General features: G+C 40.6%; 344 protein-coding genes, 7 tRNA genes, 3 rRNA genes and 6 pseudogenes (1 of these 360 only partly in view). 183 read left to right on the top strand and 177 right to left on the bottom strand.

Annotation, left to right across the window (positions count from 1 at the left end; all coding sequences use genetic code 11):
• Positions 1-1,188, bottom strand: the 5' portion of a protein-coding gene (locus AC21OH_RS10715; RefSeq protein ID WP_487370438.1) for a YifB family Mg chelatase-like AAA ATPase. 411 nt of this gene lie to the left of the window's left edge; only the first 1,188 of its 1,599 coding nucleotides appear in the window; it begins with the start codon at positions 1,186-1,188; its stop codon lies beyond the left edge, outside the window.
• A gap of 319 nt (positions 1,189-1,507) precedes the next feature.
• Here AC21OH_RS10715 and AC21OH_RS10720 point away from each other — a divergent pair, with 319 nt between their 5' ends.
• Together AC21OH_RS10720 and hemN are read left to right on the top strand one after the other, a co-directional pair.
• Entirely contained in the window at positions 1,508-2,422 is a 915-nt protein-coding gene (locus AC21OH_RS10720) for a DMT family transporter (RefSeq protein WP_487370439.1), read from the top strand.
• 405 nt (positions 2,423-2,827) lie between these two features.
• On the top strand, positions 2,828-4,396 hold the full coding sequence (gene hemN, locus AC21OH_RS10725) for an oxygen-independent coproporphyrinogen III oxidase (RefSeq protein WP_487370440.1): 1,569 nt from the start codon (positions 2,828-2,830) through the stop codon (positions 4,394-4,396).
• Between the two features lie 524 nt (positions 4,397-4,920).
• Here hemN and AC21OH_RS10730 read toward each other — a convergent pair.
• The 6 genes from AC21OH_RS10730 to grpE all read right to left on the bottom strand — a co-directional run bounded on the left by AC21OH_RS10730 (position 4,921) and on the right by grpE (position 11,638).
• Positions 4,921-5,781, bottom strand: a complete 861-nt coding sequence (locus AC21OH_RS10730; protein WP_487370444.1) for an SPFH domain-containing protein — start codon at positions 5,779-5,781, stop codon at positions 4,921-4,923.
• Positions 5,782-5,871: 90 nt separating this feature from the next.
• On the bottom strand, positions 5,872-6,348 hold the full coding sequence (locus AC21OH_RS10735) for an NfeD family protein (RefSeq protein WP_487370441.1): 477 nt from the start codon (positions 6,346-6,348) through the stop codon (positions 5,872-5,874).
• Positions 6,349-6,569: 221 nt separating this feature from the next.
• Positions 6,570-7,154: an outer membrane beta-barrel protein gene (locus tag AC21OH_RS10740; protein WP_487370442.1), complete on the bottom strand. Its 585-nt coding sequence runs from the start codon at positions 7,152-7,154 to the stop codon at positions 6,570-6,572.
• A 510-nt stretch (positions 7,155-7,664) separates the two neighbouring features.
• The gene (locus AC21OH_RS10745) at positions 7,665-8,234 is read right to left on the bottom strand and encodes a porin family protein (protein WP_487371167.1); all 570 of its coding nucleotides are present in this window, start codon (positions 8,232-8,234) and stop codon (positions 7,665-7,667) included.
• 510 nt (positions 8,235-8,744) lie between these two features.
• Positions 8,745-10,682: a molecular chaperone DnaK gene (dnaK, locus tag AC21OH_RS10750; RefSeq protein WP_487371166.1), complete on the bottom strand. Its 1,938-nt coding sequence runs from the start codon at positions 10,680-10,682 to the stop codon at positions 8,745-8,747.
• A 326-nt stretch (positions 10,683-11,008) separates the two neighbouring features.
• Positions 11,009-11,638, bottom strand: coding sequence for a nucleotide exchange factor GrpE (gene grpE, locus AC21OH_RS10755; RefSeq protein ID WP_487371165.1), 630 nt, complete (start codon positions 11,636-11,638; stop codon positions 11,009-11,011).
• A gap of 381 nt (positions 11,639-12,019) precedes the next feature.
• Here grpE and AC21OH_RS10760 point away from each other — a divergent pair, with 381 nt between their 5' ends.
• Positions 12,020-13,699, top strand: coding sequence for an efflux RND transporter periplasmic adaptor subunit (locus tag AC21OH_RS10760; RefSeq protein ID WP_487371164.1), 1,680 nt, complete (start codon positions 12,020-12,022; stop codon positions 13,697-13,699).
• 19 nt (positions 13,700-13,718) lie between these two features.
• Here AC21OH_RS10760 and AC21OH_RS10765 read toward each other — a convergent pair whose 3' ends face one another.
• The 20 genes from AC21OH_RS10765 to rpmH all read right to left on the bottom strand — a co-directional run bounded on the left by AC21OH_RS10765 (position 13,719) and on the right by rpmH (position 35,887).
• On the bottom strand, positions 13,719-14,726 hold the full coding sequence (locus tag AC21OH_RS10765) for a TIGR01777 family oxidoreductase (RefSeq protein WP_487371163.1): 1,008 nt from the start codon (positions 14,724-14,726) through the stop codon (positions 13,719-13,721).
• A 170-nt stretch (positions 14,727-14,896) separates the two neighbouring features.
• A complete protein-coding gene (locus AC21OH_RS10770; protein ID WP_487371162.1) occupies positions 14,897-15,877 on the bottom strand; it encodes a fatty acid desaturase family protein in 981 nt (326 codons plus the stop codon).
• Positions 15,878-16,070: 193 nt separating this feature from the next.
• Positions 16,071-17,300, bottom strand: a complete 1,230-nt coding sequence (locus AC21OH_RS10775; protein ID WP_487371161.1) for a hypothetical protein — start codon at positions 17,298-17,300, stop codon at positions 16,071-16,073.
• A 96-nt stretch (positions 17,301-17,396) separates the two neighbouring features.
• The gene (locus AC21OH_RS10780; RefSeq protein WP_487371160.1) at positions 17,397-17,915 is read right to left on the bottom strand and encodes a GbsR/MarR family transcriptional regulator; all 519 of its coding nucleotides are present in this window, start codon (positions 17,913-17,915) and stop codon (positions 17,397-17,399) included.
• Positions 17,916-18,135: 220 nt separating this feature from the next.
• Positions 18,136-18,783, bottom strand: coding sequence for an L-threonylcarbamoyladenylate synthase (locus AC21OH_RS10785; protein ID WP_487371159.1), 648 nt, complete (start codon positions 18,781-18,783; stop codon positions 18,136-18,138).
• Between the two features lie 60 nt (positions 18,784-18,843).
• Positions 18,844-20,244, bottom strand: coding sequence for a DNA-processing protein DprA (gene dprA, locus AC21OH_RS10790; protein WP_487371168.1), 1,401 nt, complete (start codon positions 20,242-20,244; stop codon positions 18,844-18,846).
• Between the two features lie 202 nt (positions 20,245-20,446).
• Positions 20,447-21,598, bottom strand: coding sequence for a LysM peptidoglycan-binding domain-containing protein (locus tag AC21OH_RS10795; RefSeq protein WP_487371158.1), 1,152 nt, complete (start codon positions 21,596-21,598; stop codon positions 20,447-20,449).
• 247 nt (positions 21,599-21,845) lie between these two features.
• Positions 21,846-23,270, bottom strand: a complete 1,425-nt coding sequence (gene thrC, locus AC21OH_RS10800) for a threonine synthase (RefSeq protein ID WP_487371157.1) — start codon at positions 23,268-23,270, stop codon at positions 21,846-21,848.
• Positions 23,271-23,633: 363 nt separating this feature from the next.
• Positions 23,634-24,389, bottom strand: coding sequence for an abortive infection family protein (locus AC21OH_RS10805; RefSeq protein WP_487371156.1), 756 nt, complete (start codon positions 24,387-24,389; stop codon positions 23,634-23,636).
• Between the two features lie 263 nt (positions 24,390-24,652).
• Positions 24,653-25,090 carry a hypothetical protein gene (locus tag AC21OH_RS10810; protein WP_487371155.1) on the bottom strand — a complete coding sequence of 146 codons (438 nt, stop codon included), beginning with the start codon at positions 25,088-25,090 and terminating at the stop codon, positions 24,653-24,655.
• A 46-nt stretch (positions 25,091-25,136) separates the two neighbouring features.
• Positions 25,137-26,642: a transcription antitermination factor NusB gene (locus AC21OH_RS10815; RefSeq protein ID WP_487371154.1), complete on the bottom strand. Its 1,506-nt coding sequence runs from the start codon at positions 26,640-26,642 to the stop codon at positions 25,137-25,139.
• Between the two features lie 53 nt (positions 26,643-26,695).
• Positions 26,696-27,745 carry a methionyl-tRNA formyltransferase gene (fmt, locus tag AC21OH_RS10820; protein WP_487371153.1) on the bottom strand — a complete coding sequence of 350 codons (1,050 nt, stop codon included), beginning with the start codon at positions 27,743-27,745 and terminating at the stop codon, positions 26,696-26,698.
• Between the two features lie 108 nt (positions 27,746-27,853).
• Positions 27,854-28,456 carry a riboflavin synthase gene (locus AC21OH_RS10825; RefSeq protein ID WP_487371152.1) on the bottom strand — a complete coding sequence of 201 codons (603 nt, stop codon included), beginning with the start codon at positions 28,454-28,456 and terminating at the stop codon, positions 27,854-27,856.
• Positions 28,457-28,928: 472 nt separating this feature from the next.
• Positions 28,929-29,945, bottom strand: coding sequence for a bifunctional diaminohydroxyphosphoribosylaminopyrimidine deaminase/5-amino-6-(5-phosphoribosylamino)uracil reductase RibD (ribD, locus tag AC21OH_RS10830; protein WP_491140422.1), 1,017 nt, complete (start codon positions 29,943-29,945; stop codon positions 28,929-28,931).
• A 281-nt stretch (positions 29,946-30,226) separates the two neighbouring features.
• Positions 30,227-30,694 carry a transcriptional regulator NrdR gene (nrdR, locus tag AC21OH_RS10835; protein ID WP_486536250.1) on the bottom strand — a complete coding sequence of 156 codons (468 nt, stop codon included), beginning with the start codon at positions 30,692-30,694 and terminating at the stop codon, positions 30,227-30,229.
• A gap of 267 nt (positions 30,695-30,961) precedes the next feature.
• Positions 30,962-32,395 (bottom strand): tRNA uridine-5-carboxymethylaminomethyl(34) synthesis GTPase MnmE, encoded by a 1,434-nt coding sequence (mnmE, locus tag AC21OH_RS10840; RefSeq protein WP_487371150.1) that lies wholly within the window; start codon positions 32,393-32,395, stop codon positions 30,962-30,964.
• A 361-nt stretch (positions 32,396-32,756) separates the two neighbouring features.
• Complete coding sequence (yidC, locus tag AC21OH_RS10845; protein WP_487371149.1) at positions 32,757-34,466, bottom strand: membrane protein insertase YidC; 1,710 nt, start codon at positions 34,464-34,466, stop codon at positions 32,757-32,759.
• A gap of 295 nt (positions 34,467-34,761) precedes the next feature.
• Entirely contained in the window at positions 34,762-35,133 is a 372-nt protein-coding gene (yidD, locus tag AC21OH_RS10850) for a membrane protein insertion efficiency factor YidD (protein ID WP_487371148.1), read from the bottom strand.
• A gap of 65 nt (positions 35,134-35,198) precedes the next feature.
• On the bottom strand, positions 35,199-35,576 hold the full coding sequence (gene rnpA / locus AC21OH_RS10855; RefSeq protein WP_487371147.1) for a ribonuclease P protein component: 378 nt from the start codon (positions 35,574-35,576) through the stop codon (positions 35,199-35,201).
• 176 nt (positions 35,577-35,752) lie between these two features.
• Positions 35,753-35,887 carry a 50S ribosomal protein L34 gene (gene rpmH, locus AC21OH_RS10860; protein WP_007394757.1) on the bottom strand — a complete coding sequence of 45 codons (135 nt, stop codon included), beginning with the start codon at positions 35,885-35,887 and terminating at the stop codon, positions 35,753-35,755.
• 945 nt (positions 35,888-36,832) lie between these two features.
• On the opposite strand from rpmH, the gene dnaA reads away from it, so the two are divergent.
• The 5 genes from dnaA (at position 36,833) to AC21OH_RS10885 (ending at position 45,640) form a co-directional block, all read left to right on the top strand.
• On the top strand, positions 36,833-38,230 hold the full coding sequence (gene dnaA / locus AC21OH_RS10865) for a chromosomal replication initiator protein DnaA (protein ID WP_486536245.1): 1,398 nt from the start codon (positions 36,833-36,835) through the stop codon (positions 38,228-38,230).
• A gap of 299 nt (positions 38,231-38,529) precedes the next feature.
• A complete protein-coding gene (gene dnaN / locus AC21OH_RS10870) occupies positions 38,530-39,705 on the top strand; it encodes a DNA polymerase III subunit beta (protein ID WP_487371516.1) in 1,176 nt (391 codons plus the stop codon).
• Positions 39,706-40,097: 392 nt separating this feature from the next.
• Positions 40,098-41,591 (top strand): DNA replication/repair protein RecF, encoded by a 1,494-nt coding sequence (gene recF, locus AC21OH_RS10875; RefSeq protein WP_487371517.1) that lies wholly within the window; start codon positions 40,098-40,100, stop codon positions 41,589-41,591.
• Between the two features lie 408 nt (positions 41,592-41,999).
• The gene (gene gyrB, locus AC21OH_RS10880; RefSeq protein ID WP_487371518.1) at positions 42,000-44,654 is read left to right on the top strand and encodes a DNA topoisomerase (ATP-hydrolyzing) subunit B; all 2,655 of its coding nucleotides are present in this window, start codon (positions 42,000-42,002) and stop codon (positions 44,652-44,654) included.
• Between the two features lie 335 nt (positions 44,655-44,989).
• Positions 44,990-45,640 carry a manganese efflux pump MntP gene (locus AC21OH_RS10885; protein WP_487371519.1) on the top strand — a complete coding sequence of 217 codons (651 nt, stop codon included), beginning with the start codon at positions 44,990-44,992 and terminating at the stop codon, positions 45,638-45,640.
• A gap of 22 nt (positions 45,641-45,662) precedes the next feature.
• Here the strand turns inward: AC21OH_RS10885 and AC21OH_RS10890 are convergent, their stop codons facing one another.
• Positions 45,663-45,998 (bottom strand): ArsR/SmtB family transcription factor, encoded by a 336-nt coding sequence (locus tag AC21OH_RS10890; RefSeq protein WP_487371520.1) that lies wholly within the window; start codon positions 45,996-45,998, stop codon positions 45,663-45,665.
• A 656-nt stretch (positions 45,999-46,654) separates the two neighbouring features.
• Between AC21OH_RS10890 and AC21OH_RS10895 the strand changes: the two genes are divergently transcribed.
• Positions 46,655-47,365 (top strand): class I SAM-dependent methyltransferase, encoded by a 711-nt coding sequence (locus AC21OH_RS10895; protein WP_491140423.1) that lies wholly within the window; start codon positions 46,655-46,657, stop codon positions 47,363-47,365.
• Positions 47,366-47,474: 109 nt separating this feature from the next.
• Complete coding sequence (locus AC21OH_RS10900; RefSeq protein WP_487371415.1) at positions 47,475-47,882, top strand: hypothetical protein; 408 nt, start codon at positions 47,475-47,477, stop codon at positions 47,880-47,882.
• 27 nt (positions 47,883-47,909) lie between these two features.
• Here AC21OH_RS10900 and rlmF read toward each other — a convergent pair whose 3' ends face one another.
• On the bottom strand, positions 47,910-48,878 hold the full coding sequence (gene rlmF, locus AC21OH_RS10905) for a 23S rRNA (adenine(1618)-N(6))-methyltransferase RlmF (RefSeq protein WP_487371414.1): 969 nt from the start codon (positions 48,876-48,878) through the stop codon (positions 47,910-47,912).
• Between the two features lie 194 nt (positions 48,879-49,072).
• On the opposite strand from rlmF, the gene AC21OH_RS10910 reads away from it, so the two are divergent.
• From AC21OH_RS10910 to AC21OH_RS10920, 3 genes are all read left to right on the top strand, one after another.
• The gene (locus AC21OH_RS10910; RefSeq protein WP_487371413.1) at positions 49,073-49,879 is read left to right on the top strand and encodes a crotonase/enoyl-CoA hydratase family protein; all 807 of its coding nucleotides are present in this window, start codon (positions 49,073-49,075) and stop codon (positions 49,877-49,879) included.
• A 1-nt stretch (position 49,880) separates the two neighbouring features.
• On the top strand, positions 49,881-50,318 hold the full coding sequence (locus tag AC21OH_RS10915) for a hypothetical protein (protein ID WP_487371412.1): 438 nt from the start codon (positions 49,881-49,883) through the stop codon (positions 50,316-50,318).
• Positions 50,319-50,414: 96 nt separating this feature from the next.
• On the top strand, positions 50,415-51,362 hold the full coding sequence (locus tag AC21OH_RS10920) for an AEC family transporter (RefSeq protein ID WP_487371411.1): 948 nt from the start codon (positions 50,415-50,417) through the stop codon (positions 51,360-51,362).
• Between the two features lie 316 nt (positions 51,363-51,678).
• Here the strand turns inward: AC21OH_RS10920 and AC21OH_RS10925 are convergent, their stop codons facing one another.
• Positions 51,679-54,465 carry an N-6 DNA methylase gene (locus AC21OH_RS10925; protein WP_487371410.1) on the bottom strand — a complete coding sequence of 929 codons (2,787 nt, stop codon included), beginning with the start codon at positions 54,463-54,465 and terminating at the stop codon, positions 51,679-51,681.
• 16 nt (positions 54,466-54,481) lie between these two features.
• Positions 54,482-55,363 (bottom strand): DNA-methyltransferase, encoded by an 882-nt coding sequence (locus tag AC21OH_RS10930; protein ID WP_487371409.1) that lies wholly within the window; start codon positions 55,361-55,363, stop codon positions 54,482-54,484.
• A 168-nt stretch (positions 55,364-55,531) separates the two neighbouring features.
• Between AC21OH_RS10930 and AC21OH_RS10935 the strand changes: the two genes are divergently transcribed.
• The 22 genes from AC21OH_RS10935 (at position 55,532) to AC21OH_RS11040 (ending at position 69,248) form a co-directional block, all read left to right on the top strand.
• Positions 55,532-55,987 carry a GNAT family N-acetyltransferase gene (locus AC21OH_RS10935; RefSeq protein WP_487371408.1) on the top strand — a complete coding sequence of 152 codons (456 nt, stop codon included), beginning with the start codon at positions 55,532-55,534 and terminating at the stop codon, positions 55,985-55,987.
• A gap of 244 nt (positions 55,988-56,231) precedes the next feature.
• Complete coding sequence (locus AC21OH_RS10940) at positions 56,232-57,689, top strand: PAAR domain-containing protein (RefSeq protein ID WP_487371407.1); 1,458 nt, start codon at positions 56,232-56,234, stop codon at positions 57,687-57,689.
• Position 57,690: 1 nt separating this feature from the next.
• Positions 57,691-58,239: a peptidase associated/transthyretin-like domain-containing protein gene (locus tag AC21OH_RS10945; RefSeq protein WP_487371406.1), complete on the top strand. Its 549-nt coding sequence runs from the start codon at positions 57,691-57,693 to the stop codon at positions 58,237-58,239.
• Between the two features lie 9 nt (positions 58,240-58,248).
• Complete coding sequence (locus AC21OH_RS10950; RefSeq protein ID WP_487371405.1) at positions 58,249-58,800, top strand: peptidase associated/transthyretin-like domain-containing protein; 552 nt, start codon at positions 58,249-58,251, stop codon at positions 58,798-58,800.
• A 10-nt stretch (positions 58,801-58,810) separates the two neighbouring features.
• Positions 58,811-59,356 carry a peptidase associated/transthyretin-like domain-containing protein gene (locus AC21OH_RS10955; protein WP_487371404.1) on the top strand — a complete coding sequence of 182 codons (546 nt, stop codon included), beginning with the start codon at positions 58,811-58,813 and terminating at the stop codon, positions 59,354-59,356.
• A gap of 9 nt (positions 59,357-59,365) precedes the next feature.
• The gene (locus AC21OH_RS10960) at positions 59,366-59,917 is read left to right on the top strand and encodes a peptidase associated/transthyretin-like domain-containing protein (RefSeq protein WP_491139708.1); all 552 of its coding nucleotides are present in this window, start codon (positions 59,366-59,368) and stop codon (positions 59,915-59,917) included.
• Between the two features lie 10 nt (positions 59,918-59,927).
• A complete protein-coding gene (locus tag AC21OH_RS10965) occupies positions 59,928-60,479 on the top strand; it encodes a peptidase associated/transthyretin-like domain-containing protein (RefSeq protein WP_491139710.1) in 552 nt (183 codons plus the stop codon).
• A gap of 10 nt (positions 60,480-60,489) precedes the next feature.
• A complete protein-coding gene (locus AC21OH_RS10970) occupies positions 60,490-61,035 on the top strand; it encodes a peptidase associated/transthyretin-like domain-containing protein (RefSeq protein ID WP_487371700.1) in 546 nt (181 codons plus the stop codon).
• 9 nt (positions 61,036-61,044) lie between these two features.
• The gene (locus AC21OH_RS10975; RefSeq protein WP_487371701.1) at positions 61,045-61,590 is read left to right on the top strand and encodes a carboxypeptidase-like regulatory domain-containing protein; all 546 of its coding nucleotides are present in this window, start codon (positions 61,045-61,047) and stop codon (positions 61,588-61,590) included.
• 10 nt (positions 61,591-61,600) lie between these two features.
• Entirely contained in the window at positions 61,601-62,146 is a 546-nt protein-coding gene (locus AC21OH_RS10980) for a peptidase associated/transthyretin-like domain-containing protein (RefSeq protein WP_491139713.1), read from the top strand.
• 9 nt (positions 62,147-62,155) lie between these two features.
• Entirely contained in the window at positions 62,156-62,701 is a 546-nt protein-coding gene (locus AC21OH_RS10985; protein ID WP_487371706.1) for a peptidase associated/transthyretin-like domain-containing protein, read from the top strand.
• 9 nt (positions 62,702-62,710) lie between these two features.
• Entirely contained in the window at positions 62,711-63,262 is a 552-nt protein-coding gene (locus AC21OH_RS10990; RefSeq protein ID WP_487371707.1) for a peptidase associated/transthyretin-like domain-containing protein, read from the top strand.
• 10 nt (positions 63,263-63,272) lie between these two features.
• Entirely contained in the window at positions 63,273-63,824 is a 552-nt protein-coding gene (locus AC21OH_RS10995; protein ID WP_491139715.1) for a peptidase associated/transthyretin-like domain-containing protein, read from the top strand.
• Between the two features lie 10 nt (positions 63,825-63,834).
• A complete protein-coding gene (locus tag AC21OH_RS11000) occupies positions 63,835-64,386 on the top strand; it encodes a peptidase associated/transthyretin-like domain-containing protein (RefSeq protein ID WP_491139717.1) in 552 nt (183 codons plus the stop codon).
• Between the two features lie 9 nt (positions 64,387-64,395).
• On the top strand, positions 64,396-64,941 hold the full coding sequence (locus AC21OH_RS11005) for a carboxypeptidase-like regulatory domain-containing protein (RefSeq protein ID WP_491139719.1): 546 nt from the start codon (positions 64,396-64,398) through the stop codon (positions 64,939-64,941).
• A gap of 9 nt (positions 64,942-64,950) precedes the next feature.
• Positions 64,951-65,496 (top strand): peptidase associated/transthyretin-like domain-containing protein, encoded by a 546-nt coding sequence (locus AC21OH_RS11010; RefSeq protein ID WP_491139721.1) that lies wholly within the window; start codon positions 64,951-64,953, stop codon positions 65,494-65,496.
• A 10-nt stretch (positions 65,497-65,506) separates the two neighbouring features.
• Complete coding sequence (locus AC21OH_RS11015) at positions 65,507-65,677, top strand: hypothetical protein (RefSeq protein WP_487369918.1); 171 nt, start codon at positions 65,507-65,509, stop codon at positions 65,675-65,677.
• Between the two features lie 60 nt (positions 65,678-65,737).
• On the top strand, positions 65,738-66,160 hold the full coding sequence (locus tag AC21OH_RS11020) for a hypothetical protein (protein WP_487369915.1): 423 nt from the start codon (positions 65,738-65,740) through the stop codon (positions 66,158-66,160).
• Positions 66,161-66,172: 12 nt separating this feature from the next.
• Positions 66,173-66,640: a hypothetical protein gene (locus AC21OH_RS11025; protein ID WP_487369913.1), complete on the top strand. Its 468-nt coding sequence runs from the start codon at positions 66,173-66,175 to the stop codon at positions 66,638-66,640.
• A 224-nt stretch (positions 66,641-66,864) separates the two neighbouring features.
• Complete coding sequence (locus tag AC21OH_RS11030; RefSeq protein WP_491139725.1) at positions 66,865-67,395, top strand: hypothetical protein; 531 nt, start codon at positions 66,865-66,867, stop codon at positions 67,393-67,395.
• Positions 67,396-67,463: 68 nt separating this feature from the next.
• Positions 67,464-68,009, top strand: coding sequence for a carboxypeptidase-like regulatory domain-containing protein (locus AC21OH_RS11035; RefSeq protein ID WP_487369910.1), 546 nt, complete (start codon positions 67,464-67,466; stop codon positions 68,007-68,009).
• Between the two features lie 84 nt (positions 68,010-68,093).
• A complete protein-coding gene (locus AC21OH_RS11040) occupies positions 68,094-69,248 on the top strand; it encodes a MalY/PatB family protein (RefSeq protein ID WP_487369909.1) in 1,155 nt (384 codons plus the stop codon).
• Positions 69,249-69,325: 77 nt separating this feature from the next.
• Here AC21OH_RS11040 and AC21OH_RS11045 read toward each other — a convergent pair whose 3' ends face one another.
• From AC21OH_RS11045 to AC21OH_RS11060, 4 genes are all read right to left on the bottom strand, one after another.
• A complete protein-coding gene (locus tag AC21OH_RS11045; protein WP_487369908.1) occupies positions 69,326-71,248 on the bottom strand; it encodes a BCCT family transporter in 1,923 nt (640 codons plus the stop codon).
• 519 nt (positions 71,249-71,767) lie between these two features.
• Complete coding sequence (locus tag AC21OH_RS11050) at positions 71,768-73,333, bottom strand: FGGY-family carbohydrate kinase (RefSeq protein WP_487369906.1); 1,566 nt, start codon at positions 73,331-73,333, stop codon at positions 71,768-71,770.
• A gap of 326 nt (positions 73,334-73,659) precedes the next feature.
• A complete protein-coding gene (locus tag AC21OH_RS11055) occupies positions 73,660-75,327 on the bottom strand; it encodes a glycerol-3-phosphate dehydrogenase/oxidase (protein WP_487369904.1) in 1,668 nt (555 codons plus the stop codon).
• A gap of 243 nt (positions 75,328-75,570) precedes the next feature.
• Positions 75,571-77,310: an FAD-binding oxidoreductase gene (locus AC21OH_RS11060; protein WP_487369903.1), complete on the bottom strand. Its 1,740-nt coding sequence runs from the start codon at positions 77,308-77,310 to the stop codon at positions 75,571-75,573.
• A 528-nt stretch (positions 77,311-77,838) separates the two neighbouring features.
• On the opposite strand from AC21OH_RS11060, the gene guaA reads away from it, so the two are divergent.
• The gene (gene guaA / locus AC21OH_RS11065) at positions 77,839-79,458 is read left to right on the top strand and encodes a glutamine-hydrolyzing GMP synthase (RefSeq protein WP_487369902.1); all 1,620 of its coding nucleotides are present in this window, start codon (positions 77,839-77,841) and stop codon (positions 79,456-79,458) included.
• Between the two features lie 196 nt (positions 79,459-79,654).
• Here the strand turns inward: guaA and AC21OH_RS11070 are convergent, their stop codons facing one another.
• Together AC21OH_RS11070 and AC21OH_RS11075 are read right to left on the bottom strand one after the other, a co-directional pair.
• Positions 79,655-80,461: a tetratricopeptide repeat protein gene (locus AC21OH_RS11070; RefSeq protein WP_487369900.1), complete on the bottom strand. Its 807-nt coding sequence runs from the start codon at positions 80,459-80,461 to the stop codon at positions 79,655-79,657.
• A gap of 65 nt (positions 80,462-80,526) precedes the next feature.
• A complete protein-coding gene (locus AC21OH_RS11075) occupies positions 80,527-81,213 on the bottom strand; it encodes a YARHG domain-containing protein (protein WP_487369899.1) in 687 nt (228 codons plus the stop codon).
• A 172-nt stretch (positions 81,214-81,385) separates the two neighbouring features.
• On the opposite strand from AC21OH_RS11075, the gene AC21OH_RS11080 reads away from it, so the two are divergent.
• Positions 81,386-82,081: a DUF2306 domain-containing protein gene (locus AC21OH_RS11080; RefSeq protein ID WP_487369898.1), complete on the top strand. Its 696-nt coding sequence runs from the start codon at positions 81,386-81,388 to the stop codon at positions 82,079-82,081.
• Between the two features lie 530 nt (positions 82,082-82,611).
• Here AC21OH_RS11080 and AC21OH_RS11085 read toward each other — a convergent pair.
• Positions 82,612-84,252: an RNA-binding domain-containing protein gene (locus AC21OH_RS11085; protein ID WP_487369897.1), complete on the bottom strand. Its 1,641-nt coding sequence runs from the start codon at positions 84,250-84,252 to the stop codon at positions 82,612-82,614.
• Positions 84,253-84,305: 53 nt separating this feature from the next.
• The gene (locus tag AC21OH_RS11090; RefSeq protein WP_487369895.1) at positions 84,306-84,938 is read right to left on the bottom strand and encodes a LysE family translocator; all 633 of its coding nucleotides are present in this window, start codon (positions 84,936-84,938) and stop codon (positions 84,306-84,308) included.
• A 335-nt stretch (positions 84,939-85,273) separates the two neighbouring features.
• Here AC21OH_RS11090 and AC21OH_RS11095 point away from each other — a divergent pair, with 335 nt between their 5' ends.
• On the top strand, positions 85,274-86,824 hold the full coding sequence (locus AC21OH_RS11095) for a helicase HerA-like domain-containing protein (RefSeq protein WP_487369894.1): 1,551 nt from the start codon (positions 85,274-85,276) through the stop codon (positions 86,822-86,824).
• Between the two features lie 212 nt (positions 86,825-87,036).
• Here the strand turns inward: AC21OH_RS11095 and AC21OH_RS11100 are convergent, their stop codons facing one another.
• Both AC21OH_RS11100 and AC21OH_RS11105 read right to left on the bottom strand, forming a co-directional pair.
• Entirely contained in the window at positions 87,037-87,681 is a 645-nt protein-coding gene (locus tag AC21OH_RS11100; RefSeq protein WP_487369892.1) for a GDYXXLXY domain-containing protein, read from the bottom strand.
• Positions 87,678-90,065 carry a DUF4401 domain-containing protein gene (locus tag AC21OH_RS11105; RefSeq protein WP_487369890.1) on the bottom strand — a complete coding sequence of 796 codons (2,388 nt, stop codon included), beginning with the start codon at positions 90,063-90,065 and terminating at the stop codon, positions 87,678-87,680. The genes AC21OH_RS11100 and AC21OH_RS11105 overlap by 4 nt, the downstream gene beginning before the upstream one ends.
• A gap of 375 nt (positions 90,066-90,440) precedes the next feature.
• On the opposite strand from AC21OH_RS11105, the gene AC21OH_RS11110 reads away from it, so the two are divergent.
• Positions 90,441-91,172 (top strand): YidX family protein, encoded by a 732-nt coding sequence (locus AC21OH_RS11110; RefSeq protein WP_487369889.1) that lies wholly within the window; start codon positions 90,441-90,443, stop codon positions 91,170-91,172.
• Positions 91,173-91,406: 234 nt separating this feature from the next.
• Positions 91,407-92,378, top strand: coding sequence for an alpha/beta hydrolase (locus AC21OH_RS11115; RefSeq protein WP_487369887.1), 972 nt, complete (start codon positions 91,407-91,409; stop codon positions 92,376-92,378).
• A gap of 145 nt (positions 92,379-92,523) precedes the next feature.
• On the opposite strand, the gene AC21OH_RS11120 is transcribed toward AC21OH_RS11115, so the two are convergent.
• On the bottom strand, positions 92,524-93,597 hold the full coding sequence (locus AC21OH_RS11120) for an NAD(P)H-dependent flavin oxidoreductase (RefSeq protein ID WP_487369886.1): 1,074 nt from the start codon (positions 93,595-93,597) through the stop codon (positions 92,524-92,526).
• Between the two features lie 618 nt (positions 93,598-94,215).
• Positions 94,216-94,566 (bottom strand): hypothetical protein, encoded by a 351-nt coding sequence (locus AC21OH_RS11125; RefSeq protein ID WP_487369885.1) that lies wholly within the window; start codon positions 94,564-94,566, stop codon positions 94,216-94,218.
• A 435-nt stretch (positions 94,567-95,001) separates the two neighbouring features.
• On the opposite strand from AC21OH_RS11125, the gene ppc reads away from it, so the two are divergent.
• The 4 genes from ppc (at position 95,002) to AC21OH_RS11145 (ending at position 99,839) form a co-directional block, all read left to right on the top strand.
• Complete coding sequence (gene ppc, locus AC21OH_RS11130; protein WP_487369883.1) at positions 95,002-97,851, top strand: phosphoenolpyruvate carboxylase; 2,850 nt, start codon at positions 95,002-95,004, stop codon at positions 97,849-97,851.
• Between the two features lie 192 nt (positions 97,852-98,043).
• Positions 98,044-98,169: a hypothetical protein gene (locus tag AC21OH_RS11135; protein WP_487369882.1), complete on the top strand. Its 126-nt coding sequence runs from the start codon at positions 98,044-98,046 to the stop codon at positions 98,167-98,169.
• 438 nt (positions 98,170-98,607) lie between these two features.
• Complete coding sequence (locus AC21OH_RS11140) at positions 98,608-99,369, top strand: hypothetical protein (protein WP_487369881.1); 762 nt, start codon at positions 98,608-98,610, stop codon at positions 99,367-99,369.
• Positions 99,370-99,374: 5 nt separating this feature from the next.
• Positions 99,375-99,839, top strand: coding sequence for a PIN domain-containing protein (locus tag AC21OH_RS11145; RefSeq protein WP_487369880.1), 465 nt, complete (start codon positions 99,375-99,377; stop codon positions 99,837-99,839).
• Positions 99,840-99,898: 59 nt separating this feature from the next.
• On the opposite strand, the gene AC21OH_RS11150 is transcribed toward AC21OH_RS11145, so the two are convergent.
• The 5 genes from AC21OH_RS11150 to AC21OH_RS11170 form a co-directional block, all read right to left on the bottom strand.
• A complete protein-coding gene (locus tag AC21OH_RS11150) occupies positions 99,899-100,441 on the bottom strand; it encodes an acyl-CoA thioesterase (RefSeq protein WP_487369879.1) in 543 nt (180 codons plus the stop codon).
• A 189-nt stretch (positions 100,442-100,630) separates the two neighbouring features.
• On the bottom strand, positions 100,631-101,719 hold the full coding sequence (locus AC21OH_RS11155) for a YheT family hydrolase (protein ID WP_487369878.1): 1,089 nt from the start codon (positions 101,717-101,719) through the stop codon (positions 100,631-100,633).
• 44 nt (positions 101,720-101,763) lie between these two features.
• Positions 101,764-102,834, bottom strand: a complete 1,071-nt coding sequence (locus AC21OH_RS11160) for a YheT family hydrolase (RefSeq protein ID WP_486535248.1) — start codon at positions 102,832-102,834, stop codon at positions 101,764-101,766.
• Positions 102,835-103,004: 170 nt separating this feature from the next.
• Positions 103,005-103,583, bottom strand: coding sequence for a hypothetical protein (locus AC21OH_RS11165; RefSeq protein ID WP_487369877.1), 579 nt, complete (start codon positions 103,581-103,583; stop codon positions 103,005-103,007).
• Positions 103,584-103,818: 235 nt separating this feature from the next.
• A complete protein-coding gene (locus AC21OH_RS11170; protein ID WP_487369876.1) occupies positions 103,819-104,412 on the bottom strand; it encodes a YigZ family protein in 594 nt (197 codons plus the stop codon).
• A gap of 104 nt (positions 104,413-104,516) precedes the next feature.
• Here AC21OH_RS11170 and AC21OH_RS11175 point away from each other — a divergent pair, with 104 nt between their 5' ends.
• Complete coding sequence (locus tag AC21OH_RS11175; RefSeq protein WP_487369875.1) at positions 104,517-105,221, top strand: pseudouridine synthase; 705 nt, start codon at positions 104,517-104,519, stop codon at positions 105,219-105,221.
• A gap of 244 nt (positions 105,222-105,465) precedes the next feature.
• The gene (locus AC21OH_RS11180; RefSeq protein WP_487369874.1) at positions 105,466-106,623 is read left to right on the top strand and encodes a thioredoxin fold domain-containing protein; all 1,158 of its coding nucleotides are present in this window, start codon (positions 105,466-105,468) and stop codon (positions 106,621-106,623) included.
• A 47-nt stretch (positions 106,624-106,670) separates the two neighbouring features.
• Here AC21OH_RS11180 and AC21OH_RS11185 read toward each other — a convergent pair whose 3' ends face one another.
• Positions 106,671-107,444 (bottom strand): hypothetical protein, encoded by a 774-nt coding sequence (locus tag AC21OH_RS11185; protein ID WP_487369873.1) that lies wholly within the window; start codon positions 107,442-107,444, stop codon positions 106,671-106,673.
• Between the two features lie 45 nt (positions 107,445-107,489).
• The gene (locus tag AC21OH_RS11190) at positions 107,490-108,149 is read right to left on the bottom strand and encodes a DUF2939 domain-containing protein (RefSeq protein ID WP_487369872.1); all 660 of its coding nucleotides are present in this window, start codon (positions 108,147-108,149) and stop codon (positions 107,490-107,492) included.
• Positions 108,150-108,417: 268 nt separating this feature from the next.
• On the opposite strand from AC21OH_RS11190, the gene dnaJ reads away from it, so the two are divergent.
• The 3 genes from dnaJ to AC21OH_RS11205 all read left to right on the top strand — a co-directional run bounded on the left by dnaJ (position 108,418) and on the right by AC21OH_RS11205 (position 112,314).
• Positions 108,418-109,551, top strand: coding sequence for a molecular chaperone DnaJ (gene dnaJ / locus AC21OH_RS11195; RefSeq protein WP_486535241.1), 1,134 nt, complete (start codon positions 108,418-108,420; stop codon positions 109,549-109,551).
• Positions 109,552-109,996: 445 nt separating this feature from the next.
• Positions 109,997-110,821 (top strand): 4-hydroxy-tetrahydrodipicolinate reductase, encoded by an 825-nt coding sequence (dapB, locus tag AC21OH_RS11200; RefSeq protein WP_487369871.1) that lies wholly within the window; start codon positions 109,997-109,999, stop codon positions 110,819-110,821.
• A 224-nt stretch (positions 110,822-111,045) separates the two neighbouring features.
• The gene (locus AC21OH_RS11205; protein WP_487369870.1) at positions 111,046-112,314 is read left to right on the top strand and encodes a DUF819 family protein; all 1,269 of its coding nucleotides are present in this window, start codon (positions 111,046-111,048) and stop codon (positions 112,312-112,314) included.
• Between the two features lie 141 nt (positions 112,315-112,455).
• On the opposite strand, the gene def is transcribed toward AC21OH_RS11205, so the two are convergent.
• Entirely contained in the window at positions 112,456-112,986 is a 531-nt protein-coding gene (def, locus tag AC21OH_RS11210) for a peptide deformylase (protein WP_487369869.1), read from the bottom strand.
• Between the two features lie 650 nt (positions 112,987-113,636).
• Positions 113,637-113,891, bottom strand: a complete 255-nt coding sequence (locus AC21OH_RS11215; RefSeq protein WP_486535237.1) for a GlsB/YeaQ/YmgE family stress response membrane protein — start codon at positions 113,889-113,891, stop codon at positions 113,637-113,639.
• Positions 113,892-115,077: 1,186 nt separating this feature from the next.
• Between AC21OH_RS11215 and AC21OH_RS11220 the strand changes: the two genes are divergently transcribed.
• Both AC21OH_RS11220 and AC21OH_RS11225 read left to right on the top strand, forming a co-directional pair.
• Positions 115,078-115,272 carry a hypothetical protein gene (locus AC21OH_RS11220; RefSeq protein ID WP_487369867.1) on the top strand — a complete coding sequence of 65 codons (195 nt, stop codon included), beginning with the start codon at positions 115,078-115,080 and terminating at the stop codon, positions 115,270-115,272.
• A gap of 126 nt (positions 115,273-115,398) precedes the next feature.
• Positions 115,399-115,908, top strand: coding sequence for a hypothetical protein (locus AC21OH_RS11225; RefSeq protein WP_487369866.1), 510 nt, complete (start codon positions 115,399-115,401; stop codon positions 115,906-115,908).
• A 233-nt stretch (positions 115,909-116,141) separates the two neighbouring features.
• Here the strand turns inward: AC21OH_RS11225 and mpl are convergent, their stop codons facing one another.
• The 4 genes from mpl to erpA all read right to left on the bottom strand — a co-directional run bounded on the left by mpl (position 116,142) and on the right by erpA (position 121,115).
• A complete protein-coding gene (gene mpl, locus AC21OH_RS11230) occupies positions 116,142-117,635 on the bottom strand; it encodes a UDP-N-acetylmuramate:L-alanyl-gamma-D-glutamyl-meso-diaminopimelate ligase (RefSeq protein WP_487369865.1) in 1,494 nt (497 codons plus the stop codon).
• 143 nt (positions 117,636-117,778) lie between these two features.
• The gene (locus tag AC21OH_RS11235) at positions 117,779-118,294 is read right to left on the bottom strand and encodes a disulfide bond formation protein B (RefSeq protein WP_487369864.1); all 516 of its coding nucleotides are present in this window, start codon (positions 118,292-118,294) and stop codon (positions 117,779-117,781) included.
• A 184-nt stretch (positions 118,295-118,478) separates the two neighbouring features.
• The gene (gshA, locus tag AC21OH_RS11240) at positions 118,479-120,053 is read right to left on the bottom strand and encodes a glutamate--cysteine ligase (protein WP_487369863.1); all 1,575 of its coding nucleotides are present in this window, start codon (positions 120,051-120,053) and stop codon (positions 118,479-118,481) included.
• Between the two features lie 732 nt (positions 120,054-120,785).
• Positions 120,786-121,115 carry an iron-sulfur cluster insertion protein ErpA gene (gene erpA, locus AC21OH_RS11245; protein WP_486535233.1) on the bottom strand — a complete coding sequence of 110 codons (330 nt, stop codon included), beginning with the start codon at positions 121,113-121,115 and terminating at the stop codon, positions 120,786-120,788.
• Between the two features lie 550 nt (positions 121,116-121,665).
• Here erpA and AC21OH_RS11250 point away from each other — a divergent pair.
• The 5 genes from AC21OH_RS11250 to AC21OH_RS11270 all read left to right on the top strand — a co-directional run bounded on the left by AC21OH_RS11250 (position 121,666) and on the right by AC21OH_RS11270 (position 128,565).
• Positions 121,666-123,660 (top strand): ABC-F family ATP-binding cassette domain-containing protein, encoded by a 1,995-nt coding sequence (locus tag AC21OH_RS11250; protein WP_487369862.1) that lies wholly within the window; start codon positions 121,666-121,668, stop codon positions 123,658-123,660.
• Positions 123,661-123,995: 335 nt separating this feature from the next.
• Positions 123,996-124,487, top strand: a complete 492-nt coding sequence (locus AC21OH_RS11255; protein ID WP_487369861.1) for a DUF3015 family protein — start codon at positions 123,996-123,998, stop codon at positions 124,485-124,487.
• A 338-nt stretch (positions 124,488-124,825) separates the two neighbouring features.
• The gene (locus AC21OH_RS11260; RefSeq protein WP_487369860.1) at positions 124,826-126,952 is read left to right on the top strand and encodes an Lnb N-terminal periplasmic domain-containing protein; all 2,127 of its coding nucleotides are present in this window, start codon (positions 124,826-124,828) and stop codon (positions 126,950-126,952) included.
• 192 nt (positions 126,953-127,144) lie between these two features.
• The gene (locus AC21OH_RS11265) at positions 127,145-128,170 is read left to right on the top strand and encodes a DnaJ C-terminal domain-containing protein (RefSeq protein ID WP_487369859.1); all 1,026 of its coding nucleotides are present in this window, start codon (positions 127,145-127,147) and stop codon (positions 128,168-128,170) included.
• 68 nt (positions 128,171-128,238) lie between these two features.
• Positions 128,239-128,565 (top strand): chaperone modulator CbpM, encoded by a 327-nt coding sequence (locus AC21OH_RS11270; protein WP_486535228.1) that lies wholly within the window; start codon positions 128,239-128,241, stop codon positions 128,563-128,565.
• A 290-nt stretch (positions 128,566-128,855) separates the two neighbouring features.
• Here AC21OH_RS11270 and sstT read toward each other — a convergent pair whose 3' ends face one another.
• The 3 genes from sstT to AC21OH_RS11285 form a co-directional block, all read right to left on the bottom strand.
• Positions 128,856-130,067 (bottom strand): serine/threonine transporter SstT, encoded by a 1,212-nt coding sequence (gene sstT / locus AC21OH_RS11275; RefSeq protein WP_487369858.1) that lies wholly within the window; start codon positions 130,065-130,067, stop codon positions 128,856-128,858.
• Between the two features lie 446 nt (positions 130,068-130,513).
• Positions 130,514-131,125, bottom strand: a complete 612-nt coding sequence (locus tag AC21OH_RS11280) for a DNA polymerase III subunit chi (RefSeq protein WP_487369857.1) — start codon at positions 131,123-131,125, stop codon at positions 130,514-130,516.
• Between the two features lie 95 nt (positions 131,126-131,220).
• Positions 131,221-132,894, bottom strand: a complete 1,674-nt coding sequence (locus AC21OH_RS11285; RefSeq protein WP_487369856.1) for a leucyl aminopeptidase — start codon at positions 132,892-132,894, stop codon at positions 131,221-131,223.
• 828 nt (positions 132,895-133,722) lie between these two features.
• Here AC21OH_RS11285 and AC21OH_RS11290 point away from each other — a divergent pair.
• The gene (locus AC21OH_RS11290) at positions 133,723-135,315 is read left to right on the top strand and encodes an LptF/LptG family permease (protein ID WP_487369855.1); all 1,593 of its coding nucleotides are present in this window, start codon (positions 133,723-133,725) and stop codon (positions 135,313-135,315) included.
• Positions 135,312-136,799, top strand: a complete 1,488-nt coding sequence (locus AC21OH_RS11295; RefSeq protein ID WP_487369854.1) for an LptF/LptG family permease — start codon at positions 135,312-135,314, stop codon at positions 136,797-136,799. The genes AC21OH_RS11290 and AC21OH_RS11295 overlap by 4 nt, the downstream gene beginning before the upstream one ends.
• Positions 136,800-137,132: 333 nt before the next feature.
• On the opposite strand, the gene AC21OH_RS11300 is transcribed toward AC21OH_RS11295, so the two are convergent.
• The 5 genes from AC21OH_RS11300 to AC21OH_RS11320 all read right to left on the bottom strand — a co-directional run bounded on the left by AC21OH_RS11300 (position 137,133) and on the right by AC21OH_RS11320 (position 140,097).
• The gene (locus AC21OH_RS11300; protein WP_487369923.1) at positions 137,133-137,741 is read right to left on the bottom strand and encodes a class I SAM-dependent methyltransferase; all 609 of its coding nucleotides are present in this window, start codon (positions 137,739-137,741) and stop codon (positions 137,133-137,135) included.
• A 122-nt stretch (positions 137,742-137,863) separates the two neighbouring features.
• Positions 137,864-138,556 (bottom strand): phosphoglycolate phosphatase, encoded by a 693-nt coding sequence (locus AC21OH_RS11305; RefSeq protein ID WP_487369852.1) that lies wholly within the window; start codon positions 138,554-138,556, stop codon positions 137,864-137,866.
• A 130-nt stretch (positions 138,557-138,686) separates the two neighbouring features.
• Positions 138,687-139,187: a DUF4385 domain-containing protein gene (locus tag AC21OH_RS11310; RefSeq protein WP_487369851.1), complete on the bottom strand. Its 501-nt coding sequence runs from the start codon at positions 139,185-139,187 to the stop codon at positions 138,687-138,689.
• A 197-nt stretch (positions 139,188-139,384) separates the two neighbouring features.
• Positions 139,385-139,460: transfer RNA gene (locus AC21OH_RS11315), tRNA-Phe, on the bottom strand.
• 202 nt (positions 139,461-139,662) lie between these two features.
• Positions 139,663-140,097 (bottom strand): hypothetical protein, encoded by a 435-nt coding sequence (locus AC21OH_RS11320; protein ID WP_486535220.1) that lies wholly within the window; start codon positions 140,095-140,097, stop codon positions 139,663-139,665.
• A 314-nt stretch (positions 140,098-140,411) separates the two neighbouring features.
• Here AC21OH_RS11320 and hisB point away from each other — a divergent pair, with 314 nt between their 5' ends.
• The 4 genes from hisB to AC21OH_RS11340 all read left to right on the top strand — a co-directional run bounded on the left by hisB (position 140,412) and on the right by AC21OH_RS11340 (position 142,961).
• On the top strand, positions 140,412-141,038 hold the full coding sequence (gene hisB / locus AC21OH_RS11325) for an imidazoleglycerol-phosphate dehydratase HisB (protein WP_486535219.1): 627 nt from the start codon (positions 140,412-140,414) through the stop codon (positions 141,036-141,038).
• Positions 141,039-141,041: 3 nt separating this feature from the next.
• The gene (gene hisH, locus AC21OH_RS11330; RefSeq protein WP_486535218.1) at positions 141,042-141,677 is read left to right on the top strand and encodes an imidazole glycerol phosphate synthase subunit HisH; all 636 of its coding nucleotides are present in this window, start codon (positions 141,042-141,044) and stop codon (positions 141,675-141,677) included.
• Between the two features lie 85 nt (positions 141,678-141,762).
• The gene (locus tag AC21OH_RS11335) at positions 141,763-142,005 is read left to right on the top strand and encodes a hypothetical protein (protein WP_486535217.1); all 243 of its coding nucleotides are present in this window, start codon (positions 141,763-141,765) and stop codon (positions 142,003-142,005) included.
• Between the two features lie 218 nt (positions 142,006-142,223).
• On the top strand, positions 142,224-142,961 hold the full coding sequence (locus AC21OH_RS11340) for an SDR family NAD(P)-dependent oxidoreductase (RefSeq protein ID WP_487369849.1): 738 nt from the start codon (positions 142,224-142,226) through the stop codon (positions 142,959-142,961).
• A 289-nt stretch (positions 142,962-143,250) separates the two neighbouring features.
• Here AC21OH_RS11340 and AC21OH_RS11345 read toward each other — a convergent pair whose 3' ends face one another.
• Positions 143,251-144,228 carry a DMT family transporter gene (locus AC21OH_RS11345; RefSeq protein ID WP_487369848.1) on the bottom strand — a complete coding sequence of 326 codons (978 nt, stop codon included), beginning with the start codon at positions 144,226-144,228 and terminating at the stop codon, positions 143,251-143,253.
• A 336-nt stretch (positions 144,229-144,564) separates the two neighbouring features.
• On the opposite strand from AC21OH_RS11345, the gene AC21OH_RS11350 reads away from it, so the two are divergent.
• Entirely contained in the window at positions 144,565-144,915 is a 351-nt protein-coding gene (locus AC21OH_RS11350; RefSeq protein WP_491139748.1) for a hypothetical protein, read from the top strand.
• Between the two features lie 77 nt (positions 144,916-144,992).
• A complete protein-coding gene (locus AC21OH_RS11355; RefSeq protein ID WP_487369846.1) occupies positions 144,993-145,412 on the top strand; it encodes a PACE efflux transporter in 420 nt (139 codons plus the stop codon).
• A gap of 131 nt (positions 145,413-145,543) precedes the next feature.
• On the opposite strand, the gene acnA is transcribed toward AC21OH_RS11355, so the two are convergent.
• Positions 145,544-148,378, bottom strand: coding sequence for an aconitate hydratase AcnA (acnA, locus tag AC21OH_RS11360; RefSeq protein ID WP_491139750.1), 2,835 nt, complete (start codon positions 148,376-148,378; stop codon positions 145,544-145,546).
• A 639-nt stretch (positions 148,379-149,017) separates the two neighbouring features.
• On the opposite strand from acnA, the gene AC21OH_RS11365 reads away from it, so the two are divergent.
• Positions 149,018-150,628, top strand: a complete 1,611-nt coding sequence (locus AC21OH_RS11365; protein ID WP_487369844.1) for a GMC oxidoreductase — start codon at positions 149,018-149,020, stop codon at positions 150,626-150,628.
• A 498-nt stretch (positions 150,629-151,126) separates the two neighbouring features.
• Here AC21OH_RS11365 and AC21OH_RS11370 read toward each other — a convergent pair whose 3' ends face one another.
• A complete protein-coding gene (locus AC21OH_RS11370) occupies positions 151,127-151,495 on the bottom strand; it encodes a hypothetical protein (RefSeq protein ID WP_487369843.1) in 369 nt (122 codons plus the stop codon).
• Between the two features lie 171 nt (positions 151,496-151,666).
• Here AC21OH_RS11370 and lplA point away from each other — a divergent pair, with 171 nt between their 5' ends.
• Together lplA and AC21OH_RS11380 are read left to right on the top strand one after the other, a co-directional pair.
• Positions 151,667-152,671 (top strand): lipoate--protein ligase, encoded by a 1,005-nt coding sequence (gene lplA, locus AC21OH_RS11375; protein WP_487369841.1) that lies wholly within the window; start codon positions 151,667-151,669, stop codon positions 152,669-152,671.
• A 254-nt stretch (positions 152,672-152,925) separates the two neighbouring features.
• Complete coding sequence (locus AC21OH_RS11380) at positions 152,926-153,306, top strand: hypothetical protein (RefSeq protein WP_486535207.1); 381 nt, start codon at positions 152,926-152,928, stop codon at positions 153,304-153,306.
• Between the two features lie 106 nt (positions 153,307-153,412).
• Here AC21OH_RS11380 and AC21OH_RS11385 read toward each other — a convergent pair whose 3' ends face one another.
• Positions 153,413-154,732, bottom strand: coding sequence for a hypothetical protein (locus tag AC21OH_RS11385; protein WP_487369840.1), 1,320 nt, complete (start codon positions 154,730-154,732; stop codon positions 153,413-153,415).
• A gap of 857 nt (positions 154,733-155,589) precedes the next feature.
• On the opposite strand from AC21OH_RS11385, the gene AC21OH_RS11390 reads away from it, so the two are divergent.
• Positions 155,590-156,723, top strand: a complete 1,134-nt coding sequence (locus AC21OH_RS11390) for a hypothetical protein (RefSeq protein WP_487369839.1) — start codon at positions 155,590-155,592, stop codon at positions 156,721-156,723.
• Between the two features lie 327 nt (positions 156,724-157,050).
• Complete coding sequence (locus AC21OH_RS11395; protein WP_486530639.1) at positions 157,051-157,638, top strand: sce7726 family protein; 588 nt, start codon at positions 157,051-157,053, stop codon at positions 157,636-157,638.
• Here the strand turns inward: AC21OH_RS11395 and AC21OH_RS11400 are convergent.
• The 4 genes and pseudogenes from AC21OH_RS11400 to AC21OH_RS11415 all read right to left on the bottom strand — a co-directional run bounded on the left by AC21OH_RS11400 (position 157,601) and on the right by AC21OH_RS11415 (position 162,958).
• Positions 157,601-158,662, bottom strand: a pseudogene (locus AC21OH_RS11400) (beta family protein). The gene AC21OH_RS11395 and the pseudogene AC21OH_RS11400 overlap by 38 nt on opposite strands.
• A 157-nt stretch (positions 158,663-158,819) precedes the next feature.
• Positions 158,820-159,620, bottom strand: a complete 801-nt coding sequence (locus tag AC21OH_RS11405; protein ID WP_487369838.1) for a hypothetical protein — start codon at positions 159,618-159,620, stop codon at positions 158,820-158,822.
• Positions 159,621-159,719: 99 nt separating this feature from the next.
• On the bottom strand, positions 159,720-162,464 hold the full coding sequence (locus tag AC21OH_RS11410; RefSeq protein WP_487369837.1) for an ABC transporter permease: 2,745 nt from the start codon (positions 162,462-162,464) through the stop codon (positions 159,720-159,722).
• Between the two features lie 98 nt (positions 162,465-162,562).
• Positions 162,563-162,958 (bottom strand): DUF1622 domain-containing protein, encoded by a 396-nt coding sequence (locus AC21OH_RS11415; RefSeq protein ID WP_487369836.1) that lies wholly within the window; start codon positions 162,956-162,958, stop codon positions 162,563-162,565.
• 146 nt (positions 162,959-163,104) lie between these two features.
• Here AC21OH_RS11415 and AC21OH_RS11420 point away from each other — a divergent pair, with 146 nt between their 5' ends.
• Positions 163,105-163,689: a GNAT family N-acetyltransferase gene (locus AC21OH_RS11420; protein ID WP_487369835.1), complete on the top strand. Its 585-nt coding sequence runs from the start codon at positions 163,105-163,107 to the stop codon at positions 163,687-163,689.
• Between the two features lie 75 nt (positions 163,690-163,764).
• On the opposite strand, the gene AC21OH_RS11425 is transcribed toward AC21OH_RS11420, so the two are convergent.
• On the bottom strand, positions 163,765-164,541 hold the full coding sequence (locus tag AC21OH_RS11425) for an SDR family oxidoreductase (RefSeq protein WP_487369834.1): 777 nt from the start codon (positions 164,539-164,541) through the stop codon (positions 163,765-163,767).
• 108 nt (positions 164,542-164,649) lie between these two features.
• Here AC21OH_RS11425 and AC21OH_RS11430 point away from each other — a divergent pair, with 108 nt between their 5' ends.
• The gene (locus AC21OH_RS11430; RefSeq protein ID WP_487369833.1) at positions 164,650-165,009 is read left to right on the top strand and encodes a VOC family protein; all 360 of its coding nucleotides are present in this window, start codon (positions 164,650-164,652) and stop codon (positions 165,007-165,009) included.
• Between the two features lie 258 nt (positions 165,010-165,267).
• Here the strand turns inward: AC21OH_RS11430 and AC21OH_RS11435 are convergent, their stop codons facing one another.
• The 4 genes from AC21OH_RS11435 to AC21OH_RS11450 form a co-directional block, all read right to left on the bottom strand.
• Entirely contained in the window at positions 165,268-165,861 is a 594-nt protein-coding gene (locus tag AC21OH_RS11435) for an HAD-IB family hydrolase (protein ID WP_487369832.1), read from the bottom strand.
• Positions 165,862-165,911: 50 nt separating this feature from the next.
• Positions 165,912-167,792 (bottom strand): amidohydrolase, encoded by a 1,881-nt coding sequence (locus AC21OH_RS11440; protein WP_487369831.1) that lies wholly within the window; start codon positions 167,790-167,792, stop codon positions 165,912-165,914.
• A 171-nt stretch (positions 167,793-167,963) separates the two neighbouring features.
• Positions 167,964-168,680 carry an ABC transporter ATP-binding protein gene (locus AC21OH_RS11445; protein WP_487369830.1) on the bottom strand — a complete coding sequence of 239 codons (717 nt, stop codon included), beginning with the start codon at positions 168,678-168,680 and terminating at the stop codon, positions 167,964-167,966.
• Positions 168,677-169,519 (bottom strand): arylesterase, encoded by an 843-nt coding sequence (locus AC21OH_RS11450; protein WP_487369829.1) that lies wholly within the window; start codon positions 169,517-169,519, stop codon positions 168,677-168,679. Before AC21OH_RS11450 ends, AC21OH_RS11445 begins: the two co-directional genes overlap by 4 nt.
• A gap of 155 nt (positions 169,520-169,674) precedes the next feature.
• Between AC21OH_RS11450 and AC21OH_RS11455 the strand changes: the two genes are divergently transcribed.
• A complete protein-coding gene (locus AC21OH_RS11455) occupies positions 169,675-170,190 on the top strand; it encodes a hypothetical protein (RefSeq protein ID WP_487369828.1) in 516 nt (171 codons plus the stop codon).
• 156 nt (positions 170,191-170,346) lie between these two features.
• Here the strand turns inward: AC21OH_RS11455 and AC21OH_RS11460 are convergent, their stop codons facing one another.
• From AC21OH_RS11460 to AC21OH_RS11510, 11 genes are all read right to left on the bottom strand, one after another.
• Entirely contained in the window at positions 170,347-171,651 is a 1,305-nt protein-coding gene (locus AC21OH_RS11460) for a valine--pyruvate transaminase (protein WP_487369827.1), read from the bottom strand.
• 86 nt (positions 171,652-171,737) lie between these two features.
• A complete protein-coding gene (locus AC21OH_RS11465) occupies positions 171,738-172,988 on the bottom strand; it encodes an MFS transporter (RefSeq protein WP_487369826.1) in 1,251 nt (416 codons plus the stop codon).
• A gap of 245 nt (positions 172,989-173,233) precedes the next feature.
• Positions 173,234-173,479 carry a (Na+)-NQR maturation NqrM gene (gene nqrM / locus AC21OH_RS11470; RefSeq protein WP_486535190.1) on the bottom strand — a complete coding sequence of 82 codons (246 nt, stop codon included), beginning with the start codon at positions 173,477-173,479 and terminating at the stop codon, positions 173,234-173,236.
• Between the two features lie 409 nt (positions 173,480-173,888).
• The gene (gene nhaD, locus AC21OH_RS11475) at positions 173,889-175,394 is read right to left on the bottom strand and encodes a sodium:proton antiporter NhaD (protein WP_487369825.1); all 1,506 of its coding nucleotides are present in this window, start codon (positions 175,392-175,394) and stop codon (positions 173,889-173,891) included.
• 120 nt (positions 175,395-175,514) lie between these two features.
• The gene (locus AC21OH_RS11480; protein ID WP_487369824.1) at positions 175,515-176,699 is read right to left on the bottom strand and encodes an FAD:protein FMN transferase; all 1,185 of its coding nucleotides are present in this window, start codon (positions 176,697-176,699) and stop codon (positions 175,515-175,517) included.
• A 229-nt stretch (positions 176,700-176,928) separates the two neighbouring features.
• Positions 176,929-178,167, bottom strand: a complete 1,239-nt coding sequence (nqrF, locus tag AC21OH_RS11485; protein WP_486535187.1) for an NADH:ubiquinone reductase (Na(+)-transporting) subunit F — start codon at positions 178,165-178,167, stop codon at positions 176,929-176,931.
• A 65-nt stretch (positions 178,168-178,232) separates the two neighbouring features.
• Complete coding sequence (gene nqrE, locus AC21OH_RS11490; RefSeq protein ID WP_486535186.1) at positions 178,233-178,841, bottom strand: NADH:ubiquinone reductase (Na(+)-transporting) subunit E; 609 nt, start codon at positions 178,839-178,841, stop codon at positions 178,233-178,235.
• Complete coding sequence (locus AC21OH_RS11495) at positions 178,841-179,515, bottom strand: NADH:ubiquinone reductase (Na(+)-transporting) subunit D (RefSeq protein WP_486535185.1); 675 nt, start codon at positions 179,513-179,515, stop codon at positions 178,841-178,843. The genes nqrE and AC21OH_RS11495 overlap by 1 nt, the downstream gene beginning before the upstream one ends.
• Before the next feature lies 1 nt (position 179,516).
• Complete coding sequence (locus tag AC21OH_RS11500; RefSeq protein WP_487369823.1) at positions 179,517-180,386, bottom strand: Na(+)-translocating NADH-quinone reductase subunit C; 870 nt, start codon at positions 180,384-180,386, stop codon at positions 179,517-179,519.
• Positions 180,370-181,602 carry an NADH:ubiquinone reductase (Na(+)-transporting) subunit B gene (locus AC21OH_RS11505; RefSeq protein ID WP_487369822.1) on the bottom strand — a complete coding sequence of 411 codons (1,233 nt, stop codon included), beginning with the start codon at positions 181,600-181,602 and terminating at the stop codon, positions 180,370-180,372. The genes AC21OH_RS11500 and AC21OH_RS11505 overlap by 17 nt, the downstream gene beginning before the upstream one ends.
• A 5-nt stretch (positions 181,603-181,607) precedes the next feature.
• A complete protein-coding gene (locus AC21OH_RS11510) occupies positions 181,608-182,960 on the bottom strand; it encodes a Na(+)-translocating NADH-quinone reductase subunit A (RefSeq protein WP_487369821.1) in 1,353 nt (450 codons plus the stop codon).
• A gap of 386 nt (positions 182,961-183,346) precedes the next feature.
• On the opposite strand from AC21OH_RS11510, the gene hisA reads away from it, so the two are divergent.
• The 4 genes from hisA (at position 183,347) to AC21OH_RS11530 (ending at position 188,623) form a co-directional block, all read left to right on the top strand.
• Positions 183,347-184,150 carry a 1-(5-phosphoribosyl)-5-[(5-phosphoribosylamino)methylideneamino]imidazole-4-carboxamide isomerase gene (hisA, locus tag AC21OH_RS11515; protein WP_486535181.1) on the top strand — a complete coding sequence of 268 codons (804 nt, stop codon included), beginning with the start codon at positions 183,347-183,349 and terminating at the stop codon, positions 184,148-184,150.
• Positions 184,151-184,491: 341 nt separating this feature from the next.
• Positions 184,492-186,321: a mechanosensitive ion channel family protein gene (locus tag AC21OH_RS11520; protein ID WP_487369820.1), complete on the top strand. Its 1,830-nt coding sequence runs from the start codon at positions 184,492-184,494 to the stop codon at positions 186,319-186,321.
• A gap of 57 nt (positions 186,322-186,378) precedes the next feature.
• Positions 186,379-187,374, top strand: coding sequence for an NADP-dependent oxidoreductase (locus AC21OH_RS11525; protein WP_487369819.1), 996 nt, complete (start codon positions 186,379-186,381; stop codon positions 187,372-187,374).
• Positions 187,375-187,747: 373 nt separating this feature from the next.
• Positions 187,748-188,623 carry an EcsC family protein gene (locus tag AC21OH_RS11530; RefSeq protein WP_487369818.1) on the top strand — a complete coding sequence of 292 codons (876 nt, stop codon included), beginning with the start codon at positions 187,748-187,750 and terminating at the stop codon, positions 188,621-188,623.
• Between the two features lie 33 nt (positions 188,624-188,656).
• Here AC21OH_RS11530 and AC21OH_RS11535 read toward each other — a convergent pair whose 3' ends face one another.
• From AC21OH_RS11535 to AC21OH_RS11550, 4 genes are all read right to left on the bottom strand, one after another.
• On the bottom strand, positions 188,657-189,337 hold the full coding sequence (locus AC21OH_RS11535) for an alpha-ketoglutarate-dependent dioxygenase AlkB family protein (protein WP_487369817.1): 681 nt from the start codon (positions 189,335-189,337) through the stop codon (positions 188,657-188,659).
• Positions 189,338-189,445: 108 nt separating this feature from the next.
• A complete protein-coding gene (locus AC21OH_RS11540; protein WP_487369816.1) occupies positions 189,446-190,477 on the bottom strand; it encodes an alpha/beta fold hydrolase in 1,032 nt (343 codons plus the stop codon).
• Between the two features lie 262 nt (positions 190,478-190,739).
• Positions 190,740-192,665 carry an ABC transporter ATP-binding protein gene (locus AC21OH_RS11545; protein ID WP_487369815.1) on the bottom strand — a complete coding sequence of 642 codons (1,926 nt, stop codon included), beginning with the start codon at positions 192,663-192,665 and terminating at the stop codon, positions 190,740-190,742.
• Positions 192,666-192,838: 173 nt separating this feature from the next.
• A complete protein-coding gene (locus AC21OH_RS11550) occupies positions 192,839-194,236 on the bottom strand; it encodes a fructosamine kinase family protein (RefSeq protein ID WP_487369814.1) in 1,398 nt (465 codons plus the stop codon).
• A 151-nt stretch (positions 194,237-194,387) separates the two neighbouring features.
• On the opposite strand from AC21OH_RS11550, the gene AC21OH_RS11555 reads away from it, so the two are divergent.
• Positions 194,388-195,287, top strand: coding sequence for an EamA/RhaT family transporter (locus AC21OH_RS11555; RefSeq protein ID WP_487369813.1), 900 nt, complete (start codon positions 194,388-194,390; stop codon positions 195,285-195,287).
• A 487-nt stretch (positions 195,288-195,774) separates the two neighbouring features.
• Here AC21OH_RS11555 and AC21OH_RS11560 read toward each other — a convergent pair whose 3' ends face one another.
• Together AC21OH_RS11560 and AC21OH_RS11565 are read right to left on the bottom strand one after the other, a co-directional pair.
• Positions 195,775-196,584, bottom strand: a complete 810-nt coding sequence (locus AC21OH_RS11560; RefSeq protein WP_487369811.1) for a hypothetical protein — start codon at positions 196,582-196,584, stop codon at positions 195,775-195,777.
• Between the two features lie 298 nt (positions 196,585-196,882).
• Positions 196,883-197,830 carry a D-2-hydroxyacid dehydrogenase gene (locus AC21OH_RS11565; protein WP_487369922.1) on the bottom strand — a complete coding sequence of 316 codons (948 nt, stop codon included), beginning with the start codon at positions 197,828-197,830 and terminating at the stop codon, positions 196,883-196,885.
• An 899-nt stretch (positions 197,831-198,729) separates the two neighbouring features.
• On the opposite strand from AC21OH_RS11565, the gene rapA reads away from it, so the two are divergent.
• Positions 198,730-201,612: an RNA polymerase-associated protein RapA gene (gene rapA, locus AC21OH_RS11570; RefSeq protein WP_487369810.1), complete on the top strand. Its 2,883-nt coding sequence runs from the start codon at positions 198,730-198,732 to the stop codon at positions 201,610-201,612.
• Positions 201,613-201,833: 221 nt separating this feature from the next.
• Here the strand turns inward: rapA and AC21OH_RS11575 are convergent, their stop codons facing one another.
• Positions 201,834-202,058 (bottom strand): hypothetical protein, encoded by a 225-nt coding sequence (locus AC21OH_RS11575; protein WP_487369809.1) that lies wholly within the window; start codon positions 202,056-202,058, stop codon positions 201,834-201,836.
• Positions 202,059-202,614: 556 nt separating this feature from the next.
• Between AC21OH_RS11575 and ybaK the strand changes: the two genes are divergently transcribed.
• Positions 202,615-203,082, top strand: coding sequence for a Cys-tRNA(Pro) deacylase (gene ybaK / locus AC21OH_RS11580; RefSeq protein ID WP_487369808.1), 468 nt, complete (start codon positions 202,615-202,617; stop codon positions 203,080-203,082).
• A 37-nt stretch (positions 203,083-203,119) separates the two neighbouring features.
• Complete coding sequence (locus AC21OH_RS11585; RefSeq protein WP_487369807.1) at positions 203,120-203,488, top strand: 5-carboxymethyl-2-hydroxymuconate Delta-isomerase; 369 nt, start codon at positions 203,120-203,122, stop codon at positions 203,486-203,488.
• A gap of 324 nt (positions 203,489-203,812) precedes the next feature.
• Here AC21OH_RS11585 and AC21OH_RS11590 read toward each other — a convergent pair whose 3' ends face one another.
• Together AC21OH_RS11590 and aroE are read right to left on the bottom strand one after the other, a co-directional pair.
• The gene (locus AC21OH_RS11590; RefSeq protein ID WP_486535168.1) at positions 203,813-205,633 is read right to left on the bottom strand and encodes an acyl-CoA dehydrogenase C-terminal domain-containing protein; all 1,821 of its coding nucleotides are present in this window, start codon (positions 205,631-205,633) and stop codon (positions 203,813-203,815) included.
• 300 nt (positions 205,634-205,933) lie between these two features.
• Positions 205,934-206,764 carry a shikimate dehydrogenase gene (aroE, locus tag AC21OH_RS11595; protein WP_487369806.1) on the bottom strand — a complete coding sequence of 277 codons (831 nt, stop codon included), beginning with the start codon at positions 206,762-206,764 and terminating at the stop codon, positions 205,934-205,936.
• A gap of 627 nt (positions 206,765-207,391) precedes the next feature.
• On the opposite strand from aroE, the gene AC21OH_RS11600 reads away from it, so the two are divergent.
• Together AC21OH_RS11600 and AC21OH_RS11605 are read left to right on the top strand one after the other, a co-directional pair.
• Positions 207,392-208,159: a hypothetical protein gene (locus AC21OH_RS11600; RefSeq protein ID WP_487369805.1), complete on the top strand. Its 768-nt coding sequence runs from the start codon at positions 207,392-207,394 to the stop codon at positions 208,157-208,159.
• Between the two features lie 168 nt (positions 208,160-208,327).
• Positions 208,328-209,410 carry an aminotransferase class IV gene (locus tag AC21OH_RS11605; RefSeq protein ID WP_487369804.1) on the top strand — a complete coding sequence of 361 codons (1,083 nt, stop codon included), beginning with the start codon at positions 208,328-208,330 and terminating at the stop codon, positions 209,408-209,410.
• Here the strand turns inward: AC21OH_RS11605 and AC21OH_RS11610 are convergent.
• Entirely contained in the window at positions 209,393-209,485 is a 93-nt protein-coding gene (locus AC21OH_RS11610) for a hypothetical protein (protein WP_491140424.1), read from the bottom strand. The two genes, AC21OH_RS11605 and AC21OH_RS11610, sit on opposite strands and share 18 nt — an antisense overlap.
• Positions 209,486-209,796: 311 nt before the next feature.
• On the bottom strand, positions 209,797-210,561 hold the full coding sequence (locus AC21OH_RS11615; RefSeq protein ID WP_487369803.1) for a DpnI domain-containing protein: 765 nt from the start codon (positions 210,559-210,561) through the stop codon (positions 209,797-209,799).
• Between the two features lie 230 nt (positions 210,562-210,791).
• Between AC21OH_RS11615 and mltG the strand changes: the two genes are divergently transcribed.
• Both mltG and tmk read left to right on the top strand, forming a co-directional pair.
• Positions 210,792-211,988: an endolytic transglycosylase MltG gene (mltG, locus tag AC21OH_RS11620; protein WP_487369802.1), complete on the top strand. Its 1,197-nt coding sequence runs from the start codon at positions 210,792-210,794 to the stop codon at positions 211,986-211,988.
• Between the two features lie 123 nt (positions 211,989-212,111).
• Positions 212,112-212,750 carry a dTMP kinase gene (gene tmk, locus AC21OH_RS11625; protein ID WP_487369801.1) on the top strand — a complete coding sequence of 213 codons (639 nt, stop codon included), beginning with the start codon at positions 212,112-212,114 and terminating at the stop codon, positions 212,748-212,750.
• Between the two features lie 276 nt (positions 212,751-213,026).
• On the opposite strand, the gene AC21OH_RS11630 is transcribed toward tmk, so the two are convergent.
• Positions 213,027-215,345: a cation:proton antiporter gene (locus AC21OH_RS11630; protein WP_487369800.1), complete on the bottom strand. Its 2,319-nt coding sequence runs from the start codon at positions 215,343-215,345 to the stop codon at positions 213,027-213,029.
• A gap of 1,057 nt (positions 215,346-216,402) precedes the next feature.
• On the opposite strand from AC21OH_RS11630, the gene AC21OH_RS11635 reads away from it, so the two are divergent.
• The gene (locus AC21OH_RS11635; protein WP_487369921.1) at positions 216,403-217,827 is read left to right on the top strand and encodes a Do family serine endopeptidase; all 1,425 of its coding nucleotides are present in this window, start codon (positions 216,403-216,405) and stop codon (positions 217,825-217,827) included.
• A 196-nt stretch (positions 217,828-218,023) separates the two neighbouring features.
• On the opposite strand, the gene AC21OH_RS11640 is transcribed toward AC21OH_RS11635, so the two are convergent.
• The 4 genes from AC21OH_RS11640 to AC21OH_RS11655 all read right to left on the bottom strand — a co-directional run bounded on the left by AC21OH_RS11640 (position 218,024) and on the right by AC21OH_RS11655 (position 220,973).
• The gene (locus tag AC21OH_RS11640; protein WP_487369799.1) at positions 218,024-219,070 is read right to left on the bottom strand and encodes a hypothetical protein; all 1,047 of its coding nucleotides are present in this window, start codon (positions 219,068-219,070) and stop codon (positions 218,024-218,026) included.
• 563 nt (positions 219,071-219,633) lie between these two features.
• Positions 219,634-219,709, bottom strand: a tRNA-Glu gene (locus AC21OH_RS11645).
• 177 nt (positions 219,710-219,886) lie between these two features.
• Positions 219,887-219,962, bottom strand: a tRNA-Ala gene (locus AC21OH_RS11650).
• A 108-nt stretch (positions 219,963-220,070) separates the two neighbouring features.
• Positions 220,071-220,973, bottom strand: a complete 903-nt coding sequence (locus tag AC21OH_RS11655) for a pirin family protein (protein ID WP_487369798.1) — start codon at positions 220,971-220,973, stop codon at positions 220,071-220,073.
• Between the two features lie 383 nt (positions 220,974-221,356).
• On the opposite strand from AC21OH_RS11655, the gene AC21OH_RS11660 reads away from it, so the two are divergent.
• Positions 221,357-222,166 carry a pyridoxine 5'-phosphate synthase gene (locus AC21OH_RS11660; protein ID WP_487369797.1) on the top strand — a complete coding sequence of 270 codons (810 nt, stop codon included), beginning with the start codon at positions 221,357-221,359 and terminating at the stop codon, positions 222,164-222,166.
• A gap of 113 nt (positions 222,167-222,279) precedes the next feature.
• Complete coding sequence (locus AC21OH_RS11665; RefSeq protein ID WP_487369796.1) at positions 222,280-223,020, top strand: Lcl C-terminal domain-containing protein; 741 nt, start codon at positions 222,280-222,282, stop codon at positions 223,018-223,020.
• Positions 223,021-223,308: 288 nt separating this feature from the next.
• Here the strand turns inward: AC21OH_RS11665 and gltX are convergent, their stop codons facing one another.
• The gene (gltX, locus tag AC21OH_RS11670) at positions 223,309-224,823 is read right to left on the bottom strand and encodes a glutamate--tRNA ligase (protein ID WP_487369795.1); all 1,515 of its coding nucleotides are present in this window, start codon (positions 224,821-224,823) and stop codon (positions 223,309-223,311) included.
• A 589-nt stretch (positions 224,824-225,412) separates the two neighbouring features.
• Here gltX and rsmH point away from each other — a divergent pair.
• From rsmH to AC21OH_RS11710, 8 genes are all read left to right on the top strand, one after another.
• Entirely contained in the window at positions 225,413-226,420 is a 1,008-nt protein-coding gene (gene rsmH / locus AC21OH_RS11675; RefSeq protein WP_486535155.1) for a 16S rRNA (cytosine(1402)-N(4))-methyltransferase RsmH, read from the top strand.
• A gap of 171 nt (positions 226,421-226,591) precedes the next feature.
• Entirely contained in the window at positions 226,592-227,116 is a 525-nt protein-coding gene (gene ftsL / locus AC21OH_RS11680; RefSeq protein ID WP_491139771.1) for a cell division protein FtsL, read from the top strand.
• Positions 227,109-229,274: a peptidoglycan D,D-transpeptidase FtsI family protein gene (locus AC21OH_RS11685; RefSeq protein WP_487369793.1), complete on the top strand. Its 2,166-nt coding sequence runs from the start codon at positions 227,109-227,111 to the stop codon at positions 229,272-229,274. Before ftsL ends, AC21OH_RS11685 begins: the two co-directional genes overlap by 8 nt.
• A gap of 293 nt (positions 229,275-229,567) precedes the next feature.
• Entirely contained in the window at positions 229,568-231,445 is a 1,878-nt protein-coding gene (locus tag AC21OH_RS11690; RefSeq protein WP_487369792.1) for a UDP-N-acetylmuramoyl-L-alanyl-D-glutamate--2,6-diaminopimelate ligase, read from the top strand.
• 253 nt (positions 231,446-231,698) lie between these two features.
• The gene (locus AC21OH_RS11695; protein WP_487369920.1) at positions 231,699-233,525 is read left to right on the top strand and encodes a UDP-N-acetylmuramoyl-tripeptide--D-alanyl-D-alanine ligase; all 1,827 of its coding nucleotides are present in this window, start codon (positions 231,699-231,701) and stop codon (positions 233,523-233,525) included.
• 329 nt (positions 233,526-233,854) lie between these two features.
• Positions 233,855-234,976, top strand: a complete 1,122-nt coding sequence (gene mraY, locus AC21OH_RS11700) for a phospho-N-acetylmuramoyl-pentapeptide-transferase (protein WP_486535151.1) — start codon at positions 233,855-233,857, stop codon at positions 234,974-234,976.
• Positions 234,977-235,228: 252 nt separating this feature from the next.
• Positions 235,229-237,424, top strand: a complete 2,196-nt coding sequence (locus AC21OH_RS11705; protein WP_487369791.1) for a hypothetical protein — start codon at positions 235,229-235,231, stop codon at positions 237,422-237,424.
• A gap of 117 nt (positions 237,425-237,541) precedes the next feature.
• The gene (locus tag AC21OH_RS11710; protein ID WP_487369790.1) at positions 237,542-238,630 is read left to right on the top strand and encodes a putative RNA methyltransferase; all 1,089 of its coding nucleotides are present in this window, start codon (positions 237,542-237,544) and stop codon (positions 238,628-238,630) included.
• Between the two features lie 230 nt (positions 238,631-238,860).
• Here AC21OH_RS11710 and AC21OH_RS11715 read toward each other — a convergent pair whose 3' ends face one another.
• The 9 genes from AC21OH_RS11715 to AC21OH_RS11755 all read right to left on the bottom strand — a co-directional run bounded on the left by AC21OH_RS11715 (position 238,861) and on the right by AC21OH_RS11755 (position 247,476).
• A complete protein-coding gene (locus AC21OH_RS11715; protein WP_487369789.1) occupies positions 238,861-239,301 on the bottom strand; it encodes a DUF4844 domain-containing protein in 441 nt (146 codons plus the stop codon).
• Positions 239,302-239,414: 113 nt separating this feature from the next.
• Entirely contained in the window at positions 239,415-241,340 is a 1,926-nt protein-coding gene (locus tag AC21OH_RS11720; RefSeq protein ID WP_491139775.1) for a WG repeat-containing protein, read from the bottom strand.
• 126 nt (positions 241,341-241,466) lie between these two features.
• On the bottom strand, positions 241,467-242,405 hold the full coding sequence (gene xerD, locus AC21OH_RS11725; protein ID WP_487369787.1) for a site-specific tyrosine recombinase XerD: 939 nt from the start codon (positions 242,403-242,405) through the stop codon (positions 241,467-241,469).
• Positions 242,406-242,561: 156 nt separating this feature from the next.
• Positions 242,562-243,014: a hypothetical protein gene (locus tag AC21OH_RS11730; RefSeq protein ID WP_487369786.1), complete on the bottom strand. Its 453-nt coding sequence runs from the start codon at positions 243,012-243,014 to the stop codon at positions 242,562-242,564.
• Positions 243,015-243,147: 133 nt separating this feature from the next.
• Positions 243,148-243,432, bottom strand: coding sequence for a sulfurtransferase TusA (gene tusA, locus AC21OH_RS11735; RefSeq protein ID WP_487369785.1), 285 nt, complete (start codon positions 243,430-243,432; stop codon positions 243,148-243,150).
• Between the two features lie 67 nt (positions 243,433-243,499).
• Positions 243,500-243,991, bottom strand: a complete 492-nt coding sequence (locus AC21OH_RS11740; RefSeq protein ID WP_487369784.1) for a hypothetical protein — start codon at positions 243,989-243,991, stop codon at positions 243,500-243,502.
• Positions 243,992-244,099: 108 nt separating this feature from the next.
• The gene (gene ruvX / locus AC21OH_RS11745) at positions 244,100-244,591 is read right to left on the bottom strand and encodes a Holliday junction resolvase RuvX (RefSeq protein WP_487369783.1); all 492 of its coding nucleotides are present in this window, start codon (positions 244,589-244,591) and stop codon (positions 244,100-244,102) included.
• An 82-nt stretch (positions 244,592-244,673) separates the two neighbouring features.
• Positions 244,674-245,237 (bottom strand): YqgE/AlgH family protein, encoded by a 564-nt coding sequence (locus AC21OH_RS11750; RefSeq protein WP_487369782.1) that lies wholly within the window; start codon positions 245,235-245,237, stop codon positions 244,674-244,676.
• A gap of 337 nt (positions 245,238-245,574) precedes the next feature.
• On the bottom strand, positions 245,575-247,476 hold the full coding sequence (locus AC21OH_RS11755; RefSeq protein WP_487369781.1) for a DNA repair protein RecN: 1,902 nt from the start codon (positions 247,474-247,476) through the stop codon (positions 245,575-245,577).
• Positions 247,477-248,393: 917 nt separating this feature from the next.
• On the opposite strand from AC21OH_RS11755, the gene AC21OH_RS11760 reads away from it, so the two are divergent.
• The gene (locus AC21OH_RS11760; protein WP_486535140.1) at positions 248,394-248,726 is read left to right on the top strand and encodes a pyrimidine/purine nucleoside phosphorylase; all 333 of its coding nucleotides are present in this window, start codon (positions 248,394-248,396) and stop codon (positions 248,724-248,726) included.
• 275 nt (positions 248,727-249,001) lie between these two features.
• Entirely contained in the window at positions 249,002-249,796 is a 795-nt protein-coding gene (gene rlmB / locus AC21OH_RS11765; RefSeq protein WP_486535139.1) for a 23S rRNA (guanosine(2251)-2'-O)-methyltransferase RlmB, read from the top strand.
• 125 nt (positions 249,797-249,921) lie between these two features.
• Here rlmB and coaE read toward each other — a convergent pair whose 3' ends face one another.
• From coaE to pilB, 4 genes are all read right to left on the bottom strand, one after another.
• Positions 249,922-250,572, bottom strand: coding sequence for a dephospho-CoA kinase (gene coaE / locus AC21OH_RS11770; protein ID WP_487369919.1), 651 nt, complete (start codon positions 250,570-250,572; stop codon positions 249,922-249,924).
• A gap of 210 nt (positions 250,573-250,782) precedes the next feature.
• Positions 250,783-251,679, bottom strand: a complete 897-nt coding sequence (locus AC21OH_RS11775) for a prepilin peptidase (protein WP_487369780.1) — start codon at positions 251,677-251,679, stop codon at positions 250,783-250,785.
• Between the two features lie 127 nt (positions 251,680-251,806).
• The gene (locus tag AC21OH_RS11780) at positions 251,807-253,030 is read right to left on the bottom strand and encodes a type II secretion system F family protein (protein WP_487369779.1); all 1,224 of its coding nucleotides are present in this window, start codon (positions 253,028-253,030) and stop codon (positions 251,807-251,809) included.
• Positions 253,031-253,093: 63 nt separating this feature from the next.
• Positions 253,094-254,806: a type IV-A pilus assembly ATPase PilB gene (pilB, locus tag AC21OH_RS11785; RefSeq protein ID WP_486535136.1), complete on the bottom strand. Its 1,713-nt coding sequence runs from the start codon at positions 254,804-254,806 to the stop codon at positions 253,094-253,096.
• Between the two features lie 607 nt (positions 254,807-255,413).
• Between pilB and tpiA the strand changes: the two genes are divergently transcribed.
• From tpiA to pnp, 14 genes and pseudogenes are all read left to right on the top strand, one after another.
• Positions 255,414-256,286: a triose-phosphate isomerase gene (gene tpiA, locus AC21OH_RS11790; RefSeq protein WP_487369778.1), complete on the top strand. Its 873-nt coding sequence runs from the start codon at positions 255,414-255,416 to the stop codon at positions 256,284-256,286.
• Between the two features lie 62 nt (positions 256,287-256,348).
• On the top strand, positions 256,349-256,696 hold the full coding sequence (secG, locus tag AC21OH_RS11795) for a preprotein translocase subunit SecG (RefSeq protein WP_486535134.1): 348 nt from the start codon (positions 256,349-256,351) through the stop codon (positions 256,694-256,696).
• Between the two features lie 332 nt (positions 256,697-257,028).
• A tRNA-Leu gene (locus tag AC21OH_RS11800) sits at positions 257,029-257,113 on the top strand.
• 188 nt (positions 257,114-257,301) lie between these two features.
• A tRNA-Met gene (locus tag AC21OH_RS11805) sits at positions 257,302-257,378 on the top strand.
• Positions 257,379-257,519: 141 nt separating this feature from the next.
• Positions 257,520-258,020: a ribosome maturation factor RimP gene (gene rimP / locus AC21OH_RS11810; protein ID WP_487369777.1), complete on the top strand. Its 501-nt coding sequence runs from the start codon at positions 257,520-257,522 to the stop codon at positions 258,018-258,020.
• A 144-nt stretch (positions 258,021-258,164) separates the two neighbouring features.
• On the top strand, positions 258,165-259,652 hold the full coding sequence (gene nusA / locus AC21OH_RS11815; protein ID WP_486535132.1) for a transcription termination factor NusA: 1,488 nt from the start codon (positions 258,165-258,167) through the stop codon (positions 259,650-259,652).
• A 17-nt stretch (positions 259,653-259,669) separates the two neighbouring features.
• Positions 259,670-262,393, top strand: a complete 2,724-nt coding sequence (infB, locus tag AC21OH_RS11820; protein ID WP_487369776.1) for a translation initiation factor IF-2 — start codon at positions 259,670-259,672, stop codon at positions 262,391-262,393.
• A 474-nt stretch (positions 262,394-262,867) separates the two neighbouring features.
• Complete coding sequence (locus AC21OH_RS11825) at positions 262,868-263,278, top strand: ribosome-binding factor A (RefSeq protein ID WP_487369775.1); 411 nt, start codon at positions 262,868-262,870, stop codon at positions 263,276-263,278.
• A 151-nt stretch (positions 263,279-263,429) separates the two neighbouring features.
• Positions 263,430-264,422: a tRNA pseudouridine(55) synthase TruB gene (gene truB / locus AC21OH_RS11830; RefSeq protein ID WP_487369774.1), complete on the top strand. Its 993-nt coding sequence runs from the start codon at positions 263,430-263,432 to the stop codon at positions 264,420-264,422.
• 621 nt (positions 264,423-265,043) lie between these two features.
• Positions 265,044-265,574, top strand: a pseudogene (locus tag AC21OH_RS11835) (type 1 glutamine amidotransferase domain-containing protein).
• Between the two features lie 63 nt (positions 265,575-265,637).
• On the top strand, positions 265,638-265,796 hold the full coding sequence (locus tag AC21OH_RS11840) for a hypothetical protein (protein WP_487371492.1): 159 nt from the start codon (positions 265,638-265,640) through the stop codon (positions 265,794-265,796).
• A 150-nt stretch (positions 265,797-265,946) separates the two neighbouring features.
• Positions 265,947-266,117, top strand: coding sequence for a hypothetical protein (locus AC21OH_RS11845; protein WP_487371493.1), 171 nt, complete (start codon positions 265,947-265,949; stop codon positions 266,115-266,117).
• 192 nt (positions 266,118-266,309) lie between these two features.
• On the top strand, positions 266,310-266,576 hold the full coding sequence (gene rpsO / locus AC21OH_RS11850) for a 30S ribosomal protein S15 (RefSeq protein WP_486535125.1): 267 nt from the start codon (positions 266,310-266,312) through the stop codon (positions 266,574-266,576).
• Between the two features lie 548 nt (positions 266,577-267,124).
• The gene (gene pnp, locus AC21OH_RS11855; protein ID WP_486535124.1) at positions 267,125-269,230 is read left to right on the top strand and encodes a polyribonucleotide nucleotidyltransferase; all 2,106 of its coding nucleotides are present in this window, start codon (positions 267,125-267,127) and stop codon (positions 269,228-269,230) included.
• Positions 269,231-270,598: 1,368 nt separating this feature from the next.
• On the opposite strand, the gene AC21OH_RS11860 is transcribed toward pnp, so the two are convergent.
• The 3 genes from AC21OH_RS11860 to AC21OH_RS11870 all read right to left on the bottom strand — a co-directional run bounded on the left by AC21OH_RS11860 (position 270,599) and on the right by AC21OH_RS11870 (position 274,474).
• A complete protein-coding gene (locus AC21OH_RS11860) occupies positions 270,599-271,588 on the bottom strand; it encodes an HNH endonuclease (protein WP_487371494.1) in 990 nt (329 codons plus the stop codon).
• 443 nt (positions 271,589-272,031) lie between these two features.
• Positions 272,032-272,277 (bottom strand): YheV family putative metal-binding protein, encoded by a 246-nt coding sequence (locus AC21OH_RS11865; RefSeq protein ID WP_487371495.1) that lies wholly within the window; start codon positions 272,275-272,277, stop codon positions 272,032-272,034.
• A 1-nt stretch (position 272,278) separates the two neighbouring features.
• Entirely contained in the window at positions 272,279-274,474 is a 2,196-nt protein-coding gene (locus tag AC21OH_RS11870; RefSeq protein WP_487371496.1) for a M3 family metallopeptidase, read from the bottom strand.
• A 654-nt stretch (positions 274,475-275,128) separates the two neighbouring features.
• Between AC21OH_RS11870 and AC21OH_RS11875 the strand changes: the two genes are divergently transcribed.
• A complete protein-coding gene (locus tag AC21OH_RS11875; RefSeq protein ID WP_487370174.1) occupies positions 275,129-276,241 on the top strand; it encodes an AOC03_06830 family ribosome hibernation factor in 1,113 nt (370 codons plus the stop codon).
• A 178-nt stretch (positions 276,242-276,419) separates the two neighbouring features.
• Here AC21OH_RS11875 and AC21OH_RS11880 read toward each other — a convergent pair whose 3' ends face one another.
• Positions 276,420-277,943: an OmpA family protein gene (locus AC21OH_RS11880; protein WP_487370173.1), complete on the bottom strand. Its 1,524-nt coding sequence runs from the start codon at positions 277,941-277,943 to the stop codon at positions 276,420-276,422.
• A complete protein-coding gene (locus tag AC21OH_RS11885; RefSeq protein ID WP_487370172.1) occupies positions 277,944-281,102 on the bottom strand; it encodes a hypothetical protein in 3,159 nt (1,052 codons plus the stop codon). It lies immediately after the preceding gene.
• Between the two features lie 358 nt (positions 281,103-281,460).
• Between AC21OH_RS11885 and AC21OH_RS11890 the strand changes: the two genes are divergently transcribed.
• Positions 281,461-282,276 (top strand): glutathione S-transferase N-terminal domain-containing protein, encoded by an 816-nt coding sequence (locus AC21OH_RS11890; RefSeq protein WP_487370171.1) that lies wholly within the window; start codon positions 281,461-281,463, stop codon positions 282,274-282,276.
• A gap of 77 nt (positions 282,277-282,353) precedes the next feature.
• Positions 282,354-283,109, top strand: a complete 756-nt coding sequence (locus AC21OH_RS11895) for an endonuclease/exonuclease/phosphatase family protein (protein WP_487370170.1) — start codon at positions 282,354-282,356, stop codon at positions 283,107-283,109.
• A 125-nt stretch (positions 283,110-283,234) separates the two neighbouring features.
• Here AC21OH_RS11895 and AC21OH_RS11900 read toward each other — a convergent pair whose 3' ends face one another.
• The 3 genes from AC21OH_RS11900 to AC21OH_RS11910 form a co-directional block, all read right to left on the bottom strand.
• Entirely contained in the window at positions 283,235-283,453 is a 219-nt protein-coding gene (locus AC21OH_RS11900; protein WP_486535116.1) for a dodecin family protein, read from the bottom strand.
• Between the two features lie 330 nt (positions 283,454-283,783).
• Positions 283,784-286,078 (bottom strand): ribonuclease R, encoded by a 2,295-nt coding sequence (gene rnr / locus AC21OH_RS11905; protein ID WP_487370169.1) that lies wholly within the window; start codon positions 286,076-286,078, stop codon positions 283,784-283,786.
• 546 nt (positions 286,079-286,624) lie between these two features.
• Positions 286,625-286,855, bottom strand: coding sequence for an HP1242/YdcH family protein (locus tag AC21OH_RS11910; protein ID WP_486535114.1), 231 nt, complete (start codon positions 286,853-286,855; stop codon positions 286,625-286,627).
• 548 nt (positions 286,856-287,403) lie between these two features.
• Between AC21OH_RS11910 and ahpF the strand changes: the two genes are divergently transcribed.
• Positions 287,404-288,978, top strand: coding sequence for an alkyl hydroperoxide reductase subunit F (ahpF, locus tag AC21OH_RS11915; RefSeq protein WP_487370168.1), 1,575 nt, complete (start codon positions 287,404-287,406; stop codon positions 288,976-288,978).
• Between the two features lie 24 nt (positions 288,979-289,002).
• Here ahpF and AC21OH_RS11920 read toward each other — a convergent pair whose 3' ends face one another.
• Both AC21OH_RS11920 and AC21OH_RS11925 read right to left on the bottom strand, forming a co-directional pair.
• The gene (locus AC21OH_RS11920) at positions 289,003-289,158 is read right to left on the bottom strand and encodes a hypothetical protein (protein WP_487370167.1); all 156 of its coding nucleotides are present in this window, start codon (positions 289,156-289,158) and stop codon (positions 289,003-289,005) included.
• 231 nt (positions 289,159-289,389) lie between these two features.
• Positions 289,390-290,181 carry a glutathione S-transferase gene (locus AC21OH_RS11925; RefSeq protein WP_487370166.1) on the bottom strand — a complete coding sequence of 264 codons (792 nt, stop codon included), beginning with the start codon at positions 290,179-290,181 and terminating at the stop codon, positions 289,390-289,392.
• A 186-nt stretch (positions 290,182-290,367) separates the two neighbouring features.
• Between AC21OH_RS11925 and AC21OH_RS11930 the strand changes: the two genes are divergently transcribed.
• Positions 290,368-291,246, top strand: a complete 879-nt coding sequence (locus AC21OH_RS11930) for a LysR family transcriptional regulator (RefSeq protein ID WP_487370165.1) — start codon at positions 290,368-290,370, stop codon at positions 291,244-291,246.
• Here the strand turns inward: AC21OH_RS11930 and AC21OH_RS11935 are convergent.
• The 3 genes from AC21OH_RS11935 to AC21OH_RS11945 all read right to left on the bottom strand — a co-directional run bounded on the left by AC21OH_RS11935 (position 291,243) and on the right by AC21OH_RS11945 (position 294,068).
• Positions 291,243-291,575: a protein tyrosine phosphatase family protein gene (locus tag AC21OH_RS11935; RefSeq protein WP_487370164.1), complete on the bottom strand. Its 333-nt coding sequence runs from the start codon at positions 291,573-291,575 to the stop codon at positions 291,243-291,245. The two genes, AC21OH_RS11930 and AC21OH_RS11935, sit on opposite strands and share 4 nt — an antisense overlap.
• A gap of 211 nt (positions 291,576-291,786) precedes the next feature.
• Positions 291,787-292,113: a protein tyrosine phosphatase family protein gene (locus AC21OH_RS11940; RefSeq protein ID WP_487370163.1), complete on the bottom strand. Its 327-nt coding sequence runs from the start codon at positions 292,111-292,113 to the stop codon at positions 291,787-291,789.
• A 197-nt stretch (positions 292,114-292,310) separates the two neighbouring features.
• Positions 292,311-294,068, bottom strand: coding sequence for a SulP family inorganic anion transporter (locus AC21OH_RS11945; RefSeq protein ID WP_487370162.1), 1,758 nt, complete (start codon positions 294,066-294,068; stop codon positions 292,311-292,313).
• A 461-nt stretch (positions 294,069-294,529) separates the two neighbouring features.
• Between AC21OH_RS11945 and trxC the strand changes: the two genes are divergently transcribed.
• Positions 294,530-294,964, top strand: a complete 435-nt coding sequence (trxC, locus tag AC21OH_RS11950) for a thioredoxin TrxC (RefSeq protein WP_487370161.1) — start codon at positions 294,530-294,532, stop codon at positions 294,962-294,964.
• A 16-nt stretch (positions 294,965-294,980) separates the two neighbouring features.
• On the opposite strand, the gene AC21OH_RS11955 is transcribed toward trxC, so the two are convergent.
• Positions 294,981-296,351, bottom strand: a complete 1,371-nt coding sequence (locus AC21OH_RS11955; RefSeq protein ID WP_487370159.1) for an anhydro-N-acetylmuramic acid kinase — start codon at positions 296,349-296,351, stop codon at positions 294,981-294,983.
• A gap of 292 nt (positions 296,352-296,643) precedes the next feature.
• Between AC21OH_RS11955 and tyrS the strand changes: the two genes are divergently transcribed.
• The 3 genes from tyrS to AC21OH_RS11970 all read left to right on the top strand — a co-directional run bounded on the left by tyrS (position 296,644) and on the right by AC21OH_RS11970 (position 299,183).
• Positions 296,644-297,879, top strand: a complete 1,236-nt coding sequence (tyrS, locus tag AC21OH_RS11960; protein ID WP_487370158.1) for a tyrosine--tRNA ligase — start codon at positions 296,644-296,646, stop codon at positions 297,877-297,879.
• A gap of 281 nt (positions 297,880-298,160) precedes the next feature.
• Positions 298,161-298,943, top strand: a complete 783-nt coding sequence (locus AC21OH_RS11965) for a TIR domain-containing protein (RefSeq protein WP_487370157.1) — start codon at positions 298,161-298,163, stop codon at positions 298,941-298,943.
• A gap of 9 nt (positions 298,944-298,952) precedes the next feature.
• Positions 298,953-299,183, top strand: coding sequence for a DUF1653 domain-containing protein (locus AC21OH_RS11970; protein ID WP_487370156.1), 231 nt, complete (start codon positions 298,953-298,955; stop codon positions 299,181-299,183).
• A 143-nt stretch (positions 299,184-299,326) separates the two neighbouring features.
• On the opposite strand, the gene AC21OH_RS11975 is transcribed toward AC21OH_RS11970, so the two are convergent.
• The 3 genes from AC21OH_RS11975 to AC21OH_RS11985 all read right to left on the bottom strand — a co-directional run bounded on the left by AC21OH_RS11975 (position 299,327) and on the right by AC21OH_RS11985 (position 301,977).
• Complete coding sequence (locus AC21OH_RS11975; RefSeq protein ID WP_487370155.1) at positions 299,327-300,535, bottom strand: low temperature requirement protein A; 1,209 nt, start codon at positions 300,533-300,535, stop codon at positions 299,327-299,329.
• Positions 300,536-300,675: 140 nt separating this feature from the next.
• The gene (locus AC21OH_RS11980; RefSeq protein ID WP_487370154.1) at positions 300,676-301,260 is read right to left on the bottom strand and encodes a YceI family protein; all 585 of its coding nucleotides are present in this window, start codon (positions 301,258-301,260) and stop codon (positions 300,676-300,678) included.
• A gap of 258 nt (positions 301,261-301,518) precedes the next feature.
• A complete protein-coding gene (locus AC21OH_RS11985) occupies positions 301,519-301,977 on the bottom strand; it encodes an Mpo1 family 2-hydroxy fatty acid dioxygenase (protein WP_486535100.1) in 459 nt (152 codons plus the stop codon).
• 501 nt (positions 301,978-302,478) lie between these two features.
• Between AC21OH_RS11985 and htpX the strand changes: the two genes are divergently transcribed.
• On the top strand, positions 302,479-303,390 hold the full coding sequence (htpX, locus tag AC21OH_RS11990; protein WP_487370153.1) for a protease HtpX: 912 nt from the start codon (positions 302,479-302,481) through the stop codon (positions 303,388-303,390).
• Between the two features lie 216 nt (positions 303,391-303,606).
• On the opposite strand, the gene pnuC is transcribed toward htpX, so the two are convergent.
• Positions 303,607-304,347, bottom strand: coding sequence for a nicotinamide riboside transporter PnuC (gene pnuC, locus AC21OH_RS11995; protein WP_487370152.1), 741 nt, complete (start codon positions 304,345-304,347; stop codon positions 303,607-303,609).
• Positions 304,348-304,555: 208 nt separating this feature from the next.
• Positions 304,556-305,602 carry a multifunctional transcriptional regulator/nicotinamide-nucleotide adenylyltransferase/ribosylnicotinamide kinase NadR gene (gene nadR, locus AC21OH_RS12000; protein ID WP_486535097.1) on the bottom strand — a complete coding sequence of 349 codons (1,047 nt, stop codon included), beginning with the start codon at positions 305,600-305,602 and terminating at the stop codon, positions 304,556-304,558.
• A gap of 484 nt (positions 305,603-306,086) precedes the next feature.
• On the opposite strand from nadR, the gene AC21OH_RS12005 reads away from it, so the two are divergent.
• The 6 genes and pseudogenes from AC21OH_RS12005 (at position 306,087) to epmA (ending at position 314,212) form a co-directional block, all read left to right on the top strand.
• A complete protein-coding gene (locus tag AC21OH_RS12005) occupies positions 306,087-306,299 on the top strand; it encodes a PspC domain-containing protein (protein ID WP_486535096.1) in 213 nt (70 codons plus the stop codon).
• A gap of 457 nt (positions 306,300-306,756) precedes the next feature.
• Complete coding sequence (glyQ, locus tag AC21OH_RS12010) at positions 306,757-307,764, top strand: glycine--tRNA ligase subunit alpha (protein ID WP_487370151.1); 1,008 nt, start codon at positions 306,757-306,759, stop codon at positions 307,762-307,764.
• 75 nt (positions 307,765-307,839) lie between these two features.
• A complete protein-coding gene (gene glyS, locus AC21OH_RS12015) occupies positions 307,840-309,933 on the top strand; it encodes a glycine--tRNA ligase subunit beta (RefSeq protein ID WP_487370150.1) in 2,094 nt (697 codons plus the stop codon).
• A gap of 562 nt (positions 309,934-310,495) precedes the next feature.
• Positions 310,496-311,560, top strand: a pseudogene (locus AC21OH_RS12020) (AI-2E family transporter); the annotation flags it as partial.
• 519 nt (positions 311,561-312,079) lie between these two features.
• The gene (locus tag AC21OH_RS12025; RefSeq protein ID WP_487370149.1) at positions 312,080-313,228 is read left to right on the top strand and encodes a 4-phosphoerythronate dehydrogenase; all 1,149 of its coding nucleotides are present in this window, start codon (positions 312,080-312,082) and stop codon (positions 313,226-313,228) included.
• A 9-nt stretch (positions 313,229-313,237) separates the two neighbouring features.
• Positions 313,238-314,212 carry an EF-P lysine aminoacylase EpmA gene (epmA, locus tag AC21OH_RS12030; RefSeq protein WP_487370148.1) on the top strand — a complete coding sequence of 325 codons (975 nt, stop codon included), beginning with the start codon at positions 313,238-313,240 and terminating at the stop codon, positions 314,210-314,212.
• 198 nt (positions 314,213-314,410) lie between these two features.
• Here the strand turns inward: epmA and AC21OH_RS12035 are convergent, their stop codons facing one another.
• The 7 genes from AC21OH_RS12035 to AC21OH_RS12065 form a co-directional block, all read right to left on the bottom strand.
• Complete coding sequence (locus AC21OH_RS12035) at positions 314,411-314,611, bottom strand: zf-HC2 domain-containing protein (protein WP_486535091.1); 201 nt, start codon at positions 314,609-314,611, stop codon at positions 314,411-314,413.
• Between the two features lie 192 nt (positions 314,612-314,803).
• Positions 314,804-315,430: a sigma-70 family RNA polymerase sigma factor gene (locus AC21OH_RS12040; protein WP_487370147.1), complete on the bottom strand. Its 627-nt coding sequence runs from the start codon at positions 315,428-315,430 to the stop codon at positions 314,804-314,806.
• Between the two features lie 157 nt (positions 315,431-315,587).
• Positions 315,588-316,259, bottom strand: a complete 672-nt coding sequence (locus tag AC21OH_RS12045) for an HvfX family Cu-binding RiPP maturation protein (RefSeq protein WP_487370146.1) — start codon at positions 316,257-316,259, stop codon at positions 315,588-315,590.
• A 182-nt stretch (positions 316,260-316,441) separates the two neighbouring features.
• A complete protein-coding gene (locus AC21OH_RS12050) occupies positions 316,442-317,473 on the bottom strand; it encodes an HvfC/BufC N-terminal domain-containing protein (protein ID WP_487370145.1) in 1,032 nt (343 codons plus the stop codon).
• Complete coding sequence (locus tag AC21OH_RS12055) at positions 317,460-318,512, bottom strand: HvfB family MNIO-type RiPP peptide maturase (RefSeq protein WP_487370144.1); 1,053 nt, start codon at positions 318,510-318,512, stop codon at positions 317,460-317,462. Before AC21OH_RS12055 ends, AC21OH_RS12050 begins: the two co-directional genes overlap by 14 nt.
• Before the next feature lie 77 nt (positions 318,513-318,589).
• Complete coding sequence (locus AC21OH_RS12060; RefSeq protein ID WP_487370143.1) at positions 318,590-318,850, bottom strand: HvfA family oxazolone/thioamide-modified RiPP metallophore; 261 nt, start codon at positions 318,848-318,850, stop codon at positions 318,590-318,592.
• Positions 318,851-318,979: 129 nt separating this feature from the next.
• Entirely contained in the window at positions 318,980-319,207 is a 228-nt protein-coding gene (locus AC21OH_RS12065; protein ID WP_487370142.1) for an HvfA family oxazolone/thioamide-modified RiPP metallophore, read from the bottom strand.
• A 412-nt stretch (positions 319,208-319,619) separates the two neighbouring features.
• On the opposite strand from AC21OH_RS12065, the gene AC21OH_RS12070 reads away from it, so the two are divergent.
• On the top strand, positions 319,620-320,069 hold the full coding sequence (locus AC21OH_RS12070; protein ID WP_487370141.1) for a GNAT family N-acetyltransferase: 450 nt from the start codon (positions 319,620-319,622) through the stop codon (positions 320,067-320,069).
• Between the two features lie 23 nt (positions 320,070-320,092).
• Here the strand turns inward: AC21OH_RS12070 and AC21OH_RS12075 are convergent, their stop codons facing one another.
• The 5 genes and pseudogenes from AC21OH_RS12075 to AC21OH_RS12095 form a co-directional block, all read right to left on the bottom strand.
• Positions 320,093-320,542, bottom strand: a complete 450-nt coding sequence (locus AC21OH_RS12075; RefSeq protein ID WP_487370175.1) for a YaiI/YqxD family protein — start codon at positions 320,540-320,542, stop codon at positions 320,093-320,095.
• A gap of 32 nt (positions 320,543-320,574) precedes the next feature.
• Positions 320,575-321,774, bottom strand: a complete 1,200-nt coding sequence (locus AC21OH_RS12080) for a 5-(carboxyamino)imidazole ribonucleotide synthase (RefSeq protein WP_487370140.1) — start codon at positions 321,772-321,774, stop codon at positions 320,575-320,577.
• A gap of 96 nt (positions 321,775-321,870) precedes the next feature.
• Positions 321,871-322,431, bottom strand: coding sequence for a 5-(carboxyamino)imidazole ribonucleotide mutase (purE, locus tag AC21OH_RS12085; RefSeq protein ID WP_487370139.1), 561 nt, complete (start codon positions 322,429-322,431; stop codon positions 321,871-321,873).
• A gap of 97 nt (positions 322,432-322,528) precedes the next feature.
• A complete protein-coding gene (locus AC21OH_RS12090) occupies positions 322,529-323,533 on the bottom strand; it encodes a metallophosphoesterase (protein WP_487370138.1) in 1,005 nt (334 codons plus the stop codon).
• 525 nt (positions 323,534-324,058) lie between these two features.
• A pseudogene (locus tag AC21OH_RS12095) lies at positions 324,059-324,197 on the bottom strand (DUF1328 family protein).
• A 285-nt stretch (positions 324,198-324,482) separates the two neighbouring features.
• Between AC21OH_RS12095 and AC21OH_RS12100 the strand changes: the two are divergent.
• From AC21OH_RS12100 to AC21OH_RS12120, 5 genes are all read left to right on the top strand, one after another.
• Positions 324,483-325,079, top strand: a complete 597-nt coding sequence (locus AC21OH_RS12100; protein WP_487370137.1) for a DUF421 domain-containing protein — start codon at positions 324,483-324,485, stop codon at positions 325,077-325,079.
• Between the two features lie 68 nt (positions 325,080-325,147).
• Positions 325,148-326,485, top strand: a complete 1,338-nt coding sequence (locus tag AC21OH_RS12105) for an FUSC family protein (RefSeq protein WP_486535079.1) — start codon at positions 325,148-325,150, stop codon at positions 326,483-326,485.
• 27 nt (positions 326,486-326,512) lie between these two features.
• Positions 326,513-327,229: a hypothetical protein gene (locus AC21OH_RS12110; protein WP_487370136.1), complete on the top strand. Its 717-nt coding sequence runs from the start codon at positions 326,513-326,515 to the stop codon at positions 327,227-327,229.
• Between the two features lie 238 nt (positions 327,230-327,467).
• Complete coding sequence (locus AC21OH_RS12115) at positions 327,468-328,088, top strand: hemerythrin domain-containing protein (protein ID WP_486535077.1); 621 nt, start codon at positions 327,468-327,470, stop codon at positions 328,086-328,088.
• Positions 328,089-328,387: 299 nt separating this feature from the next.
• A complete protein-coding gene (locus AC21OH_RS12120) occupies positions 328,388-328,651 on the top strand; it encodes a hypothetical protein (protein ID WP_487370135.1) in 264 nt (87 codons plus the stop codon).
• Between the two features lie 251 nt (positions 328,652-328,902).
• On the opposite strand, the gene AC21OH_RS12125 is transcribed toward AC21OH_RS12120, so the two are convergent.
• Positions 328,903-329,574: a DUF805 domain-containing protein gene (locus AC21OH_RS12125; RefSeq protein ID WP_487370134.1), complete on the bottom strand. Its 672-nt coding sequence runs from the start codon at positions 329,572-329,574 to the stop codon at positions 328,903-328,905.
• Between the two features lie 565 nt (positions 329,575-330,139).
• A complete protein-coding gene (gene parC / locus AC21OH_RS12130) occupies positions 330,140-332,440 on the bottom strand; it encodes a DNA topoisomerase IV subunit A (protein ID WP_487370133.1) in 2,301 nt (766 codons plus the stop codon).
• A 640-nt stretch (positions 332,441-333,080) separates the two neighbouring features.
• On the opposite strand from parC, the gene AC21OH_RS12135 reads away from it, so the two are divergent.
• From AC21OH_RS12135 to AC21OH_RS12160, 6 genes are all read left to right on the top strand, one after another.
• A complete protein-coding gene (locus tag AC21OH_RS12135) occupies positions 333,081-334,817 on the top strand; it encodes an AMP-binding protein (RefSeq protein WP_487370132.1) in 1,737 nt (578 codons plus the stop codon).
• A gap of 443 nt (positions 334,818-335,260) precedes the next feature.
• A complete protein-coding gene (locus AC21OH_RS12140) occupies positions 335,261-337,069 on the top strand; it encodes an AMP-binding protein (RefSeq protein WP_487370131.1) in 1,809 nt (602 codons plus the stop codon).
• 249 nt (positions 337,070-337,318) lie between these two features.
• Entirely contained in the window at positions 337,319-338,035 is a 717-nt protein-coding gene (gene rph / locus AC21OH_RS12145) for a ribonuclease PH (RefSeq protein ID WP_487370130.1), read from the top strand.
• 93 nt (positions 338,036-338,128) lie between these two features.
• The gene (locus AC21OH_RS12150) at positions 338,129-338,617 is read left to right on the top strand and encodes a hypothetical protein (RefSeq protein WP_487370129.1); all 489 of its coding nucleotides are present in this window, start codon (positions 338,129-338,131) and stop codon (positions 338,615-338,617) included.
• A 204-nt stretch (positions 338,618-338,821) separates the two neighbouring features.
• Complete coding sequence (locus AC21OH_RS12155; RefSeq protein WP_487370128.1) at positions 338,822-339,715, top strand: hypothetical protein; 894 nt, start codon at positions 338,822-338,824, stop codon at positions 339,713-339,715.
• A 171-nt stretch (positions 339,716-339,886) separates the two neighbouring features.
• Positions 339,887-340,927: an alpha/beta hydrolase gene (locus AC21OH_RS12160; RefSeq protein ID WP_487370127.1), complete on the top strand. Its 1,041-nt coding sequence runs from the start codon at positions 339,887-339,889 to the stop codon at positions 340,925-340,927.
• 82 nt (positions 340,928-341,009) lie between these two features.
• Here the strand turns inward: AC21OH_RS12160 and hemJ are convergent, their stop codons facing one another.
• From hemJ to serB, 5 genes are all read right to left on the bottom strand, one after another.
• On the bottom strand, positions 341,010-341,444 hold the full coding sequence (hemJ, locus tag AC21OH_RS12165; RefSeq protein ID WP_486535067.1) for a protoporphyrinogen oxidase HemJ: 435 nt from the start codon (positions 341,442-341,444) through the stop codon (positions 341,010-341,012).
• 53 nt (positions 341,445-341,497) lie between these two features.
• Complete coding sequence (gene bioB / locus AC21OH_RS12170; RefSeq protein ID WP_491140425.1) at positions 341,498-342,457, bottom strand: biotin synthase BioB; 960 nt, start codon at positions 342,455-342,457, stop codon at positions 341,498-341,500.
• 465 nt (positions 342,458-342,922) lie between these two features.
• A complete protein-coding gene (locus tag AC21OH_RS12175) occupies positions 342,923-343,429 on the bottom strand; it encodes a hypothetical protein (protein ID WP_486535065.1) in 507 nt (168 codons plus the stop codon).
• A 245-nt stretch (positions 343,430-343,674) separates the two neighbouring features.
• Positions 343,675-344,088 carry an AciT family ciprofloxacin tolerance protein gene (locus AC21OH_RS12180; RefSeq protein ID WP_487370125.1) on the bottom strand — a complete coding sequence of 138 codons (414 nt, stop codon included), beginning with the start codon at positions 344,086-344,088 and terminating at the stop codon, positions 343,675-343,677.
• Between the two features lie 478 nt (positions 344,089-344,566).
• A complete protein-coding gene (gene serB, locus AC21OH_RS12185) occupies positions 344,567-345,886 on the bottom strand; it encodes a phosphoserine phosphatase SerB (protein ID WP_487370124.1) in 1,320 nt (439 codons plus the stop codon).
• A gap of 99 nt (positions 345,887-345,985) precedes the next feature.
• Between serB and AC21OH_RS12190 the strand changes: the two genes are divergently transcribed.
• The 5 genes from AC21OH_RS12190 to AC21OH_RS12210 all read left to right on the top strand — a co-directional run bounded on the left by AC21OH_RS12190 (position 345,986) and on the right by AC21OH_RS12210 (position 349,884).
• A complete protein-coding gene (locus tag AC21OH_RS12190; protein ID WP_487370123.1) occupies positions 345,986-347,548 on the top strand; it encodes a hypothetical protein in 1,563 nt (520 codons plus the stop codon).
• Positions 347,549-347,779: 231 nt separating this feature from the next.
• A complete protein-coding gene (locus AC21OH_RS12195; RefSeq protein ID WP_487370122.1) occupies positions 347,780-348,025 on the top strand; it encodes a PA3496 family putative envelope integrity protein in 246 nt (81 codons plus the stop codon).
• A gap of 313 nt (positions 348,026-348,338) precedes the next feature.
• Positions 348,339-348,902 carry a YecA/YgfB family protein gene (locus AC21OH_RS12200; RefSeq protein WP_486535060.1) on the top strand — a complete coding sequence of 188 codons (564 nt, stop codon included), beginning with the start codon at positions 348,339-348,341 and terminating at the stop codon, positions 348,900-348,902.
• Between the two features lie 3 nt (positions 348,903-348,905).
• The gene (locus tag AC21OH_RS12205; protein WP_487370121.1) at positions 348,906-349,334 is read left to right on the top strand and encodes a YbjQ family protein; all 429 of its coding nucleotides are present in this window, start codon (positions 348,906-348,908) and stop codon (positions 349,332-349,334) included.
• A 58-nt stretch (positions 349,335-349,392) separates the two neighbouring features.
• Positions 349,393-349,884 carry a YbjQ family protein gene (locus tag AC21OH_RS12210; protein ID WP_486535058.1) on the top strand — a complete coding sequence of 164 codons (492 nt, stop codon included), beginning with the start codon at positions 349,393-349,395 and terminating at the stop codon, positions 349,882-349,884.
• A gap of 68 nt (positions 349,885-349,952) precedes the next feature.
• Here the strand turns inward: AC21OH_RS12210 and AC21OH_RS12215 are convergent, their stop codons facing one another.
• The gene (locus AC21OH_RS12215) at positions 349,953-350,588 is read right to left on the bottom strand and encodes a formate/nitrite transporter family protein (RefSeq protein ID WP_487370120.1); all 636 of its coding nucleotides are present in this window, start codon (positions 350,586-350,588) and stop codon (positions 349,953-349,955) included.
• A 390-nt stretch (positions 350,589-350,978) separates the two neighbouring features.
• On the opposite strand from AC21OH_RS12215, the gene AC21OH_RS12220 reads away from it, so the two are divergent.
• The 3 genes from AC21OH_RS12220 to AC21OH_RS12230 all read left to right on the top strand — a co-directional run bounded on the left by AC21OH_RS12220 (position 350,979) and on the right by AC21OH_RS12230 (position 356,500).
• Positions 350,979-353,936 carry a valine--tRNA ligase gene (locus AC21OH_RS12220; RefSeq protein ID WP_487370119.1) on the top strand — a complete coding sequence of 986 codons (2,958 nt, stop codon included), beginning with the start codon at positions 350,979-350,981 and terminating at the stop codon, positions 353,934-353,936.
• A gap of 241 nt (positions 353,937-354,177) precedes the next feature.
• On the top strand, positions 354,178-354,414 hold the full coding sequence (locus tag AC21OH_RS12225; RefSeq protein WP_487370118.1) for a hypothetical protein: 237 nt from the start codon (positions 354,178-354,180) through the stop codon (positions 354,412-354,414).
• A gap of 190 nt (positions 354,415-354,604) precedes the next feature.
• On the top strand, positions 354,605-356,500 hold the full coding sequence (locus tag AC21OH_RS12230; RefSeq protein ID WP_487370117.1) for a protein kinase domain-containing protein: 1,896 nt from the start codon (positions 354,605-354,607) through the stop codon (positions 356,498-356,500).
• A 272-nt stretch (positions 356,501-356,772) separates the two neighbouring features.
• Here AC21OH_RS12230 and AC21OH_RS12235 read toward each other — a convergent pair whose 3' ends face one another.
• Positions 356,773-357,903: a sterol desaturase family protein gene (locus AC21OH_RS12235; RefSeq protein ID WP_487370116.1), complete on the bottom strand. Its 1,131-nt coding sequence runs from the start codon at positions 357,901-357,903 to the stop codon at positions 356,773-356,775.
• Between the two features lie 579 nt (positions 357,904-358,482).
• On the opposite strand from AC21OH_RS12235, the gene AC21OH_RS12240 reads away from it, so the two are divergent.
• The gene (locus AC21OH_RS12240) at positions 358,483-359,907 is read left to right on the top strand and encodes a peptide MFS transporter (RefSeq protein ID WP_487370115.1); all 1,425 of its coding nucleotides are present in this window, start codon (positions 358,483-358,485) and stop codon (positions 359,905-359,907) included.
• A 110-nt stretch (positions 359,908-360,017) separates the two neighbouring features.
• Here AC21OH_RS12240 and AC21OH_RS12245 read toward each other — a convergent pair whose 3' ends face one another.
• A complete protein-coding gene (locus tag AC21OH_RS12245) occupies positions 360,018-360,842 on the bottom strand; it encodes a hypothetical protein (RefSeq protein WP_487370114.1) in 825 nt (274 codons plus the stop codon).
• Between the two features lie 269 nt (positions 360,843-361,111).
• Here AC21OH_RS12245 and AC21OH_RS12250 point away from each other — a divergent pair.
• Both AC21OH_RS12250 and AC21OH_RS12255 read left to right on the top strand, forming a co-directional pair.
• Positions 361,112-362,095 (top strand): annotated as a pseudogene (locus tag AC21OH_RS12250) (ornithine cyclodeaminase family protein).
• A 45-nt stretch (positions 362,096-362,140) separates the two neighbouring features.
• Entirely contained in the window at positions 362,141-362,620 is a 480-nt protein-coding gene (locus AC21OH_RS12255; protein WP_486536714.1) for a YbaN family protein, read from the top strand.
• Between the two features lie 260 nt (positions 362,621-362,880).
• On the opposite strand, the gene AC21OH_RS12260 is transcribed toward AC21OH_RS12255, so the two are convergent.
• Complete coding sequence (locus AC21OH_RS12260) at positions 362,881-363,339, bottom strand: universal stress protein (RefSeq protein ID WP_487370113.1); 459 nt, start codon at positions 363,337-363,339, stop codon at positions 362,881-362,883.
• Positions 363,340-363,775: 436 nt separating this feature from the next.
• Between AC21OH_RS12260 and AC21OH_RS12265 the strand changes: the two genes are divergently transcribed.
• Together AC21OH_RS12265 and AC21OH_RS12270 are read left to right on the top strand one after the other, a co-directional pair.
• Positions 363,776-363,985: a cold-shock protein gene (locus AC21OH_RS12265; protein WP_486536716.1), complete on the top strand. Its 210-nt coding sequence runs from the start codon at positions 363,776-363,778 to the stop codon at positions 363,983-363,985.
• A gap of 203 nt (positions 363,986-364,188) precedes the next feature.
• Positions 364,189-365,250 carry a putative bifunctional lysylphosphatidylglycerol flippase/synthetase gene (locus AC21OH_RS12270; RefSeq protein ID WP_487370112.1) on the top strand — a complete coding sequence of 354 codons (1,062 nt, stop codon included), beginning with the start codon at positions 364,189-364,191 and terminating at the stop codon, positions 365,248-365,250.
• Between the two features lie 66 nt (positions 365,251-365,316).
• Here AC21OH_RS12270 and ccmE read toward each other — a convergent pair whose 3' ends face one another.
• The 5 genes from ccmE to ccmA all read right to left on the bottom strand — a co-directional run bounded on the left by ccmE (position 365,317) and on the right by ccmA (position 369,429).
• Positions 365,317-365,841: a cytochrome c maturation protein CcmE gene (gene ccmE, locus AC21OH_RS12275; protein ID WP_486536718.1), complete on the bottom strand. Its 525-nt coding sequence runs from the start codon at positions 365,839-365,841 to the stop codon at positions 365,317-365,319.
• A gap of 546 nt (positions 365,842-366,387) precedes the next feature.
• A complete protein-coding gene (ccmD, locus tag AC21OH_RS12280) occupies positions 366,388-366,591 on the bottom strand; it encodes a heme exporter protein CcmD (RefSeq protein WP_486536719.1) in 204 nt (67 codons plus the stop codon).
• Between the two features lie 188 nt (positions 366,592-366,779).
• Positions 366,780-367,565, bottom strand: coding sequence for a heme ABC transporter permease CcmC (gene ccmC / locus AC21OH_RS12285; protein WP_486536720.1), 786 nt, complete (start codon positions 367,563-367,565; stop codon positions 366,780-366,782).
• A 353-nt stretch (positions 367,566-367,918) separates the two neighbouring features.
• Positions 367,919-368,647: a heme exporter protein CcmB gene (locus AC21OH_RS12290; RefSeq protein WP_487370111.1), complete on the bottom strand. Its 729-nt coding sequence runs from the start codon at positions 368,645-368,647 to the stop codon at positions 367,919-367,921.
• Positions 368,647-369,429, bottom strand: a complete 783-nt coding sequence (ccmA, locus tag AC21OH_RS12295) for a heme ABC exporter ATP-binding protein CcmA (RefSeq protein WP_487370110.1) — start codon at positions 369,427-369,429, stop codon at positions 368,647-368,649. The genes AC21OH_RS12290 and ccmA overlap by 1 nt, the downstream gene beginning before the upstream one ends.
• Positions 369,430-370,283: 854 nt before the next feature.
• Here ccmA and AC21OH_RS12300 point away from each other — a divergent pair.
• The 3 genes from AC21OH_RS12300 (at position 370,284) to AC21OH_RS12310 (ending at position 384,616) form a co-directional block, all read left to right on the top strand.
• Complete coding sequence (locus AC21OH_RS12300) at positions 370,284-382,619, top strand: YadA-like family protein (RefSeq protein ID WP_491139813.1); 12,336 nt, start codon at positions 370,284-370,286, stop codon at positions 382,617-382,619.
• Between the two features lie 109 nt (positions 382,620-382,728).
• A complete protein-coding gene (locus tag AC21OH_RS12305; protein WP_487371119.1) occupies positions 382,729-383,562 on the top strand; it encodes an OmpA family protein in 834 nt (277 codons plus the stop codon).
• Positions 383,563-383,710: 148 nt separating this feature from the next.
• A complete protein-coding gene (locus AC21OH_RS12310) occupies positions 383,711-384,616 on the top strand; it encodes a histone deacetylase family protein (RefSeq protein ID WP_487371120.1) in 906 nt (301 codons plus the stop codon).
• A 94-nt stretch (positions 384,617-384,710) separates the two neighbouring features.
• On the opposite strand, the gene AC21OH_RS12315 is transcribed toward AC21OH_RS12310, so the two are convergent.
• The gene (locus tag AC21OH_RS12315; RefSeq protein ID WP_487371121.1) at positions 384,711-386,717 is read right to left on the bottom strand and encodes an ATP-binding protein; all 2,007 of its coding nucleotides are present in this window, start codon (positions 386,715-386,717) and stop codon (positions 384,711-384,713) included.
• Between the two features lie 100 nt (positions 386,718-386,817).
• Positions 386,818-387,540, bottom strand: a complete 723-nt coding sequence (locus AC21OH_RS12320) for a response regulator transcription factor (protein ID WP_486536622.1) — start codon at positions 387,538-387,540, stop codon at positions 386,818-386,820.
• A 1,131-nt stretch (positions 387,541-388,671) separates the two neighbouring features.
• Here AC21OH_RS12320 and pilG point away from each other — a divergent pair.
• From pilG to AC21OH_RS12360, 8 genes are all read left to right on the top strand, one after another.
• The gene (gene pilG, locus AC21OH_RS12325; protein WP_486536623.1) at positions 388,672-389,058 is read left to right on the top strand and encodes a twitching motility response regulator PilG; all 387 of its coding nucleotides are present in this window, start codon (positions 388,672-388,674) and stop codon (positions 389,056-389,058) included.
• Positions 389,059-389,205: 147 nt separating this feature from the next.
• Positions 389,206-389,568 (top strand): response regulator, encoded by a 363-nt coding sequence (locus AC21OH_RS12330; protein WP_486536624.1) that lies wholly within the window; start codon positions 389,206-389,208, stop codon positions 389,566-389,568.
• 6 nt (positions 389,569-389,574) lie between these two features.
• Entirely contained in the window at positions 389,575-390,108 is a 534-nt protein-coding gene (locus AC21OH_RS12335; protein WP_486536625.1) for a chemotaxis protein CheW, read from the top strand.
• Between the two features lie 188 nt (positions 390,109-390,296).
• A complete protein-coding gene (locus tag AC21OH_RS12340) occupies positions 390,297-392,387 on the top strand; it encodes a methyl-accepting chemotaxis protein (protein ID WP_486536626.1) in 2,091 nt (696 codons plus the stop codon).
• Positions 392,387-398,563 (top strand): hybrid sensor histidine kinase/response regulator, encoded by a 6,177-nt coding sequence (locus AC21OH_RS12345; RefSeq protein WP_487371122.1) that lies wholly within the window; start codon positions 392,387-392,389, stop codon positions 398,561-398,563. The genes AC21OH_RS12340 and AC21OH_RS12345 overlap by 1 nt, the downstream gene beginning before the upstream one ends.
• Before the next feature lies 1 nt (position 398,564).
• The gene (locus tag AC21OH_RS12350) at positions 398,565-399,758 is read left to right on the top strand and encodes a chemotaxis protein CheB (RefSeq protein WP_487371123.1); all 1,194 of its coding nucleotides are present in this window, start codon (positions 398,565-398,567) and stop codon (positions 399,756-399,758) included.
• 145 nt (positions 399,759-399,903) lie between these two features.
• Positions 399,904-400,500 (top strand): hypothetical protein, encoded by a 597-nt coding sequence (locus AC21OH_RS12355; RefSeq protein ID WP_487371124.1) that lies wholly within the window; start codon positions 399,904-399,906, stop codon positions 400,498-400,500.
• 27 nt (positions 400,501-400,527) lie between these two features.
• Positions 400,528-401,085: a cytochrome b gene (locus AC21OH_RS12360; RefSeq protein WP_487371125.1), complete on the top strand. Its 558-nt coding sequence runs from the start codon at positions 400,528-400,530 to the stop codon at positions 401,083-401,085.
• A gap of 232 nt (positions 401,086-401,317) precedes the next feature.
• On the opposite strand, the gene minE is transcribed toward AC21OH_RS12360, so the two are convergent.
• The 5 genes from minE to yihG form a co-directional block, all read right to left on the bottom strand.
• A complete protein-coding gene (gene minE, locus AC21OH_RS12365) occupies positions 401,318-401,602 on the bottom strand; it encodes a cell division topological specificity factor MinE (protein ID WP_486536631.1) in 285 nt (94 codons plus the stop codon).
• A gap of 2 nt (positions 401,603-401,604) precedes the next feature.
• A complete protein-coding gene (gene minD / locus AC21OH_RS12370) occupies positions 401,605-402,417 on the bottom strand; it encodes a septum site-determining protein MinD (RefSeq protein WP_486536632.1) in 813 nt (270 codons plus the stop codon).
• Between the two features lie 441 nt (positions 402,418-402,858).
• Positions 402,859-403,659, bottom strand: a complete 801-nt coding sequence (gene minC / locus AC21OH_RS12375) for a septum site-determining protein MinC (protein ID WP_487371126.1) — start codon at positions 403,657-403,659, stop codon at positions 402,859-402,861.
• A 122-nt stretch (positions 403,660-403,781) separates the two neighbouring features.
• Positions 403,782-404,864, bottom strand: coding sequence for a hypothetical protein (locus tag AC21OH_RS12380; protein ID WP_487371127.1), 1,083 nt, complete (start codon positions 404,862-404,864; stop codon positions 403,782-403,784).
• A gap of 156 nt (positions 404,865-405,020) precedes the next feature.
• A complete protein-coding gene (gene yihG / locus AC21OH_RS12385) occupies positions 405,021-405,974 on the bottom strand; it encodes a 1-acylglycerol-3-phosphate O-acyltransferase, YihG family (RefSeq protein WP_487371128.1) in 954 nt (317 codons plus the stop codon).
• A 673-nt stretch (positions 405,975-406,647) separates the two neighbouring features.
• Between yihG and AC21OH_RS12390 the strand changes: the two genes are divergently transcribed.
• The 6 genes from AC21OH_RS12390 (at position 406,648) to AC21OH_RS12415 (ending at position 414,469) form a co-directional block, all read left to right on the top strand.
• Positions 406,648-407,301 (top strand): YiaD family glycine zipper/OmpA-like lipoprotein, encoded by a 654-nt coding sequence (locus AC21OH_RS12390; RefSeq protein ID WP_486536636.1) that lies wholly within the window; start codon positions 406,648-406,650, stop codon positions 407,299-407,301.
• Positions 407,302-407,659: 358 nt separating this feature from the next.
• Positions 407,660-409,120 (top strand): imelysin family protein, encoded by a 1,461-nt coding sequence (locus tag AC21OH_RS12395; RefSeq protein ID WP_487371396.1) that lies wholly within the window; start codon positions 407,660-407,662, stop codon positions 409,118-409,120.
• Between the two features lie 299 nt (positions 409,121-409,419).
• Positions 409,420-411,072, top strand: coding sequence for a di-heme oxidoreductase family protein (locus tag AC21OH_RS12400; protein ID WP_487371395.1), 1,653 nt, complete (start codon positions 409,420-409,422; stop codon positions 411,070-411,072).
• Positions 411,073-411,235: 163 nt separating this feature from the next.
• A complete protein-coding gene (locus AC21OH_RS12405) occupies positions 411,236-412,366 on the top strand; it encodes an imelysin family protein (RefSeq protein WP_487371394.1) in 1,131 nt (376 codons plus the stop codon).
• Positions 412,366-413,730 carry a DUF1513 domain-containing protein gene (locus AC21OH_RS12410; RefSeq protein WP_487371393.1) on the top strand — a complete coding sequence of 455 codons (1,365 nt, stop codon included), beginning with the start codon at positions 412,366-412,368 and terminating at the stop codon, positions 413,728-413,730. The genes AC21OH_RS12405 and AC21OH_RS12410 overlap by 1 nt, the downstream gene beginning before the upstream one ends.
• A 31-nt stretch (positions 413,731-413,761) precedes the next feature.
• Positions 413,762-414,469 carry a M48 family metallopeptidase gene (locus tag AC21OH_RS12415; protein ID WP_487371392.1) on the top strand — a complete coding sequence of 236 codons (708 nt, stop codon included), beginning with the start codon at positions 413,762-413,764 and terminating at the stop codon, positions 414,467-414,469.
• Between the two features lie 24 nt (positions 414,470-414,493).
• Here AC21OH_RS12415 and AC21OH_RS12420 read toward each other — a convergent pair whose 3' ends face one another.
• Together AC21OH_RS12420 and AC21OH_RS12425 are read right to left on the bottom strand one after the other, a co-directional pair.
• Positions 414,494-415,228, bottom strand: coding sequence for an HD domain-containing protein (locus AC21OH_RS12420; RefSeq protein ID WP_487371391.1), 735 nt, complete (start codon positions 415,226-415,228; stop codon positions 414,494-414,496).
• Between the two features lie 78 nt (positions 415,229-415,306).
• Complete coding sequence (locus AC21OH_RS12425; RefSeq protein WP_487371390.1) at positions 415,307-416,218, bottom strand: hydrogen peroxide-inducible genes activator; 912 nt, start codon at positions 416,216-416,218, stop codon at positions 415,307-415,309.
• A 552-nt stretch (positions 416,219-416,770) separates the two neighbouring features.
• On the opposite strand from AC21OH_RS12425, the gene ahpC reads away from it, so the two are divergent.
• Positions 416,771-417,337, top strand: a complete 567-nt coding sequence (gene ahpC, locus AC21OH_RS12430; protein ID WP_486536644.1) for an alkyl hydroperoxide reductase subunit C — start codon at positions 416,771-416,773, stop codon at positions 417,335-417,337.
• Between the two features lie 145 nt (positions 417,338-417,482).
• On the opposite strand, the gene AC21OH_RS12435 is transcribed toward ahpC, so the two are convergent.
• The 3 genes from AC21OH_RS12435 to thrS all read right to left on the bottom strand — a co-directional run bounded on the left by AC21OH_RS12435 (position 417,483) and on the right by thrS (position 421,628).
• Positions 417,483-418,739 (bottom strand): toxic anion resistance protein, encoded by a 1,257-nt coding sequence (locus AC21OH_RS12435; RefSeq protein ID WP_487371389.1) that lies wholly within the window; start codon positions 418,737-418,739, stop codon positions 417,483-417,485.
• A 427-nt stretch (positions 418,740-419,166) separates the two neighbouring features.
• Complete coding sequence (gene infC / locus AC21OH_RS12440) at positions 419,167-419,670, bottom strand: translation initiation factor IF-3 (RefSeq protein ID WP_007395847.1); 504 nt, start codon at positions 419,668-419,670, stop codon at positions 419,167-419,169.
• A 23-nt stretch (positions 419,671-419,693) separates the two neighbouring features.
• A complete protein-coding gene (gene thrS / locus AC21OH_RS12445) occupies positions 419,694-421,628 on the bottom strand; it encodes a threonine--tRNA ligase (RefSeq protein ID WP_487371388.1) in 1,935 nt (644 codons plus the stop codon).
• Between the two features lie 212 nt (positions 421,629-421,840).
• Between thrS and AC21OH_RS12450 the strand changes: the two genes are divergently transcribed.
• From AC21OH_RS12450 to pcnB, 13 genes and pseudogenes are all read left to right on the top strand, one after another.
• Complete coding sequence (locus tag AC21OH_RS12450; RefSeq protein ID WP_487371387.1) at positions 421,841-421,966, top strand: hypothetical protein; 126 nt, start codon at positions 421,841-421,843, stop codon at positions 421,964-421,966.
• A gap of 889 nt (positions 421,967-422,855) precedes the next feature.
• Positions 422,856-424,392: ribosomal RNA gene (locus AC21OH_RS12455) — 16S ribosomal RNA — on the top strand.
• Between the two features lie 154 nt (positions 424,393-424,546).
• Positions 424,547-424,623: transfer RNA gene (locus AC21OH_RS12460), tRNA-Ile, on the top strand.
• A 98-nt stretch (positions 424,624-424,721) separates the two neighbouring features.
• Positions 424,722-424,797: transfer RNA gene (locus AC21OH_RS12465), tRNA-Ala, on the top strand.
• Between the two features lie 352 nt (positions 424,798-425,149).
• Positions 425,150-428,003 (top strand): 23S ribosomal RNA (locus tag AC21OH_RS12470).
• Positions 428,004-428,149: 146 nt separating this feature from the next.
• Positions 428,150-428,264, top strand: a 5S ribosomal RNA gene (rrf, locus tag AC21OH_RS12475).
• The 16S, 23S and 5S rRNA genes sit together here with 2 tRNA genes alongside, the layout of an rRNA operon.
• A 678-nt stretch (positions 428,265-428,942) precedes the next feature.
• Positions 428,943-433,553 carry a two-partner secretion domain-containing protein gene (locus tag AC21OH_RS12480; RefSeq protein ID WP_487370543.1) on the top strand — a complete coding sequence of 1,537 codons (4,611 nt, stop codon included), beginning with the start codon at positions 428,943-428,945 and terminating at the stop codon, positions 433,551-433,553.
• Positions 433,554-433,932: 379 nt separating this feature from the next.
• A complete protein-coding gene (locus tag AC21OH_RS12485) occupies positions 433,933-435,012 on the top strand; it encodes a TRAP transporter substrate-binding protein (protein ID WP_487370544.1) in 1,080 nt (359 codons plus the stop codon).
• Between the two features lie 22 nt (positions 435,013-435,034).
• Entirely contained in the window at positions 435,035-435,562 is a 528-nt protein-coding gene (locus AC21OH_RS12490) for a TRAP transporter small permease (RefSeq protein ID WP_487370545.1), read from the top strand.
• Entirely contained in the window at positions 435,559-436,848 is a 1,290-nt protein-coding gene (locus AC21OH_RS12495) for a TRAP transporter large permease (RefSeq protein ID WP_486534804.1), read from the top strand. The genes AC21OH_RS12490 and AC21OH_RS12495 overlap by 4 nt, the downstream gene beginning before the upstream one ends.
• A gap of 286 nt (positions 436,849-437,134) precedes the next feature.
• Positions 437,135-438,205 (top strand): 5'-nucleotidase, encoded by a 1,071-nt coding sequence (locus AC21OH_RS12500; RefSeq protein ID WP_487370546.1) that lies wholly within the window; start codon positions 437,135-437,137, stop codon positions 438,203-438,205.
• Between the two features lie 154 nt (positions 438,206-438,359).
• On the top strand, positions 438,360-438,950 hold the full coding sequence (locus AC21OH_RS12505; RefSeq protein WP_486534802.1) for a rhomboid family intramembrane serine protease: 591 nt from the start codon (positions 438,360-438,362) through the stop codon (positions 438,948-438,950).
• 144 nt (positions 438,951-439,094) lie between these two features.
• Positions 439,095-440,321, top strand: a pseudogene (gene pcnB / locus AC21OH_RS12510) (polynucleotide adenylyltransferase PcnB); the annotation flags it as partial.
• Positions 440,322-440,342: the final 21 nt, after the last annotated feature.

Raw genomic sequence — 440,342 nt, forward strand, 5'->3', positions numbered from 1 at the left:
ACAGCGGTTAGAAGGATCACCATGATAGCCACATGGGCAGGGATTCATAGCGGCCACCAATTGAAAGTTCGCTGGAAAGGTTGACTGTTGGTTAGCACGGCTAATGGTAATTTGTTTTGACTCTAACGGCTGGCGTAGTACCTCTAATACCTTTCTATCAAACTCTGGCATCTCATCCAAAAATAGCACCCCTTTATTAGCAAGGGTAATCTCACCTGGTTTAGGTCGTGAACCTCCGCCGACTAATGCAACTGCTGATATAGTATGGTGAATTTCTCTAAAAGGTCTGGTGCCATACTGATACTCAGTATTGGCTACTGAATAAGTACTGGCGACCTCTAATGCCTCTTCATCCGTTAAGTCTGGCAGTATGGTTGGCAAGCGAGCTGCCATCAACGTTTTGCCAGAACCAGGTGGGCCGGTGAACAATAGCGAATGCCCACCTGCCGCTGCTATCTCTAACGCTCGCCTGGCATGATGTTGACCTTTCACATCTGCCAGATCAACTTTATAGCTGGCATCACGTTTAGGTAGTTTGGAGGTTATGGGCGTTAATAAACCCGCTTGACTTGTCTTATTATTAGGGTCTAACGCGATGCTATGCTGTGCCTGAAGATGGTCACATACAGCAGCAAGCGTTGTGGCGCCAAACACAGTCACTCCAGCAACGCGGCTTGCCTCGCTACCATTGACAATTGGCAACATCAGCTTATGCGATATCTCATGGCTTTGTGATGACTGTGTATTATCATCTTGATTTGACGGGTTGGCTTGGCTATGTTTTTTGTTTAAGTCAGTTTTAATGGCTCGTGCTACAGCTAGCCCACCTGCTATGGGACGTAAATCACCATTTAACGCAAGCTCACCGATAAACTCATATTCATGTAACCATTCAGGATCTATTTGACCACTCGCGGCTAATATGCCCATCGCAATCGGTAAATCCAAGCGCGCGCCCTCTTTGGGGAGATCTGCTGGCGCAAGATTTATCGTTAGACGCCGATTAGGAAACTGGAAGTTCGAATTTATGATGGCCGAGCGCACTCTGTCTTTGCTTTCTCGAACTGCGGCCTCTGGTAGTCCTACAATGGTTAATGCAGGTAGGCCTTGCGATAGATGCACTTCTACCATAACTTTAGGGGCATGCAGCCCAACAACCGAACGTGTATTTACTTGGGCGAAAGACATGTATTACCTTAACGTATAGACATATATAAACAGGGATGTGAAATAAGTTTAAAAACCGTGAACATTAGTTGTTATGCTACATTTGAACAATTGATATGAGCAATTGATATGAACATTAGACAATAAAGATTCAAATAATAGATTAATTATCAAAACTTAGCAAAGCTCAATTTGAGTTTAGCTAGAATTGTTTGATGATATTGATCATACTTTTAAATTTGATGAACATGATTAACAGACATAAAATGCGCCGAATAACGCTAGGCACACGCCATAGAAGAAATTTAGGATCAGATTAAGGAACAGGCTAAGGATCAAGATGTTAAATAAAAACTCAGTCACTGCACTGGCTTGTCTATTGGTTGGCGGCGCCCTTTTAGGCGTTTCGACCAATCTGGCCAAATATGCCGGTACTATAGATCTTAACCCTTTAGCATTTGTGTTTTGGTCTATTACTGGCGCAGCTTTGATATTATTGTTCAAGGCCAAAGCCCGTCACCAGCCGCCACTGATAACTAAACGCAGTCTCGAGTATTATTTGGTAGCCGCATTGGTCAGTGTGGCAGGCGCTAACTTAATCTTTTTTTCTGCTATTCCTCAAGTTGGCGCCAGTTTTGTGGCGTTAGTCATCACCCTTCCGCCATTATTGACTTATCTGGGTGCGCTATTGTTAAAGATGGAGCGCTTTGATGTGTTGCGCGCTTTGGGCGTGATATCGGCATTGGGCGGCGCAGGGGTCTTGGCCGGCAATAAATTAAATGCGCCTGATGCGAGTGTTTTTTGGGTCTTAGTAACATTGTGTGGTCCTGTGCTATTGGCGATAGGCAATCTTTATCGCACTCTACGATGGCCACCGAATGCCCCGCCTAGCGCCTTAGCACCGGGTATGCTAGTAGCGGCAGCCATACAGTTAACCGTGGTAAGTATTTTGCCAAACTTTTCATTATCCCTACCTACCCAAGATTCATTAACTTTTACCGTCTCAATCGGTGTAATCGTACTGCAAGCTTTTATTTTTGCTGCTCAATTTCAACTGTTATTTATTTTACAAAAATCTGGAGGGCCTGTACTACTAAGCTTACTAGGTTCTACCGCTGCCGTCTTTGCCATACCCATTGCGATATTTGTACAAGGGGAAGCTCCTCCTAAAGGACTGGCTATGGGGGCTTTATTAATCGTTAGCGGCGTAGCCTTAGTAACTTGGGGCGGTATAAGAAAATCAATGCTCAAATGAACTATGAGCTGCGCGGCATAACAAATAATATTATAACCAACCATTAAATTGTAAAAAAAATAGCTATAAAGTATAAGTTGCAGCTATATTTAAGAAGTATGATAACCCTGAGGTTACAGGTTATTTTGCTATAATTTGTTATAATTGACCAGAGGCTGTATAGAATTGATTCATGGAACTGGCGGAGACTATTTTTTAGTCAATATGTAGTGAATTTTTGACGCTTAGTCATTCTAAGCTAAAACCCTTAATTATTGAATGTCGCAATATATTGGCAAAAAATAGTCCCGCCCCTGATAACGGATTAAGCTATCAGCAGTCCTAATTAATCAATTCTATACATCCCCTAATAAATCAATCTATCCATCCGCTTTATTTTATCGGCTTTCCGATAAGGCAATAGTTATGACCAATTCTGCAATATTTACAGACCAAGCCAACCTACCTCCTTCAACTGAACGTCCAGATTTTACGCCACCAAATCCTTATGCCAAAAGACAGTTTGATGCCGCGACATCTGATATGCCGCAGTTAGAATACGATGAAGCTTTGATTCAAAAGTATAATCGCTCAGGGCCTCGTTACACCTCATATCCTACCGCTTTGGAGTTTAAACCTATTCAAAGTGGTACTGAATTAAATATTTTGACCAGTCGCGACCCCAATGCTCCGATATCACTCTACTTTCATATACCTTTTTGCCGCCACCTTTGCTATTACTGTGCGTGCAATAAAATTATTACCAAAAAGAACAGTGATGCTGGCGACTATTTAGAGTATTTAAAACAAGAAATAAAACAAAAACGGGCTTTATTAGAGCGTCCAGACTCAGGCGGCAAACCCTATGTGAAGCAGCTACATTTAGGTGGAGGAACGCCAACCTTCTTTAGTGATGACGAACTGGTTGAGCTTTGGGAGTTTTTACAGACTCAGTTTGAATTTGCACCGTCGTCAATCGATAATACTACCGAAGCGCAGCCGGACGTTGGCGATTATTCGGTTGAAATTGACCCGCGTGAAATTAGAGGCACCACCCTTGATGTCTTACGTAACTTAGGCTTTAACCGCATCAGCTTTGGGGTACAAGATTTAGACCATAAAGTACAAATCGCGGTCAATCGAGTACAGTCTGAAGCGCTTATTCGCAGTGTGATGGATAAGACGCGCCAATTGGGCTTTCAGTCTACCAATATTGATTTAATTTACGGCTTACCGCATCAAACTCCTAAGACCTTCGCCAAAACGTTAGAGACGATTGTCGATATCTCACCAGATAGATTGTCTATATTTAACTATGCGCATTTACCTCATCGCTTCAAGTCGCAACGCCAAATCAAGGACGAGGATTTACCGAGCCCCAGTGAGAAGCTTGAAATGTTCAGCGATACTATAGCTGATTTAAATGAGGCAGGTTATCAATATATAGGTATTGATCACTTCGCTAAGCCTGATGATAGTATGGCTGTCGCACAGCGCGAAGGAGTGCTACATCGCAATTTTCAAGGCTATACTATACTTGGTGATTGCGATTTATTAGGTTTCGGCGTGTCCGCTATTAGTCAGATCAATAGCACCCTTCATGCCAATAGAGGCAATAGCGCCACACATATATTGCAAAATCATACCGATCTAAAAGAGTATGAAGCGATGGTAGATGCCGAGAAATTGCCCGCTGTGAGACACATCAAAACCAACATTCAAGATCGTCTCCGTGGTTATGTCATTTCAAACTTACTTTGTCATGATTACATCGACTTTAAAGACTTAAATCAGAAATTCGGTATTGATGCCATCACCTACTTTATTGATGAGATTCAGCAGCTCGGTGATATGCAGAAAGACAGATTAATCAATATGGATGCTGCGGGAATTCGTATTTTGCCTAAAGGTCGTCTTCTCGCCCGTAACGTGGCCATGGTATTTGACACTTATTTAGCCAGTAAAGAAAAAGGTCGTTTTTCAAAAGTGATTTAGTAAGGAGCTATAGTCAAAGAAATATAAAATGGTTAAAAGGCAACCGAGTTCAAGTACTATTATAGTAGGGCGAGCGGGGTTAACACCGTAACCGTTTAGTATTTCGCTGACTATATTTGATAAAACATTAAATTAAGGAGCAGCTAAGCCTGCACCTACACTGGTCGGTAAGGTATAACCAATCGAGCCCCATAACGGTTGCCAATAAAAAGTGACTACTTCGGGAAAACGAACTTCACTTAAACACAATACGAGGTTCCCTGCCTTACCAATACTATATTATTCTGATCAAGACTATCAGTAATAATGTGCCATAAGTCTTTGTGTGGTATCGGTAGCGCCAGCCTATACGACTCGATCAAATAGATAGTCGGCAATGGTATACGTTGATCGTGTCATTATGAAATTTATTTTTATTATCTTTGTTGTCTATTTAACGAAGTTATTGTTAGAGTCCTTTAACTTTAAACCTTTAATAATCTTTTAGCTTTCGAGAATAAAACTAAAAATGATATCAAATCGACTTAAGATTTAAATTTGTTACCCACCATACCTTTAACAGTACTTAAAATATCCGCTGGCAGTATGACAGTTTTGGCATTATCAGACTCCGCAAGCTCTCGCATGGCTTTAATGTACTGCTCACCCAAAAGATAAACCACAGGCATCTCTTCTTCACCCATCGCATTGGTAATCAAGCGTATGGACTCTTCAGAACCTTTTGCCAATACAACTTGAGCCTCAGCATCACGGCGCGAGGCTTCTAAGCGTCCATCGGCTTCTAAAATAGCCGCCTGCTTCTGTCCATCGGCACGTGTCACGGTCGCACGGCGCTGTCGCTCTGCCGCTGCTTGCTCTTCCATCGCCGTCTGCATGGTATCTGAAGGATTAATATCTTGAATCTCTACAGTTTTGAGGGTAATCCCCCAGTCTGCGATGTCTTCGGAAATGGCTTGCTTAAGCAAGGCTTTAATATGATCACGGCTTGATAAGGCGCTGTCCAAATCCATTTCACCAATAATAGAGCGCAGAGACGTCTGTACTAAATTACGAATACCGTACTCATAATCTTCAATGCCATACACTGCTTTTTCTGGTTGAACAATACTGATATAGGCCACGGCATTAGCAATAATAACCACGTTATCGCGCGTAATAACTTCCTGCGACGGAATGTCTAAAACAATGTCCTTGGTGGTTAATTTATAAGCCACTTCATCCACATAAGGGATGATTAGATTAAGTCCAGGTTCAAGCGTCTGCTGATATTTACCTAATCGCTGGACTACCCATTTATACCCCTGAGGAACAATTCGCACGCCTTTGAATATCGTAAAGACAACCAAGGCGATAAGTACTAACATAACAATACTGACACTTCCCATCATAAACTCCGTTTAAACTTCATCCGTTTATCGACTATTTATTCTATAATCTGTTGTGATTCTATACTGGTCTATTGAGGTACTATACGGTTATCGGTGGTTGATATGTGCCTGTATTTTAGAGGGCGCAACAACCAGCTCATTACCTATAATATCAACCACCACTACCCGTTGCCCCATCTCAAGAGCTTCACCTCGCGTTCGGCATGGCCATTCGGTGGCACCGACTATAGGCACACTAAAGCGAACCGTACCTGTTCTTTTAAGCGTTGGTACCAAAGTAATCATTCCTGTTTCACCAACTATGACAGACCCACCAAGCCCAGCTTTGGTTCGGTCAATTGACAAAGGTTGTATAAATCTAAACCAGATAAATACCATGGCAATAGACATAATTAACCATAATACAATTTGCATTAACTCTGATATTGGAAACAGCCATGCCAACAGCGCCACAATGACCGCTGCCACACCAAACCAAAGCGTAGCAAATGTGGTCAAAAACATTTCAAGTATGATTAAAATACCACCGAGTACTATCCAGTGCCAAGGTTCTATGCCAAACATACGTCATCCTTAAGTGTGTTAACTATGTTTATATTACCATCATTAATCCATAGCGTCTGTGGAACATTTAATAAACTCTAATTTTATTAACTTAATCAATATTACTTTGCATCAAAAATTATTTTAGACATAAAAAAACGACCGCCGAAGCGGTCGTTATGCATTCAATTAATTTAAGTCAATTTATAACAAATTAATTAAAAAAGATATTTTGCAGTTGATTAAAATTTGAAATTAGCACCTAAAGTAATACCTGAAGCATTTAAATTACCTTGGTCAGCAACGTTATCAACTTTTGGATACCAATCATAAGCAAGCTCTATAGCAGCATTAGGCGCTAAATTATAACCTAAGCCTAATCCACCTGCTAATCCAGTGTCTGATGAACTACCACTATAGGCGTTATAAGTGTAAGCTTTTGAATCAACATCAATTTTGTTTTTAGCAATACCTAGACGGCCTTTAGCATACATTTGTGAAACTGGGAATGTATAATTATAGGTACCATATAATCCATAAGCTTTTGCGTCATACTCTGACTTATTAAGTACACCATCTTTAAACTTTTCATTACCAGTTGTCATATATTCAGCTTCAATACCCCAATTAGGATCAAAGGTCATACCGCCGTATACACCATATGATGTCGCATCATCCTTAGCACTATCTAAGTCATACATACCAACTTTAGCGCCAATATAAGGCTGCGCTACCATACCATTACCATAGGTAACGGCTGCTTGTGCACCCATTGTCATTAATACGCCAGTTGTTATTGCGAGTAGTGTTTTTTGAAATAGTTTCATGATTAACTCCTATTATTATTCTTAAATAATATTTAGATAATTAAATGTTAAAAGAGTATAAGAATTAACTTTTTATTTTTTATACTTTTTATTACTTCCAACTCCTTATGTATCTATAATAGCAAAATATACAATTTAGTCTGTTGAGCTTTGATGGGCCAGTTGTAAAGTATTCCTTCCAAATATATCCATTACCGCTAATCAGTAACTTTAAGCTAATAGCTTTACAATAGAAAACGGCCACTTATGCGGCCGTTTTTAATTTTGCTTTGGGACTGTCTCAAACCTAAATTAAACTAAAACTTATAATTAGCACCTAATGTAATACCCGATGCATCAAAATCTTCATCGCTAACCTCAACAGGAGGATAAAAATTATAATAAGCTTCTATTGGAAGTATTAAAAACTATGACATATGAAAAAAACGACTACCTAAAGTAGTCGTTTTGTTAATTTAATACCAATTTTTAATAATAGTAAAAATTTAGTAAATCTAAGATTTAATTAAATTAAAATTTAAAGTGAGCACCAAGGGTAATACCTGAGGCATCTAAGTCATCACTGTTGTCTACTTCAATAGAAGGATACCAGTTATACATAGCTTCGATAGAGGCATTTGGTGTTAAATCATAACCAAGACCTAAACCACCTGCAACGCCCGTGGTAGAACCTTCAGTGTTAACATTAATGTAGTTAGATTTAGTCTCTAATTCTACTTCATTTTTTGCTACACCTAAACGGCCTTTACCATATAAACCATTGGTATTTGGCACATAATAATCTGCAGTAGCATATAAACCATAAGTATCTGCAGAATATTCATATACTTTAGAGAAGTCTTCATCACCTGTAGTCAGATATTCAGCTTCAAGACCGAAATTAGGTGTAAATTTAGCACCACCATAAATACCATATGACATTGCTTCGTCGTCGGCACGATCTAGATCATATTGACCAATCTTAGCGCCAATGTATGGTTGAGCTGTCATGCCATTACCATAAGTTACGGCTGCCTGTGCACCCATAGTCATTAAAGCGCCAGTAGTTAATGCTATTAGTGATTTTTGTAATAATTTCATAATGTCTCTCCAATTTAATAATAGTGAACAAGCTTAGTATGTAACAGTTGAATCTCAAATCTAAATGTATTTTTATTCATCAAATAACATTTAAATCAGCTGGTTATCGACTTTGCTTGTCTTTCAATCGATGAGTACATAGTAACAAGATATTTCGAAATAACTGTTTGTGTTTGTTAGATTAGAAGTTAACTTTTGCACCTTTTAGTTATTCATCTAGTTACAAAGCAGGGTTTGTTAAAACATTTTGTTACAACTAACCTTTTTAAGTATATTCTAGTAACAATATCGAGGAGTTAAAAGTTACTTTAATCCTTAATATTCAAAAAGATAGTTCATATTTTAGTTTTTAAAATTTTAAATTTAATCATATAAATGTTTATAGATACAAAAAAGGCCATACCTAGGTATGGCCTTCACGATTAAACACCTATCAACAATAACTTAATCTACACACTTGTCTTAGTTCATAATTCAAGTTATTAATGACGGTGATTAAACACACAACTCTTATTTTTTATCTTCTTCGTCTACTTCAGTAAACTCAGCATCTACCACATCATCATCGGCTGCAGCATCGTTAGTTTGCGCGCCATCTGCCGCTTGGCTAGGATCTACACCTTCTGCACCTTGACCAGCAGAGTAAATCTTCTGGCTAATAGGTAAGAATGCGTTATCTAAAGCCTCAAGCTTCGCTTTGATGTCATCATGATCATCTTCTTTAGTTGCTGTTTCAAGCTCACTAATGGCAGCATCAATCGAGGTTTTCTCCTCATCGGTAACTTTGTCTTCGGCTTCCTTCATGGCCTTTTGAACCGCATGAATACGACCATCTGCTTCATTACGAACCTGAGCTAACGCTGCGAATTTCTCGTCTTCAGCTGCGTTTGCTTCAGCATCTTGTACCATTTGCTCGATTTCATCATCTGATAAACCAGAGTCCGCTTTAATTTGGATACTTTGCTCTTTACCCGTACCTTTATCTTTTGCTGAAATATTCATGATACCATCAGCATTGATGTCAAAAGTAACTTCGATTTGTGGGATACCACGAGGCGCTGGTGGAATATCTGTTAAGTTAAAGTTACCCAATAGTTTGTTCTGCGAAGCAACTTTACGCTCACCTTGATAAACCTGAATGGTTACTGCTGGCTGATTATCCTCAGCGGTTGAAAACACTTGAGACTTCTTAGTTGGGATCATCGTGTTTTTCTCGATGATAGGTGTCATCACACCGCCCATAGTCTCAATACCTAGTGTCAATGGCGTGACGTCTAGTAATAGTACGTCAGTTTTGTCACCAGATAGTACGGCGCCTTGAATTGCTGCACCAACAGCTACCGCTTCATCCGGGTTGACATCTCTACGCGGCTCTTGACCGAAGAAGTCTTCCACTGTTTTTTGTACCAGTGGCATACGGGTTTGACCACCAACTAAGATAACATCGTCGATTTCGTTGGCTTTTAGGCCCGCATCTTCTAAAGCGATTTTACAAGGTTCAATAGTACGCTTCACTAAGTTTTCAGTTAACGCTTCAAGTTTAGAGCGGCTGATGGTCACAACCAAATGCTTAGGACCAGACGCATCTGCAGTAATGTAAGGTAAGTTCACATCAGTGCTTTGGGCACTTGAAAGCTCAATCTTAGCTTTTTCAGCGGCTTCTTTTAAGCGCTGCATTGCTAATGGATCACCTTTTAGGTTAAAGTCTTGCTCTTTTTTAAACTCTTCCACTAAGAAATCAATCAAAGCTAAATCAAAATCTTCACCACCTAAGAACGTATCACCATTGGTAGAAAGTACTTCGAACTGCTGCTCACCGTCAACATCTGCAATTTCAATGATAGATACGTCAAATGTACCACCACCTAGGTCGTACACAGCAATGGTTCGATCGCCTTGCTTCTTATCCATACCGTATGCAAGTGCAGCTGCTGTTGGTTCGTTAATAATACGTTTAACGTTTAGACCAGCAATTTTACCGGCATCTTTAGTCGCTTGACGCTGGGAGTCATTAAAGTATGCTGGTACAGTAACCACGGCATCTGTTACTTTTTCACCTAAGTAATCTTCTGCTGTATTTTTCATTTTTGTTAGGATTTCAGCAGAAATTTGTGGTGGCGCCATTTTTTTTCCGTTGACTTCTACCCAAGCATCACCATTGTCTGCCTTAACAATTTTATAAGGCACCATACCGATATCTTTTTGCACTACTTTATCGTCAAAGCGGCGTCCAATAAGACGTTTGATAGCATATAAAGTATTATTTGGGTTAGTGACTGCTTGACGTTTTGCAGACTGACCTACAAGAGTTTCACCATCTTTATAAGCGATGATAGAAGGAGTCGTACGGGTACCTTCAGCGTTTTCGATGACTTTAACTGAGTCACCTTCCATTACTGCAACACAAGAGTTGGTAGTACCTAAGTCGATACCTATTGTTTTAGCCATAATATAAAACTCCAAAAAATTTATTGTTTATGTTTATTTAAAAATTAGCACTTGGCTTTGAATGTATCAATAATTTGATTGCCATGAATAATTTGATTGCCATGAATAATTTAATCATATTGATAACATCAACCTTCATAAGCCTTGCTTCTGGTCTTTATATCGGTTTACTGCGGTTATTTTTCAAGTTAAACATGCATAAAATTAGCAAATTTTTTGTCTTTTTATGTATGTACGGTTTAGATAACTACCGTATATTTAATTGCTGTCTATGCTTGTCCGGTTATGAACAGCCCGATATTGATGCACATTTAGTGAGAGATGAATTATTGACCCACTTTAACCATAGCAGGACGTAATAGTCGACCATTTAAGGTATAGCCTTTTTGTAAAACCTCACCCACTGTATCCGCTTCAGCATCAGGGTCGATACCTACAGCCTCATGAAAATCAGGGTTAAACTTTTCACCTTGTGGGTCAACTACTTCAACGCCATGCTTATTTAAAACATTTAATAAAGATTTGTGAGTTAATTTTACCCCTTCCATGATAGCAGCATCTGCGTCAGTATCTGCCTGTACGCTAACGATAGCGCGCTCTAAGTTATCAACGACATCTAAAAGCTCGGTGATAAATTTTTGCAAGGCAAACTTACGACTCTTTTCCGTTTCTTGCTCCATACGCTTTTGTGCATTATAAGCATCCGCATTGGCGCGTGCTTGACCTTCTTTGGCGGACTTAACCTCACCTTCTAATTCGGCAATACGATCTTTAAAAGCTTGAAGGTCAATCTCATTTTCAATGGTTTGATTTTCACCACCATTTACATCAGGATTAAATTCATCTAATGACTCTTTTAATACGGTTTCCTTTTGATCTAAATTGGACTGTGCAGCAGTAACATTATCTGCATCATGTTGATGATTAGGGGCTGTATTATTTGTATCGTTACTCATGGTTTCTCCTTAATAGCCAAAACTTTAGGCAAATTATAAGATTAAAATTAAATGATATTGAAAAAATGATATAGAAATCAGAAGTCGGTATTTGATAACGACCTATTTGAATTTAATATTTATAGGCTTTCTTTATATACTTATTGCTTGATTAAGGTTATTCACTAAAATTTCAAGGCCTAGGAACAAACTTAAAACAATCTCAGTATCGTATCCAAAGAGACACGTAATCATTACTTAAGAAAGTACAGGTCATCGGTATACTAAGTTTTAATATCATTGATATTTTTGTTTTATAGTTATAGGTGATAAGCATTTCATATTGATATCGATATCGCTGATATATAAGACTGCCTAGAATTATCACAGGACCCATTTAGAATGCAATTGAACACACCGCCAAAACAGTACATTAATTTCTTTGAATCAGGACTAGGGTTAAAAGCCATTAGAGCGCTTATGATAAGTACGAGTTTAATGATGAGTGCTTCTTTAATGCTCAGTGGGTGTCAAAAAACTGATAATGGAAGCACTGAGCTGCCTAACGTTCAAATATTAGAGGATGAGGTGATTGTAGTTAGCTCACTTATTATGACCAGCAACCCAGAGCGATACCAACCTAGCTATACGCTAGAAGGTGCTTTAATTCCTGTGGATTTCACCGCTATTAATACTCCTTTTAGTGCAGATAACATCACTTTATATGTCAAAAAAGGTGAGCGTGTAGAAAAAGGACAGATACTGGCAACGATAGACACCTCCATGAGTGACGCCAATGCGTCCTCTATAGATAGCCGTTATATAGAAGTTATGGTTGATGGTATTCGTCAAAATCCCACACGGTCTGACTCTTCAAAAGAAGCTGCGTTAATAAAAGAAGCTACGTCAGTAAAAGAAGCTACGTTAATAAAAGATAATACACCAAATGGCGAGGCTTCAAACGATGTCAGCCGTGCTTATACGTCTTCAGCAGCGTCAAAGTCGTCACAAAATACGCAGTCATCAAAAGATAGTAGAAATAATAACGACTCTTCTAAAAGTACAACCCATAGTGTTTCAACCAATGCCGTTGATACTGTAAAAAATCTACCCGAAAAAGAGCCGTCGACTATTCATAAAAATAATAATGGCAGTTTAAATGCCGAGTTCGAGGTTACGTTAATATTTAAGTCGCCTATTAAAGGTACTATTATTAATATTAACGAGGAGTTAATGGCATCGCTAGAGTCACTTAGCCAAGCATCTCAAACTTCTCCTGCCAAAACTTCTCCTGCCAAAACTTCAGCTTTAAAAACTTTAGAAGCACAAAATTTAGGTCCCCAAACTTCTGATAATTCTAAATCATCGCAAATTCATAGTTCCCAAGATTCAGCCAATACTTTAGCCAATACATCTGCTAAAACGTCAATCAAACCTCAAGATAAGGCAAACACACAGCAAAGTATTGTAGAAACCAATATGATTGATGCAGCTGACACAGCCGCTAGCAAACCTCTTAAGTTGTCACATCCGCTTAATAAAGACATGACCTTACTTACAGTAGGCGATACTCACAAATTACAGCTAGTGGGTAGGCTTCCTTTAACGGCAGAATCCGAATTATCCGTTGGTGATTCCGTAAATTTCAAAGTCTTTGAGGCGCATAGTGAGTTTACCGGTCAAATCAGTCACATAACGCCGGTGCTTGATGAAGGGTATCTGGTGGTTCGAGCTCCACTCCTCTCTGAAGATGATGATAAGGCCATACTAGAGCCTGGAATGCTCGCCATTATGTCGATTGATTATGGTCAAAAACAGCTGGGTGTGCGCTTGCCAAAGGAAGGTATTTTTGAAGCTGATTTGTCCAAACTAAACGCCAAACATCCTAGACCAACTGAGGAGATACATGGTTATGTTTGGGTCATCGAGCAAGACCAGCACCTATCTTATACCCCCGTTAAAGTCATTGAGTATTTTGCTCAATCCGATAAATATTTAGTTCACGGTATTAATAATGACAGTGTCGTATGTTTAGCAGATTTACCAAAAGATTCTGCGGGCAAATTAATATCTGTGGAATAATTGTTGATTGTTTTAGCTCTTATTTTATTGACGTCTGGTTACGCAGTGCATTACCAAGATCAATATGCTTAAATTCAAAACCAAAGTTTTCTAATGCGACGGGTAACACCTTTTGACCATCTATCAATAGTGTTGACATATCTCCAAACATTAGTTTTAGCAACCAACTGGGTAAAGTCATAAACGTAGGCCGATTGAGCCACTCGCCAACAGCGTTAGTAAATGCATCATTACTGACAGGGTTTGGGGCAGTTAAGTTGTAAATAATGGGGTTTTGCTGGCTTAACGGTTTAGATTCATCAAAGCCTAAGTTTTGCTCAATAATAAACCACGTTGCACGTACCCAATCTTCACGGCTAATCCAGCTCATGATTTGCGTACCATCTCCAAGCTTGCCCCCTGCTCCCATTTTAAAAGGTGTCAATAGGCGTGCAAGCATACCACCCTCTGGATGTATAACCACACCTGTTCTAACTAGCGCCACTTGTGTGCCGAATGCAGCTGCACCTGCTGCTTCTATCTCCCATCTATCACAAAGCTCATGCGCAAAATCGGTATTGACAGAATTAGCATCATCATATTGTGAAACCGCGCTGCTGTTTTCATCTAAAGGTTTATCCCCTTGAGCACCATACCAGCCAATTGCCGATCCGCTCACGAGAAGTTTGGGTTTCTTATCTATTCGTGCCATATAATCCAAAATGGCTTGAGTGGGCTTAATACGACTTGCATATAAGTGTTGTTTGCGCGCCTCACTCCATCGTTTATCCGCAATACCTGCACCTGCAAGGTTAATGATGACATCAAAGTGCATGGTAGTGATTTTTAGCTCATCATAGCTCATCATTTTGATTTCACTAGGATGCGATTGATTCACATCTCGACTTAACCAAGTTATATTTATACAGCTTGCGTCTTTTAGTATATGACGATAGGCATATTCAGGATTATTGACAACCTGCTGCAAAACCCAGTTGCTAAAAGCACGACCTAGAAATCCAGTGCCACCGCTTATTAAAATATTCATCTGTCTCTTCCTTATTTACCTGATGCACTTTGTTTGTAGTCTATGTTTTATAGTCTTTGTTTAATAGTCTATGTTTAATAGTCTATGTTTTAAAGTCTTTGTTTTAAAGTCTTTGTTTTAAAGTCTTTGTTTTAAAGTCTTATTAATCGTAATTATTTACAGACACGTTATCAAGCAAAATGACGTCTGATTGGACACTGATTATTATCAGTCCCTCGATTGTTATTGTCATGAGTGTTACGTTTTTTATTTAACCAGAGTTTTAAGTCTTCTATTTTTGGAACCACATGGTTACTTGTGGTTGCAGGCGCTATCGAGTCAATGCGTTTGGCAAGTGTCGGTAGATTATTGGTAGGTACAGCTGGATATAGATGATGTTCCACGTGAAACAGGAGACCAAAGGTTACTAAATTTATAAATCGATTGCGTTCAGTTCTTGCAATACCTTCATTTAAATCATGATGCACGCCCCAGACTGCAATCAAACCAACGCTAGCATTAGCGAGTATCATCACAATAAGATGGTAAATGGCCACTTTGAGTACCGACGCATTGATGAGATAAGTGTAGGATATGAGGTCTTTAGTAGTTAAATAGCTAAACGTAGCACCGACACAAATAGCGATTGTACATAGTCCTATCAGGCCAAATTCAATCCAAGCAATTCGTTTAGATTTTTTTGAACTTAATACCAGCCCTTTTTTATAAATTGCAAATCGATATCTGATTCCTCCTAATAAAGCTTGCCACCAAGACAATTTAGCCAAACTGCCTTCAATATCATCTTTACCCAATGGGTCCCGATGATGCTGCATATGTGTGGCTCTGATACTGTGTAACCCTGTAAATAGCAAAACACTCATGATCATTATCAGGAGTGTGGTACTGCGTTTGCCAATACCTAAGCTGTGGTGGTATCCGTCATGCGCCTGTCTGAATGCAGCCGCAAAAAACAAATAAGTGCTTATACAAGCAAACACAAACATAGAATGCCATGCAAACCACCATGATAGGAATAAAAAAGGATAAGGAAGAATAATATTATAGATAACTTGAGCATGTGTCAGTTGACGTAAATCCTTCCACTGAACCTCTTTGAGGGTTTGCCGAATGGTAAGTGTTTTGTTGCGTGTTTTTGTGGACATTTTCATACTAAGTCCTTATGAGAATTTTGGATTTAGGCACTCGATAAATATGTTGCAATCGCAATAAAGGTTTGTGTAGCACTATAGTCAAAGAACTTTAAAGTAGTCACAAGGCAACCGAGTGCAAGTACTAATAGGGTAGGCTTAACGAGGTTAACACCGTGACTCTTTATAAGTTCGCCGACTATACTACTTTGACTTAACTACTTTCCAGTCTGTTTTGATACAAACCTAACGTATCTTCTACAAATTCACGCATCACCCATTTACCCCAATATCCTGCATAAAAATTTATATTAGTAGTAATACGATAAGTCACTTTAAAGGTAAGCTCCGTCGAATTTTTAGAGATAGGTTTGATATCATATTGACCATATAATAATTTAAAATGAGCGCCATTAATCGTGACATGATCATCTAAGGTTTTTGGGGGAACAGAATCAGGATAAAAAACGAACTGCCAACGCAATTGTTTATTAGGGATTTGAGAAATTAAAGGTTCATCAAACGTTATACCGCCATACCATTCGCATTTGCGCACCCATTGCCCATTTTCAACGACCGTAATAGCAGATTTGGGAGTAGGAACCTGCATCAAAGGTAGCAGATGACTTTTTTTATAGAAATTCTGAGGTTTGATATCTTGGATATGATTAATAGATTGCCAAATCTTTTCAGGCGAAGCTTGAATAACTGTACTGTGCGTCACTTCATATGTTTCAGGCGACTGCTCAAGAGGTAAAAAAAGAATTATAAAAGGAAGAATAGCAACAGAGTGTAAGGCTTTACTTTTCCAAAAAAGAGTACATATCAAATGCATAATCAAACCGCCACTCAATAGCGCAGCATACAATATGGGTGACGCTAATACGATACATATGATGCCTTCTCTGAGTATGGGAATTGATATAATTAGTATGCCCAGAATAACCCAAAAGGTGATCTTAAAAACTTTTTTTATGGTAATAGGGTCACTCAAACTTGCATAGTAAACAGCAGCTGCACCGATAAAAAAAGGCACACCAATTAAAAATTGTCCACCTAACAATTTGTCTTTATCTTCAGCTATCCAATAGCATAATGTAAATATTCCTAATATGAGAAGTAACCCTGTCAGCGCAGGAAGTAGCTTTTGGAGAAAACTACGTGAAACATATGCGCGCTCCTTCTTTCTAAGCTCATTATCTACGATGGTATTCTTCGAAATAAGCGCAGTGTGTTTAAACTCCTCCTCTAATATATGTTCGTTATCATTATCATGGGCTTTGACAGTTGGTTGTTCATCTGGTCTTACAGAAGCCTTCTCGATGACGTCAACACCCTCTAACTTCGAGCTTTTACTGTTAGCATTCTTCCTACTGTCATGATTAACCGGAGAGTTATCTTGTTGAGACTTGTCCGGCTTTTTGTCTTTAATGAACTTATTCATAATAGCGTCTTATAATTAATAATTTATAAGTAATAATCTAGGTATTTCTTTATTTTTAGTTATTTCTGTTAAGAGTGAAATAATTATATAAAATTTTTAACGAATTTTTTTCTTAATTCTCGCACCAAGTTTTAGAATCTTTTTTAACGTACTGGTTGGTAATCTAAGCATTTCATCAGACCAACTAGTTACTGTTTCGACAAACTCTCTGGTTTCAAGCATACGATCTTGCACATCGCTATTTTCTTGATTAAATTCTGAGCTTTCAACCAGTTCTGTCAAAAACTGCACCGTTGGCGCAAGCTCACGTTTTTGACGTTCAATGACAATAACACGTGCCAGCTCCCAAACATCTTGCTGGGTAGTAAAGTGATCACGTCTATCGCCTAAGATAGAAACCTTCTGTACCAAGCCCCAATGTTGAAGCTCTTTGATACTGTTAGAGACATTGGAGCGTGCTACCCCTAACGTTTCGGTTATTTCTTCAGCGTTAAGCGGTTTGCCAATGATGAAGAGCAGCGCATGAATCTGTGACATGGTGCGATTAACACCCCACTGAGAGCCCATTTCTCCCCAGTGCAATACAAATTGTTCTGTTGCTGGATTCAATTTCATACGTTGACTTTAACCTTTCAAATGATTGTATTGGCTAAGACTGCTCTTTTTATAGCTTACTGGCTTTAAGTGTTTTATGTTTTATAACTAATTATTATCATGCTTTAAAATATACTTGTTTCTGATATTTCAGTCAATACAGAAATAATAAATTATTAACATTCTATTTGCAAGAAAAACTTTTACCCTTAATTACGTTAAACTGCTGCGTGCCAGCTCCTTATCTTAAAGCTTTTCCTGACAATGCATCCTTGATCTGACTGGGTAAGGTATATCCTAAGGTTTCACCTTGTAGATAATAGATATCGTTCGCAAAATAGGCGAATGCTTCATCAAAGGTTGTGGCAGGGCTGAGCTGCGAGGGGTTACAGCTGGTCGACACTAAAAACCCAAAAGGATTATTATCGCTAACCAATCTTTGACAAAGCGCCTGAATCAAAGAATGTGCAATAACACGTACCGCTACAGAGTCATAACGCCCTGTAATCCATTTGGGAATTGGTCTATACAGTTTGGTCGCCGAGTCATCAGTTGCTAATGGAAGTACCCAAGTATGTGCTTGTTGATATTCATTTTTGTGATTTAGAGACTCTGTATTGGAGTTTTTATCTTCCCAACTTTGAGCAACCTGTTCACGCTTAGATATTGGTAAGTTTGCCAATAATGACTGAATACGATCCACCTTATCCGTGACCACTATCATTCCTTTTTCAAGCGGTCTATGCTTGATGGCAAGGATTTTTTTGACTGCTACTTCATCATATGGATTGCAACCGATGCCCCAAACACTTTCTGTAGGATAAGCCAGAAGTTTACCTTGATTAATCCATTCGGCAGCTTGTTTGGGGTCTTTTGTCACATTCATCATAAGGTGATTTCAATCATAACGATTTTAAGTATCAAAACTGTCTGTACGCCAATGAACCTGTTATATACGTTTGTATCGCCCACCAATTTGCACCAAACTACCTAAAAGCTCTAGTTCCATTAGTTGACTCAATAAGGTAGATGTGTCAATTTGTGTTTTACGTACCAATATATCTAAATCCTGACCATCAAAATCTATATGCGTCCATAATGGTTGCAAATGCGAGGGAATTGAGACCTTAGGTACAGGCGCTTGGTTACTTAATGAGGTTTGCTTACTTAACGTTGCTTGGTTACCTAATGGCATGGATGCAAAACCAGTCGCTTTTACGTCTGCCATAAATGCTGATGCTATAGGTTCAATCGGTTGAGAGGTATTAGATGGCTTCTTAATAGCCGAAATTGTTTTAGAAGTGTCATCAAACGCTGAATTTAAGGCTGCAGAAGAGTTTTGAACCGGATGTTGAACAGAGTTTGGAATTGAAAACTCAGCAGCATGAGCAGTAAGTGATTCGCTGTGAGACTTTATATGTTGACGCTGTATGGGCGTAACCAGTTGATGCGACAAATCACTGACTACTTGCTCTGGATGATAGATCAGTGTCGCCCCTTCACGAATAAGATGATGACACCCTTGTGCATTAAGGTTATCAACGGTACTTGGCATAGCAAATACCTGTTTACCTTGATCAGAGGTTAGACGTGCGGTGATCATTGAGCCACTTTTTATCTGAGCTTCTGTCACGATTGTACCTAAGCTTAAACCCGCTACTAAACGATTGCGTCTTGGAAACGTATGCTTATTTGGTAGGGTGCCAGGCAATAGCTCACTGATAATACACCCGCCTTCCTTAACGATCCGATCAAACAAGGCTTGATGCTGTTTGGGATAGCAAACATCGATACCTGTTCCCATAACGCCTACCGTGCGACCAGCACAGTCTACAGGCTGCGATAAAGCACCCATGTGTGCCTGTGCATCGACCCCTTGCGCCAGCCCACTGGTAATAATATAACCTGATTTGGCTAAATACTGCGCCATATCAAATGTCAATTTTTGTGCACTAGGGGTGGGCTTACGACTGCCTACAATGGCTATTTGCGATTGATTTAATCGATCGATATTACCCCGGACAAATAAGACAGGCGGTGGATCAAATAAAGCGGCAAGCTGTAAAGGATAGCGCTCATCTTGTAGAAACAACAAACCATACTCGCCTGTCTTTACGCTGTGTTCAATGTGAGCCAAAAACTGTATATCATACTCTGCACTGGCTTCAACATGCCGTGTTATATGCTTTGCATGAATCTTAAGCGCACGCCAAGTATCGGGCGAGCTTTGGAGGGCAAGCCTTGCATCACCAAAGTGTTTGGATAGTTTATGATAGGCAGACAACGAGGTATTCACCCGCTGCCATAGTAGTAAAATTGACTTTTGGGTATCGCTCAAACCTTGAGACATCATTGAATCACTAACTGGGCGGCTATCGTTTATCGTTACTGTCATCCTGCTTGCAAACTCTTAAAACTCATCAAATATCCTATACATTTTAATTCCAGTAGACGTCTATTTTTGCAATCAACTCATACTGGGCGGCATAAGCCAGATAAGTGTCTATTAACACTCATGGTTTCGCCTACTGTTCAACTGATTTTAGTCAATTTTATCTAAGCGTTGGCGGTAATAATCGGTCGCCCACACTCAATGCTAATTCTGAATCTAGGACATAGGCATAGCTAATCTTATCAAAGGTTTTAAATATCATAAGATGACCCGCTTGCTCACTTGGTAGGCGTACCGCCATATCATTGTCATAGACATCACGTACCAATGCGCCGCGCTGGAATATGGTGAATACATCACCAGCACTTACCCCATTTTCGCTACCCAAATTCACTGCAACGACGTCACCGGCGCCAGCACTGCTAATAGAATCCATAATTCTAACGATCTGTCCGCCTCTGTTTGCAGTACCTGCTTTAGGATAAAACACGGGTGGCAATTGCGGACTGGTCTCGATAAAGACGCGATCGCCCTCACGTACCTCAGAATCAAAAGACTCTAGCAACTGCAGACTGGAGATACCATTGGCAGCAACACTCATTACTCTGCCAGACGCCACCTGTTGTACTTCAAGACCTATTAACTCTTTAGATCGTGAGTCAACGTAGGGCTGCTTTTCACGATAAATACCATAGCGCTGTCCGACAATTAGCGGCGCCCCTTTCACATAAATCTTATCGCCTGCACCAGTAATAAGATTACCTGTTTTAGAGGCCAGTACATAAGGCGTGGCATTAAAATGTTCTGGATTGACAATGGTATTTTTATCTAGCCAATGCATGATTGCTGATAACGGAATGGGAGGAATACTGTTATCTAGCGGGGTGATGGTGACCGTCTGCTGCGGAGTCGCCGCTTTAGTCATATTGCGTTCAATCCCAGCGCAGCCCTCACCCGTATCAATACCAATTAAGGTCTCCCCTTTGATGATACACATCAATAATATGTCGCCAGGGTATATGAGATGGGGATTTTTCACCTGTTTGTTCGCCGCCCATATTTCACGCCACTGCCAAGGGTTATTTAAATAACGGCCCGAGATATCCCACAAGGTATCGCCTTTTTTTACCACATAGCGGTTTGGCGCATCTGGCTTAACTTTAGGTGGTGGATTGTTGGCATGAGTAGCCGTTGCACTAAATAACATAGCTGCTGACATGCCTACTATAAGCCACTTCTTAAATACTGCGGTCTGGTTTAGTGCCACGGTCGACATAGTATGTGCTATTTTGTTGCGATAGGATGGGGTCATTGAATTATCCAAAAGTCGAGTTATGCCACTATTTTGCTACATTTTTAGGGTGAAGTCATAGTATTTAGTAAAAATAAGTCATAAGTTTTGATATAGAGAGCATTTTAGTGGCCTAAATAGTTGTCTACTTAAATAATTGACGACTTAGATTGACCACTTAGCAAGCATTCAATTGTTTTACCCGCCTAAAGCTTTAGTCCATAACACGCAAAGGTTAGACCTATACCAATAATAACGAGCATACCTATTAAGCAGGCGCAACCACCGCTCTTATCTCATCGGCGACCAAACTGGCATCGTTGTCCAAAACTGTCACGTGCTGCTCTAGACTTTCAATGTCTTTGGTGTGCTCTGGACGCTCAATATCAATTTGTCCCACTGCCTCAAAAATAGTTTCAGAGAACTTGGCTGGCAGTGCCGTTTCTGCACAAATAATAACCTCACCGTCTTTTTGTAGTTCACGCGCTACTTTCACGCCATCGGCAGTATGCGGATCAATTAAGTCGTTGTAGTTTTCATACAGATCTTTAATGGTGTTTAGACGGTCTTGATGCGTTGATTTACCGGCTGCAAAGCCATAACGAGTATTCACCGCTTCTAACACATCCGACAAATCAAAGCCTTTACCTGATTTAACCCCATCGAACAACTCATGCACCCGCTTACTGTCTTTTTCCAATAACAGATAAATGAAGCGCTCAAAGTTAGATGCTTTGGAAATATCCATAGACGGGCTAGAGGTCACATACGTTTGTTCCGCAGGGCGAGGGCTATAACTGCCTTGATTAAAGAAATCGTTTAGCACATCGTTCTCATTAGTAGCGACGATTAAACGCTCAATTGGCAGACCCATCTCACGAGCAATATGACCGGCGCAAATATTACCGAAGTTACCTGAAGGAATACAGAAGCTAACCTTTTTATCGTTATTGGCATCATTATTAGTGACAGCGAAATACGCCTTAAAGTAATAAACGATTTGCGCTAAGATACGACCCCAGTTAATCGAGTTCACCGTACCTAAACTATATTTTGCTTTAAAATCCGCATCTTGCTGCAATGCTTTGACGATATCCTGACAGTCATCAAACATGCCTTTAATCGCAATGTTATGAATATTAGCATCGGTCAAGCTGTACATTTGCGCACGCTGAAACGCACTCATTTTGCCATGTGGCGACATCATAAACACTTCGATATTGTCTTTACCACGTAGCGCATATTCTGCTGCACTACCGGTATCCCCACTGGTCGCACCAATGATGGTTAAACGCTTGTTTTTGGTTTTGAGCACATATTCAAACGCATTACCCAAAAACTGCATCGCTACGTCTTTAAATGCCAACGTGGGACCATTAGACAACCCTAAAATATATAAATCATCTTCTAATTTACGTACCGGCACAATGTCCTCAGAACCAAAAACCTCAGCCGTATACGTGCGCTCAATAATATCTTGTAAGTCTGCTTCATCAATATCGGTGGCATACAGACGCATAATCGCAAATGCCAACTCGGGATAGCTCAGCTTACGCCATTTATCTAAAGTCGCACCATCAATTTTCGGATAGCTCTCTGGCAACATCAAACCACCATCTGGCGCAAGTCCCATCAACAACACATCGCTAAAATCCATCGGCTCAGTTTGACCACGGGTACTGATATATTTCATGTTTTGTCCTATCTACGAGTCTTATAATATTAGATTAGAAAAAGAGTAGCATATTTTGAGAGATAAGCCATATTAAATAGAGGTATGATTGGATTTTGTAGCTAATCCAGCTTTCCACTACTATCTTGGTTGGCATAAGGGCGGGCGCTAATAGCAAGTTGCATTCCTGCTATCACGATACTGCCCCTTGCTAAGCGCCCGCAACCTTATGCTACACCAAGTATATCCGCTGCAATTTGGGCTAAACCGCTCCTACGTTAGATACCCCAGTCCTTTAAAGGATGAGTTAAGAGTGGTTAAAGTACCGTAGTGTGGGTGCAATGCATCCGAACCTGAAAGTAGCTTAGCATCCATGCTACTACTTTAGCTTTTGTAGCTTTCATTATAGCTTGATAGTAGAAAGTGTGACATTGAACCAGCAAGATTAACTGCTAATTCAGCGTGTCTTGGTTTAGGTTTAATATTAATAACTCCTTGTCCATGAGCATCGCCTACATTATTTCTTAATTGTCCCAAACCATTAACAATCCCTGAGCAACCTCCAAGAATTTGTTTAAAAATTAGGTTTTTCTCGTACTGGCTAGCTGACATTTTTAGTAATTCTGAAGTACGTTTATATAGTTCTGATAAATCTGTGTTTTTATCATAAGATATTCTTTCAAGGTCTAAAATGTGTTTACAGACAGATTCAATCAAACTTCTCGCTAAGGTAATAGCCCCTTCGGGGTCATTCTCCATACGATCTGTAGCTTTCTTCCACATAGCATCAATATGTCCTGAGTTTATAACGGCAATAGATTTGTCAAAAGCAGGAGTGATACCTGATCTATCAAACTCTATAGCATTAAGCAAACTTTGAAATTCGCCATAAATAAAGGCTCTACGTTCAGCATAAGAATCATATTTGGTCTTAATAAATTGCCAAAATTGATTCAAATCTCTTTTATGTCTAACAAAGTCGGGCACTAAATTATTAAACTTCGATTCAAGAATTATTTTTCTTAATAGAATGTAGTCTTGATTTTTAGGATCTCCCCCAGTAGCACGAGAGATTAAAATACTTTGAAGACCATTCGCTTGGTCGTATATTGTAGGTAACTCGACTAATATATTACTCATGAAAACCTCTATCTCAAATTGCAATGTTGATAGTGTTCTTAATACTAATATATTAAGTATCTGACTAAAAACAAACTATAATGTATCAAGTAAAGCATTCCAATACTACTTATCAGATGTCAGTCAAGACTATGCTGTTTAGAGTGGTATAAGCAAACATCTACTTTACGTGACCAATGTTGATTTTACTGATATCTATCTAATCACAGTGTTTGCCATCCGTCCTAAGAGAAACTGCACTACTTAAGCTGTAATTCAATGAACTAAATTTGAAATAATTTTCTTATGAATTTTTCTTCATCAAGATTTCCATTCTCATCAAAATAGTTTTTTTCAACAAAAATATAATTAGCCCAATTTGGGTCGAACGAAAGCTTGTTCATTTCTTTAACAATATCCAACTCACTTACTTTAGAGAAATCCTTTTTTATTAACATATTTGCAAGCTCGATAACTCTTTTATTCCTTTTATACTCATCCGTATTGTAATATGAGATGACTTTGTCAAAGAACTTTTCAAAGTTTAAAGACCCATCTTCATTGTTATAATCATTACTCCAAAAAATATAATTACTCCAACGTGGATCAGGTAATAGTTCTTGTAATTCTTCACAGATAGCTGCTTGATCAGCTTCCGATGAGTCTTCGTTTAAGAGTTCAGTTAATAATTCTATTGCTTTTGACTTCTGAGAATCATTCATAGGGCTAACCTAAAGTTAAATGAATTAAAATCATACTAGCGTAATACTATACCTTCCTCAATACCGCATAATAAAACCCATCACCGCCAGCTTGAGTTGCTTCATCAAGAGGCAAACACTGACGACCAACCGCTTGCTCAATGCCCCAATTAGTTTTCTCATCGTCAAACGCCACAGCCACCGCATCATCATGACGCTCAAGAAATGCCTGCATTTGTTCCACGTTTTCTTGCTTTAATATCGAACAAGTGACATATAAAAAGTAACCGCCACGTTTTAGTTGCGTCCATAAATTATCTAAGATTTGCTCTTGCAACTGCGCCGTATGTTGCACATCTTCCTCGGTACGCAGTAAGGCAATATCTGGATGACGGCGAATAACACCGGTTGCGGTACAGGGTGCGTCAAGCAATATGGCATTAAAGCCAGTCGATTTATTATTTGTCTCTTTTGCCTGCCAAGTGGTTGCATCCACGCATTCGATGTCCAAATACAATTTGCTATTCACGATAGGCGCGGGCAATTGCAACCGTTCTAAATTCTCAAAAATACGGGTAATACGTGGTGCTTCGTTATCAATAGCCGTTAGCTCGACTTTATTAAAGAGAGTCGTCGATTCTTTAGGTTGTTTCACGTGAAACAAACCTGTATTTTGCTCTTCCCGCTCACCTAGTAACTCAAGCCAATGCGCCAACTTCCCCCCTGGCGCAGCACAGGCATCTAGTAATCGTACAGTCTCAGTTGGACTAGCAATGATCACTTTTTGAAGTAGCGCATCAATAATAGGCGCCGCCAATTGAGCATGCGCATCTTGTACGCTAGCAATACCCGACTCAAACTCGGGCAGGCGACTCACAGGCACGCTATCTATTAGCGCTATAGCTTGTTGATTAATAGCAACCGTTTCATCAGCGTTCTCAGTATTTATTGAGGTTTCTAAAGAGACCAATTCTGCTGCTATCTCTGCCTCATTAAGTTGTGCCAAATAGCGTTCACAATCGGTTTGTAAGTTATTAACCCGCAAAAACATCGGAGCGGACTGGCGCAGGCTTTGGGTTAATTCATCATACTGATCTCGCCAATCTGATTTTAACTGCTGAGCCAACCAATTAGGCAGGCTGTGATTTTTATTGGCCTTTTTTTGAAATTTATTCGGATTTTTAGCTACTTTACGCAGTACCGCATTGACCAGACCTGATGCCCGATCAAATTTGATCTGCTTGACCGCTTCTACCGTTTCATGAATCGCTGCATGGTCAGCCACATTTAAGTACAACAGTTGAGTCAAACCCAATTGAATTGTGGTACGCACCTCAATCTCATCAATTGGATTGTCCGCTAAACTATCTAGCAAGCGTGCGGTTGCATGCCAATGGCGTAAAGTTGTGAGTAATAAGGCATGTGCAAAACCTTTATCATCGCCACCCAAACTATTGAGTAGTGGATCTAATAACGTGCTTAATGATTGACCTTGTTGAATGGCGAGCAAAGTATTGATAATAGCCACACGCACATTTTTTGGTTTCGATTGATACTGCTGATTATTGCTCATTGAATGCCTAATTATATATTTGCTCGGATTAATATAGGGTTACTTGATTGAACTTAATTTTGTGATACAAATCGATCGCCATTATCAAGCTGATTACCATGACAGATTTGCTCAGCAGTGACAGGTTTGCTACCTGCAAATTGCAACTTGGTTAAACGCAGGGTAGTTGCCACGTCATCATCTGGGCTGTTTTTACCACAAGCCACTAAGATAGCCTGTTTACCAACACTAATAACCGTACCCGGCTTTTCGCCCGTAGTTTGTGAAGAATTTACTGACATGGCTGATAAGACTTTTACCCGTTTAGGCTCACCTTCGTCTTCTGAATCTGCCAAAAAGGTGTAAGCTCCCGGATAAGGATGCATACCGCGTATTTGACGCTCGATATGAGTCGCCGACTTGTTCCAATCAATTTCACCTTCCGCTTTGCTCAATTTCTCCGCATAATTCGCTAAGCTATCGTCTTGTTTTTCAGCCTGAGCTTGATAGTTGGGTAAGTCTTTTAAAACTTCTATAATCGCCTTAGCACCTAACGCCGCCATTTTGTCATGTAAACTGGCAGTGGTCTCATCAGCGGCAATATCGTATGCCACTTTATACAGCATATCGCCGGTATCTAAGCCTTTATCCATTTGCATAATGGTAATGCCTGTCTGCTTATCACCTGCTAATATGGCACGATGAATCGGTGCTGCTCCCCGCCAACGGGGTAAAAGCGACGCATGAATATTCAAGCAACCAAAGGTCGGTGTGTTCAATACACCCAGTGGTAAAATTAAGCCATATGCAGCGACTACCATCACATCGGGTTGATAGTGTTTTAAAGTTTCACGTGAAACAGCTCCGTTATCTTTCTTTAAACTAAAACTAAGGGGTTGCTCTACAGGAATATTGTGCTCAAGCGCTAACTGTTTAACGGGCGATGCGGTTAGCTTTTGACCTCGTCCAGCTTTACGGTCTGGCTGGGTATAAACCGCAACAATCTCTATATTTAGCGCATCACGTTGTTCTATCAAAGCTTGCAGTGCTACGGCAGCAAATTCAGGTGTGCCTGCAAAAATAAGTCGTTTTTTAGCTAATTGTGACGAATTAGGTGAACTCATATCAGTCTCTTTATTAACAAAGTTGAGTTATTGCTTATTATGCAATCCATTGGGGCTTAAATTTTAAATATAAGAAATCAATATAGTCCAGATTAACTTCGATATGCATTATCCAGCATCAGCACTGTTCAATCTTTCTAGATAGCGAGCAATTAAATCCACCTCAATATTGACTTGTGCACCTTCTTTCCAATGTTTACCTATATTAGTGACTTCAGCTGTATGCGGAATAATGTTTAAACATACAATATTGTCTTTGACCAAATTTGTGGTAAGGCTAATGCCATCTACTGTGATTGAGCCTTTTGTCGCTGCGTATTTTTTTAAAGTATCAGGTATGGCTATTTCGATATAAATTGAACGCGCATCTTCTTGCATTAACTCTATAGTACCCACGCCATCAACATGACCTGAAACCATATGTCCACCGAAACGTGTGGTCGGAAGCATGGCTTTTTCAAGATTTAATGTGTCTCCTTGTTGCCACTTTCCCATTGTTGTCTTATCCATAGTTTCACGTGAAACATCTACTGAATAACTATCTTTACTTATATAAACTACAGTTAGACAAACCCCATTACTGGCAATAGAGTCTCCCAATTTAATATCATTAAAATCTAAACTTTTCGACTCTATTGTTAATCGAACGTCACCACCAACTTCCTCTATAGATTTTAAAATGCCCGTACTTTCTATAATTCCTGTAAACATAAAAGACCCTTTTTCAAATGGTAACTATTAACTTAACCTGTGGATAACTTTAATTCTAGGATTTTAAACCATTTAATTGTGTTCAAAATTGAATACTTATCCACAACCAACCCCTTAATTAGCGCCTACAAATAAATATTTCATAGTTTCACGTGAAACCTATACATAATAACCATTTTCACGAATTTAAGATTCATTAATGTTCCATGTGAAACCTATTTAATCCACAGTTTCATGTGAAACAGCTAGACTTAATGCTATAAACTTTATATATGAGATATGAATTGTGGATAACTTTAAACTACCTTTATTAAGTCACATAGTGAAAATTTCTTAATATAACTCGTAGTTCCTGATTTAGAGAACTATATGTAGCTACTATACTAAAGTTACAACTCAATGAGACAGACAGATATTAATTAAATAAACCATAAATATTTACTAAATATTTAATGGATTATCTGACCCTAATTTATTTTATTGGTTTGTAAACTATTTTTAAGTCATTACCTATACGCGAGCTATCAATAAGTTGTAAACGTAATTGTTGAGATAAATGTTGTAAGTCTATATTCAACATCGGACGAGCCGCATGTCCTAATATGCAGGGCGCTTGATATACCACCAGCTCATCAACTAAACCTGCTTGAATAAAACTGCCTGCAAGCGTCGCACCCGACTCTACCAATACATCATAAATCTGATTTTCACTCACTAACTGCGCTAATAACTTTTTGAGATCAGAGTCATGAACAATGTGGGTAGATGAATTCTGTAGAACATTGTAGTCTGATCCTGCTAAACGTTGCCGTCTATCAAGAATGAAAATCTTTGGTTGCGGCACGTCATTTACATCTACTCCAAGCTGGGTAGAGCGCATATTTAATAAAGGATTATCGTCAATAATAGTTTGACTGCCAGTGATAATTGCACCGCTCAACGCTCTTAACTTCTGTACGTCTTCTCGAGCTGCCGGACCTGTAATCCACTTTGACTGTCCAGAAGCCATGGCCGTTTTACCATCTAAACTGGTTGCAATTTTGAGTCTGACGTAAGGCATTTGGGTTCGCATGGCTTTTAAAAACCCCAAATTAAGCTTTTCAGCACTCTCAGCAGCAACACCTACAGTCACACGAATACCAGCTTTAATAATCATATCAGCCCCGCGTCCAGCGACTTGAGGATTAGGATCAAGTCCCGCGATAACTACACGGCCGACTCCTGATTCAATTAACGCTTTAGCACAGGGTGGTGTGCGTCCTGTATGGCTACAAGGTTCTAAGGTAACGTATGCAGTCGCGCCTTCAATATTAGCTTTGTTATTATTTAAAGCATCTCTTAACGCAAAAACTTCGGCATGAGGCTCTCCTGCTTTCGGGTGATACCCTCTACCAATTATTAAGTTATCTTTAACAATTAAACATCCTACCGCAGGATTTGGGCGGGTGGTGAATAGACCTTTTTTAGCTTCTTCAATCGCAATTGACATGAAGTAGCCGTCTTGGGGCTGTCTATCAGATACTGAAAACTGTGTGGAGGTTACCTCTAAGTTTGGCGATGAGGTCTTAGAGTGTGGTGACATGAGATACTCTTTATTTGGAGTTTGAGGCTAGATCGTTTAAGAACTTAATCATAACCATAATTAATTGTATAAAGTATAGGAAATATACGATTAAGTTAAGTTTAAAATGCTTTTATCCTAGAAATGAAGTTATAAAGAACAAAGCTTTAAAGAATTAAATTTATAAAACAATCACTTAGGCAAGTTTGTTATGTCATATCTGAACCAGAAGGGCGAATGTTTTGTAATTCTTGCCTAAACGCTTCAATATCTTGAAAGTCTCTATAGACACTGGCGAAACGTACATATGCCACGTCATCTACCTCTTTAAGCTCAATCATGACAATTTCGCCCAAATCCTTACTATTTATTTCACGCTCACCTAACTGACGTATGCGTTTTTCGATACGACTAATCATGGCTTCCTGTTCATCTAAGGTGACCGGTCTTTTTTGTAACGGTAATTGAATCGAACGTCTTAATTTTTGCGCATCGTAAGGCTCTATTCTACCGTTTGATTTAATAATACGCGGCATAACCACTTCGACCACTTCAAATGTCGTAAAGCGTTCTTGACATTGATTGCATTGACGACGACGACGAACCTGAGCACCTTCTGCCGCCAGCCTTGAGTCTATAACCTTGGTGTCATCGGCATTACAGTAGGGACATTGCATACTTTTTCTCTTTGATAATAAGTCAATCATTCACGTTATAAATTTATAAAAATCCAAATACAAAGCTAGATTGCACGCTTAAAATATCTTTTATGGATTCAAGACGTGGTTTAAAGGTTCCTAACAATATTTTATCTGGCTGTTGTATCTAGTTGTCGGATTAAAGTTGTCGGATTAAAGTTGTCGGATTAAAGTTGCCTGATCAAGTTACCGAATTAAAAAACTAAAGGGTACTTTAAGTTTATAGGTTAATACCGACTTGTTGATTTATTTACCAATACAAAAACTGCCAAATATTCGGCCTAATAGATCATCGGCGCTAAATTCGCCTGTGATTTCACCTAAGCTAAATTGGGCCTGACGCAAACTTTCAGCCACCAGTTCTCCCGCTTGAAACTCAACCAGTTGCTCATAAGCATCATCTAAATGTTGTTGCGTCCGTTTCAGTGCGTCAATATGTCGAGTACGGGCAATGAGGCTATTTTCCGGGGGATGAAAACCGACCTTGTCACACAATGTGGTAATCAGAACATCTAAGCCCTGTGATGTTTCACATGAAACATTAACTTGTTCGTAACCTTCAATAATGACCTTATCGGGTAACGTGGTCATTTGGTTTGTCTGTGTCGAAACCCTTTTAACAGAACTATCGATAAAGTTATTGTCAACCAAATCTCGCTTATTGCCAATGAGTAATAACTTAGCAGGTTCCAAATTCGACATTGATGTATTCTGGGTAGCAAACAGGTCTTTAGACAATTGAATAGGATCAACTTCTTTAGATAAATCATACACCAAAAGTAGCAAATCTGCTTGTTTGATGGCGTTATGCGCTCTTTGTATACCGATGCGCTCTACCGTATCGGCAGTATCTCTGAGACCGGCAGTATCGGTTAAATGAATCGTTAATCCGTTTAAAACAATCGTCTCTTGTAGGGTATCACGAGTTGTCCCAGCTACCTCAGTCACGATGGCACGCTCTTGTCCCGCCAAACTGTTTAGAAGGCTAGATTTACCTGCATTAGGACGCCCCGCCAAAACCACATGCACCCCGTCACGTAATAATTGACCTTGCTGGGCAGTAGCCAGTATGTGGGTTAACTTATTTTGAATATCAGTCAGCTTATTCTCAATAATACCATCACTCAAAAAATCAACATCTTCCTCATCTGGGAAATCAATAGAAGCTTCTACATAAAGACGCAGCTCTATCAAAGATTCTAACACTTGATTAATTTTATTTGAAAATTCACCAGTAAGGGAGCGTATGGCACTGCTCGCGGCAGCAGCACTAGTGGCATCAATAGCATCGGCTATCGCTTCGGCTTGAAGCAGATCTAGTTTATCATTTTCAAAAGCTCGATAAGAGAACTCTCCAGCCTGAGCTTGCGATGCACCAAGTTCGAACACGCGCGCCAATAATTGATTTTGAAGTATGACGCCCCCATGGCCTTGCAACTCGATAACGTCTTCACCAGTGAACGAATGAGGCCCTTTAAAATACAGAACCACACCTTCATCTAGCACCTTGTCATCGGCGTCATAAAACCTGCAAAAGCTCGCTAATCGAGGTTTAAAATCCGCTTTCCCTGTTAATTGGCAAGCGATGTCATAAGCTTTAGATCCTGATAGTCTAATGATACCGACGCCGCCTCTACCAATGGGGGTGGCTATAGCAGCAATCGTTTTAGTATGGCTCATAGTGATTCATATACCTTAAGAATAAGGGCAATCATTAGCAGTATAAGCTGTTTTAAATACAACTGATAAATTGTCGCTAATGATAACGCAAATGATGAGTGGTTTACGCGTGCCTATTGACCAAAATAAACACATATAGTCAGTGAACTACTAAATGGTTACGGTATTTAATTCGCTAAGCCTACTTGTATCGTACTTTAATATAGTTGCCTTTTACCATTTCAGAATTCTTTGACTATAGCTTAATCATGGTAGGTGTAACACAATAAATATACAATACCATTTATAAAGTAAAAGCACCCATATGCTGACATATGGATGCTCTAAATAAGCTAAATGACTTATGAGTTATCGTTTTTATTTAGCTTGCCATTCTTGCGGCTCTTTCTCTTTGTTCGCGCTCTACCTTTTTATTTACCACATACTGCTGACCCATCGTGAATAAGTTATTCACTGTCCAATATAAAACGAGACCTGCCGGGAAGAACAACATAAATGCGGTAAATATGATCGGTAAAAACTTCATTACCTTCGCCTGCATAGGATCAGTAGGTTGCGGGCTGAACATCTGCTGAGCGAACATACTTGCACCCATCAGTATTGGTAAAATAAACCAAGGATCCATTGCTGATAGATCTTGAATCCATAATATCCATGGTGCGTGACGAAGCTCAACGCTTTCTACCAATACCCAGTACAAGGCTAAGAATATAGGCATTTGTAACAAAATAGGCAAACAACCCGCCATTGGATTGACTTGCTCTTCTTTATAAATGGCCATCATCTCTTGCGACATCTTCATACGATCGTCGCCATGCTCTTCTTTCAATGCCTGCAAACGTGGTGCAATCGCACGCATTTTTGCCATCGAATAATAGCTTTTGTTTGAGAACCACATCAGTGCAATCTTAACCAAGACGGTTAACGCAATGATTGACCACCCCCAGTTACCTACGATTTTGTGAATGCCTTCCAAGATTGCAAACAATACTTTAGAGATGGGCCATAAGAATCCATAATCTACAGTTTTGTTAAGACCTGGCGCCACTTCAATTAATGCAGTTTGATCTTTAGGGCCTGCATATAATGTCGCGGTAACATTTTTCTGTTTTGCAGCAGACACTTCGATAGGCTGACTGTTCATACCAATAAAATAGTCGCCGCCCGTTTCACGTGCAAAAAAGCTGCCTGTGAAGTTTTCGGGTGTCCATGCTGATACAAAATAATGCTGAACAATACCTACCCAGCCATCTTGACTTGACGCGGTTAGTTTCTCATCATTAAAGTCTTTAAATTTGAGCTTATTGTATTCATCTTCTGGCGTGCCCCAAGCACCCCCAAGATAGGTTGCCATACTTAAGGCACCTTTATCAGCCATACCAGGATCTTTACTGCCATCACGTTTTAGCTGCGCGAACATCTGGCCATTCCAAGCTTTGTTAGAGGCATTATTGATGTTGTAATTCACCGCAATCGGATACTTACCTTTGGTAAATGTAAAGGTCTTAGTAATCGTGACCCCATCTTGTTTGATGGTTAAGGGCACCTCTAAAGTTTCTTGATCGGGTTGCAAGATATAGCTTGTCGCATCATAGCTATATTTAGCACGCCCTGACGGGGTATCCACACCATCTTCACCAATTAAACCAGACTGGGCAATGTATACTCGGTCTCCAGACATTTCAAGTAATTCAAACGGGTTTTCACTGTCGAGCGTGGCATCATAATCGCGCAAAGCGGCATAAACAACGTCACCACCTACAGGATCAATTTTGATTTGATAGCGATCTGTTTGAACGTCTATCAATGCCTGTGTTTCAGGTTTGGTTGTATCAGTGTCTGTTCCAACAGTTCCAACATTGGGAACATCGGTGGCTGCGGTCGCAGGGATATCACTCACACCTGTACTGGTCGGGATATCAGCAGAGGATGCGACAGTGGTTACCGGTTGGGTCACTGCATCTTCTGAAACAGGTGGCTTATCGGCATAGTCCTTTTGCCAGGCTAATACCAACAAATAAGCGGTAATCAACATCGCGATGATGATGAGCACCCGTAGTATCTTTTGCATAAGATTGTCCTAAACAACTTAAATTAAATAATCTGAAAATGAGCCTCTAAAGACGTAACGGTCATATCTTCAGCGTATCAATGACTCAATGTTAAATCGACAGCACTTTAATAAATACATCTATAGCGGTTACAAAATGATGACTATTTTACTAAAAAAACCTCGTAAATGATATAGATACCCAACAGCTATGTTTATCAGTGCATAGTCAACTCTATTCGTTAATTTTATTATTGAATTATTTTGATTTAACTGTTTTGATTTAACTATTGTTATATAAATAAGTCTTTAGAGTTTAACGTTTTAAACGTTTAGATAAATGTGACATATAACTACTGGTGTCCACATAAACACCTCGAGCAATAAATAAAGTTTCACGTGAAACATATTGCTGATTAACTAAAATCTTGCTAACAGGCTTGTAGGTATATTGATATAGAGGTAACGGTACAAAATCTATGCCATGACCGCCTAAAGGATGACAACGTGATAAACGCTTTACCAATAACCATCCTCCTTTTTGTGGACCATGCCACCGAATAGCCGTAAGACCATAATCTGAGCAAGTAGGATAATAGCGGCAACGTGCAGGCATAATGGGGCTTATAAAAAAACGATAGCCTTTAATAAGAGACAAGAGCAGTTTGGATAACATGGATGTCATCATGATAGACTGGCCCCCTTTTATATGTACCTCTGATAAGATATTAAATGAATACGCCGCTATGCTTATTACCCTTTGAGCGGCTTATGCCTTTCATACTTTTTTTTAGTCTGTGCCATAATAGTCATAATTTCTTTATATAGGGCATCGTTACTTAGGCTCTTAGTTGACTGTTTGACAATAAAAACAATATCCACATGCGGTAAGTCATGCTGTTGATGTCTAAATACTTCTCGTACCATACGTTTAATTCTATTACGAGCAACGGCTGTCGGCACTTTCTTTTTGGTGATGGCCATCCCTAATCGAGCTTCAGAGTATCCTGTATCACTGACAAATGCCATCAAATGATTTTGATGTACTTTAAATAGAGGTTTATTAAAAACGGTTTTAAATTGATCGGGTTTGAGCAAACGTTTAGTTTTAGGATAGGTAAAATTTATCATTGAAGAACCAATAGTAAAATAATTTATTCATAAGATGTGCTAAACAGTCTAACTTAAGCATGACTTAAATATGCGCAATAAAAAAGCACCTAATTTAGGTGCTTTTTATCATAGAATTCAACTTGTTTACAATACGATTAGGTTATGCCATTAGAACTGATTAATTGAAATATGAATTAAACGGTTAAACGATGACGACCTTTTGCACGACGGCGTGCTAAAACTTGACGACCTTTTTTAGTTGCCATGCGAGCACGGAAACCATGGGTGCGTTTGCGTTTGATAACGCTTGGCTGGAAAGTACGTTTCATAAATCACCTATAGATAATCAACAAATAAGTTGAGGTAGACTTCACTAAGAATTTGTAATAACGAGCGATTATGCCACTGTAAACGCCTGATGTCAATAATAATTAAAGGCATTAATCAGATACCAGTGCCTTAAACCCTGATGAGTTTCTTTATGCATACACTAAAACAATAAAATCATCTGTATTGGAATACTATCTATGTGGGCTATATGGTAACAATAGCTAATATCTGTAGTCTATTACTTGAAGATTATAAATAAAGGGTATGGACAAAATAAATGCTAGCTAAGTCCAATATGCATAAAGCTTCATAACTCTATATGTTAAATTAAACCGAAAGCTAGCGTCAGACTTAAACCACAACTACCTTCGTTATTAGGACCCATTTGGGTTTCTATTAATTCATTCCCAAAAAATAAATATCAAACTTATTTTGATATTCAGTTATTCATCAATATTGAATTTTTAACCAAATTAATTGATTTAATATTCACTCATATGCCTGCTAAAGCCTTTGATAATAAGACGTTTAATTTAGTAAACTCTTTTAACGCTTATTGAAGTTATCCACAAAAAGGTAATTACCCTATAATATTATATATATAAGTTCTTTTGTTATTATTAGTGTATGGTTTTACTGTGAATAACTATAATAATTCTAATTAAATCAATAAATTATATTGTGGTTATCATTGTGCATAACCTGTTACTAATCTATGTATAACTTCTTATTAAAAGTTATACACAGGCTTACTAACAAAGTTATCCACAGAATAAATAAAGTGATAATTTAGATATTATATGCTAAAGTTATCACATTAGTCGTACGGAATATGAAAATATTCACGTCTCTTTTTTACGTATGTTTTTATCTGTCCTTAAAATTTGCAGGTATTCAGGATTGGCAAGTCCTTAAGGTAGGTAAAGTTTTAGGATTAGTGACTCATGTCAGATGGTTTATCAGTGTGGGATGAATGTCTTAATGATTTAAAGTATCAACTCAAAGAAAATGAGTTTACGATGTGGCTACGCCCGTTAACCGCAAAAGTTACGGGTAATACTTTAGAATTACTTGCGCCTAACCAATATTTTGTCTCTCATGTTCGTAAAAACCATGTTGAAGAAATTAAGAGATTGGCCAAAAAGCATAGCGGTGGTCAAATAGACGACGTTGTCATTCAAGTAGAAAGCAGCGCTCAAAACGATAGCACTGATGCTGTGGATGGACTAGCAACAGGTGCGCCTGAATCTTCTCAACAAAATACATCACGTGCTGCTGATACGCGTACTCGATCTGGAAGCAATCTTACCAATGATAAAGCGCTCAGCTATATTGACCCTCATTTTACATTTGAGACTTTTGTCAGTGGTAAGTCAAATATGCTCGCGTATAAAGCGTGTTTAGAGCTTGGTAAAAAACAGTCACAAAATCGCCATAATCCCCTATTTTTATATAGCGCTTCGGGACTAGGTAAAACCCATCTGATGCACTCAGTTGCACACCGGTATCTGAAGTTAGGTAAAAGTTTTTACTACTTTTCTTCTGAAAAATTCATCAATCAGTTGGTCTCTGCTTTACGCAATCAAAAGATTGAGCAGTTTAAAAAGAAGATTAAACGTGTTGATCTATTGATTGTTGATGACATACACGTATTGGCAGGCAAAACCAAATCTAGTAACGAGTTTCTCTCTTTATTCGCTGATTTCATGGTAGAGGGCAAGCAGGTGGTATTGGCCTCTGACCGTCATCCTTCACAGATGACAGAGTTTGATGAACGATTTCGCTCACGGTTTTCATCAGGTTTGGCAGTGGCTATTGAACCACCTGAGATGGAAACACGAATGCAGATCTTACAAAAAAAGGCAAGTTTGTCTAATGTGATGCTGCCTAAAGAGTGTGCCTTGTTTATTGCGCAAAATGTGGTTTCCAACGTGCGTAGATTGGAAGGGGCTTTGAATCAAGTCATTGCCAATGCTAATTTAACAGGCAATGCTATCGATCTTGATATGGTGCAATATGCCCTAAAAGATGTGATTGCGATTCGCTCTCAAGCTGTAAGTATGGATAATATACGTAAAGTTGTGGCTGAGTATTATGATGTGTCTGTAAAAGATTTGATGGGTAAAAAGCGTACTCGGAGTATTGCCAGGCCGCGTCAGATTGCCATGTCGCTTGCGCGGGAGCTGACCAAAGATAGCTATCCTGATATAGGACAATCCTTTGGCGGCCGCGATCACACCACGGTGATGCACGCTTGCGATAAGGTTGCTCAGCTGCGTAGTGAAGATCCGGCTTTAGATAAAGAGTACAAAGCATTAGCCATGACGCTACAAGCGGGATAAAGTTGTGGTGTTTTCATAAGTATTTAAAGCCATTCTTGGCTAAGTTGTGCCGCTTCACTCTGAGTATAGCTTGGGATATCATAACCTTAAATGGTCTTAATAAATTCGCCACAGTTACCTTAATGCAGCAATTATAATATTTAGTTATACTAAGTGACTGCGAAATCTGTATAAGTTCATTGTGGTGCTATGAGATATTATGTGTCATATTAAATTCTAAGATCTAATTAATAAGATCAAACTATAAGAACAAACTAAAAGATTAAACAATTAAGACCTAATCAAAGAGTCCTATCATTATGCAACTGACTATTAATCGTGAACTATTATTAAAAGCCATAAATCTGATTGCTAAGGCAGCAGATAAACGTCATAGCATGGCGGTTTTAGGAAATATAAAACTTGAGATTACCGAACAGATGCTTATATTGACGGCCTCAGATTTGGAGGTTGAGCTATCTGCACAAGTAAAGCTTGGTAATGGGTCAAGTGGTGATATTGGTGCAACCACCTTACCGGCTAATAAGCTGCACGAAATTTGTAAGTTATTACCTAAAGATACGATGGTAAATATCAAAGCAGAAGCCAACGAGCGCTGCGTTATTACCAGTGGCAAAAGCCGCTTTGTACTTGGTACCTTACCGGCAGCAGACTTTCCACTATTGGGTAATCCAGCAAATATAACGCCCCTAACTTTAAGCCGTACGGTGCTTCTGGATTTAATGGCAAAAACTGAGTTTGCCATGGCGATTCAAGATGTGCGTTACTACTTAACTGGCATGTTATTTGAAGTTGGTCAACGTCAGTTAACCACGGTTGCCACTGATGGTCACCGCTTAGCTTTGGCGCGTAGCGCAATTGATGTGGCAGATGATTTTCAAATGCAAGCCATATTACCGCGTAAAGCAGTCATTGAGCTTGAGCGTCTGGCAAATGAGCTGGGTAAACTGGTGGGTGATAGCGATGGTAATCTGACCTTAAGTTTTGGCCGCGAGTTTTTGCAAGTTAGCTTGCCCTTTGGTAATGTTGACAGTACGGGTCAAATCGATGATTCAATTGTCGTTACCTTTACCGCACGCTTGATAGACGGTAAGTTCCCAGATTATCGCCGTGTTATGCCTAGTAACACGGACAAAACCGCGTTGGTGAACAAAGAGCAATTAACCGATGTGCTGCGACGTGTTTCTATTTTAAGTAATGAGAAATCTAGAGGGGTTATTTTTAACTTCTCTGCCGATGGCAATGTCGAAGTGCGTGCTAATAACGCTGAGCAAGATGAGGCTGTAGAGGCGCTGCAAGTGCAATATCAAGGCGATCCTATAGAGCTGTCTTTTAATGCCGCCTACTTGCAAGATGTACTTGATGTATTGATGGGCAGTGTGGAGCTACACATGGGTCAAGCCAATAGTTCCGTACTGGTCAATCAACAAAATGACAGTCAGCATCAATATGTAATTATGCCTATGCGTATCTAGTTTTAAATTAGCTTAATAGGGGACGGTACTGTAATGGTTTAAGCGTAAAGGTTGGTCTTAGTGATTAGGCCAAAGGAGACACAATAATATTAACTTATTAAACCATATTTTTAAAAACTGATTAAACAAAAGCCAAATAAATTGAAGCTAAATAAACAAAAGCTTAATAAATTGCTAAAGCAAAACTCTAAAGTTTTGCTTTTTTATTTTAGCCAAATCAAATAGGTTAGGGCTAAGTTCTAAGTTCTAAGTTCTAAGTTCTAAGCTAAGCTAAGCTAAATAGGTTATACACGATAAAGTAAGGTCTGACCTTCTATCATCTTATTAACATTTTTATTGATTTATAGCGGTATAATCTGCTGATTGAGCACAAATGATGCAAGGTATTGTCTATGTTGACCCAGCTAAGCATATATCATCTACGTAACCTACACATGGTAAGCTTGCAGTTAGCACAGTGTAATGTGTTTATTGGGCCCAATGGTAGTGGTAAAACCTCCTTATTAGAATCTCTATATCTACTCTCACGCGGCAAAAGCTTTCGCCATCATCAGCCAAAGCGCTACATCTCTCACCATAACCCACATACCACCGTCCATGCTAAATTCTCAGACGGTAATAGTATGGCCATTCAAAAAGCGCAAGATGCGAGTACCTCATTAAGGCTTGGACAACAAACGGTCTATGTCCAAAGTACACTGACCAAACAGCTGCCTACCTTGCTTATTGATCCCTCTTCTATGGATGTCCTTGAGGTAGGGAGTGGCAGTCGGCGGCAAATGCTCGATTGGATAACGTTCCACGTGAAACCTGGTTTTCATGCGCAGTGGATAGCTTATCAAAGGTTACTAAAACAGCGTAATGCGTTGTTAAAACAAACCAAAGTCCTATCTGAAGCACAAAAAAAAGAGTTGGCTGCTTGGGATAAAGGCCTAGCTACCCACGCCGGATTAATTACTCATTATCGCAAGCATGCTTTTGAAGAATGGCGGCCACTATTTGATGACTTACTAAAACAACTGTTACCTGCCTACGCGCCATTTATCGAGTTGAGATTTTCAGCGGGATATAACATCGATGTGCCATTAGATGAGCTATTACAGCAGCGACTAGAACAAGACAGTCAAGCAGGGTACACTCGTATTGGTTGCCACCGAGCGGATATACAAGTGTTATGGATAGATAACGAGGAAACAAGACAACAGGCCCAAGCAAAAGCACAACGTCACGCCATGGACACACTCAGACCTCAACCAAATTTAGAAGCATCACATGCCGTTAACGTCACAGAAGCTATGCACAGTAATGAGCAACAGCACCTCCATTCTGAACGTTCTATGTTAACTGATGATAATACTGATCACAGTGACAACAAAGACAACAAAGACAATAAAGACAATAAAGACAATAAAGACAATGATATTAATTCAAATGATGTCTTAAACAGCATTTCTAATGAGCGTACATTTGCAGAGAATGACTCAACTCATCATCAAGAAGCCGTAGACAGTCAAAGTAGTGTGCGAGAACAAGCAGCCAATGTTTTATCACGCGGTGAAAAAAAGCTTTTGGTTACCGCATTAAAGCTCTCACAGTTGCCGTTACTTGTGCATGCGCAACAAATGGAGTCAAATGACGGCCGGTTTATAGCTAATGAATCTTTGATGTCTAGCGTACCTGTGGTACTGCTTGATGACATTACCGCTGAGCTGGATGAGCGTGCGCTCGATATGCTATTAACGACCTTGTCGCAGTTAAACTGTCAAGTGTTTATTACCAGTTTATATGACGCCATAATTGGCAAAGTAAGCATGTTATGGGAAGATATAAATTTGTTTCACGTGAAACAAGGTCAGGTTGTTCCTTTAAATCATGCGAATGAGTAATGCGTATGGATAATACGAATGAACAATACGAATGAACAATATGAATGAACAATATGAATGAACAATATGAATCATCGTAAGCCTGATTTACATCCTAAAACGTAGCGCTGCAAAAAGACATCAAATTAGCGTTAAAAGTAACGCAGCTCAAGCCCCAATTTTCATAAGATCGCTATGGAAGACAACAAGATTTTTTTGCTAAAAAGTGGTATAATTATCGATTAAATTTGTACGCATTATTTATGCGTATGAGCAAAGATATTTGGCGCTTTATTTTGCCATAACTCAATAAAAATACGCTATGACGGAATACATTAAACCGTTTCACTGCGCTGTGTTAATGATACAAACTTGTCTTGTTCGTATTGCTTGCACACTCAGCATTGCTGTTTTAGTAAAGGATAACTCATGAGTGAATCAAATCATACTACTGATCTAGAACACGCTGATCTAGAACACGCTGATACCTTGCCTAAAGATATAGACATTGCAGACTTACCAAAAGGGGTAGACCCAGAAGAGTATAGCTCAAAAAACATTCGAGTATTAAGAGGACTTGAAGCGGTTCGCGTCCGCCCAGGTATGTATATTGGTGATACCGATGATGGGACAGGTCTACATCATATGGTATTTGAAGTCGTGGATAATTCCATCGATGAAGCTTTGGCAGGTCATTGTGACCAAATTGATATTATTATTCATGAAGATGAATCGGTCAGCGTGATGGACAATGGGCGCGGTATTCCTGTCGATATTCACCCTGAAGAAGGGGTGTCTGCCGCTCAAGTTATTATGACGGTGCTACACGCAGGTGGTAAGTTCGATGACAACAGCTATAAAGTATCTGGCGGTCTGCATGGTGTAGGCGTCTCAGTTGTAAACGCCCTCTCTAAAAAGCTTGAAATGAACATTTGGCGTGAAGGTCATCATTATCAGCAAACCTATAGCGATGGGGTGCCAGATGGTAATATCCAAATGCTTGAAGAGACTGATAAAACCGGTACGCAGGTTCGTTTTTACCCCAGCCCAGAGGTCTTTACTGGAACAGTATTTGATTTTGATATCTTATCCAAACGTTTACGTGAATTATCATTCTTAAACTCTGGCGTACGCATCGTCTTAACTGATGAGCGTACCGACAAACAGCATGTATTTGAGCACAAAGGCGGTTTATCTGAGTTTGTGGCTTATATCAATTCCGGTAAAGAAGGCTTAAATGAAGTTTTCCATTTTGTCAGTGAGCAAGATGACGGTATTGTGGTCGAAGCTGCCTTGCAGTGGACGGATACTTATAATGAAAAAGTTTTGTGTTTTACGAACAACATTCCTCAAAAGGACGGCGGTACCCATTTATCAGGATTCCGTTCGGCATTGACCCGTTGTCTTAATAGCTATATGGACAGCGAAAAATTGATGAAGAAAGAGAAGGTTAATACCACAGGCGATGACGCCCGCGAAGGCTTAACTGCTATTGTCTCTGTCAAAGTGCCTGATCCTAAGTTCTCAAGCCAAACCAAAGATAAGCTTGTGTCCAGCGAGGTAAAATCTGCCGTTGAGTCTGCGATGCATGACAAATTTAATGATTATTTGTTAGAGCACCCAGGGGCAGCGAAAGCGATCGCTACTAAGATTATTGATGCGGCGCGTGCTCGTGATGCGGCGCGTAAAGCCCGCGAGTTAACGCGTCGTAAAACTACCTTAGACATTGCTGGTCTGCCTGGCAAGCTTGCTGACTGTCAAGAAAAAGACCCGGCTCTATCTGAATTATACATTGTGGAGGGTGATTCAGCTGGCGGTTCTGCTAAACAGGGTCGTAGTCGTAAGACACAAGCAATTTTGCCACTTAAGGGTAAAATTCTGAACGTGGAACGTGCGCGTTTTGATAAGATGCTGTCTTCTGCTGAGGTTGGGACACTTATTACAGCACTAGGTTGTGGTATTGGTCCAGATGAATATAATCCAGATAAAGTCCGTTATCATAAAATTATCATTATGACCGATGCCGACGTCGATGGATCACATATTCGTACGCTATTATTGACGTTCTTCTTCCGTCAAACCCCTGAGCTTATTGAACGTGGATATGTTTATATTGCACAGCCACCTTTATATAAAGTGAAAAAAGGCCGTCAAGAGCTGTATTTAAAAGACGATGAGGCCCTAAAAGCCTATTTGTTATCGTCCACTATTGATGATATGAACCTACACATTAGCGAAGACGCGCCCTCTATCACTGGCGAAGCTTTAGAGTCACTTCTTAATGATTACAACCAAACACAGTTGGTCAAAGGCCGCTTACAAATCCGCTATCCTGCGGTGCTGTTAGATGCCCTTGCACATGTGCCCAAGCTTACGACAGATATGACGTATGATCATGATGTCATGGTCGAATGGAAACATAGCTTACAGCAGCAACTAGAGCACTTTGGCAGCGAATTGAATCCAATGATTGAATTGGATAATATTCATGCGCCGCGTACCGAGGAGCTGACCGAAGCCGACAAAGACGCAAACAATCAGTTTAAATTTAAAATAGGGGCAAAAGTTTATAGCCCTAATGATGAGCTAGAAGATGCCAAAGTGGTCGAAGGGGAAGACAGTGATATGCTCTCAACCAAACCGCAGTGGCTACCTCGCATAACCATCTATGTACATAATTTAGCTCAGCACTATTTACTTGATGCTGGTTTCTTTAATTCTGGTGAATATGCTCGTTTGATGCGTTTGTCTAAAGAATGGAATACCTTGTTAACTGAGACGGCGTATATCCAACGTGGAGACAAGCAAATTCTGTTACGTAACTTTGATCATTTATGGCAGCAAGTGATGCAAGAAGCAAGACGTGGTCTGTCTGTACAGCGCTATAAAGGTCTGGGTGAGATGAACGCCGATCAGCTTTGGGATACCACGATGGATCCTGAAAATCGCCGTATGCTTAAAGTTACGATTGAAGATGCGATTGCGGCTGATCATCTATTTATGTGTTTAATGGGTGATGATGTGGAACCACGTCGTCAGTTCATTGAAGAGAATGCGTTGACGGTGACTAATTTAGACATTTAGTTTATCGACTCATTTGTTTAAAAACTTTATCAATATTATTAAGTTGCTGATTAATTCACAATAAAAAGTCATCTTGTTATTCAAGGTGACTTTTTCTGTTTCACGTGAAACTGAATTTGCTTAAATAACATTAAGTTATTTGAATAGGCATTACAAGGAAATCAAAAGCTTATAGTCAGAAAAGTACTAAACGGTTATGATATTAACCTCGCTAAACCTACTTTAGCAGTACTTGAGCCCAATTGCCCTCTCACCATTTTATAGCTCTTCGACTCTAGTTTTAAGGTGGTTTTACTAAAATGCGACTTTAGCAGCTAAACAAAGGTATAAATGATGTGATTGAAGTCATTCTATTAGCGATTGCTCTAGCGATGGATGCCTTCGCGGTCTCGATTGGTTTAGGGGCTAAACAGTCCACCGCTGTCCCTAGTGATACTACTGAATCTAATACTCAATCCAAGCCCGCCATCAATCGTGCCATCCTAGTACTGGCTTTACTCTCTGCACTCTATTTCGGGATAGCTCAGGGCATCATGCCCTTAATAGGTTACTTATTAGGGTCAGCGATAATTGGATGGTTAGCCTCTGCCGCCCCATTGATAGGCGGTATCCTATTGGTTGGTTTGGGTCTCAAGATGCTTTATGAAGCGTTTAGTGGCGGTCCTGATAAGTTACTACCTGATGAGCTACTAAGCAGCGAACTCAACAAGGGTTCCGAAAACAATAGACGCACGATAACAACAGATCATAAGTTAATGCTGTCACTGGCAATCGCCACCAGTATTGATGCGCTCGCTGCCGGTTTTACTTTAAATTTACTAGATATTAATGCATGGCTTGCTTGTTTTATTATTGCGATCATAACCGCTATGTTTGGCTTTGTGGGAGCCTACTTAGGATACAAGTCAGGCACTTGGCTAGAAGATAAAGCCGAAATATTGGGCGGATTGGTATTGATAGCGATTGGGGTTAATATGGTTTTATAAAAACAACATAAAAAAGCTTTGGTTAATCTGTGGTTTGATTCTTTTCGGCTAAACGCTTGCTCTCCTTTTTTAAAGGGCTACCCTTAGGGCAAAAGTTTGCGGTGAAATTAACCAATGTAGAAATTAAATTATCTTCTACGATTGAATAATAAACATACTGACCTTTTTTTTCACTTTTAACCAAACCTGCCCCTTCTAAGATTTTTAAATGCTTAGAAAGTGCAGGTTTACTCATTTCAAAACGTTCGGCTATATCGCTTGGCGTCAACGTAGCACTCGATAGATAACTTAGAATTAAACGCCTAGGTGTCGATGAGAGCGCTTCAAAGACTTTAGCTGACTCTTTATTATCGGACATAATTCACCTCTGGATTTTATGATGGATTTAAATATAGGGAATACAAGCTGTTAAATTCAAACCACAGAACATAATTTAAATGATAATAAACCGTTAAGCCTTTATAACATATTAAATTCTACGGCTACTAACGTCTATTATAAAACTTTCTGATAAATTAACTTGATTTATTCAGATATTATAATACAATAATTAACTAATTAGTTAAATAACTAATTATCTATATGGTTGTTATATCAAGTGGTTAATTAACCTTCATCATGACTTAAAATAAATAGTATAGGAAAAATCCAATGTTAAAAGCGAACACTATGGAAGGTGTAAAACATAAATGTCAACTTTCCACTCCGTTTGAACCACACTATAAACAAGAGCGATCAACTAAACTGCAAACTTGTCACTCCTATTGTGAAGCTCAACCTATCTTTGTCCAACTCGGTGAACCTGAGACTTGTAGCGTGCACACTCGTAGTCTGCGATATCATAATTCTCAGATGGGGTATATATTTCAAACCTATCCTAACTCCCTTATACATGAAAAACAGGCGTTGCATAATTCAAACGAAAACGCCTCATAATTTAGCCCTACAAACGACAATGTATTTGCCAGAATTGCCAGTCGCTATGATTTAATATGCAACTTATTTAGTTTCGGTATACATCACCTATGGAAACGTCGATTTATTGAGTTTATAAATAAAGAACGCTGGCATAACCTACTCGATATCGCGTCAGGAACAGGGGAGATAGCGTATAAGTTATTAACACAACATCCCGAAATTTTTCCAGAGTCTACTGGTAACCAGTTATATACATTCATCGCTGACAAGCCACCATATTCATTCAAGACGTCATCTCACTGCAATACACCAGCGCTTCCGCAAATAATAATATCTGACCTAAGTGACGAAATGGTGCACGCCGCTAGATTAAAACTTAATAAGTATCAAAGATATCTTAAGTTCATGGTGTTAGATGCGCATGATTTGACAAATGTAGCATCAAATAGCCAAGACGTAGTCAGCATATCAATGGGGTTAAAGCTACTCAATAGACAAAAGGCGCTGAGGGAGGTGTTTAGAGTACTAAAACCAAATGGTAGACTCATATCGATAGAAGTATCCATTATTCCGATTGCTTGGCTACATAAATGTTACCTAAAAGCCTTATCCATCATCATTCCTATTATAGCTAACCTTACGGCAGAAAAAGGCCGGTCAGTATATCGGTATCTACTTCAAGGCATTCGGGATATCCCAACTGCCAGTAAGTTAGCTAAAGAAATAGAAGATATTGGTTTTGTTGATGTGGCATTTGAGCGTCTCAATTTGGGCGTTGTGGCAATACATAGTGCGCGAAAAACGTAGTGGTGGTTTTTAGAAATGCTGTTTACAAAGGTTTAAGACAAAACTTATTCAATAAAAAGATAAGATAAAACATACTAAACTATTAGGAATCACTATGTCTAGGAGTCACATGTCATATTCTAAAGCCAGCTTTTTTAGTGCTTTAAGCGTTTTTACAGCCTCATTTGTACTTACTGCTTTAATATTTAGTTATGGGGGTGCATATACGATGATTGTTGTCGGTTTGATTGTCTCGGTTATTGCAACCTTAATAGGCATAGTAGGTTGTTTATTCATCGCTATACCAACCTATATGTACTTTAAATCACGCAACATCGACAATCCAATAGTGTTTAATATGATAGGTTTTATAACGCCTATGCTCGTCATTTTGCTTCCAATACAAATACCTGAAAACGGAGTTCAAAACGGAGGGAATATATTTGGATTTAGTATCATCATGGGCTTGTTTGGATTATTGGCTATGAGTGTCTTTTGGTATTATATGAATCAAGAGATAGATAAAGAACTGACTTAAGATTAAAATATAATCAAATATAGAGTGCTAACGATATCGCCACGCCAATATACGCGTCGCTTTTTGACCATGTTGCATATTGATGGTTTTAATCTGTCTGGCGCCCACTTCTCTTAACAGCGCATCAAGCGCTTTTAGATTCTCAGCTTTTGAGACTAATGTTGTAAACCAATTGACTTGATCGGCATACTGTACACTCTCTTTAATCATCTGACTGATAAAGCCAAGTTCGCCACCTTTGGTCCACAGCTCGGCATTTTGACCCCCAAAGTTAAGATTGTTAGACGCATCCCCTTGTTTATTAACTAGCTTTGAGTTCGGATTGCGGCGCGCACGATTTTTTTGCAATTTAACTTGCTTACGTCGATTGGTCTCTAACACCTCCTCCATTGAGCCATGAAAGGGCGGGTTACACACTGTAATATCAAAATAATCATGTTCTCCAATAATACCTTTAAAGATATGTTTGCGGTCTGGCTGCTGTATGACATTCGCGCGTTTTTTTAGGTTTGAGTTCAGCTCACAGATTGTTTTTGCGGTTCGCACCGATACTGGGTCAATATCTGTCGCAGTAAAATACCAACCATAGCTTTGGCTACCAATAATAGGGTAAATACAACTGGCGCCGGTTCCTATATCTAATACATGCGGTTTTTTATTCTCCGATCCACTATCATTATTATGCAATAAATCCGCCACTTGGTGAATATAATCAGCACGGCCAGGAATAGGCGGACACAAATAACCCTTGGGCAAATCCCAATACTTAATGCCGTAATGTAGCGCCAGCAGGGCTTTATTTAGAGTCAGGACGGCGTCTGCGTCAGAGAAGTTAATCGTCGGCTCACCGCTAGGGTTCGCAATCGTGTGCTTCGCCAGTTCAGGCAACGCTTTGGTTAATTTTTCGAAGTCATAACGACCCTGATGCGGATTGCGTGGATGCAGTCTGCTTTTAGAAGGCGTTGGTTTGCGATTAGGGTACGAAGGTTGTGTCATTGTGATTTAAACATCCAAAAAGTAGGTAATATGCTGTAACGGTTAGTTTAACAGATTTACCGATATTAAACGCTTAACTCAATCGTCAAGTTACCCAGCACTATATCGCCCTAAACAGTATAGGATAGATACAGTTAACATAATTAATCAGCCAACTTAAAACAAACAACCATAAAATTAAAAAGGAGCTCCCCATGACAGATCATGATACATGCACCGCAAAAATTGAGCGCATCACCTATCAAACCGATGGCCATATCTGCCTAATTGGTCTGAACAGAGCCAACAAACGCAACGCCTTTGATAGTCATATGATTGCGCAATTGTCAGATGCCCTAACCCGCTATGAAGCTGATAGCGAGCTACGCTGTGCGCTAATTTTTGCCCATGGCGAGCACTTTACCGCAGGGCTGGATTTAATGGAACTACAAGACAAACTTGATAAAGGCGTGTTTGATTTTAATGATAGCCAAATCGACCCGTGGGGCATCAGTGGCAAACAGCGTACCAAGCCAGTCGTGGTTGCCGTACAAGGCACCTGTTTTACTGCTGGTATTGAGCTGATGTTAAATGCCGATGTCGTGGTAGCCAGTAGCGATTGCAACTTTGCGCAAATGGAAGTACAGCGTGGCATCATGCCGTTTGGCGGCGCAACCGTGCGTTTTGTAGCGGCAGCAGGGTGGCAAAAAGCAATGCCGTATTTACTTACTGGTAAAGCCTTTGATAGTGAAACTGCTGACAAATTGGGCTTGGTCAGTGAGGTTGTAGAGCAAGGCACACAGCTTGAACGTGCTAAGCAATTGGCAAATGAGATTAGTAAAGCTGCACCGCTTGGGGTACAAGGGGTTTTGGCATCTGCACAGGATGCCGTACGCAATGGTGCATCAACTGCATTTGATAATATTCATGGCTTTTTACCGCCACTGTTTAACTCAGAGGATGCCAAAGAAGGGGTAATGGCAATGGTTGAACGCCGTGAAGCTCATTTTAAAGGCCGGTAATATGCATGATTCTTTGATATTCAGTGGTAAAGCCGCAATGGACACCGACTACAAATACAATCTAGGTTTATTCTTTATAAACTATCTTATTGTATGTGTCTTAAGTTATGATTTTTTAACACGGCATGTTTTTCATCAACATCCTATACAATTTTTATTGCTGTTTGGCATAGTGGGTGTGGGCATCGCTGCTTTGATATCTAAATTAAAGACTTTTATCCCACTAAAGACACTAGTGGTCAATATCTTGTCATCTGTGATAGCTGCTTGGATTTTTATTGCGCTATATGATGACTGCGGTGGCGCCGGTTGTGATAGAAACCTCCAAGATTATTTATACCTCACCTTTTACTTATTTATGATTTTGAAGTTTTATATTCCTATACCCGTCATAACTGTTATCTACGCGCTACTAAAAGCTAATAATACGTCTAAATAAAGGATGGGCTTTTATTAGTATCGTTATATGCCTTTGAATACTACGAGAGTTCTGAACGTGTTATTCCTCCCATGCCGATAAAAGGCGAACACTTACATGTTAGACATTATCAACATCACTGCACCGATTTTTATCATAATCGCACTGGGCTATTTAAGTGTTCTCACAAACCTTATTGACCCGCGCCATGCCAAAGGTATGGGCGCATTGGTGATGAACATTGCACTGCCTGCGCTCATGTTTAATGCGATTGCAGACATGCCGTTTCAGGAAGTGATATCACCGAGCTACTTGCTGATCTATGCCACTGGCTCGATCATGGCATTTATAATAGGGGTTATTATAACCAAAGGGATTTGGCGTCAAGATAATGTCACAGCAGCGCTCAACTCTACCGCTTTGTCCTACTCTAATACCGCTTTTATTGGTTTTGCCGTGCTGTCAGCGGTTATCGGGGCGACAAAAGCCGCTACCTATTTATCCATGGTGGTGCTCATAGAGAGTTTCATCATGTTACCAATGCTATTTATCATGGCAGATATGAGCAAGGACTCGGACAAAACTTTAGGGCAAGTGCTTCGCGGTATTGGCAGAAACTTATCCCGCAACCCCTTAATCATCGCCATTGTGGTCAGTGTCAGCTTCTCTATTTTTAGCATTCCTATTCCCCAAATCGTGTCCGAAACTGCAATAATATTAACCGGTGTTGCCGCCCCAGTTGCCCTGTTCGTTATTGGTATGAGCTTGTATGGTTTACAGTTTAAGGGTGATTTACCTAAGCTTACGACCATTGGCTTGGGTAAGCTTATCGTGCATCCATTGATGATACTACTTGCCATTATGCTGATTCCAAATGCCTCTATAGAAAACAAATATGTCGCCATGCTATTTGCGTCAGCACCCACCTTCTCGACCATTGCGATTATTGGTCAGCATTATGGTCTGGTTGAGCGGGTATCGGCAATTGTCATTATTTCGACAATTGGCTCGTTTTTTAGTATGAGTGCGGTGCTGATTTATTGGGAGATGACAGTTGGGTTTTAGAGGATAAAGGAAGGTTTAAACGTCAGCTAAATAGGTCTGGAGCTGTCCCCGCTTTTTGCTACTATCTGCACGCCATGACGAGGCATGCGCTAAGCGATGTGGCGTCGCATGCTTCGCGCGCCACCGCATCGCAAGCGTATGCAACTCGCCCTGTCATGCAGTATATCCGCGTCAATCGGGGCTAGCGGTGACATCACTACCTTACAGGTATGCATTGTGGTTTGAATATGTTGCTTAATTGGTCTTTATTTAAATTAAACTTATTAATGAGAAATACCGGAGCATCATTTTGTAAGGCAAAATCTACCCAGAGTTTTTAGTAGGTATTCTTAGCTTCTAACCTAATAGATACTAATTTTAATAAGCTGTCGTATATCACAGTTTGCAAATGAGCGACTCCAAAAGCTTCTAGCACTACTTTATCAAAGGCTATTCTATCTTCAGACTCAAGCTCCTCGTCTATATTATAAACAATTCTTGAATCAGAAAGAAATGGCTTAAAAGCATCCTTAATGGCTTTTTTTTGGTCTTTCGTTAAGGTGTTTGGATTAAGCATAGACATATACTTGAAATTATCTGCCTTTAAATCTAAAGCTCCCAAACCTCTACCAAAGCCTGATGCTTCAATTAAAAAGTAGGCTATCGTAGTGTTTAGAAGAGCATGGATTAAGTCGATATCTAAACCTTCGATTACTTTGAAACAAACTACTCTTTGGTCAATAAACACATCTTCTTTAATTTTGGCGTAGAAAAAACGCTCTGAGATATTTAAGTTTATTACGAAATCAGTTGGTTTTTGTTGGGGTAGAATATGCCAATTATCACCTTTATTTTTTAAAGACAATGTGTTTGGTTCGCCATTAGCATTCTTAAAGGATTGAATCCATCTATATATGCCTTTCTTGTTAAATCTTTTAAGTTCGTCTTCAGTATAAGGACAAACCAATACCTTAAAGCCGGTGTCTCCAGTAACAAAGTAATTTTTAACATTTCTAACATTTTTTAACAAAGGTTTGAGAAATTCAACTTCGATATCAGTAGTAATATCATTTTTGTGATAGAAGAATTTATTATCACCACTTTTTATCCCTCTACTAGATTTTAAAATTGCAGATATTTTTACTAATGGTAGTTCAAACATCCAATCGCAATCGACAAATTGAGAAGTTAAATTAACACCTAGTTTTAAAAAATAAAAAACCTCATTGGTATTCACTGTCCTTATATCCAAAGACTCGCTATTATTTACACTTCCAGATATGATTTGAGAAGATAAAACTGACATATAATCATCACTTTCTAAGTCAGTTAGTGGACGCTTTAATGTTACGAAGTCTATATTTTCTAAACTATGGTCTCCTGACTTTCTTTTTTCAAGTATAAGGATATTAGTTACTACTTCACTGTTATTAAACCAACGTCCAGCCCCAGACGTAATGACAGTCTTTAAATGATAAAGTCCAATCAAATGTTTAAAAAAGATAATTCCCCAATCTGTGCCTAACCATGAGTTTGAAATAATAATGCCAAGTATGCCACCCTCTTTTAGTAGTGGATACACTTGAAAAGGTATGTAAGCATATATATCAGATTTTTTATTTAAAGCTAAAGGCACTTCGTTATCTAAAAAATCATATTCATCAGGAAGGTTATTTACGACAGTTTCAATAGCATCCTCAAAAGTTTTTCTGCCATCTTGAGAAATGAAAGGTAAATTGCCTAAAACTGTATCAAATTGACCTAATTCTTCTTTATGACTTGTACCGGTTCTTGGGTCTTTAATAGTGACCTGATAAGATGGTTCTAGTGAGAAAATATCTTCATTAAACACTTTTATAGGTATGTCAATACTATTCGGTTTTGCCAGTGCAAAAGTGGTCATTTGGTTCGCATGATAGTCTAAGTCACTGGCATAAATTGCATTGTTGGCTTCTTTTGAGTTACTCACCTTAAGCTTGGCTTCAAGTGCTTCTCTTATAATTGTTCCTGACCCTGAGCAAAAATCAGCAACTTTATCTTTTTTAATATTATTGATAGACAGCGCCACTAACAACTTTGCAAGAGGCTTAGGAGTGGTATATTGACCTTTTAGTTTACGAGAGCCAATACTTACAGTCTCTTCTAATATATTTGATAATTGAGATTGTTCAATCTCACCAATTCTTAAGTCAGTTAATAAATTATTCAATGAAAGAAAATCTGACCAGATAGAGGCGGGTAATAAACTCATACCTATGCTTGGAGAAAAAATAGTCCAAAAATTGCACTGATTTGATATTTGGCTAAATATCTCTAATGCTTCTTCTACGGTTGTAGAATTATCTATGTTGTTAAGAAAATTACGAGCGGAAGAACTGGATGACGTTAAAATATGAGCAAAAAGAAATTTACCTAGCCAATTAATTAAGATAGCTCTTGAAAGTGCGTCAATTTCACGTTTTTCATTTTTAGCATCATATTCTTGACTATTTTTATACAACCATAAAGTAACTTCTGCTTTGAAACGTTTATCTGTATTAAATTTACTAATTAAAGCATCACTTAAGGTATCGGTGTTTTCAAGTATTAATGACGTTATACCACCGCTACTATAGGCATCAATAAAACGCTTACCTGATAGCGATCCATCATCGAGATAATTATTGACTGTGTCGATTATCTCACGGCATAGTTTTTTCCATTTATTAGAATAACGCTTGACGTCCTCTCTAGTTTTTATTTCGGTTAAATCATCCCAAACTTTTGCAAGCTCGAAGTCTTTATTTTCTAAGTTTAAAATATAAAAATGAGCGCATTTCACGTTCCATAAAATAAAACTGTCAAGACCTAAAACCTCAGCTTTCTTTTTAGCATTTGCATAAAATTCATAATCATTAATATTGGTGTCAGGCATTTTAAGTTCCCAACCTTGCAAAATCTTTGCAGACTCGCTATCTCCATAGAGTAAAACATCAGGAAATAAGCTACTTCCGTCAGGGTTATTAACTGTACTTTCACCACCAGCTTCTTTAATAGGGCGTTCAATTGAGCTGACATAAGATTTAATGTATGCAATCAAATCAATTGCCCATGAACGCTCGTTGTAATTGGTTTTGAAATTCATGATTTACTCTTCTTAGTTATTCAAACAAAGGGTCTACCATAAATACCCCTTTTTTTCTTAGCTGGTCATTTTTGGCGTTAGGTTGTAAAAAAGACATCAGTGGTGGAAGCTCATCTTTGAAATTAGAAGTATCCTCAACCTCTTTTAATCTTTGTTTAGCAACCTCAATGTAATCAATCGTTTCTTTTTTAAATAAATGGACGTCGTCATTTTTTTCAATACCAATAAATCGTCTTTGTTCCATAGCAGCAGCAACCAAATATGACCCACTACCAAAGCAGTTATCTAAAACCGTATCGCCTTTTTTGGTAAAGGTGCGAATCAAGTAACGACCGAGTGCCACAGGCTTTTGTGTTGGATGCCAAACCCTACCTCCTTTTTCACTCTCAGATGTCTTGCAGTAGATGGTATCTGTCGGATATCGCTCACCCTCGCTTTTTACATGCACAGGTTTGAAGTCGCCATAACTGCCTGTATATTGATCTTTTCTAACGCCTTTATCGTATGCTTCGGCAGGAAACATCATGGGTGTATAGTTCGGTTGTTTTTTATAAAATACACAAATATCTTCGTGCTGACGTAAGGGTTGTTTCTTGGCATTTAGAAAATTAGTAGACTTACTTTTAACCCAGACAAGCTTATACTTAAAGATTTTTTCATTACTTAAGATAAGCTTGGCAGTAAACACACCTTGTGAGTTTAGGACAATAGCACCTCTAGGCTTTATAATACGCTCGTACTGCGCCCATAATAAATCTAAGGGAATGACACTGTCCCACTTATTTTGAGTGGTACCAAATGGTAAGTCACAAAGTATCATATCAATTGAGGCATCAGGAATATCTTTCATAATATCTAGACAGTCGCCTTGATATATCTCGCCACCTAAATATGTCATAAAATTATCGTCCTAAATATCCGCTATGTTGTCATAATAATAAAGCGTAGACAATATAAATAATATTTCAATTTATTCTGTGCGACAACTAATGTCGTCTCTATAAATATCTTTCGTAAAACCTTGTATTGTACTTTAAATTACTTAATATTTACATAAGAGTTCACCATGACCCTCCTCCAAATGACCCTAAACGACTACGATGCCGTCTACAACCTATGGATTAACACGCCAAACATGGGGCTTAATGATATAGATGATTCACGGCAAGGTATTGAGCGTATGCTAAAGCGCAACCCAACTCTAAGCTATGTTGCAGAGAGTGATGATGAAAATGAAAACAAACAAATTGTTGGGGTGATTATCGCAGGCGAGGACGGTAGGCGTGGTTATTTCTATCATACCGCAGTACATTTAGACTATCGTCATCAAGGCATCGGACAACGGTTGGTAAAACAGGTATTGGATGTGATGAAACAGCTACACATCTCTAAAGTCGGCTTATTTATCTTTAAGCGCAACGATATTGGTAATGGCTTTTGGGAGAAAATGGGCTTTAACATTCGTGATGATATTTACTATCGTAACAAAGCAATTATCGAGCTTGAGCGGATAGATACCTGACTACTCAGCGTAAGGCTGGTATGTGATAGCTTAGTTTTGGCTTAGCTTCTGAGTGTTTGTAGGAGGCTTGATAGGGTGCGTCATATAAAATAGCCATTACCGCCATAACTAAGTGATAGGATAATCTGTTCTAATATATTAATATTACTTAAAAATTAATGAATCCTAGCCTATTTAAATACGTTTAATGTTAATATTAATCTTTAAACGATACCTTAACAACTAAAGTCAAACGGTGATAATTATGGCAGCCTACATCACAGTCGGTGCAAAAACCACGCATGGCGGTACCGTTATCTCAGGCTCACCCCATTCCACTCATAATGGTATACCCATCGCTCGAAAAGGCGATAAAGTCATCTGCAAGAAATGTAAAAAGGTCACGACTATCATTACGGGTGATCCGACCTTTATTGTGGATGGTCAACCCATATCAAGACACGGTGATGTCACCAGTTGCGGTGCAAAACTCATTGCGATTCAGCAGTCGTTTGCATTCTCTGACTTTGAGGTTGGCGGTATTGAGCCTTTGCAGTTTAATAAGTCTAATTTTAGTGACTTTTTTAATACAGATAAAGAGGCGTCGCCCGCCCTTGAGATTAAAGATGTGTCGCTTTATAAAAACGAGTTTGTACCGTTAGGCGTGCCCAAATTTGGTGAGCCTGAAGCTGAGGGTTTAAAACACAGTAAGTTCACTATCGAAATTAAGATAAAACAAGGCTCATATAGCAAATTAACCGTCTTAGGCGGTAGTGGCTTAAGCGATGTGATTGAGGAGCGCACCGATACATTTAACGCAGGTCAAACGGTTGAGATTGAGTGGGATGGATTTATCAACGATATTTACGACAGCCGATGGTTTACCGATAAAAACAACCGTCCTGCCATTAAGGTACAAGGGGTGAATGCATCAGGTGGCACTGACGAGCATACCTATGAGATTGAAACAGAGTTTAAAGATGAGAAATGGGCAGATGTGGTCATTGATAGAAGTAAAAAACGAATTGATGTGACTATGAGGGTAAATATTGATCCAAATATACAAGTTGAGGGCATCAATCCTAATGCCCGTACTATCGCTGAAATACAAAGTGCGCCCGAGTACAAAAACAGTATTCCAATATTAAAAAGACAAACAAAAACCAATCAGCAGTTACGCGATTTGGTCATCGCCGGGATGAATAAATATTGGAGTCGTAATAGTACGACACATACCTTAATCACACCCAGTATCACTGTTAATGGGGTCTCCTATGAGGTATTCGTTAATACAGTCATTACTGACCAAAACGCACTACCACAAGCCAAAGTGACCTTTAATACCAATAATGAATGGGGACGTTCAAACAGTTTCCCTATTTTTAGAAACGTTTTTTATAACGTAGGTTATATTAAGTATGGTTCAATTTGGGCTTATGACTCTGAAGCAAAAGCCGATAATCGCTTTAGAGGGACATTTGCTCATGAAATGGGGCATTCAATCGTTTGGGACTATAGAGGCGCTTGGGAGTCATTGACTCATGAAGGCAGTTCTACCCTTTGGCAAAATATTAATGGTGATTATAACTATCCTACCACTGGCGAACTGGATTTAAATAAATATGCAGGTAACCGTAAACCGCCAGATTTTTACGAACGTGTAGTTGCAAATGAAGATGATGTAAAAGGCTTGTTATGGGTCTCTAGACTTGAGGAAGATTAGTATGAATATGAGAACGTTTTATCCAACTTTACTTTTAATTTTATTGGCCAGCACAACAGGTTGTCAAACAAAAGTGATTTATGCAACGCCAGAAATATCAGGGCAAGTAATCGATAAGCAGACCAATCAGCCTATTGAAGGTGTTCAAGCTGTCATTGGTGGTCCAGCCCTTGATTATACTGACCAACAAGGTCGTTTTACGGTACCACCCATAACTTACGAGTATACAATCAATACACCAAACCATCAGGAAGTTAGATCTATTGGAGATGCTAGTTTCTTGATTTATAAACAAGGTTATGAAATAAAGTCATATGCCAATGGAGGATTGTCATTTACACCTAATAAGCCATATACTGAAAAAATTTATGTAAATATGGGCAAGGTCTATTTAAACCCTGTCCCTGTTGGCAAAGAAGGTGAGTACAAAACTTACTATCTAACTCTAGATTTTTGCAAACCCACTGAATCACAAAAAGAGGTTGATTGTATCCCTGTGCCTGAGGGTAAGACTTATGCAGAAGTCAGTCCCAATCAGCCAATGGATTAAAGGGATAACATGAAGCATAGAACGCCATATCTAATCACATTTATTATTACACTAGCCAGCTTAACAGGCTGTCAAACAAAAGTAATTTATGCAACGCCAGAAATATCAGGGCAAGTGATTGATCAGCAGACCAATCGGCCTATTGAAGGGGTAAAGACCGTTATTGGAGGCCCAGCCCTTGACTATACTAATGAACAAGGACGTTTTTCAGTACCACCAATTACTTCTGAATACATATTCAGTAAACCAAACCATAGACTAACTATGGCTAAAGGAGGAGCAAGTTTTATGATCTATAAACAAGGTTATGAAATAAAGTCATATGCAAACGGAGGATTAGCTAAACCTTACTCGACTAAACCATATACCGAAAAGCGCTATGTGGGTATGGGCAAGGTCTATTTAAATCCTGTACCTGTTGGCAAAGAAGGTGAGTACAAAACTTATTATCCAACTCTAGACTTTTGCAAACCCACTGAATCACAAAGAGAGGTTGATTGTATTCCTGTACCTGAGGGTAAGACTTATGCAGAGGTCACTCCAAATCAGCCGTTGGATTAAGAAGGGTGAAATGACAACCAAAACAATTTATCTTACTTTATTTGCCCTTTCAGTAGCCAGTTTAACGGCTTGTCAATCTAAAGTGATTTATGCGACACCAGAAATATCAGGGCAAGTGATTGATAAGCAGACCAATCAGCCTATTATGAAAGTAAACGCAAGTATAAACAATAAACAATTTGATACTACTGACGCTCAAGGTAGCTTTACGGTACCAGCTATTACAATAAAGTATACGCTCAATATACCAAGTCACCAAGAAATGACTGCTATGAGAGATGCTAAGTTAGTATTTAACAAATTAGGATATGAAGAGAAATCCTATGTAATTAGTGAATTAGGCTCTTTACCCATGTCTTTTATTAAGAAAACATCTATTGATATAGGACAAATTTATCTGAACCCTGTACCTGTTGGCAAAGAAGGTGAGTACGAAACTCATTATCCAACTCTAGACTTTTGCAAACCCACTGAATCACAAAAAGAGGTTGATTGTATCCCTGTACCTGAGGGTAAGACTTATGCAGAGGTCACTCCGAATCGGCCATTGGATTAAAGGGATAATATGAAGCATAAAACGGCATATCTAACCACACTTATTATTACACTAGCCAGTTTAACAGGCTGTCAAACAAAAGTAATTTATGCGACACCAGAAATCACGGGACAAGTGATTGATAAAGGGACCAATCAGCCTATTGAAGGGGTAACGACCGTGATTAATAATGAGGCTTTGGACTATACTGATAGTAATGGTCAGTTCAAGGTACCTCCTAGTACTTTTGAATATTCAGTTAGATCTCCAGACTATCAAACAATAAGATCTATGGGAGTGGCAAGGTTTTTAATTTATAAACAAGGCTATGAAATTAAATCCTATAGGAATGGGGGATTGGCTAAACCTTACTCGACTAAACCATATACTGAAAAGCGCTATGTCGATATGGGCAAGGTTTATTTAAACCCCGTCCCTATTGGCAAAGAAGGTGAGTACAAAACGCACTACTCAATATTAAATTTTTGCAAACCTACTGAATCACAAAGAGAGGTTGATTGTATTCCTGTACCTGAGGGTAAAACTTATGAAGAAGTGAGTCCGAATCGGCCATTGGATTAAGAAGGGTGAAATGACAACCAAAACAATTTATCTCACTTTATTTGGCCTTTCTGTAGCCAGCTTAACGGCCTGTCAAACAAAAGTGATTTATGCGACACCAGAAATATCAGGGCAAGTGATTGATAAGCAGACCAATCAGCCTATTGAAGGGGTAAAGACCGTGATTGATAATGAGGCTTTGGACTATACTGATAAATATGGTCGATTCACTGTGCCGCCTAGTACTTACGAGTATACAGTCAATACACCAAATCATCGAGAAGTCATGTCTGTAGGCGGTGCTAGTTTTATGATCTATAAACAAGGCTATGGAATAAAGTCATATGCAAACGGAGGATTGGCTAAACCTTACTCAACTAAACCATATACCGAAAAGCGCTATGTCGATATGGGCAAGGTCTATTTAAACCCTGTCCCTGTTGGCAAAGAAGGTGAGTACGAAACTTATTATCTAACTCTAGACTTCTGTAAACCTACTGAATCGCAAAGAGAGGTTGATTGTATCCCTGTACCTGAGGGTAAGACGTATGCAGAGGTCAGTCCAAATCAACCGTTGCATTAAGAAGGGTGAAATGACAACCAAAACGATTTATCTCACTTTATTTGCCCTTTCAGTAGCCAGTTTAACAGGCTGTCAAACAAAAGTGATTTATGCGACACCAGAAATCTCAGGACAAGTAATCGATAAGCAGACCAATCAGCCTATTGAAGGGGTAACAACCGTTATTGGTGGTCCTGCCCTTGATTATACAGACCAACAAGGTCGTTTTACGGTACCTCCAATAACTTACGAGTATACAATCAATACACCAAACCATCGGCAAGTGAGATCTATGGGAGGAGCAAGTTTTACTATTTATAAGTCAGGTTATGAAATAAAGTCATATGCCAATGGAAGATTGGCGTCTATACCTAAACTGTATACTGAAAAGCGCTATGTGGATATGGGCAAGGTCTATTTAAACCCTGTACCTGTTGGCAAAGAAGGTGAGTACGAAACTCATTATTCAACTCTAGACTTCTGCAAACCCACTGAATCACAAAGAGAGGTTGATTGTATTCCTGTACCTGAGGGTAAGACTTATGAAGAGGTCAGTCCGAATCGGCCATTGGATTAGGGGAATTACATGAAGCATAGAACGCTATATCTAATCACATTTATTATTTCAGTAGCCAGCTTAACAGGTTGTCAAACAAAAGTGATGTATGCGACACCAGAAATATCAGGGCAAGTAATCGATAAACAGACCAATCGGCCTATTGAAGGGGTAAAGACCGTGATTGATGATGAAGCTTTGGACTATACTGATAAATATGGTCGATTCACTGTGCCGCCTAGTACTTATGAGTATAGAGTCAATGCACCAAGCTATCAAGAACTTACGTCTAATGGGAATTATAGTTTTATGATCTATAAACAAGGCTATGAAATAAAGTCATATGCAAATGGAGGATTGGCGTCTATACCTAGAAAATATACTGAAAAGAGCTATGTCGATATGGGCAAGGTCTATTTAAACCCTGTACCTGTTGGCAAGGAAGGTGAGTACGAAACTTATTATCTAACTCTAGACTTTTGCAAACCCACTGAATCACAAAAAGAGGTTGATTGTATCCCTGTACCTGAGGGTAAAACTTATGAAGAAGTGAGTCCGAATCAGCCATTGCATTAAGAAGGATGAAATGACAACCAAAACAATTTATCTCACTTTATTTGCTCTTTCAGTAGCTAGCTTAACAGGCTGTCAAACAAAAGTGATGTATGCGACACCAGAAATATCAGGGCAAGTAATCGATAAGCAGACCAATCAGCCTATTGAAGGTGTTCAAGCTGTCATTGGCGGTCCAGCCCTTGATTATACTGACCAACAAGGTCGTTTTACTGTTCCGCCTATAACTTATAAGTATACAGTTAATGAACCAAATCATCGAGAAGTCATGTCAGAAGGTGTGTCGAGGTTTCTAATTTACAAGTCTGGCTACGAAATTAAATCATATAGAAATGGAGGATTGGCGTTTATACCAAAGCCATACACTGAAAAAAGTTATGTCAATATGGGCAAGGTTTATTTAAACCCTGTACCTGTTGGCAAAGAAGGTGAGTACGAAACTCATTATTCAACTCTAGACTTCTGCAAACCCACTGAATCGCAAAGAGAGGTTGATTGTATCCCTGTCCCTGAGGGTAAGACTTATGAAGAGGTCAGTCCCAATCAGCCGTTGGATTAGAAGAAAAATATGAAGCATAGAACGCTATATCTAATTACGCTTATTATTACTCTAGCCAGCTTAACAGGCTGTCAAACAAAAGTGATTTATGCGACGCCAGAAATCTCAGGACAAGTAATCGATAAACAGACCAATCAGCCTATTGAAGGGGTAAAAACCGTCATTGGTGGTCCAGCCCTTGATTATACTGACCAACAAGGTCGTTTTACGGTACCACCTATAACTTATAAGTATACCATTAATGAACCAAATCACCGAGAAGTTATGTCTAGAGGAGTGGCAAGTTTCGATATTTATAAACAAGGTTATGAAATAAAGTCGTATGCAAACGGAGGATTAGCGTCTATACCTAGAAAATATACTGAAAAGAGCTATGTCGATATGGGCAAGGTCTATTTAAACCCTGTCCCTGTTGGCAAAGAAGGTGAGTACGAAACTCATTATTCAACTCTAGACTTCTGCAAACCCACTGAATCACAAAGAGAGGTTGATTGTATCCCTGTACCGGAGGGTAAGACTTATGCAGAGGTCACTCCGAATCGGCCGTTGGATTAAAGGGATAAAATGAAGTATAGAACGCCATATCTAATTATATGTATTATTACTCTAGCCAGCTTAACAGGTTGTCAAACAAAAGTGATTTATGCGACACCAGAAATATCAGGACAAGTGATTGATAAGCAGACCAATCTGCCTATTGAAGGGGTAAAGACCGTTATTGGTGGTCCTGCCCTTGACTATACCAACAAACAAGGTCATTTTATTGTGCCTCCAATAACTTACAAGTATACAATCAATACACCAAACCATCGGGAAGTTATATCTATTGGAGATGCTAGTTTTATGATCTATAAACAAGGCTATGAAATAAAGTCATATGCAAACGGAGGATTGGCTAAACCTTACTCAACTAAACCATATACTGAAAAGCGCTATGTCGATATGGGCAAGATCTATTTAAACCCCGTCCCTGTTGGCAAAGAAGGTGAGTACGAAACTTTTTATCCAATTCTAGAATTTTGCAAACCCACTGAATCACAAAAAGAGGTTGATTGTATCCCTGTACCTGAGGGTAAGACTTATGCAGAGGTCACTCCGAATCGGCCATTGGATTAAGAAGGGTGAAATGATAACCAAAACAATTTATCTTACTTTATTTGCCCTTTCAGTAGCCAGTTTAACAGGCTGTCAAACAAAAGTGATTTATGCGACACCAGAAATATCAGGGCAAGTAATCGATAAGCAGACCAATCAGCCTATTGAAGGTGTTCAAGCTGTCATCGATAGTCAAGCGTTAGATTACACTGATAAATATGGTCGATTCACTGTACCGCCTAGTACATATGAGTATAAGTTCAATGCACCAAGCCATCAAGAACTTATGTCTAATAGAGTCTCAAGTTTCTTGATTTATAAACAAGGCTATGAAATTAAATCCTATAGGAATGGGGGATTGGCTAAACCTTACTCGACTAAACCATATACTGAAAAGCGCTATGTTGATATGGGCAAGGTCTATTTAAACCCTGTACCTGTTGGCAAAGAAGGTGAGTACGAAACGCACTACTCAATATTAAATTTTTGTAAACCTACTGAATCACAAAAAGAGGTTGATTGTATCCCTGTACCTGAAGGTAAAACTTATGCAGAGGTCACTCCAAATCAGCCGTTGGATTAAGAAGGGTGAAATGACAACCAAAACAATTTATCTTACTTTATTTGCTCTTTTACTAGCCAGCTTAACAGGCTGTCAGACAAAAGTGATTTATGCGACACCAGAAATATCAGGGCAAGTGATTGATAAGCAGACCAATCAGCCTATTGAAGGGGTAAAGACCGTGATTGATAATGAGGCTTTGGACTATACTGATAAATATGGTCAGTTCAAGGTACCTCCTAGTACTTTTGAATATTCAGTTAAATCTCCAGGCTATCAAACAATAAGATCTATGGGAGTGGCAAGGTTTTTAATTTATAAACAAGGCTATGAAATTAAATCCTATAGGAATGGGGGATTGGCTAAACCTTACTCGACTAAACCATATACTGAAAAGCGCTATGTTGATATGGGCAAGGTCTATTTAAACCCTGTACCTGTTGGCAAAGAAGGTGAGTACGAAACTCATTATTCAACTCTAGACTTCTGCAAACCTACTGAATCGCAAAGGGAAGTTGATTGTATCCCTGTACCTGAGGGTAAGACTTATGCAGAGGTCAGTCCCAATCAGCCATTGGATTAAAGGGATAACATGAAGCATAGAACGCTATATCTAATCACATTTATTATTTCAGTAGCCAGCTTAACAGGTTGTCAAACAAAAGTGATTTATGCGACACCAGAAATATCAGGGCAAGTAATCGATAAACAGACCAATCGGCCTATTGAAGGGGTAAAGACCGTGATTGATGATGAAGCTTTGGACTATACTGATAAATATGGTCGATTCACTGTGCCGCCTAGTACTTATGAGTATAGAGTCAATGCACCAAGCTATCAAGAACTTACGTCTAATGGGAATTATAGTTTTATGATCTATAAACAAGGCTATGAAATAAAGTCATATGCAAATGGAGGATTGGCGTCTATACCTAGAAAATATACTGAAAAGAGCTATGTCGATATGGGCAAGGTTTATTTAAACCCCGTCCCTGTTGGCAAAGAAGGTGAGTACAAAACTTACTATCCAACTCTAGGTTTTTGTAAACCCACTGAATCACAAAAAGAGGTTGATTGTATCCCTGTACCTGAGGGTAAGACTTATGAAGAGGTCAGTCCCAATCAGCCGTTGGATTAGAAGAAAAACATGAAGCATAGAACGCCATATCTAACCACACTTATTATTACACTAGCCAGCTTAACAGGCTGTCAAACTAAAGTAATTTATGCAACGCCAGAAATATCAGGGCAAGTGATTGATAAGCAGACCAATCAGCCTATTGAAGGTGTTCAAGCTGTCATTGGCGGTCCAGCCCTTGATTATACTGACCAACAAGGTCGTTTTACTGTTCCGCCTATAACTTATAAGTATACAGTTAATGAACCAAATCATCGAGAAGTCATGTCAGAAGGTGTGTCGAGGTTTCTAATTTACAAGTCTGGCTACGAAATTAAATCATATAGAAATGGAGGATTGGCGTTTATACCAAAGCCATACACTGAAAAAAGTTATGTCAATATGGGCAAGGTTTATTTAAACCCTGTACCTGTTGGCAAAGAAGGTGAGTACGAAACTCATTATTCAACTCTAGACTTCTGCAAACCCACTGAATCGCAAAGAGAGGTTGATTGTATCCCTGTACCTGAGGGTAAGACTTATGCAGAGGTCACTCCAAATCAGCCGTTGGATTAAGAAGGGTGAAATGATAATCAAAACAATTTATCTTACTTTATTTGCTCTTTCAGTAGCCAGCTTAACAGGCTGTCAAACAAAAGTAATTTACGCGACACCAGAAATATCAGGGCAAGTGATTGATAAAGAGACCAATCAGCCTATTGAAGGTGTTCAAGCTGTCATCGATAGTCAAATGTAGGATTACACTGATAAATATGGTCGATTCACTGTACCGCCTAGTACATATGAGTATACGGTAATGACACCAAATGGAGAGATTTATTTTCCCAAAGGGCACTATAAAGCTGATTATTCACAAGAGTCTAATAGTTACAAACATTTATTTATTCATGAAATGGTTCACGTTTGGCAATCTCAGTTAGGATATCCAGTGGCAACTAAAGGACTTTTATTACATCCTTATTGTAAAATGGAAGGTTGTGATCCTTATAATTATTTTTTAAGTAGCAGTAAAAAACTTTGTGATTATAATATGGAGCAACAAGGGGATATTATTGCTGACTATTTTGCCTATTATTGTTTGAGTTTACCTGTAGTGAAAGTAAGGGGTACCGTATCTTCGTCTGGGTATAGTTATCGCAATTATAAATGTAATTACTTATTGACCCTGTCAGACTTTTTAAATGATCCTAATAATAGAAATAATTTACCCAACTCTTAAAGGCTGAGTTAGATGTATAAAAACTATTTGAATAACTTAATAGTATTGGTTGGAGTAGGTTTAGGTATGTCATGTGCATACAGTAACCCTTCACACAAAATTCCTGTTAGACTTGATGTAGAATTCTTTATAAATGTAGATAATAAGTTATGCTTTAACCCCGACTTTGCGACAGCAAATATCTCATCTAAACCTTATAATTTAGATGAGATATCTAATGTTTTCTATAGTCTAGATCTAATTAGCCAAAATGAACTTATACCTATATGGGAAGATAATTTACCTAAAGAAGAAAAGTATCGAGGATTACCTATATGCTCAGATGAAAGCGTTAATGATTTATTAAATATTAATAATGAATATGCATTTTGTTTGAGAGGTATGGAGCCTAAAGGAAATTACAATGTTGTGGCATGTCCAGGTTTTATTTATTACGAAAATAATCTCATAAAAATTGAGAAGCGGTTATCATCTGAGTAACACATTTTATAATCAAGGATTGAGATATAATTATTTAATAGTATTAACTTGTTTAAAACTATCTAAAAGAGCATCCCGTAATTTAGATATTATGGCCTAACCCGCAATATATATCGTTGTAAATAGATTTTGAAAATTGTTTACAGACTTTTATTATCATAAATTTATGCCTCGGTAAACAGATTATGATAAATATATTTCAAAAGTTATTCATGATTATAGCTATGTTGTCAATATCTGTCGTAACTCAAGCCATGTCAAAGCTTGATTATGGACAAGTAGATATCACGCTTAAAGACAATCAACCCTGCTTTTATTTGGCTAAGTATAATAGAGAGGTACCTGTAGAAGAGGACAAAAATAAGTTAGTTTATCTCAATGTATCCAAAGGTTCTGAGACATTCTTTTATTTAAACGATATCTATTTAGATATACCTAACAGTCCACAAACTTGTCTACCCGTATCGGCTATGGAGACTTTAACCAATGAAAAAGCCATTCTTCCTGACACCCATTATTATGTATCAATGATTTTGGGTATAGAGGATAAAGTCATCAATGGTACCAACTATTTATCAGAATTTTGTTTAACACAGACTGATAAAGGATACAAAATAGTAGAAGGCGATGTTGGAAGAGTTACGCCAAACTCAAATGAAGTGACTAACTACTGTACTGACATCCCTTTTGAAGAACAAAAAAGCTGGCTAGAACGTCTACATGCATGGCTTAAGACAATATTTAGGAGCAGATAGCTCAACGTCTAATTAATATAAACTAATAAAATACAAATTCAAATCAACCGTTGGATTAGAAGAATAACATGAAGCATAGAACGCCATATCTAATCATATGTATTATTACTCTAGCCAGCTTAACAGGATGTCAAACAAAAGTAATTTATGCAACGCCAGAAATCTTAGGGCAAGTAATCGATAAACAGACCAATCGGCCTATTAAGGGTGTAAACGTAGGTATCGACAACGAAGCTTTTGATACTACAGATGGACAGGGACGTTTTACTGTTCCGCCAGTTACTTATGAGTATACAGTCAATACGCCAAATCATCGAGAAGTCATGTCTGTAGGCGGTGCAAGCTTTTCAATAAGTAAGTTTGGCTATGAAATAAAGTCGTATGCAAACGGAGGATTAGCGTCTATACCTAAACCGTATACTGAAAAGCGCTATGTGGATATGGGCAAGGTCTATTTAAACCCTGTACCAATTGGTACAGAAAGAGAGCATAAAACCTATTATCTAACTCTAGGCTATTGCAAACCCACTGAGTCACAAAAGAAAGTCGATTGCGTAACTGTACCAGAGGGTAAGACTTATGCAGAGGTCAGTCCGAATCGGCCATTGGATTAAAGGGATAACGTGATAAATGCAAATACCTAAGACAACCATTTAAATAAAAAGAACACCCCTTACGCCAAATACGAGAACCACACCATGCAATACAATTTTGACGAAGTGATTGACCGCAGTAACACCGGCTCAATCAAGTGGCATTATGAAGATGACACCATTCCATTGTGGGTAGCGGATATGGATTTTAAGACGGCTCAGCCTATTTTGGATAGTATTCAAAAGGTGGTCGATCACGGCATATTGGGGTATACCAAACAAACGGAGGCGCTGTATGAGGCCATCATAAACTGGCACAGCAGTCGTTATGGGTTGTCGCTCACTCAAGATGAGATTTTGTTTTCACCTGGGGTGGTGCCGAGTATTGCGCTGATGCTAAATATGTTTACCGAAGTGGGCGATGCAGTACTCATCAATGATCCTATATATGCGCCTTTCGTGACCAAAACTAAGCTGAACGGTTGTCAGGCAGTTATGTCGGCGCTGGTAGAAGATCAGGGCAAATACACCTTTGATTTGGCAGATATGGAAGCCAAAATCAAACAACATAAGGTGAAGGTGTTTTTGTTGTGTAATCCCCAAAACCCTGGCGGGCGGGTATGGACGGCGGAGGAGTTAACCGCTGTTTTTGAAATCTGTAAAAAATATCATGTTGCTATTGTGAGTGATGAGATTCATCAAGATTTGACCTTAACAGGACATACGTTTACGCCCTTTTTAAATATCGCCAAAGGCTATGAGCATATGACCGTAAGTTTAACCTCGATGACCAAAACTTTTAATATCGCCGGTATTAAAGGCTCACTTATCTTTGCTAAAGATAAGGCGCTGATAAAACAGATTCATAATCATCAAAAGCTCAATGATGAATTTGAGTTAAATTTATTTGCTTATACAGTGATGCAAAGCGCTTATGAGCACGGGAGTGAGTGGCTGGAGCAAGTACTTGCGTATATTGAGAAAAATATAGAGTTAACTATTGATTATCTCGCGGCTCATTTGCCGGATATCAAGGTAATGCGTCCTGAAGCGTCGTATTTGATTTGGTTAGATTGTGCGGCGTATGGTGATGATGACAAAGCGTTATATAACCAACTAAGAGACGCCAAGGTAGATCTCAACTCAGGTATACAATATGGACAAGAAGGGCATTTAAAACTGCGTATTAACGTGGCATGTCCAGAGTCTATATTGCGTGAGGGGCTGGCTCGTTTAAAGCAAGCATTGGGCGATGCTTAGTAGACAGTGGTTAAAGCGAAAAAAAGAGGCTGGATTAATTAATCCAGCCTCTTTGCTATTTATTTTGATTAGATAACTTATGTATGGTCATCATCAAGCTTTTTAGCATGCAGCTTATCAAGCTCTTCTGCCGCTTCGGCCTCTTCATCACGAATCATATCCCCCCACTCTTCTTGTAGTGCTAACACAGAACCTTCTGGCGCATCGGAGGTTTCACCAATCTCCCATGGCGCAGTGTCTGCAAGCTCCTCAATATGAATGGTTTTGAGGTTATAATCAGGCTGATAATACAAGTCGTAACGAGCCGCTTTTATCACAGACAGCATCATCATACATAAAATTATAATCAGCGGTGCACCTGCGAATATAGAAGCCGTTTGCAGGGTTGATAAATCGCCTAAGAACATCAAAATAGCAGGCAATAGACACAGTGTAAAGGCCCAGAACAAACGGTTCCAGCGATGTGGCTCATCGTCCACTTCTACTTGTACCACCGACGCTAGAATGTATGAAATTGAGTCGAACGTGGTAGCGGTAAAGATTATCGCTAAGAAAGTAAACACAGCAACCACCGCATAGGACATAGGTAAGCTGTTCAAAATCGCAAAAATTGCCGCTGTTGCTGTCTCATTGTTTAGAATACCTACGACGTCAACTTCGCCATTCATCTGTAAATACAGACCATAATTACCAAGAATAATCATGAAAATAGCGCAGCCTAATGATCCGTAGAACATAGAACCAACAACCATATTGCGAATGGTACGACCACGAGAGATTTTGGCAATAAATAGACCAATCGTGGGCGCAAATACTAGCCACCATGCCCAGTAGAATACCGTCCAGTCTTGCGGGAAGGTGGTGTGCTCAAAGCCTAATTCTGGATAGTCTTTGAAGGGCTCGATATAAGTCATCATACGCGGCATTTCGGTTAATGAACGACCAATTGCCTCAAGCCCTGTATTTAAAATAAATACTGTCGGACCGACAATCAAAATAAATGCCAGTAAGACAACGGCTAAATAAAAGTTAATGTTAGAGAGTTTTTGAATACCGCCTTTAAGCCCTTGATAAGCACTATAAGCAAAGATCAAGGTGGTGACTAATAACACCACCAATTGCATGGTGATATTACGCGGTAGACCAAAGAGGTTGTATAAACCTTCGTTAATAAGCGGAGAGGCTAGACCTAGCGTAGTCGCGCCGCCGCCTACCATACCAAATACAAATAACACATCGAGCATCTTAGCCCAATTACTATTGGCTATTTTTTCTCCCAATAATGGCATTAACGTTTGGCTAACTTTTAACACAGGGGTTTGGCGCACATAATAAAAATAAGCAATGGCTACCGCAGGCACTAAATAAATGGCCCAAGCCACGGGTCCCCAGTGAAAAATACCGTAAGTGGTCGCCCAGCGAATGGCATCAGGTGAGCCTGGCTCTAGATGAAAAGGTGGACCTTGGTAATAATATGCCCACTCAATCAAACCCCAATACAAAATACTGGCACCAATACCCCCACAAAATAGCATCGCCGCCCACGAGCTATCAGCAAATTCGGGCGTGTCTTCAGGACGGCCTAGTTTAATCTTACCAATGTCTGAAAATATAATATAAACAACAAACATGGAAGCGATCACACCAAAGGCCAAGTAAGCCACACCAAAGTTGGTGGTAACAAAGGTACGGGCAATGTTTACCCATTCTTTACCTTGATCTGGATAGTAGATCAGCGGAATACAGATGGCAATAAGTATGAAAAGCACCATGCCGAAGGTGAATTTATCAATACTGGTATCAGGCTCATGATCAGGACGACGTTGACTCATATCCATGTCAACGCTAAAGGTACCCAAATGAGGAGGTTTGTGATGTCTTGCATTGGTTCTTATGTAGTCTGGCAAGTATTCTTGTGAGGCAGCTTTAGTATCCGCTCTTGTATCAGCATTTGGTTTAGATGGGTGACGATTGTTGTCACCGCTAGAGGTCGTCATCATTCCGCTCCTGATTTGTTAGTGGATTGGTTAGCAATTGTGAGTTTTTAATAAAACTTAATGCTGCGACGTATATTAACATAACCAAACTCTAATGGTGCAAATGGTATCAAGAGCCACAGTCATGCTGCTCATAAATGGCAAAATGCACTTATTTAGACAATGTACTTATATGGAAAATGTACTTATATGGAAAATGCGCTTATTTAGAACGTCGTCGTCTGATAAATGACATGAGGTAAAACAATAAAGTGGTGATGACACTTAGGATTAAGATATAAGACATATCGTGACCGAGATTGAGGAATCTATTAAGTAGATAGTTGATAATGGTGACGGTGATAAAAAAAATAACTAAACTAGCAATTTTCATGGTCAAACCTTGGGTTCACATTGTGTTTTAACAACAGCCTATCTCAAAATAGCCCAAATCAGCAACTTAAATCAGTCATTGATATATCAGTGACTGTTATATCGACCCCCATTATATTGACTACTATAATAAGAATTAGAGTGCGTAAGCTACTTTGCTGGGTAGCCGGTGATGTCTTGAATACTTTGATATAAGGGCTGCAACCGATCATACATTTTAAGATAGACTTCATGATATAAGCGTTTGTATAGCTCAACGTTATCCGCAATGGGTATAAATTCATCACCCAAATGCGTCATGGCGTCACAGGCAGTGGTGTAGTCAGGATAGATGCCTAAACCCACAGCGCAGTTGATGGCAGCACCTAAGCCTGAGGCCTCAAAAGTATGGGGACGATATGCTGACATGCCAAATATATCAGCGGTCAGCTGCATGGCTGCATCGCTTTGGGAGCCGCCGCCTGACACACGCAGATGCTTGATGGGCTTGCGTGTGCGTTTTTCTATCGTATCAAAGCCAAGCTTGAGCTCATAAGCTAAGCCCTCCAGTATAGCGCGGTACACATGGGCGCGGGTATGCACATCGCCAAAGCCAATCAGCGCCCCTTTGCCTTCTATACCCGGATGACGAACGCCGGGCGACCAATAGGGCTGTAACATAAGCCCCATACAACCTGCTGGAATATCTTGCACGGCTTGATCTAATAAATGCTCGGTATCAATGCCTTGCGTCTTAGCAAGCTGGCTTTCGTAATGCGCAAACTGCTCTTTAAACCAGCTCACCATCCAAAAACCGCGATATATCATGTATTCATGATTGTAGTGATTCGGCACTGCCGCTGTGTACGATGGCATATGCTTTAGCACTTCGACATAGTTAGATGAGGTGGTGTTGATGGTGGCGGTGGTGCCAAAGCTCAAGCACGCTGTGTTTTCATCAAGCCCTGCTGAGCCTAGTGCTTCACAAGCTTTGTCGCTTGCTGCGGCAATCATAGGCGTACCCTCAATAATGCCTGTGGCGTTGGTCGCGCTCGCTGAGATGTGCCCCATAAGCTGCCCTGGTTCTACTAGGTCTGGCATCTGTTTAAGCCGGCAACTAAACAGCCGCCATTTGATATTGCTTGGCTTCATCCATTTTTGAGCTTTGTAATCATAGGGCAAATAACCAAGGGCATGCCCTGTAGAATCCATAAGTTTGCCCGTTAGCTGATAGGTGAGATAAGCAGACAAATTTACATAATGCGCAGTTTTAGCCCATATCTCAGGCTCATGATGAGATAGCCAGTTGCAGCGTGCCTTTTGCTGTGCGTCTTTTACCAATTGCCCCATGCCAACGAGCTTGGTAAGCGGGTCTAGCATACCAATATCATTGGCTTTACCATGGCGCATGTCCATCCATACAATAGCAGGTCGTAGCGGCTGTTTGTTGTCATCAAGACATATCATCGTATAGCGCTGAGTAGCAAGGCTAACGCCTGCAATTTGTTCAGGGCAAATGCCACTGGTTTGCCAAAGCTGCTGGCAGGCCTCGCTAAGCGTTTTCCAGTAATACTCTGCATGTTGTTCGGCATAGCCTGGCTGCGTCGAAAAATAAGGGTCGAGGGGAATACGGGCTTTGGCAATCTCGGTACCAAATTGATCAAAAATAAGCGCTCGCACGCTTTGTGTCCCATTGTCGATGGCTAAAAAATAAATTGGGGTAGGGTGCTTGCTCATATTGAAATACCGCTCAGTCCATTGAGTGATTAAAACTACGATTATTTTCAAAACCTTCTAATACTTAAACGCTTTTTAATCCTTTAGCGTTTTAAAAATCTTCAAGGGTTTTGAATTCTACATAAGCGATCATTAACATCGTGCCGCTATAAAACCTAAACAATGAAAGCCTAAAAACAAATAGCTAGAAACAAATAGCTAGAAATAATAGCTAAAAATAAAAGCTAAAAATAAAAGCTAAAAATAAAAGCTAAAAATAAAAGCTAAAAATAAAAGCTAAAGTGTTTGAAAAGGTCATAGTTTTAGTCTTGATTTAGGTTTTAGTTTTAATTAGAAGGTAGATGATAGTAGCGCTGCCATAACTGCTGATAGCGTGTTAACTCTTGCTGCCACATCTTATCATTCCAGCCAAGCTCTTGCTGGCAAATGATTTTTAAAGTATCGACCACTTCAGGGATGATACCCCCGTTTGACAACACCAGTCCTAAACGCGTTCGGCGCAGTAACAAGTCATCTAAATGTATCACTTGCTCATAGCGCGCAGCATATCTAACCTCAGCCCAAAGCGTATTGGTATCAAAAGTATTTGTATCAAAGGTATTGGTATCCATTATGGGCACAAGCTCTTTGCTATCTGCCATGTGCAATAACGTGTCTACTTGACGCCCATAAAAGCCTTGCAAACGGCGTTGTAAATCTGGCGACAGCGTCGCAAACTTAGGATCAGTGGGAGTAGGATTGGTAAAAATAGCATCATCAATACTGGTATTGTCTATCGGCAATACCTGCTCACATATCTTGAGGACATCAAGGGCGATAAGCCGAAACGTGGTTAATTTGCCGCCGCTCACTGTCACTAGATTGTTGTCTAGCCACACACTGTGGTCGCGTTTTTCTTTACTGGGATCAACACGTTTGCCATTGCCACTGTCTGAGATGAGTGGCCGTACGCCTGCCCACGTGCTAATGACATCTTCGCGGCTTAGCTTGGCGTGGTCAAACAATCCATTCATCGCTAATAGTAAATAATCCACTTCTTCATTGGTGATGCCCACCTCTTGTTCGTCCAGTGGGGGATGGTCTAAGTCGGTGGTGCCGATCACAGTACGTTTCTCCCACGGATATACAAACAGCGCTCTTTTATCAACAGGGTGTAATAAGGTGTAGGCTTGTTTAATTGGAAGGCGGTCTTGACTGACGACCAAATGACTGCCACGAGAGGGGCGAATTTGACTTTGTATGTTGGTATCGTCAGTGGCCTCAAGACGCAAATCGTCCGCCCATGCGCCAGTTGCACTGACCACAACTTTGGCATAGACATCATAAGTATCTGTACGTCCTGCTGCATCATCAGGATGACTGGCCGTATCGACTAAGGTAGCGCCCACCACATGGCCTTGATTATTTTTTAGTAACGCGTCTGCTTTTAAATAGTTGATGGCATGGGCTCCATCATTAATGGCTTCATCTAGCACGCGCATTACCAATCGGGAATCATCTGTCACCGCATCACTAAACTGACTTGCGCCCAAAAGTTTGTCCTCTTTAATACCAGGATTTAGGGGTAAAAAGGCATTCTTTTTAAAATAGGTAAAGTAGCGTTTGCCTGCCAGCTTGTCGTAGACCCGCAGCAACGTATTAAACATCCACGGTGGCGGAAATTTGCCTTTATAGTGCGGCATCACATAGTGCATTTCATTGACCAAACCGTCTGCCTCTTTGAGCATTCGCTCACGCTCGCGCACACTATGTAGGGTAGTTTTATAATCGCCTGAGGCAATATAGCGCAGTCCGCCATGTACCATTTTACTGGAGCGACTTGACGTACCCCAAGCAAAGTCTTTTTGTTCAACCACTATGACATCCAAACCACGCTTAGCCGCCTCGCGAGCAATGCCTGCACCCGTAATACCGCCACCAATTATCAATAAATCCCAAGGTTCAGAGCGGTTAAGTGGCGCTAGAGATTGCTGACGGTGCTGGGTATGAGTCATAACTGTCTCTTTATAACGCTTAAAAATGATTACGGGGAATAGGGCATAATCTTCTATCTTAAACCCAATCCCAACTCTTGACATAGGCTGAACATTTAGCCCATCAACCATCATAAAATTTGTTATTTAGCTGGGCCAAAAGCACCGGCCTACAGCAAATGCTAATAGGTTAAGAGTAGGAAATCTTAATGAATTCTTAATTTAGAAGTTTTTTACTCAAGTAGCTTTTAATAAAGGTGCTTATTAATAAAGGTGCTTTTTAATTAATAAGGCGCCTGGGTTCATACGCTCGTCTGGATCTAAGCTGCAAATCATGTCGCGAGTCACTTGTAAGCCAAGCTCCCCTTTTTCTGCTTTTAGATACGGCGCATGGTCACGGCCCACACCATGTTGATGTGAAATAGTGGCTTTGCCATTTGCGACGCTACTGCTTGCGGCATGTTTGATCTTTTGCCACCGTTTTAAGGTTGTGGCATAATCTTTAGCCGCTCTAAAAAAGTAGGTGGTATAAAGACTCGCACCTTGTTTATAAACATGCGAGACATGGGTAAAAGCCATGACCTGTTCGCCCTCATCTATCAACGAGTCTCGAACGCCCGCCTCCATTTGCGCCATTTGCGTATCAATATCTGTCCAATTAATAGACGTTTCAAAGGTATCTACCATGATGCCTTTTTGCCACAACGTGCCGCGCAAATAAGGAAATTTAAAACGGCCATGTGCCCAGATTGAGCCCATAACATCTGTCAGCTTACCACTCACGCCATTATATTGTTTAAGCAGCTGTTTAAATTGGCTGAGAGCTAACTTGTTTTGTGCTTTGTCTCCGCTAACCCCATAGGTTAACATCACTTTATTCGAGTCAAGACCACGGGTTTTAAGGTAAGTACTTAAGGCTAGAAATTGGCTACGGGTGGTGCCTAAATGTAGATGCGCGTCCGTCTCTTTAGCATTACTTAAACGCAGCATAGATAAGGCAATGTTTTTTTGCACGGCATGTCTTAATACGGCTTGGCCCGCATCCCAACTGGGCAAAAACACCACTTTAAAGACCTCTTCCTCAGGCTGCAGCTGCACTCGCATTTTTACCTCAGTAAATATACCCACTCGCCCCTCAGTGCCCATCATCATCTCACGCAAGTCAGGACCTGCCGAAGAGGCAGGAATATCTGGTATCTCAAGGGTACCTTGCGGCGTCACTAGCGTACCACCGGCAAACATTTGCTCAATACGGCCATACCCTAAAGACTGCTGCCCACTTGAACGCGCCGCAATCCAGCCGCCGAGTGTCGACAGCTCCCACGATTGGGGATAATGACCCAAACGGTAGCCATGCGTGTCCAACTGAGCCTCTACCGTAGGGCCTTGAGCGCCAGCACCGAAGGTTGCTATTTGACTCTCAGTATCTAACTTAATGAGTCTGTCCATCAAATGCATGGTAATGGTCAGCACAGGGCGGGCGTCTTTTGGTGGGTTGATGTGTCCTGCCACCGAAGTCCCGCCACCAAAAGGAATCACAATAAGATCATGCTCACTGGCAAGCATTAATAACCTTTCAACCTCTTGGGTAGAGGTAGGTAGGGCAACCCCATCAGGAAATTGACCAAAATCACCACTGTGCATGGCTATCCAATCAGGAAAGCTTTGCCCGCGCGCATGGCGTACACGCGTCTCTTTATCTATTGTGACTATATCTAATTGTTTTACCGCATTTGGCAGGCGTGAGTCGGGTACATGGCTGATGACTTTGTTTAGGGTTACCGAGGACAGTTTTTTAGTTTTACCAATATGGGATTTGATGAGCTTAGCCCCATGCGGTGAGACTTTTTTAGTGATATTAACGTTGCCCCACCCATTCCAGCGTGTCTCTTGCATGGGCGTGTTACCGTTTTTAGCATTTGCTAAAAAATCATCAGCGTCTACAGAATTATCGTTGGGGCTGGTTTTGGCCGTATTACCAAATAAAGATGCAAGTTTGCTCATGTGATATAACCTGTCCATTTGTTATAAGTAAATCGTTAATAGGTGAATTTGATGACGCCACAATTGGTCAAGCCACGCATCTAAAACTTGCTAGGACCAAATCAAAACCATATTAAAGCTGATCCAGTATCAACTTTCAGATTTGGTATAAATTGCAACTGTCAATTCATATTACTGATAGTTTTTAATATAAGCAATATAAATAACTATTTTTTAGCAGTGATGTGTCGATCAATACTTATAGTTGCGAAACTGTATTCCACCACTGTCCTAAATAGATATTAAATGGAAAAATAACCGACAATTAATAGGCATTGTTTCAAATACAGCACCCACACTTCGGTCTAATCTTGTTAAAATAGGCGTTAAATTATGACAAGCGACGCACCACTGTTTCATACCCATATCTAGCACCTTATTTTTCAGTAGCTTATTTTTCAAAACCCTTTTTTCGTCAACCTATATGCATTACCCTATACCCATTTAATAAACCCACTTCTTAACTTGACTCTAAACTTGGACGACATCATGAGCAATTCATTGAGCAACGATGCACCCACCATCAAACAAGACCGAATTTTAATCATCGACTACGGCTCACAGTACAGTCAGCTGATAGCCCGACGCGTACGTGAAGCTGGTGTGTTTTGTGAAATGTACCCTTACGACATCGATGCAGGCCGCATCAAAGACTTCGATGCAAAGGGGATAATCTTATCTGGCGGGCCCGAAAGTGTACACGGTGACGACGCTCCACAGATTAACCAAACCGTGTTTGACCTACAGGTGCCAATACTCGGTATTTGCTACGGTATGCAAGCGATGGCAGACCACTTTGGTGGTGAGGTTCAACCGAGCGCCAAGCAAGAATTTGGTGCGGCAACCATTGAAGTGACGGGTAAAAGTCAATTGCTTGATGGACTAGATGACGACATTCATAGCGGTGAACACGTACAGCATTTGGATGTATGGATGAGTCATGGTGATAAAGTCACCCGTGCACCAGATGGCTTTGATGTGGTCGCGAATACCCCCAGTTGCCCAGTGGCAGTGATGGCGAACGAAGATAAGCATTATTATGGCATTCAGTTTCACCCCGAGGTGACTCACACTTTGCAGGGGCAAGAAATACTATCGCGCTTCGTGCACAACATTAGTGGCTGTGCTGGCGATTGGACGCCCGATAACATCATCGACATGCGAGTAGCACAGCTCAAAGAAGAAATTGGCGACAAGCAAGTATTATTAGGATTATCAGGCGGCGTCGACAGCTCCGTGGTTGCGGCGCTATTGCACAAAGCCATTGGCGACCAGCTTACCTGTGTGTTCGTGGATAACGGCTTACTGCGTCTGCACGAAGGCGATCAAGTGATGCAAGTCTTCGCAGAGAATATGGGCGTCAAAGTGGTGCGTGTCGATGCTGAAGACCGCTTCTTAGATGCCTTAGCGGGCGAGGCGGATCCTGAAGCCAAACGCAAAATCATCGGCAAGACCTTTATCGATGTCTTCGCCGATGCTGCACGTGATGTGAGTCAAGGTAGCGATGGCAAGCCTGTTGAGTTCTTGGCGCAAGGGACGATTTACCCTGATGTTATTGAATCTGCCAAGTCCCACCAAGGCAAGGCACACGTGATTAAGAGCCATCATAACGTAGGCGGATTACCTGACGATTTGGCGTTTGAATTGGTTGAGCCATTACGTGACCTGTTCAAAGATGAAGTTCGCAAGTTGGGTATTGCCTTGGGCTTACCGCACAAGATGATTTATCGTCATCCCTTCCCAGGTCCTGGACTTGGGGTGCGTATCTTGGGTGAAGTCAAAAAGGAATACGCCGATATCCTGCGTCAAGCCGATGCCATCTTTATGCAAGAGCTTGAGCGCTCTGGTTGGTATGAAAAAACGGCGCAAGCCTTTGCGGTATTTACCCCCGTCAAATCCGTTGGCGTAGTCGGTGACGGGCGTCGCTATGCGTGGGTGATTGCGCTACGTGCGGTCGAAACCGTCGACTTTATGACCGCCCGCTTTGCTCATCTGCCGTACGAACTCATCGAGACGGTCAGCAACCGCATCATGAATGAAATTGCTGACGTCTCCCGAGTCACCTATGACGTATCGAGCAAGCCGCCTGCCACGATTGAGTGGGAGTAGAGGTTGATCCAAATAGGCATTTATTGTGGTGTCAGGTTCGCTTAATGCACTTGATGTGCAATTTGCGCTCACCTTCCTTGCACTAAACCCCTATTTGATTCACCCTAGGAGGTAGGTCGGTTTAGAACTAAAAAGCACCCGATTGGGTGCTTTTTTTTGATGTCAATAGACTTCTTTCAAAATCCCTATATATAGGCTAAAAACCTCTAGTATTTTGGACTTTATATTTATCGCAACCATCTTGATCACCGTTATCACAAGCTTTGCCAAACCACTCTTTAGCAGTGTGATAACTTTGCCGTACGCCTTGACCGTTGTAGTACATCATGCCTAAATTATATTGAGCATACGCAAGACCTTGATTAGCGGCTTTGCTGTACCACTCAATAGCCTTGGCATCATCTTGCTGTACACCTTCACCTTGGTCGTACATCAAACCAAGATTATACTGAGCAGGTGCATGACCTTGATTAGCGGCTTTGATGTACCATTCTATAGCTTTGGCATAATCTTGTCGTACGCCTTCACCTTGGTAGTACATCACACCTAGATTATGTTGAGCATCCGCATCACTTTGTTTAGCGGCTTTGCTGTACCATTCAAATGCCTTGGTATAATCTTGCCGTACACCTTGACCATTGTCGTACATATAGCCCAAATTTAACTGAGCTTTAGAAACACCTTGGTTGGCCGCTTTATTGTACCACGCAACGGCCTTGGTATAATCCTGTCGAACACCTTGGCCTTTTCTATACATTTGACCTAGATTAAATTGAGCATCCGCATCACCTTGGTTAGCGGCTTTGTTGTACCACTCAATAGCCTTGGTATAATCTTGCCGTACGCCTAGACCGTTGTCATACATCACACCTAGATTATATTGAGCAGATGCATCACCTTGATTGGCCAACTCCTGTGTTTCCGAAAAATTTATAGCCATTGCTGACAGTGACAACAACGCAGCTGCAAACAGAACCCCGAACCGACGTTTAAATCCTTTCAAATTATCCTCCCGCTAATCCTAAATTTTGTAATTATAAACTTTATCAGTCAAAGGAGTGAGACTCTCTAACGCCCCCAAGTACTTGGATTAGCAACCATATATTTATGCATTGCTTTTATGTTTTCAATATTCTTTTTTTCAATACTGGTTAATTTATTGTCCACATTGGTATAACAAGGCACATACCAATCTTCCTTAGCGAATGTATTGGCCCATTCAGTAGAGTTAAATGAATAGCCGTGGCGAGCATAAATCTCATTACGCATATAATCTAGATCTGAAGGACTGGTAAACAACTCTTCATCTGTTAACAAACGATTTGAAGCCTCACTATAATGACCCTTATAATTTTTATAGCCACATTCTTTTTGTTTAAGATTAAAACTTTTGGCTGATAAACCAGAGGCCGTATCGGTTTTAGGAAAAACTTTCCAAGTTCCTATTAACAGATCTGGACTATTCTTATTGGTCATCATATCAAATTGTCCATCTCCTATCTGAGTAGCAGGTTCATTTAACGTCAGTCGCCAAAAATTACCTTCTGCCTTAATAGTGCCATTTAAGGGGCGTTTATTATGTTTGTATAAACTGCTGCCCCGAACGTTGCCATTAGAGACAGAGTCTATAAATAGGGTCGCTTTACCGTCACCAAATTTGCCTGAGAAAACACCAGTTGGATAGGTGCTAGCGTAGCTGATACCGCCGAGACACGTCACTGCGATTAAGGCGAGCGGAAGGGTTAACGTTTTCATGGGTTTTCCTTAAGATGAATTTAGGGTATCCATAATCTACAAAATTTTGGAAAGTCTTAAAAAAATTCTTATTATTATTGAGTCAATAGGTTAAATTTAATGTAGCATATTCTATTAAAAATTAATTAAATTGAATTAATTATTCATTTAAAATCCATTTAGATCTTATTGTATGTCAACTATTAGATATGAACATAAATTATTAGGCAAGGCCTTAAAGTTTCTCAGCTTGGGGTTACTGGTATGGTTTTGTTGGTTAATGGCCAAAACGGTACTTATTTATATCCCCTTTGAGGACAGAGCAGGGTTTCTCATCTTAAAAAGAAGTTGGGTCGAGTACAACTGGTGGAGACTTGCGTTCAAAGTGCATGTTTACAGTAGTGGCATTGCCATGCTGGCAGGGTTTACCCAGTTTTGGAATATATTCAACTCGGTTCGTTTTCCTAATTATGCAAAATGGCATCGTAGATTGGGGTATGGTTATGTCTTTATTATTCTAGGGTTGGCATTACCTTCGGGGCTTGTATTGGCTTTAACAGCGCTAGGCGGGCTGCCCGTTCGGATGAGCTTTACTGTATTGTGTTTATTATGGGGATTGACTACGTTAGGGGGCGTTTATTTTGCCTTAAAAAGACGTTTCAAACGACACAGAACCTTAATGGTTTATAGCTATGCATTAACCTTATCAGCGGTTACTTTACGCTTTTTAAAATTGGGGCTGTATCAACTCGCTCCATACTTCGAATGGCTTACCCCACTTCATATCTACCAAACTGAAAGTGTATTAGCCTGGGGGATAAACTTAGTGTTTGCATGGCTTTATTTAAATATAAAAAGATTTAAGTTATTTAAATATAGGACTAAATAACAAGAAATTTGTATTCAAAAAAATTAAAACCCATACCTTAAAACCCATTAATAACACGATAAATTTAATGTTTTTAATGATAACTTGCTAATTCTTATCAATAACAAGTAGCTTATCCCGCTTTCCACTCCTATCTGCTTATTTATCCGAGGCAGAGGCTAAGCTTTGGGGTGTCGCTTACTTCGTGCGCCTGAGGAGGGATAAAGTGAAGCACTGCTTCACCCCGACGCAAGAGAAAATCTACGATTTTCTGAAAAAAACAAGCCTCTGCAATTCGTCTCAATAAGCAGGATATCCGTTGCAATCGGGGCTAAACCGCTTTTGGATTTTGGATTGGGAGTGTTTAACTGATTTAGCTACAGATTTAAAGATCAAATATTTGACTACGGAATTGGAGCTAATTCCACAGTTTCTAAAAACTACACCTTGACGTCTAAAAACTACACCTTGACGTCTAAAAACTACACCTTGACGTCTAAAATTACACCGCAATGCCTAAAAGTTACACCTCGAAGTTTAAATTTAAAGGTTTATTCATCTACTAGCTTCCAAAGCTTTCTTTCTACTTGAATTTTATTATGTCTGCGCAAGTCTTGTAGCAAGTTTCGCACTTTATCTTTTTTCTGTTGCTCTGAAAGTACATCTGGTAGTTTATCAAAAAGAATCTCGTCGAATAATGAGCGCTTTATTGCACCATATTCATCAAGGCACTGAATGATAATATCTTTGTAATACTGATTATTCATCCCTTTATGCTTAATATAGCTCGCCATTTCATCAGTCTGCTCTGCGATATGTTTGCCAATATGATAGTTTGGCTTTCTACCCTCAATGAGTTGACGACCTTTGAGGTATTTAGCTTCACTATCACTAAGAACCTTATCTTTCTGCATTTTATCTAGCAGGATAATATCTTCAAGCAATAAATCTGGTGCTTGAGCTAGTTTTTGCGCATAAGCTAAATCTAAAACCTTACCGTAAATGGTTACCTCAACTTTATTATTGGTAATATCGTATTCAGGCAAAGGAAAAAATTTATTACGCTGAATCATAAACATTTTTCTGATACCACTACCAATGGTATCTATCATATTTAGATTAACCATTGCTTCTGCCAAGAACTTATTGCGATAGCGATGTTCAGGGGCGTCTTCCTTTACCACCGCCTCAACGCTAACAGGAATAAAACGTCCTTCATTTTTTATAACTAACTTACCATCTTCAAATTCAACTAGCGTAATACGTCCACCTTGCTCATAGTCTTGATGGGCAATGGCATTGTTTAATGATTCTCGAATCAAATAAGGGGCATATTGCTCAACTTCTTCAGGGAATAAGGTATCGCCCTGCATATAACGGTATTTCAAATTGCGAATTTTATTAAATACCTTGTCTACAGCCAAAAGTAAAGGGCAAGCAAAATGTTCATAGTCCTTCTCGATACCCTCCTTGTCTTTGAGTATCCAAGTTATTTTTGCAGACGCAGGATTAATAAAATACTCTGATTCACTTTTACCTAATAGTAAAATAGCGGTACGTGTAATTTGCCCTTTAAAGGTAAGTTTAGCTTTATCTAAGAACTTTTGATCATCCCAAGCTTCTATTTCATCTTTAAGCTTTTGGTTCTTTTCAGCATACCTTAAGCGAGCAAAGGCTATAGCATCGGGGTCTAAATCCTCAATACTAGCACCACTGATAATATGCCGGCTCCAGTCGGACTGTACCGATGCTCGAATAGTCTCCAGCTCATTTATATTTAGTGCTACTAGCGAAGAGCCGTCTCGTCCGTAGTAGTGTCCGTCAGATGCGATAGGCATACCTTGTGGTGCAGGTGGTATTTGTAACATGAGGACTCTGCCATTAGGGTGAGCAACTTCGTGTATATCAATAAATGTCACTCGCCCTGTCATGCGGTCAGCTGTATTCTTTTTTAAGCTATCTAAGAAGCTAGCATTTGTATATGCTTGAGTACCTACGACATTCTTATCATTATCCACTCCCAATACTAGCCATGCGCACTTTTTTGCTTTTAGATTGGCTTCGTTACTTAACGCTGAAAAGTATTTACATAACTTCTTAAAGTCATACTGTTTTTTGGCTTCTTTGAACTCAACGACTTCATCTTCTTTAGTGTCGAGCAGTTGCGCTAGTTGAGAAATGGAATTTGACATAATGAACACTTAAAAATTTAATATGATGTTTATGAGGGTAAGGATAACTTTTATTAGTTACTTGAAGTCGCCAACTTAATTCCTAATCCTGCAAAGATACTACCTACAAATCTATCTAACCACATGCTAATCCTCCTATGACTTCGTATCTTATAAGCTACCTTGTCAGCAACCAACACATAAGCACATTCAACCACAATAGCAACTGCAATAACCATCAACCCCAAATATAACAACTGAGACGAAACCGCACCTGCATCAGGTCGAACAAACTGCGGTAAAAACGCCATAAAAAATAGTGCGACCTTGGGATTTAATATGTCGATAATCACCCCTTGTCTAAATGCTGATGCAAGCGACTGCGTAGTTCGCTTTTGCTCGTTAATATCTAGCTCAAACCCAGATGACTTAAATGACTTATAGGCTAAATACAAAAGGTACAACGCACCTATATATTTAACGATGCTAAAAGCAATAGCAGAAGATACTAAAATAGCCGATAGACCCGTTGCTGCTATTATTACGTGAAACAAAGCGCCCGTACATACACCTAGAGCTGAAGCGATACCGATTCTTCTACCACCACTAACTGTCTTAGTCAGGATATATAGTAGGTCAGGACCAGGGGCGATATTGAGTGCAAGTGCCGCTGTCAAAAACAGCAACCAAAAATTCAAATCTGACATTTTATTTCTCATATTTTAGAGAGTAGTTATGATTTAGTATAACCGATATAAACGGACAGACCACTGTGACGCAAAAAAAGCAGCATCGAAGACGTTGCGATTCTATAAATTTATCAAAAGATTTCACTAAACTTAGTATCAAGTTTTAACTAAAACATTAAAATCACAAACACCACCAGTCAGTAGTTTTAATTTGAGTTAGAGTCTGTTGTAAAGATTAAAGCGTATTGATTCATTATTAGCTTTTTTACATTCCTCTATTTAGCCTATTTTAAAGATGCATTTGCAGTGCTATAGTAAAACTAACTAAATACACATTTATAATGAGCACATCTATGGCAAACCTGACTATCGCATATCCCACCGCAGCATCTGACTCTCAAAGAAACCCCGTATCTATCCGCTCCAACATGGCCAATCGTCATGGACTGATTGCAGGAGCAACGGGTACAGGTAAAACGGTTTCGTTAAAAGTGCTGGCAGAGCAATTTGCCGAGCAGGGCGTGCCCGTATTTATGGCAGATGTTAAAGGGGATATATCAGGGCTAGCACACGCTGGCGAGATGAGCGATAAGTTGCAGCAGCGCTTAGATGACTTGCAACTTCCCACGCCAGAATTTACAGGCTATCGTTGTGTGTTTTGGGATGTGTATGGCGATCAAGGTCATCCCATACGGACTACTATAAGCGAGATGGGTCCGCTGATAATGTCGCAATTGTTAGGCTTAAATGATACCCAGTCTGGGGTGCTTACCGTGGCGTTTCGAGTGGCAGATGATGAGGGATTGCTGCTACTGGATATGAAAGATTTGCGGCAAATGCTACAGTTTATTAATGATAATAAATCGGAGCTGCGTAATCGCTACGGCAACATATCTGCCGCCAGCATTGGCGCGATTCAGCGCAAGCTGCTAACTTTAGAAGATCAAGGGGCAGATCAGTTTTTTGGCGAGCCAGCACTAAACCTTGAGGATTTAATACAAACAGACGAGCATGGCCGCGGCGTTATCAATATTTTAGCAGCCGATAAGCTCATGCTAAGCCCGCAATTATATAGCTGCTTATTGCTATGGCTGATATCAGAACTATTTGAATCCATGCCCGAAGTGGGCGATGCCGAAAAGCCTAAAATGGTGTTTTTCTTTGATGAAGCGCACCTGTTGTTTGAAGATGCCAATGACGCTTTGGCTGAAAAAATAGAACAAGTGGTGCGCCTGATTCGCTCAAAAGGCGTCGGCATTTACTTTATCACCCAAAATCCTACCGATATCCCAGATGACATTTTAGGTCAATTGGGTCATCGTATCCAGCACGCCTTACGTGCCTTTACTCCGAAAGACCAAAAGGCAATTCGAGCTGCTGCGCAAACGTTTAGACCCAACCCAAATGTCGACGTTGAGGCGTCTCTCACCACACTTGGGGTGGGTGAGGCTTTGGTCAGTGTTCTAGACGACACAGGCACACCAACACCCGTAGAACGAGTTTGGATGCTGGCGCCAAACAGCCAGTTTAAACCTCTTAGCAAAGGTCAACGCTTAGATGTTATGGACGGTAGCGATTTAGCTGGCGTGTACGACGAAGCGATTGATCGAGAGAGTGCTTATGAGCTATTGAATAAACGTGCCCAGCTGGCTGTCATTGAAGCAGAGAAACAAGCACAATTAGAGATTGAGCGTGAAACTGCAGAACAAGCTGCCGAGGAGCAGGCGAAACTAGATGCTAAAGCCGAAGCTGCGGCACTTAAAATGCAACAAAGAGATGAGCGGGATAGAGCACGTATGCAAAAAAGGCTGGTAAGCACACTGGCATCAGAGGTAGCACGCAAGGTGGCGGGCCCTTCTGGAGGGCGTATCGTACGAGGAATTTTAGGGTCGTTTTTTAGATAGTAGGTTTAGATAGTAGGATTTGATAGTAGGGCTAGATAGTAAATTGCCCATTAGAAACGGTTATCTTATTTGCGAAATGTTGGGTATTGTACCTCGACACCACTCTATAATTTCGTAAGTGTTAGTTTTAAAGTTTGGCAAACATAAGCTGACACTGACGTCTAAAAGCTCAAGAAAGGGAAAGGTTAAATAGCTTAAGCCGATAAGCACAGTTATTCTGGTGTAATCACTTCAAAGTTTTCATCCACCATATCGGTAAGTAGCGGCTCGCCTTTTTCATTGACCCGAAACAACCCATATTCTGCCGCTTCGTACGCCTCGCCGTGCCCTTCTTGGAAAAAGAACGCATTGGTCGCTAGTTTAATTTGTCCTTTACGCGCACGATAAAATAACGGCATCTCATTTGGCTTTAATTCTGACGATGGTATAGCAGCCTTGCTTAATTTTACCAAATGACCAACGTTATGAGCATCTTTTTTAATAATGGCAAAGCCCTCTCCTGAATATTCATACAGTCGACGACGGTTACTGTCATTGCCAAAACGCTCATTATTCTTAGTCTCATTAAGTTCCCGAGAGATAATTTGCTGAATGTCATCAGCAATGGCATATTGCAGTATCATGTAATCGCCTTGCATTAAGCTACGCGGGTCAACAGGCGCAAGCTCTAGTAGTACGGTGTCGCCCGTTGCCAAATGGGTCTCGTATTTATAAATACTCCAATTAACCAGTACCAGCGTAACTATCAAACCAATGAAGGCAAAGGTCAATTTAATGACCAGATTAGGTTTGGAGGAGTGATGTGCGCCGCGATGGTCTGTTTCAGCATGATCAGTAATAGGATATTGAGATATCATTTAGCGCCTCCTTGCAGGCTAGATAAACGCTCTGAAGGCACAAATGCTTTATGCAGTAAGACCCAGCGAATCAATAACAGGACTATGCCGACTGCCAGCATTGATACCGACTTGACTAAAAGAGAGGTGTCTAGCTGATAGTAGTACCAAAAAATATATCCTACCAATGCTGTTACGCCGAGTGCCACCAAAGCGCGTTGCTGATTCGCATAGGCAATCACAATGACCAAACAAGTGGCTAGTAGCCCCGACACATATAAAGAAACCATGCCCAATGCAATAATTGAAAGCGCGGCTATCACACCTATTTTTGTTGATAAAGATAGCCCGTAACGCCTTAAAATAATAAAAGCAGCATAAAGGCTTGCGGCAACTAATGCGCCTTGTGCTAAAGGGTAATGATAGTAAAATTGATGAGAGATGCCCATTCGGTAAGGTCTGTAATCTGCCATAATATAAAAGGAACTAATTAGCAATAGCATCAGTGCGCTTGCCACGGCTAAGGCTTTAAATGTTTGGACGGTTTTTGAATTTATAGCAGGGTCGTTAATATCTTGTGAGGTAAGCGCTGCAAGTTGCTTTGGGCGTAAATGGCGTAAAAACTCACTACGCTGTAACCCAAATACAGCCGTAGCCAATGCCAATAGACCAGCAGCAAGCTCAGGGGCATTGAACTCGTTTAATAGCCAAACAAGGCAGCCAAAAGCAATTAGACCGCTGACCACACGATGCATGAAGTGTGGCAACCATATTACCAATAATAGCTGTAGTAATAGAACAACTGCCACGCTTATAGCCGTATTATCAATGACATCAGACAACATAACCATGACGAAAAACTGACCTGCAAAGCTCAACGAAAACGCAAAACTGCCTAAAAATGCATGTTGACTGGTAATGTTTTTGTAAAACAATGCAAAGCTTATGGCAATTAAGATACTGCCAATAATCCCTGAAGATGTATTATTCAATGCTGTATCAAACAACAAAGCCAAAAAGCCGACTATTAATGCGCCAGATATCAGACCACTACCACCCAAAAACAATTGTAAATACCAAGGGGTGGTGTCATCCATATGTGCTTTGGCTGCAGGCGAAGGTGATAGAGTAGTCATTCCCTCATCACTTAGCGTTGATGCGGTAATTGTTTCTTCAACGTTCTGGTTAACGTTCTGACTAACATTGTTGGTAATGCTCTGACTAACATTGTGGGTAACGTTCTGGTTAACATTGTTGCTGCTGTTATGGCTTACGTTTGAGGATGAACTCGACGCCGCGTTTTGAAGTGGTGTGTCCTGACGTTTATGAATTTTTAATAACCATGTTATTGCGGCTGAGCTCATACCAATAAGCATCACTGTATATAATAATAGTGAGCCTGCATCATAGCTGGTGCCAAGATATCTGATGCTAAGCGCCATAACAACGATGATGATAGACGCACAAAAACAAGTGAGTAGCAACACATCGCGCTCTTTTTTGTAAAAGCGCCAGTAGAAAAGACCCATAATAAATACCCATAAACCAAAGGTAATACCATTTCCAACTCGGCTGTTTTCCAAATATGTCACATCATTAATAACGTTAAACAAGCCTAAAGCGGTAGCAAAAACCGCAGTCACAACGCCTATGGCATAGGTACTCCAGTGATTACTGCGATTATGAGAGTGCGTACTATTGATATAGCTGTCTTGTCTAGCATCGTCACTTTTTATGTTAGGGCTGTCTGGCTTAGCGAAGATATAAAGCCAAATGAGTAAAGCAATAGTGTTTAACACCCCTAACGTTATAAGGGTAAACCCTGGGAAGTCAAACCAAGACCCATCAAGAAGATGCCCTGTTGCCATATATAAAGACAGCGTTATGTTAATAAGCCCAAGCCACATTAGCCACAAGGCGGGCAAGCGTGCGATGATAACAAAAGGGGTTATTAAGACCGCCCAACTAAAAAACAGCTGCCATGTGTCAGCACCAGTTTGGTACACCTGACCAACCAACGCCAGTAGACTGCCCGTCACAATGCTCGCCATCAATAGCAACAGCTTTTGTGCAAAGTCAAACTTGCGTAAATATGCCAATACACCAAAGCTACCCACACAAAGTAGCAATGCCGACTCCACCAGTGCAAATTTACCAATCTTGCCCAAATACATCCAATTATAGGCAACAAAAAACACGATCCCAAGCGTCAGCGCAATAGACCCAATGCTAAGCAGGGTTGTGTCAAAAAAACGATGCCACGTTTTTGCACTAGGTAGATGATTTATAGGGGATAAGCGGGTTATGGGAGGTGATACTGACGAGGTTGATACTGATGAAGTCGATTGGGGGGCGGACTGAGTTTTAGGTGGCTGCGGCGTACGGTTGGGCGGAGCGGACGTCATAATAATCTCATAAAAGGTAATAAAGTAGCTTGAGAAAAATCATTCTCATTACGATAGTATACCATTACCAAACAGTTGTTTTAAATTTATAGCTATACATTGATGTATGCCATAGGGGTAAGACTCATTTGCAGTATTATTCATACAACCGCAGTCTGTCGCACTGTATTAGGTTCTAGCTTAGATTGCTTTAGCAACTAGGTACTTTAATAAAACGGCTATAAACTACCAAAACAGCGTATATTATAAACTTGTATCTACACTTGTTTTAATTTAGTCTGATGACAGTACGGCTTAAGCAAACCGCTTAGCGCTTCGATAGTTTAAACATTTAGCTGGTTCAGATATTAAATAATAACCAACAAGGACGATTTTATGACACTCTCAAAATTGATTGTTAAAAAAACAGTAAAGCCTCTACTTTGCGGCGTATCGATTGCAGCGCTATTAGCCACCTCAGGCTGTGCAACCTCAGAGCTATTGGACGATACGCAAACGACGCGTACCACATCAGCTAAGCAAATACTTGTAGAGGATCAGCTGGTTGCCTTTGGGCGTCCTGCTCAGCCGTTAGCTAATATGCCCGCGAGTAGCGTGGTTATTGTAGGTGAAAATAACAGCTACGTGCTGAGCCAAGGTGGACCCGAAATGGTCAAGATTTTAACCAGCCTTACGCCTGAAAACATTCAAGTCGATAGCGACATGACCTTTTATTCACCAAACAATGACGGGTATTTTCAAGGTGAAATGAAAATGTCCTATGCCAAGTTAAAAGATGAGTTTAAGCGCAGCGACTATCAATTCTTCCTACAAAATGGAGGGCAGGAGTGTACCCGCGCTAGCGATAGACGTATTGCAGCACAGCGTTTTTGTTTTGATGTACCTATCAAAGGCGCTGTTTACCCTGCGGTTAGCAACCTTAGTATGATCCAATCAAAATACAGCGCGCTAACTAAGCCATACCCTGTCGTAATTTATACCAATACGCAAAGTCGCACCCGCACGAATGGCAAAAACGCAGGCGAGAAGTTGGTACTGCTGCCGTTTGCACTGGCCTTTGATGTGGTCACCTTACCTATCCAAGTCTTAGAAGCCATTGCCAATTAAAGTATGAGCTAACTAGAGTATGAGCTTAAAGGTATAAGCTGAGTTATAAATACTAAAGAGAGGTTATAAAGAAACGCTAATTTAAGCTTAGATTTGGATTTGGATTTATAGAACGAAGGCCTTTGTGAGTGGTCATAAAGGCCTTTGGTGTATTTAATTACTCTAAAAGACCAACTAGACGACAAATAACTTACTGATAAAAGTATAACCACACAACCACAGATAGGGGCGGTAATGACACAATTTTTAATAGGGCGCAAAAAAACAGAAGCCATAAAAAAAGGACTTGCCGCACTACTGGCAGTAACGGTAATTGGGTGTACATCGCCTAATTCAGTCACAATGGCGACCACCCAAACGCTCTTACAGTTTGAGCGCAATAGGGCAGGTGTCGAAGTTAAATCGTACGAGCTATCGTCTGGCGATACCCTAGTCTATGCAGATAACAACAATACCGCTGGCGAGCCGTTGCTACTGGTGCATGGCTTTGGCGGTAATATGGACAACTTTATTCGAGTGTCCAAAAAGCTGGACGACTATCATGTCGTCATCCCTGACCTGCTCGGGTTTGGCGAATCAGATAAGCCAATGCAAAAGGACTACCGATCAGAAGATCAAGCCAAACGCCTACACGAGCTGATGCAAGCCAAAGGCATGGCGCAGGGTTTAAACATTGGGGGTAATTCGATGGGCGGCGCTATTAGTGTGGCGTATGCCTCCATGTATCCCAATGAGATCAAGAGCCTATGGCTAATAGACAGTGCTGGGTTTTGGACCGTAGGGGTTCCAGAAGCGCTTGAAGAGGCGACACTAGAAGACAATCCTCTGCTGATTAGCAGCTATGAGGACTTTGATAGACTGACTGAATTGGTCATGCACCAGCCGCCATATATTCCAACCGCAGTAAAGGCGGTGATGGCGCAGCAAAGAATCGAAAACCGAGCACTTGAGTCCAAAATTCTTGAGCAAATCGTGCAAGACAGCGTCGAAGAAAGAGCCAAAATTATTGCGGACAACAACATCCCCACTTTGGTGACTTGGGGCGACAAAGATCAAGTGATTAGACCAGAAACCGCCGAGTATATCAAAACGCTAATACCGCAAGCCCAAGTCATCATGATGAAAGACATCGGGCATGTGCCAGTGCTGGAAGATGTAAAACAGACGGCAGAAGATTACAAAAAGTTCCAACAAGCCATCGATTAAAAACTATTACCCAGTAACTATGACCCAATAACTATGACCCTGTGGCCCCATAACCCAGCATCAACGTAAGTACATAGCGCTGAGTCTTTAATAGATAGTATAGATAGTATCGAGAACTAGGCGCTACTTATATGACGCTTTTATGCTATTGCGATAACGGAGCGACCAGTCGCTCTAAAAGCTCACTAGTTGCCTCAAAGCGTACTTGCGGCACACCTTGCCCCGCCCAGAGCGACATATAATCAACATTTTCAGCCCGTGCCGCCGCCTTGCGCATAGGCTGCGTCATCGCATTTAGCTGTGGATATGCAGGCAAAGCAGGGTTTGGATTTGCCGTTTCATAGGCAGTGTCATACGGGGCGTAAGTTTCTATAAAAGTATTCACCAAACCGCGCGCAGGCTTGCCCGAAAACAAACGAGTAAGGCGGGTAACACCGCTACGCTCTCCCGTTGATGTTTTGATCAGCTCCGCTTTATACACAGGATTAATACCGCTTTCATACGTGGTCAAAAATGCAGTACCTAGCTTCGCCATTTCAGCGCCCGCCGCTTGGACCGCAATGATGTCTTGCCCAGTCATGATTCCGCCAGCAGCGATAAGCGGTATCTTTGTAACCGCTTTGGTACGACTGATTAAAGTCAACAGCCCCAGGGGGTCTTGCTCACTTTGCGGCAACCATCCACCCCGATGCCCGCCCGCCTCGTACCCTTGCACACACACCGCATCTGCACCAATATCTGCCCATGCTTTTGCCTCATCTGGATGGTTCGCCGTACCGATAACTTTTGTGCCAAGCTTATGTAGCGCATTGACTTGCACCTTGCTGATAATACCAAAAGTAAAACTTGCAACAGGCACAGGATTGTCCAGTAGCACCTGCAGCTGCTCATCAAACGAATGCGCTGGCATATCTGGCAAATCAAGTTCAATATTTTCTTTATCATAATAGGCGCGTAACCACTCTGGCACAGGCGCATCAAGCGTAATAGACTCAAGCTCACTTAACACCATCAAATTCACCGCAAAAGGACGATCGGTCAGCGACTTAATCACATTAATGTGCTCATCCAATACATCAGGAGCAGTCATGCCCGCGCCAAGGCTTCCCAAACCGCCAAACTCACTCACAGTCGCAATAAGCTCAGCGGTAGTCGCACCGCCCGCCATAGGCGCTTGCACGATGGGGTAGGTAAGATTTAGGGTAGTAAGTAAGCTCATGTGGGTGACCTTATATGATGTTATTAATTATGTTATTGGTTGGGTTTACCGTTAGGCTTACTGTAGCAAAAATTAGACGCCCCCATAACCGATAGAGGTTATTTAATTGGTAAATGGGTACGGGTGAAGGTGTAGAAATGAACGGCTCGGGCTGGCGACATGGGCGTAGCATTTTGAAGGGTGGGCAGAAGTGTTGTAGCTCGTCCCGCTTTACGCTGCTATCTGCCTAGCGCATCGAGGCAGTGGCTAGGCGTTGGCGCGTCGCTTACTTCGTGCGCCGCCCCAAAGCAAGCCACTGCAACTCGATAAGCTAAGCAGTATATCCGCTGCAATCGGGGCTAAACCGCACCTTCGAGGAAGCGTTAGCGCTTAGCATCAAAGATATTAAATTTTAAATAAGAGTATTTGAAAAAAGATGGTGAGTTTGTTATGACTGATGCGGGTATAGAAGTAGGCGGTGAGGTCAAAAAAAACAGATCTGGCGAGTTCTGTTTATGACGTGCAGATCTGACTGTATAAGTGGCTATTTTAAATAAAGGTTATAGTAAGCTATTTCTATTTTGTGGATTCTGAGGACTACGAGAAATTTTTGAAATTAGGTTCAAATTGATAAGTCCATCACAAAAACATTAATACCCTCTTTATATTGTTCATCAATACAATCCCGCTATTGTCTGTCGCAGAAGAAACCTCATCAAATACATCAATTAGTAAAATTTTACCAGCGTCAACACCGAGTCTTTTAATTGATTTTTTTACCAATTCTGATGCAGTTAAAGACTCTATTTCATTTGGGGATATATTTTTGATTCTCTCTATTAGCAAAGTCTTTCCCATCCCTGCATCCGCAAGCACAACAACAGGTTGAGACTTAGCAATTTCTAACAATTGAGTCTCCTCAAGTGTTTCCGTTATCATCTCTCCATCTTTATTTTCTGTTCGATATTCTAGCTTTCTAGGGATATACATAGGTCTTCAATTTGTGGTTTTCTATCACAATAACTTATCATTATTTCGAGAAGTATACAGCACAAGATGTCATTTTAAACCAGAGTTGGTTAAACACACCTAACTATGCCTTAGGAGCGGTTTAGCCTTGATTGTAGGGGATATACTTGGTGCAGTACGGCACTACAGGCGCTTGGCAAAGAGCGTTATCGCTAAGTCAGGAACGAAATTTGCTATTAGCGCCTGTTGCCGTGCCAGCCAAGATAGTAGCGAAAAGCAAGACCAGCTACACCATTAGCCATAAAATCAACGACACAATAAGTCATAAACCCCACGTTTATATTCTGTTGCAAAAGCCCCCTACACCTCCTTTCGTTGATTGTGGTAATTTAGAGTCATAGACGCTATAGCTCAGCGCCATGCTTTAGTCCACAATAATCAGATAAGGAAATCACTATGCCTGCAGTCCCGATAACGCCCGCCCCAACACCGTCTTCATCGCTTACTACGCCATCTTCCTCCTCGCAAAACACCTTACTGCGTGACCGTGTACGCTTGCTTGGCAACCTATTGGGCGATACCATCACTCGTCAAGTTGGCGAGGATACAGTACAAACCATCGAAACCCTCCGCAAAGGCTTTATTGCTGAGCGCCGTGACCCCAATCCAGAAAAAAAACAGCAGCTGATTGACCTGATTGCCTCGTTGGACAACCAAACTTTAAAAGTGGTTATTCGGGCATTCTCAATCTACTTCTTTTTAGCAAATCTCACCGAAGAGAACTACCTGCGTCAGCAAAGAAACCTATTACGCGACCAGTCCGATCAGCACTCTAATAAGAAGTGGGAAGGCTCGTTTAAGCGCACGTTGCTTGAGTGCCGTGAGCGTAATATTGCCCCCGAGCAGATTAAAGAGTTGATTGATAATCTAAAATATATCCCGGTGTTTACGGCGCATCCGACCGAAGCACGCCGCCGTACTACCATGAATATGTTGCAAACGCTTTATGACTATACCCATGATTTAAACACTTTGCCGGAGGACAGTACCGCCTTTGCGCAAGCCAAACAACACACGGCACAAACAATCGATTTATTATGGTCATCAGATGAGGTGCGGACGCGTAAGCCCTTGGTGTTTGATGAGATTAACAACGGCTTGCATTATTTTAATGCCAGCTTGTTTGAGGCGATTCCGCAAGTGTATCGCAATATTACCAATGCTATTGGTGAGGTATATCCTGAGTTGGCAGACTACCCGATTCCTGACTTTTTAAACTTTGGCTCGTGGATTGGGGGCGATAGAGATGGCAACCCGTTTGTCACTCATGAGACCACTGAGCTGTCGATTTTGATGCATGCCGATACCGTGCTGCGTCATTATCGAGTGCTGCTTAAAAAACTGCGTCGGCAGTTGATTCATAGCGATACCATTGTCGAGATTGCGCCAGCGGTGTATGCAAAAATTAAGGCGTATGCCGAGCTCGATGAGGAAATATTCATCTACAATCCTGATGACTACAATCACGAGCCGTATCGCCGTTTGTTGTCGATTATTCTTGCCAAGATAGAGGCGACCAATCGCTTGATACAAAGTAAAGGGGAGGATAGCATTGCCAAGCTAGATGCCTATGCCAATCCGCAAGACTTCTTGGAGGATTTGCGTATTATTCGTCAAAGCGTTAAGGCGCACGACAAGGCTCAAGCCAATGGTCTACTGCGTGATATGATTCGCTTGGTCAAGACCTGTGGTTTCCATTTGGCGGCTTTGGATATCCGTCAAGATTCGGGCTATCACGGTGAGGTTATTGCCGATATTTTTGCGCATGCGCCCAATTTGCCCGACTATACGGCTTTGAGTGAAAGCGAGCGATTAGAATGGCTCACTAAGCTACTAGAGCATGATGGCGCACCGCTCATTTTTGCCGACTCGCTCAGTGATAAAACCCGTGAGCAGCTCGCCTTGATGAACTCTATTGCCAAGCTGCGCAAGCTGGCAGGTGAGGGAGCATTTGGTAGCTATGTGATATCAATGACCAATAACGCCAGCCAATTGTTAGAAGTGCTGTTGTTGATGCGCTTTGCGGGATTGTCAGGTGTAGACGAGACTGGTCAGGCGTTTGCAGCCCTACCGGTTGCCCCGTTGTTTGAGACCATTGACGACCTTAAAAACATCAATAAGATTCTGCCTGCGCTGTTAGACAATACCTACTATCGTAACCTGCTTAAAGCCAGTGGCGACATGCAAGAGATTATGCTGGGCTATTCAGACTCGTCCAAAGATGGCGGGATTATTACCTCGGCTTGGCAATTGTATAGCGCCCAGCAGACCATCAAAGCAATAGCCGAAAAATACGGTATCAAAACCCGTCTGTTCCACGGGCGGGGTGGTTCGGTCAGCCGTGGTGGCGGGTCGACGCATCAAGCGATTGCGGCACAGCCCGCAGGCACGCTCGATGGTGAAATAAAAATCACCGAACAAGGCGAAGTGCTCTATGCCAAATACGCCAACATTGATACCGCCGTCTATGAGCTGACGATGGGTATTACTGGCGCTATCAAAGCCAGCTCATCACGCTTTGTCGAGCAGCCCAAAGCCTTGCCCGATTATGAGGCGCTCTTTAGCCGTTTAGCAGAAGCAGGCGAGGCCAGCTATCGCAAATTGACGGACAACACCGAAGGCTTTTATCAATTTTACTCACAAGCCACACCCGTACAAGAGATTTCTTTACTGAATATCGGTTCACGCCCTGCCCATCGTAAAAAAGGCTTGCCGAGCAAATCGACGATTCGAGCGATTCCTTGGGTGTTTGGTTGGTCACTCGCTCGCTTTACCCTGCCTGCTTGGTACGGTGTGGGTAGTGCGCTTGCTGCGGTCAAAGCGGATGAAAATTTGATGAGGGAGATGAATACAGACTGGCCGTTTTTTAAGTCATTTATTAGTAATATCGAGATGGCGTTTTCCAAGTCGGAAATGAGCATTGCACAGGCGTATAGTCAACTTTGCGATGATGAGCAGCTGCGTGACAGGATAATGAGTGCAGTCATTGATGAGCATACCCTAACCCATGATGGTTTAAATTCGCTGTTGCAGCAGGACTCCTTGCTTGCCAGTCAGCAGGATTTGGCATCGACGCTTGAGTGGCGCAATGCCTATCTTGACCCGATGAACTATATTCAAATTGAGCTGTTAAAACGGTTGCGTCAAGCGGGGGAATCTGATGAATCTAAAGACGAGCTTGCGGTAGAAGATCCGCTGATTCGCAGTATCAATGCATTGGCGGCGGGGCTGCGTAATACAGGGTAGGCTTGGCTGATGTAGCTAGTCTCGCTTTTCGCTACTATCTTGACTGGCAAGGCGGCAGGCACTAAAGCAAGTGTCGTTCCTGTTACCTCGATATGAGGAGGAAAAAAGCAAGTGTTTGGGGAACACTTGCCTCGACGCAAGATAAAATCTATGATTTTCTGACCTCTTGCTAAGTGCCTGCAATGCCTTGCTGTGCCAAGTATATCCGCTACAATCGGGGCTAAACCACACCTTCGAATTGGCAGTCTTGATGTTGAATTAAGCTTGGCTACGCAATCGGTGCGCGGGGCACACCCTACAGAAGCTATTAATGATTAGGTTTAACAAATATAAGTGTGTTGTTTGAGAGAAAATCACTTCAAAACATCTAAAGAGGAATGATTCTATACCGAACCAGTGTTATAGGGAGTTGATGTCATATATGATGAACTAAATATTAACATTAGTCGTAAGTTTTATCGCTATATAGACCTGATCATAAAACGTAACTTAAGCGCTTATTAAATAAAAGTGACTATGCTCTAATTTTAGTGCTAAGCGTTAAACTAATGGAGGTTCGACGTAGTATGCACTGCACCGTATTTTTAAAATAGTCATGTTTTTGGTGCGCAGGACACAAATTACAGTCATTACTCATTTTTGGTATTCGCACATATTTAATTACCTACAATATCACTTAATTTGATAAAATAGTCATATCTGTATATGAATATACAACCATTTTTATAGAGTTTCGCTACTTGATAGGAGGGCGTAATGACTGATAAATCAAAGTTCGTCCTTAAACTTTCTGGTATTGGTTTAGAAAATATCAACGCTGGCGATATTGGTCGACTACTTAATGACTTTTGCAAGCTTTTGGGTAATGACTACCTGTTTTTTGATAATATCTATTCAGGATCTGCGGTTTTAAAAGTAAGTACGGACACCGAGCATTACTATGAGAAGCGTGACATACTTAATAGCAATATAGCCAATCAGGCAAATGCTCTTGACGACATTAATAAGGTTATACGCAGTTATTCCAAAAATTTTAGTGACATCGAGGCTTCAATTTTTGCCAGTCGTACAGCGGTCAATGACGAAGATATGGAGTTAGTACATCAGCTTGATTATCGTAAGCCTAGCTCAAATACCTTTACTCAGGTAGAAACGATTATAGGTAAGCTTATTAAGCCTGCCCATGGTAAGGATGAGACTGACCACTTTACCATTGAGTTGCTTAACGATAGCGTTATATCTGTTGCAGTACCAAAGCAAATATCTCTAGATTTAGCCTCTCATCTCGAATCCTTATGGAAGTTTGATAGTCTGATTGAGTTTACAGGTAAAGCTAGTTATGAATTGCAAGACAGCTACAACCTTATATTGAAGCGTTTTGAAGCGACTGGTTTTAGTATTATTAAAAACGATACGTCTGCAAAATCTTGGATGGATGAGTTTCTATCTTACGGTGAGAGTGGTTGGCGAGACAGTGACGATTCAGAAAATACGTGGCTTGAGGAACGCCATACATGATAATAATGGCAGATAATAATTTCTTAATTAAACTGATAAATGATAAGCAGGCTTATCGAGTTTTTAATCAAGCATTAGAACGAAAAGAAGTAGCATTGGGGCTTTGTACGCCAGTGATTAGTGAGTTTCTTGTAAAAGATGATAACCGAGGTCGTTCTGATTTCTTAGGAATGGTGAATAATTTTACCCAAGTTTTTAACTTCGATTTAAAGTCTGCTCAAATTTGTGCAAACTTGTTTCGTGACCTTATGGATAAAGGTTATATAAAAGACAATAAGGCAAATCGACAGGTTATCAAAGTTGACCTTCAAATTATTGCTATAACTCTAGCAAACATTATCTCTAAGCTATACACCACTGATAAAGAGATTATCGAAATAGTCGCTAAATTAAACCTGCCTATTGAAATCGTGAACTTTGAAAAGGATGAGTTTCAAGGAATGCCCTTGTTTGAAGGTAAAGGAAACTAAGTCAAAATTTTATTTTAATTAGTGTTATCTAACCTGTTCTATCACCTCATATCATTACCCTAACCTCTAGGCGGCCACGGTCTATCCGCTTCACTCTCAATCCATTCCGCCACATATCCCGTTGCAGGCAATTTTAAATCAGATTGACCCAGCGCGTCTAAGATCTCTTGAGTGTCTATCACCTTTCCGCCTTTGGTCACGCCAGTACGCAATAAAGCCGTTGAACACGGTTTACCCTTCACCCACATAGACTGTTCCATATAGACCCAGCGCTCATCAATAGCAGCGATGTGCGTCTTAATCGTGACCATATCAAACGGACGAATACGTTTACGGTATTGAATGGTGCTGCCCGCAACAACCAAACCCCACCGCTTTTCAAGCAACTTTTTACCCAGTCCAGAGCGAATAGCAAAGTCAGTACGACCAAAATCGTATAACGTGAGCACCCGCCCATTATTCATCTCAATAAAGTTATCAATATCGGTTAGGCTACACCGAATCTCAATCTCTGCGGTATCACCAAGGTCGATGATCTCGCCTTTTTTAGTAGCGGCAATGGCTTTAATAATAGTTTTGGTATAACGATAAAAAGGATACATAATTTAATCTCAATAAAAACCAAAAACGACCAAAACATAAATAACGAAAGCAGTGATTATGCGCAAAACAGCTGCATTTTAACAGCGTTTGCAGTGTCTAGACCGTCATCTACAATTAATCAAATCGTTAGCCAGTCAAATCCTTAGCCAGTCAAACATTGCGCGCTAATAAACCAAACAGTGCGTCCGCTAACTTGATAAACACACGGCCTTAAAATAAGCAGATACCGTTTCTGGAATCCAATTGATATCAAACTTTTTTAGCTCAGAGCGATAACGCAGATAGCCGATATGACCCCCATGCTCAGTATCTAAAATAGTTACGGTGTCAGACACGTCATTTTTAGTGGCGGTAAAGCCGATAAACGGATCGTCTTTAGCACTAATCAATAATAACGGTTTAGTAACGTCTATCAAGTACGGCAGGGCAGACGCTTGACGATAATAATCATTATTAGAGCGATAACCATGACGGGGTGCGGTGAAGATATGGTCAAAATCGCTAATGCGTTTGACTGACTTAATGGCGTCAATCTCGTCATTACTGACTTCATTCTTCAATGCTTTTTTTATAATGGGATTGAGCAAATAAGGGGTGTAGAGTTTTTGACTGACAAAGCGGTGCATGCTGATAGCAGCGGATGACATATCAACGGGCGCTGAAACAACCGCTGCCGCCTGACAGATGGCATCATCACCGTATTCTCCCATGTATTTTGCCAGGGCATTACCGCCAAGCGACACCCCAACACTATAGATGGTCTTATAGTGCGGTTCAAGCGTTTGCAGCATATGATGCACCTCGCTGGTATCGCCTGCATTATAAAATACGCGGCCGCTAGCAGGAATACCGCCACAGCTTCTAAAGTGTGCCACCACAAAGTGCCAGCCTTCATTATGTATATGATGGGCAAGCGCCCGTGCATAATGACTGTCGCTACTGCCTTCCATACCGTGAAACAGCACGACAAGCGGTGTGTCTTCACGTTGTGCATTGCTATTGTTTTCCCTATTAGTGGTGTCAAGATTGTTAATAGTGACAAGATGTGCATCGTAAAAGTCGTATGCGACATCGCTCTCATCTAACGAGTCGCGTTTAACCTCTCGTCTATAAGGAGGTGTTTTTGGCGCAAAAAACTTAGGTAATATGGTTTGCAGATGCGGATTGCTAAGCCAAAAGGGAGGGTTAAAGGGAGTAGGGTTAAACTTAGTAGCGTTAAACGGTTTCGATGGCGTGTTTGATGCGCCTGTTTCTTGAGAAGGTTCTGTTTTTTGCATGGTATTAAACCTATTGAAAGTGTACATATGACTGGGTATTGTTCCTAAACCGATCTAAAAAAGCGCAAGGCGGTTTCAGGCGCCCAATTGGCATCAAGTTGCTTATTCTTCCAACGCAAAAAACCAATATGTCCACCATACTCAGGAGTATATAGTGCCACGTGTTCTGATACGTCCCCTTGAGAAGGTAGCACTCCTAAAAAGGGATCATCTTTGGCAATCACAATCAGTGTCGGTTTGGTGATTTGATGCAAATACGGCATAGCGGATGCTTGGTGATAATAATCATTTTCTGAACGATAGCCATAGCAGGGTGCGGTAAACACGCTATCAAATTCACCAATATTACGACTGGTCTTAATCGCTTGTATTTGCGCCTCGCTTAGCGTTAATTGAAGTGCTTTGGTTGCGATAGGGTTGAGCAAATAAGGGGTATAAATTTTACGACCAAAAAAATTCTCCATAGCGGTGGTAGCAGAGGATAAATCCAAGGGCGCTGAAAAAATGGCGGCCGCTTGGCATAGGGCTTGATCGCCATATTCACCCATATATTTAGCAAGCGTATTACCACCAAGTGAAACGCCCACACAATAGATGGTTGTGTAACGCGCTGCCAATTGTTGCAAGGAATGATGCACCTCTGGGGTATCGCCTGCACTATAAAGACGCTCTCCTTTTACAGCCACGCCGCCACAACTTCGAGTATGTACTACGACAAAATGCCAACCTTGATTATGCACGTAATGAGCCAGTGTTCGGGCATAGTGGCTTTGGCTACTACCTTCCATACCGTGGAACAGCACCACCAAAGGCGTGTTTATCCTATCTGATAGGTTTGTATTTGAGTCGATATTAGGTTCTTTTTTAGCAAGTTCTCTGTCTCGAGCATCTTTATCCTTAGCCTGTCCTTTATAAACGTCTGCGCCGTCCCAAAAATCATAGGCAACCTTACTTTCGTCCAGCGAATCAAATATTAATTCGCGTCGATAAGGCGGCGACTCAGGCATAATAAATTTAGGCAATATGGTCTGTAAATGCGGGTTTCTTAACCATATAGGCGGGTTGAATAGGGGTTGATTAAAATTTCTTTTAAAGGATTTATGAGAACTTATCATAATAAATATTAAATTTTTGATTGGTTTAGGTTTGATTGCACATCAAAACACCTCTAATTATATCTCTTTACTAAATAAGGCACATCTACACTATTCCGTGTACCTGAAATAACTTTTGGATATATCAGACTAATAAGTAATTTATCGGAAAATACATTAACCTTATAGGTTTAATCGAATTTAATAGAGGTAAGATGAGTTTGACCATCATCACCTTTTATGAATTTTTCTAAAAGGATGTAGCACCTTTCATTGCTTGAACCACCAGTAATACGATAATCAGTGTTTGCATGAGGGGTAAACTGACCGCTCACATTACAATTTGTCTGAGTATTACCGTTGTTATTACCCATTGAGTATTTGATATTGATCTGTTCATTAGGGTTAACAAATCGTTCGATCACACTCACTGGTTTATTTTTACCATTAGCGTTTGGTTTTAGCATACCTAAATCGCTTGAACCAATTTTTTGTTTGTCCTCTTTACTAAAAAGTGGGTTAATATGTCTAGTGGCAACCACCCCTTGGCTTTTGCCATCAACCTTATTCTTTGCAGAGTTGGGTGACCCTATAAACATGCCATACCAATCATTAATAACAAACTGAATTCTACTTGAACTGGTTTCAGGCAGTTGAGCAACACTCATATTACCTCCTGCAAAACCGTTTAATAGGTTCTTTGAGGTTTGACAGCTTGCCAAACTCATAGTAGAAATAATCGCCATATATAATAAATGGGACGATTTCATTGTTTACTCCGAAATTTAAAAATAATGAGAATCTATAACCTTTATAGGGGATTAAAAAGCTTCAAAATCAAAAGTTTGTCTTTTTATTTGTGGCGGCATTTTCAGTTGAGACCGTGTGGACGTCATCTTCTATCCTACCTACAAAAATACATAAACTTATTTGATATACTAGGTTCTGTTACTCAACCTATAAGGGTTATTCTGTTTTGTCAAGGTTTATCAGTCGTTGTTTAGGTTAGGCTGAGATAATTTGCCCATATATGCTTAGCCTATCTTCCAGTTTCGCTATAGCTGACTCAGCCAATCGCACTGACAGTGTGACTGCTCTGCTGTAGTCAACGCTAATAACCTCACCCCCCATATCTTCTACCACATAGCGTACCTGGGATTCATTGGCAAAATCCGCTTCAATAGTCACTTGCGTCATAGGTACATAAGGGGTGAGCGTCATCTCATCGACAGCTGCTTGAGCTGAGCCTGCGTAAGCTCGCGTCAGGCCGCCTGCGCCAAGTTTGATACCACCAAAGTAGCGCACCACAATCACAATCACGTTACCGATGCTTTTGTGTTGTAGCACGTTTAAGATAGGGCGACCTGCCGTACCACCGGGCTCACCGTCATCATCGAAGCCTGCACTGGTGGTGTTATCTGGGTCACCAATAATATACGCCCAGCAGTGGTGGCGAGCGTCAGGATATTTATCACGCAGCTGTTCCACGTGAAACATTGCCTTTTCACGACTGTGTACGGGATAAGCATAAGTAATAAATTCCGACTTTTTAATTTCAAGTCTAGCCGTTACCGGCTGGGCTAAGGTTTGATAGCTCATAGTATTTGGTTTTATTAGGTATGATAAACTGGTAACCCTTATTACATCTTATTAGCACACCCTAATTCAAGACAATATTAGTTACAACTTAGAGGATACCATAAATGCGTTTAGACAAATTTATAAGCAAAGCGACCGAACTGTCGCGTAAAGAAGCCAAAAAATCACTACATGCCAGTGAAATCACGGTCAATGACGAGGTCGTAAAAGATGGCAGTGTTCATGTCGATGTGCTCAATGACGAGGTCATGTGGCTGGGTGAGCCATTGTCTGTCGCAACCGGCAGCCGCTACATCTTACTGTATAAGCCAGAGGGTTTTGAGTGTACTTTAAAGCCAAAAGAGTATCCGATTGTGACCGAGCTTATCGCCGTGCCTGAGCTCAGTAGCTTACGTATCGCTGGGCGTTTGGATGTCGATACCACGGGCGCACTAATTTTAAGTGATGATGGTGGTTGGTTACACCGCGTGACCAGCCCTCGTCATCAACATGCCAAAGTATATGAGATGACGCTCGCTGACCCGATGAGTGAAGAAGAACAAGCCCATGCGGTCAAAAAAGTAGCACAAGGTATCTTGCTAGATGGTGATTATGAGCCGACTAAGCCTGCTAAGCTTAAGTTTATTGATGATACTCATGCACGCTTAACGCTTACCGAAGGCAAATATCATCAAGTAAAACGTATGATGGGTTATTTTGGCAATAAGGTTGTTGCGCTGCATCGTGCCAGCATTGGTGATGTGACGCTTGAGGGTCTGGAAAAGGGTGAGAGCCGTTTCTTAACCGAAGAAGAGGTTAATAGTTTTTAAGCTTAATAGCTTTTAGGAATAATGACTTATAAGGTTAATGACTTTTAATGAAATAAATATACTGGACGCGTTAAGCGTCCTTTTATCTGATATCGTATTTAGAATAAGAATGCTGTATTGATTCAAAATGCGTCTAACAAAAAGTAACGAATTGAGTCATCTGTGCAAAACATATACGATATTATATCGATACTTATATTATTTTAAATTTTAATTCTATTATTACGACTTTGTAGGTGCATATATGAGACAGATATCGCAAACAAAAAATGGATCAATTCAAAAAAAGTTTTCTCTACCATTGTTATCTTTACCATTAGCCATATCGATGACCATCTCTCCATTTGTAATCATGTCTCCTGCACAGGCCAATCTTGAGTTATTTAATAACGCCTATGACAAGATAACAGCAGCCAGCAACAATTCAATAGCGTCCCAATTAGCAGCACCTACTGAGCAACAAAAACAGCGCATCAAAGACATCTTAAACCGTGCAGGTATGACGGCACCCATTGAGTCTATCGCGCCCTCCAAATTACCTTCAATGTATCAAATTACTTTGGTTCAAACGCAAGGTGCTCAAGGCGGTAAACCCCAGCCGCCGCTACATATTACCGCTGATGGTCAATACATCTTGCAAGGAGAGTTAAGAGCTAACCCAAGCCCTAAAAAATCTACACCATCTCAAGAGCCGCCCAGTCAAACCTTGAGCGGCATGCCTGTAAGCGAGCAGCTTAGAGCGTCATTATTAGACAATACAAGCTTACTCAAAAATATCACGCCAGATGTGTCTTTTTATCATACTTCGGTACCGGGTGTGATCTGGGGGATTACGGTTGCTGGTACACCGTTTTTAACCAACACAGAGGCGAGCGTCTTTAATACTGAGGGTGAAATCTCATTAATTCGTAATGGTCAGTTTGCAGGGTTAGATATTGACTTCGAACAAAGAAAAAACCAGTATATTTTGTCACAGCTCAATGAAGATGAGTTGGTTGTTTATCCTGCAACCACAGATGAAAAGGCAGTGATATACGTGGCGACAGATATCAATTGTCCCTATTGCCGTATTATGCATAAAGATATGGATAAGCTAAATCGTCAAGGTATTACGGTGAAGGTGATTGGATTCCCAGTATATCCTGAGTCCAAAGAGCTGATGCGTAAGCTATGGTGCGAAGCGGATCAGGCGCGTAAACACGCGTTAGATGCTGCCATGAATGGGCTGCCAGTAAGCAACTACTGCGATGGCAGAGCAACCAATAATCTAGCCACTAATCAGCAATTGGCCGCAGGACTGGTGGTGGCTGCGACCCCTGCCATTTATCGTGAGGATGGTATGCCGTTTAATGGGACTTATAACGACCCTAGGTTTTTACCGTTTTTGGGTATAGCTGACTAAGGGCTGTATCCTAACGTTTTAAATTAAGGGCTTTAAGCAGATAGGATCTAATTAAGATAGCTTGCGGTATCAATCACCTTACGTTTATCGCCTTCAATATAGTATTCTTCGCCCGATTCGGTACGAACCATAAAATCCCAGCCACCATTGGCATCAAGTAATGAGCTAAATAAAGAGCTTTGAATGGACTGGGGAATATGGTTAACATAAAAAATGACAAAAGTATCATCCGCCCATTTTTCTAGCTTAGACAACTCAATGCCGTTCTGTTCAAGCAGTGTATTTGTTAGGTGATTGATATGCTGGATATCAGTGTTGATGTTTGGAGTTTCGCCGTATTTATACTGTAAGTCTATGACAGCATCGGCAATATTGTTTTTGAAAATACGACCAAATTTATCGATATAATACATAGTGCGTAGTGGTTGTGTGTTTGGGTCGCCACCACATTTAGGACTATGTCTTTCATAGATACTTAGCTCATATTTTATAGGTAGGGTAGATGGTGACATCTTGTTCACGGCATAAGTAAAGCACCCCCTTTGATTGTTTAAATGAAACCTTCGAATTAACAGTTGGTAACTGTTACGTTGGCTGGCTGTCATTATTGACAAATAATCACTCTCCTTAGTAATTATCTTATTACCATCCCAGTCAAGCAGTGACTTTGAATATGAATCTGTATTTGTATGCACAGCATCAATCCCTAAAGATTGAGTCGATTGCATACTTAGTGCTGTATTACTGATCGCCACCGAAATTAAAGTAGCTGATATGACTTTAAGACATAAATTCAAAGAAGGCTCATGAAGTAGTTTCATAATATTAGATATCCATCGTCTAGTGCCAATCTTAAAAATAAGTCTTTATGGCAACACCACATCCACAATCTTCCAGTCGATAAGTCCTTCTCGCGCCATTTCTACCGTGACAGGGTAGCCTTTGAGTTTGCCTGAAACCGTAAAGCAATTGATACCACAGTACGATAGGTCAGGCTTTGGACTATCTTCACCACTTTGAGCGCGCTGCTCAAGCTCATCTGCTTGCTGATTTATAAGAGTCTGAACTTGATTTTTCATCACAGCGTCTAAGTCACCACGCTGAACAATCAGCTGTTGAATCAACCCTTGCAATTCAATTTTATTAGAGGCAATCGCCCAGCTAGCAGCAAACTCTTTGGTAGCTTTGTTTGCTTGACCTTGCGTGTTGATTAAGCTGCTGACATTGTCCGCGTTAACGGCTTGACGTGTCGCTTGCTGAATAAAGCTATTGGCAGTTTGTTGCAGTGCGTCACCGCCTAACTGCGCCACTAACGGATATTGAGTTAATGTGGTAGCAAATCGCTGGGTTAACTGGTTTTGAATATTCGGCTGTAATTGCTCAAAATCAATGTATTGCGTTACGGCGTCACCGTCGTGGGCATCATAAGCATTTTTGAGCTGATAGACCGTGTAATATGGCGAACCTAAGAAGACAGCAGCCAAAACAATAACAATTAAAATAAGAAGTGTAATGAATTTTTTCATAAACGGTAGACACTGTGGTTAATAAGCTTGGGTTAATAATAAGCGGTCAATGACAACGATTTTACCACGCCTGCTTGATAAATGAGGTGTTTGTCACCATTAACGTTGCAAAGTATTAATAAATTTTTGAAACATGCAAACCATGATGCACTTAGTGTGAATTATTGTACCTATTATTACGCTTTGCATGACCGGCTAACTACAATTGTATTGATTGAAGTGGTGGTGTTTCACGTGGAACGTAATGGGTAAATTGATAGGAGACTCCATGAGCAAGCGCGATTTTTACGAAGTATTGGGTGTAGATAAAAACGCCGATGAACGTGAAATTAAAAAAGCCTACCGTAAGTTGGCAATGAAATACCATCCAGACCGTAATTCTGATGATCCTGATGCTGAAGAGAAGTTTAAAGAAGCGTCAATGGCTTATGAAGTATTAAGCGATCAGGACAAACGTTCAGCATACGACCGAATGGGGCATGCAGCCTTTGAAAATGGTATGGGCGGCGGCGGTTTTGGCGGCGCAGGTGCGGGTAACTTCCAAGATATCTTTGGTGATATATTCGGTAACTTTGGCGATATCTTTGGACAAGCCCGTGGCGGTGGAAATCGTCAGCGCCGAGGTTCTGACTTACGTTATATGATCGAGCTTACCCTTGAAGAAGCCGTTCGTGGCTGTAAAAAAGAAATCAGCTTTACGGCGCCCGCGCCTTGTGAGACGTGTGACGGCAAAGGCGCAAAAGATGCCTCCGATGTTCAAACTTGTAGCACGTGTGGTGGGCATGGTCAGGTACGTATGCAGCAAGGATTTTTTGCAGTACAGCAAACTTGCCCTAACTGCGGCGGCTCTGGTCAAGAGATTAAAAACCCATGTGATGACTGTCATGGTAGTGGCGTAAAAGAAAAATCACGTACCCTTGAAGTCTCAATCCCTGCAGGTGTTGATGATGGTGATCGCGTACGCCTAGCTGGTGAAGGTGAAGCGGGCGGTGCTGGCGTGCAAAACGGTGATTTATATGTCGAAGTGCGGGTTAAAGATCACCCTGTATTTACGCGTCAAGGTGCTGATTTGTATATGGATGTTCCGGTTAGTATTACCGATGCGGCACTGGGTAAAGAAGTTGAAATACCAACTTTGGATGGCAAAGTTAAGATTAAAATTGCTGAGGGCACGCAAAGTGGAAAGCTACTACGTGTTCGTGGCAAAGGTGTAACGCCAGTGCGTACGACGATGAAGGGCGATCTTATCTGCCGCATTATGGTTGAAACACCTGTTAATCTTAATCGCGAGCAAAAAGACTTACTGCGTCAATTCCAAGACACTCTGGATGGCGATAGCAAACATGATCAGTCACCAAAGAAAAAGTCTTTCTTTGATAAGCTTAGCGATTTGTTCGATTAGGTTTGAACCATCAGTGCAGCATCTAAATTAGTTGCTGTTATAGAGTTGAGTTTTGTATATTGGCCTGTGGGTTTCACGTGAAACCTACAGGCCCTTTTTAGTCTAGAAAGCTTTTTACAAATATAACTACTAATATAGCTACAAATATAATCGTGCTATCATTCGATAGAATTATTCGTACTATATTCAGCGAACTACTAAGCGGTTAGGGTGTTCACTTCGCTCCCCCACGACGGCAGTACTTGCACTCGGTTGCCTTAAAACCCTTTTAGACTTCTTTGACTATATATTGACCGTATTAAGTGCGAATTGAACCCTGTATGAATTAAACCAAGTATGAATTAAACCAAGTATAAATTAATGGCGTATAAAATAAAATAACCGTTAAACCTAATAAACAAAATAAACCTAATACCAAGTAATCAAATAATAAAAGGAGTAACCCATGACACAGCAGAGCTCTAAGACAATTAGCGTAGGTATCATAGGCGCTGGAGGCCGTATGGGGCGTATGCTCATTGAAGCGATTAATAACAATAAATCTACTACATTATCAGCAGCGATAGAGCGTCAGGGTTCAAGCTTAATAGGCGTTGATGCAGGTGAGCTTGTCGGGCTTGAGAAAAATGGAGTGGCCTTGTCTGATGATTTAGAATCACAGCTTGATAAGATGGATGTGTTAATAGACTTTAGCCTGCCAGACTCAACCGAACAGAATGCTCAACTGTGTGCCAAGCATAATGTGGCGATGGTGATTGGAACCACAGGATTGAGTGAGGCGCAAGAAGCAGCGTTAGATCAAGCTTGCGGGCAAATCCCAGTGGTTTATGCCGGCAACTACTCAACCGGCGTCAACGTGTCTTTAAAGCTTATTGAAATGGCGGCCAAAGCATTTGGGGACACCGCTGATATTGAAGTGGTGGAGTCCCATCATAAGCATAAAGTTGATGCGCCGTCAGGCACTGCTTATATGATGGCCAATGCCGCAGCAGAAGCACGTGGACAGGACTTAAAAGAAGTGGCGCTGTACGGACGAGAAGGGCACACAGGAGAGCGTAAACAAGGCAGTATTGGTATCCATGCTATTCGCGGTGGAGAAATCATAGGGGATCACAGTGTCATGTTTATCGCCGATGGTGAAATGGTAGAAATCAAACATCACGCCCGCGAGCGTATGACCTTTGCAGCAGGAGCGGTACGAGCAGCGACTTGGGTAGTTACTCAGTCTACTGGTCGTTATGATATGCAGGATGTGCTGGGTTTAAAATAATCAGGGTTTTATACATAATCTCTAATACATGACCTCTAATACATAATCTCTAATACGTAATCCGTAATTAGCGACTCAGTTTCAGCCATAGGATTGATAATAATTAAGGGCATAGGTACACGCCTTTGAAGCTACTATATTAAACAACCTAAGCACTCATACTTTCTCATAGCGTCAAGCTCTCTGAGATAAGCCATCAGCGATAAAATGAAAAAGGATTTTCAATGATCGCTTTGTTTAGTGTCATACTATTTTCTATACCCGTTTTGATTATCTTACTGGCGCAAAAGTTTGCTTGGTTAGATAAGTTAGGTGTGGTTATTTTAGCATTTGCAGCAGGACTGCTTTTTGCCTACCTGTATCAACCTGCTGAGTCATCAATTTTATCAGCGTTAACGTTTGCCAAAACTCAGGTTTCAGAAATTTCCGTCGCCCTTGCCATCCCCTTATTGTTATTCTCAATCAATATACCAGCCTCGTTCAAACTCTCAGGCAATGCCTTAAAAGGGTTTTTGTTGGCGTGCTTATCAATGTGTATTGCAGCAGCCGCTACGTCACTTATATTTGCAGATCAAGTAGCTTTGATATGGCAAGCTGCAGGCATGACGGTAGGAGGCTATACGGGAGGTGGGCAGAATATCGGCGCGGTCAAAGCTGCCATTGATGCTGATGAGACGCTATTTATTGAAGTGTTGACCTACGATATTCTTATTTCAACTGTATACTTGTTATTAGTCATGACCGTATTAAAGCCATTAGCCTTAATGTTTTTACCAAAATTTGCCAAACATCAAGACCGCAATACAAAAGCAGTTAATCATAATACTGCACCAGATTCTTTACCAAACACATTAAAAGATTCTTTACCAGAGCCTTTAACAGAGATTAGGCATGATCAGACAAACAGCGATTTTATGCATTTATCCAATGATAAAGCCTCTATGTATGCAGGATGGGTCGATAAGAAAATGTTCGGCTCAGTGCTAATAGCGTTAGGCTTATCAGTACTGTGTATAGCGATCTCTATGCTTGCATCCCTGCCTTTAAATGGTCCAATGCAATCTGCATTTACTGTCATTATGCTCACTACGTTTGGGGCGATATTATCTTGTATACCCAAAGTTCGAGCACTACGCATTAGCTATCCATTGGGTATGTTTTTTATCCTCGTATTTTGTTTTACCTCAGGCAGTATGGCAAGCTTATCAGGCGTAGCTACGCTTAACTGGGGTTTGTTTAGTTATATTATCATGGCCTTGATTGTGTCAATAATCATACACGGCATACTGTGTAAAATATTTAAAATAGATGTCGATACATTTGTGGTGACAAGCTCGGCGGCCGTGATGTCAGTACCGTTCATTCCAATGATTACCAGTAGAATTAAAAACAAGGCTCTGTTATTTCCAGGCCTAGCTATCGGGGTCATTGGATATGTACTCGGAAATTATTTGGGGATTATGATGGCGTACATTGTTCAGTGCATTACCTAGTTTTAAGCTATTAAAAAGCCCTACTGTTTTAATGTATTAACTTAAAATACATAAAAACAGTAGGGCTTAACTTAACTAGACTTAATTAGGTTTTATTTTTTACCATGACTATGACGCCTCAAACTATATAGGTTCAAAAGGTTAAGCTTTAGTTGACGCCAGCTGTTTTTCTCTTAACTTTACCACTTTACGCACTTTGTCTCGTGCCCGTGTTTGTTTTAAGCGTGATAGATAATCTACAAATAACACCCCGTTTAAGTGATCCATTTCATGCTGTATACAAACGGCCAACAACCCTTCGGCAATCTCTTCAAAAGGATTACCCTCCCCATCTAGCGCTTCGATTTTAACTTTGGTTGGGCGTTCGACGGAATCATACACGTCAGGTACAGATAAGCAGCCTTCTTCATACGGCTTTTTATCTTCGATGAGCGGTGTGACTTTAGGGTTAATAAAGACACGTGGGGTGTCGTTATTTTCTGACAGATCCATAACGATGAGCTGAATATGACGATCGACCTGCGTTGCCGCCAGTCCAATACCTTTGGCATCGTACATGGTCTCAACCATATCTGAGATTAGCTGTTTAATATCCGCATCGACGGTTTTAACAGGCTCAGCTATGGTTCGTAAACGAGGGTCTGGGTAACTTAATATTGGTAATATGGCCATAATTGATCACGTTATTAGATAAAAATGAATTAAATTTTAGAAATTATAAGAAAGTATAGGGCTTTATTATAAAGATATGGTTGGTCATTGACCCGCTTATTAATAGCCCTTTGCAATCATAAGCTAGTAGATGAGGGGGCGGACATCAAAAATCAAGCCCTGTTAAAGCGCAGAGTCAGTCTCTATTATACGCCAGTTTGGTTATGAATTAAATTTATGACCGATACAAAAGTACTGTCGTTTGCGAATGATGAGTTGTCACTACGAGTGAAGAATAATTTATTACGAATTATACAAGAACCTATAGTCAGCGAACTACTAAACGTTTATAGTGTTAACCTCGTTAAGCCTACTCTAGCAATACTTGCACTCGGTCGCCTTGTAACCATTTTAGACTTCTTTGACTATAGTTTAATAACGCATTATTTAAGAAAAGATTTTTAATATTATAAAATACCGAAGGGTGGATATTGTTCAGACATCAACACATAAAAAAAGCGGACTTAAATAATAAGTCCGCCTAGTTAGTTACTTGAGTCATTTATTCGAGTTAGCTATTCGCGTTATTTATTGCTTAAGCCATGTCATTTTAATCATCTGTTGTAGATATTTATCTACTATACATCATAGTTAAATAAATATACTCTAATTTATACTTTTCGTTTACCAGTTATAATTTCATAGATAAATAATAGAATAATAGCCCCTATTACTGAGAAGGCAAGACCCATAAAGCCGCCGTCTGCATCAATACCAAGCATACTACCTAAGAATCCACCAATTAGGGCACCAGCGATACCCAAAACAATGGTCATTATCCAGCCCATCGAGTCGTTACCTGGTTTAATGGCACGCGCTAAAAGACCAGCTACCAAACCTATGATAATCATCCAAATAAAATTCATAATATGTTCTCCTTAATCAATTTGTGTTTAATATAAAGTTTATAGACTATATAGAGCTCGCACAATAGAACCTACTTATAGACCTAAAGCTATGAAGCTTAAGCGTTTGATGTTTTCTAAAACATATCTTTAAACTCTTAGTATTAACTATTATAACTTCCATATTAAGCAATATATTTAATACTTATATTACTTAACTATTAAAGCAAGTAGATACTAGTTAGCTGTCCTATATAGACGAACTAGTTGAAATTCTATTCAATAAGCGGATAGAGCGCTAAGGTAGGTTTGTTAACCATGTATGTGCTGTGTGAGAATCATCCTATCTATGATGACATTTAACAGCTTAACGTTAACAGTTTGTATAGATTTATTAATATCTATGCAAGTTAGGGTAAATACTTTAACATTTTTTTAGGAATCTGACCGTTTATACTTTAGTAGTTTTGATAGATTATCTGTATAAACATTTTAATAGTTTCGATTGAAATATGAGGGCTTTTTAACTCTTAATTTTACAAGCTCAAATTATAGCGACTAAACTTAAAATACTATGGGTTTGTTGACCATTTTTGGGGTTTATCTAAGGCGTTCTATATTAGAAACAGTGTCTTTAAATGTGTCATTTAATGTAATTTTCTAATGAATCGACGTAAAGCATTTATATTCCTAAAAAACATAAAAAAGCCGCTATAAATGAGGTTAGCGGCTATTTTAAATCTATACGATATGGACTAAAGCTAGGTTTAGACTATATTTAAACTAACTTTGCTCGAAACGTTTTAGCAAACGTTGATGTTGAACTAATTTAAGAATTACAAACTTGTTTTGATAAGGTTTTCCACAAGTAGATAATTCAATGTTAAACCTAAATAAGATATTCTATTAAGGTTAGACTATGGTAGCGTACATAACAGTGGGTGCAAAAACCAATCATGGTGGAACCGTCATCTCCGTATCATTGCATTCAATTCATAATGGAGTACTATTTCTCGTAAAGGCGATAAAGTTATTTGTCCAAAGTGCAAGAAATTAACTACTATTTTCTTTAACAGAAGATTTGTCGAGATATACTGAAGGTTTCTGGAAAGATGAAAATAGAGTTCATGCTTTCCATACTATGAAGTATATAGAATTTAACAATTATGTAATGAGTCTTGTAATTAATAAAGCTCAAGGAGCGATCATGCACATGGCAACCTACAGTTTTGGTACACTTTCAATGAATATCAAAGGTGCATATAGTACTTTTAAGCTTACTAAAAAAACATTGAAGGATTACCAAATATTAGAACAATCTATGAGAATTGTTATGAATAAAGGTCCCTCAATATTTAACGAAGAAACATTTTTTAAAATCTTCAACAAAGAATATCATTAAGAGGCAGTTGCAGTGAAAAGTGAACACAATAACTATAAACGAATTAATAGATTGTCAGATATCAAAGAGAGAAAAACATACGGTATATGGTACGAAAGTAAAAACCCACGGTTCTAAGGTAAACTTATGAAACCTTTAGTCATGTTTAGTATTGCTCTATTAATAGCGTCCTGTTCAACTATTATGGATCAAAATAATTGTAAAGATAACCCTCAAAATTATGAAAATTTGATAGTCATTTATTCATCTATTAGGAACGATAAAAAATTATTCATGTTGGCTGAAACTCAAGAAGAGAACGCTATAGCTCATGAAGTATATAGTAACTTAATTCGTAGATTATCATATATAGATGGTCTAAATAATTTGTATAATATCGAATGGGCTAAAGATTATGAAACTAGAGATGGTTATCTAAACTCTGAAATTATTGATGCTTTATGCGTGGGTAATATATTGTTAGAAGAATATCATCCCTATAGAGCCGACGTAAAGTATCCAGAAGCATTTGAAGAAGAAGTTTATCACTTAAGTTTGTCTCATCAGCCATTATACATACGAATACTTGAAAATAGACGCAAAAAGGATGCAGATAGCATTAATACTCTAGATTGTTTAAAACTTCTGAATAATTAAAATCGGAATAGAATATTAATTCTAATATTGAGGCACTTTAAAAAATGGCTTCAATTATTAAATAATAGTTTACGAAGTGTTGATTATCATATATCGAGTTAAATTATCTTCTATTTATTATTCATAAAAATTGGGTGTATTGGACAAAACAAAAAAAGCCGCTATAAATGAGGTTAGCGGCTATTTTAAATCTATACGATATGAATTAAAGCTAGGTTTAGACTATATTTAAACTAACTTTGCTCGAAACATTTTAGCAAACGTTGATGAATCCCCTCGAACCCGCCATTTGACATGATAATAATGGCATCATCTTGTTCAGTTTGACCAATTTGAGAGCAGATATGATCGATTATTTGTTGGGTGTCGTTCATAACATACTGATAATTATGAAGGCCTTGAGCCTCATCGATAACTTGCTTTAGGCCCCACTCCAGACCTGCAGGCTCATACCAAATCACCTCATCTGCCAGTGCAGCAGACGCCGCTAGATTGTCTTTATGTACGCCTAATTTCATAGTGTTGCTGCGCGGCTCTATAATAGCCCAGATTTTAGCAGACTTAAGTTTTTTTCTAGCGCCATCTAAGGTAGTGGTTATCGCAGTAGGATGGTGAGCAAAGTCATCGAATATTTGAACTCGGCTGTTATGCTTGTCTGAGGTGTGCTCAAAGTCAGCAATTAGCTCCATACGCCGCTTTATTCCTGAAAACTTAGATAAAGCGGCGCAAGCGTCTTCAACACTAATGCCGATATCATAAGCTGCCGCTACGGCAACCATTGCATTTTCTACATTATGGCGTCCACTCATACCCCAGTTGACGTCACCTTGGGCAGAGGGACCGTTAGCGTCTTGAAAGTGAATTATAAACTGACTGCCATCTTCTTCAATGAGCTTAGCTTTCCAAGCACAATCCTCAAAACCGCTAGAGACCTGTGTGGTATCTACAATCTCAGTGCGCCAAATAGGAGTCCAACATCCTTTATCTATTGTCGTCTCTAAGCTTTGAGTATGACCCGGCATGATGATTCGACCGCCGCTAGGAATCATACGAATCATATGGTGAAATTGAGTTTGAATAGCGTCTAAGTCTTTAAAAATATCGGCGTGATCAAATTCTAGGTTATTCAAAATAGCTGTACGCGGTCGATAATGAACGAACTTTGAGCGTTTATCAAAAAAGGCAGAATCGTATTCGTCGGCTTCTATCACAAAGTAGCCGCGTTCATCCTGACTAGCTTTATCAGCACCTAAATAGCTACTATGAGCAAAAACTTGGTTTAGCTTTTCATCCTCACTGTCAACCAGCGGCACACCACCAATCAAAAACCCAGCATCGATACCGCAGTAATGCAATACCCAAGCCAGCATCGTCGTCGTTGTAGTCTTGCCGTGGGTGCCTGCCACCGCCAGTACATGACGATACTGCAACACATGCTCAGCCAAAAACTGAGGACCAGAGGTGTAGGGTAGACCTGTATTCAACATATATTCAACGGCATCAATACCACGCTTCATGGCATTGCCTACGATGACCAAATCAGGTGCAGGCTTTAAATGGTCAGCATCATAGCCTTCTTGGATGGTGACCCCTGCACGCTCAAGTTGGGTGGACATGGGCGGATAAATACCAGCATCTGATCCCGTTACGTTATGACCTAAGTCACGTGCTAATAATGCAAGTGAACCCATAAATGTGCCACAAATACCTAAAATATGAACGTGCATGAAACCTCTAAATGTTAAGTTGTCTGTAATAATTTGGATGATGGTTAAATTATTAAGCTATACAGTTATATTACTTAAGCTAGCTTCTACACAGCCTGTTCTTAAAAACAGCTGCTTAAAGTCACTGAAAAAATTTTAAACCATTAAAGCGTGCGTTTAACAGTAATGCGCCCTAAAATGACTAGATTAACCAAAACTAAGAGACTAAACAAGATTAACGCTTGCTCAGGAATTGATAATCCTAAAAATGACCAGCTTATTTCAGCACATTCACCCGATCCTGAAAGTACCTGACTAAGCACCTCTTTCATAGGTAATGCTTCTAGCCAGTAGTCCAGTCCAGGGCCGCATGACGGCACTTGATCCGCAGGCAAGTGCTGCAACCAGACATGACGCGCGGCTACCCCAGCTGACCATAAAATACCAGCCATAGACCCTATCCACAAAATAAGTTGTACCCACTTTTGTTTCGGATTAAAGAGCGCTGCTAAGAGTGCGAAAATACCCATTACAATAAGACCGAAACGCTGAAAGACGCATAACGGACAAGGTGGAAGACCCTTATAATTCTGTAAATATAATATGGCAAATGCCATGGCAACAACTGAAGCGACGACGAGAAGTAGGTTCAAAATCCGATATGAGAATAAGCGCTGCATTAAAGCGGCTCCTTCGCAGCCTATGGCAATGCTCTTAAATGAGAGGGCTAGGCAGTATGGGTTGAGTAAATATAAATAGCTTTATTTTAACGATAAAAAAAGCGTTTACAAGTTTAAAGCGCATAAAGATATGCGTGTAAATCAGGTAAATGCAAATATTATAAGCGGTTATATACCTTGAGCATTAGCGATACTGCTGAATAAAATCATAAAAGCTTTGTTGTTCATTCTGTTCGATATCGTGCTGCTGAATCCATGACTTTTCAGACAAAACTTCATATTGGGCTTGAGTTTTGGGACTTAACGTACTTTTCATGATGTTATCACGGTGTTGTACAGCTAAGGTTTGCCCCAGTTGCCAGCTGCTTCCTAAACGCTCAGTATCAGTTAATACCTGTGCTGATAGGCTGGTTTTTGGATAGGTAGACTTACCCAACATCAGTGTAAGGGCAATGCGATAATGGTTGCCACCATAGTGGGCGTCAAGTAGATTAGCAAAGGGTAGCATCGCTTCTAAATGCTGCTTCATCCACTGTTTAAAATCTATTTCCTGACCGTTTGCTTTAAGGGTAAGATCAGGTTTGCATCCTTGATTGACCACACGTTCTAGATTTTCGGCCAATATATCTTCTTCAGCAGGGAATAACTCTGGTGAGTCATTCATCAAACAATATAGTGCCAGTACTTCAAGGAAGCAGGCAGTCGTTAAGCGAATACCGATGTCACTATAAGGGTCTAAATCAACCGCTCTAAATTCCACATAAGCAATGCCTCGTGACTCAAGCGCATGGCTTGGCGTCTCACCTGATTTGGCGATTTGTTTTGGACGAATTGGGCTATAATATTCGTTCTCAATTTGTAAGATATGGTCATTAATTTGAATTGGATTGCCATCGGCATCATCTAATCCTAACTTACTAAAATTAGACATAGGCGTTTTGATAGCGCGGCGTAACCCTTCAATATATTCAGGTAGCGTGTTATAGCGAATATCGAGCTGATCTTGTACGCTATTGGTATAGCCAAGTCGTCCCATACGTAGGCTTGTGGCATAGGGTTTGTAATAAGTGGTCTTATTCATTAACTCTAAGTCATGCTCGCGGCCAGTCAAGAAACAAGGACACACAGAAGGGCTGGCCCCTGTTAAATATAGCACTAAGCTACTCATACGTTTAAAGTTACGAATAAGGCCTAAGTACTTAATATTCTTAAATTCAGTCAATGACTCGCCTTGAGCGCCTTTAGGCAACGTATCGCGCCATGCTTTAAACAAATCATCGCCGAATGATAAGTTGTAGTGAAGACCAGCAATCGTTTGCATACGGCGACCATAGCGGACACCTAACCCGCTGCGGTATAAGGTTTTTAGGCGGCCGACATTAGAGCTGCCGTAATCTGCTAATGGAATATCTTCATCATCGGATGACAGCATACAGGGCATTGATAGCGGCCACATAAGCTCGCCCTCATCCATAGACTGATATACGAGCACATGAAGTTCACGTAGCATTTTGAGCATTTCGTGAACGCTTGATTTAGGCGGCGTAATGAGTTCGAGCAGACTTTCTGAGTAGTCTGTGGTGATATAGGGATGGGTTAATTTAGAGCCGAGTGCTTCTGGATGAGGTGTCTGCGCCAAATAACCATTTGGCTGCATTCTCAGCCCTTCTTTCTCAACGCCACGTAGCATACCTTCCAAATGTTTGCTAGTTAGCCAAGAAGGCATTATTGAATTATTTGGATTTGTAATATCAGTCATACAGTCATCTCAGAATTAAAAAAAACTCATCGTTTGCTACTCTCTAATTAGACGATCCAAAGTCTAGTCAGATGATGCAAAGTGTTATTAAAAGTGTTATTGTCAGTATTATTATAGGGGTGTCGATATAAACGTGTCATTTTTGCGGTTTGGGTTCAACCAGTTAAAGTCTCTCATCTTTAGCCTCATCAACCAAATTGGGACACGCCCTAATTTAGTTTAGCTCAATGCCGCAAAAAAATCATGTACGGTTACAATAGATAGTCAAAAGAGCCTATATCAATTGTTCGATAAATAATGGCTTTTAAAAATAGGCAGTCAATAGCGCAAACCGCATATTATAACGTGTCTATTCTGTATTACTAGCAGGTTTAACTAGGTTCATAGTATTTTAATACTTATTTATTCGTAAGCTTGTATGAAAAGACTATAAAACGACTATGAAATGACTGGGCATTGAACGATATTAAATAACTGCAAACCAGATAATCTTATAATAAACAACGGTAGGATTAAGGCATAAAAATAGCCGCAACATCAATAAAAGATATTGCGGCTAAAATGACATGGAATAACCATGTTTAAAGGGCATTTTTATAAGTTATAAGCGTTAAGGCTTAATTTTATGGCGTCATAAATAAAGCTTAATAGGTTTAAAACCTTTCAACCATGCATCGTTCATGACCTAAACTAGATGAATACAGAGCTATTAGCTAAATACAAAACGTTAAGTTAGATAGAAAATGAGGAACCACACCCACAAGTAGTGGTCGCATTTGGATTGGTGACCACAAAACGTGCGCCCTCTAAGCCTTCAGTATAATCTACGGTAGAGCCTTGCAAGTATTGATAGCTTAAAGAGTCTACCAATAAGGTAACGTCTCGATTGTCAAAATTGGCATCATCTTCGCCAACTTCATCAGCAAAGTTAAAGCCATAAGAAAAGCCTGAACAGCCACCACCCGTCACATAAACGCGTAACATAAGACTATCATCACCTTCTTCTTCACGTAGTTTACGGACTTTATTAGCAGCACTGTCAGTTAAAGTAATGGTTGTCATAATATCCTCGTAAAGCTTACTACTTCACTTGCGTAATTTCGATAAGCGCTTGTTATTCATCTGTCGCTCTTTTTTTATATTAATACCATCAGTTGTTGACGACAACAGTGTCTGTAGATAAAAGAGACGCTGCCTATCTGCCTATAATGAAACATTGTCTAAGAAAACAGCCCGTAGGAAGATGCTAGCTCGCAGCTTGCAGGGCAAAAACCGATGTCATCCACTATTAAACAGTCAATATAAAGCTAAGAATGGCACAAATTTATCGCAGCTTATTGATATTACGTTTATTTGATTTGATTAATGTTTAGTATACCATAATGAGGGTGAATCCTTGATTTTCAACGTATGACTATCCATAAATATAGAGTGTGATGTCTCACTCATTAAATAAGCCAAAGACAACAAACATCACGTACAATGTGCATCAAGAACAATGTTTATTAAGAACAATGCTCATTAAACACGACGTTCATACGTAAAATATTTTAAATCTGATCCCCTAAAACGTTACAATGCACCCAAATATAACCATAAGCGATATTAAAACATGATCGAATTTAACAATGTTGGGGTTCGACGCGATGGTCGGATTCTATTTTCAGAAGCCACTTTCCAGATTCATCCAGGACAAAAAGTTGGGCTTACCGGTAATAACGGTACCGGAAAATCTACATTGTTTGGCGTGTTATTAACCCAAATGGGTGAGCGCTCCCAAGACGAACTAAGCGTAGATGCAGGCACGGTGAGTATACCAAGCGGCTGGGATGTGGCGCATATGGCTCAGGAAGTTGCCGGCAGTGAGCAATCAGCTATTGACTACGTGTTAAGCGGTGATAAAGAGTGGTATGACATCAATCAAAAGATCAGCAAACCCGATAGCTTAAGTGATGATGACATTGCAAAGCTATATCAGCGCTTTGATGATATTGATGGCTACCGCACCCCAACGACAGCGGCACAAATTATGGCAGGTCTGGGATTTAAGACCAATCAGCATGAGCTGTCTGTTAATGATTTCTCTGGTGGATGGCGCATGCGTTTAAATCTTGCAAAAACGTTAATGAGCCGCGCTGATTTGCTGTTATTAGATGAGCCGACCAACCATCTAGATTTAGATGCAATTTTATGGCTTGAAGAATGGATTGCTAAGTTTGATGGTACTGTCTTATTAATCTCCCATGATCAAACCTTTTTAGACGCAACCGTTGGCTTTATTTTGCATATAGAAAATCACCGGTTGACCTTATATACAGGTAATTACTCGCAGTTTGTACGTGCGCGCAGTGAGCGATTGGCACAGCAGCAACAAGCTTATGAAAAGCAGCAAGAGACCAAAGCACATTTGGAAGATTTTGTGCGACGCTTTAGAGCTAAAGCGTCCAAGGCTAAGCAGGCACAAAGCCGTATAAAGCAATTAGAGCGTATGGCTGACCTCTCCCCCGTTATGGCCGACAATCCGTTTAGCTTTAGGTTTTATGAACCAAGTCATATGAGCTCACCGCTCATTTCATTGAAGTCAGCTGATATTGGCTACAGCGACACGCCTATCTTAACGAATGTGAATGTAGAGATTACGCCAGATACCCGATTGGGGTTGCTTGGTATGAATGGGGCGGGTAAGTCGACCTTAATCAAGGCCTTAGTAGGAGAGCTTGCACCTTTATCAGGCACTTATAAAGTATCTGATACCCTGCACATTGGTTATTTTAACCAGCATCAAATGGACAGCTTGGATGCGCAAGCGTCCCCGATGATTATGATGCGACGTATTGCTGGCAAAACCTCAGATGCTGAGCTGCGTTCGTTCTTGGGTAGTTTTGACTTTCGTGGTGATCGTATTGATACCCCCAGTAAACTGTTTTCAGGGGGTGAACGTGCCCGTTTAACGCTCGCTTTGATCGTATGGCAACAACCTAACGTTCTGATTCTTGATGAGCCTACCAACCATTTAGACTTACAAATGCGCCAAGCACTAACCATGGCACTGCAAGGATTTGCAGGGGCAGTTGTGCTGGTATCGCATGACCGTGAATTGATCGCTAATGTGTGCGATGAATTGTATTTGGTACACAATGGCAAACTACAAGAGTTTGAAGGTGATGTCTCTGACTATGGTAAATGGCTGTCCGAGCAGCGTAAGTCAGATGCCAAAGAAGCGGCCAAAGAGACGCGTGATGCCAAAGCTGCATCAAATGAAGCTGCCAAGCAAGCAGAAGCGGCTAAAAAAGTAGCAGAAGCCAAGGCTCAAGCAGAGGCCCCACAGTTAAGCAAAGAAGAGCGGCGCAAATTGGCTGCCGAACAGCGCAAGTTGACCGCTCCTATACGCAAACGTATAGAGCAAGCAGAAAAAAAACTGGATAACGTGGCGGCTAGTTTGAACGAGTTGGAAGAAAAGCTTACCGATACATCGCTATATGATGAGGACAATAAGAAAAAACTACTCAAGCTATTAGAGGAGCAAGCAAGCTTTCAGCTGCAGCAAGTACAGTTAGAAGAGTCGCTTCTTGGGGCTATGACTGAGCTTGAACAGTATGATAGCTAGTATATGGTTGGCATTTTAATATTGGTTTTGATACTTAGTAAGCTAAATGTATTTATAAAACTTAAATTAAACATACAAGTATTAAACCTTATAAGGTTATAAGAAAATCTTAATAAAAAATACGCTATAATTGTTAGTAATTTTTATCAGTACGTTAAGCCAATATATTTTTTTCTTGCTATCTGCTTACTATATTGTAAAATTGAAATACAGGTTAACAAAGTGTTAAATATTAGATCGACCGATATTAAAGTTATTTAATCTGTTAAATATCATACATCTATCATTCATTTAATTAATGTGCGTAGTTTAGAGTGCATTTATAAGGAAATAATATGTTAAAGAAAATTGCTATCGCTTCACTTGTTGCTGCTATGCTTCCACTAGGCGCTGCTAATGCTGATCTAGGCTCAAAGTTTAAGTCAGAAGAAACGGGTCGTACGATTGAGCAAATCTACAAAGAGTGTGGTTTAGGCGGCGCTTTATTTGGTAATTCAAGCCCGATCTTAGCTATTATAAGTAACGTTACATGGGATTTAGGTACGACAGCGGCAATCTCTGACTCTATGTCACCTGACCAGTGTCAAGGTGGTAACGTAAGAGCCGCAGTCTTAATTAATGAAGCATTCCCAAGTGTCGAAAAAGACTTAGCTTCAGGACAAGGTGCGCATTTATCAGCCCTACAAGATGTTGCTAACTGTGATTCTGTAGCAGGTGTACGTGCACAATATGGTCAGTATACGCAATCATCTGCATACACCACTGCAACTCAAGATCAAAACGCACAAGCATTATATAGCATTGTTCAAAACAGCTGCGCTATGTAATTTGACGAGCGAATATATTGGCGCTTTATAGATAGCTTTATAATGATATTAAAAGCACGTAAACTAAGTGGTTTACGTGCTTTTTGATGCTATGCTTTTTGATGACATTGCTTTTTGATGACATTGTTTTTGATGTTTAAATGGTAAGATTTATAGAGAATACAAAATCTGACAATTAAATTATCAAGTAAAACGATAAATGATCGCAAACGCTACACATAGTAAGTCTAGCGAGTTTTACAAAAATAGGTTGTCTTTTAAAAAAGGTATAACAAGGCATAATGTTGGATAGGAACACTATATACCGTAATAAGGGAGTGGTAAGTAGTTTGATAGGTATGAATGTTTATAGAGTCGCCACAGTTATGCCATTTGTTGGTATTGTTATTTCAGGTATGATGGGGTTAAATGCGATAGCCGCTACTAATATGCCAGACAAGACTGACGCTGTGCAAAGCACGCCTGTATATGACCATATTAGCAGTGTCAATAGCCATAATCATACCAATAGCCATGTCAATACCCTTAAACACGATCTTTCGCCTTCCATAGGCTCAAGCATACAAAGCAATAAAGTCGATGACAGCACCCCGTTACTCGGTCAACGTCAGTCGCTGCAAGAGCTTCAAGCGTTAAATCATATTAGCGTAAACACGACCAGACTAAAACAGCTCGCTGAACACAAACAGTGGCAACATTTACTGTTTTATAAAAACGGTAAAGCCGAGGTTATCTCCGATGGGTTTTATTTAACACATTCACAAGATACGGATGCTCGTGATTTTGATCCTTACAAAGAGTTAGTAGCCATAGTGGCGCAGCGCAATAATAAAGATGTGGTATGTCAGTTTCCTGCACGCTATTTTTGGCTCAACCATCATATCGATTCTTTGAATATCGATCTTAGCCAATGTTCTCAATTGCCTAACCCCAATCAAAGTATCAGCTTAATGCTGGTAAGTAATTATTTAAAAAATCCTGCCTCCTCATTCGGTCACGTACTGGTCAAAACCAATGACCCTAGCCGCTCAACTATGGCGGAATCTGCTATAACGAAATCTTCACACAGCACGCTATCAAGTAAAGACTTATTGAATAATTCATATAATTTTGGTGCTCGCATACCCCCTAATGAAAATGGGGTGTTATATGCCATAAAAGGCTTGTTTGGTATATACGATGCAGGGTTTGCAGAAGCGGAGTTTTTTAAACAAGATGCGGTGTATTCCAAAAGTGAACAGCGTGATATGTGGGAGTATGAGCTTAATTTAGATGATTTTGACACGCAGCTGCTAAATTATCATTTATATGAAGCCAAGTCTGCACGCTTTGATTACTATTTCATCAAACAAAATTGCGGCTATCGCTCAGGTGAGATACTCGAACTGATTAGTGATATACAAACTACAGATCGTTTGGGGCCGTGGTATGCGCCAGATTATGTGTTTGATCAGTTGATTGAGTATGATGACACTGCATCAGACCCCTTGATTGCCTCGGTACGCTATATGCCATCAGAGCAAACACAGCTTAGGCACACTTTTGGGCAACTGCCCAAGCCTGTACAGCAAAAAGTGAATGAGATTATAAGGATTAAGGACAAATCTTCAATTGATGTCTTGAATGCTTTGGATGACTTAGAGTCGTTTGATGACCATCAAAAAACACTCACGTTAGATTATTTAATATTGCACCAGACCTATAAGCTCTCTCAAGAAGATACGCCCCAAAGACAAGCGTTTAAGAAGCGGCTGATCAGTGAGCGTTTTAAATTGCCAGAAAGTGATGCGCTTGCTAACTTAAAGGTTCCCAATAAGCCGTCTCCTGCGCTGAGTAATAAAACGGCGCAAACTCAGATAACACTGTCAAAAGATTTGGCCCAAATTGGACTGTCCTTGTTTGTTAAAGACCCTTTAAATAGTTATACAGATATTAACAAGCGCTTTGAAGCTGTTAAGACCACTGCCGCGTATGATTGGGATGAACATGTTTGGACGCTTAACGATTTTGTCTTTTTGGACATGCAGCAAATCGAAGATTTGGCTCAACCATTGGCAGGCGAGCCCAAACTGTCTTGGCAGTTAAAAACAGGGGCACGAACCGATCCTTTCAATAACAATGCTCATCGCCCTTATTTAAAAGGGGGTATTGGTGGCGGCGCTATGTTCGGCGATAAAGCATTAGGTTATGTGATGACCAATGCGGTATTTCATGATCAGCAGGATAAAATAGACGCCAGTATCGAATTTGGTATGCGTATCAAAAGCGGTGGTCAGGCAGCAGAGCTTAGTTATCATCATACGATACGTAAAGGCGAAGACGCAGTTGCAAAAGCGCAACTGGCATTGCGTCAACAGCTTGCAAAAAATGACGACGTTAGACTACGCATAAGTCATACTCAAAATGACAATCTACCTGATCAAGAAGGCATGAACGCGAATGTAGCCTGGCATCATTATTGGTAAAATTTAAAATTTAAAATTTAAAGTTTAAAGTTTAAAGTTTAAAGTTTAAAGTTTTAAAAATATAAAAACATGAAAAGTAAAAAATGAATAGGTACTAAATAGACCTCATAGCTACTTGTCACTTGAAATTACTTTAATGTATATCCATTCATCACTCATAATAAAAGCACAGTCATCTTAAGGATAAAAACAATGGCAGAAAAGAGTTTTTACGATATCTTGGGCGTGAGTAAAGATGCGACAGAAGCGCAAATCAAAAAAGCGTATCGCAAACTGGTGAGAAAATATCATCCGGATGTGTCCGATGCACCCAATGCCGATGAAAAGATTGCAGAGATTAATAATGCGTATGAAACCCTAAGAGATGAAGAAAAACGCGCAGAGTATGACGCTGTTCAATCCAGCCCATTTGGTAGAAGTGGCGGATTTACAGGCGGTTTTGGCGGCGGCGGTAATCAGTCTGGTGGGTTTAGATGGGAGGATATTAAAGATCAATTTGGTGAGGGGGCGCCCTTTGGTAGTGGCAGCTTCCGCTTTGATGATATCTTTTCTGCTTTTGGTGCCGGCGGTGCGCAGTCAGGTCCGCAATCTAAGCAATCTGGCACTTCTGGCTTTGAAGGTTTCGAGCAGTTTAGCGGCGCTTTTGATCAGTCTGGTTCAACGCCTGGGCAAGATCAACATGCTGAGATTTCAGTGAGCTTGGCTTCTGTGTATAAAGGTGATGATTATAGTATCAAATTAAATGTGCCTACCAGACAGTCCGATGGCACTATTGCTCAAGAGCAAAAGACGTTAAAAATCAAAATTCCAAAAGGTATTACCGAGGGTAAGCAAATTCGCTTAAGTGGACAAGGTGCTGCCAGTTATGCCGGCGGTAAAAATGGTGATTTATTTTTAAAAGTTACCATTGATCACCCAAGCAATATTCGCTTAGAAGGGGCCGATGTCTATCAAACTGTCAATATCACACCATGGGAGGCAGCACTGGGCGAGAAGATTAATGTCAATACGCCTGCTGGCACGTTGGGCGTTAGCATTCCTAAAGATAGTAAATCAGGCAGTCACTTACGGGTAAAAGATAGAGGTATTCCTGCCAAAAACCCAGGGGATTTGTACCTAACGCTAAACATTGTTAATCCAAAAGTTTCGACAGACGCCCAAAAAGATGCATTTGATGCATTAAAAGCAAGCTTTGCAGGTACCAGTATAAAGCGTTAATAAGGTTTGCAGCTTAAAATATTATAAACCGATAAAACAGATAGCATAATAATAAAAAGGATGTGACCATGCGACACTCTAATGAATTTAATGACATTATCATGACCTTAGATGAGCTTATTCAAGCATGCGGACAAAATCCCGATTGGGTTATGGCCTTAATTGAAGAAAATGTGATCGAATATGATGTGCCAGACTCTCGTAAATTCACGGGGTATCAACTGGCTACCGTTCGCCGTGCATCTCGCTTAAGCCGCGATTTTGATGCCAGTATTCCTGCTATTGGCTTGATTCTAGAATTGTTGGATGAAGTAGAGCAGCTACGCCAGTTTAAGCGCCAATGGGAATCACAAGATAGTAGCCAGCAGATAATCGAGATTGATATCGATCAATAGTGGGTGCACAAGCCTATAGTCGATGCACAATCAATTCGATGCACAATCAATTCGATGTACAATCAAATAGTCAGTACAGTGTTAATGTTTAATACTTGTTGCACATAAAAGCCTCATCGACTGATGAGGCTTTTTATAGTCAGCGAGCTACTAAACCGTTACGGCGTTAACCTCGCTAAGCCTACCCTCTCATGGTGGGGCATTAATTGCACTAGGTTGACTTGTCACCATTTTAAACTTGTTTGACTATAGGTTTTAAGCGTGTTTGTTTAGTTATTTTTATAATAACGCTATCTTTTCATAATAGGATCAGCGGCCGCAGTAAAGAGTACATCGGTAGAGGAGTTAAGCGCAGTTTCTGCCGAATCTTGAACCACACCAATAATAAATCCGATTGCAACAACTTGCATCGCCACTTCGTTAGGTATATCAAATAAACTCGCCGCTAAAGGAATCAGCAGCAATGAGCCCCCTGCCACACCAGAAGCACCGCACGCACTAACCGTAGCCACCACACTTAATAGAAGGGCAGAACCAAAGTCTACATGAATGCCTAGCGTATGCGCTGCAGCGAGGGTTAAAACGTTAATAGTGATTGCCGCACCTGCCATATTAATAGTAGCACCTAGGGGCAAGGTAACCGAATAGGTATCTTCATCCAAACCAAGCTTAGCAGCAAGGTTCATATTGACAGGAATGTTCGCCGCAGATGAGCGGGTAAAAAAGGCGGTAATTCCAGATTCTCTTAGACAGCGAAACACTAAGGGGTAAGGGTTTTTACGAATATTAAATGCCACAATAATTGGGTTTACCACCAGCGCTATAAATAGCATACAACCCAATAATATGGCCAGCAATCGCGCATAGCCTAATAGTGCATCAAAACCAGTTTCGGCGACTGTATTAGCCACCAAACCTAAGATACCAAGAGGGGCAAAAGCAATCACAAAGCGCACCACACTAGAAATAGCTTCTGCCAAATCTGATACCATCGTACGGGTGGTTGTGGACGCTTTGCGTAAGGCAAATCCTATCACTATCGCCCATGCTAATATGCCCATATAGTTGGCGTTGGCCACTGCACTAACCGGATTATCCACCAAATTCATCAACAGCGTCGTTAATACTTCTTGTAATCCTGTAGGAGGCGCTCGGTCAACAACTGCCTCAATCGTGTTGAGACCTATAAGTTCAGTTGGAAATAAAAAGCTCGCTGTAACCGCGGTCAATGCAGCGAGAAAAGTCCCAAATATATACATGATGAGTACTGGCTTAACATGAACCTTGCTTTTACTTTGGTGTTGGCTAATGGCGGCCATGACCAACACAAATACTAAGATTGGCGCCACTGCTTTTAAAGCACCGACAAATAAAGATCCAAGTAAGCCCAGTGCAATACCTACCGAAGGTAACAGCCACCCTACCAAGACACCAATCACCAGCCCAACAACAATAAGTGGCACCAGTCCTATACGTTGGTACATATTAACGATGGCATTCATAAACGCTCCGAATAAAGGGTATTATCTAAATGTATAGAGGATGAATCGAATAAGCACTTATCGACACTCCTATAGGTCTCTAATAACAGGTTTTTAATAAAAGATTTCTAATAAAAGATGCTTAAGGATTCAATCTGTGAACCGATTATACAAAAGATGACCTTATCTGCAAAATTTTGAACGAGATATGGACAAAATATATGATAAATAGAGGTATTTTACTGATAGAGATATTTTGCTTATGTAATTGTTTGCCTATTCCAGTCTATATCTATAGGTAATCTGTTTTAAATCACATTTTATTAAGATACTATAGTCAATGAAGTCTAAAATGGTGACAAGGCAACCGAGTGCAAATGCTACACCTGTAGGCTTAGCGAGATTAACGCCGTAACCGTTTAGGTGTTCGCTGACTATAATAACTAGCTTGGCTTACCACTAATACATCAGTTAATAGGAAAATACTTGAGTTCAAAACCCAAATCGCGATAAATTCGATATTTGTCACGGCCTTGCTGCTTGCTGGTTTCATCAGGCGTGATAATTTCTAACACTCGATCAGGTAATATAGATAAGTTAGTCAAAGGGAGTGCGGTCGCCGCAAGATTGAGTACAACACCATCAAATCCATTAGGAAAATTTGAAATGAGAGTTACAGGAGCGGACAATTGCTCAGCATCAATTTTAGGATCTGTTTCATCATTAGTTTCAGCATCAGTCGTAGCTATAGCAGCGCCATTATTTGAGGCGCTAAGGTGTCCACCGCTATCAAGCTCAATTGAGTTGTGAGGGAGAAATAAGTTGTGAGGGACAAAGCTCACTGGATCAAATGACCATAGCGCTGTATCAAGCTGATTTAGCCGTTTAGTATCATCATCAACAATTACCAAACTCATCTCGCTTTTTTTAAGGACAGTCTGCGTTAATTTACAGACAAAATTAAGCACCGCCTCAGCATTAACCGCTGAAGCAGTGCTCTGCTCATTTGACTCAGTGTTAGCGACTGTTTTATCTTGAGAAATAAAAGCATCGCTTAAGACATAGAAGCTAATTTGCATGTCACCTACTTAATAGGAATGTGCTCATAAAGCAAAGCTCATAGAACCCAATGAGCTTACTTCAAAAAAGAGCGGATACTAAGAATTAGCTTGCATTAAGAATGAGCTAAGTTTTTAAGATATTGCATAAATAAAGGTACAGGACGACCCGTCGCGCCTTTCTCTTTGCCTGATTTCCACGCCGTGCCGGCGATATCTAAGTGCGCCCATGCTTGGTCATCTTTAACAAAACGAGATAAGAAACAAGCCGCTGTGATAGAGCCTGCAGGACGTCCGCCAATATTTTGAAGGTCTGCTATTGGCGAGTCAAGCTGGCTTTGATACTCATCATCAAGTGGCATATGCCATATCAGATCGCCAGATTGATTACTAGCATTTTCAAGCTCGAACAACACGTCTTCATCGTTACTATAAACCGCTGAGCGGATGTGCCCAAGGGCGATCACGCAAGCGCCAGTAAGCGTGGCGACATCGATAATAGCGCGCGGGTTGTAACGCTGTACATAGCATAGAGTATCAGCCAGTACCAAACGTCCTTCTGCATCAGTGTTTAGGATTTCAACCGTATCACCATTCATTGCGGTGACGATATCACCTGGACGTGTGGCTTCACCTGATGGCATATTTTCTGCACATGCCAGCGCGCCCACAACATTAATAGGAAGACGTGCTTCACATAACGCTTTTATGGTACCCAGTACCGACGCAGATCCGCCCATATCAAACTTCATCTCATCCATGGCAGCGCCTGGCTTGATTGAGATACCCCCTGAATCGAAAGTAACGCCTTTACCTACCAATACGATTGGCGCATCTTTATTAACTATTGCAGCGGTGTTGCTATCAGTGTTTTGGCCAGCAGTATCTTGGCCAGTTTTTTTGTTAGCTTTACCTTTGGTGGCTTTTTTGGGTAATTTGTCTACGACAGCTTTCACGTTTTTAGCCAAGGTGCCTGCCAGTCCAACAGGAGTATTATCAGAGGTTTGGTTATTACCTTGATACTCCATAATAACCAGTTGACCTTCACGCGCAGAACCACGTGAGACGGATAAGAAGCAGTCCATTCCTAGCGCTTCCATCTCGCTTTCACCCAGTACAGTAACTTTTAATAAATCCGGATAATGTTCTGCCAGCACGCGCGCTTCATCTGCCATAAACTCTGGGAAACAAACGTTACCTGGTTCGTTTGCAACGTCACGGGCAAGTGACTGACCATCATGTACGGCAAGGGCATAATCGACAGACGCTTGGTCAAACGAGTGCGATAAAATATTGACTTGATGCAGGGCAGGCTCTGAGCGTTTGGCTTTGTATTTATCAAAACGATAGCTTGCATTTAATAGTTCAAGAACAAACTGATGATTGGTCTCAGCAGAAATAACATCGGCGATAGCAAGCGTAAGCTCATCCACTCGTTTGTAAGCCGCATTGTATAGTGCTGAAGTAATTTTTTGTACCTTACTGTTGCTTAGCTTGTTGATATCACCGATACCAACTAATAATAGCTGTAACGGTGCTTTTTTGGCATCTGACGCCAGTGCAAAATCAGCGACAGTTTCACCAACTCTTCCTTTAAAATTCGCTGCTTCAATTAAACCTTTAATGCGGGGTAGATAGGCGTCAAACAAGCCTTCATCATGCCCCAGTATCTTGCCATCTTCGTCAATAAAAACAGCCAGCAATTGAGCGTTCTGGTCTACGTTTGGCGTCTTTTTTAATAGTTTTTTTGGTTTAGGTAGGGTATTTATTACAGATATTGATAAACTCATTATAAATCCTCTTTTTATTGTTAAATGACGTAGTGAGAGTTGAGCCGCTATCTATACATCAAGTTATATACAATAAGGTATATATTATTAGTATTATGAATGCATAGCATACGGTGTAAACCGCTCAAATTAGTACAAGATAGTTTAACATATCAGACATATTAGCAACATGAGCACTTAATCCAACCTCATAACAAACCCTCAAGAGGCTAGCTAATTTACTCTACATATTGCCCTACATATTGACCTATACATTTATATGCTGCTACCTAATGCTCCTATATAGGCTGCTATCTAAATTCAGTTATCAAAATTGACATCTAAGCTACGATAATCTGATAACAGTCATGATAAAATATGCACCGAACTTAAGCTTAAACTTACTTGGACTTAATGCGCGTATTGATAGCTCTTATTTATGGCTTATATTGATGAAATGCTACATTTTTTGAACCACACGCTATAGGTCATATGTAGTCTAGTTAAGTTTTAACCGCGTAGTTTTATTAAGAGTAGTTTTATTAAGAGTAGTTTTATTAAAGATACGCTCTAGCATATCTTTAAATAGCATTTATAATGTACGCTTAGTGTTTTGGCTTAGTAGAAATATGATACCGATTTTGTCATTATGCTCTCTAAATATTTATGTTAATTGTTTTAAAGTGACTGCATTAAAGCGAGCAAGTTTAAGTACTGCTCATGTAGCCTAGCATGATTAAAACCGTAACCGTTTAGGCGGTTGCTGACTATACAAAACGACTTCTAACAATATTCGTCAATCCTCAATTTTTATAATAACCGAGTGTGCCTGTGATCTTACGCCGTTATATGACCCAGCAAGTGGCTTCGACTACCGCATTAGTCTTGGGGTTTTTGCTTGTATTGCTATTGGGTGGACGTATGATTCGCTACTTTGGCATTGCTGCTGAAGGGCGTTTAGACGTAGGCTTACTGTTTGCTATTATCGGCTACAACTTACCTTATTTTCTAGAATTGGTATTGCCCTTATCCTTCTTTATTGGGCTTATGCTAGTGTTTGGCCGACTCTATGTCGATCATGAAATGGCGGTACTAAATGGAAGCGGTATTTCGCGCGGCCGATTGGCACGATTAATGACGCCGCTTATCGTTCTTTTAATTATAGTGGAAGCAGGGTTATCGTTATATGCAAAGCCTTGGGGAGTGCGCAATACAGACACCATTTGGCAGCAGCAATCATTGAGTAGTGCTTTTGATTTGATAAGGCCGCAGCAGTTTATTAGTAGTGGGGATTATCATTTATATGTCGGTGATATGAATGAGGATAGAACAGAATTACAAGATGTTATCTTGATACAGACTGCTGATAACAGCAGTAAAGACCAAGCTTTGGGTCCAAATACAGCGAGTGACGACAATGCCAATCATCAGGAACAGTTTCAACAGGAACAGTTAGAGGACCAGACAGCATCGGCACTGCCCATTAGCGAGGCATTGTCAGAAGATTTAACCCATTCCAATGCTATTAATGAAAAAAATGCTGAAGATCAGTTAGATTTAGAAAATAATAAGATTGTCACCAGTCTTACCAATCCTATAGCCGCTACCCAGTCTAATGAAGTTCATGCAGAAAATGGCGCAGTTAGCGACAATGAGAGCGACGTTGAGAGTGAAACGGTCATCACATATAAAGATGTAATCAGCAGCGACGACACGTTATCTGACAGTACATCTAATGTAGTTAGTACCAGCTCAGATCCTAAGCGAGATACGTTAGTGATGGCCAAACGCGCGGTACAAGTTCAAGGTGTTGAGAACAGCAACAAGACACAGCTGGACTTGTATCAGGGTCGCCGTTATGAGGTAGATGCTGATAGCTTGGTTTATAATGAAGTGAGCTTTGAGCGCTATCGTATCAGTCTTGAGCGCCCACCAGCAGATGTTGTCAGTGAGGACAATGTGGCGACGCAGCCACTGGCCGTATTATGGAAAGTAGCAACAGGAAGGGATTTACCTTTATCTGCGAACACTTCAACGCCTGAGCTTACTACCGACAATGCGGGTGGACCAGTAATAGCTGCTCAAGCTGAGCTTGGCTATCGTTTTGCCCTGCCGTGGCTGATACTCATTGCACCTATGCTCGCTGTCCCATTGGCTCAAGTGCGGCCACGGCAAGGGCGCTGGCTACGCATAGTACCTGCTATCATGATTTTTACCAGTTGCGCCTTGGTTATTATTTCTATCAAAAGCTCGGTGGCGAAAGGCAACCTACCCGTATGGATAAATGCCGTTGCCATCTTTGCCTTTATTGCACTGGCCTTGTATCTGAACTGGGCGAGCCGTATACATCACCGTGTTCGATTTAGATTAGGTCAACGAGAGTTAAATAAAAACATGAATTCATCAGTTCATGAGGATCAATCAAAAGGAGGACGGTCTTGAAAAACATATTTAAAGACCGTACGGCTTCTTTGGAATCAGTACGACCGGGAACAATTTTACCCCGATACGTTAAAAAAAGTGCCTTATTTGCGATGTTGTTTGCTGTCTTAGGCTTATGGGCATTGCAACTGGTATTTGCGTATCTTGCTGAATTAGAAGACTTTAGCGACAGTTATACTTATTTGGATGCGATAAAGTATATTTTTTACCGTTCGCCCTATTTTTTAGAGCAGTTCACGCCCACAGGCGCACTTTTGGGCGCCGTAATTGGGCTTGGTCTATTAGCCAACAACGCTGAGCTGATGGTAATGCGGGCATCGGGGCTAAGTATTTATCGCATTGTTGGCTGGGTATTGCAGCCCGCATTTATCTTTGTGCTTTTGGCGCTTGTCATCAATCAATATGTGCTACCCCAAACCAACCTTATGGCCAGTCAAATTCGTAAACCGGACACCGCATTACTGGCGTCGGTAAATGGGTACTGGACGATTCAAGAAGCCCCTCAAGTTACTCAAGCTCCTAATATTCCTCAGTCTTCACAGACGTCAGAAAATGGGCATAATGCGCAAGATAACGAGCAAGTTAATAGCGCCTCAAATAATAATGGCGTCTCCAATGGGCATAATATCCTATATATCGATTATGCAGATGCTAACGGTAATATCGGACAGGTAAAACGTTGGCATTTAAATGGAGACAATGACTTAACTGCTGTATCCAAAGCTTCCGGTGGCACCTATGTGGCACAATCTGATGCGCAGACGCTCCCGATGGGCGGACAAAACAGTGAAAGTTCTGCTGATCAATCTGCCCTTGAGGGATTAGATATAATCAATCACCAGTGGCAGCTAAACGATGTGACCACAGTGACTTTGGCCCAGCGCTCTGAGATTATGAATCAAAGTCAGGCTCAAAACTTACAAGAACCCATAAAGCCCACATCTACTGATGAGCAAAACAGTCAAGATGATCTAATTCAAGATAACCTGATTCAAGATAACCTGTCCCAAGACAGTACAGCGCAAACATTAGCGGGGGTTCTAACTGATGCCCCTCTCGTGGCACAGCATCATGAAGAACAAGGCACCATGATTTTACCTATTTCGCCAAGTTCGGTTTATTTATTAACCCGCCGTGCTGAAGACTTATCCTTAACTCAGCTCTATGATCATAAACGATTTAATGCCTCGCAAGGCACACGCTCGTTAGAGCATGAGGTAGCATTCTGGCAAAAGCTGCTGTCACCATTTGCGATCCTATCGCTGGTCATTGTCGCTTGCTCATTTGTGTTTGGTTCACTGCGCACCCACAGCTTGGGTCTGCGCATTGTGGTAGCGTTGATTTTTGGACTGCTATTTAGCTATATCCAAGATTTGACCAGCTTTGTATCGTTAGCCACAGGCGCATCTCCGCTGCTGATGGTGTTATTACCTATTATTGGCAGTGCAGCATTGGGCTTATATCTGATTAAGCGCCAAGGATAGAGCAGGATAGGTATGGGTATAGGCCAAGGGTTTATAGGGTCTGTTAGCTTTAAGCCTGTAATATAGTCAAAGAACTACTAAAAGAACTACTAAACGGTTACGGCGTTAACCTCGCTAAGCCTACATGAGTAGTACTTGCACTCGGTTGTCTTGTAACCATTTTAGTTTTCTTCAACTATAGTGTTAATCGTCTCTACACGCTGAATCGCCTAAATGATTTTTAAATGATAAAGCCCCGATCTTAAAAATCGGGGCTTTATCAAAGGTTTGTCAGTATTGGGTATTTTGTGTTATTTTTCTCTTAACTGCTAACTGTTAATTTTTCCTCAATTTTTAATCTTTAATGGCACGAGTAATAGTGTAAGTTTTGCCTTGTTTAACCTTGTCCGCATTACCAAAGACTTCGGTACAAGCCCGTTTCATAAACTGGCGCAGACCATTGATAGTCACCACATAAAACCGACCGCCTGAGCGTAATTTGCTATAGGCATCAAGTAGGTATAAATAGTGCTGCTCTTTACCTACCTTTGCTGGTAGATTGGTCATTACCAGACTAAAATCTTTGTTAGGATCAACATGGTTAAATCCATTTGATAAATGCACGTCAACATTGGTTAAACCATTTTTCTGACAGTTACGACGGGCATATTCGACCGCCATAAAGTCTTTATCAATCAAGGTATGCTGACCCTGTGGGCATTCACGCGCCGCCGCCATCCCAAGCACGCCATAGCCACAACCTAAGTCGATTGAATCATCATCAGGTTGAAAATCAATATAGTCGAGTAGCATCAAGCTACCTGCGTCTAGTTTTTCAGGTGAAAAAATACCCCATGTGGTGGTGAAGTGCATCGGTTTGCCCAGCACGTCTTGAGTAAATGTGATGTCTTCGCGCCAATGTTTGGCTTTTTCTAATAAGTCAGCAGGGGGCTGGTGTGTCATCTGATCTGTCATTTAAAAACCTTTCGTATGAATAAAACTTATATAGATATAGATATAGGTATAGACGATAAAAAATTATAGTTAATAGTAGAGAGGGTAAGGGCTATTTGAAATAAATCGCATTATGCATAGCTTGCAATGACCCAATCTACCAAACTTTTAAAATCATCAAACGCGGCAGTTGGATTTAGCTCACGGATATCTTGGCCGTAATTATACCCATATGACAGGCCCAATGTGTCGATGTTAGCGTTTTTACCAGCTTCAATATCATTTCTCGAATCACCAATCATGACAGCTTTCGCAGGCTTTATATTTAAGTGCTTACATACATGCAGTAACGGGGTAGGGTCTGGTTTTTTTACGCTTAGACTATCACCGCCAAGCACTTGTTCGAACGTGTCTTGCCAACCAAAGGTTTGCAATATCTTTGGCACGAATCTAATCGGTTTATTAGTCACTAAAGCTAACGTAAATCCCGCTTGTTTTAGCTGCTTTAATCCTGAATCAACGTCAGGATAAGCCACCGTGTTTTGACCGCTTATGTTGTTATAAGCTTCAAAAAATACCTGTTCGGCATGATCAGCGTCAGCTTTACTTAATTGGCCGTCTGTCACCTCAACATCACCTACCAAAGCACGCTCAACCAGCATACGAGAGCCATTACCAACCCAATTGCGGATAGTGTCAACTGCATAGGTCGATTTTCGTAAGGTTGTTAGCATTTCATTGACGGCTTGAGCCAAATCAGGAACGCTATCGATCAACGTACCATCAAAATCAAAAATTAGCAGTTGTTTGTCTAGATCTGTCATAAGATTCTCAGGTTTATATTGTTTTAAGCAATCAGTTTAATTGATGTGTGCAATGAATTTGCAGTAATTTAGAATTTTAAGCGACTGTATTTATTTTTAGAGACTTACATTATTGTATTTAAAATAGCCTTTATTCAACGTCTTTGTATTTCTCACGGTGCGCTTTTTTCATTTTCAAATAAGTCTTATTTTCTCGGCACAAATCCCATTTTTGTTTAAAGATACGTGCAGACTCGGCTTTGATAGGATCTTCTTCATCTCGTGGTAATTCTTCGCGGCCATGCGCACCACTTTGACCTTTTTTATCATCGGGTACAGGGCCCTTGTATTTTTTACCGCCCTTGTGATTGGCATAACGCCTAGCACGTGTATAGCCCATTTGTAAGAACTTACGCGCCATGTCTGCGCCAACAAAGTCATCATTGTCCAGATACTCTAAAAACATCTGATAGATGACATCGCTACTCTCTTGGGCGACATCAGGGGTAGCAAAGCGCCAGTGTGGTAAAATCTCAGATTTATAAGGCTCAACCAATAACACGCCTTGTTCACCGCGTCCTACTCGGTACAGTTCAGGCTGCTCACGAAGATTTAGATTTTTGTAGTCTAAGTCGTAGTCAAATTCACGCATAATAAGTCGCACATCATTAGATTAAGATTAGTCGCTAAGACATCAGGATAGAAGCTTAGAACTATTTAGTATACCCAGTGATGTAGAACAGTAAATATGGACTGTGTAACCCAAGCTTAGTTCATCATCTAAATATCAGCCATAAAAAAACCCCCAAACTATGAGTAGCTTGAGGGTTTCGCAATTTGGCAAAAAGATGGTGGCTCGAGGCAGAATCGAACTGCCGACACAAGGATTTTCAATCCTTTGCTCTACCAACTGAGCTATCGAGCCGTCTTTATGAGGACGCTATTAAACTAAATATTAGATGACCTGTCAACCTTTTTTTCAAAAATAGATGAAATAAACAAGATTTCGCGGTTGGATGATTGGTTTAAAGTTTTATATCATTTTACCTTATACCCTTTGTCTTAGATACGGACGGATACAAGTCTATTATATTTACAATAGTAAATTGACAGGCTTTTATTAATAGTTATCTCTTAACCCGAATCAGCTCATATTCGCTCATGATTTGATGAATTTGAGTATCAGCTGGCATAAATTGACACACACCCTTTTTGACTTCTTTGTCGTAGACCAGCTTAATAAATTTGGCGTCAATACCGCGGTTCACATTTTCTGGATGCATGGCTAGATATTGCAGTCGTTTGGTATCTGTCTGGCCATCATCAAAGCAACCGACAGCAGCAATGGGCTTATCATTAAACATGCCCACATACATAAGGTTGCCACGTTTAAAGGCAGTTTCAAACATAGCCATCACTGCATGAGCATCCGATAAATTACCCATATTGGCGTTATCGGCTGCATATAGTTTGGTAATGCGCTCACGCAGCTCGTTATCGTGAGTGGTCTCACGCATAATGGGGGCGTCAAAAGAATTAATGGCAACGGCTTCTAAAGGCATAGTAAGGCTTCCAAAATTAGCGTAAATAAGGACTAAATTAAAATAATATCAGTATTTTAGCAAACTATCGGCGTTTATAGACTGTAAATATGGCTTAAAAGTGGTGTGTTTGTTATCATCCATATCATATTGTTTGACTTAAATTTTTATCTATAGTCAAAGAACTACTAAACGGTTACGGCGTTAACCTCGCTAAGCCTACATGAGTAGTACTTGCACTCGGTTGCCTTGTAACCATTTTAGACTTCTTTGACTATATTATTTATATTGGTTGTTCTTTATTAGCGAGCCAATGATTAGTGAGCCTTATTGCCATGACTACTGAAATAAATTCAAATCCAGCCAATCGTCCAAATCGTATTGCGAGTGTAGAGCGTAATACGGCTGAGACGCAAATTAGTGTGTCAGTTAACCTAGATGGTACCGGACAAGGGATTATAGATACCGGCGTGCCATTTTTAGATCATATGATCGACCAGATTAAACGTCACGGGCTGTTTGATCTTGATATTACCTGCAAAGGGGATACTTACATCGACGATCATCACAGTGTCGAAGATACAGGCATTACGTTGGGTCAAGCCTTTGCCAAAGCATTGGGTGATAAAAAAGGCATCCGCCGTTATGGTCATTTTTATGCCCCACTTGATGAGTCTTTAACCCGAGCAGTCGTTGATATTTCAGGGCGCCCTGGTCTGCATATGGACATTCCATTCACCCGTTCACATGTTGGCAGCTTTGATGTCGATCTATTCAGCGAATTCTTCTATGGGTTTGTCAACCATGCATGGATGACGGTACATTTAGACAATCTAAAAGGCGTTAACAGTCATCACCAGATTGAGAGTACCTTTAAAGCTTTTGCACGTGCGCTACGCATGGCCTGTGAGTATGATGAAAGAGCGTTGAATACGCTTCCTTCTACCAAAGAGGCGCTGTAGCTAATGACCAAAATTGCACTTTTAGATTACGGTATGGGCAATCTACACTCAGCTAGCAAAGCATTGGCAGCGGTGGGTGCCGAGGTGTCTATTACAAATGATCCTAAGATTATTAGAGCGGCTGACAAGATTGTGTTCCCAGGTGTTGGCGCCATGCGAGACTGTATGGCTCAAATGCGTGAAGAGGGCATTGATGAGGTGGTAAAAGAGGCGGTATTTAATAAGCCAGTGATGGCAATTTGTGTTGGTATGCAGGCGCTGTTTACTGAATCGCTAGAGTTTGAACATACTCAATGCCTAGATATCATACCGGGTCAGGTCGTCAGATTCGAAGATGACTGGACGAATGAGCAGGGCGAACGCATTAAAATTCCGCATATGGGCTGGAACACCATCTCGGGTATGGATGCAGCTCATCCGCTGTGGCAAGGTATCGATGAGCACGCACATTTCTACTTTGTACACAGCTATTACTGTGCCCCTGAAGATGAGTCTGTGACGGCTGCTGTTTGCGATTATGGTCAGCCATTTTGTGCCAGCGTAATTAAAGATAATCTATTTGCCACTCAGTTTCATCCTGAAAAAAGTCACAATGATGGTTTACAACTACTCAAAAACTTTGTTGAGTGGAACATATAGCTTCAAAAACAAAAAGCTTTAAAAACAAAAGGCTATAAAACCAAGGTTTAGGACTATCTGGTAGAAGAAAGCAGGATAAAGGTATATGCCAACTTATTATCTATATCTGGTCTTAGCCGTACTGCAAATTGTATTTGCTTTCACTTCCTATCCTGTCTCTTTTAAAAATAAGCAGCGGGTCATGATGATACTGCAATTTGTTCTAATTGCAGTGTTGTTCTTTGATGGGTTTTATAGCCTATTCACCGCCACCTCCTACGATAGTTATATCACTATTCCTTGTGTACTAATTATCTTGCTATTACCTAGATTTAGACCCCTTAACTGACCTATTTTAGTTTACTCACCTCCTGTTATTAATTACATAAGCTTACTTCGAGGCCATACTCCGGTACTAGCGTCATTATAAAATCGTTGTTAATTTTGATATGGCATAAAAACTATATGACATAAAAAGCATATGACATAAAGAGCATATGAGAAGAAAACAACGAATAAGCGCTTATATATGCAGCTATTAAAATTAAATATAACAAGGAGCAACTTATGAAACTTCAGGATAGAGTAGCTATCGTGTTTGGCGGTACTTCAGGATTAGGGGAGGCCACAGCAAAAGCCTATGCCAATGAAGGCGCAAAAGTGGTTATCGTAGGTCTAGAAGAGTACGCGGGTAATCGTATTGTAAATAAATTAAAAGATAATGATCAACCCTCCTTATTTATACAAGCAGACGTTACTAATCAAGCAGACATAGACAAGGTTGTCGATAAAACATTGGAAACCTTCGGTCAGATAGATATTTTATATAATGGCGCGGGGATTCATGATGCCTATAAAACCGCCACAGAGCTTGAGCTTGATGAATATGAAAAATTAATGGCAGTCAATGTCACAGGACCCTATCTGGCCTCAAAAGCAGTTATTCCACATTTTATTAAACAAGGAAGTGGGGTAATTATTAATATTGGTTCGCAAGCGACGCAAATGGCAGGTCCAGGGGGCTCTGCATATGTGACTTCAAAGCACGCCATTGCTGGTTTTACCAAACAGTTGGCATTTGATTTTGGCTCAAAAGGAGTTAAGGTCAACCTGATATCTCCTGGGTTTATTGAGACTCCGATGACAGAAGGTATTGAAGATGAGCGTCTAAATAATATACCTGCCAAGCGGGCGGGCAAGCCAGAAGAGATTGCAGCGTTAGCGGTATTCTTAGCGTCTGATGACTCAAACTATATGCACGGTGCCAACGTATTTATGGATGGCGGTTGGACTTTAGGTCGATAGAAAGAACTGTGAAGCGCTCATATCGATGACATTTAAGATATTGATGGTGTTTAAGATATTGATATTGTTTAAACTTTTCTTGGATTAATTTTTTAGAAGATTAATGATAGAAAAAGTATTGATGCTATCAATCAAAGCTCATGCAAGCTCTTTGTAAGTCGGTAGTGGGGATTACTAACGTAACGCCCACTTTTTTGGTTATATAATATAGTGCTGTATTTGTATTGTGTAACCAGTCTAAAGACTGTCTTTTTACTAAATTCGCGCAGTGTAAAAGAGACCAACTCATTTATTTAACATTATCTTTTGAGGCGACTAAGCCTTTAAGCGATAAGTTTAATGATAAATAAGTGCCAACTAGGATGACTATTGAGCCAACAATTGCTGCCATATCTAGTGCTTCGCCTAATAATACAAAGCCAAGTAATATCGCAAAGATAGGGATGATCAGCGTTATGCTTGTGGCACGCATGGCCCCAATGCTTTTAATCAGTTGATTCATGAATATCAGGGCAATGGCTGTCGAAAAGACACCAATACAAATGACAGATACCCAAGCTTGCAAACTGATCTGCTGACCAACAGGAAACTCATAGATAGCTATCGGTAGCATCACAACACCCGCTATGATCAGCGACCCAGACGTAATCGCAATGGGAGACAAATGCTCTAAATAATTGCGTGTCAAATTTGCACCAATAGCGTATCCAAGGCTTGCAAATAAAGCAATCAATATCGGTGTTAGCCCTGATTCAAAAGCTCCTGATTCAAGCGCTCCTGAATCTTCAGCTTGTGATGTTAATTCATGAGTTACCGAGCTTGAGACTGCGTATAGGTTAGGGAATAAGTGTTCGCTCATTAAAATGATTACGCCCATAATACCAATAATCAATCCGATAGACTGTTTGCGCGTTAATTTATCATTAAAAAATACACTGGCAATCAATCCGCTCATCATTGGAACAGACGCATTGAGTACAGCCAGAACGCCTGCGTTAATAGTCTGGGCGGCATACGAATATAATGTAAAAGGGATAGCTGCCGTACAAATACCTACGATGGCTAGCATTTTGATATGGTGTTTGATGCCTTCTCTGTTTTTAAAACTCATTAGTACAAATACCAGCATCGTAATCGCTGCAAAAACCACACGCAGACTGGCGAAAGAGAGTGAGCCAAATTCGGGCACACCTATTCTATAAAATATAAAAGACAGAGACCACATAAAGGCAAGCGAAATAAAGATTAGCAGATCACGTTTAGTCATTGTTAGCTCAAGCAGCATATAAAAAGGTATAACAGTAATACATGGATATTATGGTAAGAATGGGTACGATAAAGAGAGGCGGCTTAAAATGGATACGATTAAAATGTCAGTAGCAGTAGGATTTAGTGATAGAGGCAATGATAGGTATATGCTTTAAAGAATCAATCCCTTGCTCTTTATATATTTATTCATAAACAATCCACAGCCTAGTATAACAGTGTTACGTAGAATACCTATTTATTACTGAATTTTAAGCAGCTGCATTTAGAGTTTATCAATTATTCAAGCGTATCAATACGTGATAATAGAATCATAACCTGTTAAAAAAATCATATTTTGTATCGGATATTACCAGTGGACTTTCAACGGTTTAAATTAAAAATTATGGGAATGACAGGGCTTGAAAGAGATGCCCTGCATATCTATGTGGGTATAGGGGTGTTTGTTATAAGTTTACTACTTACCCGACCTATTATTCAGCGACATATCACAAGGTTAAATATTGCCTTATTCGTCTCCGTGATGTTTGCTTTGGCGGGTGAGTATTTAGACTTGAGCGTTAATTATCCAAATCTGACTGGCGACCATCTTCGAGCCAGTATTCATGACATTCTCAATACTTGTTTTTGGCCGGTTGTCCTCTATGTCATAAACCGCTGGACACCCCTATTTGATAAACATTATTAAAATCATTAAAAAGATGGGGTGTTACATTTGAAGATTGGTCCTCAATTATTGCAAGCTATTCACCATAAGATATAAATATGCGCAAAACGTCAGACCGGATCCGTCATGCTGTAGGCTTTGAAATTATAGGGCTATTGTTATTTGCTCCACTCGCCAGCTGGGCATTTGGCTTTCCATTACATGACATCGGAGTGATTACTATCGCAGCCTCTATCGTCGCCACAGTATGGAATTATTATTATAATATCTTATTTGATAAAGCCATGCTTAAGGCAAGAGGGTCCGTACATAAGACAATTCCCATACGTATCTTACACGCCGCCTTATTCGAAGGGGGGTTGTTACTATTCTTCTTACCTATAGTCGCTTGGTATCTCAAGATTAGTTTGTGGCAGGCCTTTATCATGGATATTGCCATGGCGATATTTTATCTGGTTTATGCGTTCTTTTATAACATCGCTTACGACAAGGTTTTCCCAATTCCAGACACACCCTAATATTAAAAAGACAGTGTTAAACTAAGACTATTGTAGAAACAGTATTAAAAGAACAGTAATGCAGACAAAAAAATGCCTGACAATGAGTCAGGCATTTTTTATTAGATTAAATTATTGAGTAATGTAATAATTTAAGCATGTTCTTGAGCAGCAAGTTGACGCAATACATAATGTAAGACACCACCATGACGCACATATTCACGCTCTTTTGGCGTCTGTAGCATCACGTTCACCTCAAAGCTTTCAGTACTACCATCGGCACGTGTTGCGGTGACAGTAGCCGTCTTACTTTCACCATTTTCAAGACCAGTAATGCTCAATACTTCTGAACCATCTAGGTTATATGTATCTGCATTTTCACCGTCTTTGAAGGTTAATGGCAGCACACCCATACCGACTAGGTTAGAGCGGTGAATACGCTCAAATGAGCCTGCTAATACTGCTTTTACGCCTAATAAGATAGTCCCTTTAGCAGCCCAGTCACGGCTAGAGCCAGTACCATATTGCTCACCGCCTAGGACGACTAAGGTACGCCCTTCATCCTTGTACTTCATGGCTGCATCATAGATGGCCATTTCTTCACTATCTTGTAACGTCGCTTTATCACCACTAAAGTAATAAGTATAACCCCCTTCTTTACCACCCATCATTTGGTTTTTGATACGAATATTCGCGAACGTACCACGCGTCATTACTGCATCATTACCACGGCGTGATCCATAGCTATTGAAGTCTGCTTCCAATACACCACGCTCCTGTAAGTATTTACCTGCTGGAGAGTCTGGATCAATATTACCCGCAGGTGAAATATGATCAGTGGTAATAGAATCACCAAATAGACCTAAAATACGCGCATTCTGGATGTCTTTAATCCCTTCAGACTGCATGGTCATATCATCAAAGAATGGTGGATTTTTGATATAAGTAGAAGCGTCGCTCCAAGGATACAACTGACTGTCGGCCGAAGAAATTGCGTTCCATTCTGAGCTACCATCGAAGACTTCGCCATAGTTCTTATGGAACATATCAGCATTGATATTTTGAGCAATCAGCTCGTCAATTTGTGCGGTGGTAGGCCAGATATCTTTTAAGAACACATCATTGCCGTCTTGGTCTTGTCCTAACGGATGTTCAGTTAAGTCAATATCAACTGTACCCGCAAGCGCATAGGCTACTACCAATGGTGGTGAGGCAAGATAGTTGGCTTTAACATGCGAGTGAATGCGCCCCTCAAAGTTACGGTTGCCAGAGAGCACCGAGGTCGCTACCAAGTCTTTCTCTTCAATAGCTTTTTCAATCACATCTGGCAATGGACCTGAATTACCAATACACGTGGTACAGCCATAGCCCACTAAGTAGAAACCGACTTTTTCAAGCTCGTTCATCAATTGGGTTTTCTCTAAATAATCGGTGACGACTTTAGACCCAGGAGCGAGAGACGTTTTTACCCATGGTTTGGCTTTTAGCCCTTTTGCAGCAGCATTTTTTGCGACCAAACCAGCGCCAATCATTACCGCTGGGTTTGAGGTATTGGTACAAGAGGTAATTGCCGCAATGACCACAGAGCCATCGGTGAGCTTGTGCTCTTTGTCATCGATACAGACGGTAGAGAACACGCTTTGCGAGTCTGCCTCGTCTTTAGCGGCATCGTCTTCGGTGTCTACTTCAATAGCAGGCTGCGCGGCGAGATGGTCGGCTTGCTCTTGTTGACCCCCTTCTTGATCAAAGCGTACTTTACCTTTTAGTTCTACCTTACGGTCTTGAGTCATCACATTTAAGGTGTCTTGGAACTTATCGTACATATCAGATAAAGCAATACGTTGATGCGGTAGTTTTGGACCTGCTAAAGAGGGTTCTACGGTGCTCAAGTCAAGTGTTAATGTACTTGAGTAAATAGCATCAGGCGTATTAGCATCATGCCATAGGCCTTGAGCTTTTGCGTATTCTTCAACCAGACTAATTTGATCTTCTTCACGACCAGATAGACGCAAATAATCAATAGCGACTTGGTCAATTGGGAAAATACCACACGTAGCACCATACTCTGGTGCCATATTAGCAATAGTGGCACGATCCGCAAGCGGTAGGCTATCTAAGCCTTCGCCATAAAACTCCACGAATTTACCAACCACACCATGAGCGCGTAGCATTTCAACAACACGCAGTACTAAGTCAGTTGCCGTCACGCCTTCTGATAATTTGCCAGTTAATTCAAAGCCAACCACTTCAGGAATAAGCATAGATGAGGGCTGACCTAGCATTGCAGCCTCAGCCTCAATACCGCCGACGCCCCAACCGAGTACACCTACACCATTAATCATGGTCGTATGACTGTCCGTACCAAATACGGTATCAGGATAAGCGGTAAGTTCACCATTTTGCTCACTTGCCATAACCACACGAGCCAAATATTCTAGGTTAACTTGGTGCACAATACCGGTGGCTGGAGGTACAACGACAAAATTTTCAAATGCATTTTTACCCCAATGCAGGAACTCATAACGCTCATTGTTACGTTTGAATTCAATCTTTTTATTTAAATCTAACGCATCCTCACGGCCATATACATCTACTTGCACCGAGTGATCTACCACCAATTCACTAGGAATAAAAGGATTAATCTGCTCTGCATTACCGCCAAGTTTAACAATGGCATCACGCATAGCGGCTAAATCAACTACTGATGGCACCCCAGTAAAATCTTGCAAAACCACACGTGCCGGCATAAAGGCAATTTCTTTTGAAGGGGTGGCTTTAGCATCCCAATTGGCGACTGCTTCAATATGTTGTTCACCAACAGATTGACCGCCATCTTCATTACGCAGTAGGTTCTCTAATACGATTTTCATGCTGTATGGCAGGGTATTAATATTCGGGTACTTTTTAGCAAGCTTTGTCAAGCTGTAGTAAGCATGATCCTTACCCGCAACTGTTAAGCTGTCTTTTACATTAAAAACATCACTCATAATGGCTCCCTTTTCTTTTTTTTACTTTCAAACAAAGCAGTAAGTAGGTGGCTAACATCCTCAAAAACAAAGTTTTAAGGTCTGTTATTAGTTGAGACTATTAATAACTAACGTCGAAACTGATCATTAAAACAAACAATCCTAGGCTACTATTAATATAGCTGACAATACTGCCACTTAAATCCCTATTTAATGACAGACCTATAACCTTAATATAACTAATAAAACTAATAACGCTAAAAGATACGGCATTCATATAAACTCATAACCGTTTAAAACAATCGTATGTTCTACATTTATAGGGTGAATATAGAGCATAAAATATCATTAGGTATATGACTTATAACATATCAAATATGTGACTTTCACATAAGGGTTAGGCGTATTATCATCGTGGTTAAATCGTAACAACAGACCCTAATATAACTAAACGCGCTAAGCTTTAAATCAATGAGTCAGTACTATGAGCACTAAAAGCAGTTTAGCAAAGTGAACGTGCTATTTATTTACGTTAGTTAAGGAATACAGCAAATAAAAGTTGCTAGACTGATTAAAAATATCTACCTTTCTACCTAACCGCTTGAATTTCATTAGATATACCCTTTTTTAACATCTACTACATTACTCCTTAGGAATCGAATGAAGCGACGTAAATTTATTAAATCAATAGGTCTTGGATTAGGCGCAGCCACTACAGCGGCAACCATGAGTGGCTGCCAGACGTTGGCAAAACCCACTATTGACCCTATGCTGCAATCAAAGCCAGTCAAGCATGCAGGTCACTTTAGTAATATCGTCGTGGGTAGTGGGTATGGCGGGGCGGTTTGTGCGTTGCGTCTTAGCGAGCAAGGGCATGAGGTACTGATTTTAGAGATGGGTATGCGCTGGGACAGAACACCTGAGCATGATACCTTTTGTAAGATGATTACCGCAGATGAGCGCTCAAGTTGGTTTAAAAACTGGCCAAGTGCGCCGATTCCGATTCCACGCCGTATCAAAAAGTATCCTGGCGTACTCGATTTGATTGAATATAATGAGATAAAAGTCTTCGCTGGTCGTGCTTATGGCGGTGGTTCTATCGTTAATGGCGCGATTGCCATTAAGCCAAGACGCTCGCATTTTGAAGAAACCTTTCCTTGGATAGATAGCGATGAGATGTATGGCACTTTTTTTCCAAAAGCCATGACTGCGTTAAAAGTCAGCCAAATACCAGAAGACTTTTTTAATCACACCGAGCATTACGAATATACTCGCGCAGCCGAGCGTCAAGCAGACAAAGCAGGGCTCAAAACCGAATTTTTCAGTAACAGCTACGATTTTGAGTATATGAAAAAAGAAGCCACAGGCGAGGTGTATGCTTCAGGGTTGGGCGGTGAGGTTATCTATGGTAATAATGCAGGCAAGTTCTCTCTAGATTTAACTTATCTAAAAGACGCTGAAGCCACAGGTAACGTTAGCGTCAAAACGTTGCGTAAAGTCAATAATATTGAGCAGCTAGCAAAGGGTAAGTTAAAGCTTGAAGTGCATGAGCTGAATAAAGAAGGCGGTATTGATACTATCGAACACTACACCTGCGACAAGCTATTTTTGAATGCAGGCAGCACAGGTACATCAGAGCTACTGCTCAAAAGCCAAGCAGCTGGCACGCTCAATAATCTCAACGAACATGTGGGTCAGCACTGGGGGCCCAATGGCAATATCATGACTGGACGCAATTTTGTGCATGCAGCTGGAGAGGCTCAATCCTGTATCCCCGTCAAAGGCATTAACATGTGGGATGGCGATAGAGACGGCTCTAAGTACAAGATATTTGCCGAGATTGCGCCACTACCTATGGGGCTTGAGACGTGGACTACCTTGTATTTAGCGATTACGGATAACCCCGAACGTGGCAATTATTACTACGATAAAGCGTCACAATCGGTCAAATTAAACTGGAAACGCTCGCAAAATGAATATTCGGTCAACGCTGCCAAAGAACTGGTTGAAAAGTTGGGCAAAGCCAATGAAGGACGCATTTCGAGCTTATTGTTCAACAGAGGCTTTGGCGACGATTTTTGCTACCATCCTTTAGGTGGCTGCGTGTTGGGCAAAGCGACCGATGAATTTGGACGAGTCAAGGGGCATGAAAATATTTACGTACAAGACAGCGCATTGATACCGGGCAGTGCTGGCGTTAATCCCTATGTGTTTATCACTGGGCTTGCCGAGCGCAACATGAGTTATATTTTGCAGCAGGATTTTGGCTAACAATAAAGCCACTTCTTTTAAACCAGCACCCTCACCGCATAATGCTTCTATAAGACTGTTTTATAAAAGGCGCCCAAGTTGCAAATAGCTGAGGGGTAGAAGGCTGAGCTGAGGGAGCTAATCTCGCCATCCGCTTGTATCTGCCTCGTCAATGGCGTGCGGACTATCGTGACCAGATGCGTTGCTGTTACCTCGACACCCCCTCTAGTCACCGTCCGCATCGCCATTGCCGTCAGCAGGATACCGCTGCTGTCGAGGCTAAACCGCACCTCAATTTTACCCTCAATACAAAAACCTCAAAATCCAATGTAATCCTATGAAACAATCAAAGATGATGTGTTCCCTTAATTTTTCAAGGGGAGGGCTAGAGAGGGGGTGTCGCTTAACGTCATGTAAATTGGCGAGTAGGGTGTCGCCATGCGTACCAAACAGAACCCGATAATCACATTAAATAATAAGTTCTAGCCCAGAGTTTAAATGGATAACATGGATGGATTGTCATTCATGTATCTGAGTGATAGCAACATCTGTTGAGCCTTTACCATCCTCTTTAAAGGTAATGGCAAAGTAGGCAGGATGCTGTTCAGGAGTAGTCACCCATAGTTCACGCCATGTTTTTTCGCCAGTAGAACCAGTTGGATGTTCGATAACAAATGGAGTAATATCATCCAATGGTGTGATGTAACCATTTTCCACCAAAATCAATGCTGTGTCTCTACGTAAGACGTCATTGGTAAATGAGCCTGGTGTTAATTCGGATGATATGGATGCAGAGAGCGGTTGTGAAGGGGCTTGAGCCATAGCAGGTGTCATTACCACCCCTACCAAACTGACGATAACTATAGCGGATGAAAGAGCAAAATTCATGGTTAGTCCTACATGATTGGGCCTAATAGCGGACGGGGCTTTGGGTAGATTGACCTAAAGTCGCTACTCAATAGACCTTTGAATATAAGTTTTAAAAGTATTATTGAGCTTAATTAAACAACATCTTCCTGATAAAAACAACTCAAGATAAAAACAAAAAAGGAATCCATCATGAAACTTCGCATCTTAAAATCAGAAGTCACTAACCCTTGGTTTAATCTGGCGACAGAAGACTGGATTTTCCAAGAGCTTGATCCAGGCTCGCACACCTTATTTTTATGGCGAAATAGCGAAACTGTGGTGCTCGGTCGCTCCCAAAACCCTTGGGTCGAGTGCAAAACTGATAAGATGGAACAAGATGGGGTTTACCTCGCTCGCCGTCAAAGTGGGGGCGGGGCAGTGTTTCATGATTTGGGTAATACTAACTTTACCTTTTTATCTCCAAAAGAAGACTACGACCAAGATGCCAATTTCCAAATCATTATCAATGCCCTAAAAAAGTTGGGTATCGACGCCACTCAGTCGGGTCGAAATGACATGCAAGTGGGCAACCGTAAAATATCAGGCAGTGCATTTAAGCATGCGGTTGATCGCAGTTTCCACCACGGTACGCTATTGGTGGACGCCAATATGCAAAAGCTTGGTGACTATTTACATCCGCACCCATTAAAGCTAAAAGCCAAAGGTATCAAGTCAGTACGCTCACGGGTAGCTAATCTGGTTGAATTCAATGAGACTATCACTCACGAAAGCCTGTCTCAGGCGATTATAGAGGCGTTCTGTGAGTATTATGGGCAAACTGCTGAGGTTGAGGAATTAGATGAAGCCTCATTAAAACAACAACCTCACTTAAACAAATATTATGAGCAAATGGCAGATTGGCACTGGCGATTTGGCAAAACGCCACAGTTTAGCCATCACATCGAAACCCGTTTTGATTGGGGCATTATCGATCTACATATGGATGTTGAACAAGCTATTATAAAAGAAGTGGTCATCTTCTCTGATGCACTTAATGTCGATTTAATCGATGCACTAAAGCAGGCATTAACTCACATCAATTATGGTACCGCTTCAGTAAGATCAGCTCTTGATAAGCTAAAACAAGTCAAGCCTGAGATGGCAGATCAGGTTACTGATTTTGAAAATTGGCTACTGAGCGAGATGCAAACCTAATTACATAAACCAAAAGCAATACATATTAAACGGTAGGGCTTTGCTAATTTTAAACGAAGTCTTACACATAATAACTTAATAATGCGCAGTAGTTCTTTAAAATAGTTTGTAAGCGTATAAATATAGTCGGTAACTACATAACCAATAAGCTTTATTTATCAATGGATTGGGCTATAAATTCCACTATATTTGTAATGAAATAAGATGACTATTAATCATATTTATTAAAATTTAAAATAATAAAGGAGACATATATGTTCGATATTAAATCTTTATTAACAAGATCTGTCGAAAAAGAGCTACTGGATGTGGATGATTATATCTTTATTCCTGAGCGTTACGATTTAGAAATTGATGATGGCGTTTTAAGCTGTGTGCTAAATAGTGATGGCCGTGTAGATATCTTCTTTCAAAAGCATGGTATTACCGATGTACGCTCAGCTGCTCGTAAGCATGCGTATACAGGGTTTGATAGAGAGCTACACTTAGGCCTCTATGACGATGTCATTGAAGATCTAATCAATGACGTTAACAAAATATTAGATGGCAAGTCACGTTATTTCCAACAAGAAGTCGTATTGCCCGCTACAGCAGCCTTAGATAACAAACCATATGTAGATACTGACCATATGTAATACTGTTAATATCTCATAAACCTACCCTCTAGTTTTTCATATTAAAAAGCCAAGTACTTAGCTATGTACTTGGCTTTTATTATCTTAAAGTTTCAGAACGTTGACGTTAATCTTTACACAGTTCCAATGTAAAGCAGGTATCATGCCGCTGTACCAGTTTCACCTCAAAACACAAGCCTTCGACTTTAATCTGATACTTACCGCTTCTGGCACCACGGGTGCGAATAACAATCTCACGAGACACACAGTTCGTACCACCTTCTTCACAAGGTCCAACGTTACCAAAACATATCCCACCGCTTGGGATAACCTCAACTGAAGGCGTACCATCAGGCAGGGTAGGGACCGCCGAGCCATCCTCCATTACGACAGATAGCTGAGCGATACGCACCCCACTAAAAGTAATATTGGAATAGCAATTGCACACTGAGATGATAGCCGTTTCAACGTCATCTGTCTCAAAGCAGTCGCAGTCGCTGTCGCCCCATTTTAGGGAGACGCAAGGGTTAATTTTTGGTATGTCCAACGCATTACATTCTGACCCGCATGCATTACAAATGGCGTTGATCAGTAATTCTACGTATTGCTCTTCACTGACCGGGCCATGATAGGTACTACCCCCAGTAGGATCAGTCATGTTGTCATAGGATGCGACAACACCGGGGCTATTGTCACTGCCGGGCGTTATTTTATGAGCAAATACCACCACGCCATTGGCAACAGCTGCCGCAGTGGCATTGGTTGCAGCCGCATCATAGAATGCCGAATAACCATCAAGTGCCGTATCACTAATATAAAATATTGATTTACACGCCCCCTCTCGCCAATCATAAAAGTTACTAATGTCAGCAATTGAATCGGCCCCTTCTTCACCGGGGTAGGTGCTATCTCCTGCTGGTTGCGGCTCATCTTGCTTAAAAGGACCGGTGCTGCCAATGCCTTCTAAATACTGTTGATGGGTCTGGGTAAAGCTAGTACCAGCAAGGGTAGAGGTAATATCGCCAAGATATCCTGGTGTATTGGCCCCAGATTTTGAACCATCGACAGCAAGCCATGTAACTCGTAAGTCTGATGGACATTCATCAGCGGCTTTGCGCAACGCTTCATCGGCGGCTTCTGCAACGGCTGTCGCAGCAGTGGACATCGAGCCACTGGCATCAATGAGTATGACCAAATCGACTTTAGGCGTGCTAGAGGACGACGAACCGCAGCCGCAGCCTGCCAAGCTGTCTTCACAATGAGTTAAGGCATTAAGCTTGTCTTCATTAAGCTGATTTATTGCTTCATTGACATCTTGTAGCAGACGCTGACAGGTCTCATCGATGCGAGCCACATTACTGTGTTTGCCAGTGTCTTTGGCTTGATTACCATCGGCCCAGTCTTTAGTGACACCTCTGGTGGTGTTTTTTTCAGTACGCTCCTTCATAGTGTTCTCCTTGGTTGCATTAGAGTCCGTCATATTGAGGGATACAACAAAAAAACATATGAAAGACGCTGTGGGTCACTATTTGAGTATACGACTGTAAATTATCAATTAAAAGTGAGTTAAGAGAGACTTTTGTAAATGGTTTTTATCAGTGCTCCCATGAATAATAGTGCCAAATCTTGGCGTATTTGAAAGCTGTAAACTTATAGTCTTAATTTAAATACCCTTAATACTAATTGTGTATTATATTAATACCTATTGAATAATACTTTAATCAAAGTAGAATTTTATTGGGTCAAAGATAGAGACTATTGGCGCTTGGGTCGCTACCAATATAATTAATAAAGACCTACGGTCTAAGCCAATTTATTCTATTCTGTATCAAGATGACTATTCGGAGTGTTTATAATTAAAGCTGCTTTGTGCGATTCAGAGTTACAGGGATTGGGTTTTGAGTAGCCAATCGCGCCATTCGCTACTATCTTGGCTTGATTAGGGGCGGGCGCTTGGCAAGCGTCGTTCCTGACTCAGCGATAACGACTCTTACCAAACGCCTGCAGCCCTATGCTTCACCAAGTATATCCACTCAGAAAATGCCCGTTAAAGCATTTTATCTTGCGAACCTAAAATTGCAGTGCAATTTTTAGCGGTTCTCATGTCACGGCTAAACCACTCCTCCAGTTGACGTTGGGGGTGTTAAGTAAGGATTGAAACAATATACATGCTCATAGAATTATAAAATCGTGGGTGATAACCTGCGTTAATATTAACCTTCGTGGACTTCGATTCACTGCACTACGCTACGCCTACTTAAAACTATTTTAAACCAATAGCCATCAAGCAGAGAAGTAACCCCTATGAGTAATCTATTAAAAAACCGATACCTCATCACCTCATTATTATTACTCGGAATTAGCGCCTGTGAAACGCAGTCCGACGAGTTGACGCAAGCTGAACTAACGACTACCAAAGCTAGTCAAGCCGTGCCAAAGCCAGTAGAAATTTCTAATGAAACGAAAAGTATTGAAAAAGAAGGTACTGTAGAAAATGAAACGGAAATGGCGATAAACGTCGATACAAGTAAAGCGAACTGCGACATTGTACGTGAGATAATGGCGCAAGTTGGCATAAACAGTAAGATAGAGGCTATCTATCAAGTTAATGAAGCGCTTCCTGTTTGTTTAGAACAAACGGACAGTACAACCGCACTCATGCTACTAACACAATACAATGAGATGTATTACCGTTTTTTGGATGACGGCTTGCGGGGTGAGGACGACCTTGACGTTTTTAATAACATAGCATACAAGGTAGACACTGGCGAGGCCCTCTCCAAGACTCAACAGGCAACGCTAAATCCACATCTTAGATACTTACTCACGTTATCACAGAGTGATGAAGATGTTTATCTTAAGTATTTGGGCGAAGGCTACTATACTTTTAGCCATGATTTATCAGCAATGGTGTCTCGGTTTGCCCCTTATTTGACCGAACAAGACCGTACCTTCTTTGAGCGTATGGCAAAGGACAATCAGGATATTTTTTGGAATGATGCGGCTATTAACGTCTCTTTAGAAAACCTTATAGAACGCGCTTTGTTTTGGGAAGATTATTTAAAGCGCTATCCAAATGGACGCCATAAGCAAGAAGCCCAGCAACTATATAACATTTACCGGTTCTCTTTATTTTACGGATCAGATAATACAGATTGGACAGACGATGCCATGCATTACTTCTATGAGCCAGAAGATAATTTGGCAATGATTGAGTTGTCGCATCAGCCCAACAGCCAACTGGCAAAAGACGCCAAGAAATTCTTACAGTTTATGCAAACCTCAGACATTGAGCGCCGTGGTGACATCGAACCCAATGGTGAAGACTATCAAGATATTTCTATTGCCGGACAGCGGGTTGATGAAATATTACAAATCCCTAATCCTTGGCGAGAGGAAAGCTCAATAGATTGCTTTACAGGTATATTCTGTCGTTAGGGATTTGTAGCTAATCCTGCTTTAAGCTAAAATCTTGGTTTATACAGGGGCAGGCGCTAATAGCAAGAGTCGTTCCTGACTTAGCGATACCATCTCTAGCCAAGTGTCTGCACCCCTGTGGTATACCAAGTATATCTGTTTCAATCAGGGCTAAACTTCTCCTCCGATGCAAGGTTTATTACTGGAATGAGAAAACACGATAATGTTCATACGTGTTTAATATAAAATTAATTATTGTAAACACATTAATAGAGTTCTCTAAAAATCATGTTAATGTATAAGACCTGCATTAAAAAGGTTATAAGTTAATCATTAGGTTCTATATTTATGTCAATTAATAAAATGCTTGATAAAGACGTACGAAACGCTGTTAAGAAAAGAGTTATTAAAAACCATATTAGTGACCCATCAACGCTAGTTGTGGAAGAGATGGGTCTAAATTATGGTCGTAATCGTATAGATATAGCTGTTGTAAATGGTAAACTTCATGGTTTTGAGCTTAAGAGCGATTCGGATAATCTGTTGAGGTTACCTAGTCAGATTGAAGCGTATTCTGCGGTAATGGATAAAGTCACTTTGGTTGTAGGATCTAAGCATGCTGATAGAGCAATAGAAATCATCCCTGAATGGTGGGGAGTTAAAATAGCTACACAGGGTAAAAGAGGAGCGATAAAGCTAAAAACCGAACGTCGGGAGAAAGAAAATAAAAATATAGATTCATTTGAGTTAGTTAAACTAGCTTGGAAGGATGAAATATTAAATTTACTGGCTCAAAGAATAGAAGTTGATTGGAGAATTAGAAAGCTAAAGAAACAAGAAATCCACCAACTAGTAGTGGATAACTTCAGTTTAAATGAAATTAGAGATAATATCAGAGCTATATTGAAATCCCGTAGTGACTGGCGTTCTGTCTAGCGACAAATGTTATGTGATGATTGTGTCCTACTTTTACCCAAGTTTCCATATTGCCACAAGTGGCAGTTTTGTTAGCGCATTCACTCAAATAATTATCTCCCCATGAATAAGTAGCACCTAAGAAGTAAGGAGAGCTAACAATTATATGTGATATATCATGATACTGATTAAAACCATCGACATGATGGGTGTTTACTTGATAACCAACTGCAAATAAATAATCATCAGATAATGTGTATTTAATCTTAGCATTTGGATTAACGTATGTTATAGGCTCCAATTCATCAGGATGTACTACAGAATAGTCTGAGAAAATTGGATGTTTAGACTCTTGAGTAAGCCCTTGTAAAAATTCTTGAAAGCCTAACCAGTGAATGCGAGGAGCATGTCCATAAGGATTATAATCTTCCCTTAACAACTCTTTTGGTGCTGAAGAACCAGCTATAATTATTTGATCGACACTATCTACAAAATTACTGACGATGTAATCGTAAAAGGTCTGAATATGATGAGATTGAGCTTTTTCATTAGACTTAATATTTGACCTAAAATCAATTAGAATATCTACGATACGCTCATCGTCCGTTAATTGATCAATAAGTTTCTGTAAACTTAAAATAGTGGTATTATCAAATAATTGAATGTTTATTTTTAAGCAGCATTGTAATTTATGCTGTAACACATGATTAATAATTGATAAATTAGGATTATGTATGTTAATAACTGGATGATAATTTAAATTCCTATTATGAAATTCGTTTAAAATAAAATCTATATGGTTAACGCCTTGAATAGAAACATTCGAGGGTTCGTTTAAATCTATATAAATTGGATTGCTTCCCCATTTTTGCTCTACATTTTTGGCTAATGATTATCCTCTAGAGTCCGCTTTCTCTTTTGTTAATGTGATAACTGGTTTAATATGAGACTTAATTGATGCATCTAATTCTAATAGTGCATTAAACTCTCCTCTTTTGGAATTGAGTATTGGTACGTATAATACTTTATCCTCCATTGAAAACATCCTTATTGTCTATAATTGTAAGTATTTGTTATTAATGCCTTACTTATATAGTGGTATTTGTTTTTTTTTCAAGTGTTGTTTGAAAAAAACCTAAACCATCCACCAAACCCTCTTTCTGATCCCACGTCCAATCACTAACCTAACCTGCAATAATCAATTACTCGCATCCATATAACTCACTTGGCGACTCTGAATAAGGGAGAATAACGTAATTATTCTCATCAATAAGCTTTTTCAGGGTTGAGCTGGTTGGTTTGTCCAGATGATAGAGTGATGTTAGTTTGGACAATAAATTGTGTAAGATTTTATTGTCAAAACTTGGTGTCTTGATAAAACCCATTAGTGACGCACCAAGCCCAATAAACTCAAAACCGAAATCATCCATCATAGTTATAATGGCAAAGTTTTCAAACGGACTAAAATCACATGTAAAATAACCGTTTAATAATAGAGCTAACTTCAACGGCTCATTATCAAATTCACCCGCCTTAACCATTATACGTTTGTCCATAACGGGCAAAGGGTTTTCATTAAAAGCAATGATTGCCATCAAATCATCCGCACTATAGGGTTGCATCTTTTCATCAAAACTTCCAATCTCAACACGGTATTCGGGGTTTTGGAGTTGCTTAGCGTAATATTCAATTTGTTTAGGGTAGACTTCACCTTCAAAAATCTCATTCAATCTTGGGTCATCAGATTCTAATTCATTCAATATATCGTCAGCATCACTACTAAAACGTTCATGAGTACTGGCATGCATAGAGGTATAGCCCGCTTGTGACTCATCATCTAAGACTAAGAATATTCGTTTTGGAGCGAACTGTTTTTTCAATTCATTATAAGCATCCAAGACCTCTTGACATGTGCAAATATTGGTAATAGTCGCAAGATGGCTTAAAGCCTGTGCGTCGTCACTAATTGGTAGTGTTTTCCTATTTAATTTAACGTCAGCCATTGGCTTTTATCCCTGCTATTTAATGTTTTATAGAATTTTTAGTAAACCATCCAATCTAGCCTAGCACACAGAGGTTATAAATAGGACTAACTCAATCCCCTAAACCATCCCCCGCACCCTAGCCATAATCCCACGCCCAATCACCAAACGCACATAGCCAATTGCAATAATCAACAACACCGCCACCAGTAACACCGCACCGAGCGCAAAGCTACCCCAAGGCACACTAAAGCGCAGATTAAACCACTGGGTAATAATCACATACGCTGTACTGCTTGCCAGCACGACGGCAAACGCACCCGCACTAATCCCTAATAAGCCTATCTCTAGCATATTAATCTTATACAAATCACTGGTTTGCATACCCAATAAGCGAAACGAGGCACTGTCCCGTAAGCGGTCTTGCGACGTCGATAATAAGGACGTAATCAACACCATAATGCCCGTAATCATCGCCAGCAAGGTAAACACCTGCACCAAGCGGCTCATTTGACTCACAAAGCCCTGTACTTGCTGGGCAATCGCCCCGCCATCAATGGTGGTAATCGCAGGAAACGCACGCACAAGATCGGTTTGAATTTGCGGAATCTGCGCGCTATCTACCTTAGTCGTCGCAAACTGAATTTGCGGGGCATCTGCCAAGACGTCAGGCTCAAATAAGAAATAGAAAAATGGACTAGGACCACGCTCGTAACGCTCACGAATACTGGTGATCTGTCCGACAATCTCAATGCCTTGAATATTAAAGCGGACTTGATCGCCCATATCGACATTTAATAAATCGGCTGCGGTATCTAAAATGGATAACGGCACAACATCTAACGTTGTAGTCTCACTGGACGTTTGAGATTTGGCATCAATAGAGGCATAAAGCTCGCCAGAGTTGACCGATTCGGTAATAAATTCAGTGTCCATGATACTATCGGCATAGCTTAGATTAAACACCCGAGTGGGGTCATCGCCCGAGCTACCGCGTGGTTCGACATTCTCAATAGGCACACTGCCTGCCTCGGTCACCCTTGCGCGCACCACCGGATAGTAAGTAATGGGCGAGTCAATCATGGTGTTTAATTGGTCATGCTGGTCACTTTGCACATCGAGCAAAAACAGATTTGGGGCGTCTTCAGGATAGGCTTGTACAAATTGCTCATTTAAGCTGTGATTAAGTAGGGTAATCATGGTGAGTACCGCCACCGACAGCGCTAATGTCACAAAAAATAGCGCCGATTGATTGCCCTTGCGGGATAGGTTATGCACCGCAATACGAGCCATCCAACCTGACGACTTACCGCCGCCGCGTGCAATAATTTTTGACAGTAACCACAACCACCCTTTACCGAGTAACCAGAAACAGCCTGCCAGCGCCAGCATACCGCCCAATACCTGCAGGCCTGTCAGCCAGGAGCCAAACTCATAAGCAAGCAATCCATAACTTGCCAGCAGTACCAGTCCGTACCAATACAAAGGCGGATGTTGGCGGGTATTACTTGCCGACTGTTTAAGTACCGCAGATGGCTTGGTGTGGGTCACCGCATATAAGCTTTGCTGCACCACCAATACGGTAATGACCAAAGCGACAATACTGATTTTTGCCACACTCACCCAGCGAATCGACAGTGCGATATCAGGCGGTAAAATAGCGGTTAAATATTGTGCGCCGATATGAATCATACCTAAGCTTAATAGACCAGAGGCGACACAAGCGAGCACCGCCATACCCAAAAACACCTGATAATAACTGCGTTTAATCGCTTGCACCGACTCACCAATGGCGCGGCGAATGGCATTGGACTTTTGTTGCATGCCAACAAAGGCTTTGACCACACTAAGTAGCGCCACCGCAGACAAAAACAGCACCGCAATGACCAATAACTTCAAAAAAATTAACACATTATCTGACACTGCAGTGACTGACGTGTTGGATTCGTCAGCAGTAGTCAGCTCAACATCTTGGGAGTCGGGCAGGGTGTCAATGATTTGCTCAAGCTTGCTGTAAACGTTGGCAATGGCATCTGCATTTGTATCAACGTTACCCGCCAACTCAATACGGTAATTGACTCGGCTACGTTGCCCCATTAAATTGGTGGCGTCTAAATCGCTATCAGTCATCAGCACCCGAGCACCAAAACCAAATGCCGTTAACGGACGGTCGGGTTCTGCCACCAGTTCATCAGCAATGGTAAATACTGCATCCCCAATCTTAATCTTATCGCCAACAGCTACCTCAAGTCCTGTTAATACTTGCGTTTCTACCACCACGGTTTTGGGCTGTAGTTGCTCCCAAAGCGGTTTGCCTGAGGCCAGCTCGACTTCACCATATAGCGGATATTGATTAGATACTGCTTTGATACGAGCGAGTAAAGCACTGTTGTCTGCACTGACATCTATACTGACATCTGCACTGACGTCAGCGCTGTCTTCATTTAAAGCGTTGTTTAAAGAGCTGTCATCGTTGATGCTCGAAATCATGGCGTTAAATTGATAATCGTAAACCACGCCAGTTTTATTAGTTGCCTCGCTATTAGTTGCACCACTATTAGTCGCGTCACTATCAGATGCAAACGCTTCTACCGCTTGCAATACATCGGGTGTCCATGCCTGCTTACTGTTTAAGATGATATCCCCACCCACCAATGCTCGCTGATTGTCGGTCACATAATCTCGCACCGACTGTTGAATGGAATCGAGGGTTAAATACGTCGATAACGACAACACCATCGCCAATAAAAACAACAACGGATACACCCAATGCCGCCACCAGCTACGTTGTAGGGATTTACTACCAAGGTTTGAGTAGGCTTTGGATGGCTTTTTAGATGATTTGGGCGTGGTGTCTGAGGTCATAGCTATATAGATGTCTGTTTGTGGTGAATTCAATAATGATTGCTAAAAAGAGAAGTCTTCATTAGCCCCGGTTTAACTGCGCTGGTCGTAAAACGTTGCTAATCAACTCTACCGTCTTTATCCATAGTAGCATTATTTTCAGTCTTTTCTTTTTGCCAAGGAAACCGCCCCTCAAGCTCAACTTGTAACGATAAACTTAAGAACGTTCTGATTAATACAATAAGACCCAGCACGACCACGCTTCGTAGTGTCGGTTCTGTCACTACGGTTGCCATAATGTCCGCAGCAATCAGCACCTCTAGCCCCAATAAAATCGACTTTCCAACGTCTTGTCTAATACCTATATAGGTATCATGACTGAATTTATCCGATGACATTATTGCCTTCGCAAATGCCATGACTAGCCCTAAAAACATAATCATCACACCAATAAATTCGACAACTTTGGCAATGACATCAATCCATTCAATTAAATGTTCCATTAACGAGAGCATGGGTAAACCTTTAGGCTAATGATAAGTTTAGTTAGAATAGTCTAGCCAATATACAAAACAAACCCTGTATCTTGTGTCTTATTTTGTTGATAGTCTGTTGAAAATAGACGACCACTTGATTAATAACGACGCTCAAAATTAAAACTATGACCCTAGAAACAAAACGTCTTTATCTGCGTCAATGGCGCAATGATGATCTACCTATGTTTGCCCAACTAAATGCTGACCCTAAAGTGATGGCGCATTTTCAAAAGCCATTAACTAGGCAAGAGAGCGATGCAATGGCAGTAAGGCTTAAACAGCTGATAGCAGGTAGAGGTTGGGGGTTTTGGGCAGTTGCACTAAAAGACAGCAAAGACAGCGTAGAGGTAAATGGCAAGTTTATTGGCTTTGTTGGACTGCATGAGCCAAGTGCAGAGCTACCGTGCTCGCCTTGTGTCGAGATTGGTTGGCGATTGCATTCTGACTATTGGGGTAGAGGTTATGCTACTGAAGCAGCAACCGAGGCGTTACGGTTTGCCTTTAGCGAGCTTAATTTGCATGAAGTCGTGTCCTTTACCACAACCACCAATTCAGCCTCGCAAGCAGTGATGCAGCGTATTGGCATGACCAATACAGGTAAGAATTTTTATCACCCTAACCTTGAGCCAACACATCGGCTAGCCGAGCATGTATTGTATAAGATGACTAAGAAGATGTGGACGTCCCCTTTGTTAGCGTCGCGCACTTAACCACTCATTATCAAAACATCACCGATAACGGTCTCATTGTTAGTTATTTTTGTTTAAAAGTTAAATAAGTATTATCTACCACTCTATATGCTTACCTGCCCAATCCACAAAGCAGCCAGTATCGTTAAAGGTTAGCTGTCCTAATACGGACAACAGATTATCAGCGCATTGATTGGGTTCGAATAATGTCTCTTTAGGGACATTGGTTTGATACGGCTTAGACAATGACGTATCAACCGTACCGGGCTGCATCACCACAACACAGACGTTTTTAAGTGAGCGCTGCCATTCAATCGACAACGTTTTCATACCCATATTGAGTGCCGCTTTACTCATGCGATAGCTGTACCAACCACCGAGTCTATTATCGCTAATACTACCGACCCGAGCCGAAATCGTCGCATAGATAGCTGGATGCACCTCACTGGGCTTACCCGCTTTTAATAACGGTTTGATATGTTTGGCAATCAGCAGGCTAGGTAAGGCATTGATTGTTATATTTTCTATAAAAAAGTCGGGGTCAAGTTGTCTGATTGCTTTCTCCGGTTGGTGCGTCTCCTTGTGCAATAATCCCACCGCATTGATAACCCAATCAATATGGCTGACGTGCTCACCAATTTGAATAATGGCATTTTTTATACTACGCTCACAAGTCACATCCATCGCAAGCCAAATCACTTTACTATCAGCGTGGCACTCAATATCGCTTGTATTAAAGTTGGCAGGTACTCGATTATGATACGTCGCAAAGATTCGCGCTACTGATTCGTCATGGTATAAGCGGTTGAGTAGCGCTTTACCTATACCGCCCGTACCACCAATGATAAAAATATGCTTTTTATTAGTTGTCATAAGGTTTGATTAACACCGTCGAAATCTAGCAATTTATTGTTAAATGTCATGATGAAGGCTTCGATTAAGGGTACTCTATAACTATAAACATAATAAATGGATTTAAATATGAAACAGCACGAGCAACTAAACTATGTCGAATTTGCCTCAACAAACTTATCAGCGACGAAAGCCTTCTTTCGCACAGTATTTAATTGGCAGTTTACTGATTATGGCGAGCACTACACCGCATTCGAAAATGAAGGGTTAGATGGTGGCTTTTATCAGTCGGACAAGGTGAATCTAACCGATCATGGTGGTGCTTTATTGGTATTTTATAGTGATAGTCTGTTATCAACTTTGGATAAAGTGATTAATAATGGCGGCACTATTATTCAAGATATATTTGAGTTTCCCGGTGGGTATCGTTTTCACTTTACCGAGCCCAGTGGTAATGAGTTTGCGGTATGGTCGGAGTCGGATGAGTAGTGGTCTGATTTAAGAATAGGACAAAATGATTATCAGGCTGTAATCACACTCTTTCTATAGCTGGGGTCTAGGTCATGTCTTCCTTTGGAACTTCAGAATTTGTAGTCTCAAAATGGCTATATTTTTAACCAAATTTTGCCTGCTTTCCAACTAATATGTCGATATTATCTTGTCAATTATTCGTATTTGACGACAGTTTATCTCATTTGTAACTTCATAATCTAATAGCAAACACGGCCTAATGCTGGATTAATATTATTACTCAAAATAACAGTAATACCGCTTATTATCCGACGCCAACGATAACAATTCATTATCCTCTACCGTATCACCATAGGCATAAATCTGTTCAAAGTCATCAAGATTATAAGCTTTGCAAACCATCAGTTGTTTCTGATGTGAGCTACAATCCCCTTGTTTAGTATAGCCAGTCAGCACACCGTCTTTAGTAGCAACTTCAGTGCATATCAATGCTAGCCCGTGTATCTCACACCAGGGTTTTAAATATAAATCTAGTGACGCGGACACAATGACGACTGTATCGCCTCTATCTATATGCCACTGTATTCGTTGCATTGCTTTAGGGCGTAGATAATTAGGTAGCTCTTGTTCCGCATACGTCCTACCTTTGGCTCTTAAACTGTCCTCGCTGGTACCTCGAAACGCAGAATGTAATACTTTGGCACGAATATCTTGACCTTTTACTAAGCCTAGTTTGTATTTTATGAGTGTCGGCAATAGTATAAAACGACCAAGGCGCAATCTGTTTTTGGGTGTGGCATATAAAATAAAGTTACTAAAAGTATCTTTGCGAGTGATCGTGCCGTCAAAGTCGAACAAGGCTATATTCATACAATCTGCCCATCATGAATGGTAATTACCTGATCTGCTTTTTGGGTAAGCTACTGTTTAGCCGCAGGTTTAGTAGGATTATGATAACCGCCATAATACTTAACGGGTGACCAGCTTGGGATAATTGCAGGCAGTTGCGGATTTAGCGTATTGTACTCACCAGCGCCATAAACCACATCACCGCCAACCACTGTCAATACTGATTCAATGGTTTTGATTTTTTCGTCAGGTACGGTGAAATAGTCGTCAGATAACAAAACAAAGTCCGCATATTTACCCTTCTCTAGCGTCCCTTTAACGTCCTCTTCATGAGAGAACCATGCACTACCGCTCGTGTACACCTCTAGCGCATCGTCACGGTCTAGGATATTGTTCTTATCGTACAACTGGGTACCGCCAACTGTTTTACCTGTGGTCATCCAGTACAAGGATATCCACGGATTGTAACTTGCCACTCGTGTACCGTCTGTACCAGAGCCTAGCGGAATGCCCATGTCATATATCTTCTTAAACGGTGGGGTAGTCTTAGCGGCCTCCGCACCATAACGCTCCACAAAGTATTCGCCAGCATACGCCATACGGTCTTGTACCGAAACGCCACCATTCAAACGTTTGATTTCACGCAAGGTCTCATCAGTTATGGTTTCACCGTGGTCAATTGCCCAGCGCATCTCATCACGAATTTTATGGTCGTTTTCACGGTCAATCTCATCGACCAAATCAACAATTAGGGCAGTATTCTCGCCATAGGTAGAGTGCTGTCTAAACGGCCAACCCTCGTTAACGTGCATTTGGATAACCTCTTTGGTACTCTCACGCCAACCCTCGTTATTTTTAATAAAAGGCTTTGGTGCCAAAAAGTTTTCAAAATCACCGGCCGCCCATGTCATGTATTCTCCACCGCCTTTTAACTCATAGCCGTGTTCAAGGTGGGTATGCTCGTTAACAGAAGCGGTATTATTTGCCATCCATTGTTCAAAGGCTTGTTTTTCTTCACCTGCTTTTTGTGGGAATAAGTAGTAAGAGATCCGCAGTGAAGCATCACCGTTTTTTGCTAAGGCTTGCGAGGCGTCATAGTCTTGCGGGAAAGTATGCCCACCGCCGCCAGCATCAATCGCACTGGTCAAGCCAAAGCGATTTAATTCATGGTTAAAATGCGCCGTTGAGTTAATCATCTCTTGTTCAGATAATGGTGGCAATTTACCAATAACTTGATACAGAATCATGGCATTAGGCTCAGCGAGTAGCACGCCTGTAGGATTGCCGTTTTCATCGCGCTCATAACGACTGTCATCATTTGGCGGCTGGGTATCTTTATCAATCCCCAAGGCGTCAAGTCCCGCTTGATTCAACCAACCACGGCTGTATAAATACAATACGAAAGCAGGCGTGTCACCTGTTGCCTCGTTAATCTCCTCTATAGTCGGCATCCGCTTTTCTTCAAATTGATACGGTGACCAACCACCAATCACACGTACCCATTGACCTTCAGGCGTTCTGTCTGCCTGCTCCTTTAGCATACGCAGGGCTTCTTTTAATGAGGTGACGCCATCCCAGCGCAGCTCGGTATTATAAAAACGACCACCCCGAGTTATATGAAGATGTGAGTCATTTAACCCCGGTATCAGTGTGCGACCATGTGCATCGATAACTTGAGTATCGTCATTACGCAAACGCAAGATGTCCTCATCGCTACCTGTCATGAGTACCTTACCGTCCTTAATGGCGATTGCTTCAGCAGTGGTACGTGCGTCGTCCATCACCGCCACTTTGGCATTGGTGACAATCATATCTGCTGATTGCAGCGTTGCATAAGGGGCGTTGGAGGTGCTCTGTGAGGTCGGCGTAGCACAGGCGGTGAGAATACCGGCTGCTCCAGCGAGTAGAATAAAATTTCTGACTGGTTTCTTTATGGTTATACTATTAGTCATAAAAGTCTCTTAGTTAGAATAAAAACTTAAAAGTTACATAGGTTGAGTTAGTTTTCCTTAATTTATCACAGTTACTTTTAAGTTCTCATTTTTAGCAAACTTTTATAAACATCAGAAACAAAAACAAACATTATTTAGAGATAGGTTGGCTATTTAATCCTCAATCAATCCTCAATCTTCAATCCGCCCATCATGAATGGTAATTACCTGATCTGCTTTTTGGGTAAGCGCCGGGTCATGGGTCACCACCACCAAAGCGGTTCCCGATTGCTGTTGTAATTCCAGTAATAAGTTCATCACCTGCTGGGCATTTTGTTCATCCAAATTACCCGTCGGCTCATCAGCAAAGATGATTTTAGGACGTGCAACCAATGCCCGTGCCAGTGCAGTACGCTGCTGCTCACCACCAGAGAGTTGATGCGGTAAGCTGTCACTGCGATGGGTGAGTCCAACCGCTTTGATTAATTGCTCGACCCGTTTGGCATCAGGATGACGGGCAATATCGAGCGGAAAGGCTATGTTCTCGCTAACGGTTAGCGTTGGCAACAAATGAAAGGATTGGAACACAAAGCCCATGTCTTGCTGACGTTTTTGTGCCAATTCATCTTCAGACAAATCGGTTAAATTCTGTCCATCTAGCCAAACTTCGCCTGTATCAGGGTAGTCTAAACCTGCGAGCAGCCCGAGCAGTGTCGATTTGCCTGATCCCGATTTACCCATTATCACTGCAAACTCACCTGCTGCAATACTCACATTAACGTCTTTGATAATGTCAGTCTTAGTCTCGCCAATAATAACGCTTTTAGATAAATTTCTGGCGTACAATAGGGGTTTGCTCGTTTTATTCGAATGGGGGTCATTTACTGTTTTACTTATCGACTTGTTCATTGTACGGTCTCATATGGCTCAGCCTCTTTACTATCCACAAATTTTTCAAGTGTAGGCGTTAGTACGGGCAATATATTGTTATGAACTATCTTGGTATACCCCTCAGCTGTGGGATGAATGGCATCAGATTGGTTTAACTTAGGATCACCGCCCACACCTTCTAAGAAGAAAGGTATGAAGGCAATATCGTATTCTTCGGCCAGTCTCGGATAGATGTTTGAAAAAGACTGTACGTAGTCATCGCCTAAGTTGTCATAAATCTGCATACCACCAAGTATCACCGTACTGCCTTTACTTTGTAAACGCTTAATAGCGGTACGTATATTATCTTCTACCGTCGCTACATCGATACCGCGCATGGCGTCATTAGCACCTGTGGTCAATATCGTAATATTAGGTTGAGTTTTTAAAGCCCAATCCAACCGATTCACAAGCCCACTTGTGGTCTCACCACTGACACCGGCGTTTACAACTTTAGTATTTACATAGCCGGCTTGTTTCAAGGCTTCTTCTAATTGGGCAGGGTAGGTATCATCTTCTGCAACGCCCAAACCTTCGGTTAATGAATCGCCGATGGCTAATATGGTGATGGGTTGTTCGATAGTTTGGGTGGGTGAGGTAATCGGTTGTGGCGCTGTTGTATTGGTAATTGGCACAGTCATTGGTTGTTCTACAGGCATAGTTTCACTTTCGAGTGCAATCGTATTTTCGGGGTTTTTAGCCGTGTCGCTGGCAGGTTGGCAGGCACTAAGTGCAAATCCAAAAAGAATAGACAAGCTAAGTACCTTTAAAGAGGACATTGTCTTTTTTTTAGATAAAATAGGGGTAAAAACTGACATGAATCATCCTTTTAAACACTAAAATTAGTAAAGGGGTATAATGGTAATTGTAGCAAAGTCTTAGTTACTAAGCTGTTTGAGATCAGTTATGCATTGATTTAGTAAAGGATCAAAGAGTTTGCTATGCTTAACTAGATTGAATAAATGAGAGATTTATGAATAAATCATTTGTTACTACAATTATTGTCCTTATAGGCCTACTAAATTTATCTGCTTATTCGAATGATACTGATCATCTTAATAATATCAAGGGTGTCATTAGTAAAAGCGAATTACGTAGTATGACCTATAATAGTTGTATCAATACAGCCTCAGAAGCAGAGGCTTACTATATGGGGTTTATAAAATCAGAAGATGACTTTAAGAATTATTGTGGCTGCGCAGCAGATAACACGGTCGCCAAATATGATTCAGGGGTAACTTCAGTAAAAGAAGTAGGAGTTAATGTTGAGCAAAGTGCTTATCAATGCTTAAAACCTTATATACAATCTTCAGTCATCAATATGTGTTTAAATGCTGCTAAAATTAACCATAAAACAAATGCTGCTCAAAAATGCCAGTGTTTTGGTGAGCAGTTAGCAAAGCATGCATCAAAAGATATAAATAAACTTTTCGCTGATACAAAAAGATACCTTGATTATTCAACGCAGTATTGTCGTTTGAAAGAGTGAATAATTTTGAAATTAATTGTGTTGACCGAAAGCTTTAAAGCATCTTTGTATATGACCATTTAAAAAGACTAACTTTGCATTTAAGATGCTCAGATAGTCTTTTTTGTGAGCAATAGGCAATAATTCATTGATTAAGCACAACTTAACTTAAACCCTTTAAGCATTATCATAAAGCTCACGCACCACCTCACCAATTACTTTGATGCCCGCTTCTAAAGTATCATCATGAGCGGCAATACTCATACGCACGCATTGATGAGCGTGTGGGTAGTTGCTGTTATCTAAACCAGGATAGAAGTGCTCACTGGGTACAATTAAAGTGTTTTTCTGTTTTAAGCGATCGTATAGCTCTGTGGTCGAAATCGGTAAATCTTTAAACCATACCCATAAGAAAATAGCGCCTTCTGGTTTATGTACCAAGACCGGATAGTTACCCATTTCTTTTTTAATATGAGCAATGGCCTTTTTTGCTTTTCGCGCATAAAACGGCTGGATGGTCTTATCACAAATCTGTTTTAGACGATCGTCTTTTAGCAGTGGCGTAGTAATGGCAGCACCAAAACGAGTAGGTGCTAGATTGACTACCGCATTCATAGCACTGACAGTTTTAACCACCTCAGGCGCGGCGACAATAATACCAGTACGCGCGCCTGGCAGACCAATTTTTGATAGGCTGAAGCATAAGATGGTATTGCTGTCCCAGTTTAAATTGACATCAGGGTAAATAATATTGGGGAACGGCTCGCCGTAGGCGTTATCAATGATTAGCGGCACGTCATACTGCTTAGCGATTTGGGCAAGATGTGCCATTTCTTCGTCGGTTAACACGTTGCCAGTAGGATTAGTTGGGCGAGAGCAGCAAATAGCACCAATCTCACCGTTTTTAAGAGCAGGCAAGTTTTCTAAAGCTGTAAAATCCACTTTATATTTAAAAAATCCGGTTTCAGATTCGTGCTCAACCTCTTCGATTTCGGGCTTTATCGAAATAAAGTGTTCACCATCAATTTGTACATCGCTATAGCCGATATATTCAGGAGCTAGTGGCAGTAAAATGGACTTGGTACTCAGGTTGCCTTTATCGTCTTCAAATTTCCCACCAAACAAGTTAAATAAATAGAAGAAGGCATTTTGCGAGCCATTGGTCAATACGATGTTATCGCTAGTTAAGTTCCAATCATAATGACGGTTAAAAAAGTCAACCAAAGCATCAATAAATTTTGCGTCTCCTTGTGGGTTTGAATAGTTACCCACGGATTCTATCGCACTGCTCTCAATACCACCTTGTTGCAAGGATTGATATGCTTCAAAAAATGCCTCATTTACTTTATCGATACGGGCAGGGTTACCTCCGCCTAGCATATTAACCGGAGTAGGGCTTTTTAAAGCATCACCTAAATCATCCATGAGCTGAGAGATAGCGCTGGTTTTAGTGAACTGTTGACCGTATTTTGAAAACTTCATAAAAGGACCATTTGTTATGTGCTTAAAAAGGGAGTTGATAGCTTAGATTGAGTAAGGATTAGTAATGTATTGCCATAGAATAGTGCTTAAGCAGGCTTGCCGTCAATCATAATAGGACGACTGGCGAGCCAAGCAATAATGATGTTAATGACAGTCAATACCAAAATAAACAATAAAGGGGCATCCCAATTATCCGTGATTTCATACAACCAACCTGCACCAAAAGGTCCTATAAAAGCCACCAGATAGGCAACTGTTTGCGCCATACCCGAAAGTTTACTCGCTTGATTAGGGGTGTAGGTGCGCAGTGAAAACAACATGATACATAAGGTAAAAATAGCCGCGCAACCTAAGCCAAGAAAAGCCGTCCATAGAATCGGCATGATAGACGGCAGGTATGAGATACCGATCATACCTAAAACAATAAGAGTGCTGGCAATGAGGGCGACTGTTTGTATTTTCATGCCCCGCTTACGAATCAGCCACGTCATACTTATAATAGCAATCGGGGCCATAAATTGAAAAATAGACGCCATGCTACCTGCCTGAACCTCATTCAGCCCTCTACTAATCCATATTGATGGTAAAAAAGCAGCAAAGGTATAAAACACCAAAGACTGTAAACCCATGAATATGGCCAATTGCCAAGCTAGGGGCGATTTCCAAACCGAAGTCGCTTCTTGAGCCGTTTCATTTTCTGTCAGCGTTGCAGCGGGTATGTTATGAGATGAGCCTAGCTTCAAGCGTAAAATAACCCAAGCGACAATTGCGGCTACGCCAAGGATGGTCCAGCCGCCAAGTGCCCACTGCCAGCCGACTTGTTCAGAAAGTGGATAAACCAGCCCTGATACTACGCCCGCCATGATAGACATCGTCAGACTAAATATACTGGTCACCAAGGCAATATGAGCTGAGGTATGCAGTTTTATTATTGGTGCAACCAGCGTATTAGCAAAGCCAATAGCTAAAGTTAATAGAACCGTCCCCAATAAAAACCCATACCAATCTAGCCATGTCGAACGAATAATAATGCCTATAGTCACCGCTATGACAACGCCGATCAGCGTGTTTTCAAGCCCATAACGTTTGCCTATTGAAGGTGAGATCAGAGCGCCTAGCGCAAACATTAACATTGGGATTGCCCCTAGCCACCCGATATGCGATGCATCAAGATTTAAAGCGTCTTGCACTACAGGCGCGATAGACCCCAGTGCCACGATTGGCGAGCGCATATTACTCGCCATAAGCACAATAGCAATAATGACGAGCCAAAATGTGGTACGTGATGCAGGCTCTTTGAGCGAATTATGCTGGGTAGCGGCAGCGGGGTTTGACATAAAAAATACCTACTAAAAGCAAAGCGATGACAAGATATCCACTAAAAAAACCACCGCCTAAACGATGGTTCTATTAGTGTACAACTGGCTAATCTGATACTTAGAAACTGGCAACTGTTAATTAACAACCGCCACTTAAGAGCATTCACTTAATAGTTGCCACTTAAGAAACAAGATTTAAAAGCTTAGAATTAAAAAAGGTATTAAACTGAAAGTTAAAAAGCTGCTGGTTAAAAGTAAGTAAATCAGACAGCTGATTTACCAAGTTCTGCCGCTTTTTCATTAAGGTTAGCATCATCGTTCATCTTGTCGCATTTATTGGGATCATCCCCACAAAATGAGCAGGTCTCATCCCCCATTAGATTAGCCACACGACCGCAAGAACCCCTTAAGGGTTCTTTTTTGATCATATATCCAATACCCATCATCAAAAAGAAAAGAACAAATACGCCAAACGTAATGGCGAGCATAGGAAGTAATTGAGCGAGCATAATAACCTCACTTAGTCTAAAAAGCTTGAGCAGTCATTATTTAGAATTCAGATATTTGAATCTACTGTGTCTAAAATGCTAATTTTTACACTACAATATTCGTGTCACATATATCAACGTCAAATATCAGTGTTATGAAAGAACACCTAATTCATAAAAAATGATTCAAGCTTTATTTATCATTAATTATTTATAACTATTGTAGCATAACTAGGGTAAATAAGCGTTTTAGAGCGGTATAAGTGCTGTAAAGCTTCAATAAATAAGAAAAAGTTAAAGCCCTTAAGCTGACTTTTATTCTGCACAAGGTAGACATTTAATTTCGACGAAAAAGCCATAAAGATAGACTCTTTATGGCTTTAAATAACACGTTTGGTTTTATTTAGTTTTGCTCTACTAATCGCGGGGTCTATATGACATGAATAGCAATATAGGTTGCAGCCCCTGCTAGGTAGCCAACTAAGGCTAAGATACTAATGCGTTTTAAATACCATATAAAAGGTACTTTCTCCATACCCATAGCGGCCACGCCTGCTGCAGAGCCAATAATTAAGCAACTACCGCCGGTACCCGCACAATATGCTAAGAAATGCCAGAACGCGCCATCTTGCAGGAACATACTTTGACGCGCTAACTGGTCGCCTGTCATTCCTGATAAAGCAGCCTGATCAAGTAGTGGATACATTTTCATGGCACCTGCTACTAAAGGTACGTTATCTACTAACGAGGACAACAAGCCAATAAGCACATTGATCACATATAAATTGCCAAAGGTATTATCTAACCATAAGGCCACATCCGTCAAATGCCCCGCTGTCGCTAAACCAGCAACCGCCAATAATATACCTAAGAAGAATAAAATACTGGGTATATCCACGCGTGATAAAACGCCAACTACCGTCAACTGTTCTTTAACATACCAGTCATGATGGCGATGCATCACTTCGGTATAAACCCATAACACACCCAGCCCAAACAATATGCCCATGTATGGCGGTAGATGAGTTACCGTCTTAAAAATAGGGACAAAGGCAAGGGCTGATAAGCCTAATATCAATACGCTTAATCGCATTCTTCTTGTAATGGTACGCTGTGCCATCAAAGCCAACTGATCTTTGGGGAGTGTTTCAGGCGCACTGGTTGGCACCGCTTCCATAAACACAGGTCCTCCTGCTAACGCAGGGTTTTGATCCACAGGTCCTAAATAGTTACTACTTGAGGACTTGGGCGCAGGTTTATCTTCTACAGGGCGAAGAATCTTTTTACCTTTTAGCGACACGCTCAATATAATGAGTGGCACGACAGCTGCAATAATACTAGGTACAATAAGATCAACGATAATCTTGCTGGCGGTAACCTGATGACCAATCCATAGCATGGTGGTGGTTACATCACCAATAGGGGACCATGCACCGCCTGCGTTTGCACAGATAACGACCATGCCAACGTACAACCAGCGCATTTGCTGTTTGGTAATCAGCTTACGTAGCAAAGACACCATAACAATGGTCGTCGTTAGGTTATCGAGTAGAGCGGAGAAGAAAAAGGTCAGAATTCCGATGGTCCACAACAGCTTAACGGCGCTTGTGGTTTGAATACGGCTAGTGATGGCATAAAAACCATCATGCGCATCAATAAGCTCGACAATCACCATTGCACCCATCAAGAAAAATAGAATTTCTGCAATTTCTGCCAGATGATGCCTAAGCTCTACATTAATAAATTGACTGACATTTAATCCTTCAGCATGTACCATTTGGTCCGCCAATAGGGTATCAGAGCCAATAACTAACAATGTCCACACTAAAATGGCAGTAAGCAGCGCCGAGGCCGCTTTATCAACATGAATATTATGCTCTAGAGCAATCGCGATGTAACCTATTACAAAGACTAGCGCCATCAATGTATAAATCATTGCTGATAAATCCTTAATATTAGTAAACGCTTGCGGTTTTAAAAAAATTGAGTCATTTTAGAACATATATACTAATTAATATAGTTTTTAATTAGGCTTTAATAAAATAGTAGTGAGTTATCACAAGCCTTGTTTTTTTAGCTTATCAGCGCGCAGCATCTGCATTGATGAGGTTTGCTGTATTTGCCAATAATCAAGTGGGTCTTGACTGCTTTTCTTAATCTCCTGAGTGGTAGGTAATTCATTATGTATCTCTCCTTGTTTTGGGATGATAAACAAGGCAGCAATATTCTTATCATGGGCAAGCTCATATGCTCTTTTATAAGGCATCGCAGTAAGAGCGGTCGCCCACGCATCAGCAATGGCAACGCTATTAGCCACCACAGTTACCGAAGGTGCGCCGCCCACAATGGGCTGTCCTGTTGTAGGATCAATGGTGTGACTATAGCGTTTGTTATCAAAAATAATGGAATTACGATAATTGCCTGATGTTGCTAAATGCAATTGATTGGTGGATGTAGGCTGCCTGATAGCAGCAATGGTTAAGCGATCGCTGACACTACTATCGAGCACGGGCGCATCAATGGCAATTTGCCATGGCTGTGAGTTTTGATTGACACCTGATGTTGCCACCTCTCCCCCAATCTCGACCATATAGTTATTGATGTGATATTGACTGTTTAAAACCTCTGCAATCACATCAACCCCATAGCCTTTGCCAATGGCTGAAAAGTCGATCTCAACCCCATCTTTGGACTTAGTTAATGAACTTCCCTCTAAGGTGATGCTATCAAAATCAATATATTGTTTTGCTGCTAATATATCTTCATTCGGTGGTGGATTTTGTAGTCTATCCACGGTAATTACACTGCCAAATCCCCACAAGTTTATAAGCGTCATCACGGTGGGATCAAAAGCACCCCCTGATTGAGTATAAACCTGTTTAGAATCTTGTAGCACCTGAATAAAGTCCGGGTCAACCGTGATACTTTCGCCTGCTCCTAAAGTATTAAATTTAGATATGGTCGAGTCATCTTGGTACGTCGACATACTGTTATTAATCTCTTGTAATCGACTATCGATAGCGGCTTTTATCATATCAGCGCCTGCTTTTTCTGGCTGCCGATAGGTAATATGATAGCTGGTACCCATCGTTTGACCTTCCAGATATTGATACTTTGGTGATTGATCGCAGCCACTTAACATCAAAGCGGATAATATGATGACACCAACCGTTGTACCGACAGACGTTTTGGTGATTAAGTACGCAGTAAAGTGAGGGGTAGGGGAGGATAAGTTTTTCATAGAATGGCTTTAAAGTTTAATAAAGTCGGTGTATAAAAGGGTTAACCTTTAGAAGAACTCTATTTTAACGTTTATGTGACTACTTTTGGAGTTAATTCACATTCAACTTCAAAATGAGTTTCGTTTATATATTCCTTATTTTTATGCTGTGCAACCTGAGTTATAAACATAAAAAAAGAGCCTCAAGCGAGACTCTATTTGTTTACAATATATTTATATAAAAAGTAACTTAGCCACCAAAGTCATCAAGTAAGATGTTTTCATCTTCTACGCCAAGGTCATGTAGCATATCGATAACCGCAGCGTTCATGACAGGAGGCCCACACATGTAATATTCACAATCTTCTGGGTTTGGATGGTCTTTTAGATATTCTTCATATAAGACATTGTGAATAAATCCAGTATAACCTTCCCAATTATCTTCAGGTAGTGGGTCTGATAAAGCCACATGCCATTCAAAATTATCATATTGTTCTTGAAGCATGTCGTAATCTTCAACATAGAACATCTCACGTACAGAGCGTGCACCATACCAGAAGCTGATCTTACGCTTAGACTCTAAGCGTTTAAGCTGATCAAAGATATGTGAACGCATTGGTGCCATACCTGCACCACCACCGATAAATACCATTTCAGCATCAGTGTCTTTAGCGAAGAATTCACCATAAGGACCAGAGACGGTAATTTTATCGCCTGGTTTTAGGTTAAATACATAAGACGACATTTTGCCTGGTGGAATGCCTTCAGGGCCACGCGGTGGGGGACTTGCGATACGGATGTTAAACTTAATAATACCTTTTTCATCAGGATAGTTCGCCATAGAATAGGCACGAATAACTTCTTCATCTACTTTGGATACGTATTTGAATAAGCCAAATTTTTCCCAATCTTCAAGGTACTCTTCTTCAATATCAAAGTCTTTATAATGCACCTCATGTGGTGGCGCTTCAAGCTGTACATAACCGCCAGCACGGAAATTAACTTCTTCACCTTCTGGGATTTTTAGCACAAGCTCTTTAATAAACGTTGCCACATTTTCGTTTGAGATGACTTCACATTCCCACTTTTGCACATCAAAGAACTCAGGATCAATCTCAATTTCCATATCTTGCTTAACAGAGACCTGACAGGCCAGACGCATGTTATCGCGGATTTCACCTTGGGTAAAATGACCTTCTTCGGTTGGCAGGATAGAGCCGCCACCTTCAAGAACTTTACACGTACACTGACCACAAGTACCACCGCCACCACAGGCAGATGATAGAAATATACCTTCGCTAGCAAGGGTTTGTAGTAATTTACCACCAGCTGGGGTTACCACATCGTTGTCAGGATCATCATTAATATGAATGGTGACATCCCCTGAACTGACCAATCGAGAGCGCGCAACCAAAATAATGGCAACCAAACTCATGATAATCAGGGTAAACATGGCGACGCCGCCAATGGCGGTACCAAATAACTCCATGATTTTTGTCCTTATTTAAATATTAAAATCGCTTGATATTCATCTATATAGACTTTGTCAGCCGTTCAAATTGACATACCACCGAATGACATAAATCCAAGCGACATCAATCCGACAGTAATAAAGGTAATACCTAGACCACGTAGCGGGGCAGGCACATCAGAATATTTTAGTTTCTCACGGATTCCAGCTAGTAGAGCAATGGCTAGCGCCCAACCAAAACCTGCACCCACACCATAAGTCAATGATTCGGTGAAGTTATAGTCACGCTCTACCATAAATAATACCCCACCTAATATAGCGCAGTTTACAGTGATTAGTGGCAAGAATACCCCAAGTGCGTTATACAGTGCAGGGACGTACTTATCTAAGAACATCTCTAATATTTGTACAGTTGCGGCAATCAAAGCGATATAACTTAACAAACCTAAAAAGCTCAAGTTAATATCAGGAAAGCCTGCCCAAGCGAGCGCACCATTTTTCAAGATGTATTGATATAACAAATTGTTCAAAGGCACGGTAATGGTCATAACGGCAATAACCGCAACACCAAGGCCAATAGCAGTAGATACCTTTTTCGATACCGCTAAGAAGGTACACATGCCTAAGAAGTAGGCAAGCGCCATGTTTTCAATAAAAACAGACGTGATAAATAGACTGGTATAATGTCCCATTAGTGTCCTCCTCCATGCGCCATACCTTTAGACTGAGGCTTCATAACAAACTCTGGCTCTTCAACCTGCTCAGGCTTCCAAATACGAATAATCGCAATAAATAAACCGATGATAAAGAACGCAGATGGTGGCAATAACAATAGACCATTTGGCACATACCAACCACCATCAGTAACGGGGTTTAGTAACGTTATCCCTAAAATACTACCACTACCGATCAGCTCACGGATAACCGCTACGAAAATCAAGACCGCTGAATAACCTAGACCGTTACCGATGCCATCTAAAAAGCTTGGTACGGGTGGGTTGCTCATTGCGAAGGCTTCCGCGCGCCCCATCACAATACAGTTAGTAATAATCAAACCTACGAATACAGATAGCGACTTACTCACATCGTAAGCAACAGCTTTAAGTACTTGGTCGACGACAATAACTAAAGAGGCAATAATTGTCATCTGTACAATAATACGGATGCTCGATGGAATCTTATTACGAATGATAGAAATAAAGAAGCTTGAAAATGCGGTCACCAATGTTAATGCAATACACATTACCAGTGCATTCTTAACGTTAGTGGTTACTGCCAACGCCGAACAGATCCCTAGAATTTGCAGTGCAATAGGGTTGTTATCAAAAATTGGCGTGGTTAAGATCTTTTTAGTATCTGTTGCCATGTTATGCCTCCTCGCCTATAGATGGTGATGGCTGTTCGGCTAACTTCGCCGTTGCACCACTATTGTTCGGCTTAATATTGGTGCTACTACTACGCAGCTGATCCAAAAATGGTTTGTATCCACGGTCACTTAGCCAAAACTGGACAAGGTTGTTAACACCACGGCTGGTCAGGGTTGCACCGCTGATACCATCAATAGGTTTACCTTTACCAACGCCAATGTTCACATCACCTTGATCGTCGTACGCTTCTACACCTTGCCACTGATCGCGCCATTTCTTCTCTTCAATGCGGGCGCCGAGACCAGGGGTTTCTTTGTGATCGTACCAACTGATTCCTTTAACTGTGTTCAAATCACTCTCTAACGTTAAGAATCCATAGATAGTACCCCAAAGGCCATAGCCATGAACTGGAAGTACAACCAATTCCGGGTTACCATCGGCATCATTCTTAACATACACTTTAGCAAAATTTGGAACTGCACCAATACTGGCGGGATCATCGTCACCTAGATCTTGGCTAAGTGCTTTATTTTTGGCAGCTTGGTTAGCATCATAGTCGTTAATATCAGAGATACCTGCTTCTGATAGTTGTCCTTCAGTGGCATAGGCGCCACTATTAATATCAATTAATTTGACGTCAAAATCTTCAAATCGTTCGGCGACGTCATCATTGGTATCTTTTGCTGGATCGAACAATCCAGCAGCAACTAGAATGTTTTTGTTACGGTCAAGAAGCTGGTTCTTCACTTGTGCAGATTTTAAGCCAACTGCGACAGCTGATACTAAGACTGAACACACCAAACACAAGACCAAGGCGACCATAATGGTGCGCATGTTTGAGTTTGAATTCTTTTTAGTCTGCTGGGACATGACGCATCCTCCGAGCCGTTTGACGTTTGATGTTTGCCTGAGTGACAAAATAGTCAAACAATGGTGCAAACAAGTTAGCAAATAAGATCGCTAGCATAATACCTTCTGGGAAGGCTGGGTTTATAACGCGGATTAATACGGTCATAAATCCAATCAAAATACCATATGCCCAGCGACCTTTGTTGGTATGGGCGGCTGATACCGGATCGGTTGCCATAAATACGGCGCCAAAAGCAAACCCGCCTAATACTAAGTGCCAATAAAAGGGCAAACTCATCATTAGATTGTCATCTGAACCAATCGCATTAAATACTAAAGAGGTTGCTACTAAACCGATGACACAGCCGGCGATAATGCGCCAAGAGGCAATACGTGTCCAAATTAATACAATCATGCCAAGTAAGATGGCAAGTGTAGACACTTCACCAATACTGCCTTGCATGTTGCCTAAAAACGCATCCATCCAGCTAATAACATTACCGTATGCATCCGTAAATTGATCAGGCGTGACATTAATGGCAGATAAACCTAGCGGAGTGGCACCTGAAAAGCCATCAACCGCTGTCCATACCGTATCTCCTGACATATAAGCCGGGTAGGCAAAGTATAAGAAAGCACGGCCTGATAACGCTGGGTTTAAGAAGTTTTTACCGGTACCGCCAAACACCTCTTTTGCCACCACAACGCCGAAGGTTATACCTAAAGCGACTTGCCATAAAGGAATATCGGGTGGTAAACATAAGGCAAATAGCACAGAGGTCACGAAAAAGCCTTCGTTGACTTCGTGGCCGCGTACCACAGCAAAAATAATCTCCCAAGCGATACCCACCGCAAAGGTCACAATATAAATAGGTAAAAACTGCATGGCACCATATACAAAGGCTGCCCATATGCTATTTGGGTCATAGCCTACCATATTGGTAATGGCCGTACGCCAACCCTCAGGCTGTAAACCTAACTGCTGAATAGCGGTTAATGCTTGAAAACCGACGTTGTACATACCCCAAAACATAGCAGGAAAAGTACATAACCACACCATGATCATAATACGCTTTAAGTCAATACCGTCACGTACATGCGCCGCTGAATGGGTAGTACTACTAGGCTGACGTAAGAAAGTATCAAACATCTCAAACACAGCATAGTATTTCTCGAATTTGCCGCCTTTAGTAAAGTTAGGCTCTAAGCGGTCAAACATATTGTGTAAAAATTTCATCAGCGTTAGCCCTCCTGCTCAATGCGAGTTAAGTTATCACGCAAGATGTCGCCAAACTCGTATTTACCGGGTGAAACAAATGTACATAGAGCCAAGTCTTCTTCATCTAGCTCTAATGCACCGAGGTCTACTGCTGAAACAATATCTTCTACAATTAACGCCCGTAATAATTGAGTCGGTAAATAATCTTGTGGCATGACTTCCTCATAAACACCAATGGGAACCATGGCACGAGGGGAGCCGTTTGTGGTGGTGGTAAAATTGTATTTTTTACCTTTGAAAAATTGTGAAATATAAATCGGGAGCTTAGAGAAACGCTTGAAACCAGGGCTAAAGAAGTGGAACGCTGGACGCTCATGACCTTCTTCTAAAGCGCTGACTTGATTATGAAAACGCCCTAGATAAGCGGTGGTAGGAATGGTGTTACGCCCAGATAATACTGAGCCACTAATAACACGGGGATCGCTACCTTTAAGCTCGCCACTGGTCAGCTCTGTCAAATCAGCGCCACGTTCTGTGACAACCAATCTCGGCTTATCCATAGCAGGACCTGCAAAGCTTATCAAACGACGTGTAAATAACTGACCTGTGGTAAATAGCTTACCAAATGCAATCACGTCTTGATAACCGATGGTCCACACAGTAACCTCACGGCTAACAGGATGTAAGAAGTGGATATGCGTACCAGCATTACCCGCAGGATGCTTACCTGCAAAAGCGTGGTATTCAGTCACGTTAGTTGACGCTATACTCGCAACTTTTGGAATGCTAGCACTGCCATGATGGCAAACGTACGTCTTTGGCGAGAGGGTCGATAGAACTGCTAATCCATCGTTAAAGGCCTGTTGTTCTTCTTGAATAAGAACCATAGGATCAACCGCCAACGGATTGGTATCGATTGCAGTAACAAAGATAGCTTGTGGACGGGTTCCAATATCAGGTGTACGGCTGTAAGGACGCGTACGCAGTGCCGTCCATTCACCTGATTTGACCAGCTGTGCTTCAACCGTTTCAGGATTAAGACCCGCTAATTCGCTTGAATCAAACTTATCAAAGCTTTCTTCACCAGCGCTGGGATCAACCTCAATAACTAAACTTTCAAAAACACGGCGCGCACCGCGATTTATAGCCACAACCTTTCCTGAAGCAGGTGCGGTGTAAATCACACCAACCCGTTTTTTATCTTCATAAATAGGCTGACCTTTGGTGACGATATCACCTTCTTTAACGTTCATCGTAGGCTTCATGCCGACATAGTCGTAGCCGACAAGCGCAACGTGCTTTGGCGAATGCTGGGTGATTTCACTGCTGGGTGCACCAGCAATGGGCAAATCAAGCCCCTTTTTAATGGTAATCATAAGCGAACTTATTCCATAAGCGAAGAAAGGCCAGACGTCCCGTCGGGAGTGAGCAAACCAGAACGGCGCAGTGGCCGAGATTTGAACTTGATGATATAAGATTTATTAGTTAACGCTCTATAATACGTATGTCAAAGCCCATCATCACATAACTATTGAGATGGGTGCTTACGAATATAAAGGTTTATTCTAATTTCTTATCATTGAAGACAGTGGCGACTGGCTACCAAAATACATATACAATATATCCTAGGATTATACGTTAAATTGCCCTAAAATTGCCAGTATGTTTACTTAATTTTAATGGCGACATCCAAAAAATAGCCGCCGAGAATAAATTTATAACCATTTTAATTTAAAATTTAAATTCAATTAAGGTTTTTGATATGCAAACTCAATCATTGAGTACTACAAATTTAACCACAGAGCAAAAGAATACTCAAACCGCTTCAGGTTCAAAAGCGCCTGTTCTTATTCCTGCAATTGATCTTAAAGATGGTAAATGCGTTCGATTAAAGCAAGGTCGTATGGAGGATGATACGGTTTTTTCAGATGATCCGGTAGCCATGGCAACCCGCTGGGTCGATGAAGGCGCGCGCCGTTTGCATTTAGTAGATTTAAATGGTGCTTTTGATGGCGTGCCTGTGCATAAAAATGTCGTTACTCAAATAGCAAAGGTTCATCCTAATTTACCTGTGCAGTTAGGCGGCGGTATACGCAGCTTACAAACGATTGAACATTACCTAACAGCGGGCCTAACCTATATTATTATCGGGACAAAAGCGGTCGAAAACCCAGAATTTGTTGAAGAAGCATGTCGTGAGTTTGCAGGTCATATTATCGTTGGTATTGATGCCAAAGATGGTATGGTAGCAACGCATGGATGGGCCAACGTAACCGATACCAAAGCCATCGATTTGGCAAAACGCTTTGCTGATGCAGGCGTGTCTTCTATTGTTTATACCGATATTGCGCGTGATGGTATGATGCAAGGGGTGAATGTGGAGCAGACCGTTAATCTTGCACGCGAAGGCGGTCTACCCGTTATTGCCTCAGGCGGTGTGACGAATATGAAAGACATTGAACTGTTAAAGCCATATGGTGATTGCTTAGAAGGCATCATTACTGGCCGCGCGATTTATGAAGGTACATTGGATTTAGGTGAAGCGCAGCTTTATTTAGATAAATAGCTTAGACAACTAGCTTAGACAATTAGCTTTAACCAATAACTTATAGCGTTAGTTTTTAATTTAATTAAGTTGTGAACTGAGCCCTTTTTTAAGCAGTAGTTTGAAGATAAAAATACAAAAAGCTTGTTAATTTTTAAGCTAACTTGTCTAAAATTAATGGGTCTAATAGTAAATTGGTTTAAAGGTTAATGGGTTTTAAAATTAATAGGTTTAAATACAAGTGGTTTAGGGATAGCTTGCGTGCTTGTTTTAATTTAACACTGTGACTCAGTACTGCAACTCAATCTTGCGCACCATTTGCGGCTCAATACGGCGACTCAATACCAAAGGATAACTCAGTAATGGCAACCTCCCCCTCACAGCGATTAAGGCTGCGCCAAGTGTTTTTAATCCGCTTTATTGTTAGGTTTATAGCCAAGTTGATATATAGATTTATAAACCAGTCTAAGCTGCCCATAGCGATGTTGATGTTATTGCTGCTATCGGTATTGCACCTACCTGCTCATGCGGTATCAGAAGAGGTTGCGGCGGCAGGAGAAGCGATACTCACTGGTGATATTGCTGCCGCTAATGACGCATTAAAAACGGCTTCCAATGCTAATGACTCGGCAAATTCTGATGAGCAAGCACAGGCGGCAAGCGGCGATGAGATCTCAGGGGGAAATACGGAAGAAAATAGTAGCGATGTGTCAACTGACGATGCGTCTGTTGATGCGCCTACTATCGATTCAGCACCTGCAGCAGGTAATATCACTGAAAAAGACACCGTTATTGAAACCAGTGCCAATCAAGTTAATGATGGTGATATAAAAAAACGTATTACGGGTATCTTTTCTGAAATCGAAGGATTGAAATCCATTGTTGTGGGCGTCAGCGAAGGGGTAGTGAGCTTAAGCGGTGAAGCACCAAACGAAAAAAAGGCACAGCAAGCTATTAATCTTGCTAATCGGGTGAGTGACGTCGTCGCCGTCGAAGATCGAATTAATCGTACATTAGATGTGCAGGATAATGTGACACCAGTGATTGCAGATTTAAAACAGCAAGCACGAGGTCTAATCAAAGCCTTGCCTTTATTGCTCGTTGCTATCTTAGTATTTGCTGTGGTGGTATGGATTGGGACATGGATCTCTCGGCGTAAGTCTTTATGGAAGCGCATCACCCCCAATCCTTTTGTCGCAGAGCTATTGTCACAAACGATCAAAGTGCTGTTTGTAATTATAGGCCTTATACTCGCGCTTAGCCTTATGGGAGCTGAAGCCATTATTGGTACGTTGCTTGGCGGTGCAGGAGTCATTGGTATTGCCGTTGGTTTTGCAGTCAAAGACACTATTGAGAATTACATTGCCTCGCTGATGCTTAGCGTACGTCAGCCCTTTAGAGCGCGTGATTATGTTGATATCAATGGTCAAGAAGGTATCGTCGTTCGTCTCACTAGTCGAGCCACCATCTTAATGACGTCAGATGGTAACCAACTGCGTATCCCAAACTCCGAGGTCTTTAAAGCCACTATCTTGAACTATACCAAAAACCCTGAACGGCGCTTTACCTTTCAGCTGGGTGTGGACGCCAACGATGACCCTATTGCGGCGATTAAAGTGGGTCTGGATGCGGTTAACGCACTGGATTTTATTTTAGCTGATCCAAAATCGGTGGCAATTATTCAGGAAGTGGGCGACTCTAATATCATTTTAGAGTTTCAAGTGTGGGTAGATCAAACTAATACTGATTTATACAAAGCGCGCAGTATCGCTATACGTGAAGCCAAACATGCTCTTGAGAATAACGGATTTAGTTTACCTGAGCCGATATACCGTATGCGTCTAAATGGAGATGTTGAAGAGGCTATTAAACATATCAATCGCGCGGCCAATACGGAAAGTAAGCAGGACGGTATACAAGCAACTATTCAGCCTGAGATACCAGATCAGCCTGAGATACCAGAAGACGCCATCAAATCGTCCGAAGGATCAACCCAAAGCCTGCAAACTAAACCAGATGACCTTGAAAAAGAAAAAGCCAAGCAGCGCGCAAGACAAATCCTTGGAGATAAAGATGCCGATGATGTGCTTGATGCGCGTCCAGATCCAAAACTAATGCAAAAAGTTGAAGCAGAGATTTTGGAAAATTCTGGTGATGAAGACCTACTTGATCATAATAGCCCGCAAGAATAGTGGCCGAACCTCATAAAAGAGACGTGTTATAAGAATAAAACAAACAAGGAGTCAGTTGTGTCCGCTAATCAATCCCTACCGCAAACCCAATCCGCCATTATTATTAATGATTTTGGAGAGCCTGATGTTTTAACGTATCAGTCTGATGTCCAAACGCCTGATATGAAAGAAAATATGGTGTTTGTTAAGATCGCTTATGCGGGTGTAAATCCTGTGGACTATAAAACTCGACAAGGCTTGGGCTGGGGTGCGGATAAGATTAAAGACAATCAGTTTGCACAAAATAAGCCCGCTATCTTAGGCTTTGATATGGCAGGTGAGGTGCTTGCCAGCAATTCTCAAAATTTTAATGTGGGGGATAAAGTGGCTGCACTAAGCTTTGATGGTGGGTGTTACGCGCACTACAATGCAGCAGATGCAAGCTTATTTGCGCGCGTGCCAGATGGGGTGTCGCTACAAACTGCGGGCGCTATCCCGTGCGTAGGTACTACGGCATATCAAGCAGTTAGATTTGCACAGATTAAGTCAGGAGCGCATGTCGTTATGAATGCTCCAGCAGGGGGCGTGGGGCACCTCATGCTACAAATGCTAATCGATAAAGTAGACAATAATGACATTAAGCTCACGCTTATCTGTTCTCCTGAAAAATATAATAAGCTTAAAGCGCTTATTGATATCACGAAGCTTGAAGGGTGGATAGATTACACCAAAGAGTCAGATTTTCCGGCGCTTGAGGCAGACTTATTATTTGATTTAGTTGGGGATGATGCAGGCGTACGAGCATTGGCCTTGGTCAAAAAGGGCGGACGTGTCGTCGTATTACCCTCCATTTGGGTGGATAAATTACAAAAAGCAGGTTCTGATAAAGACATAGAGGTTGATGGGTTTGCAGTAGAGCCAAATGGAGAGGATTTAAAGCGCGTGTTAGATATGGTTGGTAGTGGTGAATTAACGCTTGAATTTGAAGCTGTGTATTCGTTACAAGATACCAAGCAAGCACACGAACACATTCAAAATGGCAACAGCTTTGGCAAAATAGTCCTTAAGGTCTGACGTTATTAACGTGAAGCTTAAACAAAATCACGCCTTTGTATTGAGGCAACATATCCTTTTATAATTGCAACATAGAGCCAACCTTATAAAAATTAACGCTTTTTAACAAGGCTTATATATAAGCATTAAGTCATACATGTTTCACTAAACTGTATTAATTATAGCGGCTTATTAACAACCGTTTATTAAAAGCTATTTGTTAAAAGCGGCTTATTTAAGCACCCTGTTAAAAGTTATAGGGTTAGTTTGGAAGAGCTAAGCTTCTATGAGCTCTTTTCTTTTTACCGCTTTTTGGTAACTCTCTAAAACCTTAAATAAATATAAGACGCTAATAATCAATAAAACACTTAATTAAAAGGATGATGATTAAAATATGCCAAACGATAATATGGACAGTACACAAGAAAATTTGGATAATAACCAAACAGATTCCAAAGACTATAATGAAAAAGCTAGAGCAGAGATCAATGAGTGGATGCATCCAGATTCAAATCTGCTAACCAAGTCACTATCTGCACTAAGTACCCCTATAGAAAAAGCAGGGGATGCGTTATTAAATGCGCCGCAGTTTGGTGAGACTCTAAAAGAGGTCATTGAAAAGTCGTTGACAACGTTTAGCGATGCGGCCACTTGGTCTATTGATATCCAAGACATACTTAAAGCTTATAATGAGCAATCAAACGAGGTGATCGCTACTCTAGGAGATATCCAAAAGCTGCCACTTGAGACTATTGATAATCAAGTTGACCTGTTTAAAAGTAAATATGTTGCGGCAACCAGTGCGCAAGGCGTTACCACTGGCATGGCAGGCTGGGCTGGTATTCCTGCTGATATTGCGGCTGTGATCGCAGCAAATTTACGCGCTATATCCGAATTCGCCACTTATTATGGGTTTGATGTCAGTAAAAAAGAAGAGCAGCTATTTGCCATGTCGTTGCTCTCTATTGCCACATCGACGTCAACAACAGATCGACAAGCGGCATTAGATGAGACCCTAAGTCTATTAAAAGACCCTGAAACGCTTGCCTTTAACAAAGTGAATGAAGAGGTGGCCTCACGCATCATTAGACAAACGGCGACAAAAGTTGCGACAGATATGGTAAAAACCAAAGCCGCTCAAGTTATCCCTGCAGTTGGCGCTATCGTAGCAGGCGGTGTGAATGCTAATTATACTGCCAATGTGTGTGAAGCAGCCTATCAGTGCTATCGTGAGCGCTTTTTAGACCGCCAAGTATCGGCATCTCTATAGTGCAGAACATCGCATCTCAATAGTGCATAACATTTATATAGACAAGTGCTGCAAAGGCATTTGCCGAAAGGTAAGACTGATACGACCTTCTTGAACACTTTTTGTCTTAGTGACGGTATGTTTCCAATTCTGCTGCGTCTTACCTCGCATGACAATCAATTGACCTGACTCAAGATAAAGCTCAACTTTATCTTGAGTCTTTTTGTGTTTGAGTACAAACTTTCGCGTAGCACCAAGCGATAGCGAAGCGATGATAGGCTCAGGACCAAGCTCAGCTTCATCATCCGCATGATAGCCCATACCATCTTGCCCTGTGGGATAGAAGTTTAATAAACACGTATTAAAATGGACTTGAACACCGATTTTTTGCAGTTTGGATTCGATGATGTGTTTCACGTGAAACACAGTATTATGCCAAGGAATTATGGGACGAGTATGCCCCGAATAAGTATAAGCGAGCGAGGAGCCGTGTGCCATATCTCCCATCCAGACAATCTTGCGCGTGGTGATGTGCGTCTTACCGAATAGCGTGACCTTATCTGACTGCCAAGGGAGTTGATTTAAAAGCGTATGATATAGAGCTTTATCTTCAGCACAATTATCCTCAGCGTCATTATTTTTTGCGTGAGGGTATAAAATAACACCCAAGTCATTCACAACACCATCATAAGGCAATAGGTTGTCATGTTCGCTTGGGCTAAATAGATCTCGCATGCTACGGGTACTCGTTAGGTTGTCGACTTAACTGTAGGTTTAAATCGCTTGCCTATGGACTTTATCTTAGCGAATGTTCAAGGTTCATTTTTATATGATAGGCCTTTATTATCTTAGCTTAGTGGCGCTTCGTGCTTGCTCATAATCAAAGATAACATTGGCACATACTTTGGGTGCTTCCAGTGGCAATAGATGACCATAGTCTCTTAGCGTAATCATATTATCGTTTGGCACCACGTTTCGCCAACTGACGCGGACTTTGTCACTATTAAATATCGAAGGCTTTGCCAATATAAGTAAATAGGGTACTTCTTTTTTATTAAGCTTTTTTAAAGCAGGGGTCATATAAGGCGTACCATAGTAGCTTGCGAGCTCGTATTTTGGATCAAATAACAAGGCAAAGCTGGATGACGCGCTGTCTTTTTTATACAGACTGTTTTGCGCAAACAGGGTTAAGTTTGCATTACTAATACGTTTAAAAGCCCTATTATTACGTAAATACTGATAATAGTCGTCGACACTGGCCCAATTTACCTGCTTTACTTTTGTACTCTTAAAAGGCTCTTGCGTCTGTAATATAAAACGGGGAATACGGTTTACCAGTAGCGTTTGACTTTTGGTGAACGTGACTGGATCTATAAAGTAAAGACTGGAGAATAGGTCAGGGCGTTTGGCTGCGGCTATTGCTGTTGCTGTTGCACCTTGAGAATGCCCAATACCAATAACGGGTCCTGACTGGGTCTTTTCCAAAAACTTAATCAAAAGATTAGCGTCTTGTTCGCGCGTGAGTGTCTTTTTTTTGGGTAGGTCATACCAGTAGCCTTGTAGCGCCAAGCTGCACAAGTCATATTGCTGACTTAACTCAGTTAATAATGGCTCGTATGCGCCTACTGGAAAGCCATTACCCCCATAAAAATGAGCAACTGGTTTTTTAGAGTCAGACGTCTTGGATGTTTTGGATTGATGCTTGCTACCCAAAATGTGTGGCTTATCAGAGTATTTTGAGCGAATTGGGCTATCTGATTTAGCTGAGCTATTTGATACAATGAGCTCTTTTAAATCATAGTATCGAGCCTGTCTGCCCTCTATTTCAATACGCTTTTCAAACGGCTGCATTCGATTATATTGTGTCTCATCCATATATGTACTTATTCCCTACGTGTTAACTAAGTTTTTAGGTTAGCTAAGTGGTTAGGTCAACGACGCTAATAGATTAAAAAAGCTATTTGGTTAACTTTACTCACTCATTTTAACGCAATTATGTCTATAATCCTTATTTATATAGTCGTTGTTTCTATAGTCGTTGTTTCTATAGTCGTTGTTTCTATAGTTGTTGTTAAGGTATCAGTTATACCTATAATATTTTTATCAATAATCTACATTTAAAGCATCTATCTACACATCAATCATCTTCACCCAAGAACCCACCACTTTGACGGTCCCATAAACTTGCATAAACACCATTTTGCGCGAGTAGCTCATCATGGCTACCTTGCTCAATAATACTGCCTCTATCCATAACCACTAACCGATCTAGCGCAGCAATAGTGGACAACCTGTGGGCAATAGCAATGACCGTTTTACCTTCCATCATAGCATTCAAGCTTTCAGTAATGGCGTGTTCGACTTCTGAGTCTAGTGCGCTGGTGGCTTCATCAAGCAGTAAAATAGGTGCGTTTTTTAGCATAACTCGGGCAATGGCGATACGTTGACGCTGCCCGCCTGATAGCTTAACGCCGCGCTCACCCACTTGGGTGTCAAGCCCGACATTGCCTTTGGCGTCATGTAGCTCTTGAATAAACTCCCACGCCTGCGCTTGTTTGCACGCTTCGATAATCTCCTCATCAGTTGCCGAGGGGCGTCCATAAGCGATGTTTTCACGTACCGTTCGGTGCAGCAAAGAGGTATCCTGCGTGACCATACCAATCAGACGGCGTAAGCTTTCTTGTGTCACTTTATCGATAGCCTGTGAGTCAATAGTAATACGACCCGAATCCACATCATAAAAGCGCAGCAATAAATTCACCAAAGTAGACTTGCCGGCACCCGAGCGACCGACTAAGCCTATTTTTTCACCGGGCTTGATATCCAAGTTAAAGCCATTTAGCAGTTTCACATAATCAGACTCACTATCAGCCGATTGAGGTACCCCATCCAAACTGTCATCCGCAGTGGCAACCTTACACCCCATACTCGCTTTATCAGCATCTTCATAACCAAAGTCAACGTCTTCAAAACGAATATGCCCTTTGCTAATAACAAGCTCTTTGGCATCAGGGGCATCCACAACTTTTTGCGGTGTGGATAAGGTGCGGATACCATCTTGCACTGTACCAATGCTTTCAAACAAGGTTGCCATCTGCCACATAATCCAGTGTGTCAAGCCATTGATACGCAGAGCCATTGCGGTAGCGACCGCAAGCGCACCGACGCCCACATCACCACGTTGCCACAAATACAAGCCAATCGCAGCGGTGCTACCTATGAGGGTAACGCTCACCACATGGTTAACAAATTCAAGCACCGTTACCCAGCGCATCTGCGCATGTACCGTACCCAAAAACTGCTTCATGGCAGACTTGGCATACCCAAGCTCCCGACGTGAATGGCTAAATAGTTTCACCGTCATAATATTCGCGTAAGCGTCGGTGATACGCCCTGTCATTAAAGCGCGAGCATTGGCCTGAATACTTGCCGTTTGACGAAGTTTGGGTAAAAAATACCACAGCGTTGCACCAAACATAATTAACCATAGCGCAAAAGGGAGTAATAACAAACTGTCTAATTTAAATAAAATAATCCCACTGGTAACGAAGAATACCAATATATAGGTCAACATATCGACCACAGTCAAAATAGTGCCTCGAACCGCCAGCGCAGTTTGCATTACCTTGGCGGAAACTCGACCCGAAAACTCATTTTGGTAAAACTCCATCGATTGACCAAGCATACGCTTGTGGAATCGCCAACGCATTTGCATTGGAAAAACACCTTGAATGACCTGAAAATGCACCAAGGAGGCAAACCCTACCCAAAAAGGGCTTAATATGAGCACCGCGAACATCAACTTTAAGTCACTACTTTTGTCCGCCCAGAGTGTACTTGGCGTGTAAATACCCATCCAGTCAACCAAGTCACCAATCCACGCGTATAGCAAGGCTTCATACACCCCAATACCGGCAGTGAGGATCATAAATAAAACCAGCCATTTGCGTAGGCCATAAGTACATGCCCACAAAAACTTTAACAAGCCCTCTTTTGGCAGAGGCACCTTGTTATCGGGAAAGGCAGAAAGACGGGTTTCAAAAAAGTGAAAGAGCTTATTCATAGAGTATCAAATTAAGTCGCTTTAATAGTTGGGCTGTATTGAGCTTAAACAATCGATCTTAAATAAGGGATCTTAAATAAGGGATCTTAAATAATGGAGCAATAATAATGTACTTGAATAATGAAGATTAAAAGTTGGTGATTATATTATTAAGTTTGGCAAGCACGTCATGGCTATCGTCCAAAATGCTGCGCAATGCGCTTCACCGCACTCAAATACCCTGTACCAAATAAATTTAAATGATTCAGGTAATGATACAGATTATAAATGTCCATCCGAGCTTCAAAATCATGTTCAACAAGACCAAATGCCGCATATGTCTCATAAAATGACGTATCAAAACCACCAAATAATCGAGTCATGGCCAAATCAGTCTCGGGATGTCCAACATAAACGGCAGGGTCTATCAAATAGCCCACAATGTTGTGGTTATTCTTGCCGTGAGCATTAATACTGTCATTAATATTGTCATTAATATTGTCACTAGTACTGCCGCTATATTTGTCACCACTAACACCGCTCGCTTTAACGTTAGCACCACTCGATGACCCTAGCATCGCATTACCTGCCCACAGATCCCCATGTAGTAAACTGGGCCTGGGACGCCCGTTATCGTCTTTAAGCGGATAGTCAGGTAAAAGGTGGTTTAATTTAAGCTGTAGGCGCTCGATTTGCTGAACGGTTTGCCGATCAATCAACTGATTATCATACGCCATCTTAGTCTGCACGCCCAGCCGATGTGTGGCAAAAAACTCATGCCAATCGGGCGTCCACTCATTATACTGCGGGCTGCTACCGATAAAGTTATCATCAAACCACCCTGCAAACCATCGTCCCGCATCGCTCGAATCAAGACTTAAATTCGGCTCTAAATTAGACTCCAATTTAGGCTTAGTTCTATGTTTGGAGGGCTGGGGAGGGGGCGCTTGATGCAGCGTTGCCAATTGTACTGCCATATCTTTCCAGCCCTTCGCTTCAATGCTGGATTTATTAACAGCAGCAGTATAAGAAGGTATCATCGACAGTATTAAAAAACTACAGTCAAGCGCATTATCTGTACCAAATGCTAAGGGCTGGCAAGTGCGTGCGCCAGTTGCGCTTATCGCCGAGAGTCCAACCATTTCAGCGGTCAATAGAGGCAGATTGTCAATGGCGTTACGCTTCAAAAATACTTGAAGGGGCGCGTGTTTGGAGTGGGTTTCTATTGGCTGCTTTGGATGAGTGTCGTCATCTTTTGAATAAGAGTCATCAGATATTGGTATGCTAAGCACACTAGCGTCATTGATACAGCCTCCAGACATAGGCTTAAGCGTGACCTCATCTAAGCTATTAATCATGAGCGTATTAGTACTGAGCGTATTAGTACTGAGCTTATTGCTACTGTTATCGGCATTATCCGTCTGCTGACTTGTAACCCCACCAATTAATGAATTGATAGCATCAATCAAGCTGTCAAATTCAAGCGCTCCAAACTGCGTCCTAGCAAAAGGTTTTTGATCAATAGAGACAGTCGTTGTGTCATGCTGATCCGAATGCTTACAGTCTGAGTTTACTGAGTATGATTGCCTCATCGCTATTTACCTAATCTTCTACCTAACCTTAAAGCTCTATTAACCATATCAATACCAAACGCCCAAAATCCTCATCACAAGCGCAAAAATATGGTATAACTTGTAAAATATTTTTACATTCTCACATTTTTTATTGATTGGTTATAACTGTATGAGCTATCTCATAATTGCAGTACTCTGTAGTGTTGCCGTTTCGGTATTGCTAAAAATACTGCGTCAAAACAATATTGATATTCGTCAAACCATCGTCGCAGGCTATCCTGTCGCCTTTATATTAACGTGGACATTATTGAATCCAGACATAAGCGCCGCTGTGCATTTGGGTAGTGCATGGAGCATCATACTACTATTGGGTGTGTTGTTGCCGTTAGTGTTTGTTATCTTAGGTCGCGCAATTGATGCCGTGGGCATTATCGCCACCGACGCTGCGCAGCGATTATCACTTATCATACCTATCATTGCAGCATTCGCTTTATTTGATGAAACGCTAACCACTCAGCGCATCATCGGCATCGCAATAGGATTTCTTGCTTTAGCAGCACTGGCTTATCGGCAAAAGGACGTACACAGAAGCGAAGACGCTGTTGTTGCGCCAAACACTATCGCCAAACAAACCAAAAAATCCTCACTCGTTATGCCAGTCGGCTTTTGGCTACTGAGTGTGTGGGCGGGATATGGTGTTATCGATATTTTGTTCAAACAAGTCGCCAAACAAGGCAATGCCTTCCCATTGACCTTATTTATGGCATTTGCAATGGCAGGCATCGTGCTATTTATTTATTTGCTTATCATCAAAGTACAGTGGCAAGGTAAAGCGTTAGCATCGGGGCTAATATTGGGCGTATTAAATATGGGTAACATATATGCCTATGTCAAAGCGCACCAAGCGTTATCTGATGCGCCGAGCGTGGTGTTTACAGGCATGAATGTCGGTGTTATAGCGGTCGCAACGCTCGTTGGCGTATTTGCCTTCAAAGAGTCGCTTAGCAAATTAAATATGCTGGGCATCGCACTGGCGATCGCGTGCGTGTTTGTATTATTTATGGGGTAGGGCAAGGCTTATCCAAATTTGAATACTATGAGCGCAATCTTAAAACCTTAATCACATTAATTATAAATACAAGTAGCTGATCCCGCTATTCGCTACTATCTGCTAGTTTTAGCAAGGCGGTTCGCTAAGCCATGGGGTGTCTCTTGCTTCGCGAGCCACCCCATGTCAAGCGTCCGCAACTTGCTAAACCGAGCAGTATATCCGCTGCTATCGGGGCTATTTGTCCAGCTCAGCGTCCTTTACCCAGCGTCCATACCCAACGCTTATCCTTTATTTAGAACCCTTATTTTAGTTAACGTCTACTTTTTCACATTTATTTTACTGATACCTATCCTGAACTTTCATTTATTATGTAGTAAATATAAATTTATAAAGATAGTTTTATTAAAGATGCTGCTTGCTCATACTGTTTGTACTGATTCAATAAGTTTTGGGATTCAATTTGATAGCTGATTCAATAAAATTGATAGCGCCTTTTATATTTGGTTTAACTAATAGTCAATCCTGATAGCACCTCATAGTTACAATGCTCAGGCTCATAACCTGACATATGTTGACCTGTCATTGCAAAGTATTTGCCCTCATAGTCAAGATAAGTGTGAATGGTTTTACCATCAGATAAGTATATGTGATTATTAACCTTATCCATATATTCTTTATACAAAGTATCGACTATTTGTGCAGCTTTGGCTCTGTCTTCAATCACGAGCGTGATCATTTCTATCATCTCATAGCGTTCTTGTTTTAATAGTTGGTGTTTATATTTACTTCTAAGGTGAGTATAAAAGTTACCATAGCTTAGTGTCTTTATCTTTTGAGTTGGTTTTGAAAGATAGCTAGCATGGTTGTTGATAGCTATATAACTATCAAAACCAAATTCATCAATCATGGCTGTTAATCTATAACTACTACCATAACTACCATTGCTTAATTTTTTATCACTCAAAGACTCCCATAAGGGAGATTGTTGAATCTTATCGTTAAACTCTTGTCTGGTCATTAAGACTATTGGTTGAGTCCTTTCAATACCTGTACGAGGTGGGGGTAGCGGGTTCATTCCCGAATTCTCATAACGATGAGCACAGACTATAAAAGGATTTGCCTGTAATTTTTCTGCAGCTACTTCTGACATAAGGGGCACTATGGTAATTTCAGTAGCGACACTTCTGGCAACTTGTTCTAACTTTTCTCTTTCTGTCAGTGGGGTTTTTTCAGGCGTTTGGGTAGGCTTTACGGTGCTACAACTCAGCAAGCTGGTTGCTAACAAAACGCCTATTAGTACTCTTATCGGTTGCATGTGCTTTTTCCTTAAAGTCTTGAGTCCATGGTTTAAACTGTAGGCGTCAAAGCTTAATTACCATATTAATTTAATTGACTACTGTGTTGTCCCTACAAGACATCTTGCTAATTAAGGTATACAGCTTTTTGATAATTAAATAAAAAACCGATCAAACTTCATCCGTATTTAGTATGATTCAATGAAATTAAGCGCTGTTAAACAGTTAACAACGCTTAATAATACTAATTATAGTAGCAGCTATTAGAATCAGTCACATAAAATTTATCAACTTCTAAAAGGCGATCAAAAATCAATATTAATGCCTTGCAATAAACTCACTCACCTGCTCACTTAATATATCCCACAGCTTCTGTTGCGCCGCTCTACTGCCCCACGCATTGTGCGGGCTAAAGATGACTCGTGGATGCTCTTGACGCGCCAATTTAAGTAGCGGATCGTCTTGGGCGACAGGCTCTTGTTCAAACACATCGGTTGCATAGCCAAGTACTTGTTCGTTTTGCACAGCCTCGGCCATTGCCTGTGAGTTGACCACACCGCCTCGGGCAACATTGACCACCAGCGGATGCTTATCCATCATCGCCAGCGTATCATTGTTGATCAAATGCTGGGTTTTGTCAGTTAGCGGCACATGCAAGCTGATCACGTCAGAAGTCTTAAGCACCGTATCAAAGTCGGTATAGTCGTCATTGCGAGGTGGTTTGCCCTGATGCTCTGCCCACAACACTTGCATACCGAAGGCTTTGCCAATCTCAGTGACCCGTTCACCAATCGTACCGACACCAATAATACCGAGCGTTTTGTCTTCTAGATCTATAAGCGGTACATCCATTAAGCAAAAGCTTTCTGAGGCTTGCCATGTGCCATCAACCACCTTGTTGTGATAATGCAGCGATGCACGCATTGCGCTCAACATCAGCATAAAGGTATGCTCAGGGACGCTTTTGACTGCGTAGCCTGCCACATTATATAGTTCGATGTTGTGTTCTTTACACGCTTCTTCATCGACATTGTTCATACCCGTTGCGGTCAGCTGAATCAGCTTTAAGTTAGGAAGCGCTGAGATAATGTCGCGATTTATTTCCACTTTGTTGGCAAAAATAATGTCTGCATCCTGACAGCGCTTGATAATCAGCTGAGTGTCTTGCTCGGTATCTGTATGCACCTCATAGTCTGTAACGCCTTCGGGTGCGGACAAGTCAACACTATCCAAAAACGTTCCTCTATCCAAAAATACGGCTTTCATCATATTCTCCTAATGGTCTGTATAAGTATTTAATCGGCATTTAGTTGATATTTAGTTGATATTTGGTTGTTATTTAATTGTTATTTAATTGGTATTGATAGCAACACCGCGATAGGTGAATGCGGCATAGCCAATATTAAAAAGATGCATCAAAACATATCGGGTTAGGGTCAGGATTTAAAGTATCAACTTGTTAACTCTATTCTTGTTAACTCTATTGTTGTTTATTTTATTATTAACAGCGAACGTCTGAACAATTTCGATATCAACCGCGCTAAACCTACAAGAGTCGTACTTGCGTTCGGTTATCTTGCAATCATTTAATCTCTTTGACTATAGCAGTGTGGTGAAAGATTTATAATGATTTGGTATATATCGTCTCTATGCGCGTCATAAGTTGTTAAACTATAGGGTGTTAAACTAGCGACTGTTAAATTAGGGTCTGTTAAATTAGGGACTGTAGGCTGCAAATGATAACTTTTTAATGAGAAAGCGCTTTAGTATAAGAGCCAGTTATCAAAAAGCAATGTCGCTTTGTTTAAAAGCAATGTCGCCAATATCAGTAATATTTGATCAATGCGCTTTAAATTAAGAATTTAATCGTAATATAGGCAAAATAAGGTATAGAAATTAATAAGTTTGACCTCATAATTGTAGTTATGAATCCCTATGAATGCTGTTAATTAGTAGAAGCTGTTAATGGTAGATGCTTTTAATTGTAGAGTGTGCATGAACGGTTATATAATCTTTGTGGCTCGCTATCATTACAGCTAGATCAATCATAGCGTGCTTCAGTAATAGCTATATCAATAGCTATCTCGTTGACGTGATACAAGAATAATAAACATACGTTAATCGTGTTTTAACAACTCCACCCCTGTAAAAGAATATATTTATTTATGACAATAGCTGCTTTAATTCCTGAATTTGCCGTTGGCCAACGTTATTTATCTGATACCGAAGCTGAGCTTGGCTTGGGCGTGGTCATTGATGTTGATGACCGCTGTGTACACATCTTGTTTGCCCAAAGCGAAGAGACGCGGGTATACGCCAAGAACTCAGCACCACTATCGCGTGTCATCTTCAAAGAAGGTGATGAGATTACCGACCAAGAAGGCAACACCCATATCGTCACTGGTGTTGATGAGGTGATGGGGGTGCTTAAATATCATGTTGAAGGGCATCCTCGCGGTATTATGGAAACGCGTTTAGCGGCGAATATCACGCTTGCTAAACCACTTGAGCGCCTACTTGCAGGACGTGTAGAACGCGGAGATTGGTACGAGCTGCGTCAAGACATATTGCGTATGCAGTCGGCGTTAGCAGGTCATCCTCTAAAAGGTCTAATGGGGGCGCGTGTCGATATTATTCCGCATCAGCTCTACATTGCACATGAGGTGGGTAAGCGCATTGCGCCACGTGTGCTACTTGCAGACGAGGTGGGGCTAGGCAAAACTATTGAAGCAGGACTGATTATTCATCAGCAGCTATTAATGGGTAAAGCCAAGCGGGTGCTGATACTCGTTCCTGATAGTTTGCAGTATCAATGGATGATTGAGATGCGTCGCCGCTTTAACCTAAATTTTGCTTTATTTGACCTGGTCCGTACGGCGTCCATTAAAGAGCACAATCCAGATCAAAACGTATTTACCACTGAGCAGTGTATTATTGCGGGTGTGGATTTGCTGCTCGACCACCAAGACTTATACGATCAAGCCATCGAAGCTGGATTTGATTTATTAGTTGTGGATGAGGCGCATCATCTGCACTGGGATCGTGAGCAAGGTGGTAACGATAAATATGAGCTGGTGGCAGATTTTGCACATGAAATGCCAGGCGTATTATTATTAACCGCCACACCAGAACAGCTTGGTATCGAAAGTCATTTTGCCCGTCTGCGCTTGCTTGATCCCGATCGTTTTGATGATTTAGATGACTTTATTGACAGTCAAGATGCCTTTGCACAGACTGCTACCGTGGCAGAAGTATTGATGGATAAAGACCCATTGTCTGACGCTCAAATTAAGGCGCTAACTCAACTGCTTGGATTTGATGACAGTGATGAGCTGGCATCAATTAATGAAGATGACAAACTACGCACTTATGCGCTAAATCAATTGCTAGATCGGCATGGTACAGGGCGGGTATTGTTCCGTAATACCCGTGATAGCGTGCAAGGGTTTCATGGTCGTAGCAGCCATCCACATCCGCTTCCTTGTCCAGATAGCTGGAAGGACAGCTATCAAACTTGCGGCAAGCTGCGTGAACAGCTTTGGGGAGAAGAAAATCAACCTGATGGCGGCTGGCTTGAAGATGACCCTCGTGTGATGTGGTTGATTGACCTACTAAAAGATGACTTAAAACAACAAAAAGTATTATTAATTGCCCGTAGTGGGGCAACGGTTGAAAGCTTGGAGGCGGTACTGCGCTTACATGCTGGTATTAAGACGGCATTATTCACAGAGCAAATGAGCCTACTTGAGCGTGACCAAGCGGCGGCATTCTTTGCAGATGAAGAAGGCGCGCAGATTTTATTAAGCTCTGAGATTGGCTCTGAGGGTCGTAATTTCCAGTTTGCAAGTCATTTGGTACTGTGGGATCTACCGGCCAATCCAGATACATTGGAGCAGCGTATTGGTCGTTTGGATCGCATCGGTCAAAATGAAAAAATCACCCTACACGTTCCTTATGTCAAAGGCACAGCGCAAGAGCGTTTATACCGTTGGTATGATGAAGCGCTGAATATATTTAACCGCATCTCACCAACGGCGCAAACGGTCCAAGAGCAGTATATTGTGGATCTAAAGCCGCTGCTTGAAGGCGAAGACACGCCGCAGAATCGCCAAGCGTTGTCCGATCTAATCAATGACGCGGCTAAGCTACGTCAAGAGCTTGAAGCAGAGCTGCAAGCAGGCCGCGATCGACTTTTAGAGTATAACTCTTGCCGTCCTCGAGTGGCAGGTCGAATTGCCGATGCAATGAGCGAATTTGATGCTAATAATCTACTGCAATCTTTCCTCGATCGCTTCTTAGCCTCAGCCAATATAGATCATAGCGTACAGCGTGATGGCTCTTGGGTGATTCATCCGCCAGAAGCGGAAAACAGCCAGCATCCTGATATTGAGAATCTACCCCTATCAGAGGATGGTATGAGTCTGACCTTTACGCGTAGCCAAGCACTCATGCGTGAAGACATGGCGTTTATGACGCATGAGCATCCTTTAATGCAGTCTATTTACGATATGGCAAACTCTGGCACGTTTGGTAATACGACGGTCGCCATGCTTAAGAGTAATACAGTTCCAGAGGGTATGCTGCTACTAGAAGTTAACTTTAGAGTGACTACGATTGCACCTAAAGTGCTGAATCTAGCAGCTACCTTGCCAACACAAATGTTGCGCGTATTTTTGGGTGAGCAGGGTAATGATCTGTCCGAACGTATCACAGCCGACATGATACTGCCGCATATTGAGCGCCTTGACAAAAACCGCGCGCGTCAAGTCGTTAAGGTTCGCAGTCAAGTCATTGAGGCGCGCTATCACGATGCAGAGTCTATTGCTCAAACTAAGCTTTATGACCTCAGTGCGCAAGCGGTTGAACGCTTTAGTCAAGTGTGGCAACGTGAGATTAGCCGCCTGAAGCAGTTACAACAGGTAAATCCAAACGTACGTGATGAAGAGATTGAGCGATTAGAAGCGCTTAAAGCTCAGGGTGAACAGGCGCTAAACAATTTGTCTTTAGTGCCTGATAGTATCCGTGTTTTAGTAGCGGTTAAACCTTAAGAATACTGTTAGCAAACGAGTGTTAGCAAGCGGCTGTTGTCTAGCAATCGACTGTCAGCTGTTAATTAACGGTATCTATAATATTTATGAGGGTTCTTAACTTTATTGGTTTAGAGCCCTTTTTATTGCTTTCAGATAATTGAATGATCATGAAGTTAATTGAAGTTTAAGTACAGATTATTGTGTAGAAGGTCGTCTATTTTAAATGGAGCAGTAGGCGTTTAATGCATTGTTCCTAGACTGAAGTTACTGGCACATACCCCAAATCCTACGACACCACCAATTAAACTAAACAATAAGATTTTTTTAGCGTTATTAAAAATCTTTGGTTTTTTATCGACATCTTTGATAAATGCACTGACAATCAGTTGGATCAAGCTAAACACAAACATAATAAAACAAAACACAAAGGCGATAGCTCCTATTATTACTAATGCTTCATCCATATTTAGTATCTCCTTGAGTCTATTGGTGAATATAGTTAAAGAACTACTAAACGGTTACAGCGTTAACCTCGCTAAGTCTACATGGGAAGTACTTGCAATCAGTTAACTTGTAAATATTTTGGACTTCCTTAACTACAATTTTATTGATGTATTTTATGCTAAATTTTTATAAGTCTAGTTGAATGGCTTATAATTGTTCACAGAGCTTTCTAAAAATTTCTTTCTAAATGGCAGCTTCAGCTTAATAAGAACGTTAATAATAACTAACGTTATCTTTAAGACTAACCTATTAGCAGTTGGTTTGCTATTATTTTTAAATGTTAGTAGCTTAGTAATTAGTTGTTTTATGCTTAAGCTTAACTTTACTATTGGTAATGACTATATTTAAAACAATGGCTGTATTAGTGAACGTTTTAGCTCATTGGAATTTTACCGATTAAAGAATTCAGATACTGATCTTATTTGAGCGAGTATTTAGATAAGTTTTAGGCTGCTTTCAGATTGTATATGATAGCCTCAGCTTATGCTTTAGAAACTACTTTTAGGATGTAACACCATGACGCCAGCGGTAAACCTCGCCAAAAAACTAAAGCTCGACTATCATATTCACGAATATGAGCACGATCCGAATGCTGAATCCTATGGACAAGAAGCAGTGGACAAATTAGGCGTACCTGCTGGATATGTGTTTAAAACATTGGTCGTTAGAACGGACGCCAATAAGCTTGCCGTTGCTGTTCTGCCTGTCATGCATACATTAAACTTTAAAAAATTAGCCAAAGCCTTGGGGTGTAAAAAGCTACAACTGGCTGATCCTAAAGCCGTTGAACGTACAACAGGCTATGTGCTCGGCGGTGTCAGCCCGCTGGGTCAAAAAAAGCGCTTGGCAACGGTCATACATCAAAGCGCTGAAACGCTTGAGACTGTGTATGTCAGTGGCGGCAAACGCGGTTTGGAAATAGAGCTGCCGCCAGAACAGCTTATTGATACCTTGTCGGCGCATACTGCTGATATTGTGGATTGAATGATTTATCAACTACTAAACTATTAAAGGAAGTACAATGCCTCACGTTATTGTTCAAGCCACACCCAATGTGGTTATCAAAAACGCAGAAAGCTTACTAAAAACGTTAAATAGCACTTTATGGGATACAGGACATTTCAGCACTCGACAAGCCATTAAAGCCCGAATATTGGATGTTGAAACGTTTTTGGTTGGTATAGAAGATGATCAGCAAGAACAAGGGTTTATCTACTTACAATTAAGGCTTATGCCTGGACGTAGCCAGCTAATACGAGATGACTTAGCTGAAAAGCTATTGGACTGTTTAAAAAGAGAGCTAACAGAGCAGCAATCGGGCCGAGTATCGATTCAATACTGTGTAGAGGTGGTTGAGTTGACAGAGGCTTATAAAAAGCAAAAGATCTAATACCAAATTTAAAAATTAACAAATCGATTAAAACGAGCACAAACGCTAGTAGATTTAGCGAGTTTGGCAAAGATATAATCAGCGAACGACTAAGCGAACGACTAATAGATTAAGGCGTTAACCTCAATAAGCCTACCCTCTAATGGTGGGACACTAAGTGCACTCGGTAGCCTTGTAACCAATTTAAACGTCTTTGACTATAGGTTGTTTTCACAAAAGTATAAATCTAAAAAACCGCCCTTAACTATTATTAAGGGCGGTTTTGTTATTAAGAACGATTTTGTATCGCGTACTTACATCAATATTTATACATTAAACAATTGATTAGTCATAGAATGCGAAGTTTTCAACATCCATATCTGTCATTGAAGAGCTTGGTGCTACCATGCTCTCTGCATGACCTGAGGTACGTGGTAAGATCTTATCAAAGTAGAAATCAGCGGTTTGAACCTTAGCTTCATAGAAACCAGGCGCTTCAGTACCACCATTTTCAAGCTTATCTAACGCAACTGCTGCCATACGTGCCCAGTGATAGGCCATCATCACATAACCTGAGTACATGAGATAATCGACAGAAGCGGCTGAGATTATCTCACGATCTTTACGCGCACTTAGCATTAGGCGTACGGTTAAAGTGTTCCACTCAGCACAAAGCTTGGTTAATGCCCACACGTATTTGCGCATGTTTTTATCAAGCGCATACTCACCACACCACTTCATGATGCTAGCCGTATAATCACGGACGATTTTACCTTTAGATTGTAAAATAACTTTACGGCCTAATAAGTCTAGTGCTTGAACACCCGTTGTGCCTTCATAAAGGGTGGCAATACGAGCATCACGAGCGATAAGCTCCATGCCCCATTCTTTGATGTAACCATGACCGCCGTATACTTGCTGGCCTTCTTTAGCAGCTTCAATACCAAGCTCAGTCAAGAAACCTTTTAAGATAGGCGTATAGAAGCCAAGCTTGTCATCCCACTTTTCAAATTCGTCGTTGTCCCCATCAGCCACACCTTGCGACATCTTATCTGCATAGCGCGATGCATGGTAAATCATTGAACGACCACCTTCTGCAAAGGCTTTCATGGTCAATAGCATACGACGAACATCAGCATGATGAATAATAGCATCAGCAACATGATCAGGATCTTTAGTACCTGAAAGGGTACGCATAGAACGACGATCTTTGGCATATGGTAGGGCATTTTGGAACGCAAGTTCAATGTGTGCCAGACCTTCAATACCAGTACCAATACGGGCAGTATTCATAAAGGTAAACATGGCTTTTAAGCCTTTGTTTGGCTCACCAATCAAGTATGCGGTAGCGCCATCAAAGTTTAATACACAAGTTGATGAAGATGCGATACCCATTTTATGTTCAATTGAGCCACATTTAACGCCATTGCGCTCGCCCGCTTCACCTTCTTCGTTCACTAAAAACTTAGGTACGATAAATAGTGAAATACCACGCGTGCCTTCAGGCGCATCTGGAAGACGTGCCAATACAATATGGATAATATTATCAGTTAGATCGTGCTCACCACTTGAGATAAAGATCTTAGTACCGTTTAATTTATAGGTACCATCATCTTGTGGGATAGCTTTAGTCTTAACTTGACCTAAGTCTGTACCGCACTGAGGCTCAGTTAAGCACATCGTACCTGACCAAGTGCCTTCTACTAACTTAGGTAGATAGGCGTCTTTTTGCTCTTCAGTACCATACTGTAATAACGTATTAATACAACCAGTGGTTAACCCAGGATACATTGACCAAGGCCAGTTAGCCGTACCAATCATTTCTGATTTGATGAGGTTAATCGACATAGGTAAGTTCATACCGCCGTACTCTTCAGGGTACGAAATACCTTGCCATCCGCCTTCTACAAACTGGTTGTAAGCATCTTTGAAGCCTTCAGGTGTCGTTACTTCACCATCTTCAAAATGACACCCTTCAGCGTCTGCTGGCTGATATAAAGGGGCAATAACGTTTTCAGAAAAGTCAGCAATACCCTGTAAAATCATATCTATAGTTTCAGGATCGGCATTTTCGCCATTACTCAAGCTCTTATAATGTGTTTGGTAGTCAAATACATCATTAAGCAAGAATTTAATGTCACGTAGGGGAGCTTTATAACTTAGCATAATCTATTCTCTTTGATAAAATTTTAATGAATTAACGGAGCGATGCCTTCCTTGACCATATTTATTCAACCTTACTGAGTATAAGGGCAAATACTTGAAATAACTAATATTGATAACAATAATTCATAAGTAAACATTTGTCTTATAACAATAAATTATAACCCTGCCAATTATATACCTATCATATGACATTATAAAGTGATAGATAGAGTACAGTTAAAACGATAGATAGGACAGTTCTTTAATTAAGTCTCACATTCAGTTCATGATAACTATGCCTATTATTAACTATGAATATTACTAACTATTCAAATTATTTATATGAGTAACAGCAGTCCCTGTCCAAAGCGCAAAACTTAATGCTGCTTGCCCGATTAGCATGCCATAACCATCAGATACTGCAGCGCCTTTTGACTTAAAGTGATTTAGAAAGGGCAGCTCACGGCCATACATCATGTCATAAGCGTATGAGCCGTTTAATTGAGGACTAAGCGGCAGAGCATCCCCTGATAATCCAATAGAGGTTGCATTGATAATGATATCAAAGTCACCTGTTAAGTCTTTGATAGAACTGCTATTAAGCTGCATGTCATGAATTGTAGAGCTTTTTTGAGACACCTCTTCAATCAAACTTTCAGCCTTACTCACCGTGCGGTTAGCGACGGTTATGTGAGCGACGCCTGCCTCAACCAGCGGCAAAATAATGCCACGCGAAGCGCCTCCAGCGCCTATTATGGCGACTTTAGACCCTTTAATAAGCCAATCTAATTGGGTCAAATGATTGACCAAACCTTGCCCATCTGTATTATCGCCGTATAGCTGTCCGTCTTTTAACATCAGGGTGTTTACCGCACTTGCGACAGCGGCATGAGCTGACAATCCGCCGTGTGAGGCGCAAAGGCTATAAGCGGTCTGCTTAAATGGAACGGTGACATTGGCCCCTACGCCGCCACCATTAAAAAAGGCATCAACCACCGCAGTAAAGCTGGCTTCATCATCAGGGCAGTATTGGCGGCTGTACTGGATAAGGATACCAGCTTGTTTGGCAAAGGATTGATGAATCTGTGGTGATTTACTATGTTCAATGGGATTACCAATAACAATAAAATGTTGAGTAGCAGTTAAGGTCATAAATAGCTCAATTATTATATGTGTAGTCGGGAGGTTAGAGTGCGAGAATTTATCATTCAAAATCGTGTTTGTGTCGATATCTTATACTTACTATAACAAACACACTAATATAATGAGAGCTATGCGTAATAAATTGATAAGGTTGTGTGCTTTTGCCCCTATGCAATAGCTAAGCTTTTGGATAAACTAAGCATCAATCGTATAACCATACGAAAAGTATGACTTAACGAAAACTACCATTAAACAAAACTACGACGGTATAAATTATACCCGCATGACTAGTATGGCGATATAACTAGTATGACTACATCATTAGCATGATCATATGAGACGGCGCGAATTAAGTTTGGTTACGTCTGATTGTTATATAAGCTATATAAACTATATAAGTAGTCTAGTAGATAATTGATAAATAGTTTATAGATAGTTTATTTAGATAATTTAATAAATAGTTATATGTGTAAGTATAATGCGTTAGGCTACGTCTTAAGATAATTGTGGTTACTATTAATGGCGGTTACTCTTAATTGTAATCACTCTTAATAGGGTTAATCATAACAGGGACTACTCCCTAGCATATCTGGATTTAACAACGTTTCGTAATATTGGGTTATAAATGGAATGAGAATGAGAATAAGCAAAATTACAAACATCAGCAGACAATTGTCAAACGTTGCCTCGTTATCTCGCACCAGTCTATATGATATTGGTCTATCTCATATTAGTCGTATGGGTATTAGTGCCACCCTTATGGCAGGTCTCTTACTAACAGGGTGTAGTAATAATGAAAAAGACGTACCTGTTGAAGAGATCGCTGATGAGCAAGTGGTAGGTGAAGAAGAGACGGTTCAAGCTGCAAATGGCAATGCGGTCGTTGCTCATGGTATGGGTAATGAAGCATTAGATTCAGATGCTTCACAAAATGCTGATGACGCTGGAGAAGCCCCAAAACCTGTCAGCTATGATGTACAAAACTGGAAGGGGCATGATCAGCAGCTAACGCTTAACGATCAGGATGATATTAAAGATTTGTTAGGTTCTGTCACCGCCACTGATAAAAATAGCTTAGATTATGTCAGTAGTACGGCCACCAAATATAGATTTATGGAAGGTGAACAACCCTATTTAGACCTTATTGACTCAAAAAAGTATCTGGAAATAGGATGGTATTACGCCAATCCTAGAGATTCAGATAGCGAAAAAGAGATGAGTATCGATCACGCCAAAAAAGTCTACGCCGTCGCAACAGCACTTATGGGTGATGCAGGTGCACAGTTGGTTGCAAGTATTCTATCGGGTCAGATTATAAAAAATAAAGAGATTAATGGCGTCAATGTCGAGCTTGCCAAATGTGAGTTTTATAGCTGTATGCTGATTATGCAAAAAGACAGCTAGAGCATTTTTTAAGTCTGAGTGCTTTAAAACTTTTGACTATATTCTTCAAATTCCAATTATTAATAGTTTAAATAGCTATTGGTTTTTATAGCTATTAGTTTAAATAGCTATTAGGATTGCGACTTGAGGGTTTTTTAAACTTTAAATTAGTTCTAAAGTAGAATTATTATGTCTCAAGTCATGATGTGGTATCAGCTTACAGAGTCGGGGATGGCGCGCTGTGACCATGACGGTAGTCATAACGTTGATACTGCTTCAACCCCTTGTCATCAAGTTATTGTTGATAGCACTTTCTCAGCCAGTCCCATCTCTAATAACAGCGATTCTAACTCTAATAGCTATTCTTATCACTGTGTTTCTTATAACTGTGTTGCTCCAGCGTTAAGGGGCATGGCATACGGTGACGGGTTTTTTACCACTCTTGGTGTTTATAACGCTGATCCCCTACTGCTGGAATATCATCAATCGCGAATAGATAGTCATTGCAAGGCTCTGCATCTACATTTACCTGAACCTTTAAAGTCGCAGCTATGGCGCTCAGTCATGCAGCATTCAGTCGATATCCAGCATGGTATCCTCAAAATTATAATTACTCGCAGTCCTCAGTCTGTTCGCGGTTATGGCTATGCGCCTAATCTTGAGGACAATACAGCGATGGTTTGGATAGGTGTGAACAAAACACAGCCTTTGGCCCATGAGCGTACCCCAATTTTGAATACCGAAGCGTCGTCACCTAATGATGTGAGTGATCATACACCTGTGATTTTACAGCAGTCACCTATTACTGCTATTTGCTTACGCTCGAAGCTTGCAAGTTGGCCTGAGCCTTTGGCAGGGCTTAAAACCTTAAACCGTTTGGATAATGTCAAAATCGCCGGCGAGCTTGAGCAGATTAAGCAAACATTAAAAAACGTGGCAGAAGGGCTGGTTCAAGACATGCGCGGTAACTGGGTAGAGGGGGTTATGAGCAATATCTTTTATCAACTAAACCCCACCACTAAAGATAATACTCCGAATCCATGGTACACACCGCCTATTAGTCATGCTGGGGTGCGTGGGATTACGCGCCAAGCTATCTGCGATAGATTAGACACTAAAGGCTATCCTGTTCAAGAACGCCCTCTAAAAGATAAAGATTTGAGTCAGTTACACTCACTGTTCTTTTGTAATGCAGTACGTGGTGTTATTCCAGTTCGCAAGCTTTGGATAAAGGATGAGGTGCTTGAGTTGTCGTTAAAGGCCTTTAAATAAAAACTCTGTGGCAATGTGATGGCTGCTATTTAATACAATATCTTCGTTTGTATATTCCTCATGTATTTGTTCAATAGCTTCTTCCTTACTGCTAGCTTATATTTCAATCGTTTTGGCTAGAGTTTCAATAATTTCAACTGAATAATTCTGACTCTTTAATGTCAATGTTAGTCCCTTATTAGGATTTAAATATAAAAATGAAGCCTTTTACTTATATAAGTATTGTAAACAGCTTTTGATTGTATTTTAAAAAGAAATTATGCTTACCTACTTCCATAAGTTTATAGAGTTAATATCCCATATACATAGTTCATTAAAGTATTAACTATATCTTCTAACTTTTATAATTAATAGAGTTAAATTAGAGAAACTATATATAGGCTGTCCTAAGACAATTTGCGGTATCTGCCCCTGCCTATGAATTCAATGATGCCCTTATCTCGCAGAATTTGTAATTGCTGACGTATTTTCGCTTCAATATTATTATTCTCAGGATATAGAGATTTGAAATAATCCTTGAAGAAATAAACCTGTTCAAGTTTGAACTGTGGGGATAGTTTATCAATACAGCTCATAACCTCAAGTGTCCAGCCTCTATTTTGAACAGACTGATGACGCAAAAAAGTAGTTTTTTGAAAGTGGGAGGTAACTTGAGAAAGCTGTATAACCTCTTGGTCTCTTACTATAAAAACTTTTCCTAATTCTGGGATTTTATGCAGGTTTATATTACAGCCTACCCATCCAGCTCTTCTAGCTGTTGAAGGTAGAGGAGGGCGTTTAATGATGATATCTGGTGTAAAAAAATGTTTAGGTATAATTATAAAGTTATTAACTGTGAATTGCTTTGAGTAGGTCAGAAAGAAGAAGTTAGGATTGTCTTGACTACTTATACGTTTAATCATAGTCGCATAAGACCCGTCATTAATAATACTGCTTAATTTTGCTCTCTTACTTTTTAACTCATACTGTTCATTACAAACGGAACAATAGAAGTCAGCCACAGGTTGGTTGTTTTTAAATTCAGATAAAGGACTATCTCCACAATTTGGGCAATAACCATTATTTTGAACCCAGCTCTCACTTAGCACTCTAATTATTTGACTTGGCGATTTGTAGTTCTTTGCTAAGCGTATATCAAACTTTAAGTCCATTAATTGCTCCTATCGCACCGTATTATATAGTTAAAGAAATCTAAAATTGTTATAAGCCAACCGAGTGGAAATTCTGCTCATGTAGGCTTAGCGAGGTTAACACTGTAACCATTTAGAAGTTCGCTGACTATAACTAAATTTTAGGCCAAAATAGGTTAGATGCCGAATCACCATTGAATATCATTGCATAGAGTGCTAAATTCTAGCAAACTTTAACTTCGTGAGTGACCATGAGCGATATTAATTCTGAAAAACCAAATAGCATTCCGCCTAAACAGCCCAATACACACACTAACACACAACCTATCGAGCCCACGGATGTCTCTTTAGTGTGTAATGAGACTGAAACTACCCCTCCCAAAAAGTTGCCCGAACCGACGGCCAAGAAAGGCTACCGGTTTTTATTGGTGTTGGCATTAATAGGGGTGTTCGTATTAGGTATGGGGTATCAAACCTTATTTGGACATTCTGATATAGCCGAAGGGGATATGGTTGTTGAAGAAGGGCAGAGTTACTACGGGCTGTTACCTCAGTTTCAGCGTGACGTGCCTATGTTTTCAGCAAGTATGGCAAAGCTATATATCAAATATCGCATTAACGAGCCATTAAATGCGGGCACGTACCATGTCCCAGCGCAAGCAAACTTAGTAGAGCTGATGGACGCATTACAATCAGCCCAAAAGCTTGATATGGTGGTGGTTCAAGCCATCGAAGGGAGAATGGTGAGTGAGCTTTATAAGAATTTAGCCAATACTGAGGGTGTGGTTTTAAACGTATTAAATGAAGATGGCACACCAAAACCAAATTTAAAACAACTGCTAGGGATTGATGCCACCACTCCTGAGGGCGAGTTTTATCATAATTTAGAAGGTTGGTTCACCCCAAATACCTATCATTATGCTAAAGGTGTTACGGACACCCAGATATTAAAAGATTTATATAAAACTCAGCGTGAGGCGCTTGATAACGCATGGGCAAATAGAGCAGACGGCTTACCGTATCAAACGCCCTATGAGGCGCTGATTATGGCGTCTATTATCGAAAAAGAAACCAGTGTGCCAAGTGAGCGTGAGTTGGTATCGGCTGTCTTTGTGAACCGTCTCAAACAAGGCATGCGCTTGCAAACAGACCCAACGATTATTTATGGTATGGGCGATCGCTATGATGGCAATATACGCCGTAAAGATATTGATGAAAAAACTGCTTATAACACGTATCAAATCGATGGTTTACCACCGACACCTATTGCATTGCCTTCGCCTGAATCGATAGAAGCTGCCATGCATCCAGCAGACAGTGATGCGCTGTATTTTGTGGCGACGGGTAATGGCGGACACAAGTTTACCAAGACGCTTAATGAGCACAACCGTGCCGTGCAAGAATATCTTAAGGTGCTGCGTGAACAAAGAGCAGCCGAAACCCAATGACTGAACTCTTAAAATTATAAGCTCTAGAACTGTTAGCTTTAAAACTTTATTCTTTAAAACTATTTGCTCTTGAACTATAAGCTCTCAAACTACTAATCTTAAAACTATAGAGAAACATGCGTCATGATACAGACGGTCAAGTCAGGTCAGTTCATAAGCTTTGAAGGTACAGAAGGTGTGGGGAAGACCACTGCCATTAATGGACTGTGTGAGCGTTTAGATGCTCTAGGCATCGATTATGTACGTACGCGCGAACCGGGCGGCAGTCCTTTTGCAGAGCAATTGCGTGAGCTACTGCTAGATACCAATACAGAAATTGATGATGATACTGAGCTGTTATTGATGTTTGCAGCACGCAGCGACCATTTGTACAAGGTGATTTTACCCGCACTCAATGAAGGCAAATGGGTGGTGTGCGATCGATTTATAGATTCGACGGTAGCCTATCAAGGGTATGGGCGTGCTCATGCCGATGCGGCAATGCTGGATAAGATAACTCATTTGATTACCCAGTTTGTGCCACGTTTGCCTGACTTAACCTTGTGGTTAGACTTAGCTGTTGAAGAAGGTATGCAGCGGGCAGGTAAACGCGGTGCTGCCGACAGGTTTGAGCAAGAGGCAAAGGCATTCTTTGAACGTGTTTATCATGGATTTAGTGAACAGCATAAAAACCATCAGCGTATTAGACGTATTGATGCCAGTGGAGATGAGCAGGCAGTAGCCGAACGTATTTGGGAAACGGTACAGCCTTATATAAAATAGGCCTGACCCCCTCTCGAGCACAGCTCTCGCCTTGAGAACGGGCAAAGCAGTAATTTGCTCGAGAACCGTTCTCAGGGCTGATGCTAAAATCGCCCTAAACGTTGTTGTTAATCTAGCTAAGGTCCAATACGCTTCGGGCATTATCGTCGATTAACGCTTAGTTTGGAACACAGCTTGGATCAATTGATAGTTATCAGCAGTCCTAATATTTGAATGTTTCACACGCTCTAATCTTAGCGTTAGTCTCAAATCAGCGGTAACAACAGAAGCAAGAGTCTAATCGTTAGACTTCTTGTCAGCTTCTGTCTTACGAGCTTGAGTATCTGGCAAACGTTGAGGGTCTAATGAGCCGTCTGCTTGTTTTGGCGCTTGAGAGTTACCATTTTCTTGAGATTCTAATGATTTAGATTTCAAAGACTTTTGTGATTTAGTCAGCTTGTTCGGATTTTCAGCATGCTTTTCAATCGATTTTTCAAGCTGATTAGCAAGATCTTCTTCAAGTTTGGTAGCTGGCGCAGGCGTCACGACATTAGATTCGGCCTTAATTTCAGATTTGTTTGCCGCTTTGTTTTTATCTGTACTATACGTTCCTTGCGTGCCATGCGTTTTAAGTGCTTTAGACGTTTTAGTCGTTTCAGCCGTTTTGGAAGCGTCTGCCGATTTTGATTTTTGAGTGTCATCGTACATGGGATCACGAACGTCGTCCGTTAAGATTTTCTCCTTACGTTTTTCTGGCGACTTAGAGGTAGCTTCAAACTGAGAGTCTGCACGCGCACGCGCTTCGTTTTGTTTTTCAGTGACGTCGACTTCCTTCGGCTGCACCTCATCATCAATGACCAAAGCGACTAATTTATGATCACGGGGTATATTGTTATCAAAGCTGTCTGTAATAACGCTTAGACGGCCCTCTTTGTCCACCGTATATAGCGGAACAAACTGCTTGTTGTCAGCTCTATATTGGCTATAGCTGTAGCTATCGGTAATATTAGTTATTTTGATACGCGCTTTTTTAGATAGCATACTGGCCATCTTAGTGTAAGTCACATCTTTACCGAACAACCAACGAGACTCAAAGTGAGAGCGTTTTTTATCACGTTCTGTTTTTGTTTTATCTTCACTAAACTTTAACCGATAAATCTTTTGATCTCCAAATTCGTGACGATAGTGTATTTCAGACAAAGTATTCATCTCTTTGTCCACACTCATTGCGAATAGGTGCCCGATGCCAATTAAGTCTAAATAACGCTCTGCATGGTCTGATATTGGATTGCCAAAGTAGGTGCGTAGCCCCGCCATACGCGCTTTGGCGATATTGGTGTAGTTATTGTGCGCAACTAAAACATCGAATCCCTGATCTTGTAGAGATTCGGCGACTTTTAAAGCCACAGGGTTTGAGCCAACAACGAGCACGCCATTGCTTGCGGGTTCACGTACCCCCAATAGGTTGCCGACCATCTTCGCTCCCAAGCCTTGGATTAGCACCGTACCGATAATCACCATAAACACAAGAGGGACTAATAACTCGACTCCCACAATGTCATATTCTTCCAAACGAATGGCGAATAGTGAGGAGATTGCTGCGGCAACAATACCGCGTGGCCCAATCCAGCTAATCATCAGCTTCTCATTGGTTTTAAGATTGGAGCCCATTGACGATGCCCAAACGGATAGAGGGCGCGCCACAAACATAACGATAGCCAGTAAGACAAGCCCGCTAAACCCAACACTTAGTAGACTCTCTAGCTGCACACGCGCGGCCAATACAATGAATAGCACCGAGATTAATAATACGGTTAATGATTCATTAAATTCGAGAATCTGATCACGCGGGAAGTCTTTCCAGTTGGCTAAAGCAACACCCATGACGGTCACAGCCAGTAGCCCTGACTCGTGCTCGAAATGGTTGGAAATAGAGAATAATAACAATACAAATGCCAGCGTAAATACATTATGTAAAAACTCTGGAATCATATGACGTTTGATTAAGTTTGCTAATACAAAAGCACCAAACATACCAATAATAGTAGCGATAATGACTATTTCGGCAAACAAGAAGATACTATTGGCTTCACCACCAGATATGATGTATTCGTATACTAAAACAACGGCAATAGCACCCACTGGATCAATGATGATACCTTCCCACTTCAAGATATTTGAGATGGTTTTGTTGGGGCGTACACTGCGCAGTAGCGGCATGATAACAGTAGGACCAGTGACACACACTAGCGAGCCAAATAACAGTGCAATTAAAGGATCAACGTCAAATAGGATATAGGTAGATAAAGCGACGACGGCTATGGTTATCAAGACACCAACGGATACCAGCATCTGTACAACTTTACCGTGCTGTTTGATCTCGTCAAACTCTAAGGTCAGTGAGCCTTCAAATAAGATAATGGCGACACCTAACGAGATAAAAGGAAATAATAAGTCGCCAAGCACCTCATCCGGGTTTAAGTACCCCATCACTGGTCCAACAAGAATACCAATAAGTAGTAAAAATAGAATAGACGGTTGTTTCAAGTACCAAGCAAGCCACTGAGCGGCAATGCCAAGCCCAACCACGCCAGATAAGAGTAAGGCGGTATCCATGAAATTTTCCTTTTGTTATCAAGACATCATCACGATATCGTCTAGTGTCAATTAAGCGTATGCTCAGGATTGCAATTTTGATTTTTGATTATAAAACAACGTATTGTTAACGCCATTAACTACGATACACCCAGACAGTTGTTCAATAGTGATTCTATATTAGGGCTACACGTTAATTCAAAAAGGGTACACGGTGTAAAAAAAAGCCTAGTAATGACTAGGCTATAACAAAATGTAATTAAGTTTAATGCGTTTTGCGTTACTTAGTATATGAACATTTAATTCTATTGAATTAAGATAACGATTTTTAAAATAACGTTCATCTACTTAACGTTTATTTACGTTGCTATTTTATAAAATGGCTAAAATAAAATATCTACTATAAAAACAACATTTACAAAGTTTGCTTCTATATAGTTAGCTTTTACGTACATTGCTATTAATTGAGTAGCTCTTATATTAATGGATTTAATTAAATAGTATAAAAGCGAACGTTAATTTTAATAGGTTATCAAAGCCTATCTTTATTTTGCACCCACAAACCTCACTTTGAGAACTATCCTTCTTGATGGCTGTCTATAATAGATAGCTGTCTATAAAATGGTTATCAAACCATTAAATATTTAATTAAGCTTAATATTTTTCGTAAGCTTAATATTATGTGAATCACAATAAATATTATTATTTTTAGGATTTAGGATAGAGTTAAGCGTCATAATGATGAGGCAGCGTACTTTAATACCAAAATTATACGTAGTTTATTATATCACGAAACATACATACTATAAGGTAAAGTAAAATCACTACCCCTTTTCTCGATCCTTTATTTACATAACATGAAATATCGGCGCTAATCTAGGGCGGAGAAATTATAATGAAAAAAACCAACTTTATGCTTAAGGAGACAGCTATCAAACATAACATGCCTAAAGAGCATCGCGTATGCATAACGCAAGCGTCACAGGCACCTACCAAACGTCCCCCTTCTTTATTAAACGCAATGGCATACAATAGCCAACGCCTGTTCAAAGCCATAAGTGTGAGCTCATTACTCGCCATGAGCAGTTCAGGTTTAATAGGTACCGGCGTGATAGGATCAGGATTAATCGGTACGGCAGCGTTAACGCTAACGCCCTTAGTCTCGAATTCTGCGCAAGCAGCCGTAATAGCAACAGACTTCTCTGAGCTGGTCGAACAAGTATCTCCAAGTGTGGTGCGTATCAACGTCACCAAACAAGTTAGCCAAGAAGAGCTTGCTAAAGCACAAACTGCCGAATTGCTACGTCAATTTTTTGGCGATAGAGTTCGCATACCAGGCGCTCAAACGGCACCTGCTATTGAATATAGTTATGGTACTGGCTTTTTTGTGACTACCGATGGATATATATTGACCAACCATCATGTTATCGCAGGCGCCGATAATATTACCGTCAGTTTAAACGATCGCACCGAACTTGATGCCACGTTAGTAGGTAGCGACGAACGCTCAGATGTGGCGGTGTTAAAGGTTAAAGAGAATCCAATAAAACCTTACTACAAGATACCCACAGGCGATTCTAGTAAAGTCAGAGTTGGCGAGCCTGTTCTGGCCATTGGATCACCATTTGGGTTTGATTATTCGGCATCAGCAGGTATCGTTAGCGCGAAGTCGCGAAATTTCTCTCGTGAGACCAGTGTCCCTTTTATACAGACCGATGTGGCGTTAAATCCAGGTAACTCAGGCGGACCTTTATTTAACCGCCGTGGTGAAGTTATTGGGATTAACTCACGAATATTTAGCGGTACAGGTGGCTATATGGGACTGTCGTTTTCCATACCCATTAATGAGGCTATGGATATTTATAAGCAGCTCAAAAACAATGGCGAGGTTATACGTGCTTATTTGGGCATATTCCCACAAGATATCGACCGTAATCTAGCAGAAGCCTATGGTTTAGCTAAACCGCAGGGTGCTTTACTCATTAAGGTGACTCCTGACTCGCCTGCCGAAGCCGCAGGATTTAAAGCCGGTGATATTATCACCGAGTTTAATGGGCGTACGGTATTAGAGTCGAACGATGTGATTAATATTATTAACCGTGCTAAACCCAATGATAGATTTAATGCAAAATTAATTCGTAAAGGAAAACAGCTTAGTGCAAGTGGTGTACTCAAAGCGGCGCCAACTGATATGAGTGAAGATAGTATGGCGCAAGCTAATACTCCTCAAGTTCGTTTGGGCTTACGTATACAGGCATTATCTAAAGAGAATCAAGCGCAGCTTGGTAGTAGCGGGGTGCTAATTACTGAGGTTGATCCTACAGGGCTTGCAGCACGTGCAGGTCTAAGACCAGGTGATTTAATTACCAATTTCCATCAAAAGTCTATTAATAGTATTGATGACTTTGTATCCGCACTTAAGCAGTTGCCTGATGAAGGGGTAGTAACTATTGAAGTGGTACGTCAAGGTATTCCAGCCATTATCGGTATTAGATTGGACTAAATTAAACCAAAAAAATAAGCGCTCAAACTGAGCGCTTATTTTATATTATTACTAGACAATCAAACTAACAATTTTAAATTTATATTCAACGAAATACTAAACGGTTACAGTATTAACCTCCTTCAGCCTACTATAGTAGTACTTGCACTCGGTTGCCTTGTAACCATTTTAGATTTCTTTGAATATCGTCTATAGCTTAGCGTACATTGTCACCTAAAGTAATGATAGGCTTATCTAAGCGATAGTTAGCTGCAGCATTACGAGCACCCATAGTACTTGCAATGAATGTCAATAGAGTACTGATTAACCAAAACAGCCCTGAGTATAACGCTGCTTTACGTGCATAATCTTCGGCAGTGTTTAATGCTTGATTCGCTTTTTGTTCAGCAGTCATAATCATGTCTTGAGTCTGAGTTTTGTAGTCATTGTATGACGCCACAACTTCTGTACGAACCTGTTGAGCTTCAGCTTCAGAAAGACCGGCAGCTTGAAGACGGTTAATAATTTCTTGACTTTCAAGTGTTTGCTGAATGTCATTCAAACGATTTTTAGCAATACCGTTAAGGTTCTTCCACGTTTCAAGATTTGTGAAATCAAGCGACTGAACTTCTGCTTTTTGCTCATTTACTAAGTTTGCAATAACTGTTGTAGAAGCATTGATCTGTTCTTGATCTAAACCTTGCGTGTTTTTGGCCAACCAGCCTTCAACATCGCTACGACTAATATCACCCGTTACACGGTTATAAATATTTTGCGCTTCTTGTTGAACGTTAACATCAGATTGCTGAGCTGCAGTACCGACAGCAGTAGCAACACCACCAGTCGCAGTTGCTGCAGTGCTAGCAACAGAGCTTACCGTACTACCGACAGCACTAGTTGTTGATGAAATGATGTTAGTTGCGCCATTTAGCGCCATTACTGAGGTTAGGACTACCATAGTGGCAGCAGTTAGCATACCGGTCAATGTGGCATCTTTTGGATCAATCTCAGTGCCATCTCCAAATAAAGCTTCTGGTGCTGAGTATTTTACCGCGAAATAACCAGCGACATAAGCGCTGACTAATGCCGTAATAACAGCATATATACCAGCCGCTATACTTGTACCTTGCAAGCTAAACGGTAAGAATGAACTTAATACTAAGGCTAAAGCAACCATAGCCATAACTACAATCAGTCCCATTAAGAGACCTGCAATTACGCCACGCCATGATGGGCGTCTTTGAGGACGATATGAAGGTATCATTTTTATTATCCTTTTAATTGAATTAATAAAGAGATTGGTTATATGGACACTATTAACAGAATTAATTTAATATAAGATTCTTATAAATAGCAATTAATAGCAAACCATAATATCCTTTCTAAAATTACTCTTAAAATTATTAAACTTATGCGTCGTCTAAATGACTTAAAAATTAATATGTATAGATTAATCAATACAGAGTCAAGGTAACGAGCGCACAAACCCATATATCTATAATTGCGAATGTTATCAATAGATGATGAGAAAATAAATATAGTTTAGTAAGGATATGCCAAGAAATGTATACCAACTGCGCTTAATGTAAATGCAATGTTATGTTAGGTATAAATTAGATATGTTAAAGGATATTTATGGAGAACTTTCAATCACTTTAGGCATTAGTTATTTTAAATGTTAAAGTGTTTTGACATACAACGCTTTGAATATAACGGATAAGTTAGCTGGTCGATATTTAGAACAATCTCGTATAAAAAAACCTCCAATCAATTTGATTGGAGGTTTAGTTGTTTATATTTATACTAGATAAACACAAACAGAATAGGTGGTATCCCGTAGGGGATTCGAACCCCTGTTACCGCCGTGAAAGGGCGGGGTCCTAGGCCTCTAGACGAACGGGACACAATATCATGTAAACATGAAATATTTTACAACGTAAGGTGCTAACATTTATAACTAAATGAGCATTGCCTAGGTGCTTACGTTGGTGCTGTTGATGCAGCATTATATCCAAAAGATATGAGCGAATCAACGGGTAATACAACGAATACTTTTAACAAAATTCTTAGCGATAAGAATTGGTGGAGCTAAACGGAGTCGAACCGTTGACCCCTTGCATGCCATGCAAGTGCTCTACCAACTGAGCTATAGCCCCTTGTCAAGAGTGGGCGTATTTTATGTAAGAAGGGCTAGGTTGTCAAGCGTTTTTTTAAATTGATTCTAATTTAATCTGTTTGGCTATTAAAGAATCTAAAATTGAATCCTAAGCACCTTCTCCAAACCGTCCTTGTTGAAAGTCGTTGACTGCTTGCATGATCTGTTGTTTATTATTCATCACAAATGGACCGTATTGAACAATGGGTTCATTTAGCGGTTTACCTGTGACCAATATTACTCGGGTATCCGTATTGTCATTTGCTTCAATTACCACACCATCTGCATGCATATCATTTTGTAAAATTGCCATGTTTTTAAGTGGTATTAACTGCTCATTAATGCGAGAAATTCCACGATATACAAAGACAAATGCATTATGAGTAGTCGGTATAAGATGGCTAAAGCTTGTACCTGCAGGCAGGTGGATGTCTAAGTAAGTCGGCTGGGTAATTTCCCGAGTTACTGCACCTGTAACGCTATGAGACTCTCCAGCAATAACGGTGACCTTTACGCCTGCATCAGTTGTAAACTTGGGTAAGTCTGCATTTTGAAAGTCTTTGTACCACGGGTCATTCATTTTATCTTTTGCAGGCAAGTTTAGCCATAGCTGAAAGCCTTCCATAACGCCATCTTCTTGTTCAGGAGTTTCTGAGTGTATAACCCCTTTACCCGCGGTCATCCATTGGACGCCGCCATTTTCAAGCAGGCCTTCATTTCCCGCACTGTCTTTATGGCGCATACGTCCACTAATCATATAAGTAATCGTCTCAAACCCTCGATGCGGATGATTGGGAAACCCAGCAATATAATCATTAGGATTGTCACTTTTAAAATTATCTAACATCAAATATGGATCAAGACGCTGCTGTAAGTTTTGTGTCAGTACTCGCGTAAGCTTAACGCCAGCACCATCTTGCGTATCGTTACCCACAACCAGATGCTCTACACTACGAGGATGAGTAATGGTAAGTTTTTTTAGTTCATCGCGTTGATTATTGGTAGTATTCATAATGTTTTACTTGTTTCACAACTACTTAAATGTTCAGATACTATTGATATGAGGTTTACAAGGACAAATTTAAATTAAGACATACTAGGGGCTGTATAGAATTGATTCATGGAACTGGCAGAGGCTATTTTTTATCAATATATGGTGACTGTTTATGAATAATAGTTATAAGTTAGAATAACTAAGTGTCTAAGATTTCCCTGCATGTTGCCTAAAAAATTACCGCCGCCAGTTACATATTTGAATGTTCAACAGACCCTAATATCTAGCATTATTTTATCAGTTAATATACTTAATAATATAATGATTTGTTATAACATAGTTTAAGTTATAACATAGTTTAAACTGTCAAACGATTTAGGTTTTATAAAACATTAATAGTTATGTCACAAACCTCGCTAAATCCATTTATTTATTCTAATAATAACTATCTTAAAATAACATACGACAAACGTGGAGACGGTATGAGCACCTTGTTTAGCGTCAATTTAAATAAGCTTGCATTAATTCGTAATTCTAGAGGCACAGATTATCCCAATTTACTGTATTTTGTGCAAAAGCTGATAGATCTAGGAGTCAAAGGGTTTACAGTGCATCCAAGGCCAGATGAACGTCATATACGCTATCAAGATGTTTATGATATCAAAGCGCACTTAGCAGATTATCCTGATATTGAGCTTAATGTAGAGGGCAATCCGAACGACACGTTTTTAGCCATGATTAAAGAGGTCAAACCGCATCAATGTACCCTAGTGCCCGACAGTGTCGATCAGCTCACCTCAGATCATGGTTATGATATTATCCAGCACAAAACATTTTTATCTAAGCTTAGCCAAGAGCTCAGCGCAATCGGTGTACGCTGTGCGGTATTTGTTGATCCTGATCTAAACCAAATTCAAGCGGCGATAGACAGTGAGCTTACGGCAGTAGAGATATACACCGAAGAGTGGGCGCGCCAGCATGCTAGCGGTGATTATGATACCATCAAAAATAAGTATCAACAGAGCATTGCGCTGGGTAATCAAAATGGCCTTAGAGTCAATGCAGGTCATGACCTAAATCTAGATAATTTGACGACCTTTTTGACATTAGGTGAGGTGGCAGAGGTGTCTATTGGGCATGCCTTTACGGTTGAATGTATCCAGCAGGGTATGGATACCGTGGTAGCGAAGTATCTAAAGATATGTGAGTAAATCAACCCACATTATCTTATTAACTTTATAGATCAAATAGCTCAACTGCAGAGTTTAAACCTGTTTTTATATACTGTAATATAGAATACTGTGATCAACGATAAGAAGGTGTCATGTACGACGTTAATAAGTGCCCTAACGATAAGCAGCGAGGCGAAGCAAGGCTACAAAGTGCTTTTTGGATCATTGGTATCATTGTCGGTATTTTAGGTATCGTACAGTTTGCTTTGCCTTATATCGTCTCAAAGCCTGATACCACTGAGTCACAGGTGCCAAATGAAGATGAGGATAAGGCTGCTGAACCTAATCCAGAACCAGAACCTGAACCTGTTGAGCCAAACAGTCCTTCAACCAAAATCGATCAGTATACGGCTTATGATAATGGTGTAGTCATCGATGAGAAGACGGGCATAATGTGGATGCGCTGTACCTTAGGACAAGAATGGGATGGTAATACGTGCCAAGGTAGCGGCAAGACCTTGACTTTAGAAGAAGCTGGGCAGCGGGTCGAACAGCTTAATAAAGTAAGTTATGTCGGATTATATGAATGGGAGCTGCCTAATATAGAGGCATTACAGTCGCTGATTTATTGTAGTGAAGGGTATGACTCAAGCTACACCATACCGCTGACCTCCGGAGAGTCAGCAGAGGTGGAAATGGGCTGCACCAGTGGTTATATCCAACCGGCGATCAAGAGTAATGTTTTCCCGAATACTCAAGAGGCCATGTTCCATGGTTATTGGTCTAGCAGCCGCGATGTTGATGGCACACCGCTAACGGTTTATTTTAATTCAGGAAATATTAAACCTAAACAAGGGACACACTATGTACGTCCCATGCGCAGGGTTAAATAAGATTGTGCTAAATAAGCTTATAAAGATAAGCTATAGTCAAAGAAACATAAAATGGTTACAGGTCAACTGAGTGCAAGTACTATTATAGTAAGGCGACCGGGTTTAACACCGTAACCGTTTAGTATTTCGCTAACTATATTGTATGTATGATCGATCAAATGGTAATTCTAAACCTACAAAGTTTAGAAGACAAAGTCTTAAATACAAGTCTAAACGATCAGTCTAAACCATCAGTCTAAAACATAAGTCTAAACCATATAGTCAAACACAAAGCTTACTCAGTCAGCATTACTCCGCTAAAAAGTCAGGTAACTCACTGGCGCGTTTTTCAAGTTTTTTAAGTTTTTTCTTACCGAGGCCGCCTAGTACTTCAACGGCGTGACGTAAGCGAGTTAAGGTCATGTCTGCGCCAATAATGTACATTGAGTTCATGACCGGCGTAGAGGAGGTGCTACCTGCGATGGCGATAAAGAAAGGCGCCATCATGTCACGCAGTTTAATATCTAAGGCACCGCTCAAACCTTTAAGGGTTTTAAAGATATTGTCTTCTGTCCATTCGGGTAGCGCTTCTAACTTCCATGTCGCTAATTGCAAAATTTCCATAATTTGCTCAGGTGTAAATGTCTTATGTTCAAAATCTTCTAAGGCAATATCGGGTAGATTTTGGAAATAAAAGCCGCCCCAATTTACCGCATCAGATAACAAATGAATACGCGGTTGAATGGCAGCGGCGATGGCGGTTAATTTATCAGAATCATTCGCCCAGTCTAAGATTTTATGTTTAAGCGCCTCAGGCGACAATTCACGCAGGTATTCTGCATTAAGCCAGTTTAGTTTTTCAATATCGAAGATAGGCCCGCCCAGTGAAACACGCCTTATATCAAAGCTATCTATCATTTCATCAAGCGTAAACTGCTCCTCTTCATTTGGCATAGAATAGCCCATACGCCCTAAATAGTTTAGTAGCGCTTCTGGCAACACACCGGCATCACGATAATAAGTGATCGACGTTGGGTTTTTGCGTTTTGATAGTTTGGATTTATCAGGATTACGTAGTAGGGGCATATGACATAGCGTTGGCATCTCCCAACCAAAATAGTCATATAACAGCTGGTGCTTAGGTGCTGAGTTAAGCCATTCTTCACCCCTGATGACGTGAGTGATTTCCATTAAATGGTCATCTACCACGTTTGCAAGATGGTAGGTGGGCAATCCATCTGTTTTTAGAAGCACTTGCATATCTACTTGCTCCCAAGGGATATCGACTTCGCCACGTAGCATGTCTTGAACCTTACAGACACCATCTGTAGGCACTTTCATACGAATAACAAAAGGCTTGCCCTCGGCAGCCATTTTGTCAGACTCTTCTCTGGGTAGATCTGCATAGCGGCCGTCGTAATGTGGGTTTTCACCACGGGCGATTTGTTCTTTACGCATCTCATCGAGCTCTTCGGCAGTGGCAAAGCAGCGAAATGCATGACCTTTATCGAGCAGCTCTTGAGCGTATTTTTTGTAGATATCAGTACGTTCACTTTGACGATAAGGCGCATGAGGACCGCCAATATCGGGACCTTCTGCCCAGTCAAGACCTGTCCAGCGCAGCGCATCTAAAATCATTTTTTCTGATTGTTCGGTGGAGCGGCTTTGATCTGTATCCTCAATACGCAAAATAAATTCGCCACCGTTAGCTTTAGCAAATGCTAAATTAAACAAAGCAATATAGGCAGTTCCAACATGAGGAAAGCCTGTAGGCGAGGGTGCAATACGGGTTCTAATAGGGCGATTAGAGGCAGATTGTGTCATAAAAATTCTCTTAGCTTTTATTGGAGGTTAGGGAGTATAAATTTGCGAGATTTAGATTAGGGGCGGTATAGTAAGCAGACGTAAGCGATTACGTTGTGCTTATGTCTCATTATGCTTATGTCTCATTGCGCTTATATGAAATAGTGCTTATATGAAATAGTGCTTATATGAAATTGCGCTTATGCCTAATTGTTGTTTTGCCTATTATAGCAGGTTTGATTTCAAGCTTTTAAGCCCTATGTTGACGGCGTGTCACTAATTGGATTCGCAAACTTAAACAATAATGAAAACTATATTTTAAGTTAACTTATATTGCTGTCCTTGACATGTAGAGTAAGCTTGCCATAATGAATAGTTTGGTTGCTAAAAACATAAAGTAGAAATAGAAACTTATAATAGAAACTATAATTTAAACTATTCACTTATAATAATTGCTATTGGCCATTGTAACTGTCCAATACGTCCATAAATGTCCAATAATATATAAAAACGTCGTATAGACGTATAAACACTAATGATTTTTTATAACTTTTAATCTCTCTATTAAATACTGCTTATATCAAGCCTACAGCGAGCTGATCAGATCACCATGCACTCATCCAAACCCATTAACGCCAATCCTAGAACCGCGCAGTTTAGCCATGAAACAGTGCTATTATACGAAACTGTGGCCGCAGTAATAGGGGAGACAGCGCTACATGAAGATACGCCCATGCATTCTGGTATTTTTGTGGATGCGACATTCGGTCGAGGTGGTCATAGTAAGCTATTGCTCAATTATTTAAGCGAAGATGCGACGCTATTAGTTTTTGATAAAGATCCGCAAGCCATTGAAGTAGCAAACCAGCTGGCACAAGTGGATAATCGGGTGGTGGTGGTTCATAATAGCTTTGCCAATATGACCCACTGTTTGCAGCGACATGGCGTCAATCAAGTTAATGGTATTTTGGCAGATTTGGGGGTATCGTCTCCGCAGTTAGATGATGGCAGTCGCGGCTTTAGCTTTATGCGAGATGGCGCTATCGATATGCGCATGGACACGAGCCAAGGCCAGTCGGTAGGAGAATGGCTTGAAACGGTCGATGAGGAAACCTTAGCAAACGTACTTTATGATTTTGGTGAAGAGCGCCACAGTCGGCGTATCGCACGGGCTATTAAACATATGGATAGCTATACGTCGACGCTTGAGCTTGCCGAGGTGATCAAACAGGCGCACCCAAAATGGCAAAAAGGCAAACATCCTGCCACCCAAAGCTTTCAGGCCATGCGAATTTTTATTAACAATGAGCTTGGTGATATTGATAGTTTTTTAGAACAAAGCCTGCCGCTGCTCGCGACGGACGGCTATTTAGCAGTGATTAGCTTTCATTCTTTAGAAGACAGGCGCATAAAGCAGTTTTTTCAGCGTCACAGCCGTGGACAGTATCCAGAAGATCAGTGTTTACCTATGCCACCGCAGCGGCCGCGCTATTTTAGTAAGCCGAAACGTATTGCGCCAAGTGCAGCAGAAGTTAATGTTAATAATCGTTCAAGAAGCGCGTGGTTAAGAGTAGCAAGACGCACTGATACGCCATATAATACGCATACAGAAATTTAAACCAAACAGGTAGTCGTAGTTTGTATTGTTAAGCAGACCCTAAAAACTACGTGTGTTGATAGAGTTTTTAAATCGTTCGTTTGTATCATCGCTAGATAATGGGATTGAGATGCAGATATTGCGAGGAAAAAGCATAAGATAGGACCTCCAAAGAGTGATATGGTTAAGTCAATGAAGTCCTCTAAAGTAAACGATGCTGCACTGTCATTGAGTACGTCGCATCGAAAAAAAAGCGCTAACATAAAGCATATGACAGACCGTAATAAACAGATCCAAGACGATCAAGACTCAGCATCGCTAGAATTAACAGATATTCTAGCGAATCGGTTTCGTGCCAATCGTATTTATCCCTTGGTTATGTTTGTGTTGGCAGTGGGCATTATTTGGACCGCTGTTTTAACCGCTGAACAGGTACAGCAATACCATAATAACTATATGAAATTGCAAAAAATGAAGGTTGCTCACCGTAATTTACAAATTGAGAATCAGCGATTAATTATTGAGCAGCAAACCTTTAGCGCCACACCGCAAATTGCAAGCCGTGCTGTTACCCAGCTTGGTATGTTTTCACCCTCAACAAAAGATAAGCTTATTCTACAGCCGATGGCATCAACTCAAGGGGACAGGCTAAACGTTGACGACCGAATCACCATACTGCAATCAGATGAGCTGACCCAAGGAGGCCAAGATGAGTAAAAAGCCTTCTAAGCCCACAATCAAACGCAAAAAGTCCACATCAGCTAAACGCTCAAAAGCTGATAGCCAGCCTATGCACGGTAAGGTCACCGAACCTTTGACCACAGCTAAAGCTAGCTCGACTTCTAAAAAAAGTAGCACTAAAGATAATAATAAAAGTAACACTAGATCCAAAACCACTGGCAAAAACACTGCCCCCAAAAAGCTGGAAAAATTAAAATTCTGGCAAAAAGAATACGACAGTAGCGCCCCTTATACCAGTATCAAGCAGCGCGGCAAACCCTTCTTTGGTAAAAAAGGCGGGGCAACGACTCGAGGCGGTGTTGAAGATGATAAAACCCGTTTCCATGTGGTATGGTTAATCGCCTTCTTATTGCTTGTAGCACTGGTGACTCGAGCATTCCAGCTACAAATATTCAAAGCAGATGAGCTTATGGCGAAGGGCAATCAGATTATCACAAGCGAGCGTACCCAGCGATCATATCGCGGTATGATTACCGATAGAAACAATCAGCCCCTTGCTATTAGCGCGCCATTATCTAGTGTTTCTTTTAGTCCGCATGATTATGCATTGGCGTATTATGATTTGCTCAGACGCATTGAGATTAATAAAAACAATCCCACCGCACTAGAGCGCTTAAATACCCGATTAGACAGTATGGATTTGGCACGATTAGCAAATGCTTCGGGCGTCTCGTTAGAGCGCTTAGAGCGCGCTGTAGATATAAAAGACAATATCGCTTATGACGATGAAGATGTGGTCAAAGCAGCTTTACCTAAAGGCGCCGGTTCTCACTATGTACCGCTTCTTAATAAAGTAACGCCCGAGATTGCAGATGCCGTTATGGCGCTGGATTTTAAAGGGGTGTATGAAAAACAAGAATTTAGGCGCTATTACCCGCAGCCGCAGCCTAATGCGCAGCTTTTAGGATTTATGGGTTATAACGCTAATGATCCTGAGAGTGGGTATGAAGGCCGTGCTGGTATCGAGCGGCAGTATCAAAGCAAGCTTGCTGGCGAAGATGGCAAGGTTTTAATTCTAAAAGACCGTTATCAACATAGTATTGAAGAGCTTGAACAGATCAAACCCATGATTCCGGGTGAAGATGTGACGTTGTCTATTGATTCACGTCTGCAATACTTGTTATATAAAGAGCTTGAGCGTGTAGGGCGTGTGCAAGAAGCACGATGGTCGACAGGTATGGTGGTGGATGTGCATACAGGTGAGGTGCTTGCCTTATCAACATGGCCTGCATTTAACAACAACAACCTAAACGAGATGACAGGTAATAATCAGCGAAACCGTGCGGTGCTTGATGTGTTCGAGCCTGGGTCTGTAATGAAGCCTATTACCGTCGCTGCAGCATTAGATTCGGGCAAATACACGGAGCATTCGTTAATAAATACCAGTCCAGGCTCGATAAGAGTCAGGGGCTACACGATCCGCGATCATAATAATTTAGGCACCATCAATATGGCCACTTTGATTCAAAAATCCAGTAACGTGGCCTCGACTAAAATTGCATTATCGCTACCGCCAGACGGCATTACCAGTATGCAAAAGAAATTTGGCTTTGGCACCAAAACCGCACTGCAATTCCCTGGGGAGCAGTCAGGAATAGTGCCTACACCAAAAGAGAAAGAAACCTCACGCCGAGCAACTTTAAGCTATGGCTATGGCTTGCAGGTTACTTTGGCTCAAATCGCCCAAGCATATGCCGCATTAGGCGCAGGCGGAGTCATGCATCCTTTGACCTTAATCAAGCAAGATCAAAAAGTACCGGGTAAACGCATCATCAGTGAAGATCAAGCAATGTCAGTGGTCAAAATGATGGAAACGGTGACTCAAAAAGGTGGTACAGGCACTAGAGCAGCAATAGATGGGTACCGTGTGGCAGGTAAAACGGGGACTTCTCGACGTGTTAATCCAAGTGGCGGGTATTATAGCGATCAGTACCGAACGGTTTTCGCGGGCATAGCGCCTGTGTCTAATCCGCGGCTGGCGACCGTTATATTAGTAGAAGACCCTCGTAAGACTTACTATGCAGGTTTGGTTGCAGCGCCTGTATTCAAAAACGTTATGCAAGAGGCGCTTCGTTTATATAATGTTCCTCTTGATAAACCGTTACTGGATAGCTCTTTAAATGCGCAGCAGTAGTTTAAAATGTAAAAAAGATGGGTTTGCCTTTTGTGTCATAAGCTACTTATGATAAGCCATTTTTTAATCGCTAACACTAAAACTAATACTAATACTACGTATTATATGACCAATCAATGCGATTATACCAAACGTCTACCTTGATAAATCGGCTATCCCAAACAATTCTATCTAATGCAGCGGTATCGACTAAATAAACGTAACGAACCAATAAACGCAACGAACCAATAAACGCAACGAACCGATAAATGCAACGACTAAATAAATGAAGCGGTAACGACTAAGGTAACTGTATGGTGACCAATATTTCAAATGACGCCCTTATCTCCAAGCCCTCTTCACCCCAATCTTCAAAGGGTGGGCATACTTTGATTGAGATAATACAGGTTGCGATGCGAGTATTGCCCAATCATACGCCTATATTCGAAGCCCTACTTAGTCAACTCAGCCCAGATGAGGCTGAAACTATTGAATTTTCTGAGTTTGTCTTAGACAGTCGCAATGTAGCTCAAAGTGAGTCCAATTTGCCACTTCAGCCAACTCAAGCATCAACTCAATCCAAACGAGCGTTTGTGTTATTAAAAAGCCATACTCAGCCCATTGAAAAAAGCAAGCAGTATGCGCAATCTGCCTCAAAGCAAGCGGCATTTATCCTGACTGAAATAGACGCTGAAAGTTTGGGTGTCTCTTTAGATAAAGATTCAAACAGTGGCGATTATTTGAAAGATGCAAATAAGCCCACACAGCATAAAAATACCTGTCCAATAATAGTGGTGCCCAGACTACGCGAAGTTCTTGGTACCTTAATACAGCTGAGTCTACTGCCGTCAGATCAACTTGCGACGATTAACTCTGCTGAAGATTTGGCAAATCAGTTGCCTTTGGTTGTTGCCGTGACTGGGACCAACGGCAAAACCACAATTACACAGCTTATCGCACAATTGTGCCAAAAGTCTGGGGTTGAAGGCATATCTGATACCGCCGTGATGGGTACGGCTGGTAATGGCCGCTTAAATCACTTGATTCAAGCCAGCCATACCACTGGAGATGCCTTGGCAGTACAGAGCTTTTTACGTCAAATGCAAAACGAGGGCATAGAAGTCTTATGCTTAGAAGCCAGTTCACACGGTTTGGATCAGCAGCGCTTACAAGGCGTGCCTGTCTCAGTAGCAGTGTATACGAATCTAAGTCGAGATCATCTAGATTACCATCCCGATATGGATGACTACGCCAAAGCCAAAGCGCGTTTGTTTGATAAAAACTACTTTCCACTATTAACCCATGCCATTATTAATGGTGATGATGAGTTTGCGCCCTTAATGATAAAGACAGCCTCTGAGTCAAATCTCAAGGTATGGGTGTATAGTCTCGATGCAAACTCTGGTCTGGGCAAAATCGCTAACAACAATAGTGACGCTATAAGAAAAGCTGATACAAATTCAATAGATGCTTACTTCATTGCAAAAGATATACGACCAAGCTTAAAAGGGGTGGATATACAAATTGATACGCCTGATGGTACTATGCAGGTGCATAGCCCTTTGTTAGGACGATTTAATGTCGCAAATGTATTGGCGGCAATGGCGACGGGTCTTGCCCTAGGGATTGATGTAAAAGCCATGCCGCAGCTGGTGAGTCAGCTAAAAGGGGCAAGCGGGCGAATGCAGCGTGTTGAATTAGAACAGCCTAATTTAGAAACGAGTTCAGAAACGAATTCAGAACAACCAAATAATCAAGGTGTGTTTATTGTTGATTATGCACACACGCCAGATGCCTTAACCCAAGTTCTTAATAGCTTGAAGTTACATTGCCGAGGGGAGTTATGGGCCTTATTTGGATGTGGCGGGGATCGTGATAGCGGTAAGCGGCCACTTATGGCGCAGGCGGGGCTTGCGGTAGCTGATAAAGTGATTCTGACCTCAGACAATCCGCGTAGTGAAGATCCTTTACTTATTTTAAACGACATGCAGCAAGGTATGAGTGATATACAGCATGCTAAAACGCACGTTATAGCTGACCGCAGAGAAGCGATTGCATTTGCAGTAGCGCATGCAGGTGTAGAAGACATCGTCGTGATTGCCGGTAAGGGTCATGAAACCTATCAAGAAATCAAAGGTGTACGTTATGACTTTGATGATCGCGAAGTTTTGAAAAACGCACTTAAAGCATAGGGTCTATTTAAACTAACCACAGTACTTAGTGAATGTGGCTATGACAACCATAAATCAACCATACATCGTCCTAATCATATGAGAAACCAGTAAGATGACATCAGCGGACAATAACAATAGTCACCACTCAATCAGCAATCATAACCCTATCAAATCTAGTAAAAATATCAGTAAAAACAACAGCACACATACTCCTAATATGCCTAATAGCCTAATTACCTCTAATATCTCTAATACTTCTAATATCTCTTCAATGACTGAAACGGACTCCGGTTTGTTTGTTTGGGATAACGATCACCTATTGGCCGCGACGAATGCGCTAAACGGGCAATGGAGCGGCGGTAGTCAATACACTAACATTCAAGCCACCCGTATCATCACCGATACGCGAAAGATTAAGTCAGGTGATATATATTTGGCCATCGTAGGGGATAAATTTGATGGTCATCAGTTCGTAAGTGATGCAGCCGATAAAGGCGCAGTGGCTGTTATTGTCAGTCGTATTGATCCCAATGTCTCTATTGCGCAGTTAAAAGTTGATGATACCCGCCTAGCTTTTGGTCACATTGCAGCCTATCGCCGCGAGCAGCATAAAGATTTAAGAATTATCGCCATTACCGGTTCAAGCGGTAAAACTACGGTCAAAGAAATGCTACGCAATATTTTTTATCAGCAGCAGTTCAAACTGGCGAAGCAAGATAGCCGCAACGTATCAGTAAACGACTCGTTTGAATCTGGCGATAATCTTGCCCAAACCGTATCTCAAGAAACTGTTTCACAAAAAGCTGTATCTCAGACTCAGAGCATAATAACTTTAGTAACACGCGGTAATCTAAACAATGATTACGGCGTGCCTATGATGCTATTGGAGTTGTCAGATCAGCACCGCTATGCTGTATTAGAATTGGGCGCCAATCATGTCGGTGAAATCGCCTACACTGCTGATATGGTCAAACCTGACGTGGCCTGTATTTTAAACATAGGTACGGCTCATTTGGGCGAATTTGGGGGTAGAGATAATATCGCCAAAACTAAGGCCGAGATTTATCAGCCCTTAACCGCAGATGCAGTGGCGGTAGTACCTTTTAATGATGACTATAAAGACGATCTTGCCAAAACTGCCAAACAATATACACAAAATGTTGTTTATTTTGGCGCTCAACCAAATGCATTATCGACATTGAGCGATACGCCAGATGTCTTTGCTACTGACATTGACGCATCCGCAACGCATTGCGCATTTACGCTACAGGTCTCATCCTCTATAATGCGTGCTGAAAACGTCTTTAATAAGTCCAGCAACAGTAATAAGATCATTAGCAGTGACAAGGCTGATAGTGATGATGACAACAATGACAATGACAACGACAACGACAACGATAACGGTAGTGTTGGCAGCATCAGTACTAACGTTACCGCCTTGCCTGTAAACCTGCCGATGGCGGGACTACATAATGTTAGTAATGCGCTTGCGGCTGCAGCTTGCGCCTATTCAGTAGGTATTGAGCTTGACACCATTGTGGCAGGTTTAAATCAGTCAGAATCTAGCAAAGGCCGTTTGGGGCGTCAAACATTGGGTCGACATCATATTATTGATGACACCTACAATGCCAACCCTAACTCAGTACGCGCTGCTGCAGAAGTATTGGCAGCCCAGCAAGGATTTAAAATTTTGATACTGGGTGACATCGGAGAGCTTGGAGATGCCGCACAGCGCGAACATTTTGAGCTGGGTCAAGCCATTGCGAACAAGTCAGTAGATATGTTGTTATGTGTGGGCGAATTTGCTGCAGATACGGTAAGCGGTGCGCTGTCTAATAGCTCAATTTCTGATAGTCAGCAATCGGTAATAGCATCTGACGCAGACGCTATGCCGCCAGTAGGTTCAAATCCAGCGTCCAGTGGTGTAATGATTGCACACGCTTTTGAAATCAAAGCGGCATTATATCAGCATCTATATAATGTGCTAATTGCGAAAAGAGATAAGGGACAGACGTGCACCTTATTATTTAAAGGGTCTCGTAGCGCCACAATGGAAACACTTATAAATGACTTAGTGCAAGACCCCGCTTTGATCTAGGTATCATCACTATTTATCGGTGTCTTATATCACTATAGCGCTAAATAAGCACCTAAAACCTGTATATAAAGGGATGCGTATTTTTAGCAGGGTTTGTTACTGTGTTTTTTTAGTGAAATAGATGTGCTTTGTTTAATCCGTGGCCATTTATTGCGATAATTAAAGTTCGTGTTTCCATCGTTAGCGTTGTAATAGTTAGCTTTCTAAGAATTAGTTTTCAAAGAGTTAGCGTTTTAATTTTGGGCAAACCAAGACTTATTCATACGTCATTCAACTAGCCATTAAAATTTATGAGTGATAAGAAATTAAAAGTAATTGAGGAGTAAGCGGTGTTATATTGGTTATTTGACAGTTGGTTAAGTCAATTCTATTCACCGTTTTCAGCGGTTTCTTCTCTTACCTTACGTGCATTGCTAGCGGTGATCACCGCCCTAACATCCAGCCTTGTTTTAGGCCCGCGTACTATTCGATATTTACGACGCTTAAAGTACGGACAAGCCGTACGTGATGATGGTCCAAAATCACATTTGGCCAAAACAGGTACGCCTACGATGGGCGGGGTACTGATTTTAAGCTCAATAGGCTTTGCTACCTTGTGCTGGGCTGATCTCGCCAACCCGTACGTTTGGATATTAATCATCGTTATGCTTATATTTGGCGGTGTAGGCTGGGCAGATGACTGGCTAAAAATCAAATATAAAGACCCTAAAGGTCTCATTGCTCGTAAAAAGTATTTTTGGTTATCGATAGGAGCCTTATTTGTAGGCGTCTCATTGTATTATATTGCCACACAGCAGCCAGATGTTGCGACCACACGAGCAATGCAAGATTTACTAATTCCTGTCTTTAAAAATTGGATGATTCCATTTTCAGCCGTTCCTCTGGGCATAGGGTTCATCATCTTTACTTACTTTGTCATCAATGGGTCATCCAATGCGGTAAATCTAACCGATGGTTTGGATGGCTTGGCAATATTGCCTGTGGTATTTGTTGCCGCAGGATTAGGTGCTTTTGCTTATGTATCTGGGGATGTCAGATTCTCAGAGTATCTGCATGTTCCTTATATTGCTTATAATTCAGAGGTAACAATCGTTTGTGCTGCCATGATAGGCGCGGGGTTAGGTTTTCTATGGTTCAACGCCCATCCTGCCCAAGTCTTTATGGGCGACGTAGGCGCACTAGCACTTGGAGCGATGCTTGGAACAATGGCGGTGATGACACGCCAAGAGATTGCTTTTGCCATCATGGGTGGTCTATTTGTGGCAGAAGCGGTATCGGTGATATTGCAAGTGGGGTCTTTTAAACTACGCGGCAAACGTGTGCTATTGATGGCGCCTTTACATCATCACTTTGAAGAGCTGGGCTGGAAAGAAACCCAAGTTGTGGTACGCTTTTGGATTGTGGCCATTTTACTGGTGGTACTCGGTTTGATGACGCTTAAGTTAAGGTAGAAAAATATTCAGGTAATAGATTTTGATTTCTAATGGTAGGACGAACAACCCAATTCTGCGTAACCATGTTGGTCCTGTAATCAAGCAGCAAGCTTATCTGTATAATATTTTATTAACCCGTTTAAGCATTATATTGACCAACTACTTAAGCACTGGGATTAATAGCGGTATCACCAAATAAGATATACCCTAACCCATAAAAAGCGGTATATTGATATAAGAATACAACTACAGGATTAGAGATGTCAGCGTATGCTCTCCAAAGATTTGTCTAAAAACCCAGTGAGTAAGGCGGCATCAGATGCCATTACACGAAAGCAGGCCACCGCTTATAATGCATTATTAACCCAGTTATCCAAAACGATAGTGAATCTACATCAGCAGATATTATCGAACCCAAATATTGATGCAAAGTTTAGTCCATTGGTATGTTGGCAGCATTTACTCGACGATTTGCAGCAAGTGGTATTGCCTGAGCTATATGTGGTGTTTCAAGATAGCACAGCGACAGCTAGGGACAGACGGCGTTTGTACGATCTCACCCAAGCCATCTATTATGCGTTAGAAAGCTATCGTAAACCCATATTTTTGCAAAAACTATCACTTGCCAACCTACCGCCGTCTGCCTTTTCAAGCTCCATCAAGGTATTTTTCGACTACTTTGATCCTTCTCCGCGCATCTCTAATGACGTCATAACCACTGCCGATTCTTATCTTAGCGGTGAAGGGGTGAATGCAGAAACGGCCTATGCTCTAAGAAAGATTGCCAATCAAGTAAAAGTTGATGGCTATTTATATTTGGCAAAATTTAAACCGTACTATGAGCTATTGCTCAGTAAAGAGCGGTTAATCCGCTATTTTGAAAACAATGGCATAACCGAATTATCAGAGACTTTAACGACATGGCAAAACGAGCGTTTGAAGGCGTTTGGGCATGTGACAGACGATATAGAATTGTTAAAGCTTAAGACGGCGCATGATGCTAATGGTAATGATAATGTTAAAGCTAATATCGATCACAAACTGGCCATATGGATGCTCAGGGATGGGTCTGCCTTAACAACAACTTCTGACAACCGCTATGAGGTAGCAACCTCAAGTGACTCAAAAACTGCGCTTATAGCCAACGTTGATAATTTTAAAGCTGGCTTAAAGTTTAGTGCCATAAGCTTGGTTATATACGCCATTATCGCCTCTTGGGGCGTCATAATGGGGGTTGTATTGGGCGTGCCTTATATAGCGACCTTGCTATATGGCAGCTACCGTCTCAGCGATTCATTCAATTATAAAGACAAAGCCCTTGCTTTAAATAATAGTGTCGGGGTCATTGGGATAGTCTCGTTTGTTGCGTTATTCTCAGGCGGTGTATTTACCGCACTGGGCCTTACTTCGCTTGTCACTTTATATTGGACGGCTCAATTATCAAACAAAGCCCTAAACTCAAATAAGCTAATTGAGTCACAAGAGCGTAAAACCGACAAGCCACACCTAGACAATAAACAGACAGCCTCAAATACAACAGCTCCAAATACACCGAAGTCGCAACTCGATAGCTTCGATGCCATTAAAGTTACTGCCGTTGATGTGGCTGCAGAACCCGTCGTCACTATAAACTATGATCTGCCCTTAGATATCAATCGACAGGGTCACCATCTGGCCATACTGCTATCAAAAACACCAACGGCGCATTTAGAGCAGCTAATAGTAGCGACAAATAAACTGTATAACCATTTGCCTTACCTACAAGAGGCACATCCTTATCTGGCGACCAAAGTAGAAGAGCTGGTCAAAGACCTAACTGAAAATACAATCCTACGCCTAGATGAGTTGGCCAGTCAATTTGTGAGTAGCGGCAAAGTTGATACTGACGCCAGCGCGCTGTTCAAAGAGCAACACGAGGACCGAGTTGACGAGCTGATTGTTCTAAATTTAAATCAAGTTAATGAGCTAAATAAAACCATATTAGAAAAGCAAATGTCAGGCTTTGCCCAAATTGGCAACGATGCTGAGCATAAGTTTAGAAACAGTGTCATGGAGCTTAAGATACTACTGCGCTGGCTAATCGCGCAGCAGCCCGATGAGATCCAAGCTTCTAGTCACGAGGTTATATTAGAGAATTTAGAAAAAACCACCTTGGCGGACATGCAGACAGCGTTCTTTGATACACAAACCACTCAAAGCCAGCGTGACGCGCTACAAACACAGTTACAAAGCCTACTCAATCATTTTAAAACCCAGTCAATAGAGCACATGTATGTCAGTAGTACGCAGCCAGATAACCATGAAATAGTGGATTTGTTGAACCTGTCTCAATCACAATACAATGCAAGCAGCTCCGAGGATACCTCACGTTTAGATACAGACGATAGGCAAAGTCAGCTAACGACTCAGCGCTTTGTTGAATTGAACCAGCACTATGTGAACGAAATCATGAAACACTGGCACTAAAACGCATTCAAACTAAACAGGTACGCATTCTAAGCGTCTACCTTCCAAGCTTCTAATAGCGGCGATCTTTTTAATCATTATGTCACCAGCGCCAAACTTGTCTTCAGGAGTTTTATCATGGCAGCAGCAGAGTGCTTAACGCACCCTAAGTTTTTATGCCCATACTGTCAGTCGCCGCTAACGCCTTATGCCAAGACATGGCTTTGTAAAGGTAATTTAAACCCTAAAGGCATGCAACATCCTTTTGATATGGCCAAGCAAGGTTACGTTAATCTCTTGCCTGTGCAGAACAAAAAGTCCAAAGATCCGGGGGACTCACAAACTTCCATTGAGGCGCGGCACCGTTTCCTAAACCAAGGTGATTATCAGCCGTTGCAACAGTTGATTACCAAGTTGGCAGGCGATGTTACGGTTCCTGTTATTAAGTCTACCAATACCAAGTCTACCAATACCAAGCCTACTAATACTAAGCCCAACACCAGACCTAATAAAGACGACAGCAATCAATACAGCAATATTTGGCTCGATATCGGTTGCGGAGAGGGCTATTACACCCAAGCTATCGCTCAAGCACTTAAGACAAACTCTGTCTTAAATACCAACAGCTTGATTGCGGTAGATATCAGCAAGCCTGCCGTTGTTCAGCTGTCCAAGACGGCAAAGCAGCAACGCGGGTTGTGGACTCAAATTGAGACAGCCAAGCAACACGCGATCAGTGCTATGGCACAGGGCATCATGATTGATCTTTTGCCTTCATTGCCTGCCATTTACCCCATCGTAGCCAGCGCCTCGCAACTGCCATTAGCCGCTGGTGGTGTTGATGTTATAAGTACTATTTTTAGTCCGATATTGCCCGAAGAGTTTGCGCGTGTATTAAGGACAGGTGGACGGCTTATCATTGCCAAGCCCGACGAGGGGCATTTACAAACGGTTCGAGCCGCACTTTTTGATACGGTCCGCCCACATGACTCCGATAAGTTTTTAGATGAGCTAACACCATACTTTACCCTGGTTGATACGCATAAGTTCGATACCAAATTGACCTTAAACGAGCAGCAGTTGGCAGATCTGCTAACCATGACCCCTTATTCGTATCGTGCGCGCGCTGAAAAACGTGAAGCGTTATTACACTCTGCACAGGATCAAGGCTTTGAGACTCAGGCTAGGTTTGTGGTGTATGAGTTGGTGAAAAACGACTCGCAGTAGCTTTCCCCGCTTTTTGCTACTATCTGCAATCCAGCACGAGGCATGAGTACGCTATGCGATGTCTCTTACTTCGTGAGCCACCGCATAGCTTGCTCATGCAGCTCGTTCTGTCATGCAGGATATCCGCTTCAATCGGGGCTAAACCGCACCGCAAGGCAACTTTGTATAACAAGATATGACTTAACTAATAACAAAACTTAAAGCATAACTTTTAAGCTGAAGGTCTAATATTATTCATAAAAAGAGGTAGGATCGAATCCATATAGCCACATATTCAGCTGACCATCTGAGCTCTCTAAGCCTACAATATCCATAATTTGCTCAATATGTTCACATACTCTTTCTCGGTCTTCCGTATCCAAATCAATATAAACATCATCGAACCTTGCAAGCCCTATTCCAATTTTTTGCTGATAGGCTTTATCAGTTGGATTATCTGAATGAGCAACTGCTTCAAAATCTTTCGCTATTTGGTTTATTTTTTTAGTTAAGAGTGGACGCATAGACTCATGCGCTATCCCAGGATAAAAATCATCTTTAGTAAATTTCTTTTTTGCAATAAATTCATCAAATTTTATACTATTTTCTTCGGGAGCTTGCATAGCATTTACTCTCAGTGTAAAACCAATTAAAAATAACAACAGACCTAATAAAACGATAAGTTTATTCAAATTAAGAGTTCCATATAATTGTAATAGTAGTAAGTGCTCGGTGCTGAGGATAGTTGTTATCTTTTATGAGAACTGATGTAAGTGCCGGCTAATTAGTATGAAAATATGCCTACTTACGGTCGATTTACCGTATCAAATGTGATGGATGAACCCAGTGTTAACGGACGTATAGGATGAGATTGCGGAGTCAATAGTATGTTTTGCTCATAATCAATGACACCATACTTACTACTAAATGTCTCAAAGATGGCATAGTCTTTATCCAGTGTGAGGTTTTTATACTTTGGCGATAAGACGACTTTACCGTTGCTATCCATGACACCAACTAATTCTGTGATCTCTTCGCTATCGAAATTGTTTTCACTATTGATAGTTTCGCTATCTACTTCATCAGCCCTATTTATAATTTTAAGTGAAATTTTGTTGTAGTCATTGAGCTTATAAAGAGTGTTGTCAAATTGTGGTTGGGTGACAATATCGCCTTGCAAGTTAATGACGCCAAGCTTACCGTCTATTGAGAGATAGGGGGCAAATCCTGCCTCATTGAATTCGCTAATCGTACCTGGTAATGCAGGATAAATATCATTACCATCCATATTGATAACCCTAAGCTTTCCTTTAGGTTTCTCTAAATGGCTGTATGCCAGACCATATTTATTAAACGCGTAACTGTTATAATTGTTGGTTTTAAGCTGCGGTATATTTGTTGGAGGTATGACCCATTCACTTTTGGTGTTAATGAAGCCGTAATAATCACTGTCTAAAGTATCGCTAACAGCCATTAATCCATGTGTATCAAACTGGGTAGGGGCGACTTCAAATTGCCAGCTGATTTTATCATGTCGTGGAGCATAGAACTTGTCAAGAACGACGATTTCACCCTGTAAGTTCATGGCGCCTACCGTTTTAGTGGTGGTGTTTTGATAAGTGATTAATCCTTGGGCATCAGGTATGGATATTAACTGAATGTTATCTTGCGATGGGATGACCCATTCGCCTTTATCATCTATCAGTCCGTAGTTGCTACTATGGGGGTCTTCACCGCAGGAACTGGCTAGGCTATAGTAACGATTATCGAAGCTAGACTTGACGTATTGTTCAAAATTATAAAACTTTCCAACCACTTCAAAGTCTGAAGGCTTCGGGGGGTTTGTTGTATTGTTCATGCGTAGAAAACTATTACAATGATAATACTCTGCCGCAGAGTCGTTATTTTTGACAACCATAATGAGATCTTTTGGCATAGTTTTCATGATTGATGTAGGCTCATATTGAGGAGGCACGACCCAATTACCATCTGTATCGATAATACCCATTAATCTAGTTTCACTACTTACAGCAGGTAACCTATCATATTGTAATAAGGAAGGATTAAAATTATGTATTAATTTATAGAACCCTTTGCCCGCTATTGATACTCTTTTTTGTGTGCGTAGATGTAATAGGTCAGAATACTGTGGAATAAGTTCAAGTTCCATAAAGCGTCGATACACTGAATTGTCTTCTACCTCCCCAAGCCTTTGCTTAGCTATGTCTGCAATATCATATAATGAAATGCCTTCTTGTAATGTTAATATATAAGGACCCGTTGATAGACCACTTAAAGACGGCATAAAAATATCTTTTTCAAGTTGATTACCATCCAAATCATAAATATCAGCTGTATACCATTCCTTATCTTTACCACCCATGCCTATAATCTCATAGACAGCATCGGATCCTAAACTATTAGAATAAGGATTGAGCATGACCTTATCATATTGTGCAGGCACAATGATAATGCCATTTGTCGTCATGACACCTTGATAGATGACACTGTCTTTATATTCCGTGCTCTGTCCAGTATCAAATTTATACATAAGTAATGAAGCGAGTTTTTGTTGCTGTGAGGATAGGGCTTTTATCGTAGTTTTTCCTTTAAGGGAGTGTGTAGTAGGGTGTTCGGCTACTAAATCTATAGGCTGGGTGGCACAGCCTCCCACTAGTAGCACAGTAAACACTAAGCTACTTAAACATATACTGCGACGATTAACATTCATTGATTGGTTGCACCTGTTTTGATAGGACATAATTACTCTTAATTTGATAAACAATAGATTGCTAAAAACAGGTTGTTCACTTTAAATGTTCTGATAAATAGTTTCTAATGTTATCTTTAATCCCAATTACCCTCTTGGATGATGCGCTTCGTGCAGCTGTTGTAGTCTTGCCGTGGCAACATGGGTGTAAATCTGTGTGGTTGATAAATCGCTATGACCGAGTAATAATTGCACGCTACGCAGGTCTGCCCCGTGATTGAGCAGGTGGGTGGCAAAGGCATGACGTAGGGTATGGGGTGACATGTCACTGTCGATGCCTGCTTGTTTGGCGTATTTTTTTAGCATATACCAAAAGTTTTGCCGGGTCATATAGCCGCCTTGGGTGGTCAAAAATACCGCTTGGCAGTTGCCAGATTTAAGTTGAGCCACAAGCTCATTACGGCCATGCTGGAGATAATCATCTAACGCTTCACTCGCATATTCGCCAAGTGGTACCAGCCGAGTTTTATTGCCTTTCCCGGTGATTTGTAGCCAGCCTGCATTGAGGTTCACTTGCTCTAATGACAGATTCATCAGCTCGCTGACCCGCAGTCCGCAAGCATATAATACCTCTAGCATGGCTTTATCTCGAAGCCCCATGGCGGTGCTGGTGTCGGGGGCGGATAATAGGTTTTCGACGTCCGATTCAGACATGTCTTTGGGTAGAGCGCGTCCTATCTTTGGGGTTTTGATGCGCTCGCAAGGGTTGTCCTCTCGCCGCTCATTGCCCACCATCCATAGGAAGAATTGACGTAAGCTTGATAGCATGCGCGCTTGGGTTCGCGGTGTTTTCCCTTGTTTATCAAGCACTGAAAAACAGTGCAAGACGTCGGTATCTGTCCATAAGGTTAGGGCTTTGGGATGGGTTGTCTCACAAAGCTTTAGGTCACGCACATACGCATTACGGGTACGGGTTGATAGCCCACGCGAGAGCATGGCCTGACGAAACTCAGTGATATAAGCGGCTTCATCATCTACGGCTAATGCTTTGGGCTGTCTAGGTTGTAAGGCGCGTTCACGACTCATTGTTGATACTTATCACTTATTTAAGTGCTAAAAAATTCAATCTAACTTATGCTGTCATATCTTTTATTGATGTTTATATCAAAGCGCTATTTAAGACCTGTTTCAGCACATATTAGCCATAGTTTAAATACTATTTAGTTTAAGCTATACATAAGCTTAATGTGTAATCTTGGGCAAGTGGTACTCTACTCTGAACACAAATAGACTTTGGCCTTTAAGATAGAATGTATAATAATTCGGTATTTTTCTAGGGACTATCACATTGTAATATTTGTCTTGAGAGAGGGTGAAAGCGGTTGATGCTTCTTCAGAATCTTTAAACTTTATCTCAAATACCCCAAAAGGCCTTAAAGCCTCATCGCCATAATACATAATCCCACCCATATTACATATAGCCGATTCGTTACTCTGATAGAAGCTATCAGCCAAAAAGTCTCTTATGTCTGTATTGTCATAATGTATTTTTCTAAAAGCTTTTTGACTTAAAGAAGGGGTATGATGATCAATTTTGTCTTCAAAATCTTTGATTAGATTTAACTCACAAGCCATAGCCGCTTGAGCAGAGTTATAAAAGAGTAACGTTAACAACAATCCTATGATAGCTTTCATTTATTTCCTTACTCTATAGCACTTAAAATTTTGCCAACTAACCAACTAACCATCTAACCATCTAACCATCTAACCAATCAGCCAATCAGCCAATCAACTCATGACTAAACCGACCCTCAAGTGTTTTAATCCTCTAACTTTGCTTCTTTTGAATGACATAACGATACAAGGTGTCAGTGTGATTGGTGCTGTCGCCGTCGGCATTATCAGCTTTGGTTTCTTCAATCAATGTATGCCCTAAATGACGACAGAAGTTAGGAATGTCACGAGTGGTGGCAGGGTCAGTGGCTAAGACTTCAATAAGCTCGCCGCCTGAAGCCTTACGAATGGTGCGGTGCAATAACATAACAGGTTCAGGGCAGATAAGACCTTGCGTGTCTAAATGATGTTGAATACTTGTTGTGTTTGGCTCAGTCATGGTATGTCTCATTATAGGTAATAGGAATGACTAAATAGAAAAAACTATAAGGTAAATTGCATTTTAATTAGAGAGTGGGGGTATTAACGGCGCTTTGAGCAGATATAAAGTTAAAAAAACGCTTAAAGGTGGCTTGAAACCAATAAGCCACGCCAATCCACGCCGCCATTGCCAGCCACAACCAATCCGATAACGAAAAAAGCAGGCAAATAACTAATAATAAGCTTGCGCCGCCCACACTGGTCAGCAGCATTGAGGGCTGACTAAGACGGTAGCGATGCACCAAAAATGCTTGGTACAATGTCATCGGTATGGTCAAAGCCACTAATACATAGGGTAAATAGTGAAACAGTAAATATAAATTGCGACTGCCATGAAACATCTCTAAGCTTGCCAATGTACCAAAAACCACAAACGCAAATATGGCTAACACAATTAACAGTATGGAGAATTTATTAAGCTTTCGGGCACCACGTAAGGCCTCTATCGCCAGTGGGGGAAACCCAGCAATACTATTGCTAGACTCAGAAGGTATATGCGGATTGTTTTCTATACTCATGTTGAGGCGCTTCATTGATTGATGGGTTGATAGTGAATAGGTGCTAAATAAGCGGCCAATAGTTGCTAAATAGATGCTGAATAGGCTCTGAACATCGGACGCTTTACGCTAAGAATGCTGATAGGTTGAAATATCATGTGCGTATTTAGGGTTGGTGAAATACGTACGTAGCAACAGACAGGCTGATATGTCATCAATCGGATCACGGTCATCTTTAATGAGACCCAGCTCCCACGCCATTTCACGAGCTTCGATAGACGTTAAACGCTCATCAAACAGTTGTACCGGAACTTGCATATGCTGCTCTACAAGACGATGCGCTAAGCGGCGCGCAAACTTATGAGCACGTTTGGCAAGCATTGAGCTACTGCCATCCATATTCAGTGGCAAACCAACCACGACCTTACCGATCTTCCACGTGTCGATGATGCCAAGTAGGTTGTCCCAGTCTGCTGGCTGTCCATTATTCATGGCCAATATTTCAAACGGGCGCGCATCAAGTGTGACCGTATTGCCTAATGCCATGCCCATTTTTTTTACGCCATAATCAAGCCCGAGAAGTACGGTATTCTGAGTCTGCGCATCGTCTGAATTTGTCATTTGCGTATGTACTTTTGCTATCAATTAATTAAAAGAATAGAAATTTATAACATCGTTATGACATTATAATGAGCTGCAGCGATTAAGCGTGGCCAATATCATCGCTTAAAAAGGGGAAGTTAACCCCTATTTTCTCAGCAGCAACGTGCCAGCGGTCTTCAAACGGTGTCTCAAATAATAACTCCAAATCGGCAGGGCATACCAACCAATCGCCTTGATTTATCTCTTTTTCCAGTTGGTTTTTGTGCCAACTGGCGTGGCCAAGGCATAAGTGATAATGCTCAATACCTTCGCCACTGGCAATTCGCTCTAAGATGTCCTTACTGGTGGTAATCGAGACGTTCTCAGAAATCCCAAATGATGACGCCCAATTGGGTTGTCCTGTATGCAGTACAAAACCAACCTCAGGAAATACAGGCCCGCCATCAAGCGGAAAGTCTTGCATTACCTCATCATTAGTAACGTTGAGTTTTAACTCTTTGAGAAGTTTGCCCACTTTTGTACTTACAATAGGGCGATTAACCACCAGCCCCAATACGCCATATTTGTCATGACGACAAATATAAATAAGCGTATTCGCAAAGCGCTCATCAGGCATCTGCGGCGAGGCAATTAAAAAGTGATGGGTCAAATTTGCAGTAGTCATAGATAGTAACGTCTTAATCAAGGGTTTATGCTAGGGCGTGTCTTCAATTGGATTATATGGCTAAAGGTGAGATAGCTTTTTGTCAAACAAGGATAATTTTGCCGATAATATAGATATATTAGCTAGAAATTAGACACAGTTTGGCGAAAATATAGCCATCTTTTAGCCCATGAATCTTAAAGTTCCAAATGAAGACACGCCCTCGCTAATAAATCTATATCCTAATATATGGGGGTAATAACCAAAAAAATAGTATTTACGAGCGTTTGGAACTTTTGATGAGCGTTTACGAACTTTTAGGAGCATCAAAGCTCTACTTTAGCGCTAGTTTGACACGTCAGTTTGTCACATCGGCAAGTAAACTGCGGGCATGCTCCCGGGTAACGTCAGTGATATTGACACCGCCTGACATTCGAGCCAACTCATCAACTTGGGCATCACCCTCCAAGATCTCTATCTGACTGGTCGTTTGACCCTCTTCGGTATCATGATGCTTTTGTACCAAAATATGCTGATGCGCTTGTGCAGCAACCTGCGCTTGGTGCGTAATGGCTAACAACTGACGGTGTGTGCCAAGCTTACGCAGTAGCTCACCCACAACTTGAGCAGTACCGCCACTAATGCCGACATCTACCTCATCAAACACCAACATAGGCTGCGACGCCGCTTCTACAGTATCTGCCGCTTTATGAGACTTATTATCAGACTTGTTATTCGAGCTGACGTAAGCGTCTTTTACAGTGTCTTTTGCATTACTGCCTGGGCTGTCTTGTCTGTCGGTAGCTAAGAGCACCTGCATAACCAGCGCCATACGTGATAATTCGCCGCCAGAGGCAATCTTATACAAAGGCTGCATGGGCATACCCACATTGGCGCTAAACATAAGCTCTATATCATGTATGCCTTGTGCATTATACTGCTCGGCCTTTTTATCTTTGAACACAAACTCGCATCGAGCGTTTGGCAACGCTAATGGAATAAGCTGAGCCACAAGTTTGCTGCTGATAGCAGGGGCGATTTGTTGACGGGCATCACCTAGCTGCTTAGCGATATCGATATACTCATCCCATGCGTCTTTAATTTGTGCTTCGATGATCTCAGAGGTTGGCTGGTTAACCAGCGTTTCTAATTCATCCTGCCATTCGCGAGCTTCTTGTACCAAACTTGTAGCAGGTAGGCCGTGTTTACGCGACAGACGATGGCCCAAACTAATCAACGTGTTGAGCTCTTCTAGACGTTCAGGGTCAGGAAGCTGCTGCTCAGCATAATCAGTCAATAAAGCAGAAGCTTCGCTAATGTGCTGCTGAGCCAAATGCAGAGACTCGCCAGCTTGACTAAATGTGGCGCTAACCTCCGACTGATTGTCGCACAAGCGAATGGCACGTCCTAATAGGTCTATGGCGGCAGGCTCATCCAGTTCATTATCCAATAGTTGAACGGCTTGACTCGCCTCTAACATCAAGGCTTCAAGGTTAGACAGCTCATCATGCTCAGCTTCAATTTGCTCATAGTCAACGGCAAGTAGCGGCTCTATATCCGCCAATTGGCTTTTTAAAAGCTCAATGCGGTCATTGCGGTGCGCTTCTTTTTCAGCAATTTCATTGGCTTGGCGTTTAAGCTTTTGGTAGCTGCGAAACGCCTGTTCAGTCTGTTTGGCTAACGGCTTTAATACGGCAATACTGTCCAGCCAATCTACAACAAACTGTGGCTTTAATAATGCCTGCTGTGCATGCTGGCTGTGGATATTCACAAGCATAGTGCCCAGCTCTTTAAGCTCATTAATACTAACTGGCGAACCATTTAACCATGCTTTTGAGCGGCCATTACTACTCAATTGACGGCGAATCATCACCTCACCATCAAACTCTCTTTCATGGTCTATAAACCAGCGCTGAATGGCTGTCAGCGTATTGTTAAAATGGCTATCTTTATTGTCATTCGTATTCAATGACGCGTCCTGCACTGAGTCTTGTTCGATAGCAGGCTGCTCTATATTATCAATATTTGAGCGGATATTAGTATCGATATCAAACTCAAATTGAGCATAGATATCCGCATTGTCTTTACCATGTCTGACCATACTGGTATCTGCACGGCCGCCTATACAAAGGGACAAGGCGTCTAATAGTAAAGATTTACCAGCACCTGTTTCGCCAGTGATGACATTAAAACCACTGTTTAGAGAAAATTCGTGATGATTAATCAGCGCAAAATTTTGCAGTGTGAGCGAAGTGAGCATTAGCAATCTCAAAATATTTACGTTTAATTTAAGAAGTTTAATTTAAGAGCGGTTCAAAAGATAGGTTAAAATTATAAAGGTATCGTATCGTTATGAAGGGCTAAAAGCAAACGCAGCAACGTATGAGTTTATGACTTATCCACATACCTTATAATGAATAAGAGCGACCTTTTTAGCATACTCAATTATATATAGACGTTTGACTTTGTTGTATGGCATTGTCTGTTTATATATAAATGACTAGGGGTAAAGGATCATATAACATACTAGGCTGTAATATAACTAGGGGGTAGGTTATAGGTTTTGCATAAAGGATGCTGTCGCTAGTTACTTAACTAGGTACTTAACTATATACTTCACTATATAACAATGTAACGTTATAATTTTTATAGGGAAAGTATAGTATTAGGGGCTGTATAGAATTGATTCATGGAACTGGCAGTGGCTAATTTTTAGTCAATATGCAGGGAAATTTTCGCAGCTTAGTTGTTCTAAGTTAGATAATTTCACAATTTATTGGCAATAAATAGCCCTGCCCTGTAAGGCTGATGCTAAAATTGCCCCAAACGTTGTTGTAAACCTAGCTAAGGTCTAGACATTATCAGCGGTTTACGCCTAGTTTGGAACAATTTTAGCTATCAGCAGTCCTAATTAATCAATTCTATACAACCCCTAATTAATTGATTCCCTGCCTTTATTTATACTGCCGCTAATATGGTGACAAGTTTTATTATTAGTTAACATTTATACTTAAAAAAACGCTAAAAAATTAGCAGCTGTCACAAACTTATAGGTAATATTGTGGTAGGATTGAATAACAAAATCATAGTACCAATATGATTGGCCTTTAGGCTTATTTTTATCTCATTTAGGCCCACGATAAATATTAAGTATAGATTAAAATTAAGGAAGCCCCCATGCCGTCGACTTATGACCAAGTTTCTGTCGTAAAAAACGCCACCATTTCTTATGATGGGCGTTGTAGTAGCCACACTGTACTATTTGAAGATGGTAGTAAAAAGATGCTAGGCGTTATCCTACCGTGTGACGAAAGTGTTTATGAGTATGAATTTGCGACCCACACCTCTGAAAGAATGGAGATTACCAGTGGGGAATGTGAAGTAAAAATTACTGGTGAAGAAGACTTCACCTATTATCGTGCAGGTCAAGCATTTGTCGTGGCAGGGGACAGTAGCTTTACGCTAAAAACAGATCAAATTGTTCAATATATTTGTCATTTAGAAGGCTAGTAGATAACAGGTTACTAGATAAAAGTCCGATCTAGGGTTTAAAGATCTAATGATAGTACCTAAAAATGAATAACCCTATCTACGACCAAATGTTAACGTTAAACAGAGTAATAGCGACGAGTAAAACGATAACATTTAGTATAATGATAACGCCCAACTTCGATGTGGGCGTTATTTTTTTAAGATAGCCACTAGTAAGATAGCCACAAGCAAGCTATCAAATCAACTTAGCAGCGTATTATAGTGACAAATAAAGTCAAAAAATAAGGTGTTTTATGGCAAAGCCAATATATTTTTATGGTATTCACGCAGTTCATGCATTGTTATCTCACCGTCCTACCGATGCCGTAGCATTGTTTGTACAGCAAGGGCGTCATAGTGACTCTCAAAACGAAACCGAGTCAACTTATAATGAGATATTACAACTTGCTGAACAAATGGGCGTGAGCATTCAAGAAGCCAGCCGTGATAAATTAACCACTTTATGTCATAGCCCGCAGCATCAAGGGGTTGTTTTGCACGCACGCCCACTGACAATGGCAGACGAAGGTAACCTTACGTCTTTGACAAAAGCAGATAACGCTTTGTTTTTAGTTTTAGATCAAATTACGGATGCGCACAATTTAGGCGCTTGCTTGCGAACGGCCGCTGCAATGGGTGTTGACGCTGTTATTTGCCCCAAACACCATTCTGCAAGCTTGACCCCAACCGTGGCTAAAGTCTCCGTCGGTGCTATGGAGATCATGCCGGTCATTGCTGTGACGAATTTGGCCCGCAGTATCGAGAGCTTAAAGCAAGCGGGTGTGTTTGTTTATGGCACGGCATTAGATGACACGGCTAAACCACTAGCAAAAGTGGATTTAACAGGAAAGGTGGCTATTATCATGGGCTCAGAAGGCGAGGGGATGCGCCGACTGACAACGGAGCGCTGCGATGAGCTGGTATATATCCCCATGTCAGGTAACAAACACGGTTCGCTACAAAGCCTTAATGTGAGTGTGGCGACAGGAATGGCACTTTATGAAGTCAGTCGTCAGCGCGACGCTCAAAAAGTCGCACTTAATAAATAGCATCACTTAATTCAAATAGCTCTTATTAAATCTTATCAACTAACGCTTAGTCTCAAAAGATCTAGTTTAATAGCTCTTTGTTATAAAAACTCTCTAATTTAAAAGCTGTCTAGTTGAATAGAGTTTTAGGGTTTTATTTTTTTGATATGTTTATAGCTCTCATGTAGCGGCTTTAACTGTTCATATAGTGCAGCTAAGTCGTTTTCATTGGTGACCACATCATCGGCATGTCTAAGGCGCTCTTGGCGAGGCAATTGATTGGACATAATGGCTTTTATCTTCTCAATACTTTGAGTGTCACGGCGGCTGGCACGTTCAAGTTGTGTCTTTTCTGATACATCGACCACCAGTACCCTATCGCATAAGGCGACAAGCCCTGCTTCATAGCTTTCTAATAATAATGGGGCAGACAAGATGACATAGTCAGAAGTAGAGGCAGATAATTGTCTTTTAATCTCTTTACGAATCGCCGGGTGGGTAATGGACTCTAAGGTTAATAAAGCAGAGTCATTCAAAAATACATGTTCACGGATTGCTGATCGATCCATCTCTCCAGTCTCATCAACTACCCAGTCTCCTAAGGCTTCAGACAGCTTTTGCAGGGTAGGGCTGCCTTTTTGCATAATCTGATGAGCCACAACATCCGCGTCAACCACATCGATACCTTGAGACGCAAACCAATCTGAAACTGCTGTTTTTCCACTACCAATACCACCCGTTAAGCCAATGATAGGTTTATCGATATAAAAGTTTTGAAACTTCTGCGGAGCATCGATGGTGTCAAGATAGTTATCTTGTATATCACGGCTAGTAGGGTTATTAAAGCTATCACGGCTATTAGAGCTATTTGGATTATTGGAGTTGTTATTGGAGTTGTTATTGGTCATCGAAGCGGGTTGTGACTGTGCAGTAGGATGTGTCATGTTAATACCTTAAAACGGGCTTACTATGAAATGCAGCAATAGTCTGCCTGAACCGAACAGACCCTAGTATTGTCCCAAATACCACTGCATTATTGGTTGGCCATACAGCAAGGCGATGATACCAGCTATTGCGATAAATGGACCAAACGCAAAGGGCCGGCTCTCACCACGTTGTTTCATTAATATGACTCCAATAATAGACCCGAGTAGCGAAGATAGCAATATGATAAAAGGTAACATTGCTGGCCCAAGCCAAGCGCCAAGCGCTGCTAATAGCTTGAAGTCGCCTTCGCCCATGCCTTGTTTTTTGGTGAATAAGTAAAATACTTTAACCACTACCCAAAGGCATAGGTAACCTAAGATTAATCCCCAGATAGACTGGGTAGGTGAGACAAACCAGCCTTGAGAATTTATAGCAAGACCCAGCCCCATTAATAAAAAAGTTAACCTGTCAGGCAAAAATTGGGTGTCAAAGTCTATGCCCGCCAGCGCAATTAATATCCATACCAATACAAGGGCTGCAATAGCACTGAGCGTTACCCCAAATGCGATAATCACAGCGATAGATAACAGGGCAGTGACTATTTCAATAAACGGATAGCGCGGGCTAATGTTGTTGTGGCAGCTTGTGCATTTACCCCGTAACAACACCCAACTAATGACAGGAATATTTTCAAACCATTTGATTTTATATTGACAATATGGGCAATGAGAGGCAGGAGCTGAGAGAGTAATGAGGGTGTCTTGATTGACAATTTGGGCAATAGGCTCTACAAGTGTTTGGGGGATATCATCTTGGCTACTTAGTAATTCTACCGAACCTGCACGCCACTGCTGCATCATGGTGAGGGGGATACGATATATAACAACGTTCAAGAAACTACCAATACACAGCCCTAAAGCACCAAAGAAACAGATAGCAGCGACCATATTATCTTGAAGTAATTGCCAAAAATGCATAGCATCGCCTTAGAATTCGATAAAAAGCCCATCAGTACAGCACAAACTGATATATAGCTAACTTTTAAAAAACTAAATCTTTGATAGAACTGACCCGTTATATAACCGCGTAATAAGTTTTAAATAATTAGCCAATAACAGAGCCAAGTTGGAAGAAAGGCATATACATCGCCACCAATAAGCTCCCTATTATTATTCCTAAAACAACGATGATAAAGGGTTCTAACAAACTGGTTAAGCTATCTACCGCATTATCAACTTCATTTTCATAATAAGAAGCAACTTTATCTAACATCTCATCTAAACTGCCTGATTCTTCACCAATGCTGACCATTTGTAGCGCCATCGTTGGGAATAAATTAGTGCCGCGCATCGCAAAGTGCAACTGCTGACCTGTAGACACATCGTCTTTGACTTCCTGCGTCGCTTCATAAAAGACATGATTATTAGTGGCATTTGCTGTAGCATCTAGGGCATCAATGAGCGGAACACCAGCAGCAAATGTAGTGGATAGGGTTCGTGAGAAACGGGCGACAATGGCCTGATAGGCAATCTTTCCTAAAATAGGTATTTTTAAGGTGATTTTGTCCAAGGTATGACTGAAGTTTTCATTACGGCGTCTGGCTTGTATGAATGCCACAATAGCAACTAAAATAAAAGCCAATAACCAAAACCACCAGTCTTGCACCCATCTCGATAACGATAACACAGCTTGCGTAAATGCTGGAAGTTCAGTATTAGCAGAATTAAATAATTCCTCAAATTTGGGTATAACCCATATTAACAATATCAGAGTTACTACGAAAGCAACCAATATAACCGCGATGGGATAGGTAACCGCTTTTTTGATTTTAGACTTTAACAGCTCTGTTTTTTCTTTGTAGGTTGCCACACGATCCAGCATGGTCTCAAGTGACCCTGAGCGCTCACCTGCTTCAACTAAAGAGCAAAATAAGTTATCAAAATACTTAGGATGCTTACGCAAAGCGCCAGAGAAAGTAGTGCCGGATTCAACTTCTGCTTTGATATCTAATATGACTTCTTTCATACTTGGATTATCAACCGACTCAGCCACAATCTCGAATGACTGAACCAAAGGTATCCCAGCTTTCATCATTGTAGCAAGCTGGCGAACAAAGATAGAAATATCAAGCGACTTAATACGTCTTTTTACTTCAAAAATTGGTTTTGGCTTCTTTTTGATACTGGTTATGTTGATGCCTTGCTTACGCAATTGAGCTTTAGCAAGCTCCATATTTCTACTGGTCAGCTCGCCACTAACTTTGTGCCCACGGCTATTAGTACCATTGTAGATAAAGTCTAGCAGCATCTCTGTCGCGGCTTTTGCCATTTGTCATATCCTTTGTTCAACCGCAATTTAGCGTAAAATTAAACAGTTTATAAATGTGTTCGATTATTCAGAAGTAATGCGGTACATTTCTTGAATACTAATGATACCTTCTAATACTTTCATTATGCCAGCCCGTCTTAAGTCTTTGAAGCCATTTTTTAAAGCAGCCGCTTTAATATCGATGGCATTTCCGCCTTGCATAATGATTTGGGAAATACTGTTATCCACTTTCATCACTTCATAAACCCCAACTCGGCCTTTATAGCCTTCTCGACATTCACTACATCCTACCGGTTCATAAATAGTATATTTAGGGTTATTAAGCTCTGATTCTTTAAACCCCATCTCTATTAAACTAACTTTTGGAATTTTGGAGGGCTGCTTGCAATGAGGGCATAAGCGGCGCGCCAAACGCTGCGCCATAACTAAAGTAATAGACGTGGCAATATTAAAGTAGGGCACACCCATATGATGTAATCGAGTAAGCGTTTCAGCGGCTGAATTGGTATGTAAAGTAGACAGTACCAAATGCCCAGTTTGCGCAGCTTTAATGGCGATATCAGCAGTCTCTAGATCACGAATCTCGCCGACCATGACAATATCTGGATCCTGACGCAGAAATGACTTTAGGGCAGAGGCAAAGGTTAGGCCCACTTTATTGTTCACATTGACTTGATTTATCCCTGGCAAATTAATCTCAACGGGGTCTTCTACCGTCGATATATTGGATTCTACCGTGTTTAAGATACTCAGCCCTGTATATAAAGAGACCGTTTTACCCGAGCCTGTAGGTCCTGTTATCAATATCATACCTTGTGGGCGATTTAGAGCATCCAAGAACATCTCTTTTTGCGTAGGATCAAAACCAAGCGCGTCAATACCTATCATCGAAGAAGAGGGGTCTAAGATACGCAGTACTATCTTTTCACCATATAAAGTAGGTAGCGAATTTACGCGAAAGTCTATGGCGCGATTCTTAGATAGCTTAAGCTTGATTCTACCATCTTGGGGCACACGACGCTCAGAGATATCCATCTTCGACATGACTTTTAGACGGGCCGAAATTTTGGCTGCCAATTGTACAGGAGGCGTAGACATCTCATGCATAATACCATCAATACGAAAACGTACCCGATAAAACTTCTCATAAGGCTCAAAATGTAAGTCAGAGGCGCCCATACGAATAGCATCTACCAGCATCTTGTTGACAAACTTAACCACAGGCGCTTCTTCAACAGCTACTGCTACTCTGGTTTCTTCTATATCATCTTGAGTATTAATATCTTCAATATCAACAGCCAGATCGCTTTCACTAAAGCTGCTAAATACATCCATTGAATCAGAATAGACTGAATCAATAATGCGTTGAAGCTTGGCTTCTTCTACCACGACGGTCTGCACTGTAAGACGAGAACTAAACTGAATGGCATCGATAGCGTCAACACGAGCAGGGTCGCTCATCGCTACGTATAGCCGCTGTCCTCTGACAAATATAGGTAAAGCATTGTGGTTTCGAACCAGTTTTTCACTGATAATGTCTTTGGGAATGGTGTCAATATTGATCTGATCAATATCAAATAAAGGATCACCAAACTCATTAGAAATATGCCAAGCTAATCTGTCAGCGCGAACAAGTTTATTGTCATTGATATAGGACACGAGGCTTTTATCTTGCTTTGCTGCTTGTGTCACCGCTTCACTCATTTTATCGACGCTTAATAGTCGTGCGCTGACAAGTCGCCGAGCAATGGCATTATGTAAAAAGGGTTGTGACATACAAGCTTACCTATATTAATTGTTATTTAAAGATAATAGTTATCTAAAGATAATAGTTATTTAAAACGAATAGTTATTTAAAGCCATCATGTCCAAAAGCTTTATATGCAATTCTGCATTTTTTTACTATGTACATTGTAAGATAAAATGCTTACGGTTAGAACAGGCAGTGACAATATAGTCAGCAGAGATTAAAGTCTGTAGAGATTACGGCCATCAGATGTCACAACCTATTAATAACAGAATCGATAATTAAAATAGCCAGCAAGTATTAAAGATTCTAAGATATTCGCCCCAAATATTTAATTAGTTCGACTCCCTTTGAAGCCATTGGATTAAAGCATAACTACGGCTGATAGATACCTCTTAATAAAGTCTAAATCTGTTGTTTAAGACTATGATATAATTCAAAGCTACTTATTATTTAAACGACTATGATTTGAGCGGCTTATGATTTAGGCGACTTATGATTTAGGCGACTAGTTATTTAGACGACTAATCTAAGCTGTTTATACCAAGATTCTTATATAGGCTGCTTATTAAAGCTAATTAAGCATCATTGGTTTCAATCAGATTACGATACATTTATTTTATTTGAGAGGGTGGTATGACGCCTTGGATTATTGGAAACTGGAAATTAAATCCTAAGTCGCAAAGCGAAGTTGAGGCTTTAATTAGTGGATTGGCAAGCCGAATGGCGACCTTTTCTCAAAGAGGCAAGGCATTAAAGTGTCATGTGATGGTTGCACCCAGTTTTTTACATATCTCCAAAACCCGTGATGATATTGAGCAGCATAAGGCAGCTATAAAATTAGCTAGCCAAGACGTTGCGACCTTTTGTGAGTCAACAGGTGCCTATACAGGAGATGTGTCTGCCGCTCAATTAAGAGATATGGGCGTACAGTGGGCCATAATCGGTCATTCTGAACGCCGTCAGTATCATAAAGAAGATAATAAGATATTACTACAAAAGCTTCAGCACTGCGCCGCTCAAGACTTAGGCGCTATTCTTTGTATTGGGGAATCAGAAGCCGATTTTGAGTCTGGTAATACTGAGCACGTTATCGCACAGCAGCTTGTTGTCGTTGAGCAATTCTTAAAAGCACTTAATGTTGACGCTAATATTGACGCTAAAAACGACACTAGGAACGAAGTTGATAAGAGTGATTCAAAACCGTCCTCAAGACAGCAGTACATGAGTCAGAAGTTTATTGTGGCATATGAGCCTGTGTGGGCTATAGGCACCGGTAAAGTGCCTAGTGTGGATGATGTCGAAAAAGTACATGATTTCATTCGTAAGCGTTTGGAATCGTTTGGCTCTGATTTGATCGATACCCCTATCATTTATGGCGGCAGTGTAAAACCTGACAATGCAGGCGACTTTGCTAAGCTTAAAAGCGTTAATGGGGTGCTGGTCGGCGGTGCTGCTCTTAACCCAGATAGCTTTATTGAGATTGCTCAATGTTTTAATGGTTTATAATCCATTAGATTTTATATACACCCTAAACTTTCATAAATTTTAAAGTATACGTAAGGCAACACATGTTTAACATTATTCTAGCCATTCATATTATTGTGGCTATTGCTATGATCGGACTTATTCTAATTCAGCATGGCAAGGGCGCAGATGCTGGCGCGTCTTTTGGTGCAGGTTCTGCGGGTACTGTATTTGGTGCAGCAGGTAGTGCAAACTTCTTGACCCGTGCAACGGCTATTTTGGCGGTTATATTTTTTAGTACCAGTTTGACGCTGGCTGTGCATGCACGCAAACAAGCTGAAGGTCAATATCAGTTGGATGTTCCAGCAGCTACCCAAGTTCCTGTCACGCAAACCCCAGCTGCTGAAACGCCGGTATCAGACCCCCAAACGACTGAAACGCCGGCTTCTTAAAGTCGATTAAAATACAAGGTGTGATTATAAGATGCGACTTAGATATCTTATGATATAAATACCTTATATAGTCGGTGTTTAAAAACAAAACATGTATTAAAGAAATATGAATAGTCGATTAAACAAGATATCTTTGGTTTTATTGACAGTCACTCTATTCGTCAAACCAACTCTATGTATTAAAATAGGTTGCACCAGTTTCCAAACACGAGTAGAATGTGCAACCTAATTTAGTCATAAGTAGTTAGATTAAATCACGTACTTAAGCCTCCTCAATAAGTTAAGTATCGCGCTGACTACCTATAGATTAGAATAAGCATAGATTCAAATAAGCGATTGTGGTGGAATTGGTAGACACGCCATCTTGAGGGGGTGGTAGCGCAAGCTGTGAGGGTTCAAGTCCCTCCAATCGCACCATCATTTAATCTTGCAAAGTGATGATATGATAGGTTTGTATTTTGGTTTTCTATATCTAAATAGTGTTGAGTATCTAATTCATAAATTTAGATAGACTAGGAATGAATTTAAGACACTAAGCGTTAAATTAATTATTTAAGTGCTTGACAGTCATAAGGTTTATCCCTATAATAGTCAGCCTAGATTGATGCGGGGTGGAGCAGTCTGGTAGCTCGTCGGGCTCATAACCCGAAGGTCGTTGGTTCAAATCCAGCCCCCGCTACCATTTTTTATTTCAATCTTATCTTTTATTTTACCCACCATTATTGTTTGTGGGTTTTTTTGTATCTGTTATTTTTAAACTGCTCAATTTTCATATTGTGAATTTATAATAGATACTTTTATCTATGGAATAAATATATCATTTATGAAATTATCAAATAAAGTTACCCAATTAACAGATCTTATAGCATCTGCAGTAGCAGCTTGCGATGTGGCGCTTTGGGGTGTGGAGTTTTTGCCTCAAGGTGGGCGGTCTTTATTGCGTATTTATATCGAAGCTTTACCAGAAGATAAAGCTCAAGACAAGCAAGTAACCATTGAAAACTGTGCAGCAGTTAACCATCAAGTAAGTGGTATTTTAGAAGTACATGACCCAATTGCTGGCGAATATGTATTAGAAGTGTCCTCACCGGGTCTCGATCGTCCCTTCTTTTCTCCTGAACAGATGGCAGATTATGTAGGGCAGACTATAAGTTTGCGTTTAATTCGAGCGATCGGTGAAGGAGATACAAAACGCCGTAAAGCAACGGGTAAACTTGAAAAGCTTGATGACACTCAGCTATCTATAGTCACTGCTGATGGTGAGCAGTTTGATATCGCGCTTGATAATATCGATAAAGCTAATTTGATCTATCAGGAAGTATAACAGTTTATTGAATTAGCAAATTTAGATAGTCATATATGTAAACACTGTAATAAATTTAAACATCAAAGCTATTAAGCCTACGATAAAATACAATTAATTAATTTCTGCTGCTTTTATATTTAAGTATGCAAGTATAGGTGTCTAATGAGTCGAGAAATTTTAACAGTCGTTGAAACTGTCAGTAACGAAAAAGGGCTAAACCCTGAAGATATCTTCGAAGCTATCGAAGAGGCGTTAGTGGTTTCAACCAAGAAAAAAGTATATACAGATCAGCCAGAAGTTACCGTACGTGTTGAAATTAATCGTGACACTGGTGATTATGATACGTATCGTTATTGGACGGTTGTGGCAGATGAAGATCATGAGATGCCTGCGTGCCAATTAGCAATAACTGATCTTGATCAAGACGAATGGTCAATCGGTGATGTAAAAGAAGAGCAGATTGAGTCGATTGATTTTGGTCGTATTGCAGCGACACAAGCGAAGCAAGTTATCATTCAAAAAATTCGTGAGGCAGAGCGTGCATTGACCGCTGATGCTTTTGAGCCTAGAATTGGCGAGATGATGTACGGCGAAGTTAAAAAACAAACGCGCGATGGCTATATCATTGATTTAGGAGATAATGCTGAAGGTTATCTATCTCGTGATCAAATGTTGCCACGTGAGCAACTACGTCCTAAGTCACGGGTTAATGCTATTTTGTACCACGTCAACCGTGATAATCGCGGTGCGCAGTTATTGTTATCTCGTGCTAGCCCAGAGATGCTAACTGCACTGATGAATAAAGAAGTACCTGAGATTAACGAGCAAATTATTGAAATTCGTGATGTGGCGCGTCAGCCGGGTGTCCGGGCTAAGATTTCTGTCAAAACTAATGACCATCGTATCGACCCAGTCGGTGCTTGTATCGGTATGCGCGGTACCCGTATTCAAGCCGTACAATCTGAACTTGATGGTGAGCGTATTGACGTTATCGTATGGTCAGATGACCCTGCACAATATATTATTAGTGCGCTAGAGCCAGCTGATGTTAGCAGTATTATTTTAGATGAAGATGCAAAAACTGCAGATATTATCTTTACTGCAAATGATCAGTTAGCCCGTGCAATTGGTGCTCAAGGCCAAAACGTTCGTTTAGCTTCTGAGCTAACTGGATATAAATTAAATATGATGCTTGAGGAAGAATACCTTGAGCGACAGCAAAACGAAACTAAAGCGTATTTAGATTTGTTTTATAATCGACTTGAAGTTGATGAAGATTTAGCGCAAGCATTAGTGGATGTAGGCTTTACCAGTATTGAAGAGGTTGCTTATGTTCCTGTCGAGACATTCTATGACATCGAAGGACTTGACGACGAATCTATTGAAATGATTCAAGAACGTGCAAAAGACGTCGTGATTGCTGATGAGCTTGTAAAACAGCAAAATATGAAAGAGCCAAGTGATGAATTGCTAGCGATGGAAGGCATGACCACTGATTGGGCTTATAAAATGGCGCAACGTGACATTATCACGGTTGATGACTTAGCCGAACAAGCTGTATTTGATCTTGAAGACATTGAAGGTCTTGATGAAAAGACGGCAGGTGAGCTCATCATGAAAGCACGTGAATCTTGGTTTAATGAAGAATAATTAATAGGTGACTATAAATGGCAGATAAGACCGTCAAAGAATTAGCAGACATGGTAAGCAAAAAAGTCAGTACGCTACAAAAGCAACTGGTTGATGCTGGGCTGCCTGCTCGTGGCGAGGATGACGTGGTCACCGAGCGTGAGCAAGAACAGCTGGTAGCCTACTTAAAGCAATCGCATGGGCAACAGGACAAACGTCGTATCAGTCTAAAATCTAAGACGACAAGTACTGCGCGCGTTACTGGATCTTCTGGTAAATCTAAAAGCGTAAATGTTGAAGTGCGTAAGAAAAAAGTATTTGATAAACCTGATCCAGTAAAAATTGCTGAAGAAGCTAAAAAGCGTGAAGAAGCGGCTAAAGTTGCACAAGAGCGTGCAGCTGAAGAAGCTAAGAAACGTGCGCAGGCTAAAAAGGAAGCTGAAGAACGTCAAGCGGCGACTCTGGCAGCAATGCGTGCAAACTTAGGAGGTGGCTCATCATCGAAAGAATCTAATGATGAAGTCTCTACGGTTGTCGTCAAAAAAGGCAGTAAAGCGGAAGCACAAGCTAAGAAAGATGAAGCGCCTAAGAAGAAGACTGCACCTACTAAGCCTAAAGTTGAAACAAAAGCCGAGCGTAAAGAACGCGAAGCTCGTGAAGCCGAAGAAGAACGCTTGCGTAAGATTGAAGCTGAAACTCGCCGCAAGCAAGCTGAAGAAGCTCAGAAAAAGACGCTTGAGCAAATGCGTAAAATGGCAGGTAAATATAGTGATAAAGAGCCAGTTGCTGAGGTTCGTAAAGATGAGCCTTTGGCTGAAGGTCTGGTTGGAGAAGCACTTGAAGAGTCGTTTGAAAAAGAACGCCGTGAAATCAAGCGCGGTTCTTCTAGTACTGCCACACGTGGCCGCCGCCGTAAAGGTCAAGAAGAGCGTGAAATTCGTAACCGTAAGCATGGCTTAAAATCAAGTCAATCTGCTCAGCATAAATTTGAAAAACCTGTTGAAAAGATTGTACATGATGTTGAGATTCCAGAGCAAATAATGGTTTCTGATCTTGCACAGCGTATGGCGGTTAAAGCGCGTGAAGTGACAAAACTGCTTATGAAAATGGGCGAAATTGTCGGCGCAGACGATGAGATTGATCAAGCAACGGCAAGTTTAATTGTGGAAGAGATGGGTCATAACCCTGTTCCAGTTAGTGATACTAAAGTGGAAGATGACTTACAAGAAGCGGTTGAAGAACGTCGTGGTAATGTTCAGACACGTCCCCCAGTAGTTACTATTATGGGTCACGTTGATCATGGCAAAACATCCTTACTTGATAAGATCCGCGAAACCAAGGTAGCGACTGGCGAAGCCGGTGGTATAACCCAGCATGTTGGTGCTTATCATGTCACAACTGATCGTGGTTTGATTACCTTCTTAGACACGCCAGGGCATGCGGCATTTACCGCCATGCGTTCACGTGGTGCTCAAGCGACTGATATTGTCATTCTAGTTGTGGCTGCTGACGATGGCATGATGCCGCAAACCGAAGAGGCTATCGATCATGCACGAGCATCAGGCACTCCAATTATTGTTGCTATCAACAAAATGGATAAAGATTCTGCCGATCCTGATCGTGTACTTAACGAGTTAACCACCAAAGAAGTGGTTACCGAAGCGTGGGGCGGTGATACGCCAGTGGCTAAAATTTCAGCCAAAACAGGTGAAGGTATTGATGAGCTACTTGAGCTAATTAATCTTCAAGCTGAGCTTATGGAGCTTGAAGCGCCTACAGATGGTGCAGCTCAAGGTGTGGTCATTGAGTCTCGTTTAGAAAAAGGTCGTGGCCCTGTTGCTAGTATCCTAGTTAAGAAGGGTACCTTGAATCAAGGTGATCTTGTTCTAGCCGGTGAGTATTACGGTAAAGTACGCGCCATGATTGATGAAAATGGCGAGCGTGTTAAATCTGCAGGACCTTCTATTCCAGTAGAAATCCTAGGTCTTCCAGATACGCCTGCCGCAGGTAGCGAGTTCTTAGTGGTCTCAGATGAGAAGAAAGCACGAGAAGTTGCTGAGTTTAGAGCCAATCGTGAGCGTGAAGAGCAGCTAGAACGTCAGAATAAAATGCGCTTAGAGAGTATGTTTGAGCAAATGGGACAAGATGACTTGTCTTTCTTAAACATCATTCTTAAAACCGATGTGCGCGGTACGCTTGAAGCCCTACTTGCCGCCTTAAATGAGCTATCTACCGACGAAGTTAAAGTACGTGTGATTAGTTCAGGGGTAGGCCCAATCGCTGAATCTGATATCACATTAGCTGAATCTAGCGAAGCGGTACTATTAGGATTCAACGTACGTGCAGACAGCGCTGCAAAACGTAAAGCTGATGAAGCTGGTATTGATATTCGCTACTACAGCGTAATCTATGGTTTAATCGATGATGTGAAAGCGGCGATGAGCGGTATGCTATCCCCAGAACATCGCGAGAAAATCTTGGGTATTGCTGAGGTACGTGAAGTATTCCGCTCTAGTAAGTTTGGCGCAGCAGCAGGGTGTATGGTTGTTGAAGGTACTATATATCGCAACAAGTCTATTCGTGTACTACGTGATGACAAAGTTGTGTTTACCGGTCAGCTTCAATCATTACGTCGATATAAAGACGACGTGAACGAAGTACGCGCTGGTATTGAATGTGGCTTGGCAGTACGTGGCTACGATGTAGAAGTAGGCGATAAGATTGAAGTCTTTGAGATTCAAGAGATTCAGCGTACTATCTAATATATTTAAATAGGTTATAAAGACCTATCAGGTCATCCTGTTAGGTCTTTTTTTATTATCTTTTTAAACATTATTTTGTTATGCCAAATCTGAGAATTAACATATCGAGAAAAATGAGTGCAAACGCTCAAGTAGTAGGTTAAGCGCGTTTGACATAGATAGGTTGTTTATCAGAAAGCTATTATTTTTACGATTAATGATTAATGATTAATGATTAGTGTTAGTGGTATTGTATAGTTTGCGAGTAGTTGAGGAGTTTGAGGCTATATAGATTTTAGGCTATATAGAATTGTCTTTTACTGGAGTATTCGCTGTACCCATTAAAAGTGGACGACGAATTGCTGATTAAAGCTCGGTTTGCAACGCTTATTATGTTTAACAAGTACCATTTGACAACCACTATCATTCTTACACCCCTAGTTTAAACTAACGTTTATATTCAAACTAACGCTTATAGCTTTAAGGAACGAACTCATGAACCAAAGAATGCAAAGATTGGGTGACCAAATTCAGCGAGAACTTGCTGTGCTTATTCGCGATGACGTCAATGATCCACGTCTAACCGGATTTGTGACCATATCTAGTGTTAAAGTCAGTCCAGACTTGGGCTACGCCGATGTTTATGTAACTATCATGGAGCCTGAGCTTAATGATGCGATGAGTAAATATAGCCATGAAGAGAGTCTAAAAGTCTTAAATAAAGCAGCAGGATTCTTGCGTACAGAATTAAGTCATAGTCTAAAAACCCGTACTACGCCACGTCTTAGATTCCATTATGACGAAGTCACCGCTCGCGGTAATTACATGATGGATTTAATCAATAAAGCAGTGACCAAAACTGAACAAACCTCATCTGAATCAGATGATGACCATCAGCACGATTAAAACGATTAGCCTCATTAAAATAAGAAGCTCGATTAAAGACAAGCAGTACGATTAAAATAAACGTGTTGAACGGTATATGTTAACTGTAAAATACTATTGGTTTATAAATACTCTTGGTTTATAAATAGTATTGCTTTTTGAGTAGATAAATATGACAAACAGCAACAAAACTCAATTATCTGACAAGATACGAGTATCTGGCGTAGTACTGATAGATAAGCCACAAGGACTAACGTCTCAGCAAGTCGTGTCAAAAGTAAAATATCTACTCAAGTCACCAGAGTATAATAGTAAGAAGGCAGGACATACAGGCACACTCGACCCGATGGCGACAGGGCTTCTTCCTGTTTGCTTAGGTGAAGCTACCAAATTTAGTCATTATCAATTGGATGCTTATAAATCGTATCAAGCGGTGGTTAAACTTGGAGAACAGACAGACACAGGGGACGCCGAAGGGCAGGTGATTGCTAAAAAGACCATACCTGAACTCTCTGTACAGGATCTTGAGAAGGTAGCCCGTCAGTTTACAGGGGATATTAAGCAAATACCGCCGATGTATTCAGCACTAAAAAAGCAAGGTAAAAAACTATACGAATATGCCCGAGCTGGTATCGAAGTCGAACGTGACGCTCGGCCTATTACTATTGATGAGCTGACCTTAGCCTTTGGCGATAGTCAAGATGAACTTGTATTGAACGTTTGCTGCTCAAAGGGTACTTATGTGCGTGTGCTTGGCGAAGATATTGCCACAGCGTTGAATACTCTAGGGCATTTGGTGGCGTTACACCGTACCCAAGTCGGTCATTTTAATATTAAGGATGCGATCACACTGACGAAGTTAGAAGCGCTTGATCACCCGCAAAGACTGGCTCAGCTATTAAGCATTGATGTGTGTATACCAAATGTACCCAAACTTATTGTCTCAGACAGTGAGTGCGCTCGTTTACATATGGGTCAGCGGTTAAATGTCTCACCCGCCATCGATACCACGCTAGCAGCTTATATACAAAATAAATTAAGTGATAGCCCTTTAGAAACACAAACCGTTGATATTAGGCTCTTTGATACGGCTAATAATTTTTTAGGTCTTGGTCAGCTAGAGCAAAATGGTCGTTTACAGCCTAAAAAAATGATACAACGATAATCTTGTTTGTCGTCATCTCAATCCTATTTACTCATATCCTAACAAGCTGATATTTTAACAAGATAGTAATAAAAAAACGTTCATGCGTGTCTTATATCTGCGTATCATATGTTCATGTTATTACAACTAAAATTTACTATCGCTAAACACAAGTCACATTCTCATACATTCGCTTGCAACTTACCCCTATAGAAATACGCTAATTCTCGCTACTATTAAGATCATAATTAATTAAAAATATATAATCTATATCAAATCAATCTTACTTAGCTAATACACACCAAGTAAGATTATAAATATAAATAAAAAAATTAACTGATTATAAATCAAAAAATATAACTATAAGATTTTATAGATAATAATTATAAAAATAATATGAACGTATATAACAATAATAAACTTATAAAAAAATATATTTAAGCAGCTATTTAAGTAGCTCTTCAAGTCTTTATAAATATTATCTAGAACTAATAACTATAAATACTATCTAAACTGATTATATGGTTGATAAATATCAATTTTTAACATCAGTGATCAGCCTGTAGTAATCAGCGCGATTTGCCTAATATAACTCTAAGCCTACAATAAATATAAAAACATGATTTGTATGGAGACAGACCAATGAGTAAATCAATTGCTTTTTTATTGCATTCATATTTTGAGAAGTCTGAATACGCTCAAGTAAATAAATTGCTTGAAGACAAAGGCTATAAAACGGTTCTAATTACTTCTAGCGATGACAAACAAGTCCAGTCAATGGAAGGCGACGTTGATAAGGCCGATATTTATATCGCTGATTTATTTCTCAAAGATCCAAGTCCAGAGGATTATGATGCGGTGGTCTTACCCGGTGGTACGGTCAATGCTGATACTATTCGCGGTAACGAGCAGGCGCAAAACTTTGTTAAAACGCTATTTAACTCCGGAAAAGTTGTTGCTGCTATTTGTCATGCCCCGTGGTTATTAATTAACGCAGGGTTGGCTAAAGATAGAACGCTAACTGCTTATCAATCTCTCGAAACTGATATTTAAAATGCTGGTGGTACATTTGTTGATAAACAAGTACAAAAATCAGATAACATTATTACTTCAAGAAATCCTGATGATATTGAAGCTTTTGCGAATGCAATCGATCAGGCATTAAGCCAATAATAATTAATAATACGAAGTTAGATTTTTAAATCATAACTATTCATAACTATAAGGATTAAAATTATGCCAAACGATAAGAAATATGAACAACAGCAACCAGACGCAGAACTAACTGGTTTGAAAAACCAAGTAGAAGGTAACCTAGGGCACAACAAAGATAAAAGTCCTGAAGAAGCGGCTGAAGGCTTTGCTGAAAATCTTGAAAAAGAACATAAAAAATAAAATATTAAAGAAACTTGTATAAATATTATATTTATACAAGTTTTGTTTTATAAGTATTCAATACATCTATTTTAGATAAATATTTAGAACTACCTGTATTAAAGCTACATGATAAATTGGTTTAACTAATCTAGTACAAGGGATTAATCTATGAGTAATAACAAAGTTAGTAAAGAAGAATTAGAAAAAGTGCAGAACGAACCTATCGATAAGCCTATGGATGAGCAGATTCCTGATAGCCTAGCAGAAGCATCCACTGCGGCATTAGATGATGACGCACTGGGTGGCCATGCGACACAAGATGGTGTTTCAGATAAATAAACCTTGAAGAATTTATCATCATTCCTATATTCATTAATTAAGCCATATATCTAGGAAAAAACTACTCACATAGGAGTAGTTTTTTTGTTATAATAAGAGGCTTACCTAGTCGTTTTTTTAGGTCATCTCTAGTAATGCAGGGATGTCCCCAATGAAACAGACTTTATTTTGTATGCATTGCAGGAGAAAGCTATGTTAACTAATACTGACCGTCAACAGATTGTTGCCCAATACCAACGTGCCCCTGGCGATACAGGTTCACCAGAAGTGCAAGTTGCCCTATTAACGGCACGTATCAATGATTTACAGAATCATTTCAAAGCGCATAAAGGTGATCATCACAGCCGCCGCGGTCTAATCCGTATGGTAAACCAGCGTCGTAAACTTTTAGACTATCTAAAAGGTAAGGATTTATCACGTTATGCCTCACTTATTAGTGAATTAGGCTTGCGTCGTTAATTTTCGATATAACCTCAATACGATATCTATTATGAGTATCGTTGAGGTATTTATCAAAATCAATACGCTCATGCCTTTAAAAAAAACGGTGTGAATTATTCACGCCGTTTTTTTTGTATCTTCTTTTTGTATCTTTTTTCGTAGCTATAGTTTGTATATGGATCTTGTATCTAAATATTGAATCTGCAGTTAATGTTCAGAGTTTTATAAGCGTTTACAATTATTAAAGCTAAATATAGTCAGCGAAATACTAAACGGTTACGGTGTTAACCTCGCTCGCCCTACTATAGTAGTACTTGCACTCGGTTGGCTTGTAATCATTTTAGATTTCTTTGACTATATCTAAAAATCCATATCTATAGACTGACTTAAATTGGTCAACTCTGATAAATATCTGTAAAATATACAACGGTCTATGAGGACGACAGGCTTCTAACGTTTACATTAGCAGTTTAAACTTGATAACTTAAACGTTAGAGGCTGTTAAATACCCTCATAAGGCTATAACACCCAATTAAATTAGTAATTAATAAAAATAGGAAAATTAAATGTCGATGTTTAATACAATTTCACGCGAGTTTCAGTATGGCAATGAACAGGTTGTTATCGAAACTGGACGCGTTGCACGTCAAGCAAATTCAATCTTAGTCCATATGGGCGGAGTGTCTGTATTGGTTGCTGCTGTGGTAAAAAGCGATGCCAAAGCCGGTCAAAACTTCTTTCCACTGACTGTAAACTATCAAGAAAAAATGTATGCTGCCGGTAAAATACCAGGTGCCTACGGTAAGCGCGAAGGCCGTCCTACAGAGTTTGAAACATTAACATCACGTCTTATTGACCGTCCAATTCGTCCTCTATTCCCTGAGGGCTATGTGAACGAAGTTCAAATCACCGCAACAGTTGTTTCAAGTGACAAAAAGCACTATGCAGACATCGCAGCCATGATTGGTGCCTCTGCCGCTTTAGCTATATCTGACGCACCATTTAATGGCCCTATCGGCGGTGCACGCGTAGGCTTTATCGATGGCGAATATGTGCTTAACCCATCGATTGAAGCGCTGCAAAAAAGTGATCTTGACCTAATCGTTGCGGGTACCAAATCAGCGGTATTAATGGTTGAATCAGAAGCTGCTGAATTGTCAGAAGACCAAATGCTCGGCGCGGTATTATACGGCCATGAGCAGCAACAAATCGTTATTGATAACATCATTGAACTTGCCAAAGCAGTGGGTACAGAAAAACAAGAATTCGAATCACCACAACTTGATGCTGACCTAAAAGACAAAGTTACCTCGCAGTTTGGCGAGCAAGTTGCTGAGGCGTATTCAATCAGCGATAAGCAAGATCGTTACGAAAAGCTTGATGAGATCAAAGCATCGGCGATAGAGGCGTTAGCGGGTGATCCTGAATCAGAAGAGTTTGCTGATAACGAAGCCAAAATCAAAGACATTTATAACGATCTTAAGTACCGTACCGTTCGTGATGCGATTCTATCTGGCAAACCGCGTATCGATGGCCGTGATCTAGATACTGTACGTGCCCTTGATATACAAGTGGGTGTCTTGCCATATACGCACGGTTCAGCCTTGTTTACTCGCGGCGAAACTCAAGCATTAGTGACCACGACACTAGGTAACACACGTGATGTGAATCTAATTGACTCATTAGCGGGTACAATTCAAGATCACTTTATGCTGCATTACAACTTCCCACATTTCTCAGTGGGCGAGACAGGCCGTGAGGGTGTGCCAAAGCGCCGTGAAATCGGTCATGGCCGTCTGGCTCGCCGTGGTGTACAAGCCATGCTACCTGATAGCGACCGCTTCCCATACGTTATCCGTGTCGTATCAGAGATTACTGAATCTAACGGGTCATCGTCTATGGCGTCAGTATGTGGTGCAAGTCTTGCATTAATGGATGCCGGCGTACCGATGAAAGCACCAGTAGCAGGTATCGCGATGGGTCTTGTGAAAGAAGGTGAGCGTTTTGCCGTCTTATCAGATATCTTAGGTGACGAGGATCACTTAGGTGACATGGACTTTAAAGTAGCGGGTTCAAAAGATGGTATCACTGCCCTTCAAATGGACATTAAAATTGAAGGTATCACGCCAGATATCATGGAAAAAGCGCTAGAGCAAGCCCATGCAGGTCGTATCCATATCTTGAACGCTATGAATGAAGTATTGCCAGCTAGCCGTACTGAAATCAATGCACATGCACCAAACTATGCGGTTATCGAAGTTAAAGCTGACAAAATCCGTGACGTAATTGGTAAAGGCGGCGCAACGATTCGTCAGCTAACCGAAGACACAGGCGCGGTAATTGACATCGATGACAGCGGCACCATTCGCATCTTCGGTGAAAACAAAGCAGCCACCAAAGAAGCCATCCGTCAGATTGAAGCGCTCACAGCAGAAGTCGAAGTTGGTAAAGTGTACAAAGGTACGGTTGCTCGTGTTGTGGACTTCGGTGCATTTGTCACCGTATTACCCGGTACAGATGGATTGGTTCATATCTCTCAAATCGCTGAAGAGCGCGTTGAGAATGTCTCTGACTACCTAAGCGAAGGTCAAGAAATCAACGTATTGGTACAAGACGTTGATAACCGTGGCCGTATTAAACTGACCATGAAAGGCGTTGAGCAAGACGCATAGTCCTACCAAAATATCTGATTAGCGTTGTTAAGCTTGCTTAGCCTACGATGCGTAGTACTGTCACAAGTTTGCCTCGCTCATTAGACTTTTGATAAGACTGTCTGACTTATCGATTAACACAAAAAATGCTCCCATTTGGGAGCATTTTTTTGTGTTTAAAGTTTATAAGTGGTAGCTGGTCTCGCTTTTCGCTACTATCTTGGCTTACACTAGGTGATTCGCTAAGCTTTAACCCGTTCCTGCTACCGCGATAACGGTTTAAAGCAATCGCATCAACCTAGTGCTACACCAAGTATATCCGCTGCAATCGAGGCTAATAAGCCTTGTTAGGGCATAGTGCATCTAATTTTTTGATAAATCTTATTCATAATCTGAAGTTGTATGGTGTCGCCATGCACACCTATTGCATTGAATAAACTAAATGGTGCGCGGGGCGCACCCTACTGGAACTTGTAGACTATTTTAGTAGCTGGCATTTATTCAAATAAGTTTATTTGCTTAAAAGTTTTTTCAAAATTATCTAAAGCAATCGTAGCGTGGGTGTAACCCTGCGAAACCCACATATTAAAATCCCTTGTATTAGCGCTAACGTTACTGTAGCTGTATTTAAATTCATGTTTAGAAGTTTAACTGAACTCTTAATGAAACCGTTAGACCACCAAAATAACCTAAAATTAATACTTAACTTAAAAACGATTGGTAGGTTGGTGTCGAGGCAACGAGACCCAACACATTATGAATTAAAACCGATGGGTGTCGTTCCTCCACTAACCTACGCGCTACGTCGCTAAAAATGTAGAAACGTTAATCGATATCAACCTGTAATGTAGCTCGAATGTAATGACTCACAACCGTTTCTAGATCAGTCACCATAATAAAACTTTGTTCTGATCAATTTATTCAGCTTCGTAACGATAAATTTTGCAGCTTAAGTTTTACAACATTGGTTATAACCAAACATGAGTATTGACCCACTATTCATTATTCTTATAAGTGAGTTATTAGTCGGTAAAACAAAGCAGGAGGGGGTTGCGCTGTAAGGAGACGATTTTATAACTATGGCGATAATCATATAGGGTATGTACTGGGGTTTATGCCTGGGTTTGCTAACATAGATCTAGATATCTTAGATATGTACTTTAAGGATGATATAGTGAATCGGGTTGGGCAACATGAGTCGTAAGGTTATGTTTTAGGGGTAATAGTGGGTTTAGAGTAGCGCAGATGTTTTGCAGTGATACTCAACTATCAATAATTCTTGTTATAAAACAAAGTTTAGCTTCGATAGTTAATAACCTTTAAATTTTAAAGAATTTAAAGAAATAGGCGAAACAAGTAATAACTTATGGCCATTGTTGCACACAGTTTTTATAATTTAATTTTGTCAGTTTTGTCACGATTACAATCATAACAAGTTAGACGGATATTATGCTCTTCGGAACTTCCTCCTTTTGACACAGGTATAATATGGTCAAACTCAACTTCATCGTCTCTTAAATGTTTGGAACATTCTTGACAAGTATGGTTGTCCCTTCTTACAACACGAATTTTTGTCTTAAATGAAATATATCTGCCTCTTCTTCTTTTCTCACTTGTTTCTGTGATAGATTCTCCGACAAATACTACAGGACAAATATGTCCGAAAATATTGCATGACATTTCTTCAACCTCTTTTGGAATAAATTCAGGATATTCCTCAGGATTGAAATCTTTTATAGAATCTTCAAAATATTGTTTTCTTATTGGATCTAATTCTCTTCTTAAATCATCTTTTCCCATTGTTAAAGCAATTTCTAATTCTTTAATTTTTTTATCAATTCTTTTTTGCAGGTCAGGTGTGATTTCAATTTCCATAACTTCGTCAAGAAGTTTTTTTCTATGTTCTTCTTCACTCTCGTCTAGAGGGAAAGGAACTCGATAAGTTTCAAAGTTGTCATATGGGGTTTGATATAATTCAAATAATTTCAAATTCTTCTCAACACCTTCTTTTATTACTTCCTCATCACTTAATTCCCTGTAAATTTCTGGCAATAGTAAATACGGATGTTCTTTTAGTATATGGAGCTGTTCCTTTTTTTCCTCAAGTTGCTCTTGTGTTAAGTCAATTACTGAACCAATTAGATTGGTTTCAAGACAATTTTTCAAATACTCATTGTGTCTTATAGCTTCATCTTTCGTAGCTCCAACTAAAGGTGATTGCTCAACAAATGGTCCATAAGGACAATACTTCAATTCCCAGCAAGGTTTGCAAACTTGACTTGTCTTTCTTTTCCAAGCAGCTTTAAATTCCTTGTCAGACATATTTTCATTAAAACCAAGGGTCTTTTTTATAGAGCTATGAATCTTCTTTTTTGACATGATTAAGTTTACAATTAATAAATATTTAGGATTATTTATAAATATCTTAAGGGATATTGAATAAAAAAACTAGTAATTATCAATGAGTTTATGCAACAAAAAAGCCTTACCTATTAATCAAATGTTACCAGCTAAATCCATACCTACATTATTCAAGGCTATTCTTTTTAATTAGTACGATAGGCTCAAAGCTTAGATTACGAAAACAATATGTGGAAAAAGTTTAAGCTTTTGTTTTTGTGCGAGGGACGAGCACCGAGTAACGCCATGCAAAGTAGACTACCCATGACTCGCATATTTCTCCCTCTCTAAAATGCTCCGATGTGGAGGCTAGTCTTTTTCTTTTTTTTCTTTTCAATATTTATCTTACGTAAGATAGTCGCCCACAAAAAAAGGGCTGAACGCCCTTTTTTGTTCTTATAGCCGAAAACCTACTTAATAGCCTATTCTAAAAACTTCACCTTACCCGACGTGCCTGTAGACATCGCATCATTGGCTAAGCTGTTTTTCTCGGCAATCTCATCTGGATCAGGACGGCGCTCGATATGACTACATTGAGTACATTCGATGTATTCATCGAGCTTAGGCTCAAAGATTTGAACCTGAACCACAACATCCATCGTCTGACATTTTGGACAAGCTACGCCTGCTAAAAACTGACGTTTAGGACGATTAGACTGATAACGCATTTTAGGCCACCTCGCCGTTGTCATCTATAAAACCACCATGACGCAGTAGGGCGTCAATACTGGCTTCACGACCTCTAAAGTTTTCAAAATTGGTTTTAGCCGGTAAGCTACCGCCGACGGCTAAGATATTGTCAAGGAAAGATTGACCAGTGTCTGCGTTAAATACGCCTTCTTCCTCAAAGCGGCTGAACGCATCGGCCGATAGCAGTTCTGCCCATTTATAAGAATAATAGCCTGCTGCATAACCACCCGCAAAGATATGACTAAAGCCATTTGCAAATCGGTTATAATTAGGCGTATCCATAACGGCAACATCTTCTCGTACTTGATCTAAAGTAGCTAAGATGCCCTGATAATCAAGGGCAGGTGTCTTGGCATGAATGAGTAAGTCAAACAAAGCGAACTCAATTTGACGTAACGTTTGCATACCGCTTTGGAAGTTTTTGGCAGCCAATAAAGCCTCAAGCTTGTCTTTCGGCAGTGGCTCACCACTATCCACATGAGCACTGATTAGGTTAATGCCTTCTGAATCCCAAGCCCAGTTCTCTAAGAATTGACTGGGTAGCTCAACGGCGTCCCATTCAACGCCATTAACCCCTGCCACATCTCCTACGCTAACTTCAGTTAACAAATGATGTAGTCCATGACCAAACTCATGGAATAAGGTCAATACTTCATTATGGGTCAGTAAGCTAGGTTTATCTGCTGTAGGCGGCGTAAAGTTACCGACCATAAAGCATACAGGCAGCTGCGAATAGGCGTCATTCGTGCCAGCGTACTCATAACGAGCTTGGAAACCACTCATCCATGCGCCGCCCCGTTTGCCGCTACGCGCATATAGGTCGAAGTAAAAACCGCCTATAAGGTGCTCTTTACCCTCTTCATTGGTATCAAATAATTGATAAAAACGAACGTCTTCATGCCACAAAGCGACTTTGTCAGACATTTCGACCGCTCGGATACCAAATAGCTTATTAACGATATCGAATAAACCCTCAATCACTTTAGGCAGTGGGAAGTAAGGACGAATCTCTTCTTGAGACAGTTTAAATTTGGCTTGTTTCACCTTTTCGGCCAAATAGGCGGTATCCCAAGGTTGAATCTCATCAATACCTTGAGTGGCAGCTTCTTCTTGAAGTTGCTGTAAGTCGCGTTTGGCAGCAGGTTCAGCCTTTTTGGCCAAATCACGTAAGAAGCGTTCAACTTGAGAGGGGCTATCTGCCATTTTGCGAGATAGCGACACTTCTGCATAATTGTCATAACCTAACAGCTCGGATTTTTGAGCGCGTAAGGCCATGATGTCCGCCATAACTTGACTGTTATCTAATGACTCACCTTTGTTGTTTTGATGCTTATCAAATTCAGAGGCACGCGTTACATAGGCTTTATATAAGGTCTGACGCAGCTCACGATCGTCTGCATGGGTCATTACTGCCAAATAAACAGGAATATCTAATGTCGCCACAAAAAGGGGCTCATCGTTTTGAGCCTGTTCGGAGTCAGGGTTTTTGGTTTTATATTGATCCCCAGCCGCTTGCAACATGGCCAGACCACTTTCGGTTAACCCAGTTAGCTGCTCCTTAGTTAAAGGCAGCGCATAGGCTTGGGTAGCATCTAAAATATTATCTGAGAACTTAGCTGATAAAGTAGAAAGTTTACTTTGAATGTCTGCATAGTCACTTTGTTTATCAGCTTCTAAAGCGACGCCTGATAATTCAAAACTTTGTATAGCCAATTCAATGGCACGTTTGCGCGCATCGTCTAAGCTGTCAAATAGCTCTTTATCATGCTTAATGGTTTGATAGCGCTCATAAAGAGGTTTGTTCTGACCCACACGAGTACTAAAAGCAGATAGTAAAGGCAGCATTTCATGGTGTACTTCGCGAATGTCTTCGTTACTCATTACGCTATTAATATGGGATAAAACACCCCAACTACGATCTAAGCTTAAGCCAATATGATCAAATTCTATAATGTCATCTAAAGCTTGCTTGGCAGGCTGAGGTTGCACACTAGACTTTTGTGCATGAGGCTTAGTTTTGTGAAACTCAGCTTCATGGTCTAGGTTGTCCAAAAAGGCATTACCAGATTCGATTGCTTGTTGTATTTGAGTCTTTAGTTGTTCTGGCGTGACGTTGTTAAAGTCGACTAAGTTTAACTTTGGGTCTATCTCTGTAGATTGAAAAGTGGTTTGCATATTGGAGTCCATCACATTGAATTTGATTTATTTTAATTTTCGATTTATAAAGTTTTTTTATATACGTGTTTTTTATATAAGACTTTGCAGATAGCTTGTTAAAAGCACAACAGTTTCAAAATTATAGTCATACCGATTATAGCCATACTTAATATGTTAAGAAATAAATTAAAAGGGTATCTATAACTATTGTGTCTGTCTCTAATTATTGCAAGTCATGTGAAATAGCTATTGAGAGTCAATTAGCCGTTTAATACTGTGTTTGGTTTCATAAAATAGCTAACGCCTAATTAACGAATTATATTAGTTACATAACCATGACAAGAACCGACATAGTGCCAAAATTGTTTACAATCGTTATATAGCAAGGGGAGAGACTCATTGATAGAGTCATATTTGAGCTGAGTTAATTAGCTACTCGATTTTAATTAGCTACTCAATTAACTATTAAATCAAATAAATTTTAATTGATTTAATAATGCTATGTAAGAGTATCGATAATAATAAAATAAAACAGAAAAAAGGTTATTGCATTTTTAATGACTGATTTTTGATCTTAAATTAAACTTATTATATTAATAATTAACGATCAATATTTAATAATAAAGTTAGTGTTTTAATACCTATAAATCAACTATAACAAAGGATTATTCTATGAAAGCGACATTGAAAAGTTTACGTGAAACAACTGCAAATCCAGCAGTTAGTATCTTTGTTAAAACTCATCGTACGTATCCTAATAATGAGCAAGACCATATTGCCCTAAAAAATCAATTAAAAGTTGCTGAAGAGCGCATCACTACTGAATATGATAAGCATGTAGCGAGCACTATTTTAGAAAAGATTCATGCCAAGACAGATGAACTAGATCATAACTATAATTTAGATACCTTAGCTATTTTCGCAAGTGTTGATGATGTGAAAGTGCTGCGTCTTCCTTTTGATGCAAAAGAGCGTGTTATTATTGATGAGCATTTTGCGACTCGTGATTTAGTTCGTGATATGGCAAGCTCAGTTCATTACTATACTGTTGTTCTTGGTCGGGATCAGACACGCTTAATTGAAGCAGCAAACAGCCGTGTGGTTAAAGAGTTTGATGAACACTCTCCTGAACAACAAAATATGGTCAATATTGCGTTTCCTATCGAAAACAATAGTCTATATAAGACAGGTGATGGGGGTTCTGATCGCTCTTCTAATAATGAAGACAGTGCGCGTAGAGAATATTTCAACCGCGTTGACAAAAGTGTTCAGGAGCTTTGGGGCGAGCATCAGATGCCTTTAGTATTGGTAGGTGACACACGCAATATTAGTTATTATAAAGAAGTGTGTGACCGTCCTGAGAACATCATTGGTTCAGTATCAAACGTAACTAAGCTTGAAGACGGTAGTGCGCAGCACATTATTGACGGGGTCCAAGAAGCCGTTGAAGCCTATCGTACCTCACTACATGAAGAAGCACTGGGTGAGATTGATAAAGCCCGCGGCGCTGATATGCTGGTAACAGATTTGCAAGAAGTTTACCGTTCTGCCTTCCAAGGTGCTGGTGAGACGCTATATTTACGTAAAGGCTACATGCAACCTGCTAAAATTGACGAGAAAGCTCAGACTCTAACCCTTGCGGACGATCCTGCTGGTGAAGGCGTAACCGATGATGCTTTGAGTGTAATTATTGAACACGTGATGCATAATGGTGGTAAAGTTGTCTTTATCCCACAAGAAATTATGGGTGATGATCTACCAGTAGCCTTAGTAACTCGTTATTAGTATATTAATGATTTACTTCGACTAATTTTTATTAAGGATAAATTAGTTTTACCTTAGAGTTTAAAGTTTAGGTAAAATTCAGAAAAAACGCTTACGGTAATTAGTTTAAAAAGCGCCAGTAACTTTACTGGTGCTTTTTTATTAGTCTCCAAAAAACTTCTAAAAAATATGTATTATTCTAGACAGCCCCTAATAAGTAAAACTCGAAAGTTATTTTTCGGCAGTCTTCTTCTGCATGAGTGCCAGTGTCCCTAACTTTTCTTCGACTATCGTCGTCCCAACACTCTCTACAATCTAGCATTCCAGCGCCTAACACTTTGGTTCTGATTTCTTTGGCAAGTAGGTTTTCAAAATTATCTAATTCACTATCTTTTAAAGAAGCCAAAAACTTTCTAATAGAGGTAGCTCGATCCTTAGATAATTTGAGGTTGTAATCAAATCTTGCAATACAATCAGTATGACCTATGATTGCTACTCCAATAGTTGGGTCTAAGTGTAAGGCTGAATTTAGTGTTTTAGCTATCTCAATTAATGAACGTTTGGCCGCATCTTTATTCATTGAGTTTGCAAGCTGATTTGGAAAAATTGAGCCATCCATTATGTAATTTAAGTTGATTAAGGGTCTGACAATTTCATTAATGTCATCAAATACATGAATGCCATTAGACTTTGGTTGGCTATGGTGTCTAATCTTATCTTTTTTATATAGGTAACTCCATTGCTCAACATCCGTTACATTAAAAGTTAATGGATAGCTGATAGCCTGCCCAGGCTTATTAGTACTGCCATAATCCTTGTCTGTATATACTTTACTGGTTTTATAAGGACTGGAATAAGATGAGTTGTTTGCAGCTTTAAGCTGATCATAAACTCTGATGGGTTTATAAAAATTTAGTAAACGGTTAAGCAACAATGCCAATTTACTTGAATTATTATCTTGAGGTTTGTCTCCTATTATCCCCTCTAAAACATCTTCAAACTTTAATTGTCTATAGACCTGCTCAATTAGTGTCATATATTTTGGAGTAATGATATGTTCGCTATTTCCGTTGATAATTTGATAATACTCTCCTTTTGAACCATCTTCAAAAGTGGGTTTGGACAATTTACCTATTGAAGATATTGATCGTCTAAATGCAACTACTTTCCTTCGTGATATAAAACTCTCAGGGTTTTTAGACACCTCGATTGTAGTATTTTGAGTTGTTTTTAGATGCAAATCCTGATTACCGACTTGTAAATTAGGCTTATAACGAAGTTGTATAATATTTACAGTTTTGTTTTGTTCTCCATGAACTGGATATTTCATTTTGAGTGGGGTCTTATCTAAACCTTTTTGATAAAACAATTTCAGATTTTTATCAAGCAAGTGCTCTTTTTTAGTTTTTATTACTAAATCATGCCAGTCTGATTCATGTAGTATAGATTTGAATCCATCAGACATAGTCACCATAAAATTTACAAAATTAGTTTGTTCAAAGTCTGTTTTATATCGACCACTGTAACTTCGTGGAAAAAGTTGATCATAGCCCAAAGTTTTAATAGATAGGGATATCACACAAACATATTGCGGTAGTCCCGGTGTTTTAGTTGGCCACTGTTTGTTTGTGGGTGAAAACTTATTGTCTTGATACAGTGAATGAGGCTGTTTTTTATAAACATCATTATAAATTGCTCGATCTTTTAGAAGGTTGTAGCTCATCTAGCACCTCACGGGAATACAGGGTAAACAGTTTGAATACCCGTCATCACCTTGTGGCCGTAGCCAAACCTGGTTGGTGGGAATAACATTTTCCCATTCTGCACCTATATAAACTGCCCCAACTGCATATTTTAAGTTACTTAGGGTAGTTATTTGGTTGTTACAATAGGGCTCTTCAATGTCACGTTCTAAAGTAACTATCCAACGTATGGATTTAATAAATTCTAAGTCATTTTGTTGTGCGGAGTTGCTGGGAACATGAACTTGACTATTGTAGCTCCCATCATCAATACGAATATCAACAATTCGATAAGATTTCCTTGCAATAATAATCTCTCTATCAATGTCTGCTTCAATCTTTAGGTCATCAACAGCACCAGCATAACTAGAAGAATCATCCCAATCCCACCAAAAGTCAGTACCATGGATGAGAACTTTAGTTTTATTTTGACCGTCTGAATTTCCTAAACTGTCTTGAACTTGATTGCCCAGCTGATCGTTATAATCGAAGTCAATATCTAATAACCCAGGGCGATCTTGTTGGAAGTTACCTGAACGGCTTTTAATCTCTTCATGCATTGCTAAAAAGTGCTGCGATTCTGGGTTGTAATCTGGCTCACCTTCACTCATCCAAATCTCACCATACTGCTCATAGTGAATAGCTAGATTCTCCATCCCTGGGCGTACTGGTATGGTAACGCGAGCAGCGCCAGAAGCTAGAAATTTATCAAACAGCGCATCGCCACTATCTTGTTCAAACTGATCGGACCATGCACACTTTTTGCTCCAAAAGTAAGGATAAAAAAGGTACATCATTTGTTGCACATCAAATACTTGCTCAAAAAACTGAATAAACGCTCCTTCTTCTTTAGCTCTTTGAATATCAAGTTGTGGATACCCACAAGGCTGAACCTTTTCATTCATAGCTATAAATTTATCAAAATGCTGGCCTGATAGCATGCTGACTATTTGTTGCCAAAGCTGTGTTCTTTCAGTTTCACGATTTAAAAATGGATTACGGCCATAATGAGGATTTATAACGTTTTCTTTTGCTGAGAGTAGTGCATCGTTATAGGCATTCTTGCTAGCATCAACTTTTTGTAAAATAGCCGAATACACTTCTTGCTTCCATAGGTTCTCAGTTTCTGGCAACAATTCACATATAATCCTGCCAGCACCCCCTGCATCAATAGTTTTGTTGAAGTGTTCATTTTCATCATGAAAGTTGGTAACTGTACCGGTAAGTACCCCATCTGTAGGAGGAATTATGTTGACTCTTTGACTAAGATTATTATACCCACTCATCCAGTGATGACCGGCGAAAAACAACATACATCTATCTGTACCCCAAAAATCTATTTCTGCACTACGTAGCTTATACCCCTCAGGTATCGTTCCCATGTTTATTGATGCTGCTCTATGAACAGCAACTGTAAAATCAAAATGATCTACAATTTCAATTTCAGGAGGATTAGGTAAACTATCAATGCCATATTTCTTTTGTAAATTTAAATAATATAAAGGGTCGTTTGGGTCTCTGGAGATATCTTGAATTTTAAAATCAGCATCTAAGGGTGGTGGTATGTTCCCAAGTTCAGGTTTGTTACTGCTATGTTTTAATGATTTATATAAACGTGCAGGTTCAGGGATAACAAATTCGTACATGATCCGTTTTCCCCAATTCATTACTTGTGAAGCAGTACGTTTATTCACCCAAAAGTACTGACCTATAACATGCTCATCTCCACCATCAAACTGATGAAGATTGGATTCAGTAATTCTTTGCAGCTCTCTACTTGTGGTAAGGTTTCTAGTACTCTCTTGAAGCCGCATTAAAGATCTTTCGGTTGTTTCCTTGGCATAACTGCGCGCTGTCTCTTTGGCATCAGAAGTTGAACGTTCATAAGCTACATTTGCTGTTGCAGTATAGCTGCCAGCTGGCCCATAACTTCCACTTGCGGTTATACCGGCTTTGACTGATAAATCTTGTTTAACCGTTTTTTCAACCGCTTCTTGCAATTCAAAACGATCGGATTGAGTAAATTCGGTTTCTTGATCACGAGTAGAAGTGGTCTCAGTTTCAGAGCTAAATTCATTCTCCTTAATAACTTCGTGGGTTCGTTGTACCGTTTCTCCTTTCATTATATTTTGTATATGCGCAATTTCACCCGGTTCGTAATTGATAGGTGTCTCTCGAACCACCATTAAATCCATTACATAAGACTTTAAATGAGTGTTACACGGGTTTTGAGGGACACAGCAGTCATCGCACAAACATTCACAGTTCTTCTCTGCCTTATTATTTTTACAATTTTTACGTGCCTCTTTCAATTTTCGGCCATAAGCTTGTACAGCCTTAAGTTGTTGTAGAGGAGAGTTTTGTATCAAACTGTTGTTATTAACGGAGTTATCAATACAGTCACAAGGAGACTTTGTAGTCCAGCTAGGAAAAGCTATGGGTTTAGCCATAACTAAACTTGCACGCCGAAAGCTAAGCTCTTTTTTTTCTTTAGATTGGTTGTATTCAGTTAGCGCTTCCTCTAGTGCATATATAAAACGAACATATCCTCTTAAGTTAGGTAAGTTTTCTTGAGAAGAGGCTTTTATTAGTTTAAGACAACACAGGGTTTCAGTAAGAAATTTTAAAACGTGTTTAGCATCTTGTCTTTTAAAGGCAGAAGATATAGAGTCATATTCTGAGCAAAAAAATCGAATTGCACGGCGACGATGAAAGTCAGTACGACAACCCCCATCAAATATATGATGTTTTGAAACTATCATATCAAGAAAGTTTAACCGTTTAAGAATATCTATTGGCGCTTTAGAGAAGGGAATACCATTGAAGGTAATTGAATCAATATCAAGTTGTTTGGTGGCTTCTATTATGGGTCTATTATTTGCTTTTAATTTAATTAATTCATTAACTTTAATTTTATGATGTTCTATATTCTCAATAAGTTTTAAATTGTGAGCAGCACGTTTTGTTGCCTGTTGATAGGCTGATTCCAACTTGCAATTGCTAACCTCTATCCTGAGTTTAATTAGATAGTCAGATGCGTCCTCATCACTGTCTATAAGTCTTATGACAGACTTGAGTAACTTGGATTTATCGGCTTTCTGAGCATGGCGGGGAATAAAAAATTTAAAGTAGTTTGACATTTTTTAGCTCCATTAATAAGAGACAAATATCAAAACTACATATTGAAAGATTTATAAACGCGTAATCAGTTTTAATATTTATAATTTAAAAGTATTACTAATCATAGTATGAACGTTTAATTAAATTTTAATAAAGTCAATAATTGTATATTTTTGTACAGGTTGTGGACTAAAAATATATTGATAAAGATGATTGTCTATTCAAAAATCAAACAATAGCTATGAGCCAAAACATTCATTGCACAATATATAGTTATGAATTGATAAACATTAATTGACAAATTGAATAATGATTAAGAAGTACACTATCAATTAATAAGTACACCATAATAAATAAAACTTATATAGAGGGCTCAACATGCTTATACCAAATAATAAAATAGGCCACAGTATAAAGAGCTCCCAAGCGCTGCTATCTACATTTATGCGCGTGGGTTTAGGAATGATGGGTACCGCTCATCCTCTACAACCTGAGAAATCATTGATACTTTATGAATTTGAAGCCTGCCCCTTTTGCAGGCGAGTACGTGAAGTAATGACCCATCTTAATCTTGATTATGAAAGCCGTCCTAGTCCTCATGGCGGGCATGTGTATCGAGATGAGCTACAAGCTAAGACGGGGAAGACGCAAGTGCCCTATCTGATAGATGAAAATACGGGTGAGGGACTTTTAGAATCTCAAGAGATTATTGATTATTTGTTTGCGCACTATAGTAAAGAGGGACGCACACCGAGCAAATTTGAACCAAGTAAGTTAGTAGGGGGTGCAGGTGTATTAAACTCTGCTGCAAGTATGGTATCGATGCTGCGTGGGATGAAAGCTTATCAAGCGCAGAATAATAGAGCACGAGGAAAGCCTGAACAGCTCTTAGAATTATATGGCTTTGAAGCGAGTCCTTTTTGCCGATTGGTACGAGAACAATTAAGCGCGCTTGAAATTAGCTATATCAACCATAACGTGGCCCGCGAGCAGTTACAAGATATTGGTAGCCCCAGTACACGCTTGGGTATGGGAGAGTACAAGCCCGTCAAAGGCGGTAAGCGTGAGCGCATTATGCAAGAAGTAATGAATGGTAAAATTCAAGTACCGTATCTCATCGACCCAAACACCAATACAAAAATGTTTGAATCAAAAGGGATTATAACTTACCTTCATAACACTTATTCAAAATGAGCATTCCTAAAACGATTTATGCATAAATAGTCATTAACCACATAGGGATAAGACCTAATAATTGGATTTATATTTTTATGAAAAGTATTACCATCACCAGCTATAACATTCATAAAGGTATGTCGCCTTTGAACCGTCAAGTGGTTACTCAAAAGATTGGTGCGGCATTGCGTGAGCACAACCCTGATATCCTTTGTTTACAAGAAGTACAGGGTCAGAATTTAAAGCGTATGGTTAAGTACAACGAATATCCAAATCAGTCGCAGCATGAGTGGTTCGGCGAGTTTTTAGATTGCCAGCAAAGCTACGGTAAAAACTCTGAATATAATCATGGGCACCACGGTAACGCTGTGCTTAGTCGTCATCCGCTTGATCCGAAGCATAATGTGAATATAACGGTCAATAAGCTTGAGCAGCGCGGTGTCTTACATTGTGAGGTACACCCAGAGGGATGGGAGCAGCCCGTAATTGTTCTGTGTGCCCATCTGAACTTGCTTGAAATTGATAGACAGAAACAATACAAAGCCATTGCGGACTACGTGAATGACAGCGATTTAATTGATGATGACATGCCGCTTATATTAGCGGGTGACTTTAATGATTGGAAAAAGAACTCGTGTGAACAACTTGCTGTTGAACTAAATATGACAGAAGTATTCATGCACCTACATCATAAATTGTTACCTACCTTTCCTGCCCGTATGCCAATCCTTAGCTTAGATCGTATTTACGTTCGTAACTTAAAGGTGAAACGCGCTTGGGTGCATAAGGGTAAGCCTTGGTCTGAATTGTCCGATCATTTGCCCATCAGCGCGGAGTTAACGTTAGCTTAGAAAAAGAGAATAAAAAATACCGCTATCTTAGATAGCGGTATTTTCTCTTCACTTTTCATAACCTTCTAAAATAATTGAGTCTAAAATAGAAAAGCGATTATAAAATAAAAAACTAAATTAGGCGATTAACCCATATCTTCACTGCCATCGATCACAAAGCTTACAATCATGATCACATGGTATGAGCTGATATTTCCGTCAGATACACCGACTTTCTGTTCTTTAACCCAAGCGCCTTGGACATTATTTACTGTCTTTGAAACTTGAGCGATACCTTTTTGAATGGCATCTTCAAAGCTTTTGGTTGAGGTACTGCTGACTTCAATATTCTTAGCAACTGTCATTATATAATTCCTTTTATGTGGTTAACTTTCTTATTAATAAAACAGCGTTTAGTCAAATATTATTTATTTAAACGCCGAATGTCATGTAGGAGACTTAAGCATCATCTGTTATCTTACTCTTTATAAGACTTAATATAACTTTAATCTCATATCTGAGCTCAATGTTATGACTCACATCACTGTCATTGATTGGAACTGATAACAATAAGTAGCAATTTGTCTACCTAAGTATCATTCTAACATTATTACAATGAACATCATAATAGGTATAAAGTTGAGATTAAGTTATAGGTCTATAAGTAAATACTTAACTATACTCAACAATACTTATTAGCTTTTAGGTTTGGCTTTATTCCTGCTTCGTCCGCTACGTCGACGTGCAGGTTTTTTATCACCAGCCGACTGCGCAGAATTAGTCTTGGCTTTGCCATCCTTTTTAGATTGATTCATGGCACTGGCTTTAAGCTTAGCCACCAAATCAAAGTCAATCTGCAATAAGTCCATATTTACCCCAGCGACTTTGATTCGTACCATGTCACCAAGTCCAAAGAGGTTGCCTTTATCTTTACCGATAAGCTGCTGCTGCTTTTCATCATAAACGAAGTAATCATCACCAACGTTTGAGATATGCACCAAACCATCAATAAATAGCTCGGTTAAATTCACAAACAAACCAAAGCTGGTAACGGCCGTCACCACACCATCAAACTCTTCGCCCACATGATCTTTCATATAGTGACACTTAAGCCAGCTTTCGACAAAGCGTGAGGCTTTTTCTGCGCGGCGTTCTGTTTCAGAAGTTTGTTGTCCTGCTTCTTCTAGTGTAAAGTCCATAACTGGCTGCTTTTTACCAGTTACTTTTGATTTAATAGCACGGTGCAGCATCAAGTCAGGATAACGACGAATGGGCGAGGTAAAGTGCGAATACTCATCGTAGGCCAGTCCAAAGTGTCCAATATTATCAGGCGAGTAGTTCGCCTGCATCATGGAGCGAAGTAGCATACTGTGAATACTAACGGCATCTGGACGCTCTTTGGTGGCTTCTATAAAGCGTTTGAAGTCAGCCTGAGTTGGGTTCTCTTCTGGGAAGCTTATACCGAAGTTTTTGGCGTATTCATGTACCATACGCGACTTTTCAGCATCCGGCTTATCATGGTTGCGATATAGAACAGGCAACTCATGCTTCAGCGCAAAGTTTGCCGCGCAAGTGTTGGCAAGTAACATTAACTCTTCAATAAGTTTGTGCGAATCGCCACGGGTACGAGGTACAATCGCATCAATACCACCTTCTTCATTAAACTTAATATACGTTTCAGGGGTTTCAAACTCCATAGCATTGCGCTGTTCGCGTTTTTTAACCAATGCTTTATACAACTGGTGCATGTTATCGATAGACTTTTTAACGTCTTTATTGCCCGTAAGCGAGTCAGGAACGTTGTCCATATCGCCATCAAAATAACTATTCACTTGATTGTAAGTCAAACGCGCTTTGGAGTGCATGACAGAGGGGTAGAATTCATAACCTGTGATATTACCAGCACGAGACAGTTTAATATCTGCCACCATACACAAACGGTCAACGTCTGGGTTTAATGAGCACAGTCCATTTGATAAAACCTCAGGCAACATCGGCACCACATGATGCGGGAAATATACCGAAGTACCCCGCTCAAAAGCTTCATGATCTAAAGCAGAGTTTGGCGTCACATAATGACTAACATCTGCAATAGCCACAACCACTCTAAAGTTGCCTCCTGAGCGTTTTTCAGCATATACGGCGTCATCAAAATCGCGTGAATCTTCACCATCAATCGTTACCATCGGTAAATGACGAATGTCGGTACGACCTTTGATTTCTTTTTCAGTAGGTTCACTATAGCTATTGGCCTGCTTTAAAGCGCTTTTACTAAATTCATGCGGGATATCGTAGTTCAGTAATGTGGTTTCGATGATCACTTCACGGTCGTTATCATCGTCCATCACCTCGACAATTTTACCTGTCGCAAATTCGTGCTGGTTTGGCCAATCGATGATATCAACTTTGACTGGCATACCAGGCTTCGCTGACACACCGTCTATATTTTCGGCCGTTACCGTAATTGGTTGATGATTATTGGGGCTGGCAAGACTAACCGTATAGCCTTCTTCATCGTGCTCAAGTGTACCAATAAACTGGGTTTGTTGACGCTCGGTCACGTCCACAATACGGCCTTCCATACGCCCGCGATTGTCGGTTGAGGTGGCAATTGCATCGACCGTATCGCCGTTAAATACCCAGCGCATTTGCTTTTCGTGCAAAAACAAATCTGGCATGTCATTCAACACAACAAAACCAAAGCCCTTAGCGTGCGCTGATACATCGCCGCTAACGACATCATCTTTGGTTACAGCGCGATACTTATTAGGCCTACCTTCACGATTAATCTGACCATCACGGGTCATCGCTTTTAGTCGATTGCCTAAAGCATCAAACTGATCTTCATTGTCGATATCAAAAGTTTCAGCGAGCTGTTTGTGTGTAAGCTCTCCCTTTTCCCCAAGCGTTTGCATAATAAGCAACCGGCTAGGAATCGGGTTATCATAGTTTTGAGCTTCTTGTTTAGCGTTTGGATCATTCCAGGACATAGCGTACCGTTTTAGTTATTTATATTTTATGTGTAAGCGTAAAGGGAGTCGCATCCCTAGACTAAGTAGATTAGATTATTTTGTGATAATCAAAATTAGATATTTGAATAATTATTCTATAGAGAAGACGTTAAAAGTATGTGAAAGACCAAATAAAAAATCTGATAAAAGATCTGATGTCAGGTTATTAAGGCTATATTAACACAAAAAATAGGGTAATAAGTATGCTCACCTATCATGCTACACGTTAACAAACGTAAGTGAAAAGTAAATGAAATGATAGGTTTTTAGATTATGAGCAAATTATTCTGCATGGGCGAAGCTCTAAAAGTATAACGTAATGAGTTGGCCCATAGGTTTAACAGACCCTAATAACCCGCTTACAAACAGTCTTCTTATCTTATAAGACTATATAGGCGTTTGTATGGTATTCAAGGCTTAACGCCTGATTTAAATAAAAAAGCCCAATTCTTAAGAACTGAGCTTTAGATGTATATCAAACTTTTGGTATTAAGCGCTCAAATAAAAAGACGCTCAAACGTCATATTATTTATTTTCATGGCTTTTTTCATCTAAATAACGACCAATCTCATCTTTAAGAGACAGTTTACGACGTTTCATTTCATCAATTTCGTTTTCGCGGCTTGTTGACTTTACAACATCATTTTCAAGCTTATTGATTTCTGTATCTAAATCATTATGCTCTTTAAACATTTTTTGGAAATGCGTATCAGATTGCTTAAGCTCAGTAATTAAATCACGATGTTCATGAAACATAGACGAATCCTTATTATTGATTTCTTAATGAATACAGATGTCGATACTCTATGGCTAAGCCATAACAGCACGCATCCACAGGTTAAATACAACACTATAATTCTTATGAATCTGCTATAAATTGTACCCAAAATCAACACTAAAAACCATCTTAAAAAGTAAATGCTGCATACATAGCAATACGGCGTGACAACCTAGCACGTAAAACAATCAGTATTAAAGAGTCTATACGATCTATTCAATAAGCACTCATTGTTTTGAAATATAAAACGTTAAACATTGTAAGTTTAGTTTTATAAATCATAGAATTTGAGTTTTCCTGTTTGAGCTTTTGACTAATAAGCATGATAATAGTGGCATAGCAAAGATAGCTGCATTAAAGCTGTCCGATAAAATAGACATACCTTCTTTAGTGATTCATATTTAGTTTAAACAAGACTTGTGGTTATCAGACCATTAAAATAATGAATAACGCTCTGATACTTCATGCTTTATTTTAACAAATGACTAGATTGTGAATTAAGAACTAAAAAAATTAGGAGCCACAAATGTTAGACCAAAGTTTATTAGATGCTGTGAAAAGCTATAGTGAAAACATGACCCGTCCGATTAGTTTTGTTATTGGACAAGGTGAGCATGAAAAAAAAGCGGAACTGGTTGATTTTTTGAGCAAAATCGCAGGGACGACTGACAAAATTAATTTTGATGAAATTAATACGGATGACACCTTACCTAGTCCAATTAGCTTTAAAATAACCACCGAAGATGAAGGCAGCACTGTAGAAACAGGTATCGTATTTAGCGGTATTCCAGGCGGTCATGAGTTCACGTCTTTAATATTGGCTATTCTTCAAGCGGGCGGTCATACCTTAAAGCTTGATGAAAGTATCCAAAGCATGGTGAAGCGTATTGCACACCCGCTCAAATTCCAAACGTATGTGTCGCTATCTTGTCATAACTGTCCAGAAGTGGTGCAGGCATTAAACCAGTTTGCGCTATTAAACGATGGTATTAGTAATGAGATGATTGATGGTGGCTTGTTCCAAGAGCAAGTAGAAGCCAACAATATTCAAGGTGTTCCTGCTGTCTTCTTAAACGGCAAACCATTCTTAAATGGTAAAGTTGATACCGCACGTATTATTGACAAACTACAACAAGAATACCCAGACCTACTGTCTGCTGCAGACGATGCTGAGCAGTTAGAGCGTCAAGATGTCACCGTGATTGGTGGTGGCCCAGCAGGGGTAGCCTCAGCTATTTATAGTGCACGTAAGGGTCTTAAAGTGACTATCGTCGCAGATCGAATTGGCGGTCAAGTTAAAGACACTCAAAGTATTGAGAACTTGATTTCAGTACCCCTAACCACAGGTAGTGAGCTGTCGGCTAACTTTGAAAAACATCTTGCTGAGTATGAGATAACTGTCAAAGAGCATGTGAGTGTCAAAGAGCTGAGTGAAACGCAAGATGAAAACTATAACATTCACTTAAACACCGGCGAGCAGTTTGAAACCCGCAGTATCATTATCGCGACAGGTGCCCAGTGGCGTAAGCTTGGCGTACCAGGTGAAGAAGAAAACATCGGTAGTGGCGTGGCCTACTGCCCACACTGTGATGGGCCATTCTTTAAAGGTAAAGACATTGCCGTCGTCGGTGGGGGTAACTCAGGTATCGAAGCGGCGCTAGACTTAGCAGGTATCGTGAAAAACGTTACCGTATTTGAATTCGCAGATGACTTAAAGGCGGATCAGGTACTGATAAATAAAGCTAAAGAGACGAGTAATATTAGCATTATTACCTCGGCTGCCACTCAAGAGATTAAAGCGGCTGATGGTAAAGTCAAATCAATAGTCTATCAAGACCGCAGCTCTGGTGAAACCAAAGAGCAGGATTTATCGGCGGTATTCGTACAGATTGGTTTGGTGCCAAACTCAGACTTTATCAAAGGGTTTGTGGATGTAAACCGCTTTGGCGAGATTGAAATTGACGAAGCGTGTAAGACGGATCGCAGAGGTATCTTCGCAGCCGGTGACGTGACGACCGTGCCATTTAAGCAAATCAACATTGCGATGGGCGAGGGGTCAAAAGCGGCGCTATCTGCTTATGAATACCTAGTAATGCAATAAGCTTTTGATAACAACTTAAATGAATCAAAAACCACCTTTGCTATAACAAGCTTGGGTGGTTTTTTTGTAGCTTGTCTCGCCATCCGCTTGTATCTGCATTGTCAATGGCGTGCAGACTATCGTGGCCAGAGGCATTACTGTTGCCTCGATACTGCCTCTAGCCACAGTCTGCAACGCCATTGTCGTCAGCAGGATACCGCTCCTGTCAAGGCTAAACCGCACCTGTGAGGCGAGGTTAGCTGTAAGTATTAGTGCTTAACTACTAAGTCATCCGGATTTGCCTATAGTCTGTGATAGGTGTATTGAGCACACTAGATTAAGCTATTTAAAAAGGGTTATTTAGAGTTTTTATCTATGCAATAAACTCGATAATGTTGTAAGTCTCCCTTATATAGAGTCAAAAAATTATATTTAACCTCCCAAAACTCCCTCAAAACTTAATATCTCACCCGCCTCATCTTTCTCAATAACACGAATCTCTTGCAAAGCATCCTCTATCCAGCTCTGTATATGCGGATTATTGAGCATAACCTTCATATATTGTTTGGTCGTCGCTCGCAAGTTTATCCCAGAGTTATCCATGTAGGTTTTTAGGCGCAACACGACAGGGGCATAAAACGCATCGGCAATAGTAAATCTACCAAACAAATAGCTACCCTCAGATTCAGATAAAGCGTTATGGTGTAGGCATTGTTGAAAAATATCTTCGATACGCTCTAAGTCTGCCAGACATGCCTCACTAGGCTTAATTTTTGCTATAGCTCGAATATTCATCGGCATCTCATTACGCACCCCCATAAAGCTTGAGTGCATTTCGCTGACGATACTTTGGCAAAAAGCGCGTTGTTTTTGTTGTGTACTGTCTTTGAGATTCAAATCAGCTTTATCCATATCCGCCCTATTCAGCCCTGACCAAATATCTAAATCAGTCAAATAATCATTAGCGAACAAGCCTATAGCGAGACTGTCAGTAATGGCAATCTGGCTACTAATATCTTGATGGCTAGCGTCATCTTTATTTATTACCAATATAGGCACTTTACGAGTGGCCGAGTATTTATCAAGTACAGGTTTATTTGAATCATCGAATAATTGGATAAGCTGTTCGTCAAACTGGATATCAAACCCTTTTAGTAGTAGCCAACCACGTAATGACCAGGAGGAATAGTTTTTGTTGCCAATGATAAGTAAGGGATTACTCATAGTGAAACGCTCTTTTAGTCAGTTTGAATGTAGGGACAGTATGTCTATTTTATTTAACACTTAACAAACGCAAAATTCTGATATGACCTATAAGTAAAATTAAGGGGCGTAAGCCATTTAACCTATTTAAGTGTGCTAAAGTTGATAGATCAAGCGTTAATAAACCGAAAATTAAGAAGAGCTAATATGGATATAGAAGCCATACGGTGTTTTATAGCGGTGGTTGAGACAGGTAGCTATACAAAGGCGGCAATGCAAGTGCATCGTAGCCAAAGTGCGGTGAGTCAAAAAATGAATAAACTGTCAGAGCAGATGGGCAAAACATTATTTACTCAATCTGGGCGATGGTTAGAACTGACCGAAGATGGTAAGTTTTTTCTTAGTTATGCAAGGCATATTATTAGCCTTTATGATGATGCCATGCGCCAAATGCGAGAAAGCAAAAATGTAATACGTCCGCTACGGTTGGGATGTCCTGATGACTATGTTGAAAACATTTTGCCAAGCGTATTAGCACTTATCCAACAAGTAATGCCGGATATGCCTGTCATTGTCAGTTGTCATAACTCTTTAAGATTACGAGAACTGATTGCCGCGAATGAATTAGATATAGCGATTGTATCAAGAGGTTCTGCTAAGGAAGCAGGACATTTTATAGATGAAGCTCAAGGTGTGTGGGCGTTTAACGGCAATCGTGAAAGTTTGAATACTATATATAAGGAAAAAAAGTGTGTACCTTTAGTGTTGTTTGATGAAAGTTGTCATTTTCATCATGCGGCGGTACAAGGATTGAGTCAAATAAATATTGCGAGCCAAATTGTTTGTAGCACCAATAGCGTTGGCGCGATAAAAAGCTTGGTAATGGTTGGTCAAGGGATTACGGTTGTTGCCAAATGTAGCATTGGAGATATGGTCTTGCTGAATGAGGACAATAACCCATTACCGTTTAGTCTACCCAAAATGCCCAGTGTAGTTATTGAAATGGTCACCGCAGCAAACGCCCATCCAAACTTTGGACGGGCGCAGCTAAAAGAGGTCTGTGATAGATATATCAAACACGTTTAGTCGTCAAGCTTGTCCATTTTTCTAGCCGCTTCATACAAGCCATTGGATCGATTGCCCGTACGACAAAACATTAAGATAGGCTGTTCTGCTTCATTGAAATAATCGGCAAAGTCTTCAACATGCTGAATGTTGAGCTCGCTACCCGCAAATGATATTTCTTTATAAGCCAGTCCTGATTTTTTGGCTGCCGCTTCTATATCAGCACTGGTTGGCTGGTCTGGGGCTTCACCATCTGGGCGGTTATTAATAATGGTTTTAAAGCCTTGGTCGGCAATTTCTTGAACTTGCTCTGGAGTTATTTGCCCTGTAAAACTAACTTGATGTGCCATATGTTTAGTCCTTTTAATCGTTTGATAATAGAGAGTAGGTAAATTTTTTGATTTAAGGTTTTGAGCTAAAAGGTTTTTCTGAATGTTCTAGCTCGATGTCTTTAGCTTAATGTTTCTAGCTTTATAATTCTAATTCAGTGCTTTTCATTCAGAGCTTTTCATTCAGAGCTTTTCATTCAGTGCTTCTAATTCAGTACTTCTCATTCAGTACTTATAGCAAACCTTGCATGATTGCGCTTTGATATAGCAATTTCGCCCGTGCGCCTGATCCGCAAAATAACATAATAGGTTTTGGCATTTTATGATATTGCTCAGCAAAGCGCGTAATAGTGGCGCAGCTTAACCGCTCTTCATCAAAAGGAATATAGCAATACGCTAAGTTCGCTTGCGCGGCGGCAGAATTCAAGGTGTCGCTTGCAGGCTGGTTGTGTACCTCGTTATCAGGACGGACGTTTATGATAGAGCGATAGCCTAGATCAAATAGTTTACGACACTGGACAGGATATATTTGTTTGTAGATGGTTAAAGAGTCGGTCATATTTTTAGCATTATTATTAAAGTATTGAGTTATTATTTAAATAAGGGAAGATTAACTTAAAATTTGTGGCGTCATTAAAGCATAGGATCAGTGAGTAGTCATTAATTATACGCACCTAAACTATGCTCGCACTTGTCACCATAAATAGCAATCTCATTGTTTTTATTGAATTATACTGCTAATAGCAGGCTTTTATTCTATTCGCCTTCTTTTTGTTGAATGGTTGGGATAATGTCGTTTTTAGGGTCATCATCGGTTAACAAAGTGACTGCTTGTACTGTGCTCAAAAATACGCGTCCGGACAACTCTTGGATGATAGGGGTGTGCTTAATAACATCCATGATAGGCCCTTTGATCACAGCGTAATGTAAGCGTCTGTCTTTCTCAATTAGCTCTCTATTTAGCGTAATGAGCATCTCTTGAGCGGTTAGATCAATATGGTTGACAGCGGACATAATCAGCACCAAATCGCGTGCTTTTGGATAAGCATTCAACGCATTTTGAATTTGGGTATGTACCGAGTCGCTGTTACCAAAGAATAAGCTCTCATCCACACGCAGTATTAACAAATTATCATAAGTAATGACGTCGTGACGATTAATATTACGAAAATGCTCAGTACCAAGCAATCGGCCAACCACAGCAATATGTGGCTGGCTAGATTGCCATATAAGACCAGCAAATGACACAATGATCCCGACCACCAAACCTGTGTTTAAGCCAAAAAGCAGTACCCCAGCAAAGGTTGCGACGTAGCTTAGGGCGTCTAATTTATCAGTTTGGTAAGCGGCTTTAATGGTTTTTAAATCAATGAGGCTAATGATGGAAGCCATAATCATAGCCCCTAAAAGGGCATAAGGTAGAGGCGCTATGATCTTGCTTAATATGAGTAAGGTTGCCACCATGACGGCGACAGTGATGATGCTTGCTAATGGGGTTCTAGCGCCAGAGTCGACATTGATGGCGGTACGCGAAAACCCACCAGCCACAGGAAAGCTTTGAGTCAGGCCGCCAGCCATATTTGCCAGTCCCAGACCTCTAAGCTCTTGATTAGCGTCAAACGACTCTCCGCGTAGACGCGCATAAGTACTTGCCACCGAACTACTTGATACAAATGCAATAAGCGCCATCAACCCAGCAGTCGGAAGCAATGAAATAACTTGTGATAACGAACTTGCGTCTGGCAATACGATACGCGGTAGGCCGCTTGGAATATCCCCGATAATGTGAATACCATAGCTACCCCAATCACCGATATGGCTGGCAATAATGGCCACAATGACGACCAATAGAGGGAACAAACGGCTCATCCATTTGGCTTTTGACTCTGAGAGCCACGAGCCCCACAGTTTATGACTGGCATATCGATTGAGTATGAATAATACCAATGCGGTCAAACCCAGTATCAATGTAGGTCCGTGCAGCTGATGCCACTGCTGGGTTAATGAGGTTAATGAGTTGGGTAGGGTAGTACTAACGATTGGAATATCTGTTATATACTTAATTTGACTCAAAAAGATAAGAACAGCTGCACCACTTACAAACCCGGCTGAGACGCCGCGGCTGATAAACTGCATAATCCAGCCAAGCTTTAAACGTCCTGCAACCCATAGCAAGATACCGATCATGCCTGCCAGTAAGCTTGCTAATAAAGCATATTGAGCACTTCCTGGTTCAGCATATCCATGTAGACCACTGGCTGTCATAATGGCCGTGATAGCCACAGCACCGACTGCTTGCACATTACTAGAGCCAATCCAAGCGTAAGCCAATACAGGTACAATTGATGCATACAGCCCGTATTCAGGAGGTAGGCCTGCCAGTACGGCGTAGCCCAAACTTTGGGGGATAACCAATACGCCCACCACCAATCCTGCAATAATATCAGTCGACAAATGGGCAGATGAATATTGTGTGAGCCATGTCGGCAATAGGCGGGAGGGTATGCGAGACATAAGTTCTCAGACCTTCAAAAGCGTCAAATAGCGACAAATAAACGGTTGATTGATAAACTGTTTATTCCTAAGCAGTTAATTGCTGAACAGTTAAGCGATGAACAGATAATATAAAAAGTAATAGATAATTGACCATTATTTTGTCAGATTAATTTGTATAAACACCTCTATTCTAACAGCATTTGTGGGTCAAATAAGTTATTGGCTTGCAACACATCTTAAGTCATATAAATTAAGCATTCTAGATAAATAAAAAAGATACTACGCTCATAACTTAACCGTTGAGGGCTTGATAATTTATTGCCCTGCTGTCATAAAAGTATTATATAGTCGAACCACTCTTAAAGTGTTACAGCGTTTAACTCGCTTAACCTACGCTAGTAGTACTTGCATACGCTTGACTTGTACCACTGTTAAGATTGATTGACTAAAGTTAACTGTGAATAAACAAGGATATATCTATGTCAACTTCCTCATCACATCTCGTGTGCCCTAATTGTGCTGCCACCAACCGTATTCCTAATGAGCGTCTGAATGAGATGCCTCAGTGCGGCAAATGTAAACACACTTTATTGACCTCAGCTCCCGTCGTTTTAACAAGTCAAACCGCAGCAAAAACCATTCAAAAGAACGATGTACTTACTATTGTTGATTTCTGGGCAAGTTGGTGTCAGCCTTGCCATATGATGGCGCCTGAGTTTGAGAAAGCGGCAAAACAGCTGCCCAATGTGGTGTTTACTAAGCTACAGACAGATCAATTTGAACAGGCTGCGGCGCCGTACAATATACGCAGCCTGCCTACCCTAGTAGCGTTCAAAGGTGGTAAAGAGATTGGCCGACAGTCTGGTGCTTTGCCAAGTCATCAAATAGTGCAATGGGTACAGTCTTTAGGCTAGTCTTTAAGAGTTTGGTTTAAGCAAAACAAACCTGCCCCAATACCACAGCTTTATTGGCACCAGTAACCGCAGGCAAGTTACCTGTTTCACCCATAATGGTTTGGCGAGCCAACCACGCAAATGCCATGGCTTCTACCCAAGTCGGCGCTATCCCAAACTCTTGACTGGTGCTGACTTTCCATTGGGGCAGTAGCTGAGCAATACTTTGCATTAATGTCTTATTATAAGCGCCACCTCCGCAAACTATGATATTGCCCGATTTCAATTGTAATCGCTTTTGTTCCGCAATAATCGCTTCGCAAAGAGTTTCAGCGGTAAGCTGGGTTAAGGTCGCCTGTACAGAGGCGGTATCAACAGGCTGCTGAGTGTCTACATTAGCCACGTTCGACTGGTTAAGACTAAACTGTTCAAGTTGTTCGGTCAGCCAAGGTAGGTTGAAGTCTTCTCGACCTGTACTCTTAGGAGTGCTAAGGCTAAAATAAGGATGAGCTTTTAGCTGTGCGAGTAGATCTGTATTGACAGTACCAGACTGTGCCCATCTGCCTGACTCGTCATATAGTATTTCAGAATCAGGGTGATTGCTTTGATACCAAGCATCGAGCAAAATATTGGCAGGTCCAGTGTCGTAGCCAGTAACCTTATCTTTATGCTTTGCTGGCAAGACGCTTATATTGGCTATACCACCAAGGTTAACCACTATAAGGTCGTCATGACTATCATTATCTCTGTTACTATTACTATTATTGTCATTGTCACTGGCATTTTCAGAAGCAGCAAACTGAGCCAAATGAAAAGCAGGGGCTAGAGGTGCGCCTTGGCCACCCACCGCCATGTCTCTACGACGAAAGTCAGACACGACACTAATGCCAGTACGTTCAGCAATAATATTTGGGTCTACCAGTTGTAAGCTAAAGCCTAAATTCGGACGATGGCGAACCGTTTGACCATGGCAGCCAATGGCCAAGATTGACTCTGCTGAGAACCCTGAGCTTTTGAGTAACTCATCGACCACGGTACTAGCAAATTCAGCATAGGCCTTACTAGCCCATCCAAACCATTCAAGCTCACTTTGAGGCTTAAGATGTGCAATAGTGCTAATATCTAATTGATCAAGCTGCTGCGTTCCATTAGGCTGACAAAGCGCTAATAATACGCTACGCAGGTCATCGGGAAAGTCTTTGGAGTGAGTGGCGACGATTTTTTCACAGTCATTGTCATCAAACTGGCTTATGACAGCATCCATACCGTCCAAACTCGTACCAGACATCATCCCAATATAATAACCCGTATCAAAGCTTTCAAACAGCGTCTGATTTAACACCTCACTAAAGTCATCTGTCATAATTGCAGGGTTCGAATCATCATCGTGCTCGGAGATATTTGGCATGAAAAGACCTAGTTGAAATATTGAATAAAGGTTAAATAAACAAGAAATCAAATTATATACAAGAAGACATACCAGTCTAAGGCGTGCCCCTAATCAGAGAACGATTAAACGGTTAGGATGTTACCCTCACTAAGCTTTGACTTCTTTGACTATAAGTAGCGATTCTAGCGGTATTATACTAAAGTGACTGATAGATTAAACTGACTATAGTATACTTTGTCCATCTTAACATCATTCGTCATAACATCTTATCCACTCAAGTTATCAATTCAAGACCCGTAAAGAGGAAATCATGAGTACAGCGTTATCAGAGCAAGCAGCCAAAGCCTTATCAATAGACGAGCAACTGGCCATCATTCAGCGTGGGACGCACGAGATACTTTCAGAAGAAGATTTGATTGCTAAGTTAAAGCAAGGCCGTCCACTCAAAATCAAAGCAGGGTTTGACCCCACCGCACCAGATTTGCATTTGGGACATACGGTATTGATCAACAAGCTAAAGCATTTTCAAGATTTAGGCCATGAGATCTATTTTTTGATTGGCGACTATACTGCCAAAATTGGTGATCCCTCTGGTAAGAATGCAACGCGTCCGCCATTGACTGATGAGCAGGTCATGGCCAATGCCAAAACCTACGCCGAGCAAGTATTTAAAATCTTAGACAAAGACAAAACTCATGTGGTGTTCAACTCGCAGTGGTTTAATGACATGAGCGCAGGCGAGATGATTCAGTTGGCAAGCCAGTTGACCGTCTCTCGTATGCTTGAGCGTGATGACTTTGCAAAGCGCTATGCGGCGCAAACCCCGATTGCGATTCATGAGTTTTTGTATCCATTAGTGCAAGGGTATGATTCTATAGCGCTCGAAGCGGACGTAGAGATGGGCGGTACTGACCAAACCTTTAACCTATTAATGGGTCGCACCTTGCAAGGCCGTTATGGTCATGAGGCGCAAGTATGTATTACCGTACCGATTTTAGAGGGGCTAGATGGCGTCAATAAAATGTCTAAGTCGTTAGGTAACTATGTGGCTATCGATGATGCACCGGGTACTATGTATCAAAAGCTGCTCTCCATGCCAGATACGCTTATCCGCCGCTATTATGAGTTTTTGAGCTTTAAGCCGATGGATGAAGTCGATGCGCTAATGAAAGAGATGGAAGCGGGACGTAATCCACAAGAAATAAAACGCATTCTAGCCGAAGAGTTAATTGAGCGTTTCCATGACAAAGAGGCGGCCCAGAACGCGCATAAGTCAGCAGGTAACGTCTTAGCGGATGGTGAGCTGCCTGTCGATCTACCAGAAGTAACGCTTGAGCTTCCTGATGGTCAAGATGCATTATTCATCACCCAAATTCTAAACCAAGCCGAACTTGCCAAAAACAACGCCGCTGCCAAAGACATGCTAAAACGCAACTCAGTCAAAGTCGACGGTGAAGAAGTACATGCAGGCTTTAGCTTAACCTCAGGACAAACCGTTGTGATTCAAGCGGGCAAAAAGGCGTTTGCTAGGGTGACGGTGGCTTAATACTGTATTGTTTAGCAGTATATAGTAGCTATTCCTGCTTTTTGCTACTATCTGTGGGTCTAAGTGAGGCGAATGGCTAAAGCTTGGAGTGTCTCTTACTTCGTGAGCCACCCCAAGCTAAGCCCTCGCAGCTCACTCATCGCCACAGTATATCCGCTGCAATCGGGGCTAGCGGTCACGTCATATTCTTGTTTAAATTTATCGTGGTTAATGTGATTGTTTGTCAAAGATGACTATATAAGCATTAAGGTGCTTTTAAAAGACTAATAGGACGTTAGAATATGAATGAAATTCAAATTCTTGAGAATCTAAAACAGGATTTTCAAAAATTAACTTATGAAAACCATGATAAACAAGAAGGCCTATCTATAAGGTTTAAAACCGTAACTAGAAAGTTGTTGGGTGATAATACAGAGCATATAGCAAGTTTTGATAGAATTAGTTTTACGCCAGGTATTATTTCTATTAGTGGAAGTAGCAATCGAGCTAGGTTTAAAGAATCATGGGAAAGAGGGCATAAAAGAGCTTTAAGTCTTATTGATGCTGTTATAGTAGATTCAAAGCTGTTTGCACAAAGAATAGAAACGATAGAGAAAACAGAACCAACAACTATGGAAGCTAATTCTAAGGTTTTTATTGTACATGGTCGCGATAATGAAGCTAAAATTGATGTCGCAAGGTTTATAGAACGTCTAGAATTAGAAGCGATCATTTTGCATGAGCAAGCAAATTCGGGTGCAACCATTATTGAAAAGCTAGAAAAGTATACTGATGTTGGTTTTGCTATTGTGCTTTATACGCCATGCGATATTGGTTCTGTTAAGACTGATTTGGATGATCTTAAACCTAGAGCAAGACAAAATGTAGTGTTTGAACATGGGTTACTTATTGGCAAAATCGGTCGTAACAATGTCGTTGCACTGGTTAAAGAAACTGTAGAAATTCCTAATGATATATCAGGTATGGTATATGAAACTATGGACGATAAAGGTGCTTGGAAATATCAGGTTGCAAGGGAATTAAAAGAGTCTGGCTATGCTATTGATATGAATCTAATTTGTTAGGAAACGGCTATGAATCAACATCACGTGCCCCAAGGTATCTACCGCCATTACAAGGGCAGTCTATATCAGGTGCTGCATACCGCCCATCATTCTGAAACAGAAGAAGATCTTGTAGTCTATCGCTGTCTGTATGGTGAGTATGGGGTGTGGGTACGCCCGCTAGAGATGTTTACCGAAACCATAGAGCGAGATGGCAAGCAGATACCTCGCTTTGAGCTAATCAAGCCGCTTGCGGATTAAGTCGTCTTAATCTAATAAAAAACAGCTATCATAAAAAAAGACAGCGTAAGTGCTATCTTTTTCATTTATCTTGTTCATTGCTCTTATTACTTGGGCTGCTCTTTAACTCGTTATTAGCCCATTACTATTTCGTTAATATCCCTTTAATGCAAGGCGCTTTGACTTCGATTAAAGTTGAAAGTCATTAAGATAGGCGCAAGTACGCTAAGCCAAATGCCATAGGTAATGGGCAGACCGAGTACAACGGCATAAAAGCTAATGCCAATGATAGCTAAAGCGATGAGTAACGTCAGAATATTATACTGCGAGCTGCGACAGATCAGGCGGCGCAGCACCCATAGGATAACCAAAAATGCCGCCAGTTGAAGCATTACCATACCCATAGCATAGGGCATCGTTACCGCATGGTGTACTGACTTAGCAGAGGCTTCGACTGCATAATCCATCGCATCGGGGACTAAGTTTAAAGCGCTGCCAATACCTGCTAGTGAAGCGAAAATAAAAAAATGTCCATACCCAAAAGAAATCAAATCATGACGTCGTCTCTCTTCTTTTAAAATAGCATCAAATGGTACGCTAAAGTACAGCCACCATAATGCAAATAAAAGCGCTACCATACCTGACCCTGTGACCAATATATCGCTGGCGTTGTAAGCAGGATCTGCTAATAAATAGCGGATGGTGCCACTTACTCCTAGAATTCCTTCACCCAATACGATAATGGTTAATAGCCCATACCGCTCGGCTAAATGACTAGGGTGCCAATTATTAAATTGCTCAGCACGAGCCCAAATAGGCATAATTAGCTCAGCGATGACAAAGACAAAAAGTGCCGGCGTTTGTAGTACAGGCGGTAAAAACAGCCAGCTGATCCACATGGCCTGTAAGCCAAGTAGTCCAATGATACTGCGTCTAGCAACTTGTCTGTGCTCAGGTAAGTGTTTGTAGACCCGATACCACTGGCTACAGCTTGCAAGGCGCATAATGGCGTAACCGGCGACGCCTATCCAAATAAGGCCCTGATCAAAAAACCGACTAATATTGGCCGCTATCAACAACGAGCCAAACATTTGCATTAAGACGGAAAGACGATAAGGCGTATCGTCGGGATCGTAGCCTGAGCCAAACCAAGTGAAACTGGTCCACGCATTCCATAAGATAAAAAATGCTAAAGTAAAAGTAATAAACCCACTTAAATCATGTTCACTCAACCGATGATAAAAGCCTTCTGCCGCGGCAGAGACGGCGATGACATATACCAAATCAAATAATAACTCGAGTGTAGTTGAAGCGCGATGTGGCTCAGTTGGGTCTCGAGCATAAATTCGTCTGATGTTGGGCATAAAATTCATGCGTGATTTTCCAAGTATGGCGTTTTAATACATTGTACTTAATATAGCAAGAATATTAGCAGTCAAAAATAGAGTATAAAAAAAGGCGATACTCAACTATGAAGTAGCGCCTTCTTAAAAAGCTTAATCATATATAGATTTTATTTTTTCAAACCAGCTTCGATTTGAATTTTAAGCTTAATATCCTTCATCATGCCGCCATCAGTGTAGGTGTCGATACCCCATTTAGTTCTGTCGATAGTGGTTTCAAAATCGCCACCACATACTTGGGTTTTTAGTAAGGGGCTATCATAGCAGTTAAACTTAGTGGCTGTCAGTGTAACAGGGTGAGTCTGATCAAGCAACGTAAGATGCCCATTCACGGCAGCAACTTTATTGCCATTAAATACCCAATCTGTAGACTTGAAGTAAGCTGTTGGATATTCCTCAACATTAAAGAAATCAGCAGACTTTAAATGGTCGTTAAACTTGCGATTACCAGTATCAATACTGCTAATTGGAATCGTAACCCCAACAAAGCCTTCACGCTTATTAGGTTCATACTCTACAATACCTGTTAAACCATAAAAACCACCAGCGTTGGTAGAAGTACCGAAATGATCTACCGAAAAACGTGCGTTGGCATGATGCGGGTCAATTTCATAAGTAGCGGCATTACTGGCCACACTTAACGTACCAAGTCCTGCTAAAACGGCGATAGTGACAGCATTTTTTAATATTTTCACAGTTAATCTCCTTATGATGATCCTAAAGCTTAATAATTGACTTAAACTATTACTAGATAGATAATTAAGTACGCATAAACATTTATTAGTAATACTTATATTTAAAGCGATAAAGTTTAATAAATATATAAGTTTAGCACACACAAGGCTACTGCTGTTTGAAGCAATTTGGTTGTATTTTAGTATATAAAATACATATCAAACTGATCAAATATGCATCCATGTTCACCGATACGTATAAAACTTAAACAGTCTGACTCAAGCAGTCTGAGTAGGTTTAATTTTACGACGTAAAAACAAAGTATTGGCAACCCAAGCTGGTCCGATCAGTAAGAACTGTAGGTCTTCAAAGAAAGAAGGTTTTTTGCCTTCTATTTTATGCCCGATGAACTGACCAATCCATGCCACGACAAATACAGCCGCCCATCCTTTAAAGCCAATAGGTAATAGGGCAATTACTGAAAAACAAATCAGCGTAAATATGCCCATTGCAACGAACATAGGCGGGGACAGTTTGAAGTAAAATATGGCTATCAACATGGCGACCACGATAGTGAACCATGCAGCGACTGACATCCCCATACCTAAAATACTGGCAAAAATGGTAGGAACGCACAGCCAGTGAATGGTTTTATTAATTGGGTTTTGATGGCTAACCGCATAGTCAGCAAGCCATTGTTCTAAGGAGCGTTTGGTAGATTGCTTACGAGATGACATCCTAATGTCCTTATTAGTGATGAATGTAGAATTCTATTATTGCAGGTAGCTAGCTTGTTGTAAACACATAGGTAATGTAAACACATAAGTTAATTGCATAGCCTATCTGCTTGATGTTCAACTTAATTTTTAATTTATAGATAAGAGAGGCGCCCTAGATTGAATGACGAAGTAATATTGAATAAGTAAGTTATAGTTAATCAGCAAGAAATATTGAATAAAGACCTCACCACCCCCATTTTATTAACTAACATAAGTATTTAAGTATTTAAACAAGAGTAGGACAACAGCAGCAGTAAACCCAGTTATATCGGTTATCTTTATTTAAAAGCTATTTAAAAGCTATTTAAAAGCTATTTATAAGCTATCTAGCATAAGTTATTAGTCATAAGTTATGTGACATCATTTAATGGATACATTCTACACCGTTGAATGATACGGAATGATTAAGTAATATGGGCGTTGACGTTGTATTGAAACTTTGAAAAGGAAGTAAAGCGTATGATGCGTGTGGGGTTATTTTTATTAACAAACTTAGCAGTGCTGGTTGTATTCGGCATTGTATTTAGTATTTTGTCTAGCGTCTTTGGGCTAGGGTCTGTACATGGTGTGGGCGGTCTGAATCTAGGTAGCTTAGCGGTAATGTGTGCGATATATGGCATGGTAGGGTCAATGATCTCTCTATTATTGTCAAAATGGATGGCAAAGCGCTCAACAGGGACAGTCGTTATCGACACTCCAAGTAACGCCACAGAAAAATGGTTGATGGATACAGTGGCAAAGCAAGCCAAAGCAGTCAATATCGATATGCCAGAAGTAGGGATTTTTGATAATGCACAGCCAAATGCCTTTGCAACGGGTTGGAATAAAAACAAAGCCTTAGTTGCCGTGTCTTCAGGACTGCTACACTCTATGACGCCAGATGAAGTAGAAGCTGTGTTGGCGCATGAAATTGGCCACGTCGCTAATGGTGATATGGTGACTTTGGCGCTGATTCAAGGGGTGATAAATGCCTTTGTGATGTTCTTTGCACGTATCGTGGGTAGCTTTGTAGATAGAGTGGTATTTAAAAACGAAGATGGCCCCGGTATTGGGTATTTTGTCACCAGTATTGTGATGGATATATTGCTTGGATTCTTAGCATCCGCCATTGTGATGTGGTTCTCGCGTAAGCGTGAATACCGTGCTGACCAGATGGGCGCAAAGCTTGCAGGCCGTGACAAAATGGTAAGTGCGCTTGATGCCCTGCGACCTGTTGAAGCCAGCCCTGCCCAAATGCCAGATAACATGAAGGCGTTTGCGATAGCGACCGGTCAGACGCAAAGCTTTAGCATTGCTAACTTCTTTCGCTCGCATCCTTCATTAGATGATCGTATTGCGGCGCTTAAAGACTATACGCCTAACAAGGTTTAATTCATTTGTGGTAAGATTTATTTGATCATTGGCTTGATTTATTAAAGTATAACCTGCTCCAATAAACTCTTATCTATAAAAATACCGCGAGAGAGTCGCGGTATTTTTTATGGAACATCGTATTTAATACCTCACTCTAATGTATTATATAAAGCACGCAGTACCTAACATACAGTCTAAAGCATACAGTTGATAACGATGAGGTTTATATGGCTATTAAGACGTGCTATCACGGGCGTTTCGTTGCCATTCATACAAACCAACAAAAGAATTAATTTGATACACCATAGTTTGAATGGCAAAAATATAATTGCCCGTCATGAGGTTTACAATTAGCCATACGAAATTAACCATAATCCATATCCACCAATTAAATGAATAACGCAGAATCATAGTAGCTTGCGCCGTAATGGACAGTATAAAGGCAAAGACGTTAATCCAATAAAAGTCTATCTTACCTAAGAACTGACTGCCATCATTTTTAACGACCGCATAACCTTGATGCGCAAGCCATTCGTTGACTATAGGGAATAAAGCCAAGCCAATAGCAATAAAAGCAATGGTCACCATCCATACCCACTTGGTCGCTGACTTGGGTATCATATTACCATCAGCATCTGTATTTTTAGACCAATAAAACAAGCCATACACATGCGTAAAGAAATTAAATAAAGGAGCAAGCATTAAGCCAACAGCGCCAGAGGTAGCTTGCACCACCACTTCACCAGCGGTTGCTGCCATACCCAGTCCATTACCCATTACGTTTTTGCGAAAGGATAGCGATACCACACAGACTAAGCCGACCAATGAGACGCCCAAATAAAACCAATCTAACGTCTCATGCTCAGTAGTTAGCCAAAACCCTGAACTCAATGCAATAACACCAAATAAAAACCATGCAACAATCCATTGCATGGCCCATTTTCCCGTAATATTATCCAAAAACTTTATGCGCATATGAGTCCTTTATAGTTGTGGTTCTGGTTTAGAAGGTGTGATTAACATCCATAAGTTAATGTGAATCGATGAAAGTTAATGTGAATCGCTGAAATCCTGAATCAATGACCTACCGTAACCGAATCTCTAAACACATAACCAAACCACTAGCTTGATGAGAGACGTTAGGGCGATAATAGCAAAATTTGATCGTTATGATAAACCTTACTTAGCGCGTTGTATTATAAATATTTTTGTCAATATAATTGATGGCATCGGCATAACGCTGGAAATAGTCTGGGCTAGAGATACGGAAAGTATCTATATTATGACGATTAAAAATATCTACCAAGCGACTCTCAAAACGGTCTCGGGCTGTTTCAGAGCCCAGTGAGCGCATACCATCAGCAACCCAAGGGGTGTTATTGGCCAAAAATAAAGTATGATCGAAGCGAAACTCTTCAATACACGCCGTGACAAAAGGATGAGTACGACCTTCGTATTCTTCACAAAACGCTTGTGTCGTGACAAAGTCAGTATCCACAATTGTAATAGGCGCTTGCGCTTGGTACATGATCTCACGCATGGCTTGGGCGTGGTCAAGTGCAATTGGACCGTAGTCGTTATATTGCAAACCCACCTCAGTACCCCCTAGATCGGTACCGACATACAGCCTACCCATTTCTAACACCAAGTCAGCGCCGTAATAATTGGCAAGTTTGTGCGCCAAAGTTGTTTTTCCAGAGCTTTCACCGCCAACGATAGCGACTGTTCGGGTGTAACTGCCACGAGCTTCGGGATGAATAATGTCCCAGTTGGCAATCGGGTTAAAATGAATCGCTGTACTATCAAACTCAGGATGAAGAGGGGTGCTGGTGACGTCCATATTTAATGACGTAGTCACCGCAGGTTTAGATAGGGGGTGACCTTCGGTAACCAGTAATACGTTATCTTTATCTATCGAAAATTTATCTTGAATATAATCGATTTTGGCGTTGTAGGCATCAATGTTAATTGTAATGTCTTCAACACTATCATGTACTGGGAATGAAAAATCATCGCACACATGAATCCTGATAAAAGGAAGATCGCTACAGGCCATCTGCAACCAGCGCGCTTTGTCTTGCAAAGTCACTGGAAACTTAGGATTCGGGTTGGGGTGCCGGGTTATCACAATATGCAAAACTTCGACCAAAGAAGAAGCATGCAAAATAGTGCGAATATGTCCTAAATGTAGGGGTTCGAAATGTCCTATCATAAGTCCGGATTTTTGCATAACTTGTCCTTAGAGCGGCTTATTAAATGTATATGAACGCAAATATATTATAGATCTTGTCGAGGGTTATATTAAGGGAGTTTATTCTACAAAATTCAATCTACAGGTTATATAAAATTATAGATAGGCTGCTTGATATTAAATTCTGTTAATTATTAATAGTCCAATAGAATCATATAGTTACATTGTACATCTGTTTTATGCTTTAGTGACAGTTGCGAAAATTTGGAAAGATTCTTTGACTACAAACTTACAAATTCCTTATAAAGGATAAACAGCATTTTTACTCAATTTAGCTATAATAGAACGACATTGGATATTTGAGATATTCTAAATATCTCCGCACAAATATATTAATTTATTTATGAGTTATAGGTTAAATAATTGACAGCTATTATCGGTATCATAGCGTTAATTTGTCGTGGTGTTAATAGTGTTTAAGTAGCTTTGGACGGATATCTCATTATATAAAGGAGTTATGTAAATGCAAAGACTTAATAAATTACATCGTTCACGTAATCATAAAATGATTGCAGGTGTGATGGGCGGTATTGCAGAATATTTTGGTTGGTCACCTAACTTAACTCGTATTTTATTCGTGATTATTTCGAGTGCAAGTACTGGCGTACCTGGTATATTAATCTATTTAATTTTATGGCTAATAATGCCTAAAGCATCTGTAGATTCTTATGTTTAAACATTTTTAAGTTTTATGTATTACTTAAAAGTTTATAGTTATTGGTTTGAAAGTACAGGGTTAGGGTTTTAAGGTAATTTAGTTTAAGCACCTATTAATTCAAGCATTTGTTAATTTAAGCACCTATTAATTCAAGCAACTTTTTACCTTTTACATTATAACTTTCAAAAATATCACAACATCCCTTATTATAGCTAAATTCCTAATAATTAAATTAAAGTTCCGATTTGTTTTCCTCCTGCCTAGATGGCTAACCATCTAGGTATTTTTTTGTGTACATTAGTGCCTTTGTATCCTAATGCTCGAATATTGCGCAGACCCTAGATAAATTCGCGTTTTTTTAGTAAGGTTAGCGTATTAAAAATTATGTATTTATATCAAAATATACAAGCTTTATTATTTGTTGATCATCAACCCTTATTTTTATTATTTCTTTCTTTCAAAACATGGCTATTTTATGACATTTCAAGAACTCATTTTAACGTTGCAAACCTATTGGGCAGATAAAGGATGTGTGGTATTACAGCCATATGATATGGAAGTGGGTGCAGGCACGTTTCATACTGCCACGTTTCTACGCTCATTAGGCCCAGAAATTTGGAACGCAGCGTATGTGCAGCCGTCACGTCGGCCTACGGATGGCCGGTATGGTAATAACCCAAATCGTCTACAGCACTATTATCAGTTCCAAGTGGTGATGAAGCCTAATCCTTCCAATATTCAAGAGCTTTATTTGGGTTCACTTGAAGCCATAGGTATCGATACGCTCACGCATGATGTGCGATTTGTAGAAGATAACTGGGAGTCGCCCACACTAGGGGCGTGGGGTCTTGGCTGGGAAGTTTGGCTTAATGGTATGGAAGTCACTCAGTTTACGTATTTTCAGCAGGTGGGCGGGCTTGAATGCTTCCCGGTGACGGGTGAAATTACATACGGCCTTGAGCGTTTGGCTATGTATATCCAAGGTGTCGATAGTGTTTATGACTTGGTGTGGACCGATGGTGAATTTGGTAAAGTGACCTATGGCGACGTGTTCCACCAAAATGAAGTAGAGCAATCTACTTATAACTTTGAACACGCCGATGTACCAAAAATGTTTGAACTATTTGATTTTTATGAGCAGCAAGCGGATAAATTGGTAGCAGCGGATCTTCCTTTGCCAGCATATGAGATGGTATTAAAAGCGTCGCACACCTTTAACCTATTAGATGCTCGTGGCGCAATATCAGTCACGGAACGTCAACGCTTTATTTTAAGAGTGCGTACCTTGGCGCGTAAAGTTGCGCAAGGTTATGTTCAGGCACGCGCAAAACTTGGATTCCCACTGGCAGATGAGGCGCATAAAGAAGCGGCTTTGAAAAAGTATTTACCACATGAGAGTGCTGAAGCTTGCGAGAAGCAGGATGGCAAGAAAGACGGGAAGAAAGACAAACAAGCCATTAAGAAAGGCGGCAATCAAAAGTAGATCACGTCAAGCCTGCACACTTGAACTCAATAGCGAGATAAATATTTATAACATCTTATAATCACAGAGAGCCACATGAGCACAATTTTATTTGAACTTGGTAGTGAAGAGCTGCCACCAAAGAGTCTAAAACCCCTACGCGATTCGCTAAAAGCAAGCGTTGAGAGTCAACTAAAAGACGCCAATATTAGTTATGATCAGATCAAAGCTTTTGCCGCACCACGTCGTTTGGCCATCCAAATTGAGGGCATTAGCGAAAAGCAGCCAGACCGTAGTGAGCAAAAACGCGGTCCAGCCGTTAAAGCCGCTTACGATAGCGAGGGCAACCCCACACGCGCAGCACAAGGTTTTGCTAAAGGATTGGGCGTAGATGTAAATGACTTAATAACCATCAATACCGACAAAGGGGATTACATTGGTTATGATTTAACTGTACATGGTCAAGCAACAACTGAGCTATTGCCTGCTATTTTTCAAACTGCATTAGACAATCTACCGATTGCCAAGCGTATGCGCTCTGGTGCTAGTCGTGAAGAGTTTGTGCGTCCTGTTAAGTGGTTGGTACTTATGCAAGATGATCAAGTTATTGAAGCAAAAATTCAAGGCTTAACGTCTGCTAATCAAACCTTAGGACATCGTTATCACTCCCCAACTGCGTTTACGATTAGTCATGCTAAAGATTATGAAAGCCTGCTTGAAGACAATAAAGTGATAGCAGATTTTGATCGTCGTCAGCAAACCATTTTAGAGCGAGTTAAATCATTAGCAGATGAGGTTGATTCGCAGCCCATCGTGCCGCAAGAGTTACTTGATGAAGTTACTTCATTAGTAGACTTGCCGGTAGCACTACGAGCCAGCTTTGAAGAGCGGTTTTTGCAAGTGCCTCAAGAAGCTTTAATCAGCACCATGCAAGCGGATCAAAAGTATTTTTGCTTAACTGATAAAGACGGTAAGCTACAACCTTACTTTATTTTCATCAGTAATATTGAATCCAAAGACCCAAGTCAAGTGGTTAGCGGTAACGAAAAGGTTGTGCGTCCACGCTTGGCAGATGCTGAGTTTTTCTACCTGCAAGATCAAAAGCAGCCACTAATTGAAATGGCTGAGAGTCTAAAAACACGCGTATTCCAAGATAAATTAGGCACAATTTGGGAGAAGTCTGAACGCATTGCCAAACTTGCAGCCTCAATTGCCTCACTATTAATAGAAGATAACATAGAAGGTTATACTGATATTGATATCGCGCAAACTAAACGCGCTGCGATATTGTCTAAAGCTGATTTAACCAGTACCTTAGTTGGTGAATTTTCGGAATTACAAGGTATTGCAGGTACCTATTATGCGCGATTGAATGGGGAGCCAGAAACCATAGCAGCGGCTATCGAAGAGCAGTATTTACCTAAGTTTAGTGGTGATGTATTGCCGCAAACGCCAATCGGTATTTGCTTAGCATTGGCCGACCGTTTGGATACGTTAGTCGGTATCTTTGGTATTAATCAAGCGCCAACGGGATCAAAAGATCCGTTTAGCCTACGCCGCTCAGCAATTGGGATACTGCGTATCCTGATTGAAAAACAGCTGCCTATTAATCTAGATAAGCTAATTGAGCAAGCCATTACAAATTACGAGGGTAGGCTCGAAAATAGTGAGGAAACTTTAACCCAAGTTATTGATTTTGTGAACTCACGATATCGTGCTATGTATGTCGAGCAAGGTATGAGTGTTGATACGATTCAAGCGGTTTTAGCCATCGACCCCGCTGTACCAATGGACTTTGACCAGCGTATCCATGCGGTAAGTGCATTCCGTAAGCTGCCTCAAGCGGCCACCTTAGCTGAAATTAATAAACGTGTGGCCAATATTTTAGCCAAATCTGAAGGTAAGGTTAGTGATAGGGTGACCCAAAGCTTATTAAAAGAAGCGGCCGAGCAAGCGTTATACAATGCCGTAGTCAAGGCACAAGAAACAGTCGCGCCGCTACAGTCCGAAGCTAAGTATAACGATATTCTACAGGCCTTAACGAAACTTGAATCACCCCTTACCGATTTCTTCGATAATGTAATGGTGAATAGCGACAATGACGCGTTGAAGTCTAATAGATTGTCCTTGTTAAAACAGGTACGTGAGTTATTCTTGACGGTTGCCGATGTCGGCGAGTTACAGATTTAATGACATCCTAATTGGTTTTTAAAAATACCAGTCTTTTTAAGAGGGCATAACGTTCGATTATGTCCTTTTTGATATCTAACGTTTGAAAATTTAACCTTTTTTGATATATAACTCCCTATAGTCAAAGAACTTTAAAGTAGTCACAAGGCAACCGAGTGCAAGTACTACTAGGGTAGGCTTAACGAGGTTAACACCGTGACTCTTTATAAGTTCGCCGACTATATGTCAAGCTCACTGAACTTATTAACGGTCGTGTTTGCACTCGTTTCCTCAATATTTTGACTTTAAGATAATGTGTTAGATTCTCAGCAGCTCTAATGCTCTAGCAGTAATATTGTAAGTAATAATTACAAGTTAGCATTACTCATTTATATGACTTTATCGCATAATATTAAGCGTCACTCTTTGACATTATTCTTTTTATCATAACTCTCTTAAGATTATTTTTTATTTTATCGAATCTATACTTTCGAACCTTATAGTATTAAATATTATAGTATCGAATCTGTGGCATCGTATTTGAGGCATTGTTAAGACTGTATTTCTTTAGGTATGCGTTATCATGATTGAAAACTGGACACGTGAGCTGGTTACGCAGCGAATATTAACCGCAACATTGTTGGTTATCTTATTTATACTGTGTTTTAAAGTGGTACAGTTTTTCATCGTGCCTGCACTTTGGGCAGCGATTTTGGCTTATGTGACATACCCTCTTTACAATTTCTTTTATCGAAAAGTTAAATTAAGCTCTGATATGAGCGCCGGTATCATGACGGTGACTGTATCACTGATTTTAGGCGTACCCATCGTGCTTGGGCTGTTTGTTTTACAACAAGAGGCGCTTAATTTGTACGGTACATTATTACACCGTATCAAAGCAGGCTATGTTGATTTGCCAGAAGAGATTAAGAACTTACCTGTCATTGGGCAACAGATCAAAGATATCTTGTGGGAGATAAATAAAGACCCTGAAGCTTCATTAAATGCATTTAGAGCGTGGATGCAGTCGCATTTGTATTACGGTAAGGTAGCGTTAGATGTGGCGTTTAGTACCATGGCAAAGCTAGGTATGGCGCTCATGACGCTGTTTTTCTTTTACCGTGATGGTATCAGTTTGATGAAACAAATTCGTCAAGCGCTGCGTAACATTATTGGCAATCGGATTGATAATTACATTGATTCGGTAGGATCTACTACCCAAGCTGTTGTGTATGGCATTGGTTTGACTGCTTTGGCGCAGGCGTTTTTGGCAGGTATTGGCTACTATTTTGCTGGGGCGCCAAGTCCAATTTTGTTAACGCTAATGACCTTTGTGATTGCGTTAATCCCGTTTGGTACGCCTTTTGCTTGGGGCGGGGTGTGTATTTGGCTATTTACTCAAGGAATGGCTGCTGAAGCAATTGGCTTAGCGTTATGGGGGACTTTGGTTATAAGCTGGGTAGATAATTTAATTCGTCCTATCGTCATATCAGGCGCTACTAAGATTCCTTTTATCATTATCTTTATTGGGGTGTTAGGCGGATTAACCGCTTTTGGATTTGTCGGTCTGTTTATTGGGCCTGTGGTGTTAGCCATTGCTCTGGCTGTATGGCGCGAATGGATTAATGAGCACCGTAATGTGATTTTTGCGCCATTCTATACCAGGCTCCATCGTCACCAATGGACGCCTGCAGAAACCCCTGTGTCATTTGAAATATCTCCTGATGTGGTCTCGTTTAGTAAATATCCGTTCGCAGATTCTGCTTTACATCGTGTAGAGCAAGGTTTAGAACAGGGTTTAGACAAAGAAGCGACGCAAACGCCTTCTGCAGCTGACCCAAATGCTAACCTTGATATTAATGAAGCCAGTAACTCAAATGCTAGTAGCTTAAAGAAAAACAATATTGTCGTCATAGGCAAAGCGCCTGACTTAGAGGATTCCGCTCAGGTAGATACAACCGATGCAACAGATGAATCCAAGGCGGCTAATAGCACCCACGAAAAATAATAGCTACGCTAAATAGCACCTATAATAAACCGCACCTATATAAATAGAAACTAATTAATAGAAACTATAAAAAAACACTTAAAAAAAAGCACGTATAAAAAATGCCACCTACAATATCCAGTAGGGTATAAAAGCGTTTATATAATAAAAAGGGTAAGTATGCTGACCATAATCGCTGATAGTAATATTGCGAATTTACATGATTATTTTAATGAGCAAGTGTTGCAGCAGTCTATTAATCTCATTGCGATGGCTGGTCGTGATATCGATACCAAAGTCATTGCTGAGTATCAGCCTGACGCATTACTGATTCGTTCAGTTACTCCAATAAACGAAGCGCTTTTAGCAAACAATAGCACTGTTAAATATGTGGGCTCTGCAACCATAGGTACGGATCATGTCGATCAAGATTATCTAATTCAGCATGGTGTTCATTTTTCCAATGCAGCTGGCTGTAGTAAGCACTCAGTTGCGCAGTATGTCATTAGCGCCATCCTAACACTGCGTCCTCAGTATTGGGCATATAAAGACAGTAAAGATACACCTACCAAACCAATAAAGCCAATAGAGCCAATAAAGTTAGGTATTATCGGTTTGGGCAATATTGGCAGTACCCTTGCCCGTTATGCGTTAGATTTAGGCTGGCAGGTGCTAGGTTATGACCCTTTGTTAGCTGATTCTAAGATTAACAATGCAAGCTTTGATAAAGTGCTTCGTGAAAGCGACGTTATTAGCTTACATGTACCATTGACCATGCTGGGCTATAGTGAGTTGCCCACCCAGCATATGATTAATAGTACTGTTTTAGAAAAAATGCCGGTAGATACAATGCTAATCAATACCTCACGTGGTGCTGTGGTCAATGAAGCAGATTTATTGGCGAATTTGGATAAACATCCTGAGCGTCAGGTTGTGCTTGATGTGTTCGAACATGAGCCAACCGTTAGTGCCGAGTTATTAAATAGATTAACGATTGCCACGCCACATATTGCTGGTTATACCCTTGAGGGCAAGCTGCGAGGGACGCAGATGATTTTTGATACTTTTGTACGCTCTTATGGCGAGAGGGGTACAGATATCTTGACCATTAAAGAGCAGGACTTAATGGCTGATTTATTGCTTGAGAATCCATATAAGTGGCAGCAGCTAAAAGATAATCCGCAACAACTGACTGAGTTTTATGATATTAAAGCAGATGATAAGTTGCTTAGAGACAGTGTCGATAGCAGTGAGCAAGCTGTACCTGCTGAGGCGTTTGATGTTCTTCGTAAAAACTATTCTCTGCGCCGTGAATGGCTATTTGTATAGGGTGTTTCCATGTCTCAATCACTTGATTTCCACCCTACAATGAACCTTGGGATGGCTCATAAACGTGCCGAGATGCTTGCCAAAATCCGAGAATTTTTCGCACAGAAAAACGTACTAGAAGTACAAACGCCTCTGCTTTCTCAAGCAGGCAATACAGATGTGTTTGTGCCATCAATTTCTGCCAATATTACTCTCCAAGATACCCCAACAACTTACTACCTACATACGTCACCAGAATTTGCCATGAAACGTATGTTGGCAGCTTGGCAAGTGGCGATTTATCAGATTTGTCCTGTATTTAGAGATAATGAGGTGGGTCATCGTCATAACAGTGAGTTTACGATGCTTGAGTGGTATCGTCCTGGATTTAGTCTAAATGAGCTGGCTTTAGAGCTGGCTGAATTGCTCACTGTGGTTTTTGAGCGTGAGCAGTTACTAACACACTACAGTTATAGCCAAGCATATATGGATTATGTGGGTGTAAACCCTTTAAGTGCCAATTGCCATAATTTATCGGCTATTGCAAAGCATAATGGTCTGTCTGGTATCGATTTGGGGGAGGATCATCAAGGGTGGCTAGATTTGTTGTTTAGCCACCTAGTAGAGCCTAATTTGGGTCACGATAGTCCGACTTTGATAACCGATTATCCCCCTGCGACCGCGGCTTTGGCAAAAATTGAAACGGATAGTGACGGTAATAAGGTTGCCAAACGATTCGAGTTATATATCAATGGCATTGAGATTGCCAATGCGTATGATGAACTGGCAGACAGTCAAGCATTAAGGGCGCGATTTGAGCAGGATAATATTGAACGGACTCAGCGAGGGTTGCCTGTTATGCCAATCGATGAGCGTCTATTGGCGGCTTGCGATGCGCTGCCAGCGTGTAGTGGCATTGCGCTAGGCATTGATAGGTTGATGATGGTGATGACGGGTGCAAAAAATATTGATGATGTGATCGGGTTTGGTGTGGATAGGGCTTAGTATGCCAGCCATTCGACAACTATAAGCCATCCGACAACTATAAGCCATTCGACAATTTCAATTAATTCGACAGTTTCAAGTAATTCGATTAGGTCAAGCAATTAACCCTTTTGTACCATTAAGTAGCGTTTAAGCCATTAAGTAGCATTAAAGTAGTATATATACTGGCCTTCATCGATAAGTTAATTGTTAGATGTGCTACTCATTTTCAGAGGGACTATGAGTATCTTTGGACTGAAAGTCTTTCATAATTTTACTCAATGTTTTACTGTTGTCTTTGAACGCTCGACATCCAGGGCACATTATTAAATGGGAATGCAGTTGTATTTTTTCCGCAAGATGTAATGGTCGCTCTTGCCCATCGCTGACAATTTTGGTGATACGTTTACAGTTTTTCATAGTGTATGTCGCCTTAGCCTTAATATCGATGAATTCTCTACAGCTCTCTAATATAGTCAGCGAACGACTAAATGGTTGCAGTGTTACCCTCGTTAAGCCTACTACAGTAGTACTTGCACTCGGTTGCCTTATAACCCTTTTAAAACTTCTTTGACTATACCTTTTTTATAAAACCCTTGTCCAAGAAAGCCGTTATTCGTCAGCATAGTTAAACCACTTTATGGACAAACACGTCTGAAGACCTAGGCGTGCTCGATGCATTAACACATAATAATTACTGCTACTTATGCAAAGCGTTTCACAGATCTCTCGGGTCTCAAGCTCAATGTATTCACGCATTAAAAATGCGCGCGCTTGCTCATTTGGCAGATTAATTAAGCAGGCCTCGAGCACCTGCCAAAACCCCTCGGTATGGACATGGGCTTCAGGGTCACACCAACTGTCATCAAATTGACTCGGTTTACACTCTGGATACCAAGATCCAGCCTCATCAAATAGGTCATCCAATAAGCTATCTTCATTGCCATCGCTAGTCTCTTGAAGACTCGATATCGTGGTGTACTTACTATTTTTGCGAATATTATCAATAATTTTGTTTTTTAAGATAGCAAATACCCAGCTTTTAAAAGCGGCATTGCCTTTAAATTGATCACTATATTGTAGCGCTGAGAGTAACGCATCTTGAACCACATCTTCTGCCAAGTGATAATCGTCCAATTGTAGGCGAGCAAATGCAAGCATTTGATGACGAACTGATTCGACAAACTGCGGGGTAATACTAGAATGCTCTGGGACGGGAAGCTGACTGACGTCGTTCATTTTAACAGCTCTTATATGTACCGTTGTCAAACAAGACAAGTTATCGGATACGGTTGTTAGTAGTTAGTAGTTAGTAGTTAGTAGTTAGTATTCAGGGTATAACTTTAAAGTGCAAGGTTTAGGCATAAGCAAAATCATAAGTAAAAGTATAAGCTAATTAAGTCTTGTAGCGATACTGTCGCTTAGAGGCAGAAGGATTTAGCCAATAATCTAAACTCACATAACGACCCGCACCATAAAATAAGGTGACCAGTAGCATGACTGCATAGGTGGCCGCAAACTCAATACCATTGTTTAGTATCACAAAATTACCCGTTTCGGTTAGCCAGTCATAATTACCATGAGTTTGTAATATCTCTTTTGCCTTATCCAAGCGTACCGCCGCCTCATTGGTATTCTCTAAACTGGCCTCACTGCCCCAAAAGCCAAACGTATTCATTAGGCTAGAAAGGCTGGTTTCTGGATTGGTCGGGGTAATGGCATACCAGCCGTTGACCCAGTGCACGCTAAACATCGCCACCAACATGGTAATAATCAAGGAGAATGACACAAAACGGGTGCCTAGTCCTAATAATAACGCAATGCCGCCCACTAATTCTGCCAAAATAACCAGTACTGCCATTAGCGTAGGCATTGGCAAGCCTAATCCCCAATCACTATTGCCAAACCATTGTACGATGTCATTAAAACCTGTGACCTTGTTCCAGCCTGCACTGATAAAAATAGGCGCAAGGTATAAGCGTATCGCTAAAGGCGCAATAAAATCTAACGATTCTAATCGAGAAATAACGGCGTTAAAGGGTCTAAGGGTGTTGCTGGCAAAGCTCATAAGATACTCTCAATGTTAGAAAAGGGTTCTAGATATTTGGACGGTTAGGACTTAAGCATAATGAAGACTATAGCGACTGGGTATCATTTATTGACACTGTCTGAAAGGTGGTGCCAGAAGTTTAATAAATAATTCCCAGTCTGCTATCACCTAGCTGCTATAAATAGTTAAATACAGTTATTCTAGTAAGTCCTAAGTTTTTTATCCGGTATTGGTATTAAAACCTGCTGATCCACTAGCTGATGAATTAAAGGTATGCCAAAGGATACTAAAATCTGCTCGTCGTCATATCCTAAGTGGTTAGCAAACGCTTGCATCAATTTGGTCAGACCACTGTCAGTTGCCATAATTGGGCTATAGTTATCGACATTGCTACTGCTACTGACATGGCTTTGGATAAAGTCATTTAGGGCATAAGTGAGCGCATTAACGGTCATAAACTGAACCTTATTCTGATGATCTCTATAGACCAAGTAAAAACTGTCCTCAGGATTACTGGGTTGAAACTCCGAGCTAATCAGGTGTACCGGCCACTGATAGTGTAAGTTTTGAACGCTTGGATTGATGCTTAAATAGCTTACACTCAAATCGTTTAAACCCATATCGTTTAAATCTAAATCGCTGTCATCCAAAGCCGAGTCACTGATAAGCTGCTCAGTGTTAACCATCGGAGCGGTAATTGGCAAAGTGTCGAGACTATAGGTATCGACCATAAGCTCGACCCATTCATAATGTGCTAATTCGGCAAAATAAGGCGGAAGCTCTAATTGTTCTAATACATTAGGTTCAGATAAATAATCGACAAAGTGCTGGTTAATTTCTGTGAAATAAGGACTATGGCAAGGATGGTTAAGGAAAAACTGCTTGCAAACATATAGCCATTTATCATCACTAATCAAACTTTGGCAAACGGGAAAGCATTTATCTAAGAAGCCCCGTATGTTATTAAATACAAGAGTTTGATATAAATGACCAATACGACTGGGGATGGATGCCCCGTTTGCGAGAGTCACATTTGTGAGATTTTCGTGTGTATGAGTCTCGTTTGTAAGATAAGGGGAAGCATTGTCCGAGTTGGGATTGTCGATACCGGTCTTTTGTTCTCGTATATATTGACCAAAATTTTGCTGAAACTCTACCAGAGATGAGGTGGCTGTTAATTCAGAAGCTACCGAGGTATCAGCGTTAGCAGAAATCACTTTAGATAAGGTCATGCTGACCATCCTTAGTCTGCAGGCCTTGATTAGCCTGCTGACTATTATTAGCCCTATAACTAGACAATGACGGATAGGGTAACGTCGCTTTTTGGGCAGAACTCGTTTGTGGCTTAATTGACTGAGCCTGTAACTGGCGAATATAGGCCACTTCATCAATCAATTCATCCATACTTGGAAAATTGAAATCGCGCTCCAAACAGGTCGGTAAGGTGTTGGCAGGATGTCCTGTTTTTTGCTCGATAAGGGCATAAGCGTCCGATAATAATGCCCAAACAGGATCAATCACGCTTGCACCATGAGTATCTACAATCAGCCCATCTTCTTCAGTATGATGCCCCGCCACATGGAGATAACAGGTACGCTCAAGTGGCAGTTGCCGTAAGTACTCGTGCGCATCAAAGCCAAAGTTTTGACTATTGACATAAATATTATTCACATCCAAATGCAATAAGCAGTCTGACTCATTGGCAACGGCACTGATAAATTCAGCATCGCTCATATCACAGCTGACGCCATTCGTTGGGGGACTAAAGTAATAAGAGGCATTTTCAAACCCAATTTGCTGACCCAAAATATCTTGGGCCTGCTTAATTCTATCAGCCACCCAATAAACCGCCTCTTCAGTACAAGGGATAGGGAGCAAGTCATATAAATGACCCGAGGTGTCGCTACACCAAGACAGATGCTCGGTGTATAGCCCGATATCATGGATCTGCATAAAGGCTTTGATATTTTTTAAAAGTGCGGTATCTAAAGTGGCTGTGCTACCGATTGATAGCGACAAGCCATGACAAACGAAGGGGTGTTGTTCAGTAAATGATCTTAACTGCTTGTGGTATTGACCGCCCATTTGACCATTAGAGTTTAACCAATTCTCTGGCGATATCTCAAAAAAATCGATAGCAGACAGATCAGATTTACCCATCTCAGCCAAAAGCTCACGACGAAACCCAAGCCCTGCTCCGCCTAACTGTTTTTTTGATTGAACAGTGGCATCTTTAACGGTTGTAGACGAGCTTGGCATTGGTAACGTCATAGTAGTCCTTTATAAATCTGATTGGATGGGTAAACCTTGAAGGTCAACCCAGTAATGGGAAATTGCGTCTGTTAAAGCTATTTAGTGCCACCACATTTGGCTTCACCACATTTGGCATCCATTTTCTTGTCTGCACCGCATGAACTTTCGGCTTTTTTATCGGCGCCGCAATTGCCTTCAGCACTTTTTTCAGCACCGCATGACCCTTGATGGGCTTTTTCACCGTTTTTGTAGCCTGAGTCCATTTCATTAGCGGAAAAAGGGTTGGTTGATGTACAACCACCTAAGGTAACTAATGAGCCTAGGGCTAAACTTGCAACGATTGATTTAGTATTCATAATAATATTCCCTTTTTGATAAGATTGATTGGTTTAAACGTTGTGCTGTTTACGAAGCGAAAGTGACAACAGCGCTCAGTTTATAAATGTCCGTTTGTATGTAACTGTCTGTTTTAAGCTATGGGAAAGCTATTCACTTGCACCACATTTGCCTTCACCACATTTGGCATCCGCTTTTTTGGTAGGTTTTTTGACTGTGCCGCATTTGCCTTCGCCGCACTTAGCGTCTGCTGTTTTACTATCACTTTGGTGCGCGTTTAGCATAGGTTTGGCATTAAAGGGGTTTGCTGCATTAGCGCCACTCATAGTCATAAGTGAACCTAATGCTAAACTGGTAATAAATGCTGATTTTTTCATGATGTACTCCATTGATAGGGATAAATAATTGATAGGTGATAACAGTCTACAAACTAAGAGCCCTTTCAATGATGTCGTACTCAAATCAATGGCAAGTTATTTGTCTGTTATTAATTAGACGTGGCACGGGCGACTTTTCTTACACTTATTTTTTACTTTTTTTAGATAATTATTTTAAAATTAATATAAGATATTGATTTGTATTAGTTTTTATTTTTAAATAAAAACGATTAATCGAATGATTTGAGGGGTGGACGTAGTATTTCTAGAAAAACATAATGGGCGTGGTGAAAGTGAGAGTGCAACGTGAAAGGTGAAAAGTGAACTACTAAAGCAACTTAAAACGTCTAAAGTAACTTAAAATATAAAAGTAATTGATAATAGGCAAACGACTTAAAATAGGAAAGCTGAGATGATTGAACCAGCAAAAATAGAAGATGCAAAAGAAATCGCGAGTGTGATTAGGGAGAGTATTCTATCTTGCGCTGCAGATCATCAAAATGATCCTGTTGCAATTGAGCAGTGGCTAGCAAATAAAACGCAAAGTCATGTTGAACAATGGATCAGCAACAATGATGCCTTGGTTTATAAGCTTGGTAAGCAGATAGCTGGTTTTATTTTAGTGTCAAAGAAAGGTGATATATTGCTCAACTATGTGAAACCTGATTGCCAAGGGCAGGGTATAGGCAAACAATTATTGAACAGAATGAAAGAAGACTTTCTTCAACGAGGTATAACAGCGCTTACCGCTGAGTCGACATTGACAGCCAAGCCGTTCTATTTAGCCAATGGGTTTAAGGTTATTGAGGATGTAATAGAGAATGGACGAGTGGTTGCGCATCGGATGGTGTTGGGTTTGTAGGGGAAGGGTAGGCTTTTTAAAGCTTAACGCACCAGCTTATTTAGCCCATCGGCAAACATCTTTTTATCTTTATCAGAATAGGGCTTTTGACCGCCCATTTGCGTCAAGTCCAGTACGCCTGTTGAGCGCATGGTGTCCATAAAGTCACGAGCATTGAGTTTTTGTTTGATGTTATTTTTATCATAGATAACACCATGCGGGGTCAATACTTGTCCGTCATTATCAAGCACATCATTGGCCAGCGGAATGTCACTGGTAATAACAAGATCGCCTTTTTTGACATTATCTGCAATGTAGTCATCAGCCACATCAAATCCTGAACCCACTACTTTCATGGCAATCAGTGGTGACTTACGCACTTTTATCGGCTGATTAGCAACAAAGATGGCGGGGGTATTAGTGCGAACTACCGTTTTGGTTATCAGATCTTTTACCACCAAGGGACAAGCGTCGGCATCGATCCAGATAGTCATGCCCTCTTTTTTATCGGGCGATTTATTTTCACTCACGATGCAAACCCCATCTTATTTGGCAGAACTGAAATTAACTGCTCTAAAGCCATATCAAGTTGGGCAACATCGTTTGGCATTAACGTTATATGGGCTATTTTACGGTCTGCGCGTTCTTCTTTGTGATAAGTATGATAATGTACACCGTCAATGGCTAAGACGTCAGCCACATTTGGATACTCACCCAGCACATTAACCATCACAGAAGGATATACATTATCAGTATCTCCTAAGGGTAAACCAACCACTGCGCGCATATGATTTTCGAACTGACTGGTAACGGCACCTTCGATGCTCCAGTGACCTGAGTTATGAACACGTGGTGCAATTTCATTGGCTAAGATAACATCTTTACCTTTGTCATCTTTACTAACAAAGAGCTCTAAAGCCATGGTACCCACATAATCCAAATGAGTCATTAAAGTTTCAATGGCTTTTTTTGCTTGTGGCAATAGATGACTGGTTCCTACCGCAGGCGCATGGGAGGTTGCCAAAATACCAGTATGATGATGGTTTTCCACTAAATCATACGTGCGGATAGTGCCATCTTGCGCACGTGTGGCGATAATGGACACTTCTCGACTAAAGTCGATAAAGCCTTCGGCTATTAAAGGTGCAGGTGTGAGAGTTAGATTACTTTTACCAGTGACGGCATCACCCAGCGCTTTCCAAGCCTCTTCAATGTCTGCTTCAGTTTTTACCACAAACTGACCTTTACCATCATAACCACCACGGCTGGTTTTTAGTACTAAAGGTAATCCAAGCGTATTGTAAGCTTCTTTAAGATCTGCTTTTGAGCTAACACTGACAAAGGGGACGGTCTTAATGTTTAGTTCATTGAATAAAGTCTTTTCATTTAAGCGATCTTGAGCCACTTTAAGAGCTTGTGGTGGCGGGAACATACCTTGTTTTTGACCCGCATCTGACATTTGCTTGAGGCGTGCTACTGTCTCAGCTGGCGTATTCTCAAACTCCAAGGTGAACACATCGGCCGCCGCGATAAAACCTTCAAGTTGCTCACTGCTAAATACTTGACCATATAAAGACGCAGGGCAATTTGGGGCATCTTCTAAAAACACACAACGATAACCAAGAGGCAGGGCAGCCTCGGCCAACATCATACCAAGTTGACCGCCTCCTAAAATGCCGATAGTACGGATAGTTTGAGTTGTAGGATAAGCATTTGTTGTTGTCATGGTTGACCCTTAATATATAATCAGCTTGTACTTAATATAATTGAGAATATATAAGTATAGAAGACGCTTTACAGCCATTTTGAAGAGTTGGTAGTTCTACGGGTTAATAACGCCTGGCGTTGGACTGGCTAAAATAGTGTCTGTTTGATTGCTACGAAACTCTACTAACTTCTTAGCCAAGTCTTTATCCTGCAAGGCTAGAATTTGAATGGCCAATAACCCTGCGTTATAAGCACCAGCGGTACCAATCGCTAAGGTGCCAACGGCTATACCTTTAGGCATCTGCACAATAGACAATAAGCTATCCCATCCACTTAAAGTCGATGATTTAACGGGCACACCTAGTACAGGTAACTCAGTCTGACTGGCGCACATGCCGGGTAAATGAGCAGCGCCACCAGCACCAGCTATGATCACTTGTAACCCTTTAGACTTAGCCGATTTGGCGTAATCAAATAATTTATCAGGCGTACGATGCGCTGAGACCACTTCACATTCAAACGCAATACCAAAATCTGCCAATAGTTGCACGCCCAAACTCATGGTAGGCCAATCAGACTGTGAACCCATGATAATTCCTACTTTTGGGGTACCCGCTGGAGATTGAATGGGTCCTTGCGAAGTGCTGGTTTTGTGGCTGGTGTTGGCATTTGCCATGTTTTGAAATTCCTGTGAAAAAACATCCATCATACAAAATTTTTGACGCAATAAAAAGCCACTTTTTTAAATTTTGTAAGGACTAAACAATGCCTTATTATTTATGGTCTTTATCGTGTTTGTATTGCACAAAGTTATCGGCAGACAGTGGCATCGGATGACTGCTATCAAAGCGATAGGCCGTTAAATAACCAGAGCCAGCTGCTGAATAGTCTGTGCAAACTACTTGATCGCTAAGTGGCTCAGGTTGTCCGGTAAGCCAGTAGTGACCAATAAAGACCGGTTTATCAGTTTTCAATTTAAACTCAAGGTTTTTTGCCACAGCGTCTTTGGGTATTTGCTGCATATCGTGAGATGGCGCACGAGCGATATCGACAATACGTTGTCCTTGTAATTGTTTCTGCCACCATCTCACTCTGACGCGGCTACGAACAGCCCCATCTTTATCGGTAAAGCTTGACCCTGAAGGTAGCGCAATTTCGACGCCTTTTAATACCCTCTCTAAAGCATCGTATTCAATAGAGTGCTTTTGCCCTGTACGCTGTAAAGCCTCCATAGTCAGTTGATTGTCTGCGGTTAACAGGGGCTTTAATACCTGCATGTTGTCTACATCCCAGCAAGCGTGAACAAAACAAGCATGCTCAGTCTCAATCCATAGGGGTAATTCATAAAACCTATCAAGCCAGTACTTATGAGCCTCTGAGCCAAACGGCACTTCGTCTAAAAATGCTTTATGTTGACGCTCATGGGTGTCATTGTGGTGGCGCAAATAGATAGGATCAGTAGCCCCTTTAGTTGCAGCCCGTTGCTGCATCGCGGATTCATCAAGGGTGGCATATGCCAAGGCGTTGTATTCATGATTACCCATGACGGTCTCTGCGACGCCAGCATCAATCATTGCATAAACAATTTCTAAGGTTTCAAGCTCTTTATTACCCCTGTCAATTAAGTCCCCAATAAACACAGCTTGATGTCCGTTTGGCGGCTGGTAATAATCAATATCTAAAGTTGGATGCCGGGTTAGTTTATAGCCAAGCTTATTTAATAAACCCTTAAGCTTGTCAGCGTGGCCATGTATATCGCCTATAACGTCATAAATCATAGAATGAGTACATCTCCAGATTAGGGTCTGTTGAACATACAAATATGGAACTGGCGGCGGTTATTTTTTAGGCAATATGCAGGGAAATTTTAGACACTTAGTTATTCTAAGTTAGAAAATTTCACAATATATTGACAAAAAATAGCCCCGCCCCGTAGGGCTGATGCTAAAATTGCCCCAAACGTTGTTATAAACCTAGCTAAGGTCCAATACGCTTCGGGCATTATCGTCGGTTTATGCCTAGTTTGGAACACAGCTTTGATTAATTGGTAGCTATCAGCAGTCCTAATATTTGAATGTTCAACAGACCCTACTTAATAAATTTGACTTTAATTAATATAAATTAATTCTAACAAGTTCGTAATGTTTAAAGCTTTGCTAAAAAAAGCACCTATACCTACTATAGATGCTTTTATAAGAATAAATAAGGTCAACGCAACTGATTCAATAGAAACTGTTTTTACATGATAGCGGTTATTGTTTGATAGGGGGTATTAATTATTAGGTCGTATTAATTAACAGCTATTAGGTTCTGCTTGAAAAAAATGACACGATAAATAAAATTACCGCTATCACTAAAAGAATAAGTAAAATCATTACTTAATCCTGCCACACCATCGAAGCTTAAAAAGCTTGCGATAAGCGCAATAATTGCAAATATGATGGCCCACTTAACAGGATTCTCTCCATGAAATAAACCTACAAAATTTGGATTATCGCCTCCAATGATATTCTTATAGCTTTTTTATTTCGCATATCAGATGTCATTAGCATAGCGAATAGGTACCTAAATAGGGTAAACAATTGTTATGCATTATAGGTAGTCGTGTTTAATACTAGCTATTGTTTTAGGGACAATTAATTCAATAAGTTAAACTGGCTAAAACATTTATAAAATCTTTTATTAAAAGAGTCTGAATTAAACACATTAAACACATTAGGAGCTATTATGGAGTGGTCAAAATGGTTTGCGATGGACTGGAATCAAGTAACGGGCGTTATCTTGTCGGCAATAGGTATATATTTTGGGTTGATAATTTTTACCCGGTTAATGGGCTTACGTAGTTTTTCAAAATTATCAAGCCATGACTTTGCGATGACCGTAGCTGTAGGTAGTATGCTTGCCTCAACAGTGCTTTCAAAGACACCTTCTTTGATGCAAGGTCTAGTCGGTATTGGCATACTGTTCTTATTGCAAGGCATATTTTCACTTTTACGTCGTAAGTTTAAACCACTTAAGATGTTTATAGATAATGAGCCATTGGTATTGATGGCGCATGGTGAGTTTCTATGGGTAAATATCAAAAAGGCCAATCTATCAAAAAGCGATATACAAGAAGTGCTGCGCAAAAATAGTGTAAAATCAAAAACTGAAATATTCGCCGTTATCATGGAAACAACGGGTGACATGAGTGTTATCAAACAAAATGACGTGACTCCAGATTTTGAACTGTTTGATGATATCAGGGAGGCTGAGCATTTGATAAACGGCGTTGTGTTTGACCGTAACTTGATAAAAAAAGAAGTTAAAAATAAGGCTATTTAACCTTTCACTTGAAAACAGAAGCTTTTACTTGAAGGACAGAAACTTACTTGAAAAACAGAAACGTGTGAATGAAAAACTCATTGAAGTCAAAATTGGTGGCCCCTGTTATAGAGCCGTATGCCCGCTATCTGTACGCGAATGTACTCCATGCCATAAGGCTGGGTGTGGCAGTAGTAGCGACTTTATTATTTAGTAAATGGGCCGCCATTCCTCATTCAGAATGGGCGACGATTACGGTGTTTATCATACTCGGCTTATTGCAGTATCAAGGAGCCATCTATACCAAAGCAAGTGAACGTATTTTGGGTACGGTACTGGGTATTGTGGTTGGTTTATTTTTACTATGGATTAATCAAGACTTACTGGCACCACTGGGCGCGATGTGGTTGTATTATATTATAGTCGGCATCATTAGCTCTTTTATTGGTTATTTCTCAATCAAAAATCTGGGATATATCGGACTATTAACAGGTATTACTATGTGCATGATAATCGCCAGTAGCAATAGTATTGGTCCAGATGGTATCGCACGGGCTATTAACGTGCTTATAGGCACCTTATTTTCAGTCGTAGCGTCACTAATCTTACCGCTAAAATCCACTTTGATGTGGCGTTTTTTATTGGCGAATAACCTTGTTGCCTGTGCGAAGATGTATGATGGGGTAGAAGCTTATATTTCAGACCCAAGCTTAGACAATCGGTTTGCAAATGCTGAGAATGAGGATAGTGAGACTAATAATAAGGAGTTAAGCTTAGATCATCCAGTAATTGCCAATCCTGCTAATCTGGGTACAAACGATGTGCATTTGGATTTAGGGGCTACCACGATAAGCACCTTCATGGATGGTACGCCCAAAGACACTGTTCCTACTTATGTTAATAAAGACATGGTGGCGCAATTTAAGAAAATTAATCAAAGACTACTCAAGGTGCGTGGACATATTGCGCCAACGGCTAGAGAATCTGGCATAGATACGCAGACTCTAGACATGATACAGCGTACCCATCGTAATATTATAGGCACCATTGACTTGTTGCTCAGCGCCGCACCCAAGCTTGCCCACAGTCCTATCGATGCCGAAAACCGAGTATTGGTTGATCATTATCATCGTGAACTGACACAAGGTATGCGCCATATAGCAGCCGTGCTGCGTAGTCCTAACGATGAGGTTTTTCGTCCTATAACCCGTATACAGGTTGCAGACTATCCCAGCATTAAGCAACTTACCTTTGAATGGCAGGGCTATTTTTGGTTGACGCAAAGCCTTCAGCAGCAGCTGCAAAGTTTGAGTGAGCTACTACAGGATACGCAGACAAAATGGTATGCAGGCTCAGGTCTTCGTTATCAGCGTCAAGAAAGACGGCGTATTCATGCCCACGGTAGAGAAACGAACTTAGATATATAATCCAGCAAAACAATTAAAGGGCCACACGTGTTGCACAATCATTTAAAAGAAAAACAGCAGCGAATTAATCAGTTTGTATCACGTGCTAATCTTATCTTAACTAACAATCCTCTATGCTATACAGGTAACTTTATCACAGGTAAACCCAATAACCCTGATATGCTATTTGTGAGTATCAATCCTGGACACAGCAACCGAGAAGATTGGGGTGATATAGAAGCACGCCGAGCCCAATCGGTTGTTAAAGAATTTGAACCTGTTGAGTGCAAATACATTGAAGATTCTAAGCGTGGTAGCCGCTATGCCAATCGTATTATTGAAATTGTGTGTGCAGGTGACATCGAGCGTTTAGAACACTGTGCTGAAACCAGCTTTATCTCCTATTTTGCCGCGCCAAAAGAAACGGTACTACAAGCTCAGTTAGCACAGCTGCCTAATCAGATGCAAGCTGAGCATGCTGCTTTAACCCAGCTTGATATTGAATACATCAATCCAAAGCATATCATTTGCATGGGCTGGCGATCTTTTGATCGCTTTTTAAAGCAGTATGGTGATGACAGTGAGATCATTGTTAATAAACTGCCTTTAATTGGAAAGATGGAGGCGTATTACGCTTATACTGAAGTTCGCAGCATCCCTGTCCATGGCTTAAGACACCTATGTACCAAGCTGACCACTGAGATGCGCACGAAGCTTGAGCATCGATTTAAAGACATTTGGAATGAGATAGAAAAGCAGGCTTAAAGAAATAAAGGGTTAAAGAAATAAAGGGTTAAAGAAATAAAAAACTAAATAGGTAAGCTCTTGATATATGCAAACAATGCCATATAAATTTAATGTAGTAAACATAGCCTTATTTAAAAGCTACTTGAAAACATTAAAATCGCTATTATATATACTTAACTTGAGCCCATATCTTATTAGCTGAGGTTATCAATTAAAGATTGCCAAACGACTAACTTAAGATTGAAGAGAGATAAAGATGAGTATAAACAACGTATCATTTAGCGATAACGCACCTACGTTGGGCGATAACCAAGCTTGCGAAGTTATAAAGCGTGACGTAGCACCTCGGCATCCTGACAGCCGCTTACAATCAGACTGGCTTTTCTTACTAGAGAAACTACCGCCAAATCAATGGTACGCCTCTGACTATGCTTACAAAACCTCAGGCTGGCTAAACGTACATACTAATATTCGCAAGCGTCAGCGTATTTTAAGACAACTGAGCGAAGAGTACTTAATGGGGGCGCTTAATTGGGAGAATTACCGTTCGCAGATACTTGAGCGTATCGGTATGCATGTTATGAAGCTACACCAGCACCACAGTGTTGAGGATCGCGGATTTTTCCCCGATTTTGTCAGCTCGTATCCTCAGCTCAAAAGTGGATTTGAGATATTAGAGCGCGATCATGTCAAGTTAGATGCGTTACTTGATGAGCTACTGGGCTTAAATAATGAGTTGTCGAGGTCGTCACAAGAAGATAGAGCGTTAGCCGATCGTCTCCATCAGAACTTGGTGACTGGTACTGACTTTTTATCGCAGCATTTAACCGATGAAGAAGATTTGGTCGTACCAATTTTAGCGTTACGTGATGTTTAAAAGGCTATGTTTAGCGACCTATTTTAAAAAGATGACATTTAAAGGTGAATTTTAAAAGGCAATAGAAGAAATCACACTTGTAAGTTGCTGTTGGTAGTGTCTATTAAAAACTCGCCTTATCAGTTAGTCTTGAGTCTATATAACGTTAATTTCAAGTTGTATTTAGGTTAGTTAAAATGATTTCTGATAAATTTAAAGTACATTCAAGTTTTTAGTCACAAGTCATCAGCCATTATTGGCCTTTTGACTATCAACTAATTTTAACGATTAATTAAATACAACTAAAGCGAGATGTATATATGGATAATGGTGCTAGACATAAGATTTGGGGATTAATATCCAGTGTTATAGGTTTAATTCTATTATTAGCCATTGTCAATTCAGGTAATAATACGCCGATATCAAAGTGGCCAAAAGAGGGATTCCACAATCTAGCCTTTAGCATAGGGTGGTTAAGCCCGTTCCCTGATTGGCTTACTTATTTAGTTGCTTTATTGACTATCTTTTTAGTCATGTGGATTTTTTATAAAATTGGCCAATGGCTGTCTAAAGAGTTTACCTAATCAGGCTTGTTTGATTCAGCCAATATAACCTAGTCCGTATAACTGAGCCTTTAAAACAAGGCTAGATTAGTTTTGCCCAATTCACACTAGGATTTTTTAAGTAACAAACCCATTATAAATAGTCTTATTGGCTTAAAATAGTCTTATTGGCTTGCTTAAAGTTCGATTCAAGACTATTTAACCTTCTAATTAATATTCTTATAAACACCAAATCAACGCCAAAACAATACTTAAACCAATCAACACTCACATTATTCATTAGACAGCATTCGTTGTTCTATTTGTACTTGTTCTAATTGCAGGGAATCACTAAAAGGATCTTCTAATGGCTCATATTGCAGAGGTTCTTCCATCATTAATGCTACCGCAAAGACGCCGATGTAAATGATGATATAAAATAAAGGTAAGCCAATGGCTAGTATTTTTAATACCGTACTAGGAGGCTCTGCGGGCACACCATACTTATTCACTCCTTCGTCACCAGGGGCAAACATTGCATACAATATAAAAAATAAGTTTAGTACGGGTACAAATAGTAGAAGACTGAGCCAGCCAGATTTGTTCAAATCATTCAATCGGCGTATCATTGGTACAAAGGTAATGTAACCTGACAACACCATATATGCCAAGAATGCAATGATCATCAATCCATAATTGATAGCGCTATCAAAACCAAATGCCATGGTGCTTAAGGAAAATAGAAGTAAGCACAACAGCACAAAAGGAGTGATAATACAAAATCCCAATATGATGCCATAGGCGATATAGCGTATTCGTCCTATACGACCTTTAGTAGAGTAAAAAGGCTCATTATGATAAGCTTGAGGGAGAGGCGGCGCTTGATTAGGCGGTAGCGGTGGGGGCGAATGTGGGCGGTTTGTTTCGGTTGCCTTGTGCCCCGTATCAGGGTTCTCTACCGTCATCTTTTTGCCTTTTATACGTTGTCTTTTAAATAAATATGGTCGTTTTAGATAAACATGATCGTTTGAATATACTTAGTGGTTTTAAATAAATATGGTCGTTTTAAATAAACATTGTTGATTTAAATCATATCCGTAAGTTTAAACCGTACTAAATTTTTTAGATCGTGATTATTTTAGAATACGCCGGTTAACTAATATATCATGCCAATATAGCACTTACAGCATTATTGCGCTTGTTAGCAATTCTTTATTAGTAATTTTTTAGCACTTATAAAAGATTATATAGTAAATATGAGGCTATTGGCGCTGGTATGGCCGAATTAAATTTTCGAGTATGGTTATTAGAAAGTATTTTTATAAAAACAGTTCTTTATGAATGACCGCAAAAAAGGACGATACTAGATTAGTATAACTAGGTTAGTATATTAAACTAGACTGTCCATACAGCCTAGTTTTTAAGTGTTTAATTAAAATAACAACGCAAGATAAAGAATGAAAATTATCACACTAGGGGCTGTCTAGAATGACGCGAATAGAATGAGAGATCAGCTGATTCTGATACGCCTTATCCTGTCACTTCAACCTCACGAACATTTTGAAAGCCTCTAGGCAGTTGACTACCACGATTACCACGTTTGCCATTGTAATTGGCTAAATCAATCGGCTTTAAGGTTATATGGCGTTTACCTGCATTGAGGGTAAGGCTGTCTTTATGATGTAGGGGTACAACAGCAACAACCTCTTCGCCTTCTTTTAGATTAATTAACTTATTACCTTTACCGCGCTGCTGTTCTGGCAATTCGTCAATGGGGAATACCAACAAATAGCCTGCTGATGTCACCACTGCAATCTGATCTTGAGCAAGTGCTTCTACCGTATCCTCATCTTTATCATCTAGTATAAAGTCAATATAGGGCACAGTTAATAAACGGGCTTTGTCATCAAAGTTGATGATGTTTTTACCTGCTTTTTGATTGGTATCAAGATTGCCTAATGTATTAATAAATCCGTATCCAGATGAGCTTGTCAGTATGATTCGCTGCGTGTCCTCACCGGCCAATAGCTGCTCAAAGCTTGCACCCGCTGGGGGTTTTAATACACTTGTCAAAGGGTCTCCTTGACCGCGAGCAGACGCTAGCGTATGTGCTTCAATACTGTAGCTACGTCCTGTGCTGTCGAGTATAAAGATTTTTTGATTGGATTTACCTCTAACGTGGGCTTGATAACTGTCTCCTGATCGATAACTCATACCCGCAGCATCCACGTCATGGCCTTTAGCCGCACGTATCCAACCTGCTTTTGACAAGATAGCTGTTACTGGCTCACTGGGCACAAGATCTGACTCTTTGAGTGCGGTTGCTTCCCCGCGTTCGACCACAGGAGACATACGATTATTGCCATGCTCTTTCATATCCGACTCAAGCTCTTTAATTATAAGCTTGGTAAGGCTGGCAGGATTATCAAGAAGTTCTTGAATAGTCGCACGCTCCGCTTCTAAATCGTCTTTTTCAGAACGTAGCTCAATCTCTTGTAATCGGGCAAGCTGACGCAGACGAATATCTAAAATGGCATTGGCTTGAATCTCACTTAACTCATAACGGGTCATCAGCTCCATTTTTGGATCATCTTCTTCGCGAATAATACGGATGACTTCATCAATATTAAGATAGGCCACCAGCAAACCTTCAAGAATATGTAAGCGCTTATCAATTTTGTCTAGACGATAGTTCAATCGGCGTGTGACCACATCACGGCGACTGATTAGCCACTCACTGAGTATTTGTTTCAAGTTTTTGACTTGCGGCTTACCGTTTAGACCAATCATATTCATATTGACGCGATAATTGGACTCTAAGTCAGTACTAGCAAACAAATGACTCATGACGCGATCAACATCGACTCTAGTTGAGCGTAGCTCAAGCACAATACGGCACGCATTTTCATGATCTGACTCATCATGTATGTCCACAACCCAAGGCAGTTTCTTTTCTATCATCAGTTTGGCAATTTGTTCTTGAATCTTGTTGCCTGACACTTGGTAAGGTAGCGCATCAATGATGACTAAGTTTTTATCATTGGCGTCTACATGATAGACGGCGCGCATTTTATAGCTTCCCCGTCCACTTTCATACATCGCTTGTAGGTCTTTTTTGGAGGTTATAATTTCTGCATTGGTTGGCAGATCAGGCGCAGGGATAGATTGTGTCAATTGTTTGACAGACAGCTCTGGATTCTTAAGCAAACGAATGGCCGCGCGAACCACTTCATTAAGATTGTGAGGTGGAATATCTGTTGCCATACCCACAGCGATACCTGTGGTACCGTTTAATAAAATATTTGGCAAGCGGGCGGGCAAAGTAACAGGCTCTTGTAGAGAACCATCGAAATTGTCTTGCCAATCGACAGTACCTTGTCCCAGTTCAGCCAGAAGCGTATTTGCGTATGCTGACATTTTTGCTTCGGTATAACGCATGGCGGCGAAGGATTTGGGATCATCAGGACTCCCCCAGTTACCTTGGCCTGTTATAAGCGGATAACGATAGCTAAACGGCTGAGCCATCAGCACCATCGCCTCATAACATGCGGTATCGCCATGCGGATGATATTTACCTAGCACATCACCGACGGTACGCGCTGATTTTTTGGGTTTGGTGGTCGATTTAAGCCCAAGCTCACTCATCGCATAAATAATACGCCGCTGTACAGGCTTTAAACCATCAGCGATGTTGGGTAATGCGCGGTCCATAATCACGTACATAGCGTAGTTTAAATACGCTTGCTCTGTAAATTCGGCAACCGAGCGCGTATCTGTCGCCTCGTTTGGAATAACTGCTGAGCTTGCTGGAGTGCTGGTAATATCAGACATAGTGTCAGGTTCTGCCTCAATGTTTTTAGGTGATGAAATGTCTTATTTTAAATATGGTTTTTTTAAATATATATATTTGAGTTATTTGATATATATTTTCTTTGGGGTAAATTTTTAAGTAGTTTAATAGCTTTTATATTTAATACCTCAATCTCAATACATTGCGTAGGCTGTGACTTTAGCCCAGCATATAAGTTCAATAGATACATATCGCTGTGCTAAAAGCACCAGCCTACAATGGATTGTAATAAGTTGAGAGTGGGTATTCAATAAAACAAGCTAATACATAGACAAAGCAATTTAGAATCCACTTATATTAAGAGTATCGTAACGGATATTAAATGAATAAAAAAGTAGCTGTATAGACTATGCGTCAAATAATGACGTCTGTATCCTATTTTTAGTTTCATCTTTACTATACAGTTCCTAATAGCAGGGCAATTAAACATATAAGTTATGTTTTTTAAACGCATTTTTCATAATTTGGTTGTCATATTGTAGATAAATAGTGTATTTTAGTTTTAAATATTGATAGGGCAGTGATATATACTGCAATTATTCTATTGAAAACCACATATTCGGCTTATTTAACTAATATACTCATCAATCCCCTGTTTAAATTTTAGGAGTTTCATAGATTATGGACGATCAATCAACCCAGTATCATCGCCTTAACGAAAAACCTTGGTTAAAAACATACGAAAAACTCAATATGAAATATGATATTGAGATGCCGCCAAAAGATAGCTCATTAATAGATATTTTTGAACATAACTTTACCGAACATAAAGGCAGAGTATCTTTTGTATGCATGAACCAAGAGATGTCTTACGATGAGCTCGATGTATATAGCAGACAGTTTGCTGCCTATTTGCAGTCTCTAGGTCTGCAAAAGGGGGATAAAGTCGCCGTTATGATGCCCAATATTTTACAGTCTCCAGTTGCTATACTAGGGGTTATCCGCGCAGGTTTTGTCCTAGTAAATGTTAATCCATTATATACGACGCATGAGCTTGAGCATCAGCTAGAAGATTCTGAAAGTAAAGCGATTATTATTCTTGAAAACTTTGCCAAAACCTATCAAGACATTAGCAAAAAGACGGTAGATCACGTTATTGTGACGTCTATGGGTGATTTGATGAGTCCTGTTAAAGGATTTATTGTCAATACAGTTGTGCGCCATGTCAAAAAAATGGTTCCAGACTTTAATATTAAAGGTAGCGTAAATTTCAAAAAAGCACTTAAATTGGGTGCTAAGCATAAGTACAAGCGTCCTGAAGGCGTCACTTTGGATGACATTGCTGTCTTGCAATATACGGGTGGTACAACAGGTGTGGCAAAAGGCGCAATGTTAACGCATGGCAACTTAGTGGCAAACCTTATTCAATGTGATACTTATATTGGTGATGCCTTCGATAAATATATCGAGCTTGATGAGCAGCCAGTCATTATGACAGCGCTACCTTTGTATCATATCTTCTCATTCACCGTGTGTTGTATGTATGGTATGCACAAAGGGGCGATTAACTCATTAGTACCTAATCCACGCGATGGCAAAAGCTTATTGAAAGCTTATAAAGACTATCCACCTGCCTTTTTCCCCGCAGTGAATACCTTATTTAATGGTTTGATTAACTCTGAGCATTTCCGTGCACTAGACCATAGCAAGCTTGAGATGTCTATGGGCGGTGGTATGGCAGTATTAAAAGATACCGCTGAGAAGTGGCGTCAAGGGACGGGCAACGTGATTGTTCAAGGTTACGGTCTATCAGAAACCTCACCTGTTGCCTCAGCCAACCCTATGGGACTCGATGAATTCCCTGGCAATATCGGGGTTCCCTTCCCAGCGACTGATATGGCAATTATTGATGAAGAAGGTAATGAGGTGGCAATCGGTGAACGCGGAGAGATTTGCGTGCGCGGACCTCAAGTGATGAAAGGATACTGGAAGCGCGAAGATGCTACGGCAGAAGTAATGACGCCAGATGGGTATTTCCGCACAGGTGACATCGGCGTCATGGATGAAGAGGGTTACTTTAAAATTGTTGATCGTAAAAAAGATATGATTATCGTCTCAGGCTTTAACGTTTATCCTAACGAAGTTGAAGATGTGATGTCTGGCCATCCTAAAATCTTAGAATGTGGTGTGATTGGAATTGACAGCGATAAAAGTGGTGAAGTACCGAAGATATTTATCGTATCGAATGATCCAAGCTTAACTGAAGAAGAAGTTATTAGTTATGCCAAAGAAAACTTAACAGGATACAAGCGTCCTCGTTTTGTAGAATTTGTCGATGAACTACCTAAGTCAAATGTGGGTAAAATTCTGCGTAAAGATTTACGTGAAATGGAAGCTAAAAATCAACAAAGTGCATAATTACAATTTTTAAGCGTATAATTGTGGTGTTAGATAATCGTTTTAAATCTTAGGCTTTAAGTTTATAGCGTTAACGAGTACAATACCCGCCATAATCTAAAAAGGACATAAGCATCTGCTTGTGTCCTTTTTTGTTAAACGAGCTTTTTGCAAAAAGATATTTTCTTATTAGAGTAAGGTTTTTATAAAAAGACTTTTGATATGCAAATCAGGGGCAGTATATTTAAACTCTGAGTGATTCTGTTAAGACATTTTCAAGCAATATTTATATAACAACAGTATTAATTAATTTTGATAGAATTTAGTCAAAGTTGATTATTAACAACAGTAATCGCACCACGATTCAATATTCCCAAAACGTTAAATTAAATACGATAAATTAGACTAAAACGATAAATAAGACTAAAACAATAAATAAGTTATATACGTAAATAGGTATTCATATGACCACAGATTCAAACCACACTACAGTAGAAACAAATAGCTCGGTAACCGAAGATTCAGCCATTGGATCATCTAACATCAGTAAACTACATGGCACCTTCCCAACCTATCCAGACATATCAGAGGATCGTCCTTGGTTTGCTTCTTATGAGCGATATGACTTACCAAAATCTATTGAGAGGCCTGACGATAACACCTCCTTATTAGAAGTGTTTGAACGCAATTTTGAGCGACATGGTAACCGAGATGCCTATATCTGTATGGGTGCTTCTCTAATTTATCGTGAGCTCGATGTTTATAGTCGCCAAATAGCGGCCTATTTACAGTCTTTAGGTTTAAAAAAAGGCGACAAAGTATCGGTCATGATGCCTAATGTTCTTCAATATCCAATTGTTGCGCTAGGAGTGATACGGGCGGGAATGATATTGGTTAACGTTAATCCGTTATATACCAGTCGCGAGCTTGAGCATCAGATCCATGACAGTGGCGCTAAAGCGATATTTATTATAGAAAACTTCGCTAAGACCTTTGAAGATGTCAAAGACAAAGGCGATATTGAACATACTGTGATTTGCAGCATGGGCGATATGATGGGACTAATCAAAGGTTTTGTGGTTAACATGGCGGTTCGCTATGTCAAAAAAATGGTACCCGATTACTCATTACCCGGCCACGTCACGTTCAAAAAAGCTCTAAATGCACGGTCTGCGCAGGCGTATCAGCGTCCAGAACTCGATCAAAGCCATGTGGCCTTACTGCAATATACAGGCGGCACAACTGGAGTAGCCAAAGGCGCTATGCTGACCCACGGTAATTTGACAGCCAATATGCTACAAATTAATGCGGTAATGAATGCTGCGTTTGGAGAAAGTATGCAAGGCGAAATAATTCTTGCTGCGCTGCCTTTATACCATGTCTTCTCGTTTATGGTATGCGGCATGTATGCAATGTACGAAGGGTGTACTGGTCTACTAATACCCAACCCACGTGATTTAGACGGGTTAATTAAAGAGATCGATAAGTATAAGCCTGCGTTTATTCCGTCTGTAAATACGCTGTTTAACGGTTTGGTCAATCACAACGAATTTAAAAACTTAGATTTTTCTAATCTTAAGGCGTCTATTGGCGGCGGTATGTCAGTTTTACCCAATGTGGCAAAAGCATGGCATGAAGCCACTGGACTACCTATTGTAGAAGGATATGGTCTATCTGAAACTTCGCCCGTGGTAAGCTTTAACCCCATGAATATCTCTGAATACACTGCCAAAATAGGGGTACCAGCACCTGATACCGATGTGATATTGATTGATGATGATGGCAATAAGATGCCTGTTGGCGAACGCGGTGAGATATGTGTGAAAGGTCCTCAGGTCATGGTTGGCTATCAAAATCGTCCGCAGGAAACCAAAGATACCTTTACAGATGAGGGTTATCTAAAAACAGGAGATATTGGGATAATTGATGAAAAAGGCTTTATCAAAATTGTGGATCGTAAAAAAGACATGATTTTGGTATCAGGCTTTAATGTATATCCAAACGAAATCGAAGAGGCCATGTCCGAGCATCCTGACGTCTTAGAAGTGGGCGCTATCGGTATACCTAGTGATAAGCGCGGCGAAGATCCAAAAATTTTCGTTGTCACCAAATCAGGAAAATCTGTGACCGAGGCTGAGCTATTAGACTATGGTAAAAAGCAGCTTACAGGCTATAAGCGTCCTCGACATGTTCAGTTTGTTGACGAACTACCAAAATCAAATGTCGGTAAGATATTACGTAAAGAGCTGCGTAAAATGGAAGGTCTTGAGTAAACGCTCACTGACTGTTGCTTACTGTACTGTCGTTCTAATAACTGCCGCTTTAATGTCTGGCGCTTACATTAAGATGGGCACATTGTGTGCTCATCTTGCTATTCAACTCCGGTCACGTTACGATATCATTCTTTAGATAACACGTGACATCTTGATTAAAAAAAATTTTCTCCTCATTTGATTCTTATCACTCTTATCATTCAAATATTATGATTCAACTATTAAAAACTCTAAGGACAATCCACACCCATGCGTATTAATAACCGAGAGCCAGATCAACTTCGTCCCGTAACCTTTGAGCGTAACTATACCAAGCATGCAGAAGGCTCAGTACTCGTCTGCTTTGGCGATACTAAAGTGCTGTGTACGGCCAGTGTCGAATCTGGCGTACCGCGCTGGCTAAAAGGCAAAGGTCAAGGCTGGGTTACTGCAGAATACGGTATGCTCCCTCGTGCTACCAATACTAGAAATCAGCGTGAGGCAGCACGTGGTAAACAATCAGGCCGTACCCAAGAGATTCAACGTTTGATTGGCCGTAGCTTGCGAGCGATGGTAGACCTAAGCAAATTGGGTGAGAATACGATTTATTTGGATTGTGATGTGATTCAAGCAGATGGCGGAACCCGAACCGCAAGTATTACAGGTGCCGCTATTGCTATGATTGATGCCCTAGAATCCCTACAACAAAAGAAAAAGCTAAAAGCTGACCCGCTGATAGGATTGGTAGCAGCCGTGTCTGTTGGGGTCAAAAATGGCGAGATTTTACTGGATTTGAACTATGAAGAGGATTCGAGCTGTGACACCGATCTTAATGTGGTTATGACACAAAAAGGGGAGTTTATTGAGATTCAAGGTACTGCTGAGGAAAAGCCATTTACTCGCAGTGAAGCGGATCAAATGTTAGCTATGGCAGAGAAGGGTATCGCGGATCTTATCAAACAGCAGCAAACTGCATTGGGCTGGTAATCTAAAACCTCTATGTCATACTTTTAAGCTCAATAAGCATTTATATAAGCTTATTAACTCTATATAAGCTCATCAACCATTGATAGGACACTTATGCTTCAAGTCACTAATACTGGTGCTAACATCACGCTGTCCGGTAAACATACCGGACACGGCGATGGCTTATTTTGGTTTGGCACAGCATTGGTAATTGGGGCAATCGGTGTGGCTATGGCTATGAGTGTGCTGCCTGTACGTCTCGCCATAGGGGTATTAGCAGCATTCATTGTGTTTGTGTTTATTTTTAACAAAGCCCGTAACCGACAAAAGCAGAACGGCTGTCAAATTCAGTCAGGACTTCTTAAAGTCAAAGCGGGTAGTTTTGTTCATAACGTGATGGGTAAAACGCAGCAGATTGTTCTACAGTCTGACGATACGATAACTACCGACGCTAAAACACTTACAATTGTTGCAGCAAATGGTCATATTAAATGTGAGATAAGCGGTTTTCAATCTGCTAAAGAAGCCCAAGTCATGCAAGCCATTTTACAAGGTCAACAACTTGGTAAACGCAATGTAAATATCAAGATGAAGTCGACTTAATCGTTTAGTTGAAGGGTTATTTGTTGTTTATGCCGTTGCTTATTTATAGGATGCATTGGCTAGTTTATTGTACTAATCTTTTGACTGACTAGCCTTTTAATTCACTAATAGTTAAACCAATTAAGCATTAAGTTAGTCTTGAGTTTATGTGGTGAGGTGGTAATATTGGTTATAAACTAGGGGCTGTGACCTAAGGACTGTCGCATGGACGTGTCAACTTCATTATTAAGAATTAAAAACCTGTTGTCTCGATTGATATATATTGGTATGTCTAGACTTCTATCTAGATTTCTGCCTAAAAGGATGATTCATACAACTTTTCAAAACCAGCCCCAATCTTCATACCGTCTAACTTCTTCCTATATCCAATACCACTCTTCAATTAATAAGCAGCCGTTACGCTTAGCGAAAAGTCCTGCAAAAATGGGTTGTCAGTCAACTGTTACTTTTTCAATATTCATATCCTCAAGATATAAAATAGCGGTAAGTACGGCGGCATTGATAACACTTAGTGCGGTCAGCTCGCTAAGCCATGCTGACAATATCAGTGATCTAATAACTTTGAAGAACCAACCCCATATTATCCCTTCTGTGCAATCAGTTCAGCCTTCAAATACACTATTTAGCGAGCCTAAGACTAATTTCTATAGCAATTATAACCAAGCGCCAAATATCAAAACAGAACATATAGATACCCTTTATACAGCGGAGCAGACGGCGTCTACTGCAGGTAGAATGGTGCTACAAACGGCTCGGCAAATGACCTTAGACAATCAAGAGATTGTGTCAGGATCGTGCTGGGATTATATCAATGCGGCGTTTAATCGATCGGCAGTTGGGCGAGACGATGTATTTAAGGGCGATTATCCTTATGGTCCTTTTATCGATACCGCCCAAATACAGCCTGGCGATTGGTTGTATTATGTCAATCACAGTTATAACGATGGGGAGCACAGCGGACTGTTCGTCGGATGGCTTGATCAAGACAGCAATACAGCTTTGATGTTAAGTTATGCAGGCGAAAATAGACAAGAGCCTGCCAGATATAAGGTGTATGACATCTCGCATACCTACAACGTGATGCGGCCTCGTTATTAGTCACTTATACGTTAGTTAAAAATTTCTATTTCCACTTATTTTTGATGCTTTTTCCATAAAATGAGCCTGATGTTCCTATATCATAAAACCTATTAAATTTTATGCCCACCCTATTAGGTATTTATGATCATCAATCCTATAAAAAGTATCATTAAAATCAGCCTAATAGGAATGATTATAGCCACTTTTATTGGTGCCGTATTTGTTTGGAGGGTTGCCGATAATATGGCCAATCCGCCGCGCCGAGCTTTGCAAGCGTATCATCAGCAGTGGCTAAAGCATCCGCAGCAAGAAGGCATTACTATATCGCGCCATGACTGTGCTCAAGGTCAAATGCCTTGTTTGTTCGTTATGCCTAGCGTAAATGCACAATTAGGCACACGTGGGCAGCATCTACGTGAGCAGCTGCAACATACCTATCACTATGATTTAGCACCTTATGAAGTGGCTCATGCGAATCCTAAAGGTATTGTGGTGCTGCTACATGGCAGAGCAGGGAGGAAGGAGGATTTGTTACCTGTAGCGGCTCGGTTAACAGCCGCAGGTTTCATTTGTGTGTTGCCTGACTTGCCTGCGCATGGAGACAGTCCACTTAATGTTAGCCGCTTCGGATTAGAATTGACAAAGACCCATCCCAATCTTATTAACCAAGTTGTGCAAGATATACAGCATTCAATAGGTCACAAACTTCCTGTATTCTTATGGGGCATGTCAATGGGCGGCTCCTATGCCAACTATGCGCTAGAAGAAAGCCCGCAGAATTGGCAAGGGCTGATTATAGTTTCTAGTTTTGCAGCGTTAAATGAGGTAGCACAAAAGCAGCTTAATAATTTAGTTTCACCGCTACCTAAGCTTTTACAAGCACCTATTGGTAAGGTTTTGATGACAATGTACGGCTTCTTTATTAACTTGCAAGGGGGCGCTGACCCTAATGAAGTGAACCCTATTGCGATAGCACGTAAGACTCAGATACCCGTCTTAATGATTCATGGCGATCAAGATAATACTATTGATATCAGTCAGGGAAGAGCGCTTTTTGAAAGTTACCCCACTGCAGACAAAACTTGGATGACGGTATCAGATGCAGGTCATAACAATGTTCTTATAACCCAAGCGCCGGTATACGCAACAATGGCTGACTGGTTATTGCGCCACACAAAAAAACATACAGCCGATAATAATCTTACAGCTGATGAGTACAGTAATCCTTAAATTGTAGATGTAAAATAAGATAAGCGGCGTTGCAAGATAATTAGGTGACACTTACCACGTATTTTTAAACAGCTAAGCCGGTCTAAAAAGGCTTCACGATCACTAAAATAATGACTGCAATTAATATGAATACAGGCAGCTCGTTAAACCACCGCCAAAATACGTGGGTTTTATGATGTGGGTTGTCTGCAAGCTTTTTACGGTAGGCTCCGCAGGCGCCATGATAAGCAGATAATATGACTACCAACAATAGCTTAGCATGTAGCCAGCCTTGAGTCTTATACACATCCCACCCTATATACACCATCCATAACCCAAATATCCAAGTTGCGATCATAGAGGGCGTCATAATACCGCGATACAGCTTGCGCTCCATGATGATAAAACGCTCATGACTTATCTTATCATCACTCATAGCATGGTAGACAAATAGGCGGGGTAAATAAAAGATAGCGGCAAACCAGCACACCATCGAAATAACGTGCGCCGCTTTTATCCAATTAAAGTAATCAGCCATATTAAGGTCTCAAATCAATAGTATTTAAGTGCATTGCTATAGTACACGCTATATTATACATAATTTGTTTGCCCGCTAATGGCATCAATGACGGCTAATTTTGAGGGTGTAGTGGCTTTAACAGGCTCAGATTTCAAACCCAGTGTTTTCATTAGCCTATCGTCATTTGACTGACTTGCGTTACCTGTCGTTAAAAGTTTGTCCCCATAAAAAAATGAATTGGCTCCAGCCATAAATGCCAAAGCTTGCTCGGATTCTGATAAGCTTTCACGTCCTGCGGACAAGCGCACGTAGCTTTTGGGGCAGCAAATACGGGTGACCGCTATGGTACGAATCCATTCCAAAATAGAAAGCTGACCTTCGCCTAGGACTTTGTCACCCAAAGGGGTGCCTTTAATGGGTACCAAAAGATTGACAGGAATAGATTCAGGCGGCATGGGCATACTTGTAAGCTCAAGTATCCAGTCAATGCGATCTTCACGGGTCTCCCCCATGCCCACAATACTGCCACTGCACACGTTAATACCTGACTGTCTAACATGTTCAATAGTGGCCAAACGCTCATCATAGCTACGCGTACTCACAACGCTGTCATAATAACGACGCGACGTATCAAGGTTATGGTTGTAATAATCGAGACCAGCGGCGGCGAGTTCCTGCGCTTGTTCAGAGCTAAGCATTCCTAAGGTCATACAGGTTTCAAGGCCTAGAGATTTAACCTCTTTTATCAATTGGGCAACATACGGCATGTCTTTTTTACTGGGGTGTTTCCAAGCGGCACCCATACAAAACCGAGAAGAACCAGATGCCTTAGCACGTTTTGCAGCGGCTATGACTTTGTCTACCTCCATGCGCTTTTCAGCCTCAAGTTTGGTTTTATCACGGTGATGACCAGACTGAGAGCAATATCCACAATCCTCTGGGCAGTTACCTGTTTTAATCGATAACAAGGTACTGATTTGAACTTCGTTAGGCTCAAAATACTGTCTATGTATCGTTTGCGCTTTGAGCATCAAGTCATTAAAGGGTAACTCAAAAAGCTGTGCAATCTGCGCACGAGTGCTTATTTTCTGCGCACGAATGCTCTGACTTTGCGCGCCAGCGGTTGTGTTATCTATTAGGTTGATTTGATTAGTCTCTTGAAAGTCAGCGGTGGTGTCAGGCAAGTCCTTTTGAGTGACGCCATTTGAAGTGGGCTCTGTTATACTTAATAACGAGGTCATAAGGTAATCCTTTACAGACAGAGTGCGATTGGCTATTTATTCACTCAATTGTATCATTATATAAGCTCAACATATAAATTCACTATATAAGTTTAAGAGCGTATAAAGACGTTAATATAGTTTTAGAATATAGCCCATAATTAATATGTTATAAAAAAGGTTCAACAACTGCTAATAGTTATTGAACCTTTTTGCTAACGTTACTCTTAAGATTTAAAAAAAATTAAAATTAAAACTTCTCTAAAGCATTAGAATCTATTTTGACATTTTATGCTTGGCAGTACTAATAATTTGCGCTGCGACACCTTGAGCTTTTTGCGCAATTGGACGCGCTTTTTTAACCAGTGGTTTAAGCTCATCAGGTACTTTAGGTACGATATGTTTGGCTAGCTGATTGAACCACATAAGTAGGCTATAATCGCCTTCCATAACCAGCTCTTTATCTTGAATAGCCGTCATGAATGCAGAAACATCACCACCTGTTAACAGCTTAACACCCGTCATAGAGTCTTTAAAGTCAATGCGTAAGCTTGGCTGATTTGCTTTACCCGCATACTGCTGGAATGTACCTTCGTCAAATACATAATAACGTGCGATACCATCTGTTTCACTACCAAGCTCGATACTAACTTTGCGATCTTTGATAATCTCTTCGATATTTGGGTCATCACTTTTTACCAGCATAGATAGACGAAGACCGACTATAGCAAGTAGAGCATCAAGAGGGTTTGCTTGAACATTGAGTATAGGAATTGAGAACATAAATGAATCCAGATTAATAATGAATGATAAATTTAATGTAAGTTGACTTTTATTTTAACAGCTTATTCATACCGTTATTATAATTAATTTATTACTAGTCGTTTATTATAGATAATTAGATACATTGTTACAGCAAAAAGCCAAGCAATGGCTTGGCTTAAATCATAAGGCATAAAGTTTAGCATTGGTTATTATTAACAAGGTTGATAGTATCGGTAATTGATATAGATTGTCAGTATCAACGATTAGTTTCTGAATCTAGGCTGGTAGTTATTATAAATAGGCGTATGCTCGATATATTTATCACGCTGCTCAGATACCTGACGCCTTCTACCAAATAGAGGTATCGCTGCTTTACCAGATGCTTCACGATTAACAAGGTATAAACCAAATCCTGCTAAGCTAAAAAGTGTCACAATAAAGGCGATAATGTAGCCTGCAAAAGTAGGAATAGGCGTTGCAGCAGTCAAAACCGTTTGTAGGGCTTCGACGGCTATCATATAAATCATGCCGCCCATAAAGTAGCCTAGTAAATAGCGATGGCTAGAAAAAAAGGTAGCGATAATACCGATCGCAAATAATGCAAAACCTAAGGTAGACCAAGTTAGAATGCCTGATATCCCGGATAGGCCAGCGGCCAAAATGGTATGAGTTGCCATATTTATTGCCTCTTAAACTGTCGACTAATATAACGCTAAAAACCTACTTAATAGCTAAAACTGCACTTGTTAAGAAAATTATAAATGTAGTTATAAATATAGCTATTTGTGCGATGGAAAAGTAATTTTTGCGTTGATTTAAATTCATTATGACGGTATTTTATTAAAAAACAAAGTCAAAAATGATGATTTACGACAGCACTTGTCGTGTGAAATAGCAATAAAATTTGACACAATCGCCTAGCCCTGATGAGGCAATAGATCGCCCTTTTTTTAATTTAAAAAAATAAATATTTTTTAACATTTATTTTTTACTTTATCATTTAGATAATTCAGACACCCACTCGTCTAAATATCAGACGATAATTAATTTAGATTAGATTAGTGTCGTTAAGGCAGTAAAGGTTGACCCTCAATAGCTTATTCTAATTAGGGTGCGTGCTTCGCGCCTGTATTTAATGTTTGTGCTAAGCTGAACCTAAAGTAGGTCGTGAGTGGAGTAACCCAGTACGTATAGCACACCTTCAAGCCCAGTGGCATTGATGGCAGCATCGGCACGTGAACGGACGATGGGCTTCGCGTGATAAGCCACACCTAAGTCAGCAATTGCCATCATGGCTAAGTCGTTTGCACCATCTCCGACACACACAACCTGAGCCGTTGATACGCCTTTATGTTTGGCAACTTGCTGCACCAATGCAGCTTTACGTTCGCCATTAACGATGGGTAGCTGCACATTTCCAGTCACTTTGCCATCTTCGATGTCTAATATGTTGGCGTATACCTCATCAATACCAAGCTCATTAGCAATTTGAACGGCAAAGTAGGTAAAGCCGCCGGATACCAAAACCGTATGATAGTTTAAAGATTTCAAAGTAGCGATGAGGGTCCGTGCTCCTGCTGAGAGTGTTAATTCTTTTTGAATGTCATTTAATACCTCTGTTGACAATCCTTCAAGTAGCGCTACACGCTCACTAAATGAGGTATCAAAATCAATTTCGCCTCTCATGGCGGATTCAGTAATCTCGCTTACCTTGTCGCCTATATTTGCTTTTTTAGCCAGCTCATTGATAACCTCTTGTTCAATGAGTGTTGAATCCATGTCAAAAAATGCAATGCGGTGCGGGCGTAGCATATTGGCAAGTGAGACGATATGACAGTCGATAGCAGAGTCGCCGCCCAAGTCATCTGTAATGGGTAAGGTCGCTATGAACTGACGTAAATGTGAGGTGATACCATCATCGAGTAAATGCGCCGCCGCAGACTTTTTACCTGGCTGCATAGTCTTGGTATCAGTTGGCATCAATATGTATCGATAGGTTAGAACAGGGGTCAAGCGGTCGTGACCGTTCTGGTCTTTTAGGTCACTGTCCTCCACAGCATCTGTACTAGAAACAACTTTAATAAGCTGCCATAACGGGTTTTGTGCGTCCCATTCGTCAATATGCGCTTCAAAGCTGATTTTTTTATCAGCATATGAACCCTCTTGTGTCAGTGCTTGCTTTTGCACCACGACAGATAAAGCAAAAACAGGTAGCGACTCAAGCTGCTCAATTAAGTGTAAGGATATTTTGCGGTTAGGTTGGCCGTTTATTTCTAAGCTCACGTCGCCAAATCGTAGATGATTTGGTAACAAATCATTGGCTTGTTGTAATGCTGTGAGCCATGATTTTAAGTGCGCACTCATCTCAGGCCCAAAGGATACGAAGTTCGCCTCCGCGTCTGTAAGGGTGTGAGCACCTGAAATGGTTGTAGAAATGTCGTCATTTTGAGCAATAGTTGTAGATTTTTTTGTCATGGTGAGCAAAGCCCCTTGTAAGCGTAAGCAAGATTAGGAATAATAGGGCGTGCCCAAAAATAAAGCAACTCCTATCTATCTATAAAAGTTTAGCATAACATGACCTATTTAGCGCCACGGCAAGGCTTGTTTGCCATAATTATCATTATCAGTTTTTTTATCCATACTACGCTGCTATTAATTAGTACCGATCAGCAGCTGGAAGAACTTAAGATGCAAACTGGCAAACGTATGTTGGTTCAACTGATTGAGGAAGTAAAACTGCCTTTATTGAGTAATGATAAAGTGAGCCTGAGTGTATTAACAGGGCGATATACCAGTGAAAATTCAGTCGCAAGTTTGACCATTAAAGATGTGAATGATGACGTCATATTACAAACTGGACAAGCGCAATTAATGGAAGGTGATACTATTCGCGAGCAAGTCATCATGGGCGATAATGTCATAGGGTCGGTACAAATGACGCTTCGTGATACCAGCAATGGTGAAATTATTGCGTCGCAGTGGTTATTTATATTAGGTTCATTTATCGTACATTTATTAATTTGGTTAATATACGGTTATATAGCGCGCCCCACCAGAGCACAATTGGCACAGCTGAGTCGAGATGTTAAGGAGCATTTACGGGTGCAAAGTCGCACATTAGGCACAGGGCCTGTGCGCCAACATGATGACAAAGCCGAAAAACAACGGTTGGGGTTAAAAGAGCCGCAAGCTGTTAGTGATTATATTCGGGGTCATCAATCAACAGCAAACAGCATTAAAAAAGACCAAACAGATCAGCCAAACGCTACTCAGCAGTCGCACACTTCGGTTGAAAATCCTGTTGATCAAACCCACGTTAATGATAGACACGAAGCGTCTGCTCAAACCAGTAGCAACCAAGCTGCTTTTGGTCAAAATGGATCCAATCATATACCTAGCTCCTATTCAACAGACGGTCATTCAACAGACAGTCATTCGAAAGACAGCTATTTAAAAGAAAGTGGCGAAGCGGCTACCAACATGTCACCGACGTCTTCTATCTCTGTCAGCAATGGTAGCCAACCTGCCAACTTGGTATCGACACGGCCGCTGAAAACTGTGAGTGTCTTGATACAGTTTTATGACCCTAATCATTTGATAGACACACTGGCAGCTGAAAAATCAAAACCCTATTTAGCCCTATGCTCGCAGCTATTAGATCGAACGATAACTGAGTTGCTCAAACAACCATTATTGTTTGGTGTAAGCGTTAGCAATACCCCAACTTTTGATGCCAAAGGGGCAACAGTTGAGCTCGCGTGTAAAGACGATCACAACAAAATAGCACTGGCTGCTATGATGCTGGCACGAGTATATTTGATGTTAAATCAAGTCACTTATATTAAGCATCGAGAATTAAAGCGGTTTGCTCTAGAGGTTCGTGTTGGCGTAAGCGATTACGCCACCAATAGCAAGATGTCGCAACTGTTAACTAATAATGCCAAAGTGAACGATATCTTAGTGTTGTTGCCTGTCGCAGGGCTTAAACAATTAAGCGGTAATATGCAGCTTAATAACTTACAAAATCCAACGACGGTATATGAACGAGACTGTGCGCGTCTAAGCGGAGTCAGTGAACCAATCATGACGCGCTTGATAACTGTGCGGGATGCGGTATTGTTGTCAGCGAACTCATAATAATCAATAAGAAAGGCTATACAAAATAAACTTTAAAAAAACAATAAATAGCTTTAATAAAATTGGCTTTTTTAATTAAACTGGTACGGTATGCTAGTAAATGTTTTTATGATTAAAAGCGACTGCTTATATTCATTTAATTGAACTATAAATTAACTTCTTAACTGACTTACTAATCATCTTATTAAGACTACCTATTATAATAATTTAATAAAATAAGAGGATAAAAACATGAGTGATAACGATCTTGATGACTTTGATGATGATAACTTTGACGACGATGATGATGCCAAAAAAGTAGATGAGGCAGAAGCAGAAGCGGCACGCTTAACCAGCTTAGAAAAGCGACGTTTGATCGATAATATGCTTGAGGAAAAGCGCTTAGAGCGTGAACTAAGAGATGGTTTTGATGATGACTTAGACGATCTTGATGACTTAGATGATGATCTTGATGATTTAAACTTAGAAGAAGAGTAATACCCGCGGTTGGTATTTGCTAACCGTATAGATTGCTTTAGATACTCTAACAGTTTATATGATATTCATCTCTATAAGACATTGTCCTCTTACAGCCTTCTATTCAACTAAGATCTATATTCGATCTAAAATTGAAGTAAACATGTGTCGCTCTAACTTTAAATCATAAGTTACCAATATAGTTTAGAGCTTTTAAAAGTTTCAAAAATAAGTAATAAGTTTTAACGTTATATTTTTAAGATCGATAACTTTTTAATCATGCTAAAACGATTTAATAAAACCTATAATAAATAAAACCATATATGAGATCACCATGACTTTAGATGAGTTACAAGATTACCTAGATTCTGATGCCAATAAACATGGGCTTGATAGTGTGGCCACGCATGGCTTTTTGACTGCAACTATTGTCGGGAAACCACTCCCTAACTGGATGTCGTTATTGTTTGAAGGTCAAGATAACCAAGTAAGCAATGATGTCAAAAAAGCGATTAAAGAGTGGCGATCAGAGCTACTCGAAGACCTACAAAGTGAAGCGGGTATTTCGCTGCCTTTAGAGATTGAAGAAGACTCCGGTGAGGTTGATTTTTCTCCAGAGTCCGAATTAACAGCTTGGTCAATTGGATTTGTTGACGCTATGTATGGCGATGAGAACGTTGATTGGTTCAGTGACGAACAAAGCAGCGAAGATGTGGCGATGCTAACGTTACCCATGATGGTGTTCAGTGGCATTGATACCATAGATGCAGACGGTAATGAAGCTGAAGATGAAGATTTGGCCGAGATTCGCGGTGATGATGATGCTTTGGCTCAGATGGCCAATAGTATTGAAGGCAATTTAAGCGAGTTATTTTTATTATTTAATTCAGACGAGTAAGTTATGAGCATACAGCTGTCTAATCTTGAACACCTTCCAGGCTATACCATCGTTGAAAGATTGGATGTGGTGTATGGTAGTACCGTACGTTCAAAACATGTCGGTAAAGATATATTCTCAAGTTTAAAGAATATTGTCGGGGGTGAATTAACCGCGTATACCGAGTTACTAGAAGAGTCGCGTCAAGAAGCGATAGACCGTATGTTAGCGAAAGCAGAAGTATTGGGCGCTAATGCTATTGTTGGTATCCGTTTTTCAACGTCTAGTATCGCTCAAGGGGCGTCAGAATTATTTGTCTATGGTACCGCGGTTATCGCAGTGCCTGAAAGCCATGCCTCGCAAGCTTCAGTATCTACGTCTACGCAGGCCGCACCACAAGTACCGCCGTTACCTGTATCAGATAGCGATCATAATGAATTTGATAGCCAATAGTCGAATGAAGCAATCACTTAATGATAGAGTAATGAGATGATGGGAAAGCGCTAAAGTGATGGATGCTATTTTCGACTTTATTGCCAACAATATTATTTTTATCGGTCTGTTTTTTGTGGGCTGGGTATTTGGTCGTTTTAATGAAGGCGATCATATTAAACGATTGGGTATTGCAGAAAAAGAGCTGGGTCATATTATTGTTTCAAGTGAGCGCTTTTATCGTCCTAAAATCGCTGATGAAACACAAGGCGTGTTGGTGATGGGTAGTGTGGTCATTGCTCAAGACTATTTTAAAATGATTATAGCCCGCTTGCTGAATCTGTTTGGCAAAAACCTAACCACCTATGAGTCTTTATTAGACCGTGCACGGCGTGAAGCCATCCTACGCATGAAGCTAGAGGCTCAGTTTATGGGCTATAATCAGATTTATGGGTTACGTTTAGAAGTGACTAGCATCAATCTGACGGGCAGTATGGTAGAAGCTATAGCTTATGGGACTGCGGTTTATACCATCGATAATCCAAACATACCACCGCCATTACCTACTTAAATTTTAGTAACCCACTTATTTAACCTTTAACCTTAGTATTAGTTACATGATTTTTGGATACATGGCTCTTACCTCTCAGTATTAAACCTATCTAAATCCTTTTTCTTGAATTTATCTATACCAACCACGACAGGCAAGCTCAATAAGGAGGTTTGTTCGGTATAGAGCAGGGATTGACCCACAACAACAATAATAAATCCGATGGGATACATCAAAGAGGCTAACGTGGTGGCATATATATTTGGTATCAGCGGTAATAAGAGCGTTAGAACGGTCATAAGCACAATATAGCTCATACCAATCTCTAATCCTGCGATGAAAGCACTGGTAAAAACTGAGCCATTTGAGCGTTTGAGCGTGTGCCGAGCATGAATAAATTGTTCAGTTAAGATGCTGGCATAGCTTTTAGGTTGACTAAAGCTTTCGTCGGAGGCTAAGTCTTTTATGGTATTAAGCTTATTTGAATCCACCTCTTTAAAATCTTCATCTTCTAATGAATTGGTAAGACTAGATTCGTTATCTTCTTTACCTTCTTTAGTATTTTTATAAGCATTACTATCTTTATGTGGGTCTAGGCTTGGGTGTTTATCCTTTGAGATTACCGAATTGGCTTCTTTAAATTCCTGATAGGAATTATCCTCTAAATTGAGATTAGATTTTTGGCTAAGATCTGAGGCTTCAAAAGGAGGATTAGGATTTGACATAAAATAGGTTTGGTTTGTACTCCGAGTGGTGAATAGCAATCGTTAAAACTAGTGCAAATTATAAGTTTTAACTAGATAAGTTTTAACTTGAAATGTTACTTATAAAGCTATCTTAAAAGTATAAAGCTTACTAAGTCTACTATTGTTGATTATTGATTATTGATTATTGATTATTGATTATTAGTTATGGGTTATGAAGCTTCGATGTCACTCCTGTGCAGACGTTTCTTTGATATATAAGTAGAAGGTTTAATAAGACATCGTAGGCTTTAATTACGCTCACCATCTAACAAAATTTCGTCATCTGCGTTAAAATCAATCTAACTAACTTTTAAACTTAAATATTTTTTCTTTAATTTACACACTCATTAACAATAAGACACGTCTACTATGAGCAATTCCAATACAAATAGCAATCTGACAGCATCCATTCAATCAGCACTAAAACAATTAGAAAATGCTTATAACCCAAGTGACGTCGAAGCAGGCATGTATAAAACTTGGGAAGATAAAGGCTATTTTAAGCCGACTTTTGATAGCAAAGACTCCTTCTCAATCGCCTTGCCACCACCAAACATCACGGGTAGCCTGCATATGGGGCATGGCTTTAACAATGCCATTATGGACTCACTCACCCGCTATCACCGCATGCTGGGTGACAATACGCTATGGCAACCGGGCACAGACCACGCAGGAATTGCAACGCAAATGGTCGTTGAGCGCCGTCTAAATGCTCAAGGCATTAAGCGTACAGACCTTAGTCGTGAAGACTTTATAGATAAGGTTTGGGAGTGGAAAGAGGAGTCTGGGGATAATATTACTCGCCAAATCCGTCGTTTAGGCTCATCTGTGGATTGGTCGCGTGAGCGTTTTACCATGGATGATGGGCTATCCAATGCGGTAAAAGAAGTGTTTGTCCGTCTACATGAAGATGGGCTGATTTACCGTGGTAAGCGTTTGGTAAACTGGGATCCTAAGTTCCAAACTGCATTGTCTGACTTAGAAGTTGAAAACCACGATGAAAAAGGCTCGTTATGGCATTTTCGTTATTACTTCACGGATAAATCTGTCAAAACCAATGACGGCAAAGATTATGTGGTAGTAGCCACGACTCGTCCTGAGACTTTATTAGGCGATACGGCGGTGGCGGTTAATCCAAAAGATGAACGTTATACCCATCTGGTGGGCAAAACCATCACTTTACCTATCACTGGTCGTGAAGTGCCTATTGTTGCCGATGACTATGTCGAAAGCGACTTTGGTACGGGTGTGGTGAAGATTACCCCAGCGCATGATTTTAATGACTATGAGCTTGGTCGTCGACATAACACGCCACTGATTAATATTTTTGATAAATATGCACATATCTTGCCTGAAATGCAGATTTACCCGGATTTGCAAACCCGTGACCCAAAGCTTGAGCAAACGCCAGCAGAATACGTTGGTTTAGAGCGCTTTGAAGCTCGTAAACAGTTGGTCGCTCAAGCAAAAGATGAGGGTTGGCTAGAGGACATCGAAGATTATCAACTTAAAGCCCCAAGAGGTGACCGTAGTGGAGTCATCGTTGAGCCTTGGTTAACCGACCAATGGTATGTGGCGGTTGAAGAGCTTGCCAAACCCTCTATCGAAGCGGTAGAAAATGGCGACATTGAGTTTGTACCTGCCCAATACAAAAACATGTATATGGCTTGGATGAACGACCTACAAGACTGGTGTATCAGCCGTCAGCTGTGGTGGGGACATCGTATTCCCGCTTGGTATGACAATGACGACAACATCTATGTTGCCCGTGATGAGGACGAGGTGCGCCGTAAATACAATCTTGACGACAGCATAGAGCTACGTCAGGACGAAGACGTATTAGACACTTGGTTTAGCTCAGGACTATGGACGTTTAGTACGCTTGGTTGGGGTGACCCACAAACGGATAAAAAAGTGCTTGAAACCTTCCACCCTACCAGTGTGCTCGTAACAGGTTTTGACATCATCTTCTTCTGGGTGGCCCGTATGATTATGATGACCATGCACTTTATGAAGAATGAAGATGGCAGCCCACAAGTGCCGTTCGAAAAAGTATACGTGCATGGTCTGGTGCGTGACAGCAACGGGCAAAAAATGTCGAAATCAAAAGGCAACGTGCTTGACCCGATTGATTTGATTGACGGTATCGACCTCGAATCACTGGTCGAAAAACGCACTAGCAACATGATGAACCCGAAAGACGCCAAAAAGATTGAAAAGCAAACCCGCAAAGAATTCCCAGAAGGTATACCTGCCTTTGGTACGGATGCGTTGCGCTTTACCTTCACATCTTTAGCCAGTACGGGGCGTGATATCAACTTTGACCTAAAACGGGTTGAAGGCTATCGTAACTTTGCCAATAAAATCTGGAACGCCAGTCGTTTTGTATTAATGAATTGCGTTGATAAAGTGGAAGAAGGTGAAGAGGCGACTGCATTACCTATCGACCAAAGCGCCAGTCCTGACGTTTGGGAATTGCCTGAAAAATGGATTATGAGTCGCCTTAACTCGACCATCAGCAACATCCATCAGCATTTTGCCCAATATCGCCTCGATATGGTCAGCCAAGACATTTACGAGTTTATCTGGAATGAATATTGTGATTGGTATGTGGAACTTGCCAAAGCGAGTCTTAATGACGACTCGGTGAGCGACGAGCGCAAGGCGCAAATTCGCTACGTGCTACTCAACGTATTAGAGACTGCGCTACGATTTACCCATCCGATTATGCCGTATCTGACCGAAGAAATTTGGCAGACTATTGCGCCACTGCTTGACCGTAAAAACACCGACAGCATCGTGATTGCCGACTATCCACAAGCGGACAACAGCCAAATCAACGAGCAGGTCGAAGCCGACATGGAATGGCTACAAGCGCTTATTGCTGGCGTGCGTAACATCCGCGGTGAGATGAAGCTGGGTAATGCGGTGCGCTTGCCTGTGTTACTTGAGAATATCACTCAGGATGAAACCGACAGCTTAAACCGTATCGAAAACCAATTTAAAGCGCTTGCCAAAGTCGAGAGTTTGACTATTGTCAATGAAGGTGATGACGTTCCTCTATCGTCTTCAAGTATGGTCGGGCAACTGCGTATTTTAGTCCCAATGAAAGGGCTAATTGACCCGACTGCCGAGCTGGCACGTTTGGGTAAAGCGCAAGAAAAACTGCAAAAACAAGCCGACGGTATCGAACGCAAACTCGGTAATGAAGGCTTTGTGAGTAAAGCCCCTGCGGAGGTTGTTGAAGGAGAGAAGACGAAGCTAGAGGAACTGCAAGGTCAGCTTAAAGTGATGAGTGAGCAGATGGCGCAGTTAGAGGCATTGTAAAAGAGCCTAAACGAAAAGCAAAAGCCTAAAGAGCATAGCCTCAGCACCGAGAAGTTATAACCATTGAAATATGCGGAGCATAACCCTGCTTTTCTTTAATGGCTAAGCTCGGCGCTCGTCCCTCGCGCAAAAGAAAGCATAACGCAATAAGCCACCATTTTTATGGTGGCTTTTATATGGTTTTAAATTAATTTAAATAGTGGTATAAGTAGAGTTAATTGCTAATATATAAGATTCAAAGATGTTCAAAGACTTTATTAACTCTATCAAAGAAGAATTCATTCACCGAGATAGTTTATGGGCGAACCTTTGCCATAGTATAAAAGTCGCCATACTTATTGGTCTAATTCCTGCATTTTATTGGTTTAAAGGGGGTTTGTATTATGCGATTGCTGCATTAATTATTGTTAGCGTATTAGTTCTATTTTATTTATTTGCTTATTTTAGTCTGTGGCATGACTTTGATGAATGGGATTAGAGGGGGATGGGATAAGTTACTTTAAAGCAGTATTCAAGCAAGTATCACTGCTACAATCGGGACAAAACCGAACCTTCAAGCTTGGTTATGCAACTGCTTATCTCAGTACAGATGAAAGGTCTAATTGACCCCACTGCCGAGTTAAACCGTCTTACTAAAGCGCAAGAAAAACTATAAAAGAGTTTGCATAATGAGTTATAAAAATATAAAAGCTGGTAACAAGATTAAAGGAATGAAAAGTGATTGGCTTTTAAGTCAAAAAATAGGTAAAGGAGGCAATGGATTAGTTTGGTCAGCTTTGAAAGAGGGTTCAGTTTCAGAAAAAATAGCTATTAAATTTGTTAAGTGTTCAAGTGACTACCAGAAGGCAAGGTTTGAAAGAGAAGTTACTACACAATCAAGCTTTACTCATAAATCAATTGTTCCTATTTATGAGTATCATACATCTGGAAAGAATTGCTGGTTCTCAATGCCTATTTGCAGTTCTGCCTCCATGCTATTAGAAGGTAAAAACGCAACGGAAATATGTGATGAATATTTGAATATTGTATCAGCTGTAAAATATATTCATAATAAAAACATGGCTCATAGAGATATTAAACCTGACAACATACTCAGTTTAGATGAAAACCTCGTTTTAGCAGATTTTGGTTTAATTTCCACACCCCTAAAGTCTAGAGATAGGCGTATTACTAAAGTCAAAAGTAAAGTTGGTAATTTTGCAACAATAGCTCCTGAGTTAAGGTTCATCAAAAATATTAAGGCTGACTTTAGGCCAGCGGACATTTATTCTTTAGCTGTTACATTATGGATGCTGCTGAATAGGGACAATAATGGATTTGATGGACAATATGCCAGCTCAGCTAAAAATAAAATGGAAAAGGTTTTAGAGGATGAAAAGCTCGAGTTAAAAGACTTGCACAACCTACTTGAGAAAGCTACAGAAAATAATCCTAAGCTAAGACCAAGCATTGAAGAGTTTGAAGAAAAACTAAGAAAATGGATAGAAGAGACTAAAGACTTTGCTGTTCTTATATCATCAAAATGGACAAATCTTCAAGAGGAAATAAATCCATACAATTCTCATTATTTATTATTTAACGATGTAGATGCTATTATTTCTATCTTAAACAAAATTGTTCGAAATGACACAGCTGTCCATCATTGCTTCTTACCTAGAATAGGTGGATTAGATTTGATTAAAGCTGAGGTTAAGGAAAATAGAGAAGTAAGGTTATCTATGAATGGTGGCTCTAACTATGACTGTCTTCCAAAAGCATTGCATTACGTCAATTATCAATACAAGCCTTCAGAAAGTTATTTTTTTCTTGAAACAAAACCAATTGAAAGACCTATTAATTCAGTACTATATAAAGACAATAATGTAATAGACTATACAGAGTTTGCAAATGGTGATCTTACCTTTGCTGAAATACATAACAATAGTATTTGGCAAGGTAGGTATATTTTTGGCGATACTATAAGTGTTACAAGGGTATATGAAGGTAGTTTTCTTTTTGTCTTCAGGCATTCTTTATACAATTCATTTGGGCCAGCATATGATGCTAGACATTCAAAAATGGGGTTCGAAAGGTTCCAAAGTTATTATCCAAAACCCTATTCTGAAGTACATATTTCACCTGAACCACCACAGTTTCTAGAAAATGATAGTAGTTGGGAAAATGACCCAGAATTTTATATATATTTAAATTCGCTAAACGTACCAAAAATATTTTCACTCTTAGAAAAATGGCCTATTGAAAAAATGGATAAGGATAATGAATGGGGGATTATTGGTTCAGGAAGTCTGTTTGAATACGCTATAGAACATATATCTTTAGATTTTGGTTTCTTAAAAGAACTGTGTTATGAAGAATTATTAGAGCTAGTTTGCATAATGTATCTAGGTAGAGATACATATGGTAAGAGAACTACATCAGAGATATGGAATCTTCATTTGAGTTATATGAAAAATGAATCATATGAGGAGTTAATAAGAGTTATTGAAGATAAAATGCCTTCTGCCACCAAAGAGTATATTAGTCAGGGTTTGAAGTCGTTGGGAGCTGAGCAAACTGACTATTGAAACTAACGATAAAATATATGTTTCTAAAGAGCTTTTATATGAATACAAGGAGCGCTATAAATCTAACCATCGAATAACGCCTACCTATAAGCAATCGCAACATTGACGATACCACGCTAATAATCCTTATGTTCACACGCCAAAGCCCAATTGAGATGGACATCAGTTGCTTTGTCTTGGACGCAGCGGGCAAACTGATCAATGATGATTACATGGTGTTTTATAATTAGCCAACTTCGCCTTGCAAGCAAATAAGAGCTTAAACGATCAGCTCAACTCTTCTTACGTTTTTCATTTTGCAGCGGATAGACCAACTGCGCCATAAAACCTTCAGGTACTTTTGTATTTGATGTCGTCCCATACTTTTTGGGTAGGTGAGCGGGCAGATGAGCGGTTTTGAATATCACATCATAAATGGGTAAAAATGCGGCAAAGTTTTTATCCCATGCTTCTTTTTCTGACGAATGATGCCAATGATGGAACTCTGGCGTTGCCAATACCCAGCGAAAATAGGGAAAACGGAAACGGACGTTGGCATGAATAAAAATGGCATGAAAAGAGATGAATACCAAATAAGCATAGGTTGCCGCGGGAGAAAAGCCCATAAACAATAACGGTATATAACCCATAAATCGGTTCACAATCAGCTCAAACACATGCACCCGACTCGCTGCCAGCCAGTCCATTTGATGCGAAGAATGATGCACCGCATGGATGCGCCATAAAAACGGGACTTCGTGCATCGTGCGATGAATCCAATAACTAAAGAAATCCACCACAATTAGAATTTCTATAAATTGCAGCACTAAAGGCTGACCGCTGACGAGCTGATGCCAAGTGGGATTAAGCCACTGGTTAAATAACATTTGTGCAGGAATGATGGTAAAAAAACTGAGTAGCTGAATACCCAAATGGCTAAACATAAAGTATTTAATATCGGTTACCCAGCCAGATCGTAGCAGCTTTTGCTCTTTATACTTAGCATAAAACCGCTCCATCGGAATAAACACCAATGCGGAAATTAACAGGGTCAAAATAAAATAGTCTAAGCCTGCATACACACTACGGTCGTAGTAATTGGGTTCAATCTGTCCTGAGGCGAGCAGGGCGGCAAGGGCATTGAGTAACATACCCGCCATGCCCCACCGTTTAGATGGATTACGCAGTAGGCTAATGACACCTGAGCCAAAGCCAATAACGATACTGGCAAATAACACGCCTCGTAAAATATTTGCATCGTATAAGGGTCTAAAATCTGGCGTGGTGAGCAGATTAGGGAATAAAAAACACAGCGCAGTAAGCGAGGTAAGGATACCTAAAGCCAGGGCAATAAAGGCGGACACCTGCCCTAATCCTTTTTTTATTTCACGGTCTTCTAGATGTTTGCGCAGTAATTTGCTCATAGGTTTAATCTGTTAATGCAATTAGAATTCAATTTAGCATTGTTTAGCAAAAATTATCAAATTAATTACCTATATTACTCGATAAATTATGCATGATTCACTCTACATATCGTTAGTTATGTTATAGCCGATAAATAAAAAAAACCGTTACAGCAATAAGCCGTAACGGTTTTTTAATATATATTAATCATCAATAAAGAGACAATATATCGAGTTATGCCTATATCTAGCACAACTTATCTAGCACAACTTATAAAGGTACAAACTATGAAACCATTAAAACTAATGTTTGCATTAATCGTAACCAGCTCACTTTTCTTAACCGCTTGTACCGTAACTGGTCTGGTAGGCGCAACCACTGGCTTTTAACGCTAAAATCAATCCTCACCCGCCTGACGGTTGCAAAACTGAAACCAAAAAAAATATATTGGCTATAATCTTAGTTTAGACTAGGCAGCGAAAAATCCATCACTAACCTAATAAAGCTAATGATAGTAGGCGCATAAGAGTAAATAATAACTCGCCTTATCTGTTGTAATTCAAGTCGAGGTGCACCGTGTTTAATAAATAAACCTGACCATGATGTTCTGTCAGATGGCATTTGGTCTGTCATTCTATGGCGTGATGATTGTGCTCACGCCTTTCTTTTTGGATCGGCTACAGTACAGTGAAGCGGACACGCTGCTCGTTATTGGTGCTTTTGGTGCCGTAGGGACGTTGTTTTCTATCGCGGGCGGGGTTATAGGCGACAGGCTTTTAGGGGCGTATCGTTCGCTGACCATAGGCTATGCAGCTTTTACTTTGGGTTATGTACTGCTTATGCTTAGTGCAGTAGATATCAATGTGTCGTTGAGTCTTATGGGAATTGCCTTAGTAAGTTATGGTCGCGGTTTGATGTCGCCTAATTATCCAACCTTGTTTCAGACTACCTTTGGCTCTCAAGAAGACTTTGAAAAGGTTTATCCCATTAACTACTCGGTAAATAACGTCGGTGCCTTCTTAGGTCAGTATGTGTTTCCGTTTTTGACGCTCATTATCGCTTATAAAGGCAATTTTATGCTGGCGGCGATTATGTGTGGATTGGGCGTGTTGTCCTTATTGATTATGCGTAAACCTTTTGTGGCAGGCGCAGATGAAATTGACCGAACCAAAGTGCCAGTGCAAAACTGGTTAAAGTTCGCAGGATTAAGCGCGTTAATGATTGCGGTTGTGTTCTATATGTTTACCGATATGAATACCGGTCAATATATTGTCTATGCGATTAGTGCTGCAGCCATTGCTTATTTTATTTATTTGATGCTCAAAGCGCCTCACTCAACCAAGCTGCGAATGGGTACCATTTTAATCATGATATTTTTGACCATCGCTTTCTTTGTTTATTATGGTCAAATGATGACCTCAATGAATATCGTGGCGATTAATACCATGCGCGGGGATATCTTTGGCTTTATTCCGATTCAGCCTGAGGGGTCGTTGGTCATGAACCCATTATGGTGTGCAGTAGTGGGTCCGATGATTGCCTTTATTACCAATTGCTTAGAGAAACGTGACATATTTCTTAGTACGCCAACCAAAGTTGGTATTGCGTTTATAGCGACAACCACCGCTTTTGCTATATTTACGGTATCAATCTTGAATATTGGTACCGATGTGGTGCTGCGTCCTGAAGTGTTCTTAATAGTTCATTTCTTCCAAGCATTCGCTGAAGTGATTGTGGGGAGCCTAGTAGTGGCTTATATACTTTCTGTAGCACCAAAAAAGATTTCCAGCTTCTCAGTCAGCTTATTTATGGTGGCTATGGCAGTAAGCGGTATCATCGGTGCGGTATTCTCTACCAATATTGCTTTGGAAAAAGGACAGGAGTTAACCCAAGCCCTAGCGGTAGAAAGCTATGGTGGATTTTTTATGCTGCTCACAGTGTTTGCTGCAGGTATTACGGTAGTGGCCTTTATCGCTTCTTTTATTATCAAAAAAATGCTTAAAGCGGCAGATGAATGGGATTAAAAGCACCCTAATTGATAAGCTGCTTTAAGACATAACTCTTCAATTCAAGCTTAAAAAAACACCCCGTTACAGGGGTGTTAATGTGCCTCAAAAACTATGACCTAAGATGTTTACTGCGCATAAAAGGGATCTAACATCTCTTTAGTGGGGATGGTACTGTCTATCTTTTTGAACACATCAGATTCGATACGGCCAAGTTTTGACCATTCTACTCGGTTGGTCTTTAAATCTATCAAGTAGATGGAATAATAACTGCCAGGTGGACGGTTTATAAGCGCGCCTGCAATAGGAGAGGTGGAGGCGGCTGTCATTCGCAAACCAAAGGACTGTTTGTTGGCGGTGGCTAAAATAACAAATACTTTGTCAGACTGCTGAGCTTGACGAATCTTTTGAATACTTGCTGTATCCAATCCAAGTGGCCATTGGTATAAAGTAGCTGGATTTTCTTTACTAACTTTATCAGACTCTTTTAATGCTTTATAAAGATCGATATAGGCTTGATTGGTTTCAGCGTCGTTCGTATTACTGGTGCTTAGAATAGGGTAGGTAGAGTTTAGAATCTCATCAGCGTCTTCATCCATGAGGATGTCCATGCTTGTTAACTCTTGCTCTGACATGGCGCCGCAAATCAATGGACTTTCAGTATTAACAATATTGACCCCTTTTTCGCTTAATCTTTCTTCTAGGGTTTTAGCTATTGCAACAGAAAGTGCTTCAGAACTTTGATATCTTATATCATCTTTACCAAGTTCAATCCATAGAACACAGCCATCACTTAAAATACTGACTGGCTGAGTTTGTAACGATTGTTTGGTAACATCATAAGCGGAGCGCGCTTCTGGGCTAAGGCTTTTTGTTGCACAGCCACTTACCGTCGCTATAGCGGCTAGTGCTAAGGGTAAGATTAAGAACTTAGGGCGGGTGTTAGGCATCATGAACATTCACTATCCTTTTGAATTAATAAAAATATTAACCCCCTGAAGATAATAGGGTCTTTAGGTGATAACAGACTAATTATGCCTCTGTCGACCTTTATGCACAAGATTTTTTGAATATAACCTTTAATATAACCTTTAATATAACTTTGAATATAGTTTTCAATAGAATATTGGCACTACGTCAGCTAAAACAATATAAATTTCATTGAGGATCTGTTATGCAAATACTAGATATGGAGACTGTCCAGCAGCAACTTACTATGCCCATGGCGCTTGAAGCGATTGAAGAAATAGTAACCATTCAATATGAAAACCCTAGCTGGGTTAAAACCCCCGAGCGTCTGGTTATCCCTACGCATGAAAACAACAAACAAAACACAGCAGGAACACATTTGTCCATGCCCTCGGTGGTTTTTGATGGCGAACACGAATATGCCGTGGTCAAATTGGTTACTATTTGTCCAGATAATCCTAAGCGTAATTTACCCACCACTGTGGCGACTATTACGGTTTCGGATACAGCCACTGGCGATACGTTGGCATTCATGGATGGTATCTGTATCACACAAGTGCGCACGGCGGCTTTATCAGGGGTCGCTACCAAATATATGGCAAAGCTTGATAGCAAAATTGTCGCTGTAGTAGGCACGGGCGGCATGGCCTATGAGCAACTCAATGCCGTATTGACAGTATGTCCTCATATTGAAGAGGTCACCTAATGGAATCGAACCACTGATACAGCGCATAAGTTTAAAGAAAAGTTTACGCAAGATTATCCAGATTGGGACGTCAAGATAACCGTTTGTGAGTCCATGGAGACTGCCATAGAAGACGCTGATATTATAAATCTTGCGACACGGGCTGATACGGGATTGTTTGAAGTAGACCAAATCAAGGCCAATGTCCATATCAATGCCGTGGGCGCCTATCAGCCAAGTATGAAAGAGGTTAGCGATTCGATAATTGATAAAGCAGCGTACGTAGTCATTGATGACTTAGAAGGCGGTAAACACGAAGCTGGTGATCTCATACAAGCGCATGATAATGAGGATTGTCAGTGGCAATGGCGTAAGCTTAGTGGACAGTTGATGGATTTAGTCTCAGGCCGCCTAACAGTTGATAATAAATCGCAGAACAAGGGAATAACATTGTTCAAGTCAGTAGGCGCTGCAAGCTTTGATGCTGCTGTAGCATTAAAAATAGCGCAAGCGGCTAAGCAGTATAATATTGGGGTAACAGCAGCGTTGTAATTTAAGTTTATCCAATTTGAGAATATGAATGAGTTAGATGTAGATATGACAAAACCGAATACCTCAGAGTCGAACAATTCAGAGTCAAACATGTCAGAGTCAAACATGTTAGACAAAAATCAGCATCGTCATACCGGCAATATCAATCAGTCCAAGTACGCACATATGCGCTGGATCTATTTGATATTAGGATGGGTGTTCTTTGTGTTAGGGGTAATTGGTGCGGTGCTACCAGTGATGCCAACGGCACCTTTTGTGCTGTTAGCAGCGGCGTGTTGGGCTCGCGGTTCGGAGCGGTTTTATTTATGGTTAATTAATCATGAGCATATGGGTAAGTACGTTAGGGATTGGGAAGAGCGCCGAGCCGTGCCAAAGCGAGGCAAATTGCTGGCAAGTGTCATGATGACCATATCAGGTACCATGCTTTTTTTCACAGTACCTGATGAGCAAATATGGGTTGCGTGGACGGTCGCTTTGATTTGTTTTAGCGTCGGTGTGTATCTCTGGCGCTTGCCTAATGCATAGCTTAAAAACGCAGGTTAGTTTTAATGCTTTTTACCTTTTTATTACCTACTTTACTTATTAGTTCTCTACTTTTAGTTTTCTATTTCTAGAAGCTGTTTTCTTTAGGTTGTTTTCTATAAGTTACCTTTTATAAGTTACCTTTTATAAGTTACCTTTTATAAGTTACTTTTTATAAGTTACTTTTTATAAGTTACTTTTTATAAGTTACTTTTTATAAGTTACTTTTTATAAGTTACTTTCTATAAGTTACTTTCTATAGGCTATTTAGGTGGCTTATCTAATTTCACCACCAGCACATCACAAGGCACGTTCGGCAAAATGCAGTCCGCCGTAGCGCCGTTAATCCAAGCTGAGATACCGTGGCGTTCGTGACGTCCGATAATGACTAGATCCACGTCATTTTTATGGCTGTAATTAATAATGCCTTCGCTATTGGAGATTGCGGTAGCAACTTGCTGAGACTCACAGTCTAGGCCATTACGCTGCATAAATACGCCAAGCTCTTGCCGCGCATCTTTACAACGCTCGTCGTCAATCTCATCATATAAGCTGGCTGCGGGAACCATCTCATAGCCAAAGCCTACGACCGTATCTTTGATGATGTGGAGTACCGAAAGCTTGGCGTCTTCTTGACGAGAATGAATATATTTTGCTTTTTGCGCAACTATATCAGCGTCTGACCTTAGATCGGTGACCAACAATATATGACGATAACTCATTACAATACCTTTAAATGTTCAGTTGTTTGATAGCGTTAATGTGTAGGCTACATGACACATAAAGCAATCAGGTAAACCTTTACTTATACAGGCGACTTATAAATTATATAAGCGGCATAAATTTACTACAGCAAATAATCCTTTAGCAGATCGACTAAATGTTGCTTTATCTCATATTAGCATAGTCTTATTTTAAAGATAATGCAGAGTTATAGATTATTTGAGTGTTCAACAGACCCAAATCTTATTTTTATTTTAAAATAGTGCTTGCTTTATCATTGTAAGCCACCTATACTACGCTCCTGCTTAAGAGAAGCCCGCAGCAAATCATTACCTCGTAGTATTAGCATTAATCCTCCGTTTTAAGATTTACCGTAGTTGCTCAAAGCGTTACCCGACCAAATCGGTCATTATTTTTTAAAATAGGATGATTCATATGTCAGATACTATCAAAGGTACAGTAAAGTGGTTTAACGAAGCTAAAGGTTTTGGCTTTATCGCTCCAGAAACTGGTCCAGACGTTTTCGCTCATTACAGCGAAATCCAAAGCTCAGGTTTCAAAACCTTAGCGGAAGGCCAAGAAGTTGAGTTCACCGTAACTCAAGGTGCTAAAGGCCCACAAGCCCACGGTATCACTGCTGTTTAATCAGCAAAGACAGCTTAAAGTGATTGTAAATGATTGAACCACTTTAACTCAGTCAAAAAAAACGAGCCTAGGGCTCGTTTTTTTGTTTTTATATATGAATAATTGGTATAAATGCACACACATACCGACTAGGCTGTTATCATATAACGTTATCAAATCTTCACACTCACTCTATATCCCATCGTGTTTAGCAAAGTATCAGTATGCCCAAAGATCTAAAAACAGTCTTAAACCCAAAGACAATTGCACTTCGTAGTGTGGTTTTTCTATTGACGTTGGCTATTTTTGTGTTGGCGATCAAAGTGCTATACGGACTCACTCAATCTATAAAGTTTTCAGACGTATTGATGGCTATTGAACAGATTCCAACCATCAATATCATAGGGGCAGTCCTTGTGGTGGCTTTTGGCTATTTAATTCTAACTTTGTATGATGCGATTGCTTTTAAGCAAATGAAGATTGAATTGCCCTTTCGCAAGATCGCACTAACCTCGTTTACCGCTTATGCCATCGGCCATACCATAGGGTTAGCCATATTGTCAGCGACAGGTGTGCGCTATCGAATGTATAGGGTGAATAAAATCCGTCCTGAAAATATCGCAAATGTGGTGTGGTTGGTGTCTATGGCATTTACCTTTGGTATCACCACTTTAGTAGCGCTTTCTTTGGCCATCAATCCGCAAGCAACCGTTACCATGATGGCTCAGCTTGATCTACAGTTGGCTGAGGTTTCGGCAGGAATACCTAGTTTTTTACATAGTGTCGGTGTCATTCGTGGAATAGGACTGAGCTTACTGGCGCTGGTGATCGTGATTGTTGTTTGGTCTGGCTCAAACGGGCGGCATTTAGAATTCGGTAGATGGCGTTTTGATCTGCCGCCTGCCTCGATTTTGATAAAACAAATTGTTATTTCAATTATAGATTTAGCCAGTGTTGCTTTTGTGCTGTATTTACTATTACCGCACGGGGTAGAGGGTGCAAGCTACTTTGCGGTATTTTCAGCGTTTGTTCAGTCAATGATCTTAGCTATCCTAAGTCACGTACCAGGCGGGCTTGGAGTATTTGAGTTAACGATGATTGCCTCATTACCCCAAGTTGATAAAGTGTATATGGTGGCTGTATTATTGGTATTTAGGCTGCTGTACTATATCTTGCCATTTTTATTGGCAGTGCTCTTTTTTATCATGCATGAAATCTGGTTACGCTGGTTTCGCACTGAGACTGACAGCAGCGAGCCTATCAAAGATATTAATCTTAAAAAGTAGCTACATCAGGATATAAATAGCAGTTTCTTCAAAGCTACTTTTTTAAGGTTTAGATAATAGTAAAAATTATTGTTGCAACGTTTGCGTACTGTGATTGCCATCTTCAGTTTGAGCAATAGGAACAGCAGGACTAAACTGCTCTGAATCAGGCGATACGCCTTTTTGTGCGTGTTCTTCTTTTAGTGATGCAGCCACTTCAGGCGGCATATAGTTTTCATCATGTTTGGCCAATACTTCACTGGCGACAAATACCTCACCTTGCATCTTACCGGTGGCAACGACACCAGAGTTTTCCGCGAATAGGTCAGGCAAAATACCTTGATAGCTGACAGGAACAGACTCGTTAAAGTCCGTAATGGCAAATTGCACTTTTAGATCATCATTAGGGTCACGTTGTACACTGTCTTTTACCACCATACCCCCTGCACGGATACGTTTGTCCTGAGGGGCTTCACCAGCTGCAATAGCAGTAGGGTCGAAGTAGTAATCAGTTTGCTGACCAATAGCATAAATGACTAAAACGACAGCGACAATAGCACCTGCTAACGTTGCGGCAACCCAAATTAGTTTTTTTCGACGGACAGCATTCATAGTCTTGCCTATATCTCTTTATCAAAATTTTATTAAAAGTGGTTATGGTTAAGTCATGATGTGGTTATAAGGTCAAACACAACTGGCCAAACATTTAAATCTCTCTATGTTTACATAGCGCTTTGTTAAGGTAGAACTTTGTTCAGTTAGTTATGTAATTAGATGGCTATATAATATATAGATTGAGCCATGTGATTGATTATCAATAGTTTATAGTCAAAGAACTACTAAACGGTTACAGCGTTAACCTCGCTAAGCCTACATGAGTAGTACTTGCACTCGGTTGCCTTGTAACCATTTAGACTTCTTTGATTATAAATAATAACTACCGCGTCTTTTTAAAAAGCCGTCTATTCAAAAGGCGAATTAAACGTCTACCTAATTTCAATTTTTCAAAATTCAGTGTGTCCGAAATATCAGTGTCAAATCCTAGTATTCAAAATGTCGGTGTTTCAAAATTCCAGTATTACTGTGAGGTAGTGCTCAGTATATATTGTGATATTAATCGGCTGATCTTTTAGACTCGGATAGTCATCTGCGCCTAATCTATTTACGCTTAATGGCTTTTGAGCGCTGTTGTTGACGCGCATGTTGTGTTTTGAGTTCCTTTAGAAGACGGCGGCGTTGAGTTAAGCTAAATAAAATAAAACCAAGCACTGCAAATATGGTTACACCCCATGTGCTCCAAACGTAGACCCCATGTTCGCCCATGGCTAAAAACTCTTGAAAGCTGTAAAAATAGGGCTGCATGTTTTCACTCCTCTTTGCTGGTTGGCTAGGTTCTGAGTAGATGGTCTAATAATTTCGTTGTAGCGCCATTTAGATATCTAAGCTAACTTCATAAATTCATGACTAATTTTAACTGCTAATTTAAGCCGTTAGTTTGAGCGACAGTTTATAAAGCTACTAATCTTAAAAACTGTAATTCATAACAGCTACTAGCTTGAGCTGCGAACATATTCTTTTACCCATGCTTTGTTTTGATCACGGCGTAAAATAAGCGTGTTGGTTCGATAAATGGCCAATGCTGCAATTAAAAAGTATGTGCCCAGAATCATCAGCAATAGAGGCGCTAACATATCTATGGACATTTTTGGGGCTTCGGTAATGGTTAAGGTAGTGCCTTGATGTAGTGTATTCCACCAGTTAACCGAGTACTTAATAATAGGTAAGTTTACGGCACCGACTACCGATAATATGGCAGCAGCTTTACCTCTATTTGGAGTATGTTCAAACGCGGCAAATAATGCCATCACGCCTGCATATAAGAAAGCTAAAATTAGCATGGAGGTGAGCCGTGCGTCCCACACCCAAAAAGTCCCCCAAGTAGGTTTCGCCCATATTGAACCAGTAAGCAAACTTATAATACAAAGAATAAATCCAATAGGTGCAATAGCTTGAGCAACTAAGTTGGCGGTTTTTATTCGCCAAACCAAAAATACAACGCCCAGTACCGCTAAGGCAAAATAAATAGATAAGGCGATGCTAGCAGCAGGCACGTGGATAAATATAATTCGGTAGCTATTGCCTTGTAGGTAATCGGGCGGGGCAAATGCCAGTCCCCAGATACTACCAACAATAAGCATAATGGCCGCAATGATAGCCAACCATTTTACCCAAGGGGAAAATATCCGAAAAAACTCACGCGTGCCGACAGTGGTCAAAAACCCTTGCCATAGGCGGGAGAAAAATCCAGAATTTGAACTTGATTTAGCATTTGGCATAATGGAACGACCTTGTAAGCCACAATATGTGCAAAAACAGTGCTGGTTTACTTAAGCACTCAGATCAATAACTCAGATCAATAAGAAATTAGTTTATTTAGGTACAGTCAGCGATCTACTAAACAATTACGGTGTTAATCTTGCTATTCTGACAAACGTGGTATTTGCTCTCGGTTGCCTTGTAAACATTTAAGACTTCTTTGATTAAAGCATACCGCTATAGGGAATTAATAAGTGACTTTACGTTTCATTTAGCCAGCTATCTATAAGTTGGCTATATATAATAATAAGACACGATTATTGAATAGCTGGTGTATAGCACTATGCTATTACTATTATAGCAAATATTTGACTTAATTTAGCCATGCCATTTTAAGGGTCATGGCAATCGCCCAAGGCATAATGAGCACCGACATAATACTACCAGCAGCCAGTAGCGCTAAAATAGGAAGCCCGTTTAGACCCGTTGCATACAAATCAACAGCGCCTGTTGCAAATATAAGTACTGGCAGCTGCATTGGTAAGGCGATGAGCGGTACTAAAACCGCGCCATTTTTAAGTGATAAGGTTAAGCTGCTGGCAATTGCAGATAGCATTAATAACATGGGGCTACCCACTAATATTGAGACCATTAAGGCACCGGCCTCACCCCATGTCAGCCCAAATAAGGGTACAGCAAGTAAGCTTAATAAAGCCACCAGTCCACTACTAAAGATCCAGTGAATCGTAAGACGAATAAGTACCCACAGAGGTATCGACGTTCGGGAGACCACAAGCTGTGCCAAGGTGCCATTATCCATCGCGGGTTTAAATAACCCATCAACACCCATGACTAAAGATAATAGTGCTGCTATCCATACCGCAGGCACGCCCAGTCGCTGCAATAACTGTGGCTCACTACCTGCAGCTAATGGAAATAAAGTAATGATAACCAAAAATAAAACCAAAGGATATAGCCATTGCACCGCCCCTTGCTGCTTAACTTGCCATTCACGGCGCCACAGCTGACCCCCACTTATCCCCAAAGAGGCGGTAGCGATGAGATCAGAACTAGGATTAGAAGTGTCTGTATTTGGAGTCATTAATTTATCCCTTCATCAGTGGACTGATAAAGATCTGATATCTTATCCTTAAGCGCTGCATCCTGCGAACAATCAGGTAGATAACCATTTAGATAATCATTTAGATAATTAGGTAGATAATTGGATAAATTTAATGATTTATTAGCAACTGCAACGGGCTGATGACTGGTCATTAATACCGCACCGCCATTATTTACGTACTGCTGTAGTCTTTGTTGCAGCCTGGCGACCATACCTACATCAAGCGCCGTAAATGGCTCGTCTAATAACCATAAAGGAGTGTGTTCTGAATTCATTAAATACAGTCGAGCCAAAGTAACGCGCCGAGTTTGACCCGCTGAGAGCTGATTACTACCCATATGTTCAAAACCCGTCAAATCTACCCAGTCTAGTGCACGCTCGATATCTTCAGAAGATGGGTCAACACCATATATATTTAATAAAAAAGTAAGGTTCTGCTCAACAGTCAAGCTAGGATGAATACCCAGCTGGTGGGAGACATATAAAGGGGCAATAGGAAGGATAGGCTGCTCTAAATAAAACACCTCTCCCTCAAGAAGCGGCAATAAGCCTGCAAGCTGCATCAATAGGGTGGTTTTACCAGTACCATTTGCGCCGATTAGATGACAAATTTCACCAGACTGTAATATTAAATCAACCTCTTCACACAACGGAAAATCACCACGCTGAATGGTTACTTTGTTTAGTTCTAAGACAGTGAGATTGGATGCGGTTAGCTTAGAGGGTATTAATTCAGATGGTTTGAAGCTAGTAGTTAACATATTGGCTCTAATCTAAATATATCCATTATTTAAAATGGTATAAGGCGGTTATTAAGAGTCGGGCGGTTATAAACATATGATGACGTTATGGCATAGTATATCAAACCTTTATAGATTACGTTCGTATTCCATAGATATCGCCTATTTGAATTTATCTAATGGCATCATTTATAAAAAATAAGATAAATTTGAGTATATGCACTGTGAAGTATGGGTAAATAATTAAATTTTAAATCTAGACAATAACAATAAAGTAGCTTTTAAAATGTAACAATTATAGTAAGAAAAATATTGACTATAAGCATTTATTACTTTTTAATCATAGTATGTAATTAAATTTATCTTTATAAAATAACCTTACAGAACCGTTTAATATTGAATTTTCAAATAGTTATCGAGATTATTGTGTGATCAAAGTCTAATAATATAATTATATAGATTTTGAATTTTAAGAATATTACTAAATAAGATCATTATTTTCGATGAAATTTTTTGATGTAACACATAGCATAATTTTGAACTATTTAAGTTTTTTTTGGGATGATTTAAATATGTTGAAAATATTTATACATACTTATAATATTTTTATCCTAAAGAATATAGCTCATAGAACTTATAATATTGTGCCCTTTCTTTTAGCCTCTCCTCAAATGCGATTAGCCAGTGTGCGCATAGCTGCTGATCGTCGTTTAATGAATACAACATTTAATCTTTTATTCGTATAGCACTATAAACTCAAAAAAGAGTTTAGGATTTTTTTTGCGTGGCATTCTATTGACTTAACTGGTTTTAATTAATAAGTCAAAGTCAATGTCATGATGCTGTACCAAATTATCAATACTTAAGAGAACCTTATGAACCATATCTATAAAGTAATATTTAATAAAGCCACTGGCACCTTTAACGCGGTCGCAGAATATGCAAAAGGAAAAGGCAAAAAAAGTAATCGCTCAGTAGGCAAAAAAAATATCGGTAGTAGCGGTAGCACTGAAGGTAGCTCCGTATTAACTCTAAAAGCCATAGTGGCTGCTATGTTACTTGTTGGAAGTGGTCAGGTTATGGCTGCAGATTTAGTTGATGCTGACGGTGCTGGTACTCGTCTTTTAGGTGTCATCGTCAATGATAGTCTTACAGCTAGTGAAGATGATGACATTAACTTTGTTGGCAGTAATGGGGTGGCTGTTAACTATGAAAATAGAACCTTTAATTTTTCGGTAGATCCATCTACTCTACCAAGTCCAGATACTTATTTTCATGTTAATGATGGAACTAATGCCAGTACTGGTAATGCATCAACTAATAAAGGTAAGGTAAATGAAGCGGCTGGCGCTACTGGAGATGACGCCTTAGCGGCAGGTGTAAATGCCCAAGCTACTGGTGATAATAGTATCGCAATTGGGAAGAACGCTAAAGTTTCATTAACTACGAATGGAGTAAGTCAAGCTCCAAATTCAGTGGTTATTGGTACAAACGCTATAACAAACGATTATCAAAATATTGTTATCGGTGGTCAAGCTAAGGCTATCAGTGCGGATAATGTACAAGGTAATAAAAGGGTGTATGAAACTATTGCAATTGGCAGAAGAGCAGAGTCTCAAGGTCATGGTAGTGTTGTAATTGGCAGGGATGCAATTGCTCAGAGTTCGGCTAGCCTAGCTATTGGTAATCAAACGCATACCAGTGGTGCTAGCCCCGAACAAGTTGCCATCGGTTCAGAAATTTATGTCAATGGTCAGCAAAGCATAGGCATTGGTAATGATGTGATTGTCAATGGTGATTTTGCCATTGCCATCGGTACTCAAAGAAATGGTAATCGTATAGATAGAGAAGTTAGCTCTGATGGTGATTTCTCGGTATCTATCGGGGGTGGAGAAAATGCATCTAGACGAGTTGCCGAGTCTGATGGTGACTCATCTATTGCTATTGGTAGCAACTCTAAAACCGCATCAGGGTCAACCAATTCTATTGCTATTGGTAGCAACTCTAAAACCGCATCAGGGTCAACCAATTCTATTGCTTTAGGTTATGACGCTAATGTAGATACTGATGTAGTAAATGCAACTGCACTGGGTACTGGTACTACTGCCAGCGTTGAAGATAGCGTTGCGCTAGGGTCAGCTTCAGTAGCTAATAGAGAAGTGCCTACAGAGAGTGGATACGATGCTATTACAGGTACTAATTCTACAAATACCACATCAACATGGCGAGCAACCACCAGTGCTGTGTCAGTGGGTGATGGAACAACAGTCACTCGGCAAATTACTAGCGTTGCAGCTGGGTCTCAAGATACCGATGCAGTTAATGTCGCGCAGTTAAAAGCTGCAGATAAAGATACCTACTTTCATGTTAATGATGGTACTAATGATGGTACTGGTGATGCTTCAACCAATAAGGGTAAGGTAAATGAAGCGGCTGGCGCTACTAAGTTAGGTGCGATTAGTGCAGGTATCAATGCAAAAGCAAAAGGCGAAGACAGTGTTGCCATTGGTTCGAGAAGAGCGACTGATAAGAATACAATTGCTGAAGGTGAGCGAAGTGTCGCTATCGGTTCAAATGCGCAAGCCCAAGGCGACGATGGTTATGCTTTAGGTGCAGGGTCAAGAGCAAGAGGAAATAACTCAATTGCACTTGGCACGGGTGCAGCCGCAGGCGCATCAACAGGAACATCAAATTCAAAGTTGGAGACGATTGCGATAGGTAATAATTCTCTTGCTTACTCAGCTCAAGCCATCGCAATTGGTAGCGATATAAAAGCTAGTGGTGATTTTGGCATAGCTATAGGATCAAATACGCAAGGTCGCAAAATTGATTCTACTGGCTATGCTGGCGTTGCAATTGGTAGTGGAGGCGCTAATGAGGGTGCAAAAGCAAATGGCGAAAGCTCAGTCGCTATTGGTGGCGGTAACGCAAAGAGTTCAGAGTTAGATGGTGCGGTTGCTACGGCTGATAATTCAGTTGCACTGGGTGCTGGCTCTAGCGCAACGCAAAGTTCATCCATTGCCTTAGGGTCGCAATCTGTCGCGGATAGAGATGTTCTCACTACAACAAGTGGTTATGATTCGCTTACAGGTACGGCGTCATTAGATGAGACTTCGACATGGAGAGCCACGACTAATGCGGTATCTGTAGGTGATACGTCTGATTCTGATGAAGCCAATTGGGTAACCCGCCAAATTACAGGAGTTGCAGCAGGCTCTGAAGATACCGATGCGGTTAACGTGGCTCAGCTGAAAGCAGTTGATAAAGACACTTATTTTCATGTGAACAGCACTGGCGCCACCCAAACGCCAAATGGCACTAACCTTGGCAAGTTAAATGACTTTGCTGGAGCGGGTGGTATTAATGCCTTAGCGGCAGGCATTAATGCAACTGCTATCGGTAAGGATAGTATCGCCGTAGGCACAAACACCTCTGTACAGAATAACGATTCAATTGTTGTCGGTAATAATGCTTCCTCTAACTTAGATTATATCACGGGTGGTGTTACTAAAAGTAAGACAGGAGACTTAGTTATCGGTGCAGATAGCTCAAGTTCAGTAACTTACTTTTGGGATACGACTGATCCTATTTACGGCAGCCTAAATAGCCCAAATGTAGTGTTAGGTAACAAAGCCAATAGCAGTGGTCCTTCAGGTGGTGCTGTGGTCATTGGTGATGAGGCAAGTAATCAAACTTTCTCGGGTGTTGCTATAGGTAATAACGCTACAGTTACGGCACCAGAAGGCGACCAACCTTACTTTGTACCTGCTGCTGGTCAAAATGCAAGCTACGGCGTACAAGGTGGTGGTATTGCCATCGGGGCTTATGCAGTTTCCGAACAAAATGGTGAAACAAGAGCAAAAACTCAGTATTACGATAGCGATTGTGTTGAAAATTGTGTTTTGGCTACGCCTATTGCAATTGGTGCAGAATCTAAAGCTACTGCTGATGGTGCAGTCGCATTAGGTGAAGGAACTATTGCTCCAGAACTAAGAAGTGTGGCTTTAGGGAGTTCCGCTGAAACTAGCGTTGACTATGGTGTTGCTTTAGGTGGGCAATCTGTTGCTGATAGAGCAGTCTTGACACCTGGTGCAGCAACTTCCATCACTGCTACTGCAGCAAATAACACGGTTTATGCGCTTGATGAAATCACTCAAACCGATAAAGATGCGATATCTGCAACTGTTAAGGGTGCTTATGGTGCAGTATCAGTAGGCAATACTGATAACACACGTCAAATTACTAATTTAGCTGCAGGTTCAGAAGATAGTGATGCTGTTAACGTTGCGCAATTAAAATCAGTAGCAAATTTAGCTAATTTACCGTTGACATTTACTGGCAACACCAATGCTGATACAGACGCTAATGGTTCGCAACAAAAGCTTGGCAGCACTTTTAATATTATAGGGTCCAATTCAGCTATTGCTTTGGCTAAAGATACCTCAAATACTGCAACTGAAGGTAATTATTCTGCTAAAAATTTACAAACCGTAGTGACCGATGGTCAGGTTCAAGTACAATTTGCAGATAATCCTGTCTTCACTACCGTCACGGCAACAGACAGTGTGACCATAGGGGACACTGCAGGCGACAACACCGTATTGACCAGCACCGCAGACGGTCTAGATGTTGGTGGCGACAAGATCACCAATGTCGCTGCAGGTGACGTCAGTCCCACTTCTACTGATGCTGTCAATGGTAGTCAGCTGGATGATCTGGCAAATAGACCGTTAACATTCTCAGGTGACACTGGTGCTGATTTTAATCGAAAACTAGGTGAAACCGTTAATGTTGAAGGTGGTGTCACAGACTCTGCATTATTATCTGATGATAATATTGGTGTCGTATCTGATGAAACAGATACACTAGAGATTAAACTTGCTAAAAGTTTAAAAGATTTATCGGATGCTACATTTGTAGATGCTACTGGTAATGAGACTCAAATTACTGGAGATGGTATTGCAATAACGCCGCAAGATACAAGTAAAGACAGGGTTAGATTGAATACTGACGGACTGGATAATGGTAACAATACCATTGTTAATGTTGCCGAAGGTGTGGCTGATACTGATGCCGTAAATGTTAGTCAGTTAGAAAGTGCTGTTACAGGTCTTAGCGAAGAAGTTGTTTCAAGTAATAAGTCTATTAATGTTGATGATAGTGGTACAACGGCAGATGGCGCAACCATCTTTGATGTCTCTGTCAATACGGACAATGATACATTAGTAACCGACCCTAATACTGGTGTTATCAGTGTAAATACTGGTGACGTTACTCAAAATACCAGTACAGGTTTAGCAGAAACACCTAATGCAGATGCGATTGCAACTACTGGTGACGTAGTAGATGCCGTAAACAATTCTGGCTTTAACGCAATTGCTGGCAGTACAGGCACTGGTAGCACAACAGGTGTTGTGGCTTCAGAAAACATAAAGAATCAAGACACAGTGACGTTGCGAGCTGGCGACAATATGGTGCTCGATCAAAATGGTTCAGTCTTTACTTATTCAGTGAGCGATAATCCTGTTTTTGAAACGGTTACAGCAACAGATTCTGTGATTATTGGAGATACTGCAGGTGATAGTACAGAACTATCTTCCAAAGCAGATGGTCTTGATGTTGGCGGTGATAAAATCACGGGTGTTGCTGCAGGCACAAACCCGAATGACGCGGTCAATGTCAGTCAATTGACCGAGACTAATGACGCTGTAGCCCAAGGCTTTAACGTTGGCGATGGTGATACCGACAACAACTACCAGCTTGGTGATACCGTTAATTTCACCGAAGCTGATGGCAATGTCATCACCACAACCACCGCTGACGGGGTTGAGTTTAGCCTAGCTAACAGCATAAACGTCGGCACAGTCAATCCAGTCACTATCAATGGCGATGATGGTACAGTAGGTGGACTCACCAACACCACCTATGACCCAGCAAACATTGTTAGCGGACAAGCCGCCACAGAAGATCAGTTGCAACAAGCGGCAGCGGCCTCACAAGAAGAAGTTACCTCTGATGATGGTTCTATCACGGTTGATAGCTCGGGCACAAACGCAGATGGTGCAACTATCTTCGATGTATCCGTCAATACTGATGGCACCACCATCACTAAAGACGCTGATGGGAACATTACTGCAAACACGACTGCACTGACAACAGACACGGGTGGCACAGTAATTACGCCAGAGAATGTAGATGCCCTAGCCACAGCCGGAGACATTGCTGACGCCATTAATAGTTCAGGGTTTACCGTTCAAGCTAACGGTGATTCAGGAGAGGTTGTTAATCCAGGTGATGACGTTAACTTCGTTAATGGCGACAATATAGAGATTACTCGTAGTGGTACTGAATTCACAGTCGCTACTGCTAAAGATGTTGTCTTTGACAGTGTCACAGTGGGTCCTGTCACCATCGATAATACAGATGGTATTGATGCCGGCGACACCGCAATCACGGGTGTTGCTGCGGGCACAAACCCGAATGACGCAGTCAATGTTAGTCAATTGACCGAGACCAATGACGCGGTTGCCGAAGGTTTTAATATAGCGGCAGACAACGGTACTGAGGACAATGTACAACTAAGTGAAACAGTCACCTACACCAGTACAGATGGCAACATCGTTACCACAGTGACTGACAACCAAATCGACTTTGGCTTAGCAAACAGCATCACCGTCGGTACAGCCAACCCTGTGACCATCAATGGTGACGCTGGTACCGTAGGCGGACTCACCAACACCACCTATGACCCAGCCAACATTGTTAGCGGACAAGCTGCTACTGAAGACCAGTTGCAACAAGCGGCAGCGGCCTCACAAGAAGAAGTTACCTCTGATGATGGTTCTATCACGGTTGATAGCTCGGGCACAAACGCAGATGGTGCAACTATCTTCGATGTATCCGTCAATACTGATGGCACCACCATCATTAAAGATGCTGATGGGAACATTACTGCTAATACCACAACCTTAACGCCTGACTCAAATGGCTCAATAGTTACCCCGACTGGCGGTGATGAAAACACGCTAATCACTGCAGGTAGTGTGGCTGATGCTATTAATAGTTCAGGATTTACCGTACAAGCTAACGGTGATGCAGGCGAGGTAGTTAATCCAGGTGATGACGTTAACTTCGTTAATGGCGACAATATAGAGATTACTCGTAGTGGTACTGAATTCACAGTCGCTACTGCTAAAGATGTTGTCTTTGACAGTGTCACAGTGGGTCCTGTCACCATCGATAATACAGATGGTATTGATGCCGGCGACACCGCAATCACGGGTGTTGCTGCGGGCACAAACCCGAATGACGCAGTCAATGTTAGTCAATTGACCGAGACTAATGACGCTGTAGCCCAAGGCTTTAACGTTGGCGATGGTGATACCGACAACAACTACCAGCTTGGTGATACCGTTAATTTCACCCAAGCTGATGGCAATGTCATCACCACAACCACCGCTGACGGGGTTGAGTTTAGCCTAGCTAACAGCATAAACGTCGGCACAGTCAATCCAGTCACTATCAATGGCGATGATGGTACAGTAGGTGGACTCACCAACACCACCTATGACCCAGCAAACATTGTTAGCGGACAAGCCGCCACAGAAGATCAGTTGCAACAAGCGGCAGCGGCCTCACAAGAAGAAGTTACCTCTGATGATGGTTCTATCACGGTTGATAGCTCGGGAACAAACGCAGATGGTGCAACTATCTTCGATGTATCCGTCAATACTGATGGCACCACCATCACTAAAGACGCTGATGGGAACATTACTGCAAACACGACTGCACTGACAACAGACACGGGTGGCACAGTAATTACGCCAGAGAATGTAGATGCCCTAGCCACAGCCGGAGACATTGCTGACGCTATTAATAGTTCAGGATTTACCGTACAAGCTAACGGTGATGCAGGCGAGGTAGTTAATCCAGGTGATGACGTTAACTTCGTTAATGGCGACAATATAGAGATTACTCGTGATGGTACTGAATTCACAGTCGCTACTGCTAAAGATGTTGTCTTTGACAGTGTCACAGTGGGTCCTGTCACCATCGATAATACAGATGGTATTGATGCCGGCGACACCGCAATCACGGGTGTTGCTGCGGGCACAAACCCGAATGACGCAGTCAATGTTAGTCAATTGACCGAGACTAATGACGCTGTAGCCCAAGGCTTTAACGTTGGCGATGGTGATACCGACAACAACTACCAGCTTGGTGATACCGTTAATTTCACCGAAGCTGATGGCAATGTCATCACCACAACCACCGCTGACGGGGTTGAGTTTAGCCTAGCTAACAGCATAAACGTCGGCACAGTCAATCCAGTCACTATCAATGGCGATGATGGTACAGTAGGTGGACTCACCAACACCACCTATGACCCAGCAAACATTGTTAGCGGACAAGCCGCCACAGAAGATCAGTTGCAACAAGCGGCAGCGGCCTCACAAGAAGAAGTTACCTCTGATGATGGTTCTATCACGGTTGATAGCTCGGGCACAAACGCAGATGGTGCAACTATCTTCGATGTATCCGTCAATACTGATGGCACCACCATCACTAAAGACGCTGATGGGAACATTACTGCAAACACGACTGCACTGACAACAGACACGGGTGGCACAGTAATTACGCCAGAGAATGTAGATGCCCTAGCCACAGCCGGAGACATTGCTGACGCCATTAATAGTTCAGGGTTTACCGTTCAAGCTAACGGTGATTCAGGAGAGGTTGTTAATCCAGGTGATGACGTTAACTTCGTTAATGGCGACAATATAGAGATTACTCGTAGTGGTACTGAATTCACAGTCGCTACTGCTAAAGATGTTGTCTTTGACAGTGTCACAGTGGGTCCTGTCACCATCGATAATACAGATGGTATTGATGCCGGCGACACCGCAATCACGGGTGTTGCTGCGGGCACAAACCCGAATGACGCAGTCAATGTTAGTCAATTGACCGAGACCAATGACGCGGTTGCCGAAGGTTTTAATATAGCGGCAGACAACGGTACTGAGGACAATGTACAACTAAGTGAAACAGTCACCTACACCAGTACAGATGGCAACATCGTTACCACAGTGACTGACAACCAAATCGACTTTGGCTTAGCAAACAGCATCACCGTCGGTACAGCCAACCCTGTGACCATCAATGGTGACGCTGGTACCGTAGGCGGACTCACCAACACCACCTATGACCCAGCCAACATTGTTAGCGGACAAGCTGCTACTGAAGACCAGTTGCAACAAGCGGCAGCGGCCTCACAAGAAGAAGTTACCTCTGATGATGGTTCTATCACGGTTGATAGCTCGGGCACAAACGCAGATGGTGCAACTATCTTCGATGTATCCGTCAATACTGATGGCACCACCATCATTAAAGATGCTGATGGGAACATTACTGCTAATACCACAACCTTAACGCCTGACTCAAATGGCTCAATAGTTACCCCGACTGGCGGTGATGAAAACACGCTAATCACTGCAGGTAGTGTGGCTGATGCTATTAATAGTTCAGGATTTACCGTACAAGCTAACGGTGATGCAGGCGAGGTAGTTAATCCAGGTGATGACGTTAACTTCGTTAATGGCGACAATATAGAGATTACTCGTAGTGGTACTGAATTCACAGTCGCTACTGCTAAAGATGTTGTCTTTGACAGTGTCACAGTGGGTCCTGTCACCATCGATAATACAGATGGTATTGATGCCGGCGACACCGCAATCACGGGTGTTGCTGCGGGCACAAACCCGAATGACGCAGTCAATGTTAGTCAATTGACCGAGACTAATGACGCTGTAGCCCAAGGCTTTAACGTTGGCGATGGTGATACCGACAACAACTACCAGCTTGGTGATACCGTTAATTTCACCGAAGCTGATGGCAATGTCATCACCACAACCACCGCTGACGGGGTTGAGTTTAGCCTAGCTAACAGCATAAACGTCGGCACAGTCAATCCAGTCACTATCAATGGCGATGATGGTACAGTAGGTGGACTCACCAACACCACCTATGACCCAGCAAACATTGTTAGCGGACAAGCCGCCACAGAAGATCAGTTGCAACAAGCGGCAGCGGCCTCACAAGAAGAAGTTACCTCTGATGATGGTTCTATCACAGTTGATAGCTCGGGCACAAACGCAGATGGTGCAACTATCTTCGATGTATCCGTCAATACTGATGGCACCACCATCACTAAAGACGCTGATGGGAACATTACTGCAAACACGACTGCACTGACAACAGACACGGGTGGCACAGTAATTACGCCAGAGAATGTAGATGCCCTAGCCACAGCCGGAGACATTGCTGACGCTATTAATAGTTCAGGATTTACCGTACAAGCTAACGGTGATGCAGGCGAGGTAGTTAATCCAGGTGATGACGTTAACTTCGTTAATGGCGACAATATAGAGATTACTCGTAGTGGTACTGAATTCACAGTCGCTACTGCTAAAGATGTTGTCTTTGACAGTGTCACAGTGGGTCCTGTCACCATCGATAATACAGATGGTATTGATGCCGGCGACACCGCAATCACGGGTGTTGCTGCGGGCACAAACCCGAATGACGCAGTCAATGTTAGTCAATTGACCGAGACTAATGACGCTGTAGCCCAAGGCTTTAACGTTGGCGATGGTGATACCGACAACAACTACCAGCTTGGTGATACCGTTAATTTCACCGAAGCTGATGGCAATGTCATCACCACAACCACCGCTGCCGGGGTTGAGTTTGGCCTAGCTAACAGCATAAACGTCGGCACAGTCAATCCAGTCACTATCAATGGCGATGATGGTACAGTAGGTGGACTCACCAACACCACCTATGACCCAGCAAACATTGTTAGCGGACAAGCTGCCACAGAAGATCAACTGCAACAAGCGGCAGCGGCCTCACAAGAAGAGGTCACCTCTGATGATGGGTCTATCACGGTTGATAGCTCAGGTAGCACCGCAGATGGTGCGACCATCTTCGATGTATCCGTCAACACAGATGACACCACCATCACTAAAGACGCTGATGGAAACATTACTGCCAACACCACAACCTTGACGCCTGACTCAAATGGCTCAATAGTTACCCCGACTGGCGGTGATGAAAACACGCTAATCACTGCAGGTAGTGTGGCTGACGCTATTAATAGTTCAGGGTTTACCGTACAAGCTAACGGTGATGCAGGCGAAGTTGTTAATCCAGGTGATGAAGTTAACTTCGTTAATGGCGACAATATAGAGATTACTCGTAGTGGTACTGAATTTACAGTCGCTACTGCCAAAGACGTCACCTTTGACAGTGTCACAGTGGGTCCTGTCACCATCGATAATACAGATGGTATCGATGCCGGCGACACCACAATAACGGGTGTTGCTGCAGGTGTGGCAGACACGGATGCAGTTAATGTGAGTCAGTTAGAGCAGTCTGTCGCTGCATCAAGAACGGAAGTTGAAGCAGGTACTAATATTGCCTCTGTTGAAACGTCAACTGGTGCTAATGGTCAAACTATCTATAAAGTGAATGCAGAAGGATCTACAGTAACTGCAAATGCTGATTCAGGATTATTAGTTACGCCAGTAGAGTCAGAAAATAATGTCACTGATTATCAAGTAAGTTTGAATGACGAAACTAAAGGTAGCTTAGATAGAGCGGACAGTGCGTTGCAGACTGTCGTTACGCAAATTGACGGTCAGGATGTTAAGACGGTTGATCAAAGCAACAATACTGCTAACTTCGTGACTGGAAATAATATCAAACTTGAAGATGATGGTAATGGTGGTATTAAGGTATCGACTGCCGAAGAAGTCACCTTTAACACTGTAAATGCAGGAGATGTTAACGCAAATGAGGTTATTGCAGACACCATGACAGTACAAAATGTTGACGACAATCCTAATGCAGTTACCAATAAGGATTATGTTGATTCGGGTAGAACTAAGGTAGGTTCAGAAGATGGTACGGTAACTGTTGTACAGACAGATAATGGTAATGACGGCTTTAATTATGATTTATCAATCGACACTTCTGCCATCGAAGCTGAAGCCGCTAAACATACCTCGGTGTCAGGTGAGGGACCAATCACAGTTACTAAGTCTGACTCTCCTAACGACAATGGTGGAGATGAATTTATCGTTTCAGTTGACACTGACGATACCATCAGTACGGATAATGGTCAGCTTAGCGTAAATACGGGCTCTATTACCACAGCGCCTAATGGCATAGCTTCAGCGGACAATCCAGATTCTATTGCAACGACTCAAAGTGTTGCAGATGCTATTAACAACGCTGGATTTACCGTGAAAGCCAATAGTGATGATGGCGAGATGGTGAACTCAGGTGATGTCGTTGACTTTATTGATGGTAACAATATTGAGGTTATGCGAGACGGTACGAACCTTACGGTCGCAACTAAAGACGATGTTACCTTTACTAATGTGACGTCAGACAATATGACGGTCAAAAATGATGACAGTATTGCTCAAGGTGGTGATGTTGATTATATTACCGAAGGCAATCAATCCGTCGTCAATGGTGGCGATGTTTATGAAGCCATAACCAGTACTATTGAGTCGACAGAACAGCAGTACACTGGGGATAATGGTCAAGTCGTAACCCGGAACCCAAATCAAGTATTGGCGATTCAGGGCGGCGCGACCACATCTACAGAAAACAATATTCAAACCGTGGCAAACACCAATGGCAGCATTGATGTTAAGTTAGCTCAGAATATTGATTTGGGTGATGCGGGTACTGTCCAAACGGGTAATACGGTAGTAGATAATAATGGTATTACAATAACTAATCCAGATCTACCTGATAACACAGTTACGCTTACCAACCAAGGTCTGAATAACGGCGGAAATACCATTACTAATGTTGCACCAGGAGTCAATGGTACTGACGCTGTCAATCTTAATCAGCTCAAAGACCTTGGGTATAACATCAATAATAAGATTAATAAAGTAGGTGATGAAGCCAATGCTGGCATCTCATCTGCAATGGCGATGGCGGCGTTACCACAAGCTTATCTGCCTGGAAAGAGTATGGTGACAGGTGGTATGTCGACGTATAATGGTGAAGGCGCAGTAGCGGTCGGTTTGTCTAAGTTATCTGATAATGGTCGCTGGGTAATGAAAATTAGTGGTAGTGCAGATACTGAAGGTAATGCAGGTGGTGCAGTGGGTGCAGGCTTCCACTTCTAAACCGCTATTTATGAAATATAAACAGTGTCACACCCCACAGTGTTCGAGTGTGACATACCTGTCGATATTAACATTCGCCATTATTATTATAAATTCTTAAGGAAGTTTTATGAAAAAGAATCACCTAACCAAATTATCTAGTCTAGGTGCCATTAGCCTGACTATGATAGCTATGACAGGCTGTATGGGTACTAAGTATCTTAGTGAAGGGATTACAGATGAGGGACATATTGAAGGTAATAATATTGTCTTTCCAGATTTGGAAGAGGCATGGCAGATTGAAGGGCAGTTTCCAAATAGTGAAAACCTTCAAAAAATAAAACCTGGTATTGTAAAGGATGAGCTCTATCAGCTTATTGGTCGTCCGCATTTTAACGAAGCTCAATACGCTCGTGAATGGGACTATATTATGAAGTTTTATAGACCAGATGAGTCTGTCAAAATTTGTCAATATAAAGTTATCTTTGATGCCAATTATAGAGCTCAAGAGTTTTATTGGAAGCCTGCTGATTGTCCTCCTAGTAGACCGAAAATTGCTGAAGAGCCAATTAAAGAGCGTATAAATCTAGGTGCAGATGCTTTATTTAAATTCGATAAATGGCAACCTGATAATATGCTGCCCCAAGGCCGTCGTGAACTAGATGATTTAGCAAATAAGTTAAGAGAGTACCAAGAAAGTGGTGATACTCGTATTGTTATTACAGGTCATACAGACCGTAAAGGAGACAATATGTATAATATGAATTTATCTCAATTACGCGCGCAAACCGTCCGTAGTTATTTAGTGGAACGCGGTATAAATCCAGCTTCCATGATAGCTGTTGGCGCTGGAGAGTCACAACCTGTAAATCAATGTCCAAGCAATCTATCTCGCCAGCAAGAGATCGAATGTTTGCAGCCTAACCGTAGAGTGACGCTTGATGTGACCGTGGTACAAGACTAATATAGTCGATTAATAGCTAATTCATCCTATACATTAAGAAAGGGATCAACATTTAGTTGGTCCCTTTCTTAATGTATAACAATAAATTCAATAGTTTTAAATCAACGTTTTAAATCAATCATCCACAAGCTCGTTTTAAAAATACGCTATGTTAAAAGTTGCCTTCTCCCCAATCTATCTATACGAAGTGCCACAAAAGCACCGCTTTCCTATGCAAAAATATCAGCTTATACCTGAGCGTTTGATGCAAGAAGAGACTTTAAGTAAAGATAATTTTTTTGCGCCAAACAAATTAACTGAAGAAGAGATTCTGACTACCCATACTAATGAATACTGGCACAAGCTTAAAACACAAACCCTAACGCGAAAAGAAGCGCGAACTATTGGCTTTGAGATGAGACCTGAGTTGGTTGAGCGTGGCAGGTATATTGCGCATGCCACCTATGAATGCGCGCTTTATGCAAAACACTACGGCGTATCATTAAATGTTGCAGGAGGCACACATCATTCATTTGCAGATCATGGTGAAGGGTTTTGTGTTTTTAACGATGTCTGTATCGCAAGCAATCTGCTGTTAAATAGGGGAGAAGCTAGTCGAATACTAATTGTTGATTTAGACGTACATCAAGGCAATGGTAATGCAAGCATAATGGCGCATGAGCCAAGAGTATTTGTATTTAGTATGCATGGAGCAAAGAACTATCCCTTTCGAAAGCCGCCTTCTGATTTAGATATTGAGCTTGATAATGGTACAGAAGATGACGAATATCTATTGACCTTGGAACAAATACTACCAAGACTGATTGCAAACCATAACCCTGATTTAATTTTTTATCAATCGGCAGTCGATGTGCTGGCCACTGATAAACTAGGTAAGCTCTCGCTGACACTAGAGGGCTGCAAATTAAGGGATAAATTTGTGCTAACACAAGCCAAAACTAATAATATTCCAATAGCTATTGTAATGGGTGGCGGATATTCTGAAGATATAGATGATATTGTTGAAGCCCACTGCAATACATTTAGAGTAGCACAGAAACTTTATTTTAATTAACCACTTAATAGTAAGTAATGTAGATATTTTACATTAGTTTTAAATAGCAACACTGTTTGTTAGGTGGTTTATATTGCGATAATCAGAATTTTCGCTAGTCAACATTTTTCTCACTAATCGGCATCTGATTGATTGGCAGTACGACCATAAAGCGTGTGCGTCCATTATATGTATCGGTTCGAATTTGACCATTATGGGCTTCTGCAATTTGTGCCACCAAAGATAGCCCCAATCCAGAGCCCTTTTTCTGCTGCTGTAGACGTACAAAGGGGCTAAAAATTTCTTCCCGCTTATCATGAGGAATACCACTACCCTCATCTATAACTGATAAGACAGCATAATTTGGCTGAATAACTGGATCGCTTTTGGGTCGACGCAGACGTTTAGCAAAGCCGATATCGTTTAGCATACCAGCCTCTGATTTACCTTTTTTAGCCTGTTTCTGAGACTCTTTATTTGTTTGTTGCGGGGTAGATTCGGTACCCGTCGTTTTACCAGAGGGCTTATCATCACTTTTTATGTTGTTAGCACCTTTTATTTCTTTAGTAACGCGCGTGTTAGCAATGCTCGAATTAGTAGCGCTCGAATTAGTAGCGCTTGTGTTTTCGTGAGAATCTTTACTATGAGCCGTATGGGAGACTGCATCGGCGTTATTAGAGTCTATTGCAGTTTCTAAATCATCTATAGAGGATGCATGTTTTGTAGTATTCTCAGGTTGATTTGATTTGGTCTTGAGCTCACTATCCTCATTACCATTCGCCATCATAGCACTACCATCCGTTATTGTAGCGCGTTCATTATTGCCCGTACTGACATTTGAACTGAAACTGGAACTAGTACTAACATAATCATTAGTAACGCTAAGCGCCTCAGTATGGGCTGGGTTGGCATCCTGCTCTAGAGGTTTTGTGGTCAGCGTTTCAAGATGAGGCGGTGGGTAAGGCGCTTCATTCGCATTGACCACGCCATATACATGAACCTCAATAGGTGGCTGCCCATGTATAAGGGCATTATTCAATAAGTTGCGAATCAAATGTATCAACAGTTTTGGTTGACCATTCATAACGAGTGACTTGCCATATAAGGTCGCATCCGAATAGTGTTGACACTCCTGACAGACAAGCTCATAGAGATCAACCCGTTCAACAGATTGCACAGCGTGTCCTGCATCTAAACGACTGACTAATAATATACTTTCCACTAAATCATTGAGCCCCGTTAAATCACGATTAACCGCTTGAGCCCGCTTTTGGAATTTTGCTTTTGCGGTATTGGTCAACTCATCTGTAAGCATGTCCATCATTTCGATCTGCAAGCGAATGCGAGTAATTGGGGTGCGCAGTTCGTGTGATGCATGCGCCAGTAGTAAGTTGTTTGCATTAATGAGCTGCTCGATTTTCTGTGCAGCATGGTTAAACCCTTTGGCTAAGCTTGCAATCTCATCTGTACCTTTGGCAGGGACGCGCACACTAAAGTCCCCATCACCCAATTGCTCCATTTGACGACTCATCTGATTAATACGCCACGTCATCGAACGTGCAATCCACCACAAAACGCCAGACATCAAAGCTAATAAGGTAAGCGTACCGGTAAATAAGTTTAATACCGCCCATAATTCTGAGCGCTGAGGGGGATTACGCGGTTCATATAATAACGTATAACCCCGATCACTCATGGCCTTTACATTAACTCTATCTGAGGAAAAAAAGGCGGGAAGTATTCGAGTCATTAAGGAGGGATCTTCGGGCAAGGTATCAGGTAAGTCACTATCGTCTGTCTGAATAAGCAGTGATCCGTTACGGTCGTATAGGCCCATTTTGGCTTGAAGCGAATCGTCGAATACATCAAAGCTTTTTTTTATGACAGCCAGCATAAACCGAGCTTCTAAAAGCTCTTGCATGGTCGTGGCATTATCTAACTCATCAATAAAAGGATCAACTTGACTCACTATCTGATTGGCTAACACCTCCCAGCGGGCATCAGCAGAATTATTATGCACAACGTTCATTAAAGTAATCATAGCCACAGCAAAAAGTACCAGTGTCAAAACAACACTAGTAAACAATTTACTAAAGACGGATTTAAAGCCAAATCTAGCCATACATGTTTAAACTTTAGATAGCGCCAATTGAACTATTATTAAATGGACTATGATAAAAAATGGCATTTAATAAATACCGTACGTTTTATGTTCAATTTATTTAGACTTGATCAGTAGCAAACTGATAACCCACCCCACGAACGGTAATAATACGTTTAGGCTGGCGCGGATTGTCTTCAATCAAGGCACGTAACCTTGAAATATGAACATCAATTGCGCGATCAATGTTGTCTGAGCTGTCATCATTTGGCATGGCTTGCCACAGTTGTTCACGATTAAGCACTTTACCAGCGTGAGTGGCAAAATAGTGTAATAGCTGAAACTGATGCGTGGTTAAGCGTACGGGCTTATCATCAATGGTAACTTCATGGCTATCAGGGAATACACTCAAGCGGCCAAAGGTCAAGCTGTCAGTTTGCCCATCGGTTTGATTAGGCTGCTCATGGCGGCGTAAGACTGCTCTAATACGAGCCAACAACTCACGAGGTTCAAAGGGTTTGGCGATGTAATCATCTGCACCCATCTCTAAACCAAGCACACGATCAGTCGTATCACCTTTGGCAGTCAGCATGACAATAGGTACTTTATTAGTTTGAGTGTTTTTACTACCACGAATTTTCTGACAGACTTGCATACCGTCAATATCAGGTAACATCAAATCTAGAATGATTAAATCGATACCACGCTCTTTGGCTTCCAAGATATCCAAACCTTCTTGACCTGTTGGCGCATGATGCACCTCATAATAGTTCATTGTGAGGTAATCACTAATCAGCTCTGCCAAATCTGGATCATCTTCGATTAATAATATACTTTTACTCATGTTATTCCTTATAAATTGTTAATTTTCAAAAATAAAACTCGTTAATTTCTATAACGTTAATTGTTATGCTAAGGCGCTTGTACTTAGACTATTTGTTTTAGATTAGACTACTTGTTTTTAGAATAGTGACTATTCGTATTTAATTCGCCCAACTATATTTATTCATTTTAATTATTTTATATACATTCACATTATTTATAGCACTATACTTATCAGCCTAAAAAGCGCTGTTTTTAACGAGGTTTATCATATAACACTTATAATGCCTAATTATAGACCCTCTCGACAATACACATATTGTTACTATTCATCGCTATTGTTACACGATGTCTAAGTTGTCCAACTATTTAATTGCTGTTAAGACGCGCACTTCGTATTTAATTTACGTGCACTTCGTATTTGAAGTAATAGTTAATCAATAGATTATATGACTTGTTATAATTCGCAACAATAACGAATACCATCTATAATCAATAAATAGCTATTTAATAAACAATTAATTAAATGAATTATTAAGCCAATTAAATAAGCCAATTAGAACTTTAATAGGTTATGATTAAGTTATAAGATTTACGCCCTATTAGAATTTTATAGACTCTTATTAAATACTCAATATACAAAATTTAAATTCTAACATTAGAGTCTTATATCGAGCGAAAGCTTTGAAATAGGTAGTAAACCTATTCAATTTATGCTAAAAATAGCATCATTGTTGCTGTTGTGTATCTTTTAAGATGAGCTAATAAAGTGAGCTAAATATTTAAAAGAATGCGAGTTCGTTTTGAATTTAAGAATTTAAACACTGTTTATAGCTAGATTAATGACCAAACTTATCACTATGTTGCACGAGGGAGGGCGGTAATGTGCTATCTTATCAGCTTAAACTATTCGTTTTTTTAGCTGAATTAATAGTAACGCTAATTAACGGATTACTATTCAAATTATAAGTAAGTTTAGGGAAAAGTTAATTAAGTGAAAAATGAGTTTAAGTGAAAAATGAGTTAAGTGAAAAGTTGATTAAGTGAAGCGTTAATTTAGTGATACGTTTATTAAGTAATAGGCGATACACATCTAAGCAGGATATAATTTAATTTGCATAATTTGAAAGATTTATAATACAGGATAACCGTAATGGATATAAGTTTTGATGGCTTAAAAGTCATGGTGATTGATGACTCAAAAACCATACGCCGAACAGCTGAAATGTTGTTACAACGTGTGGGATGTGATGTTATCACCGCCGTAGACGGTTTTGAAGCTTTGGCGAGAATTGCAGATCACAACCCAGATATCATTTTTATCGACATTATGATGCCACGTCTTGATGGTTACCAAACCTGTGCAATCGTCAAAAACAATCCAGATTTCGTCGATACACCTGTGATTATGTTGTCTTCAAAAGATGGGCTATTTGATAAGGCGCGTGGCCGTATAGTTGGTGCAGATGAGTACCTGACCAAACCATTTAGTAAAGATGAGCTGTATGGTGCTATTAGGCAATATCATAAGCAGGCATGACGCATAATTGTTTATTAGAGGAATGATGAGATAAAAATTATAGTAGGCATTTAAAATATTAAGCACTTATAAATAAGCACTTAAAAAAATAGACACTTAAAAAAATAAGCACTTAAATAGTGGGCACTTAAATTTGAGAGAGATAAAATGTTTAAGGTTTTAGTAGTTGAAGACTCACAATCTGAGATGGCAAGAGTTCGTGAGCTACTAAAAGCACATAACTTTGAGGTGTTTGAGGCGGTTAATGGCCAGCTTGGCATTGAAAAAGCGTTAGAGATTCAGCCAGATATTATTTTGATGGATATTGTCATGCCCGAAATGAATGGCTTTCAAGCGACGCGTAAATTAACACGAACCGACGAAACCAGCCATATCCCCATTGTTATGATCAGTACTAAAAGTCAAGAAACTGATAAGGTGTGGGGTAAAAGACAAGGCGCACGCGCTTATCTAACTAAACCGGTTCAAAAAAATGAATTATTAACTACCATTTACTCAGTTATAGGATAATTGGCCGTGGCTTTAAAAGGATTTATGGAGCTGCTGCGTTTAGATAGTATCGCTAAATCGCGCACCAGTAACCATCAGCAGACAGAAGAGCCAGATTGGAAAGGCGTTGCTTTTGAGGTCGGCGGTGAGAATTTTGTGGCGCCCATCGGTGAGATAACAGAAGTTAGGCAAATACCAACAACATTTACCAAAGTCCCGTTAACCAAGTCTTGGCTCACGGGGGTGGCTAATATTCGTGGAGAGTTAGTTCCCCTAACCGATTTGGCAAAATATTTGAATTTAAATAGTCATACTGCTCAGTTATCAAATCGAAAGCTTTTGGTTATAAAGCGTGATGAAAGCGCTTTTGGTCTGGTCGTTGATAACGTCATGAGTATAAAAAACTTCTCAAAAGATGATTACGTTGCCAAAAGTGTACCGAAGGATTCCCCGGCATTGCCTTACAATCATGGTCAGTTTGTTCAAGATGGTGAGGTGTGGCCTGTATTTATGCCAAGTTTACTGACGCAAGACCCCCGTTTTATTGATGCTTCTATCTAATTGGTACCTTTATCTCATTGTTGCCTATATCTAAACGATAGAACATAGACCAGTAGTAATTGCTCATTAGCTAAACGTATTTTATTAAATTTATATTAAACAATTTATGTTTTGCATTATAAATAAAAATATTATCAAACTGTTGTTCAAGGCCTTGTAGAACCGAACCAAACTTAAGGATTGACTGGATGAAAGATGGAACCATGCTACCGGTAGAAAATGCTAACCAAGCTTCAAATAGAAATCAGCTGGCGGCTACTGATAGAGAGCAAAAAAAATGGATTTATATACTCATTGGTTTGGGCTTATTAAGTTTTCTTAGCTTCCTCTATTTGGTTTATACCTTAACTAAGGTCACAGGGTACGTAAGTAACGTCAATCAGTTGGAAGTGTATTCCAATAACTTTGTTCGGCATGCTAATGAAGCTGTATTTTCAACGGACAATGAGAAAACCAAACGAGCACAGCAGCTGTTACAAGATGATATTCGCAACTACGATGAAGCGCTAAAATCAGTTCAAAACAACGCCCTGGACAACAAAACGGCTTATAAGGAATTAAGTGGACAGTGGGTAGATGTCAAAGCAGACTTAGATTATATAGTCGAAAACGGCTCCAAAATCGAGGCGTTAAACACCATGAATCAGCAGGTAATCTCTGCGATTGATTCTGTACAAGAGCTATATGGTACGGCGACCCGTCAAGCAGTAGCAGCCAACTTGTCAGCTAGCCAAATTGCCACCTTACAAAAACAGCTGGTGCGCTCAGAAAAAATTGGCAACGAAGTCAGTTTGTTAAATTCAGGCGCAAAAACATCGACCGCTGAGCTATTGCGCAATGTGTCCGCTTTTGAGCGTTCATTAGCCGATCAGCGCACAGTCTATCGTGATCGCCTGCCAGCACTTACCAGCATTGAAAGCTTATTTGAGAATGAAATAAAGCCTGCCATAGTGCAAATGGAAGAGTCCAGTATCCCTGCCTTGGGGTTACGTCAAAGGGCAAATACCATCAGTAACTTCTCCAAGACCACTCAAGACAGCCTGCGCCCTGTAAACCGAAATATCTTGCTGCGCCCTGGTATTATCATCCCCTCAATACTATTTTTGCTAAGTTTAATAGCCGCAGGCTATGTGTTATACCGTCTGTACAAAGCGAGCCGTGTTGCACAGCGGTTGTTAATAGAAAAAGACACGCTACGCCAGCGTGATGAGATGGAAATTGAGTTTCAAAGAGCACGTACGGTTCAGGCAGAAAATGAGCGTAACCAAAAAGCGATTTTAAAACTGCTTGATGAGCTTGAGCATTTGGCAGATGGTGATCTGACTGTAAATGCTACGGTTACAGAAGATATAACGGGTGCGATAGCAGACTCAGTGAACTATGCTATTGATCAATTACGTACTCTGGTCTCAGCGATTAATCATACGGCGTCAAATGTTGCTGACTCTTCTCAAAAGACTCAATTAACGGCCACCAATTTAGCAGATTCCTCCAAACAGCAGTCGCAAGAGATTACAGAAGTATCTACAGCTATTAGTAATATGGCATCCTCCATTCAACAAGTATCTTCAAATGCCGAAAAATCAGAATCAGTAGCGCAGCGTTCTGTAAAGATTGCACATAATGGGGCTGACGTGGTCCAGCGCTCTATTCAGGGCATGCACAGCATACGCAATCAAATTCAAGAAACTTCTAAACGCATTAAACGCTTAGGCGAGTCATCACAAGAGATTGGAGATATTGTTGGCCTTATTAATGATCTGGCGGACCAAACCAACGTATTGGCGTTGAATGCCGCGATTCAGGCATCCACGGCAGGCGATGCTGGTAGAGGGTTTGCCGTTGTTGCAGATGAAGTACAGCGCTTGGCCGAACGTTCTGCCAGTGCCACCAAACAAATAGAAACTTTGGTCAAAACCATTCAAGCAGACACCAATGAAGCTGTCATGTCTATGGAAGCCACCACTTCTGAGGTAGTACAGGGTGCAAAATTAGCAAAAGATGCAGGCGAGGCTCTAAAAGAGGTTCAACTGGTCTCTAATAACTTAGCCGAACTTGTTCAAGATATTTCAAGTGAGTCTAAACATCAAGCCAGTTCAGCAAATCAAATCTCTAATGCTATGGACATCATTCAAAGCATCACCTCAAAAACTACGGCTGGTACAATGGAAACAGCACGCTCGGTGGGTCAGTTGAATGATATGGCAGCTTCACTCCAACAGTCAGTTGCTGGTTTTAAAATAGGTCAGGATGCTACGCCGTCGTTAAAGGATCAATAATGAGCCCCTCTTCAAGTTTATTGCTGACATCCGATTGGATGTTCCCAATGATACAAGAGCAGCTATTAGAGCTGCGACCAGTGTTGCAAGACTCACCTGCTAGCATTGAATTTACTGATGTTACAGAAGAGTATGAGCATATCTCTGGGCTATTGTTTAGTGCTAAAGAAGACGATCTTGCACGCTTTGCCAAATTACTTGAAGTGATGGCACATAATATGGCAAGTGGTATGCTGGCGTTGTCTTATACAAAGACTATCCAAGAGTCGAGCGAGCATCTTCTATACCAGCTTACTCAGTATTATGAAGAAGGCAACTATCAAGTCGAAGACATTGAGCAGCATACAGTTAATCTGCAACATATTTTAAAGTCAGAGAATATCACTTATATATTCGATACTGATACTGATACCTATGATCATACTGTTTATAACGATGCTTCTAATGACAATCAAGACGATGCCAGCGACACTAGTTTTATAGACCCTAGTTTGATAAACAATAATTTCATAGATAATAATTTTATAAACAATGAGCATAAGAATAAATCACTATCGAGTTCATCCCATGATACGGCTTATGCAGATAGTGACAGTGACAGTGCAAGTGATGACAAACTTATAAGTGCTCGTTTAGATGAAGATATGACGCTCACCTCTAAGCCAACACAATGGGTTAAAACTCAGTATGAGCTTTTTAAAAATTCGTTAAATGAGGTGATCGTACCAGAGGACAATCATGATACGGATGACGAAATTAAAGAGATCTTTACTGAAGAGGCGCAAGAGGTCTTAGAAGCCATTAACTCGCTGTACGATCAATACCGAGAAGACGCTAATACGGACTCAGAGGATACGCTTCATTATTTAAAAGAGATACGACGTAATTTCCATACTCTCAAAGGCTCTGGGCGTATGGTGGGTGCCAATAGTTCAGGTGAGCTGGCTTGGGCAGTTGAGAATATGTTGAATCGCGTTTTAGATCAAAGTATTGGTTTGACCTCTGGTATTGAACAGCTCTTAGACGATGTCATTGCCGCCTATCCTACACTTATTGAAATCTACGAGCTTCAGAACCAATATCCACCAGAAGTCGCCATATGGATAGCTTGTGCCAATATTTATGCCAAAAAGCATCCTTATTATGATGAGAATAATGGCGCTGATTTCGATTACAATGTTATCGCTGATATGATCGCTGATGCAGAAGGTATTAACGAAATTAACATCGAAGGGGAGGCGTTAGCCGACGTTGAGACCTCGGATGAACATAGCTTAATCGTTGAAGAAGACATTTCAGATCAAGCGTCTATAGAATCAGAAACTGCGACTGTATCAAGACCTACCTTAGATTCGACTTTAGGCACAGATAAGCGCACTGATTACGAGGTGAGCGATCAGGCCGGCAATAACGCACAACAAATAGATCAAATAGATAACGAGGCTAGTATTTATGAGCCGTCAGATTATCAAACACCTGCTGACTCTCAAAATAATATAAATTATGAACATAATATATTTGATAGCGATAGCATTGAAGAAAAGATTGACGATAACGTGGACGAAAAGATAGACGATAGCGTTGACTATAGCGATGAATACAATGAACGTAAACGCGGCTATAACAATGATATTAGTAAAAATACTGCTATTGAAAGCGCTGCCAGTGAAAGCGATGTAAACGAGAGTTATACGCTTGTAGACTATGATGATGAGTATGAAAGCGTTCTTATAGATATGACAGATGCCAATGAGCGTCTAAAAGCAGCCACACATATTTATATTGAAAGCGCTCACCACGATATAGAAGAGGAGCTAAAACAGCTATTTATTGAAGAAGCGCATGAGCTACTTGAAGATATCGACAAGAGTTTGTCGAAGATATCATCGCAAGATACGGCATTTATAGATGATACTATGGTACGTGCTTTTCATACATTACGCGGTGCAGCAAGTAGCCAATCCCTAACAGCTATTAGTGAAATCAGCGCAACTGTCGAAAATGCGCTAGATAAGTTACAGAGAAACGATGCGCCTATGCAGGCGGGCCATATTCAAGCTGTACATCATTCTGTAGAGCTTATTAAGCATTATATCAATCATCATCTTGAGTCTGATTCTTCACTTCAAATCAAAGAAGATGTGGATGGATTGAGTCATGCATTCGACACCACCGATGATAGGGGCGCATTGCAAGAAGTTCCCTTTAATGCTAACGACTTGATTGACAACGAAGTCGATGATCTTCTTGATGCCCAATGGAATCTACAAGCTGCATTTTTGGGTAACGACGACGATGAAGTTATTCATTATGCAGCTAAATTACATGATCAATGCCAGATTTTGCTATCCCGTGTTGAAGGTGGACAAAAATTTGTTACTGTCTTAGAGGCGCTTGATCGTATTTATCAGCTCATTACTGATACACCTAAACTATCACAAAACCCTGTCGTGCTTGATGCACTTATTGAAGGACATGATCAGTTAACTGGACTGCTTGATGCACTAGCTGGCAGCATGACTCTTAAAGTTAATGATAATGTTATTGAGCGTCTGAATGCGATAGATAGCGATGATATTCTTATTGCAGAAACAGAAACAGAAACAGAAACAGAAACATCAAACACTATAAGCGGTAGTGCGATAACTCCGACAACAAAGGTTGAAGAAAAAGTCAATGCCATAGATTCAAACTTGATGTCAGAATTAGAGCCAGATAGTGACAATGATGACAATGATGCCAATGTGACAAATGCTGACAATACTGACAATACAGACGAAACAAACAAGATAGACGAAACAAACAAGATAGACGAAGCCGACTCAATTAATAAGACAAGGCCTACTGAAGAATCTGAACAACTCGTCGAAACTGAACTGATTACCAAAAAAGACCAAGAAGCCAAAAACGATCCATCACAGGATGTAGATTCAATTGACAAAGATGAGAATTTAGACTTTTCAAACCCAGTTAATATTGAGCTTATAGAGGCAGACCCGGAGCTATTACAAATATTTTTGGAAGAAGCTCAAGAAATCGATAACGAAGTTAGTCAGCAGCTGGCAACTTGGCAAACTGACCCTACAGACACTACGCTTATCAATAGCTTACAACGTAATCTACATACTATTAAGGGCGGCGCCCGTATGGCGGGTATCGATAGTATGGCTGAGCTTACTCATGAAGCCGAAACTATTTATGAGCTCATTCAAAAAGATGCCATAAAACCCGATACCAATTGGGTACAAGTATTGCAAACAGTACAAGACACGGTGGCCGCTCAAATTGAAACCTTAATAAATGATGGTCAGTCCTTCTTCGTACCAGATTTGATGACCGAGCTGCATAAGCTTTCAACGACAAGAACGCTCTCTGCTAAGCAAGTCAAACACTTTACTCAGATGGCTAAATCGGCGCCAGTCCAGTCGGATGTATCGGATGCAAATGTTAAACCAACCCATACAAGTGTTAGCTCTCCTGTTGACACTAATGCCACGGTTGATGACACAAATGCTTCTGTAGATAATGATAAGGAACGCTTAAAGCCTACTGTTGCAAGTACTGAGCCACAGTCAGTTAATGAGCTTGTCAAAGTCCCAAATGGTAACGACCGACATACTGACAGTAGCGATAACAGTTATAGCAGTGACAGTGAAAATACTGACTTAATGGACTCCTCTGAGCTAGAGTTTGATAGATTAAAAACAGAATCTTGGAAAGGTGTGATGCCTGATCCAGATATTGTTGCAATATTTATTGAAGAGGCGGATGAAATTCTTGAACGTATCAAAACCCAGTTTGATGCGCTTCAAAATACGGTACTCAATATAGACATTGAGGAAGATGACTCATTAGAAGCGAGCGAACCGCTTATACAGCTAACCCGAGAGCTGCATAATTTCAAAGGCGGAGCACGCATGATATTTGCTGATGCAACCGCTGATATTATCACTGCCTTAGAAGCGGCCTATAAGCATTTTATCAAACAGCCGGAAGGTTTATCGCAAGCGCTCCCTACTTTAGATCAAGCGCATCACTGGTTAATCCAAGCATTGTACCTAATCAAACATGGTATCAATCCACCAGTAGCAGATACATTAGATAACGAATTATCTGCATTAACCAAAGATTACCACGTAGACGCTCTAACAGTAGATGCTCAAACAACTACTGACTATTCGTTGAGAGCCTATACTGATGCTATTGAGCGTCATGAGCAGTGGCGTGAAGCCCGTTTAGGTCTGCGTGACATCAATGAGATGCCACCCCATATTATTGCGGCATCCAAAGCTGATAAGTCGGCCATGGTTAGCAATGAAGTCATCAGAGTTCCGTCAGATGTCATGGAGAATATGATCAGTTTGTCGGGCGAGTCTGTTGTGCATCGTTCACGTATCGAACTGGGTATGGGCAGCGTAACTAAAACTATTGATGAAATGGAATCAACCGTACAGCGTTTATCAGATCAGTTACGCCATATGGAGGTGGAGCTTGAGTCTCAGGTGCGCTCACAAATCAATGATAAATACTTACAAGCGCCAGATGGCTTTGATCCGCTTGAGATGGACCAGTATTCTATATTCAATCAGCTCTCTAAATCTTTGTCTGAGTCAGCTTCTGATTTATTGGATATTAAAACCACCCTCAGTGATAAAACACGAGACACCGAAAACCTGCTTTTACAACTCTCGCAATCGCAAACGGCGTTGCAAGAAGAGCTAATGACCTCGCGAATGATGCCCTTTACTCATATCGCTCCACGTTTACAGCGTACCGTACGTCAAACTGCAAATGAGCTTAATAAATCGGTAGAACTGGTGTTCATCAATGAACATGATGAGATTGATAGAACCCTTTTAGATCGTATTACGGCACCTATTGAGCATATGTTACGTAACTCAGTCGATCATGGTATCGAAACACCAGAGGTACGCGAACAACTGGGCAAGCCTAGTAAGGGTAGGATTGAACTGGCTGTCGAGCGAGAGGGCAATGAAATCATCATAACCTTGGATGATGACGGACAAGGAATTGATGTTGAATCGGTGCGCCGTAAAGCCGTTAGCCAAGGTCTAATAGGTAGTGACGAGAGTATAATTAGTGATTCAGAAATTATTCAATACATCTTCCATGCAGGACTGAGTACTGCAGATAGCTTGACGCAAATATCTGGACGCGGTGTGGGGATGGATGTTGTTTTAAGCGAAGTCCGTCAGTTAGGAGGTACAGTTTCAGCTCAATCTATATCAGGGGAGGGATCACGTTTTGTTATTAGATTGCCATTGACCATGGCGGTAACAGATGCCCTTGTGGTTCGTGTTGGAAATGAGAATTATGCAATACCGCTTATTCAAGTATCCCGTGTTGAACGTGTCAGTGTTAAGAGTTTGCTACGTTTTTATCAGTCAAACCAAAAAATGTTTGCGATTTTAGGTACCGAATACCGTTTGCGTTATCTAAATGAGATGTTGTCTGGTGTGCTTCCCAATGAGCTGTCTAACCATAAAAATACCAGCGTACCTGTCGTCATTATCAAGAACCAAACGGGACAAAATATAGCAATACAAGTTGATGAAATTATTGGCTCTAATATTGAGCTTGTGGTGAAGCCATTAGATCGTCCACTTCTGAACGTTAAAGGGTTTTCAGCTGCGACGATAACGGCAGATGGTACAGTTATGTTGATTCTTGACGTGTTAGATTTGATGCGTCATGTGCCGAGTAAAAAGACAGTACAAAACAACATAAAAAACCAGCAAAATATTCGACAGCAGCATAGTGGCAAACGGATTGTACCGCAGATTATGATTGTGGATGATTCGGTCACGGTACGCAAAGTGACGTCTCGATTATTAGAACGTCAAGGATACAAAACCATTACGGCTCGAGATGGCGTAGAAGCGCTAGAGCTATTACAAGGGTTAATGCCTGATCTGATGTTATTAGATATAGAGATGCCTCGCATGGATGGATTTGAGGTAGCCTGTCAAATTAGAAGTAATGACAATGACGCTTTGAAAAATTTGCCTATTATTATGATAACGTCACGTACTGGAGATAAACATCGCCAAAGAGCACTTGATATTGGAGTGAATCAATATATGGGTAAACCTTTCCAAGAAGCGCAGCTGATCAATGCCATTCAAGGCTTAATAAAGCAGAGATCCGGGGTGTAGAGTGGTTAAGCAACCCAATCATTCGCATGATGAGTCGTCTAATGCTACGCCCTTTGAGGACGCTAATGCTGTTCACAATCAAGTGGCGTACAAACAAATGGCACGCAAACAGACGGTTCAAAACCCAGCTGCTCAAGATAAGATCGGGCTACGAGTCATGGTAATTGCTGAAAGTGAGCATCAAAGGCAAGCCTTTAGCGATACTATTGAAAAGCTTGGTTTACAGTTGATAGCATGTCTTGAACCAGAAAATCTGATCGCTAATCAGGAACAATTTACCTATATTGCGGCAGATATATGGTTGGTCGATAGCCATTACGATGACACCCTCTATCAAGTATTAGAAGGCATACCACAGTCACTAATGCTGGTTGGATTTGATCAGGCGCCTAAGTTAAATGAAATTAATTTGTATGCAAAATGGCAACGCAAGCTCAAACGTAAAATAGGTAGTATGATCGATCTACCGGCGACTGCACAAAAGTCCATAGCATCTAAAAAGTTTAGACCCTGGGAATATGTCATATTACTGAGTGGTACACAAGATGATAGTGGTGCCATTAAAGCGTTTATGGATGCCTTACCAAGCACATTACCCATAGCAGTGCTTTTGGTACAAGATATACAGAGTCATGAGGTATATAGCTTGCCTCAGCATATTAGCCAGAATAATGAGTGGCAGAGCCAAGTTATATCATTATCACTGAATATTCAGGCTGGCTATTGCTATGTCTTGCCGCCCAATCAAAAAGTAGTTTTTGATTCAACAGGACGTGCTATTGTAAACACACCTGCAAAGGCTAAAGAGGAAAGTATCACTGAGATCTTTACCGTTGAAGCAGAGACATCTGAAACAACGCTACCTATAGAAGATGACGCCAACGAAGACACCTTGCAACTTTTAAATATGGCACAACTGATTGATAACTGTAGCGACGCTTTTGGTGAGCAGTTTATAAGCGTAGTTTTCCAAAACGTTGTTAGCACAGTAGACTTAAATAAAGCTAAGATTGAAGAAAATAATAGTCAGTTGTGGGTGCAAAATAGCCATAGCAATGCTGATAACACGAAGCATGAAAACGATATCTTTAATTATCAAGATACTAAGTCGAACATAACGGCGTTGAAATGGGTGAGGTGGTTTGAAGCACCTGCTGATTTAGCGCATCATCTACAAACGTTTATTCAAAATTAAATGAGATTAATATAGGTAGTTATATTTAGTTAGTAGCTATATTTAGTAGCTATATTTATTAAGAAGCTCTATTCATAGTAGTTGCATGACAAGTCAGCTGCAATACTTTAATACCTTATTATCCAGCTAATTAAGCGAGGCTGTCGTGAGTACAAATGACCAAACCAAAAATGAGTCTAAGCGCTTATTAACTGTTCATGCAGGTGCATTAAACATCACTATCATACCTGCGATCGATTCGCCGGACTGGGTACTTCCCTCAAGTATGATCGTTGACGTACAGTCGGACCCTATAAAAGAAAATGGGATACAGCACAGTACTGACACACAAAGCTATGTGACTGATGAATCTATAGCTAAAGACCTTATATCTAACAATCAGGTATCTAAGAACCAAGTATCTAAAAATCAGACCGCTAAAGAAGATGATCAAAAAGGTTCTGAAATAAAGCGCTATGTAAAATGGAACAATCATTCATTACCCATTTATTCGCTAGTACCTGATTACGGTGAAACCAACACATTGGTCGTCATTTCAAGTACAAAAGATCAAACGCCATTTGGGCTATTAATATATGGTGAACCTGAACTACGCCAATTGAGAATCGCTGATATTAACGATATTGAAGAAGATAGCTATAATATTGATTATCCATATGTGTCACAGGCCGTACAAATAGACAGTACCATCTATGTCGTGCCTGATATAGAGTCAATAACCAGTTATTTATTAGATGCTTAATAAATTATTAATAATAATGAGTAGATTATGTCCAATTTCTCTCGCAACAACATAACACGTGAAACACTTCTATTTAGACCTGATAGATGGTCAGCTGCAGTACGTGTATTCCACTGGGGGAGCGCCATATTGTTAGTCATCGTTTGGGCGATGATAATGATACATAAAAACTCTGATGGTTCCACTTTTATAGCGCTGCACAAGGCGTTTGGGGTGAGTTTGTTATTATGGATGATAGCGCGTGTCATCGTTAGAGTTATTAGCCAGTCTCCAACCCCCGTACCCATGCCGGGATGGCAAAGACTCATAGCACAAATATCGCACCTAATACTCTATGCATTATTGTTTGCAATGCCTATTACTGGCATATTAATGACTTGGTATGGCGGTCGTAGCATCGATATGTTTGGTCTGTTTGATTTACCCTCAATGCTTGCTACTGATAGAACACAAGCACGTTTTTTCAATGACATTCATACAGATGTTATTTGGCCGGCTATCGTTGCGTTTACTGTACTTCACATATTAGCCGCATTACAGCATCAGTTCATTAAAAAAGACAATATTCTTTCTAGGATGAAGTAGAGTAGGAAGATAGCGATACACGACAGCCCTTAAAATTGTTTTTTTAATACACAAAAAAGGAGCATAATGCTCCTTTTTTTAATAAATAAAGTATAGTCAGCGAAATACTGAACGGTTACTGTGTTAACCTCGTTAAGCCTACTATAGTAGTACTTGCACTCGGTTACCTTATAACCATTTTAGATTTTATTGACTATATTTGACATCTTATTATAACGATAGAGTCAAACGTTTATTTTTTGTCAGGCAGGTTAATATTCATCTCTAATACATCCAAATGATCTTCATGACGATGATTAATATTTACATCATCAATCTGTACACCATTCACATATTTATTAACCACTTCTAAAATCTCACGTTTCATCGTTTCAATTCGATCGTTAGTTAAACGCGAATTTAGCCGATTCTCACTGGCGACAATAACTTTAAGACGTTCCGTGGCCATGTTAGCACTGCCAGTCTGTTTGGTATCACCATTAAACCAGTTACTCCAAAATCCTTTTTTTCTAGACATGTCTAACCTCCGAACCAGCGTTGTAAGAAGCTTTTCTTCTTAACATCTATGTGACGTAAAGGTCTATCTTCCCCTAAAAAACGTGCCACGATATCATCATAACATTGTCCAGCAGGGGAGTCGCTTAAATGAATAACGGGTTCACCATGGTTTGATGCTTCAAGCACACTATTACTCTCAGGAATAACGCCTAATAAGGGCACTTTCAAAATATCGTTTGATATAGTATCAATGTCCATCATCTCGTTTGCAGCAGCACGTTCAGGATTATAGCGATTAATAACTAGATGCTCACGCACGGTTCCTGTACCTTCTTCGACCTTTTTAGTGCGACTTTGTAAGACACCAATGATACGATCAGAGTCACGTACTGATGAGATTTCTGGGTTGGTAACAATGAGCGCTTCATCCGCATGATACATTGCAAGCTGCGCACCACGTTCAATACCAGCAGGTGAGTCGCAAATAATATAATCAAATTGCTTGGATAACTCCTCCATAACTTCTGCGACACCTTCGTCTGTCAAAGCATCTTTATCTCGAGTTTGGCTCGCAGGTAAAATAAATAAGTTATCCAGTCGTTTATCTTTAACCAGTGCTTGAGAAAGACGCGCGTTACCAGAAATAACATCAACGAAGTCATAAACAATGCGGTTTTCACAACCCATCAATAGATCAAGGTTACGTAAGCCCACATCAAAATCAATGACAACTGTTTTATAACCACGTAAAGCCAGTCCTGCAGCAAATGATGCACTGGTTGTTGTTTTACCAACACCACCTTTACCAGAGGTAATTACAACGATCTTTGCCACTACGGCATACTCCTATAAGTCTAAATTATATTGTTTAAAATTTTAACGATGATATATAATGACACCCTTCATTATCAATTAATAATTCTCGGCGATGCCAATAATATATAACGGCCAATAGATGACATACAATATGTATTAAGCAAAATTAAACCGATTAATTACTATTACTTCACTACTATCTTCGTTAAAGTACACGGCATAGATTTAAGCTTGAATATAACTATTAGTACTTATTTACTAAACGTTTATACACCTTGCCCATACATATAGTAACCAAAATTATATGTTGTAAGGGTATCACATATGATTTTAAAGTAACAGTATCGGAATAACTCTCAACCAACGCCTCACAATTGCGACACTATTATAGTCAAATCTGAGTCTATAAGAGATAATGTAATTATGTTCCAAACCCCTGTTTGTGATGAGTAAGGTCGCCTAGGCGTCATTCATAATTTGAAAAACGAGACCTTGGCCTTCAACATATTTGACCTGAACGGACTTATCTAGCATTTCTTCAGGAATGCTGTCGCGTAAACAGTAAGTACCTGCAACAGAGACTAAAGAGGGATTAAAGCGTTGACAAAAAATTCGCGCATCTTTATCGCCTGTTGCACCCGCTACTAAACGACCACTGGCACGGCCATATATGTGCAGGTTATTGTCAGTGATAACTTCAGCACCGCTATTCACACTATTGGTTAGGATTAAATCACCGCCAACATGATTGATGCTTTGTCCTGAGCGCAGCATCTGATCATAGATCATGCTAACCAGCTCATCGCAGTGGGATAAATCAACAACTTCAGTAGCAATGTTATCAGTGTTGTCAGGCTCTAAATTTTTTGGCTGCTTAGTTGAAGTATCCTGAGACTCGCTTTGGGTTGGTGAGGTTTGATCGTTTTGTGTAATCTTTTTGGTGGGGCGGATACGTTCAATACGTTTGCCATCACCAGGGAAGATGGCCAAACGCATTGCTTTTGCGTCATCATCTAATATGCCTGTAACTACCCCAATTGGCTGTAAACCCCATGACCAGAATAGCTCAACCAGCTCGGGTAGGTTTTGTTCGATATCACTTTCGATAATGACAGGTATCTGACTGTTTTTATTACTCAGCATGGATTGTAGACTGTTTTCAATATCGTCTAAGTCATTAGTCTGAAGGAATATACGCGAAAAAGTCAGCATCTTGCCAAACATTTTGATTGCAGGGGTAGCATCATTGACAGCTGTCATTAATAATCCTTTAAATTTGATATCAAACTACGGTTCGCTTTGGTTTATAAAGACAAGAGTATCAATATACGTATCATAGGTCTAGTCACAAAATTACTATTTTTTCAAAAACTTACAACCACTCAAAACCTCAGATGTTCATGATGTTTCCACTGTTGAACCTTAACTTGTTCTTCAAACGCAGTCAGACCATCGTCAATAATGCTCGATACCAGTGAGTCTAGCTCTGGATTTTCAAGATTGATATTAGCAATAGTACTCGCTATTTCATCCATGATGAGCTCAGTTATCTCAGGTTGAGTCAAGTGACCTAATGCCGCCTTGGTGGTTTGCTCAGCAATATTATGACTGATGGTATGCAATTGATTTTCTATCATGCTGCCAGCGATTGGAATAAGGCGCAAATAACGTCTTAATTCTGGAGTATTATCGAGTGCCTCTTCAATCGCTTCACCCATTTTTGACGACAATTCATCTGCAGCTTTGCCATTGCCTAATTGCTGAATATGCTGGGACACTTCTTGCTTTAACATGGAGGAAATCATGGCTTGAATCTTGGGACGATTTTTATTAAATGTCTCCTCAATAAAACGCTGATTGGCCTGTTCATCCGCAAATTGCTGACGAAGGTTACCTGTTGCAGTCAAAATCACCCGATCAGATAATTCTTCAAAAACAACATCATAATAAAACTTGCCTTTTTCAATCCATTTCTGCGGCAATACCTTATAGCCTAGCTGATAGAGTTTTCGGCCGATAAAAAAGGCACGCAATAGCCGTAAAGCTCTAAGCTGTGGAAAGCAGCCTAGCACTTCATACCAGTGTGCGAATGGAAAGAAGAACCAACGGGAATAATCTTTACGAATGATAGACAGTAGCCAGCGCAATGTCAGCTCGACAATCAAAAATATAGTAAAAAAGCCGCCTAACACCCGTAGCGGATTATGCAAATGATCAACATAATAAGTTAAATAAGAGGTCAGGTTGAGCCACTCAGCAACCTGCGCCATAAACTTACTCATCAAGAGCAAATCAAGACTTATGATAAATAAATCAATGACAATCACGATGAGCATGATGATGTCATACAGTAGTGACAGCTTAACCGCTGTTTTACTTCTTAAAGGCGATTGCTCATTATGATTGCCCTCATATAAGCTAGTTGTTAGGTGTGGGTCATTAATAGGGGTGTTCGGATCGCCCATACGGTTACTTAACCTTGTAATTTAAAGTTCATTCTTAATTTAATAACAGTCTAATGATAAAACGAAATCTATTTTAGAATGCCCATTGACCCTTAGCAAGCTCAGTGTGAATACTAGCAGACTTATGGTACTAGCAAGATTACGATACTAGCTGGCTTACAATATTGCCGAATTCTCAAAATCTGCTTTCATTTGTGTAATTAACTTATCTTTTTCTGTCCATAGCTCATCAAGCCAGCTATACATCATCTGTTTAATAGAGTCATCGTTATTATAATCACCATCCTCAATCGCATTAAATAGCTCTTGTGGGATTTCAATGCGTCTTAAATTAATGCCTAGCCGTTTTATATTACCTTTCCACAAATCGGTGTAAGAAGGATTGCCATCTGGATAGACAATGGTCATGTCTAAAATACCATCTATCTGAGGACCTAGGGCTTGGATAGCAAGAGATATGCCACCTGCTCTTGGTTTTAATAAGTGCTTAAAAGGGGAGTTTTGCGCTTTGCTTTTAGCAGGCGTATAGCGAGTTCCTTCGAGGTAGTTTAATAGAGCAAAGGGTTTGTCTTTTAACAATTCGCAAGCACGTTTTGCTTCTAAGATGTCCCGATCTTTTAAGCTTGGATTTTCAGCGATTTCTTTTTTAGTGTGCCGCTTCATCATGGGAAAGTCTAAAAAATAAAATGCTTGTCCAATAAATGGAATATAAATCAGATTATATTTGGTAAAAAAGCGGGTTAGAGGCAGACGGTCTTGACTAATGTACTGAATAATACTGGTATCTACCCACGTTAAATGATTACTGATTAACAAATATTGTTTGTCTTCGGATAAATCATCAGGCATCTCAATACGCCAATCTTTTTCAGGCAAAACGTTATCGATGAGCTTGTTGTTAGTTTGGATCCAATGCTTAGCTATTTTTATGACCGTTTTGTCAGCAACGCTAACCCCCGTCGCGACTTTGGTCATTCCCATTAGCCATAACGGTAAACCAACAACTAGGGTGTTAGCACCAATCACACCTGCTGCCGTAGCAAAAGATGTCGCTTTACCAAATAAGGGTGCTTTGTTATGTAGACGTTGATAGATTTTTTTAATTTTCATAGGTCACCGCAGTAGTCAGTTTGAAGATGGAGAATAAATGGGATAGAGGGTTTAATAATGATTAAAAGTTATTATAAATTACTATTTTTAAGGTTTGATTCTTATTGTTAAAACTATCAATTCACGTGGGGTTAAGTTTTGCAAATAAGTTATAAGCTATTAAATGATATAAATAACGATTGTTATTAGTTTACAATTGTAAACCAAGGGTTGATAAAATAACAATCATTTATATTAGTCATCTTTTAATTATAATTTCTTTTAAACTGTTTTTAACTCATTAAAAACATTGCGATAAACACTATTAATAAATCTTTATTCTTAAATTTAGGTTGACCCAGTCTAAATATAGCTAATACAGCAAACCCACAAATTATTACACATAGACAAATATCAATAGGCATAATGATTAATGAATTATTTGTAAGATTTTATATAAATCCTTTCTATATCTATGATTAAGTATATACGATCTAGTTATCAAGACTTTTACAATAACATCATTATTTTAGACAACAACATTGAACAACACTACCCTTAGTTCAGTTTGATTTGTCAAATTTAGAAATAAGTGATGATTTACAATAAAAGAGCTTGCATAACTTTTTATAAAGTTAGATTTAGTTAGATTTAGAAAGTTAAGTAAATTAACTATTATTAAGGACTCATAATTATGAAAAATAAATTAATGATTGCTACTTTAGCTTCTGGTCTTGCACTAGCAGGTTGTACAACTGATCCAAATACAGGCGAACAACGTATAAATAAAGGTGTATTGGGTGCATTGGGCGGCGCAGCTGCTGGTGCAGGTATTTCTAAAGCAACTGGTGGCGAAAAAACAGGTCGTGATGCTGCTATTGGCGCTGTACTTGGTGGCGCTGTTGGTACATATATGGAAAGACAGCAAAGACAACTTGAGCAGGATATGGCGGGTACTGGTGTCGAAGTAGAGCATGATGGTCAAGGTAATATTGACTTAATTATGCCAGGTAATATTACCTTTGCTCACGATAGCACGAATATTAACGGTTCATTTTATAATACCCTTAACAAACTTTCTAATACATTAAACGAGTATAACCAAACTACCGTTACCGTAATGGGTCATACAGATAGTACTGGTAACCCATCTTATAACCAAGATTTATCACAGCGCCGTGCACAATCTGTGGCTAACTACTTGATGAATCAAGGTGTGTCACGTAGCCGCATCCAAACTATGGGCTTTGGTCAAAATCAACCAATCGCTTCTAACAGTACTGCGGACGGTAGAATGCAGAATCGCCGTGTTGAAATTAAATTAAATGCGCCACAAAACTTAAGATAATTTTAACATTGGTTTATACTTATAAATTCAGTATATTTCAATACCCAGTCTAAAAGCTATGTTTAGTTTAGTTTAGTTTAGTTTAGCTTAAGATTAGGCTTAGTTCATATTGAACCGATTAAACTTAATTAGCAGATATATTTTAGTTATATTTTGAAATGTACTTGTTCTAAACAAAATTGTTATTTTTAAATATGAGTCAATAAAAAGACCAGCTTTCTGCTGGTCTTTTTTTATGTTAAATTTTTATTGATAATGGTTATCAATAAGATTATACTTCTCATAACCATTAAAACATTATGGGCTTATTAATAGCTTGTTCCTACAATTGAGAATAGTACACAAAAGAGAATAGTATATGGCATCAACAATTTCAAAACCTATAATCAGATCAAAATTAACAACAGCAATAATATTAGCAGTGCTTGGACCATTCGCTTTATCAAGCTGTACTAAATCGGATGAGAAAGAAGGCACGACAGCCACTGAAACGGCTGATGTCACCTCTTATACCGAAACTACAGCGACTACTGCTAATGATTATGATAAAGCCTCAGTAGAAAAGTTGTTGATCAGTTATGCTGATATGGCTCAAGCAGGTTATGAAGATTCATTGAGTGAAGCCAAAGAGTTACAAGCTGCGATTGATGCCTTTGTAGCAGCACCGACAGAAGCTAATTTGTCTGCTGCTAAAGCTGCATACAAAGCTGCTCGTCAGCCATATTCTCAGACCGAAGTTTTTCGTTTTGATGAAGGGTTTGTTAGTGAAAACGATAACCGTGTTATAGGTAGCGTTGATGGCTGGGAAGGTCAAGTTAATGCCTGGCCACTCGATGAAGCACTAATTGATTATGTGTCTGATGACTATGCTGGCGAGTACAATATCAAAGACAATATCATTAATTCAGATGTTATCACTGTCGGTAGTGTTGAGCAAGACACCACCAATTTAACCCCTGAAATGTTAGCTGAAATGAATGAGATTGGCGGTAGCGAAGCTAATGTCACCACTGGTTATCATGCTATAGAGTTTCTGCTTTGGGGCCAAGATACAAATGGTGTTGGTGAAGGGGCAGGTAATAGACCAGTTACTGACTATAAGACAGACGAGAACTGTACAAGTGGCGAAGGCAATTCTGTTGATCCTGCTATTTGTCAAAAGCGTGGCGCGTATTTACAAGCCGCCGCACAGCTTTTAGTAAATGACTTAGAAGACATGGTGGCTGAATGGCAGCCAAATTCTGAAAATACCTTACGTAGTGATTTAATGGCACGTGTCGGCGATAATGCAGTTCGTCAACTATTTTATCAAATGGGTAGCCTCGCTTTAGGTGAACTTGCGTCAGAGCGTATGCAGGTAGCTTTTGTCACAGGGTCAACAGAAGATGAGCACGAATGTTTTAGTGATTTAACGCATTTAAGCTATGCCAATAATGCTCGTGGTATTGATAATATATTCCATGGTCAATACCAAACTGTTTCTGGTGATAATGTTGGCGGCTATGGCATTAAACAATTCTTGATAGATGCAGGTGAATCTGAGTCTGCACAGAACCTGGAAGCTGAGTTTGATAAAGTAGAGTCAAGCTTTAGTACTATTGTTGATCAAGCAGAAAACAATGGCATTAAAGTGGATCAAATGATTGCGACAGGTAGTCAAGCAGCGACAATGAATGTCTCAGCAGATGAGCAAGCCACTCGCCGTGCATGGATTGAATCCGCTATTAATGATCTTAAATCATTAACAGGAGCGCTCGAGCAAGCTGCTAAATCAATTGGTATTGATAATCTAGATGCTGATACAGGGTCACAGTTTTAATCGTATAGTTTTAATAGTATTTTAAAATTTAAGTATTTATAAATAGATAATAAATGAAACGACAGCGTTGATAATCGTTTATTAACTAAAGTTTGAAGAAAAGAATGGATAGATTTTATAGTTATCCTAGGAGTAATGGTTCTAGGATACACATTGAGTTTAAGTGAATATAAGACACGTTACCAGTGTATAGCTGGTAACGTTTTTTTGTTTAGTAAACTGTGCATAACTGACTAATTTGCATAACTGACTAATGCTCATAACCCACTAATTAGTTACGCTGTATAAAGGGCAACAAAATGACATATCCTCATAGCGAGCATCATCGAAATGAGCACCAAGCAAGTGATAGTGACGCATCAAAAGTGTCTGTAAAGCGATGTTCAAACAAAACGTTATTAGCATTGTTAGTGATGGTCTTAATTGGCTGTCAGCCCAGTGAAGACGCAAATATTGCTAAGCAAGAAATTAATAAGACTGAAAATAGCATGAGCGATATGCAGCAGCAGATTGAGTCACTTGCAGGTGTCCCTTATGATCAGCTTGTGGATTTTGATCCACAAGAGATCAAACAAGGCGGCGATACCGGAATCAATATAACCTCAACTGAAAGCTACTCCAAGCCATCTTCTAATATTACTCCGTCACGTAAAGGTGACTTCTTCATTGGGAATGCATTTTTTAAACAGCCTTGGGTAGTCGCACCTTCAAGCACAGATAGTCGCGATGGCCTTGGTGCTTTATTTAATGTAGCCGCTTGTCAATCGTGTCATATTAAAGACGGTCGCGGGCATGCGCCTATCAATGCAGAAGATAGCGCAGACAGTTTGCTGATACGCTTAGCTATGCCAGCTACCACCTCTGAGCTTCAACAAGCGCTGCAAAACTCTGAAATTGAAAAAGTACCCCACCCCGTATATGGTGGACAGCTACAAGATCGAGGTATCCAAGGCGTGCCAGCTGAAGCTAAAATAGCTGTAACCTGGCATGATGAATCCGTTACATTCGACGATGGTCATGTGGTGACGCTACGTCGACCAGATCTTCAATTAAAAAATCCTGGCTATGGCGCCTTTGATGATGCGCTTATGGTGTCGCCAAGAGTTGCACTGCCTATGCTTGGCCTAGGGCTACTTGAGTACATACCTGATGAGGCAGTTAAAGGTCAAGCGGATGAAAATGACGGAAATAAAGACGGCATTAGTGGCAAATACAACTGGGTTATTGACCCTCAGACAGGTCAAAAAGCATTGGGACGATTTGGCTGGAAAGCGGGTCAAACCCGTCTGCTGACCCAGAATATGAGTGCTTTTAATGAGGATATGGGGCTGACATCACGTATCCGGCCCATAGAGTCTTGCACCAAAAACCAACCTGAATGCTTAGCTGCGCCTACCGGTGCAGATGATCAAGGTGATGGAAAGCCACCGGTTGAAGTTAGTGATGAAGTCGCAAGATTTGTCGAATTTTATACCAAAAATTTAGCAGTTCCGAACCGGCGCAATGCAGATGATAAAATAGTTTTAGCGGGTAAAAAACGCTTTTATAACATGGGGTGTCAGGAGTGTCATACACCGCGTTATCAGTTACCTAAAGGTCAAGATGATAATTTAGAGCAGCATGGTCAAGTCATTTATCCTTATACTGATTTATTACTACACGATATGGGTGAGGACTTAGCGGATCGTACTATTTCTGGAAAAGTTGCACCAAAAGATATGCAAGTAGAGTTTTTGGCAACGTCTCATGAGTGGCGCACGCCTGCTTTGTGGGGCATTGGTTTGGCTAAAACCGTCGACTCCCAAGCAACTTTCTTGCACGATGGACGTGCACGTACGCTTATGGAAGCGGTATTATGGCATGGCGGTGAGGCTGAGCCTCATAAGCAACAAGTATTAAGCCTAGATGAACAAGGCCGCAGTGAATTAGAAGCGTTCTTACAGTCATTATAGTTTTTAAATCCATGTAAATTAAGAACAGTAAGCGCTGCTAATATCATTATTCGCTAATCAAAAAATATGTGCTGACTTTAATATTAGGGTCTGTTGCACATTCAAATATCAGACAACTTATTAAGATTAATGACTAAACAATATCGATAACTTTGGGAATATTATGAAAAAACATCAACTGGCTGCGATGCTTCTATCTGCTGTAAGTGCAGGCGTGCTAATCAGCTGTAGCAAACCAAACGATGACGTACAAAATACAGCGACTGATTCTGAGCCTAAGGAGAAGCTTGTATCTGAAGCGTCAGACAAGAGTAATCAGGTTCAGGCGATTGATATAGCGCCAGATACTGCCGAGCAGTACGCCAAACATATTACAGATACTCAAATAGTAAACGTTTATAAAGATGTGGTCGCTCAAAGCCGTAAGCTTAATGAGCTGGCTATCAAACAGTGTGCAACTAGCAGTACAGTGGAGCAACAGTCGTTGCAACAGCTTAGAGAGCAATGGCTATATCTTGCAAAAGCTTGGGCGCGTGCTGAGATTGTAAACTTTGGCCCTGCAATGGATAGCATGAGCAATCTTTATATTAATTATTACCCTGATGAGCGTGGGCTTATCCATCAAGGGGTGATCGATTTAATAGAGGCTAACCCAGGTCTAACAGCTAAGCAGTTGGCATCTGAAAGTGCTATTGTACAAGGTATTCCAGGGTTAGAAGAGGTGCTTTATAGTAATGATACATTAAATGAAGCACAGTGTCAGTACGTGCAGAGCGCTAGTGAAGCACTTACCATCCGTTTAGAAAGCGTATTACAAGCTTGGGAAGAGCAACCTGAACTGTTATTAGGCATACAAGAAGGTAGTCATAAAAAGGGGATGAATTATTGGATTAATTCTATCTTATCATTGGTAGAAACCACCAAAAGTAGATCGCTGGATCAACCGCTTGGCTTAACAGGTAATAAAAAAGGACATCTTCCCGCCCAAGCTGCAGGTCAAAGTCGAGAGATTATTACCGCTAAGGTAGCGGCGTTGAATAAAGCACTGACTGACGTTAAGCTTGTTACTATTTTAAATGAAGGCGGACAAGACACCGTGGCTGATGAGTTATCTACCGTCTTAGCAGAAACGTCTGCTTTATTAGCGCAAATGCCAGAAGATATTGCTACTGACACACCAGATAATCAAAAAACTTTATATGATAAGCTAACTAAGCTTACTCAAGTTATAAAACACCAATTAATGCCAGCGCTTGGGGTACAAGTAGGGTTCAACAGTACGGATGGCGATTAATGATGCGTATTGAAACTAATGTGATTAAAGCCAGCGCTAAAACATTGGTGCTATCTAGTCTAGGCACAATTGCTTTAGTGGGTGCGCATCACTTGGGACGAAAGCAGTATAATCCCGATGTCAGTCTACTTGATTACCTACAGGGCGTTAAGCATAAGCTGGGTATGAATGAAGCGTCTGAGTCTCAGGTGTTTGATCACGCTAATAAACATCCATACCACCAGTCAGTCTCCTCTAATCCACCTTCTATTAAATTACCTGACTGGATAAGTGGGGTTGCTGACATAGAGACCAATGACTTTGCTGTGGTTGCAATTAATGATGCACGTCAAATTATTTGGCAAACCACGATGCCCGAGCGTGTTCATGATATATTGATCCAGCCAAAACCTAAGTCAAAGCCACAGCTGACTGGATCCGTATTGAAACAAAATCGTCATGTCGCAGTGATGGGGCGTCGACCGAGTGAGTGTTTTTGGATATTAGATGTTCAAACGGGAGATATTATTCATCGTATCTTGGCACGAAAAGACCGACATTTTTATGGGCATGCCTGTTATAGCATGGCAGGGAGCTTGTTATATGTCACTGAGAATAATACCACCGATTTTAATGGTGTTATTGGTGTCTATGATGTGCAAGATAATTACCGCAAGGTTGATGAGTTTGCAGCGCATGGTATTGGGCCACATGAGCTTTTGATGCACACTGATGGCGAAACACTAGTCATTGCCAATGGCGGTATCAAAACAGAAAGGGCTTCTCGTGAAGAGCTAAATTTAGACAGTATGCAGCCATCGCTGGTATATCTAAATCGTCATAATGGTGAGTTGCTAGAACAAATATACCCAGAACATAATCAGATGAGTGTGCGTCATTTAGCAATGCATGAAGATGGCACTGTGATAGTGGCCATACAGTTTCAAGGTGAACGCTATCTTAGTGTGCCTATGGTATTGACTCATCGACGCGGCGAGGCTGAGCTAAATCCATTGCAGATACCTACTACGGATAACAAAGGTTGGCATCGATTCCATCACTATATCGCCAGTGTCGCAGTAGAATCGACTGCTAATCTTGTTTGCGTGACCAGTCCGATAGGTGGCTGTGCGGCTATTTTTGACTTGAGCACTCGACAGTTGGTTGATGAAACAGACTTAGCAGATTGTGCAGGGGTTGCTGTTTTTGATACAAGTCTGAATAAGAGTGAAAACAAAGAAGCACCACAGTTCATAGTTAGTGATGGGCAGGGGTATTTAACGCAGTTAAGCTGTGATATGTCGGCAAAATCTCCTAGTATCCAAGCAGATAAATTTCATCAACCTTACGCTTTTGATAATCATCTCAATACTGTACTAAGCTAGAGCGCTATCAGCCGATAAAAAACGGAAAGTCATGATATTTAATCAAAAGCCGAAGCATACAAGTCCTCATTCAAGTCATGAAGAAGCTGTATACAGCTCTTTGCTTGAGCTATTTACTGAAGCAGGTATTGAGCTGACTATCACAAGAAAGCGAGTTAAAAATATTAACTTTAGGTTAAAGCCGCATCAGCTTTCGGTATCTGCACCGCACTATGTCAAAAATGTTGACATTATTCACTCATTAGCGCAGCGTGTGGACTGGGCTATTAATCAGCATGCGAAACTACTCAAGCGTCAGAAAATGAAGCAGGAAAAAGGATTGGCACCAGCAAACAATAATGCTAATCCGATAACGCCAGTGAAACTGTGGGGTAAGCCTAAAGGTCTGATTATGGGTGAGGATGAGCGGCTACGCTGGTATCGACATGAGCTTGATAACGTAATGCCCGCTTTGTTTAATAAGTGGCAACCTATCGTCGGTGCTTATGCCAATGAGATGCGCATTAAGAAGATGAAAACACGCTGGGGGAGCTGCAATACTCGAGCAAAGCGAGTCTGGTTGTCGGTCTATTTGCCTGCTTATCCGGTTGAATGCACTGAGTATGTGATTGTGCATGAGCTGTGTCATCTGCATCAAGCCAATCACAGTCCTGCTTTTTGGGCGCATGTGAAGCGGTCTATGCCAGAATATAAACGCTGGCATGATATGCTAGCGGGTAAGTCGGGAGATGTTGATTAGCTTTCATAGCTTTGCTCTTACATCTTAATGAGACAGCATTTCGATTTCGTGCTTTATATTATCACGTGCTTGTTGCTCATACTTATAATAAAAATCATCAGTAAAATACAACCGCTTTCTCTCTAAGAAGCTTTCAAGAACTGTCTTTCTACCCTTACTAAAATCATTATCATTCACATGGGCATATTCAAGCCGAACATACTCTGTGTAAGTATGGTAGTTAGACCAATCTATGCCCAAAATTGCTAAGTCCATATCTAAGAAATACTTAGCGTCTCTTTTAGAAACCTCTTTATGATTATCTTTATCTAACTGAGTGCCCACTCGATGTTTAGCCGTCATGATAATCAGCGATGCTACTTGGTCTATCAAGCTGATTGGTAATCGAGATTGTAAGGACTGCTTGAAATAGTCTGCACTTTTTTGTTCATTATCAGAACGAGTAGGGTCGTAGATGATGTCGTGATACCAAATAGCCAGTTCTACCGCATCAATGTTATTAATATTACTTTTATTAATATCTAAGTGATTTAGCAGTGACTCAATATGGGTCAGCGTATGATAATAACGGTGCTGCTCTGTATAGTGGTTTGATATCTCTTGCCACAGAGCTTGTATCCAAGTGTTTGACTTATCGTAGATTAAGGTGCGGTCACTCGACAGCGGTATTTCGAGCATCTTGAATTGAGCTACTTGTGATATTAAAGTGGCAAAACGATGCTCAAGTTTATTACGAGTCATATCGCTTGAATTGATCATCGCTTTTGCCACCTTATATTTATATCTATAGTCGTGTTTTAAAGCTATAAGCGCACAAGAAAGGAGAGTAAGCTGGCACTAATGATTCTGCTTATAATCTGCCTCTAGCGCACTTTTGAATATCTGGCCTAACAAGTTCACATCATCGACACGAGCATAATTTAAACGAGTCACAAATGCGATACGGCGATGTGGGCCTGCCTCAGACAAAGGAACAGAGATTACTTCATTATTTTGGCGATGTACTTGTTTTAATGCCATTTCAGGGATTAACGTTGTTCCCATACCAGCCAATGCCATTTGAATCAATGTGTTTAAGCTTGCATCTGAGAAGTTTGATTTGAATTCATCGCGGTCGAATGAGCAGACAGACAAGGCTTGATCTGTCAAACAGTGTCCTTCTCCTAGTAGCATCAGGTTGGCATCGCCTAGCTGATCGGCACTAATATTTTTAAGCTTAGCAAGAGGATTATCTTTTGGAAATATCGCAAAGAAATCCTCTTGCCAAAATTCAAAAGTATGCAGCCCATCGACAGCATAAGGTAGAGCAATAATAGCCGTATCAATATGACCATAGCGAACCTGCTCCAAAAGACGCTCAGTTTGCTGCTCAATAACAGTTAAGCGAAAATTGGGATATTGCACTTTTAATTCAGGCAGTATTTTGGGTAGTATATAAGGGGCAATGGTTGGAATCATACCGACTTTCATAGGGTATGCTAAGGGCGTTTGGTGGCTGTGCGCGCGCGTTGTTAAGTCATGTATTTCTGAGAACACACGCTGTGCACGGGTCAAAATCTCTTCACCAATAGGGGTAATCAATACCTGCTTATTATTACGTTCAAATATTTGTGTATCAAGCTGTTTTTCAAGCTCAGCGATACCTAAGCTGAGTGCTGACTGTGAAATATTGCACTCTTCAGCGGCACGTTTAAAGTGGCGGTGCTTGGCAACGGCGAGTGCAAACTCTAATTGTCTTAGTGTAATCATTTAAAATCTCTTATTGGTTTATTATTATTGTTAAAAGAGCTGAAATTGCTTAAAGGATATAAATCTCAATACGCTAAGCAGATTATAGCCGTAGTTCATAATCATAGCACGGCACATATAATGGCTAAGTCTTGAAAAGCAAGATAGTAGTGTCCATCTATAATTATAGAGCAGCTTGTTGGTTATGTGATTTTTAGTATTGTATTCGGTATGTACCCATTAGATTTTATGTTTTATAAAACAAAACATCAAGTTAAAAGGTTTAAACTATACTAAACATCTGCATTTGCTACAATCATAAATGTAGTTAGCCAGTACGCACCTTTTAATCTGATATCAATGATGATTACAAGCGGGTAATAGATAAATACTAAGATGTTTAATATAGTCGGTAGTGTTCAGGTTATGAAAAATAAATATGTAGCATTTATTGACTATAAAATTATGATAGGTTTAATGTTAATTAGTTATCATATTGGCGTATTAGGTTAAACTAGATTTAATAAGTAATAATAAAATTCACTTAAACCCACTTAAAAAGGAGCCGAAAAGATGGCATCTATTATTGATCAAGAAATCCCTGAGTTTTCAGCTGAAGCTTACGTTAATGGTGAGTTCAAAACTGTTACTTCTGACGATGTAAAAGGTAACTGGGCTATATTCATGTTCTATCCAGCAGACTTCACGTTTGTTTGCCCAACTGAACTTGAAGACATGGCAGCTCAGTATGAAGAGCTTAAAGGTCTAGGTGTAGAAGTATACTCAGTATCAACTGATACTCACTTCACTCACAAAGCATGGCATGATTCTTCAGAAGCGATCGGTAAAGTTCAGTTCCCAATGATTGGTGATCCAACGGGCCGTATCACTCGTGGCTTCAACGTCATGATCGAAGAATCTGGTCTTGCAGAGCGTGGTACGTTTGTTATAGATCCAGATGGTAAGATCCAAGTTGCTGAAATCCATGCTGGCGGTATCGGCCGTAGTGCAAAAGACTTAGTTCGTAAAGTGAAAGCTGCTCAGTACGTTCGTGAAAACGACGGTGAAGTATGTCCAGCTGCTTGGGAACAAGGTCAAGATACTCTTAAGCCAAGCTTAGATCTAGTAGGTAAAATCTAATTGAGCTTTATCTAATTTAACAGATAAATCGTTTTAGATTGAAAAGCCCCGCTATTAAGTTAGCGGGGCTTTTTTTGTTTCTCATTTTTTAACTTGAAGTAGAGCATAAGAGTTTAAACTTATACTTTTTTTGGATTTATATCCGCTATAGATCAACATCAACGGTATTAGAGTTGGTGCTGCTTTGATGAGTGATCTTCTTAGTATCGATTTCTTTAGATACCTCAAGCACTGTAGTCTGATTGGTTTTATCTAAGTATTTTTGAGCTTTATCAACCTCATGAGTGAGTGAGTCAACAGTGGTTTTCATACTATCTAGCGCTTTAACCTTATAGTCGCTTATCATATCCATGGTTTCATACACATTGTTAAAAGCGCTTTGTAGCTTATCAAGTTCGATAGTGCTATTGGAAGCCTGTTCATGAATTTCAGTCGATTGACGCTTCATCATCGCAGAGGTTGATTCAATCAGGCTGCTGGTCGTTTTGTTAAGCGCGCTGATTTGATCTAGTACCAGTTTTTGATTGGTCATGGCTTGAGCAACGACGACAGCTGTACGTAATGCAGAAACTGTGGTGGTGGTGGCACGATCGACACCTTTAATAAGCTCCAGATTGTTTTTGCGAATGGTATCTAAAGCCAAGTAACCTTGTACGTTAACCGCCAGCTGGGTTAAGAAGTCAGTATTTTTTTGACGCACATAAAACAGCATTTCTTCTTTGATAATACGGGCTTTTTCTGGGTCAGTCGCTTCAATCTCATAGACCTTTTGCTCTAATTGTTCATCAATATTTTTGCCTACATAAATGTATTGGCGCAACGACTGCATCAAGTTCCACATATTGACCTTCTCTTGCTCAATCATCGCATTGTCTTTGAGCAATTCGTCTTTACCATTATAAAGACTGGTTACAACAGCGTTAATATGTGACTGTGACGACTCATACTGGCGGAAGTAGTCTTGTACTTTGTTGCCCATAGGAATCAGTCCAAACAGTTTACGCGAGCTGGTCAACTGTTTTTTGCTTGGGTCTAAGTCCTCAACGATACCGCGAAGCTCAGTTAAAGACTTTGCGATAGGGGAGTTATCAAATAGACCTTTATCCAAGCTTTTAGCAGGTAACTCCAGCATGCGATTCGATACTTGAGCTGATTCACGGATCTCTTTATTACCCAAGTTGTGAATAGACTGTACGTTCTCTTTAAACTCGCTACTTTGTACGGGGTTAGTGAGAACATGATTAACAAAGGCATTTACCTTAGCGTCAAGCTCAGGTATCTGATTGGTATCAAGCTTAACCATCTGGTCCGCTTCACTAGTAGGAACTTCTTTAACGGGTTCAGGCGGTGTTAAGCTGATAGATGGGCTGCTGGCATTCTCTGGTGGTGTCAGTTCTTGCATAAAGTATCCTTATCAATGATTAAAGTAAAGTTGTTGCTAAATTGTAGGATTAATAGCCTCTTCTATGGAAGCTATCGTATTTTAATAATCGAGATAAACCTCTTAATAGGTATTTAAATTTGTTTTCTCAGTAAATTAGATGGTACAAGAAACTGCGCTTATATGGTATTAATTAAAAGTAAACAGACTTAACGGTAGCGTAAGCAACCTAAGTTTAGATTTAAGTTATCTTATTAACAGGGTTAAGACAGCGTGCAATACTGTAAATATCACACAATATTTTGCTTAAACAAAAAACCACCAATCTGCTACTGCAAATTGGTGGTGCTATTTTGTTAATTATCATACCAGTAGGGCATACCAAACGGTTATACCTTAGCAGTGGCGCAGACCTTATGAAAACCTATAGCTGAGTAATCAAATACGTTTACTTTTTACGTGTTGGGCCAAGTAGCATACCCATCTGACGGCCTTCCATTTTAGGATGCTGTTCGACATTTGATATCTCAGCGGTATCTTCAATGATACGCTCAAGCTGCTGACGACCAAGGTCTTGGTGAGCCATCTCACGCCCACGGAAACGAATCGTTACCTTAACCTTATCTTGATCTTCCAAGAAGCTGATAATTTTACGCAGTTTAACTTGGTAATCTGCTTCATCAGTACTTGGACGTAGCTTCATTTCTTTAAGCTGAGTTTGCTTCTGGTTTTTCTTAGCCTCTTTCGCCTTTTGTTTCTGGTCATACAAGTAACGCTTGTAGTCCATGATTTTACAAACAGGCGGTTTAGCGTCTGGTACCAATTCAACCAAATCTAGATTGTCATCACGAGCCGCTTTACGGGCAGTTTCAATATCAACAACACCCATCTGTTCGCCGTCTTCTTTGACTAGACGAACTTCTTTTTGCTGGATCTCTTCGTTGATGTTCAAACGGTTTGACTGTTTAATAGGTATTACTCCTCATCAGTTTTTGTTGTTAGTCGACCCTTTTGGTCAACTGCTTTTTTGACTAAATCAATAAAATCGGTCACAGACATGACGCCAAGGTTCTCGCCTTCACGAGTACGTACGTTTACTTGTCCTGACTCAACTTCTTTATCCCCTAATACTAGCATATAAGGGATACGTTCTAATGTTCTTTCTCGTATCTTAAATCCAATTTTTTCATTACGCAAGTCACTAATAGCACGTATGCCTGCATTTTTTAGCTCACTGACCACATTTTCGCAAGTAGGCGCTTGTTTATCAGTGATGTTCATGACCACAACTTGCTGCGGTGATAACCACACAGGCATCCAACCTGCATAATGCTCAATGAGCATACCAAGGAAGCGCTCAAACGAGCCTAAGATAGCGCGGTGCAACATGACAGGTGTGTCACGCTCGCCTTGCTCGTTAATGAACTCAGCTTTTAGGCGCGTTGGTAAGTTAAAATCAAGCTGTAACGTACCGCACTGCCAAACACGGCCAATAGAGTCACGAAGACTAAATTCAATTTTAGGACCATAAAAAGCGCCTTCTCCCTCTTGAAGCTCCCACTCAAGACCTGCATCATCAAGGGCTTCAGCAAGTGATTTTTCAGCGGCATCCCAAAGCTCATCAGCACCAACACGCTTTTCAGGACGAGTAGATAGCTTCATCTCGATGTTATCGAAACCAAAGTCTTTATAAACATCAAGTGTTAGTTTGATAAAGTCAGATGCCTCTTTACCAATTTGTTCATTGGTACAAAAGATATGCGCATCATCTTGAGTAAAGCCGCGAACACGCATGATGCCGTGTAAAGCGCCAGAAGGCTCATTACGGTGGCATGAGCCAAACTCAGCCAAACGTAATGGCAAGTCGCGGTAAGACTTTAGGCCCTGATTAAACACTTGCACGTGACAAGGGCAGTTCATAGGCTTAATGGCGTAATCACGGTTTTCACTGTGGGTAGTAAACATATTTTCAGCATAGTTATCCCAGTGACCTGATTTCTCCCAAAGTGCTCTATCAACAACTTGTGGCGTCTTAATCTCAAGATAACCATTATCTTGCTGAATTTTACGCATATACTGCTCAAGCACTTGATACATAGTCCAGCCATTTGGATGCCAGAACACCATGCCCGGTGCTTGCTCTTGTAAATGGAACAAATCTAAAGCACGACCAATCTTACGATGGTCACGTTTTTCAGCTTCTTCAATACGCTGGATATAGGCTTTAAGCTCTTTCTTATCTGCCCACGCCGTGCCATAGATACGCTGAAGCTGCTCATTTTTAGCATCACCGCGCCAGTAAGCACCGCTCATTTTCATCAATTTAAATACTTTCAAAAAGCGGGTATTGGGTACGTGTGGACCACGGCACATATCAACATATTCTTGATGGTGATATAAGCCTAGCTCTTTTTCCTCAGGCATATCTTCAATAAGCTTTAACTTATAATCTTCACCACGTTCTTCAAAGATTTTAATCGCTTCTTCACGTGGGGTCATTTTTTTGATGACATCATAATTTTGTTTAATCAGCTCAGCCATACGCTTTTCAATGGCGGCCATATCATCTGGTGTAAATGGCTTTTCACTATATATATCGTAATAAAAACCATCATCAATAACTGGACCGATGACCATTTTCACGTTTGGATACAACTGTTTAACCGCATGACCTAATAAATGCGCAGTCGAATGGCGGATAATATCCAACCCATCTTGCTCACGTGCGGTTACAATCTCAACCCTAGCGTCAGTCGTGATAGGATCACAAGCATCCACAAGCTTGCCATCCACACGTCCTGCAATTGTCGCTTTTGCAAGGCCTGGGCCAATACTTTCAGCGACCTGCATCACTGTTGTCGCACCGTCGAACTCTTTTACACTGCCATCAGGTAAAGTAATTGCAACCATAATCTCGAATCCAAATAATCTATAATGCAAATAAAGAAATGATCATAAAACACATATAATTGTGATGAAAACAATAAAGACAACCATTAAAACAAAAAAACCGACCTTAAAGCCAGTTTATAAGTCGTCATTTATCCTATTATAAACGATTTTTTATCCGTTTTTATAGCTATTCCTGCTTTTCGCTACTATCTACATAAGTGAATAACGCGATGGCTAACATTTGGCAAGTCTCTTGCTTCGCGAGCCTAGCCAAACTAAGCCATCGTACCTCATTCACTCATGCAGTATATCCGCTGCAATCAGGGCTAGCGGTGGCATCAGAGTTTTTTATATAGTGTCATCGTAGTTAAGGATCACAGGGCAACTATCGAGTCTTAGCTAATATGCCCTTTGATATAGATCCTATTTAATACTTATAATATATATAGCATGTGAAATAGCACATTAAATACTACATGATGCTTAATAGCTAAGCCAAATAGGAAGAAGTGAGAGGTAAGAAGTATAGGGCGATAGGATAGTGCACAATTAATAAAAGCCTAATAAAATTAAGTATAAATCAACCTATTGACCCTAACCTCTTGACCAGAGAAATAAACCCTATATACTAGCCACCTGTTAAGAGAAAAACCTAATTGGTACATCTAAAATTTGTATTAAAACAAAGGTTTAGCTGAGAGTGGGTGCGAGGTATTTTAGCAAGGTTAGATACAACAAACCAAAAATAAATCAATACATACCCTTGACAGCAGATACAAACCGCGTATAATACGCACCTCATCAGGACAACATGAACTAAGTCAGATAGACATAGAGAAAAATGTTTTGATAAAGAATAAAATAAAGCTTGACAGAATATATAATAATTTATATACTAGACGGCTCGCTACTAAAGCTTACAGCACTTCAAATTGAAGAGGCTAATAACTTTATAGCACAACTAGTCTTGGACGACAAGCTAGTCATTATTTAAAAGCTAGAACTAAAGAACAACTTGTGTGGATTTTTGCTGATTAAGAATGCTAAAAATGAAGTTGGGATTGTTTGTATCTATTAATAGGTATGGATAATGACTAACTATAAAAAATTATCATTTAATACAGCAGAAAAACTCGAAGTTAATTCATTATATGAAACATACGAAAAGCAATTTGCTAGTATTAAATGAGCCAAGATTAGTAATCTATCTTACTTTTAATTAAGTGAAAGGTTACAAGCAAGATTAAACTGAAGAGTTTGATCATGGCTCAGATTGAACGCTGGCGGCAGGCTTAACACATGCAAGTCGAGCGGAAACGATGATAGCTTGCTATCAGGCGTCGAGCGGCGGACGGGTGAGTAATACTTAGGAATCTGCCCAGTAGTGGGGGATAGCACGGGGAAACTCGTATTAATACCGCATACACCCTACGGGGAAAAGGGGGCGCTTGCGCTCTCGCTATTGGATGAGCCTAAGTCGGATTAGCTAGTTGGTGGGGTAAAGGCCTACCAAGGCGACGATCTGTAGCTGGTCTGAGAGGATGATCAGCCACACCGGGACTGAGACACGGCCCGGACTCCTACGGGAGGCAGCAGTGGGGAATATTGGACAATGGGGGCAACCCTGATCCAGCCATGCCGCGTGTGTGAAGAAGGCCTTTTGGTTGTAAAGCACTTTAAGCAGTGAAGAAGACCTTATGGTTAATACCCATAAGCGATGACATTAGCTGCAGAATAAGCACCGGCTAACTCTGTGCCAGCAGCCGCGGTAATACAGAGGGTGCAAGCGTTAATCGGAATTACTGGGCGTAAAGCGAGCGTAGGTGGCTTAATAAGTCAGATGTGAAATCCCCGGGCTTAACCTGGGAACTGCATCTGATACTGTTAGGCTAGAGTAGGTGAGAGGGAGGTAGAATTTCAGGTGTAGCGGTGAAATGCGTAGAGATCTGAAGGAATACCGATGGCGAAGGCAGCCTCCTGGCATCATACTGACACTGAGGTTCGAAAGCGTGGGTAGCAAACAGGATTAGATACCCTGGTAGTCCACGCCGTAAACGATGTCTACTAGTCGTTGGGGGACTTGATCCCTTAGTGACGCAGCTAACGCACTAAGTAGACCGCCTGGGGAGTACGGCCGCAAGGTTAAAACTCAAATGAATTGACGGGGGCCCGCACAAGCGGTGGAGCATGTGGTTTAATTCGATGCAACGCGAAGAACCTTACCTGGTCTTGACATATCTAGAATCTTGTAGAGATACGAGAGTGCCTTCGGGAATTAGAATACAGGTGCTGCATGGCTGTCGTCAGCTCGTGTCGTGAGATGTTGGGTTAAGTCCCGCAACGAGCGCAACCCTTTTCCTTAGTTACCAGCGGTTTGGCCGGGGACTCTAAGGATACTGCCAGTGACAAACTGGAGGAAGGCGGGGACGACGTCAAGTCATCATGGCCCTTACGACCAGGGCTACACACGTGCTACAATGGTAGGTACAGAGGGCAGCTACACAGCGATGTGATGCGAATCTCAAAAAGCCTATCGTAGTCCAGATTGGAGTCTGCAACTCGACTCCATGAAGTCGGAATCGCTAGTAATCGCGGATCAGAATGCCGCGGTGAATACGTTCCCGGGCCTTGTACACACCGCCCGTCACACCATGGGAGTTGATTGCACCAGAAGTGGGTAGCCTAACCTTTTAGGATGGCGCTCACCACGGTGTGGTCGATGACTGGGGTGAAGTCGTAACAAGGTAGCCGTAGGGGAACCTGCGGCTGGATCACCTCCTTATAAACGGCATTCGGTCAGCAAGAATTCACAACAAGTTGTTCTTTAGTTTTAGTAGATAAAAGCTTTCGAGGAAGCAAGACTTATAGAAATTTCCCTTAAAGGAAATTTCTCTTGCGCTCGGGATGAAGCAGTGCTTCATCTATATCCTCGCTCAGGGTCTGTAGCTCAGCTGGTTAGAGCACCGTGTTGATAACGCGGGGGTCATAAGTTCAAGTCTTATCAGACCCACCATATGAGATCTTGGAAAGTACAAGGCTTCTAGAAATTTCCCTTTAAGGAAATTTCTCTTGCGAAGCTAAAAAAGCGGTGCTTTTTTTACACGCTTCTCAGGGGCCATAGCTCAGTTGGTAGAGCGCCTGCCTTGCACGCAGGAGGTCAGGAGTTCGACTCTCCTTGGCTCCACCATTACTAGATGATTGCAAGAGACGTAACATATATAGTAAGAAGATAAAATAGAAGTAAGCAATCAGTAAAACGATTTCTTACTTCTGTTTTATACAGAAACAACATAACGATCTGATGAAGACGTTATTACTATTTAAAAACATAGATATGAGTTGTAATATTCGGATAAACGATGAATCATTCACTGAGCCATTGTTTATCCATTAATCAACCTTTTTAACGTCAATAGCTATTATAGTATTGCTGTTATCCCAAGAGGTTGGTTATAAAAAGTAATAAGAGAACTGAATCAAGCGTAAATTATCAAGGTGATATCGTTATAATTGCTGACAAAGACCCTTTGGGGTTGTATGGTCAAGTAATTAAGCGCACATGGTGGATGCCTTGGCAGTCAGAGGCGATGAAAGACGTGACAGCCTGCGATAAGCTTCGGGGAGGCGGCAATATCCTGTGATCCGGAGATTTCTGAATGGGGAAACCCATCTAGTGTAAACTAGATATACTAATTTATTAGTAAGCGAACGAGGGGAAGTGAAACATCTCAGTACCCTTAGGAAAAGACATCAAATGAGATTCCCCTAGTAGCGGCGAGCGAACGGGGAGGAGCCGACGGATTTTAGAATAGACGAACAGAGTGGGAAATCTGACCATAGTGGGTGATAGTCCCGTAGTCGAAATTCTAGATGAAGCATATTAAGTAGTGCGGGACACGAGAAATCCTGTATGAAGATGGGGGGACCATCCTCCAAGGCTAAATACTCCTGACTGACCGATAGTGAACCAGTACCGTGAGGGAAAGGCGAAAAGAACCCCTGTGAGGGGAGTGAAATAGAACCTGAAACCGTGTGCGTACAAGCAGTGGGAGCCTCCTTGTGGGGTGACCGCGTACCTTTTGTATAATGGGTCAGCGACTTATATTCTGTAGCGAGGTTAACCATTAGGGGAGCCGTAGGGAAACCGAGTCTTAATAGGGCGTTTAGTTGCGGGGTATAGACCCGAAACCGAGTGATCTATCCATGAGCAGGTTGAAAGTGCCGTAACAGGCACCGGAGGACCGAACCCACTGTCGTTGAAAAGCCAGGGGATGACTTGTGGATAGGGGTGAAAGGCTAATCAAACTCGGTGATAGCTGGTTCTCCCCGAAAGCTATTTAGGTAGCGCCTCGGACGAACACCATTGGGGGTAGAGCACTGTTTCGGCTAGGGGGTCATACCGACTTACCAAACCGATGCAAACTCCGAATACCGATGAGTGATATCCGGGAGACACACGGTGGGTGCTAACGTCCATCGTGGAGAGGGAAACAACCCAGACCGCCAGCTAAGGCCCCAAATTCCTAGTTAAGTGGGAAACGAAGTGGGAAGGCATAGACAGCTAGGAGGTTGGCTTAGAAGCAGCCATCCTTTAAAGAAAGCGTAATAGCTCACTAGTCGAGTCGGCCCGCGCGGAAGATGTAACGGGGCTCAAACTAGGAGCCGAAGCTGCGGATTTGAAAATTGTTTCAAGTGGTAGGGGAGCGTTGTGTAAGCCTGAGAAGGTGTGTTGTAAGGCATGCTGGAGGTATCACAAGAGCGAATGCTGACGTGAGTAACGATAATGGGTGTGAAAAGCATCCACGCCGGAAGATCAAGGGTTCCAGTCCAACGTTAATCGGGGCTGGGTGAGTCGACCCCTAAGGCGAGGCCGAAAGGCGTAGTCGATGGGAAATCGGTTAATATTCCGATACTTGTTTATGATGTGATGGAGGGACGGAGAAGGTTATACCGGCCTGGCGATGGTTGTCCAGGTGAAAGGATGTAGGCAGATGGCTTAGGTAAATCCGGGCTATTAATGCTGAGATCTGATAGCAAGCTGTACTTGTACAGCGAAGCGGTCTATACCATGCTTCCAGGAAAAGCTTCTAAACTTAGTCATAAACGAATCGTACCCTAAACCGACACAGGTGATCAGGTAGAGAATACCAAGGCGCTTGAGAGAACTCTGCTGAAGGAACTAGGCAAAATGGTACCGTAACTTCGGGAGAAGGTACGCTGCTGATGGTGAAGGACTTGCTCCGTAAGCTATTAGCAGTCGCAGATACCAGGCTGCTGCAACTGTTTATTAAAAACACAGCACTCTGCAAACACGAAAGTGGACGTATAGGGTGTGATGCCTGCCCGGTGCTGGAAGGTTAATTGATGGGGTAAGCCGTAAGGCGAAGCTCTTGATCGAAGCCCCAGTAAACGGCGGCCGTAACTATAACGGTCCTAAGGTAGCGAAATTCCTTGTCGGGTAAGTTCCGACCTGCACGAATGGCATAATGATGGCAGCGCTGTCTCCAGCAGAGACTCAGTGAAATCGAAATCGCAGTGAAGATGCTGTGTACCCGCGGCTAGACGGAAAGACCCCGTGAACCTTTACTACAGCTTTACATTGAACTTTGACCTGACTTGTGCAGGATAGGTGGGAGGCTTTGAAGCAGATACGCCAGTATTTGTGGAGCCAACCTTGAAATACCACCCTGGTCATGTTGAGGTTCTAACTCAGGTATAACAATACCGAGGACAATGTATGGTGGGTAGTTTGACTGGGGCGGTCTCCTCCTAAAGAGTAACGGAGGAGTACGAAGGTGCGCTCAGAACGGTCGGAAATCGTTCAAAGAGTATAAAGGCAAAAGCGCGCTTAACTGCGAGACCCACAAGTCGAGCAGGTACGAAAGTAGGTCTTAGTGATCCGGTGGTTCTGTATGGAAGGGCCATCGCTCAACGGATAAAAGGTACTCTGGGGATAACAGGCTGATACCGCCCAAGAGTTCATATCGACGGCGGTGTTTGGCACCTCGATGTCGGCTCATCTCATCCTAGGGCTGAAGCAGGTCCTAAGGGTATGGCTGTTCGCCATTTAAAGAGGTACGCGAGCTGGGTTTAGAACGTCGTGAGACAGTTCGGTCCCTATCTACCGTGGGCGTTGGAAATTTGAGAGGATCTGCTCCTAGTACGAGAGGACCAGAGTGGACGAACCGCTGGTGTTCGGGTTGTCATGCCAATGGCATTGCCCGGTAGCTACGTTCGGATTGGATAACCGCTGAAAGCATCTAAGCGGGAAGCCAACCTCAAGATTAGATTTCCCTTAAGAGTCGTTGTAGACTACAACGTTGATAGGCAGGGTGTGGAAGCGCAGTGATGTGTGTAGCTAACCTGTACTAATTGCTCGATCGGCTTGACCATACAACACCCAAGTGGTTTTAAAGTTGTACATCAGCCAATTATTTCGATATCACCTGATAATTACTTATATATTTGATTATTTATATCACTTATATACAGTGACTTGATTCAGGTTCAATACAACAACTCATATCTATACCCTCTTTGCTGACGACAATAGCACGATGGAACCACCTGATCCCTTCTCGAACTCAGAAGTGAAACATCGTTGCGCCAATGGTAGTGTGGGTCCGCCCATGTGAGAGTAGGTCATCGTCAGCTCCCTATACCCTAAAAGCCCCCTGTACTTATGTATAGGGGGCTTTTGTTTGGGTGGATGAAACTTGATTTACTATCTAATACCTATAGTCAAAGAAGTCTAAACTGGCTACAAGGCTAGTGAGTGCAAGTCGCAATTCATACGAGAGTAGGCTTAACCAGATTAACGCCGTAACCGTTTAGTAGTTCGCTGATTATATATGAGTTGTATTTATAATATCTCTATATAGGAATACTCCAACTATTGAAATAAAAAAATAGTTAACATATATATATAAATTATTTCTAGCTACATTAGCTTTTAAAATGAAAACTGAATGAGTGAATCTTATCGAAAAAGAACATTTTTTTAATATTATTAATATTTTATGCTGGTGGACTTATTAAATTTATTGTAATATCAATAGCATATAAGGAATTATACCGAAACGTATAATTCCTTTTTATGTTTAAGTATTAAGTTTTTACGTCAAAACGTCACTTAAACGTTTTTTAAATTTATTACTTATCAGTCTAATAATATGGTTTTTGATTACTTAATAACTCTTAAATTAGATTTTATAGAATCAATAACACCGCATTAATTCAAAGTTTAAGTATTAAAGAATAGAAAAGTGAATTTCTTTAATGAAAATTTTATCACTATAAAAAAATAATTATAAATTAATAAAAGGGCGAAATATGAAAACCTCTAAATCTTTCAAATTATCTACTCAAGGTAGGATTGCATGTACTGTTGGTATAGCATTGGCTTTACCGACGGTTTCTACGGTAGCGTTGGCAGATGGTATCAATGCAGTCGGACAAACTGAAACTACGCAACAGAACGGTGTCGATATAATCAATATTGCCACACCTTATGAAAATGGATTATCGCATAATCAATATAGAGATTTTAATGTTAGTGAAGCTGGGGCCGTATTTAATAATTCATTAAGTTCAGGCACATCTACTTTAGCAGGGCAGCTTGAAGCGAATGAAAATTTGACCAACGGAGCTGCTTCTATAATCTTGAATGAAGTCATATCTAAAAACCCTTCTTTAATTTTGGGTCAGCAAGAAGTCTTTGGTATTGCGGCAGATTATGTCTTAGCCAATCCAAATGGCATAACTTGTAATGGCTGTGGTTTCATTAATACCAATCGTGCATCTTTAGTAGTAGGAACACCAAACGTCAGTGAAGATAAGTTAAGTGGGTTCGAAGTTGGTAAACGTAGTAAGACCTTAACGGTGCTAGGTGATGTCGATGGCGATGAGCGTCTTGATTTATTGGCACCAAAGGTTGAAGTTAACGGTAATATTATTGCAAACGATTCAATCAATGTCTTATCAGGTCGTTACGTTGCAAATTATGACGACTTATCAATGGAATCTTTAAGCGGTTTTCAGCCTTTACTAGTGATGGATGGTAGCGTTGTTGGCAGTATGCAAGCTGGACGTATTCGATTACATAATAATGATGACCGAGGCATTCAAACCGTTCAAGCAGATTTGAATGCTACTGATAGTATTAGAGCGACGGCTGATAATTTAGAAATTGTCGATAGCAGTATTTATGCAGACTCTGTAGATTTGGTTGGTAATAAATATTTATCTATCGGTGGTGATGTGATAGCGGTTGCCGGTGAAGTTAATAAATCGGAGCAAAAATTGGATGCTAGAGTAACATTAACCAATACCAACTATACTGATACCGAGGTGTATCAAGGCTCTACTATTGATGCTAAAGCGATTAATTTGACGGGTGAAGAGGTTGAAATCAAAGGCAGTCAATTAACCGGTAATACTATTAATGCCAATGGTGACAACATAACCATTGAGGGTGTTATAACGACGAACACCACCGGTCAAACTGCGCGCCGTAGTAAAGGATTATGGTTCAATGAAAATGAAGTCATTGATACCGCTGAGCAACATCATGGCTCTAGTTTGATGGCTACTGACAATATTAATCTTGATGCCATATCAGACCTAAATATAAGTGGTACTGCAATTGAGCAACTTAATGAGGGTGACAGTACTTCTATCAGTCTGTCGGGGGGTGAAAATTTAAAACTAGTTTCAGGTATGCAGACTAGTGTAAGTAGTAATATCAACCGATATAAAAATGAAAGTTCAAGATTAAAAACTGGCGAAAATGGAATAACAACGACTTCGCAAATGCTTACAAATACTACAGTTAAAGGCGATGAAGTCTCGTTAAACAGTGGTGGTGCACAAGAATTGAAGGGTGTGGACATTAAAGCAGGCAATCTTGATTTAATCGCTGAAGACAACATAAATATTAGTCATAGCAATAAAAACTTTAGCCAAGAGAATAAAAATAGCTTCACGTATTGGGGCGGTCTTGAAGGTGGTGAAACTCATAATGACAATAGTACTCAAACCCAGATCGTTGGCTCAAGTATTGATGCAGATACTATAAATATCGACAGTCAAAAAGATGTCAATATTATTGGAAGTCGTGTTGCCACAACAACGACTGATAAAGCGAACGAGTTAACCATAACTGCTTCAGATATTATCAATATCGAAAATGGTATGACGACGACTACCAATTACAAAAAAGATAGAAAAGGTAAAGCGTTAAATATAACTGATGGTCAAACCATAACTGAACAAACTATTACTACTAGCACTTCTTCCGATGTATTTGGAGATAATGTCGCTATAGCGGGTAATACAGTTAATTTGATAGGCAGTAACCTTAGCGCGACTGATACCATTGATATTGATGCTAAATCAAACTTAAATACATCTATTGCTAATACAACGGATATTACTACCATTGAGCAAAAATTTTCTGTTGAGACCGAGTCATCATTTGATTTTGATGCGCCTAGTCCTGCTGCGGATAGTCTATTAAACGCAAGCTTTATAAATGAGGTTAATATAGATGCCAGCAGTAGCACAAAAGGTAAGACTATAATCACACAACAAGGTACAGGTAGCGTTGTAGGTAACACGTTGTCTGCCGATAACGTCAATCTAAAAGCGCAACTTGTGAATTTGCAAGGTAGTGATATTGATGCCGATAGCGCTATTGATATCGTAGCCGGCGATGTCAACATTGATGCTGGCGAAGCATTGGTAGCGACGAAGAGTACAACAACCAAAGCAGTTGGTCCTGAAGGCTATATTAAAGGTGGTCTTAGTGGTATCAAGATTGGTTTAGGTATCGGTATTGATCAAACCGTTGATTCTCACAGTGAATATGCGAGCGAGAACAGCACACTTAATGCCAATAATGTAACGATTAATGCCACAGGTCAACTTAGCAATAAGAGTACGGCTATTACGGCAGAAAATATCAGTTTATCAGGTGCAGACATTACTAACCAAGCGACGTATGATCGCGTTGTTGACAAAGACATTGTAGGTAGTGGTACAGGTTCTATTACTCTTGCCTCTGGCTTATTAAAAGTTATTGACGGTACGTTAGCAGTGTCTGGTAACGGCGCCGGTACAACCACTGAAATTAAAACCGCAACGCCAACTGTATTGAATGCAGTTGATACGATAGATATTAACGCTACTAACCAAGCTTTGGATATCGGCACACAAATGGACGCCGAATCTATCTTGATAAATGCCAATGACTATACTGGTAAAGCCGATTATGATTCATCAGTGACGACGACCCATTTTGGTATGGGTGAGCTTGACTTTGGTGCAGGCAGCGCTACTCTAGCCGATGTTAACTTAAACATTGGCACACAAGGTTCGTATCAATATCAACAAATTGGTGATGCTACCACGGTTAAAGGTAGCTTAAACGCTCAAACGGTAGATATCAGTGCGACTAATGACGCTAGTGTGGCTCAGGATGTACAAGCGACAAGCTATAGCATTAATGCAGGTAACACCGCACAAATTACTCAAGATAGCGATAGAAATTGGCAAACAGCAGGTGGCTTTAATCTAGGCGGCGGTACTGGATTTACAATTGTACCTGCGACGGGTGGTGCGATTAGTGTGCCATCTATTGATGTCGAGGCTGGGTTTAATGTTATAAAAGCTGAGGATAATAAGGCGCAAGTTGCCAACGTAAACGTAGGTGAGTTACAATTAACTTCTGATAACATAGCGCAGATTAATGGTGCGAATGTTAATGCAACTACCGTAACCGTTGATGGCGCTGAAGCGAACATCTTAGTAGGTCAAGACACTTCTACGAATACAGAGGTTGCAATTGGCGGTGATACTGCATTTAATTTAGACGTTACAGAAGCAGTCACAACAGGCGAGCTTCTTGGTTTAGGCGGTGCTATAAATATTGCGCATGAAAAGTCGAATACCGCGCATGGTGCGACTATCAATACTGACACTGTGAATGTAAATGCTTCAAGTTCGGATTCAGTATTAACCATAGGAGGTGCTAATATTGATGCGCGGTCTGTTAACTTAAGTGGTAGAGGGGGCGTAGACATTATAGCTTCTGAGTCTAAAACTGAAATGGGGCGTTTTGCTATTGGTGGTAGCCTGCCTACTGGTGCTTCAGCAGTGACTGACACTACCTTCGCTATTAAAGCTGACAATAGTAGCGCTTACACACTGGGTAATTTAAACGCTGGGCAACTGTCTATCGATAGCGGTGAGGCGGTAAACTTGCAAGGTAATGTAAATGTCGCACAATTAGACGTTAACGCTCAAGGCGATTTTAACGTTAGCTCTGCTCAAGATGCTGTGCGTAAAGTCAATATAGACCTAGCCATGCCCTTAAATGAGTTACCTATTAAAATTGATTTTGAAGACATAGACCCTGTTGATTTCAAGTCGGCATTTTCTACTTTTGATTTTCAACAATTACTAGGTGCTTTTAATACGGGTGCGGCAGATAATGTGGAAAATGACGCTGAGTTGGATAACGTTGATGTCACAGCTTTAGTAAAAAGTGTCGGTCATTTTTTACCTGAGAATGTAGCAGATGGTAGCTTTGTTACTATCAATGCTAACGGGAAAATTAGCTTGGGTGTAGATAGTCAACGTGTCACGCAGCATGCTAATATAGAAGCACAGCGTTTCAATGCTAACCTTTCAACTGACAATATTAATGTCAATGCAGCCACATTTACGTCGGATGTTAGTGAATTAAATGGCGCGCAAATAAGCCAAAGCAATAATGATGATTATGTACACACGTTTAATACAGTAGTTAATCTAGAAGCGTTAGATGCGCCTTATATTATCTCCAACTTAATATCAGGTGAAGGTCTAGATAAACTTATAGAAGTTGATTATGAGTGGGATGATACTGATGGCGAAGATACACAAGCCAAGGTCTCACTATAATTATCATACTTAGTAAAACTTAGGTTAGTTGAACGTTTTACTTTATGTCGTTACTTGATTATTAAAGCCTGTATCTTAAGCATACAGGCTTTAATGTTTTTAAATTATTAATAATAAGATTGAATTTTATCGATCATGCGTACATAATTTGCTGTTAAATGAGTTGACATATATCATTTTAGTTGTTACTTTCAATGCATACATGTTTACTGACTTAGGTTGCTCATCCTTTTATTAATAGTTAGTAAATATATTGATAATTAGTAAATAGCTTCTTGCTTATTTACCTATTGAATTTGACCTATCTAAGTAATCGCCTTGCAACTCTATCTACCTATTAAGGATCAATAGGTTTTTTAACATATCAAAGGAATTGATAATGAAACTTCATACCACTCTTTCTGCGGCTATACTCGTCGCGTTTGGCCTTGTCGGCTGTTCAAACCAATCCGCTAATGACACACCTGAAACCACTGAAGATGTGACGACTACGGAAGCATCATCTCAAGAAGTAACTACCCTAAGGTTTTCACACTTTTGGCCTGCAACGTCTTCTTTTAGCAAAGAGGTGTTAGAGCCTTGGGCTGAAAAAATTGAACAAGACTCAAATGGAAGACTCAAAGTTGAGTTATATCCATCTGCCTCTTTAAGTAAGCCCCAGGTCACCTACGAGGCTGCAGTAAAAGGTACTGTAGATATCGGATCTCAAGCGCATGGTTATACCAATGGACGCTTCCCGCTAACACAGATTGCCGAGCTGCCAGGGTTATCAAGCTCTGCTACACAAATGGGCTGTATACTCCAAACTTTATATGAAAATGGAACTATTGCAGGCGAATATGAAGATTCTCACATCCTATTTATGTACGGTGCAGGACCTGGGGCATTACATACTTCAGACAAGCTCATTGAAACGCCTGATGATATGAAGGGCATGCGCATACGTCGTCCATCAGCAGTGGCTGGTGATATTATCGAAAGTATGGGCGCATCCCCTGTTGGCCTTCCTGCTAATGATATCTATACCTCACTACAACGTGGTGTCGTTGATGGATTAAGCTTTCCTTGGGAAGCTGTCACAACCTTTAAGATTGATGAAGTTACTAAATATCATACCAACATTCCTTTTTATAGCTCAGGCTTAATGGTTGCTATGAATAAAGATAATTATAATAGTTTACCGGATGATCTTAAAAAAGTTTTAGACGATAATTCTGGGATGGCGCTTGCTAAGAAAGTCGGTGAAGTCTTTGACAAACATGATCTAAAAGCACTACAAAATGCCAAAGACTTAGGTCATGAAGTAATTGAAATACCTAATCCACTAAATGACCCAAATTGGAAAGGTCCGTTAGAAGAGGGAACCAAAAAGTATCTGTCCGACGTCAATGATTTAGGACTAGATGCAGATGGGGTATATGAAGCTGCGAAAGCTGCAAGCCAATCTTGTGAAGGTTAATGACTGTTAGTAGGTATAATTTATGTCAATGTTTGCTAGCATTAATAATCTGTTTAAAAAGATTTGTGAATTTATAGGTGGCATCAGTTTAATAGTCATTGTTCTAGTCACTATTGCGGATGTCATTACACGCTATGTCTTTAAACTGACTGGCGGAGATTTTGGATTTACTATTAAAGGAACGGTTGAAATAGTTTCTTATATGATGCTGTTCGCTTTACTTGCCGCGTTTGCCGCCTATGTAGAAAGATCTCAAGTTATTGTAGATGTATTTACTCAAGGTATTTCACAAAAATGGAAAGGGTACCTAATGGGCATTTTCATGGTGGGATATTTTGCATTAGGCGTGGTCTTTGTCTTCGGTCTTTATGAAAGCGCAATGGATGCCGCTGAATTCGGTAAAGTTACTCAAGACTTACGTATTTCTATGACCCCGATTTATTTAATAAGCTCATTTTTAAGTGCATTATTGGCTTATAGAGCTTTATATGAATCAATTAATATTTTCAGGACAGGTGAGTTCTATGACGCTGAGGAGACAGGTGCATGAGTCCTGAAATTATCGGATCGATTGGCTTAGTAGCCATGATACTGTTTGTATGTTTTAGAGTTCCAGTAGCATTAGCAATGTTAGGGGTAGGTTTGGTAGGCTTTGGCGCTATCACGAGTCCTGGTAGCGCACTACAGATGTTAAAAGATATTCCAACCGCAGTTTTAGCAAAATATGATTTTAGCGCCATACCTTTATTTATTCTAATGGGTGTATTTGCTGCTCATTCGGGTATGGCTGGAAAGCTATTTGATGCCACCCGAACGATATTTGGCGGTGTCAGAGGTAGTCTTGGTATTGCAGGTATTGGCTCTTCTGGTATCTTCGCTTCTATCTCGGGATCTTCTTTGGCAACCGCATCGACTATGACCCGTGTTGCCTTACCAGAAATGGAAAAATACGGATACCAACCTGGTTTTGCATGTGGCATTTTAGCAGCCGGCGGTACTTTAGGTATTATGATTCCGCCTAGTATTGCACTGCTTGTGTATGCGATTCTTACTGAGCAGTCTGTAGGCGATATGTTCATTGCAGGCTTTTTACCTGGCATATTGGGTATGGTCATGTATTCCATCACTGTGATGATAATGGTGCGGTGGAAGCCGCATTTAGCCGAGCGTGGCGAGAGAACCTCATGGAAGGATAAAGTATTATCCTTAACAGGTCTTATTCCTTTTGGCTTCATATTCGTCATAATTATTGCAGGTATATTCTTTGGGCTATTTACACCAACGGAAGGTGCAGCAGTAGGCGCATTTGCTTCTTGGTTATATGCGGCGTTTAAAGGCATGCGCTTTAAGGGCCTTAAACAGTCTTTAATAGAAACGTTAGCGTTATCCGCCGTGGTATTCTTTATGCTATTAGGTGCTGAAGCGTTAGGCCTGTTTATTAATGTGTCAAGGATTGCGAATTCTTTGGCAGAATGGATAGGCGGCCTTGCGGTAAGTCCTCTTGTGGTATTAATCAGTATCTTAGTGATGTACTTTTTGCTAGGGTTATTTATGGATGCCTTGGCAATGTTGGTTATTACGATTCCTGTCGTATTCCCAATCATTGTAGCTTTAGGCTATGACCCAGTATGGTTTGGTATTATTGCGGTATTGACTGTTGAGCTTGGTTTGATCACGCCACCGATGGGCATGAACATTTTTGTTATTAAAGCTATGGCGCCACATATTAAACTCTCTGATATGTTTAGGGGCGTAGCACCTTTCATTGTCTCAGATGTTGTTAGGCTAGTGATATTGGTCGCATTCCCATCGATCGCCTTGGTATTTTTATCTTAATAATATAAACCGTTTTTAAAGTATAATATTTTAGACTTAGAGGCCATACTGGTAACCTAACAGTATGGCTTTTTTGATGGTTTAGAATTTAGTACTTAAACTAATTGCTAGTATTTGTCTTTTAGTAGGATTGCCACCATATAATAAAAGGCTTTTGTTTACAGTTTAAATTAAGACAACAACTCTCATAATATTTTGTAAAATATATAGCGTAAACTGACTGCTGAATACTTGTTTCCACCCTTTTATCTATTATAAGTTAATTAGCTTAGTTGTAAGGAAGTCTATGCCCATAGATTTATCAAAGACACTTATAATCGCAATCTCTGCAACCGCATTGTATGACCTGAGTGAATCCGAGGCATATAGAGAAGAATTAATAAAACAAGATCCTCAAAATGCCATTCGCTTGTTTAGAGAATATATGTACGAACGCGAGCATGAGGATTTGGACATAGGGGTAGGGTTCCCATTAATTCAAGCGATTTTAAACCTTAATAAATATAATGCTAGCAATAATGTTAATAGTAGTTTAGGCCATAATTTAAATAGTAGTTTAGATGGCTATAAAGCAGACCCCTATGAAAACAAATCGCCTTTAGTAGAAGTTGTCATTGTTTCAAAGAGCTGCCCTGAAACAGGTATCCGAGTTTTAAATGCCATCCGCAATAGAGGGCTTTCTATTACGCGCTCGGCTTTTATTTCTGGAGGCAGCGTAGCTGATTATGTGGCCGATTTCGATGTGGATTTGTTTTTAACCACCAATCGTGAAGATGCACAGAGTATTGCAGATAGGCGTATTTGCGCTTGTGCAATACTAGATGCAACGCCAGTTAATACTTATAAATTAGATATAGATCAGTTGCGTATAGCTTTTGATGGGGATGCGGTTTTATTTGATGATTCTGGTGAGCTACTCTATAAACAGTACGGTTTGAAAGCGTTTCATGATAGAGAAGCTGAGATGATAGATCTACCGATTGAGAAAGGGCCGTATGCTGACTTATTAATTAAGCTCTCCTTATTGCAGCGGCGTTTGCCTTATTTAAAAACTAAAAAGCCAGTTCAAATCGCATTAGTAACAGCTAGGAATGCGCCAGCAGATTTACGTGCAATTAAAACTTTACGTGAATGGGGCGTAAATGTTGATATGGCATTTTTCTTGGGAGGACTTGAGAAAACAGCTGTATTAAAAACATTTGCACCCCATATATTCTTCGATGATTCTATTAAGCATATTGAGGCCGCAAGAGGGTTTGTACCTTCAGCACTGGTACCTTATCATTCATCATCACCGCTAAATGAGTACACATGGCGGCTCAAGAACAAAGATAAATCTAGAAATCTAGAAACCTAGAGTAGTATAAGCTAGCTATTTAAGCACTTAATTAAGTACTTATTTACTTACTTAATCTTAAGCCAATCTTAGGTACGCACTGCATGGGTATCGCTATAATATAAGTATTAGAAAACTCTGAAAATATATATGATTGAATATTGGTATTAAAGTTATGAATGTAAAAGATATAACACGCGTTGTTCAGCATCGTATTGGCCAAGTTTTTGGTCTATATATGATTATATTTTTGCCAATGTGGATCATGTATATATTAAATAATACGGTATTGTTTAACCTTTGGAATGCATTCGGGATTATTCCTCGCTCTCTAAGTCTTAATAGTATGATTGGGGTTATTGCATCATGGACCATGCACGGCAATTTTGCTCATATCATCGGCAATACTATTATACTTGCGCAGATACTGTTTTTATTCGGACTGTTTGAGCGCAATGCATATCGAACAATTATCAAATTAATTATAGGCTCTGGCTTCATGACGTGGGGTTTAGGCTCTCCGTTCTCAATTCATATAGGAGCTTCAGGTCTGGTCTTCGCTATGCTAGGTTATATGATAGGCGGGGCAATCTTTGCAAAAAGGTGGGGCTATCTTTTAGCTTGTTTGCTTATGGGGGCAAGCTACTGGCTAGTGTTAAAACAGGGGCTTATGCCACAAACAGGTATTTCATTTGCGGCTCACTTTGGCGGATTGTGTATTGGGTTACTGATTGGTGCGAACTCAAAACATTATTATATTAACTAAATATAATTTTGATAAGGGTTCGCATTAAGTATATCAGGCAATCACATGAAAAATTTGTTAAACTAGCACTTACATATACCCTGTATGACTACAATTCGTAAAGTAGGCTATACAAGGCTTTTTTAGTTTGTAGGGAGTAGATGCATGGCAGAACGTTCAGCCAAGCAGTTAGGATTAAGTAAAGTAGATTTACCAAATTCAATTATAGAAGTGATATCTACGCTTAACCAAGGTGGTTTTGATGCGTATATTGTGGGTGGTGGGGTACGAGATACACTTCTTGGCCTCAATCCTAAGGACTTTGACGCAGTAACAGATGCAAGACCGCATGAAGTTAAAGATATTTTTGGCAAGCGTTGTCGTATCATTGGTCGTCGTTTTCAGTTAGCTCATGTATATTCTGGGCGAGATATGATTGAAGTGGCAACATTTAGGGCGCCGCCAAATGGTGATGCACACACCACAAGTGATGGAATGATTGTGCGCGATAATGTTTGGGGCGATATTAAGCAAGATTTTGAACGTCGCGATTTTTCAATTAATGCCATGTACTATCAGCCTATTAAAGGTGTGGTACACGATTTTTGTAATGCCTATGAAGATATAAAAAGCAAAACACTACGACTTTTAGGTCATGCCCCGCTACGTATTGAAGAGGATCCTGTACGGTTATTGAGAGCATTAAGATTTAAAGCAAAGCTTGGGTTTGACTTTGATAAAGAGCTATCTGAACAGTTTCACGATAACAACTGGTCTTTATTAGATCAAGTGTCACCGCATCGGCTATATGATGAGTCACAAAAGATGTTCACCGGCGGATACTTGGTGCCATTATTACCGTTGTTATTTGAGTATGGCGCTATTCGACATTTAATCATCTATCCACCTGAAGCCCCTAGCGCTTTGGTTAACCAAGTAGCGATTAATACAGACAAACGTATCGCTCAAGGCAAAAGTATTAACCCTGCCTTCTTTTATGCAGCGCTACTTTGGGACAATTATCTTTATCAATTGGCAAAATTTAAGAAAAAAAATATGCCATTTCATGATGCACAGTTGCAAGCTGCTAGCAAAGTGATTGAACGTCAACGCATCAAAACTGCCATACCAAAATTTGCAGAGCAATTCATACGTGATATTTGGATGATGCAGCCAAAGCTTGCCAATCCGCGAGTTAAGCAAATTACACAATTGGCAGAACACGCTCGTTTTCGTGCAGCTTATGATTTCTTGTTGTTACGTGAACAATGTGGAGATGATTTAAATCCACTTTCAGAATCCACCAATGATATGGGTGAGTGGTGGCAAACGTATCAGACATTATCTGAAAAACAAAAGCAGCAAGCTATTGATGATTTCGCTAATGATAGTCGCCGCGGTGCAAGTAAATCT

The organism is Psychrobacter sp. CX10 (assembly GCF_057621575.2).

Bases quoted from the DNA above. Each gene is read 5' to 3' on its own strand.
- AC21OH_RS10720 (WP_487370439.1), top strand. From the start codon at position 1,508: ATGTTAAATAAAAACTCAGTCACTGCACTGGCTTGTCTATTGGTTGGC.
- hemN (WP_487370440.1), top strand. From the start codon at position 2,828: ATGACCAATTCTGCAATATTTACAGACCAAGCCAACCTACCTCCTTCA.
- AC21OH_RS10730 (WP_487370444.1), bottom strand. From the start codon at position 5,781: ATGGGAAGTGTCAGTATTGTTATGTTAGTACTTATCGCCTTGGTTGTC.
- AC21OH_RS10735 (WP_487370441.1), bottom strand. From the start codon at position 6,348: ATGTTTGGCATAGAACCTTGGCACTGGATAGTACTCGGTGGTATTTTA.
- AC21OH_RS10740 (WP_487370442.1), bottom strand. From the start codon at position 7,154: ATGAAACTATTTCAAAAAACACTACTCGCAATAACAACTGGCGTATTA.
- AC21OH_RS10745 (WP_487371167.1), bottom strand. From the start codon at position 8,234: ATGAAATTATTACAAAAATCACTAATAGCATTAACTACTGGCGCTTTA.
- dnaK (WP_487371166.1), bottom strand. From the start codon at position 10,682: ATGGCTAAAACAATAGGTATCGACTTAGGTACTACCAACTCTTGTGTT.
- grpE (WP_487371165.1), bottom strand. From the start codon at position 11,638: ATGAGTAACGATACAAATAATACAGCCCCTAATCATCAACATGATGCA.
- AC21OH_RS10760 (WP_487371164.1), top strand. From the start codon at position 12,020: ATGCAATTGAACACACCGCCAAAACAGTACATTAATTTCTTTGAATCA.
- AC21OH_RS10765 (WP_487371163.1), bottom strand. From the start codon at position 14,726: ATGAATATTTTAATAAGCGGTGGCACTGGATTTCTAGGTCGTGCTTTT.
- AC21OH_RS10770 (WP_487371162.1), bottom strand. From the start codon at position 15,877: ATGAAAATGTCCACAAAAACACGCAACAAAACACTTACCATTCGGCAA.
- AC21OH_RS10775 (WP_487371161.1), bottom strand. From the start codon at position 17,300: ATGAATAAGTTCATTAAAGACAAAAAGCCGGACAAGTCTCAACAAGAT.
- AC21OH_RS10780 (WP_487371160.1), bottom strand. From the start codon at position 17,915: ATGAAATTGAATCCAGCAACAGAACAATTTGTATTGCACTGGGGAGAA.
- AC21OH_RS10785 (WP_487371159.1), bottom strand. From the start codon at position 18,783: ATGATGAATGTGACAAAAGACCCCAAACAAGCTGCCGAATGGATTAAT.
- dprA (WP_487371168.1), bottom strand. From the start codon at position 20,244: ATGTCTCAAGGTTTGAGCGATACCCAAAAGTCAATTTTACTACTATGG.
- AC21OH_RS10795 (WP_487371158.1), bottom strand. From the start codon at position 21,598: ATGACCCCATCCTATCGCAACAAAATAGCACATACTATGTCGACCGTG.
- thrC (WP_487371157.1), bottom strand. From the start codon at position 23,270: ATGAAATATATCAGTACCCGTGGTCAAACTGAGCCGATGGATTTTAGC.
- AC21OH_RS10805 (WP_487371156.1), bottom strand. From the start codon at position 24,389: ATGAGTAATATATTAGTCGAGTTACCTACAATATACGACCAAGCGAAT.
- AC21OH_RS10810 (WP_487371155.1), bottom strand. From the start codon at position 25,090: ATGAATGATTCTCAGAAGTCAAAAGCAATAGAATTATTAACTGAACTC.
- AC21OH_RS10815 (WP_487371154.1), bottom strand. From the start codon at position 26,642: ATGAGCAATAATCAGCAGTATCAATCGAAACCAAAAAATGTGCGTGTG.
- fmt (WP_487371153.1), bottom strand. From the start codon at position 27,745: ATGAGTTCACCTAATTCGTCACAATTAGCTAAAAAACGACTTATTTTT.
- AC21OH_RS10825 (WP_487371152.1), bottom strand. From the start codon at position 28,456: ATGTTTACAGGAATTATAGAAAGTACGGGCATTTTAAAATCTATAGAG.
- ribD (WP_491140422.1), bottom strand. From the start codon at position 29,945: ATGTCAATTGCGATTGAAGAAGCTAAAAAAGGTCTATTCACCACCCGC.
- nrdR (WP_486536250.1), bottom strand. From the start codon at position 30,694: ATGCAATGTCCCTACTGTAATGCCGATGACACCAAGGTTATAGACTCA.
- mnmE (WP_487371150.1), bottom strand. From the start codon at position 32,395: ATGAGCCATACTAAAACGATTGCTGCTATAGCCACCCCCATTGGTAGA.
- yidC (WP_487371149.1), bottom strand. From the start codon at position 34,466: ATGCAAAAGATACTACGGGTGCTCATCATCATCGCGATGTTGATTACC.
- yidD (WP_487371148.1), bottom strand. From the start codon at position 35,133: ATGATGACATCCATGTTATCCAAACTGCTCTTGTCTCTTATTAAAGGC.
- rnpA (WP_487371147.1), bottom strand. From the start codon at position 35,576: ATGATAAATTTTACCTATCCTAAAACTAAACGTTTGCTCAAACCCGAT.
- rpmH (WP_007394757.1), bottom strand. From the start codon at position 35,887: ATGAAACGTACTTTCCAGCCAAGCGTTATCAAACGCAAACGCACCCAT.
- dnaA (WP_486536245.1), top strand. From the start codon at position 36,833: ATGTCAGATGGTTTATCAGTGTGGGATGAATGTCTTAATGATTTAAAG.
- dnaN (WP_487371516.1), top strand. From the start codon at position 38,530: ATGCAACTGACTATTAATCGTGAACTATTATTAAAAGCCATAAATCTG.
- recF (WP_487371517.1), top strand. From the start codon at position 40,098: ATGTTGACCCAGCTAAGCATATATCATCTACGTAACCTACACATGGTA.
- gyrB (WP_487371518.1), top strand. From the start codon at position 42,000: ATGAGTGAATCAAATCATACTACTGATCTAGAACACGCTGATCTAGAA.
- AC21OH_RS10890 (WP_487371520.1), bottom strand. From the start codon at position 45,998: ATGTCCGATAATAAAGAGTCAGCTAAAGTCTTTGAAGCGCTCTCATCG.
- AC21OH_RS10900 (WP_487371415.1), top strand. From the start codon at position 47,475: ATGTCATATTCTAAAGCCAGCTTTTTTAGTGCTTTAAGCGTTTTTACA.
- rlmF (WP_487371414.1), bottom strand. From the start codon at position 48,878: ATGACACAACCTTCGTACCCTAATCGCAAACCAACGCCTTCTAAAAGC.
- AC21OH_RS10910 (WP_487371413.1), top strand. From the start codon at position 49,073: ATGACAGATCATGATACATGCACCGCAAAAATTGAGCGCATCACCTAT.
- AC21OH_RS10915 (WP_487371412.1), top strand. From the start codon at position 49,881: ATGCATGATTCTTTGATATTCAGTGGTAAAGCCGCAATGGACACCGAC.
- AC21OH_RS10920 (WP_487371411.1), top strand. From the start codon at position 50,415: ATGTTAGACATTATCAACATCACTGCACCGATTTTTATCATAATCGCA.
- AC21OH_RS10925 (WP_487371410.1), bottom strand. From the start codon at position 54,465: ATGAATTTCAAAACCAATTACAACGAGCGTTCATGGGCAATTGATTTG.
- AC21OH_RS10930 (WP_487371409.1), bottom strand. From the start codon at position 55,363: ATGACATATTTAGGTGGCGAGATATATCAAGGCGACTGTCTAGATATT.
- AC21OH_RS10935 (WP_487371408.1), top strand. From the start codon at position 55,532: ATGACCCTCCTCCAAATGACCCTAAACGACTACGATGCCGTCTACAAC.
- AC21OH_RS10940 (WP_487371407.1), top strand. From the start codon at position 56,232: ATGGCAGCCTACATCACAGTCGGTGCAAAAACCACGCATGGCGGTACC.
- AC21OH_RS10945 (WP_487371406.1), top strand. From the start codon at position 57,691: ATGAATATGAGAACGTTTTATCCAACTTTACTTTTAATTTTATTGGCC.
- AC21OH_RS10950 (WP_487371405.1), top strand. From the start codon at position 58,249: ATGAAGCATAGAACGCCATATCTAATCACATTTATTATTACACTAGCC.
- AC21OH_RS10955 (WP_487371404.1), top strand. From the start codon at position 58,811: ATGACAACCAAAACAATTTATCTTACTTTATTTGCCCTTTCAGTAGCC.
- AC21OH_RS10960 (WP_491139708.1), top strand. From the start codon at position 59,366: ATGAAGCATAAAACGGCATATCTAACCACACTTATTATTACACTAGCC.
- AC21OH_RS10965 (WP_491139710.1), top strand. From the start codon at position 59,928: ATGACAACCAAAACAATTTATCTCACTTTATTTGGCCTTTCTGTAGCC.
- AC21OH_RS10970 (WP_487371700.1), top strand. From the start codon at position 60,490: ATGACAACCAAAACGATTTATCTCACTTTATTTGCCCTTTCAGTAGCC.
- AC21OH_RS10975 (WP_487371701.1), top strand. From the start codon at position 61,045: ATGAAGCATAGAACGCTATATCTAATCACATTTATTATTTCAGTAGCC.
- AC21OH_RS10980 (WP_491139713.1), top strand. From the start codon at position 61,601: ATGACAACCAAAACAATTTATCTCACTTTATTTGCTCTTTCAGTAGCT.
- AC21OH_RS10985 (WP_487371706.1), top strand. From the start codon at position 62,156: ATGAAGCATAGAACGCTATATCTAATTACGCTTATTATTACTCTAGCC.
- AC21OH_RS10990 (WP_487371707.1), top strand. From the start codon at position 62,711: ATGAAGTATAGAACGCCATATCTAATTATATGTATTATTACTCTAGCC.
- AC21OH_RS10995 (WP_491139715.1), top strand. From the start codon at position 63,273: ATGATAACCAAAACAATTTATCTTACTTTATTTGCCCTTTCAGTAGCC.
- AC21OH_RS11000 (WP_491139717.1), top strand. From the start codon at position 63,835: ATGACAACCAAAACAATTTATCTTACTTTATTTGCTCTTTTACTAGCC.
- AC21OH_RS11005 (WP_491139719.1), top strand. From the start codon at position 64,396: ATGAAGCATAGAACGCTATATCTAATCACATTTATTATTTCAGTAGCC.
- AC21OH_RS11010 (WP_491139721.1), top strand. From the start codon at position 64,951: ATGAAGCATAGAACGCCATATCTAACCACACTTATTATTACACTAGCC.
- AC21OH_RS11015 (WP_487369918.1), top strand. From the start codon at position 65,507: ATGATAATCAAAACAATTTATCTTACTTTATTTGCTCTTTCAGTAGCC.
- AC21OH_RS11020 (WP_487369915.1), top strand. From the start codon at position 65,738: ATGACACCAAATGGAGAGATTTATTTTCCCAAAGGGCACTATAAAGCT.
- AC21OH_RS11025 (WP_487369913.1), top strand. From the start codon at position 66,173: ATGTATAAAAACTATTTGAATAACTTAATAGTATTGGTTGGAGTAGGT.
- AC21OH_RS11030 (WP_491139725.1), top strand. From the start codon at position 66,865: ATGTTGTCAATATCTGTCGTAACTCAAGCCATGTCAAAGCTTGATTAT.
- AC21OH_RS11035 (WP_487369910.1), top strand. From the start codon at position 67,464: ATGAAGCATAGAACGCCATATCTAATCATATGTATTATTACTCTAGCC.
- AC21OH_RS11040 (WP_487369909.1), top strand. From the start codon at position 68,094: ATGCAATACAATTTTGACGAAGTGATTGACCGCAGTAACACCGGCTCA.
- AC21OH_RS11045 (WP_487369908.1), bottom strand. From the start codon at position 71,248: ATGATGACGACCTCTAGCGGTGACAACAATCGTCACCCATCTAAACCA.
- AC21OH_RS11050 (WP_487369906.1), bottom strand. From the start codon at position 73,333: ATGAGCAAGCACCCTACCCCAATTTATTTTTTAGCCATCGACAATGGG.
- AC21OH_RS11055 (WP_487369904.1), bottom strand. From the start codon at position 75,327: ATGACTCATACCCAGCACCGTCAGCAATCTCTAGCGCCACTTAACCGC.
- AC21OH_RS11060 (WP_487369903.1), bottom strand. From the start codon at position 77,310: ATGAGCAAACTTGCATCTTTATTTGGTAATACGGCCAAAACCAGCCCC.
- guaA (WP_487369902.1), top strand. From the start codon at position 77,839: ATGAGCAATTCATTGAGCAACGATGCACCCACCATCAAACAAGACCGA.
- AC21OH_RS11075 (WP_487369899.1), bottom strand. From the start codon at position 81,213: ATGAAAACGTTAACCCTTCCGCTCGCCTTAATCGCAGTGACGTGTCTC.
- AC21OH_RS11080 (WP_487369898.1), top strand. From the start codon at position 81,386: ATGTCAACTATTAGATATGAACATAAATTATTAGGCAAGGCCTTAAAG.
- AC21OH_RS11085 (WP_487369897.1), bottom strand. From the start codon at position 84,252: ATGTCAAATTCCATTTCTCAACTAGCGCAACTGCTCGACACTAAAGAA.
- AC21OH_RS11090 (WP_487369895.1), bottom strand. From the start codon at position 84,938: ATGTCAGATTTGAATTTTTGGTTGCTGTTTTTGACAGCGGCACTTGCA.
- AC21OH_RS11095 (WP_487369894.1), top strand. From the start codon at position 85,274: ATGGCAAACCTGACTATCGCATATCCCACCGCAGCATCTGACTCTCAA.
- AC21OH_RS11100 (WP_487369892.1), bottom strand. From the start codon at position 87,681: ATGATATCTCAATATCCTATTACTGATCATGCTGAAACAGACCATCGC.
- AC21OH_RS11105 (WP_487369890.1), bottom strand. From the start codon at position 90,065: ATGACGTCCGCTCCGCCCAACCGTACGCCGCAGCCACCTAAAACTCAG.
- AC21OH_RS11110 (WP_487369889.1), top strand. From the start codon at position 90,441: ATGACACTCTCAAAATTGATTGTTAAAAAAACAGTAAAGCCTCTACTT.
- AC21OH_RS11115 (WP_487369887.1), top strand. From the start codon at position 91,407: ATGACACAATTTTTAATAGGGCGCAAAAAAACAGAAGCCATAAAAAAA.
- AC21OH_RS11120 (WP_487369886.1), bottom strand. From the start codon at position 93,597: ATGAGCTTACTTACTACCCTAAATCTTACCTACCCCATCGTGCAAGCG.
- AC21OH_RS11125 (WP_487369885.1), bottom strand. From the start codon at position 94,566: ATGTATATCCCTAGAAAGCTAGAATATCGAACAGAAAATAAAGATGGA.
- ppc (WP_487369883.1), top strand. From the start codon at position 95,002: ATGCCTGCAGTCCCGATAACGCCCGCCCCAACACCGTCTTCATCGCTT.
- AC21OH_RS11140 (WP_487369881.1), top strand. From the start codon at position 98,608: ATGACTGATAAATCAAAGTTCGTCCTTAAACTTTCTGGTATTGGTTTA.
- AC21OH_RS11145 (WP_487369880.1), top strand. From the start codon at position 99,375: ATGGCAGATAATAATTTCTTAATTAAACTGATAAATGATAAGCAGGCT.
- AC21OH_RS11150 (WP_487369879.1), bottom strand. From the start codon at position 100,441: ATGTATCCTTTTTATCGTTATACCAAAACTATTATTAAAGCCATTGCC.
- AC21OH_RS11155 (WP_487369878.1), bottom strand. From the start codon at position 101,719: ATGCAAAAAACAGAACCTTCTCAAGAAACAGGCGCATCAAACACGCCA.
- AC21OH_RS11160 (WP_486535248.1), bottom strand. From the start codon at position 102,834: ATGATAAGTTCTCATAAATCCTTTAAAAGAAATTTTAATCAACCCCTA.
- AC21OH_RS11165 (WP_487369877.1), bottom strand. From the start codon at position 103,583: ATGAAATCGTCCCATTTATTATATATGGCGATTATTTCTACTATGAGT.
- AC21OH_RS11170 (WP_487369876.1), bottom strand. From the start codon at position 104,412: ATGAGCTATCAAACCTTAGCCCAGCCGGTAACGGCTAGACTTGAAATT.
- AC21OH_RS11175 (WP_487369875.1), top strand. From the start codon at position 104,517: ATGCGTTTAGACAAATTTATAAGCAAAGCGACCGAACTGTCGCGTAAA.
- AC21OH_RS11180 (WP_487369874.1), top strand. From the start codon at position 105,466: ATGAGACAGATATCGCAAACAAAAAATGGATCAATTCAAAAAAAGTTT.
- AC21OH_RS11185 (WP_487369873.1), bottom strand. From the start codon at position 107,444: ATGAAACTACTTCATGAGCCTTCTTTGAATTTATGTCTTAAAGTCATA.
- AC21OH_RS11190 (WP_487369872.1), bottom strand. From the start codon at position 108,149: ATGAAAAAATTCATTACACTTCTTATTTTAATTGTTATTGTTTTGGCT.
- dnaJ (WP_486535241.1), top strand. From the start codon at position 108,418: ATGAGCAAGCGCGATTTTTACGAAGTATTGGGTGTAGATAAAAACGCC.
- dapB (WP_487369871.1), top strand. From the start codon at position 109,997: ATGACACAGCAGAGCTCTAAGACAATTAGCGTAGGTATCATAGGCGCT.
- AC21OH_RS11205 (WP_487369870.1), top strand. From the start codon at position 111,046: ATGATCGCTTTGTTTAGTGTCATACTATTTTCTATACCCGTTTTGATT.
- def (WP_487369869.1), bottom strand. From the start codon at position 112,986: ATGGCCATATTACCAATATTAAGTTACCCAGACCCTCGTTTACGAACC.
- AC21OH_RS11215 (WP_486535237.1), bottom strand. From the start codon at position 113,891: ATGAATTTTATTTGGATGATTATCATAGGTTTGGTAGCTGGTCTTTTA.
- AC21OH_RS11220 (WP_487369867.1), top strand. From the start codon at position 115,078: ATGCACATGGCAACCTACAGTTTTGGTACACTTTCAATGAATATCAAA.
- AC21OH_RS11225 (WP_487369866.1), top strand. From the start codon at position 115,399: ATGAAACCTTTAGTCATGTTTAGTATTGCTCTATTAATAGCGTCCTGT.
- mpl (WP_487369865.1), bottom strand. From the start codon at position 117,635: ATGCACGTTCATATTTTAGGTATTTGTGGCACATTTATGGGTTCACTT.
- AC21OH_RS11235 (WP_487369864.1), bottom strand. From the start codon at position 118,294: ATGCAGCGCTTATTCTCATATCGGATTTTGAACCTACTTCTCGTCGTC.
- gshA (WP_487369863.1), bottom strand. From the start codon at position 120,053: ATGACTGATATTACAAATCCAAATAATTCAATAATGCCTTCTTGGCTA.
- erpA (WP_486535233.1), bottom strand. From the start codon at position 121,115: ATGACAACCATTACTTTAACTGACAGTGCTGCTAATAAAGTCCGTAAA.
- AC21OH_RS11250 (WP_487369862.1), top strand. From the start codon at position 121,666: ATGATCGAATTTAACAATGTTGGGGTTCGACGCGATGGTCGGATTCTA.
- AC21OH_RS11255 (WP_487369861.1), top strand. From the start codon at position 123,996: ATGTTAAAGAAAATTGCTATCGCTTCACTTGTTGCTGCTATGCTTCCA.
- AC21OH_RS11260 (WP_487369860.1), top strand. From the start codon at position 124,826: ATGAATGTTTATAGAGTCGCCACAGTTATGCCATTTGTTGGTATTGTT.
- AC21OH_RS11265 (WP_487369859.1), top strand. From the start codon at position 127,145: ATGGCAGAAAAGAGTTTTTACGATATCTTGGGCGTGAGTAAAGATGCG.
- AC21OH_RS11270 (WP_486535228.1), top strand. From the start codon at position 128,239: ATGCGACACTCTAATGAATTTAATGACATTATCATGACCTTAGATGAG.
- sstT (WP_487369858.1), bottom strand. From the start codon at position 130,067: ATGAATGCCATCGTTAATATGTACCAACGTATAGGACTGGTGCCACTT.
- AC21OH_RS11280 (WP_487369857.1), bottom strand. From the start codon at position 131,125: ATGCAAATTAGCTTCTATGTCTTAAGCGATGCTTTTATTTCTCAAGAT.
- AC21OH_RS11285 (WP_487369856.1), bottom strand. From the start codon at position 132,894: ATGAGTTTATCAATATCTGTAATAAATACCCTACCTAAACCAAAAAAA.
- AC21OH_RS11290 (WP_487369855.1), top strand. From the start codon at position 133,723: ATGACCCAGCAAGTGGCTTCGACTACCGCATTAGTCTTGGGGTTTTTG.
- AC21OH_RS11300 (WP_487369923.1), bottom strand. From the start codon at position 137,741: ATGACACACCAGCCCCCTGCTGACTTATTAGAAAAAGCCAAACATTGG.
- AC21OH_RS11305 (WP_487369852.1), bottom strand. From the start codon at position 138,556: ATGACAGATCTAGACAAACAACTGCTAATTTTTGATTTTGATGGTACG.
- AC21OH_RS11310 (WP_487369851.1), bottom strand. From the start codon at position 139,187: ATGCGTGAATTTGACTACGACTTAGACTACAAAAATCTAAATCTTCGT.
- AC21OH_RS11320 (WP_486535220.1), bottom strand. From the start codon at position 140,097: ATGCCTTTAGAAGCCGTTGCCATTAATTCTTTTGACGCCCCCATTATG.
- hisB (WP_486535219.1), top strand. From the start codon at position 140,412: ATGACTACTGAAATAAATTCAAATCCAGCCAATCGTCCAAATCGTATT.
- hisH (WP_486535218.1), top strand. From the start codon at position 141,042: ATGACCAAAATTGCACTTTTAGATTACGGTATGGGCAATCTACACTCA.
- AC21OH_RS11335 (WP_486535217.1), top strand. From the start codon at position 141,763: ATGCCAACTTATTATCTATATCTGGTCTTAGCCGTACTGCAAATTGTA.
- AC21OH_RS11340 (WP_487369849.1), top strand. From the start codon at position 142,224: ATGAAACTTCAGGATAGAGTAGCTATCGTGTTTGGCGGTACTTCAGGA.
- AC21OH_RS11345 (WP_487369848.1), bottom strand. From the start codon at position 144,228: ATGACTAAACGTGATCTGCTAATCTTTATTTCGCTTGCCTTTATGTGG.
- AC21OH_RS11355 (WP_487369846.1), top strand. From the start codon at position 144,993: ATGCGCAAAACGTCAGACCGGATCCGTCATGCTGTAGGCTTTGAAATT.
- acnA (WP_491139750.1), bottom strand. From the start codon at position 148,378: ATGAGTGATGTTTTTAATGTAAAAGACAGCTTAACAGTTGCGGGTAAG.
- AC21OH_RS11365 (WP_487369844.1), top strand. From the start codon at position 149,018: ATGAAGCGACGTAAATTTATTAAATCAATAGGTCTTGGATTAGGCGCA.
- AC21OH_RS11370 (WP_487369843.1), bottom strand. From the start codon at position 151,495: ATGAATTTTGCTCTTTCATCCGCTATAGTTATCGTCAGTTTGGTAGGG.
- lplA (WP_487369841.1), top strand. From the start codon at position 151,667: ATGAAACTTCGCATCTTAAAATCAGAAGTCACTAACCCTTGGTTTAAT.
- AC21OH_RS11380 (WP_486535207.1), top strand. From the start codon at position 152,926: ATGTTCGATATTAAATCTTTATTAACAAGATCTGTCGAAAAAGAGCTA.
- AC21OH_RS11385 (WP_487369840.1), bottom strand. From the start codon at position 154,732: ATGAAGGAGCGTACTGAAAAAAACACCACCAGAGGTGTCACTAAAGAC.
- AC21OH_RS11390 (WP_487369839.1), top strand. From the start codon at position 155,590: ATGAGTAATCTATTAAAAAACCGATACCTCATCACCTCATTATTATTA.
- AC21OH_RS11395 (WP_486530639.1), top strand. From the start codon at position 157,051: ATGTCAATTAATAAAATGCTTGATAAAGACGTACGAAACGCTGTTAAG.
- AC21OH_RS11405 (WP_487369838.1), bottom strand. From the start codon at position 159,620: ATGGCTGACGTTAAATTAAATAGGAAAACACTACCAATTAGTGACGAC.
- AC21OH_RS11410 (WP_487369837.1), bottom strand. From the start codon at position 162,464: ATGACCTCAGACACCACGCCCAAATCATCTAAAAAGCCATCCAAAGCC.
- AC21OH_RS11415 (WP_487369836.1), bottom strand. From the start codon at position 162,958: ATGCTCTCGTTAATGGAACATTTAATTGAATGGATTGATGTCATTGCC.
- AC21OH_RS11420 (WP_487369835.1), top strand. From the start codon at position 163,105: ATGACCCTAGAAACAAAACGTCTTTATCTGCGTCAATGGCGCAATGAT.
- AC21OH_RS11425 (WP_487369834.1), bottom strand. From the start codon at position 164,541: ATGACAACTAATAAAAAGCATATTTTTATCATTGGTGGTACGGGCGGT.
- AC21OH_RS11430 (WP_487369833.1), top strand. From the start codon at position 164,650: ATGAAACAGCACGAGCAACTAAACTATGTCGAATTTGCCTCAACAAAC.
- AC21OH_RS11435 (WP_487369832.1), bottom strand. From the start codon at position 165,861: ATGAATATAGCCTTGTTCGACTTTGACGGCACGATCACTCGCAAAGAT.
- AC21OH_RS11440 (WP_487369831.1), bottom strand. From the start codon at position 167,792: ATGACTAATAGTATAACCATAAAGAAACCAGTCAGAAATTTTATTCTA.
- AC21OH_RS11445 (WP_487369830.1), bottom strand. From the start codon at position 168,680: ATGAACAAGTCGATAAGTAAAACAGTAAATGACCCCCATTCGAATAAA.
- AC21OH_RS11450 (WP_487369829.1), bottom strand. From the start codon at position 169,519: ATGTCAGTTTTTACCCCTATTTTATCTAAAAAAAAGACAATGTCCTCT.
- AC21OH_RS11455 (WP_487369828.1), top strand. From the start codon at position 169,675: ATGAATAAATCATTTGTTACTACAATTATTGTCCTTATAGGCCTACTA.
- AC21OH_RS11460 (WP_487369827.1), bottom strand. From the start codon at position 171,651: ATGAAGTTTTCAAAATACGGTCAACAGTTCACTAAAACCAGCGCTATC.
- AC21OH_RS11465 (WP_487369826.1), bottom strand. From the start codon at position 172,988: ATGTCAAACCCCGCTGCCGCTACCCAGCATAATTCGCTCAAAGAGCCT.
- nqrM (WP_486535190.1), bottom strand. From the start codon at position 173,479: ATGCTCGCTCAATTACTTCCTATGCTCGCCATTACGTTTGGCGTATTT.
- nhaD (WP_487369825.1), bottom strand. From the start codon at position 175,394: ATGATTTATACATTGATGGCGCTAGTCTTTGTAATAGGTTACATCGCG.
- AC21OH_RS11480 (WP_487369824.1), bottom strand. From the start codon at position 176,699: ATGAAAAACTTATCCTCCCCTACCCCTCACTTTACTGCGTACTTAATC.
- nqrF (WP_486535187.1), bottom strand. From the start codon at position 178,167: ATGGAGTTATTTGGTACCGCCATTGGCGGCGTCGCCATGTTTACCCTG.
- nqrE (WP_486535186.1), bottom strand. From the start codon at position 178,841: ATGGGACATTATACCAGTCTATTTATCACGTCTGTTTTTATTGAAAAC.
- AC21OH_RS11495 (WP_486535185.1), bottom strand. From the start codon at position 179,515: ATGGCAACAGATACTAAAAAGATCTTAACCACGCCAATTTTTGATAAC.
- AC21OH_RS11500 (WP_487369823.1), bottom strand. From the start codon at position 180,386: ATGTCCCAGCAGACTAAAAAGAATTCAAACTCAAACATGCGCACCATT.
- AC21OH_RS11505 (WP_487369822.1), bottom strand. From the start codon at position 181,602: ATGAAATTTTTACACAATATGTTTGACCGCTTAGAGCCTAACTTTACT.
- AC21OH_RS11510 (WP_487369821.1), bottom strand. From the start codon at position 182,960: ATGATTACCATTAAAAAGGGGCTTGATTTGCCCATTGCTGGTGCACCC.
- hisA (WP_486535181.1), top strand. From the start codon at position 183,347: ATGCAAACTCAATCATTGAGTACTACAAATTTAACCACAGAGCAAAAG.
- AC21OH_RS11520 (WP_487369820.1), top strand. From the start codon at position 184,492: ATGGCAACCTCCCCCTCACAGCGATTAAGGCTGCGCCAAGTGTTTTTA.
- AC21OH_RS11530 (WP_487369818.1), top strand. From the start codon at position 187,748: ATGCCAAACGATAATATGGACAGTACACAAGAAAATTTGGATAATAAC.
- AC21OH_RS11535 (WP_487369817.1), bottom strand. From the start codon at position 189,337: ATGCGAGATCTATTTAGCCCAAGCGAACATGACAACCTATTGCCTTAT.
- AC21OH_RS11540 (WP_487369816.1), bottom strand. From the start codon at position 190,477: ATGGATGAGACACAATATAATCGAATGCAGCCGTTTGAAAAGCGTATT.
- AC21OH_RS11545 (WP_487369815.1), bottom strand. From the start codon at position 192,665: ATGAATAAGCTCTTTCACTTTTTTGAAACCCGTCTTTCTGCCTTTCCC.
- AC21OH_RS11550 (WP_487369814.1), bottom strand. From the start codon at position 194,236: ATGAGGCAATCATACTCAGTAAACTCAGACTGTAAGCATTCGGATCAG.
- AC21OH_RS11555 (WP_487369813.1), top strand. From the start codon at position 194,388: ATGAGCTATCTCATAATTGCAGTACTCTGTAGTGTTGCCGTTTCGGTA.
- AC21OH_RS11560 (WP_487369811.1), bottom strand. From the start codon at position 196,584: ATGCAACCGATAAGAGTACTAATAGGCGTTTTGTTAGCAACCAGCTTG.
- AC21OH_RS11565 (WP_487369922.1), bottom strand. From the start codon at position 197,830: ATGAAAGCCGTATTTTTGGATAGAGGAACGTTTTTGGATAGTGTTGAC.
- rapA (WP_487369810.1), top strand. From the start codon at position 198,730: ATGACAATAGCTGCTTTAATTCCTGAATTTGCCGTTGGCCAACGTTAT.
- AC21OH_RS11575 (WP_487369809.1), bottom strand. From the start codon at position 202,058: ATGGATGAAGCATTAGTAATAATAGGAGCTATCGCCTTTGTGTTTTGT.
- ybaK (WP_487369808.1), top strand. From the start codon at position 202,615: ATGACGCCAGCGGTAAACCTCGCCAAAAAACTAAAGCTCGACTATCAT.
- AC21OH_RS11585 (WP_487369807.1), top strand. From the start codon at position 203,120: ATGCCTCACGTTATTGTTCAAGCCACACCCAATGTGGTTATCAAAAAC.
- AC21OH_RS11590 (WP_486535168.1), bottom strand. From the start codon at position 205,633: ATGCTAAGTTATAAAGCTCCCCTACGTGACATTAAATTCTTGCTTAAT.
- aroE (WP_487369806.1), bottom strand. From the start codon at position 206,764: ATGACCTTAACTGCTACTCAACATTTTATTGTTATTGGTAATCCCATT.
- AC21OH_RS11600 (WP_487369805.1), top strand. From the start codon at position 207,392: ATGAGAATAAGCAAAATTACAAACATCAGCAGACAATTGTCAAACGTT.
- AC21OH_RS11605 (WP_487369804.1), top strand. From the start codon at position 208,328: ATGTCTCAAGTCATGATGTGGTATCAGCTTACAGAGTCGGGGATGGCG.
- AC21OH_RS11615 (WP_487369803.1), bottom strand. From the start codon at position 210,561: ATGGACTTAAAGTTTGATATACGCTTAGCAAAGAACTACAAATCGCCA.
- mltG (WP_487369802.1), top strand. From the start codon at position 210,792: ATGAGCGATATTAATTCTGAAAAACCAAATAGCATTCCGCCTAAACAG.
- tmk (WP_487369801.1), top strand. From the start codon at position 212,112: ATGATACAGACGGTCAAGTCAGGTCAGTTCATAAGCTTTGAAGGTACA.
- AC21OH_RS11630 (WP_487369800.1), bottom strand. From the start codon at position 215,345: ATGGATACCGCCTTACTCTTATCTGGCGTGGTTGGGCTTGGCATTGCC.
- AC21OH_RS11635 (WP_487369921.1), top strand. From the start codon at position 216,403: ATGAGCAGTTCAGGTTTAATAGGTACCGGCGTGATAGGATCAGGATTA.
- AC21OH_RS11640 (WP_487369799.1), bottom strand. From the start codon at position 219,070: ATGATACCTTCATATCGTCCTCAAAGACGCCCATCATGGCGTGGCGTA.
- AC21OH_RS11655 (WP_487369798.1), bottom strand. From the start codon at position 220,973: ATGAATACTACCAATAATCAACGCGATGAACTAAAAAAACTTACCATT.
- AC21OH_RS11660 (WP_487369797.1), top strand. From the start codon at position 221,357: ATGTCACAAACCTCGCTAAATCCATTTATTTATTCTAATAATAACTAT.
- AC21OH_RS11665 (WP_487369796.1), top strand. From the start codon at position 222,280: ATGTACGACGTTAATAAGTGCCCTAACGATAAGCAGCGAGGCGAAGCA.
- gltX (WP_487369795.1), bottom strand. From the start codon at position 224,823: ATGACACAATCTGCCTCTAATCGCCCTATTAGAACCCGTATTGCACCC.
- rsmH (WP_486535155.1), top strand. From the start codon at position 225,413: ATGCACTCATCCAAACCCATTAACGCCAATCCTAGAACCGCGCAGTTT.
- ftsL (WP_491139771.1), top strand. From the start codon at position 226,592: ATGAAGTCCTCTAAAGTAAACGATGCTGCACTGTCATTGAGTACGTCG.
- AC21OH_RS11685 (WP_487369793.1), top strand. From the start codon at position 227,109: ATGAGTAAAAAGCCTTCTAAGCCCACAATCAAACGCAAAAAGTCCACA.
- AC21OH_RS11690 (WP_487369792.1), top strand. From the start codon at position 229,568: ATGGTGACCAATATTTCAAATGACGCCCTTATCTCCAAGCCCTCTTCA.
- AC21OH_RS11695 (WP_487369920.1), top strand. From the start codon at position 231,699: ATGACTGAAACGGACTCCGGTTTGTTTGTTTGGGATAACGATCACCTA.
- AC21OH_RS11705 (WP_487369791.1), top strand. From the start codon at position 235,229: ATGCTCTCCAAAGATTTGTCTAAAAACCCAGTGAGTAAGGCGGCATCA.
- AC21OH_RS11710 (WP_487369790.1), top strand. From the start codon at position 237,542: ATGGCAGCAGCAGAGTGCTTAACGCACCCTAAGTTTTTATGCCCATAC.
- AC21OH_RS11720 (WP_491139775.1), bottom strand. From the start codon at position 241,340: ATGAATGTTAATCGTCGCAGTATATGTTTAAGTAGCTTAGTGTTTACT.
- xerD (WP_487369787.1), bottom strand. From the start codon at position 242,405: ATGAGTCGTGAACGCGCCTTACAACCTAGACAGCCCAAAGCATTAGCC.
- AC21OH_RS11730 (WP_487369786.1), bottom strand. From the start codon at position 243,014: ATGAAAGCTATCATAGGATTGTTGTTAACGTTACTCTTTTATAACTCT.
- tusA (WP_487369785.1), bottom strand. From the start codon at position 243,432: ATGACTGAGCCAAACACAACAAGTATTCAACATCATTTAGACACGCAA.
- AC21OH_RS11740 (WP_487369784.1), bottom strand. From the start codon at position 243,991: ATGAGTATAGAAAACAATCCGCATATACCTTCTGAGTCTAGCAATAGT.
- ruvX (WP_487369783.1), bottom strand. From the start codon at position 244,591: ATGACAAATTCAGACGATGCGCAGACTCAGAATACCGTACTTCTCGGG.
- AC21OH_RS11750 (WP_487369782.1), bottom strand. From the start codon at position 245,237: ATGACTACTGCAAATTTGACCCATCACTTTTTAATTGCCTCGCCGCAG.
- AC21OH_RS11755 (WP_487369781.1), bottom strand. From the start codon at position 247,476: ATGCTCACTTCGCTCACACTGCAAAATTTTGCGCTGATTAATCATCAC.
- AC21OH_RS11760 (WP_486535140.1), top strand. From the start codon at position 248,394: ATGCCGTCGACTTATGACCAAGTTTCTGTCGTAAAAAACGCCACCATT.
- rlmB (WP_486535139.1), top strand. From the start codon at position 249,002: ATGGCAAAGCCAATATATTTTTATGGTATTCACGCAGTTCATGCATTG.
- AC21OH_RS11775 (WP_487369780.1), bottom strand. From the start codon at position 251,679: ATGCATTTTTGGCAATTACTTCAAGATAATATGGTCGCTGCTATCTGT.
- AC21OH_RS11780 (WP_487369779.1), bottom strand. From the start codon at position 253,030: ATGGCAAAAGCCGCGACAGAGATGCTGCTAGACTTTATCTACAATGGT.
- pilB (WP_486535136.1), bottom strand. From the start codon at position 254,806: ATGTCACAACCCTTTTTACATAATGCCATTGCTCGGCGACTTGTCAGC.
- tpiA (WP_487369778.1), top strand. From the start codon at position 255,414: ATGACGCCTTGGATTATTGGAAACTGGAAATTAAATCCTAAGTCGCAA.
- secG (WP_486535134.1), top strand. From the start codon at position 256,349: ATGTTTAACATTATTCTAGCCATTCATATTATTGTGGCTATTGCTATG.
- rimP (WP_487369777.1), top strand. From the start codon at position 257,520: ATGAAATTATCAAATAAAGTTACCCAATTAACAGATCTTATAGCATCT.
- nusA (WP_486535132.1), top strand. From the start codon at position 258,165: ATGAGTCGAGAAATTTTAACAGTCGTTGAAACTGTCAGTAACGAAAAA.
- infB (WP_487369776.1), top strand. From the start codon at position 259,670: ATGGCAGATAAGACCGTCAAAGAATTAGCAGACATGGTAAGCAAAAAA.
- AC21OH_RS11825 (WP_487369775.1), top strand. From the start codon at position 262,868: ATGAACCAAAGAATGCAAAGATTGGGTGACCAAATTCAGCGAGAACTT.
- truB (WP_487369774.1), top strand. From the start codon at position 263,430: ATGACAAACAGCAACAAAACTCAATTATCTGACAAGATACGAGTATCT.
- AC21OH_RS11840 (WP_487371492.1), top strand. From the start codon at position 265,638: ATGCCAAACGATAAGAAATATGAACAACAGCAACCAGACGCAGAACTA.
- AC21OH_RS11845 (WP_487371493.1), top strand. From the start codon at position 265,947: ATGAGTAATAACAAAGTTAGTAAAGAAGAATTAGAAAAAGTGCAGAAC.
- rpsO (WP_486535125.1), top strand. From the start codon at position 266,310: ATGTTAACTAATACTGACCGTCAACAGATTGTTGCCCAATACCAACGT.
- pnp (WP_486535124.1), top strand. From the start codon at position 267,125: ATGTCGATGTTTAATACAATTTCACGCGAGTTTCAGTATGGCAATGAA.
- AC21OH_RS11860 (WP_487371494.1), bottom strand. From the start codon at position 271,588: ATGTCAAAAAAGAAGATTCATAGCTCTATAAAAAAGACCCTTGGTTTT.
- AC21OH_RS11865 (WP_487371495.1), bottom strand. From the start codon at position 272,277: ATGCGTTATCAGTCTAATCGTCCTAAACGTCAGTTTTTAGCAGGCGTA.
- AC21OH_RS11870 (WP_487371496.1), bottom strand. From the start codon at position 274,474: ATGCAAACCACTTTTCAATCTACAGAGATAGACCCAAAGTTAAACTTA.
- AC21OH_RS11875 (WP_487370174.1), top strand. From the start codon at position 275,129: ATGAAAGCGACATTGAAAAGTTTACGTGAAACAACTGCAAATCCAGCA.
- AC21OH_RS11880 (WP_487370173.1), bottom strand. From the start codon at position 277,943: ATGAGCTACAACCTTCTAAAAGATCGAGCAATTTATAATGATGTTTAT.
- AC21OH_RS11885 (WP_487370172.1), bottom strand. From the start codon at position 281,102: ATGTCAAACTACTTTAAATTTTTTATTCCCCGCCATGCTCAGAAAGCC.
- AC21OH_RS11890 (WP_487370171.1), top strand. From the start codon at position 281,461: ATGCTTATACCAAATAATAAAATAGGCCACAGTATAAAGAGCTCCCAA.
- AC21OH_RS11895 (WP_487370170.1), top strand. From the start codon at position 282,354: ATGAAAAGTATTACCATCACCAGCTATAACATTCATAAAGGTATGTCG.
- AC21OH_RS11900 (WP_486535116.1), bottom strand. From the start codon at position 283,453: ATGACAGTTGCTAAGAATATTGAAGTCAGCAGTACCTCAACCAAAAGC.
- rnr (WP_487370169.1), bottom strand. From the start codon at position 286,078: ATGTCCTGGAATGATCCAAACGCTAAACAAGAAGCTCAAAACTATGAT.
- AC21OH_RS11910 (WP_486535114.1), bottom strand. From the start codon at position 286,855: ATGTTTCATGAACATCGTGATTTAATTACTGAGCTTAAGCAATCTGAT.
- ahpF (WP_487370168.1), top strand. From the start codon at position 287,404: ATGTTAGACCAAAGTTTATTAGATGCTGTGAAAAGCTATAGTGAAAAC.
- AC21OH_RS11920 (WP_487370167.1), bottom strand. From the start codon at position 289,158: ATGGCGTTGCAGACTGTGGCTAGAGGCAGTATCGAGGCAACAGTAATG.
- AC21OH_RS11925 (WP_487370166.1), bottom strand. From the start codon at position 290,181: ATGAGTAATCCCTTACTTATCATTGGCAACAAAAACTATTCCTCCTGG.
- AC21OH_RS11930 (WP_487370165.1), top strand. From the start codon at position 290,368: ATGGATATAGAAGCCATACGGTGTTTTATAGCGGTGGTTGAGACAGGT.
- AC21OH_RS11935 (WP_487370164.1), bottom strand. From the start codon at position 291,575: ATGGCACATCAAGTTAGTTTTACAGGGCAAATAACTCCAGAGCAAGTT.
- AC21OH_RS11940 (WP_487370163.1), bottom strand. From the start codon at position 292,113: ATGACCGACTCTTTAACCATCTACAAACAAATATATCCTGTCCAGTGT.
- AC21OH_RS11945 (WP_487370162.1), bottom strand. From the start codon at position 294,068: ATGTCTCGCATACCCTCCCGCCTATTGCCGACATGGCTCACACAATAT.
- trxC (WP_487370161.1), top strand. From the start codon at position 294,530: ATGTCAACTTCCTCATCACATCTCGTGTGCCCTAATTGTGCTGCCACC.
- AC21OH_RS11955 (WP_487370159.1), bottom strand. From the start codon at position 296,351: ATGCCAAATATCTCCGAGCACGATGATGATTCGAACCCTGCAATTATG.
- tyrS (WP_487370158.1), top strand. From the start codon at position 296,644: ATGAGTACAGCGTTATCAGAGCAAGCAGCCAAAGCCTTATCAATAGAC.
- AC21OH_RS11965 (WP_487370157.1), top strand. From the start codon at position 298,161: ATGAATGAAATTCAAATTCTTGAGAATCTAAAACAGGATTTTCAAAAA.
- AC21OH_RS11970 (WP_487370156.1), top strand. From the start codon at position 298,953: ATGAATCAACATCACGTGCCCCAAGGTATCTACCGCCATTACAAGGGC.
- AC21OH_RS11975 (WP_487370155.1), bottom strand. From the start codon at position 300,535: ATGAATTTTATGCCCAACATCAGACGAATTTATGCTCGAGACCCAACT.
- AC21OH_RS11985 (WP_486535100.1), bottom strand. From the start codon at position 301,977: ATGTCATCTCGTAAGCAATCTACCAAACGCTCCTTAGAACAATGGCTT.
- htpX (WP_487370153.1), top strand. From the start codon at position 302,479: ATGATGCGTGTGGGGTTATTTTTATTAACAAACTTAGCAGTGCTGGTT.
- pnuC (WP_487370152.1), bottom strand. From the start codon at position 304,347: ATGCGCATAAAGTTTTTGGATAATATTACGGGAAAATGGGCCATGCAA.
- nadR (WP_486535097.1), bottom strand. From the start codon at position 305,602: ATGCAAAAATCCGGACTTATGATAGGACATTTCGAACCCCTACATTTA.
- AC21OH_RS12005 (WP_486535096.1), top strand. From the start codon at position 306,087: ATGCAAAGACTTAATAAATTACATCGTTCACGTAATCATAAAATGATT.
- glyQ (WP_487370151.1), top strand. From the start codon at position 306,757: ATGACATTTCAAGAACTCATTTTAACGTTGCAAACCTATTGGGCAGAT.
- glyS (WP_487370150.1), top strand. From the start codon at position 307,840: ATGAGCACAATTTTATTTGAACTTGGTAGTGAAGAGCTGCCACCAAAG.
- AC21OH_RS12025 (WP_487370149.1), top strand. From the start codon at position 312,080: ATGCTGACCATAATCGCTGATAGTAATATTGCGAATTTACATGATTAT.
- epmA (WP_487370148.1), top strand. From the start codon at position 313,238: ATGTCTCAATCACTTGATTTCCACCCTACAATGAACCTTGGGATGGCT.
- AC21OH_RS12035 (WP_486535091.1), bottom strand. From the start codon at position 314,611: ATGAAAAACTGTAAACGTATCACCAAAATTGTCAGCGATGGGCAAGAG.
- AC21OH_RS12040 (WP_487370147.1), bottom strand. From the start codon at position 315,430: ATGAACGACGTCAGTCAGCTTCCCGTCCCAGAGCATTCTAGTATTACC.
- AC21OH_RS12045 (WP_487370146.1), bottom strand. From the start codon at position 316,259: ATGAGCTTTGCCAGCAACACCCTTAGACCCTTTAACGCCGTTATTTCT.
- AC21OH_RS12050 (WP_487370145.1), bottom strand. From the start codon at position 317,473: ATGACCTTATCTAAAGTGATTTCTGCTAACGCTGATACCTCGGTAGCT.
- AC21OH_RS12055 (WP_487370144.1), bottom strand. From the start codon at position 318,512: ATGACGTTACCAATGCCAAGCTCGTCTACAACCGTTAAAGATGCCACT.
- AC21OH_RS12060 (WP_487370143.1), bottom strand. From the start codon at position 318,850: ATGAATACTAAATCAATCGTTGCAAGTTTAGCCCTAGGCTCATTAGTT.
- AC21OH_RS12065 (WP_487370142.1), bottom strand. From the start codon at position 319,207: ATGAAAAAATCAGCATTTATTACCAGTTTAGCATTAGGTTCACTTATG.
- AC21OH_RS12070 (WP_487370141.1), top strand. From the start codon at position 319,620: ATGATTGAACCAGCAAAAATAGAAGATGCAAAAGAAATCGCGAGTGTG.
- AC21OH_RS12075 (WP_487370175.1), bottom strand. From the start codon at position 320,542: ATGACTATCTGGATCGATGCCGACGCTTGTCCCTTGGTGGTAAAAGAT.
- AC21OH_RS12080 (WP_487370140.1), bottom strand. From the start codon at position 321,774: ATGACAACAACAAATGCTTATCCTACAACTCAAACTATCCGTACTATC.
- purE (WP_487370139.1), bottom strand. From the start codon at position 322,431: ATGGCAAATGCCAACACCAGCCACAAAACCAGCACTTCGCAAGGACCC.
- AC21OH_RS12090 (WP_487370138.1), bottom strand. From the start codon at position 323,533: ATGATTTATGACGTTATAGGCGATATACATGGCCACGCTGACAAGCTT.
- AC21OH_RS12100 (WP_487370137.1), top strand. From the start codon at position 324,483: ATGGAGTGGTCAAAATGGTTTGCGATGGACTGGAATCAAGTAACGGGC.
- AC21OH_RS12105 (WP_486535079.1), top strand. From the start codon at position 325,148: ATGAAAAACTCATTGAAGTCAAAATTGGTGGCCCCTGTTATAGAGCCG.
- AC21OH_RS12115 (WP_486535077.1), top strand. From the start codon at position 327,468: ATGAGTATAAACAACGTATCATTTAGCGATAACGCACCTACGTTGGGC.
- AC21OH_RS12120 (WP_487370135.1), top strand. From the start codon at position 328,388: ATGGATAATGGTGCTAGACATAAGATTTGGGGATTAATATCCAGTGTT.
- AC21OH_RS12125 (WP_487370134.1), bottom strand. From the start codon at position 329,574: ATGACGGTAGAGAACCCTGATACGGGGCACAAGGCAACCGAAACAAAC.
- parC (WP_487370133.1), bottom strand. From the start codon at position 332,440: ATGTCTGATATTACCAGCACTCCAGCAAGCTCAGCAGTTATTCCAAAC.
- AC21OH_RS12135 (WP_487370132.1), top strand. From the start codon at position 333,081: ATGGACGATCAATCAACCCAGTATCATCGCCTTAACGAAAAACCTTGG.
- AC21OH_RS12140 (WP_487370131.1), top strand. From the start codon at position 335,261: ATGACCACAGATTCAAACCACACTACAGTAGAAACAAATAGCTCGGTA.
- rph (WP_487370130.1), top strand. From the start codon at position 337,319: ATGCGTATTAATAACCGAGAGCCAGATCAACTTCGTCCCGTAACCTTT.
- AC21OH_RS12150 (WP_487370129.1), top strand. From the start codon at position 338,129: ATGCTTCAAGTCACTAATACTGGTGCTAACATCACGCTGTCCGGTAAA.
- AC21OH_RS12155 (WP_487370128.1), top strand. From the start codon at position 338,822: ATGGACGTGTCAACTTCATTATTAAGAATTAAAAACCTGTTGTCTCGA.
- AC21OH_RS12160 (WP_487370127.1), top strand. From the start codon at position 339,887: ATGATTATAGCCACTTTTATTGGTGCCGTATTTGTTTGGAGGGTTGCC.
- hemJ (WP_486535067.1), bottom strand. From the start codon at position 341,444: ATGGCTGATTACTTTAATTGGATAAAAGCGGCGCACGTTATTTCGATG.
- bioB (WP_491140425.1), bottom strand. From the start codon at position 342,457: ATGCTCAAAGCGCAAACGATACATAGACAGTATTTTGAGCCTAACGAA.
- AC21OH_RS12175 (WP_486535065.1), bottom strand. From the start codon at position 343,429: ATGTTCTCAATTCCTATACTCAATGTTCAAGCAAACCCTCTTGATGCT.
- AC21OH_RS12180 (WP_487370125.1), bottom strand. From the start codon at position 344,088: ATGGCAACTCATACCATTTTGGCCGCTGGCCTATCCGGGATATCAGGC.
- serB (WP_487370124.1), bottom strand. From the start codon at position 345,886: ATGACAAAAAAATCTACAACTATTGCTCAAAATGACGACATTTCTACA.
- AC21OH_RS12190 (WP_487370123.1), top strand. From the start codon at position 345,986: ATGACCTATTTAGCGCCACGGCAAGGCTTGTTTGCCATAATTATCATT.
- AC21OH_RS12195 (WP_487370122.1), top strand. From the start codon at position 347,780: ATGAGTGATAACGATCTTGATGACTTTGATGATGATAACTTTGACGAC.
- AC21OH_RS12200 (WP_486535060.1), top strand. From the start codon at position 348,339: ATGACTTTAGATGAGTTACAAGATTACCTAGATTCTGATGCCAATAAA.
- AC21OH_RS12205 (WP_487370121.1), top strand. From the start codon at position 348,906: ATGAGCATACAGCTGTCTAATCTTGAACACCTTCCAGGCTATACCATC.
- AC21OH_RS12210 (WP_486535058.1), top strand. From the start codon at position 349,393: ATGGATGCTATTTTCGACTTTATTGCCAACAATATTATTTTTATCGGT.
- AC21OH_RS12215 (WP_487370120.1), bottom strand. From the start codon at position 350,588: ATGTCAAATCCTAATCCTCCTTTTGAAGCCTCAGATCTTAGCCAAAAA.
- AC21OH_RS12220 (WP_487370119.1), top strand. From the start codon at position 350,979: ATGAGCAATTCCAATACAAATAGCAATCTGACAGCATCCATTCAATCA.
- AC21OH_RS12225 (WP_487370118.1), top strand. From the start codon at position 354,178: ATGTTCAAAGACTTTATTAACTCTATCAAAGAAGAATTCATTCACCGA.
- AC21OH_RS12230 (WP_487370117.1), top strand. From the start codon at position 354,605: ATGAGTTATAAAAATATAAAAGCTGGTAACAAGATTAAAGGAATGAAA.
- AC21OH_RS12235 (WP_487370116.1), bottom strand. From the start codon at position 357,903: ATGAGCAAATTACTGCGCAAACATCTAGAAGACCGTGAAATAAAAAAA.
- AC21OH_RS12240 (WP_487370115.1), top strand. From the start codon at position 358,483: ATGATGTTCTGTCAGATGGCATTTGGTCTGTCATTCTATGGCGTGATG.
- AC21OH_RS12245 (WP_487370114.1), bottom strand. From the start codon at position 360,842: ATGATGCCTAACACCCGCCCTAAGTTCTTAATCTTACCCTTAGCACTA.
- AC21OH_RS12255 (WP_486536714.1), top strand. From the start codon at position 362,141: ATGACAAAACCGAATACCTCAGAGTCGAACAATTCAGAGTCAAACATG.
- AC21OH_RS12260 (WP_487370113.1), bottom strand. From the start codon at position 363,339: ATGAGTTATCGTCATATATTGTTGGTCACCGATCTAAGGTCAGACGCT.
- AC21OH_RS12265 (WP_486536716.1), top strand. From the start codon at position 363,776: ATGTCAGATACTATCAAAGGTACAGTAAAGTGGTTTAACGAAGCTAAA.
- AC21OH_RS12270 (WP_487370112.1), top strand. From the start codon at position 364,189: ATGCCCAAAGATCTAAAAACAGTCTTAAACCCAAAGACAATTGCACTT.
- ccmE (WP_486536718.1), bottom strand. From the start codon at position 365,841: ATGAATGCTGTCCGTCGAAAAAAACTAATTTGGGTTGCCGCAACGTTA.
- ccmD (WP_486536719.1), bottom strand. From the start codon at position 366,591: ATGCAGCCCTATTTTTACAGCTTTCAAGAGTTTTTAGCCATGGGCGAA.
- ccmC (WP_486536720.1), bottom strand. From the start codon at position 367,565: ATGCCAAATGCTAAATCAAGTTCAAATTCTGGATTTTTCTCCCGCCTA.
- AC21OH_RS12290 (WP_487370111.1), bottom strand. From the start codon at position 368,647: ATGACTCCAAATACAGACACTTCTAATCCTAGTTCTGATCTCATCGCT.
- ccmA (WP_487370110.1), bottom strand. From the start codon at position 369,429: ATGTTAACTACTAGCTTCAAACCATCTGAATTAATACCCTCTAAGCTA.
- AC21OH_RS12300 (WP_491139813.1), top strand. From the start codon at position 370,284: ATGAACCATATCTATAAAGTAATATTTAATAAAGCCACTGGCACCTTT.
- AC21OH_RS12305 (WP_487371119.1), top strand. From the start codon at position 382,729: ATGAAAAAGAATCACCTAACCAAATTATCTAGTCTAGGTGCCATTAGC.
- AC21OH_RS12310 (WP_487371120.1), top strand. From the start codon at position 383,711: ATGTTAAAAGTTGCCTTCTCCCCAATCTATCTATACGAAGTGCCACAA.
- AC21OH_RS12315 (WP_487371121.1), bottom strand. From the start codon at position 386,717: ATGGCTAGATTTGGCTTTAAATCCGTCTTTAGTAAATTGTTTACTAGT.
- AC21OH_RS12320 (WP_486536622.1), bottom strand. From the start codon at position 387,540: ATGAGTAAAAGTATATTATTAATCGAAGATGATCCAGATTTGGCAGAG.
- pilG (WP_486536623.1), top strand. From the start codon at position 388,672: ATGGATATAAGTTTTGATGGCTTAAAAGTCATGGTGATTGATGACTCA.
- AC21OH_RS12330 (WP_486536624.1), top strand. From the start codon at position 389,206: ATGTTTAAGGTTTTAGTAGTTGAAGACTCACAATCTGAGATGGCAAGA.
- AC21OH_RS12340 (WP_486536626.1), top strand. From the start codon at position 390,297: ATGAAAGATGGAACCATGCTACCGGTAGAAAATGCTAACCAAGCTTCA.
- AC21OH_RS12345 (WP_487371122.1), top strand. From the start codon at position 392,387: ATGAGCCCCTCTTCAAGTTTATTGCTGACATCCGATTGGATGTTCCCA.
- AC21OH_RS12360 (WP_487371125.1), top strand. From the start codon at position 400,528: ATGTCCAATTTCTCTCGCAACAACATAACACGTGAAACACTTCTATTT.
- minE (WP_486536631.1), bottom strand. From the start codon at position 401,602: ATGTCTAGAAAAAAAGGATTTTGGAGTAACTGGTTTAATGGTGATACC.
- minC (WP_487371126.1), bottom strand. From the start codon at position 403,659: ATGACAGCTGTCAATGATGCTACCCCTGCAATCAAAATGTTTGGCAAG.
- AC21OH_RS12380 (WP_487371127.1), bottom strand. From the start codon at position 404,864: ATGGGCGATCCGAACACCCCTATTAATGACCCACACCTAACAACTAGC.
- yihG (WP_487371128.1), bottom strand. From the start codon at position 405,974: ATGAAAATTAAAAAAATCTATCAACGTCTACATAACAAAGCACCCTTA.
- AC21OH_RS12390 (WP_486536636.1), top strand. From the start codon at position 406,648: ATGAAAAATAAATTAATGATTGCTACTTTAGCTTCTGGTCTTGCACTA.
- AC21OH_RS12395 (WP_487371396.1), top strand. From the start codon at position 407,660: ATGGCATCAACAATTTCAAAACCTATAATCAGATCAAAATTAACAACA.
- AC21OH_RS12400 (WP_487371395.1), top strand. From the start codon at position 409,420: ATGACATATCCTCATAGCGAGCATCATCGAAATGAGCACCAAGCAAGT.
- AC21OH_RS12405 (WP_487371394.1), top strand. From the start codon at position 411,236: ATGAAAAAACATCAACTGGCTGCGATGCTTCTATCTGCTGTAAGTGCA.
- AC21OH_RS12410 (WP_487371393.1), top strand. From the start codon at position 412,366: ATGATGCGTATTGAAACTAATGTGATTAAAGCCAGCGCTAAAACATTG.
- AC21OH_RS12415 (WP_487371392.1), top strand. From the start codon at position 413,762: ATGATATTTAATCAAAAGCCGAAGCATACAAGTCCTCATTCAAGTCAT.
- AC21OH_RS12420 (WP_487371391.1), bottom strand. From the start codon at position 415,228: ATGATCAATTCAAGCGATATGACTCGTAATAAACTTGAGCATCGTTTT.
- AC21OH_RS12425 (WP_487371390.1), bottom strand. From the start codon at position 416,218: ATGATTACACTAAGACAATTAGAGTTTGCACTCGCCGTTGCCAAGCAC.
- ahpC (WP_486536644.1), top strand. From the start codon at position 416,771: ATGGCATCTATTATTGATCAAGAAATCCCTGAGTTTTCAGCTGAAGCT.
- AC21OH_RS12435 (WP_487371389.1), bottom strand. From the start codon at position 418,739: ATGCAAGAACTGACACCACCAGAGAATGCCAGCAGCCCATCTATCAGC.
- thrS (WP_487371388.1), bottom strand. From the start codon at position 421,628: ATGGTTGCAATTACTTTACCTGATGGCAGTGTAAAAGAGTTCGACGGT.
- AC21OH_RS12450 (WP_487371387.1), top strand. From the start codon at position 421,841: ATGGCTAACATTTGGCAAGTCTCTTGCTTCGCGAGCCTAGCCAAACTA.
- AC21OH_RS12480 (WP_487370543.1), top strand. From the start codon at position 428,943: ATGAAAACCTCTAAATCTTTCAAATTATCTACTCAAGGTAGGATTGCA.
- AC21OH_RS12485 (WP_487370544.1), top strand. From the start codon at position 433,933: ATGAAACTTCATACCACTCTTTCTGCGGCTATACTCGTCGCGTTTGGC.
- AC21OH_RS12490 (WP_487370545.1), top strand. From the start codon at position 435,035: ATGTCAATGTTTGCTAGCATTAATAATCTGTTTAAAAAGATTTGTGAA.
- AC21OH_RS12495 (WP_486534804.1), top strand. From the start codon at position 435,559: ATGAGTCCTGAAATTATCGGATCGATTGGCTTAGTAGCCATGATACTG.
- AC21OH_RS12500 (WP_487370546.1), top strand. From the start codon at position 437,135: ATGCCCATAGATTTATCAAAGACACTTATAATCGCAATCTCTGCAACC.
- AC21OH_RS12505 (WP_486534802.1), top strand. From the start codon at position 438,360: ATGAATGTAAAAGATATAACACGCGTTGTTCAGCATCGTATTGGCCAA.